350 protein-coding genes, 10 tRNA genes, 1 rRNA gene and 26 pseudogenes (2 of these 387 running past the window's edge) are annotated in these 461,373 nt (G+C 34.4%); 153 read left to right on the top strand and 234 right to left on the bottom strand.

Annotation, left to right across the window (positions count from 1 at the left end; translation table 11 throughout):
* From OPS21_RS02235 to secB, 4 genes are all read right to left on the bottom strand, one after another.
* Window positions 1-269: the 5' end (the start) of a protocatechuate 3,4-dioxygenase gene (locus tag OPS21_RS02235; RefSeq protein WP_064085711.1), read on the bottom strand. The gene continues 373 nt to the left of window position 1, outside the view; only the first 269 of its 642 coding nucleotides appear in the window; the start codon lies at window positions 267-269; the stop codon falls past the left edge of the window.
* A gap of 166 nt (window positions 270-435) precedes the next feature.
* Window positions 436-3,576 carry a bifunctional proline dehydrogenase/L-glutamate gamma-semialdehyde dehydrogenase PutA gene (putA, locus tag OPS21_RS02230; protein WP_264336832.1) on the bottom strand — a complete coding sequence of 1,047 codons (3,141 nt, stop codon included), beginning with the start codon at window positions 3,574-3,576 and terminating at the stop codon, window positions 436-438.
* Between the two features lie 121 nt (window positions 3,577-3,697).
* Entirely contained in the window at window positions 3,698-6,319 is a 2,622-nt protein-coding gene (gene acnA, locus OPS21_RS02225) for an aconitate hydratase AcnA (RefSeq protein WP_264336831.1), read from the bottom strand.
* Window positions 6,320-6,325: 6 nt separating this feature from the next.
* Complete coding sequence (gene secB, locus OPS21_RS02220) at window positions 6,326-6,829, bottom strand: protein-export chaperone SecB (RefSeq protein ID WP_265027693.1); 504 nt, start codon at window positions 6,827-6,829, stop codon at window positions 6,326-6,328.
* 164 nt (window positions 6,830-6,993) lie between these two features.
* On the opposite strand from secB, the gene OPS21_RS02215 reads away from it, so the two are divergent.
* Genes OPS21_RS02215 through OPS21_RS02205 form a run of 3 tightly spaced genes read left to right on the top strand, consistent with a single transcriptional unit; the run spans window position 6,994 to window position 9,007 of the window.
* Entirely contained in the window at window positions 6,994-7,653 is a 660-nt protein-coding gene (locus OPS21_RS02215) for a Tim44/TimA family putative adaptor protein (RefSeq protein ID WP_264336829.1), read from the top strand.
* A gap of 14 nt (window positions 7,654-7,667) precedes the next feature.
* On the top strand, window positions 7,668-8,372 hold the full coding sequence (gene dnaQ / locus OPS21_RS02210) for a DNA polymerase III subunit epsilon (protein ID WP_264336828.1): 705 nt from the start codon (window positions 7,668-7,670) through the stop codon (window positions 8,370-8,372).
* A 35-nt stretch (window positions 8,373-8,407) separates the two neighbouring features.
* Window positions 8,408-9,007: an SCO family protein gene (locus OPS21_RS02205; protein ID WP_264336827.1), complete on the top strand. Its 600-nt coding sequence runs from the start codon at window positions 8,408-8,410 to the stop codon at window positions 9,005-9,007.
* Between the two features lie 52 nt (window positions 9,008-9,059).
* Here OPS21_RS02205 and rnc read toward each other — a convergent pair whose 3' ends face one another.
* The 19 genes from rnc to OPS21_RS02110 all read right to left on the bottom strand — a co-directional run bounded on the left by rnc (window position 9,060) and on the right by OPS21_RS02110 (window position 28,926).
* Window positions 9,060-9,752 carry a ribonuclease III gene (rnc, locus tag OPS21_RS02200; RefSeq protein WP_026092689.1) on the bottom strand — a complete coding sequence of 231 codons (693 nt, stop codon included), beginning with the start codon at window positions 9,750-9,752 and terminating at the stop codon, window positions 9,060-9,062.
* 92 nt (window positions 9,753-9,844) lie between these two features.
* On the bottom strand, window positions 9,845-10,912 hold the full coding sequence (locus tag OPS21_RS02195) for a quinone-dependent dihydroorotate dehydrogenase (RefSeq protein WP_264336826.1): 1,068 nt from the start codon (window positions 10,910-10,912) through the stop codon (window positions 9,845-9,847).
* A gap of 72 nt (window positions 10,913-10,984) precedes the next feature.
* Complete coding sequence (locus tag OPS21_RS02190; RefSeq protein ID WP_006015735.1) at window positions 10,985-11,782, bottom strand: hypothetical protein; 798 nt, start codon at window positions 11,780-11,782, stop codon at window positions 10,985-10,987.
* Between the two features lie 107 nt (window positions 11,783-11,889).
* Window positions 11,890-11,961, bottom strand: a tRNA-Cys gene (locus OPS21_RS02185).
* Between the two features lie 5 nt (window positions 11,962-11,966).
* The gene (locus tag OPS21_RS02180; RefSeq protein WP_264336825.1) at window positions 11,967-12,857 is read right to left on the bottom strand and encodes a class I fructose-bisphosphate aldolase; all 891 of its coding nucleotides are present in this window, start codon (window positions 12,855-12,857) and stop codon (window positions 11,967-11,969) included.
* A 35-nt stretch (window positions 12,858-12,892) separates the two neighbouring features.
* A complete protein-coding gene (locus OPS21_RS02175) occupies window positions 12,893-13,852 on the bottom strand; it encodes a molecular chaperone DnaJ (RefSeq protein ID WP_264336824.1) in 960 nt (319 codons plus the stop codon).
* Between the two features lie 56 nt (window positions 13,853-13,908).
* Window positions 13,909-16,191 carry an AAA family ATPase gene (locus tag OPS21_RS02170; RefSeq protein ID WP_264336823.1) on the bottom strand — a complete coding sequence of 761 codons (2,283 nt, stop codon included), beginning with the start codon at window positions 16,189-16,191 and terminating at the stop codon, window positions 13,909-13,911.
* 297 nt (window positions 16,192-16,488) lie between these two features.
* Window positions 16,489-17,715 (bottom strand): DEAD/DEAH box helicase, encoded by a 1,227-nt coding sequence (locus OPS21_RS02165; RefSeq protein WP_010404320.1) that lies wholly within the window; start codon window positions 17,713-17,715, stop codon window positions 16,489-16,491.
* Between the two features lie 34 nt (window positions 17,716-17,749).
* Entirely contained in the window at window positions 17,750-18,001 is a 252-nt protein-coding gene (locus OPS21_RS02160; RefSeq protein WP_264336822.1) for a cold-shock protein, read from the bottom strand.
* A 174-nt stretch (window positions 18,002-18,175) separates the two neighbouring features.
* Window positions 18,176-19,510 (bottom strand): TldD/PmbA family protein, encoded by a 1,335-nt coding sequence (locus OPS21_RS02155; protein WP_264336821.1) that lies wholly within the window; start codon window positions 19,508-19,510, stop codon window positions 18,176-18,178.
* A gap of 18 nt (window positions 19,511-19,528) precedes the next feature.
* Complete coding sequence (atpG, locus tag OPS21_RS02150; RefSeq protein ID WP_264336820.1) at window positions 19,529-20,401, bottom strand: ATP synthase F1 subunit gamma; 873 nt, start codon at window positions 20,399-20,401, stop codon at window positions 19,529-19,531.
* Window positions 20,402-20,567: 166 nt separating this feature from the next.
* Window positions 20,568-21,788: a tetratricopeptide repeat protein gene (locus OPS21_RS02145; RefSeq protein ID WP_010404310.1), complete on the bottom strand. Its 1,221-nt coding sequence runs from the start codon at window positions 21,786-21,788 to the stop codon at window positions 20,568-20,570.
* Window positions 21,785-22,516: a hypothetical protein gene (locus OPS21_RS02140; protein ID WP_264336819.1), complete on the bottom strand. Its 732-nt coding sequence runs from the start codon at window positions 22,514-22,516 to the stop codon at window positions 21,785-21,787. The genes OPS21_RS02145 and OPS21_RS02140 overlap by 4 nt, the downstream gene beginning before the upstream one ends.
* Window positions 22,509-23,738 carry a lipoprotein-releasing ABC transporter permease subunit gene (locus tag OPS21_RS02135; protein ID WP_264336818.1) on the bottom strand — a complete coding sequence of 410 codons (1,230 nt, stop codon included), beginning with the start codon at window positions 23,736-23,738 and terminating at the stop codon, window positions 22,509-22,511. Before OPS21_RS02135 ends, OPS21_RS02140 begins: the two co-directional genes overlap by 8 nt.
* A gap of 116 nt (window positions 23,739-23,854) precedes the next feature.
* Window positions 23,855-25,156, bottom strand: coding sequence for a sugar phosphate nucleotidyltransferase (locus OPS21_RS02130; protein WP_265027692.1), 1,302 nt, complete (start codon window positions 25,154-25,156; stop codon window positions 23,855-23,857).
* 109 nt (window positions 25,157-25,265) lie between these two features.
* Complete coding sequence (locus tag OPS21_RS02125) at window positions 25,266-26,513, bottom strand: hypothetical protein (RefSeq protein WP_264336816.1); 1,248 nt, start codon at window positions 26,511-26,513, stop codon at window positions 25,266-25,268.
* 76 nt (window positions 26,514-26,589) lie between these two features.
* On the bottom strand, window positions 26,590-26,946 hold the full coding sequence (sdhD, locus tag OPS21_RS02120) for a succinate dehydrogenase, hydrophobic membrane anchor protein (RefSeq protein ID WP_264336815.1): 357 nt from the start codon (window positions 26,944-26,946) through the stop codon (window positions 26,590-26,592).
* The gene (gene sdhC / locus OPS21_RS02115) at window positions 26,943-27,320 is read right to left on the bottom strand and encodes a succinate dehydrogenase, cytochrome b556 subunit (protein WP_264336814.1); all 378 of its coding nucleotides are present in this window, start codon (window positions 27,318-27,320) and stop codon (window positions 26,943-26,945) included. The genes sdhD and sdhC overlap by 4 nt, the downstream gene beginning before the upstream one ends.
* Window positions 27,321-27,422: 102 nt before the next feature.
* Window positions 27,423-28,926 (bottom strand): 16S ribosomal RNA (locus OPS21_RS02110).
* Window positions 28,927-29,079: 153 nt separating this feature from the next.
* Here OPS21_RS02110 and OPS21_RS02105 point away from each other — a divergent pair.
* A complete protein-coding gene (locus OPS21_RS02105) occupies window positions 29,080-29,697 on the top strand; it encodes a hypothetical protein (protein WP_264336813.1) in 618 nt (205 codons plus the stop codon).
* Between the two features lie 662 nt (window positions 29,698-30,359).
* On the opposite strand, the pseudogene OPS21_RS02100 reads toward OPS21_RS02105, so the two are convergent.
* Both OPS21_RS02100 and OPS21_RS02095 read right to left on the bottom strand, forming a co-directional pair.
* Window positions 30,360-31,298 (bottom strand): annotated as a pseudogene (locus OPS21_RS02100) (IS4 family transposase); the annotation flags it as partial.
* 112 nt (window positions 31,299-31,410) lie between these two features.
* Window positions 31,411-32,510: pseudogene (locus tag OPS21_RS02095) on the bottom strand (IS3 family transposase).
* A 523-nt stretch (window positions 32,511-33,033) separates the two neighbouring features.
* On the opposite strand from OPS21_RS02095, the pseudogene OPS21_RS07970 reads away from it, so the two are divergent.
* From OPS21_RS07970 to OPS21_RS02080, 3 genes and pseudogenes are all read left to right on the top strand, one after another.
* Window positions 33,034-33,431: pseudogene (locus tag OPS21_RS07970) on the top strand (DUF3168 domain-containing protein).
* Window positions 33,406-33,795, top strand: a complete 390-nt coding sequence (locus OPS21_RS02085) for a phage tail tube protein (RefSeq protein ID WP_007302803.1) — start codon at window positions 33,406-33,408, stop codon at window positions 33,793-33,795. The pseudogene OPS21_RS07970 and the gene OPS21_RS02085 overlap by 26 nt, the downstream one beginning before the upstream one ends.
* 58 nt (window positions 33,796-33,853) lie before the next feature.
* Window positions 33,854-34,588 (top strand): hypothetical protein, encoded by a 735-nt coding sequence (locus OPS21_RS02080; RefSeq protein ID WP_006013937.1) that lies wholly within the window; start codon window positions 33,854-33,856, stop codon window positions 34,586-34,588.
* A gap of 52 nt (window positions 34,589-34,640) precedes the next feature.
* On the opposite strand, the gene OPS21_RS02075 is transcribed toward OPS21_RS02080, so the two are convergent.
* From OPS21_RS02075 to OPS21_RS02065, 3 genes and pseudogenes are all read right to left on the bottom strand, one after another.
* Window positions 34,641-35,015, bottom strand: coding sequence for a holo-[acyl-carrier-protein] synthase (locus tag OPS21_RS02075; RefSeq protein ID WP_007302804.1), 375 nt, complete (start codon window positions 35,013-35,015; stop codon window positions 34,641-34,643).
* Window positions 35,012-36,271, bottom strand: a complete 1,260-nt coding sequence (gene proS, locus OPS21_RS02070; RefSeq protein ID WP_264336811.1) for a proline--tRNA ligase — start codon at window positions 36,269-36,271, stop codon at window positions 35,012-35,014. The genes OPS21_RS02075 and proS overlap by 4 nt, the downstream gene beginning before the upstream one ends.
* Before the next feature lie 132 nt (window positions 36,272-36,403).
* A pseudogene (locus OPS21_RS02065) lies at window positions 36,404-37,503 on the bottom strand (IS3 family transposase).
* 79 nt (window positions 37,504-37,582) lie between these two features.
* Here OPS21_RS02065 and OPS21_RS02060 point away from each other — a divergent pair.
* From OPS21_RS02060 to OPS21_RS02035, 6 genes are all read left to right on the top strand, one after another.
* Window positions 37,583-38,071: a phage major tail tube protein gene (locus tag OPS21_RS02060; RefSeq protein ID WP_320110183.1), complete on the top strand. Its 489-nt coding sequence runs from the start codon at window positions 37,583-37,585 to the stop codon at window positions 38,069-38,071.
* 16 nt (window positions 38,072-38,087) lie between these two features.
* Window positions 38,088-38,339, top strand: coding sequence for a phage tail assembly protein (locus tag OPS21_RS02055; RefSeq protein ID WP_265027691.1), 252 nt, complete (start codon window positions 38,088-38,090; stop codon window positions 38,337-38,339).
* 112 nt (window positions 38,340-38,451) lie between these two features.
* Window positions 38,452-40,623, top strand: a complete 2,172-nt coding sequence (locus OPS21_RS02050) for a phage tail tape measure protein (RefSeq protein ID WP_265027690.1) — start codon at window positions 38,452-38,454, stop codon at window positions 40,621-40,623.
* A 3-nt stretch (window positions 40,624-40,626) separates the two neighbouring features.
* On the top strand, window positions 40,627-41,052 hold the full coding sequence (locus OPS21_RS02045; protein ID WP_264336809.1) for a phage tail protein: 426 nt from the start codon (window positions 40,627-40,629) through the stop codon (window positions 41,050-41,052).
* Window positions 41,033-41,236, top strand: coding sequence for a tail protein X (locus OPS21_RS02040; protein ID WP_264336808.1), 204 nt, complete (start codon window positions 41,033-41,035; stop codon window positions 41,234-41,236). The genes OPS21_RS02045 and OPS21_RS02040 overlap by 20 nt, the downstream gene beginning before the upstream one ends.
* A gap of 1 nt (window position 41,237) precedes the next feature.
* Window positions 41,238-42,227, top strand: coding sequence for a phage late control D family protein (locus OPS21_RS02035; RefSeq protein WP_264336807.1), 990 nt, complete (start codon window positions 41,238-41,240; stop codon window positions 42,225-42,227).
* Here the strand turns inward: OPS21_RS02035 and OPS21_RS02030 are convergent.
* Window positions 42,193-42,624 (bottom strand): ankyrin repeat domain-containing protein, encoded by a 432-nt coding sequence (locus OPS21_RS02030; protein ID WP_264336806.1) that lies wholly within the window; start codon window positions 42,622-42,624, stop codon window positions 42,193-42,195. The genes OPS21_RS02035 and OPS21_RS02030 overlap by 35 nt on opposite strands.
* Window positions 42,625-43,187: 563 nt before the next feature.
* Here OPS21_RS02030 and OPS21_RS02025 point away from each other — a divergent pair.
* Window positions 43,188-43,775 (top strand): reverse transcriptase N-terminal domain-containing protein, encoded by a 588-nt coding sequence (locus OPS21_RS02025; protein WP_265027689.1) that lies wholly within the window; start codon window positions 43,188-43,190, stop codon window positions 43,773-43,775.
* A gap of 5 nt (window positions 43,776-43,780) precedes the next feature.
* On the opposite strand, the gene OPS21_RS02020 is transcribed toward OPS21_RS02025, so the two are convergent.
* Window positions 43,781-45,835 carry a recombinase family protein gene (locus OPS21_RS02020; RefSeq protein WP_264336378.1) on the bottom strand — a complete coding sequence of 685 codons (2,055 nt, stop codon included), beginning with the start codon at window positions 45,833-45,835 and terminating at the stop codon, window positions 43,781-43,783.
* Between the two features lie 392 nt (window positions 45,836-46,227).
* On the opposite strand from OPS21_RS02020, the gene OPS21_RS02015 reads away from it, so the two are divergent.
* From OPS21_RS02015 to OPS21_RS01990, 6 genes are all read left to right on the top strand, one after another.
* Window positions 46,228-47,325 carry a group II intron maturase-specific domain-containing protein gene (locus OPS21_RS02015; RefSeq protein ID WP_265027688.1) on the top strand — a complete coding sequence of 366 codons (1,098 nt, stop codon included), beginning with the start codon at window positions 46,228-46,230 and terminating at the stop codon, window positions 47,323-47,325.
* A gap of 268 nt (window positions 47,326-47,593) precedes the next feature.
* The gene (locus OPS21_RS02010; protein WP_264336805.1) at window positions 47,594-47,812 is read left to right on the top strand and encodes a hypothetical protein; all 219 of its coding nucleotides are present in this window, start codon (window positions 47,594-47,596) and stop codon (window positions 47,810-47,812) included.
* Window positions 47,813-47,821: 9 nt separating this feature from the next.
* On the top strand, window positions 47,822-48,739 hold the full coding sequence (locus OPS21_RS02005) for a patatin-like phospholipase family protein (protein ID WP_264336804.1): 918 nt from the start codon (window positions 47,822-47,824) through the stop codon (window positions 48,737-48,739).
* A gap of 150 nt (window positions 48,740-48,889) precedes the next feature.
* On the top strand, window positions 48,890-56,233 hold the full coding sequence (locus OPS21_RS02000) for a SpvB/TcaC N-terminal domain-containing protein (protein ID WP_265027687.1): 7,344 nt from the start codon (window positions 48,890-48,892) through the stop codon (window positions 56,231-56,233).
* Between the two features lie 178 nt (window positions 56,234-56,411).
* Window positions 56,412-56,777 (top strand): hypothetical protein, encoded by a 366-nt coding sequence (locus OPS21_RS01995; protein WP_265027686.1) that lies wholly within the window; start codon window positions 56,412-56,414, stop codon window positions 56,775-56,777.
* 1 nt (window position 56,778) lies between these two features.
* On the top strand, window positions 56,779-62,691 hold the full coding sequence (locus OPS21_RS01990; protein ID WP_265027685.1) for a Kelch repeat-containing protein: 5,913 nt from the start codon (window positions 56,779-56,781) through the stop codon (window positions 62,689-62,691).
* A 10-nt stretch (window positions 62,692-62,701) separates the two neighbouring features.
* Here the strand turns inward: OPS21_RS01990 and OPS21_RS01985 are convergent, their stop codons facing one another.
* Window positions 62,702-63,790 carry an IS481 family transposase gene (locus tag OPS21_RS01985; RefSeq protein WP_265027684.1) on the bottom strand — a complete coding sequence of 363 codons (1,089 nt, stop codon included), beginning with the start codon at window positions 63,788-63,790 and terminating at the stop codon, window positions 62,702-62,704.
* Window positions 63,791-63,897: 107 nt separating this feature from the next.
* Between OPS21_RS01985 and OPS21_RS01980 the strand changes: the two genes are divergently transcribed.
* Window positions 63,898-66,579 (top strand): Tc toxin subunit A-related protein, encoded by a 2,682-nt coding sequence (locus tag OPS21_RS01980; protein ID WP_265027683.1) that lies wholly within the window; start codon window positions 63,898-63,900, stop codon window positions 66,577-66,579.
* A gap of 12 nt (window positions 66,580-66,591) precedes the next feature.
* Here the strand turns inward: OPS21_RS01980 and OPS21_RS01975 are convergent, their stop codons facing one another.
* The 4 genes from OPS21_RS01975 to OPS21_RS01960 all read right to left on the bottom strand — a co-directional run bounded on the left by OPS21_RS01975 (window position 66,592) and on the right by OPS21_RS01960 (window position 81,989).
* The gene (locus tag OPS21_RS01975; RefSeq protein ID WP_265027666.1) at window positions 66,592-80,100 is read right to left on the bottom strand and encodes an ankyrin repeat domain-containing protein; all 13,509 of its coding nucleotides are present in this window, start codon (window positions 80,098-80,100) and stop codon (window positions 66,592-66,594) included.
* Between the two features lie 154 nt (window positions 80,101-80,254).
* On the bottom strand, window positions 80,255-80,626 hold the full coding sequence (locus OPS21_RS01970) for a helix-turn-helix domain-containing protein (protein ID WP_264336193.1): 372 nt from the start codon (window positions 80,624-80,626) through the stop codon (window positions 80,255-80,257).
* Between the two features lie 34 nt (window positions 80,627-80,660).
* Entirely contained in the window at window positions 80,661-80,993 is a 333-nt protein-coding gene (locus tag OPS21_RS01965) for a helix-turn-helix domain-containing protein (protein ID WP_264336194.1), read from the bottom strand.
* Between the two features lie 51 nt (window positions 80,994-81,044).
* Window positions 81,045-81,989 carry a hypothetical protein gene (locus OPS21_RS01960; protein WP_264336195.1) on the bottom strand — a complete coding sequence of 315 codons (945 nt, stop codon included), beginning with the start codon at window positions 81,987-81,989 and terminating at the stop codon, window positions 81,045-81,047.
* Between the two features lie 177 nt (window positions 81,990-82,166).
* Here OPS21_RS01960 and OPS21_RS01955 point away from each other — a divergent pair, with 177 nt between their 5' ends.
* Window positions 82,167-83,240: a hypothetical protein gene (locus OPS21_RS01955; RefSeq protein ID WP_265027667.1), complete on the top strand. Its 1,074-nt coding sequence runs from the start codon at window positions 82,167-82,169 to the stop codon at window positions 83,238-83,240.
* Between the two features lie 135 nt (window positions 83,241-83,375).
* Here OPS21_RS01955 and OPS21_RS01950 read toward each other — a convergent pair whose 3' ends face one another.
* The 3 genes from OPS21_RS01950 to OPS21_RS01940 form a co-directional block, all read right to left on the bottom strand.
* Window positions 83,376-83,747: a helix-turn-helix domain-containing protein gene (locus OPS21_RS01950; RefSeq protein WP_041582616.1), complete on the bottom strand. Its 372-nt coding sequence runs from the start codon at window positions 83,745-83,747 to the stop codon at window positions 83,376-83,378.
* 34 nt (window positions 83,748-83,781) lie between these two features.
* A complete protein-coding gene (locus OPS21_RS01945; RefSeq protein ID WP_041582615.1) occupies window positions 83,782-84,114 on the bottom strand; it encodes a helix-turn-helix domain-containing protein in 333 nt (110 codons plus the stop codon).
* A 103-nt stretch (window positions 84,115-84,217) separates the two neighbouring features.
* Window positions 84,218-84,877 (bottom strand): JAB domain-containing protein, encoded by a 660-nt coding sequence (locus OPS21_RS01940; RefSeq protein WP_265027682.1) that lies wholly within the window; start codon window positions 84,875-84,877, stop codon window positions 84,218-84,220.
* A 326-nt stretch (window positions 84,878-85,203) separates the two neighbouring features.
* Here OPS21_RS01940 and OPS21_RS01935 point away from each other — a divergent pair, with 326 nt between their 5' ends.
* Both OPS21_RS01935 and OPS21_RS01930 read left to right on the top strand, forming a co-directional pair.
* Window positions 85,204-85,974: a polysaccharide deacetylase family protein gene (locus OPS21_RS01935; RefSeq protein WP_264336198.1), complete on the top strand. Its 771-nt coding sequence runs from the start codon at window positions 85,204-85,206 to the stop codon at window positions 85,972-85,974.
* A 20-nt stretch (window positions 85,975-85,994) separates the two neighbouring features.
* Window positions 85,995-87,551 (top strand): penicillin-binding transpeptidase domain-containing protein, encoded by a 1,557-nt coding sequence (locus OPS21_RS01930; RefSeq protein ID WP_264336199.1) that lies wholly within the window; start codon window positions 85,995-85,997, stop codon window positions 87,549-87,551.
* A 99-nt stretch (window positions 87,552-87,650) separates the two neighbouring features.
* Here OPS21_RS01930 and lon read toward each other — a convergent pair whose 3' ends face one another.
* From lon to OPS21_RS01905, 5 genes are all read right to left on the bottom strand, one after another.
* Window positions 87,651-90,065, bottom strand: a complete 2,415-nt coding sequence (gene lon / locus OPS21_RS01925; protein WP_264336200.1) for an endopeptidase La — start codon at window positions 90,063-90,065, stop codon at window positions 87,651-87,653.
* 15 nt (window positions 90,066-90,080) lie between these two features.
* Window positions 90,081-91,358 (bottom strand): ATP-dependent Clp protease ATP-binding subunit ClpX, encoded by a 1,278-nt coding sequence (gene clpX, locus OPS21_RS01920; protein ID WP_010406852.1) that lies wholly within the window; start codon window positions 91,356-91,358, stop codon window positions 90,081-90,083.
* Entirely contained in the window at window positions 91,358-91,984 is a 627-nt protein-coding gene (gene clpP, locus OPS21_RS01915; RefSeq protein WP_108784694.1) for an ATP-dependent Clp endopeptidase proteolytic subunit ClpP, read from the bottom strand. The genes clpX and clpP overlap by 1 nt, the downstream gene beginning before the upstream one ends.
* An 11-nt stretch (window positions 91,985-91,995) precedes the next feature.
* Window positions 91,996-93,339, bottom strand: coding sequence for a trigger factor (gene tig / locus OPS21_RS01910; protein ID WP_264336201.1), 1,344 nt, complete (start codon window positions 93,337-93,339; stop codon window positions 91,996-91,998).
* A gap of 155 nt (window positions 93,340-93,494) precedes the next feature.
* Window positions 93,495-93,576: transfer RNA gene (locus tag OPS21_RS01905), tRNA-Leu, on the bottom strand.
* Between the two features lie 256 nt (window positions 93,577-93,832).
* On the opposite strand from OPS21_RS01905, the gene OPS21_RS01900 reads away from it, so the two are divergent.
* Complete coding sequence (locus OPS21_RS01900; protein WP_108784706.1) at window positions 93,833-94,432, top strand: BON domain-containing protein; 600 nt, start codon at window positions 93,833-93,835, stop codon at window positions 94,430-94,432.
* Window positions 94,433-94,636: 204 nt separating this feature from the next.
* On the opposite strand, the pseudogene OPS21_RS01895 reads toward OPS21_RS01900, so the two are convergent.
* Window positions 94,637-95,055: pseudogene (locus OPS21_RS01895) on the bottom strand (transposase); the annotation flags it as partial.
* A 103-nt stretch (window positions 95,056-95,158) separates the two neighbouring features.
* Between OPS21_RS01895 and OPS21_RS01890 the strand changes: the two are divergent.
* Complete coding sequence (locus tag OPS21_RS01890) at window positions 95,159-96,478, top strand: IS4-like element ISWosp7 family transposase (protein ID WP_264336202.1); 1,320 nt, start codon at window positions 95,159-95,161, stop codon at window positions 96,476-96,478.
* Window positions 96,479-96,592: 114 nt separating this feature from the next.
* Here the strand turns inward: OPS21_RS01890 and prmC are convergent, their stop codons facing one another.
* Window positions 96,593-97,444: a peptide chain release factor N(5)-glutamine methyltransferase gene (gene prmC, locus OPS21_RS01885; protein WP_019236648.1), complete on the bottom strand. Its 852-nt coding sequence runs from the start codon at window positions 97,442-97,444 to the stop codon at window positions 96,593-96,595.
* A gap of 434 nt (window positions 97,445-97,878) precedes the next feature.
* Here prmC and rpsL point away from each other — a divergent pair, with 434 nt between their 5' ends.
* The 12 genes from rpsL (at window position 97,879) to OPS21_RS01825 (ending at window position 113,785) form a co-directional block, all read left to right on the top strand.
* Window positions 97,879-98,253 (top strand): 30S ribosomal protein S12, encoded by a 375-nt coding sequence (gene rpsL, locus OPS21_RS01880; RefSeq protein ID WP_264336203.1) that lies wholly within the window; start codon window positions 97,879-97,881, stop codon window positions 98,251-98,253.
* 5 nt (window positions 98,254-98,258) lie between these two features.
* Complete coding sequence (rpsG, locus tag OPS21_RS01875; protein ID WP_264336204.1) at window positions 98,259-98,735, top strand: 30S ribosomal protein S7; 477 nt, start codon at window positions 98,259-98,261, stop codon at window positions 98,733-98,735.
* 21 nt (window positions 98,736-98,756) lie between these two features.
* Entirely contained in the window at window positions 98,757-100,832 is a 2,076-nt protein-coding gene (gene fusA / locus OPS21_RS01870; protein ID WP_264336205.1) for an elongation factor G, read from the top strand.
* 12 nt (window positions 100,833-100,844) lie between these two features.
* Window positions 100,845-102,017 carry an elongation factor Tu gene (tuf, locus tag OPS21_RS01865; RefSeq protein ID WP_264336206.1) on the top strand — a complete coding sequence of 391 codons (1,173 nt, stop codon included), beginning with the start codon at window positions 100,845-100,847 and terminating at the stop codon, window positions 102,015-102,017.
* A gap of 11 nt (window positions 102,018-102,028) precedes the next feature.
* Window positions 102,029-102,101 (top strand) — tRNA-Trp (locus OPS21_RS01860).
* Between the two features lie 10 nt (window positions 102,102-102,111).
* On the top strand, window positions 102,112-102,321 hold the full coding sequence (secE, locus tag OPS21_RS01855; RefSeq protein ID WP_127463720.1) for a preprotein translocase subunit SecE: 210 nt from the start codon (window positions 102,112-102,114) through the stop codon (window positions 102,319-102,321).
* The gene (nusG, locus tag OPS21_RS01850) at window positions 102,311-103,147 is read left to right on the top strand and encodes a transcription termination/antitermination protein NusG (protein WP_264719580.1); all 837 of its coding nucleotides are present in this window, start codon (window positions 102,311-102,313) and stop codon (window positions 103,145-103,147) included. The genes secE and nusG overlap by 11 nt, the downstream gene beginning before the upstream one ends.
* A 2-nt stretch (window positions 103,148-103,149) precedes the next feature.
* On the top strand, window positions 103,150-103,590 hold the full coding sequence (locus OPS21_RS01845; RefSeq protein ID WP_143689749.1) for a 50S ribosomal protein L11: 441 nt from the start codon (window positions 103,150-103,152) through the stop codon (window positions 103,588-103,590).
* Between the two features lie 4 nt (window positions 103,591-103,594).
* A complete protein-coding gene (gene rplA, locus OPS21_RS01840; RefSeq protein ID WP_213864005.1) occupies window positions 103,595-104,248 on the top strand; it encodes a 50S ribosomal protein L1 in 654 nt (217 codons plus the stop codon).
* A gap of 12 nt (window positions 104,249-104,260) precedes the next feature.
* Window positions 104,261-104,779: a 50S ribosomal protein L10 gene (gene rplJ / locus OPS21_RS01835; RefSeq protein WP_006014692.1), complete on the top strand. Its 519-nt coding sequence runs from the start codon at window positions 104,261-104,263 to the stop codon at window positions 104,777-104,779.
* 26 nt (window positions 104,780-104,805) lie between these two features.
* Entirely contained in the window at window positions 104,806-105,207 is a 402-nt protein-coding gene (rplL, locus tag OPS21_RS01830; RefSeq protein ID WP_265027681.1) for a 50S ribosomal protein L7/L12, read from the top strand.
* Window positions 105,208-105,265: 58 nt separating this feature from the next.
* Window positions 105,266-113,785 carry a DNA-directed RNA polymerase subunit beta/beta' gene (locus OPS21_RS01825; RefSeq protein ID WP_265027680.1) on the top strand — a complete coding sequence of 2,840 codons (8,520 nt, stop codon included), beginning with the start codon at window positions 105,266-105,268 and terminating at the stop codon, window positions 113,783-113,785.
* 34 nt (window positions 113,786-113,819) lie between these two features.
* Here OPS21_RS01825 and dusB read toward each other — a convergent pair.
* Window positions 113,820-114,769: pseudogene (gene dusB / locus OPS21_RS01820) on the bottom strand (tRNA dihydrouridine synthase DusB).
* 7 nt (window positions 114,770-114,776) lie between these two features.
* A complete protein-coding gene (locus tag OPS21_RS01815; protein ID WP_405197034.1) occupies window positions 114,777-116,273 on the bottom strand; it encodes a hypothetical protein in 1,497 nt (498 codons plus the stop codon).
* Window positions 116,274-116,409: 136 nt separating this feature from the next.
* Here OPS21_RS01815 and serS point away from each other — a divergent pair, with 136 nt between their 5' ends.
* Together serS and purD are read left to right on the top strand one after the other, a co-directional pair.
* Window positions 116,410-117,690: a serine--tRNA ligase gene (gene serS / locus OPS21_RS01810; protein WP_264336778.1), complete on the top strand. Its 1,281-nt coding sequence runs from the start codon at window positions 116,410-116,412 to the stop codon at window positions 117,688-117,690.
* A gap of 33 nt (window positions 117,691-117,723) precedes the next feature.
* Entirely contained in the window at window positions 117,724-118,995 is a 1,272-nt protein-coding gene (purD, locus tag OPS21_RS01805; RefSeq protein WP_213864009.1) for a phosphoribosylamine--glycine ligase, read from the top strand.
* 58 nt (window positions 118,996-119,053) lie between these two features.
* Here the strand turns inward: purD and OPS21_RS01800 are convergent, their stop codons facing one another.
* Window positions 119,054-119,503: an RDD family protein gene (locus tag OPS21_RS01800; RefSeq protein ID WP_264336211.1), complete on the bottom strand. Its 450-nt coding sequence runs from the start codon at window positions 119,501-119,503 to the stop codon at window positions 119,054-119,056.
* A 672-nt stretch (window positions 119,504-120,175) separates the two neighbouring features.
* On the opposite strand from OPS21_RS01800, the gene icd reads away from it, so the two are divergent.
* From icd to OPS21_RS08135, 6 genes and pseudogenes are all read left to right on the top strand, one after another.
* Window positions 120,176-121,594, top strand: coding sequence for an isocitrate dehydrogenase (gene icd / locus OPS21_RS01795; RefSeq protein ID WP_264336212.1), 1,419 nt, complete (start codon window positions 120,176-120,178; stop codon window positions 121,592-121,594).
* A gap of 82 nt (window positions 121,595-121,676) precedes the next feature.
* Complete coding sequence (locus OPS21_RS01790; RefSeq protein WP_264336213.1) at window positions 121,677-122,852, top strand: molecular chaperone DnaJ; 1,176 nt, start codon at window positions 121,677-121,679, stop codon at window positions 122,850-122,852.
* A gap of 21 nt (window positions 122,853-122,873) precedes the next feature.
* Window positions 122,874-123,512: an endonuclease III gene (gene nth, locus OPS21_RS01785; RefSeq protein WP_264336214.1), complete on the top strand. Its 639-nt coding sequence runs from the start codon at window positions 122,874-122,876 to the stop codon at window positions 123,510-123,512.
* A 708-nt stretch (window positions 123,513-124,220) separates the two neighbouring features.
* Window positions 124,221-125,753 (top strand): UDP-N-acetylmuramoyl-L-alanine--D-glutamate ligase, encoded by a 1,533-nt coding sequence (murD, locus tag OPS21_RS01780; protein WP_265027679.1) that lies wholly within the window; start codon window positions 124,221-124,223, stop codon window positions 125,751-125,753.
* A gap of 18 nt (window positions 125,754-125,771) precedes the next feature.
* A complete protein-coding gene (locus OPS21_RS01775) occupies window positions 125,772-126,362 on the top strand; it encodes a COQ9 family protein (RefSeq protein ID WP_264336216.1) in 591 nt (196 codons plus the stop codon).
* Window positions 126,363-126,384: 22 nt separating this feature from the next.
* Window positions 126,385-126,660 (top strand): annotated as a pseudogene (locus OPS21_RS08135) (hypothetical protein); the annotation flags it as partial.
* On the opposite strand, the gene rsmD reads toward OPS21_RS08135, so the two are convergent.
* The 8 genes from rsmD to OPS21_RS01735 all read right to left on the bottom strand — a co-directional run bounded on the left by rsmD (window position 126,657) and on the right by OPS21_RS01735 (window position 141,862).
* A complete protein-coding gene (gene rsmD / locus OPS21_RS01770) occupies window positions 126,657-127,205 on the bottom strand; it encodes a 16S rRNA (guanine(966)-N(2))-methyltransferase RsmD (protein WP_264336217.1) in 549 nt (182 codons plus the stop codon). The pseudogene OPS21_RS08135 and the gene rsmD overlap by 4 nt on opposite strands.
* 104 nt (window positions 127,206-127,309) lie before the next feature.
* Window positions 127,310-127,939, bottom strand: a complete 630-nt coding sequence (locus OPS21_RS01765; RefSeq protein WP_264336218.1) for a WD_0853 family protein — start codon at window positions 127,937-127,939, stop codon at window positions 127,310-127,312.
* Window positions 127,923-131,168, bottom strand: coding sequence for a TrbL/VirB6 family protein (locus OPS21_RS01760; protein ID WP_264336219.1), 3,246 nt, complete (start codon window positions 131,166-131,168; stop codon window positions 127,923-127,925). The genes OPS21_RS01765 and OPS21_RS01760 overlap by 17 nt, the downstream gene beginning before the upstream one ends.
* A gap of 81 nt (window positions 131,169-131,249) precedes the next feature.
* Window positions 131,250-134,198, bottom strand: a complete 2,949-nt coding sequence (locus OPS21_RS01755) for a type IV secretion system protein (protein ID WP_264336220.1) — start codon at window positions 134,196-134,198, stop codon at window positions 131,250-131,252.
* Window positions 134,195-136,567 carry a TrbL/VirB6 family protein gene (locus OPS21_RS01750; RefSeq protein ID WP_264336221.1) on the bottom strand — a complete coding sequence of 791 codons (2,373 nt, stop codon included), beginning with the start codon at window positions 136,565-136,567 and terminating at the stop codon, window positions 134,195-134,197. Before OPS21_RS01750 ends, OPS21_RS01755 begins: the two co-directional genes overlap by 4 nt.
* A gap of 17 nt (window positions 136,568-136,584) precedes the next feature.
* A complete protein-coding gene (locus tag OPS21_RS01745; RefSeq protein ID WP_264336222.1) occupies window positions 136,585-139,158 on the bottom strand; it encodes a TrbL/VirB6 family protein in 2,574 nt (857 codons plus the stop codon).
* Complete coding sequence (locus tag OPS21_RS01740; protein WP_010402460.1) at window positions 139,151-141,556, bottom strand: VirB4 family type IV secretion/conjugal transfer ATPase; 2,406 nt, start codon at window positions 141,554-141,556, stop codon at window positions 139,151-139,153. Before OPS21_RS01740 ends, OPS21_RS01745 begins: the two co-directional genes overlap by 8 nt.
* A gap of 9 nt (window positions 141,557-141,565) precedes the next feature.
* Window positions 141,566-141,862 (bottom strand): type IV secretion system protein VirB3, encoded by a 297-nt coding sequence (locus OPS21_RS01735; protein ID WP_108784517.1) that lies wholly within the window; start codon window positions 141,860-141,862, stop codon window positions 141,566-141,568.
* Window positions 141,863-141,927: 65 nt separating this feature from the next.
* Here OPS21_RS01735 and OPS21_RS01730 point away from each other — a divergent pair, with 65 nt between their 5' ends.
* A complete protein-coding gene (locus OPS21_RS01730) occupies window positions 141,928-143,505 on the top strand; it encodes a lysine--tRNA ligase (RefSeq protein ID WP_264336223.1) in 1,578 nt (525 codons plus the stop codon).
* A 570-nt stretch (window positions 143,506-144,075) separates the two neighbouring features.
* Here OPS21_RS01730 and OPS21_RS01725 read toward each other — a convergent pair.
* The 5 genes from OPS21_RS01725 to OPS21_RS01705 all read right to left on the bottom strand — a co-directional run bounded on the left by OPS21_RS01725 (window position 144,076) and on the right by OPS21_RS01705 (window position 148,038).
* A complete protein-coding gene (locus tag OPS21_RS01725; RefSeq protein ID WP_264336224.1) occupies window positions 144,076-144,594 on the bottom strand; it encodes a magnesium transporter in 519 nt (172 codons plus the stop codon).
* A gap of 67 nt (window positions 144,595-144,661) precedes the next feature.
* Complete coding sequence (locus OPS21_RS01720) at window positions 144,662-145,450, bottom strand: hypothetical protein (RefSeq protein ID WP_264336225.1); 789 nt, start codon at window positions 145,448-145,450, stop codon at window positions 144,662-144,664.
* A gap of 169 nt (window positions 145,451-145,619) precedes the next feature.
* Complete coding sequence (locus tag OPS21_RS01715; protein WP_127463758.1) at window positions 145,620-146,198, bottom strand: RlmE family RNA methyltransferase; 579 nt, start codon at window positions 146,196-146,198, stop codon at window positions 145,620-145,622.
* 75 nt (window positions 146,199-146,273) lie between these two features.
* Window positions 146,274-146,804: a PopZ family protein gene (locus tag OPS21_RS01710; RefSeq protein WP_264336226.1), complete on the bottom strand. Its 531-nt coding sequence runs from the start codon at window positions 146,802-146,804 to the stop codon at window positions 146,274-146,276.
* Window positions 146,805-146,814: 10 nt separating this feature from the next.
* Window positions 146,815-148,038, bottom strand: a complete 1,224-nt coding sequence (locus tag OPS21_RS01705) for a TolC family protein (RefSeq protein ID WP_264336227.1) — start codon at window positions 148,036-148,038, stop codon at window positions 146,815-146,817.
* Between the two features lie 119 nt (window positions 148,039-148,157).
* Between OPS21_RS01705 and rplM the strand changes: the two genes are divergently transcribed.
* The 3 genes from rplM (at window position 148,158) to OPS21_RS01690 (ending at window position 149,522) form a co-directional block, all read left to right on the top strand.
* Entirely contained in the window at window positions 148,158-148,616 is a 459-nt protein-coding gene (rplM, locus tag OPS21_RS01700) for a 50S ribosomal protein L13 (protein WP_265027678.1), read from the top strand.
* Entirely contained in the window at window positions 148,616-149,065 is a 450-nt protein-coding gene (gene rpsI, locus OPS21_RS01695; RefSeq protein ID WP_010402504.1) for a 30S ribosomal protein S9, read from the top strand. The genes rplM and rpsI overlap by 1 nt, the downstream gene beginning before the upstream one ends.
* Window positions 149,066-149,210: 145 nt before the next feature.
* On the top strand, window positions 149,211-149,522 hold the full coding sequence (locus OPS21_RS01690; protein ID WP_264336228.1) for an HU family DNA-binding protein: 312 nt from the start codon (window positions 149,211-149,213) through the stop codon (window positions 149,520-149,522).
* Here OPS21_RS01690 and OPS21_RS01685 read toward each other — a convergent pair.
* Window positions 149,515-150,222 (bottom strand): pyridoxine 5'-phosphate synthase, encoded by a 708-nt coding sequence (locus tag OPS21_RS01685; protein ID WP_264336229.1) that lies wholly within the window; start codon window positions 150,220-150,222, stop codon window positions 149,515-149,517. The two genes, OPS21_RS01690 and OPS21_RS01685, sit on opposite strands and share 8 nt — an antisense overlap.
* 372 nt (window positions 150,223-150,594) lie before the next feature.
* Here OPS21_RS01685 and OPS21_RS01680 point away from each other — a divergent pair, with 372 nt between their 5' ends.
* Window positions 150,595-151,050 carry an Hsp20/alpha crystallin family protein gene (locus OPS21_RS01680; protein ID WP_264336230.1) on the top strand — a complete coding sequence of 152 codons (456 nt, stop codon included), beginning with the start codon at window positions 150,595-150,597 and terminating at the stop codon, window positions 151,048-151,050.
* Between the two features lie 706 nt (window positions 151,051-151,756).
* Here OPS21_RS01680 and gltX read toward each other — a convergent pair.
* Window positions 151,757-153,109: a glutamate--tRNA ligase gene (gene gltX / locus OPS21_RS01675; RefSeq protein ID WP_264336231.1), complete on the bottom strand. Its 1,353-nt coding sequence runs from the start codon at window positions 153,107-153,109 to the stop codon at window positions 151,757-151,759.
* 151 nt (window positions 153,110-153,260) lie between these two features.
* Here gltX and OPS21_RS01670 point away from each other — a divergent pair, with 151 nt between their 5' ends.
* Window positions 153,261-153,932, top strand: coding sequence for an ankyrin repeat domain-containing protein (locus tag OPS21_RS01670; protein ID WP_264336232.1), 672 nt, complete (start codon window positions 153,261-153,263; stop codon window positions 153,930-153,932).
* A gap of 61 nt (window positions 153,933-153,993) precedes the next feature.
* A complete protein-coding gene (locus OPS21_RS01665) occupies window positions 153,994-155,973 on the top strand; it encodes an ATP-binding protein (protein WP_264336233.1) in 1,980 nt (659 codons plus the stop codon).
* Here OPS21_RS01665 and OPS21_RS01660 read toward each other — a convergent pair.
* Genes OPS21_RS01660 through OPS21_RS01635 form a run of 6 tightly spaced genes read right to left on the bottom strand, consistent with a single transcriptional unit; the run spans window position 155,956 to window position 160,501 of the window.
* Window positions 155,956-156,945, bottom strand: a complete 990-nt coding sequence (locus OPS21_RS01660; RefSeq protein WP_264336234.1) for a COX15/CtaA family protein — start codon at window positions 156,943-156,945, stop codon at window positions 155,956-155,958. The two genes, OPS21_RS01665 and OPS21_RS01660, sit on opposite strands and share 18 nt — an antisense overlap.
* Complete coding sequence (locus OPS21_RS01655; RefSeq protein WP_264336235.1) at window positions 156,927-158,516, bottom strand: glycosyltransferase family 2 protein; 1,590 nt, start codon at window positions 158,514-158,516, stop codon at window positions 156,927-156,929. Before OPS21_RS01655 ends, OPS21_RS01660 begins: the two co-directional genes overlap by 19 nt.
* 5 nt (window positions 158,517-158,521) lie before the next feature.
* Window positions 158,522-158,998 carry a F0F1 ATP synthase subunit B family protein gene (locus OPS21_RS01650; RefSeq protein WP_010402542.1) on the bottom strand — a complete coding sequence of 159 codons (477 nt, stop codon included), beginning with the start codon at window positions 158,996-158,998 and terminating at the stop codon, window positions 158,522-158,524.
* Between the two features lie 7 nt (window positions 158,999-159,005).
* Window positions 159,006-159,485: a F0F1 ATP synthase subunit B family protein gene (locus tag OPS21_RS01645; RefSeq protein ID WP_010402544.1), complete on the bottom strand. Its 480-nt coding sequence runs from the start codon at window positions 159,483-159,485 to the stop codon at window positions 159,006-159,008.
* 3 nt (window positions 159,486-159,488) lie between these two features.
* Window positions 159,489-159,716 carry a F0F1 ATP synthase subunit C gene (locus tag OPS21_RS01640; protein WP_006014985.1) on the bottom strand — a complete coding sequence of 76 codons (228 nt, stop codon included), beginning with the start codon at window positions 159,714-159,716 and terminating at the stop codon, window positions 159,489-159,491.
* A 59-nt stretch (window positions 159,717-159,775) separates the two neighbouring features.
* A complete protein-coding gene (locus OPS21_RS01635) occupies window positions 159,776-160,501 on the bottom strand; it encodes a F0F1 ATP synthase subunit A (RefSeq protein WP_007302047.1) in 726 nt (241 codons plus the stop codon).
* A gap of 216 nt (window positions 160,502-160,717) precedes the next feature.
* Between OPS21_RS01635 and OPS21_RS01630 the strand changes: the two genes are divergently transcribed.
* Window positions 160,718-160,987: a hypothetical protein gene (locus tag OPS21_RS01630; protein WP_010402566.1), complete on the top strand. Its 270-nt coding sequence runs from the start codon at window positions 160,718-160,720 to the stop codon at window positions 160,985-160,987.
* A 110-nt stretch (window positions 160,988-161,097) separates the two neighbouring features.
* Window positions 161,098-163,437: a phenylalanine--tRNA ligase subunit beta gene (gene pheT, locus OPS21_RS01625; protein WP_264336236.1), complete on the top strand. Its 2,340-nt coding sequence runs from the start codon at window positions 161,098-161,100 to the stop codon at window positions 163,435-163,437.
* Here the strand turns inward: pheT and OPS21_RS01620 are convergent.
* Entirely contained in the window at window positions 163,434-166,532 is a 3,099-nt protein-coding gene (locus OPS21_RS01620; protein ID WP_264336237.1) for a hypothetical protein, read from the bottom strand. The genes pheT and OPS21_RS01620 overlap by 4 nt on opposite strands.
* A gap of 44 nt (window positions 166,533-166,576) precedes the next feature.
* Window positions 166,577-169,747, bottom strand: a complete 3,171-nt coding sequence (gene ileS, locus OPS21_RS01615; protein WP_264336238.1) for an isoleucine--tRNA ligase — start codon at window positions 169,745-169,747, stop codon at window positions 166,577-166,579.
* Between the two features lie 138 nt (window positions 169,748-169,885).
* On the opposite strand from ileS, the gene OPS21_RS01610 reads away from it, so the two are divergent.
* Window positions 169,886-170,119, top strand: a complete 234-nt coding sequence (locus tag OPS21_RS01610; RefSeq protein WP_010402600.1) for a hypothetical protein — start codon at window positions 169,886-169,888, stop codon at window positions 170,117-170,119.
* A 64-nt stretch (window positions 170,120-170,183) separates the two neighbouring features.
* Here the strand turns inward: OPS21_RS01610 and miaB are convergent, their stop codons facing one another.
* Entirely contained in the window at window positions 170,184-171,506 is a 1,323-nt protein-coding gene (gene miaB, locus OPS21_RS01605; RefSeq protein ID WP_264336779.1) for a tRNA (N6-isopentenyl adenosine(37)-C2)-methylthiotransferase MiaB, read from the bottom strand.
* A gap of 657 nt (window positions 171,507-172,163) precedes the next feature.
* Between miaB and recJ the strand changes: the two genes are divergently transcribed.
* Complete coding sequence (gene recJ / locus OPS21_RS01600; protein ID WP_264336239.1) at window positions 172,164-173,903, top strand: single-stranded-DNA-specific exonuclease RecJ; 1,740 nt, start codon at window positions 172,164-172,166, stop codon at window positions 173,901-173,903.
* Between the two features lie 18 nt (window positions 173,904-173,921).
* On the opposite strand, the gene OPS21_RS01595 is transcribed toward recJ, so the two are convergent.
* Window positions 173,922-175,094: an NADH-quinone oxidoreductase subunit D gene (locus tag OPS21_RS01595; protein WP_264336240.1), complete on the bottom strand. Its 1,173-nt coding sequence runs from the start codon at window positions 175,092-175,094 to the stop codon at window positions 173,922-173,924.
* Window positions 175,095-175,317: 223 nt separating this feature from the next.
* Here OPS21_RS01595 and OPS21_RS01590 point away from each other — a divergent pair, with 223 nt between their 5' ends.
* From OPS21_RS01590 to OPS21_RS01565, 6 genes are all read left to right on the top strand, one after another.
* Window positions 175,318-175,839: a cytochrome b gene (locus OPS21_RS01590; RefSeq protein ID WP_264336241.1), complete on the top strand. Its 522-nt coding sequence runs from the start codon at window positions 175,318-175,320 to the stop codon at window positions 175,837-175,839.
* 5 nt (window positions 175,840-175,844) lie between these two features.
* Window positions 175,845-176,840: an NAD(P)H-dependent flavin oxidoreductase gene (locus OPS21_RS01585; RefSeq protein ID WP_264336242.1), complete on the top strand. Its 996-nt coding sequence runs from the start codon at window positions 175,845-175,847 to the stop codon at window positions 176,838-176,840.
* A gap of 132 nt (window positions 176,841-176,972) precedes the next feature.
* Window positions 176,973-178,340, top strand: a complete 1,368-nt coding sequence (locus OPS21_RS01580; RefSeq protein ID WP_264336243.1) for a DUF350 domain-containing protein — start codon at window positions 176,973-176,975, stop codon at window positions 178,338-178,340.
* Window positions 178,341-178,444: 104 nt separating this feature from the next.
* Entirely contained in the window at window positions 178,445-178,810 is a 366-nt protein-coding gene (locus tag OPS21_RS01575) for a hypothetical protein (RefSeq protein WP_226079535.1), read from the top strand.
* Window positions 178,811-178,861: 51 nt separating this feature from the next.
* On the top strand, window positions 178,862-181,216 hold the full coding sequence (locus OPS21_RS01570) for a VirB4 family type IV secretion/conjugal transfer ATPase (RefSeq protein ID WP_265027676.1): 2,355 nt from the start codon (window positions 178,862-178,864) through the stop codon (window positions 181,214-181,216).
* On the top strand, window positions 181,197-184,055 hold the full coding sequence (locus OPS21_RS01565; protein ID WP_264336245.1) for a hypothetical protein: 2,859 nt from the start codon (window positions 181,197-181,199) through the stop codon (window positions 184,053-184,055). The genes OPS21_RS01570 and OPS21_RS01565 overlap by 20 nt, the downstream gene beginning before the upstream one ends.
* Before the next feature lie 245 nt (window positions 184,056-184,300).
* Here the strand turns inward: OPS21_RS01565 and OPS21_RS01560 are convergent, their stop codons facing one another.
* The 8 genes from OPS21_RS01560 to OPS21_RS01525 all read right to left on the bottom strand — a co-directional run bounded on the left by OPS21_RS01560 (window position 184,301) and on the right by OPS21_RS01525 (window position 192,203).
* A complete protein-coding gene (locus tag OPS21_RS01560) occupies window positions 184,301-185,374 on the bottom strand; it encodes an ankyrin repeat domain-containing protein (RefSeq protein WP_264336246.1) in 1,074 nt (357 codons plus the stop codon).
* Window positions 185,375-185,467: 93 nt separating this feature from the next.
* Window positions 185,468-186,247, bottom strand: coding sequence for an SDR family oxidoreductase (locus OPS21_RS01555; protein WP_007302062.1), 780 nt, complete (start codon window positions 186,245-186,247; stop codon window positions 185,468-185,470).
* 5 nt (window positions 186,248-186,252) lie between these two features.
* Entirely contained in the window at window positions 186,253-186,897 is a 645-nt protein-coding gene (locus OPS21_RS01550) for an alpha/beta hydrolase (RefSeq protein WP_017532167.1), read from the bottom strand.
* A gap of 97 nt (window positions 186,898-186,994) precedes the next feature.
* A complete protein-coding gene (locus tag OPS21_RS01545; protein WP_250120040.1) occupies window positions 186,995-187,360 on the bottom strand; it encodes an arsenical pump-driving ATPase GET3 in 366 nt (121 codons plus the stop codon).
* 94 nt (window positions 187,361-187,454) lie between these two features.
* Window positions 187,455-189,251 carry an aminopeptidase P family protein gene (locus OPS21_RS01540; protein WP_264336247.1) on the bottom strand — a complete coding sequence of 599 codons (1,797 nt, stop codon included), beginning with the start codon at window positions 189,249-189,251 and terminating at the stop codon, window positions 187,455-187,457.
* Between the two features lie 8 nt (window positions 189,252-189,259).
* Window positions 189,260-191,308, bottom strand: coding sequence for a tRNA uridine-5-carboxymethylaminomethyl(34) synthesis enzyme MnmG (gene mnmG, locus OPS21_RS01535; RefSeq protein WP_264336248.1), 2,049 nt, complete (start codon window positions 191,306-191,308; stop codon window positions 189,260-189,262).
* 89 nt (window positions 191,309-191,397) lie between these two features.
* Entirely contained in the window at window positions 191,398-191,958 is a 561-nt protein-coding gene (locus OPS21_RS01530) for a hypothetical protein (RefSeq protein WP_264336249.1), read from the bottom strand.
* A 169-nt stretch (window positions 191,959-192,127) separates the two neighbouring features.
* A tRNA-His gene (locus OPS21_RS01525) sits at window positions 192,128-192,203 on the bottom strand.
* Between the two features lie 144 nt (window positions 192,204-192,347).
* Here OPS21_RS01525 and murJ point away from each other — a divergent pair.
* Window positions 192,348-193,844 (top strand): murein biosynthesis integral membrane protein MurJ, encoded by a 1,497-nt coding sequence (gene murJ / locus OPS21_RS01520; RefSeq protein ID WP_264336250.1) that lies wholly within the window; start codon window positions 192,348-192,350, stop codon window positions 193,842-193,844.
* 396 nt (window positions 193,845-194,240) lie between these two features.
* Window positions 194,241-196,724 carry an AsmA-like C-terminal region-containing protein gene (locus OPS21_RS01515; RefSeq protein WP_264336251.1) on the top strand — a complete coding sequence of 828 codons (2,484 nt, stop codon included), beginning with the start codon at window positions 194,241-194,243 and terminating at the stop codon, window positions 196,722-196,724.
* Between the two features lie 69 nt (window positions 196,725-196,793).
* On the opposite strand, the gene OPS21_RS01510 is transcribed toward OPS21_RS01515, so the two are convergent.
* Both OPS21_RS01510 and OPS21_RS01505 read right to left on the bottom strand, forming a co-directional pair.
* Complete coding sequence (locus OPS21_RS01510; protein WP_264336252.1) at window positions 196,794-197,243, bottom strand: ankyrin repeat domain-containing protein; 450 nt, start codon at window positions 197,241-197,243, stop codon at window positions 196,794-196,796.
* Between the two features lie 53 nt (window positions 197,244-197,296).
* Window positions 197,297-197,965, bottom strand: a pseudogene (locus OPS21_RS01505) (phage portal protein); the annotation flags it as partial.
* Window positions 197,966-198,035: 70 nt separating this feature from the next.
* Between OPS21_RS01505 and OPS21_RS01500 the strand changes: the two are divergent.
* Window positions 198,036-199,135: pseudogene (locus tag OPS21_RS01500) on the top strand (IS3 family transposase).
* Window positions 199,136-199,242: 107 nt separating this feature from the next.
* Here OPS21_RS01500 and OPS21_RS01495 read toward each other — a convergent pair.
* Both OPS21_RS01495 and OPS21_RS01490 read right to left on the bottom strand, forming a co-directional pair.
* Window positions 199,243-199,581: pseudogene (locus OPS21_RS01495) on the bottom strand (phage portal protein); the annotation flags it as partial.
* 261 nt (window positions 199,582-199,842) lie between these two features.
* Entirely contained in the window at window positions 199,843-201,720 is a 1,878-nt protein-coding gene (locus tag OPS21_RS01490; RefSeq protein ID WP_264336253.1) for a hypothetical protein, read from the bottom strand.
* A 237-nt stretch (window positions 201,721-201,957) separates the two neighbouring features.
* Between OPS21_RS01490 and lipB the strand changes: the two genes are divergently transcribed.
* From lipB to OPS21_RS01450, 8 genes are all read left to right on the top strand, one after another.
* Complete coding sequence (lipB, locus tag OPS21_RS01485; RefSeq protein ID WP_264336254.1) at window positions 201,958-202,575, top strand: lipoyl(octanoyl) transferase LipB; 618 nt, start codon at window positions 201,958-201,960, stop codon at window positions 202,573-202,575.
* Window positions 202,576-202,877: 302 nt separating this feature from the next.
* Entirely contained in the window at window positions 202,878-203,789 is a 912-nt protein-coding gene (locus tag OPS21_RS01480) for an LD-carboxypeptidase (RefSeq protein WP_264336780.1), read from the top strand.
* A 724-nt stretch (window positions 203,790-204,513) separates the two neighbouring features.
* Window positions 204,514-207,834, top strand: a complete 3,321-nt coding sequence (gene dnaE / locus OPS21_RS01475) for a DNA polymerase III subunit alpha (protein WP_264336255.1) — start codon at window positions 204,514-204,516, stop codon at window positions 207,832-207,834.
* Window positions 207,835-207,882: 48 nt separating this feature from the next.
* Window positions 207,883-208,656, top strand: coding sequence for a 30S ribosomal protein S6 (gene rpsF, locus OPS21_RS01470; RefSeq protein WP_143689812.1), 774 nt, complete (start codon window positions 207,883-207,885; stop codon window positions 208,654-208,656).
* Window positions 208,656-208,934, top strand: a complete 279-nt coding sequence (rpsR, locus tag OPS21_RS01465; protein WP_063630712.1) for a 30S ribosomal protein S18 — start codon at window positions 208,656-208,658, stop codon at window positions 208,932-208,934. The genes rpsF and rpsR overlap by 1 nt, the downstream gene beginning before the upstream one ends.
* Before the next feature lie 3 nt (window positions 208,935-208,937).
* Complete coding sequence (rplI, locus tag OPS21_RS01460) at window positions 208,938-209,462, top strand: 50S ribosomal protein L9 (protein WP_063630713.1); 525 nt, start codon at window positions 208,938-208,940, stop codon at window positions 209,460-209,462.
* Between the two features lie 112 nt (window positions 209,463-209,574).
* Window positions 209,575-210,867 carry an adenylosuccinate lyase gene (gene purB / locus OPS21_RS01455; RefSeq protein ID WP_264336256.1) on the top strand — a complete coding sequence of 431 codons (1,293 nt, stop codon included), beginning with the start codon at window positions 209,575-209,577 and terminating at the stop codon, window positions 210,865-210,867.
* Window positions 210,867-210,938, top strand: a tRNA-Met gene (locus OPS21_RS01450). Before purB ends, OPS21_RS01450 begins: the two co-directional genes overlap by 1 nt.
* A gap of 221 nt (window positions 210,939-211,159) precedes the next feature.
* Here OPS21_RS01450 and OPS21_RS01445 read toward each other — a convergent pair.
* Together OPS21_RS01445 and OPS21_RS01440 are read right to left on the bottom strand one after the other, a co-directional pair.
* Window positions 211,160-212,259, bottom strand: a pseudogene (locus tag OPS21_RS01445) (IS3 family transposase).
* Between the two features lie 4 nt (window positions 212,260-212,263).
* Complete coding sequence (locus tag OPS21_RS01440) at window positions 212,264-213,577, bottom strand: iron-containing alcohol dehydrogenase (protein ID WP_265027675.1); 1,314 nt, start codon at window positions 213,575-213,577, stop codon at window positions 212,264-212,266.
* 42 nt (window positions 213,578-213,619) lie between these two features.
* Here OPS21_RS01440 and dapE point away from each other — a divergent pair, with 42 nt between their 5' ends.
* A complete protein-coding gene (dapE, locus tag OPS21_RS01435; protein ID WP_264719788.1) occupies window positions 213,620-214,816 on the top strand; it encodes a succinyl-diaminopimelate desuccinylase in 1,197 nt (398 codons plus the stop codon).
* 438 nt (window positions 214,817-215,254) lie between these two features.
* Window positions 215,255-215,545 (top strand): hypothetical protein, encoded by a 291-nt coding sequence (locus OPS21_RS01430; protein ID WP_007301973.1) that lies wholly within the window; start codon window positions 215,255-215,257, stop codon window positions 215,543-215,545.
* Here the strand turns inward: OPS21_RS01430 and OPS21_RS01425 are convergent.
* The 7 genes from OPS21_RS01425 to OPS21_RS01395 form a co-directional block, all read right to left on the bottom strand.
* The gene (locus OPS21_RS01425; RefSeq protein ID WP_015587954.1) at window positions 215,542-216,087 is read right to left on the bottom strand and encodes a hypothetical protein; all 546 of its coding nucleotides are present in this window, start codon (window positions 216,085-216,087) and stop codon (window positions 215,542-215,544) included. The two genes, OPS21_RS01430 and OPS21_RS01425, sit on opposite strands and share 4 nt — an antisense overlap.
* A gap of 21 nt (window positions 216,088-216,108) precedes the next feature.
* Window positions 216,109-216,180 (bottom strand) — tRNA-Gln (locus OPS21_RS01420).
* The gene (gene cutA, locus OPS21_RS01415; protein ID WP_006015205.1) at window positions 216,171-216,506 is read right to left on the bottom strand and encodes a divalent-cation tolerance protein CutA; all 336 of its coding nucleotides are present in this window, start codon (window positions 216,504-216,506) and stop codon (window positions 216,171-216,173) included. The genes OPS21_RS01420 and cutA overlap by 10 nt, the downstream gene beginning before the upstream one ends.
* Before the next feature lie 248 nt (window positions 216,507-216,754).
* Window positions 216,755-217,234 carry a dihydrofolate reductase gene (locus OPS21_RS01410; RefSeq protein ID WP_264336259.1) on the bottom strand — a complete coding sequence of 160 codons (480 nt, stop codon included), beginning with the start codon at window positions 217,232-217,234 and terminating at the stop codon, window positions 216,755-216,757.
* A complete protein-coding gene (folP, locus tag OPS21_RS01405) occupies window positions 217,231-218,484 on the bottom strand; it encodes a dihydropteroate synthase (protein WP_264336260.1) in 1,254 nt (417 codons plus the stop codon). The genes OPS21_RS01410 and folP overlap by 4 nt, the downstream gene beginning before the upstream one ends.
* A complete protein-coding gene (locus tag OPS21_RS01400) occupies window positions 218,481-218,867 on the bottom strand; it encodes a dihydroneopterin aldolase (RefSeq protein WP_264336261.1) in 387 nt (128 codons plus the stop codon). Before OPS21_RS01400 ends, folP begins: the two co-directional genes overlap by 4 nt.
* Before the next feature lie 22 nt (window positions 218,868-218,889).
* Window positions 218,890-219,549 carry a CADD family putative folate metabolism protein gene (locus OPS21_RS01395; RefSeq protein ID WP_264336262.1) on the bottom strand — a complete coding sequence of 220 codons (660 nt, stop codon included), beginning with the start codon at window positions 219,547-219,549 and terminating at the stop codon, window positions 218,890-218,892.
* Window positions 219,550-219,730: 181 nt separating this feature from the next.
* Here OPS21_RS01395 and OPS21_RS01390 point away from each other — a divergent pair, with 181 nt between their 5' ends.
* A complete protein-coding gene (locus tag OPS21_RS01390; protein WP_264336263.1) occupies window positions 219,731-220,852 on the top strand; it encodes an alpha/beta hydrolase family protein in 1,122 nt (373 codons plus the stop codon).
* A 15-nt stretch (window positions 220,853-220,867) separates the two neighbouring features.
* Here the strand turns inward: OPS21_RS01390 and OPS21_RS01385 are convergent, their stop codons facing one another.
* The 4 genes from OPS21_RS01385 to OPS21_RS01370 all read right to left on the bottom strand — a co-directional run bounded on the left by OPS21_RS01385 (window position 220,868) and on the right by OPS21_RS01370 (window position 222,858).
* Window positions 220,868-221,122 (bottom strand): hypothetical protein, encoded by a 255-nt coding sequence (locus OPS21_RS01385; RefSeq protein ID WP_264336264.1) that lies wholly within the window; start codon window positions 221,120-221,122, stop codon window positions 220,868-220,870.
* Window positions 221,123-221,712: 590 nt separating this feature from the next.
* A tRNA-Ile gene (locus OPS21_RS01380) sits at window positions 221,713-221,789 on the bottom strand.
* A gap of 39 nt (window positions 221,790-221,828) precedes the next feature.
* Complete coding sequence (gene trxA, locus OPS21_RS01375; RefSeq protein WP_264336265.1) at window positions 221,829-222,155, bottom strand: thioredoxin; 327 nt, start codon at window positions 222,153-222,155, stop codon at window positions 221,829-221,831.
* A gap of 67 nt (window positions 222,156-222,222) precedes the next feature.
* A complete protein-coding gene (locus OPS21_RS01370) occupies window positions 222,223-222,858 on the bottom strand; it encodes a ribonuclease D (protein ID WP_264336266.1) in 636 nt (211 codons plus the stop codon).
* 151 nt (window positions 222,859-223,009) lie between these two features.
* On the opposite strand from OPS21_RS01370, the gene OPS21_RS01365 reads away from it, so the two are divergent.
* The 4 genes from OPS21_RS01365 to OPS21_RS01350 all read left to right on the top strand — a co-directional run bounded on the left by OPS21_RS01365 (window position 223,010) and on the right by OPS21_RS01350 (window position 225,412).
* Window positions 223,010-223,082, top strand: a tRNA-Gly gene (locus tag OPS21_RS01365).
* A 101-nt stretch (window positions 223,083-223,183) separates the two neighbouring features.
* Window positions 223,184-223,675, top strand: coding sequence for a hypothetical protein (locus tag OPS21_RS01360; protein WP_264336267.1), 492 nt, complete (start codon window positions 223,184-223,186; stop codon window positions 223,673-223,675).
* 41 nt (window positions 223,676-223,716) lie between these two features.
* Window positions 223,717-224,601 carry a GTPase Era gene (era, locus tag OPS21_RS01355; RefSeq protein WP_265027674.1) on the top strand — a complete coding sequence of 295 codons (885 nt, stop codon included), beginning with the start codon at window positions 223,717-223,719 and terminating at the stop codon, window positions 224,599-224,601.
* A complete protein-coding gene (locus OPS21_RS01350) occupies window positions 224,594-225,412 on the top strand; it encodes a 3'-5' exonuclease (RefSeq protein ID WP_264336269.1) in 819 nt (272 codons plus the stop codon). The genes era and OPS21_RS01350 overlap by 8 nt, the downstream gene beginning before the upstream one ends.
* Before the next feature lie 52 nt (window positions 225,413-225,464).
* Here OPS21_RS01350 and OPS21_RS01345 read toward each other — a convergent pair whose 3' ends face one another.
* Window positions 225,465-226,757 (bottom strand): lipase family protein, encoded by a 1,293-nt coding sequence (locus tag OPS21_RS01345; RefSeq protein WP_264336270.1) that lies wholly within the window; start codon window positions 226,755-226,757, stop codon window positions 225,465-225,467.
* 331 nt (window positions 226,758-227,088) lie between these two features.
* Between OPS21_RS01345 and OPS21_RS01340 the strand changes: the two genes are divergently transcribed.
* The 5 genes from OPS21_RS01340 (at window position 227,089) to OPS21_RS01320 (ending at window position 230,694) form a co-directional block, all read left to right on the top strand.
* Window positions 227,089-229,131 (top strand): WD0745 family porin, encoded by a 2,043-nt coding sequence (locus tag OPS21_RS01340; protein ID WP_264336271.1) that lies wholly within the window; start codon window positions 227,089-227,091, stop codon window positions 229,129-229,131.
* A gap of 119 nt (window positions 229,132-229,250) precedes the next feature.
* Window positions 229,251-229,475, top strand: a complete 225-nt coding sequence (locus OPS21_RS01335; RefSeq protein ID WP_127463811.1) for a TA system antitoxin ParD family protein — start codon at window positions 229,251-229,253, stop codon at window positions 229,473-229,475.
* Between the two features lie 32 nt (window positions 229,476-229,507).
* Window positions 229,508-229,750, top strand: coding sequence for a type II toxin-antitoxin system RelE/ParE family toxin (locus OPS21_RS01330; protein ID WP_230608979.1), 243 nt, complete (start codon window positions 229,508-229,510; stop codon window positions 229,748-229,750).
* Window positions 229,751-229,787: 37 nt separating this feature from the next.
* Window positions 229,788-230,576 carry a DUF2163 domain-containing protein gene (locus OPS21_RS01325; RefSeq protein ID WP_264336273.1) on the top strand — a complete coding sequence of 263 codons (789 nt, stop codon included), beginning with the start codon at window positions 229,788-229,790 and terminating at the stop codon, window positions 230,574-230,576.
* 31 nt (window positions 230,577-230,607) lie between these two features.
* A tRNA-Ser gene (locus OPS21_RS01320) sits at window positions 230,608-230,694 on the top strand.
* A 333-nt stretch (window positions 230,695-231,027) separates the two neighbouring features.
* Here OPS21_RS01320 and OPS21_RS01315 read toward each other — a convergent pair.
* Complete coding sequence (locus OPS21_RS01315; protein ID WP_143689831.1) at window positions 231,028-231,312, bottom strand: hypothetical protein; 285 nt, start codon at window positions 231,310-231,312, stop codon at window positions 231,028-231,030.
* 155 nt (window positions 231,313-231,467) lie between these two features.
* Window positions 231,468-231,650: a hypothetical protein gene (locus OPS21_RS01310; RefSeq protein WP_264336274.1), complete on the bottom strand. Its 183-nt coding sequence runs from the start codon at window positions 231,648-231,650 to the stop codon at window positions 231,468-231,470.
* Between the two features lie 57 nt (window positions 231,651-231,707).
* On the opposite strand from OPS21_RS01310, the gene OPS21_RS01305 reads away from it, so the two are divergent.
* Window positions 231,708-232,073 carry a transposase gene (locus OPS21_RS01305; RefSeq protein ID WP_265027673.1) on the top strand — a complete coding sequence of 122 codons (366 nt, stop codon included), beginning with the start codon at window positions 231,708-231,710 and terminating at the stop codon, window positions 232,071-232,073.
* Between the two features lie 38 nt (window positions 232,074-232,111).
* Window positions 232,112-232,558 (top strand): transposase, encoded by a 447-nt coding sequence (locus OPS21_RS01300; protein WP_265027564.1) that lies wholly within the window; start codon window positions 232,112-232,114, stop codon window positions 232,556-232,558.
* 593 nt (window positions 232,559-233,151) lie between these two features.
* Here OPS21_RS01300 and secD read toward each other — a convergent pair.
* The gene (gene secD / locus OPS21_RS01295; RefSeq protein WP_265027672.1) at window positions 233,152-234,666 is read right to left on the bottom strand and encodes a protein translocase subunit SecD; all 1,515 of its coding nucleotides are present in this window, start codon (window positions 234,664-234,666) and stop codon (window positions 233,152-233,154) included.
* Between the two features lie 100 nt (window positions 234,667-234,766).
* On the bottom strand, window positions 234,767-235,132 hold the full coding sequence (locus tag OPS21_RS01290) for a hypothetical protein (protein ID WP_264336278.1): 366 nt from the start codon (window positions 235,130-235,132) through the stop codon (window positions 234,767-234,769).
* 118 nt (window positions 235,133-235,250) lie between these two features.
* On the opposite strand from OPS21_RS01290, the gene hemC reads away from it, so the two are divergent.
* Together hemC and murB are read left to right on the top strand one after the other, a co-directional pair.
* Window positions 235,251-236,129, top strand: coding sequence for a hydroxymethylbilane synthase (hemC, locus tag OPS21_RS01285; RefSeq protein WP_264336279.1), 879 nt, complete (start codon window positions 235,251-235,253; stop codon window positions 236,127-236,129).
* Window positions 236,120-237,004: a UDP-N-acetylmuramate dehydrogenase gene (murB, locus tag OPS21_RS01280; protein WP_264336280.1), complete on the top strand. Its 885-nt coding sequence runs from the start codon at window positions 236,120-236,122 to the stop codon at window positions 237,002-237,004. Before hemC ends, murB begins: the two co-directional genes overlap by 10 nt.
* Before the next feature lie 82 nt (window positions 237,005-237,086).
* Here murB and OPS21_RS01275 read toward each other — a convergent pair whose 3' ends face one another.
* Entirely contained in the window at window positions 237,087-237,557 is a 471-nt protein-coding gene (locus OPS21_RS01275) for a hypothetical protein (RefSeq protein WP_264336281.1), read from the bottom strand.
* A 121-nt stretch (window positions 237,558-237,678) separates the two neighbouring features.
* Here OPS21_RS01275 and OPS21_RS01270 point away from each other — a divergent pair, with 121 nt between their 5' ends.
* A complete protein-coding gene (locus OPS21_RS01270; RefSeq protein WP_006015333.1) occupies window positions 237,679-238,863 on the top strand; it encodes a dicarboxylate/amino acid:cation symporter in 1,185 nt (394 codons plus the stop codon).
* Complete coding sequence (gene pyrE / locus OPS21_RS01265; RefSeq protein WP_264336282.1) at window positions 238,860-239,450, top strand: orotate phosphoribosyltransferase; 591 nt, start codon at window positions 238,860-238,862, stop codon at window positions 239,448-239,450. Before OPS21_RS01270 ends, pyrE begins: the two co-directional genes overlap by 4 nt.
* A 369-nt stretch (window positions 239,451-239,819) precedes the next feature.
* On the opposite strand, the gene OPS21_RS01260 is transcribed toward pyrE, so the two are convergent.
* Together OPS21_RS01260 and OPS21_RS01255 are read right to left on the bottom strand one after the other, a co-directional pair.
* Entirely contained in the window at window positions 239,820-240,194 is a 375-nt protein-coding gene (locus OPS21_RS01260) for a hypothetical protein (RefSeq protein WP_264336283.1), read from the bottom strand.
* A gap of 53 nt (window positions 240,195-240,247) precedes the next feature.
* Complete coding sequence (locus tag OPS21_RS01255) at window positions 240,248-240,547, bottom strand: hypothetical protein (RefSeq protein WP_264336284.1); 300 nt, start codon at window positions 240,545-240,547, stop codon at window positions 240,248-240,250.
* 154 nt (window positions 240,548-240,701) lie between these two features.
* Here OPS21_RS01255 and ligA point away from each other — a divergent pair, with 154 nt between their 5' ends.
* Window positions 240,702-242,657, top strand: coding sequence for an NAD-dependent DNA ligase LigA (gene ligA / locus OPS21_RS01250; protein ID WP_265027671.1), 1,956 nt, complete (start codon window positions 240,702-240,704; stop codon window positions 242,655-242,657).
* Window positions 242,658-242,713: 56 nt separating this feature from the next.
* Here the strand turns inward: ligA and OPS21_RS01245 are convergent, their stop codons facing one another.
* Window positions 242,714-243,694: an IS481 family transposase gene (locus OPS21_RS01245; RefSeq protein WP_264336561.1), complete on the bottom strand. Its 981-nt coding sequence runs from the start codon at window positions 243,692-243,694 to the stop codon at window positions 242,714-242,716.
* 252 nt (window positions 243,695-243,946) lie between these two features.
* Window positions 243,947-244,948, bottom strand: a pseudogene (locus OPS21_RS08030) (hypothetical protein).
* A gap of 236 nt (window positions 244,949-245,184) precedes the next feature.
* Between OPS21_RS08030 and OPS21_RS01230 the strand changes: the two are divergent.
* From OPS21_RS01230 to OPS21_RS01220, 3 genes are all read left to right on the top strand, one after another.
* Window positions 245,185-245,679 carry a WBM0748 family T4SS-associated protein gene (locus tag OPS21_RS01230; RefSeq protein WP_264336288.1) on the top strand — a complete coding sequence of 165 codons (495 nt, stop codon included), beginning with the start codon at window positions 245,185-245,187 and terminating at the stop codon, window positions 245,677-245,679.
* 284 nt (window positions 245,680-245,963) lie between these two features.
* Entirely contained in the window at window positions 245,964-247,226 is a 1,263-nt protein-coding gene (locus OPS21_RS01225; protein ID WP_264336289.1) for a pyruvate dehydrogenase complex dihydrolipoamide acetyltransferase, read from the top strand.
* 57 nt (window positions 247,227-247,283) lie between these two features.
* Window positions 247,284-248,045, top strand: a complete 762-nt coding sequence (locus OPS21_RS01220; RefSeq protein ID WP_264336290.1) for a hypothetical protein — start codon at window positions 247,284-247,286, stop codon at window positions 248,043-248,045.
* A gap of 99 nt (window positions 248,046-248,144) precedes the next feature.
* On the opposite strand, the gene OPS21_RS01215 is transcribed toward OPS21_RS01220, so the two are convergent.
* From OPS21_RS01215 to OPS21_RS01185, 7 genes are all read right to left on the bottom strand, one after another.
* On the bottom strand, window positions 248,145-249,890 hold the full coding sequence (locus tag OPS21_RS01215; RefSeq protein WP_015588031.1) for a type I secretion system permease/ATPase: 1,746 nt from the start codon (window positions 249,888-249,890) through the stop codon (window positions 248,145-248,147).
* Between the two features lie 276 nt (window positions 249,891-250,166).
* Complete coding sequence (locus OPS21_RS01210; protein WP_264336291.1) at window positions 250,167-250,721, bottom strand: hypothetical protein; 555 nt, start codon at window positions 250,719-250,721, stop codon at window positions 250,167-250,169.
* A 47-nt stretch (window positions 250,722-250,768) separates the two neighbouring features.
* A complete protein-coding gene (locus OPS21_RS01205) occupies window positions 250,769-252,088 on the bottom strand; it encodes an IS4-like element ISWosp7 family transposase (protein ID WP_264336202.1) in 1,320 nt (439 codons plus the stop codon).
* A gap of 89 nt (window positions 252,089-252,177) precedes the next feature.
* The gene (locus OPS21_RS01200) at window positions 252,178-255,216 is read right to left on the bottom strand and encodes an ankyrin repeat domain-containing protein (RefSeq protein WP_264336292.1); all 3,039 of its coding nucleotides are present in this window, start codon (window positions 255,214-255,216) and stop codon (window positions 252,178-252,180) included.
* 69 nt (window positions 255,217-255,285) lie between these two features.
* Window positions 255,286-256,344 carry a tRNA (adenosine(37)-N6)-threonylcarbamoyltransferase complex transferase subunit TsaD gene (gene tsaD, locus OPS21_RS01195; protein ID WP_264336293.1) on the bottom strand — a complete coding sequence of 353 codons (1,059 nt, stop codon included), beginning with the start codon at window positions 256,342-256,344 and terminating at the stop codon, window positions 255,286-255,288.
* 71 nt (window positions 256,345-256,415) lie between these two features.
* Entirely contained in the window at window positions 256,416-257,153 is a 738-nt protein-coding gene (locus tag OPS21_RS01190) for a WD_0702 family putative metalloprotease (RefSeq protein WP_264336294.1), read from the bottom strand.
* 177 nt (window positions 257,154-257,330) lie between these two features.
* A complete protein-coding gene (locus OPS21_RS01185) occupies window positions 257,331-258,758 on the bottom strand; it encodes a sensor histidine kinase (RefSeq protein WP_264336295.1) in 1,428 nt (475 codons plus the stop codon).
* Window positions 258,759-258,822: 64 nt separating this feature from the next.
* On the opposite strand from OPS21_RS01185, the gene OPS21_RS01180 reads away from it, so the two are divergent.
* Window positions 258,823-259,992 (top strand): aspartate aminotransferase family protein, encoded by a 1,170-nt coding sequence (locus OPS21_RS01180; protein WP_264336296.1) that lies wholly within the window; start codon window positions 258,823-258,825, stop codon window positions 259,990-259,992.
* On the opposite strand, the gene OPS21_RS01175 is transcribed toward OPS21_RS01180, so the two are convergent.
* Window positions 259,989-263,639, bottom strand: coding sequence for a DEAD/DEAH box helicase (locus OPS21_RS01175; RefSeq protein WP_264336297.1), 3,651 nt, complete (start codon window positions 263,637-263,639; stop codon window positions 259,989-259,991). The genes OPS21_RS01180 and OPS21_RS01175 overlap by 4 nt on opposite strands.
* A 97-nt stretch (window positions 263,640-263,736) precedes the next feature.
* Here OPS21_RS01175 and rimM point away from each other — a divergent pair, with 97 nt between their 5' ends.
* From rimM to OPS21_RS01160, 3 genes are read left to right on the top strand one after another with little or no spacing between them, the layout of a single operon-like run.
* Entirely contained in the window at window positions 263,737-264,237 is a 501-nt protein-coding gene (gene rimM, locus OPS21_RS01170; protein ID WP_006014540.1) for a ribosome maturation factor RimM, read from the top strand.
* 59 nt (window positions 264,238-264,296) lie between these two features.
* Window positions 264,297-264,863, top strand: coding sequence for an elongation factor P (gene efp / locus OPS21_RS01165; RefSeq protein WP_264336298.1), 567 nt, complete (start codon window positions 264,297-264,299; stop codon window positions 264,861-264,863).
* On the top strand, window positions 264,864-265,556 hold the full coding sequence (locus OPS21_RS01160) for an inositol monophosphatase family protein (RefSeq protein WP_007302192.1): 693 nt from the start codon (window positions 264,864-264,866) through the stop codon (window positions 265,554-265,556).
* Window positions 265,557-265,836: 280 nt separating this feature from the next.
* Here OPS21_RS01160 and hemA read toward each other — a convergent pair whose 3' ends face one another.
* From hemA to priA, 8 genes are all read right to left on the bottom strand, one after another.
* The gene (gene hemA / locus OPS21_RS01155) at window positions 265,837-267,033 is read right to left on the bottom strand and encodes a 5-aminolevulinate synthase (RefSeq protein ID WP_211908736.1); all 1,197 of its coding nucleotides are present in this window, start codon (window positions 267,031-267,033) and stop codon (window positions 265,837-265,839) included.
* Between the two features lie 71 nt (window positions 267,034-267,104).
* Window positions 267,105-269,819 carry a TomO hydrophobic C-terminal domain-containing protein gene (locus tag OPS21_RS01150; RefSeq protein ID WP_264336299.1) on the bottom strand — a complete coding sequence of 905 codons (2,715 nt, stop codon included), beginning with the start codon at window positions 269,817-269,819 and terminating at the stop codon, window positions 267,105-267,107.
* Window positions 269,820-269,856: 37 nt separating this feature from the next.
* The gene (gene htpG / locus OPS21_RS01145; RefSeq protein ID WP_265027670.1) at window positions 269,857-271,761 is read right to left on the bottom strand and encodes a molecular chaperone HtpG; all 1,905 of its coding nucleotides are present in this window, start codon (window positions 271,759-271,761) and stop codon (window positions 269,857-269,859) included.
* A gap of 158 nt (window positions 271,762-271,919) precedes the next feature.
* Window positions 271,920-273,122 (bottom strand): KAP family P-loop NTPase fold protein, encoded by a 1,203-nt coding sequence (locus OPS21_RS01140; protein ID WP_264336301.1) that lies wholly within the window; start codon window positions 273,120-273,122, stop codon window positions 271,920-271,922.
* Between the two features lie 3 nt (window positions 273,123-273,125).
* Window positions 273,126-273,725, bottom strand: a complete 600-nt coding sequence (gene recR, locus OPS21_RS01135; RefSeq protein WP_405197035.1) for a recombination mediator RecR — start codon at window positions 273,723-273,725, stop codon at window positions 273,126-273,128.
* Window positions 273,726-273,864: 139 nt separating this feature from the next.
* Window positions 273,865-275,259 (bottom strand): ankyrin repeat domain-containing protein, encoded by a 1,395-nt coding sequence (locus tag OPS21_RS01130; RefSeq protein ID WP_264336303.1) that lies wholly within the window; start codon window positions 275,257-275,259, stop codon window positions 273,865-273,867.
* Window positions 275,260-275,818: 559 nt separating this feature from the next.
* Window positions 275,819-276,622: an ankyrin repeat domain-containing protein gene (locus tag OPS21_RS01125; protein ID WP_265027669.1), complete on the bottom strand. Its 804-nt coding sequence runs from the start codon at window positions 276,620-276,622 to the stop codon at window positions 275,819-275,821.
* A 120-nt stretch (window positions 276,623-276,742) separates the two neighbouring features.
* Window positions 276,743-278,707 (bottom strand): replication restart helicase PriA, encoded by a 1,965-nt coding sequence (gene priA / locus OPS21_RS01120; RefSeq protein ID WP_264336307.1) that lies wholly within the window; start codon window positions 278,705-278,707, stop codon window positions 276,743-276,745.
* Window positions 278,708-278,805: 98 nt separating this feature from the next.
* Between priA and OPS21_RS01115 the strand changes: the two genes are divergently transcribed.
* From OPS21_RS01115 to OPS21_RS01095, 5 genes are all read left to right on the top strand, one after another.
* Window positions 278,806-279,774 (top strand): hypothetical protein, encoded by a 969-nt coding sequence (locus OPS21_RS01115; RefSeq protein ID WP_264336308.1) that lies wholly within the window; start codon window positions 278,806-278,808, stop codon window positions 279,772-279,774.
* Between the two features lie 9 nt (window positions 279,775-279,783).
* Window positions 279,784-283,098 (top strand): ankyrin repeat domain-containing protein, encoded by a 3,315-nt coding sequence (locus tag OPS21_RS01110; RefSeq protein WP_264336309.1) that lies wholly within the window; start codon window positions 279,784-279,786, stop codon window positions 283,096-283,098.
* 226 nt (window positions 283,099-283,324) lie between these two features.
* Entirely contained in the window at window positions 283,325-283,984 is a 660-nt protein-coding gene (locus OPS21_RS01105; protein WP_265027668.1) for a JAB domain-containing protein, read from the top strand.
* Between the two features lie 103 nt (window positions 283,985-284,087).
* On the top strand, window positions 284,088-284,420 hold the full coding sequence (locus OPS21_RS01100; RefSeq protein ID WP_041582615.1) for a helix-turn-helix domain-containing protein: 333 nt from the start codon (window positions 284,088-284,090) through the stop codon (window positions 284,418-284,420).
* Window positions 284,421-284,454: 34 nt separating this feature from the next.
* Window positions 284,455-284,826 (top strand): helix-turn-helix domain-containing protein, encoded by a 372-nt coding sequence (locus OPS21_RS01095; protein WP_041582616.1) that lies wholly within the window; start codon window positions 284,455-284,457, stop codon window positions 284,824-284,826.
* A 135-nt stretch (window positions 284,827-284,961) separates the two neighbouring features.
* On the opposite strand, the gene OPS21_RS01090 is transcribed toward OPS21_RS01095, so the two are convergent.
* Entirely contained in the window at window positions 284,962-286,035 is a 1,074-nt protein-coding gene (locus OPS21_RS01090; RefSeq protein ID WP_265027667.1) for a hypothetical protein, read from the bottom strand.
* A 177-nt stretch (window positions 286,036-286,212) separates the two neighbouring features.
* Here OPS21_RS01090 and OPS21_RS01085 point away from each other — a divergent pair, with 177 nt between their 5' ends.
* The 4 genes from OPS21_RS01085 to OPS21_RS01070 all read left to right on the top strand — a co-directional run bounded on the left by OPS21_RS01085 (window position 286,213) and on the right by OPS21_RS01070 (window position 301,610).
* A complete protein-coding gene (locus OPS21_RS01085; protein ID WP_264336195.1) occupies window positions 286,213-287,157 on the top strand; it encodes a hypothetical protein in 945 nt (314 codons plus the stop codon).
* Between the two features lie 51 nt (window positions 287,158-287,208).
* Window positions 287,209-287,541, top strand: coding sequence for a helix-turn-helix domain-containing protein (locus OPS21_RS01080; RefSeq protein ID WP_264336194.1), 333 nt, complete (start codon window positions 287,209-287,211; stop codon window positions 287,539-287,541).
* Window positions 287,542-287,575: 34 nt separating this feature from the next.
* Window positions 287,576-287,947: a helix-turn-helix domain-containing protein gene (locus tag OPS21_RS01075; RefSeq protein WP_264336193.1), complete on the top strand. Its 372-nt coding sequence runs from the start codon at window positions 287,576-287,578 to the stop codon at window positions 287,945-287,947.
* Window positions 287,948-288,101: 154 nt separating this feature from the next.
* Entirely contained in the window at window positions 288,102-301,610 is a 13,509-nt protein-coding gene (locus tag OPS21_RS01070) for an ankyrin repeat domain-containing protein (RefSeq protein WP_265027666.1), read from the top strand.
* Window positions 301,611-301,622: 12 nt separating this feature from the next.
* Here OPS21_RS01070 and OPS21_RS01065 read toward each other — a convergent pair whose 3' ends face one another.
* The 6 genes and pseudogenes from OPS21_RS01065 to OPS21_RS01040 all read right to left on the bottom strand — a co-directional run.
* Entirely contained in the window at window positions 301,623-308,348 is a 6,726-nt protein-coding gene (locus tag OPS21_RS01065; protein ID WP_458694746.1) for a Tc toxin subunit A-related protein, read from the bottom strand.
* A gap of 282 nt (window positions 308,349-308,630) precedes the next feature.
* The gene (locus tag OPS21_RS01060; protein WP_264336576.1) at window positions 308,631-309,599 is read right to left on the bottom strand and encodes an IS110 family RNA-guided transposase; all 969 of its coding nucleotides are present in this window, start codon (window positions 309,597-309,599) and stop codon (window positions 308,631-308,633) included.
* 186 nt (window positions 309,600-309,785) lie between these two features.
* The gene (locus OPS21_RS01055) at window positions 309,786-311,600 is read right to left on the bottom strand and encodes a Tc toxin subunit A (RefSeq protein ID WP_265027664.1); all 1,815 of its coding nucleotides are present in this window, start codon (window positions 311,598-311,600) and stop codon (window positions 309,786-309,788) included.
* Between the two features lies 1 nt (window position 311,601).
* Window positions 311,602-311,961, bottom strand: a complete 360-nt coding sequence (locus OPS21_RS01050; RefSeq protein ID WP_265027663.1) for a hypothetical protein — start codon at window positions 311,959-311,961, stop codon at window positions 311,602-311,604.
* A 50-nt stretch (window positions 311,962-312,011) separates the two neighbouring features.
* Entirely contained in the window at window positions 312,012-319,310 is a 7,299-nt protein-coding gene (locus tag OPS21_RS01045; protein WP_265027662.1) for a SpvB/TcaC N-terminal domain-containing protein, read from the bottom strand.
* A 100-nt stretch (window positions 319,311-319,410) separates the two neighbouring features.
* Window positions 319,411-319,959 (bottom strand): annotated as a pseudogene (locus OPS21_RS01040) (patatin-like phospholipase family protein); the annotation flags it as partial.
* Window positions 319,960-320,287: 328 nt separating this feature from the next.
* Between OPS21_RS01040 and OPS21_RS01035 the strand changes: the two are divergent.
* Window positions 320,288-321,253: an IS110 family RNA-guided transposase gene (locus OPS21_RS01035; protein WP_264336314.1), complete on the top strand. Its 966-nt coding sequence runs from the start codon at window positions 320,288-320,290 to the stop codon at window positions 321,251-321,253.
* 202 nt (window positions 321,254-321,455) lie between these two features.
* A complete protein-coding gene (locus OPS21_RS01030) occupies window positions 321,456-322,469 on the top strand; it encodes an IS110 family RNA-guided transposase (protein ID WP_265027661.1) in 1,014 nt (337 codons plus the stop codon).
* Window positions 322,470-322,514: 45 nt separating this feature from the next.
* Here OPS21_RS01030 and OPS21_RS01025 read toward each other — a convergent pair whose 3' ends face one another.
* The 3 genes and pseudogenes from OPS21_RS01025 to OPS21_RS01015 form a co-directional block, all read right to left on the bottom strand.
* Window positions 322,515-323,444: a patatin-like phospholipase family protein gene (locus OPS21_RS01025; RefSeq protein ID WP_264336316.1), complete on the bottom strand. Its 930-nt coding sequence runs from the start codon at window positions 323,442-323,444 to the stop codon at window positions 322,515-322,517.
* A 322-nt stretch (window positions 323,445-323,766) separates the two neighbouring features.
* Window positions 323,767-324,153, bottom strand: a pseudogene (locus OPS21_RS01020) (patatin-like phospholipase family protein); the annotation flags it as partial.
* A gap of 4 nt (window positions 324,154-324,157) precedes the next feature.
* Window positions 324,158-324,382, bottom strand: coding sequence for a hypothetical protein (locus tag OPS21_RS01015; protein ID WP_264336781.1), 225 nt, complete (start codon window positions 324,380-324,382; stop codon window positions 324,158-324,160).
* Between the two features lie 196 nt (window positions 324,383-324,578).
* Between OPS21_RS01015 and OPS21_RS01010 the strand changes: the two genes are divergently transcribed.
* On the top strand, window positions 324,579-325,058 hold the full coding sequence (locus OPS21_RS01010) for an ankyrin repeat domain-containing protein (protein WP_265027660.1): 480 nt from the start codon (window positions 324,579-324,581) through the stop codon (window positions 325,056-325,058).
* On the opposite strand, the gene OPS21_RS01005 is transcribed toward OPS21_RS01010, so the two are convergent.
* From OPS21_RS01005 to OPS21_RS00940, 14 genes are all read right to left on the bottom strand, one after another.
* Window positions 324,995-325,990: a phage late control D family protein gene (locus OPS21_RS01005; protein WP_264336318.1), complete on the bottom strand. Its 996-nt coding sequence runs from the start codon at window positions 325,988-325,990 to the stop codon at window positions 324,995-324,997. The genes OPS21_RS01010 and OPS21_RS01005 overlap by 64 nt on opposite strands.
* A 1-nt stretch (window position 325,991) precedes the next feature.
* The gene (locus tag OPS21_RS01000; RefSeq protein WP_265027753.1) at window positions 325,992-326,198 is read right to left on the bottom strand and encodes a tail protein X; all 207 of its coding nucleotides are present in this window, start codon (window positions 326,196-326,198) and stop codon (window positions 325,992-325,994) included.
* Window positions 326,182-326,592: a phage tail protein gene (locus OPS21_RS00995; protein ID WP_264336320.1), complete on the bottom strand. Its 411-nt coding sequence runs from the start codon at window positions 326,590-326,592 to the stop codon at window positions 326,182-326,184. The genes OPS21_RS01000 and OPS21_RS00995 overlap by 17 nt, the downstream gene beginning before the upstream one ends.
* Before the next feature lie 3 nt (window positions 326,593-326,595).
* Window positions 326,596-328,776 (bottom strand): phage tail tape measure protein, encoded by a 2,181-nt coding sequence (locus OPS21_RS00990; protein ID WP_264336321.1) that lies wholly within the window; start codon window positions 328,774-328,776, stop codon window positions 326,596-326,598.
* A 112-nt stretch (window positions 328,777-328,888) separates the two neighbouring features.
* On the bottom strand, window positions 328,889-329,140 hold the full coding sequence (locus tag OPS21_RS00985) for a phage tail assembly protein (RefSeq protein ID WP_015588509.1): 252 nt from the start codon (window positions 329,138-329,140) through the stop codon (window positions 328,889-328,891).
* A gap of 16 nt (window positions 329,141-329,156) precedes the next feature.
* Window positions 329,157-329,657 carry a phage major tail tube protein gene (locus tag OPS21_RS00980; protein WP_065094343.1) on the bottom strand — a complete coding sequence of 167 codons (501 nt, stop codon included), beginning with the start codon at window positions 329,655-329,657 and terminating at the stop codon, window positions 329,157-329,159.
* A 14-nt stretch (window positions 329,658-329,671) separates the two neighbouring features.
* Complete coding sequence (locus tag OPS21_RS00975; protein WP_208571641.1) at window positions 329,672-330,829, bottom strand: phage tail sheath subtilisin-like domain-containing protein; 1,158 nt, start codon at window positions 330,827-330,829, stop codon at window positions 329,672-329,674.
* 15 nt (window positions 330,830-330,844) lie between these two features.
* Window positions 330,845-331,402, bottom strand: coding sequence for a hypothetical protein (locus OPS21_RS00970; RefSeq protein ID WP_208571640.1), 558 nt, complete (start codon window positions 331,400-331,402; stop codon window positions 330,845-330,847).
* A gap of 6 nt (window positions 331,403-331,408) precedes the next feature.
* Entirely contained in the window at window positions 331,409-332,884 is a 1,476-nt protein-coding gene (locus OPS21_RS00965) for a coiled-coil domain-containing protein (RefSeq protein WP_264336322.1), read from the bottom strand.
* The gene (locus tag OPS21_RS00960; RefSeq protein ID WP_174517025.1) at window positions 332,881-333,066 is read right to left on the bottom strand and encodes a hypothetical protein; all 186 of its coding nucleotides are present in this window, start codon (window positions 333,064-333,066) and stop codon (window positions 332,881-332,883) included. The genes OPS21_RS00965 and OPS21_RS00960 overlap by 4 nt, the downstream gene beginning before the upstream one ends.
* A 7-nt stretch (window positions 333,067-333,073) precedes the next feature.
* Complete coding sequence (locus tag OPS21_RS00955; protein WP_264336323.1) at window positions 333,074-334,270, bottom strand: hypothetical protein; 1,197 nt, start codon at window positions 334,268-334,270, stop codon at window positions 333,074-333,076.
* A 20-nt stretch (window positions 334,271-334,290) separates the two neighbouring features.
* The gene (locus OPS21_RS00950; protein WP_264336324.1) at window positions 334,291-336,216 is read right to left on the bottom strand and encodes a DUF4815 domain-containing protein; all 1,926 of its coding nucleotides are present in this window, start codon (window positions 336,214-336,216) and stop codon (window positions 334,291-334,293) included.
* 6 nt (window positions 336,217-336,222) lie between these two features.
* The gene (locus OPS21_RS00945) at window positions 336,223-336,909 is read right to left on the bottom strand and encodes a hypothetical protein (protein ID WP_208571636.1); all 687 of its coding nucleotides are present in this window, start codon (window positions 336,907-336,909) and stop codon (window positions 336,223-336,225) included.
* A 20-nt stretch (window positions 336,910-336,929) separates the two neighbouring features.
* Window positions 336,930-337,325: a hypothetical protein gene (locus tag OPS21_RS00940; protein ID WP_264336325.1), complete on the bottom strand. Its 396-nt coding sequence runs from the start codon at window positions 337,323-337,325 to the stop codon at window positions 336,930-336,932.
* A gap of 233 nt (window positions 337,326-337,558) precedes the next feature.
* On the opposite strand from OPS21_RS00940, the gene OPS21_RS00935 reads away from it, so the two are divergent.
* Window positions 337,559-338,503, top strand: a complete 945-nt coding sequence (locus OPS21_RS00935; protein ID WP_264336326.1) for an IS110 family RNA-guided transposase — start codon at window positions 337,559-337,561, stop codon at window positions 338,501-338,503.
* Between the two features lie 246 nt (window positions 338,504-338,749).
* Here OPS21_RS00935 and OPS21_RS00930 read toward each other — a convergent pair.
* The 20 genes and pseudogenes from OPS21_RS00930 to OPS21_RS00835 form a co-directional block, all read right to left on the bottom strand.
* Window positions 338,750-339,664: pseudogene (locus OPS21_RS00930) on the bottom strand (phage portal protein); the annotation flags it as partial.
* Window positions 339,664-340,695: a PDDEXK nuclease domain-containing protein gene (locus tag OPS21_RS00925; RefSeq protein WP_264336327.1), complete on the bottom strand. Its 1,032-nt coding sequence runs from the start codon at window positions 340,693-340,695 to the stop codon at window positions 339,664-339,666. The pseudogene OPS21_RS00930 and the gene OPS21_RS00925, both read right to left, overlap by 1 nt.
* 26 nt (window positions 340,696-340,721) lie before the next feature.
* Window positions 340,722-340,946, bottom strand: a complete 225-nt coding sequence (locus OPS21_RS00920) for a gpW family protein (protein ID WP_264336328.1) — start codon at window positions 340,944-340,946, stop codon at window positions 340,722-340,724.
* Between the two features lie 152 nt (window positions 340,947-341,098).
* A pseudogene (locus tag OPS21_RS00915) lies at window positions 341,099-341,911 on the bottom strand (phage tail protein); the annotation flags it as partial.
* A 6-nt stretch (window positions 341,912-341,917) separates the two neighbouring features.
* Window positions 341,918-342,715, bottom strand: a complete 798-nt coding sequence (locus OPS21_RS00910; RefSeq protein WP_015588499.1) for a baseplate assembly protein — start codon at window positions 342,713-342,715, stop codon at window positions 341,918-341,920.
* A 9-nt stretch (window positions 342,716-342,724) separates the two neighbouring features.
* Window positions 342,725-343,060: a GPW/gp25 family protein gene (locus OPS21_RS00905; RefSeq protein ID WP_015588498.1), complete on the bottom strand. Its 336-nt coding sequence runs from the start codon at window positions 343,058-343,060 to the stop codon at window positions 342,725-342,727.
* 5 nt (window positions 343,061-343,065) lie between these two features.
* Window positions 343,066-343,518, bottom strand: coding sequence for a PAAR domain-containing protein (locus OPS21_RS07965; RefSeq protein ID WP_318010167.1), 453 nt, complete (start codon window positions 343,516-343,518; stop codon window positions 343,066-343,068).
* Between the two features lie 39 nt (window positions 343,519-343,557).
* The gene (locus OPS21_RS00895; protein WP_205517798.1) at window positions 343,558-344,127 is read right to left on the bottom strand and encodes a phage baseplate assembly protein V; all 570 of its coding nucleotides are present in this window, start codon (window positions 344,125-344,127) and stop codon (window positions 343,558-343,560) included.
* Entirely contained in the window at window positions 344,117-344,644 is a 528-nt protein-coding gene (locus OPS21_RS00890; RefSeq protein WP_224721422.1) for a hypothetical protein, read from the bottom strand. Before OPS21_RS00890 ends, OPS21_RS00895 begins: the two co-directional genes overlap by 11 nt.
* A complete protein-coding gene (locus OPS21_RS00885; RefSeq protein WP_164224822.1) occupies window positions 344,625-345,113 on the bottom strand; it encodes a phage tail protein in 489 nt (162 codons plus the stop codon). The genes OPS21_RS00890 and OPS21_RS00885 overlap by 20 nt, the downstream gene beginning before the upstream one ends.
* On the bottom strand, window positions 345,106-345,426 hold the full coding sequence (locus OPS21_RS00880) for a head-tail joining protein (protein WP_265027659.1): 321 nt from the start codon (window positions 345,424-345,426) through the stop codon (window positions 345,106-345,108). Before OPS21_RS00880 ends, OPS21_RS00885 begins: the two co-directional genes overlap by 8 nt.
* A gap of 83 nt (window positions 345,427-345,509) precedes the next feature.
* Window positions 345,510-346,514, bottom strand: coding sequence for a major capsid protein (locus OPS21_RS00875; protein WP_264336783.1), 1,005 nt, complete (start codon window positions 346,512-346,514; stop codon window positions 345,510-345,512).
* 43 nt (window positions 346,515-346,557) lie between these two features.
* A complete protein-coding gene (locus OPS21_RS00870) occupies window positions 346,558-346,929 on the bottom strand; it encodes a head decoration protein (protein ID WP_164224825.1) in 372 nt (123 codons plus the stop codon).
* Window positions 346,922-348,010, bottom strand: a complete 1,089-nt coding sequence (locus OPS21_RS00865; protein ID WP_164224826.1) for a S49 family peptidase — start codon at window positions 348,008-348,010, stop codon at window positions 346,922-346,924. Before OPS21_RS00865 ends, OPS21_RS00870 begins: the two co-directional genes overlap by 8 nt.
* A complete protein-coding gene (locus OPS21_RS00860; protein WP_208571635.1) occupies window positions 348,007-349,434 on the bottom strand; it encodes a phage portal protein in 1,428 nt (475 codons plus the stop codon). Before OPS21_RS00860 ends, OPS21_RS00865 begins: the two co-directional genes overlap by 4 nt.
* Window positions 349,435-349,659: a gpW family protein gene (locus OPS21_RS00855; RefSeq protein ID WP_264336330.1), complete on the bottom strand. Its 225-nt coding sequence runs from the start codon at window positions 349,657-349,659 to the stop codon at window positions 349,435-349,437.
* Window positions 349,649-351,486: pseudogene (locus OPS21_RS00850) on the bottom strand (phage terminase large subunit family protein). The gene OPS21_RS00855 and the pseudogene OPS21_RS00850 overlap by 11 nt, the downstream one beginning before the upstream one ends.
* On the bottom strand, window positions 351,483-352,967 hold the full coding sequence (locus OPS21_RS00845; RefSeq protein ID WP_265027658.1) for an ankyrin repeat domain-containing protein: 1,485 nt from the start codon (window positions 352,965-352,967) through the stop codon (window positions 351,483-351,485). The pseudogene OPS21_RS00850 and the gene OPS21_RS00845 overlap by 4 nt, the downstream one beginning before the upstream one ends.
* Window positions 352,968-352,986: 19 nt before the next feature.
* The gene (locus OPS21_RS00840) at window positions 352,987-353,457 is read right to left on the bottom strand and encodes a hypothetical protein (protein WP_265027657.1); all 471 of its coding nucleotides are present in this window, start codon (window positions 353,455-353,457) and stop codon (window positions 352,987-352,989) included.
* Between the two features lie 135 nt (window positions 353,458-353,592).
* Complete coding sequence (locus OPS21_RS00835; RefSeq protein WP_015587746.1) at window positions 353,593-354,063, bottom strand: hypothetical protein; 471 nt, start codon at window positions 354,061-354,063, stop codon at window positions 353,593-353,595.
* Between the two features lie 877 nt (window positions 354,064-354,940).
* Here OPS21_RS00835 and OPS21_RS00830 point away from each other — a divergent pair.
* Genes OPS21_RS00830 through OPS21_RS00810 form a run of 5 tightly spaced genes read left to right on the top strand, consistent with a single transcriptional unit; the run spans window position 354,941 to window position 360,060 of the window.
* Complete coding sequence (locus OPS21_RS00830; RefSeq protein ID WP_264336334.1) at window positions 354,941-355,432, top strand: sigma-70 family RNA polymerase sigma factor; 492 nt, start codon at window positions 354,941-354,943, stop codon at window positions 355,430-355,432.
* Window positions 355,433-355,483: 51 nt separating this feature from the next.
* Window positions 355,484-356,281 carry an ATP-binding protein gene (locus OPS21_RS00825; protein ID WP_077188248.1) on the top strand — a complete coding sequence of 266 codons (798 nt, stop codon included), beginning with the start codon at window positions 355,484-355,486 and terminating at the stop codon, window positions 356,279-356,281.
* A gap of 23 nt (window positions 356,282-356,304) precedes the next feature.
* Entirely contained in the window at window positions 356,305-356,793 is a 489-nt protein-coding gene (locus OPS21_RS00820) for a hypothetical protein (protein ID WP_015587751.1), read from the top strand.
* Window positions 356,790-358,016, top strand: coding sequence for an AAA family ATPase (locus OPS21_RS00815; protein ID WP_265027656.1), 1,227 nt, complete (start codon window positions 356,790-356,792; stop codon window positions 358,014-358,016). The genes OPS21_RS00820 and OPS21_RS00815 overlap by 4 nt, the downstream gene beginning before the upstream one ends.
* 22 nt (window positions 358,017-358,038) lie before the next feature.
* Window positions 358,039-360,060 (top strand): AAA family ATPase, encoded by a 2,022-nt coding sequence (locus tag OPS21_RS00810; RefSeq protein ID WP_143689650.1) that lies wholly within the window; start codon window positions 358,039-358,041, stop codon window positions 360,058-360,060.
* A 12-nt stretch (window positions 360,061-360,072) separates the two neighbouring features.
* Here OPS21_RS00810 and OPS21_RS00805 read toward each other — a convergent pair whose 3' ends face one another.
* Complete coding sequence (locus OPS21_RS00805; RefSeq protein ID WP_265027655.1) at window positions 360,073-361,182, bottom strand: hypothetical protein; 1,110 nt, start codon at window positions 361,180-361,182, stop codon at window positions 360,073-360,075.
* Entirely contained in the window at window positions 361,148-362,344 is a 1,197-nt protein-coding gene (locus OPS21_RS00800; protein ID WP_265027654.1) for a hypothetical protein, read from the bottom strand. The genes OPS21_RS00805 and OPS21_RS00800 overlap by 35 nt, the downstream gene beginning before the upstream one ends.
* Before the next feature lie 312 nt (window positions 362,345-362,656).
* Here OPS21_RS00800 and OPS21_RS00795 point away from each other — a divergent pair, with 312 nt between their 5' ends.
* Both OPS21_RS00795 and OPS21_RS00790 read left to right on the top strand, forming a co-directional pair.
* A complete protein-coding gene (locus tag OPS21_RS00795) occupies window positions 362,657-364,279 on the top strand; it encodes a recombinase family protein (protein WP_264336340.1) in 1,623 nt (540 codons plus the stop codon).
* A 195-nt stretch (window positions 364,280-364,474) separates the two neighbouring features.
* A complete protein-coding gene (locus OPS21_RS00790; protein ID WP_264336341.1) occupies window positions 364,475-365,638 on the top strand; it encodes a hypothetical protein in 1,164 nt (387 codons plus the stop codon).
* A gap of 24 nt (window positions 365,639-365,662) precedes the next feature.
* Here the strand turns inward: OPS21_RS00790 and OPS21_RS00785 are convergent, their stop codons facing one another.
* The 5 genes from OPS21_RS00785 to acpP form a co-directional block, all read right to left on the bottom strand.
* Complete coding sequence (locus OPS21_RS00785; protein WP_264336342.1) at window positions 365,663-365,827, bottom strand: hypothetical protein; 165 nt, start codon at window positions 365,825-365,827, stop codon at window positions 365,663-365,665.
* 204 nt (window positions 365,828-366,031) lie between these two features.
* Window positions 366,032-366,874 carry an FAD-dependent thymidylate synthase gene (gene thyX / locus OPS21_RS00780; protein WP_264336343.1) on the bottom strand — a complete coding sequence of 281 codons (843 nt, stop codon included), beginning with the start codon at window positions 366,872-366,874 and terminating at the stop codon, window positions 366,032-366,034.
* 9 nt (window positions 366,875-366,883) lie between these two features.
* Entirely contained in the window at window positions 366,884-368,161 is a 1,278-nt protein-coding gene (gene murA, locus OPS21_RS00775) for a UDP-N-acetylglucosamine 1-carboxyvinyltransferase (protein WP_264336344.1), read from the bottom strand.
* A gap of 225 nt (window positions 368,162-368,386) precedes the next feature.
* The gene (gene fabF, locus OPS21_RS00770; protein WP_264336345.1) at window positions 368,387-369,649 is read right to left on the bottom strand and encodes a beta-ketoacyl-ACP synthase II; all 1,263 of its coding nucleotides are present in this window, start codon (window positions 369,647-369,649) and stop codon (window positions 368,387-368,389) included.
* A gap of 6 nt (window positions 369,650-369,655) precedes the next feature.
* A complete protein-coding gene (gene acpP / locus OPS21_RS00765) occupies window positions 369,656-369,916 on the bottom strand; it encodes an acyl carrier protein (protein WP_007302173.1) in 261 nt (86 codons plus the stop codon).
* 127 nt (window positions 369,917-370,043) lie between these two features.
* Here acpP and OPS21_RS00760 point away from each other — a divergent pair, with 127 nt between their 5' ends.
* The gene (locus OPS21_RS00760; protein ID WP_006014603.1) at window positions 370,044-370,826 is read left to right on the top strand and encodes a polyprenyl synthetase family protein; all 783 of its coding nucleotides are present in this window, start codon (window positions 370,044-370,046) and stop codon (window positions 370,824-370,826) included.
* A complete protein-coding gene (locus tag OPS21_RS00755; protein WP_007302172.1) occupies window positions 370,819-371,700 on the top strand; it encodes an FKBP-type peptidyl-prolyl cis-trans isomerase in 882 nt (293 codons plus the stop codon). The genes OPS21_RS00760 and OPS21_RS00755 overlap by 8 nt, the downstream gene beginning before the upstream one ends.
* A gap of 70 nt (window positions 371,701-371,770) precedes the next feature.
* Here the strand turns inward: OPS21_RS00755 and hslU are convergent, their stop codons facing one another.
* Window positions 371,771-373,222: an ATP-dependent protease ATPase subunit HslU gene (hslU, locus tag OPS21_RS00750; protein ID WP_264336347.1), complete on the bottom strand. Its 1,452-nt coding sequence runs from the start codon at window positions 373,220-373,222 to the stop codon at window positions 371,771-371,773.
* Between the two features lies 1 nt (window position 373,223).
* Complete coding sequence (hslV, locus tag OPS21_RS00745) at window positions 373,224-373,778, bottom strand: ATP-dependent protease subunit HslV (RefSeq protein ID WP_026092657.1); 555 nt, start codon at window positions 373,776-373,778, stop codon at window positions 373,224-373,226.
* Window positions 373,779-373,860: 82 nt separating this feature from the next.
* Between hslV and gshA the strand changes: the two genes are divergently transcribed.
* Entirely contained in the window at window positions 373,861-375,015 is a 1,155-nt protein-coding gene (gshA, locus tag OPS21_RS00740; RefSeq protein WP_264336348.1) for a glutamate--cysteine ligase, read from the top strand.
* Here the strand turns inward: gshA and OPS21_RS00735 are convergent.
* The 3 genes from OPS21_RS00735 to OPS21_RS00725 form a co-directional block, all read right to left on the bottom strand.
* The gene (locus OPS21_RS00735) at window positions 375,012-375,869 is read right to left on the bottom strand and encodes a hypothetical protein (RefSeq protein WP_264336349.1); all 858 of its coding nucleotides are present in this window, start codon (window positions 375,867-375,869) and stop codon (window positions 375,012-375,014) included. The genes gshA and OPS21_RS00735 overlap by 4 nt on opposite strands.
* 61 nt (window positions 375,870-375,930) lie before the next feature.
* Window positions 375,931-376,884, bottom strand: coding sequence for a ferrochelatase (gene hemH / locus OPS21_RS00730; RefSeq protein ID WP_264336350.1), 954 nt, complete (start codon window positions 376,882-376,884; stop codon window positions 375,931-375,933).
* Window positions 376,881-377,705 (bottom strand): hypothetical protein, encoded by an 825-nt coding sequence (locus OPS21_RS00725; protein ID WP_264336351.1) that lies wholly within the window; start codon window positions 377,703-377,705, stop codon window positions 376,881-376,883. Before OPS21_RS00725 ends, hemH begins: the two co-directional genes overlap by 4 nt.
* A 114-nt stretch (window positions 377,706-377,819) precedes the next feature.
* Between OPS21_RS00725 and ndk the strand changes: the two genes are divergently transcribed.
* The 6 genes from ndk (at window position 377,820) to folD (ending at window position 382,587) form a co-directional block, all read left to right on the top strand.
* Entirely contained in the window at window positions 377,820-378,239 is a 420-nt protein-coding gene (gene ndk / locus OPS21_RS00720; protein ID WP_264336352.1) for a nucleoside-diphosphate kinase, read from the top strand.
* 117 nt (window positions 378,240-378,356) lie between these two features.
* Entirely contained in the window at window positions 378,357-379,535 is a 1,179-nt protein-coding gene (locus OPS21_RS00715) for an aspartate aminotransferase family protein (protein WP_264336353.1), read from the top strand.
* 68 nt (window positions 379,536-379,603) lie between these two features.
* Window positions 379,604-380,881: an HlyC/CorC family transporter gene (locus OPS21_RS00710; RefSeq protein ID WP_026092656.1), complete on the top strand. Its 1,278-nt coding sequence runs from the start codon at window positions 379,604-379,606 to the stop codon at window positions 380,879-380,881.
* A 9-nt stretch (window positions 380,882-380,890) separates the two neighbouring features.
* Window positions 380,891-381,148 carry a DUF2312 domain-containing protein gene (locus OPS21_RS00705; RefSeq protein ID WP_006014634.1) on the top strand — a complete coding sequence of 86 codons (258 nt, stop codon included), beginning with the start codon at window positions 380,891-380,893 and terminating at the stop codon, window positions 381,146-381,148.
* Window positions 381,141-381,716, top strand: a complete 576-nt coding sequence (locus tag OPS21_RS00700; RefSeq protein WP_264336354.1) for a UbiX family flavin prenyltransferase — start codon at window positions 381,141-381,143, stop codon at window positions 381,714-381,716. The genes OPS21_RS00705 and OPS21_RS00700 overlap by 8 nt, the downstream gene beginning before the upstream one ends.
* Window positions 381,700-382,587: a bifunctional methylenetetrahydrofolate dehydrogenase/methenyltetrahydrofolate cyclohydrolase FolD gene (gene folD / locus OPS21_RS00695; protein ID WP_264336355.1), complete on the top strand. Its 888-nt coding sequence runs from the start codon at window positions 381,700-381,702 to the stop codon at window positions 382,585-382,587. The genes OPS21_RS00700 and folD overlap by 17 nt, the downstream gene beginning before the upstream one ends.
* A 99-nt stretch (window positions 382,588-382,686) precedes the next feature.
* Here folD and OPS21_RS07960 read toward each other — a convergent pair.
* The 11 genes and pseudogenes from OPS21_RS07960 to OPS21_RS00640 form a co-directional block, all read right to left on the bottom strand.
* Window positions 382,687-382,860, bottom strand: a pseudogene (locus OPS21_RS07960) (cell envelope biogenesis protein OmpA); the annotation flags it as partial.
* A 957-nt stretch (window positions 382,861-383,817) separates the two neighbouring features.
* Window positions 383,818-384,429 carry a hypothetical protein gene (locus tag OPS21_RS00685; protein WP_264336357.1) on the bottom strand — a complete coding sequence of 204 codons (612 nt, stop codon included), beginning with the start codon at window positions 384,427-384,429 and terminating at the stop codon, window positions 383,818-383,820.
* Window positions 384,430-384,549: 120 nt separating this feature from the next.
* Window positions 384,550-387,009 (bottom strand): leucine--tRNA ligase, encoded by a 2,460-nt coding sequence (gene leuS, locus OPS21_RS00680; RefSeq protein ID WP_265027653.1) that lies wholly within the window; start codon window positions 387,007-387,009, stop codon window positions 384,550-384,552.
* A gap of 4 nt (window positions 387,010-387,013) precedes the next feature.
* Window positions 387,014-387,604, bottom strand: coding sequence for a murein hydrolase activator EnvC family protein (locus tag OPS21_RS00675; protein ID WP_265027652.1), 591 nt, complete (start codon window positions 387,602-387,604; stop codon window positions 387,014-387,016).
* 52 nt (window positions 387,605-387,656) lie between these two features.
* Complete coding sequence (locus OPS21_RS00670) at window positions 387,657-387,983, bottom strand: MerR family transcriptional regulator (protein WP_010402982.1); 327 nt, start codon at window positions 387,981-387,983, stop codon at window positions 387,657-387,659.
* A complete protein-coding gene (locus OPS21_RS00665) occupies window positions 387,980-388,279 on the bottom strand; it encodes an integration host factor subunit alpha (RefSeq protein WP_063630779.1) in 300 nt (99 codons plus the stop codon). Before OPS21_RS00665 ends, OPS21_RS00670 begins: the two co-directional genes overlap by 4 nt.
* Window positions 388,280-388,317: 38 nt before the next feature.
* Window positions 388,318-389,514 (bottom strand): MFS transporter, encoded by a 1,197-nt coding sequence (locus OPS21_RS00660; protein WP_264336360.1) that lies wholly within the window; start codon window positions 389,512-389,514, stop codon window positions 388,318-388,320.
* A gap of 1,101 nt (window positions 389,515-390,615) precedes the next feature.
* A complete protein-coding gene (gene uvrB / locus OPS21_RS00655) occupies window positions 390,616-392,550 on the bottom strand; it encodes an excinuclease ABC subunit UvrB (RefSeq protein WP_264336361.1) in 1,935 nt (644 codons plus the stop codon).
* An 86-nt stretch (window positions 392,551-392,636) separates the two neighbouring features.
* Entirely contained in the window at window positions 392,637-393,398 is a 762-nt protein-coding gene (locus OPS21_RS00650; protein ID WP_264336362.1) for a cytochrome c1, read from the bottom strand.
* The gene (locus OPS21_RS00645; RefSeq protein WP_264336363.1) at window positions 393,398-394,624 is read right to left on the bottom strand and encodes a cytochrome b; all 1,227 of its coding nucleotides are present in this window, start codon (window positions 394,622-394,624) and stop codon (window positions 393,398-393,400) included. Before OPS21_RS00645 ends, OPS21_RS00650 begins: the two co-directional genes overlap by 1 nt.
* A gap of 130 nt (window positions 394,625-394,754) precedes the next feature.
* Window positions 394,755-395,168, bottom strand: a pseudogene (locus OPS21_RS00640) (ankyrin repeat domain-containing protein); the annotation flags it as partial.
* 193 nt (window positions 395,169-395,361) lie between these two features.
* On the opposite strand from OPS21_RS00640, the pseudogene OPS21_RS00635 reads away from it, so the two are divergent.
* Window positions 395,362-396,461 (top strand): annotated as a pseudogene (locus OPS21_RS00635) (IS3 family transposase).
* A 21-nt stretch (window positions 396,462-396,482) separates the two neighbouring features.
* On the opposite strand, the gene OPS21_RS00630 reads toward OPS21_RS00635, so the two are convergent.
* The 4 genes from OPS21_RS00630 to OPS21_RS00615 all read right to left on the bottom strand — a co-directional run bounded on the left by OPS21_RS00630 (window position 396,483) and on the right by OPS21_RS00615 (window position 400,019).
* Window positions 396,483-396,872: an ankyrin repeat domain-containing protein gene (locus OPS21_RS00630; protein ID WP_264336364.1), complete on the bottom strand. Its 390-nt coding sequence runs from the start codon at window positions 396,870-396,872 to the stop codon at window positions 396,483-396,485.
* 282 nt (window positions 396,873-397,154) lie between these two features.
* Window positions 397,155-398,246, bottom strand: coding sequence for an ankyrin repeat domain-containing protein (locus tag OPS21_RS00625; protein WP_264336365.1), 1,092 nt, complete (start codon window positions 398,244-398,246; stop codon window positions 397,155-397,157).
* 261 nt (window positions 398,247-398,507) lie between these two features.
* Window positions 398,508-399,677, bottom strand: coding sequence for an ankyrin repeat domain-containing protein (locus tag OPS21_RS00620; protein WP_264336366.1), 1,170 nt, complete (start codon window positions 399,675-399,677; stop codon window positions 398,508-398,510).
* 90 nt (window positions 399,678-399,767) lie between these two features.
* Window positions 399,768-400,019 carry a J domain-containing protein gene (locus OPS21_RS00615; RefSeq protein WP_245609393.1) on the bottom strand — a complete coding sequence of 84 codons (252 nt, stop codon included), beginning with the start codon at window positions 400,017-400,019 and terminating at the stop codon, window positions 399,768-399,770.
* A 169-nt stretch (window positions 400,020-400,188) separates the two neighbouring features.
* On the opposite strand from OPS21_RS00615, the gene OPS21_RS00610 reads away from it, so the two are divergent.
* Both OPS21_RS00610 and hisS read left to right on the top strand, forming a co-directional pair.
* On the top strand, window positions 400,189-400,761 hold the full coding sequence (locus OPS21_RS00610) for a NifU family protein (RefSeq protein WP_006015115.1): 573 nt from the start codon (window positions 400,189-400,191) through the stop codon (window positions 400,759-400,761).
* The gene (hisS, locus tag OPS21_RS00605; protein WP_264336367.1) at window positions 400,758-401,981 is read left to right on the top strand and encodes a histidine--tRNA ligase; all 1,224 of its coding nucleotides are present in this window, start codon (window positions 400,758-400,760) and stop codon (window positions 401,979-401,981) included. The genes OPS21_RS00610 and hisS overlap by 4 nt, the downstream gene beginning before the upstream one ends.
* On the opposite strand, the gene surE is transcribed toward hisS, so the two are convergent.
* Both surE and OPS21_RS00595 read right to left on the bottom strand, forming a co-directional pair.
* A complete protein-coding gene (gene surE / locus OPS21_RS00600; RefSeq protein WP_264336368.1) occupies window positions 401,978-402,748 on the bottom strand; it encodes a 5'/3'-nucleotidase SurE in 771 nt (256 codons plus the stop codon). The genes hisS and surE overlap by 4 nt on opposite strands.
* A 202-nt stretch (window positions 402,749-402,950) precedes the next feature.
* Entirely contained in the window at window positions 402,951-404,375 is a 1,425-nt protein-coding gene (locus OPS21_RS00595; RefSeq protein ID WP_264336369.1) for a hypothetical protein, read from the bottom strand.
* Between the two features lie 126 nt (window positions 404,376-404,501).
* Here OPS21_RS00595 and OPS21_RS00590 point away from each other — a divergent pair, with 126 nt between their 5' ends.
* Window positions 404,502-405,776, top strand: a complete 1,275-nt coding sequence (locus OPS21_RS00590) for an APC family permease (RefSeq protein WP_264336370.1) — start codon at window positions 404,502-404,504, stop codon at window positions 405,774-405,776.
* 61 nt (window positions 405,777-405,837) lie between these two features.
* On the top strand, window positions 405,838-407,124 hold the full coding sequence (locus tag OPS21_RS00585) for an APC family permease (protein ID WP_264336371.1): 1,287 nt from the start codon (window positions 405,838-405,840) through the stop codon (window positions 407,122-407,124).
* A 28-nt stretch (window positions 407,125-407,152) separates the two neighbouring features.
* On the opposite strand, the gene OPS21_RS00580 is transcribed toward OPS21_RS00585, so the two are convergent.
* A complete protein-coding gene (locus tag OPS21_RS00580; RefSeq protein ID WP_265027650.1) occupies window positions 407,153-407,578 on the bottom strand; it encodes a hypothetical protein in 426 nt (141 codons plus the stop codon).
* A gap of 138 nt (window positions 407,579-407,716) precedes the next feature.
* On the opposite strand from OPS21_RS00580, the gene OPS21_RS00575 reads away from it, so the two are divergent.
* A complete protein-coding gene (locus OPS21_RS00575) occupies window positions 407,717-408,739 on the top strand; it encodes an aspartate-semialdehyde dehydrogenase (protein WP_264336373.1) in 1,023 nt (340 codons plus the stop codon).
* 1 nt (window position 408,740) lies between these two features.
* Here OPS21_RS00575 and OPS21_RS00570 read toward each other — a convergent pair whose 3' ends face one another.
* Complete coding sequence (locus OPS21_RS00570) at window positions 408,741-409,817, bottom strand: 5-(carboxyamino)imidazole ribonucleotide synthase (protein ID WP_017532205.1); 1,077 nt, start codon at window positions 409,815-409,817, stop codon at window positions 408,741-408,743.
* 106 nt (window positions 409,818-409,923) lie between these two features.
* Between OPS21_RS00570 and apaG the strand changes: the two genes are divergently transcribed.
* Entirely contained in the window at window positions 409,924-410,328 is a 405-nt protein-coding gene (gene apaG, locus OPS21_RS00565; protein WP_012481895.1) for a Co2+/Mg2+ efflux protein ApaG, read from the top strand.
* A gap of 202 nt (window positions 410,329-410,530) precedes the next feature.
* On the opposite strand, the gene OPS21_RS00560 is transcribed toward apaG, so the two are convergent.
* Window positions 410,531-412,129: an ABC transporter permease gene (locus tag OPS21_RS00560; RefSeq protein WP_264336374.1), complete on the bottom strand. Its 1,599-nt coding sequence runs from the start codon at window positions 412,127-412,129 to the stop codon at window positions 410,531-410,533.
* Between the two features lie 130 nt (window positions 412,130-412,259).
* On the opposite strand from OPS21_RS00560, the gene trhO reads away from it, so the two are divergent.
* Complete coding sequence (gene trhO / locus OPS21_RS00555) at window positions 412,260-413,105, top strand: oxygen-dependent tRNA uridine(34) hydroxylase TrhO (RefSeq protein WP_264336375.1); 846 nt, start codon at window positions 412,260-412,262, stop codon at window positions 413,103-413,105.
* Here the strand turns inward: trhO and OPS21_RS00550 are convergent.
* From OPS21_RS00550 to OPS21_RS00520, 7 genes and pseudogenes are all read right to left on the bottom strand, one after another.
* Entirely contained in the window at window positions 413,102-413,515 is a 414-nt protein-coding gene (locus OPS21_RS00550) for a hypothetical protein (RefSeq protein WP_264336376.1), read from the bottom strand. The genes trhO and OPS21_RS00550 overlap by 4 nt on opposite strands.
* A gap of 114 nt (window positions 413,516-413,629) precedes the next feature.
* Window positions 413,630-414,378: pseudogene (locus OPS21_RS00545) on the bottom strand (IS5 family transposase).
* Between the two features lie 87 nt (window positions 414,379-414,465).
* Window positions 414,466-414,807: pseudogene (locus OPS21_RS00540) on the bottom strand (IS4 family transposase); the annotation flags it as partial.
* A gap of 120 nt (window positions 414,808-414,927) precedes the next feature.
* Window positions 414,928-415,455 (bottom strand): 5-formyltetrahydrofolate cyclo-ligase, encoded by a 528-nt coding sequence (locus tag OPS21_RS00535; protein ID WP_264336377.1) that lies wholly within the window; start codon window positions 415,453-415,455, stop codon window positions 414,928-414,930.
* Window positions 415,439-416,068 carry a ferredoxin reductase domain-containing protein gene (locus tag OPS21_RS00530; protein ID WP_017532354.1) on the bottom strand — a complete coding sequence of 210 codons (630 nt, stop codon included), beginning with the start codon at window positions 416,066-416,068 and terminating at the stop codon, window positions 415,439-415,441. Before OPS21_RS00530 ends, OPS21_RS00535 begins: the two co-directional genes overlap by 17 nt.
* A gap of 33 nt (window positions 416,069-416,101) precedes the next feature.
* Complete coding sequence (locus OPS21_RS00525; RefSeq protein ID WP_143689898.1) at window positions 416,102-417,229, bottom strand: SurA N-terminal domain-containing protein; 1,128 nt, start codon at window positions 417,227-417,229, stop codon at window positions 416,102-416,104.
* Window positions 417,230-417,347: 118 nt separating this feature from the next.
* Window positions 417,348-417,438 (bottom strand) — tRNA-Ser (locus OPS21_RS00520).
* 783 nt (window positions 417,439-418,221) lie between these two features.
* Between OPS21_RS00520 and OPS21_RS00515 the strand changes: the two genes are divergently transcribed.
* Window positions 418,222-420,276 carry a recombinase family protein gene (locus OPS21_RS00515; protein WP_264336378.1) on the top strand — a complete coding sequence of 685 codons (2,055 nt, stop codon included), beginning with the start codon at window positions 418,222-418,224 and terminating at the stop codon, window positions 420,274-420,276.
* Between the two features lie 216 nt (window positions 420,277-420,492).
* Here the strand turns inward: OPS21_RS00515 and ftsH are convergent, their stop codons facing one another.
* The 5 genes and pseudogenes from ftsH to OPS21_RS00495 form a co-directional block, all read right to left on the bottom strand.
* Window positions 420,493-422,322, bottom strand: a complete 1,830-nt coding sequence (ftsH, locus tag OPS21_RS00510) for an ATP-dependent zinc metalloprotease FtsH (RefSeq protein ID WP_264336384.1) — start codon at window positions 422,320-422,322, stop codon at window positions 420,493-420,495.
* 12 nt (window positions 422,323-422,334) lie between these two features.
* Window positions 422,335-422,498: pseudogene (locus OPS21_RS08025) on the bottom strand (tRNA lysidine(34) synthetase TilS); the annotation flags it as partial.
* Between the two features lie 263 nt (window positions 422,499-422,761).
* Window positions 422,762-423,328 (bottom strand): annotated as a pseudogene (locus OPS21_RS00505) (ATP-binding protein); the annotation flags it as partial.
* A 354-nt stretch (window positions 423,329-423,682) separates the two neighbouring features.
* Window positions 423,683-424,975, bottom strand: coding sequence for a tRNA lysidine(34) synthetase TilS (tilS, locus tag OPS21_RS00500; protein WP_264336383.1), 1,293 nt, complete (start codon window positions 424,973-424,975; stop codon window positions 423,683-423,685).
* A gap of 135 nt (window positions 424,976-425,110) precedes the next feature.
* Entirely contained in the window at window positions 425,111-425,590 is a 480-nt protein-coding gene (locus OPS21_RS00495) for an OmpA family protein (protein WP_264336382.1), read from the bottom strand.
* 271 nt (window positions 425,591-425,861) lie between these two features.
* Between OPS21_RS00495 and OPS21_RS00490 the strand changes: the two genes are divergently transcribed.
* The 5 genes from OPS21_RS00490 (at window position 425,862) to ppa (ending at window position 431,648) form a co-directional block, all read left to right on the top strand.
* Window positions 425,862-427,280, top strand: coding sequence for a gluzincin family metallopeptidase (locus tag OPS21_RS00490; RefSeq protein WP_264336785.1), 1,419 nt, complete (start codon window positions 425,862-425,864; stop codon window positions 427,278-427,280).
* 20 nt (window positions 427,281-427,300) lie between these two features.
* Window positions 427,301-428,368: a rod shape-determining protein gene (locus OPS21_RS00485; RefSeq protein ID WP_264336381.1), complete on the top strand. Its 1,068-nt coding sequence runs from the start codon at window positions 427,301-427,303 to the stop codon at window positions 428,366-428,368.
* A 219-nt stretch (window positions 428,369-428,587) separates the two neighbouring features.
* A complete protein-coding gene (gene mnmA, locus OPS21_RS00480; protein ID WP_264330630.1) occupies window positions 428,588-429,700 on the top strand; it encodes a tRNA 2-thiouridine(34) synthase MnmA in 1,113 nt (370 codons plus the stop codon).
* A gap of 107 nt (window positions 429,701-429,807) precedes the next feature.
* On the top strand, window positions 429,808-431,061 hold the full coding sequence (locus OPS21_RS00475; RefSeq protein WP_264336380.1) for a WD1261 family protein: 1,254 nt from the start codon (window positions 429,808-429,810) through the stop codon (window positions 431,059-431,061).
* An 80-nt stretch (window positions 431,062-431,141) separates the two neighbouring features.
* Window positions 431,142-431,648, top strand: coding sequence for an inorganic diphosphatase (gene ppa, locus OPS21_RS00470; RefSeq protein WP_264336379.1), 507 nt, complete (start codon window positions 431,142-431,144; stop codon window positions 431,646-431,648).
* A gap of 169 nt (window positions 431,649-431,817) precedes the next feature.
* On the opposite strand, the gene OPS21_RS00465 is transcribed toward ppa, so the two are convergent.
* The 3 genes from OPS21_RS00465 to OPS21_RS00455 all read right to left on the bottom strand — a co-directional run bounded on the left by OPS21_RS00465 (window position 431,818) and on the right by OPS21_RS00455 (window position 435,434).
* The gene (locus OPS21_RS00465) at window positions 431,818-432,708 is read right to left on the bottom strand and encodes an IS110 family RNA-guided transposase (RefSeq protein WP_458694745.1); all 891 of its coding nucleotides are present in this window, start codon (window positions 432,706-432,708) and stop codon (window positions 431,818-431,820) included.
* A gap of 36 nt (window positions 432,709-432,744) precedes the next feature.
* Window positions 432,745-434,799 (bottom strand): recombinase family protein, encoded by a 2,055-nt coding sequence (locus OPS21_RS00460; protein WP_264336378.1) that lies wholly within the window; start codon window positions 434,797-434,799, stop codon window positions 432,745-432,747.
* Window positions 434,800-435,185: 386 nt separating this feature from the next.
* The gene (locus OPS21_RS00455; protein WP_264336385.1) at window positions 435,186-435,434 is read right to left on the bottom strand and encodes a hypothetical protein; all 249 of its coding nucleotides are present in this window, start codon (window positions 435,432-435,434) and stop codon (window positions 435,186-435,188) included.
* 321 nt (window positions 435,435-435,755) lie between these two features.
* Here OPS21_RS00455 and OPS21_RS00450 point away from each other — a divergent pair.
* Both OPS21_RS00450 and OPS21_RS00445 read left to right on the top strand, forming a co-directional pair.
* A pseudogene (locus OPS21_RS00450) lies at window positions 435,756-436,520 on the top strand (transposase family protein); the annotation flags it as partial.
* A gap of 530 nt (window positions 436,521-437,050) precedes the next feature.
* Window positions 437,051-437,386: a transposase gene (locus OPS21_RS00445; RefSeq protein WP_264336386.1), complete on the top strand. Its 336-nt coding sequence runs from the start codon at window positions 437,051-437,053 to the stop codon at window positions 437,384-437,386.
* A gap of 32 nt (window positions 437,387-437,418) precedes the next feature.
* On the opposite strand, the gene pth is transcribed toward OPS21_RS00445, so the two are convergent.
* Together pth and OPS21_RS00435 are read right to left on the bottom strand one after the other, a co-directional pair.
* Window positions 437,419-437,973: an aminoacyl-tRNA hydrolase gene (gene pth / locus OPS21_RS00440; protein ID WP_264336387.1), complete on the bottom strand. Its 555-nt coding sequence runs from the start codon at window positions 437,971-437,973 to the stop codon at window positions 437,419-437,421.
* Window positions 437,973-438,584 (bottom strand): 50S ribosomal protein L25/general stress protein Ctc, encoded by a 612-nt coding sequence (locus tag OPS21_RS00435; protein ID WP_264336388.1) that lies wholly within the window; start codon window positions 438,582-438,584, stop codon window positions 437,973-437,975. The genes pth and OPS21_RS00435 overlap by 1 nt, the downstream gene beginning before the upstream one ends.
* A 142-nt stretch (window positions 438,585-438,726) precedes the next feature.
* Between OPS21_RS00435 and OPS21_RS00430 the strand changes: the two genes are divergently transcribed.
* The gene (locus tag OPS21_RS00430; protein WP_264336389.1) at window positions 438,727-439,026 is read left to right on the top strand and encodes an ETC complex I subunit; all 300 of its coding nucleotides are present in this window, start codon (window positions 438,727-438,729) and stop codon (window positions 439,024-439,026) included.
* A gap of 983 nt (window positions 439,027-440,009) precedes the next feature.
* Here the strand turns inward: OPS21_RS00430 and rsmH are convergent.
* The gene (gene rsmH / locus OPS21_RS00425) at window positions 440,010-440,894 is read right to left on the bottom strand and encodes a 16S rRNA (cytosine(1402)-N(4))-methyltransferase RsmH (RefSeq protein WP_007302319.1); all 885 of its coding nucleotides are present in this window, start codon (window positions 440,892-440,894) and stop codon (window positions 440,010-440,012) included.
* Window positions 440,895-441,099: 205 nt separating this feature from the next.
* On the opposite strand from rsmH, the gene OPS21_RS00420 reads away from it, so the two are divergent.
* Window positions 441,100-442,311, top strand: a complete 1,212-nt coding sequence (locus tag OPS21_RS00420) for an MFS transporter (protein WP_012481950.1) — start codon at window positions 441,100-441,102, stop codon at window positions 442,309-442,311.
* Between the two features lie 30 nt (window positions 442,312-442,341).
* Here OPS21_RS00420 and map read toward each other — a convergent pair whose 3' ends face one another.
* Window positions 442,342-443,124, bottom strand: coding sequence for a type I methionyl aminopeptidase (map, locus tag OPS21_RS00415; protein WP_213863864.1), 783 nt, complete (start codon window positions 443,122-443,124; stop codon window positions 442,342-442,344).
* A 117-nt stretch (window positions 443,125-443,241) separates the two neighbouring features.
* Window positions 443,242-444,480, bottom strand: coding sequence for a cell division protein FtsA (ftsA, locus tag OPS21_RS00410; RefSeq protein WP_264336390.1), 1,239 nt, complete (start codon window positions 444,478-444,480; stop codon window positions 443,242-443,244).
* Window positions 444,481-444,611: 131 nt separating this feature from the next.
* Here ftsA and def point away from each other — a divergent pair, with 131 nt between their 5' ends.
* The 3 genes from def to OPS21_RS00395 all read left to right on the top strand — a co-directional run bounded on the left by def (window position 444,612) and on the right by OPS21_RS00395 (window position 446,887).
* Window positions 444,612-445,151, top strand: coding sequence for a peptide deformylase (gene def, locus OPS21_RS00405; protein WP_264330897.1), 540 nt, complete (start codon window positions 444,612-444,614; stop codon window positions 445,149-445,151).
* Window positions 445,141-445,914, top strand: coding sequence for a uracil-DNA glycosylase (locus OPS21_RS00400; RefSeq protein WP_264330898.1), 774 nt, complete (start codon window positions 445,141-445,143; stop codon window positions 445,912-445,914). The genes def and OPS21_RS00400 overlap by 11 nt, the downstream gene beginning before the upstream one ends.
* 445 nt (window positions 445,915-446,359) lie before the next feature.
* Entirely contained in the window at window positions 446,360-446,887 is a 528-nt protein-coding gene (locus OPS21_RS00395) for a demethoxyubiquinone hydroxylase family protein (protein WP_264336391.1), read from the top strand.
* A gap of 127 nt (window positions 446,888-447,014) precedes the next feature.
* Here the strand turns inward: OPS21_RS00395 and OPS21_RS00390 are convergent, their stop codons facing one another.
* Window positions 447,015-447,572 (bottom strand): hypothetical protein, encoded by a 558-nt coding sequence (locus tag OPS21_RS00390; RefSeq protein WP_264336392.1) that lies wholly within the window; start codon window positions 447,570-447,572, stop codon window positions 447,015-447,017.
* 95 nt (window positions 447,573-447,667) lie between these two features.
* Window positions 447,668-448,246 carry a hypothetical protein gene (locus OPS21_RS00385; protein ID WP_264336393.1) on the bottom strand — a complete coding sequence of 193 codons (579 nt, stop codon included), beginning with the start codon at window positions 448,244-448,246 and terminating at the stop codon, window positions 447,668-447,670.
* A 249-nt stretch (window positions 448,247-448,495) separates the two neighbouring features.
* On the opposite strand from OPS21_RS00385, the gene purF reads away from it, so the two are divergent.
* Complete coding sequence (gene purF / locus OPS21_RS00380; protein ID WP_264336394.1) at window positions 448,496-449,881, top strand: amidophosphoribosyltransferase; 1,386 nt, start codon at window positions 448,496-448,498, stop codon at window positions 449,879-449,881.
* Between the two features lie 802 nt (window positions 449,882-450,683).
* Here the strand turns inward: purF and OPS21_RS08130 are convergent.
* Window positions 450,684-451,304: pseudogene (locus OPS21_RS08130) on the bottom strand (transposase); the annotation flags it as partial.
* Between OPS21_RS08130 and OPS21_RS00370 the strand changes: the two are divergent.
* Entirely contained in the window at window positions 451,255-451,716 is a 462-nt protein-coding gene (locus tag OPS21_RS00370; protein WP_264336396.1) for a hypothetical protein, read from the top strand. The pseudogene OPS21_RS08130 and the gene OPS21_RS00370 sit on opposite strands and share 50 nt — an antisense overlap.
* A 31-nt stretch (window positions 451,717-451,747) precedes the next feature.
* Window positions 451,748-452,576, top strand: a protein-coding gene (locus tag OPS21_RS00365) for an IS5 family transposase (protein WP_264336397.1) whose coding sequence is annotated in 2 segments (ribosomal slippage) — window positions 451,748-452,011 and window positions 452,013-452,576 — 828 coding nt in all. Because the reading frame shifts where the segments join, the coding sequence is not laid out codon by codon here.
* Here the strand turns inward: OPS21_RS00365 and OPS21_RS00360 are convergent.
* From OPS21_RS00360 to OPS21_RS00310, 11 genes are all read right to left on the bottom strand, one after another.
* Window positions 452,497-452,877, bottom strand: a complete 381-nt coding sequence (locus OPS21_RS00360) for a transposase (protein WP_264336398.1) — start codon at window positions 452,875-452,877, stop codon at window positions 452,497-452,499. The two genes, OPS21_RS00365 and OPS21_RS00360, sit on opposite strands and share 80 nt — an antisense overlap.
* A gap of 122 nt (window positions 452,878-452,999) precedes the next feature.
* Window positions 453,000-453,347, bottom strand: a complete 348-nt coding sequence (locus OPS21_RS00355) for a transposase (protein ID WP_264336399.1) — start codon at window positions 453,345-453,347, stop codon at window positions 453,000-453,002.
* Between the two features lie 366 nt (window positions 453,348-453,713).
* Window positions 453,714-454,658 (bottom strand): IS110 family RNA-guided transposase, encoded by a 945-nt coding sequence (locus OPS21_RS00350; protein WP_264336326.1) that lies wholly within the window; start codon window positions 454,656-454,658, stop codon window positions 453,714-453,716.
* A 280-nt stretch (window positions 454,659-454,938) separates the two neighbouring features.
* Window positions 454,939-455,115 (bottom strand): hypothetical protein, encoded by a 177-nt coding sequence (locus OPS21_RS00345; RefSeq protein ID WP_264336400.1) that lies wholly within the window; start codon window positions 455,113-455,115, stop codon window positions 454,939-454,941.
* A gap of 63 nt (window positions 455,116-455,178) precedes the next feature.
* Entirely contained in the window at window positions 455,179-456,420 is a 1,242-nt protein-coding gene (locus OPS21_RS00340) for a citrate synthase (RefSeq protein WP_264336401.1), read from the bottom strand.
* Window positions 456,421-456,500: 80 nt separating this feature from the next.
* The gene (gene rpsT, locus OPS21_RS00335; protein WP_108784107.1) at window positions 456,501-456,770 is read right to left on the bottom strand and encodes a 30S ribosomal protein S20; all 270 of its coding nucleotides are present in this window, start codon (window positions 456,768-456,770) and stop codon (window positions 456,501-456,503) included.
* Between the two features lie 43 nt (window positions 456,771-456,813).
* On the bottom strand, window positions 456,814-457,539 hold the full coding sequence (locus OPS21_RS00330) for a lysophospholipid acyltransferase family protein (protein ID WP_319606856.1): 726 nt from the start codon (window positions 457,537-457,539) through the stop codon (window positions 456,814-456,816).
* A gap of 56 nt (window positions 457,540-457,595) precedes the next feature.
* Window positions 457,596-458,582 carry a site-specific tyrosine recombinase gene (locus OPS21_RS00325; protein ID WP_264336403.1) on the bottom strand — a complete coding sequence of 329 codons (987 nt, stop codon included), beginning with the start codon at window positions 458,580-458,582 and terminating at the stop codon, window positions 457,596-457,598.
* A 370-nt stretch (window positions 458,583-458,952) separates the two neighbouring features.
* A complete protein-coding gene (locus OPS21_RS00320; protein WP_264336404.1) occupies window positions 458,953-459,588 on the bottom strand; it encodes a DnaA ATPase domain-containing protein in 636 nt (211 codons plus the stop codon).
* 105 nt (window positions 459,589-459,693) lie between these two features.
* Window positions 459,694-460,767 carry an AI-2E family transporter gene (locus tag OPS21_RS00315; RefSeq protein WP_143689365.1) on the bottom strand — a complete coding sequence of 358 codons (1,074 nt, stop codon included), beginning with the start codon at window positions 460,765-460,767 and terminating at the stop codon, window positions 459,694-459,696.
* Between the two features lie 49 nt (window positions 460,768-460,816).
* Window positions 460,817-461,373, bottom strand: the 3' portion of a protein-coding gene (locus OPS21_RS00310; protein WP_265027647.1) for an alpha/beta hydrolase family protein. 334 nt of this gene lie beyond the right edge of the window; 557 of the gene's 891 nt are visible here — the last part of the coding sequence; the start codon falls outside the window, past its right edge; its stop codon occupies window positions 460,817-460,819.

Genomic DNA, 461,373 nt, shown 5'->3' with positions numbered 1-461,373 from the left:
TGCCATATAGAAACCACAGCATTTTGTATCGGTAAGCAATTTACATCAGTAACTCTACCCACTACATTTATTAATTCTCCTGCTGCATTATTTGGAGAGCCAGGTTTTCTTCTTAAATTATTTGAAGAGTTAAAGCTTTTTGGCCTTGTTTCAAGATCATAAATCCCTGGAGTTTCAATACAATTAAGCAAAATAGGATCAGCCGCAAATAATGACAAATCGAATATAAATTGTACTAAAAACGCTAATAAGATATTTTTTACATTCATTTTGTTTATAGTGCTTTTATCAGAATTATAGCAACCTTTTTCTTTTATTAAAGACAAGACTTTCTTTGAATCCTCCTTAGAATCACAACTATCCTTTCAGTGTATGAGTTTTAGGTTTTAGTACTGCATACACAACTGCACGGACTTCCAATTTAGAAATTGCAAATCAATCCAAACACGCAAGTGTAATGTTACCGCCACATGCTGTAGTGTTGACACTTACAACCTTTTCTATAGAAAAACGTTGCAGATAATTAGGACCACCAGCTTTTGGTCCGGTACCTGACAGTCCTCTACCGCCAAATGGTTGCATTCCAACTGCTGCACCTATTTGATTGCGATTGATGTATACATTTCCAACTGATATTTTCTTGCTTATTAAATCGATCTTACTTTGTACACGGCTTTGCAAAGAAAACGTAAGTCCATATCCTGTATTGTTTATATCACTTATAACTTCATTTAACTGCAACTTATTAAAACGTATGATATGTAAAATAGGCCCAAACACTTCTTGCTTTAATTGCGAAATTTTTTGTATCTCATAAATGTACGGAGGAAAGAAATAACCATTATAAGAATTTGTATCCATGGGTACCTTGGACAAAAGGTTTGAATCTTCATCCCTTGATATTTTTTCCGTATGTTTAGTGAGCATATCAATAGATGCTTTGTCAATTATTGGACCAATATCTGTGCTCAGTTGTATTGGGTCACCTATCTTTAGTTCTTGAGCTGCATTGCATATCATTTTTATCTGTTTTTCTGCTATATCTTCTTGAATAAATAGCACTCTGAGAGCAGAACAACGTTGACCGCCACTGCGAAATGCAGAAATTAAAACATCCTTAGTTACCTGCTCTAAAAGAGCAGAACTATCAACAATCATAGCATTTAATCCACCAGTTTCAGCGATAAGTGGCACAATAGGACCATCTCTGCTGGCAAGCATTCTATTAATTATTTGAGCGGTCTGTGTTGAGCCGGTAAAAGCTACACCGGAAATTCTATTATCTGGCACTAATATTTTACCTAAATATCGACCATCTCCTGGAACAAGATGTAATACATTTTTTGGTATTCCAGCTTCGTGTAGTATCTTAACGGCTTCATAGGCAATAATCGGCGTTTGCTCTGCCGGTTTTGCCAGCACTGCATTACCTGCTACAAGTGCAGCTGAAACCTGCCCAATGAAGATAGCAAGTGGAAAATTCCACGGTGATATGCATAAGAAAACTCCTCTGCCCTCAAAAAAGATGAAGTTATCTTCACCTGTTGGACCTGGCAATTTTTTCCAGTCATTCAGTTCGTTTTTTGCTATCATTGCATAATAGCGCAAAAAGTCGATTGCCTCTCTTACTTCTGCTATTGCATCGGATAAAATTTTTCCTGCTTCCAAGATCAGAATGTAAACCAACTCTTTCATCCTTTCCTCAAGCAAATCTGCAGCTTTTTCAAGGCATTTAGCGCGCTCTTCTGCTGAAATATTCTGCCACTTAGTAAAAGCACTATGTGCTATTTCAAGAGCATTTAAAGCCTGAGCGCTTGTTGTACTTGACACTTCTCCAATTACATTTTCCAAATGTGCAGGATTCACTACTTCGATAAATTCAGCACTATCAAGTAGTGCCTTTCCATCAATTATTGGCCCAACTTGCCATTTCTTTTCACTAAATTTTTTTATATCATTTGCAAATTGCGAAACTGTAATTGAATCACTAATATCCATCCCCAAGGAGTTTTTTCTTTCCTCTCCAAAAATATCTTGTGGCAATGGAATGTTTTGATGAGGTTCATATTCTAAACTTTTAGCTTTTTCTAATGGATCCGAGACTAATTCTTCAATTTTAACGTTAGGATCATTTATTTGATTGACGAACGAACTATTAGCTCCATTTTCAAGAAGACGCTTAACAAGATATGTTAATAAATCACTACGTTTACCAACTGGTGCATATATACGACAGCTGATGCTTGTTGCAAGTTCTGACATTGCATAATCATATAAATCCTCACCCATTCCGTGTAAACGCTGAAACTCAAATCCAGGATGATCTTTGTCAGCAAGCTCTATTATAGTAGCAAAAGTATAGGCATTATGAGTTCCAAAGCATGGGTAAAAGTGATTTACTTTGCTTAAAAGCTTCTGTGCACACGCAAGGTAGCATACATCAGTATAGCTTTTTCTTGTAAATATTGAATAACCACTTAACCCTAGCTCTTGTGCACACTTGATTTCTGAGTCCCAATATGCACCTTTCACAAGCCTCACCATAATTTTATGCTTTGATCGGATAGCAACATCCTCAACAAAATCAAGCACAGATAAAGCACGTTTTTGATATGCTTGTACAGCCAAGCCAAGCCCTCCCCACTGAGAAAGTGACTCATCAAGACGCAGTTGCTCGAATAAAACTAATGACATCTCAAGTCTTTCTGATTCTTCTGCATCTATGCATAGTGAAATGTTGTATTTTTTTGCTTCACGACAGAGCTCTAAAACCCTAGTAAATATCTCACCAGCAATTCGGTCAAATTGACCAAATTCATAACGTGGGTGCAAAGCAGAAAGTTTTATTGAAATTCCATGGGATTTAAAACAATCATTCACTTCAGTAGTTGCACCTATAGCTTTTATTGAGTGCATGTATGAATCAAAACACTCTTCTGCATCTTCAGCTGTGTGAGCAGCTTCGCCAAGCATATCAAAAGAGTATAAAAACTTACTATTGTCATCTAGTTTTGCATATCTTAAAGCTTCTTCTATGGTTTCTCCAACAACAAAATGATTACCAAGCATAGACATTGCTTGTTTTACTGCTTTGCGAATGATCGGTTCTCCTAAATTCTTAAGTAACTTAGAAATTGCGTAATAGAACTTCGAATCGCCTTCATTATCTCTCAATATACTGCTACCTATCATCAAGCTCCATGTGGAAGCATTAACAAACAATGAAGAGGAACGCCCCAAGTGTTTATTCCATTCTTGGTTGGTAATTTTATCTTTGATCAATTCGTCTATTGTGTAATCATCTGGTATTCTAAGTAGCGATTCAGCAAGGCACATCAATGCTATTCCTTCATCATTGGAAAGCGAATATTGCTGCATAAAGGAATCTACAATACTTAATTTATTGTGTTTGATTTTTTCAATAACTTGTTTTGCAATATTGTAAATTCTGTTTTTCGAATCAACCGAAAGTTCTACTTTTTCTACAAGATAACGTACACAGCTTTTTTCATCAGTACGATAAAATCCTTGTAAACGTTTTCTGAGTTCATTAGGTTCTTGTATAGAGCTAATCATAATTATCTATAAAACACCTTTACTATATGTAAGGTAAAATTATATCATAACTTCGCATAGAACAAATCATTATTTAAAAGGACCAGGGCTGGAGCTAAAAGAAGTCTAGTACTTACTTTTACTAAGTCGAAAGAAGTATGTAGCTTAACACTCCACCACTCATTAAGTATTTAATCTCAGTTGCGGTTTGTACACAGCATTTGAGTTGTATTGATTGCTTTGAATTATCCTGTCTTTTAATGATACATTCTAGATTTCCATTTGATACTATTTCACCTTTTATGCTTATTATCTCACTACCATCAAATATCTTTCTGGTTATTCCATTTTGGAATATAAGTGGAAGAACACCCATGCCGACCAAGTTGGACCTATGTATGCGTTCAAAACTTTCTGCAATCACAGCTTTAATTCCCAGTAATGCAGTACCCTTTGCTGCCCAATCCCTACTTGAACCTGTACCATATTCTTTTCCTGCAATGACAACTAATGGAACAGCTTCTCTTTTATATTGCATTGCTGCATCAAAAATTGACATAGTTTCTTGAGAAGGAATATGTTTTGTATAGCCACCCTCAGCGCTCACCATTTTATTTCTTATTCTGATATTAGCAAAGGTTCCACGCATCATTACGTTGTGGTTACCGCGGCGAGATCCATATGAATTGAAATCTTGCGGTTCAACTCCAAGACCTTTTAAATATATGCCTGCAGGACTATTTGAGGCAATATTTCCAGCAGGGGAAATGTGGTCGGTAGTGACGCTATCGCCAAACATCGCTAGTATTTGCGCATTCTTTATATCAACTATGTTGCTTCCATTGTTCTTAGTCGATAAATTATCAAAATAGGGAGGGTTTTGTATATAAGTGCTTTTCGCGTCCCAATCATAGATTTCACCTTTCTCACACTTTATCTTTTGCCAATGCTCATCACCAGAAAAAACATCCTTATACTTTTGTATGAACATTTCACGCGTCACAACACTTTTAACACAGCTCTCAACTTCATTATTTGTTGGCCATATATCTTTGAGATAGACATCATTTCCATTCTTATCTTTGCATATTGAATCTTTTGTCAAATCAATTTGCACAGTGCCTGCAAGTGCATATGCAACAATAAGTGGCGGAGATGCCAAGTAATTAGCTTTGACTAACGGATGAATTCTTCCTTCAAAGTTACGATTGCCAGACAAAACTGCAGCAACAGTTAAGTTTTTGTTTTTTATATCATCCTCTATATCCTTATTAAGTGGACCAGAATTTCCAATGCAAGTTGTGCAGCCATATCCAACTAGATTAAAACCCAAAGCATTTAGATCTACCTGCAATCCAGACTTTTCTAAATATTCTGTCACAACTTGTGACCCTGGAGCAAGAGAAGTTTTAACCCAAGGCTTTGATTTTAATCCAAGTTTAATTGCATTACGAGCTACAAGACCTGCAGCAATCATCACACTTGGATTTGAGGTGTTAGTGCAGCTTGTTATTGCTGCAATCACTACGCTGCCACTCTGGAGCTGATCGCCATAGATAGGTTCCAACGGAAGTCTGTTTGTCTCATTAATAGGAAAAGATGTAGAAAAAGATTCCGCTACTTCTGAAAGGAAAATCTTATCCTGTGGTCTTTTAGGACCAGCCATCACTGGCTTTACGCTTGATAAATCAAGCTCTAGTGTGTCAAAAAATGCTAACTCATTACTGCTACGCCACAATCCCTGCTCTTTTGAATAGACTTCAACTAATTTGATCAGCTCTTCTGGTCGCCCTGTTAAATGTAAATAATCGAGTGTTTTCTGATCAATTGGAAAAAACCCACAAGTTGCACCATACTCTGGGGCCATGTTAGCTATAGTGGCCCTGTCTGCTAGAGATAAATAATCTAAACCATCACCATAAAATTCTACAAATTTACCAACAACACCTTTTGTTCTTAGGATACTGGTAACCGTCAGCACTAAATCAGTCGCAGTTACTCCTTCCGGTAGTCTGCCAATTAATTTAAATCCAACTACTTCTGGAATCACCATACTAATTGGTTGACCAAGCATCACAGACTCAGCTTCTATGCCTCCAACACCCCAACCAAGGACTGATAACCCGTTAATCATTGTAGTGTGACTGTCAGTACCAACTAAAGTGTCAGGATATATGACCCCATCATTATTACACACAACTTGCGCTAAATACTCAAGGTTTACTTGATGGCAAATTCCAGTACCTGGTGGTACTACTCTAAAATTTGTGAAGGACGACTCTCCCCACTTTAAAAATTGATATCTCTCCAAATTTCTTTTTACTTCTAGCTCAACATTTTTACTGAATGCGGAAGTGCTTCCATAACTATCTACTTGAACAGAGTGATCGATCACAAGATCAACAGTTACAGATGGATTTATTTTGCTTGGGTTACCTCTGTTTTTCTTCACATAATTACGCATTGAAGCTAAGTCAACGACAGCAGGAACTCCTGTGAAATCCTGCATCAAAACCCTTGCTGGCTTGTAGCTAATTTCGTGATTAATGTGTTTCTTGACGCAATTTGCTAATATCTTTATGTCATCTAATTTAACGCTTACTCCATCTTCGTTGCGCAATAAATTTTCAAGCAATACCTTGAGTGAACAAGGCAATTTGGTTAAATTTACTCCTAAGAATTTACCAGCGTTACTTAGGTTAAAGTAGTTATATAACCTTCCATCAATATTTAAAGTCGTCTTTGCATTTAAAGAATTGTTCATCCTGTATTAGTTAAAATTGGAATTACTAGCGCTACTTTTTTGTTGTTGACTTTGCTGCTGATACATAGTTTCAAAATCTATAGGATCTAGCATAAGTGGAGGAAACCCACCACTACTTGTTGTTCTTGCAATTACTTCTCTTGCAAAAGGAAAAAGAAAAGTAGGCCCGCCAATAAACAAAGCTTGTCTTACTTCCTCTTTACTCAACTCTTTCAAATTTTCTATTGAAAAAATACCACAATACTTTATCTCACAAATGAAAGCTATACCATTTTTTATATCTTCATCTTTTACCGTCGCTTTGACTTCTATATGCAAAGTAATTTCATGAAAAGGTTTTTCTTCATTTATTCCTTCTTTGCTTTCCGTTCCTTCTAATTTTGCTGAATTAATATTAACCGTTACATTAATATCGGGAGCTTTACTAGAAGAAAGGAATGGCGAATTTGGATTCTCAAACGAAAGATCTTTGACATACTGACCATGAATTTTCATTTTGTGTTGTAACATTTCTTACTTCTCCTTTAATTAAGTTGAGATATTTAATACTTTCTTATATAATATATTCATTTATAAACGAATAGCAAACCTAACTATAGGCTAATATGCAAAACATATTTTTATCAATAATTAATAATATTTAGATACTTTATATACCAAGGGGTTAAGTTACCATGATAGAGCTTGTAATATATGCTTTACTAGCGGCGTTTATTTTTTCACGCTTATACAATTCTTTAGGAAGATCAGCCAGTCTCAACCTAAAAAAGCTAACAGTTGTATTGGATGCAAGTCAAAGTAAAGAGGATGTGGTAGAAAATATCGAAGATTATATTTATAGCAACGACAAAAGTTCAATAGAAGCTACTTATAAACAAATATTACAAAAAAACAGAGAGTTCTCTATTTCCAATTTTATAGAAGGTTCAAGCATAGCTTTTGAATTAATAATTAAATATTTTAACCAAGGGAATTTACCTCAATTAAAATCCCTTCTGGACAAAGATTTGTATAACAGCTTTGTGGATAAGATTAAGCATCGTAAAGAGATACACGAGTCTATAATTGTTTCTATCGTTTTACAAAAGATCTTAGAAATAAAGCTAGTAAAAAACGTAATATTTATTGCAGTATATTTCCTTTCAGAGCAAATTAACTTCGTTAAGAATAATGAAGGAGATATCATATCAGGTAGTATGTCTACTATTAACAAAGTTGAGGATGTATGGCAATTCAAAAAAAATATTAATTCATCAGATCCAACCTGGTTGCTTGTTTCCATTAACTACAAGAAGGCAAGTACCGATAAAAATTTAACAGCAAATGACAAGTAAGATTAGTTACACCGATGGAAAGTAGGCTACGAGAAATAGTACTTGATACTGAAACTACAGGTCTTGACACTGAGTCTGGCCATCGAATTATCGAGATAGGATGTGTAGAACTAATTAATCGTGTTCCAACAGGTAAAACATTTCATCGATATCTTAATCCAGAAAGAGATGTACCTTACCACTCATTTAAGATTCATGGTATTAGTGAGGAGTTTTTAGAGGATAAACCACTATTTTCAGATGTTGCATTTGAATTTCTCAACTTCATATCTAATGACATTTTGGTGATTCATAATGCTGAATTCGATGTTAAGTTCCTTAATATGGAGTTAGGCAAGTTAAATGCTAGGTTAATTTCCTCAGATAGAGTGCTAGATACATTGCCGCTTGCAAGAAAAAAGTTTGTAGGATCACCTGCTTCTTTAAATGCATTATGTAAACGTTTTGACATATCGCTGGAAGGTAGAGAGTTGCACGGAGCATTAGTTGATGCTCAATTGCTTGCAAAGGTCTACGTTGAGCTTACAGGAGGATTGCAAACCTTTTTGTTTAATAGTAAATGTGATCAGGACAATAGCTCTACGTTTATTCAGCATAAAGTGCGAAATTTAGCTCGCAGAGAACATTCACCAAGCAGCGAAGAAATTGATGAGCATAAGAAATTGTTAGATAAAATTAACAATCCACTTTGGAAGGAATATGTTGAATCAATCAGCTAATCAAGATATGATTTAATTTTATTGGAAACGCTTTAATGGTAAAATTCATAAGGTTATTGTCTGGTTTATTAATAATAGTAGCAGCTGTCTTCTTAGGTTATTGTTATTTTACCAAGCAAGGCATATTTGTTTCACAAAATACAGAAATTAAAATAGGTGGGGATTTTTCTTTGATTAATCAAGACGGACAAACAGTACGCAGTAGTGATTTTAAAAATAAGTATATGATGATTTTTTTCGGATTTTCCTCATGCAAAAGAATTTGCCCTATGAACCTCGGAATAATTTCAGAAACACTTGCAAAGTTAGATAAGAAAACTGACAATAAGATACAAACATTTTTTATCACAGTTGATCCTGAGCGCGATAACATAGAAAGGCTTAAAGAATTTCAGCAGCAATTTGACCATAGAATACAAATGCTAACTGGTGAAAGACAAAAAATAGATGAAGTAGTTGCAAAGTATAAAGTATATGCAAACAAAGTAGGTGGAGAAGAGGAAATTAACCATTCTTCAATAATATACCTTATCGGCCCTGAAGGAAAATATGTCACACACTTTGTAGCTGATTTAAATTCAGATGAAAGTCAATCTGATAAGATTCTGGCTGAGATAAAAAAATATGTAAGCTGAACTAAAGAGCTTAGCTTACTTTAAATTTATGCTAACGGCTGTTTTGATTAAACTAAGTCGTTTTTTTAATTTTTTCTAGGATCAACTCAGCAGCTTTTTGTTCAGCAATTTTCTTACTAGGAGCGCATGCAGAAACTTTGTCATAACTCTCTATGCAAACTGATATAGTAAATTCAGGATTGTGTGCTGGTCCAGTTTGTTTTACAAGCTCATACTTTGGTAAAGGTAATTTATTTCTCTGAGTCCATTCTTGCAGTGAAGTTTTAGGATCTTGAGGAGGATCGAGGATGTCTTTAGCTAGCTTTTCCCAATGTTGGATAATAAATTTTTCAACACTCTCAAGTCCACCGTCAATATAAATTGCACCTATTAGTGCCTCAAGCGAATTTTCTAAATTTTTTAAGTTACATTTCCCTCCGTTGCAACGTTCACTATTATTCATTATGATAAAGTTACCTAACTCTATTTCTTTAGCAACATTAGCAATGGTACTGCCACAAACTAGATCCGTTTTTCTTTTTGCCAATGCTCCTTCTTTTTCTTCAGGAAACATTTTAAACAGCATAGCAGATACAACCATGTTCAAAATACTATCGCCCAAAAACTCTAGCCTTTCGTAGCTTACGATCTGGTCTTCGCTATTCCTTTTATTTACGCTTGGATGGGTTAATGCCTCTTCTAATATTGCATGATCTGTAAATTTATAATTAATAACTTTAGATATTATATCGTTCAAAACTTTCATGTTCATCATTCAAAAGAAAAGCACTCCCTATCATACCTTTACACTAAAAAGTTAGCTCTACTTTACTAAAACAATATCAATAACTTCCAAAATTAATGTATACAACCCACTGCTTCAGTAATGTTACTAAATCCATCTCTTTTTACCAATTCTGCAAGCTCCAGATTGATTTTGTTCACAACTTGATGCCCCTGATATACGAGAGCAGTGTACAGTTGTACTAAAGAGGCTCCTGCCTTTATTTTTTCATATGCGTCAATACCACTTGAAACTCCCCCACATCCTATCAATAGAATCCTGCTCTTAGTAAGCTTGTACATATCACTCAATAACTCGGTTGAAAGTTGAAACAATGGTCTGCCGCTCAACCCACCACTCTCATTATAGTAAGAATCTCGACTTATCGTAGTGTTGCTTACTATTAAGCCGTCAATTTTATATTCTAGTGTAAGCTCAGCGATATTTTCTTTTGTTTGCTGATCTATATCTGGAGAAATTTTTAATATTATCGGTATGGATTCAGAGCTATCGATTGATTTCCGGGTTAGAGTGATAGATTTCAACAATTTGGATAATTCTTGTTTATTGTGCAAATCGCGCAAGTTAGGTGTGTTTGGGGATGAGATGTTCAGTACTATATAATTGCTCTTTCCATATACTATCTTTATTAAGTCAACATAATCGCTGATTTGGTCCTTTGATGTACTGTTTCTTCCTATATTTATACCAAAAATACAATCACCAAGTTTAGTTTTACTTATCTGTTTAAGAAAATAGTCTACTCCTTTATTATTAAATCCCAATCTATTAATTATTCCTTCATCTTTAATTAATCGAAAAATTCTCGGTTTTTTGTTTCCATATTGGGGATGTTTAGTTACAGTACCAGCCTCAATAAATCCAAAACCAAATGAGAGTATCGGCTTTACAACTTCCGCATTTTTATCAAAACCTGCAGCAAGACCTACAGGACTCCTAATTTTATTACCAAAAAAGTTTACATTTAAAGACTTAGGTAGTTCTATAGGTTTCCTACAGGGCATCTTTTTTAACGCCGTTATTACCAAGGAGTGAGCGATTTCAGGCGGCAGTAAAAACAATAAATTACGTAATATCATTTTGTAAAACACTTTGCTTATTTTTAGTTTATTTTTTACCATGCAACAAGAATAACTTAGAAAGCTTGAGGTTTATCAAAATAGTAAGTATATAGTTTCTATGAGTAGTAAAAACTAATTTTTCTGAAGGGAAACCAGAACTTGATCAGTATTTTTATCTACTAATTCGAGGTAGCCAAATTTGTTAATTTGAGATTTTATTAGTATAGGAATCTTATTTCGATTTAAATAAAATCCCTGTTTTGATTGTTTATTAATCCGCAACCTTACATCCCCATTTTTCCAAGCAAGCATCTTATTTATTCCAGATTTTTCTTTACAATTATCTTCATTTACAAATCCTAAGTATTCATCTTCTGAAGAAGATATTGCAATCTTGCATATTCTATACCCTACCCAATTCCCTAGATATGGATCAGTATCGTCTTTTTCGTGAAGCTTGAACTCTCCTTTGACATATTCCCATGGAGCTTTTGCATCACCTACCTTTTTTAGAAAGAGTACGTCCTGATCAAAGTTTATAATGGTCCTTGTATGAAATGTTGTTAAGCTTGTGTCCCATAATAGTTTTTCTGTGATGCTAAAATGCTCTTTATCCTTTTGCATATTTTGAAATGATACGATTATCACATCTGCTCCAACTTCTCTTCCATAGTTAACATATTGACTAGCACGCCCATGTTTGGCTGTGAATGATGACTTACCTATTAACAGAAAGTCATTAAATAACGCATTATATATAGTCTGTGCACTGTAAGCTGTACCGACGTAAACCGGCTGTTTGTTGGATGAAGGGTACTTTTCTGGTGCAAGATGAGTATACGAGCTCTTTAATAAATAGTGAAAAGTGCAACTGGTAAGCAAGAAGGGCAAACCAATCAATAATAAAACTTCTGTTAATCTCTTTGGCATTTTACTGCTTATATTTTGAATATAGTATCTTATTTTTTTAAATATTTCATTAAAAGCCACACTTCTTGTTAAAATTTCAGAAGAAAAAACGATCTAATTGGAGTAAGAGGCCGGGACCGGAATTGAACCGGTATAAAAGGATTTGCAGTCCTCCGCATAAGCCATTCTGCCACCCAGCCGTTTTTTATGCATAGATATCCATTATATCTTTTAGCATAGATAAAGCATCCTCTTTTTTTCTTTGAAAAGTGTTACGCCCGATAATTGAACCATTACCACCGCCTTGCTTAATTTCTTTCGCTTCATTGCATATGTCATTCACTGATTTTGACTCGCCACCAGAAAAAACTACTATTCTTTTCCCTGCAAAACAAGATCTTTTAACATATTCAATTCTTTTAGATAATGATTCAATATTTTCTATTTTTTCTCTTTCCAGATGATTGGTTGGAAGTTTTACTTTTATTATGTTGGCACCGAGCAAAGCCGCTATATGCGCAGCATAGGCAATAACATCAACTGCTGTTTCACCTTCTTTGGAAATTCCTTCACCGCGTGGATAAGACCATAGCACTACGGCAAGGCCGCAAGACTTAGCCTCAGCTATAATTTCGCGAGCTTCTTCCATCATATCGAAGCACTTAGCAGAACCAGGATATATAGTAAACCCAACAGCTACGCAACCCAAACGCAGCGCATCTTTTACAGAAGCAGTTATTGCTTGATCAGAAGTTAAGTTTTTCGAGTGCAAGGAGTTAGCACTATTAAGCTTCAAAATAAGTGGTAGCATTCCAGCATAAGTTGAAGCACCAGCTTCGATCATACCAAGCGGAGCAGCGTACGCGCTTACTCCCGAATCAACTGCAAGCTGAAAATGATAATGCGGATCGTAAGCATCAGGATTAACTTCAAAACTTTTTATTGGCCCATGCTCAAATCCTTGATCTACAGGAAGAATTACTAACTTGCCAATTCCACTAAGTTTTCCATGCATAAGAATACGAGCAAGATTTGCTTTTACTCCAGGATTTTCACTTTCGTAATAACTTAGGATTTGTTTTACTTCTTCACTCATTAATATCTTCAAATTTACTTAAAGTGTAGCAAAAACTATAGTTGAAGCAAAGACCTTTGTGGTTTTTCTTGAATTAAATCTTCAAAATACATTTTAACAATAGGAAGAATGAGCGACATAAGCACTAATTTATAGTCATACCATGCAAACTTTTCCTTGTAGCTAAATTCTGCATCTTCTTCGTATAAACGCTGGATGCAGTGCTCACTATATAATTCAGAAGCTTTCGTAAAAGTTCTAAGTAAAGCAATCAATAATAAATCCAATGCCAAATTAACTATCAGCATTGTTCCATATTGAACAGGCCAGCCATTTTGTGCAATTTCCGATGCTAAACTGCACACAGCAAACGCTACTGCAATACATATCACATAATTATCAGCAGCAATAAGTAAATTAAACCTTCGGTTGAATCTATCCATATTTCCTTCTTGTGAGCCTCTTTGTTTACTTGCTGCATAGATAATACTACAAAAGGATATAATAAATAACCATGGCCAAACTCCGATGCTGAATGCATAAAATTTATAAGCAATATTTTGCACTTTGCCACTGTTAGCAAGTTGTGATAAGCAATATTTGACTTGAGGCGACGGACCAAGTACCACATTTGCTAATATAAAAAATAAACATGCTCTATTCACAGCTTTCTCTCTACGCAATAGAATCTCATTGATTCTCCTTTGTTTTTCCTGCACTTCTCGCTGTAATGTTATAGATATGCCAGCTGCTTTTAAGTCGTTAAGATATTTCTCTAGCTTATCTTTATCTGCACTAAGTTTTTTAAACTTTTCTTCAGCTATTTTTTTCTCTTTCTCTCCTACTACTTTATCAGGGTGACATTTTAATGAAGCTCTTCTAAAGTGCCGCTCAACTAACTTAAGTACATCATCAAACTCCTGGCTTATTACTTCTTCTGCTTTTATTCCCAGCCTTGAAAATAAGTTCTGTAAATCTTGATTACTGTAATATTGATTTCTGGTTAAACTTGCCACTATAGCCTCATTAAAAAATAGTGACTATACTACAAATTTAATACTCAAGTAAGAATTTAAACTATATCAAAAGCAATTTCTTGTTTATCCATATAAATCCTTAATTTCTTTCCTTTGATTAATTGACGATTCAGCATTTCTTCAGCCAAATGACTTTTTATCTCTTTTTCAATCAACCTCTCTATCGGACGTGCTCCCATTTCTTTGCTGTAGCCAGTTTGTGCAAGATAAAACTTTACTTCCTCTTCGACTGAGCAACTTATGCCCTTTTGCATAAGTTGCTTTTTCAATTCTTGAACAAATTTATCCACAATATACAAAATGACATCTAAATTGAGGTCAGAAAAAGAAATGACTGCATCCAAGCGATTACGAAATTCAGGGCTAAAAATCCGTTCTACTGCTTTTTCGCTATCACCAATATTAAAGTCCTTATACCCAAAGCCAATAGAACTTTTGCTACGCTCAAATGCACCTGCATTGGTTGTCATAATTAAAATTGTATTGGAAAAATTAACTTTACGCCCGTAAGTATCTGTAACATAACCATAATCCATGACTTGTAGTAATATATTGTAAATATCACTATGAGCTTTCTCAATTTCATCAAGAAGTACCACACTATATTGATTGTTAGATACAGATTCTGTAAGCAATCCACCTTGGTCGTAACCCACATATCCAGGAGGGGAACCAATCATTCTAGATATTGTGTGAGGTTCCATATACTCGGACATATCAAATCGTATAAGGTTCATACCCATATTCTGTGCTAATTTCTTTGCAAGCTCAGTCTTACCTACGCCAGTTGGTCCTGCAAAAAGATAATTTGCCAAGGGTTTACTGTAACTTCTCAGACCAGATTTAGCAATTTTAATAGAATTAACAAGAGACTCTATCGCTTGCTCTTGACCAAAAATGGCTTTCTTGAGATTTTCTTTCAAAGATTTTACTCTTTGCACATCATCAAGCTCGCAAGGTACGTTTGTAATCCTAGTGATAGTATTCTTAATATCTCTACTGTTTATAATTTTTCGCCTGTTTTTTTGTAACTTACAATACGCCCCTGCTTCATCTATAACATCAACTGCTTTATCAGGTAATATTCGCCCAGTAATATACTTGTGTGAAAGTTCAGCTGCAGATTTAATGGCATGTTTCGTGTAATATACTCCATGATACCTTTCATAGTAATGCTTTATACCATCTAGTATCTTTACTGTATCATTAATAGAAGACTCTTTTACATTAATTTTTTGAAACCTCCTTGCTAATGCTTTATCCTTTTCAAAGCTATTGCTATATTCTCTATATGTAGTTGCACCTATACAACGCAACGCACCTCTTGCAAGTGCAGGTTTAAGCAGATTGCCAGCATCAAGAAAGCTGCCACTTGTTGAACCTGCTCCAATAATAGTGTGTATTTCGTCAATAAAAAGAATAGCACCAGGTTTTGCCTCAATTACTTTTATTATAGATTTTATTCTCTCTTCAAAGTCACCTCTATAGCGTGTTCCTGCAAGAAGTGATCCTAAATCCAAAGCATAAATTGTGCTGGATCTCAGTGCACTCGGAACGCTGCCTTCAATAATTTTCAACACCAAACCTTCAACTATTGTTGTTTTACCAACACCTGGTTCTCCGACATATAAAGGGTTATTCTTTCTGCGTCTTAGTAAGATTTCTATAGTGCGATTTAATTCATAATCACGACCAATGATATAATCTATTTTTTTGCTTCTTGCATAATCATTTAAATTTCTACAATAATTTTGTAGAACTTCTTCATCTTTTAATAATTCACCTTTATTTGCTACAGTAGAGATATCGTTATTTTTATCAAGTTTTATCTTGCGATTAGCTATGTATTCTTCTACATCATCTGAATATCTTATATTAGATATATTATCAATCAAATTAGAATCCTTTGCATTTCGTTTGCGCAATAGATCTTCAACGTATGAACCTTGTTCAGAAGACAGAATCTCCAATAGAACACTTGCTCCATTTATTTCTTTTCTCCCTAAGCGATGAGCCCGTATCATGGCTTTATGTATTATGCATTGAAATAGCGAATCAGGCTCAATTTTATTGACAGTTAATTCGGAGTTGTCTTGCAAAAAACCTTTTATATTATTACCACGACCATTTCTTAATATAATATTATCTATATTTATGATTTCATCAGCTCTGATGTTACATCTTGATAAAACATAATTTACATCCAAATCTTTGGTTAATGCTAGCAACAAATGTTCCACTTTTGCATATTTAAGCTTACAATTAGAAGCAATCTGTAACGCTCTATTTAAACTTGCCTCTAAATTTTTAGAAATCATCTATTCTCTTTAAAAGTGTAAATCTATATATAATTAGTAGCACACAATTATTAAAAAAACTGAAATCTAGCAGCTCGTTGTAGCCAAATTGAATTAAGCTACAGATTATAGTCCACACAGCCTAACATTATACCGTTGTGATAATCTCAAAACGTTATAAGCAGCAGAATTAAGATTATCAAATTGTAGGTAAATCTAATTTGGGCTAGCTATATATTCTTTCTACCATCCTCCAATCACTTCACTTTGCAGCAAGTTTACTGGAGCTTTTAAAGAATAGAAGAATAGTTAAGTACATTAATACGCTTTTTCTAGTACTCTGCTTTTCTTCTTAAATACATTGATCTTTTTTCTACCGTATTTAGCCTTTAACGTACTTGGCCTTTTAAAGATCTTTTTGCTGTTACGTTTTTGAGATTGCATACTACAATCAAAATTTGGCTCTCCTTCTTTATCTGCTAGTGCAGGCAGTCTTCTCTTATCTTGAGGTGTAACAAAAGATAATGCAAATCCTTCAGCTCCCGCACGTGCAGTTCTACCTATACGATGAACATAATCAGCTTGCGATTGTGGTACATCATAATTGATAACATGTTGAATGTGCGGAATATCAAGGCCGCGAGAAGCAACATCTGTTGCAACCATGATTTGATTGCGGCCACGACGAAAAGAATCAATGACTCTTTCACGCTTGTGCTGCCTTAAATCACCATGAATTGCCAAAGCGCTATAGTCATCTTTGTGCAATTTGTCAGCTAGCTGATCCGCTCCTCGCTTTGTTTTAACAAAAATAATGATCGATCCTTTGCGCTGACATAATTGTGTAACAAGCTTGCCATATTTTTCTGATTCTGATGCATAAACAACTTCTTGTTTAATTTTTACAGAAGTTGTAGCCTGGCAATCAACAGAAACACGCTCTGGTTGATTAAGATATTTTTCAGTAAGTTTTACTATTTCTCCAGGAAGAGTTGCAGAAAACATAAGATTTTGCCTTATTTTAGGCAAATGCTTCATAATTTCTTCAATCTGAATTCCAAAGCCCATATCAAACATACGATCCGTCTCATCAAGCACAAGAATACCAACATTCCGAGTAACTAAAGTTTTACGCTCAATATGGTCTATAATACGACCAGGAGTACCTATTATAATTTGTGGTTTTTTCTGAAGCTGATTTAGCTGCCTAAAAATAGGCTCGCCTCCGATCAACAAAGCAACTCTTAGTAAAGAACTTTGAGATAAGAGTTTTCTTATCTCACTTGTTACCTGATGAGCAAGCTCTCTGGTTGGCACGATGACTAAAGCTGAACCAATGCTTGGCTCATTCATCAATTTAGCAACCAGTGGAATAGCAAACGCTAAGGTTTTTCCAGTTCCCGTTTGAGCAGACCCAAGAATATCTTTGCCCTGAAGAGCTAGAGGAATCGCTTGCACCTGAATCGGGGTTGGAACACAAAGATTATTTTTACTTAGAGCTTGCCTAAGCAAAGTTGGAAGCCCCATTTCATGAAAATTACTCACAATACATTACCCTATTAAAAAGCTTCACGATAGACTAATCTTCCAATCTTAAATTTATTGCAGACTTTTTATCTTCTCCATTCCTACCACGCTCTTCTTTAAGCTCATAACTTACTCTTTCCCCTTTCATTCCTCTCTTTTTATCCTCTCCTCGAAGTGCATCAGGTCTTATTCCTGAACGTTCTAATGTACTAACATGTAAAAAAACGTCCTCACCTTTACCTTCTGGCTTGATGAAACCATAGCCTTTTTCAACATTAAACCATTTTATATTACCAAATTCCATATGGATAACTCCTAAACTACTAACTAATATTATTAATGTGATGAAAAACTTTGAAATTACGATTTAGAATGCTTTAAGCTTAGTTACTGCAACTAAACTTCTATACTCCATAGTCTATTCTTAACATTACATAGTAATAGTACACAATTATTGTACTTAATGCAACTAAAATTTTTAATCACTAAGTGAACCTGCTACTGTCATTTCGCTAACTTTAATCGTTGGTGAATTAAACTGCCCACAGAAAGTTAGGTCATTTGCAACAACTAAATTGCTAAACATATTTTTCAAATTGTCGGCAACAGTAATCTCGTGTATTGGATACGTTATTTTACCATTTTCTATAAAAAATCCGCATGCACCTTGACTATAATCGCCATTGATTAAATTAACACCAAAACCAAATAAATCAGTTACATATATTCCTTCTTTTACTTCGTCAATTAATTCCTTAAACGATCTATTACCATTTTTGAAATAGAAATTACTAGCTGAAGGAATAATTGCAGCATTACTTGCACGAGTTGCATTTGCGGTCGTTTCCAAGTTTAATTTCCTAGCCGAATATAGATCTAAAATCCAGTTTTGCAGTACTCCATTTTTTACAAATTCATTTCTTCTGCTCATTATTCCTTCCCCGTCAAACGGTCTTGATGTTATACCCCTTGGTAACAATGGGTCATCAATAATGCTAATCTCAGTATTAAAAATTTGATTATTTAAACTATTTCTCAAAAAAGAGCTATTACTTACAATATTGCTACCATTTATGGCAGAAGCAAAGCTCTTTACTAGCTCTTTTGCTGCTCTTTTTTCAAAAACAACCGGAAATTTGCCTGTCCTGATTGTACATGAACCCAATTGATCTATTGCTCTTTTTGCTGCTTCTTTCCCTATTGACTCCGGTGTTTTTAAATCACTGAAGTTGCATGCTACATCGTAATCGTAGCCTATTTTCATTTCACTCTTTTCTCCAGCAACAACAGAAACCTGATTAACAAAAGTTGACTTACTAAATGAACCAACAAAACCAGAAACGGTTGATAATACTGTATTTACTGAAGTATGTGAAGATGAAGCTCCTTCGGAATTAATAATATTTTTATGTGCAAGAGCTGAATTTTCTGTAGCTTCAGTAATTTCTTTTAATTTATCAATTGTTACAACATTATTATCTGAGATATTTAAATCTGCAGAAGAGATATAATTACTGCCATCTACAGCAAAACTAATATAAGGATCTTCCTGGGCATTCTTTGCCATTTCCACCACTTGGCTCACTGCACTACTAAGATTATTCAAATCGTTTGTGGAAATATACGCAGCTTTGTTCTTACCTGCTATAGCTCTAATTCCGACAGTACAGTTTCTAGATTGTGATATTTGTTCAATTTTTGATAGACGCTGAGAAACCGAGGTCTTATTAGTTTCATATATTGTAACTTCTGCGTCTTGATTCTGCTTTTTTATTAGTTTAGTGATATCTGCTGCAATATTTAATATATTCATTTTTCATTCCTTGAGTTTCTATAAAGATTCTGCACCACCTATAACTTCAATCAAATCAGTTGTAATTGCTGCTTGACGAGAACGATTATAAAGTAATGCTAGTTTATTTAGCATTTCTTTTGTATTTCTGTTTGCTGATTCCATAGCAACCATCCTAGCACTATTTTCACTTGCTGCACTTTCAAGTAAAGCAGAATAAAGAGCAGCTGTAACATAATCTTGAGTCAAAGATTTTAAAATAAACTCAATATTTTGTGGTTCATACTCATAGCTGTAATCTGTTAGAGGACTAACTACAGAATTATCAATTAATAATGAGTCTTTACTCCATGGTTTTATTGTTTCTAATATTGGCTTTTGCATGAAGGTATTATAGAATTTACTGTAAAAAACCTTAACTTTATTGTATTTACTTAGATCTATATCACTAACCAAGGCTTCCACACGCTTTAGTGTGATTCCCTTACTATTTTCAACCTTCAAGATATTTTTAGAATTAAATCTATTTTTGCCTGTCTCAAAAGCTTTCTTACCAAAAAAAACAATGTCTACTTTCTTATCATTTGCAATTAATTTGTTTATATGCTCCTGACTGAATTTAACAACAGAGGAGTTAAAGCTGCCACATAAACCACGATCAGATGCAATAATAAATACTAGGAAAGAATCTTCATTATTGATATTTAGAATTCCTGCTAGTAACTCTTGATCCGCTGATAGCGCTAGTGAAGAAATAATGCTATGCAGCTTAGATATATGCAATTTTGAATTTGATAATTTCTTTTGGCTTTGTAATAATTTTGCTGCAGAAACCATTTGCATTATTTTCGTGGTTTTCTGCACAGACTTAATATTTTTAATTCTTAAGGATAATTCCTTTAAGCTCTTCATTTTGTATATAATTCTAATTTATTAAAATATATAACTGGTAATGTCTAAAAACAAGTTTTTTTGACATTGGAGTCAAACCTAACTAAGAAACTCACAGATTTACTGTTTTGAGATAAAGATTATATTAAAGCAATCTCGATGTAAAAGTATCACACCTTATGGAGTCTTATAATATAAGGTAAATACAATTAAGACTATTGCAACTTGAGCACTTATAATCCCATTGCTTTAGCTCTTTATTACAATCAGCACATTTCCAACCTGGATCAGGCACAGCTTCTGAGTCCATCCTGTTTAACCAATAAATTGCTTGATCATACTCTTGCAACATAATCTTGAGCTGTACCATAACAAGGTAGATTGATATGTAATTAGCTTTTTTCATAGCAATATCTAAATGCTGACTTGCAAGATCATATTTCCCTAAGCTAATTGAAGACAAAGCAAGCAAGCAATAACTAAAATAATAATCAGGGCGTAAGTTATATAGTCTTTCAGCGCCTTTATTATTTAACTTGATATACATTCTAGCTGATTGAGGAGTAGGATTTACTCTATACTCTTCCTCTAATACTGTGGAAGCTTTTCTGATTTTTTCAAGCTTGATATATAATTCTGCCTTTAAATAATTGATGGGCTGAAAAGTTGCATAATAACTTTGTGCTTTAGCTAAATAATCTATAGCTTTGTAAAAACTTCCTTTACTTTCGTATTGCTTTGCTAAAGCGCAATAAAAAACCGCTAACATCTTTTTACGATCAAAGGGAAGAAAAATATTGAATTTGATAGCTTCCTTTAACTTTGAAATTGCATTTATCCAATCTTCTTGCAATATACAATGCTCTATTTGAAAGGGAATAGACAAAATTTTATCATTAATTGAACTAGAGCAATATTCTATAAATTTTTGAAAGACTAACCTTTCTTGCTTTAGGTGAATAATCAGTTTATTGATCAGAAGTAGAGCTAAGTTGCGATTTTTACTTGCAATACTCGTTAAATTATGGCTGAAAAAGCTGTAATTTCCCGTTTTACCTGAATTAAAGAGCTTTACTAAAGATAATTTATCACTTTCTTCATTTAGATTTTTAATTAGCTTATTGGTGTTCTCTATATTACCTAAGTCTAAGCTAAAGAAAGCTTCAAAGAGAAGCAATTCTTCCCTACTTCTTCTTCTATTTTTTATGTTAGCAAATGTTGATGAAATAGAAGAACAAAAACGTGCAACTGCAATCAATAAAAATAATAAGACTACGCAAGCAAGAATAACGAAATATAGATCAATACTTATAGTGTAATTGCCTAATTCCAATTTTATTACTTCACCACTTACCTTGATCCATATGCCAAATAAAAACGAAAAAGCAAAAATTATAAAATAAATCATGAGATGTATTGTAATAAGTGACGATATATTATTGAAGTATTCTTGAAAGCTACAATAAAATCATTCAATTTATTAAGCCATGGTTTGAATTCTGGGTATGTTAAGTCACTTATTGCGGTGGCTATGCTTTGCCAATCATTATCGCTTATTGATTCTTCAATTTCTGCAAATTTTACCTTAAGTGGGTCATTTTGATTATCTATTTTTATCCAATTTGAAATGATTTTTTTTAACAATGTACTTTTATTGTAGTTAATAACAGTAATATTCTTCTCAAAAGATAATTTTAACTCGTGTAAAGTATCTACTTCTTTCAAATTTTCCAGTTCATTTACTGCATTTTCTATTTCTGGATCGTCAAGCTCTGATATCAAAGGCTTTATTGAATTTATATGATTATCAAACTTGGCTTCTCGCAATAACGAATTCTTCATCTTAATCACAAGTAGCAGCAACTTTGCGAGGTTCTTATGCCTTAAACTACCATCACCTTGCTCACATTGAGTGTGCAGATTTCTCTTTAAGTCAAATATCCTTTTCTCTACCCTAGATTGATTCACTTCAAGCAATACTCTAAGTTCATCCATCTTTTCCGTTAAACCATTTATACTATTTTCACTTTCTTGCTGATTTATTTTGAAAAATATTATGTTATTTATTGCAATATGGCTAACAAATAACAATATAATTAAGAACCAACCTATGCATTTTTTTCGAGTATCATTCATAACGTAATATCTCCGCTGGGTCTTGTGCAGCTGCCTGCAATGCAGGAGGAATTGTTGCTAAAAATGACAAGAACAATGCAAGTGCAGAAATGTTCACTACATCTTGAGAAACTAATATCACTGGCAAACTTGAAAAAAAGTATATCATAGGATCAAATAGCTTGATGTTGGTAATGTTTTCTAAAAACACTCTAATATTTTCAATATTGAGAGAAAAAACAACCCCTATAATAGAGCCAAGACAAGTTCCTGTAAAACCAATGAGCAATCCACAAGCACAAAATATGCGCATAATGCTTCCACTTGTTGCACCAAATGTACGCATAATTGCAATTGCAGATTTCTTTTCTTGCACTATCATCATCAAACTTGAAACAATATTGAATGCTGCTACAACTATAATTAAAGTAAGAATTAAAAACATCACATTTCTTTCAGTTTTTAAAGCATTAACATAATGACTTTGCTGAGATTGCCAACTCTCAGCTTTCATTCCTGTTTCTTTTGCTATAGCACTTGCTAGCTTATTAGCTGCAGCAATATCGTCTACGAATACTTCTATATTTCTTATACTATCTTTATAATTAAAAAAAGCCTGTGCTGATTTCATGGGCATGTACATCAAGGTATTATCATACTCAAACATACCCATATCAAATATTGCTACAACTTTATATTCTTTCATTTTTGGTATTTCACCAGACAGTGAGTCAAATCCTTCAGGTGATATAAGCATAATGTTATCACCATAATCAATATTCAAAGCTTCTGCTAATCTTGCCCCTATTATGATACCTTCATCGAATTTTTCCACGTTACCCATAATTACATTATTCTTAACGGTAGTATTATTAAGTAAGTCTTTAGTTGACACACCACGGACTACGCTACCCACAATTCCACCATTTGCTGCAACGATCACTTGATCATTGGTCATAGAAGTAGCTTTTAATACACCTGGGATTTTCTCAATAGATTTTAACACTGCGTGGTAATCTGAATTTATGCTTCTATCAAAGTAAACATTAATATGGCCATTAATGCCAAGTACAGAGTCGAGCAGCTTTGCTCTGAACCCATTCATTACAGACATTACTACTATTAGCGTTGCAACTCCAAGAGCAATACCAATAATAGAAAACAAGGCCATTATAGAGCAAAATCTAGAATTCTTTGCTCGCAAATAGCGAATAGCCATAGTAAATTCAAAGGCAATAGACATTATACTAAGATTTAAATATCATACTTTTTATGCTTCATATAACTGTAATTTTTCCTTTACCTCAAATTAGGTTGTCTAAATTTAGCAAGCTTATAGAATATATTCAATATTCTATATTAAGACCTTCCATATATATCGTCCAATCTTACTATATCATTATCAGATAAAAACTTTCCTACCTGAAACTCAACTATCTCAAGAGGAAATCTTGTACTTTTATTCTCAATTTTATGAAACACCTTCCTTGGAATCTCTACTACATGATTTTTTGTTATAGCATATGTTTTGTCATCTAAACTCACACATCCAACCCCTGATAGTATTATATGGTACTCATCTCTATAGTGGTGAAATTGCTTAGAAGTGCAGCTCAGTGGATTTATAAAAAGGTATTTTATAAGAAAATCCTTACCCATTAAAATCACACTATAAAATCCCCATGGCTTAATCTCTTTCCTTGTTGGCTTTGCTTCTTTAACTTTATTAATGAACAACATTAGGCTCTTATTTTGCCGTTTATAAACTCTACCTAATAAAATCTTTTCATCATTTTCTGTCATCAAAACTGGCTCTCTTCCTTTTGTTACATGCTGAAATGAAACTAAATTCTCACTAAATCTCTTACTCAGTTCTAAAACTGAACTCCAAGTACCAATATCCATCCAATCAAAATTAGCTTCTACCATTGCAATATTTTCTGCTTTTTCTATCACTAGGTGATCAATAGATGTATCACCCATTCCTGCACAATTTTGCTGTTCTAAATACAGAAATCTCTCTCGTGGTACAAAATGCTTCATACTTTCACAACATAAATTATAGAGAGTCGGAGCAATTTTTTTTATCTCATCTATATAGCGTTTTGCTCTAAACACAAATATTCCAGAGTTCCAATAATGATCGTTACTTACCTTACGCTCGGGTTTTTCTGTAAAATCTTTTACTATATGACATTTTTCTTTCTGACCATATACTGCATTTATATAGCCGTATTCCGAATTGAATTCATGAGGCTTTATCCCAAAAGTGACTATAGAGTCAGTTTCAGAGGCTAGCTTAGACGCTTTCTCAATAGAAACATAAAAACTATTCAAATCACCTATAAAATGGTCTGAAGGCAGAAATAAGATTGTCTCGTTCCTATCGCAGAGAAGCACAGCAATTAGTATTGCTGCCGCTGTCCCAATTTTAACTGGTTCAAAAACTACTTTACATTCCTGTAATGCATGTAATTCCTGCATCAATAATGACTCATATTGTATATTTGTGGTAATGATGGGTGGCATATAATCGCCTTTTAGCCTCAACAAAGTGTTGTGAAACATAGTATTCTGACTAAATATTTTCTGAAATTGCTTTGGCTTAGATAGAGGCCAAAGTCTGCTGCCACTACCACCACACAGTATTACAGGGCGCATTTAATTAAGATATTAATTATTTGATTAATATCTTATACTAACGGCAAAATGCATGCAAGTTTTTATTGTGAGATGATTAAAGTAAAAAGTAATTTAAAGTGATGGTTGACTACGAGCGTGATGGAGTCCCTACATTTCGTGATGAGTCTTGTCTTCTTTCTATCTCTCTATCAATATAAGGAGTGTTGCTTTTTTGATTAACGGCTGCAGTTACTTTTTCATCAGTTTTGTTTTGCAACTTTTCCTTTAAGCTTTCTCCAAAACCTAGTTCTCTAGATTTATCTATACTTTCACTATTTTTGCTCAACCCCTTCTCTAAGTTTTTTTCAATATCTGATTTTCTAGCGTTAAGCTCTTTCCATGTACCCGCTATGCTAAGTGGCTTATGATCCTTCTGCTTCGGCTTTGGCCTTTCCCCATTTGTAACAACATTAAAGTCGCTTTTTACTTCTTTCCAACATTCTTTCAATTGGTGTTTCCACATAGTAAGATAAGCATCACCATACTTTTTCTCATTTGCTACAAACAATAAAATTGGAGCCTTAAGTATGGTAGCTCCCATATTCACTAAATTTTTTACTGCCATTGCAGGGGTGAACAAAAGATAGCCAAAAGATTTTGCAACTCGATTTTTTCTAGCTATCAAATTCTCTCCTAATTTAATAGGAATAAAAGTCAGCATTCTAGCACAAATTTTAGCTAAACCCGCAGCAAAAACAATAGGAACAGATATAAGACTTTTATCTAGCTCTAGATTACCATCCTGATCTCTAATTTCTGAAAAATGGGTGCTTAGCTTCTTGTAATCACTAGCGTATAGTAATTTTCCATTTCTTCCTTTTTCATCTCTATCTTTCTCATCAACTTCTCCCGTGTCATCATTGATGAAGCAACCTTTTTTAGCAAGAAAAGAAGAATTAGTTAATCTAAGTAACTTAGTATCAACCTCAAAGACCGGCAAGTGTTTTTCAAGATCTATTTTTGAAAACTTAAATGGCTTATAAAATTTACTATAATCATTAACCTCACGCCTACCTTTACTAACTAAAAAGTCAATAGTAAAGTAAGATTTTTTATCAATTTCCTTAACCAAGGCTAGATCAAATTTGTATTCATTATATATAAGCTGGTACTCTGGATTTCCGTCTTTATCTTTTACAAGCTTGTCATTTTTTTTTACAACTCTCCCAGAATCTACAATCTGATCATAATTTTTTGGATATTGACACTTTCGTCCATCCTCATATATCATTACCTTTCTAAGGTCTTTGACATAAACTTGAGATTCAGATGAAGCAAATAAACCTTTTGCTTTAAGCGTAAAATCTGCTACTCCTTTTTTTAACACTCTGAACATGTTGTCAAACCAAAATTGCTATAGTTCAATAATAAAATTAGTAAACTAATAATATATTAACACAGAACTAACAATTTTACAAGAAAATATGCCTATAAAAGAAAAAAGTCGTAAAAGCAAGGACTATATAAGTAATGCTTGATAAGTATTTTATGCATGTAATTGTAAAAATTCTTAGAGGTACGCTGTCTATATAATCTTCACACACCACCTGCATTCCAAGAACTGCATGCCAAAAAATGCAAAACACCAGTATAACAAAAAACAAAAGCTCTAGTGGATAATTAATAAATTTCTCACTAAAAGACAAAGAACTATCAGTATAAAATGTGCAAGAAAACGAATAGATAAACCAAGGAAACAGGAACAGTAAAATTACCGCAGAAACACGCTGGATCCACCAATGATGTACTGAATTTACAGATTGACTCATATACACATAAATAAAAAAGCCATAGTAGAAAGAAATAGCATTATTGTTACTAACATAGCACTTTTTGAAACACTAGCAATTTCTAAATTAAGCCCAGCATCCCACAGTAAATGACGAATACCATTAAGAAAATGATACATAAAGCTTATAAAGCATAAGATATAAGCTAATTTAGCAAGGGGAGTGAACAATAATACATTTAAGCACCTTACTACAACTAACTTAGGGGAGTAAACATATAATATAAAGTACCAAGAAAGTATGATTAATAAAAGAAATAGCAAGATACCAGTCAATCTATGCATAATAGAAAAAAAACTAGTAACTTGTACTTTATATATTTGTAAATGTGGAGAAAGAGGCCTATTACTCATAAAGTTTCGTTATCGAGAAATTAAAAAATAAAGTAGAAGTAAAGACAGCAGTATAGTACATAATGACACTATTATTTGAAATGGTGAATTACGTACAAAGCCTAAGGAGGTAATCCAGCTGCAGATTCCCCTACTGCTACCTTGTTACGACTTCACCCCAGTCACTGATCCCACTTTAAATAACTCCTTCCTTGCGGTTAGGCCATTAGCTTCGAGTGAAACCAATTCCCATGGCGTGACGGGCAGTGTGTACAAGACCCGAGAACGTATTCACCGTGGCATGCTGATCCACGATTACTAGCGATTCCAACTTCATGCACTCGAGTTGCAGAGTACAATCCGAACTGAGATGTCTTTTAGGGATTAGCTTAGGCTTGCGCACCTTGCAGCCCATTGTAGACACCATTGTAGCACGTGTGTAGCCCACTTCATAAAGGCCATGATGACTTGACATCATCCCCATCTTCCTCCAGCTTATCACTGGGAGTTTCCTTAAAGTGCTCAGCATTACCTGATGGCAACTAAGGATGAGGGTTGCGCTCGTTGCGGGACTTAACCCAACATCTCACGACACGAGCTGACGACAGCCATGCAACACCTGTGTAAAATCCGGCCGAACCGACCCTATCCCTTCGAATAGGTATGATTTCCATGTCAAGAAGTGGTAAGGTTTTTCGCGTTGCATCGAATTAAACCACATGCTCCACCGCTTGTGCGGGTCCCCGTCAATTCCTTTGAGTTTTAATCTTGCGACCGTAGTCCCCAGGCGGAATGTTTAACGCGTTAGCTGTAATACAGAAAGTAAACTTCCCATATTTAACATTCATCGTTTACAGCGTGGACTACCAGGGTATCTAATCCTGTTTGCTCCCCACGCCTTCGCGCCTCAGCGTCAGATTTGAACCAGATAGACGCCTTCGCCACTGGTGTTCCTCCTAATATTTACGAATTTTACCTCTACATCAGGAATTCCTCTATCCTCTTTCAATCTCTAGATTAATAGTTTTAAAAGCAATTCCAAGGTTAAGCCTCGGGATTTCACTTTTAACTTATTAATCAGCCTACGCGCCCTTTACGCCCAATAATTCCGAATAACGCTAGCCCTCTCCGTATTACCGCGGCTGCTGGCACGGAGTTAGCCAGGACTTCTTCTGTGAGTACCGTCATTATCTTCCTCACTAAAAGAGCTTTACAACCCAAAGGCCTTCTTCACTCATGCGACATGGCTGGATCAGGCTTTCGCCCATTGTCCAATATTCCCCACTGCTGCCTCCCGTAGAAGTCTGGACCGTATCTCAGTTCCAGTGTGGCTGATCATCCTCTCAGATCAGCTATAGATCATTGCCTTGGTAGGCTATTACTCCACCAACTAGCTAATCTAATATAGGCTCATCTAATAGCAATAAATTTTTCCCCCGTAGGGCGTATACGGTATTAGTTGCCGTTTCCAACAATTATTCCGTACTACTAGGTAGATTCCTATACATTACTCACCCGTCTGCCACTAAGTTATACCATAGCAAGCTATAATATAACTCCGTTCGACTTGCATGTGTTAGGCCTGCCGCCAGCGTTCATTCTGAGCCAGGATCAAACTCTCAAATTTAGACTTCAACCTATAAAAGGTTGAGGGTACATCGGATAAATCCGACAAAAAATAATTTAGCTTAATACTGCTGTCTTTATTTCTACTTTAGAAATATTTTAATCTCCAACTATTCAAACAACTTTGAGAATATTATTATGTGATATAATCACTATGTCAATATGTTTTTGCAAATCAAAAGCATTAATGTATAAATATATAACTATTTGGAATATTACCATGAAAAAATACATCTTTCTGCTTGCACTCGCACCAATGTTAGTTGGCATCACATTATACTTATTGCGCAACATTGATAACAAAAAACAATCTATAACTGCAGGTGACAAATTTTACGAAGTATTATTCTTAAAAAAAGATAGTAAGCCGCTGCTAGAAGAAATAGATTCAAACTGGGGATATTTAGCAAATTTTGAACACGCATTCAATCATATCTCAGATTCAATGCCAACAGACATAGCATCTATTATTTATAATGATTTGGCAGATGATAAAGATGCTCCTAATGTTTTGCGTGAGTTAGCACAATACTTAGAGGTAATGAGCTTACTTCACTCCAACGATGAAAAAATAAATAAAGATAAAATTGATAATTTAGAATCAAGTGCAGTGTACCCTTATTCAAGCCAAGAAGCTATCGCTGTAGTAAAGATACATAATAACGACATTAAAGGTGCAATTGAAATATTGCATTCATTATTAAATGATAGAGAATGTCCTACTCTAATCAAGGCCAATGCACAAGAATTACTTCTAGTATACGAAAACTAAAAACTTGCTTGCATAACAATTTGGCAGCGCATCCGATGAAATAAAGAGCTTTACTTGACAAGCCTCTCTATTTTATTATAGCACTAAAAGTAGTTATGACTCAAAATTTGTTTTTGACCTGCAGAATCAATCACAAAATCCAGTAAAAACTTAGGTGTTTATTGGTAGATTACGTAAAATTATAGCGGTTTTTTTAAATTTTTTCTATACTCAGCCAAGTCACGCTTGTTAGAACATTATTACAGCACCACTTACAGTAATATAGAGTCAAAACTTTACTACTCAGAGGTTCTTTTACCTTTTTTATTTAATAAGACTTCTCTATATTTATAGTTAATATATCAAAGAATAAACTTCACTAGTAGAATATCATTCTAGTATTAGAATGACAAAAAGAGAATAAAATCGCAACAGCTACGTATCAAGCACCGTCGTATTTTCTCTATGTTTTAGATTACTTTGTTCCCACTGCCATTAAGTTAAGGGAAAGAGAAGTTAAGATTGGACAAAAAATTTGAAGTGATTGATAATTATGGTAAATACTAGGGTGAATTTTTAAGAAAAGGGAGTCTGAAAAGTGCAAGTTATTTAAAAAAGTAATAATTGCAGGTTATTTTGCAAAGAATGTACTAATGCAATGATACTGAAAAGATATCTTGAATTTAAAACACATGTTTTCTAGCTCTTTTCTGGTAGTTGAGTGAACGAATATCAGATATCTTATGACGATCAACTCTTCTCCCTTTTCTCACCACTAAAGTGTTCATCAAAAATAACTGTGATAGTCGATCCATAATGCAGTCTATGTCTGACTCTGTAGAAAAAATATCAAAGGCTAAGTTTTTAATCGCATTAAATGAGACAGATTTATTGATGCTTTTTTTTAGTTTACTATTCTGTGCGCTCAATGTCTCTTCATCATCTTCTATCATGATACTTTCTAGATTACTGATGAAGATAGTTGACCAAAAATCCTGCTTGATAGTTTCAATACTTTTTCCTGTGAAATTCTCTAAATTTAATCTTCCCTTCAGCCTAGAAAAAAATGTTTCTACTCCCCAGCGCAAGTAATATAATCTCTCAAACTCTTCAACTGTAAAACGTTTCTCATCTAACAGAGATGTTACTAACACTTCAACTTCGCCAGAAGAAAGTATTATTTTGACTAACCTGAATTTCATCTCATCAGGTAATCCTAGCTTTCGTAGCTGTCTTGCTACTTTAATAGGTGCGGTAGACACTACCACCGTACTAGATGGGCTTTCCGGCTTAAACATAGCGTTTATTTCATTGAAAGACGAACTTGAACAGCGAATTATATAATTGATTTTCCTTCCTGTAAGCTCAGCAAGAAATCGATAAGATACGTATCCTCTATCACAGATTAACAAATCGTCTGATTTTATGGATTCAAGCATACCGATTGCTAAATCAACCTCATAGCTGTCACCTCTACTTAGCACAGATTTTATTGCAATATTATTTAGCACATCGTAGCAAACTTCAAAGGTTGCACTTGTATAGTCTTCAAATCTCTGGATTCCATTCCATACTGCTCTTGAGCCAAACTCACCTATTATTTTGTCGCTCTTTGGCAGAATCTATAATGCACCCATTTGTCTAGACCATTTTTTTCAAAGTGATCCGATTTTTAAAATGAATATGTTGATAAATACGTCGACACACATTTAAAGTATTTATCAATATATTCATTTACTGTTTATGATAATAAAGATCAGCAGGAACTTTATAATGTAGAGTCTGATGTCGCCTTTTATAGTTATACCAACCAACAAAATCGTTTATTATAAGATTCAAATCTCTGATACTATTTGGTCTATAATAATATATAGCTTCTTGCTTTAAAGTTCTCCATAAACGCTCAACAAATATATTGTCGAAGCAACGTCCTTTATGATCCATACTAATTTTAATATTAGCACGCTCTAATTCCATAATAAAGTTGTAGCTAGTAAACTGCACTCCTTGATCACTATTAAAAATCTCAGGTTTACCTTGTTTTAGAGCTTCTTTGAGAGTATAAAGGCAAAATCCAGCATCGAGATATGGTGATAATGAATGAGCAATAATATAGCGACTATACAAGTCCATTATTGCCACAAAATAGACAAACTTACCTTCTACCATAATATATAGTAGCCCATACCTGATTAACTCTACAAATAATCAAATCTTTGAGTAAATAAGGATATATTTTATGCTTTTTTTCTTTAATACTTGTATTACATCTTTTTCTACAATACAGCCCACTAATCTTCATTTTTTTCATAATTCTTAAGATTTTTTTGTGATTGACTACTACTCCACTCGCTATGATTTCAGCAGTAATTTTACGATATCCATAACGGCAATCAGAAGCCAAATATACTTCTTGAATCAAATTTCACTTTCGTTATTAATTATATGCCTATAATATAGGCTAGATCTGCAAATCCCCAGTAAATCAGCCTGTTTCCTAATTGATAGATCAGAATCTTTTTCTATAAACCTTACTCTATCTTTTTTGCTTATTTCAGTAATTTTTTTTTCAAATAACTATTTTCCACTGTCAATTCTCCTATTACTTTATGTAAACTTTCTATTTCTTGCGCTAAGATTCTTTGTTTTCTCGCACTTTCACTTTCTTCAACAAATAGGTCTTTTAACCTTGCCAATACTCTATCACGCCAATCATATAGATTTGTTGATGGTATTTTATATTCACTACATATCTCAGATGTGCTTTTTTGATTTTTTATTGCTTCCAAAGCTATCTTTGCTTTTAACTCTGGTTCATATTTTTTTGTTGCCATACTTTTACCCCTTTACCTTCCTACTCGGATCAACCATTTTTTTTTGGTCTAGTTTATGGGGTGCATTATAGGTTTTGTGAGTATGGGTTTTGCATTATAGAATGAAGTGTTTTTGGTTAAGAAAACTGGATTCCAGTGCTTACTGTACAAAAATTGTAACTTAATTCCATAAGGGAAGGTGTCATTCCAGCGCTTACTGTAAAAACATTGTAACTTAATTCCATAAAGGAAGGTGTCATCCCAGTGCTTGACACTGGGATCCAGTTTTTTCAGGATCATCAAAACGTTGTATTTTAACATAAAACGGCTACTTTTATGCTTACCAACTTAATAAAATTCCTGGATCCCAGTGTCAAGCACTGGGATGACAAGAAAGAGCTACTGGAACGACATCATTATAAAGTGAACCAGTGTCTGGGGATGGGATGACATCTTCTTGACAGATAATGTTCGTACAGTAAGCACTAGGATGATACCATCTGTTGTACCTGCAAATTGCAATCTTCGTAACCGTATCTGTGAGATGGAAAAAATTCAAATTATAAATGAGTTGTATAATAGTATTTATGCAGCATTAAAAGCAAACTCTGATTTAAAGAAATATGTTACTAACATCTATGATTACCTGCCTAAGCAGGTTACTATTCCTTATCTGAGATTGCGCATAGTAAATTATGTTAACCTGCATATGCTATCTAACTTTGCTACAAAAGTAAGATTTTCATGTGACATATATACTATATAGGCAGTATGCTTGCCGCTATAAAGCACGTTAGCTTGGTGGTAAAGAGCATTAGTAGTGAGACCATTTTAGAAAGTAGTTGTGCTATGAATCAGCATGATGAAGTTTTACATTCAACAATTAATTTTGATATTTTAATACAAGGAGGTAGCGATGAGCAAATTACAGCTGAAAATTAAAGGTCATGACAATAATTTTGTTGTGCTGAATAATATACGAAACTTAAGGTTTACTTTGCGTAATAACAAAGAGGAGATGAAAGATATTTCCTCTTTTGGCTGGAGAAAAGTGCTTGATTGTGCTGGAAGTAGAAAGATTACAATAAAAATTAATGGCATTTTAAATTCAGTATTGGCTGATGAATTATTGCGTAATTCTGCAATGTTAAACTCTAATAATGATTATGAGATTAGTTTTAATGCTAAGGAGAAGATAAAACTCAGGTGTTCGGTTGAATTGTATGAGAGATATTATGATCCTGCCACTTTTGACAGCTTCACTGTAGTTTTAGCCAGTGCTGAAGTTGTGAACACTTTTCATTAGTGTTAATTTAATTTTTTCATATACAATAATAATAAGTAGGAATAAATTAAAAAAAATTATGAACGATGAGGATCTTTTCGAAGAAGGTGATGATAATGTTGAAGAGAATAGCGATGACAGAAGAGAAAGGAATTTGAAGAATGAAAATCAGCTCGAAGAGCAATTTAAAGAGTATTTAAAACCTTTCGAGGATATTTTAAGTCAAATTGATGAAGGAGTTGATAATTTAGATAGTTACGAAAGGACTATGCAAGTAAAGCGAAGTATAGATAGGCTCATAGAAACCTTATATAGCCAAGCAGCATCTGAGGATATTGATGTAGAACTTGAAACCACAAAACACACTCGCGATAAATCAGAGTCCAAGAAAAGAGTTCTGGAAAAGAGAAAGAAACAACTGATGGAAGAGATCTTAAGTTTTCAACAACAAAAGGAGCTAATGAATAGTAGGGAAAAACATGAAGTAGCAAGTGATGGGGATGTTCAGAAGGCAAAAGCACGAGTGAAGTCTTCAATTAGGGGGGTGTTGTTTTCAGTTATTGCTCATAGAATGGATCCACGAAGGAGGGCAGGGGAAACTGCTGATGACAATGAAAAGCAAGCTCGTATGTACGGTAGAGAAGCAGTTGGTGGAGTTTTAGGTGGATTGTTCAAGGCGTTTTTAACTGCAGTTGCTGCTGTTGTGCGCGAAATTGCTAAACCACTTCAACATATGAACACACAAGAGACGTCTTTTGCAAAACAAGTTGAAGAAAGCAGAAACCAGGATTCACAGAAAGGTCGATCTGTGTAGGTCAAAGTATAATTTCAAAAAAATTTTTGAAATCGTATGTACTAAACAATATCTACTCAACGCAAATTACAACAAACGCAGTAGCATAATCTTGATCATCACTTAGAGAAAGGTGTATCTTGTAGTCTTTCGAGATGAAATCCTTTGTGATAGCAAGATGTGGTTTTCCCCTGATATTACTGTATATTTCTATATCTTTCATTATAATTCCTTGGCTGAATCCAGTGCCTAGCGCTTTAACAAAAGCTTCCTTTGCAGCAAAGCGTTTAGCAAAATATTTTGCCCTTACTTCTTGGCTATTATATTTTTTGCTTATCTCTATCTCCTTCTTAGTATAGACTTTATTGAGAAATTTTTCCCCGTATTTTTGTGATATTCTCAATATTCTGGGTATATATACTATGTCAGTGCCAATACCGTATATCATTTTGTGCTAAAGCGATTTATTGCTTCTTCAACTTGTATTTCCTCTACCTTGCCAGTTGCTCTATTTTTTACTTCAACTATATTTTCACTTACTGCTTTCTTTCCAATAATTATTTGCCATGGCAAGCCTATCAGATCCATTCTGGCAAATTTCACTCCTACACTTTCGTCCGTATCATCATAAAGCACTTCATCGCTTTTCAAAGCTTTGTATATTTTATCTGCAGCCTCCGTTACTTTTGTTTGTAAATTGATCAAACCAACTTTAAAAGGAGCTACTGCCTCTGGCCAGATAATTCCTTTATCATCATGGAAAGCTTCTATTATTGCGCCAACAAGCCTTGAAACTCCAATACCATACGAACCCATATGCATGTTAACATTTTTTCCATCTTGAGAAGTAACACTTGCCTTCATAGGTTTCGAATATTTATCACCAAAATAAAAAATATGCCCTATTTCAATACCCTTGCTAACATTTAACTGTTCTTGCGGTATAGGACAACTTTCAGGATCATGCATATCGTCTGCAACTGCATATATGCTCTTCAGGCTTTCAATATCTTCGCTTTCTAGTAATTCAAAAAGTTTATTGTCATAATATAGAGTGCTCTCACCGGTGTTTGCCAATATATGAAATTCATGACTTAAATTTCCTCCAATTGGTCCTGTATCTGCCCTCACTCCAATTGGAGTAAGTCCCATGCGTTTGAAGATTTTTATGTAAGTTTTATACATCAAATTATATGAATTCAGTGCACCTTCGTAATCTACATCAAAACTGTATGCATCCTTCATCAGAAATTCCCTGCCTCTCATAACGCCATAACGAGGTCTTACTTCGTCACGAAACTTCCACTGAATTTGATATAAACAAAGTGGTAAATCTTTGTAACTTTTTACCGTATTTCTAATCAAATCAGTTACCACCTCCTCATGTGTTGGACCAAAAAGCATATCGCTTTCATGCCTATCTTTAATACGTAGCATTTCTTTGCCGTAATCATCGTAACGTCCTGACTCTCGCCAAAGACTTGCTGGCTGCACACAAGGCATTAACACTTCAATCGCACCAATTTCATCTCTGATAATATTTTCAATATTTTTAAGTACCAAAAGACCAAGCGGCAGCCAAGAATAAATTCCAGATGCTGTCTGCTTGATTAAGCCCGCACGTAACAAATATTGATGAGAAATAATTTCAGCACCAGCCGGGGTTTCTTTTAAAGTTGGCAGGTAATATTGAGATAAACGCATTTGATAAATCTGATTGTACTATATAATGCACCCATTTGTCTAGACCATTTTTTTCAAAGTGATCCGATTTTTAAAATGAATATGTTGATAAATACGTCGACACACATTTAAAGTATTTATCAATATATTCATTTACTGTTTATGATAATAAAGATCAGCAGGAACTTTATAATGTAGAGTCTGATGTCGCCTTTTATAGTTATACCAACCAACAAAATCGTTTATTATAAGATTCAAATCTCTGATACTATTTGGTCTATAATAATATATAGCTTCTTGCTTTAAAGTTCTCCATAAACGCTCAACAAATATATTGTCGAAGCAACGTCCTTTATGATCCATACTAATTTTAATATTAGCACGCTCTAATTCCATAATAAAGTTGTAGCTAGTAAACTGCACTCCTTGATCACTATTAAAAATCTCAGGTTTACCTTGTTTTAGAGCTTCTTTGAGAGTATAAAGGCAAAATCCAGCATCGAGATATGGTGATAATGAATGAGCAATAATATAGCGACTATACAAGTCCATTATTGCCACAAAATAGACAAACTTACCTTCTACCATAATATATAGTAGCCCATACCTGATTAACTCTACAAATAATCAAATCTTTGAGTAAATAAGGATATATTTTATGCTTTTTTTCTTTAATACTTGTATTACATCTTTTTCTACAATACAGCCCACTAATCTTCATTTTTTTCATAATTCTTAAGATTTTTTTGTGATTGACTACTACTCCACTCGCTATGATTTCAGCAGTAATTTTACGATATCCATAACGGCAATCAGAAGCCAAATATACTTCTTGAATCAAATTTCACTTTCGTTATTAATTATATGCCTATAATATAGGCTAGATCTGCAAATCCCCAGTAAATCAGCCTGTTTCCTAATTGATAGATCAGAATCTTTTTCTATAAACCTTACTCTATCTTTTTTGCTTATTTCAGTAATTTTTTTTTCAAATAACTATTTTCCACTGTCAATTCTCCTATTACTTTATGTAAACTTTCTATTTCTTGCGCTAAGATTCTTTGTTTTCTCGCACTTTCACTTTCTTCAACAAATAGGTCTTTTAACCTTGCCAATACTCTATCACGCCAATCATATAGATTTGTTGATGGTATTTTATATTCACTACATATCTCAGATGTGCTTTTTTGATTTTTTATTGCTTCCAAAGCTATCTTTGCTTTTAACTCTGGTTCATATTTTTTTGTTGCCATACTTTTACCCCTTTACCTTCCTACTCGGATCAACCATTTTTTTTGGTCTAGTTTATGGGGTGCATTATAGTTACCAAAGATTTTAAAGAATTTTAACGTATTTGTTGATGGTCGAGGTTATGCTGGTCGTATCGATGAAATTAGCCTACCAAAACTTGCGATAAAAACTGAAGAATATCGCGCAGGTGGAATGGATATACCAGTCAGCATTGATATTGGTATGGAAAAGCTCGAAGCAGATTTCACTTTTTCTGAATATGACTCTGAGCTCTTTAGACTTTTTGGATTGATAAATAATAATGCTGTCTCTCTTACTTTAAGAGGAGGTTTGCAGGGAAGTAGTGATGCCGAATCAGTAGTAATTAACTTAAGAGGGCTCTTTAAAGAACTTGATTTTGGTAGCTGGAAACCTGCTGAAAAAGCGACACTAAAATGTATAATTGCTGCCAACTATTATAAGCTTACTATTGATGGCAGAGAATTGATTGAAATTGATGCAGAAAACATGATTCGCAAAATCGATGGTGTTGATCAAATGACTTCTATGCGCATAGCTCTAGGAATTTAAATAAAGAGGTAAAATAATGCAAAAAATTAAATTAACTGAACCAATAAAAATCGATGGAACTTTAGTTTCAGAGCTAACTCTACGTCGCCCAAAAGTTCGAGACCGTTTAGCTGTTGAACGTATGGGTAATAGCGATGCAGAGAAAGAAGTAGCACTGATTGCAAATCTTGCAAGTATTTCAAGAGAAGCAGTAGAAGAACTTGATTTGGCAGACTACAGTAAGATTCAAGAAGTGTTACAAGGTTTTTTGTCTCAGCAGAAGAATTGAGGCTGAGCATATTATCACTTAGCTCAATGGTTGGTGGTGGAATCAATCAGTGGCTTGATATGGATATTGAAGAATTTATTACTTGGTTTGAAAGTAGCGGAAAATTATACAAATGAAGGCAATTTCTATAGTAATTGGAGCAACACTGCAAAGCAGTTTTAATAGTACGATAGCAGGTAGCACGAAGCAACTTTCTCGTATTGGTAGTACGATAAAACAACTTGAATCATCAAGTAAATCAGTATCCAAGTTTAAACAATTAAGCCACGATGCTCTGCTTGCTAGGCGTTCTTGGAATGAACTAGAAATAAAAACAAAATCTCTTGCCCAGCAGATAAAAAATACAGGAGCACCAAGTAAGAGCCTGCAAAACGAGTTTACAAGGTCTAAAACTGCAGCACTGAAAGCTAAAACAGCTTATTTACAAAAAAGAAGTGCTCTCCACCATTTACGCACGGAGTTCAGTAAAAGTGGTAGAGATATAAAATCTCTTATTGGAGACCAAGCTAAACTTGGCTCTTCTACTCAAAAGCTTAAAAATAACTATACAGCTTTAAATTCCGTAATGCAAAAACGTAAGGGAGTTTTAGCGCAAAGAGCAAATTTTAGAGCTCAAATCATGGATACCGTGGCACTTGGCCTCACCCTTGCAGCACCACTTAAGGCTGCAATTAGTTTTGAGAGTGCCATGGCTGATGTAAAGAAAGTTGTAAAGTTTGAAGATACAGATGTAAATGGTTTAACAAAGCTTGGTGAAACATTAAAGGAAATGTCACGGACAATTCCGCTATCTGCAGCAGAACTTGCACAAATTACTGCAAGTGGTGGTCAGCTTGGTATTGCAGCTAAAGATCTTACAATCTTTACAGACACTGTGGCCAAAATGGCAACTGCATTTGATATGTCAGCAGAAGAAGCAGGCGACGCTATTGCTAAACTTTCTAATATTTATCAAATTAAAATTGGTGAAATGAAAAGCGTTGGCGATGCGATAAACCATATCTCTGATAACACTGCGGCAAAGGTTCAGGACATTGTTCCAACGCTAAACAGGATTGGTGGTACAGCAAGGCAATTTGGCTTAACTGCAGTGGAAGCAGGAGCTTTAGCAAGTAGCTTCATTAGTCTTGGCAAAACTCCTGAAAAAGCAGGTACGGCGATTAATGCAATGCTCAGCAAGTTGCAAACAGCGAGTAAACAAGGTGGCAATTTTCAAAAAGCGTTTCAAGTGCTAAAAATAAATGCTCAGGAGTTTGAGAAAGCAATCGGTAAGAATGCACAAGGTACATTACTTAAGTTTTTAGAAACAGTTGCAAAATTAGATAAGCAAGAACGTTCTAGCGTTCTCTTTGACCTCTTTGGTCTTGAATATCAGGATGATATAGCGCTACTTACTGGTAGTCTAGATGAATATAGAAAATCTTTGCGATTAATAAACGAAGAATATCATGGCTCAATGCAAAGAGAGTTTGAAAATAGAGCAAATACTACAGCAAATAATCTTCAGTTACTTAAGAACTCAATAGCAGAATTGGGTATGAATCTTGGTACGGTATTATTACCACCTTTAAATTTTACTGTTAATCTTTTGAAGTCAGCAACTACAAAGGTAGCGCTGTTTGCTAAGGAGTATAGAGTGCTGACCACAGTAATCATGAGCACGATTACAGCGTTGATTAGCATTAAAATAGCAGCTATATCTCTTGGCTATGCTTGGACTTTTGTAAAAGGTTCCTTATTCGCTTTTTTGTCTACTTGGAGAATGTTTGGATCTGTTATTACTTTAGTAAAAATAGGTCTTTCTGCAGTTTTTCCAGCAATTATTGCTGGATTTAAAGCATTGACAATTGCTTTAATGAGTAATCCTATGGGACTCGTTATTGGCGGTCTTGCTGTTGCTGCAACTTTGATAATTACCAAATGGCAAGTGGTAAAGAACTTTTTTGTTACTATCTGGGAATCAGTGAAAATTGTATGGAAATCTTTTTCTGATTGGGTAGGAAAATTTTGGAATAATATTACTCAGCCCTTTAGAACAATCAGTAATCTGTGGAATAAAAGGAATGAGTCTAAACTAGAAGTTAAGTCTGTAAATAACGTTATAAGTGATTCTCTTAAGTACCCCATTGCGGCACACAGTAAAGCTATAGAGAATAAAACTCAAAATAATCACTTCAGTATTAATATTCATTCAACCCCTGGGCAAGATACACGTAGCATTGCTGATGAAGTAATGGAGCGAATTAGAGAGCAATTTAGTGGCGCACTTTACGATATAAATTAAATTATGTTATCTCTTGGTCCATATAGATTTTCATTAATTGAGCAAGGCTTTATACGCAGAAGTGAATATCGCTGGCCTGCACTTGAGCGTATTGGGGAAAAGCCATTGCTTCAAAGTATTGGTCCTGGAGAGGACATTGTTGAGCTTGCAGGAGTAATCTATTCAGGAGGGCTGAAGCAAATAAATAATATGCGAAATTCATCGAAACCTCTTTTACTTATTGATGGCCAAGGTAACATTTTAGGCCATTTTGTTATTGTGAAAATAGAAGAAACGCAGAAATATTTTTTTCCAAATGGTGAACCAAGAAAGATTGAGTTTCATTTAAGTTTAAAACGTTATGATAACGTATTACTAGATAGCAATTTATCATCACGAAATAGCACTACTGACTTTACTGTAACTGACAATGATGTACTACAAGACTAAAGAAAATGACATGTTGGATTTTATTTGTTGGAAACACTATGGATCTAGCTCTGGAGCAATTGAGGTTGTGTTAAAAGCTAACTCTGGGCTTGCAGAGTACGAGCTTCTTCCTGCAGGATTAATTATTAAACTTCCTGTTATTCAAAAAGAAACACAAAAGCAAGTAGTGAAACTATGGGATTGAAATGACACCAGATTTTAGCATTTCAGTAGAAGGGATTTTAATCACTGAACTAGTAAAGAGTCGGCTAATATCAATGCACATTACTGATGAAGCTGGAATAATAAGTGATACTGCTGTAATTCACCTTGACGACCGTGATTCATTATTTGAGATTCCTAGAACTGGGGCAAAGCTAAATATTTTACTCGGGTATAAGGAAACTGGCATTGTGCCAATGGGAGATTATATAGTAAATGAAATTACGCTACAAGGCCCGCCACAATCACTAAAGATTAAAAGTCATGCAGCGGATCTAAAAGAGTCATTAAAGGAACAAGTGTTTAATGAGTGGCATCAAATTACCTTAAATGATTTGGTAAAAAAGATTGCAGACAAACATGGCTATCAAGCTAAAGTTGCTGCAGAGTTTGTAAATATCATGATATCACATATTGATCAAACTGCAGAGAGCGATATGCATTTTTTAACCAGGCTTGCTCAAATTTATGGAGCAATAGCAAAACCTGCAGGAGGATATTTACTGTTTGTTTCAAAAGGAAAAGCAAAATCAGTTACCGGAAAAACTTTAAGCACTATTACTTTAACACCTAGAGATATTACAAATTGGAAAGTAAAATTTAATGAGCGTAATCAATATGGCTCGGTTATTGCTTACTGGTATGATTATGAAAAAGCAGAGACAATAACGGAAAAAGTAGGTGATCAAGAACCAAGCTATATTTTGCGAGATATTTATGCAAGTAGTGATTTGGCACAAAGTGCAGCATCTGCGAAGTTGAATCAGCTGATGAGTAATGCAGCAACACTCAATGTCACAATGCCAGGAAATCCTGAATTATTTGCTGAAGCAAAGATCAACCTTTCTGGGTTTCGCAAGGAAATTTATGGCGAGTGGATAATAAATAAGGCTGAGCATGTAGTTGATAATCTTGGCTATCGTACTATATTAACAGCAGTTATGGGAACAATTGATAGTGGGAAAGTAATTTGATAATTTCCTCATAAATATCTTCTTTATTATTGTTTAATTCCTCTACAGCAAGATCTAAAGGAGTTTTTTTATCTTTATTTTTAGCAAGAGGATGTGCTCCATTTTCCAGTAGAAATTTAGTAATTTCCAAACGTCCTTCCTGTGCAGCATAGTGCAAAGCTGTCCAGCCAAAAGCATCAGTAGTATTTATATCAATGCCCTCTTCAATTAGAAATTTTACGACTTCTAAACAGCCTCCGCTTGTAGCATAGTGTAATGATGTTGCACCAAAATGATGAGTAGCATTGATATCTACTACATTTTTTATTAAGGATCTTACAGTATCTAAATTACATTTTTCAGCTGCAGTAGATAATGTTTCCAGATCATTGCCACTTGCCTTACTTTTTATTGGCACATCTTTTGATAATTGGTCTGTACTAAAGTGCTGATACAGAACAATAACGCATATGTGCGACCCGAAGTTGCGATTTTGTGATGGTTAGATTCCATCTTCCCTAGACATCAGGGATAATGTATGTCTCACATTTTAAAGAATGGCAACCTTTAGGATGCAAGCATGAGATAAAAGCAGGTAATGCTAAACCTTATAGCAAACTCCTGCAAACAGAGTTAGATATGGTTACGAGAGAAACTTATGATTGAATTGTCGTTATATTGAATATGCGAAATTAAGGTTGTTTTACGCATAGACCAAAATGGTATGAAGCATACGAGGAATTAAAGTTAGATGTCTTTGATTATAGATGTTCTCAGCTTCCGGTAAAAAGTAAGAACCTAAGTCTAACACGAAACAAAATCGTGAAACGGGATAACCATATAGGTGCTCTTATATTCATTTGAATGTAAGTAGGTAGCCAGCCATAAGCACTTACATTGGAGGGATTGTCCAAGAAGCTAATGCCCAAAGTAATATTTGGGATATGCAGACGTGGACACTATAATTTGGAGGGTAAAGTTGTGAATAGTAGTAAATATGTTATAGACCAACAATTTGTTAGGTATGAATGGAATACAATTCCTTGGCGTAAAGTTGAGAAATTTGTATTTAAGCTACAAAAGCGAATTTACCAAGCTGCAATATGTAATGATAAGAAGAAGGTACATAAACTTCAAAGATTATTACTCAATTCAATAAGTGCAAAACTACTTGCTGTCAGAAAAGTAACTCAAGATAACAGAGGGAAGAAAACTGCAGGTATTGATGGAAAAGCAAATCTTAATCATAAAGAAAGATTGCAATTAGCATATTCTTTAAATGTTAGAGAAAAAGCGAAACCATCAAAACGTGTTTGGATTCCAAAACCTGGAAAACCAATAGAATATCGCCCTCTTGGTATACTTACTATCTCAGATAGGGCAAAAGAAACACTTATGAAAATGGCACTAGAGCCAGAGTGGGAGGTAGGATTTGAACCGAACATGTATGGTTTTAGACCTGGTAGGTCATGTCATGATGCTATTGAAGCCATATTTAATTCACTGAATTGGAAAACAGCGTACTGTTTAGATGCTGATATTTCTGGATGTTTTGATTATGCATATTGATACTCCTATAAAAAATTTGGATTGTTGAGTTTACCATGTTTAAAATCCATAAGGATTCTAACAGTCTCTGGCGTATTCTCAAATAAATATTTTCCTCTGGTTTTACTGTCATCTTTTCGTACTTTGATTTGACCATTATTAATTCTATCATAAATCCAATGTGTAGTAACATTGAGGATTTTTGCAATTTGTGGAACGGTAAGATATCCAGATACTTTAAGCGGATGTGACTGATTCCTTGCTCGCATAATGTTATTTTTTAACCGAATAGTTTTTACTGTATTTTCTAAAACGATGTTTTTTGTGGGGGAGCGATGTCCCTGTTTTTCTAAGTACTTAGCAATTTCTGCATCTGTTTTACCTTCTTTACTTAACTTTATTATAGACTGTTCCATTTCTTTTGCTTTAGTCAACTCGCGAAAAGAGTTTACTGGAATGGGAACATGAGAAGTAGTAGTTTCGCCACCATGCCATATAATGCGTACCTGAAGACAATCGCGTCTGATTCTGTGTGCTACCACTTTATCAATGAGACAACGAAGAAAGGACTTTTGTTGTTGACGTGATAGAATTGATTTATACCAAATTTCAGGTAATCTTTTGCCTACATCTAAAAATACTGTTTTCAGTTCTTCAGGTAATTGAGGTGTTGGATCACTTGGACGCTGACGTTCGAACATAATTTCTGCTTGTTGGAGTTCTTTCAATGCTTTCTCCCAGCGTCTTTCAAGTTCTGCAGCTACAAGACGATTGTCAGGGTCTACTTGATTAAATTGTCTTTCTGCCAATCTAACTTGGTACTTTAGGCGCTCTAATTGTTGTAAATGTGCTTTATTAATTGCTTGCTCAGATTGCAATTGTGAGTTAATCGCCTGAGTATAAGCATCAAGCTCAATTTGACCAAGTGCAGCAAAAAATTTGGGAACTACTTCATTATCAATAATATCAGCTGGTAAAAGCTGACATACAGGTACACGATACTGCTGACGTAGATAGTTGCATAAATAACGATTTCCTCCTTTATACTGTACCAACATTTTATGTCCACATTCTCCACAATAAATTATTCCATGTAATAATGCTGCACCTGGTCTTGCTATACCACGTGTTTTATTGCGATCGTATTCTGCATAATTATCTTTTAGCATCATCTCAATCTTTGTAAAAGTTTCCCAATCTATGTAAGCTGAGTATTTACCTTTGATCAGAACTTTCCATTCCTCCATTGGTAATTTTTTTGTTGTTTTGTCAGCAGAAGATGGCTTATGGTATGTAGTACGGGAACGCCCATAAACAAATGCTCCAGCATAGGCTGGGTTTTTTAGTATTGAGGTAATTGCTGCAACAGTTGGCTTTTTCCACTGTAGTTCTTTGAAATTATTATATCTAGGAAGAGTTAGTTGATGATCATTAAAATGTCTTAAAACCTTTGATGCTGTTCGTTTTTCTAGAAAAGTTTCAAAAATAAGATTGATACGAGACTGAACTTCAAGGTTAGGATCCTTGTTCACAGAACCATCAATGTTACGAACAAGACCAACTGGGAGAGATAAGGCTAAATCACCTCTGGTTGCTTTATTTAATAGTCCAGCATTTAGTCTAGCTCTTATAGTAGATAACTCCATTTCAGCAAGTTGCCCTTTCAGACCAAGTAACAGCCGACCATTAATAGTACCAGGATCATAAACACCATCCCGGTCAGCTATTAAACACTGTTTATAGCCACATATATCCAGTAAAGGATACCAGTCAGAACAATTACGTGATAAGCGAGTCACATCGTAGGAGAGAATAATTCCTACCTTTGATAAAGTGACTTTAGTGACAATCTCTTTAAACCCTTCACGCTTTTCAGCACTAGCACCAGTTAAACCAAGATCACTATCAATGATTACAACATTATCAGCTTTCCATCCAAGGTCAATTGCTCTTTGTTTTAGTGCATACTGTAACTCCAAACTTTCTTGGTTGCTCAATGCTTGATGAGGTGTTGATTGTCTGATATAAATTATTGCTTCGCGTGCTAAATGCTGTGCTGTAATTAGCTCTGATGTACTCATAGATAACCTCTTTGGACACTAATAATATATTTTCTAAAACTTCTGACTTGAAACGTTGCGACATTTTCTGCCACACTTGACATGGTTTACATGGCATAATTTATACTCCTTTGCTAGAGAAACAAATTCGTATAATGAAGACCACGTTAACTTGCTGGTGAGAAAGTTTTGCTTACTAGCTAAGTTGGTAGCAGAAAACGGAATACGTAGAATGATGTAATTGCGATAAGTAACAAATACATTGTGGACTTTTGAGCTGACAGAAGATATTGGAAATGTTCTGCCAAATAGTGGATGTGTTGAATCTGTAACTGTAATTTCCTTAGTTACTTGATTATTGAAGAGGGTATTAAGGTGATTGATCGTTTGATAATATTAATCAAAATGCTCTGTTGGAAAAACTTAACACTACACCAACCTTTAGAAGAATTATAAAAGGATGGTTAAGAGCTGGAGTAATGGAAAACAGAAAATTTGAATCCACAAAACGTGGTACAATTCAAGGAGGGACGATCTCACCGTTACTTGCTTGTGTTGCATTAAATGGATTAGAACAATATATCAAAGAAACGTTATGGAGTGAACTTCTTCAATATAGGAAGATGAAATGTGGTGTTGCAAGCAGTAGAGAAGCAAAAAGCTCATTAAGTGTAATTTTCTACGCAGATGACTTTATCATCATACATGAGAGTAAGGAAATCATTCTGAAGGCAAAAATGATAGTTGAAGAATGGCTCAAAACCATTGGACTAGAATTGAAACCTTCAAAAACAAAGATTTCTCATACTCAAAATGGAGAAAAGCCAGGATTTAATTTTCTTGGTTTCTCAATAAGGCATTACTCTACGAAAAATAATAAGAGGGGTTATAAATTATTAGTCAAACCAAGTCGTGAATCCAGAAAACAGCATACACTTACTATAAAACATAAGATTAGAGGATTAAGAGGATCAACACAAGAAACAGTAATAAGACAGCTTAACCCAATTACTAGAGGGTGGAGCAAATATTATTCTTCGGTTGTGTCAAACAAGACCTTTAGGTTTATTGACAGTGTAATGTTTAGAAACATCTGGAAGTGGGCAGTCTACAGGCACCCAAACAAAGGAAAATACTGGATTAAAAATAAATACTTTAAAAAGTATAAAAACGATAATTGGCGATTTATGACAAATAACAAAGTTCTTCTTATTAAGCACGGAGATCATGCTATTAAAAGGCATGTCAAAGTGAAAGGAACCAAGTCTCCATATGATGGCGATTGGGTTTATTGGGGTAATCGTTTAAGGAAGATACCAGATAAACTACCAAGAGTAATAAAATTGTTGAAGTTACAACAAGGTAAATGTGGTCATTGTCAACTTTGGTTTAAAAATGATGATATCTTAGAAACACATCATATTGACCGAAACAGACGTAATAATATGAAAAAGAATTTATCCTTGTTACATGGACATTGTCACGATGAATTACATAGAAAGTGTGCATGACAAGCACCAAATTATAGAGGAGCCGTATGAGGCGAAAGTCTCATGTACGGTTCTGAAGTCGAGTGGGGAGAGGCGACTTTTCCCACTTAGATAACTATTGGTATTATTGAACTTGTTACCAATTTCCAAAAAAGGCTAGATTTCATGTTGATTATATTATTTACATCGCTTGTTTAGTGCAACTAATTAACTTTATTTTAGAAAAGATTTTTTGGACGTATTTTTGATGAATCTTGTATATATCTATATACAGCTTTTCCTTAAAAAAATGACAAACACAGGAAAGATTCCTATAGCAGTAATTGCTACTATGGTAATACAAACAATAGCATTGATCTGGTGGCTGGCCAAACTCGACTTAAGAGTGCACATTCATGATAAATTTATAGAGCAAAATCAAAGAACTACAGAAATCATCTATCGCCTTGAAGAAAGGGTCAAAAACCTTGCTGAAGAAGTGAACGAGCTTGAGCAGAGACAAAAATAACTATAACAAATGACAAAGTACATTTTATCAGTTGATGGAGGAGGAATTAGAGGAATCATTCCTGCTATTATTCTAGCAGAGATTGAATCTAGAACACAAAAGCCAATCTCCCAGATTTTTGATTTAATGGCAGGAACCTCAACCGGTGGGATTATTGTTGCTGGACTTTGTAAAAGCAATAAACTTCAATACTCTGCCAATGATTTGGTTGAACTTTATCAAGAGTATGGGGCATATATCTTTCAATCATCATTTTGGAGAAAATCAATTGCTTCTTGGCTGAGTGGTTCTCAGTACTCGTATAGAAATATGGAATTTATTCTCAACAAATACTTTGGTGAAAGTATTATGGCTGATGTTGCAAGTAATCTACTACTCACCAGCTATGACATTCACAACAGTTGTGAATTTTTCTTCAAAAGCTGGAAAGAAGAAAACATTAAGTTGAAAGATGCACTCAGAGCGACAACAGCTGCTCCAACGTACTTTACACCAAAACGTCTGAAAATTAGTCAAACAGAGAGAGTGTTGATAGATGGCGGAGTATTTGCTAATAATCCTGCTGCTTGTGCATATGCAAGTGGTAAAAGGTTATTTCCAAATGATGAGATTATACTGGTATCAATAGGTACTGGCAGAACAGATAGGAGCATAGAGTATGCTAATTCAAGAAGATTTGGAAAAATAGGGTGGGTCAAGCCACTACTGAATGTGATGTTTGCCTCTGGACTAGATTGCGTTGATTATCAACTAGAGCAAGTAATGGGTGATAAATATATACGAATACAATCACAACTCAAAGTAGCATCATTTGAAATGGATAATATAACATTCAAAAATATTAAATGTTTGCAGCAAGAGGCAGAGGCAATGATAGAAAATAATCAAAGAGCAATTGACGGTTTTTGCGCTACCCAAATTATGTAAATTTATGAAAAAACTTTTTTGTGATGAGAGATTCACAAAATTCAAAGCTTTTTTTGATAAAAATAAAATTTTAAAAAATAATTTGGACGTTTTTTTTACCAATCTTGTATATATATAACATAAAAGCGCGTTTTCACGCAATCAAATCAAATGGAACCTAACAAAGATACTTCACAAAAGTCCACTATTGAAGCTAAAAAGCTTGAGCTACCAAAAGGTGGTGGAGCGATAAAAGGAATAAGCGAAACTTTTGAGGCTAATTCATTCACTGGTACTGGATCCTTTTCAGTACCAATTCCACTGCCAACGTGCCGTAATTTTTCGCCTTCTTTAAGTGTTGATCATAGCTCTGGTGGTGGCAATGGAGTATTTGGTATAGGGTTTAATGTTTCAATAGCAAGTATTATCAGAAAAACATCAAAAAAAATTCCAACTTATGATGATGAAGATATCTTTGTCCTCAGCGGAGCAGACGATTTGGTTGCAATTAATCAATCAAGCAACAGCGAATACGCCATTACTTATTATCAGCCACGTGTTGAAGGATTATTTGCCAAAATAGAGCGTTTAGTAAGCAAGAATGATAACACTATTCATTGGCAAGTTACTAGTAAAGATGGCAGTGTTTCCGTTTATGGTAAAAATAAACAAGCACAAATCTATGATCCAAAGAGTAATAGCCGCATAGCAGAGTGGTTACTGGAGGAATTAAGTGATGTATACGGAAATAAAATATTTTATTATTACCGCTCTAGTACAAAAGATACAAGTGTACAAGGTGATGGCAGAGTAATTGATCGCATTGCTTATGGACATAACCAAGAGCTAAATTGTAACCATTTTGAAGTTTTGTTTGATTACGGCGAAAATGATTTTGCGAGCCCAGTAGACAAAAGATATGGTGATGAAAGAGAAGCAATTCTACGCCAAGATTCGTTTACCTCACACACCACAGGATTTGCAATTAGAACTGAACTCTTATGCCGAGCGATAAGAATTTATCACCGTTTTGATGCAGAACCGATTCTAGTAAATGGCACATATTTTGATTACGATGAAAAACCAACAATTACCTACTTAAGAGCGGTAAAACAAGTTGGCTATTATGAGAGAGGAGAAAAAAGATTTACTAAGGCTACACCAACTTTAGTTTTTTCTCATACTAGCGATAATCCAACTTATATTTCGACAACTTCAGCAGTTGCAATAAAAGATGAAAATAAACCATCTAAACAGCTTTTACAGATTTTAAAAGAACAAGATTTTGTATTTTCAGAGCAGGATTCAGAAATTTCTGAAGAAAACTCAAATTGGAAAATTAAAGATAGTGAAAAAACTCTTGTCATAAAAGAAAAAGGAATTTTTTTAGATCTTCATAATTTAAATAATAAAAACTCTTTTAAATCGGTAAAAATAGAAGGAATAAACAAAAACTTTCCTGGGTACTTAAATGATCAAAGGTTTCAATCGGTTGATTTATATCAAGAAGGTATTGAAGGAATATTGTATAACGATGGCAATACAATCCTTTATTTTAGGCCAAATGGAAATGGAGAATTTTCTCAGGCAAAACTCCTAGAAAAATTTCCATCATTACTGCGAAAAACTACTTATTCACTGATGAGTATGGAAGGTAACGGTGAGTTACAACTTTACGTGAATGAGAGCGGCTTTCAGGGTTACCATGATTTTGATGGCAATAGTAAGTGGAGTGAATTTAAGCCTCTCGAATCGCAAGTAGTTAACTTAAGTAGTGAACTTAAGGAAATGATTGATGTTACTGGAGATGGAAGAACTGATATCGTAGTGTTTGAGGGAGAAAATGTCAGAGTATATCCATCTGCTGGTAAAAAAGGGTATAAAAAGGCTATTTACAGTAGAGCGCCAAAAGATTTGCCAAATCAACGTGCCAGTTCAGAGAGTACTTTAGTACGCTTTGCTGATATGTTTGGTGATGGTAAGAGCCACTTAGTAAAGATAGAAAATGGTAAAGTAGAGTGTTGGCCAAATCTTGGCTACGGTAAATTTGGTGAAAAAGTTGTATTTAAAAATGCTCCATACTTTAGGGATGGATTTAATGCAAAAAGACTTTACTTTGCTGATATTGACGGTTCTGGTACTACAGATCTAGTTTATGCTAACCATAATAGCTTAGATATCTACTATAACAATAGCGGCAACTCTTTCAGTAAACCAGTAACTTTGAAATTACCGGTGAATTACAATCAAATTGGTCGTATTGAGTTTGCTGACATTCTAGGAAATGGAACTAACTGTTTGCTTATTAGCTATCTGGATCAAAGTTTAAAGTTACAGCATTTATACTATGATTTTTACAATGGAGTAAAACCGCACTTACTGAAGCAAATAGATAATAACATGGGTAACATTACTCGTCTTCATTATGCAGCTTCTACTAAGTTTTACTTGGAGGATAGAAAAGAAAATCGTCCTTGGGTTACAAGTCTGCCATTTCCAGTACAAGTAGTTGAAAAGATAGAAACCATAGACAACATAGTAGGAAGTAAACTTACCAACAAATATAGCTATCATCATGGATTTTATGATTACACTGAAAAAGAATTTCGCGGATTTGGTTTTGTAGAAACTTGGGATACTGAAGATTTTGCTACAACTGATCAAAAAGAAGATTATGTTGCTCCTATTTATACCAAGACTTGGTATCACACTGGAGCTTATAAAAAGGCAGAAAATTTAGTTGAAAGTTATAGAAATGAATTTTACCAAGGAGATGGCAAAGCGTTAAAAATAACGCCACAAGTATTTGATGAAAGTATTATCTCAATAGAGGATGAAAGACAAGCATATCGCGCTATTCAAGGGCAAGTGCTAAGACAAGAAGTGTATGGTTTGGATAAGGATGAAAATCCTGGTCTTTACCAGCATCCATACTTAGTTACTGAATCCAGTGCTTGTGTAAAATTGCTTAGTACAAACAGCTCTTATAAAGACTTTAGATTTAGATATAGAACATTTTTTGTCAATTTACAGGAAACTATCAGTTACCACTATGAAAGAAATTGCTGTGATCCACGTATTGAGCATAATTTTGTTTTAGAGGTTGATGAGTATGGTAATGTTTTAAAGTCAGCAAGTATTACTTACCCACGTCGAAACCAGCCAAGTAATTATTTAGAACAGCAAAAACTACATGCTACTTTAGAATATAATTTTTACGTTAATAATACTAAAGAATTTTACTTGCTTGGAGCTCTTTATAAATCACAAGCTTTTGAAATTGGGGGCCTAGTTGATGGCTATACTAATATTAATGACTTAAGGACTCACATAGAGAGGTCTCTACAAAATACGATAAAATTTGAAGAAAACTTAAACTATACAAATCCGCAAGCAAGGCTCTTAGGTGAAAGTCACAATTATTTTTGGAATAAAGAACAAAATTCTACTTTACCACTTGGCTCTGTAACGCAGCAAGCACTACTTCACCACACCGAAGCTATGGCATTTTCTGATAGTCAAATCAAAGAAGTATTTTCAGGCAAAATAACCTCTGAGCAAATGCTCAAAGATCTTGGCTATAAAAAAACGTCAAATAACTTTTGGTGGGCACCAAGTCCAACACAGTATTATTATGGTAGTGATAAATACTATTTACCTGAAAAAGTAATTGATGTTTTTGGCGCTGAGACTGCAATTGTTTATGATCAGTATAATTTACTGCCAATAAAGACGATTATAAAAGCAACTGAAAGCTCAAGTTATGAAACGACAGCAGAATATGATTATCAGCGCTTAAGTCCAGTAAAACTCACTGATCATAACGGTAACATATCAGAAGTTATTTTAAATCCACTTGGAGTTGTAATTGCTACTTCTATTTATGGCAGCGAAAACGGAGAAGAAAAAGGTGATAAGCCACTACTCGAATATCAAGTAAGAAAAAATCCAAATTTTGAAGATGTTTTAGGCACAGTAGCAAGAGCAAATGGTCCTGAGTATTATCTCCAAAACGCTACCAGCTTCTTTTATTATGACTTAGATGCTTGGAGAAAAAATGGCCAACCTGTGCATGTGATTAATCTGCAGAGAGAAACTCATGTTTCAGAAGGAAGTTCCTCAAGAATCAGGAGAATTATAACTCACATTGATGGTTTTGGTAGAAACCTTGAGACTAGAATGCTCACTAATGCTGAAACCGGAGAGTGGATGGCATCAGGGAGAGTTGTTTATAACAATAAAGGCACGGAGGTGAAAAAGTATGAACCTTTTTATAGTAATTCACCTTTTTATGATCTCGAAGAGAGCATGCATAATCAGGGAGTATCTGACACTCTTTATTATGATCCTCTGCTAAGAAATATTCGCATCGACACAGCGAAAGGGTTTTTCAGCAAAGTAGAATTTGATTCGTGGACTATCAAGAATTTTGATCTTAATGATACGGTGAAAGATTCAACATATTACCAAGAATTTACTGAAAGGTGGAGCGGCGCAACTGAAGAAGAAAAAATAGCTTTAAAAGACGAAAAAGATGCACTCAGCAAAGCAGAAAAACACTATAATACACCAACAATAGAGCATTTGGATAGTTTAGGCAGAAAATTTTTACAGATAGAGATATTAAGCAAAGATGGACAAAGTACTGTAGAATTAAAATCCTACGTCAAACTTGATATTCAAGGAAATGAACTAGAAAGTGTTGATTCAAGGTTTTATGAGCAAAACCAAGGTAAGCAAGAAAGTGAAAAGGTAAAGAATTTTATCCATGTCTACTCTATGGCAGGGCTCTTAAAGAGCACAAGTGTTGATGCTGGAGAAACGTGGAATTTAGCAAATGTTGCTAGAAGCGCGGTGTACAATTGGGATGGCAAAGGGTCACTTACTTACACAGAATACGATAGACTACAACGACCAGTAAGAGTAAAAGTTACTGATGAGGATCTAAATTTAAATGGCAATGTTGTTGAAAGATTCTTTTACTCTGAGAATATTCAAGATAAGGTAACAAATCGTTATGGAACGCTTATTGCTCATTATGATCAAGCAGGATTGACTGAAGCCAAAGAAAATGATTTTAAAGGCCAAACGTTAAAAAGTAGTTTTCTTTTAAGAAAGAATTATAAGCAAGAAGCAAATTGGCAAAACATCGAAAATATTATCACAACTCATTTAGATCTTGAGCGGGAAATATTTAACTCAAGTATGAAGTATAATGCAATCGGCGAAATAATTGAAAAAGCAGATCCACAAAATAATGCTCATATTCCAGTTTACGATATAGCAGGCAGAGTAAAGCAAATTAAGCTCAAAAAACCAATGGAGGTAATAAAAACCTATGTTTCAGACATCAGCTATAATCCTAAAGGTCAACGTACATCGATCACTTATGGTAATGGTGTTGAAACCCGCTATAGCTATGATCCTAAAACATTTAGATTAACTAAACTGGAAAGTGGCAAAGGAGAAAAGAAATTACAAAGTATCAATTATACGTATGATCCTGTCGGTAACATTACCAGAATGAATGATGAGTCTTATAAGACTATTTTTCCAAATAACAAGAGTATAGATACTAAGTCAGATTATCATTATGATTCGCTTTATCGGCTCATTCAAGCAACTGGCAAAGAACATCCAGCTTTAAATGGCAAAGAAGATGTTATTACACCAATCCCTCATTTAAACAATCAAAATGCGATTAGTAATTATACTGAATATTATGAATTTGATTATGGAAGTAACATTACGCAAATTAGGCACACAGGGGTTCATAGCTCTACTAAAGAGTTTTATATATCAAGTAAATCCAATAGGAGTTTACCTATAATAGAGGACAAACCTGTAAATGAAAGTTATATAGATAAAAATTATGATGAAAGCGGTAATTTACTTAAGCTGAGTGGCTCGCAAGATCTGCATTGGAATTACCGCGATAACATAGCATACGTTAACATTATCACTCGCTCAAGTGGCAAAAATGATAGTGAATATTATGTTTATGATAGCAGTGGACAGCGTGTCCGAAAAGTTACTGAAACTTATCAGAATAATGAAACAAATTCCTCTCGAGTAGAAAAAATTTACTTTGGTGATATCGAGGTTACCAGAACCTATCAAGAGAGTAGTTTAAAAAAGGAGAAATATACTGTCCATGTGATGGATGATAAAAGTAGAGTAGCTATGCATCATTACTGGACTCGTGGAACACCTGATGAAACTAGAAATAGTCAAAGTCGTTATCAGCTCAGTAATCATTTAGATTCAGTAGCTTTGGAATTAAATGATAATGCTGAAATCATGAGTTATGAGGAATATTTGCCGTTTGGTGGTACAGCTCTGATTGCTGGCAAAACAGCACGTGAAGTAACAGAAAAAGAATATCGGTATTCAGGGAAAGAAAGAGATGAGAGCACAGGTCTGTATTACTATGGTATGCGTTACTACGCACCGTGGCTAGCAAGGTGGATTAATCCTGATCCTGCTGGAACTGTTGATGGACTTAATCTTTATCAGTTTGTTAGGGGAAATCCAATTAATAGTGTTGATGATGGGGGAATGTCATCGAAGAGGAAAAGAACAGAAGACGCAGGAAGTAATAAGAAAAGTTCGAGAAAGCGGAAACAAGCACCACTTTTACCAAGAACCCAGCAACCATTAACAGAATATTACCAGCGTCCTTCAAGTAGTTCTAACTCCTCTATGGTAATGAAGCACTATGGTAATAAAAAACCTGGTCCTAATCAAGAAATTATAATTAACAGTATACATGGTACCGAACGTTCTTTAGCTACTTTTGAAGTCTTAGGCTTTATTCATGGAGCTTATTATGCAATAGGTGAGTTGCCATCTGGGCCTATATTTCAAAATGCAGCTACTCATCAAGACTTTTTAGGTACAAAAAAGACTGCTGCAGCGCACACTTTTGGTATAGGTGTTGTGCAAAGTACAATAGGCTCTCTCAATGAGAAAACTCAAAATTACCTTTTTATGCTTGTTGGAAGAACCAATCCCACTGAGGGTGGATCTTCAATGAATAGTGGAATAGAGCAAAGTCTAGATAGAGGTCAATATTACACTGTTGATCGATATTCCTATTATCCAACAATGAGAGATACAGATTTTACAAAAATAATGAATTACCTTACAATTCCATTGGGAAAGCAAAGAGGAACTACTGCACATTTTTCCGGAGAATTAATAAGAGGTATTGAAAATTCACGATCAATAGTACGACAAGTATACGACAGTAACTTTAGGTTAGGCAGATTGTATAGCGCTCCTTTAAATTCTATAGACTATTATGCTAACTATAATTTAACTCAGTCGTATAATTTAGCTCAGTCGGAGGATATTACTACTCAACTAGCTCAGCCGAGCATAACAGCTAACAATGATAGTCCAGTTGATATGTTAAATCAACAGATGCAAATGCTCTCTATAAATGAGCCTGCTAACAATAATCACCGTCCCCGAGAAGAAGGATCTGATGATCGTAATAGAAGATATGGATGAGAATGTCTTTGTGAAAAGATGTAACCTCAAAATAACAAGCTAAAATTAGCAATAAGGAGACCCATGACCAATCAAGACATTTGTCAAAAGGCTAGCTAGAGGGGAATTCTCTTTAGTTAACCAATATAAAACAACAAGTTCTAATTTAAAAATTTAAACAACTATGGAGATGAAAAACATGACCAATGAAAGTACCGTTAATGAGTCTCAACTTCGTCTAGAGAAGATGGGAGTAGAACACGAAATGACTGAGAAATTACTCAGTTTTAAAAATGAAAATGATGAGTATTTATATGACTCAGCATTCAAAATAACAGATTTATGTGAGGATGTTTTTATCGAAAGAGTAAAAGACAAAATCACAGAGCAAGAAGCTAAAGATATTTACCGGAAAGCGCTAAATAGGAGAGAGTTCGTCTCTCGCTATATAGAAAACGCCAGAGAGATGACCGAACCACATTATCGAGCAATGCGTGTTTGTAATATCGATCACGATACTGCAGAGAAGTGTGACGCAATTATACACAGTTTACAAGGAGAATAATATGACAACAGATAGCAACGTAGTTGAAACTATATTTAAGACTAAAGAAGGTTACAATGAGTGTGACCACTGCCAGTCAGTTTTAAGCCCAGCGGCTTATTTTGTTAAGCTAGTTGAGACTATTGAAAAGTATATTCCAGAGCATAAGCTTAAAGAACGTCGTCCTGACTTATTTGAGCTTCCACTAGATTGTAACAGTACAAATAAGACAAAATTATACCTAGAGATTGCTAATGAAATAATGGAGAAGAATCTAGATAAGAAACTAGGTGGCAATGCTCTACAGAAGTTAGCAACAGCTAAATATCCATTTAATCTGCCTGCTAATTTTCCTTTGATTAGCATACGGGCTTACCTCGAAAAACAAGGCATTACTTTAGCTGACCTATATAAGGTGCTAAAACCAGAAGCTAATAACGTTGCAGAATCTTTAGGCCTTTCTCCAGAAGAATATGAGATTATTACTTCTACAAGTTCTAATTCAAGCGAAGTTTATGGTATAAGTAAAAGTGAGCTTAAAAACGTTGAGAAGTTCATTGCTCAAACTAATATAGACTCTGATAAATTAGAGCGGCTAATTGACTGCTATAACAGAATTTATCCTACCAATAAGCTAAGTATCAATTCTGGTACTATAGATAACATTGATCAGGCATTAGGCTTTCTACATCGCTTTATTCGCCTTGCAAACAAGCTTAATTGGTCGTTTAATGAACTGTGTAATGTATTGCTTGCGATTGATAAGAATGAAATTGACGCAGGTGCTCTTAACGAGATAAGCAGAATAAAAAGCTTAGAAGCAAGATTGAAAAAGCCTTTAAGTGAAGTGTGCAAGTTATATTCTAATGCTTCTATATCAATAGGGGGAAGTGAGAGTAAAGAAGATGCTAACAATGCAGCAGAGTCCCTATTCTTTTTACAAGGAGTAAAAGAATCAGACCTGAAGAAAATTTATGGTATGGAGGAACCTTCTGAACCATTTAAAGAAGAAATTTTTGATGAATTCATTGCAAGAACTGGAGCAAAACGTCAGGAAGTAGAATGGCTGCTCAGTCAATCTACTACTCACGTCAAAAAAGCTAAGAAGCAAGAAAAAATTAGTGTCAAAGAGCAAAAGTTTCTACACAACTTCTGTCAGTTAACTGAAAGGTTTACACTGTTGTTTGAAAAGTTAGGTAAATTGACTCAGGCTTCACCAAAGGAGCTTGTTACAAACGTAGATAACAGCACTATATTACAAAAGATTTGGAACATCAGTAAGGAAGAACTGACTTCTTTGATTAATTATAACGACAAAGTGTCAAGCAAAGCTGGAAAATCGCTTATTTTAGAAGTACACAAACAAATTCTGCTAGCAAGGTTGATGAATATTTCAATAGCTGAAGTTATACAGATTTTACTACAGTTAAACATTAGTGAGCTAACAATAAACAACGTAGAGCACGTTATTGAGTTAAGCGATTGGTTAAGCAACAATTCCATCACTATTGAGCAGTTAAGTACACTGGTAAATTCTTCTGCGCTTTCTCATAAGTATACAGAACAGATAAGCAAAATATGTGAAGAACTGGAAAGGGATCCGGAGCTAAAGCGTGATGAAAAAGCCTTTCATAACTTAGTACTGCAATATATAGGAGAACAGCTTAATGAAGAAGGACTAGCTGCAACACATGAGTTTACAAAAAAACAACCAACAAATTTACAACTGCTAAGGCTTGAATCATTAGATAAAAGTATCGTTCATGATGTAGGAATCATTGGTCAAAAGGCTGTTTTTCTTGGAGAAAGCAAAGTACTTAAAAAGGATCTTGTAGAGCATGCAATTAGTGAGCCAAGAGAGAATGTTGCAGTAGCAACGGTTGGTAAAAAGACTATTTTCTTTGGCGGTAAGAAGAGTACAAATGAGTATTCCAAAAAAATCGATATTTATGATGAAGGTACTGGAAGCTGGTCAACTGAAATAGCTAGTGAGGCACGTGATAGTGCAGCAGCGGCCGTTGTAGGAAGCAAAGCTATTTTCTTTGGCGGAAATAAAAGCAGCAGTGAATGCTCTGCAAAAATAGATATCTACAATGATAATGCTACTAATGAAAGTGAAAAATGGAAAGCAGATCAATACCAAACAAGTGAAGCACGTGCAAATGCGTCTGTTGCAGTAATTGGCGAAAAAGCTATTTTCTTTGGTGGTGAAGTAGGCCAAGGAAGGTCAGGTAAAATAGATATCTACGATAATAAAACTGGACAATGGAGATCATCAGATACAGCAAGTGAAGCACGCACGAATGCATCAGTAGCTGTAGTTGATACAAAAGTTATTTTCTTTGGTGGAAATAAAGGTGACCAATGTTCTTCAAAGGTTGATATCTATGACAGTAAAACTGAAAAATGGACAATGCATACAGCTAGCGAAGCCCGTGAAAATGCATCAGTAGCCATAGTGGATGGAAAGGCTATTTTCTTTGGTGGTAAAGCAGGAGAAACAAGATCCAATAAAATAGATATTTACGATGCTAAAACTGAAAAATGGCTAGAAGTTGAACATACTGCTGGTGAAGCACGTGACGCAGCATTGGTTACAGTTGTTGGTAAACAAGCCATTTTCTTTGGCGGATGTAAGGGTAATCAGCAACACTCTAAATATATAGATGTTTACGACAGCCCTACTAACAAATGGAAAAAAACAGATGAAATTAACGAAGCACATGAGAGTGTATCAGCAATCGTAATTGGCACAAAGGCTATATTCTTCACAGGAAAGAAAAGTAGTACTGTTACAGGCCAAGTGTATATTTATGATTCTACTAGTTATTCTAAAGATGAAGATATAGCTAAAAGCTGGATAAAGCGTACTGCAAAAGAAACTGAAATACGAGATGACTTGCTTGTAAATATTACAAACAGCACAAAATATTCTGGTAAAATAGATATCTATGATGATACAACCAAATCTTGGAAAGCCATCGATCTTTATAAACCTGATAAGTGCAAGTCAATAGGGATACATAATAATAGAGCAACTCTAACTTATCAAGACGGAGGAAGTAGTACATATAATCGTACATACACGATAGGCTTATCTATAACTTACGATGCAACAATAGAAGAGCTTTTAAACAATGCCACTGTGTTTACAACGCTTAAAATGGACGCAGAAGATATTACAAATCATGCGAACCTAAAAGCAACGTGGACAGAAGAACAGATAAAAACTCTTGCAAATTACAAAGCATTGCAAAGTGAATTTTCTGGTAATGAGCTTACTTTATCACAATATACGGAATGGTTACGTGATAGTGATGATGAAAGCAAAGTTACAGAAAAAATAGCACAGCTTACTCATTGGGATAAGAAAGTTCTGAATGAAATGAAGGAATTTGATGCATTTAAAAAGTATTTCAGTAAAGAACATAACCCTCTAGATTCTTTGCTAAAAATTAAGTCTTTTATGGATATGTCAGAGCGCTCTGCAATTGATGGCAAGACCCTGTTGGAACTGAGGAATCTGCATAATTTATCAGCATCTACTGAATGGGATAAGTACAATAACACTGCAAGAAAACTACAGGAATCGCTAAGCTATGTAGAAGGAGTAAAAGAGCAGCTAGAAGATCAAAAGCGCAATATCCTAGCGAACTACATGTTGCATACATATTCTGAAATCAAGAATAAGAATATGCGCAGCCTATATGCATTTCTATTAATCGATGTTGAAATGAGTGATTGCTCAAAAATCTCTCCTCTTAAAGCAGGGCTAAATAGTCTTCAGCTTTATATTCACTGCTGTATATTAGGCCTTGAAGAAGGAGTAACAGTTAATTCTGAATTAACCGAGGAAATGTGGGATTTATTGGATAACTATAGAGAATGGGAAGCAACTAAAAAGGTTGCACTATATCCTGAAAATTACCTAAATCCTACGCTACGTAAATCTGCAACTGCAGAATATAAAGCATTGCAGAATACTCTAATGCAAGGAAATCTTACTGATGATACTGTAACCGATGCATACATTAAGTATTTTGAGGATTTTGCACAGCTTGTGAATCTCAGAGTAGTTGATACTTATTTTACAGACAACAAGTTGTATATTTTAGGACGAACTCAAGCAGATCCTTATACTTACTATTACCGTATTGGCAATTTTGAAGGTGGTAAAACAGGAAGTACACAGACTTGGGAGCCTTGGCAAAAAATTGAAGTGCAAATACCAGTCAACATCGCAAGAATAGTCCATACATTTGGTAGAATATTTATTTTTTGGCTACACAAAACTGTAAAGGAAAAGCAAATAGAAGATGTATCAATTAATGATTCTACTCTAACTTTGTACTATGTATTTAAAAAGGTGGATGGTAGCTGGTCCGCTCAACAAAAGTTGCCACACGATGTTAAAATAGATGAGAAATTTGAGATTGAAGTAAGGAAATGTTTAGATGTTAGAAATTGGAATAAAAAAACACTGGAGGAGTATAAAGGTAAAAAAGATGAGAAAGTTGGATTCCTTAAACACAATGTATGGGTTGAAGATCGGGATATAGAGGAGGCTAGAAGTTATTTTGAAAACGAGATTAGGGATTGGGGTAGAAAACTAAAAGAGAAGGTTAAAGAATCAAAAGATATTAATGAAAAATTTGATGGCAAGCTGAAAGTAGCTACAAAGGATAGCGAAATATTGATTTTGTCTTGTGAAAACGGCTTTCATAATAGTAAGTTTATTCTGAAAGAGGACCTAACATCAGAAAGATCCTATACGCGTTACTTTAATAGTATGAACAGCATTGCAGAGGCAGAAAAAAGTATAAAAGAATTCTACGATAAGAAAAAGGAAGAGGAGAAGAAAGTTGTTACACGCCAGATAAATGAAATGCAGAAAAAAATAGATAAAAAGAAGGCAAGAGAGAATGATAAGCAAAGTGAGTTAATTAGTTTAGAAAACAAAAAAGATGGCGAGAAAAGGAGTAAAGATGCGTTACAAAGCAAGGTAAATTCTGTAGAACAAGATATAAAAGAAAAGAGAAGATTATGGCAGGATATAGAGAATTTAAAAGTAAAGTTGAATAATTTATTTCCGCATAGATCAAGTGATTCATATGAAAAAGCAGCAGAGAGAGGCAATTTACGAGCAGTAATAAATAATTTGAAACAAGAGCTAACACAGCACAAGCAAAATGTAGAGAGTACAAATGTAGAATTACAGCAAGAGTTAATAACACTAGAAACGGAAACGGCAACTTTGATCAATAACATAGCTAAGCTAGCAACAGAGGAAACTGTGGATGATAACTTACAGAGAAAAACAAAAGATATAATAAAACGGTTAAGTGATTTACAATTACAAGAAGCACAGCTAGATCCACTAGAGGAGTCAGGAGAAAAAGGGAAGCTTCGAGTAGCTGCAGATAATTTGAAACAAAAGTTAGCACTACTCAAGCAAAGTACAGAAAGCAAAAAAGTAGAATTGCTGGAGCAGCTAACAGAGTTAGAAACAAAAGTGACAAATTTGGAAAGTGAGATAAACAGATTGCAAGAGCCAGAAAAAACTATAGAGGTATTAAAAAAAGAGAAGGGTATATTAGAGGAAAGTATAAAACAGCATGAAAAAGAGATAAAGAAGTTAGATGATGAAATAAAAAAGTATGAAAAAGAGAAAGAGTATCTTAAGAATGTAATATCACAATTACAAAAAGACAAAAAAGAAATAGAAGACGGTAATAATAAAGTTGCTGAACAGGAAAGGCATAAGCAATTGGATGGAAAAAGAGATAAAGAGATAAAGTTAGTAAGAGAATTAATTATTCAAGAGAAAAACGATAACGTAGATCAAAGTAAATACAAAAGCATAGAAATTTTTAATTTAATCAATAAGTCATATAAAGAAGCTTACATTAAGTGTAAAAGACAAGACTTGACCTGACAGACAAGACTTAACTGACAGGATAATTGAGGTAGTTAAAACTAATATCAGTCTCTTGTTTAATGCTACTAATATTTTTCTGAAAAGCAATATGTTTGCTATCAAGAAAAGTTTGTACAGGTGTTTTACCATAGCAATATTTACCCGAGTGAGGTCTTGTTTCGTTGTAAGAACGCAACCAATAATCAACATCGATCTGTAGATCTTCTAAAGAACTGTAGATTCTCTTTCTAAAGATGATATTGTAACACTCATCTTGCATAGTTCTATGAAACCTTTCACATATGCCATTAGTCTGTGGAGAGTTGGCTTTAGTTCTAGAATGATCAATGTTTTCTATTCCCAAATAAAGCTGATAAGCGTGATTTTCGGGCTTGCCACAATACTCCGTACCCCTATCAGTTAAAATGCGTAATAATGGAATTTTCTGCTCATCAAAAAATGGAATGACTCTATCGTTGAGAAGATCTGCAGCTGTAATAGCTGTTCTGTCCGTGTAAAGTTTAACCATTGCAACTCTAGAATAAGTATCAACAAAAGTTTGCTGATAAATTCGCCCTATACCTTTGATATTACCCACATAATAGGTATCTTGAGAACCCAAATAACCTGGATGTTGCGTCTCAATTTCACCATGAGCTTCCCTTTGTTCTTTCACTTTTTCTAAAGCTGCAAGTTGTTCTTCAGTTAAAACAATTCCGTCTTGAGCTACTTTTGTCTCTAGTGCTTTAAGTCTCTTTTTGAGAGTTTCAAGGTCATTTCTGAGCCATACAGACCTTACTCCTCCCTGAGAAATTATTATACCTCTTTTTCTCAGTTCATTTGCAGCTCTTTCTTGTCCATATGCTGGAAATTCTGTTGCTATACTAATCACTGCTCTTTCTATATCGTCGGAAACTCTGTTCGCTAATAGCGATTTTTTCTTACTTATTTCATGTAATGCTTCCTCTCCTCCATTTTCATATAACTCCTTAAAGCGATAAAATGTATCTCTTGAGTATCCCATCACTTTGCATGCTTGAGATACATTTCCTAGTTGCTTTGCTAGTTCTAATAATCCTAGCTTTGGTTTTAATATTTTTGTCTGTACTGTACTCATTTCTAACACTCCTTATTTTCATTATTTTATAACTTACTTTTTTAAAGTGTCAGATCAAGTTCTATCTAATACACATTAAGGGATCAGAAGCAATCTTAGCACCAGAAGTGCAAAACCAAACGCTTGATTTTCAAGGGTTTTATGGGGTATATTTGTGGGAAATATTTTTCCATATTCCAACACTGGTTGCATATCTTTTCAACCAGGAGCAGAAGTTTGCTGAGGCACGCAGGTGGTATCAATACGTCTTCAATCCTACCAATAGGGGCTGCAATGCATGGCAATTTCTTCCCTTTAAAACTAAATGCGGAAATTCATATGGTAATGAGAAGTGTGATAGTGAAAAGTTAATAGATTTACTTGATCCGTACAAAGAGGCTGACAAGAAAAAGATCTCTTATGAGAAGTATGTAATAATGTCATACATAGATAATTTAGTCGATTGGGGGGATATGCTCTTTTCTCAAAATTCATGGGAAGGAATTAACCAAGCAACGATGCTTTATGTAAGAGCTTGGAACCTTCTTGGAGAAAAGCCCAAAAAGAAAGGAAAGTTCAAAGCTGAGCCTGAGAGTATATGTGAGTTGTCGAATAATAAATATGACATATGTAAAATAGAAGCAGAAGCTCCGAGAGATACTGTTCAAAATACACGCAATAGTTCTAGTGCTGCTGTAGTTGATCTTACTACATATTGCAGTTATTTCTGCACTCCAGAAAATAAAGATTTTATTGCCTTATGGGATAGGATTGAGGATCGTCTTTATAAAATAAGACATTGCTTGGATATCAAAGGTAAACGTTTAGAGCTTTCTCTATTCCAACCACCAATTGATCCAAGACAACTAATAAGTACTGCAGCTAGTGGAAGTATTATAAGGTTACCAAAAATAGCCCAAGTGCCTCATTACCGTTTTAAGTATATGATTACCTACGCTAAATCAATTGCTGATACTGTTACTCAAATTGGTTCAGAGCTACTAAGCGTTTTAGAGAAGAAGGATGCTGAAGCACTCACTTTGCTTTACAATAAGCAAGAAGGAATAATGGCTAACTTAATGACAACCATTAAGGAAAAAGCTATTGAAGCATTAAAAGAAGAAGCTAAGGCACTTGATGCAAGTTTGAGTAGCGCAAAAGACCGAAAATCTCATTATGAGAAATTAATTAATGATGGATTATCAGGCTCTGAAATTGCAGCAATAGCAACAGCTATTACTGCCACAGGTCTTTTAACGCTTTCAATTCCTCTTGAAATAGCTGCTGTAGCTGTGCATCTTGTGCCAAATATTTTTGGATTAGCATGTGGTGGCAGTGACTTTGGCAGGTCTGTGGAAGCTGGTGCTAAAGCTCTAGCAACAACAGCAAACACACTATCAAACATATCACAGAATATAAGTACATCAGCAAGTTATGAAAGAAGAGCTCAGGATTGGGATTTACAAAAAATTATGGCAACTTATGATACTGAGCAAATTAGCCATCAAATAGAAGCAAACAAGATAAATCAGGCAAATGCTGTACAAGACCTTACAGCTCATAAGAAATCAATAGAGCAGATTAAGGAAAAAGAGCAGTTTTTCAGAAGTAAATTTACTAACCAGGAACTATACAGCTGGATGAAAGGAGAACTTAAAAGTTTATATATTAGGGTTTATAGACTTGCTCTTGAAATTGCAAGACAAGCAGAGTATGCCTATCAGTATGAAGTTGATAGTAACAAGACTTTTATTCAGCCAGGACACTGGAATAGTTTAAAAGAAGGCTTACTTTCAGGACAAAAATTAAAGTTTGAACTTGAGCAACTTGATAAGGAATACCATGATACCAATGAAAGAAGACTGGAGATCACTAAAGTAATCTCACTTAAATCTCTTGATCCTATCGCACTTTATGAGCTTAAAACTAAAGGCAGTTGTAAATTCTCTTTCACGGAAAAATTATTTGACCTTGATTTCCCTGGTCACTATGCTCGTAAAATTAAAGATATCAAGATCACTATTCCAGCAGTGGTTGGTCCTTATGAAAATGTTCATGCAAGTTTGCAACAAACAAGTAGCCAAGTAATATTAAAAAGCGATAGTGCAATAAATGCAATTAAATACTTAGTAAACCCAAGTGAAGAAGAACAGCCTGAAACTGATCTGTTGAGAGTTAACTGGAAGCCAAATCAAGAAATTGCTATCTCAAAAGCTGATCAAGATAGTGGATTATTTGAACTTAGTTTTGGTGATGAACGTTACTTACCATTTGAGGGCACAGGTGCAGTTTCTACCTGGGAATTAAGCCTTCCTCAAGCAACTAATAGATTTGATATCGGTACTATTTCTGATGTTATCATTCATTTAGACTACACAGCGTTAAATGGTGGAGAAGCTTTAAGTAGCCAGGTAAAAAACCTTAACCAATTAAAGTATTACCTCGGTACATTAGTTATGAACCTAAGTTCGGTCTATCCAGAAGAGTGGGAAAAATTTAAACAACAAGCAAAAGGACGTTCTTCTGAGCTAAAATTCAAACTATCCTCTGAGATTTTTCCCGTTCATGTAAAAAATCCATCAGTTGATTTAAATAAAGAAAATAACATTTATGTTATACCTACTACGCCAGATATGAGTCGAATAACTATAAAGTTAAATAACTACAATTGGGAACGTAATTCTAAAAAGATTGTTAATCCTTCACTTACAATTGGTAGTGATTGGAGTATTAAAATCAACAATGCAGATATAAGCAAAATCGAAGAAATAATGATTATGGTCCCTTATAAAGCAACGATTAATTGGTAACTTCTATACCTGCTATTTTAATAACGAGTAGCAGGTCTCTTTGCTTTTTTCATTTGTAATACCTTTTTCTATAAGAACACTTTGTATAGAGGTAGGTACTTGGATGCTAGCTTGGATTTGCAGATCAGCACTATTTAATATTCGATCTTTCTTACCATTATAGGCTTTTTTAAATCCATCGATTTGCTTTTGACTTAAATTTTGTGAAAATGCCTTTTCTACATATGAGTCTAAAAGACTAGCAATTGTATCATAATTGCCACTTGTAATTTTTGCTGTGATAGTTTTTTGTACTTCTAAAAAATCAATTCTTACTGATTTCCATGCTATACCACTGCTACAAGCTGCTTGCTTCATTACTTGCTCTAGCTTTTCCACTATACGTAAAGTACAGCCTATTGTCTCCTCTTTTGATAAAGTACTGCTTTCATAAGCTCTACATTTCATGTTGCATTTATTTCCATTGAACCAGCTATATAATACATAATAAAGCATCATGTCTGCATTACTAATATTCCCAAGCCTTTCTTGAATAATAGGTGTAGATGATTTACAGCTGGCCACCTTACCTGGTAAAAATGGCTGTCCAGTATTAGGTATCCAACCTTTTATCCAAGAAACCCAGTTGCCTATCAGTGAAGAATGTCTACCTGCTCCACTACTTTGAAACTGACCTACAGTAGGCTGATCTACAAAAAGATGACTATGCCTGATATTAGCAACGTAATTGTGCTCTTTTTCTTCCAGAGCTTGCCTTAGGTATTCTACCACACTTACATGGTTTGCAGAAATAGCTAGATCAAGAGGTTTTTCATGATCAATACTGAGAAGATCAATATCTGCTCCTTTTTCCTCCACAAGAAATTTTACGGTTTCTAAATGACCATTACTAGCAGCGCAGTGGAGAGGCGTCCAATTATCTGCACTAACAGCGTTAACACTTATTCCTTTATCAAGGAAAAATTTTACAATATCTTTATGTCCATTCTCAGCAGCAATATGTAGAGGTATTTTACCACTCAGATCAACAGCATTAATATTTGCTCCTTTCTCTTCTACTAAAAATCTTACAGCTCCCAAATGACCATGCCTTGCAGCATAATGCAGCGGTGTCCAATTGTCCTGACCTAAATCATTAACATTCATTCCCTGGTTTATTAAAAGTTCTATAACTTTTTGATACCCACGTTCAGCAGCAATATGCAAAGGTTTTGCGTTATCAGCATCTACAGCATTAAAATTTGCTCCCTCAGCTAAAAGCGATTGGACAAAATCCAAATTACCAGAATGGGCAGCATAATGCAGTGGCGTCCACATTAAATTAGTATCTGGATCATTAATACTTAGCCCCTGCTGTACGAAAAACAGTACAATATTCTTATGTGCATTGCTAGCTGCAGAGTGTATAGGTTTTTTTCCATCGTTGCTTACAGCTCTAATATCTGCACCTTCTTCAACTAGAGATTTAGTAGCCCTCAAGCGACCATGAAGGGCAGCATAATGCAAAGGTGTTAATTGCTGATAATCAGCATCATTAACATTTAATTCTTTTTGTATAAAAAACTCCACAATATCTTTGTGTCCATGCTGGGCAGCAATATGTAAAGGCCCAGCACCGTAAACATCTTTATTTTTGATGATGTTTCTATCTTGACGAACGAGAAACCTAATAACCTCTAAAAGTTTATCATCAATGTGTTTATTATTCCTGCCTTTAGCAGCATAATATAAAGGTGTCCAATTGTCTTTGCCTTTGTCATCAACACTTAGCTGCTTTTGCACTACAAAAAATTCTACTATATCCTTATGACCATACTGAGCAGCATAATGCAAAGGTTTTGCATTACTAGAATCCTGAGCATTGACATTTGCTCCTCTACTTACAAGAAGTTTAACCACCTCTAAACTACCACCCTTGGCAGCATAATGTAGTGGTATTTGATTATTCTGATCTTGATAGTTAACATTCAATCCTCTACTAAGAAAAAACTCAATGGCGTTTTTATGTCCATGCTCAGCAGCAATATGTAAAGGACTCACACCGTTAATATCAAAAGCGATAATATTTGCTCCTCTACCAGCAAAAAATTCAATAACGTTTAAGTTGCCACTTTTAGCAGCATAGTGCATCAATGTTTTACTACTTTTATCTTGGTCACTAACACTTAATTGCTTTTCTACAGTAAAGAACTCTACAATACCTTTATGACCGTACTCAGCAGCAATATGCAAAGGTTTTAAATTATTAGAATCTTTGGCATTGATATCTGCTCCTCTACTGATGAGAAACTTTATAACTTCTAAGTTACCACTCTTGGCAGCATAGTGTAACGGCGTCCACTTATTCTTATCTAAATCATTGACACTTAATCTCCTATTGAGGAAAAACTCTACGATATCTTTATGTCCATACTCAGCAGCAATATGCAAAGGTTTTGCTCCGCTTATCGTTTGATCATGAATATTTGATCTAAAGTTAATAAGTAGTTTCACAACTTCTAAGTTACCACTCTTAGCAGCTTCATGGAGCGGAGTAAGGTAATCTTTATTATTTCTAGCATTAGTGTAAGCCTTTTTTCTAAGAAGAAACTTGACAATCTCTAAATCACCACATTGAGCAGCTTTGTGCAATGGTGTTAAGTCATTATCATCTCTAGAGTTAACATCTGCACCTATATTAAAATAATGTTCAACCTTTCTAAAATCTTTCTGACTTATCGCATCAAACAATCCTGCATTTGAAAGAGTTTTTACGACTTCTAGGTGGCGCTTTTCTGTAGCAAGTTGTAACGGTGTCTTGCCATGAAAATCTTGAACATTAATATCCGCCTCTCTTTCTATAAGCAACTTCACAACCTCTGAGTGACCAGAATCAGCAGCATAATGGAGTGGTGTCCAGCTATTCCAACCAGAAGCATTAATATTTGATCCGCTGTTAAGCAAAAATTCCACTACGCCTTTATGGCCATATTGAGCAGCAATATGTAAAGGTTTTATGTAATGAGACCCAGCATTAACATTTGCCCCTTCTTCTACTAAAAGTTTTATGAGTTTTATGTGGTTTCTATAAGCGGCATAATGCAGTGGTGTCCAGTTATTGTGACTAGAATAATTAACATCAGCTCCTTCTTTAAGATAATCTTTAACTCTTTGTATGTCATTCCTTCCTACAGAATGAAACATAGCCTCATTTAACAGCAATTCAGTAATTTCTCCATTCTCTTTTTCTTTAGCAAGTTGTAATGGTGTTTTACCGTTTGAATCCCTTGCGTTGGTGTCTGCTCTCTTTTCTATTAGTAACTTTACAAGCTCAAAATAACCTTCCTCTGCCGCATAATGTAATGGCGTTTTATTATTTTTGCCTGGTTCACTAGCACTTACTCCATGTTCAAGCAAGAACTCAGCAACATTTTTGTATCCATTTTTGGTAGCAACATGTAACGGGCTTTCACCACTAATGCTTTTCATGTTTAGGTTCGCTCCTTTACTTTGTAAAAACCTTATCATTGATAAGTCGCCATTTTCTGCTGCAATATGCAACATTCCCCATCCCCACCTGTTAGTCACATCAACATCAGCTCCACTAGTAAGATATTCACTAATTTTATCACGATCTCCCTGCTTAACGGCATTAAATAACACCTTATCTTGTAACAATTTAATAATCTCAGGGTCAGTTGCAAGTTGCAATGGCGTGTTTTCTTCAGAATCTTGAATATTGATATCTGCGCCTTTCTCTATCAAAAATTCTACAGATGCTGAATGGCTTTTCTCAGCTGCTTGATGTAAAGCTGTTTTTCCACTTATACCTTTGTCATCGATACTCAACCCTTCTCTGTTTTTCCTTAGGAAAAACTCCATCACATTTGTATGACCATATTGAGCAGCAACATGCAATGGCTTATTTCTGTTAGTATCCTTAAGGTTGATATCCGCGTCCTCTCCTATCAGAAATTCTACTACTGCCAAGCGTCCATGTCTAGCAGCATAATGTAATGGTGTCCAATTATTCCTACCACGACTGTCAACACCCTCACTTTTCTCTTTTCCTACTATCAAAAACGCTACTATGTCTTCGTATCCATTCCTAGCAGCATAATGCAAAGGCTTTGCATTATAAGACTTAGCATCAACATTTGCTCCTTGCGCCTTTAGAAGCCTAACGATTTCAATGTAACCTTTGCTAGCGGCATCATGCAGCAATGTCCAGTCATTTTCGTCTTTGTAGTTAGGGTCTGCTCCTTCAGCAAGATACTGTTCAACTTTACTTAACTCTCCTTGTTTCACAGCATTAAATAATGCTTTATTACGCAATAATCTTGCTGCTTCCTGATGGTTTTTACCGCTTGCTAGTTGCAAAGGTGTTTTGTTATCAGTACTTTTAGCATCAATATCTGCTCCTTTTTCTATTAAAAATTTTACAACTTCTGGATACCCTTTGTCAGCAGCGTAGTGTAGCATAGTCCAATCATTATTACCTTTATCGTTAATGCTTAGCTCATCCCCGTGCCACCTAAGGAAAAATTCTATAATACTTCTATGCCCGTTATCTGCAGCAATATGTAAAGGCTTATTTCCGTTAGAATCTTGAGCATTAATATTTGCCCTCTTTGTTATCAGAAGTTCTACAATTGCCAAACCACCTCTGCTTGCAGCATAGTGAAGCGGTGTCCATCCATTTCTATTTGCATCATTAACACTAAGGCCAGCTCTTTCCTCTTTCAGAAAGAATTCTACCACGTTTCTACGACCGTAATCAGCAGCAATATGCAAAGGCTTGTCGCCATTTTGATCTCTAGTATTAATGTTTGCCCCTCTTGATATTAGAGCCTGAGCAACTCTTAGATGTCCTCTACTTGCAGCTTCATGTAATACTGTCCATCCATTCTTATCTGAATAATTAACGTTAGCTCCATTATCAAGGTATCTTTCTACATCATTTAAATTTCCCTGCTTTACAGCATGTAATAATGTTTTATTTTGTAATAATCTTTTAATTGGCCCTTCATTAGCTAGTTGCAGAGGTGTTAGATTATCATAGTCAATTGCATTAATATCTGCACCATTCTCTATGAGAAACTCTGCAACTTCAGGGTGGTTGTACTTGGCAGCATAATGAAGCGGTGTCCAATTATTTTTGCCCCTATCATTAATGTTAGCATCTGCCTCATTCACACCATTTTTTCTACTGAGAAAATATCTTACAACATCTAAAGAGCCTTTCTCGGCAGCAATATGCAAAGGTTTATCTCCATCTCTACTTTTAGCATTAATATTCGCTCCCTTCTCTTCCACTAAAGACCTGATCAATGGCAAATTATTTCTCACAGAAGCAGCGTGTAAAAGCCCCCATCCCCATCTGTTAGTAGAGTTTACATTAGCTCCATCTCTGAAAGAGTCTTGTACTCTCACTAAATTTCCTTCTTTCACAGCATCAAAAAGTGCTTTATTTAACAATAACTCCTTGACTCTTTCATCCTGGGCAAGTTGTAGAGGTGTTTTGCCACCAGAGTTTTCTGCATTGATATTTGCACCTCTTGTTATCAAAAGCTCCACAACTTCCGACTTGCCCTGCTCAGCGGCATAATGGAGTGGTGTCCAGCTATCTTTACCTAAATCATTAACACTGAGCTTTTTATCAAGAAAAAACTTTACTATATCCGTATGTCCATTCTTTGCAGCAAGATGCATAGGTTTATCCCCATCAGCATCTTTAAGATTAATATCTGCACCTTTTTCTCCTACTAAATATCGCACAACTTCGAAGTGATTGCTCTCAGCAGCATAGTGTAGTGGTGTTTTATTATCTTTACCTTTATCATTAACTTTACCGTTGAGTAGAAGCTTCACAATGTTTATGTGGCCATATTGTGAAGCAATATGCAAAGATTTGTCCCCATCAGAATTTTCAGCATCAATGCTTGCCCCTCTTTCTACTAGAAGCGAAGCTATTAGCAAATGACCTTTTTCAGCTGCACGATGCAACAGCGTCCAATCATTACCGCTCAGAGAGTTAGGATCAGCTCCATTGTCAAGATATTTTTGAACTTGAGCATACTCTCCTTGTTCTACAGCATCAAATAATGCCTCATTTTGTAATGACCTGACAATTTCCTGATTACCAGTTATAAGCTCTAAAGGTGCTTTACCTTGGGCATTCTGGATAGTAATATCTGCACCTTCTTTGACAAGAAAATTTACAATTTGTGAATAGTTGTTTGCACTAGCATAGTGAAGTGGTGTCCAATTATCTCTACCTAAATCATTAATATCCATTCCCCGCTCATCAATAAAAAACCTTACTATTGGCTGATGCCCACTTTTGGCTGCAACGTGTAATGGTTTGTCCTCGTCAGAATTTCTAATGTTAATGTCTGCCCGCTCTCTCGTTAAAAGCTTTACGATTTTTAGATGCCCGCCTTCAGATGCATAATGCAGTGGAGTCCAATTGTTTAAATCAGTTGCATTAACAGCTGGCCAACTTTGCACTAAAAGCTCAACTACATCAGAGTAACCATGACGTGCAGCATGATGAAGGAAAATTCTGCCATTTTGATCACTATAGTCAATATTAACCCTTATTCCTTTAACTTCTTTGTTGAGATAATTTCTCACCTCCGACACTTTATTTTGTTTTACAGCACCAGACAACCCTTCATTCAGTAAGAATTGAATTACTTCAGGCTCGCTTGCCAGATCTACTGGTAATTTTCCTTGAGAATTATGAGCATTAATATTCGCTCCTTTCTTTATAAGAAACTTTACAATCTCAATATGGCCTTCTTTAGAAGCATGATGTAAAGCTGTCCAATTATTTCTATCTTTGCTATCAATAGTAGCTTCTTTTTCTTCAATCAAGTACTGTACAACATTAAGGCTATTGCTTGCAGCAGCATAATGCAGGGGCGTCCACTTATTTTCCCCTTGTTCATTAACGCTTAATTCTTGTTGATCGATAAAAAATTCTACAATATCTTTATGCCCATTTTTTGCAGCAATGTGCAAAGGTTTTTCTCTACTATCTGTTCTTGCGTTTATATTTGCTTTTTTTTCTACCAGAAATTCTGCTACTTTTGTATAACCGTTGCGAGCAGCATAATGAAGTGGTGTCCAGTTATTTAGATCTGAATAGTTAACATCAATCTCATTTACAAAAAGACCTTTAATCTTATTAATGTCATCACCCAAGTTATCTCCTCTTACAGCATTGAATAGCTCTCTACTCCGCAATAACTTTGCCACCTCCCTGTGACTATCTCCTTTTTCAACAGCAAGTTGCAACGGCGTTTCTCCACTTAAACCCGTAGCGCCAATATTTGCTCCTTTTTCTATAAGAAATTTTACTACCGGTAATCGATTTTCATAAACGGCATAGTGAAGCGGTGTCCAGTTATTTTTTCCTACTTCATCAATATTTGCTTGCTTACTCAGAAAAAGCTCTACCACGTCACCTTTGCCATAAGTAGCAGCAAGATGTAAAGGTGTATTTCCGTCAGAATCTTTAGCGTTAACAACATTTGGATCTTTATTGATAAGTTCTGTTGCTAGCGTTTTATACCCTAAGCTAGCAGCGTAATGTAACGGCTGCCATCCATTTTTCTCGTATGAATAATTAAGATTTTGAATATATTTTCTGACCTTTGATACATCATTTTTCCTTATAGCATCAATCAATGCCTTGCCCTGCAACATTGCTTTAACTTCTTGCCGATTACTTTCACCTTGGGAAAGCTGTTGAGCAAGGTCAAGTGGAGTTACACTATTAGAATTTTCAGCATAAATATCTGCTTCTTTTTTTATCAAAAACTTTACTAAATCGCTGCTACCTTTGTTAACAGCATGATGTAGCGGTGTCCAATTATCCTTACCACGATCATTAACGTTCATCCCTTTTTCATTAAGAAAAAACTCTACGATATCTTTATACGCCATACCAGAAGCAATATGTAAAGGCTTATCTCCACTATGGGCTTTAGCATTAACATTAGCCCCTTTTTCTTCTACCAAAAATCTAATAAACTCTAAATCATCCACTTCTCTATTGGCAGCATGGTGTAGTAAAGACCAACCATTCTGATCTGAGTGATTAATGCTGATTCCATTACTAAGATATTCTTCAACCTTATCATGATCACCTTCCTTTACTGCACCAATTACTTTTACTGCGTTAAATAGCCCTTTATTCAGTAACAACTGTGCAATGGACTGATGACCCTCATCTCTAGCAAGCTGTAATGGTGTTTTACCATCTGAGTTTTTAAGATTAGCATCTGCTTCTTTTTCTATGAGAAGTTGTACAACTGGCAAATGCCCACCTTTTGCAGCATAGTGTAGTGATGTCCAGTTGCTTTTACCTTTGTGATTAATACTTGCTTTCTCTTTTTCAAGAAGAAGTTCAACAACATCTTTGTGGCCATAAGCAGCAGCAAGGTGTATAGGTTCATCGCCATCTGAGTTTTTGGCATTAACATTAATTGAATTACTCTCTATTAGTTTTGTTGCTGATCCTTGATGGCCAAGTTTGGCAGCGTAGTGTAATGGAGTCCAGAGATTTTCTTCGTATGAATAATTAACATTAGCACCTTTATTAATATACTCACTAACTCTCGATACAATGTTCTGCTTTACAGCATCAACTAATGCTTTACCTAACAACACCTCCTTAACTTTAGTTTCTTCACTCTTAACGAGGTCTAAAGGGGTTGTACCATTAACGCTTCTAGCATCAATGTTTGCTCCTCTTTCTTTTACTAGATACTCAACAACATCAAAGTGATCGTCTAAAGTAGCATAATGGAGTGGTGTCCAATTTTCTTTTCCTAGCTCATCAACGCTTAACCCTTTCTCCTCAAGAAAGAATTTTACAACATTTTTGTGTCCATTCTTTGCAGAATAATGTAGCGGTTTATCTCTATCGTCAGTTCTGGCATCTACATTTGCCCCCTTTTCTATCAAAAATTTTACGATTTTTAAATATCCATTAAGAGCAGCATGATGAAGCGGTGTCCAATTACTTGAATTTGAATAATTAACATCAATTTCGTCAGTAAAAGAACCTTTAAGATCATCACCAAGATCTTCCTGTTTCACAGTGTTAAATAATGCTCTACTCCGCAACAATTTTGCCACTTCCCTATGACTATCTCCTTTCTCAACAGCAAGTTGCAATGGCGTTTCTTCGCTTAAACCAGTAGCATCGATATTTGCTCCTTTTTCTATAAGAAATTTTACTACTGGTAATTGGTTTTCGTAAGCAGCATAATGAAGCGGTGTCCAATCATCTTTTCCTTTACTTTCAATCAGCGTTTCTCTAGGTTCTTGAAGAAAAAATTCCACAATATTCTTGCGACCATGGGCAATAGCAATATGTAAAGGGTTACTATCATCAGCATCTTTAGCATCAGTAATATTAGCATTATTATTTATAAGTGTTTCTGCAGATCTTTGATAACCAAGACTAGCAGCGTAATGTAATGGAGTCCATTTATTATCCTCATATGAATAATCAACTTTAGCTCCTTCTTTAATGTAATCTCTGACCTTTCTTACATTATTCTGCCTGACAGCATCTATTAAAGCTTTGCCAAGTAGTTTAGGCTTAATCCCTTTGCCATCTGCGAGCTTCAATGGAGTTATATTATTATAATCTTCTGCATAAATATTGGCTCCTTTTTTTATCAAAAACTCCGCAAAGCTTTCACTGTCTTTATGAACAGCATGATGTAATGGTGTCCAATTATCCTTCCCTCGATCATTAATATCCAATTCCTTCTCGTCCACAAAGAACCTTACAATATTTATATGTGCGTGGCTGGAGGCAATATGTAGTGGTTTGTTACCATCGTTAGTTTTAGCATCAATATTTGCTCCTTTTTCTACCAAAAATCTGACAAATTCGTCATCATCTATGGTTCTATTAGCAGCATGATGTAGTGGAGTCCAGCCCTGAAGGTCTGAGTGATTAACGTTAGCACCAGCATCAAGATATCCTTTAACCTCATCAAGGTTTCCTTTTTTTACTGCTCCAAATACTTGTTCAAATAGAGCCTCATTCAATAATAGTGATACAATTTCTTGATGTTCTCTTTCTCTTGCCAATTCTAGCGGTGTTTTACCATCGGAATTTACAGCATTAATATCTGCTTTTTTTTCTATTAGAAATTTTACTATTGGCAAATGTCCACCTTCAGCAGCATAGTGAAGGGGTCTCCAATCACTTTTGCCCTTATTATTTACGCTTAATAACCCTTTTTCGTTTTTAAGAAGAAGCTTCACAATATTTTCATGCCCGCAAGCGGTTGCTATGTGTAAAGGCTCATTATTGTCAGAATCTTTAGTATCAATAACAGTGGAGTTGTTATTGATGAGTACTTCCGCAGAACTTTGATAACCTAAGTGAGCAGCATAATGTAGTGGTGTCCACTTTTTATCTTCATATGAATAATTAAGGTCAGCTCCAGAGGTAATGTAATCTCTAACTTTTTCTATATCATTTCTTTTAACAGCATCAATTAACTCCTTACCCAGCACTATCCTTTTAATTATTTCGTAACTTCCATTTTGAGCAAGTTGTAGTGGTGTCTTATTGCTAGAGTCAAGACTTTCAGCATTAATATTTGCACCTTTTTTTATTAAAAATTCTGTAAGCTCTAGCTTACCTCCAGAAACAGCATAGTGCAGTGGTGTCCACCTGTTTTTTCCTTCTTCATCAACACTTAATCCTTTTCTCTCTATAAAAAACTCCACAACTTCTGTGTGTCCATGCTTAGCAGCAACATGTATGGGCTTTTCCCTATCATTGGTTATAGTGTTTACATCTGCTCCTTTTTCGACTAAAAACTCCACAACTTTTAAATCACCATTGGAAGCAGCATAATGCAGTGGTGTCCAATTATCCAAACCCGAATAATTAACATCAATCTCACCTGTAAAAATAATCTTGATACTGTCAAGGTCATCATTAAGACTCTCTTGTTTTACAGCATTAAATAATGCTCTGCTTCGCAGTAATTTTGCAACTTCCTTATGGCTATTACCTTTTTCCTCAGCAATTTGTAAAGGCGTCTCATCGTTTAAGCCCTTGGTAGCAATGTTTGCCCCTGTTTCTATAAGAAACTTTACTACTGCAAGATGACCTTTATCAGTAGCATAGTGCAGAAGCGTCCAACCATTTTTTCCCTCGCTTTCAAGAAGCTTAGCCTTACTTTCACTTAGATGCTCTCTAGGATTCTTAAGAAAAAATTCCACAATATTCTTGTGACCATATTCAGCAGCAATATGCAAAGGGTTGCTATCTTCAGAATCTTTAGCATCAATAATAGTAGCATTGTTTCTTACAAGGACTTTTGCTGACCTCTGATAGCCCAAACTGCCAGTATAGTGTAATGATGTCCACTTCCTATCTTCATATGAATAGTCAACATTTGCCCCTTTCTTAATATGATCACTGACTTTTGTTATATCATTCCTCTTGACAGCATCGATTAACGCCTTGCCCAACAATATGCCTTTGATTACCTTACCTTCAGCGAGATCTAATGGTGTTTTGCTATTAGAGTTCTCAGCATAAATATCTGCTTCTTTTTTTATTAAAAACCTTACTAATTCCTCACTTTCCTTATTAACAGCATAGTGTAAAGGTGTAAAATTTTCCTCTCCTCGATCGTTAATGTCTAAACCCTTTTCGTTAATAAAAAATTTTACAGTATCTTTATATGCATTGCGAGAAGCAAGATGTAAGGGTTTATTACCATCATGGGTAGTAGCATTTACATTTGCCCCTTCTTTTACTAACAGTCTGATAAGCCCTAGAGCTTCTGATGTTCTATTAGTAGCATGGTGTAGTGGAGTCCAGCCGTTACGGTCTGAATGATTAATTTCAGCACCATTATCAAGATTCCCTTTGACCTCATTAATATTACCTTCTTGAACTGAGTTAATCAGTGCTTTGTTTAATAGCAATTTTACAATTGTCTGATGATTTTTGTCCTTGGCCAATTGTGATGGCGATTTCTGATTAGAGTTTTTTGTATCAATGTTTGCTCCCCTTTCAACTAATAGTTTTGCTACTCTAAAATTTCCTTTATCAGCAGCATAGTGAAGAGGAGTGGAAGCGTTCTTGCCTTCAATGTTAATATCTGCTCCTCTCTCTAGCAACAATTCTACAATATTTTCCTTGCCATAATCAGCAGCAATATGTAAAGGTGTGTTATTTTCAGAGTCTCTAGCACCTAAAGTGGAATTATTTACAAGCAATTCCGCTGATCTACGATAGCCTAGGCTAGCAGCATAGTGTAACGGTGTCCATTTATTCTCTTCACTTGAATAATCAACACTTGCATGGTCAATACCAATATATTCTCTAATTTTTTGGATATTATTTTGCTTTACAGCATCAATTAACATTTTACCTAGCAGAACCCTTTTAACATCTGAATCGCTGGTAAGTTGGAGTGGAGTTTCACTTTTAGCGTCTTCGGCATTAATATTTGCACCCTTCCCTACTAAGAACTTAACGAAATTTAAATAGCCTTTACTAGCCGCATGATGAAGTGGTGTTTTTCTACCCTTGTCTCTAGCATTTATATCAATACCTTCTTTCTCTACTAAAGCTTTTCCAAGTTCTAGATGAGTTTTATTAGCAGCATAGTGCAGCGGTGTCCAACTATCCTTACCTTGATCATTAACGCTTAACCCCTTTTCATCAAGAAAGAAATTTACGATATCTCTGTATCCATGATCAGATGCAATATGTAATGGTTTATTCCCATCAGAATCTTTAGCATTAATATCTGCTCCTTTTTCTGTTAAAAATTTGATAAAGTTGAGGTCCTCAGGACTATCATCAACAGCATAGTGCAGTGGCATCCAGCCATTGTTTTGACTTGCATAATTAATATTGGCACCGTTATCAAGCTGAGTTTCCACTCCGTTTCGTTCTCTTTTCTTTACAACAGCAAGCAGTAGTTCATTTCTTAGTAAGCTTGCAACTTCTTCATGTCCTCCATCATTTGCAAGTTTCAGTGGTGTTTCGTTATCAGAGTTTTTAACATTAATCTCTGCTCCTCTTGCTATGAGAAATTCCACAATTGATAAATGCCCTTTCTTTGCAGCATAGTGCAATGGAGTTGATTGATCCATGGTTTTAGAATTAATATGTTGTTGTTTTTCTATTAGAAGCTTTACAATCTCTAGGTACCCTTTATTAGTAGCATAATGTAAAGGTGTCCAATTATCCTTGCCTTTCTCGTCAACTTCTACTCCTTTATCAAGAAAAAACTTTACAATATTTTTATGTCCAAAATCAGCTGCAATGTGAATGGGCTTGTTTCCATCGTTAGTTTTAGTATTAAAACTTACGCCTTGATCATTTACTAAAAATTTTGCTACTTCTAAGCTGCCAAACTTAGCTGCATAGTGGAGTAAGCCCCAGCCATCTTGGCTAACAATAGTAAAGTTATTTCCTATCGCGTTCTTATCATTACGCTTTATACCCTCTATTATATCTCCAGATATGGTCATCTCTAGCCTCCAGAATCTCTATTAACAAATCCTCACTAAGACCGCTAAAAAACTTTATCAGTCAATATTCTAAGTATTGTATATATCCCAAATATTTTATGGCGTAAACCTTTATTTTAAAAAGATCATACTCTTTTATACTTGTAAGTTTGCATTATTTATTAGCAAGAGCCTTTATCACTAAATGAACAATATCACGTAAAGTTTCATCCTTAATTTTTCTATATTCTCTTACTAATCGTGATATTTCTTCGCTGCTCACATCACTATGGAAAGCCTTATCATGTAAATCCTCAGAGGTTTTTGTAAAAAAATATGACATATCAACTGACAAAGCTTCTGCCAATTTATACAACCTATCAACTATAAGCCTTACCTCCCCAGTTTCATATCCTTGTATATGCTGAAATGAAATTCCAAGCTTTTTTCCCAAGTCTCTTTGGCTGAGACCACACATTAACCTTCTTTTCCTTATTCTTTCCCCTATTTGTTTATCAATAGGATGTTGTTTAGCTTGTACAGTCATTTATTGACATCCTAATTCATATATTAAAGTAATACTAACTTTCGTTAGAACTTTGAGAAAAAGATTTTACCAATATATAAACTGCACTACGTAACCTTTTGCTCTTAATTTCGTTATATCCTTTGACTAACTTTAGTATTTCTTCATCATAAGCTTCATGTGAGTCAGTGTGCATATCAGTAAAAAAGTTAGCAACATCTATCGATAGTGCTTTTGCTAAATCATATAATCTACTGGCCAAAACACAATTTGAACCATTTTCGTACTTTTGTATCTGTCTATACGAAACACCTATTCTCTTTCCCAATTCGGTCTGTGTCAAAGCACGATCTAACCTAAGTTGTTTTATTTTTTTACCTAATTGCACTTTTCACCTCTTATTCAAATTTACAACAAATTTTATGAAGTGGAAAAAAAGCTAGCAAAGTAATTGCTTTAATAATTTCTGCCTCTCGCTAATTAAATCGTTTGGCCTTACGTATTTTTTCTCAATTTCCCTCATCTCTTTTTCTCGTTCTGCAATGCTATTTCGTATTACTTCAGCCGAGTATCTGCTTTTGCCACTTGCAAACTCTGATCTTAATCTTCTAACCTTGTATTCGAGCTCAGCAAATCTTTCGTGTTGCTCAAGAAGTTCTATCATATGACTAATTTCAGAGTTTAGCTTTTTTTCCTCAACATCTCTTACAATAAAAGAAAGTAGAAGCTTATCTATTTGGTAATCAATATTTGGTTGAGCAGCAAATAGATCAATTATGGCTTTTACGTCAGTAGGATTTGTAACTAGTAAGTTAAAATTACTACATAAAAAACTATAGAACTTTATCGTCTTCTCAAGATAATTTTTCATATCTTGTGATAATTGCAATTCTTTGTGAATTCCTGACAGCAATATTTTCAATTCTTCCAAGTATTTCGTGTCAAAATTACTTACTTCTGTAGGTGAAAGGATCATTAGCAGCTTTTTTACAAGCTCAACATCATTTAACTTTACTGCATTATAAAGAGCTTTTTCTTTATCTTCTTTTAAATCATAAAGCTCTGATGAGTTATCTATGCTGAATAGATATTCAGTATTTCCTTGAGGAGAGTAGATTAAAATGTCCACTTCTCTTAGCGGGTGATCATCATTAAACTTTTCTAGTAACTGCTTATCGGTAGTTTCCTCTATTGCTACAACTGCTTTGCTTACCTCTTTCAACTTTGCAATATCATCTCTTGAGTTTTCAAGTATATCTTTAGCCTTGTCTAGCAGCTGCTCATATAGAACTATTTTTTCTTCATCATCAAGTAGCTGACAATGCTTTTTCAGCTTTTCAGTAGAGTAAGACAGGAGGTCCATTTCTTTTAATTTTACAATCATAATACCCCATTTTTGTTGAAACTGAAATAATTTTTACGAGATATGTTTTTCTAGTGTAAATGCCCGTAAAATTTGTTACTATAATTTATAGTAAATCAATAAGTCGTATAGTGTTAACAATTAAATAACATTTATCACGTTATGATCGAATAATAATAAGATTAAGTGAGGGTTACAATGAAAAAAATAAAAAGTAAAAAATTGTCTAGTAAAATGTTAAAAGCGGTAGAGCGAATAGCAAAAGAAGGGTTGTTACCTAATTTTATAAAAGCTGCTCCAACAGCAAATAAAAAGATCAGTAAACTACCTGTCTTGTCATATCCTGAGGAGCTCAATCCATTTCGATCAGCTTTATCCAAGATAAGGCTAAGTGAATATGAAAATATGAAACTAAATGAATTCTTGGAAAAAGCTATTGCAGCTAAAAATATAAACGAGTTAAGTAAAGTTGTTGATGAAGCTTTGGATTTAGGAATAAGAATAAATGCTGCCAATAAAAATGGCTTTAGCTTCGCTAACGTTACAATGTTTAAGATGTATCGTGATGAATTCAAAGAAAATAAACAAGAAGATATAATCAGAAAGTTAGCCTTACATGGAGCAGATTTTAATGTACAAGTTGATAATAAAATAACTGAAAAAGTGCAAAAAGAAATTGAGCCACAAATGTATAGTCTACTCAAAAAGCTCAGGGAAGTTGGAGAGAACGCTACTATAGAAGGAACTGTTGAAGATGTAGAAATCGATAATAAAATCTTCTATATTGAATTTTCACATAGCTGCATAGTTGATGTCGCAAAAGTTGTAGAAGGTACAAAAAATTTGGGCTTAAGTAAAGGAGACTTAAACCTTGGTGGCAATATCCTAAAAATAGGTAATGGTGAAGTTGAAGTCAAAACTGGGAAAGACGGCAAAAGAAACTACGTGGATATATCAGATAGCAGTGCTTTTACAGTAACACTTTGCACTAGCCTAGGAGAGCTAAATTTAATGGTATATCATGACACAGAAGACTATCATCAAGTACAAGTTGAGGTAGAAGATGAAGAAATGTGGAATGAGTTGCAAAAAATAGGAGAAATCGTAGGACAAGGTTGTTTATTTGGTGGCATGTCTGTTAAAGAAGCAGTAGAAAAAGGCAGTTTTACTAGGTGTGGAAGATGGGGCGATCCAAATTCTAAGAGTAGTGAGACTTTTTCTTGGGTAGATAAATTAAAAAATGATAAAACGACATCTGTAGGACGTTTTTGATTGATGGCTATGTTTTACATAGCCATAATTATTGCAAAGTAAAGTAGTTCTTGGAATTTAATCAAGATTACCATAAAAAATTTACCTTAACTAGCATTGCTTGTAGAAGTGGATTGAAGATATATTCAGGCAATATTATTTATTGGCAAGCGCTTTTATCACTGAATGCACAATATCACGCAACGTTTCATCCTTAATTTTCCTGTATTCCCTCACTAGCCTTGATATTTCTTCACTACCCACATCGCTACAAAAGGCCTTATCGTGTAAGTCTTCAGAAGCTTTGGTAAAAAAATATGACATATCAACGGACAAAGCTTCTGCCAAATTATACAATCTATCAATTACAAGCCTTACCTCTCCAGTTTCATATCCTTGTATATGCTGAAATGAAATTCCGAGCTTTTTTCCTAAGTCTCTTTGGCTAAAACCGCATATTAACCTTCTCTTCCTTATTCTTTCACCTATTTGTTTATCAATAGGATGTTGTTCATCTTGTACAATCATTTATTAATATATTAACTGAGGTATTGAAGCAATACTAACTCTCATTGTAACTTTGAGAAAAAGATTTTACCAATATATAAACTACGCTACGTAACCTTTTGCTTTTAATTTCATTATATCCTTTGACTAATTTTAGTATTTCTTCATCATAAGTTTCATGTGAGTCGACATGCACATCAGTAAAAAAATCAGCCACATTAATCGATAGTGCTTTTGCTAAGTCGTATAGCCTACTGGCCAAAATTTGGTTTGAACTATTTTCGTACCTTTGTATTTGTCTATACGAAACGCCTATTTTCTTTCCCAACTCAGTTTGTGTTAAACCACAGTATAATCTAAGCTCTTTTATTTTTTTGCCTAATTCCACCTTTCATTACTAATTTTAGCTGCTCAAGCTTATATTGAATTTTTTAATTTATGAAGTAGAAAAAAAGAAGGAAAGTTGGAGAACTTTCCTTCCGGTCTACAGATTACAATAAACCACTATCATAAAAACTAAAGTGGCTCTTCTGTGTTACGATTATGTGATCTATTAATTTCATTCCTACATTTTCGCAGGTTGCAGCTAATGTAAGTGTGTTATCCTCATCCTCCTTTGATGGTTCTGTATCTCCACTTGGATGATTATGTGAAATTGCAATAGATGATGCATCGATCAGTAATCCCTGTTTGATTATTTCTCTCACATATAGAGGTACTCTGTCTATAGTTCCACAGTCTTGAATATACTCGTATATCAAATGACCACTTCGATCTAAGTATATTACTCGCAAGCTTTCCTTTCGTGACTGCCCTATTGCTGTTTTAAAGTATTTTAGTAGCTCTTCTCTGTTATCAAGAATCGACAGCTTTTTTAACTTACCTTTCAGTATCCTATCGAAAATCTCTTTCAGGCAAAAGATATTTGCTATTGCTCCATCGTTCATTCCTGTAACATTTTTTAGCTCGTGAAGATCAGCATTAATTACCCTTCCTAAACTACTAAAGAGCTCCATTAGCTTTTTGGCAACTTCTCTTCCTTCTGTGTATGCAGATAGATTACGTTCCAGTAGCTCATGGTCAAGCAAAGACCTACCTCTGCTTGATAGAATACGAATTTCTAATTTCTCTTTTCTCTCACTATTATTCATAAAAACCTCCAAGATCAACATTATATACAAATTCAACGCCAGCTTTCTGACGCAGTAGTTCTCGAGGAATAACCCTTTTGAACTCTAAGTTTGCAATGTTGTCCTTGTTGCTTTAAAAGCTGGAATACCATTTGCCATGTGAATTTGTGCATTAATATTTACTGTGCTGGTCCCTGAAGAGCAACGGTATTTATATTTGCAATCATACTATATTATATAAAGTTATTAATATAATATATTGACAAAGTAACGAAGTAAACAGTAGCTGCTAAAAGTGGTTTAATTTAGCAAAAAAGTGTAGTACTCTATCACTTTGCTGATTATATATGTTTATAAGAATAATCGCTTTTCTTTTGCTATATTCAAGCACAGTTTTCTGTAGTGATTGTAACTTTAACTTACCATATCGTGGGCTCAGTTGTGATTTGGATCTCTCATATAGAAATTTAAGTAATATAAAGAAATTATTGAATAACAAAGATAAGTTCGTTGCACTTACGTTTGATGATGGACCGTCTTATAATAGAGCAGGAGATATTATTAATATTCTGGAGAGCAATGAAACAAAAGCGACATTTTTTGTGCTTGGTGAGCGTATAAATAAAAAAACATCTGAAATAGTAAACAAAATCCATAAAGCAGGTCATGAATTAGGTAATCATTCTTGGTCGCATAGGAAGTTGACATCACTTTCAAGTGAGGAGCAATTGCAAGAACTGGAAAAGACAAATGTGGCAATTAAAAATGCAACAGAACAGAATGTAAAATGGTTTCGTCCACCATATGGATGTCATAACGATAATTTGATCAAAAATACTAATCGATTAAATATGTATTCCATATTATGGACAGTTGATTCTCTGGACTGGCAAGGCGATAAATCAGAAATTCTGGTTGAAAGAGTTTTAAGCAATGTACACAATGGAGCGATTATATTGTTCCATGATCACGATAACAAATCAAATACAGTTGAAGCTTTATCTCAGATTATTGAAATACTAAAAAAATCGGGTTACAAACTTGTTACCTTAAGTGAGTGGGAAGAAAGGGTTTGTGATGTAGTGAAAGCTAGAAATGTGTCAATAAAAGGAGAATGAGTGCGTTCTAAAGGAATTCTATGTGGACAAAAAACAAGGTCTTCAACCGCAGGGCATTCATATTAGGTGGTATTCAGCTTACTATTTCTGCTATTTTTAGTTGTAGGTTGTATACTTTACAAGTACGAGATAGACAAAAATATGAAGTGCTATCCAATAATAATAGGATAAAAGTTGTTACTATTGTGCCTAAACGAGGCAGGATTTTGGATAGGAATAGCGTTGAACTCGCAGTAAACAAAATTTCGTATATTGTTTTATTTGATGGGCAGAAAACCTTTACTAGGGAAGTTGACTTGCAGATGTTATCAGAAATTAAACCTGATGCGATAAAATCATCAGAAAGAAGAATAACTGCTCTTTATAAACGTTACTACCCATTTGGTTCGATATGTTCTCATATAATCGGATACACGAAAAGACAGCAAGGCATAAACGAAGCAGGGGTTAGTGGCATTGAATATACATATGATGATATATTAAAAGGCAGGACAGGCAAGTCTGAGCAGGAAATAAATTCTAAGAAGCGTATCATGAGAGAGTTGTCTAGCATACCTCAACAAGACGGACAAGATGTACAGCTGACAATTGATGTTGATTTACAGAAAAAAATCGCAGAGATATTTAAAGACCACCAAGGTTCCACAGTGGTAATTGATGTAAATAACGGAGAAATTTTAGCATTGTATAACTCACCTTCTTACGATAATAATCTTTTCACTAGCAGATTATCAAATGAAACTTGGGAAAGTTTAAATATTCCTTCGTTACCGCTTGTAAACCGTGCATTATCATATCAAATTCCACCTGGTTCAATATTTAAAATAATAGATGCGCTTGCGGGTTTAAAAGATGGAATAATAACACCAGAAGAAAAGTTCTCGTGTAGGGGCTATATGAAAATAGGTGAACGAAAATTTCGTTGCCTAAAAAGCAAAGTCCATGGATATGTATCTTTAAACGAGGCAATGGCCTTCTCATGCAACACTTACTTTTATAATATAGGAAAAAAAATAAATGTAGATTCTCTACTAGAAATGGCTAGCAAATTTGGTATAGGAAGTGGACCATTAATTGGAATGTTTAAGGAAGAAGCTCCGGGATTGTTGCCTGACATGAATTGGCGTGCACGCAAGCTATATTCAGAGTGGTATTTAGGTGATACCATTAACTTAGTTATAGGACAAGGGTATTTACTTACAACGCCATTACAGCTTGCGGTTCTTGCAGCGAGGGTTGCAACAGGAAAGGAGGTAATTCCCCACATTGAGATGAGTAAATCAGGGCAAGACTTTCTTGATATTGATGTGAATCATGAGCATCTTAGTGTGGTTCGAAAAGCTATGTTTGACGTGGTGAATTCTAACTATAGAAAAGGACTAGGCAGTATACAAATTGCTGGCAAAACCGGTACACCAGAGATAAACTCTAAAGGTGAAAGTCATAAATTGTTTATCGCTTATGGCCCCTACCATGATCCGCGCTATGCAATCTCAGTGTTTATAGAACATGGTAAAACTCCACGCCAAGATGTTGCAATTGCTAGTGAGATATTGCAATATATGCTTGAAAAATGAACTTATGAAATTGCCATATATGTTACTTGTAATTTATATATTCAAATCAGAGCTTTGAGGTTAAAAAAAAGAAACGAAAATTGCATAAACCTTTTCAATTTAGTGCTTTAATGTTTCTGATGAAGGGAAGGTATTATCCTTAATTGAAGTAATAGGGTGCATCAAAGCAACTTTTATAACTTCATCAATATTCTCAGCAAAAATTACATTGATTTCTTCTTTTATATTTGCAGGAATCTCTTGCATATCTTTCTCATTTTCACTTGGTATAATCACAGTTTTGATTGATCCTCTTAGCGCAGCAAGCAATTTTTCTCTCAAACCCCCAATAGCCAACACTCTACCACGCAATGTTACTTCACCTGTCATAGCAACACTTTTGTTAACTGGTATATTTGTCATAAGAGAAACAATAGATGTACATACTGCACTGCCAGCAGAGGGACCATCTTTTGGCACAGCACCCTCAGGTACATGCAAATGTATATCATTATTTTGAAATTTTTCGGGTTTTATACCGAAAAATAAACAATTTGATCGCACATAACTATACGCAGCTTTTATAGACTCTTGCATAACCTCTCCAAGCTTTCCTGTGTATTTTATTTCCCCCTTGCCCGGAATTAGGGCTGACTCTATCATTAAAATATCACCACCTGTTTCAGTATAGGCGAGACCAGTTACTACCCCTACCAAACTCTCATTTTCTGCAATGCCAAAGGTATACTTACGTACCCCTAGGTAATCTTGTAAATTACCAACCTCTACGGATATTTTCTTATTTTTATCAGTTAATATTGCTTTAACTGCTTTTCTCATGAGCTTTGCAAGTTCCCTTTCCATGCTTCGCACGCCGCTCTCACGTGTATATAAACGTATCAACTCGTATAATGCTTCATTAGTTATTTTCCACTCCTTCTGATGCAAACCATGCTCTTTTTTTAATTTTGGAATAAGGTGATGCGTAGCAATACTGATCTTCTCATCTTCGCTATATCCAGATAATTGTATAATTTCCATCCTATCACGCAAAGGATGTGGCAAATTTAAGCTGTTTGCCGTAGCTACAAACATTACACTTGAAAGATCAAATTCAACTTCCAAGTAATGATCCGTAAAGTGTTTATTGTGCTCAGTATCCAAAACCTCAAGTAATGCAGATGCAGGATCACCACGCGAATCAGAACCCATCTTATCTATTTCATCAAGCAGAAAAAGCGGGTTGCATGAATTAGCTTTTTTCATGTGTTGAATGATTTTACCAGGCATTGAGCCAATATAAGTTTTTCTGTGTCCTCGTATTTCAGACTCATCACGTATACCACCAAGAGATATGCGAACAAAATCTCTTCCTACTGCTTTTGCCATAGACTTAGCTAAAGAAGTTTTACCAACACCAGGTGGTCCAACTAAGCAAAGTATAGGACCCTTTATCTCTTTTACTCTCTTTAATACTGCTAAAAATTCTATTATTCTATCTTTTACTTTCTCTATGCCATAATGATTTTCATCTAAGATTTTTTCAGCCGCATTTAAGTTAATTTTTGCATCTTTGTACTTTCTCCATGGCAAATCAAGCAACCAATGCAAGTAACTAGATATAACTGTTGCTTCAGGAGAAATGGGATTCATTTTCTTATATCTCTTTAAGTCAGTTATGGCTTTCTTTTTTGCTTCCTCAGAAAGCTTTGTTTCATTTATCTTTTTTTCAAATTCATTGAGTATATTCCCTTCATCTCCATTTTCAAACTCACCTAATTCTTTCTGTATAGCTTTTAATTGCTCATTAAGGTAGTAAACTTTTTGAGTACTTTCAACCTGTGATTTAATTGTCTTATACAAGCGGTTTTGTGCACTCAAAATACTTATTTCTCTCTCAATAAGAGCAAAAACTTTTTTTAAACGCTCTTTTGGGTTATAAACTTCAAGTATGTTTTGCTTATCTGATACCTTTATATTTAAGTGCGAAGCTATCATATCTACAATTTGATTAACCTCTTTAACTTGATCAATGGGGTCAATAATAATCTCGGGTCGACTTTTCTTGCTTAGTTTACACCAATTGTCGAATGCATCTATAACAGAACGCCTTAAAGCTTCTAAATCAATATTATCTTCATTTTCTCCATACTCATAATGACCATCTAACGCTACTCTGGCCTGTAACAAAGTGTGAGAGCTAATATATTCTATAACTCTTCCCCTTCTTACCCCATGAATCATGACTTTTACTGCATTGTCAGGCAGTTTTATTAATGGTTGTATAATGTTTGCTAACACGCCTACTTCATAAAGATTCTCTGGCTCTGGATTATCAATAGAACCATCTTTTTGTGCTATGAGAAAAATCTCGTTTTGGTGACTACTGCTACTTATTGCATACTCTAGTGCATGAACAGATTTTTCTCTACCTACGAATAAAGGCAACATTATATTTGGAAAAATTACTACATCTCTTAGAGGTAATACTGGTAATACAGTAGAATTAAAGTTTACAGCACGTCCAATACTCATAATATATGCCTCAAATTAATCATTAACCGTTATAACACTACCCTTATTATTATGATTAATCGTCGCTTTGCCTAATTCTACCATTTTCTTAGTAACCGTTATAGTGCTACCTTCAAAACCTCCGTTGCCGGATATATACATAACATCAAGTAAAAGTGACTCTAAGATAGCACGTAACATCCTTGCACCTGTTTTATAGCTTATAGCTTTTTTAGCAATAGCTGATATTGCTTCATCTGAAAACTCAAGGTTTACTTTACTAAATGCAAGCAATGCTTTATATTGTTTTACTAGCGCATTTCTTGGCTCTGTCAACACATGTATTAAATCCTCGTGATCCAGCTCATCTAGAACAGCAGTTATTGGAACCCGTCCTACAAATTCGGGTATCAAACCGAATTTGATTAAGTCCTCAGGTTGAGCATCGCGTAAAGCATTTTTTTTCTTTTGTGCTTTAGACTGACTTATATCTGCTCCAAAGCCAACTGATGTTCCCTTTTTTCTTGCCTCAATAATTTTATTTAGGCCTTCAAAAGCTCCTCCACAAATAAATAGTATGTTACTAGTGTCTACTTGTATAAACTCTTGTTGCGGGTGTTTTCGCCCTCCTTGTGGAGGAACATAAGCAACCGTACCTTCCATGATTTTTAGTAGAGCTTGTTGGACCCCTTCACCTGAAACATCACGGGTTATTGAAGCGCTTTCAGACTTTCTTGTGATCTTGTCTATTTCATCGATAAACACTATACCATGCTGTGCCTTTGCAACATCATAATTTGCAGCTTGTAATAGACGTGACAACACGCTTTCTACATCATCACCTACATAACCTGCCTCAGTCAAAGTTGTCGCATCGGCCATAGCAAATGGCACATCTGAAACTTTAGCAAGTGTTTTTGCTAGCAAAGTCTTACCAGAACCAGTAGGGCCAATAAGCATTATATTTGACTTCTCAATTTCAATATCACTTATAGAATGAAGTTGCACCATGGATTGACAATGGTTATACATAGCCACAGATAAAACGTGTTGCGCATGTTCCTGACCTACAACATGCTTACTAAGAAAATTTTTTATATCTTCAGGTTTCTTTAGTAATAGCTTCATATCAGATATATGATCTGAATTAAAAGCTCTCTCTTTCTTTTGACTTATTGCTTTATGGGATAACTCTATGCATTCATTACAAATGAACACCTTTAAACCATCTGAAGAGTTAGTAATCAATTTATCTACTTCGTTTTGTGCCTTGTTACAAAAAGAACAGTAGTGTAAATCATTATTGTTATCCATTAAACTACCTTTTGTTTAACTTTAATATTTTCAATCTTCATATCTTTACGCTCAGCTATTACTCTGTCAATTAAGCCAATTTTCATTGCTTCTTCAGGATCCATGAATTTATCTCTTTCCATCATTCCTTCAATTTTCTTTAGTGAATTTCCAGTATGTTTTTCATAAATTTGATTTAGTTTTTTCTTAACTCGCAAAATTTCATTAGCATGTATCTCTATGTCAGTTGCTTGACCTTGATAACCACCAGATGGCTGATGTATCATAATTCTTGAATGAGGTAGCGAGTAACGTTTACCCTCCGCACCAGCTGTAAGCAACAAAGAACCCATAGATGCAGCTTGACCTATACACAAAGTTGAAACGTCTGGATTTATATACTGCATTGTATCGTAGATCGACAAACCAGCAGTTACAACACCACCTGGTGAGTTAATATACATACAAATGTCTTTATCGGGATTTTCCGATTCTAAAAATAAAAGCTGTGCTACTATTACGCTGGCCATGTTGTCTTCAATAGGGCCAGTTACGAAAATTATTCTTTCTTTTACTAGCCTTGAATATATGTCATAAGCCCGCTCACCGCGACTAGTTTGTTCAACTACAATTGGTATAAGAGTCATACCTTTTCCTATCAAATATTATCAAATAATTCCTTTAATTCTTTCACAGAAACAATCTGTTCTTCTTTACTAACTTTTTCTATCATATAATCTGTCACTTTATACTCAAGCGCTTGCCCTCTAACTAATTCCTGAAATTGTCCATCTGATTTAAAATGTTTAAATACTCTGTCAAATGATACATCTTTACTGACATATTGATTTACAATAACGTTCATAATATCATTTTGAGTTAATGATATTTCATATTCTTTACTGAACTCCATAAATAGCATTGCAAGCTTTACACGTCTTTCAGCTTCTTTACAAGAATCACCTTTAGCATTCAACTCTCTTTCCACTCTCTGCTGTTCCTGTTTTACTACTTCTATAGGCAAATCAAAACTATAACTAGCATCCAAACAATCAAATAGCTCTTTCTTAATTAAGAGATCTTCCATTTTTTTACACTGATTATCAATTACTTCTTTTACATGATTTATTAGCGAAGAATGATCTTCAAAACCAATTCCCCTAGCTATTTCATTATCACTTTGCAAATCTTTGGCAATCTGAATATCATTGACTCGAACAGAAAAAGCAGCCTCCTGCCCCGCAAGGGAAATTACCTGGTAATCTTCAGGAAATCTCAACTTAAAGCTTTTTGTTTCCCCTTTTTTCATGCCAATTAATTGATCTTCAAAACCATTTATAAATGTTCCAGATCCTAAATTAACAGTAAAGTTTTTGCCACTTCCACCTTGAAAGAGCTTATTTCTAATTCGCCCTTCAAAGTCAATTATCAGTTTATCCTCGTTTTTTGCTTGATAAGAAACATCATCAACAGAGACAAAGTTAGGAAATTTTGTTTTTATAGAATCAATAAATTCTTTTATGTCTCCCTCTTTGATTTTTGCCTTAACTTTCTTCAAATTTATTTTATCAAGATCTATCACTGGCACTTTTGGCATCGATTCAAAAGATAATTTGTACAGAAAGTCGCCTTTTTCATCCTTTTTATCCAGGTTTGGTAATGACATAATATCAACCTTAGGATGGATGTGAGACTTAACTTCGATTTTTTTCATTAAATCACTTGAGCAATAGTCAATCGTATCGTTTATCACATATTCCAAAGCTTCGTTTTTATAATTTGTAACAACAAGATCGTAAGGCATCTTTCCTGATCTAAATCCAGGCAATTTTGCATTCTTCGCTATTTCTTGTAATCTAGAGTTTATCTTTTGTTCTATATAATCACTACTAACTGTGATTTCATACTCATACTTTAGTTTATCTACACTAAGTTCCTTATAGGTATATATATTACTTAATGTATCTGCTTCGACTGCATTTTGAGGTATATTACTAGACATTACAACCTGTTATCAATATTTTATTTATGTTTTAATAAAGCCACTTTACCAGAATTTAAGTTAAATACAATCCTTAAGAACAGGTTCTTATACAAACAAAAGTGTACTTAGTGATTATAAATTTTCTCTTAAAACCTGAGTTACATGACTTTAAGTGCGGATAGAGGGACTTGAACCCCCACGAGCAAGCTCACCAGGACCTAAACCTGGCACGTCTACCAATTTCGCCATATCCGCAAGAGCCCTTCATTAACTTATAGATAACCACTTCTGTCATCTTATACAATTTAAAGATTAGATCTTAGTACCACAGGCTGAACTTATAATACTGGTTAACTCCACTATGAATCTAAGCCTGAATTACTTTAACTAACACTATTAAGATAAGTACTGTCTTAGAAATATTCAAGGCTTATTCAATTTATAGTATTTACACAATAAAAAAAGCTTATTAATATTCTTTAATTAAGGCTCTAAACTCTGGAAATTAATAATGAGATTAATAGCAAGCTTCTTACTCGCAATTTTTCTGATTACACAGAGTGGCTGTACGGCTCTTGTAAGTGGTATAGTGGTAACAGCAACTGCAGCGGCTACATCAATAACAATGCAAGATAAATCCTTGGGAAACATTATTGATGATACAACTATAGTAATAAGAATCAATAAGGGACTCTTAAAACACGGACTGTTCTCATCTATAAAAGTTAAAGTGAGTGAAGGAAGAGTATTACTCATTGGAAATGTTGATAATCATGAAAAGCAACTCACAGCAGAGAAAATAGCTTGGCAGCAAAAAGAGATTAAAGAAGTGATAAATGAAATAAGAGTCACACCAATTAAAATGGCTTCTATGCTAGATGTTACTGTAGATGGTATGATAACAGCAGAGATAAGCACAAGGCTTTTGGGAAAAAGAAATATTAAATCAATTAATTATAGTGTTAATACAGTTGATAGAGTCGTTTATTTGATGGGCATAGCTCAAAATAAGGCAGAATTAAAAGCTGTAATAGCAATTGCAAGAAAAGTAAAAGGAGTAAAGCAAGTTGTAAGTTATGTGAGATATAGACATAGCAAATTGCGCCATTGATGAAAATTTACTTGAGTGTTAGTATCATGTAGCTAAGCCATAAAGCTACTTTACAAATTTCGTCAGTTCACTCTTATGGTATGTATAACAATGCTACAAAAAATAATATCATAGAATTCAATAGAATAATTTCTAGAAAATCTCTACATACTAAAAAAGTAAAATGCTATTTAATAAGCTTAAGAATAAATAGCAAACATCTATATCTTGTGCGATATGGCGTTTTATTCCTGAGATTTTTTTACCAGCGTCATAGCCTTTTTCTTCATCAGTGTCTGCGTTCTTTACACTCTGAGCGTCAATTATGCAAAAGCTGGTTTTTTCTTTCCAAACATTGTTTTGTCGGACCACACTAACTATTTTTTTTAACATGCACTCCAAAATACTTTTTTTTATTTCCTTTTACTTTTTCACTCCATTTTTGAAATAATCATAACAATTGCGCCGTTTTGGGAAACTCTTTTGGTAGCATCCTCCACTGATAAACACTTTTTAGGGCGTACAACACTCCGCAAAATATATCATACAAATCAAGTTTTTTTGGTTTTGTTTTTTCCACAAGACTCCAGATCTGGTGAAATAATCTCAAACTTCTCTCGACTTATGTCACTTGGGTATACCATACGCGTCAAGTTAAGGAACTGTGGTAATAAACTTAGTGTAAGGAAGAGAAAAAGAAGATATAAGTTCTCTTAAATTTAACAAAGAAAACGGAGAACTTATACAATGAAAAGAATAGTTTGCATCTCAAAAAAGCTCAAAGAATTTTTTAATGAAAAAGCAGATAAAATCTCAGCTACAACAGGGTTCATAAAAAGAAAGAGGAAGCTAAAAGGCTCGTCGTTCATAAAAGCCATCGTTTTGGGTAATATAGGGGTTGATAATTGTAGTATAGAGACAGTGTGTCAATTATTGAATGAAGACTCGATAAATATAACAAAACAAGGTCTGGACTTTAGATTTACCAAGGAAGCAGTGGAATTCATGAAAAGAATGTATAATGAATCTTTAACGTTACTTAAAAATACCTTACAAGTTGATTGCAGAATCTTGAAGCACTTTGGAGGTGTTAAATTATTAGACAGCAGCTATATTAGCTTACCTAACAGTATGGAAGACATGTATAAAGGTTATGGTACCAGCTACAGTGGTTATGAAAGCAATACTAAGTCTGGAATAAAGTTACAATTAGTTTTTGACTACCTAAATCAGACATTAGACCAGCTTAATATAACTGAAGGAATAAGGTCAGATCAGGGTTATAGAAGCCATTTAAGCAATATATCGAACAACGATTTACTAATATCTGATTTGGGTTATTTTGTGCCAAGTTCTTTTAAACAAATCAATGAAATAGGAGCTTATTTCATAAGTCGTTATAAATCCGATACTAACATATATGATATAGAGACAGGTCAAAAAATAGATTTACTAGAACATTTGGGAGATCGATCTTTTCTAGAACAGGAGGTATTGTTAGGAAAAGAGACAAGGGTTAAAGTAAGAATTATATTTAAAAAACTAACTGAAGAACAAGCTATGGCTAGAAGAAGAAAGGCTAATAGGTTAGCAAGATCACATGGATACACATCTTCTCAAAGGAACCAAAAGTTACTAAATTGGTCGATATTTATAACTAATGTTCCAAAAAGTAAGATTAATGCTGAGCAAATACTAGTAGTTTACCGAATAAGATGGCAAATTGAATTATTGTTCAAATTATATAAGAGTAATATAAGGCTTGATAAGCTGAGAGGAAAGCCATACAGAGTATTATGTGAGCTATATGCCAAATTGTGTGCAATTCTTATATTTCATGGAATAGTGGGTTGCACAGAACTGAAAAAAAATACGGAGCTTAGCTTAACAAAGGCATTTATTGAGCTAAAAAGACGGGTTAGAGAGTTATTTTTAGCACTAAATAATAAAATTAAAGGCTTAAATATTTTTCTCAAAAAGCTTACCATAACTTGGTCGCAATTTTCATTAAAAGACAAGTACAGAAAAACTAGGGTATCCACCTTAACTTCTCTAAATTTGCTTTAACTTGACGCGTATGCTTGGGTATACACTCCTCATATATCCTAATTTATACACTCTATTTCTTACTTTATGCCTTTCTTGAGATTATGAACAGGTTCTTAGAAAGCTAGCGTTCTACTAGTCATGTTCTTTATCTTGCTTTACAACAATGCATCTTTTCATTCCAGCCAAGTCGTATACGTATTCCTGAAAAGCCAGTCCATATAAGGGTATTATTTTGTCAATATTGCTTTGATCTTCGCCTATTTCCAGTATCGCAAACCCATCTTTTTTAAGGCACTTTTTCAATATTGGAAAAATACTCAGGTAACAGCTCAATCCATCGATACCACCATCAAGAGCAATTCTTGGCTCTTTTTGCACTTCAGCTTGCAGATTTTTTAACTTACTTCTTTTAATATATGGAGGATTGCTTATTATGAGATCAAATAAATCTCTACATTCTGTCCACGAATTTGGAAATATTTTAGCTCTGTTGAGAAGATTATGTTTCTTTGTGTTCTGGCAGGTAATTTTGTATGCTTCCAGACTTTTTTCAAAACCAACTCCAATAGCATATTCATACTCACTAAGTATGGAGATCAACAAACAGCCTGTGCCTGTGCCAAAATCTGCAATTTTTATTTTTTGCTTCTTATTTTGGTAATATTTTAACACTGTTGAAATTACTGTCTCACTATCTGGTCTTGGATCTAGAACATGTTGGTTAACTATAAAATTTTTACTCCAGAATTCACGATTACCTATTATTTGCGATATTGGATATCTTTCTGCTCTTTTTTTTGTTAATTTCCAGAATAGAAGCTCTTTGTTTCTTGGTACCTGATTGGTGTGATTCATGATTGTGAATGATCTTTCTACTCCAAGTACGTATTGCATGATGATTTCACAATCCAAATGTGGTGATTCAATTCTATGTGATGATAGTAGCTTTGACCCTTCTTTAATTAAAGCGCTGATTGTTTTCATTATTCTAAAAACGTGTTCCTTGTATGCAAGAACAGCAAAATTGAGTATAGAATTTTGAACTTAGGGTAGCTGCATTAAATCTAAGTGTCAAGAGTAGGATTGTAAAAATCATATGGCTTTACTGGTAATTCGGTTAGTATTTTTGCATTAATGTTAGAAACTCTTGGCTCTATTATAAGGATTATTTTCTGCATATTCTTTGATAGCCATCACAGTATATTACTTGTTCCATATCTATATTAATTCGACTACAGCAAGTGATAATTTCTTAATATTAAAACCAATATGCGCTTTAGCATATAATTATCAGTAGCTTTCAAAGCAATTAGGCTGAGATTATTTAGAGTAGTAATGTTTATTTTTATATTGACTATTGAGGTTTATTATTTTATAATTAAGACTTAGTTATTTTCAGAGTTTTAAATTTACAGTATATGCCTACGATAAGTCAATTAATATGTAAGGGTAGATCAGGGTTAACTCGCAAGAAGAAGGTGCCAGCTTTGGGAAAATGCAATCCTCAAAGAAGGGGTGTTTGCACTAAGGTATATACTACAACTCCTAGAAAGCCTAATTCAGCACTACGTAAGGTAGCTAGAGTAAAGATTAGTGGATACGGTGAAGTGACGGCTTATATACCTGGCGAAGGTCATAATTTACAAGAGCATTCCGTTGTTTTAATACGTGGCGGGCGAGTTAAGGATTTGCCGGGTGTACGTTATCACATAATAAGAGGTGCTCTTGATCTACGTGGTGTGCAAAATCGAAAGAAAGCTCGTTCAAAATATGGTGTAAAGAAATCTGGTTAAAATTTATGGCACGTCGTAATAAAGCAAAAAAAAGAACAAGCCCTGACTCTCGTTATGGTAGTGTCTTGGTTATGCGTTTTATTAATATAATTATGAAATGTGGTAAAAAATCTATTGCAGAAAAGATTGCTTATAGTGCTTTGTCCTTAGCTGAAAAGAAAATAGGCAAAGATGCCTTATCAATTTTTGAAACAGCAGTAGAAAATGTTACTCCTTCTATAGAAGTGCGTTCTCGACGTATTGGTGGTACAACTTATCAAGTACCTGTTGAAATTCGTCAAGATAGAGCAATTTCTTTGGCATTAAGGTGGATTGCTAGAGCAACTTCTGCTGCTCGAAAAAAGAGTGGTAGAACTACTGTTTATTGTTTGCAGTCTGAAATATTAGATGCTTATAATAAATGTGGTGGTGCATTTAAGATGTGTGAAGAAAAGTATAAAATGGCTGAAGCTAATAAGGCATTTTCTCATCTTCGTTTTTAATATTAGCTGATTGATTGTGGTATGGAAGTTTTAATATCTAGGTATAGAAATATAGGAATAATGGCTCATATAGATGCTGGCAAGACCACCACAACAGAGCGTATTTTATTTTATACTGGTAAACAAAATAGGATTGGTGAAGTGCACGATGGTGCGGCTTCTATGGATTGGATGGAGCAAGAGAAGGAGCGTGGCATTACAATTACCTCTGCTGCAACAACATGTTTTTGGAATGATCATAGGATTAATATAATAGATACTCCTGGTCATGTTGATTTCACTATTGAGGTTGAGAGATCTTTGAGGGTTTTGGATGGTGCAGTTGCTGTATTTGATGGAGTTGCTGGAGTTGAGCCTCAGTCTGAGACGGTTTGGCGTCAAGCTGATAAATATACCGTTCCTCGTATCTGCTTTGTTAATAAAATGGATAGAATAGGGGCAAATTTTTATCGATGTGTCGATATGATAAAAACGAAGCTTGGCGCATCACCTTTAGTTATTCAGTTGCCAATAGGAAGTGAGAAAGATTTTAAAGGCATAATCGATCTTATTTCTATGAAAGCTATTATATGGCAAGAAGAAACATTAGGCGCTAAATTTTCTTATGAAGATATTCCTTCTGATTTGCTTGATAAGGCTCAAGAGTATCGAAATCTTTTATTAGATGCTGCAGCTGAAATGGATGATGAGGCGATAAATATTTACTTTGAATCTAACGATCTGCCAACTGATTTATTGAAAAAGTGTGTGAGAAGAGGGACCATTAAAGGAAAATTTGTCCCTGTATTATGTGGGTCAGCTTTTAAAAACAAAGGCGTGCAATCACTTTTAGATGGTGTGGTTGATTTTTTACCCTCTCCTATTGATGTTGATGTAATTATTGGAACTGATCCTAAAGATTCAGAAAAGAAAATTGAGATCAAACCTTCAGAAAAAGAGAAATTCGTTGCTCTTGCGTTTAAAGTGATGACGGATAAATTTGTAGGTAGCTTGACGTTTATTCGTATTTATTCCGGTAAGTTAAAATCTAAATCTGCTGTGTTAAATGCTGGAAAGAATGAGACTGAAGGAATTGGTAGAATGTTACTTATGCATGCAAATAACAGAGAAGATATAAACGAAGCTAAAGTTGGTGATATAGTTGCCTTAGTTGGATTAAAGAAAACAATTACTGGTGATACTTTATGTTCATCTGATTTTCCTATACTATTAGAGCGTATGGAATTTCCTGATCCTGTTATTGAAACTGCTATAGAACCGAAAACTACCTCGGATCAGGAAAAATTAGGTGTTGCTTTGAATAGATTAGTTGCAGAAGATCCTTCTTTGAGGATGTCAGTAAATGCGGAGAGTGGGCAGACTATATTGAAAGGTATGGGTGAGCTGCATCTTGAGATTATTATTGATAGAATGAAGCGCGAGTTTAATGTTGAAGCTAACGTTGGTGCGCCTCAAGTTGCATATCGTGAAACTATCACTAAATCTGTTGAAATTGATTACACTCATAAAAAACAATCAGGTGGTGCTGGTCAGTTTGCTAAAGTTAAAATAAAATTCGAACCTCTTGAGCCTGGTTCTGGCTTTCAGTTTGAAAGTAAAATTGTAGGCGGTGCTATTCCAAAAGAGTATATACCTGGAGTGCAAAATGGCTTAGAGTTGATAAAAGAAGGTGGTATAATTTCTGGCTTTCCATTGATTGATTTTAAGGCTACTCTTCTTGATGGTGCTTTTCATGATGTTGATTCTAGTCCTTTGGCTTTTGAACTTGCTGCCAAAGGTGCTTTTAAGGAAATGGCAAATAAAGCTGGTCCAAAAATGCTAGAACCTATAATGAAAGTGGAAATCATTACTCCTGAAGAATATATGGGTGATGTTATGGGTGATATAAATAGTAGAAGAGGCAGTGTTGTTGATATGCTGGATTTAGGTAATAATAGCAAAATAATTACTGCTTCGGTTCCTCTTGCAAATATGTTTGGTTATATAAATGTTTTGCGTTCTATATCTCAGGGAAGAGCTCAGTATAGTATGCATTTTTCTTGTTATGAACAAGTGCCACAATATGTGGTTGATGAGTTAAAGTTAAAGTATAATTAAAGGTTAGTAATTATGACAGCGATAGTAGAAGCATTTGGAAAGCCGCATGTAAACGTGGGAACGATAGGACATGTGGATCATGGGAAGACAACGTTAACAGCGGCAATAACAAAGCATTATGGTAATTTTGTAGCATATGATCAAATAGATAAAGCGCCAGAAGAAAGAAAGAGAGGTATAACAATAGCAACAGCGCATGTTGAATATCAAACAGAAAAGAGACACTATGCACACGTTGATTGCCCTGGACATGCTGATTATGTAAAGAATATGATAGTAGGTGCAGCACAGATGGATGCAGCGATATTGGTAGTGTCAGGGGTTGATGGGCCGATGCCACAAACGAGAGAGCATATATTGCTGGCAAAACAGGTGGGTGTTGGATATATCGTGGTATATATAAATAAAGCTGATGTTGCTGATGCTGATATGATAGGTTTGGTAGAAATAGAAGTGAGAGAGTTGCTGAGTAAGTATGGATTTCCAGGTGATAAAGTGCCTGTGATAGTTGGGTCTGCGTTAAAAGCATTAGAGGATGATAGTAGTGAGTATGGAAAGAAATCAATAGATAAATTGATGGAGAAGTTAGATAAGTATGTGGCAGTACCTCCAAGGCCTGTAGATTTGCCGTTTTTGTTGCCAATAGAAGATGTATTTTCAATATCGGGCCGAGGGACGGTAGTAACAGGAAAAATAGAGAAGGGGGAGATAAAGGCAGGGGATGAGATAGAGATAATAGGTCTGAAAGCGACGCAAAAGACGATATGTACTGGTGTTGAGATGTTTAAGAAGTTGCTAGATAAGGGAAGTGCAGGACTCAATGTAGGAATACTACTAAGAGGAACAAAGAGAGAAGAAGTGGTGAGAGGGCAAGTATTGGCAAAACCAGGGACAATAACCCCGCATAAGAAATTTAATGCGGAGGTGTATATATTGAAGAAAGAAGAAGGAGGAAGGCATACACCATTTTTTGGAAATTATCAGCCACAGTTTTATTTAAGGACAACGGATGTAACTGGGAGCATAAAATTGCTAGATGGAAAGGAGATGGTAATGCCAGGGGATAATGTAAGTATAGAAGTGGAATTGCAAGTACCAATAGCAATGGATAAAGGATTGCGTTTTGCGATAAGAGAAGGTGGTAGAACTGTTGGTTCTGGTGTTGTTTCGGAGATTTTAGAGTAAATTTGAATTATAGGAGTGTAGCTCAATTGGTAGAGCGCTGGTCTCCAAAACCAGAGGTTGTAGGTTCAATTCCTATCGCTCCTGCATTAATGTTATGGTAGAAATGTTAAAAAACCTGTATGTTTTTTTTTGCGATATAAAGCAAGAAATAAGGAGAATTGCTTGGATAAAGAAACAGCAGGTATTGTCATCTTTGTTTACTGTAATAATTGTTATATTATGCTTTTCGATTTTCTTTTGCTTCGTAGATTTTATGTCTCTTTACGTAATTAAGACTTTATTTGGAATTATTTATGGAATATAAGTATAAATGGTATATCATTAAAGTCGATTACGGGTATGAGAAGGATATATGCGAGTTGGCAACCAATACTGTTTACTTTAAGGAGGTGTTTGTTCCTTATCAGACAGTATGTGATGTAAAATCTGATATAAAAGAGTTATGTGAAGTATATATATGTATGCATCTGTGTGATGAAAGCAAAAATATTTTGAATCAAATGACTGGGTTTTGTGGTGATGAGTCTGGTAATTTTGAGATGATTTCAGATGATGAGGTAATTTTAAAACGTAAGGAATTTAATAGATATAAGTGGTACATTTTAAGAGTTGCCTCTAATTATGAAGAGAAAGTGCGCCAATATATATTAGAAAATTCTATGAGATTGAATATTAATAATTATTTTAATAGGGTTTTTATTCCTTGTGAAGAATTAAGTGAGATGGACTTAAAATCTAAAAAAAATGCTAAACGAAGGAAGTCCTTTCCTGGTTATGTCTTTTTATACATGAATTTATGCGATGAGGTATTAAATTTTATTAATAATATACCAAAATCTCTTAAGGTTTATGGATTTTTGAAAAATGGTAATGTTCCAAAGGTGATTGAGGATAATGAGATTCGCTCAATGTGTAGTGCGCTTTACAATGCTCAAGAAACGAAAAAGTTGAGTTATGGTTATGAGAAAGGTGAAAAAGTAAAAATTAATGATGGTCTTTTTCAAAATTTTACTGGTAAGGTAGATATGGTAAATGACGAGAAAAAAATTATTAATGTTGAAGTATCAATCTTAGGTAAGCCAACAATAATAGAGCTTGATTTGGCTCAAGTAGAGAAAATAGAGGATTAATTATGAGTAATATAGTTGCTAAGATTAACTTACTTATGGAAGCTGGGAAAGCAGTTCCAGGACCGAAAATTGCTTCAGTACTTGGCCCGCGTGGTATACCTGTTCCTAAATTTTGTGAAGCTTTTAATAAAGCTACTAGCGCTGCTAACGCTAGTTATAAAGTAGGTGATTTAGTAACAGTGAGAATTTCCATAAAGGATGATCGCTCTCATGATTTTACTGTCAGCGGTCCGCCTGTGGCTTATTTGCTTAAGCAGGAAGCTAAATTAAGTAAAGGTTCTGGTAATTCTGGTAAAGAATTAGTGGCTAAATTATCTATGTCTGCTATCATTAAAGTGGCAAAGTGTAAGATGGTTGATATGAAAGTGGATAATGAAGATTCAGCAGTGAAGATGGTTATAGGCACTGCAAAATCTATGGGTATAGAAGTTGTGGAAGGTTAGGTAAATGAGTACATATAATGATAATTCTAAGCAGTGTTTGGAGAAGATTGTTGAGTCTGCTTCAGCAAAATTTAATGAATCAGTTGATATCGCAGTCAATTTAGGTGTAGATTCACGTAAATCTGAAGAGCAGGTGCGTGGTACAGTAGTTTTGCCTAAAGGTATCGGGAAGAATATTAAAGTAGCTGTTTTTGCTCAAGATAAACATTTATTAGAAGCTGAAAAAGCTGGTGCTGATATTACAGGAGGAGAAGATTTAGTTGAAGAGATAAAAAAAGGTAGAAAGTTGAATGTTGATTGGTGCATCACTACTCCTGATTTCATGGCAAAAATCACTCCTATTGCAAAAGTATTGGGTGCTAAAGGGCTGATGCCTAACCCTAAATTTGGTACTGTGACTTCTAACATTGCGGAAGCTACTAAAACCATTAAGTCTGGTCAAATAAAATTCAGGACGGATAAAAATGGGGTTATTCATGGTAAATTAGGAAGTATTAAATTTGATATTGATGATTTGCTGGAAAATTTAAAAGCCTTTCTTAAAGTAATTAGAGACAATAAACCTGCTTCTGTGAAAGGAGTTTACTTTAAAAGCGTTTTTTTAAATTCAACTATGGGTAAAGCTCATAAAATAAACAAAGTAGAAGATATAATTTAAGGGAGCGAAGTTGTGAAGCGTAAAGATAAGGATGAATTTATACAAAACATAATGAATGTGTTTGTAAATAATGATTTCTTAATATTGGTAAATTTCAAGTCTATGAATGTTAGCAATTCATTAATTCTTAGGAATAGTCTAAAATCTGTAATGGGTGGGATGTTAGTAGTTAAAAATACTCTAGCTTGCTTGGCTTTGGAAAGGACTGGTAAATTTTCTTATTTATCAGATAAATTTTCTGGTTCTGTTGCTATTATATACTCTAGCGCTATAGTAGAAGCTGCAAAGTTAATAGTTGATTTTATTAATGCTAACAAAGAAAAAATGTCTGTGATTTGTGCGGCTCATATAAATGAATTGTTAACAGTGGAAGATGTTAACAAATTGGCTAAGCTTCCCTCTTTGGATGAATTGCGTGTTAAAATTATGCGTTTAATATCTTATGATATTCCTGCTAGGTTAGCATTGTCTATTAATTCATCTTCTATGAGGCTTATGAGAGTTTTGGATTACTGTAGTTCTAAAAAATAAATTTGTTGTTAAATAAGGTGGTAAGTATGAATAATGTAACAAGTGATTTGGTTGATAAAATATTATCTTTAAATCTATTAGAGGCTTCTGAACTTGTAAAGGTTCTAGAAGAAAAAATAGGGTTGCCTAGTGGTTCTTTTCTTGGTGGAGCTGTTGGTGCTGGGGTGCCTATTAGTGATAATGCTACTGCTCCTGTTGCTCAAGAAAAAGCTGAATATAAAGTTGTAATCAAAGAGATTGATGCAAGCAAAAAAATAGGAGTGATTAAAGCTATTAGAGAAGTTAATTCTACATTGAATTTAAAAGTAGCGAAAGAATTAGTTGAGTCTTTACCCAAAGATTTGACTGCTAATGTTTCTAAAGACGAAGCAGAAAAAATAAAGCAAAAACTTATTGAAGCAGGAGCAACTAAAGTTGAGCTTGAATAAAATGTTAGTATATTAATTTTATGTTGATATAGCTCTTTTAATTAGTGAAGGTATTTTAATGGTTGATTCTTCTTATATGTGTGCTTCTAGTCCTTTTGTTCCTAGAGTTTCTTATTCCAGGTCGATTGATTTAAAAGATTCTTTGTTGGATTTGGTTAAAGTCCAAAAGGGGTCATATAATTCCTTTACTCCTAATAATGAGAGTAATGAAAGACTTGAAGCTATCTTTCATACAATTTTTCCAATATCTGATCCTTTGCATAGGGCTACTATCGAATTTTTGAATTGTAGGGTAGATGATCTTAAGTATAGTGAGTCTGAATGTATAAAACGTGGTATAACTTTTTCTGCTCAGGTTATTGCTTCTATACGTCTTGTTATTATGCAGGATGGTGTTTCTCTTGAAAAATATCAAGAGATTAAAGAAGATGATGATCATTCTAAGCTTGCAACTGTTATAAAATCTGCTGAAGAGCAGGAGGTTCGCTTTTGTGAACTGCCTATGATGACTGATAAAGGTACTTTCATCATCAATGGCGTAGAGAAAGTTATCGTTTCACAAATGCATAGATCTCCTGGAGTGTTTTTTGATAGTGATAAGGGAAAAACTTACAATTCTGGCAAATTGATCTATTCTGCTAGAGTTATTCCTTATAGAGGTTCTTGGCTTGATATTGAGTTTGATGTTAAAGATCATTTGTATTTTCGTATTGATAGAAAGAGAAAGTTGCCAATATCAGTTTTATTAAAGGCTTTAGGCTTATCAAATAATGACATACTTAATAAATTTTATGAAAAAATAGAGTATATAAAACATAAAAGTGGCTGGAAAGTACCTTTTTTCCCTGATAAATTCAAGGGAGTGAGGCTTCCTTTTGATTTAAAGAATGTTGAAGGTAATGTGTTACTTAAAGCTAATGTTCGTATTACTTCAAAATTAGCTAAAAATCTATATGATAACGGGTTGAAAGAGTATCTAATTCCTTATGATTCTATATGTGGTTTATTTCTTGCAGAAGATTTAATAGATAGTGCTAGTTCTACAAAAATCTTATCTGCTGGTGAATCTATAAAATTAGAGGATATAAAAAAGCTTGAATTATTATCTATAGATAAAATATCAGTGTTGAACATAGATAATGTTTCTGTTGGACCTTACATATTAAACACACTTTTCTTAGATGAAAACATGTCTTATGAGAACGCTCTATATGAAATATATAAGGTTTTGCGTCCAGGTGAAGTTCCTGTTTTAAAGATAGTAGAGGAGTTTTTTCGTAATCTTTTCTTCAGTCCGGAATATTATGATTTGTCTAACATTGGTAGATTGAAACTTAACTCTTGCCTTGGGTTAAATTATGAGGAAAATTTAACTACTTTAACACATGAAGACATTATTGAAATTATAAGAAAAATAGTATTGTTACGTGATGGTCAAGGATCTGTAGATGATATTGATCATTTAGCAAATAGAAGAGTCCGTTCAGTTGGAGAGTTTATAGAAAATCAATTTAGAACTGGATTATTAAAATTGGGACGGGCAGTAGTTGATTCTATGTCTACTTCTAGTTTAGATAAAGTCTCTCCATCTGATTTTATAAATCCAAAAGTGTTAACCAATGTCTTAAGAGATTTTTTCAACTCTTCCCAATTATCTCAATTTATGGATCAGACTAATCCATTATCTGAAATAACACATAAAAGAAGGTTGTCAGCGTTAGGTCCTGGTGGTTTAACAAGAGAGAGGGCGGGATTTGAAGTGCGTGATGTTCATCCAACTCATTACGGAAGAATTTGCCCTATTGAAACTCCTGAGGGGCAGAATATAGGCTTAATTAACAGCTTAGCTATATACGCTCGTATTAATAAATATGGGTTCATTGAAAGTCCTTATAGGAAAGTAGTTAATAAGGTTGTTACTGATCAAATTGAGTATCTGTCTGCTATAGATGAAGGTTTATATTATATAGCCGATACCAGCGCAAAGCTTGATGAAAACAACTGCTTTGTTGATGATATGTTATACTGTAGGTATGCTGGTACCTTTGTAATGGTAAATAGTAATCAAGTAAGTTACATTGATTTATCTCCTAAGCAGGTAATATCGGTTGCTGCTTCTTTAATTCCATTTTTAGAAAATGATGATGCTAATAGAGCGTTAATGGGTTCAAATATGCAGCGTCAAGCTGTACCTTTATTGAAGCCTACTGCTCCTTTGGTTGCTACTGGCATGGAGTCTTTCGTAGCTTCTGGCTCTGGTGCTGTAGTTTTAGCAAAACGTGGTGGCATAGTTGACAGCTCAGATAGTAACTCTATAGTTATACGTGCTTTTGACAAAGGAGGAATTAACTACTTGGATGTAGATATTTATCATCTAAGAAAATTTCAGCGTTCTAACCATAATACTTGTATTAACCAGAAACCACTGGTGCATGTAGGTGATTGTGTTAAGGAAGGTGATGTGATAGCCGATGGTCCTGCTATTAATAACGGTGAATTGGCACTTGGCCAAAACTTGCTAGTCGCTTTTATGTCTTGGCAAGGTTATAATTTTGAAGACTCAATCATTATTTCTAGTGAAGTTGTTAAAAAAGATCTATTTACTTCTATTCATATAGAAGAATTTGAATGTGTTGTACATGACACTCCTTTAGGGTCGGAAAAAATAACTCGTGCCATACCCGGTGTTAATGAAGAAAATCTTTATCACTTGGATGATAGTGGTATAGTAAAGGTTGGTACAAGAGTTGGTCCAGGTTATATTTTGGTGGGGAAAGTTACACCTAAGCATTCTCTTTCATTGCCTCCTGAGACAAAATTGTTAATGACAATTTTTGGTGAAAAGTCATTTGATTGTGTGGATTCCTCTTTATATACATCTCCAGATATTGAAGGGATAGTGATTGATGTGCAGGTCTTTACACGCAGAGGGGAAGAAGAAAACGAAAGGGCGTTTCTTATTAAGCAAAAAGAGGTAAATGATTTTGAGAAAGAGCGGGACCATATAATCAATGTTATTAATCAATATTTCTATGATGAATTAAGAAAAATTCTTATTAATTCTGGCTCGCAAGATCGAGAAAGTATTAATTTTATTGAACGTGAGGGATGGTGGGATATAGGATTGAAAAACCAATCTATTTCTAAGCAAGTTGAGAGCTTAAAAAAAGATTTTGATGAAAAAGTATCACATGCAATAACAAACTTTAAGCGAAAAGTAGAAAAATTGCATGAAGGTTATGATCTGCCTCAAGGTGTGTCGATGTCAGTAAAAGTTTTTATTGCTGTAAAACATAGTTTGCAGCCAGGGGATAAAATGGCTGGTAGACATGGAAATAAAGGTGTGATTTCTCGAGTTGTTCCAGTAGAAGATATGCCTTATTTAGAAGATGGTACTCCTATTGATATTATTCTTAACCCTCTTGGCGTTCCTTCGCGAATGAATGTAGGTCAAATATTGGAAACGCATGTAGGTTGGGCTTGTAAAAAATTAGGAGAAAAAGTAGGCAATATTCTTGATGAGATCAATAAAATCAAACGTGCTTTTTGTGAGGCAATTAGATCTCTCAGTGATGATGATTTTGAAAAATTTGCAGCATTATATCTTGATAATAAAAAATTTGAGGATATTAATGATGATGAAATAACGGCTTCTATTTTAGATACGCCTAATAAGGATGAATTAAATAATGAATTGACTACATTAGTAGAGAATTATTTCAACTCTTGTAAAGATGCACACAGTAGTTTACGTCACTTCCTGATTGAGGTTTATAGTTGTGGCAGTAATTTATCTATTTGTAATAACATTCGCGATATTAATGATAATCACCTCATTGAATTTGCGTATAAGTTGCGTGATGGCATTCCTGTTACTGCACCTGTATTTGAAGGTCCAAAAGATGAACAAATAGTAAAGCTATTTGAACTTGCTGGATTGGATAACTCTGGGCAAGTTGTATTATATGATGGTTGTTCGGGTGAGAAGTTTGATCGCAAAGTTACAGTTGGTTACATGTACATGCTTAAGTTGCATCACTTAGTAGATGGTAAAATTCATGCGCGTTCAGTAGGACCTTATAGTTTGGTTACTCAACAACCTCTTGGAGGAAAGTCTCATTTTGGTGGTCAGCGTTTTGGTGAAATGGAATGTTGGGCATTGCAAGCCTACGGTGCTGCTTACACTTTGCAGGAAATGTTAACTGTGAAGTCTGATGACATTAATGGCAGGGTTAAGATTTATGAATCGGTAATAAAAGGTGACAGTAACTTTGAATGTGGAATTCCTGAATCCTTTAATGTCATGATAAAAGAGTTGCGTTCCTTGTGTTTTAATGTGGATTTGAAGCAAAATGACATAGTAATTGAAGATATATCTCACACTAATATCGCACAATCTTTTAATGAGGTTAGCATTTCCATTGCTAGCCCTGAAAGTATTAAACGTATGTCTTATGGAGAGATAACAGATGTTTCAACTGCAAACTACCGTACATTCAAAGTTGAGAAAGGTGGATTATTTTGTCCTAAAATTTTTGGTCCTGTCAATGATGATGAATGTTTATGTGGAAAGTACAAAAAAAGAAGACATAGGGGCCGTATATGCGAAAAATGTGGAGTAGAAGTTACATCTTCTAAAGTAAGAAGAGAAAGAATGGGTCATATAGAGCTTGCATCTCCTGTTGCTCATATATGGTTTTTGAAGTCACTTCCTTCAAGAATTGGAACATTATTAGATATGTCTCTTAGAGATATCGAAAGTATTTTATATAGTGATAATTATGTTGTAATAGATCCCCTTGTTTCCTCTTTTGAAAAAGGTGAAATTATTAGTGAGAAAGCTTATAATGAAGCTAAAGATAGCTATGGGGTCGATAGCTTTATAGCTATGCAAGGTGTTGAAGCTATAAGAGAATTGCTAACACGCCTTGATTTACATGAAATTAGGAAGAATTTAAGACAGGAGTTAGAATCTGTTGCTTCTGAAATAAGAAGAAAGAAAATTATAAAGAGATTACGTATTGTTGAAAATTTTATCAAGTCTGGAAACAGACCTGAGTGGATGATACTTACAGCTATACCTATTTTACCACCTGATTTGCGTCCCTTGGTATCGCTTGAAAGTGGTCGACCTGCAGTTTCTGATTTAAATCATCATTATAGAACTATTATTAATAGGAATAATAGATTGAGAAAATTATTAAGTTTAAATCCTCCTGAGATTATGATTCGTAATGAGAAAAGAATGTTACAAGAGGCAGTTGATTCTCTTTTTGATAATAGTCGTCGTAATGCTCTGGTAAATAAAGCTGGCGCTACTGGATATAAAAAATCTATTAGCGATATGCTGAAAGGAAAGCAAGGTCGTTTCCGTCAGAATCTTTTAGGAAAAAGGGTAGACTACTCTGGACGTTCTGTAATAGTTGTTGGTCCAACTTTGAAACTAAATCAGTGTGGATTACCGAAAAGAATGGCTCTTGAGTTATTCAAGCCTTTTGTTTACTCAAGGCTTAAAATATATGGAATGGCTCCAACTATTAAATTTGCTAGTAAGTTAATAAGAGCAGAAAAGCCAGAAGTCTGGGATATGCTTGAAGAAGTAATAAAAGAGCATCCTGTTTTGCTAAATAGAGCGCCTACGCTACATAGGCTTGGTATTCAGGCTTTTGAGCCAGTCCTTATTGAAGGTAAAGCAATACAGCTTCATCCACTTGTTTGTACAGCATTTAACGCTGACTTTGATGGTGATCAAATGGCGGTACATGTGCCAATTTCATTGGAAGCTCAACTTGAAGCTAGAGTGTTGATGATGTCAATTAATAACGTTTTAAGTCCTTCTAATGGAAGACCGATTATAGTTCCTAGTAAAGATATAGTGCTTGGTATATACTACCTAACTTTACAGCAACTTAAGGAGGATGATTTACCACTTTTCTGTTCTTTTTGTGAAGTTGAGCATTCCTTAAACAACGGTACTCTACATATTCATTCTCATATAAAGTACAAAATGGAATACATCAATAGCGATGGAAACATTCAGTATAAAACTATTTGTACAACTCCTGGACGTTTAATATTATGGCAGATTTTTCCTAAACATGAGAATCTAAGCTTCGATTTAATAAATCAGGTATTAACAGTTAAGGAAATAACTAGTATTGTTGATTTAGTATATCGTAGCTGCGGTCAAAGTGCTACAGTGGTATTTTCTGATAAATTGATGACACTTGGCTTTGAGTATGCTACATTTTCTGGTACTTCTTTTAGTCGTTGCGATATGGTCATACCTGAAACTAAAGCTACACACGTTGATTATACAAGGGGTGAAATTAAGAAATTTTCTGCACAGTATCAAGACGGACTAATCACTAAAAGTGAGAGGTATAATAAAGTTATAGATGAGTGGTCTAAGTGCACAGATATAATAGCGAATGATATGTTAAAAGCGATATCTGTGTATGATGAAAATAGTAAGTACAATTCAATATATATGATGGTTAGCTCAGGTGCAAGAGGTTCTACTTCCCAGATGAAGCAGTTAGCAGGAATGCGAGGGTTAATGACCAAACCTTCTGGTGAAATTATAGAAACACCTATAATTTCTAATTTTCGCGAAGGATTAAATGTATTTGAATACTTTAATTCTACTCACGGTGCGCGTAAAGGTTTAGCTGATACTGCACTTAAAACTGCAAACTCTGGATACTTAACTCGTCGCTTGGTTGATGTATCTCAAAATTGCATAGTTACAAAACATGACTGTAAAACGAAAAATGGCCTTATTGTAAGAGCTATAGTTGAAGGTAGTACTATAGTTGCATCTCTAGAGAGTGTTGTACTGGGTAGAACAGCTGCAAATGATATATATAACCCAGTAACCAAAGAGTTATTATTAAAAGCAGGGGAATTAATTGATGAAGGTAAAGTAAAGCAAATCAACATTGCAGGTCTTGATGCTATAAAAATTAGATCGCCTTTAACTTGTGAAATAAGTCCTGGTGTGTGTTCTTTGTGTTATGGAAGAGACCTTGCAACTGGTAAAATTGTTTCAATAGGTGAAGCAGTTGGTGTTATCGCTGCTCAATCTGTTGGAGAGCCAGGTACTCAGTTAACGATGCGTACTTTCCATATAGGTGGGGTAATGACTAGAGGTATTGAATCCTCAAATATTATAGCTTCTATTAATGCTAGAATAAAACTAAACAATAGTAATATAATTATAGATAAAAACGGAAATAAAATTGTGATAAGCCGTTCCTGTGAAGTCGTTTTAATTGATAGCCTTGGTAGTGAAAAATTGAAGCACAGTGTGCCTTATGGTGCTAAACTTTATGTAAATGAGGGTGAGTTAGTAAAAATTGGTGATAAAGTTGCGGAATGGGATCCGTATACACTACCTATTATTACGGAAAAGAGTGGTACAATATCTTACCAGGATTTAAAAGATGGAATTTCAATCACTGAAGTGATGGATGAATCTACAGGAATATCAAATAGAGTAGTAAAAGATTGGAAATTGCACTCTGGTGTAGCTAATTTACGTCCTCGTATTGCACTGCTTGATGATAATGAAAAAGTAATAACACTTTCAAGTGGTGTGGAAGCATGTTACTTTATACCAGTTGGTGCAGTGCTTAATGTACAGGATGGCCAAAAGGTTCATGCAGGTGATGTTATCACAAGAACGCCGAGAGAGTCAGTTAGAACTCGTGATATTACTGGTGGCTTGCCTAAGGTTATAGAATTATTTGAAGCACGTCGTCCTAAAGAGCATGCTATCGTTAGTGAAATAGATGGCTATGTAACGCTCTCTGAAAAAGACCGTAGAGGAAAACGCAGTGTAGTAATTAAACCTGTAGATGAGCAAGCTTCTCAAGTTGAGTATTTAGTATCAAGAAGTAAGCATGTAATAGTCAATGAAGGTGATTTTGTGCGTAAAGGTGATTTATTGATGGATGGCGATCCTGATCTTCATGATATTCTACGTGTGCTTGGGTTAGAAGCGTTAGCACACTATATGATTTCTGAAATACAGCAAGTTTATAGATTGCAAGGTGTGCGCATAGATAATAAGCATTTAGAAGTGATCTTAAAGCAAATGCTACAAAAAGTAGAAATTACCGATCCTGGTGATACTATGTACTTAATTGGAGAAAATATCGACAGGCTGGAAATTGATAGAGAAAATGATGCTATGAATAACTCTGGAAAACGACCTGCTCATTATCTTCCTATTCTGCAGGGAATTACTAGAGCAAGCCTTGAAACTAATTCCTTTATTTCTGCTGCCTCTTTCCAAGAAACAACAAAAGTACTTACGGAAGCAGCATTTTGCGGAAAGAGTGATCCTTTGAGTGGGTTAAAAGAAAATGTTATAGTAGGAAGGTTAATTCCTGCTGGTACGGGTCTGATTATGAATAAGGTGAAAGCACTTTCGCTTTGTGAAAATATAGATAAATATGAAAAATATTTTGATATTGAGACTTATGACGAAAAATTGCTGAGTGATAATAGTTATCAATTACATTCTGATGAAGAAGAGAGTGTGGTGGCATCGCACTATGATCAGTCAAATTGAATATATCTAATGAGGTAGTATGTTTAATCTGTTTTTAACTAAAAAAATCAACTATATTTTCTTTCACCTCTGTGCTGTCTATTATGTTATTTACTCTTACACGAAATTCAGATGAGTTTTGAAGCCCCCTACTGTACCAACCTATGTGTTTGCGGGCCATCTTTATTCCTATGTCGCTTCCATAGTACTCAAGAATACTGTCATAATGCTTGAGTATTATGCTTAATCTCTCTGAGGCTGTTGGCTCAGAAACTTTATTTCCACTCAAAAAGTTTATTGCTTGATTAATCAGCCAAGGTTTGCCGTAAGCACCACGACCTATCATTACTCCATCTGCCCCAGATTCTTTAAGTGCACTTTGAACATCATTCAAACTCTTAATATCTCCATTTACTATAACTGGAATTTTTACCTGCTCTTTAACATTTCTAACGAATTTCCAATCTGCTTGACCATTATAAAGCTGTGCCCTTGTCCTTCCATGTACAGTAATCATCTTTGCTCCCAAATCTTCTGCAATTTTTGCCAAGCGCGGAGCATTACGATTTTCGTCATTCCATCCAGTACGCATTTTTACTGTAACTGGCACACTCACTGCCTTGACTACAGCTTCTATTATCTCAGCAGCCTTTTTTTCATCACGCATAAGTGCTGACCCTGCGTAACCGTTTACAACTTTTTTAACTGGACAACCAAAATTTATATCTATGATTTTTGCACCATGCCCTCATTTAACTTTGCAGCTTCCGCCATAACATCAGGCTCACAACCAGCAAGTTGTACAGCGGTTAGTTCATCGACTTTTGCTTTTTGCATGCTCTGGCGAGTTTGCATTATCATAGCTCTGCTTGCAATCATTTCTGAGACTAGCAAACTTGCACCAAGTTTCTTTACAATACTCCTAAATGGATAGTCAGTCACTCCAGACATTGGCGCTAAAATAACTGGAGAATCAATAGTTAGATTTCCTACTTGGAGAGACACAGGCTTTCTAGTTGCTAAAAAATGTATTTTTGACACTGTTATAAGCCATTATTATAGCATCTTGCAGAGATGAACTTGTGGCAGGTTGTGTTTCCTCTTTCTTACTATCTTCAAGACTAAGCTGCTGTAGAGCATCATGTAAAATTCCACCTTCAGCAATGGATTCTTTCCACTCTTCATCCTCCATAAGTGCTTTTGCGAACTCTCTTCTTTTTTCTTGCAATTCTTCTGGCTTAGGCTTGTACTTTGATAACTCTCTGTCAATTTCATCAAATGATTTATCCTCGTTGAGCATTTCCGTAATCCTATGAGCATTTTCTAAAGCAAATACTCCACAATTACAGCCATCTTTTTGCTGATCAACCGCAGAACTCTTTATGCTATCATTTCCTATCTCTAAGGTTTCCTGCAATATGCCCACTATATAACTAGTATCAATTGGCTTACTAACTAACTTATTTCTATCTTCTCTTGCATGACCTAATGTTTTTTCAACATCATCTTTTTTCTCTTTAAGGCTAGCATTATCTGGATTATTTTCTCTTTCCCGTATTAAACTTCCCACCTCATTACTTAAGGGTACTAGACACTTCTCAGCAATCTCATTAGCAAGACTTATATCGTCTTTTACCTTTCCTTCAACCTCATTTGGTAATTTATTACCAAATGAGTCACAATAATAAGCTCTAAATTGTCTGTTACCATTACATGTGACTATCAGTGTTACCCAATGATTTCCTCCTAAATTAATAATCGAGGCAAAGATTTTTTTTGTGTTCCCTTGTTCTATTTTATACTCTTTCAGTTTTGAGTTTAAAGTACTCACATCACCAGGAATACAAAAAAGTACATTGCCACTTGAATTTTCTGAATAGTTATATACAGCTCTTGCAATATGAGAAATATCATGTTCTTGTAGCAAGTAATAGTAATTTTCTCTATTTGTCTGATGCATAAGAGTTTGTAAATCTTCATGAAACTCCTTGCCACCCAAACCACTATCTCCTGAAGCATTAGAATTTCTACGACTATTTTTACTTGAGGCAGGTTCACTTCCTGGTACAATACCACTATCTGTAGATGGAGAATAGGAATTTCTACGTACCCTCTTATCCGAATCATTTGTTTGTCTTGATATAGTATCTAGTCCACTATCCAGTGATTTACTTCTTGTGAATTTTTGCTCTTTTGGACTCTTTTCTTCCTTTACAGTTCCTTTTTCATCAACATAATCTTTTACCAAGTAAAATAAAGGTTCAATAACCATCTTGTATGTTGCTGTAAGCACTATTCCCATTAAAATCCAAACTATAGGGTTGGAGATGAGCATAGCAAGTGGTAAGGTTAAGAGGAAAGATCCCATTATCAATCCCAAACAGCCAATGATAAATGTAGTCGCCAAATATATACAAAAAGCGTAGACAGCAAATCTTCCACTAGCCTTAAGTTTAGTGAAGTGAGTACTCTCTTTAAATGTATTGTACTTTTCTCGGATGCCCAACATGTTATATTTTATGAATACTACGTTAACTAATTCTAGCAAATTATGAAGGTAAAATCAATATTAGCATTTATATGTAAAAATATTGAGCATTAAAAGCTTTTGAAGTACAGTAATGATGTTAGTAATAGCACAACATATGCATGATATAGAACATATACGCAAAAACCCTGAAGGATTTGAAAAAGCAATAAAAAGCAGAGGGGTGAAAGAATTTACTACAGAAGAAATATTAGAGATTGACCATAAAAAAAGATCACTGACTACTAAATTGCAAGCTTTAAATAAGCAACGCAATGAGATCACGGAAGAAATAAAGAGGCTTAAAATGAACAAAAGCTCCTGTGAAAATGAGGTAGAAGTGTCAAGAAACATAACAAATGAGATAGAAGCAATCAGCTTAAAAGAGCAAACGGAGAAAGATAACTTAATGAATATCTTATCTAACTTACCAAATATCTCTGCACAAAACGTGCCAATAGGTGAAGATGAGAGCTCTAACGTAGAAATCAGAAAATATGGAGAGAGAAGAAAATTTGATTTTACACCAAAATTTCATTATGAACTCGGAGAAAGGTTAGGCTTGATGGATTTTGAACAAGCAGCAAAAATTTCTGGATCAAGGTTTACAATATTAAAAGGACAGTTAGCTAAGCTTGGACGAGCATTAATAAATTTTATGCTGGAAACACATGTTAATGAATTTGCCTATACTGAGGTGTATCACCCAGCCCTGGTGAAAAATGAGGCGATGTATAACGTTGGTCAGCTACCAAAATTTTCTGATGACTCATATTTAACTACTGATAAATTAAGATTAATTCCCACAAGTGAAGTAGTTTTAACAAATTTAGTTGCTGACAAAATAATAGAAGAAAAAGAACTGCCTATTCGTTTTACTGCATATTCAGAATGTTTTCGTAAAGAAGCTGGCAGTGCAGGACGAGATACAAGAGGTATGATAAGGCAACACCAATTTGGTAAAGTGGAGTTGGTAAGCATCACAACTGAAGACCAGTCAAAAGACGAGCTTGAACGTATGACTAGTGTTGCCGAAGAGATATTAAAAAAACTAGAATTACCGTACAGAGTAATGCTACTTTGCAGTGGTGATATGGGTTTTGCTGCACAAAAGACTTATGACATAGAGGTATGGTTACCTGAGCAAAATAAATATAGAGAAATATCAAGCTGCTCAAATTGCGGTACGTTCCAGGCAAGAAGAATGAACACTAAATACTTCTTAGAAAATGACAGAAAAACAAAAAAATACGTTCACACTTTAAATGGCTCAGCTTTAGCCATAGGAAGAACAATTGTTGCCATAATGGAGAATTATCAAAATTCCGATGGGTCAGTTACAATACCAAACGTGTTGCAAAGATACATGAGTAATGATACTGTTATAAGCAAACAATAATTTTGACATATATAGAAAAGCGAGGAAATAAAGATGAAGGTTTTGGTTATAGGTTCTGGTGGGCGTGAGCATGCTTTACTTTGGGCTCTAAAGAAGTCTCCTATCTTGACTAAGTTATATGTTACTCCTGGTCGCCCGGCCATGGAGAATTTTGGAGTTCTTGTGAATATAAATATTCAAGATTCAGTGGATGTTACACAATTTTGCAAGAAAGAAAATATAGAGCTAGTAATTATTGGTCCAGAGCAACCGATAATTAATGGACTTGCTGATGATTTAACTGCGGAGGGGATAAACGTTTTTGCTCCAAGTCAAGCAGCTGCAAAACTTGAGGCATCAAAGTCTTTTACGAAGGAACTATGTAAACAATATGGTATACCGACCGCCAAGTATGAACGTTTTATTGATGAAAGGTTAGCTAAAAATTTTGTCCGTAGTAATAAAATAAAATTGCCGCTTGTAATTAAAGCAAATGGAATTGCAGCAGGGAAAGGTGTCATAATATGCCACACAGAAAATGAGGCTTTTTCAGCAATAGATTCAATGCTAGTGGAGAAAAATCTTGGTGAGTCAGGTGAAGAAATAATCATAGAAGAGTTTTTAATTGGAGAGGAAGTAAGTTTTTTTGCTCTTATTGATGGGTTGAAGGTAGTAACCCTTGGGTGTGCAAAAGATTACAAGAGAGTTGGTGAAAATAATGAGGGACAAAATACTGGAGGCATGGGGTCATACTCATCACCTTCGATTATAAGTAAGGAGATGGAGCAAAAAATTATCCAAAAAATAATATATCCTACAATTCAAGCACTGACTAACATGGGAACATCCTATAAAGGAGTACTCTTTGCTGGTTTAATGATTTGCAAAGATAGTCCAAAGCTTCTTGAGTATAATGTTAGGTTTGGGGATCCGGAAATACAATCTATGTTACCTAGACTTGATCCAAATTGTGATTTGCTAAAGTTGATGTTGTCAGTTGCAGAAGGCAAGTTAAATACAAAAATGGTGGAGTTTAATCACAAAACTACAGTTTGTGTAGTCGTTGCAAGTAAAGGCTATCCTGGTGATTATCAAAAAGGAGAGGTAATTAAAGGATTGGATAAAATTGAAAACATTCCTGGAGTGCTAGTATTTCATGCTGGTACTAAGCTAGATGAAAATGGTAATTGGATTTCCGATGGCGGAAGGGTACTAAATATAGTAGGAGAAGGAAACACTGTGGAAGAAGCTAAAAGTAAAGTGTACTCAGCATTAAATTTTCTAGAATGGTCAGGTGGGTTCTTCAGGTATGATATTGGTAGTTAATTTAGCTCATGCAGAAACGAAAAAAGTCACTTTGCAAGCAGTAAACTAAAGAAAAACATCAACTAGGTTTATAATCTATCACTACCGTGTTTGCAATTTTGTCGTGAAAAGCTTGTTTATGTTCATCACCTACTACACATACTAAAACTAAGATTAGTATAGCTAAGAATAAAATGGGATTACAAAGTGATATGCAATAAATTATAAAAAGAGCTATAGTCTTTTTCATTGCTTGCATTGTAGTGATTGACTCAAATGTATCTTTGTCTTTTACACGCATGCTAAATAACAAGTGTCTTGGAGTGCCGCCAAATTTTACTAGCATGAATATATGAAATATACATGGTATCATTAAAAATAAAGAAAATACAATCGTGGTGATTACAATTATTGCACCCATGATCCCTTGTATTGCGTGTGTAAGTGAGAAACCCACCGCCATTAAACCAAATGGTATTGCGATAAATAAAATACAATCAACTATAAATGCTAGAGTACGTCTTGTCATCGTTGAGTAGTTTACTTTTTTATCTATGTACTACCTATAAAGAAAAACATCAACTAGGTTTATATTCTATTACTACTGTTTTTGCAATCTTATCATAAAACGTTTGTTTGCGTTTATCAAATATTGCTAATACAAAAAGTAAAATTAATATTACAACAGGACACAAGAGACAACATAAGGCAATATAGTCAAATTGAGAATGTTCAAGGTAATAATAAGACAGCAGCCAAAATGGAAGAAAAATAATCCAAGAATAGTTTCTAAAAAAGCCTCTTATTATTACCTGTTTTAGAGTAACATTTGTAAATGTATTTGCACCTTTTATATATATATTTTTAGCAATAATTTTCCTGGAGTACCACCAAATCTTGTTATCATTAGTATTTCTACTACTATATATAGTATAAGTATAAAGATCTCATATATTGATTCTTTAAATAAAAAAGAAGCGAGTGAATATATGACCGCATCAAGGACGGATGCTACAGTACGCTTCATGAAGCCCACATGATTTATTTCAATATTCATAGCCTAATTTATATTTCTAGTATCACTATCTAATATAAAGATGCGTTATTAAATAACCGTAACTATACTAATTTGGGTAATATTAGCTACTTGTGTCACTCTATCATTTGAATTAACATTAAGTCATGTGTAATTAGGAAAGTTATGTCAACACCAATCACAGTTGCGTATGGTGACGGTATCGGACCAGAAATTATGGAAGCGGTGCTGTCGATATTGCGTGAAGCGAAAGCAGAGATCTCAATAGATATTATTGAAATAGGAGAGCGTGTTTATAGTAAGGAATGGTCTCATGGAATTTCTCCGAGTGGTTGGGAATCTATCGAAAGGACAAAGATATTACTCAAATCTCCAACAACAACCCCTCAAGGTAAAGGGCACAAAAGCTTAAACGTTGCGCTCAGAAAGAACTTAGGGCTGTATGCAAATATTAGACCATGCATTTCGTATCACCCTGTTATAGAAAATAAATTCGATAAATTTGATGTTGTTGTAATACGTGAAAATGAAGAAGACGTTTATACGGGAATAGAGCATAGGCTCACTGGTGATTCTTACCAATGCACTAAAATTATTACTAGATCTGGCTCAGAGAAGATATGCAGGTATGCTTTTGAATACGCGAAAAAACACAACAGAAAAAAAGTAACTTGCCTGACTAAAGACAACATAATGAAAATGACTGACGGCGCTTTTCATGCAGCGTTTGATCGTATTGCAAAAGAATACCCAAATATAAAGATAGAACATTATATAGTTGATATTGGAATGGCAAAAGTTGCTACAGAGCCCGAGAATTTCGATGTTATAGTAACTGAAAATCTATATGGCGACATATTATCAGATATAGTGGCACAAACCTCAGGTTCTGTAGGGCTTGCAGGAAGTAGCAATATAGGTAATGAATATGCAATGTTTGAAGCAGTGCACGGTTCTGCTCCTGATATTGCAGGAAAAAACATGGCTAATCCTTCTGGTCTTTTAAATGCCGCAGTACATATGTTGGTCTATATTGGTCAAGTGAGTACTGCAAAACTAATCTATGATGCATGGCTGAAGACTTTGGAGGATGGAATACACACTGCCGATTTATATAAGAAGAAAAGGAGTAAGCAGAAAGTTGGTACCAAAGAATTTGCAAAAGCTGTTATAGATAATCTAGGGAAAAAACCCACAACGTTATCTGAGCTTATAATTAGCAGTGATTCGGATAGTAAAATAAATAAAGTACAAGACAATTACGAACAAGATTACAAAGTTAAAAAGCTAGTGGGTAGTGATATAACGCTTGCTTGGGACAAATCCAACAATTTTGATCAAATAGTTAGGTTATTTGAATCGAGTAATCTGAAAATGATAGCAATATACTCAAAAGGACTTGCAATTTGGCCAGGAGGCTCAAAGTCTTCAAGTGACCAAATAACCTGCAGGTTCATTGCAAATAATGAAATTACAAATAGTGATGTGAATAACTTGCTAATCAAATTTGAGGAACATAATTTTGATGTGGTGAGAATGGATAAGTTGTATTTGTATGATGGGAAAGAGGGTTTCTTCTCTTAGTGGTTGCTTGATATTTTTATGCTTGTGTGAAACATTAAATATATTATACTAATAGTATCGTGTATTTATGTGAGGCGTAGTAATGAATCAACATTTTAAGTTAACTAGTCAGGAGTTTTATGATAACGCTGACCTGTTTAAAGTATTAGAAATAAAAGCTGAGCAAGTTGTAGACAAGAATTATGAAGAGCTTAGCGCAACTTTGAAGAAGCAGCATAAGAAGTTAATTCTTGTAAATCATCCTGACAAAGGTGGAGACAAAGATAGATTTGATCGAATTTATAAAGCTTATCAAGAGCTAAAAAAATATATTGAGCCTTTAGAATTAGGAAATCCTTGTGTTAAAGTCAGTATTGGCGCTGAAAGTGATGGACGTTTAACGGCAAGAGAGTTTCACTATAGGAAAAAGCTGTTCGATACACTAGGGATTGGTGAAGAAGCTATAGGTGGGGATTACGAAAAATTGAATTCTATAATTAGAAAAAAGCTTTATGGGGGTTGTGCTAGAGATGATGTTGAGCAATTACGCTCTTATATTTCTCCTCTACAGAACAAAAAGGATCTAGTAGATGAGGATAAAAAACAATTAGCATTGAAATTTATAGAGTATAAAAATTTTCTACTGCTTGTTCCAAAAATAAGTTTTCTGCCTTTAAGTCTATTAACCACAGTTACTATAGGTTGCTATTTTTCATGGTGGATCATAGCATTTAATATCATTATCAGTAAGCTCTCTAATTCATTAGTAAATTATTATATGGAGAAGTATAAAAACTCAGAAATTTCTACTGATGAATTCATAAGTAAAATGAACTATATCGCGCTAGGCAGTAAGCTTCTTATCAACTATCCTTTAGCTGCTTTTTCTGTTTATTTAGTTACAATAAATTTCATTGCTAATGGATTAACTGTTGGTGGAGCTGTACTTGGTCCACTATTGTTATTGGCAGTATTAATTGAAATGTTAGCTCCTGTTTTCTCAAAAGGCTGTGAAATATATGCTGACAAGCACACAAAAGATTTACTAGAAGAGGATCCAAGAGATAGAGTACAAAAGGAAACCGACCTGTTAGGATGGTATGATCCACGAAGGCTATTAATGCCGATAATTATGCCTCTTGTTAGAAAGTGTTTTGCAGAAGTGGCAAGCGAATTTGCTGAAAGGAATTTTGATGAGGTAAAAACTGATATGTCTGATGTTAATACTGAAGGACTATCTAATCCTCAAGCAATTGAATTTACACAGCAAACAGTGTAGTATAAGCTTTTAGCTCTATGCATGGACTCAAAAAAAGTAGAATTGATATTTGAAAAGTTTCAACAATCAAATCTTGCACCAAAAATAGAGCTAAATTATACCAATCATTTTACGTTATTAGTTGCAATAGTTCTGTCAGCGCGGACGACCGATATAAGTGTTAATAAAATTACAAAGGAGCTATTTAGTATCGCTGATACGCCAGAAAAGATGTTGAATCTTGGGCAAAGTGAGCTGAGAAAATGCATAAGCAGTATTGGTTTATATAATTCCAAAGCAAAAAATATAATCGGGCTCAGTAAAATATTGATTGAGCGGTACAATAGCAAAGTGCCTACTAATTTCGATGATTTGGTATCTTTACCAGGGGTTGGGAGAAAGAGCGCTAATGTGTTCTTAAATTCAGGGCTTGGTATTCCAACATTGGCAATTGATACTCATGTTTTTAGAGTAAGCAATAGAGTTGGGCTTGTGAAAGAAAAAGATATATTTAAAACAGAGCAATCTCTTTTAAATGTGGTTCCAAAAAAATACCTGCTTTATGCTCATCATTGGCTAGTTTTACACGGTAGATACATTTGCAAGGCACAAAAACCTTTGTGTGAAGCGTGCACAATTCATGATTTATGTGAGTTTGAATGCAAGAGGTATAAAGTCTAGCACACTACTCCGATATTCCTTCCTTTTATCATTCAAGTTGGTTCCTTTATGATGACAGTTCCCAGATATTGGTTCTTTTTTTTCTAGATTCCAGTGTCAGCTACTTGAGTGACATGATGGAATATCATCAGGGTACTCTCCTTCTTGTCATCCCAGTGCTTGACACTGGGATCCAGCCTTTCTTACCAACAAAAACTTACCATAAGATGGCCTCTTTTGTGCTCAAAAATTTCTGAATTCCAGTGTCACGCATTGGGATGACGCCTAAGGGGCTACTCGCATGACACCCTCTTTTTAGCCCAAATCACAATGTTCGTACAGCTGTGAGCCACGCGCTGCTCTTTTAGTTACAAATATTAAGACATTAACTAATTTAAAAAAGACAAAAGAATCCCCGTATAGCGAGTTTTAATAATGTAAATTGATAATGTGCTAACAAGCGCGATTTGGCTGAATGTAGAAAAAATAAAAAGACATGCAGCCGCTATAATTTTATGTAATTTGCCAATAAATATCTGAGTTTTTTACTGAATTTTGTCATTGAATCTGCGCAGATCAAAAACAAGAATAAATACTCTTATTGTAAGAGTAAGGGAGTTGGCAAAATCTGTCAAGGAATTTTCTGTTGGCTAAGGTTGTGACAATAAAGTTAAGCGCTGCCAAAAACTATGGAAGAAGTCATTATAATTTGTATTATATCTTTATAAAATGGTTCGCATAAGTTATCTAGAAGTGCAACTAAACAAATACAAAAATCAAAGTGTTGCGGTTTTCGGCCTTGGTAAAACTGGTTTGTCCGTCATTAATGCCCTAACAAAAAGCAGTGCAAAAATATATGCATGGGATGATAATAAAGAGCAAATAGCAAATGCAAAAAAGATATATAAAGAGTGTAACTTTACTCATCCCAATGAGTATAATTGGCATGAGATAAGCACACTAATTTTGAGCCCTGGAGTGCCAACAGAGCCACATTGGATAGTAAAACTTGCAAGAAACTTTAACTGCAAAATAAAATCAGACATTGAGCTATTTCTTGAAACTAAAACTACAAGCCAGAAGGTTGTAGGCATCACTGGAACAAATGGCAAATCAACCACCACGTCATTAATAGGGCACATATTAAAATCCACAGGCAAAAAAGTAGCTATTGGCGGGAATTTAGGTGTGCCTATTTTGGATCTAGAAAGAGACGCAGAAATTTATGTAATTGAATTCTCCTCTTTTCAATTGGAGCTAATAAATAAAATTAATGTAGACATTTCTGTATTGCTCAACATCACACCAGACCACATAGATAGACATAGAAGTATGAATAACTACATAGCAACTAAATTAAAATTGATAAATGGTAGCAAGATTGCCGTGATAGGATGTGATAGCAAAATTACCGCTGATGTATTCAATAAATTCACTGGGAACAAAATTCCAATTTCAGTAACATATTCCCTGGTGTCATTCCAGCACATGACCAGAAAAGAAAAACCATTGCCAACTACTCAGATGATAGAGGGTAGTGCAAGAGATCTAATATCATTGGCAGATAACAATTTGCTTGATTATAGTGAACAGATTACTGGTATAGATCGAAATTATCTGGATCCCAGTGTCAGCTACTTGGATGACAAAAGGAGTGCTGAGATTCAGGAGATCTCGCTAAAACTAGAGAATCACAACTTATCAATGAGTGATATGAAAGTAAACCTAGTATCCAATGTAGAAAATATAGTAGCTGCGCACACCGTGTGTAAGTTACTTGGAGTAGATAGCAACACTATTGTCAATGAAATCAAATCCTTTCCAGGACTAAGGCACAGAAATGAATTCCTTGGCAAAATACATAATGTACTTTTTATCAACGATAGCAAAGCAACCAATGCAGAATCGACCGAAAAGGCAATTTTATCTTATAAAAACATATATTGGATTGTTGGCGGAAAAAGCAAAAAAGGCGGAATAGAATCATTAAGCAAGCATTTCACCAAGATTAGAAAAGCTTTTCTTATTGGAGAATCAACTGAAGTTTTTGCAAACATTATGGAGAACAAAATAGATTATATGAAGTGCTATAATCTAGAAAACGCATTTAAACTGGCTTTTGAAGAGGCCATAAATAACAAAGAAGAAGTAGCGATATTACTTTCTCCTGCATGTTCTTCTTTTGATCAGTGGAAAAATTTTGAAGAACGCGGTGAAGCATTTTGCAGAATGTTTGAAAATCTCAGGTACAATTACATGTAGTGTTTAGTATAATGTTGTATGGAGCAAAAGTTAATAGTAGATGAACTGATTAAGGTTATCCCATTTGAAGGAATAAGTGATGCAACCTTATTAAAAGTATGCACGAACCTTAACTTAGCCAATAGTTTTTGTAAATTTCAAAATGGAATATATAGTGCTTTGGAGTACATAGCAGAAAACTTAAATAGCTCAATGGAAGCTGAACTAAGAAATTCCAATTTAGAAGATATGAAAGTGCGAGAGCGGGTAAAGTTAGCTATTCAAATACGCCTTTCAAACTACGCTAAGTTACCAAATTACAGAGAGTGTTTAAAAAATGTTTTATCATTCTCCATATTACCCCAAAATACATACTTTTCTAGTAAACTCTTGTACAAAACTGTGAGCACAATTTGGTACGGTATTTACGATCAATCAACAGATTTTAATTATTATACAAAAAGGGCAATATTAGCTGGAGTGTACTTAAGTACGATACTTTTTTTTATCAATGATTACTCAGAAGATTTTGTGGATACTCTCTCATTTCTTGACAGGCGTATCAACAATGTCATGACGTTTCAAAAATTCAAAACTCGCTTAAAAGGAATCATAGGAAATTTCTTATAAGCTACTGATTGTTGGTAGAAAAGTACTTGAGCACAATCCTGAAAAGGTTTGTGAAAATAAAAATGTTCATGCTGATCATAAAGAACATTTAGTTTATCGTGAGGATAATAATGGTATAACAAAATACACCAGTTACGAAGAAAAAGAAAATAAATTTATTGAAGAAGCGCATGAATATTTAATAGACTCTGAATTTAATAAAAATTTTGATCTAGGGCACTACAGAATAAGTAATTTCTCCGGAAACTTGACGAAAATAGAACTGAAACTCGTCAATGAAAAGCCTATACAAGTTTAAGTTGATAGAGAAAGAAAAATTATTTTTGCAATACCGTAGGTACGCTCCACAATTATATTGAAGTTTTTATTGCACTCAAAACCTTCATTTTTCCTCATTTCTAGAATTATTAACGCATTATCATTTAACCAGCCTGAGTGAGCTAACTCGTCTAAAGTTGAGTTAAACAGATTGATATTATAAGGTGGATCCATAAAAACTATATCGCACTTTGAAATAGGTCTTGGTAATCCGTTAGCATTGCAACAAATTAACGTGATATCGTTCGTAATTCCAAAATCTTCTGCTGTTTTTTTAGGCAGTTGCAAATTGTAATAATCTGAATCTACCATGAATGCATGTTTAGCACCTCGAGAAAGTGCTTCAAATGAAAAAGAGCCACTTCCGCAGAATAAATCAAGTACATTTAGGTTATAAATAGGTTTTCTTGAAGAAAGTATACTAAATATTGCTTCTCGGACACTACTCATAGTGGGCCGTGCAGCTAAATTCTTGCCTGTAGTTATTTTTCTTCCACGATATTTACCCGCAATAACACGTAACATATAAAACAAGTTCGAAGTTAACTAATTATTTATAATACACATTTAATGTCAACATAGCTTCAGCAGTCTAATAGAAAGAAGGTTGCTTGTGGAGGAACGCAAGATCAATCGCTTTTCTTTGATTTATTTTCTATACTGATTGCACGACCAATCTCGTCTTGTAAATCATCATGGTTGTTTTTTTCATCATGACCCATCCCTTCAATTCTACTTTCTAACTCTAACTTAATTAAAGTATTGATTTTCTCTATACTATCGAGGAAATTGTGACACTCTTCATCACTATATTCCTCACCAGATGCTTTTTTTTCTATAAATAGACTTTTGAAACCTATTAGATCAGAACTCTGATCGGCATTCAACACAATATTTCTCTCTATAAAACTAAGATCTGATAGTAACAAACTAACCTCTAATAGATCTTCACTTTCAATGTTTGCAAGATTATCAAGATCGTCTAAAATAGAGAACATCTTAAGCTCCTTCTGTGCAATTTCTTTGTCTTCTTTGTCAAATTCTGACGATAGCCCTTTATCATCTATAAGTCTCTCATTCAGAGCTTTATTTAGCTTTGAAAGACTAACATCACCTTGCTTAGTGCTATCTAGTAACAAATCTACCCTCGCTCTGCGCGCATTTAAAACATCATTGTAATCGTTTAACTTGATATTACCATCTTCGTCTTGCTGAAAACCATAATAACTTAGCCCTTTGAAATTACGATTCTTCATCATTCTCTATGTTCTCATTCCTTTCATTATCTTGACGCTCTCTATCTTCTCCGGCACGTATAGCTTCTGTAGTGTTTTTTAGGGTTTCTGGTTCCGTACCTAATTTTCGATTTGATTGATTAGGCTTATTTTCTTTTGATGATTCATCTTCTTCTGGTTCTCTCTTGCGGCCAATAGTGTAGTCATGAAGCTTCTCAAGAAATTCCCGTCTATATGTTTTTGCTCTATAGAGTAGATTATGCTGGTAACCATCCTTTTCTCCTGTAGCAGGGTTAATTCCTATAGAGTCGAGACCATGTTCCCAAGTAAACTTCATAGCATCTTCTATTGTATAGCCCAAATGTGATCCTACATATCCTTTATAATATTCTAAATATTTATCAATTCTTCTATGTGCAATATCTTCTTTATCAATTCCAAACGCCCTGTAGATTTTTTCCTCAAGCTTATCAACATCATTTTTAGGTGATGTTGCAAATTTTGTTGCTTCAATAGTAGCACCTACAAGCTTACGTGGCACATTAATAGCATATTTCAGCACACCCCCAACTCCTGGTATTCTACCTAGCAAATTAGCTGTACCTCCAGCTAATCTGTCCGGTACATGAGTAGCCCAATTACCTAAAGACTCTAGCCCTCCACCAATTTTATCTTGCATCTGTTGTTTTAATCCCTGCATTAAACCAGTCACAGGTGATGCTTGATACATACTAGATATATTGTAAACACCAAACCCACCACCGGCAATGCTTGAGCCCATCTGTTGTACAAACTCCTTCAAAGAAAACATCAAAAACGAAAGCAAGAACAATACAAAGATCTCTCCTGCGTTGATTAAATAACCTCTCTGTATGTCTTGCACCCTTTGGTAATCACTATTTTCTTTATAATTTTTGCAATCCTCACAATCTTTACATTTCTGACAGTATTCACTGTTGGGATCCTTATATAAATCATGAAGTTTCAGTATTCTACAACCTTGTTTTTTTATCGCACTCCGCACTAAAGATCTTATTTCATTAATTATTTCCCTATAACTATTGCATTTATTTATATCTTGACAGTAGCGTTTTATTATTTCACTAACATCACCTATCCTTTTCTCTATATTGTTGATCAGTAATATAATGTCAGCCCTCTCTGATGCATGAGATAAACTATTTGTTAAGCGTACTAGATCTTTTGCACTACAGCCATTACTAACTATCATATCACTTTCCGCAATATAGTGGTCTGCTGGATTATCTTTAGTTCCAGGAATTGGATTAAAGAAAGGATAATCTATATAACGAAAACCTTTATTAATGTAATCTGGTGGAAGAGGGATATATCCAGCGCCACCAGTAAACTTTACTGTACCACCTATTCTGCTTAGTTTTTCTATACCTTCTATATTCTTATCTACGTTCAATGGAGAAGCCTCTCCAATAGCATAAGGTACAAAAATTTGCCCTGGAGTCCAGCTAAAGTATTCTTTATCAATTATACAAAAACCACCAAATACCCATTTTGGAGCACATAACTTTATTTCAAGCCATTTATTATAGCACACAGTAAAGCCTAACTGTTTATAAAAGGTATTCATTATCATCGCAGCAAGTAATGACAGCAGGGTAAATATCATAATTGATTGCAAACAGAAACTAATACAGAATTTTATCCAACCCTCAAATAGACTTTTCAGTGGTGAAAATAAAATAGAGATTAGGAATAGCGGCATTATAGCTACAAGAAAAGCTATACCCATAAAACCAGAAAGGAATATTATGTAAGCATACATACACAGCAGGAAATATAAGACAATCCCTATAAAAATTGCCGGTATCATAAGGAGACTTGCCCACATTTGATAATGTAAAAATGCTGCAAACTTTTTCCAAACAGAGTAAGCAAAAAACTTATTAAACATATCCTCCATGAAGCTAAACAATTTAGCTTCATTTCCTTGAGCAACGTTTGAATTACCTCCGGTGTTCATGTTGGGAGCAAAATTAGTAATTATGCTTATCAATTGTTCAAGACCTTTAACAAATAAAACAAGAAAATGATCATAGAAAAATCTAAAACTTCCAGGAGATATAAGCACTATTACTAGAGTGATTTTCATCATTCTGATGAGCATATCATGCTTAGTTTCTCTTATCATTCCAAAAAGATAAAGAAGCGATGAAATCACTATAAATAGAACAAGCAAGGAAAGAACAAAATTGTGAAAGCTCGTACTTTTTTCAGCTATATTTTGAAATATCGCTTGTGCAGCTGCAGGATCATTGCTATCAAAATGCTTTTTACAATTTTCGTTAATCAATAATACACATTTTAGATAGTTATAAACGTAATCAAAAAATCCAAAGTTACTTGGTTTCTGCACTCCGCTCAAAAATTCAAAAGAGTAGCCACCTGCATTATCTAGATAATATCTATCTAATATCTTTACATATATTTTCCATCCTTTTTCTAACCTCACCGTATTACAATTCCTGTCCTGTAATATGGTGTTATCTCTGTCTAAAGTAAAAAGACCGCTCCCATTTTCTGCCATGGAGTTGTAACCTAGATGTACAGTAGGATATTGAGGATCGCGCATTAACTTTAGATTTTCGTTAGGATCACCTTTCCCCGTTTTAAACAAAAGATAAGCACCATGACCGTTGGTAAACCAACATGGAGCACCACGTGATACTGTATTTGCGCTATCATCTTCATTAATGCACTTGCACTTTACAGTGCAACTTGCTTTAGGCTTACTTGAAAATTTTTGTATGCTAGGTTTATAATCATTACAAACTAAGTGAAAGTCAGGCAGACTGTTGTCACCTTCCCCTCTTTCAAATTTGGTTGCATATTTTAACTGCTCCAAACTTTCCAAACTATAACTACTTTGAGATTTCTTCTTATTACTATTGCTCCAAGATGTCCATGCACCATTTACTCGTACTACTAAACTATCTCCATTGGTTTCAAATCCAGTATCTTTCCACTTCACCACTTGATTAGAGTGAAAACCATAATTAATTTCTCCAGTATTAGGATCAATAATTTCTCTATCTTCTGGAACAAAAGCATCATGATCTCTTGAAAAATGAGCACCAATTGCAATGGGTTCAGGACCAAAATAATCAGCAGATATACATCTTGGAAAAGGCATATCATTCTTACTACAACCTGTAACCAGAACACAGATTACCAAAATTAATAACCTAAACCAACATTTGCCTAAGCGTGATTGCATACCTAAACTTTTTCCAATACAGAATAAATTTCTAAAACCTTACTTCAAATATCTTTTTAATTAGTTACTCCATATATCTCATCAATCTTCCTTGACTTGTCCTTTTGTTTTATCAGAATCCTTTTGCTTATCTGGCTGGCTTAGTGTTTCAGATTTGCTCATTTCTCTGCCAGTACTCGCTTTCCCATCTGCTTGCTTTGGTGTATCAGGCAATTTAGCTTCAATTTTGCTACGATCTTTACTCATTCCCTGCTTGATGTTATGTATCACATTTTGGGTTCTATCATCAAGGCCAACAGTTGACAGCATAGCTTGTGATGCGCTCCTAGAAATATGACTAACACTTTGAGCAACTCCATAACCAGAGCTGAACAACGCCTGCGCCATAGTTTCTGATATAGAAACAAAAGCTTCCATTGCACTAGCAATGATGAGATATATAAATGCCTGGATTAGATCTATAGGTAATGCTGCAAAGTGCCCACCAGCCCTTTCTCCAGTACTGAGCGCAACATCAACACTAGTACCAGGACTATACCCAAGAGGTAATATTGATTTCATAAGACACAGATCATACGATAAAAAATTTACACTAATTAAGCATTGATAGCATGCAGAAAAATTTGTGAGGTTGTATAGAACTGAATACATTAACTGGTTTAAAAGAGACAAGGATGAAAATAAAATGACTGGTTGCAATGAAACATGAGCCAGCGTTTTTATCCAATTATCAAATAATGTTTTAGTTTGTTGAAATAGAATAAATACGATAAATAAAGGTGCCAACGACAATAAAAATGCTACTAAAACAGTAGATATTACATACTTAAACGTAGCACTAATAATGCATCTTAAAAACACAAAAGTGGCATAAAGTATTGCCAAAAATGCAATAAAGCCAAAAGGTCCTGATAGCATTAAAGACAAAAATTTCAGCCATGTTTCTCCTGTAAATAATACTCCCGCTGTTAAATCTAAGAATGCAAATTTTTTACCTCCTTCTCCTATATAGCCAGAAAAACTATCAACTAAATAAATGCTACCATCAACAAAAAGCCCAGACAAAGTTGTACCAAAGAATTCCCAACTTCTATCACTAAAAGCAAAAGCTATAAATGCTATTTTGAACATTCTTATAATAAAATCGAATTTACTTAGCTGTATTGTTCCAAGCATATAGCCAACAACAGTAAATATAACGTATAGAATAAGTAAAGCTCTTACTCCTTGTAGAAGCCCTTTTCTATATCCTTCATATGGAATTTTAATTCCGTTTTCACTCCCGTCTGTTATGAAATCAAAAATCTTGTTTACAGTTGATGAAATAAAATCGTTTATTTTTCTTTTTAAAAATAAATTTACTGTGTATTTGTTATCTTCATAATATTTGCCTTCTTTGTCCGTAATATCATCTTTCTTTACGTTTTCTACATTAATACCAAAGTATATCTTTTTAGACTCTTTATCCTTTAAATGACTTCCATCTATTATGTAATAGTCTACATTATCCTCTGTTATTTTATCTAATTTCTTTACTTTTTTGAAATTATTAGTCTTTCGAGCAGATGGATCTTCTGGCGGGTTATCACCCAAATACACATACAGTTTTTCGCCATTAATATATTCACATGATCTAGTCACTTTAACATGGTACCCACCCCTATTAGCTTTATAGTGACCATAATCTGCAATAGCGAGCATCACACTACTACCAGATGTTACATTTTTTACTGTATAGTCACTATTTAATTTCAGAGAAAAATCCTTAAAATTATCACTAATTTGCGAACACACATTATCCTTTCTTGCACCTACTTCATTATCTGGAAGACATTGCATACCTTTAGCAGTACCTTGATTATCAAGATCACCAATTTTTGCAACAAGAGCCTCAGCCCAAGATTTATCATCTTCAGTAAAACTACCTGCTTTAACATTCCCTTCCATTTTTTCTAGATAAGAATACATATCACATTTATTTCCCTTATCGTACTTCTTATACCTTATAGAGGAGACACAGTTCCGTTCTCCTGCTTGACCTAAACCATAATTCCATATACCCTTTTCGGTATAGCACACATTCTGATAGTAACAGTTAAGCTCATAAGAGCTGTATTTTTTTATCTCGTTAGGATCGCATTTTTTTTCTTTGCATAGTTGATCTAACCCTATTTTAGTAGAGCTGTACTTTTTCACCTCGTTAAAATCGCAGCTTTTTCCATCACATAATTCATTCAATCCTATTTTAGCGCGGCGTAAATCTAATAACGCACCATTCATCCATGGTTCGTCTTTAATATAACCTTTATTAAAATGCACCTTATTATCATATGGAGTGTACCCATTGCCAACTAGAACCTTATACTCTTGGTCACGTCCCCCCCTTTTATCTAGTGGCTTAAGCTCAATTTCATGTTGACCACCTTGAGCATCTCTATAAGAAAATTTACCCCCTTTACATATCTCTTTTGCAGTAGCTTTACTGCCATCACTGTCGTAATAATTGCTATCAAAAATAACTTCTCCTTTAAGAAGGTCTAATTTATCACAATCGATTGTTACCTTTCTGGGAACTAAGCTGAAGCTTAACTTATCACCAGGATTTACTTTAATTCCAGTATCCACATAACGTCTATTGCTGCCAAATCCTTTACCACCGCACAATTCGTTTTCATTTACGCCTTTTTCCTCAACGCCATAATTATTAGGCACATCGTTAATATTTGCAGCTTTACTATAATTTGGTTCTGAGCCATCAGTACAAAATACAGCAGGCACAAGTACTTCCCTTGGATTTTTGTCTTCTTTAAGAGGGCAAAAATTTACTGATCCATCGAGGGTGAATTTGATTTTCTCACCCTGACTAATTACCTGACCAGAATCAACCCAATGAATTTTATCGGCTTTATGAACTGGAACATCCACATTAACGCTGGTGTTTCTGCTCTGCAACCCAGGTTCAACACAATCCATTGTGCAGCCAGTAATTACAAGACATAGTATCAATAATAATGATTTTCTGCTCATCATTGATTTCCTGTGTTTGTCGGTATTTTAGGTGCTGATCTTTGAGCTGATTGTGGTATTTGAGGTCTTCGACTTGGTGTACCAGATTGCTGACCTGCTCTTTTTTGGATACTTTGTTCATCTAAACCTACTGTTCCCATTAAGCTTTGCTGATATTGCCTTCCTGGTTCGCTTGCTACATAAACACCAAACAACGAATCAGATATTGTTGAAGATGCCTCAACTAAAGCTTTCATAGCATGTCCCAAAATCACAAAAGCCATCATAGCTGTGATGTTAGGTGCATGTTTGGAAGCATAACCATAAATAATACAAGGATTAAAAATCTTTAAGTTAAGATTAAGTATACATGTAGGACAGACCTCAAAATTAAAGACCGAATACACAATATAATCCATAACCTGGCTTATTAATGATATAAAAATTAAAAGCACTACCGGATGAATTGCAAATCTTGCTAAATTTTTGACCCAATTGTGAAACATCTGTCTAGTATATCCAAATAGAAGGCAAATAATAAAAAGAGGCGCCAAGGAAAGCAATAATGCAACTATTGCTATAGATGTGATAAAAGAAAATAAGGCGTTAAACATCGATAAGCTCACTGTTATCAAACCCCAAATCACCAAGCAAAACGATACAATACCCAAAGGACCGGAGAATATAAGAGATACTATTAGTAACACTGAGTGTGCTGATAAAAACCTATTGAGCGGTAAATCAAGAAATTCAAAAACATTTGATGTTGTACCTCTGAAATTTGCTATTTCTATTAACTGTTTTGGAGCATTAACAAAAATAGAAAATGCATTGTTATAAAAAAAACTCCAACTGTTATCGTTCAGCAATTGGGTAATAACTCCTATCTTTACACATATAATTAAAAATTCATATATAGAAGCATGAGATAATCCAAAAAAGTAATAAAGGGTGTATAAAACTATATATAATACTAATAACGACACTATTGTAGATCTGATGGTATTTGTTCTATTTGATGCTACAAAACTTTGATAAAGAGACTTCACAGGGCTAGTATCAGAGTGAATCGCGTTAGTGTCTTTGTAGCTAGAACCGAAAAATGCAGTTTTTACTTTTTCATCAAAAAAATTATATATCGCACTAAAAGTTCTTACAGGTGGCTCTTTAGTTGTAAGGTTAATGCTAAACTGACCCTCATTTTTCTTATAATCACAGCCATGATCTCTTATTCCGTAATATATAGTGCCACTCTTGTCCTTTAGCTTTTCTTTTAAGCCTTCCATATATTGAGTATTATAAACTTTGCTAATGTCTACAGGTATATCTCCCTGAGTTTCATCGGGCTCACGCTCAGGAAATTTGTCAGAAACGCTTATATATAAGCTTTTTTCTAAATTAGGGATTCTTGTTACTCTTATGTTGAAACCACCCTTGCCCTTACCATCACCTAAACTAAAAGTTAACTCTGGTTTTGGATGGTTACGATCTATCTTATGATCACAGTTAATACATATACCGCCTCCTGGAATGTGTTCAAATTCCTCATTATCCATGTGAACACGTAATAGTGTAATGTCAGTTTTTACCCGTTTTTCCTTTAATACGTTATCAATAATTTCAGCAATAACAGATTCACCTCTAGAATTTAAAGTATTGAATATCTCACCTTCTATACTATTGTATTCAATATATACGCAACCTTTTTCTCCGCTGCCGAAAGAAAATTTACATATACGTCCACAGAGTAAATTTAAAATGCGCGTATCTATCTTACTTGCACTGCTCTCTGAAAGCTTGCTACAGTCTACATTTTCCCCTTGCTGTTTTATAGAGTCGATGACATTTCTAATTTCCTCTCTTTCACTTTGATCTAATTCTGAAGACCAGTACTCTTTTCCATTTAACCATTGTGCATTGCCTATTTCATATTTATTAGGACATATTTCACCTTGACACTTCTCTTGATTTAAAACATGTGAAAAATACTCCTTTTCCCCTTCACCGCAATTTTCGTCAATTTTTTTGCAGGTGACCATGCCATTATTGTTTTTACACATTTTACTTCCAACAACACTAAAGCTTATCGCATCGCCAGCTTTAAGCGCAAACGGTAATGTAACGTTTCTTACTCCAGGTTCAATTGCAAAATCTTTATATTGCGAACAAAAATTAACCTTATTAGGTACTATATTAATCTCTGTTACTTTTATTTTATCCGAAATATAGACTCCAGAATCAACCCATTTCTGCTCTGTTGACACTATATCCAATTTCTCACGCAAGCCTGATGAATCTTCTGGCTTAATACACCCGCACCCAGATAATAAAAAGAGTATCACAAAACTTATGCATAGCTTAACCAAATTTTGGTTGCTCAAATGTTCAAACATCTGTTACTCACCTGCGCTCACTCTCCACCTGATTTTATAGATTCACTAGAGGAAGATCCCGATCCCTTATTATCATCTCCACCTCCTCCAATAGCCCCTCTTGCCTTATTTACAGCCGCAGCAGCAACTTGACCAGCACCTCCAGCAGCAGCTTTGGCAGCAGATAAAGCTTTATTCACCATTTGTGCAGGAGTGCTACCTGAACCAAGTGCTGCTCTGTGATTACCAGCAAGCTCAGCAGCCATGCCGGGAAGAACGTTTAAAAAGTGGTAAAAGAGGAATAATACTAAACACAATTTTAATAATTCTCCGATTAGAGAGCTGCCAAACTCCATGTATGTAAAGTCGAATAGACCAAGTATGCTGCTCTTTTTAAAGCTATAATTTTGCATCATACATGCGAGAGTAGTTTCATTTTTATCACATTCCCCATCTTTCAATTTAAACCACTGTTTTTTCTTACTATATGAGATTTCTGCTTGTTTCTTTTCATATGACTTGTCTGGTTGTTCATTTTTATATGACTCGTCCAGTTTAAAATTTAAATTTTTAAAATAGATTTTATCACATGCTATGAACATAAAGGATAAAAACGCAAAAAGGATAACCGGGTATAAGCTATAGGTAATCAACTCTTTCACCCAGCCGTCAAAATATCCTTTGGTGTGTTGGAATAAAACCATAGGAATAAACAAAGGTGATAGAATAACAATTACACTTAAAGCAACTAGAGATAAAATAAATACATAGCACATCCACAAAATAACCATCATCAGCAAAATGGCCATAAATATACAGACAAGAGCTACTAAAATTTGTCCACCAGCGAAAATAATACCAATCACCGAACCTGCAACTAACAAGACAGGAGCAGCGCCAAGCAAAACCGCTAACGTTGCAACACCTCCAGTACCAATTTTGCCACCAATTCCATCTAAAGGGGCACCTAAATAAAATAAAATTCTGCAATCAAGCCTATCCCAAGGTGCAAGATAACTGTAGGATACCTTCTGCCCTGCACGATCGTATTCATAATCTTTACCTGCCTCATAATTACATATATTTTTACTCTCAGATGAAGCTTTAAGCACTATTTCTGATAAGCCGTTCGAAAGTTTTGTTAATTCCCCGTAATAATGAGACATGGTACTACCTGTTGTGAAGTAAATCACCAAAGCAAACTTAATGATCAATATATACATTTCTTGTGGACTACGCATTCCACCAGACATGGCTTTTATAGAGAACAATATCAAAGCTAAAATTAAGATAGCAGTAACAGTGTTCTTCAGTCTTTTTTGTGCTACAGACAAAAAACTACCCTTAGCATGTTCATTTTTGTCTGTAAGTAAGTTACCACTTGAATCAATACCTGCCACTAAATTATCTAACGACTCCTTAATACATTGCACTATCATAGAAGTTATTGGAATAGGAGATAATGACTTACTTCCCGCTTGATTGTAGCAAGCTTCAGAGACATACGAGCTAAAACAGCTTTTATTGTCATAACCTACAAAAATTTTTCCTTCTTTTTCTTTTTTCCTGATAAGAGTTTTATAATCGTCATCCCTGTTGATAAAACTCCTTTCTTCACCACCTGTACCATTTTTATTTTTGAATAATATCACAGATTGTTCACACATAGGAGCAATCGGATCAGGTGGTAATTCCGTGCATCCTATATCAATTCCTTGCGGCCAAGCAGTTCCAGCTGCCCTAACTTCAGCCAATTCCACACATAACCTACCCATTTTTCTCACTGCCCTGAACGTTGATCCATATATGTCTTCGCTCTGTCCTGCTTTGAGAACTTTACATTTCAGCTCACCATCGACCGTCGGGGACCATGACCCATCTACATATCCAGTATCTTTTTCCCTTACATCAAAGTCTATGTATCCAGGTTTTTCTCTGGAATCAAAGTCTTTCTTGTTAAAAAGATTACCAAAAGTTAAAGGATTTCGATGACATATTTCTATATATTCACTGTATTGCACACCGTTTTTTGGCCAGTAGTAGTGTTCCCTATCAACATTCACAACATCCCAATCAGTAAAGTTTAAAATATCTTTCTCTGTTTGTTTTCCATCTTTTCCTGATCTTTTCTGTAATGCAGAAAAATATTCATCTTCTGTTCGATAATTTTTATCTGTATCACCACTATAACCTGTATCTTTTAGTTTAAAATTTTTATATCTCCCATCATTATCGTATGCAACTGGATGCCTAACAAAACTATGCTGACAAACAATAAGTCCCCCAACTGCCTTCCAGACTCCAACAATTGCAGCTATCATTCCAACGATAACAAGAGCAGTAAATAAACCAGCAGAAGAGACAATCAAAACAATACCAGTAAATATTGCACCAATAGCAATTGCTATCCCAGCAACTGCTGCAGATGTTTCAAACGCCTTACAGTCAGGATTAGAGGCACGGCTAAAGCTACCAGTAGAATTAAATCTGCTAACAAATTCCGTTTTGTCAGTACCACTTACTGTATCTGCAAACACTGGATACGAGAGCAAAAAATCTATATTTAACAAAAATATCGCAACTAACAGTAATGACAGTTTAGTTTTAAACATTTTTCACCTTTTGATAAAACACAGGCAACCACATCTTTGGATCATCTCCGACTTCTTTCAGTATATCATATAACAATAGAACACTTTCCGCACGTCCAGATAACACGTTGACCACATCATCCAAATCTTTCAGATCTATTCTAGCTACTACAGCATTAACTCCCTGCTTTACTAAAAAGAATCTAGTACTTGGATCTGTGTGTTTGATCAGTATGTACTCACGTTCAGTTAACATAAAAACATCTCGATAGACACTAGTAGCTTTCAGATTTGGCAAAAAAATTTGTGTTGCTGTCTGCTGTACAAGCGTATCACTAATAGCACTTTTACTTGCATCTTCAACACTCTGAGTAGCAAAAACTACAAAAGCATTTAACTTTCTCAGCACTTTCAACCAGTCTTTTATCTTAGGTGCAAAAACTGGATTATCTATTAACGCCCATGCTTCATCAAGAACAATAATAGATGGAGTGCCATCAAGCGATATACTAATCCTATGAAACAAATAAATCAAGACCGGCCCAAGAGCAACAGGATCTTTTAGCAAGCTAGCCATTTCAAAGCCAAACACTCTTGCTTTTGAAAAATCTAGCAAATCTTCTTTATTGTCAAATATTGCAGCATGAGAGCCATCATCATGCCACATAGATATTGCTCCAGCTAGAGTATCAGGGCCCGCAAGTCCTAAAAATGGTACAAGATTTCTCAAAAATCTGTCTTCTTTTTTTAATTTAAAATTTCCCTCAATTGCATCATTAATTCTAGCAATATCTTCTGAAGTGAATTTATCGTTGTACACTAAAATTAAAGATTTTATCCATTCCATCAAAAATGTTTTATTATCAGGAGTATCGTCAAGTTGCAGAGGATTAAAATTTGTCTTAGTTCTTGGTTCTATTATAGTATAGATACCACCAAGTGCTCTTAAAAAAATTTCTGCACCGCGATCTTTATCAAAAAAGAATATTCTTGGAGAAAATTTCATTGCTTGAGCACATAAAAAATTCATTAAAACAGTTTTGCCAGCACCTGTTGGCCCAATTATCATAGTATGTCCAACATCCCTTATATGAAAGTTGAAGAAAAATGGAGTGCCAGATGTTGTATCAAAAACTGTAACAGCATCTCCCCAGTGGTTATTGAATTTTTTACCAGTAGGATAATTATGTTGAGATGCAAAACCGGCCAAATTAAGACTACTTATTGTACCTTTTCTTACTATATAATCAAAATTACCAGGAATTTGCGCCCAAAATGCTGGTTCTAGATTAACCCTCTCACGAACAGGATAAACACCACAATTAGAAAGCTCCGATTCAACCAATGATAAAGCATTGTCCAATGATTTAGGGCTTTTTTCTATACATAAGATAGTTAAATGGTGTTCACCAAACGCAATTTTACCACTCATTGCATCATCAAGCGCATGAGAAATTTCTGCTATTTGAGAAATAGCTTTATCTGCAGATTGTATCATACGATTTTGCTGTATCTGCATTTTCGCAATTGCCATTTGCCTATTTGTAAATTGAAAAGACTGCGTGATAATAAATTCATAAGGAAGTTGTAAAAAAGAATCAAGCATTCCTGCGGAAGTATTATTTCCATATTCTTTGATACTAACTATTCCAGCATATTTACTTTCATTATGAGTCACAACCTGTATCATCTTATGGCCAAAAAATAACCTATGAACTGGTAAGTATCTTGATATTTCAGTTTTTAGTGGAAAAAGCGTATTTGTAACAAAGCCACAATTTACAATTCTAGACAGAAACTCCATTATTTCACAAAACAGCCCGTTTGGAGTTTCTTTTACTCCAAGGACTTTAGGCGAATAATTCCTAAGGCTTGTTACTATACGATTTGTCGTTTCCTCTAAATCTTCATAGGTATCACGCATATCACTTTCCCAAGCATGTTTTGAAGTTACATGCCCAAATTTTTTCAGTAGATGTGATAAAAATTCTACTCCCTTTGTATCTGCCCTACGAATAATCGTAATGTATAAATCATTAATAAAAGATTGCCTAGTTGCGTGTTTTTCTCTCCATTTTAGATTTACATGGTTAGCAAAAAAATTTGGTAAACTCTGGTTTGCAAATTCATCAGAAAAGATATTCTTCTTACGCCTGATGGTATGAAAGTACAAACTAAATGCTGGAGATGAAATGCTTCTTAGCATCTGATTTCTGATATTATTTTGTATCACCAAGTCTTCATCATCGGCCGTTTCAAACGCAAAGCCATTTAATTTTATAAATTTAACTAACCAATTCTGCTTTGTTATCAAGGTTGTACTATTCCAATAGCAAGAATAAGGTATAAATTCGGCAGCGTGAACCTCTCTACTTAGAATAGATTTATTCTTTGATTGAATAGCTCTAAATCTCAACATTGCATAACATCAAGTAATGTCATAAGAATTGGCTCCATGATAAAACCGATTTAAACATTTGGAACATTTTCCCAACTTTACCATAAATAACTCAATAAACAACGGTTCCTTTGCAGAAGCTATATAGCCAAGTCCATGTATACCTGGTAACATCAGGAGAATTACTCTAAGATCATTTGTGTTAATGAAAATTAGCATGCAAATTAAAACGTTTAATATTGCAAACATATAACTCACACCAAAAAGCATCGCAGGTCTTGTAAGACCTTTAAATAATTGATCCGTTTGTATATTACCTGTGGACATACCCTTGATCTTCTAATTAATAGCTCTAACACTAATACTACATCATTAATTAAAAATCTATTGAAATGAATAGCACTTTAGGTAAGATAACCAATTTAACTCTAACGATGACAAACTGGCCATTTCAAGAAGCAGAAAAAATACTACAAGAATTCCCTAATAAAAAAGAGATAACATTTGAGACTGGATATGGGCCATCAGGTTTGCCACATATTGGTACTTTTGGGGAAGTTTTTCGTACCACAGTTATTGCAAACGCTCTAAAAAAAATAGCTCCTAGTATAAAAACCAAAATCATTGCAGTTTCCGACGATATGGATGGTTTACGAAAAATACCAGATAATGTACCAAATCAGGAAATGCTAAGAGAGAATCTGAACAAGCCATTAACCATGATACCTGACCCATTTGGCACTCATGAGAGTTATGGCCATCATATGAATTCATTGCTGTGCAAATTCCTTGATTTATTTGAGTTTGAATACGAATTTAGAAGCGCTACAGAGTGTTATAGATCTGGTGTTTACGATGAAAAGCTCTTACTCTTGCTGAAAAATTACGACAGAGTAATGGAGGTAATGCTTCCATCATTCCGAGAAGAAAGACAGCAAACCTACAGTCCATTCTTACCGTTATGCCCAAAAACTTCTCAAGTTCTACAAGTTCCAGTAATTGAAAGAAATACAGATAAAGGAACAATCAAATATAAAGAAGCAAATGGAGAAGAAATAGAAGTTCCAGTAACAAAAGGCAGATGCAAATTGCAATGGAAACCTGATTGGGGAATGAGATGGGCTGCATTCGGAGTTAATTACGAAGCTCATGGAAAGGATTTGACTCCATCTGCTGTGCTTTCAAGTCAAATATGTAAAATACTTGGAGAAAAGCCACCGCTTTTGTTTTGCTATGAGTTATTTCTTGATAAAGAAGGAAAGAAGATATCAAAATCAAAAGGAAATGGTATTTCAATTGAGGAGTGGCTAACTTACGCACCCACAGAGAGTTTAGCGTTATACATCTTTCAGAGCCCTAGAAAAGCTAAACGTTTATATTTTGATGTGATACCAAAATCAACTGATGAATATTTGGAGTTTGTTAAGCGTTATAATGAAAGTAAAGAAAAGGATGTAAACAGTCCTGTATGGCACATCCATCAAGGTAAAGTTCCAAACGTAGAAACTTCAGGCATAAATTTTTCGTTACTTTTAAACCTGGCAGCAGCTTGTAATGCTGAAAATAAAGAGATTCTTTGGGGTTTTATATCAACTTATGCACCAAACGTTACACCAGAAAGCAACAAAATGCTAGATAGGCTTTCGGATTTTGCAGTTAGGTATTATCACGACTTTATCAAGCCAACAAAAGCGTATAAAGCTTCAAACGAAAAAGAGAAAGAAGCGTTACTAGATTTAAAGAGCAACCTACATTCCCTGCCTATTACAGCCACTGCTGAAGAGATTCAATCTCAGGTTTTCTCCATCGGAAAAAAACATAATTACAATAACTTACGCGATTGGTTTCAGTTTTTGTATGAAACATTACTTGGACAAAAAACCGGTCCTAGAATGGGATCTTTTATCAAGCTTTATGGGATAGATAATACAATCTCTCTTATAGAAAGTGCTACTGAACGTACACTTTAGAGTTTACCTTCTTCCATTTGAGCTCTCTAGTTTTATTACTTGACAAACCTTCCCACTTTCCTTATTATATCAATAAGACTATTTATCCTTGTTTTTGATCCGCGCAGACTCAACGACAAAATTCAGTAAAAAACTCAGATATTTATTGGCAAATTACATAAAATTATAGTGGCTTTTTTTATTTTTTCTACATTCAGCCAAATCGCGCTTGTTAGCACATTATCAATTTAAATTATTAAAACTCGTTATACGGGGGTTCTTTTGTCTTTTTTTTATTTAGTAAATTTCTTAATATTTATAGCTAAAGTAATTTTAGAGAGCCAGCGCGTGACCAACCTGGTCAGTTTTCTGAATCCCAGTACTGGAATGACAAGAAGAGAGCTGACTTGAATGACACCAAATGGACACTGGGACAGAGGCTACTTGAATAATATTTCACCATGTCATTCCAGCACTTGATGCTGGAATCCAGAAGTTTTTTTGAGCACAAAAGTTATGCTAAGTTTTTCTTGGTAAGAAACCAGTGTCAGCTACTTGAAAAGTAAGAAGAGACTTCTTCCTTCTACTTAACTACACTGTTGCGCCTAACTTTGAAGAAACTTCTAGTTGTGAATCAACTTCATTTAGCTCATTACAAGGCTTACACACTTCATACGTAATACCACCAGTAACAAGTCCTGTAAGTACGAAAGCAGCAACAGCTATACCAATTAAAGCCAATATTGGTAATGCAACACCAGCAGCAAAACATCCACCACCAACTGCTAATGCAGCTACAACACCACAAACACTACCAATCATTATTGATTTATTAGTAGTTTTTACTATATTTTCTTCAGTTCTAGGCACACTACTTTCAGGCACTAAAGGCTTTTCATTACTTTTACAAGTAGTTTTTACTATATTTTCTTCAGTTCTAGGCACGCTACTTTCAGGCACTAAAGGCTTTTCATTACTTTCACAACTAGATATGCTATCTGCAAGTATTGCTAGCCAATTATCAATTTTAGTTTCTTGCCCTTCATCTTGCTCTTTACTTTTTAATGATTCTAAAATCTTCTTGAGATTTGCACGATCACTTTCCTGCATGCTATTAAGCAGTTCTTCTAATACACTATTTTTTTGAGCTACATCTAAAATAACTTTGATTGTTTCCTCAAAAATTATTGAAATTCATAGCATAGGCAAGCGGTGTTAGATTATACTCTCTACCATCTTTTAACTTTTTAGTTATATTTGCAGTAGTAAGAACTTCTTTTTTATCTTCACTTGCTTCTACAATAACTTTGATTTTTTCCTTAAAATTATTGAAATTCATAGCATAGGCAAGCGGTGTTAGATTATACTCTCTACCATCTTTTAACTTTTTAGTTATATTTGCAGTAGTAAGAACTTCTTTTTTATCTTCACTTGCTTCTACAATAACTTTGATTATTTCCTTAAAATCATTGAAATTCATAGCATAGGCAAGCGGTGTTAGATTATACTCTCTACCATCTTTTAACTTTTCAGTTATATTTGCAGTAGTAAGAACTTCTTTTTTATCTTCACTTGCTTCTACAATAACTTTGATTTTTTCCTTAAAATTATTGAAATTCATAGCATAGGCAAGCGGTGTTAGATTATACTCTCTACCATCTTTTAACTTTTCAGTTATATTTGCAGTAGTAAGAACTTCTTTTTTATCTTCACTTGCTTCTACAATAACTTTGATTATTTCCTTAAAATCATTGAAATTCATAGCATAGGCAAGCGGTGTTAGATTATACTCCGTACCACCTTCTAACTTTTCAGTTATATTTGCAGTAGTAAGAACTTCTTTTAATACGCCTTCTTTTTTAATTTCTTCAAGAATAGGAGTAATATTCTTTTTATTTTCTATCGCATCCTTTAACTTATTATATAATTCCTTTTGCTTCTCTGTTAAATCTTCGTACCTTGACATATTAACTTCTCCTATATAATATACTTTAATTATTATCTATCTAAGTAATAAAGTCAAGAATTTAATTAATTGTCATAAATATTTAAACAAGAAAAAGGGGCTTTTGTGCAAGCGTTATTAATCTTCAGTTTAATAGGATAAGATTCGTCAACGTTTCTGTAAGTATCTTCTATATAGAAGAGTTGCTACCAATAAAGCCTAAGCTGACCAAATACATTTCTGTAGATTCAGATCTACTTGATTTTGGTTTGAAGTATCTTACTGTTTTGAACATTTTTTTTAGCTCATTGCAGAAATCTTTATCAGACTCTCCTTGAAAAATTTTTACTACAAATTTGCCATCATGATTCAAAAAATGCTTTGCAAAATTGAGCGCTGCTTCGCATAAAAGCATAATTCTGATATGATCTAACGATTTTAAACCGCAAGATTCGGGTGCCATATCAGATAAAATTACATCAAATTTGTGATCCTTGAATTTTTCTCTTAAAATTTCAAGTTCGCTGATAATATCACACTGTATACACTCTACTCCACTAATTGCATTTATTGGTTTTATGTCAACAGCAATCACATTCGCTCCTTTCTTAGATGCAACTTGTGACCATCCACCAGGAAAAGCGCCAAGATCAATAATTTTTTGCCCTTGTTGGAGTAGTTTAAATTTATCGTCTATTTCTATTAACTTATATGCCGAGCGCGATCTATAACCGTCCTTATTGGTTTTTTGCACATACTGATCATTCAAATGGCGATGTAGCCATCTTGTTGAAGATAACTTTCTACCTCTAGCTGTTTTTACTCTGGTCTTTATACTAATAACCTACTTATTATTGATTATATCTTTGAGCTCTTTTTCAACTACTTCTTTTACCAATGCATGTAGATACTTATTCAGCCACTCTGAAAGCTGAGGTTTTAAAAGAGATACAACTAATTCTTCAACAGTAAGATCCGCTCTTTTTTGTTGTTTATGCCGTAGTTCGCTTTGCATCTTTTCAAGCAATGTTTTAATTTCCTCCATATTTTCTTTTAAAACTAAATGCTCGTTACTTTGTTCTTGATAGCTCACTTTGTTATTACTCATTTGGATATTATCATACAAATTTTTCTCTTCTGAGTTGTAACTATTAAATTGGTTATTCATTTTCTCACTTTGACAATCATTCTCTTCTTCACTATTTTCCTTTTTATCATCAACATCTTTTTCAATTTCTTCTAGGTATTCCTCTTCAAGGCATAATACTTCATCATCTTCATCCATTACTTCTGCTTTATCGCCACTTGGATTTTTACCCGATATAGCTTTTTTTATATCTTCTAGTATATCTTTTACAGATTGATTATCGCTCATACCATTAAATTTAAAGGTTTATACTATTTATCATAAAAAGCAAGTTGTAAACACTAATTACATAATTGCTTTTTGCTCCAACCAGATCGGAGCGTGCTTTAAATAATGCATCTTCAGTGTCCAAAAGGTCAGATGTACTCTTTAAACTTAAGTTTACCTCTTGCTTAACTCCTTCCAATGCTAAAGCTGCTGCTTTTTCCGCTTCTTGACTTGCTTTAATAATAGCTTTTGCTGTCAGCACGTTATTCCAAGCATTTACAACTGCTTCTTCTATATTTTTTACCGTTTCATAATAATCGTAGGTAGATTTTTTTGCATCCATTTTAGCTTTACTGACACCAAAAGCATTCGCTCCTTTTTTAAAGATTGGAACATCAAGAGTAAAAACTATATGAACATTTTCTAATAGCTTGTCTAATTTTACACCATCTTTCCCAAAATTTTTGTTTGCTCTTAGATTTAAAGAAGGAAGCCACTTGGAGCTTTCAGCGATCACTTCCATTCCAGCAGCTCTTTTTTGATAAACTGCTGCTTTTAGAGATAAATTATTGGTTTTTGCTAATTGTAAACATTCATTTAGCTCTGGAACAGAAGGTAATTTATCATTAGCTTCAGAAAGTTCATCAGCATCTTCGCCAATCAAATGATAATAAGCAATATTTGCCAATTTTAATTTACCTTCAGCATCAACTCTTTCGGATATAGAAGACGAAAATTTTGCTTTTGCTAGCAAAACTTCAGCATTAGTAACTTCTCCAAGGGAAAAGCGTTTTTTCATAGCTGACAAATGTTCCAAAGAAACGCGTTCTCTATGTTCTCTGAGCTTTAATATTTCTGTCTTTTGTAAAACACTAACATATGCTTTCACAGCATTAAGTGCAAGCTCTTGTTTTGACTGCTGAAATTGCATTTTTGCTGCTTTGAGAAGATTACTTGATCGGCTGAATGTAGCAAAGGTGCCACCACCATCTATTATTCTTTGACTTAATATTAGATGCTTTCCAGAGTTTTCCAGGCTAAAACTACTATCGAAATTATATTGTAAATTAATGTCAGGTAAAAATCCAGCTAACCCAGAAGATTTATAATATTTTTCTGCGCTTTTATATTGGTAAAATTGAGACTTTATTTTTGAGCTATTTTTGATAGCTTTGCTTATAGCCTCTTCCAAATCGATTGCATAGCAATCTATAGCACTAAAAGCGATTACAAATATAATAATCAATCGAAACATTTTGCTTTCTAGCATATTATTAAAGTTATTAGCATAAATTACTTTAATAATCAATAACTAATGTTGTTGACACTATCAAGCAACTTAGTATATCATAATCTACTGTTATGTATTGATATATGAAAACTTTTTTCTTAAAAGAGAAACAAGTCGATAAAAAATGGCTTGTTATAGATGCAGAAGGATTAGTAGTAGGAAGGCTTGCAGCGTTTGTAGCAGCGCTATTGCGTGGAAAGCATAAGCCTGAATACACACCTCATATGGATTGTGGAGATAATGTAATTATTGTTAATGCAGAAAAGATACATTTTACCGGAAAGAAACTTAAAGATAAAATCTACTATAGGCATACAGGTTATTCTGGTGGTTTAAAGAAAACTACTCCAGATAATATTTTAAATGGCAAATTCCCTGAGCGTGTGATAAAAATGGCAGTAAAAAGAATGCTTGATGATGGTCCTATGGCACGTAGACGGTTTGAAAATTTGTATGTTTATTCTGGTTCAGAACATAAGCATCAAGGACAGCAACCTGAAAAAATAGATTTTGCCTCTTTAAATCGTAAAAATAAGAAATAATGGAGCAAAAAGTGAAAATAAATAATAATGATCAGCCAAAAAAGGCAATGATTGACTCACTTGGTCGTTCATATGCCACAGGTCGAAGGAAAGAATCTGTAGCAAGAGTATGGATAAAGCCAGGAAGTGGAAAATTTAGTGTTAATAAAAAAGATGATTTAATTTCTTATTTTAAAAGAGAATCAGTGTGTCAAATGATTAAAGCGCCATTCATAGTAACTTCTATGTTAGATAGGTATGATGTGTTTGCAACTGTAAAAGGTGGAGGACTATCTGGCCAAGCAGGTGCCTTAGCTCATGGAATAAGCAGAGCTTTAAGTAGTATAAGTCAAGATCTACACTCTATATTACGTAAAGGTGGATTCCTAACTAGAGATTCACGTGTTGTTGAGCGTAAGAAATATGGTCAACATAAAGCTCGAAAAAAATGTCAGTTTTCTAAGAGATAATTGTTTTATAATGGTATTTTTTTGTAAATGTTATACAAGTTCTTACAAGGGTTTATGACATTTTCTCTTTTTATGACGAATTTAGTTGACTATTAGCATTAGCATAATATGCTGTTTATGTAATTTTTCAATATTAAGGTAATTTATGAGTAAAGAAGATATAGTAAACCAACTGAGTAAAGAGTGCTCTAGTCAAGGTATAGATATAACAAAAGCTAGTTTAGGTAAGATTCATGATATTTTTATGGAAACAATCAAGAACGATCTAATTTGTCAGGGTGAAATACGTTTGCATGGAATAGGGACATTCTCTACTGCTATAAGTAAGGAAAGACAATGCCGCAATCCTCAAAATGGTGAGATTATGACTGTTCCTGAAAAGAAAAAGGTAAAGTTTAAAGCAAGTCAAACTCTTTTAAGTACTTTAAATGACAAAGAGAAAGTATCAGCTATTTAGATATAGTCATTTTCATCTTTTTAGTTACACTGTGTAAACCATGAAATATAGCCTCACTGATTAAAGAATGGCCTATATTAAGAGCTGAGATGTGAGGTATCTCTTTTATTCTTTTAGCATGTTTATAATTTATGCCATGCCCTGCGTGGCACTCTATTCCTAGCTTATTAATGTATTCTGCAGAGTTAGTAATAAGTTTTAATTTTTCTTCTGATGGATTATCACAGTAATTCCCCGTGTGAATTTCTATTATGTCAGGCTTTCTTTCTAGCTTCTCAAGATATTTTAGTTGATTAATATTTGGATCGATAAACAGTGAGACTTTTATGTCAAAGCTGTGCATTTCCTCTATTATACCAGAAAGTTTACTGTGCATATTCACGATATCCAAGCCACCTTCGGTTGTTAATTCTTCTCTTTTTTCTGGTACTATACAAATCGAGTAGGGTTTTACTTCTTTTGCTATTTTGAGCATTTCTTCCGTAGCTGCAATTTCAAGGTTCAACTCAGTGCTAATGTTTTGTTTTAGATTGAATACATCCTCATCTCTGATATGCCTTCTGTCTTCTCGTAAGTGTACAGTGATAAAATCTGCTCCAGCATCAATAGCTATTCTTGCTGCTTTTAATGGATCTGGATAAGAAGCTCCACGTGCGTTGCGAAGGGTTGCAACGTGATCAATATTAACGCCCAATTTCACAATTTACCTCAAAAATTATTTATAAATTATACATATTATTAGATCTTATGCATGTCATTGTTTAATGCCATAGCTGAAAGACGGAGCTAGCAGTTATACCAATTCTCATTGTTGGCAAGTCAAATAAGAAACATTCAAAATTGTTTGATTGTGGAAGTGGAAAGAGAAGTAATAAATTTGCGTACACTTGCCCTTTTTTACAGTTAATCTAGTTTATAGAACTACTCGTGGTAATCCAAACAAGATTTTTTCTCATAATCAGGTTATAGTAAACGGGGAAAATTTTTCGCATCTAAAAAATTTTAGATTTAGGATTGAAATTAATAAGTGGAGTGATTATGTAGTTCATGTATTAGTAAAAGGAGGTACAACATGAGTAATATAGTTCATTTAAATAAAAACAATAACCGTGATAATTTTAGTGTAAGAGGGTTACAAAGAGCCGTTGATGACATATTTGATAGCTTCTTTACAGGATGGAACCCAGAGCTTTCTAGAAGAGGCAGTAGCCTACTACCAGTTTGTGACCTTTATGAAACAAAGGAAAGCTATTGCCTATCATTAGAGTTACCAGGTATTCCTAAAGAAAGCATAGACATTAGTATATCTGGCGATAACTTAATAGTGAAGGGTGAAAAAACATGTGATAATGAATCAAAAGATAAGCAGTTTTACCACAAAGAAAGGTACTATGGTTCTTTCTATAGATCTATTCAACTTCCAACAAATGTAGAGCAAGATAAGGTATCTGCCAACTTTTTAGATGGGGTATTGCATGTAACCATACCTAAATCAGAGAAACACATCAAGAAAATTGATGTAAAGTAACCAGTAAGTAATAGCAGGCTTCTGACCTTGAGGCTTGCTATTTTAATATCTGTTCAGCAAAGTGGCAAAATAAGATAGACAGATAAGACAATCATAAAAATAAATGTTGTCATTCCAGCACTTGATGCTGGAATCTAGTAAAAAAAGAATGGATCCCAGTGTCTGGGCACTGGGATGACACTCATTTAGTTGTCTTTTCTCGTCTACCTTATTTTACCACTTTGCTGAACAGATATATAAAATATTAACTTAGCAATACAAAAAATTATCTATAGATTAGACACACCATTAGATCTTATGCATAGTCATTTTTTAATTCCATAGCTGAGACGGAGCCTGCTCCCCTTATCATGAAACTGAAGTCTATATGGTACCACAGTATAATGATATAATAAAATATGAAAAAAATACCAATAAAAAAAGGCAAAAAAAGGCCGTATTAACTTTAACAATTTAAAATGATTTAATGTGAAAACCATAGGCGCCAATTGTTTTTTTAACTTAAAAATAAAAGTCAAGTATCAGGAATTCTAGACATAAACCCTCCTATATGAATAAAGAGCTAGCAAAAATAAACTTATATATTTTTTGCTGAAATTTGATTATTTGGTGAAAAAACCTGCAGGTGAAGATAGATTTTGGATCCTAAAAGACCTTCATTTTCCACTATAATGAAGCCACCAGAGTCTGTCAAGTAATTTTTTATTTAAATTTGTTGCAATCTTTTTATACATTCATCTTTCCCAAGAATTACCATGATATCGATGATTCCAGGCGCATCCATTACTCCTGTTATAGGGGCGCGTAATGAGTGGTATACATCGCTCATTTTCATATTATATAACTTCGAAAATTCCTTGATTTTAGCAGATAAAAAATTCTTATTCCAATCTTCACTACCTACACTCGAAAGAAATGATACAAGTAACTTAATTATATCGAGGTTAGATTTGATAATTTGTTGAGCTTCTTCACTAAAATCAACTTGAATATAAAATTTTGCTAAATCCAATAATTCGGTCAGATAGTTTGCTCTTTTTTTCAGCTCTGTCAGTCCCTGCAGTAAATAGCCCTTTTTTTTGTCAGTTAGAGTATTTTCTCTAAGCATTAGAGTCAGAATATCTTCATTGCTCATATTACTAATATAGTGGTTATTCAAATGCTCCAGTTTTTTGAAATCGAGCCGTGCAGGTGAACGACCGATATTTTCCAAATTAAACCACCCTATTGCTTGCTCATCGCTAATAATCTCATCGTTGCCATGACTCCAGCCAAGTCTTAGCAAGTAATTACGCATTGCCTGTGGCAATATTCCCATCTTTTCATAATCGCAAACACTTGTAGCACCATGTCTTTTAGATAACTTATTCCCGTCTTCTCCATGAATTAGCGGTACATGTGCAAAGCGTGGGACATCAAAATCAAGAGCCTGATATATTAGTAATTGTTTGAAGGTATTAGTGAGATGATCAGAGCCACGTATAATATCGGTTATTCCGGCATCATGGTCATCAACCACTACAGCAAAAATATATGTTGGAGTATTGTCAGAGCGCAAGATTATTATGTCATCAAGCTGATCGCTACTTATTGTAACTTGGCCGTATATTTTATCGTCAACAACAATATCTTCTGAGTCTGGCACTTTGAAACGGACAACAGGGTTTGCGCTTGATGTCGAATGAGTACACTTATGCTTATATATTTTTCCTTCTTCTCTTGCTCTTGCCTTCTTTTCTGCAACTTCATCTTCAGGGCAGTAACAGTGATACGCCCTACCCTTTTCAACTAAAAGATTTGCAACTTCAATATGTCTAGCTATTCTTCTCGATTGGTATATTATTTCTCCATCATAGTTTATTCCAAGCCATTTTAGCCCATCCATTATTGCATCAATTGCTTCTTGTGTTGAACGTTTTCTGTCAGTGTCTTCAATCCTTAGCAAAAACTCCCCACCATGACGCTGCGCATAGAGCCAATTAAATAACGCAGTACGAGCTCCTCCAATATGTAAAAATCCTGTTGGTGATGGAGCGAATCTAGTGACTATACCTGGCATATTTGTCTATTGTGATAACGTAACCGATGATAACTAAAATTTGTACTTGCAACAACGTGGAACTATAGTAAATTTGAAAGATCAATTTACATTTATTTTTAACAAACTGCATTGTATAATTTAATATTAGTGAATGCAGTGAGGTGTATATATGGATAATTTATTTGAAATTGCAAGAGGAGTTGTAACAAAAGAGGATGAAAATAAATTTATTGAAGCTTGCAAGAAAAGAGTTGCTTGTGTAGCTAAGCATAGAATTGATGAAAATGGAAACCCATTTCATATAGCAGCAAGTAAAGGGTTTCTATTATCTGCGTTACAGGGGATCATAAAGTATTTAGAAAAAGATACTGAGAGCAAAGTCAAGAAAGCAAAAGAAGCTAAAGATTGGGAAAAAGTAAAAAGATTAGAAAAGGAATTTAAGAATAACAAGAAATATATTAAGGAAGCACTCCTCGATAAAAGCTATATTAAGGATAATAAGGCAGTATCACCTCTTTACTTCTTGGATCCTTCAGAGCAGAAGGAAGTTAAGCAAATTGCAGATATAAAATGTGGCTTTATATGTAATAAGAAGTTTCATATATGCTTATATATAGTAGGAGCTATAGTGTGTGCTACCGCTATGTGTGTATCTTTGTATCTTCTATTTTCGGCTTCTCAATCTCTTGCATTGGCTTCAATAGCAACAATAGCTTCTGGAGGATCTTCATATCTGTTATTTAAGGCATGTAATGAAGTATATGGCCTCTATAACGAAAGTACTATAGTGACAGATCCTGATGTTATGCAACTTTTAGATAGTGGTTTAGCCCCAGTGTGAAGTATTTGCAGGTAGTAATATAGAAATTTACTTTCTTAACTTAAGAAAGTATACTGATAAGATGATAAGAAAGAAGTATAGTAAGATTTTAGTAGCGAACAGAGGGGAGATTACCTGCAGGATAATCAAAACTGCGCACAAGATGGGCATATCTTGTGTGTCTGTGTACTCAGATGCAGATGCAAATTCTGTGCATGTAAAGCAAGCAGATGAGTCAAGGCACATTGGCCCTTCGCCTGCTTATCTTAGTTACTTAAATATCGAAAAAATATGCGAAGTAGCAGTTGAAACAGGTGCCGAGGCGGTTCATCCTGGCTATGGGTTTTTAGCAGAAAATCCAGATTTTCCCCGTGCTCTGGAAAAACATAACATAGATTTCATTGGTCCAAGTGCAGAAACAATAGAAGTTACAGCCAATAAAATAACAGCAAAAGAAGAGGCAAGAAAAGCTGGAGTAAATGTAGTGCCAGGATATATGGGTAAGATCGAAGATGCTGCCCACGCAGCCATCGTTGCTGAAGAGATTGGTTTTCCCGTTATGCTCAAAGCTGCATCAGGTGGTGGTGGCAAAGGAATGCGAATTGTATATTCCAAAAAAGAAATTGAACTAGCATTTACATCAGCAACAAATGAAGCAGAGAAAAGTTTTAAAGATGGTAGTATTTTCATAGAAAAATATATAGAGCTGCCAAGACACATTGAAATACAAATCATAGCAGATAAATATGGCAATATAGTGTGTCTTGGAGAGAGGGAATGCTCGATACAAAGGAATAACCAGAAAATAATGGAAGAAACTCCAAGTCCATTTATTAGTGAAGAAGTAAGACAAAAAATGTATGCCCAATGTGTTTCTCTGGCAAAGCAAGTTGGTTATTTTTCAGCAGGTACTGTCGAGTTTGTTGTAGATAAAGACCAAAACTTCTATTTTCTTGAGGTAAATACGAGATTACAAGTTGAGCATCCAGTAACAGAATTTATAACTGGAATAGACATAGTAGAAGAAATGATTAGAACTTCCTGTGGAGAAAAATTGAGATTCAATCAGGATGATATTAAACTTACTGGTTCTGCAATAGAAAGCAGAATTTGCGCTGAAGATCCATCAAAGAAATTTTTCCCTTCCAGCGGAAGAATAAAATATTACGATAAACCGGATGAAAATAATTATGTAAGAATAGATGATGGAGTAGCTAGCGGTTCAGAAATCAGCATGTTCTACGACTCAATGATTGCAAAAATTATAACCTATGGAAAAGATAGAATAGAGGCGATCAGCAGAATGCAAAAAGCTTTGTCTGAGTGCTATATAGGGGAAGTAATAAACAACATAGAATTTCTAGAATCCATCTTCCATCATCCAAACTTTATTGCAGCAAAACTCCACACAAGATTCATTCCAGACCATTATCCCAGTGGGTTTCAAGGCGATTTTATCACAGAGGAATATATTAAAATATTTATCTTTACTGCACTGTATATTCACTTAGAAAATGAGGGAAAGTATTACAGTAAGTCAATAGATGAAGCATTCATAGTGAAAATAGACGATAATGAGTACTCCGTAAATGCAAAATATCAAGATAACACATTAACAACAGTATATAACCACAATAAATACTCCGTGGTAGGTAAGTGGAAACCAAGTTACAGGTTGTTATATATAACAATTAATGATGATACCAATATAGCACTTAAAATAGAAAGGCAAGGCAGCAAATACTTTATAAGACACGCAGGTATGAAAGCTAAATGTTGTGTATTGAAACCTCATGTAGCTAAACTAAGCAAATTAATGCTAAACAACAAAACAGAAGGGATTTCAGTAGACACTGTGAAATCTCCAATATCTGGTTTATTGGTTAAATTACATGTAAATGCTGGAGATCATGTAGAAATAGGACAACCCCTGTTTGTTATAGAGGCAATGAAAATGGAAAACATTATATGTGCCGAATCAGAAATGGTGATAAAAAATATCCCTGTTAAAGAGGGGAAAAATGTACAGGCTGGTGATTTGGTATTAGATCTGGCTTCTTAAATAACATAAGCAGTATAAACTTGACCCAAATAAGATAAATGAAAACATTTGATGAGCTATAGCAATGGCCATTGGTATATGCAGCAACAAAGTTACTACTCCTAAAACTATCTGAATGATGACGGAAAGTAGCATAATATATGCTGGTTTTACACTAGCATTTTTTATTGTGAGTATTGCTGTCAGAACTAATATCAGCAATGCCAATGCCCGGTGTATGAATTGCACTGTTACTCTATTTTCAAAGATATTTAGCCAAGCAGGCTGTAAGTAAAATAAATCTTCCGGAACAATTTGTCCATCCATTAGTGGAAAGGTATTGTAAATTAAACCAGCATTTAGCCCTGCAACAAATGCACCGAAGATTATTTGTACTGTCACTAGGATTAAAATTATCCATATGTAACATGTACTAACCTTAAGTTTAGTTTGCCTTGGTTTGATTTGGTAATCAAAAAATTGATACGACAATAATGCAAAGATAACCAACGCAAGCAGTAAGTGAAGTGCAAGCTTATAGTGACTAACATGAGGATTAGATACCAAACCGCTTTTTACCATATACCAACCAGCAAAAGCTTGTAAAATTCCAAATAATAGTGCTGTAGATAACCTTATTACTGCATTTTTAGGTATTCTTTTTTTTAGTGTAAAGTATATAAATGGTAAGATAAAAACTAAACCTGTCAGCCTTGCAATTAGTCTATGCACGTATTCTATTAAGTATATGGTGCGGAATTCTTCCATACTCATACCATAGTTAAATGCTTTATATTCAGGTGTAGCTTCATATTTTACTTTTTCTTTAATCCAGTCTTGTTCACTAAGCGGTGGCAATGTTCCGGTAATTGGTTTCCATTCCGTGATTGACAATCCTGCTTTTGAAAGTCTGGTAAATCCACCAATCCCCACCATGCAAATCACCATGAAAGAGCAGAGAAAAAGCCAAATAGCTACAGGTTTTGCTTCCATAAGCCATGCTGAGTTTTGTTCCATTGCTGAGGATGAATAACAAATTCCCACAAAGCGAGAAAAGCTGCAACGCTATGTAGTAGACTATAAACGGGAAAAAATATTGATATTATATAAAAATAAAAAGGCATTTTTTGCTGTTTGATAGCTATTATCAAAAAAATCAAGTTAATAACGTATACTACTATAAAATAATATAAAAATAATCCACTTAAAACTTGAGTTAGTATCAATGAAAGCAACAAAAAAGGAGTCATAAAAAACATCAAAGCTGAGGAACCAACAAAAAGGTTTAATAGCAAAATTCCTTTGAGTCCAGTGTGCTTAAAAAGTAATTTTATATTTTTTAAGTGAACAATGTAAGTTTGCATATAACCTTTAATCCAGCGTGCTCTTTGTTTGATCCAAGCAAACACAGTAGTTGGTGATTCTTCCAATGTTTCTGAATCAATAATCCTGGTTTTATATCCCATTTGCGCAAGTCTCAAACCAAGGTCAGCGTCTTCAGTGACATTGTAAGCATCCCAAAAAAGCACTTTCTTTAAAATTTCCACTGAAAAATGGTTACTGCTACCACCCAAAGGTATTGGCATGTTCATTTTTTGAAATCCAGGCAAAAAATATTGAAACCAGTTCATATACTCGAGAGAAAAGAATTTTGTAAGAAAATTGCAACCAAAGTTATAGTAATTTAATTTCGCCTGTACACAAGCCAACTTTTCGTCGCCCTTATTAAATTCAATTAGTGCTTTTTTTAACTGCAACGGATCTGGCTTGTCATCTGCATCATATATTACCACATACTTTCCTCTAGCAAAGCTCATAGCATAATTGCATGACTTAGCTTTTGTTCTAGGCAGAGAATGAGGCACTTTTATTACTTCAAAATACTGTGGTAAAGTGCATTTTTCTATAGCTGCCAACATTTCTTGATCATCGCTCTCTATCACAAGCTTTACATCTAATTTTGATTTTGGATAATCCAAACTTTCAATGCTCTTAATCAATTGCTTTATAACCGCATTCTCTTTAAAAGCAGGCAATAAAATAGTATATATAGGTTCATTCATCTTATCATAATCTGCTTTTTGGTTAGAAATTTTACGCAAGCCAAAAATTTTAGTTACAAATTTGAATAAAGAACTAGAACATCCGATTATAAATATCAACACCAAAGCAAAATATGCATATTTTTTTGTCAGTGTTAAAGTCGAAATCATAACAAAGAAAGAGGAAAAAAAGATTGAACTGAGCCTAATGCTTTTAGCTGAAAAATTAGGATTCTTATAATATAAGTAGTTACTTGCGAATTCTGAAATACCAAAGTGTGAGTTAAGAAGATTTAAAATCTGTTTGCTATCTACTTTTATCAATACATATTCAATACCGTAATGAGATTCGACCCAAAGGTTGATATCTTGGCTTATGTCTTCAACCATAAAAAAAGTAGTATCATTTAATTTTTGCCAAGGAATTATATTAAACCTATAGTAGAAAAGTTTCTCTTGTTCTTTGCATAAACTAGAATCAAATTTAATTTTTTCTACATTATCAGTTTGAAGTACAGGCATTAAACTTAATGCAACTTTTTGCTCAAGTCACGTGAAAACGAAGATATAACCTCACTACTACGCTTATCATCTTTACGTTCATGCATTATTTTTTTTACAGCATCAGCAGCTATACTCGCTGTGTTAGCTTGTAAATCCCCAAGAGCTTTTTCAACTTGGTCAGTAACTTTCTTCAAATTAGAATGGGAATTTTCATCTAACGTTTGATCGAGTTGCTGTCTATTATGCTTAATAATACTATTAGCCTTATCAAGTGCTTCATTCATCATTTTGTTAACTTCTGCATCTAATTTTTTGTATTTTTCAGAAGATTTTTTGTAATACTCCAACATATCTTTTCTGAATTTTTCAGTTTCTTCACTTGAAAACTTGCTTTTGTTACGTTTATTGTTAAGCGCGTTTTTTATTACCTTCCTTAGCAATTTATATGAGAGGATAAAACCTACTAAAAAAGCAAGGCTTATAACTAGTAATGTAGACATAAAAACCCTAAAATTCTTTGGATACCAAATCAGCAACAAATTCCTCTTCAATCTCAGAATTAGTTAACTTAGTATAGTAAATCAAAGCAATACTAGTAGCCATTTGTTTTAATTCACTAATATACTTAGATTTAAATTGTACTACCTTTTCTTCAACAAGTTTAATCATCTTCTTGTCTTCCTCTTCCAATATATCCTTAACATTCGCTCTCATTTCTTCTACTTGAGCAAATGCATCATCTATGATTTTTTTTGCCCGTACTCTAGCTTGATTTAAAGCTGCATTATACTTGGCAATTTGCTCTTCTGTAAGTCTTAAAAGGTGAATAGAACTATTAAATGAATCTAACACTTCTTTACTTCTAGTGCTTATTATTTCATCTAACTTCGGTAAAAACAAACAACTCACTACAAAAAAAAGTGAAGAGAAAAAAATTAAAAACCAAAAAATTTGAGAAGAGAAAGTTGAAATATCAAGCTGTGGCATCTGTTAAGCAGCAAATATTAATAACATTGCAAGTACAAACGCAAGCAACCCCATGATTTCAACCATGGCAGCACCAATATAAACGTAACTTTTCATTTTACCTTCTGACTCAGGATTTCTCGCAATCCCATTTAACATAGCAGAGAAGATATTAGCTATACCTAAACCAGCACCGAGCATTCCAAATACAGCCAAACCAATTGCTATAAATTTTAAAGCCACTAAATCCATATATTACCTTTAACTATTTCTTTATAATATAATTGTAAAATATTCTGCAAGGAAGTCAATTACTTTACTGCATCTGACAAATATACACATGTTAATATAGTAAATATATAAGCTTGCAAAACTGCAACAAATACTTCAAATCCTATTAGTGCAATTATAAACAAAAAAGGTGCAGGTGTAAAAAATATGTTCATATTTATGACGAATCCTGCTATCACTTTGATGATTGTATGACCCGCAATCATATTTGCTGCAAGCCTTATTGATAAACTAATCGGTCTTACTAAATAAGCAAATAATTTAATAATGATGATTATAGGTGCAAGCCACGAAGGAGTTCCTTTTGGTAGCAATATGCGTAAAAATTCTACTCCTCTTTCTTTAAACCCAACAATCGTTATATAAGTAAAAACCACCATTGATAAAGCGAAGGTAACTATCACATGACTTGTAACTGTGAAACTATAAGGAAGAACACCAACTAAATTACACGATAAAATGAAAATAAATACTGTAAATATCAAAGGAATGTGCTCCAAACCTTTGCTTCCAGTGTTACTTTCTATTATTGAAACAACAAAATCATATACATATTCAACTGCAGCTTGCAAATATCCTGGTATTACTGCACCTTTTCTTATTCCAAGGAGCAAAAACAGTACCATTAATATCACCGAGATCATCATAAAAAGAGATGAGTTGGTAAAGTTTATGTCATACCCAAATAATTTTGGTAGTTCTATTATTGTATATACTTTAAATTGTTCTAGCGGATTTAACGCCATTTTGACCCTGTATACTTAAACTGCAGCAGTAAATAAAGTATAAATTTTATAGAATAAAGTCAAGAATTAATATAAGGAGCTCTGTATTATTATAGCATTAACATATTAACAAAATATACAATTAAAATGCAAATTATAGTCAGCTACCAATCTTATTCTAAATTCTTGACTTAACATCTTATTTTAACTATAATTTAATTTTAATATGAGGCAATTATGAACGAAATAGATTTTACTAATCCACCTTTAAATTTAGAACAGGAATGTGGTAACGGGTACATCAAGTTTACAGATTATTCTTCTAACTCAGACACTGGTCTTTTCCACATGGCAGGTGAAATGCTAAATGAAAGCCATGATGTTATAGGAAATTTCACTGGTGATGCTTACATTTATAATTTCCATATAGATGATCACAATATGAACATTCAACTCTGCATGGAAATGGACTGCAAAGGTGATATAAAGAAAATTCTTTCTTTGTAGAAAGAGTAGGCTTCTCTGTTGTTTCTTGCAATATAGAAGCCACTTATTACAACAAACTTTAAAAACATCACATTTTACATTACAATGAATTTTTGTTTCTTGTTAGATAGATGAAACTCACATTATCTTGGTTATTAGAGTACTTAGAAACCAATGCTAGTTTAGAGGAAATTACTGATAAATTAACTCACATAGGGTTGGAAGTAGAGAATGTGATCGACAATTCCAGATTGGCCGGGTTTGTTGTTGCAGAAGTATTAGAAGTCGCACCTCATCCAAATGCTGATAAATTAAAATTATGTAAAGTAAATGATGGAAGTAAAGTTCTGCAGATAGTCTGCGGAGCAAAAAATGTTAAAGAAGGCATGAAGACTGTACTTGCATCTCTTGGTAGCACATTGCCAGAAAGTGATTTCACTATTAAGTCTATGAAAATACGAGGAGTGCTAAGTGAAGGGATGCTCTGCTCTGCTCTCGAACTTGCGATAACTCAAGAGGAAAGTGAAGGAATAATTGAGCTTTCTGCCGATTATAAAATAGGGGACAAATTTTTCAATTGTGATTCTGTGATTGATATAAATGTTACTCCAAACCGTGGGGATTGCTTAGGCGTCTACGGAATAGCACGTGATCTAGCAGCAACTGGAATTGGGATACTCAAGACTTTAAGCGTTCCACAACTTGCCTGCTCTATAAATTCACCAGTAAACGTCAAAGTTACTGACGGGGAGAGCTTTATTAGTGGAATATACATTGCCAATGTAAAAAATAAAGAAAGCCCAAAGTGGCTAAAAGATAAATTGCAATCGATAGGAATGCGCTCCATTTCTGCAATAGTTGATATTACTAATTACATTATGATATCTTTCGGGCGCCCGATGCACGCGTATGATGCAAAAAAAATAGAAGGAGAGCTCATAGTACGCAAAGCAAATGACGAAGAAAAATTTATTGGTTTAAATGATAAAGAGTACTTATTAAACAAAGACATAAGCGTTATTTCTGATAATAAAAATGTTCATGCAATTGCTGGAATTATGGGCAGTAAGTACAGTGAATGCTCTCTTGAGACTACTGATATCTTTTTAGAGTCTGCTTGGTTTGACCCCATCTCTATCACTAAATCTTCAAGGCAGCTCAGCATCTCCACAGACTCAAGTTACAGGTTTGCACGCTCAGTTGATCATGGATTCATTCTTGATGGGCTGAATCTTGTAGCCCAGGTGATTTTGGAGTTATGTGGTGGAGAAATCTCAAGCGTAGTGTCTGCTGGCAATCTGAATAAGGCTGATACCAAGATAAATTTTGATTATCAGAATGCAAACAAACTTGGAAGTGTATCTGCATCACCTAATGAGCTATTCGATATTTTAACAAAGCTAGGGTTTAGTATCGATAAAAAAACCGAAGGTAATTGGAATATACAAGTACCAAGCTGGAGACCGGACGTAACCATACCTGCTGACTTAGTTGAAGAGGCAGTAAGAATATACGGCTATGATAAAATAAAGGAAGAGCAACTAGCAGAAGACGTTACAGTAGAAGAAGAGACACAAGATGATTTGCGCATTTTAATGACAAGCAGAGGGTTTCATGAAGTGATAACTTGGTCTTTTATGAGTGAATCAATAGCTGAAAAGTTTGGTTACTTGAATAAGTTATTCATTATCGATAATCCATTTAATAATAACTTCAATATAATGAGGCCAAGTGTCATACCAAATTTGTTGCAAGTCACTGTAGATAATATTGCTCACGGGATATCTGATCTCGCAATTTTTGAAATTGGACCAATTTATAATGGTGAGGCTCAGTCTAAGTACGTTTTAAGTGGAATTAGATCAGGAAATAATTCGCCGAAAAACCACTATAACACTGATAGAAAAATAGATATTTTTGACGCAAAGGCTGACCTCATAACAGCTTTGGAACTTTTTAATGTCAATTGTGATAATTTAGCAATAGAAAGAGCAGAAAAAGAATATTATCACCCAGGAAAATCAGGCTCCTTATCTTTTAGAAGTAAAATAGTTGGTTATTTTGGAGAATTGCATCCGAGTATATTGGATTTTTTTAACATCAAACAAAAAATTGTAGGCTTTGAGTTGATATTAGAAAATATCGAAAATTTACCTATAAGTAGAAAAAAATTTATCGATTATAAATATCAAAGTGTAAAACGCGACTTTGCATTTATTGTAAATAAAGATGTAGCAGCAGGCAGTATAATCAATATGGTGAAAAAAAGCTCAGAGCTCATCACAGAAGTTTTGATATTCGATGTATACCATGGAAATAACATAGAGCCGAATAAGATGTCTATAGCATTGTCAGTTACTTTCTGCTCTCCAACTCACACTTTAACTGAAGAGGAAATCCAAAAAGAATCAAATATGATAGTCAACTTAGTGTGTGAAAATACTGAAGGAACTTTGAGAGCTCATCATTAAGCCGTAATCGCCGTTTCCTGATTTTGCTGTGTCACGTTTACTTTATCCAATTTATTCCCTATCTTGAATTCAATATCCTTGAAAAACCTATCCCACATTCCATGCAAATGCTCTTCTCCTTTAGGCCAGACATCATTTTTAAATGTCGTTCCATCATCAGAAAATAAATTGCCTAAAAAGCCTCCAACTCCTTCATAACTTGATTGAAAATGTTGAAGAAATGTTTCTACTTCCTTATGAGTATCATGCGCCACACTCAACGCTTTTCCCTCTGCGCTCTTATCCCCATGCATTGCAACAGCAAAACCTGTTTTAATATATCCCAAACCTGTCTTAACAGCTTTCATAGGCTGGAGCCATGAACTCTTATCGCTTTTTGGTACATTATTTACTATATTTTCCACCAATCTGTTTATTAAAGGAGACAGTAAATCTTGACAAAAGTGTTTGATACTATTTTTTATTTTAATAATAGGAGTTTTTATGCACTTTTCTGCCAAGTAGTACTCAAGTTCCGTTTTCTCTAATAACTTCTTAATTGCTTCTTCGTCAAAAGTTTCATGCTCTAACGCTTTCAGTAAATCATCTTCTATTATTGCAAATTTTATTTTTTCACGAGATTCTAGTTCTTCTCTATAATCATTTTTTGTTTTTTCATTTATCAATAATCCTTCTTTTTCTAATTCTAATTGTTTTAGTACTTTTAGAATTTCTTGGTTATTTTTAAAGTGCTTCTCTATTAATTTTGTATTTGGATGCTCTTCTTTTTCCTTTCGCTCACCTTCTAAATCTTTGTTTAAATTCTCATTTTCTTCTATTTCTTCCTTTAACGATATACGTTGCTCTAAGCATTTTGCAATTTTCACTCGGTACGCATTAATCCTCTGTACTAAATCCGGCTCCTCTTCCTCTATTCGCTCACCTTCTAAATCTTTGTTTAAATTCTCATTTTCTTCTATTTCTTCCTTTAACGATATACGTTGCTCTAAGCATTTTGCAATTTCTGTTCGATGTGTATTAATACTTTCTATTAGCTCCAGCTCATCTTCTTTTAATAGGTCACATAATCCTTTCATAGACTTTGCTTGACCTCTAAATAAATTTAGCATTTTACATTTCGTTATTTCTAAATACACCTTTTCTACAAAATCATTCACTTCATCTAAAGCTTCTTCACTTAAAGAAGCTTTTATCTTCTTTTCTAAATTTACAAACTGCTCCTCTATCAGGCTTAATATACCTAATCGGCTTAACTTATCTTTGGCTTTTCTCATTACTGATTTTACTAGCCTTTGCTTAACCTCTTGATTATCATACTCGAACTTAAAAAGACCTTCTAATCTCCTTCTTAAATTATCCTCCGCTAAGCTATTCTTTTTTATAATCTCGTATATTTCTTTCAATTTTTCATGTCTCTCACCTTCTCCTACTTCTTTTAAAAGATCTCCTGATTTCCTTTCTAAAACACCATATGTTGAACCATTCCCTTTTATATTCTCATATATTTCTTTCAATTTTTCGTATATCCCATTTGGTTCCTCCTCTTCTAAAAAATCTTCTAATTTCTTTTCTAAATCATCGTTTATGAAGTTATTTTTTTCTTCATCATATACTTCTTTCAATTTTTCGCGTACTCTAATATATCTTTTTTGTCCTTCTTTTTCTAAACACTCAATCTCTATTTTAGCATTATCTAGAGCTTTCTTTGTTTCTTGAGGGTACATATCTTCATAAGTATTAATTATTGTCCTTTCAGCTATTTTCCCTTCTTTTATAAGCTGTTTCCATTTTGCTTTAAATACAGGAAATTCACTATCTTCTAAGATATCTGGTACTTTTGCTCCTGCTTCTCTCAGATCTTTTATTATCATCTCTTTCTCATTTGGTAATTCCTTACCTTGACTCTCCAACTCTTGTTTCACTAACATATCTCTTAGCGCATCTTCTAATGAAAAATCTTTTTTTCTTTTTTGTGCAAATTTAATTGCTTGTATAAAAGCAACTTGATAAGCATTTTCTATTAAGTGAGTTGTCAATTGATGGCCTATACTATCTACAACTTTCAGCCTGAATTCTTTCAACAATTCCTTCAGTTTATCATATGTAATCTCTTTCTTTTCTAGCTTCATCAGCTCTTCCATAGTTCTTGCGCATTCTTGAATCGAAGTTGCAAGCACATTCTTGATTTCACTATGTAAGGGCTTAAGACCATTTTTTAAATTGATGTTAGTTGACAATTTTAGTATGGTATTATCCTCTGAATCTCGTGTCACATTAAACCACTTATTATCTTCATTCTCGCATAAATCTTTAAGTAATTGTTTAAATTGTGGTGGAAATTTTACTTTCATATCCCATGCAATATTTGGCTCAGAAACTTCCTTTTCACAAAAAGACACCTCAATATTTTGATGCTTATTAGAATACTGCCCCATACTTATTTTAAGAGCAGCAACTAAAGAGTGAGATAAATCTCTATTTAAAAGATAAAAAGTAGCCAAAGCAACTGTTGCAGGAACGATTAAGGCTACAAGTACAGTTACATTAACAAAAATTGCTATTGCAGCAAGAGCTCCGTATGCCAATCTTTTTGGTACACCGGTTTCACTCTTTTTTGTCTTATCTTCCCCTACACCTTCTTGTGTCTTGCTATTTGCTTTAAATCTACTGTATATAACTAACCCCAGTGCAGTAAAAGCAATATAAGGGAGCATTAAAACTGACAGAGCTAAATTTAATACTTTCTTCTCTGGGCAAGCTCTGTTTATCTCTTTCAATATTTCGCTTGACATATTATACCAGGAGGTAAAAAAGTCAGAATTATAACCTTTATAATGAAATATACTGAGTGGGATATTAAAATCAGTTAACCAATCCTGCTTACTTACAGCATCAAAAAACTCTTCTTCCTCTTCTGAATTAGCAAGACCTAAATCATTCCCTTCTTCTACATTAGAAACATCTTCCATAGCATCAAAAAACTCTTCTTCCTCTTCCAAAGCAACATTGGAAATAGATTCTACTTTACCTAAACCATCACTATTGTTATTTAAATCAATAACTTCTCTATGACCATCTGCAACAACTTGATTCATATCACCACCCTACTTAAAGTAATTTAAGTATAGCATAAACATTACTAACTTTGCAACTTTATTAACTTAATACCAACTGTCAAACCTTGGTATTCCTTAAAATAGAAATCGGCCTCGATCTCTTTATTAGTGTCCAAAGATAAGGCAAGGGTCTGCTCTTTTATATATTTATTCCATGCAGTTATTGCTTCCTTAATTTTTTCATCTTCTGTTTTTATTGTTACTCTAATTCTATCTGATATATCGAAATCAGCTTGTTTTCTAGTTTCTTGAATAAGCCTCACAACATCTCTTGCGAGTCCTTCTAGAATTAGTTCGTCATTGAGCTCAGTAGTCAGAACAACAATCCCTTTATTGTTATCAAATACAGAAGAATATTCACTGTTTGCTTTTAACAATAGTTCATATTCACCTGTTTCTATAGTATAGTTCTCTGTTTCATCCCCCAGAAATATTTGCTCATTCTCAACTTGCTTCCACTTTCCTTCCTTAACGTATTGAACTAGTTTCTTGATTTTGTCTGGAACTTTTCTTCCAAGCACAGGAAAATTTAATTTTAACTCTAGTGATGCAACCTCTTTCAATTCACTTACTATTTCTAGTTCTTTTACATTCACCTCATCTCTTACCATCTCTTGATATTCATCTTCAAGAAAATTGCAGGAAGACTTATGATAAATAGTCATGCTACCAAGTGGCTGCCTTATACGTATGTTAAACATGTTTCTAATAGAGAGTGCAGCATTACATATTTCCCTTACCAAATCCATCTTGGCAATGAGTTCACTATTATATCTATCTAATTGTGGAAAATCAGCCAAATGAACAGATGTTTCTTTATACTTCAGCCCCTGCCATATAGTCTCTGTTATAAGTGGCAACAAAGGAGCTGCAGCCCGTAGTATGTAATAAAAAACTGTGTACAGAACATTATAAGCGTCGGTTTTATCTTGATCTAAGTCACTTTTCCAAAAACGCTCGCGACTGCGACGAATATACCAATTATTTAGCACTTCAAAAAAATCTGTCAAGATTTTGCAAGCTTCCTGAGAGTTATAGTTGTTCATAGAAGCTCGCATACCTTCCACAGCTTCAAAACATTTTGAAATCATGTAGCGATCAATAGTACTTTGATAATCTTGACAAATCTCAGCTTTAATTCCATCTGCATTTGCATACATAGTAAAAAAGTGATAACTGTTCCAAATAGGTTTTATTACGTTTTTTAGAACATCACGCACTAAATTTCCTTCTTTGTCGAGTAGTAAATTACCACCGCAGACAATGGAACCAGACAGCATAAGAAAACGCAGCGCATCAGAACCATATTTGTCAAACACTTCCATTGGGTCCGCATAATTATTCAGACGTTTGGATAATTTCTGCCCTTTTACATCCAAAACAACGCCGTGGCATATGCAGTTCTTAAATGGCTCACTATCAAATAAAGCAGTGGAAAGTACAAAAAGCGTATAGAACCATCCTCTTGTTTGTGCTATATACTCGGTGATAAAATCTGCAGGAAAATTACTCTCAAACCACTCCTTATTTTCAAACGGATAGTGAACTTGCGCAAATGGCATTGAGCCAGATTCAAACCAACAGTCAAATACATCAGGTACACGACGCATAACTGATTTTCCTGTTGGATCATCAGGATTTGGTCTCGTCAAAGTATCGATAAACGGTCTGTGCAAGTCATCTATCTTAACATTAAAGTCTCGCTCTAGTTCTGCTATTGAGCCATACACATCCACTCTTGGATATTTTGCATCGTCTGATTTCCACACAGGAATTGGAGTACCCCAGAATCGATTGCGTGAAATAGACCAGTCGTGCGCTCCTTCAAGCCATTTTCCAAATTGACCATCTCTTATATGATTTGGCATCCAATTAACTCTCTTATTTAGCTCTGTCATTCTTCCCTTAAACTTTGTCACAGCAACATACCAAGAAGGCATAGTGCGGTAGATTAAAGGAGTGTCAGTTCTCCAGCAGTGTGGATAATTGTGAATATATTGCTCAGTTTTCAACCAGCTCCCCTGCCTTTTTAATTTCTTGATTACTGTATCATTGGCATCAAAAACATGAACTCCTGCCAAATCTGAAACTTCAGCAGTAAACTTTCCAGCGTTATCAATTGGACAAACAGCCCGAATATCATGGCTTTGGCAAAGGTAAAAATCTTCTTCACCAAATCCAGGAGCAGTGTGCACAACACCAGTACCATCTTCTCCTGTAACATAATCAGCAATGAAAACACGGAACGCATTCTTTGTATCTTTAAAGTAATCAAACAGTGGTTTATAGGAAAGACCTGCAAGATCACTCGCTTTAAGTTTTGTATTACAGTTTTCATATTGAATATTGCTTTGTTCACAGTGGCTGACAAATTTCTCTAAATAACTTTCAGCAAAGATGCAGACTTCACCATTTACTAACACCATACAATACTCAATACCCTCCCCTACTGCCAGTGCGAGGTTGCTTGGCAACGTCCAAGGGGTTGTAGTCCAAGCAAGCAACTTACATTTTTGTTTAAATTGCTTTGGGTTTTCTAAAAGTTCAAAAGCAACAGTTACAGCTTTGCTAATTTTTTCTCTATATGCATTATCAAGCCTTGTTTCAAAATTAGAGAGTGGAGTTTCGCACGCCCAGCTATAGGGAACAACGCGTATTGATTCATACACCAGACCTTTATCATAAAGCTGCTTAAATGCCCACATGACCGATTCCATGAATGACTTATCCATAGTCTTATAGTCATTGTGAAAATCTACCCATCTTGCTTGTCTATTTACATACTTCTCCCATTCTGATGAAAATTTCATCACAGAAGTACGGCAATGATTATTGAATTTTTCAATGCCAAATTTCTCTATCTCAGTTCTACCAGATATTCTAAGTTCCTTTTCCGCGCCCATCTCAGCCGGTAGCCCATGGCAATCCCAACCAAATCTGCGTTCAACCCTTTTTTGCAGCATAGTTTGATATCTTGCAAATGCATCTTTTATAAAACCAGTAAGCAAGTGTCCGTAATGCGGAAGTCCATTTGCAAACGGAGGCCCATCATAAAATACAAAACAATGATCCTTGGAACGTTTCTCGACTGACTGCTCAAAAATTTTATTTTCCTGCCAAAATTTTATGATTTCCTTTTCTAGCAATGAAAAATCAGGACTGCTGCTTGTATCAGGATAATACTTCATATTCATTTTAACTGGATAAAATCAAAGAATATAGAGCTTTCTGGAAAATTACAAATTCAAAAACTCTGTTTCTATAAACATTGATAGGTGTTGACATTATTATACAGCATATTAATAAATCAGACTTATTTACTTAAGTTAAAGATGAATAAAGACAATAACAGTTGGCCTTATCAGAAATTTCACGATGCTAACAAAAATAATAGTAAAAGCAGCGTTATTTGGAGATCGCTTTCTTATGAATATAATAATTCTGGAAAGGTTGAAAAAGTACACTATCAGTGGGAAAAGAAAAAAAATCCCGCAAATCTATTATATCAAGTCTCATATGATTGCGTAACAGAGAGTTGTAGTCCTTTAAGGATTAAATCTAGATAGCTTATAAACTTATAAAAACACACAAAGTGCTTCTACATGAGACCATGGGAGCACTTTTCTCTAATTAGGCAGCGCATCCCAACAAACTATTTTGCCGAGCTTCCAATATCCTTACATTTACTATTTTATCTTTGTATTTATCGTCAGGATCATCAACGCATACTGATTGCATGTATGGGCTTTTACCAATAATTTGATTTTGGTGTTTACCTTTTTTATCACTGAATAGAACAGGAATAGTTTTTCCTATCATACTCTGATTAAATTCAAGTTGTTGCTTGCTAATTAATTCCTGTAAACGAAGAAGACGCTCTGTTTTAACCTCTTCTGGTACTTGATCTTTTCTTTCCGCCCCTGGCGTTCCTGGCCTTGGGCTATATTTAAAACTATAAGCCTGAGCGTACTTTACTTTTTCTACTAACTTCATAGTTTCCTCAAAATCTTTTTCAGTTTCTCCAGGAAAACCAACAATAAAATCAGAAGAAAATTCGATTTCAGGTTTCAATTTGCGCAATCTGTCTATTATTCCCAAATATTCCTCTGCCGTGTGTTTTCTATTCATTGCATGCAATATTTTATTCGAACCTGACTGCACAGGTAGGTGAACAAACGGCATGAGTTTTGGCTCTTCCGCATGCACCAAGTAGAGAGATTCGTGCATATCTCTTGGATGAGAAGTTGTGTAGCGGATTCTTTCTAGCTTTTCAATTTTAGCAATGTGACTAATTAATTTTCCTAAATCCCACACCTCTCCTTCGCACTCTCCATGATAAGCATTGACGTTCTGACCAAGTAAAGTAATTTCCTTTGCTCCGTTTTTAACCAAATTCAATGCTTCACGAAATATTTCATTTACTGGTCGTGAGTACTCAGCCCCGCGAGTGTAAGGCACCACACAAAACGTACAAAATTTATCACAACCTTCTTGTATAGCAAGAAACGCAGAAGACCCTTGATTATTGCCATAACATTCATCCGGCAATTTATCAAACTTTGCAACTTCTGGAAAATCAGTATTTATTATATGACCTTTACTTCTACTTGCTTTGACTATCAACTCCGGTAAAGCAGGAATACTCTGCGGACCAACAACAATATCAACAAAAGGAGCCCTTCTGAACACTTCTTCTCCCTCTGCTTGCGCTACACATCCAGCCACCACTATAGTAATTTCCTTATTTTTTTGTGATGAATGAATCCTTCCAAGCTCTGAATAAAGTTTTTCTGCTGCCTTCTCTCTAATATGACAAGTATTTAATATCACCAAATCAGCTTGTTCTGCATTACTCACAACACTGAACCCTAGAGGCTTAACTATATTCTCCATTAAAACAGAGTCATAAACGTTCATCTGACAGCCGTAAGTTTTAATGTATAGGCCTTTCATATTAAAATTCTTCATATAAATCCTAGCAAATTATATGAAAAACTGGATTCCAGTACAACAGCCAATAAAGATTGCTTGACAAACCTTCTCGCTTTCCTTACTCTAACAGTAGGGGTATTTTAAGAGCTCAAAAATCTATCTCAGTCTGCAGACTTTCCAGTCAATTTCTCAATAAAAAGTGTAGCGTATCTTCTTCGGTTTATACTGTAGTATGTGCGCTGCATTTTCTTTCTAATCTTTCAGGAGGATTTTATGTCCAGAATTCCAGATACTTAACCTTTATTCTTAAGCTAAAAACCGATTGGTACCTATGGTTTTTATAAAGAAAGTGCAAAAAATACTTTAAAGAATATGAAATAAAGGTAGAAAAGGCTTAAGTAGCCAAAAACTGTTTCCAGGCATAAATTTGTCATGTATACCAAAAAGTAATTACACTAATATAATATTCACACTTATATACTAATATAGATATAATACTAATTAAAGAGCATGTTATGCAAGAAGAAGTATCAGATTCTGCAGATGCTCTTTATCAAAATAAATGTGATTCCTTTCGAGTGACACTCTCCTATATCTTTCTTTAGGTTATACAGAAGTCTAACACAATTATAGAACAAGCTTAAAAGTTCTGGTAAAGTAGTTTTATTTATAAAGAGCATGCTACTTGATATTGAAAAACGCAGCATAACAAATGCACTTTGGAAGTTACAAGAAGCAGATCAAAGGGAGATTTTAACTCTTATACAGAGATTTGAGTTGCCAGAAATATTAGCAAGAATATTAGTTGCTCGTGGTGTTAACATAGAAAATGCACATGACTTCTTACATCCACTAATCAGATCGCTATTACCAGATCCCTTTCACCTCCTTGATATGGATAAAGCTGTTTCTCGCATAATAAAAGCAATAAACAATAATGAGAATATTGCAATATTTGGTGATTACGATGTTGATGGTGCAACGTCATCAGCATTGATTAATAGGTACCTAAGAGCGATTGGGACACACTCTATAATTTACATTCCAGATCGTGTTGATGAGGGCTATGGATTAAACGTAGATGCTTTATTACAACTTAAAAAGAACGGAATTGATTTATGTATTTCTGTTGATTGCGGTACGCTTGCATATCAACCGATAGAAGAGGCAAAGGTCTTTGGACTTGATATTATAGTTGTCGATCATCACCTTGGTACAGAAAAATTACCAAGTGCTGTAGCAGTTGTTAATCCCAACCGCCTTGATGAGAGCTCTCCTTATAATAACTTAGCAGCAGTTGGAGTATCATTTCTGCTAATTGTTGCCCTTAACAGAAGCCTACGTGAGCAAGGATTTTTTACCCACAAAAAAGAACCAGATTTATTTGATCTACTGGATTTGGTTGCTCTTGGAACTGTTTGCGATGTTATGCAGATTATAGGCCTAAATAGAGCATTTGTTTTGCAAGGATTAAAAGTTATGTCAGCAAGGAAAAACGTTGGCTTGCGTGTTTTGTTTGATGCTTTGGGAATCCTTGAAAAACCAAGTGTTTCACGGTTAGGGTTTAACATTGGGCCATGTATAAATGCTGGAGGAAGAATTGGAGAAGCATCACTCGGTGCAAGGTTGCTTTCCACTGATAATGAAGAAGAGGCGCATTCAATCGCGCTAAAATTAATAGATTTAAATAATGCAAGGAAAGTGTTAGAAAATGAGGCTATTTTGGAAGCTACAACACAGGCAGAAAAATTTACCTTATTGGGTGTAAATTTTATAATGGTAAGTGGCAATTGGCATCAAGGAATAATTGGTATCATTGCATCAAGACTAAAGGAGCAGTTTCACCTACCAACGATAGTGATATCTTTAAACAACGGAATAGGAAAAGCAAGTTGTAGGTCAATTTCTGGAGTAGATATTGGTGCTGCGGTTCTTTCTGCAAAATTTACCAACCTAATCATTGAAGGTGGTGGTCACAGTATGGCAGCAGGATTTTCGATTGAAGAAGATAAAATAAGTGATCTACATGATTTTTTTACTGAAAGATTTGCAAACTCCACAAACGATAAAACTATAAAAGCTGATGGTATAGTAACAGCTAAAGCAATAAACTTATCCCTTTGGAATCAACTGCAGCGCTTAGAGCCATTTGGAGCTGGCAATCCTGAACCAAGATTCATCATTCAAGGGGCAAAGATAAGAAAGCCGGAAGTTATAGGAGTTGACCATATAAAATGTTTTATTGCTGACGATAATGTTATGGTCAAAGCTATTGCGTTTCGCTGTGCAAATACTGAGCTCGGCTCTGCTATTATGCAGGGTAATGTTAAAGCCATTTTGGGTAAAATCTCTATGAATTACTGGAATGGCAATGAATTTATACAATTTATGATAGAAGATGTCTTAACCATTAGTTAAGTTACTATTTTAAAATAATTACCTATCAATCTCACCAAAGACTATGTCGAGTGAACCGATAATTGCTGCAATGTCAGCAAGCATGTGTCCTTTTGCCATGAAATCTAAGGCCTGTAAATGCGCAAAGCCAGGTGCTCTTATTCGACATCTATAAGGTCTATTGGTACCATCTGAAACTATATATACTCCAAACTCACCTTTTGGCGCTTCAACAGCCACATATGCCTCACCTTCTGGCACATGATATCCTTCTGAATAAAGCTTAAAATGATGAATCATAGCCTCCATAGATTCTTTCATTTCTGCTCTTGGCGGTGGAGAAATTTTTCTATCTTCAGTTTTTATTGACCCTTCAGGCATCTTCTCTATGCATTGCTTCACCAAGCTGATAGATTGTCTGATCTCCGCCATTCTTACTAAATAACGGTCATAACAGTCACCATTTTGGCCAATTGGTATATCGAAATCTAATTGGTCATATATCTCATATGGCTGGCTTTTTCGCAGATCCCAAGCAAGCCCAGCAGCACGGAGCATTGGTCCACTAAAGCCCCAATCAAGCGCCTGTTTTATTGATATTTCACTAATTCCTACAGTGCGTTGCTTCCATATCCTATTTTCCGTTAAAAGTTCATCAACATCATCTATATACTTTGGAAATTGCTCTATAAATTTTGCAATATCTTCAATCAAACCTTCTGGGATATCTGCTGCAAGTCCACCTGGCCTTATATAAGCTGCGTGAAATCTTGCACCTGAGGCCCTTTCATAGAACTCGAGTATTTTTTCTCTCTCTTCAAAGAGCCATAAAAGAGGAGTCATCGCCCCAACATCAAGTGCTTGGGAAGAGATATTTAGTAAATGATTTAGTATTCTTGTCAGCTCACAAAATAGAACACGCAAATATTTTGCCCTAATCGGAACTTCGCACTGCAATAATTTCTCTACACATAACGAATATGCATGCTCTTGTGACATTGGTGACACATAATCAAGGCGGTCAAAGTAAGGCAGAGCTTGAAGATATGTTTTATGTTCTATTAACTTCTCAGTGCCACGGTGCAAAAGCCCAATATGAGGGTCTGCCCTCTCAATCACTTCACCATCCATTTCTAAAACAAGACGTAACACCCCGTGTGCAGCTGGATGCTGCGGTCCAAAGTTTAACATCATTGTCTTTAGATCAGGCATATTTGGCAGTTTAAGGTATTAAAGTTGTATAGGATAAAATGTGTTTAAAGTCAATACAATAGAAAAACTCCTTAAAAGTTCACCATCTCCTCATGATCTGATAGACAATATTTATTTGAACTACAATTATTATACTTGTGTTGATTAAGGTAGCAAAATTATGTATAGATAATTTTGACTAAAAAATAGTTTTTCAAGTCCTATTTTGGAGTAATCAAAATTAATGAAAGACAATAAATATAACTTAGGTTTAAGAATCATTCATTGGTTAATGTCTGCTCTTATTATTGGAATGCTTTGTTCTGGACTATACATGAAAAGTTTGCCGATTAGCAACGAAATTAAATTCAGCATATACGCTATTCATAAGGCTTGCGGTATCACCGTTCTTGGATTAATTATAGTACGCATATTTTTTTGCGTCTTTACTTATGTTCCACCACTTCCAGCCAATTTTTCTCGATTCGTAATTAATGCGAGCAAAACGATACACTTTGGTTTGTATGCTTTGATGATGCTAATGCCACTATCTGGTTATGTCATGTCTTCTGCTTCTAGTAAAGAGATCAAATATTTTGTTCATATCCCTTTGTTAATCAATGAAAACAAAGAGCTAGCTAGTGCAGCTAATCAGCTACATTCGATACTTGCGTATTTTATGGTACTCTTTATAGTCTTACATATACTTGGCGCTTTGAAACATACATTCATAGATAAACAAAACATTTTTAAACGTATGATATAGGCTATATGTTGAGCAGGCTTTGGAAGAAAGGAACGAATTTTCTCGGTAGTGAATTTTCAATAATGGGTGGTGCTATGAGCTGGGTTTCAGAGAGAAATTTAGTTTCGGCAATTTCAAATGCCGGTGGTTTTGGTGTAATTGCATGTGGTGCGATGTTCCCAGACTTACTGAAAAAAGAAATCATAGAAACACAGAAATTAACTAACAAGCCATTTGGTATAAACCTAATTACTATGCACCCAAAGTTGAGTGAGTTGATAGATGTGTGTATTGAAACGAAAGTAAGCCATATAGTGCTTGCTGGCGGATTACCAACAAAGCCTAATATAGAAAAAATCAAGAGTGCAGGCATTAAAGTTATGTGCTTTGCACCAGCATTAAGCCTTGCGAAAAGGTTAGTAAAAATGGGAGTAGATGCGTTAATAATAGAAGGTATGGAAGCAGGAGGACATATCGGTCCTGTTAGCACTTCTGTTCTCGCACAAGAGATATTACCTCATTTTAAAAATGAGAAAACACCGGTGTTTGTTGCAGGTGGAATAGGAAGAGGCGAAATGATAGTGAACTACCTAGAAATGGGAGCAAGTGGCTGTCAAATAGGTACATTATTTGTCTGCACGAATGAGTCAATCGCTCACAAAAATTTTAAAGAAGTATTCATCAAATCAGCTGCGCGTAATGCTGTATCTTCTGTGCAGATTAGTGCTGATTTCCCTGTAATTCCAGTAAGAGCTATAGCCAACAAAGCAAGTGATGATTTTATGAAGCATCAAAGAGACATTATCGATAAATATCAAAATGGAGAAATCTCAAAAGAAGAGGGGCAACTTGAAATAGAAAAGTTCTGGGCTGGAGCTTTAAGAAGAGCAGTAATTGATGGAGATGTTGAAACAGGATCTTTAATGGCCGGTCAAAGTGTTGGCATGGTTGATAGAGAAAAGCCTGTAAAAGAAGTGATAGATATGCTAGTTCAACAGGCAAGCAATTATGTTGAAATGTAAAACCAGTAATCAGCAAAGCAAATAGTTAGCAAATTGCTATAATTATCCGTAATAAGGCATAACCGCTTAGTTTTAATGTAAAATTAACGCTAAAGAGGTATCTATACATTTTGTTATGTATGGAGAGATGTTATGCTAAGTACTTCAAAAAAAACTCAGAGTAATGAAGTAGATATTAACCAAAAATTGTACGACACTATATACAAGAAGGTAACAAAAAAAACACATAGCAATCAAAGTCCAAAAAAAGATGGAGATGGAACTATCAAAAAATGCATAGAGTTGTTCAACAATGGAGCTGATCCCAATGTATTAATTCAATTAGAAAAATTACTGAGAGAGCAAGAAGAATATCAAAAATATTATAATTATTACACTGAGAAATTTCTTCCAGCATTGAAAAAAAAAGTGATAGAGTCAGGGGAATTAATGAAACCTTCAGTACTTAACAATGAAGAAAAATCATCACAAAGATCACCAACAATAAAAGGGAAAACATTAAAAATAATTTCAGAGATTACTAAAAAGAGCAACAATAAAGATCATTCTAGTAGCACTATTCAAAATCAGAAAAGTCTTAGAAGTAATCAAGCAAATAGACAAAATAATACTATGGAACTATTTAACAAACAAAGTCTTTCTGGTGAAGTTGAAATTCCCAAAAATTCAGGTATTAATCCTCTGGAAAAGGATTCTTTAGCTAAGGGTGTAAGTGGAAAAGGAACCCCTGGAAAATACAATACCTTGAGAAATTCAGGTTATTATGGTGCTTCAGCACATCCTACATCAAAACAATCGCAAGCAAGAAAGGAGATCGCACAATCACAATTGAATAGTCAATCTGATCTTTCGATTGATAGTAAAGATTTAAAAAATGAAAAGCCTAATATAACTGTGAATGCTGTAGAAGTGCCAAGCGGTGCAAATACTTCTAAACTCAGTAGTAGTAGTGATTTAGATAGTGGAATAAATTCATCTAGCTTGGCATCAAGTAGCAGAAGGAGCAGCTTAACTTCAGTAACAAGCATTTCATCTGAGGAAAGTGTACACTTAAAATTAAACCCTGCTGAGGAAGATAATAGTTTGCAACTAGAAGATGAAGGAAAAACAAAATTAGCACATCCGAACAAAACAAGGCCCAAAGGCCCAAGCGGAAGAATATCCCCTTCTAAACATTATAAGAAGACTGAAGAAGGGCCTCATTGTGTGATCTCAGTGACAGGCAGTAAGGTAAAAGATACAATGCAATCCAATAATTATGAAAATAATAGTAAAAACAAAAATCTTCACGTCGCACTTGTAACAAGTTCTGCTCTCTTAGCAATAGGGTGCATTGTTGCAGGAGCAATGACATCAGGATTAGTAGGAGCAGGACTGTTTGTGGTGGCTGCGGTGTTTGCTACAGCAGCTGCTGCTGAATTGTGTTCAAACTTTCTGTCAAGTAAATTGACATCCATTAGTGTGAGTCCTCTTGTTGATAATAAAGAGCTAACACGGTGATAAAAGTTAAATATGAGTTACTTATGGTGAGCAAGTGAATTCGGTTCTTGCCTATTGATGTAAAAATTGTTACATTTGAGGAGTATCTTAAAGGTATTTAGCTGATGCATATTCAATTGGGTAGAGTTTTTGCTATTGTAGCCCTGTTAAGTTTTATCTTCATGTCATGTTCTAGCAAAGCAAGTGATGAATTGAAAAATATACCAGGAACGTTGAAAGAACTTATTTCTTCATTTTCAGTTAAAGATACTGTAGAAAATATGAGTCCCTCAACAATTATAGGTTTATGTATAGCTACAGTGATACTTGCAGTAGTGTTCAGAGGCCTAATTTTTTTCATGATAATATTTGGCGTACTGATCATGATGTTTGGAAGCACAGAAAAGGCAACAGATTACCTGAAAGAAAAATTCAACTTTGCAAAGGACATACAGTTACAATCCAATAACAAAAAAGAAGATAAGGATTAAGTAAGATAGATGATTCTTTATTATCTTTTTATTGAATACGCATGATATTGTATGCAACCAAAAGTACCAGCCACTAGATCTAATTCTGAAAAAAAGAACAATTTAGCGTTACTAGAAAGTATTAATTTAGATTTTATCCCTTATGCTTGCCACTACGATGAAGAAACTATACTAACAAAACAGGGGGAATTATTAAAAATAATCAAATTAGAAGACTATTCTTCAGTTGATAACTATGGTGATCTTAGAACTGAAATTAGAAAAAGTATATCAAAAAATATCAAGAGTTTATATTTTACCGTTTGGATTCACACTGTCCGTAAGCGCAATAAACTGAGCTTACAGTGGAATAAAACTTTAGACTTTTCCGATCAGCTACACTCAACGTGGTTTAATAAACTAGTTGATAGTAAACTACAGTATATAAATGAGCTATACATTGTGGTGTTACTTAGTGATTTTGGCAAACATATTAATAATGCATTTTTTTTTGGCGGGATAAAGAATAGGCACAAGTTATTTTTACAAAAAAATCATCAAGAATTACAAAAAATAACTGACCTGATTCAAAAAGATTTAGAACCTTTTGGAGCTAAAAAACTGGGCCTTAGATCTAGTGAAGGCAAAATATATTCTCAAATGATGGAATTTCTCCATTACATTATTACATTAACGCACAAAGATTATCCAATATGTGAAAGGGATCTATCGCAGCATGTTAAAAATTTAAAAGTAGCTTTTGGTTTCAATAAATTTCAAACATCGTTTGAAGGTCAACAGAAGTTTGGTTCTATTTTTTGCATAAAGGAATATCGAGAAATCCCCTTAGAAAATATAGATAGGTGTTTGCAACTTGACTCTGAGCTTACCATCACAGAAATAATAATATTTACTAGTAATAATAAAGCAGTAAAAGAATTCAAAAAACAAATTAATATACTGCAAATCAGTGAGGACAATACCTTACTTCAAAACTCAGGAATAAATGAAATAATAGAGCTTGAAAAAATTTCTGCTATGGATTTTTGTCAACAGAAAATTATTGTTACAATCTTTGCAGATGATAAGAATAGGTTAGCTAAAAATATCAGCGATTTATCCTCTGTAATGTCGTTAATCGGGTTGATGATGTTTAGAACTGATCTGCACATGGAAAATCATTTTTGGGCACAGCTTCCTGGAAACTTTGCTTTTGTTACACAACCAAAAAATATATTAGAAAAATATGCTTGCAGCTTTGCTATGTTGCATGATTTTACATCAGGTACGTTAAAAGGAGGAAGATGGAAAGAAGCAGTAACAGTTTTTTTTTCAAAAAAAGGCAGTCCTTACTTTTTTAACTTTCATGGAAAGAAAAATAATGGTCATACCACAATACTTGGAGCTCCAAATTCAGGTAGAACCTCACTGATCAATTTCTTACTTTCGGAATCAAGAAAATTTAACCCTAGGATTGTTATATTGGATAATACTGGAAAATCAATAATATTTACTAAAGCAGTAAGCGGCCAATATTACATAATTGATCCAAAATATAAAGATAAAAGTCTAAAATTTAACCCACTGAACATTGAAGATAGTGCTTCTAATCGCAATATGCTTGTTGAATTGATCAAAAGGATGGTTGCAGATGCAAGTTTGGTAGACGTAGAAGAAAAGACAAAAAAAATTGTAGATTCTATATTTGCTATACCAAGAGAATCGCGCTCTATTTCTCAAATTTCTGAAGTGCTTTTACTTCTTGGGGGTAAAATAAGTAAATGGTGTGGTGATGGTGAATTTGCTTACTTATTCCAAGATGGTGATGAGTCAGACATTGACTGGGAAACAAAAACTATATCCCTCAATACTGCGAATCTCACTAAGCAAAAAGAATGTATGTCCGTGATACTTTACTATTTCTTATACTCTTTCGAAGCAAAATGTGATGGCTCACCTGCAATACTTGTTTTGGATGAAGCATGGGAGGTAAGTAATATTTTTCCTACAGAGGGAGAGTTTGACAACTGGATGCAAAGAATGACAAAGTTAAATGTTGTAGTAATTCTAAGTACTGAAAACTTAAACCTAGCATTTGCTAGCAAGTTTACTCAATATTTAGATAAGCATGTCGATACAAGGATCCTGATGCCGAACATAAATGCAAACAGGTTATACATGAAAGCATTTTCTCTGTCGAAAGAGGAACTGAATGTCATTTTGCAAACACCAACACAGGAAGGTTTATTTTTGATAAAGCAATACAAAGGTTTAGTAACTTTAAATCTAGATTTGAAGAATATGAAAGAAATACATGTACTTTCAGCTAATAAAGAGACTATAAAGTATATGTATGAGGCGATGAAGGAAAAAGGCGAAAAAGTGAGTAAGTGGTTACCGGCGTTCTATGAAAAATGTAAAGCTTAATTTTTTATTGATATTCTCCTTGATATTTTGTCTTTCTTATCAAGGATATGCTGATTGTCCAACATTTGTAAAAAGTAATACTGAAATTGAAGCTACAGGAAGTAAAGCAGGAAAAGGTATTGCGAATTTTTTTAAAGGCAAGTGGAGCGATTTAGATTTTGACGAAAAATTATTGCAATTTATTAAAGTTACAGCAGTAAATAATCAGGGACCAGAAGGTTACTTCGATCCAAAGATTAAGGTCTGCGATTACGAAGGGAACGACAACTGTTATATATTATCCAGTGGAACATTCTGCCGCCAGATATATGGAACGCAGAGTACAGGAGCTGGAGTTTCTGCAGCAGCTTTTATAGATTGGGAAGGAGATAAAACAAAAGCTGGAGGAGAAATTGCCCAAGGTCTTGGATGGGAATGGGCAGATGGTGTTACTGATGAAGAAAAAGTAAAATTTGCTAATTCTCCTAAGATATGTGCTTGTAGTCAAAAAGGGGCTTGTATGTCAGGAATTTCTTCATGGGGCTCTAGAGTATTTTCAGGGGAAAATATTTTCCGTCCAGGGAATATGAAAAATGTTTGCGATACCTGCTATCAAACCAAAGTACAATGTGTGCCTGTACCACTTGCACCTGGCCCACCTCCATTTTGTGAACAACTTGCGATGTCACCACCACAAGTTAGAATTGTTCCTATAACAAATGAAGAAAATGATTATTTCCATCCAAGAGTTGGAGTCATTATTGGTGAGCTGAAAGAAAGAAGGGAGCTACCTTTTCCGCGCGGTTTTTCAAATAGTGAGAATACTCCAATTGATCCATTTACTATTAAAGATACTATCCATTATCTCAAAACCTATAGAAAAAAAGGTCAGCTCTGCGCTGAATACTATGGTACTGAGGAAGAAGAGTCCGAAAGAAAATTACAATTTCCTGCTCGCTGCTTCCCAGCGCCACCTGCTCCAAAGATTGAAGAAGTGAGCATACCAAAGCCTAATGAGGGTAAAGGCGAAAATACGCTAAAAGTAAAAATGAAGATGAGTGAGAACGTTTGTACTTATGACGCACGTGGAACTCACAGTAATGGCATCTGTACTTTTTATGTTAATAAAAATTCTCCTACATATGTTGGCCATCTACCTTTAAAAGTAGTAAAGCCAGCAATAGTGGCAAAAACAACTGATAGCAGTAACAGTAAAAGCGACATCGATAGCGTAATAGAAGGTATATTAAAAAATAATTCGCAATTTGAAGTTCTAGAAAAATATGGGTATGTTCCCGATATCGAAGCAGAATGTAAAGAGCTTCAGAATGGTAAGTGCAAACTAGATGGCTCAGGATATCCAAAAGTAGAAATAAAATATAAAGAAAATCCTAAAAGTAAAATGCTATGCCTTTCTGGGTGGCAACCAGAACCAGAGGAGTTTGTTCTTAAAAAAGAAAGTAAGCTAATATCGCTAAAATCAATGGGGGCAAGATACAATAAATACAATACTGTTTATTCAAAGGAGTCTGATCAGCTTTATTATTTTCCCTGTAACGAAACAATTGAGGTTTTAGCAAAGCCACAAGATGCACTGAATGAAATAATATTTAATAAAAAAGGATATATTTCCATTCCTGCTGAAAATAAGTCTAGAGATAACTGCATGGCAAAAGAGGATAAAGAGGTAGATACAAAACAAAATTGTGACAAATGCAAAATAGTATATGAGTTAACAGATGGAAAGTATGAAGAAAAAAACTGTAATCACGGTGATGATGGTTGCCTCTGCTTTGATGGAGTATGTAGTCGCTCAACACAGTATGTAGATAAGAATGATAAACTATTTTACTTAAGATATGAGGAAGTGGATTGCAAGGATAAGGATGGTAAAACAGTAAAAAACGAGAAAGGTGAAATACAAAAGTGCACACAATTAAAAAATCAACCGATTAAAGCAAATAGAACAGAAGTCTTTTATGCTGATACATTGTGTAGGTTCGATTTAGAGGGTTTAAAAAAGAGATTACGTGAAATAATAATAGCACAATTGAAACATAAGAAGCAGATTATTGAAAACAGGGATCAAAAACTTTATGAGCTTGGAGATGGCTATACAGATGATCTGTCAATGTATGATTACGTTGAAATAGAAGCATGGGGAGGTGGTGAAGCTGGTCATATAGCTGATAAAGCTCAGTCTACTGTAAGTAGACTAGGAATGCCAGGTGATTACATTAAAGCTAAACTGAGAGTCAACCCTAGTTATCCCTATATTAAAGTAAAAGTGACAGAAGGAGGTGGTGGACAAGAAGATGATGAATCTAACAAGGATGGGGGACCAACTTTAATAAAAATGTGCAGAGACTCTTCAGAAACAATTTGTAAAGATTTAATTACTGTTGCAGGCGGAGGTACATACAGAACCTATGGGGGAAAGAATTACAAAGATACAATAATTCATGAACAAAGTTTAAAATTAAAAGAAGAAATTAAGAAAGGGGACAAGCTAAACTCTAGTAAAGATAATAAAATAGCATATATAGAAAATGGTGAGATTGGGTATAAAGATGTAACAAAATGTAGTAAAAACTACGTGAATAAAACATATGGTGCTGGTGGTTGTATCAACGAAAGCAGCAAAAGTTATAGCAAGGGCGCTCCTGGTTATGTGAAAATTAAACCTATATTTGATGAAATTAATAAAGAAAGAGTAAAAAAAATAGATGATGCTATTGAAAAAATGATACAAAATCCAGATGACATCACAGGTATTGATGATTCCTTAATAAATAAACTTGATAAAAAGATTATTGATACAATTAAAGAAGAAATTAGAAAAGAATTGTTAGGTCTATAGTCAAAGAACCCTGATGGTTGCAAATGGGGTAAAGTTGAATTTACATCACTGAGACAGATGCATGTCAAACCAGTGTTTCTTTTCTTGTATCTCAGTTCCCATAATGTCATCCCAGTGCGTGACACCCACTTCTTTCTAGTGCTTCCTTCCTTGTCATCACAGCTTCCATAATGTCATTCGAGTAGCTGACACTGGAATCCATGTAAATTTAACTGGACGCCAATGTCACAAACTAGTTTTCTCATCTATCTTATTTTGCTACTCTGCTGAACAGATACGTCAATTTCATCTACTGATGAGCTAGGTCTGCTGTCCTTTATATGTTGTACCAAAAGCTCCATAATTTTTTTTTGCTCATAAAATTGCTGAAATGAATATATTCCATTCGAGCCAACTAACACGAAGAATCCTCCTTGTACATTTGGAGGATTATCATGCCAGCTAATTTTTCTTATGTATTCAGCAGCTTGTAAGGAAGTATCTCCTGAAAGGTTTTTAATATTAGGATCAGCACCTTTTTCTAGCAGTAATCTTGCCATTTTTTCATTACCTTTCATAGCTGCTATATGTAGAGGTGTATTGCCAAGCTGATTGCCAATATTGACATCCACCCCTTCTACACTAAGTAATAATTGAGCTACCTCGTCATGGCCATTATCAATAGCTACACACAAAGGATTCATACTGGTATCACAGCCATTGACTTTAGCACCATTATCAAGAAGCAACTTAACTACTGCTGCATGCCCATTCTGAGCAGCTAGATACAAGGGTGTGACATTATTTTTTTTATCTACTATGTTAACATCAGCATTTTTTGTGCTAATTAATAGTTCAACTATTTCAGTATGTCCGTTCTGAGAGGCTAAGTACAGAGCTGTTATACCAAATTCATTGTCTTTAGCATCAATCTCAATTTCTTGAGTATTAAGTAACACCTTTACAACTTCTACAAGTCCATTTTGAGCAGCAATATGTAAAGGTGTCTTACCATGAGCATAGTCTTTTATATTGGGATCAGCTCCCGCTTTAATTAACTCCTCTACTATAGCTTTGCTTTTAGCTGCAACAGCAAAGTGTAAAACTGTACTGCCTTTAATAGTTCTTGCATGAACATTAGCTTCTTTACTGATTAGTAACTTTACTACGTCTAAATGTCCTGAATAAACAGCAAAATGCAAGGCTGTAAATCCTTTTTTGTCCTTGATATTGATATCAGTTTTTACATTAAGTAATAACCTAACTTCATTTATGTTACCACTATAAGCGGCTTGATGTAATAGAATATTTTCAACCGGGAGCGATTGAGTGCTGAACATATTTACCTCTATATAATAGTATGCCTAGTGCTATTACATCAAAACAAGGAACATTCAAGAAAATTTTTTGCATCTCTGGCAATCTAATTTTCTCTATTCTAATATATACAAACTCTTTAAACCCACCTTGTAATCAGGATAAACTAGAGAGACACCGAGATCTTTTTTAATTTTAGTATTGCTTACTTTTTTTGATCCTAAATAAAAACCCCGTGCGTAATTCGGTACGGAAGAAATCTCAACTGGCTCTGGAGGGCTAATATTGAGAAGCTCGGCTGCATACGTGACCACTTCAGATTGCGTAGCAGGTAAATCATCTGCACAATTGTATATCTCATAAGGCTTTATATTTTGCATGGAAGAAAATAAAATATTCGATATATCTTCAACATGAACACGAGAAAAAATTTTTTTCACATTTCTTGCTTTGCCAAGCTGCAGGTCAATTAGCGCATTTCTACCAGGACCATATATCCCAGCCAAACGAAAAATATGTACAGGCAATTTGCTACTTAGCCACTTCTTTTCAGACTCAAGGCGCTTTTCTCCTCTAATTTCTATAGGCTTTGTTTCAGATTCCTCATTCACCCAATTACCACAGTGGTCACCATAAACATTAGTTGCAGACAGATAACCAAGCCATTTAATATTCTCCAGACAATGACCGTATCTCTCCATAACATCATCGCCGTCTGGAGGAATAGAAACTAAAACATGTGTTACGCTTTTAAGCAGATCTTGATCAACCTTTTCATAATCAAAAAGTTGTATATCTTTATTTCTTGATGTACCGTTAACTTTCCAGCCTAAATTTAGCAATTTTTTCGATAGAAATTTAGCTACATATCCGTAACCAAAGCAAAACAAGTGCATGGAAATTAATTTCCAAAATTCTTCTTGATAAACTCAACCCCTAACCTTATTCCTTCTTCATTAATAATATGGCCTAATCCATGAATTGGGTATCCTTGAGCGTTTACTCCATTTTCTTTCAGAGCTTTAACCGCTAAATCAAGGGAAGAAAAAGGTACCACATCATCAGCGTCACCATGAATAACACATATGCTGGGTTTTGATTTGATCTCCGGTGCAATTTTTGAAGGTGAAAGAAACCTACCAGAATATGCAACAACCGATGCACAAGACTGAAGCCGGGTAAGAGCCACATGTATTGCAAGCATTGCCCCTTGAGAAAATCCAACTAAAGAAAGCTGAGTATCTTTTAAATTAAGCTCCTTTAATTTTGTATCAATAAAATGATTTACAATTGATGCAGCATTTTTCACCCCATTATATAGTGCTTCTTCACTACGATCCTCTAAACTAAACCACTGATAACCATCACCTATTTCCCTCTCAAACGGAGCATTCGGTACCACAAAACATGAATCGGGTAAAAATTTGCTCATAACTTTAGCAAGGTGAGCGAAATTATCGCCACTTGAACCCCAACCATGAAAAAAAATAATCAAATTTTTCTTATTTCCATTTGGACAAATTTCTTGGCTTTTAAGTTCAATCATCTCTTCATCCCTTTATGTTTATATTTAACTCTATGGTAATACTAAATTTGAGGAACAAGACCTCACTACTGCTATAGCTCTTTGATATGAATAAATACTACTTAGCTTCAACTTTCTCTATCAATTTCTTGACCAAGCCTCTCAATCTTCTGCTGGAATCATCAAGCTCTTGAATTTGTGAAGGATCTTTTCCCATGAGCTCTTTGTGATTACTCTTTATGTAATCATACATTTCCTTCATCTGAGCAATCATCTTGTTGATATCCATACCACCCATATCAGGTATCATGCTAGGCATATTTCCTTCTAGCATACCGCCAGCCATAAGTTGCTGAGACATTTGCATGAATGGCTTTAAGGTCTGTTGAAGCAAATTAGGGTCGCTTGCCAATTTTTCTATTTGCTCTTTGCAAGTATCCATGTACTGCTTCATAAATTCATCATCTTGCACTTTATCTGTCATAATTACACCTATTTGAAACTAATATTATATATTGTTTTTAATTAAAAACAATACAAGAACAACTATATTAATACTTTATTAAATGACAAATTAACTATTTTAAAGGTTCACATACTCTCTTTAACCATTCCTTATCTTTTATGCCATTTTCTATATTTTTATAAACAAATTGGTGATAGCTATTTATCCATTTAACTTCATCTTCAGTAAGCATTTGTATATCTATTAGCTTTTTATCATAAGGAACAGAGGTCAATTGTTTAAAGCTTAAAAAGACGTTTTCTCGCCTTTCAATATACATCAGATTCTCAATTCTTATTCCATACTTTCCTGGAATATAATAACCAGGCTCGTTAGAAAGTATCATGCCTGGAATGAGTTCCACTTTATTTCCTCTTGATATTGCTTGCGGTCCTTCATGTACCGAAAGGTAACTTCCTACTCCATGTCCTGTACCGTGCATGTAATCCATTCCAAATTTCCATAAATGTATACGCGCTAATATGTCCAATTCCCCACCAGTGGTGCCAGGGAGAAAGACTGCACTTGCTATCGAAATGTGAGCTTTTAGTACTATTGTGTAGTGAGCTCGTTGCTCATTGGTTGGACTACCAACTGCTATAGTTCTTGTAATATCGGTTGTACCATCAAGGTACTGACCACCAGAATCGATCAAATATAGTCCATCTTTTTTAATAGCTTTATTTGTCTTATTGCTTGCACGATAATGAATGATTGCTCCATTCTCGTTGAATGCTGAAATTGTTGGAAAACTCGATTGCTTAAACAAATTCTGCTCTTTTCTGTATTCTAAAACTTTTTCTTCAGCTTCAAGCTCAGTAATTTCACTGTCAATATTGTTTTCAAGCCAATATAGAAAATTTGTAACTGCTACTCCATCTTTGATGTGCGCACTTATAGCTCCAGTTATTTCAGTTTGATTTTTTACCGCTTTGTGAATCAAACAAGGATCCTCCTTCTCAATTATCTGCTTATTTTCTATTAGACCTCTTTCATTACTTATTGTCATCCCAGTGCTTGACACTGGGATCCATGCTTTTTTATTTCTGGTCAAGCACTGGAATGACACCGAAGCTGATTTTTCATTTAAATAATGGTTATACAAGGAATCTATTGCATTCATAATGCTCATTGGAGTCGTGCTTGGATCTATCACCACCAAATTTAACTTATGTAGTGAATTTTCTAGCTCACTAATATCAAAAACATTTATATGGTTATCAAAATTTGCTTTTATAGTTGAATGTTCTTTATCTTGAATAAATAAATCAACATTGGCATTTTTATACAATATAGCACGACCCAATATACAAGGAGTATATTCAGCACTTTCATTTCTTAAATTTAATAACCACGAAATTGAATTTGGATCAGTCAGAAGCACTGCTTCAGCCTCTATGTTTTTAGCTACTCTTTCACATTTATCCTTACTACTCTCACCAGATACATGTGAGACTATTGTTTGTGCTTTATGACTACTATCTTTTTTAATTAAGTATGGTACTAGTTTACAAATGCCTTCATATTTTCTTATGTCCTTCATAGTAAAATATTGCGGATAGTAACCCAGTGAGGTAGTCAATGTTAAGTTTGCTTTTACCCATTTGTGTGGATCCTCTTCTTGTATATTATATACTCGAAAACTGCCCTGATCGAGCTGACTGCGAGCTTGTGTGATATAGCGTCCATCTGTAAAAAATGGGCACTTATTACTCTTTGTAACGATAAGTAGCCCATTTGTTCCCGTGAAGCCACATAACTCTGCTAACTCTTTTGAATATTCATTTAAATACTCGTCTTTAGTATGCAACATAAATGCATCAACATTTATTTCGTGCATAAAAGAGCGAAATTCTTCGATTTTTGACATGGAATACCTTACGCAGAATTAGCAGCTATTTTCGTTTTCTTATTCCTAAGGTACACTAATATGCTAACTATTGCTGCTGGAGTGATGCCCTGTATTTGCTTTGCAATGCCAATTGTTGCCGGTTTTATTGATTGCAACTTCTCTATCACTTCAGTTGACAAGCCTTTAATCTGTGAGTAGTTGAAATTAGTTGGAATTTGAGTATTAACTTCCTCTTGTAGAAACTTCATATCTGCTTCTTGTCTTACTAAATAAGGCTTGTATTTTGCTTCAATTGCAACTGCTTCATATATTTCATTCTTGGCTATGCTATCAGTTATAGTGTTATTCCAGCACATGACGCTGGAATCTACATTTTTTTCAGTGTCAACTGCATCCATTCCATCATCATTCAAGTACTGGATCCCAGTGTCAGCTACTTGGATGACAGGAAGAGGTGCTTTGGCGTTATGCAAGTAACTGACACTGGAACCCATGTTTAACTCTGGCCATATTTCTCGTAATTTATTCCAGTCAATATTTGGATAACCGAGCAAATCTAATGCTGTTTTTCTTATTCCATCATAAGATATTTTAATGCCATAGGACCTGAGCTGCTCAGGAGTAATTGTTAGGCTCTCTAATTTCTCCTCAAGTTGCTTAATGGATTTAAGTTTACCCTGCAAAACAGAGTATCTCTCATGCGATACAAGGGAAATGTCATAACCTTTTTGTGTCAACCTTCTATCTGCATTATCTGACCTAATCGCCAGCCTGTACTCTGCGCGTGAGGTGAATAATCTGTAAGGCTCAGCAACTCCCTTAGTGACCAAGTCGTCTATCATTACACCGATATATGAGTCTGTACGATGAAGAACAAAACTTTTTTGAGATAAAGAGAGTGCTGCATTGATTCCGGCAATAATTCCCTGCCCGGCTGCTTCTTCATATCCAGTGGTACCATTAATTTGACCAGCAAAATATAGTCCTTTAATTTTCTTAGTTTCGAGAGTATGAAATAGCTCTCGTGGATCGATATAATCGTATTCAACTGCATATCCAGGTCTTAATATTTCTGCATTTTCAAGCCCTTTTATACTCTTTATCATTTCATACTGCACTTCGATGGGCAATGAATTTGAAATTCCATTTGGATATATAGTGTTATCATCAATCCCTTCTGGTTCTAGAAATATTTGGTGATTATTTTTTTCTGCAAATTTTTTAACTTTAGTTTCAATTGATGGGCAGTATCTTGGTGCAATAACGTTATCTAAATATGAAGAAGCTGATCTGTGAAGATTCTCTCGAATTACTTTGTGTGTATGTTCATTAGTATGAGTAATAAAACATGAAACCTGAGGCTGGTTAATTTTCTCTGTAAGATAAGAAAATGGTGTAGGTGGATTGTCACCCACTTGTTCTTGTAATACCGACCAGTTTATAGTGCCACGATCAAGCCTCGGTGGAGTTCCGGTACGTAATCTGCCCAGTTTAAAATCATACTTCTTTAGCGTGTTTGCAAGCTCTATTGCAGGTTTATCTCCCATTCTTCCAGAAGGAGTTGTTTGCTCTCCTATATGAATCACACCACGTAAAAAAGTCCCTGTAGTCAAAACAACTCTGCTTGTCAGTATACGTTCACCTGAGTCTGTTATTACAGCTTTTATATAAGATTCTCCATTGCTATCACTTTCGATAAGAAAATCGTCAACTGACTCTTCTTTTACTGTCAAGTTGTTATAATTTAGAATAATTTCCTGTATTGCTTTTTTGTATAATTTTCGGTCTGCCTGTGCACGTGGGCCCCATACCGCTGCGCCTCTGCTGCCATTTAAAACGACCGAGTGTATGCTTGCTCGGTCGATAGCTCTCCCCATTATTCCATCAAGGGCGTCTACTTCTCTAACTACAACACCCTTTGCAACTCCTCCAATTGCTGGATTACAAGACATCTCTCCTATAGTTGAAATTTTGTGAGTTATAAGTAGTGTGTTTGCACCAAGGCGAGCTGCAGCTGTAGCTGCTTCACACCCGGCATGACCGCCACCTACTACCACTACATCGTACTTATGCATCTTCTTGAGTAATTCCTACTCTATAATATTCCAACTATCAGTGATTGATGTCAAATTTTACAGATTACAACATTGCACACTAACTTAGCTCAAACTGCCGTCTCTCTCGCAGAAAAAACTTTTTCAACTTTGGGAAAGATGATACTTTTATTAACTTCTTCTTCCGGAAAGGTAATACATTCATCTACTTCTTCTTCCTGAGATATTTTGACATATGTAGAATCTGTAATAGAAATTGCACTTACTGCAGATGTAATTGCTGTTTTATCTGCACAATGCATTATAGCTACAGTTGCAAAAAGCCCTAAAATCGGTGCTATTAGACCTATTATTGTACCTATAAATGTAAATCCTATTATTGGATTAGGAAAAATAGAAGCTGCACCTGCAGTAAGTGTAATTCCAATTATAGCACTTGCAGATATAGTAATACTCAAAAGAATTGCTGCTTTTTCATGCTTTTCCCCAACAGGATCTCTTTTGCAAAACTTATATAGCAAACATGCTACGTGAAAAACCGCAATCAATGCTGGAGCTATACAACCAGCAATTCCACCTATGGCTAAAGGTGATGAAGTGTCAAAACTTAACCACCAAGCTAATACTCCTAGTGCTGACACTATACTATAAGTTAACAAACAAATATACATACAATCCCCTCGCTAATTAAGAAAATGCCATTTTACTCTGAATCATAAACTACTCTCTTCACTCTCAGCCATCTAAGCAGCACATTGGAGTGACAAAAAATGCTACCGGCAAATAATGGCTTTGCAAAAATAGAGAATGTTTATATTTATGTAAAGTGGAAATTTTTAGTGGGGCGAGCGACCAGGATTGAACTGGCGACATTCAGTACCACAAACTGACGCTCTACCAACTGAGCTACGCCCGCCAAGGTATAAAATTTCTAACACACAAGCATAAATAGTCAATTAATTATTTATGCTACCTACTTTTGCATAGAGTTTTAAGTTTAGCGAATAAACATTTTCATTTATGCTTTTAGCATTATAGTTAATCGTATTGAAATCGTGATATGTTTAAAAGTATTTTCACATTTAGTTTTTTTACAGCTATTTCAAGAATTTTAGGGCTAATAAGAGATGTATTGATTGCTACGGTTATTGGTGCAACCTCTCTTGCAGATATATTCTTTTCCTCGTTTCGCTTTGCTAATTTATTTCGATCGTTTTTTGCAGAGGGAGCATTTACTACCTCATTCATACCATTATACTCTGCAGAGTCATATGATAATAAAAAGGCATTTAATTTCGCAAGTAGTGTAATATCCATTACGTTTATTATTCTAGTAATTTTTTGCCTTATCACACAAACCTTCTTCCCTTACATGATCAAAACCTTCACTCCTGGATTTGACCAAAATAAATTTACCTTTACTGTAACTTTGTCGAAAATTATGATGCCCTACATAATCTTCGTGTCAATCGCATCACTTATTGGTGGAATGTTGCAAGTAAAACAGCATTTTGCTTCAACAGCTATTTCACCAATCATTTTGAACCTCTGTTTAATCATCAGTTTGTTTTTACCTTACATTGAAACACCGGCTCATAACCTTTCTATAGCTGTCCTGATTGGAGGGATTTTGCAGCTACTTTTAATAATATTTAGTGCATACAAATTAAAGGCTTTCTTTTCTTTTAGTTTAGAATTAAGTAACGAAGTGAAGTTGTTTTTCAAGCGTGTGATACCTGCAATTATCAACAATTGTGTAATACAAATAAGTGTATGGATTGACACAATCATGGCGAGTTTTATACCAAATGCAGTTTCTTATATATATTATGCCGATAGACTAAATCAACTACCGCAAGGAGTAATTGGCACTGCAATTGGTACAGTACTTCTTCCTCTGATTTCAAAACGAATAAATGATACTGAGAATATAGTCAAAATACAGAACAAGGCCCTTAATATAGGGTTAATATTAATTATGCCAATAACTGCTGCTTTTATCATTATTCCTGACATAATTTTACTTACGCTTTTTTCTTACGGCCGATTTGATTATTATGCAGTGCAGCAAACTGTTCCTACATTAGTAGCATTTTCTCTTTCTTTACCCGCATCTATTATAAATAAAGTATTGCTACCCACATTTTTTGCTAGGGGAAAGCTAAAAATACCAACTATGTTCTCATTAACGTGCCTTGGAATTAATGTAATACTAAATCTCATATTAATGAACAAATACCAACATATAGGAATTGCTATTGCTACTTCCATTTCCACTTGGATAAATTCTATTTTATTGATTAATTATTTAACAATAAATAAGATGTATAAGCTTAGCCAAGCATTATTAATAAATATTGTAAAAATTCTCACTGCAACATTGGTTATGTCAATAGTTCTTTATCTCTCTAATTACTTATCAGCAGGGTTGTTTTTCGATAGAGGGCTAGCTCGTATTGTTTATTTAGTAACTTTAATAGCTTTGAGTGTTATTATTTATTCTATCACTCTTTACCTAATTTTTAGAGGAAATTTGAATAATTTGAAATATGTATAAATTACACCCTTTGTATTGCTATATGTCATTTCAGCTACTATTCCAATATCCACTCCTTTCATCCCATAACCTATTCCTGTCATTCCAGCACCTATTCCTGTCATCCCAGTGCTTGACACTGGGATCCAGAAATTTTGTTGATTATATAATCTGGAAAACCTTATTTAAGTCACACTGGATCACAGTGTCACACACACAACTGTATAAGTGTTGTGGTTTGAGAGCAATTTCCACTGGGAACCCAGTGCTCATCAGACCAGCTTCTCATGTAAAAATGCTGTGTTTTAACATAAGAATAGCTACTTTTTTGCTAATTAACTTAATGTCTAATCAAATTTCCTGGATCCCAGACTGGGATGACAAGAAGAGAAGGGATGCTGGAATGAGAGGTCTATTATGAAACTTTCTTTATACGCCATATTATCAATCTCGTTGCTATTAATTCTCATGCACGTTGCTGCAACTTTTAAGGATTGGAGTGGCTACAGAGAATATATCGTAAAAGAGTTAGAGAAGACGTATGATGCTAAAGTACATGTTGGAGGAAAAATTGAAGTTTCGCTCATTACTCCAAAACTTACTATTCACAATGTATATGTACAATACAACAAAAACAAGGAGCAAAAATTATCAGATTTAATTAGTGCAAAAAAAATTGAAATAAGGCCATCGTTGTTTTCATTTTCATTGCAACCAAAGTCAATCTCATTTTTGGGCATGAAAAGCAACAAAGAAAATTTACTTAATATTATAAATACGAAAGCCAATGATAATATAGTTGATATATTAATAAAGGACAGCCAAATAAGTTTTAACGCCGATACTATTAACATCAAGGAAGTTGCTATAAAAAAAAATAAGCAGTTTTTTGGTGAAGTACAGATTGGTGACAACAATTACGATTTTTCTGGAAAGGTTAATGTCACAAAAAATAATGTACACATTAGTGTTGATTCAAATTTTGCAAATTTGCTATTTAAAGGTAATAGAAATCAACAGGGTAATTTAATACTGACAATCAATAACAGTTCCGGTTCTGTGAGCAATTTAGCAAAAATCATTAATCTTAGCTTCCTTTCTTATGTGATTCCCAGCGAAAATATTGAGATATCATCCAATATCAATCTCAATGAAAGCGAGTTTACGGCAACTGATTTAAAAATTGAGTCCAAAAGCATTCAAGGCACTGGTATAATACAAAATGATAGAAAAAGTGATCATACTAATATCAATATTAGTTTTAGTAAAGTCGACCTAAAAAACGGCTCACACAAAACAACAGATATGAAGGGTCTTTTAGAATCTTTTAGAGAGGTTGTGCCAAAGAACCTGAGCTTGGATTTTAATATGGAAGCTTCAAATATTCAATATCAAAACAGGATATTGGACAAATTTCATGCTACGCTAAAATTTGCTAATGGCGAAATAAACGTTGATACTCTTCTTCAGTTTCCTGGAACCAATAATATATCTCGCTTATCAGGAAAAGTTTCAAACAATGGCAACTTGTCTGAATTTAATGGTGATATATTGATAAAGGGTGAGTCGTTCATTTCACATATTTTACCTTCTATCAAGATGCAAGAAAGAGAGAAAAGTCAATTTACAGCAAGTTCTAAACTATATTTAGCACCTAGAATATTATCTCTTTCAGATATCAGATTGCTAAATAACAAAGAATCTTGGCAAGGATCAATTAAGGTAAATCACACAAAAAAACACAATATGATCGATAGTAAATTTAGCATGCATAACATTAATATAGATAAATATGATTATTCATTATTCAGCAAAGTGCAATGGCTGAAAAATCTTAAATATGATGTAAATATAAGAACTAGTGTTAAAGATTCTATATTCAATGGTACAAAAATTGAAGATTTGGATTTTTCATTAAAAATACAAGAGAACAAGCTAGTTGCAGATAAAATAAAGTTATTCGGAGAAGATTTCGACATTACCGGTAGTGTAAAAATATTAGTGGATCAAAAATACACTAAGCCTTTATTAGACGTAAACCTTACAGGTAATAAATTTAATGGAAATATCTTTAAATTACCAAAACTATTAGAGGTAAAAAGAAACTCAAGAAATGAAATAAATCAAATTCAATGGTCAACAAAGCAGCTTAATTTTTTAGATGAGAAAGGAGATTTTGATGCAAACGTGCAAATCAAAACTACAGAATTTAAAATTGGGCAAAACGTCTTAAAAGATTTTAACTTGGATACAGTGATAAGAAACAACACTATCACTATCAAACAGATAAGTTACATACTAGAACATGGACAAATGTTTTTTCAGGGTTATCTAAAAGCAGGCTCAATTCACACAAAATTTTCTATTGCAAATTTGGACACCAAGGAAGTTATAGGAGTTAATAACATAAATGGCAAGATAAGCTTAAGTGGTGAAATCAAAACTCAAGGAACAAGCTTTGATGATTGGGCTAGTAACTTATCAGGAAATGTAAACTTTCAAGCACAGAAAATAGAATTTACTAATGTGGATTTTAATTCATTCATCACTAAGTTGTTAAGCAGTAAGAATAAACCTGAAATTTCCAAGCTTGCTTATGTTGATATATACAATGGCAGTACGCTTTTTGAAAATATTAGTGGAAAAGTAAGTATTAACAGTGGTGTATGTTCAACTAGTTCACAGTTTAGTATCGATCAAGCATCAGGTTCTATCTCTTCTAATTTAATCTTATCTAATTTCTCCTTAACTTCTATATTCAGACTCTTTTTCATACTACCAAATCATAATAGTCCTCTTTATATCGAGGCACACTTAGATGGCCCTATTTGGCACCCTAAGATGAGTTTTGATGTAGATCAAATCTTTACCACTTTATTAGTTAGCAAGAAAAATAGTTAACTCATTTAGATATAGGATTTAAGGGACCATCTATCTTTAAGTTAGACCTTAGTAAAAGATGTTCTACTCTCACCAATGATAAGACTGATTGATTGTTTGTACATTCTCAATGCTTGCGTCGCTGCAGCTTGTGCTTGGACTCTCTGTCTCTCCAAGCAATAAACGTGTTATCTCCCTATAGTCTTCGCGAACAGATAAATGTAAAACAGTAACACAAGAATTACTTGATGTATTAATATCTGCTCCTTTTTCAAGCAATAATTTTACCATACTTGTGTGGCCTGAACGAACAGCATAGTATAAAGGAGTATAACCGAAACGATTTTTTATATCAATAACTGCTCCTTTTTCAAGCAATAATTTCACTTGCTCTAAGCGATTTCTTTTAGCAGCGTAATGTAAAGGAGTTTCACCATTACGATCTGCTGCATTAATATTTGCTTTGCGTCTCGATGACAATTCTATATGAGGAAGAGTAAATCGAGAATTACTTACTGAATTTCCTTGTTCTTGATACATAAAATACCCCCAGTTTATTACAGCTTAGTATAAATATCTACACTATATAAATATCAATTCAACTTATCACCACCCGGTAATGGTTGCAAGCCAAATGCTTCCCTTTTTTCATTGAGTGTCATGAAGCTTGCGTTTTCTACGTATTTCCACATCTTTTGTCTCTTTTCCATGAGAATTTCTATCGCGTCCTTATCATACGACAAACATAAATCTTTGCCAAACTTGGGCACTAGCCAAGAATTCAGGTGACAAATAATATTTTCTAGCGTTGGTAAGACTGTCTGTTCCCAAAGGGAAAGGCGTGCTTCAACTAAATTACTGTAAGTGTTATCACCTGGTATGCCAAGCAACTGCGGCGGAACGCCAAAAGCTAGCGCAATATCACGAGCTGAGCTATGCTTGGATTCAATAAAATCCATATCCCTCGGTGATAAGCTCATTTCCTTCCACTCTAGTCCCCCTTCAAGTAATATAGGTCTTCCAGCGTTGACAGGACCTGAATAATGATCATTTATCTGTCCTTTTAAGCGTTGGTACTGCTCTTGACTTAAGTTTCCACCACTTCCATCCTTTTCTGATTTTACAACTATTGCACCACTTGGTCTTGCTCCATTTTGCAGCATTGCCTGATTCCAAGCACCAGCCTGATTATGCTGATCTATACTATATGCAGCTGCCTCAATTGGTGAAAGTCCATACCAATCATTCAAAGGGTTAAAGGTTATAATGCACCCCATAAACTAGACCAAAAAAAAATGGTTGATCCGAGTAGGAAGGTAAAGGGGTAAAAGTATGGCAACAAAAAAATATGAACCAGAGTTAAAAGCAAAGATAGCTTTGGAAGCAATAAAAAATCAAAAAAGCACATCTGAGATATGTAGTGAATATAAAATACCATCAACAAATCTATATGATTGGCGTGATAGAGTATTGGCAAGGTTAAAAGACCTATTTGTTGAAGAAAGTGAAAGTGCGAGAAAACAAAGAATCTTAGCGCAAGAAATAGAAAGTTTACATAAAGTAATAGGAGAATTGACAGTGGAAAATAGTTATTTGAAAAAAAAATTACTGAAATAAGCAAAAAAGATAGAGTAAGGTTTATAGAAAAAGATTCTGATCTATCAATTAGGAAACAGGCTGATTTACTGGGGATTTGCAGATCTAGCCTATATTATAGGCATATAATTAATAACGAAAGTGAAATTTGATTCAAGAAGTATATTTGGCTTCTGATTGCCGTTATGGATATCGTAAAATTACTGCTGAAATCATAGCGAGTGGAGTAGTAGTCAATCACAAAAAAATCTTAAGAATTATGAAAAAAATGAAGATTAGTGGGCTGTATTGTAGAAAAAGATGTAATACAAGTATTAAAGAAAAAAAGCATAAAATATATCCTTATTTACTCAAAGATTTGATTATTTGTAGAGTTAATCAGGTATGGGCTACTATATATTATGGTAGAAGGTAAGTTTGTCTATTTTGTGGCAATAATGGACTTGTATAGTCGCTATATTATTGCTCATTCATTATCACCATATCTCGATGCTGGATTTTGCCTTTATACTCTCAAAGAAGCTCTAAAACAAGGTAAACCTGAGATTTTTAATAGTGATCAAGGAGTGCAGTTTACTAGCTACAACTTTATTATGGAATTAGAGCGTGCTAATATTAAAATTAGTATGGATCATAAAGGACGTTGCTTCGACAATATATTTGTTGAGCGTTTATGGAGAACTTTAAAGCAAGAAGCTATATATTATTATAGACCAAATAGTATCAGAGATTTGAATCTTATAATAAACGATTTTGTTGGTTGGTATAACTATAAAAGGCGACATCAGACTCTACATTATAAAGTTCCTGCTGATCTTTATTATCATAAACAGTAAATGAATATATTGATAAATACTTTAAATGTGTGTCGACGTATTTATCAACATATTCATTTTAAAAATCGGATCACTTTGAAAAAAATGGTCTAGACAAATTGGTGCATTATAATCAATATATAAGAATTGCCGTTAACTAACCGATAAGTTACAATCCCCTCAATAAATTCTGATTTTGATGTCATTGGATTAGGAGAATAAAGTAACTTCAGTAACGGATGTGCTTTTAGTTGTGATTTTCCCTGGTCAGTAAGCTGGCAGAGAATAAAAGGTACCGAAGATGCAGCACTTGCGATCATATTAATTGCTCGAAAGGCAATGACATTTTTTATGTAGCCTTCCTCAGCAAAACTTGCATAATCGCGCCTACTCCAACTTGGTTCCATCATTAGTTGCAAAGCAGAGTATTCACTGCTTTTCTTTCTTTGAAAAATGTTAAAATTCATATGTGCCTCCTGAAAATTTTGTTAAAAATTTGAAATTGTAGTTGAATTATATCAATTAGTGTTACAAGAATGATGTCATCCCAGTTCTTGACACTGGGATCCAGTTAAATTTGTGAGTATAAAAGTAATCAACATTTTGATGATTATGAAAAAGCTGGATCCCAGTGTCAAGCACTGGAATAGTACCACAAGAGAAAAGAAATTGAGTATCACAATTAAAGAATACTTATACCTCCTCTGAAGGCATAAGTATCACTTCTACTAAGCAAGCTGAGGCTCTCTTTGAAATTCCTCAACTTTTGGGTTGTTAAGACTTCTACTTACAATACTATTTTGTAACAAGTCTCTTTGTACATATGAAGCAATGGGCTTAACAATAAGTGCAGCAACTACCGCAACCACAGCTGCAGAAATAATCAACGCCATACTTAGATTTGCAATAATAAAACCAGTACAAGCAACAATCGCCAGCCCAGCAATTGGCAGTGAAGCTTTATTTACAAATTTCGCTAACTGCACCTTATTTGCGAAAGTTTCAGGATTTTTCCCATTAATTAATAGATTATGTTCTGCTGCACATTTCCCTGGTTTCTTTCCTTCAATATTTTTACCATTATCTATTGCCCAGATTATAGGGTCTTTACCATCAAGTTTTTTACCTGTTTCTACTGCCCAGATCAATGGATCTTTAATTTGAGAATTGAAAAATGCTGGTAAATTAACAGTAAGGCTCTGAAAATTATTCTCAATCGCTGATGTAACATGTAGTACTTCTGAATATTCTCTCATAGTCTGAATTTGACTCTTTAACCTCTGCTTAAAGTAACTACCTAAACTATTACCCTTATCAGATACAAACCCCTTAGACTCAGCTGAGTAACTAAACACTTCTTTACAAAAAACAGCCGGCATGTTACGAGAAACATATCTAAGAGTAAATTTCATTTCAGGATTTAGAAGTTGATTTAAACTACTAACTTTTTTATCTATTAACCCTTCAATCAGTTGTTCATTTTCAGATATAGTCCTAACATATGCGCTTAACTCAAGTGCTAACCTTTCATAATCCACTTCAATTCCATACAAGGTTTTAAAGTCATACAAGAAGATTTGACTCCAATTGTTAACACAAGAGTAAAGTGACCTACCATGATCAATTTTTGCCCAGAGTTTTTCTTTTACTTTTTCACCGTTTGCATTTTCATATTCCTTCTCTATTACACCAAAATTTTCTGGGGTCACAATATCAGCCTCTCCAAGTAATATTTGAGCAGCCAGTATTTTCTCAAAACCTTCTGCATCTTGGTAATTTTTTCTTTTTTCCTGAAGATCCATTAATGTTGTAAATTTGTCCAAAAACTTTGATCTCAGATGAAGCTTATCCTGATTTTTCTCTTGCTCAATGCGCTCTTTAAATTGATCTTTGAAAATGTGTTTTCCTTTCACATATCCTTCACGTTCCTTTCCATCTCGTTCTAAGTCGTATTTCCCTGGCTTATAGCCTTTTCCTTTTTGTGTGTCGGACTTTATAAATCTTTCTCTTGGCAAATCGTTATTTGTTACCAATTCAACAATTGGAGCTCTGTCATATAAAAACAGCTTATATAAATCACCAGCAACATATTCCCTGATAAAATCAGCAATATTAAGGTCATCATAACATATATCGCTTTCTACTTGCTGCCATAATAAATCAAGATTATTATTTATCACAAAATTTGGCAAATAAGGATTTTGCAATTTTGTAGCTTTTCTTGATCCTTTGTAAAAAGATTCTTTGAATTGTGCTAACTTAGACTGTTTTTCCTCTTTTGTCAGAGTATGGTTTAGAACAGACTTAACCATGAAAGCTGCCTTGTCACCTTCATTGTCGCTATACTCGTGCTCTGCTTGAAACCCTGAGCTGCAGCCCGCTTCTTTCTCTCCTACTTTCTTGAACTCGCTTATAGGCTGCAGTGTTCTATCATGAAAATGTTTTTCCAGGACTTCTGCATTCTCCTCTTTATTTTTCTTAGATTGTTCTTTTACTGCTTCTAAATCTTCGTTTTTTTTTTCAATTGAGTCTTTTACAAATTTATCCCATTGTTCTGAATTAAATTTACCTAATTCATTTTGAGTTTCTTGTGTTGTACCTAGCATAAAATTCTCCTATAAAATTAACTAAAATATTTTAATTTAACATGAATGTTAAGTATTTATTAATAATATTAGTATATCTAGCAACATATGTCAAATTCTTTATCATCAGGCAATGGCTCCTCTTTTTTCGTTACAAAGCCTTATATGAAAAGCTTTAAAAGCTCACTAACAACCTAAACTTGCTTGAAAATCAGGTTACTTATTGAGTAGTATGAAGCTTAATGAAAGAAATTGAACATGACGGAATGGCTAATATCTAACCAACTTGTTGATTATAACCATGCTATAAAATTAATGGAAGCAAAAATTCAACAAATTTACAATAATTTATCTGATGAGCTAGTATGGCTGCTCCAGCACCCTCCACTTTATACTGCAGGAATCGGTGCAACAGATGATGACATTATTGAAAAATTATTTCCTATATATAAAACAGGTAGGGGTGGTAAATATACATATCACGGACCAGGGCAGCGCATTATATATTTAATGCTAAATCTTAAAAAAAGAAACAAATGTGACATAAAACTATATATCAGAGACCTAAGTAATTGGATCATAAATGTCTTAAAGCACTTTAATATATTCGGAGAATTCAAAGAAGATAGAATAGGCATTTGGGTGAACAACAACGGAGTAGAAGAAAAAATAGCAGCTTTTGGCATTCGCTTGAGAAAATGGGTAACTTATCATGGCATAGCACTTAATGTCTCTCCAAACCTTTCCCACTATAAGGGTATTATTCCTTGTGGACTAAAAGATTACGGCGTTACATCAATGGAAAAACTAGGAGTAAAAGTTTCTCTTTGCGAATTAGATGATATATTAAAGCAAGAGTTTCATAAGATATTTTAATGATCATTTACCTTTTATATTTTATTTTCACTTTATGTGCTAACACACAACTGTACGAACGTTGTAGTTTGGGAGCAATTCCCACCAGTGGGGTGTCATCCCAGTGCCCAGACACTGGGATCCAGCTTCTATGCAACTTAATTAAAAACGTTTGTTTTAGCGTAAGACAACTACCTTTAGCTCATCAGCTCAGTTATAAGCAAAATTTCTGGATTCCAGTGTCAAGCACTGGAATGACACCATTTGCTGTCTTCAAAAATGAATGTTCGTACAGCTATGGTGCTAACACAGATATTCATGCAATGGACCAAGTTGATATTATCGCTCCTTCTTCGAAGGGAAAAGAATCGGATCTGCCCACTATAAAAGAATCCGTAAAAACTTTAGGTTTTAGTCCTCATATTTCGGAGAAAATATACAGTAATGACAATCCATTTTATTCCAACTCTGATGAGTTTAGAGCGAATGATTTGGTTAATGCTCTCACTGATGATAGCAAAATAATTTGGTGTATCAGAGGAGGAGAAGGGGCTTCTCGGCTAATTCCTTACCTAGAAAAGCTGCCCAATGATAAAAAAGAAAGAATTGCTCAAAACAAAAAAATTCTTATAGGCTATAGTGATATCACTGCTTTACATATTTATCTGCAAGTTAAATATGACTGGCAAACTCTTCACGGTACCATGTTGGAAATGATAGTAAATAACTCTGTTGCTGAAAGCTCTGTTGAAAAATTAAAAGAATTAATTCTTAACCAACGCAACTCTATCAGATTTGACAACTTAAAGATGATAAATAATGGAGTTAGACTAAAAAATGGCAGATTAGAGTCTAAAATCATCGGTGGTAATATGACTTTGGTTGAAAATAGCATAGGAACTGCTTGGCAAATAAACGCAAAAAACAAAATTCTATTTTTAGAAGACATAAGAGTTTATCCATATTCAATTGAGCGCAGTCTAGATCACCTAAAACAAGCTCATATTTTTGATGGAGTAGATGCAGTAATATTCGGTGACTTTGTTAACTGTTATAATGATAATCTTGTCGAAATTGTAAAAGAAAGGTTTGCAAAAAGTGTCAACTTTCCAGTATTTACAATGAAAGGAGTAGGCCATGGACATATAAATGACCCTTTACCCTTCAACACTCACGCTACCATTAGCGTTCAAAACGAGAAGGAGTTTATGGATGTGCAACAGTTATACAAGTAGCTTTATCTAACACTCCTTTCATTCCAGCACCTTCGTTGTCATCCTAGTAGCCCTCTTTCTTGTCATTCGAGTAGCCTCTTTGGTGTCATCCGAGTAGCTTGACACTGGAATCCAACTAAGTTGGTAAACACGAAAGCGCTTTTTTTTGACGGAATTGCACAAAAAAAACTGGATGCCAGTGTCAGCTACTTGCATGACATCATCTTTTTTATCAGATGCATATGAAACCAGTGCTTTCTTGTCATCCCAGTACTCCTTATTCTTGTCATTCGAGTAACCCCTTCAGTGTCATCCAAGTAGCTGACACTGGGATCCAGAACAGGTAATAAGAAGCACTGAAATGACATCTCTATAGGACTCCTAACTAATCCAGAATATTAAAAAATTCACCAAGCGAAAAAAAGGCAAAAGAATCCCCCAGTAGTGAGTTTTATAATGTAAATCGGCATTGTAATAATGTGCTAACGCTTATTTAAAGCGCGTTTTGGCTGAATGTAGAAAAAATAAAAAAGACATGCAGCCGCTATAATTTTATGTAATCTGCCAATATATACCTGAGTTTTTTACTGAATTTTTGTTGTTAAATCTGCAGAGATTAAAAACAAGGATAAATACTCTTATTGTCATGATAAGAAGACTGATGAGGTTTGTCAAGTTGACTCTATTGCATATCCTTATAAGTAAATTAATGTTATCCTTAACTATTGCTAATCTAAAATTTTTTATGTTCATACACTTACGTGTTCATAGCGTTTATTCTCTGCTTGAGAGTTCGGTTAAAATTGAGGAGCTGATTGGTCTTTGTTTGCAGAACAAAATGCCGGCAGTTGCAGTTACTGATTCAGGCAACTTATTTGGCTCACTTGAATTTGCAGAATATGCAGCTAATAGGGGAATACAGCTAATAATAGGATGCAATATTATCGTTCGACACTTAGAACAAAATTTATCAATACTGCTACTTGCAAAAAATGAACAAGGGTACACTAATTTAGTCACCTTGGTGAGTGAGTCTTTTAAAAAGCGCAAAAATAGCAGCGATATTCCCTACGTTGATTTTGATGAGCTATTAAGTTTTAATACAGGTCTAATCGCCTTAACTGGTGGATGTTTGGCTCAACTGTTATTGGAGCAAGACAAAGAAACGGTTGAAAAACTGCTTTCAGCATTCGATGGTCATTTATATGTTGAATTGCAGCGTCATGGGCTGAATAAAGAGCTAGAGCTTGAAGAAGCTTTAATAGATTTTGCTTATCAGCGCAATATACCACTAGTGGCAACGAATGATGTGTTTTTTTCAAATAGATCTGATTATGAAGCTTATGATATATTAACGTGCATATCGGAGGGCAGTTATGCCCTGGAGAATAACAGAAAGAAGTTAACTACCGAGCATTACTTCAAATCTGTGGAAGAAATGGAGGAACTGTTCAGCGACATTCCCGAAGCAATTTATAACACTTTAGTGATAGCTAAGCGGTGCTCTTACATGCCAAGAAGCAGGCAGCCTATCTTGCCTAAATTTCCTTGTCGAGAAAATAAAACTGAGAATGAAGAACTGAGGGAGCAGGCAGTTGCAGGATTAGAATTCCGCATTGCAAATGAAACAGACATAAACCTTAAACAATACTACGATCGGCTGAATTACGAACTAAGCGTAATAACTTCGATGAACTACGCTGGCTACTTTTTGATAGTTTCTGATTTTATTCGTTGGAGCAAAGCAAATAGCATTCCAGTTGGACCAGGAAGAGGTTCTGGTGCTGGATCAATTGTTGCTTGGAGCTTGCAGATTACAGATCTTGATCCAATAAAATTTGGTCTGATCTTTGAAAGATTTTTAAACCCTGATCGTATATCAATGCCTGACTTTGATATCGATTTCTGCCAAGAGAAAAGGGACCTGGTTATTGATTATGTTCAGAAAAAGTACGGTTATGTTGCTCAAATAATCACTTTTGGAAAATTGCAAGCAAGGGCAGTATTGCGTGATGTTGGTAGAGTATTGCAAATGCCTTACTCTCAAGTGGATAAAATATCTAAAATGGTTCCATTTAATCCAGTAAATCCTGTAACTTTATCGCAAGCGATAGAGCTTGATCAAAACCTGCAGAAAGAACGAGATAGTGATGAGGTAATTGCAAAGCTTCTTGATATATCACTAAAGCTCGAAGGAATATATCGTCACGTTTCAACTCATGCTGCTGGAATTGTAATATGCGATCAAAAATTAGAAAATTTTGTTCCCGTCTATTATGATCCAAATTCGGCTCTGCCAATCACTCAATACAGCATGAAATATGTAGAGAAAGCTGGGTTAATAAAATTTGATTTTCTTGGACTTGGTACGCTAACACTAATAGATCATGTATGTCGTTTAATTAATCGTGATGAAAAAAAATTTGATATTTCCTCGGTTTCTTTGATTGATCAAAGAACCTATGAAATGCTCTCAAGAGGTGATTCAATCGGAGTGTTTCAGCTTGAAAGTTCGGGAATGAGAGAAGCTTTAATCAAACTAAAGCCAGACTGCATTGAAGATATCATCGCTTTAATTTCTCTTTATCGCCCAGGGCCTATGGATAACATTCCAACTTATGTTGCAAGAAAGCATGGACTTGAAAAGCCAGATTACATTCATCCATTGCTTGAGAAGGTGTTAAAAGAAACATTCGGAGTAATAATCTACCAAGAACAGGTAATGGAAATAGCGCGTATTCTCTCTGGATATAGCTTAGCAGAGGCGGATTTACTCAGACGTGCCATGGGTAAGAAAATTAAGGAAGAGATGGATAAACAACGTGAACTTTTCGTTCAAGGAGCAACAAAAAACGGTGTTGATTACGACAGGGCAAGTTATATTTTTGATCTTGTTGCAAAATTTGCTGGTTATGGATTTAATAAATCCCACGCTGCAGCATATGCGATTATATCTTACCAAACAGCTTACCTTAAGGCTAACTACCCGCTAGAATTTTTTACGGCCTTGATGAATCTCAATATTGATGATAGAGACAAACTGAATTTGTTTTATCATGCTGCAAAATTCAGTGGAGTTGCTGTTCTTTCGCCTGATATCAGCAAATCTAAGGCTGAATTTTCAATAGAGGGTGAGCACATACGCTACGGAATTGCTGCTTTGCGTAATGTTGGTTTTGCTATAGCAGAAGGAATAGTAAATGCACGCTCAAGTTCTTATAAGGACATATGGGAATTCATTCAAAATTTGGGGCATATAATAAATAAAAGGGCATTAGAAAGTTTAATTAAATCTGGAACATTCGATAGTGTGCACCAAAATAGAAAGCAGTTATACGAGTCAATAGACACATTGATTTACTTTGCAAATAAAAATAGGCAGTCAAATCAAGCTGTTTTATTTGGCAATCTTGATGTCCTCAAGCCAAAACTCGAGGATGTGGAAGATTTTAATGAAGAGGAAAAATTAGAGCATGAGTTGTTTTCACTAGGGTTTTATTTAACTAATCACCCGCTTAAAAAATTTAAAACTCTTTTGAAAAAATTAAATATTGGGTTTATCGGAGAGAGTAAGACGATAAAAACTGCTGGTGTAATATTAAATGTGCGTATGAGAACCTCAGAACGTGGAAGATTTGTTATCCTAACACTTTCTGATCCCCACAATGTTTCTGAAATAGCATTCTACAATAATGAAATAATAGAAGAAAAAAGGAATCTATTTTCACCTGGAGCATTTGTGATAATTGATCTTGAAATTTCAGAAAACACAACGAGACTATCAGGAAAGGACATATCTGAATTTACAGAAAAGGTTACTTCTCTAATGAAAGGATTAGTTTTAACTGCTGTATGTGCAGACTCGCAAAAAGTTGCTGAGGAGTTGAATTCAGTGTTGAAAAATGGAGGCAAAACCAAAATAATGCTAAAGTTTCTTCTCGAAAAACATAAAGTCAGCATCTTGTTGCCAGGTGCATATTCAATCACCCCCCAAGCTATTTATGAAATATCTCACTTAAGTTGGATTGAAGGCGTAGAAATTAATACAAATAACTTGCTTATATAAAAAAGTTTTATATAATAAAGTGTTTAATTGATATTAAAGGAAGATATAGTGAATCTCTATGAATTTACTTTTATAGCACAACCGAACTTATTGCAGCAAGAAGTAGAAGAAATGGTCCAAGAATTGGCTATTTTGTTGAAAAATATTAAAGCAGATGTTATTTCTCAGGAGGTTAAAGGTCTCATAGAAAGAGAACATAGCACAGTTACAAAACAAGAGCTAGAGGCAAGTACTGAAAGCATTAAAAAAAGTCTGATTGTTTACTCTGATTTTTTGGAAACTCTGACAAAAATTTTATGGGTTGAATTGGAAGAAGATTTTTCAAATTTAAAAGAAATAAAGTCAAGAATCGATAAAGAATTGAAAAATGAACTAAGTGATACGGGAATAAAACAAAATTTTATGGACCTTCCAGGAGCTAACACTAAAAGTGCATTTATCTATAATGTAGTAAATGCTTTTAAGGAAAATATTTCACAACATCTAATAAAATCCCTTCAAGAGGTTTTAAAAAGTTTTAAAATAGTAGACTCAAATCAATTGAGTAAAACGCTGGAAGTGCTTTTGAAAAATATTGAAGCTTCAGGATTGATAAAATATGAATATTGGGGTCTATTGGATTTTGCATACCCAATAAATAAGATGAAAAGTGGTCATTACTGTATGATGTGTATAAGTTTTACTTCAAGCATTATGGATGAATTTGAGCGTAGAGTAAAACTGAATGAGAATATTATTCGCCACTTGTCTGTACGGGTTAATGAGTTTTTTAAAGGTAAATCTTACATGATGGATAAACAAATTGAGGAGAAAAGTGCATAATGATGAAAAGACGAAATAGTTTTAATAATTCTTACGTGTCTGTAAATAACAGAACTGGCTTTAGGCGTCCTAAGGTCTGTCCTCTTGCTGCATCTAAAGATGAGGACATAGACTATAAGAATATAGATTTATTGTCCAAATTCACCTCTGACTATGGTAGAATATTACCTAGAAGGTTAACAGGTGTGTGCGCAAGAAAACAAAGAAAGTTGCGCTTAGCAATTATAAGAGCACGCTTTTTAGCTCTTGCTCCTTACTGTACTAAAAAAATTAGGTAATTTATGTTAATAATCTTAAAGGAAAATATAACAACTTTAGGTAAGATTGGTGAAGTTGTCAAAGTTAAACCAGGTTATGCACGTAATTTTCTTTTTCCACAAAAAAAGGCGATGAAAGCTACTAAGGAAAATTTAATAAAGCTAGAGGAACAGCGTTTGTTATTGGAAGAAGAAAATATCAAGAAATTAAATTCAGCAAAAGTGCTTGCATCATCATTGCATGATAAGTTTGTTATATTAATAAAGCAGGCTTCAGAGGATGGAAAGATTTTTGGTTCTGTAACAATACGTGAAGTTGCAAAAACTTTATTACAAGAAGGATATGAGATAAGTCATCATAGTTTATCTTTTGGTGGAATAAGTATCAAAAATTTGGGCGAGTATCAAGTGAATATAGAATTACATAGTAAAGTGATAGTGCCAATTACTATATACGTTGTCAGATCTGAGAAAGATGCACATGAATTGAGGCAAGTAAAGTTGCAAAATCAGAAATCTGAGCAACAAGAAGATACAAATAACGAATAGCAGTGAATAAAATATTTCAACTACTCCTGTCATTCCAGTGCACTTTTTTTCTGTTGTCCCAGTGTTACACACTGGGATCTAGCATGTTCAAAGATAAGACAGGGATCATCTAATGATCCCACGCTATAGCCGCAAAGAAATCTCTTCCATTTGGGAAGAAAAAAATAAGTTCAACATATGGCTCAAAATAGAAAAATTAGCATGTGAAGCTCAAGCAAAATTAAAAGTTATTCCAAATGATGTTGCTGAAAAGCTCTCTGGTGCTATTGAATTTGATATTGAGCGTATTAACGAAATTGAATCCATTGTAAAACATGATGTTATAGCTTTTTTGACATATATTGCTGAAAAAGCGGGAGTTGATGTTCGTTATCTCCATTACGGAATGACAAGTTCTGATGTTTTAGATACATGCCTTGCAGTGCAGTTGAAAGAGTCATGTGATATTTTACTCAAGAATCTAAAAAATTTACTTATAGTATTGAAAAAAAAAGCTGAGGACTATAAAGATATTGTTTGTGTTGGGCGCAGTCATGGAATGCATGCAGAACCAATAACTCTTGGGTTAAAATTTGCTAGATTTTATGCTGAATTTAAACGCAATTATCAGAGATTAATTAGCGCGCAAAAAGAGATCTCAATTTGTAAAATATCAGGTGCAGTAGGTAATTTTGCAAATATTAATCCATTTGTTGAAGAGTATGTAGCGAAAGAAATGGGACTCATACCTGAAACCATATCGTCTCAAGTCATCCCTCGTGATAGACATGCCATGTTCTTTTCAATTTTGGGAGTAATTGCAAGCTCAATAGAAAATATTGCAATTGAGATTCGTCATTTGCAAAGAACTGAAGTCGGCGAAATCTCTGAATATTTTTCCACTGGGCAGAAGGGAAGTTCTGCTATGCCGCATAAGTGTAATCCTATTTTAAGTGAGAATTTGACTGGGCTCTCACGCTTAATACGCAGCTATGTTTTTCCTGCATTAGAAAATGTTGCACTATGGCACGAACGAGATATATCGCACTCGTCTGTGGAAAGGTGCATTGCTCCTGATGCTTGTATAGCAATGGATTTTGCTTTAGTACGATTAACAGATTTGATAGATAAATTGGTGATCAATAAGGAAAATATTGAAAAGAACTTACATTCTTCAAAAGGCTTGGTTTTTTCACAACGTGTATTGCTTGAGTTGGTAAGTAGTGGTTTAACTAGGGAAGAGGCATATAAAATTGTTCAGAATAATGCAATGAAAGTAAAGCAAGATAACAGTGATTTTCTGTTCGAATTGAAACAAGATAAATCCTTGCATGGAATTATTGACTCTGAAAAACTTGAGTCTTTGTTTGATTTGAAGTATTATATGAAACATATAGATTACATATATAGCAAGGTTTTTAATTAGGCTGAGTAGCTCAGTGGTAGAGCAGGAGGATCATAATCTCTTGGTCGGGGGTTCAAATCCCTCCTCAGCCACTCAAGCTAAACTATGGTTTGGCAAGAGCAGCGCATTTGACAAAATAACGTGATTCATTGTCCAATTAACTGAAGTTTTTTTTCAGTTGTTCATATAGTATATGGAATAATATAATGCACCCATTTGTCTAGACCATTTTTTTCAAAGTGATCCGATTTTTAAAATGAATATGTTGATAAATACGTCGACACACATTTAAAGTATTTATCAATATATTCATTTACTGTTTATGATAATAAAGATCAGCAGGAACTTTATAATGTAGAGTCTGATGTCGCCTTTTATAGTTATACCAACCAACAAAATCGTTTATTATAAGATTCAAATCTCTGATACTATTTGGTCTATAATAATATATAGCTTCTTGCTTTAAAGTTCTCCATAAACGCTCAACAAATATATTGTCGAAGCAACGTCCTTTATGATCCATACTAATTTTAATATTAGCACGCTCTAATTCCATAATAAAGTTGTAGCTAGTAAACTGCACTCCTTGATCACTATTAAAAATCTCAGGTTTACCTTGTTTTAGAGCTTCTTTGAGAGTATAAAGGCAAAATCCAGCATCGAGATATGGTGATAATGAATGAGCAATAATATAGCGACTATACAAGTCCATTATTGCCACAAAATAGACAAACTTACCTTCTACCATAATATATAGTAGCCCATACCTGATTAACTCTACAAATAATCAAATCTTTGAGTAAATAAGGATATATTTTATGCTTTTTTTCTTTAATACTTGTATTACATCTTTTTCTACAATACAGCCCACTAATCTTCATTTTTTTCATAATTCTTAAGATTTTTTTGTGATTGACTACTACTCCACTCGCTATGATTTCAGCAGTAATTTTACGATATCCATAACGGCAATCAGAAGCCAAATATACTTCTTGAATCAAATTTCACTTTCGTTATTAATTATATGCCTATAATATAGGCTAGATCTGCAAATCCCCAGTAAATCAGCCTGTTTCCTAATTGATAGATCAGAATCTTTTTCTATAAACCTTACTCTATCTTTTTTGCTTATTTCAGTAATTTTTTTTTCAAATAACTATTTTCCACTGTCAATTCTCCTATTACTTTATGTAAACTTTCTATTTCTTGCGCTAAGATTCTTTGTTTTCTCGCACTTTCACTTTCTTCAACAAATAGGTCTTTTAACCTTGCCAATACTCTATCACGCCAATCATATAGATTTGTTGATGGTATTTTATATTCACTACATATCTCAGATGTGCTTTTTTGATTTTTTATTGCTTCCAAAGCTATCTTTGCTTTTAACTCTGGTTCATATTTTTTTGTTGCCATACTTTTACCCCTTTACCTTCCTACTCGGATCAACCATTTTTTTTTGGTCTAGTTTATGGGGTGCATTATAACCAGCTAGGTCAAGAAAGGTGAATCTATCTCTTGTTGCAAATGTAAGATTGACTACCTTGCAATATTGCTCTTTGTTCCAATTAAGATGCTCCGGTAAGTACGGAATTGATAGATCTTCAAATACTTTCTGCAGGTGTTTTGCAGATAGTAAATTTTGCTTAATTAAACTAGAAATATTACTCCATTCTTTGCAAATAATCTCTTGAATTTTTTGCTGCATAATTTGCTTCTGCTTTAGAATTTTTATAAATTCGGTATTACCAAAGCACTGAGTTATATGTTTTACATCTAAAGTGATCGGTTTGGTAATCGGGTTTTGTATTGACAATATCTCCTCTTGCAAGTTAGCCATAGTAATCGTTGTCACAGCAATTTTTTCCCCATGTAACGAGGAGGAATAATCCTGTGTTACCATCTCCATTGCATGAGCTATCATATGTTCTCCTTGGCTTGCAGAGTAGCTGCCTTTTGACATCACCATTCCAAGTCCTGAAATCAATAAGGCTTCCATAAGTAATAAAACTACTCTTTTATCTTTTTTAGCAAGTGCCAAGTGTTCTCTGAGCAAAATTTTCTCCAGATTGCGAACAAGTTTAAAGGGGAGTTCATTATATTCTGTGCCAAGTAATAGATTAGATAATAGCCAATCGGCTTGTACTGTTGAACGGCAGATGAAATCTGCAAATCCACTTAATGTGAGGCGTAGTGGTGCGTTGGCAATTATATCGGTATCAATGTATATTGCCTTTGGAAGATGTGCTCCGAACGATTTTTTATATCCATCAACTAATATTGAAGCGTTTGCAGAGCTATATCCATTCATGGAAGCAGCTGTTGGAAAGGATATGTAGTCTTTGCCTTCTAAATAGCTTGCGTACTTACAGATATCATTAACAGTGCCACTGCCAAATGCAACCATTAAGTCACTATCTTTTGCTTTATTTCTAACTAGGTTTACAGCTTGGAGAGAAGCAGCTCTGTTCAGTCTATTTGGTGTCATCCAAGTAGCGTGACACTGCGATCCATCATAGTTACGCACTGGAATGACAGGTGTGGCTGGAATAATTAAATGAGAAACTTTATTAAGTATGTTTTTGTTTAAAAGTTTTGCTGTATTTTCATCTGCAATCAGAAAAATGTCATTTCCGTATTGTCTACATATTTCATAGATATTATCAGCAAGTACTGTTACTTCCCTTATAAGAACTTGTTCTGTGTGCTGTAATATTTGTTTTAAATATCGCATAGAATGTTTACAATACGGTAATGTTAGTATTTCAAGATTGATATGAAGATTGACCCTGTAGAACTAACTAAGAAATTAATTTCTTTTAAAAGTATAACACCAAAAGACGATGGGGCAATAGAGCATATAGCAGCCATTCTCAAGAAAAGTGGTTTTGAATGTGAGATTTTAGAGTTTGGTGATAAAGTTAAAAATCTTTATGCGAAATATATAAATGGAGTACCAAACTTGTGTTTTGCTGGACATGTTGATGTTGTACCACCAGGTGAGTTAAAAGATTGGATATCTGATCCATTTAAGCCAGAAGTTAGAGATGGAATGCTATACGGAAGAGGAGCAGCTGATATGAAAGGCGGAGTAGCTGCATTTATTGCTGCTATCGTAGATTCAGTTGCAGGTAAGTTTCGATTCAGCGGTTCAATCAGTGCATTGATTACCAGCGCTGAAGAAAGCACGGAAGAACATGGAACAAAGGCCATTTTGGAATGGATGAAAAGCAAGCAAAAAAAGATAGATTTTTGTATAGTTGGAGAACCAACGAGTAGTGAGAAATTAGGTGATACCATAAAAATAGGTAGAAGAGGTTCTGCAACATTTAAATTGATTTGCCATGGTAAACAAGGGCACGTTGCCTACCCAGATCTAGCAGATAATCCAATATATAAAATGGTATCGATACTAAGTAAGATAAAAGATACCACTTTTGATACTGGTAATAAATACTTTCAGCCTTCACATTGCGAAATTACTACTATCGACGTTGGAAATAATACTAATAATCTAATACCTAGTTCAATAGCAGCAGGTTTTAATGTTCGATATAACAATACACAAACACCAGACGTTTTATATAAGATGATTGATGCAATATGCACCAATGTGACTAACGATTATAAACTGTCTATGCAGAGCAGCAGGGACGTTTTTCTCTCTATTCCTGATAGAAATACTGATATTATGCTTGATGCGATAAATAAAATTACCGGTATTGATGCTGTGCTGAGTACAAATGGTGGCACATCTGATGCTGCGTTTATTAAGGATATTTGTCCAGTAATTGAATTTGGTATGATCAACAAAACCGCACATCAGGTAAATGAATGCGTATCAATAGACGATATACATAAATTAACAGCTATATATAAGGAGTTTATAAAAAATTATTTTTACCCCACTAATAAAATATTAAACCAAATCAATGTAATTGGTAATACGCCTGATGGTCCATTATTAGCTTGAGGTGCAGTTGCATAGAGAAGAAACTTACTAGACACATTTTACCAACCCCTTATTATAATATTAAGGGTATTTTTGACTCAAAACTTGTCTTTGATCTGTGCGAGCTTAATAACAAAAATTCAGTAGAAAGCTTATTGGCGAAAATTATCTGTTCAGCAGAGTGACAAAATAAGATAGACAAAAAGGGTGTAAGAACAAATAGTGTCATGCAACACTGGCTTTTGTACACAAAACGTTGTAAAGCGCTTTTGTCAACCTGGATCCCAGCTCGGATAACAAGAAAAGAAGCACTGGTTTCACATAGATCTGAACAGATATAATTTCTTAAACATTTATAGCTCACATAAAACCCGGTCTGACTGTCATAAAGGCTACTCATTGCAGCAGACAACTTTCGCACTACTTCAAATTCTAATTTTCAACTTAAAGAGGTACGTAATGTCAAATAACTTCAATTTCAAAGAATTTTTTCACCATCACGAAGCAAATAGCACTTTAGATGATATACAAAGGTACTGCATACTGTGGCAATCAGTGATATCACAGGCAATGATTGATGCAGCAAGTAACTGTAAAAAAACAGAAAGCTTGGTAGAGAAACGTAAAGCAATTTCCTGGCTATCAGACTTCAGTCAAGATTTTGTTGAAACATGTATACTGGCTGATTGCGATCCGTTATACGTAAAAAACAAAATACAGCCAATTCTAAAAAAGATAAAGCCCTTTTAATGAGGTTTACCCCTCTCACCAAGAAAAATATCATTTAATCTTTTTTCTATAGCTTCATCTATATCTTGGATTAATAGCTGCTTTATCATATTCACTTTCCGTTCTGCCTCTTGAAGATTATTGTTACCGTAACTGTTCTTATTACTATAACCATAACTACTGCCATTTGGTTTATTACTCATTTTTCTTCTTGTGCTGAGTATCTGAACTATCTTCTCCTTGAAAAAAGACTTCCAGCCTGTGCCAGAAAATAATTTGTAGAGAAAATGCGGAGTAAGAAACGCTACTAATATTCTAATAGAAACTCCATAACCCAAATCATCTCTATTTTCATAATACCATTTTAAATATTGATACAAATGGTAAAATGCATTTTTGAAAGAGCTAAACTCTACAGCATACCAAAAGCCACTGGTGAGAAACATGAGCATAATGCTCGATGTATAAAGATACAAAGTGAAAAGAAATAGCTTGACAACTATATCTTTCAAACTGCCCAGTATGTAATTAAATAACCTTAATTTATAAAAAAGTGATATCATTTCACGCACACTTCAATAAAGCTGGGGTGGAAGGATTCGAACCTTCGCGTGGCGGTATCAAAAACCGCTGCCTTACCACTTGGCTACACCCCAATATTGTTTATATCAATAACATTATTAACCCAATTAGTAAAAGATTTATTCGCTTTTCCTATGGGTATTATCACAACGGCTGGTTGATCATAAGAATGCATTGACTCGATTTTTTCTACAATCTTATCAGCCTGATCATTCCTACTTTTCATAATTGCCACTACTTCACAATTACTATTAGTTTTACCTTCCCATAAATACAGAGAGTTTACTTCAGGAAATATATTTACACACACAATTAACTTCTCGTTTAACAATTCTTCAGAAATAGCCTGAGCCTCTTTCAAGTTTGAAAAAGTTATATAGACTAAAACTAAATTGCTCATTAATCGCTACATAAATGCATTTTTACTATACTCTACTTAGATTTATTCATCAAGAGAAAATAGGAGAGACCTCTTCAGTGCTTGACACACAGAAATTGAAGATGTCATTTAGTAGCTCTCCCCTGTTATTTAAGTAGCTAACACTGAGATCCATAAATTTAACTGGATGCCAGTTTCTGGGCACTGACCATCATAAAGGAGCCAGTGTCATGCACTGATAGTTGTCTTTTCTCGCCTACCTTATTTTACTACTCTGCTGAACGGACACAATTGCATATAGTATAGTCTTTAGTTTTAGTGAGAATAGTTTTATTCCACTGATCAAGGAGTGCTAAATTGAAATACGTATCACCTTTATAAGTTTTATGCATTTCAGTCATAATAAATTCTGAGATTAGGTTATGCTCTAAAAAAAGGTGTACTATTTGTGCCCCACCAATCACAAAGACTTGAGAACTACTTTGAATTGACAGAAATTCTTGCATGGAAGAGACAACAGTACATTTTGGGCCTCTATTAAAACACTTGTTACGGGAGAAAACAATAGTTGTACGATTCTTTAGTATGCTTTGAGGCACAGTTTCAAATGTCTTTCTTCCCATCACAATAACTTGCTTGTCGGTTACTTGACAAAAATGTTTAAACTCACTTGGATAACGCCAGGGCAAATCATTATTTATTCCAATTACCCCATTAGGGTCAACAGCCATAATTCCAATAATCTTCATCCCTTTAAGACAGCTTGGGCTACAAAAAATCTCATGTGGTCACGTACATTATGTACTCTAAGGAAATCAACCTTATTTTGCAGTATAGCAGATGTAGCAATTGTTTCTAAATCTCTATTAGAGGGAGATTCTATGGAAAAAGAGGAAATAAATGACTTTCTGGAATGACCAACTAAAACCTTGCAGCCAAAATTTTGTAAAGTTTCTATACTGCGTAAAATCTGAATATTCTGATACATAGATTTGCCAAAACCAATACCAGGATCAATAATTATTGAATTTTCATCAAAACCAAGGTCAAGTAACCTATTAATGCTCTCCTCTGCCCAATTATTTATGATATCAATTGGGTCAATATCATGTGGAATAATATTGTCCTTATGTGGTGGTATCGAAAGTGAATGCATAATAACGACATTACACCCACTACTAGCAACTTCTTTTAAGGTATTACTACTCAGATCTCCCTTCTGATCATTTACCCAGGCAATATTGTAGTGCTTCAAAACGTTTAAAATAACGTCTGGCCAAAAACTATCAATGCTGACTTCAATATCACCATTTTTCATATAGTCGCTAAGATTATCAAGTACTGGTTTTAGACGTTCATACTCTTCCTCTGGCGTCTTTATTGAAGCTCCAGGCCTTGTTGATTGAGCTCCAAGATCAACTATGCTTGCACCATCTGATACCAGCTGCAATGCCTGCTTGGTTGCTCGATTCGCATCATAATAAAGACCACCATCTGAAAATGAATCAGGGGTAATGTTGACGATACCCATAAGCTTTGGTGAAAGCGTAAAACTCTTTGAAAAACAGTCTTGAACATTGAAAGCAAAGGTTTTGTTAACCATTGCCATCAAGTGGAGCAAAAATGGTCTATTTACTAATTCTGGGTGAGGAATTTTAAGGTCAGGTATATCAAGCGTTAGATCATCCCATAACAAAACATCTAAATCAATAACACGAGGTGCCCATTTTTCGTAGACTTGTAGACGACCAATATCACATTCGATTTGTTTTAAGCCTTTTAGTAGCTCCTCAGGAGAAGAAGAACAACTTCCATAGACAATCATGTTGAGAAATGGCTTGTTCCAATCAGGTGGAGCACCATTTGGTAAAATAGCCTTAGTTTCTAGAATGATTGAAGACTTTAAGTCTTTTAAATAGCGCTTCTTTAGTAACTCAGTAGCCTTTTGTAAATGGGAAAGGCGATTCCCTATATTTGAACCAATAGAAATATAGATCATTCTTGCAATTCATTACAGTAAGTAAAAAAAACGCCCCCATGCACACCAGGAACTGGTGGTGTAGTTTTATGAGTAGTCACCTTGACAGAAGAAATAATATGCTTCTTTCGCAGCAAAAGGTTATTAATGGCTCTGTATATCTCATGAGTTAAATGTTCGATTAAATTAAATTGCTTGCCCTGAACAAGAGATTGAATATTCTGCACTACCTCCAAATAGCAGATAGTATCTTTAAGTTGATCAGTTGTAAGTCCTAAAGGAGGAGATTTAAAAGTGACATCAACGTCAATACTCACCAATTGGGGAGAAAACTTCTCTTCTGCACTACATCCTAAATGAACCCAAAGCCGCAGATCAGATATAAGAAGATTACATGCTACCACTGAATTTAGTATCTACTTATAATTAATGGCAAACGTTAACATTCAGCATGCCGTCAAGAAAACCCCATAAGAGTTTTGCTCCTTTTTTAGCGCCTTGTATGACTTTCTCTTGCTCTTCTTCGCTTAAATCTGCAATAAGGTTTGCACATTCCTCAGAATGCCACTCATCAGCTTCCATATGAACGGTAAAAAATTTGAGAGAACGCTCATCATTTATTGAATAGTGTTTTTTCAGACCTTCAATTTTAGACTTAGAAACCTCTGGAGTTTGACGTTCATAAGCGTACAGAGCTCCAAGACCTGCTGCAAAATCTGATTTTACAATGTCAAAATAACCATCAACTAATTCTCGTGTCTCCTTAATTTGTGCATTTTCACAAAGTTCTGAACGTGCTACTCCCAGTCCTTCAGCAAAACGCTGCCATAATTCTGGGTGATTCTCATCACCTTGTTCTTCCTCTATTAAATTACCAAGTAAAACTTGCCGCATTTTCAAATTCGGACACAAGGAATGTATACCGCTGATATAACGAGGAAAAGCAGCAACATGGTGATAATATTCCTTAGCATAGGTTTGAAGAGCCTTCAGGCTTAAGCTACCTTCATTCCATGACTCGTAAAATGGGTGTTTTAATAAGTGTAAACTATCTAATTGATTATTAAGTGATTGAACAAATGTCATAAATAAACACTAAATTATTTTAGGCTACGTTTAGGTTTATCAAATGTCAAGAGACATTTCTCATTACTACCTTAATTCCAATAAATACAAAGATAGATGCGTTATTGGTTAATTTTTTAGTAAAAATTGATTTTTTCTAAAATTTCATGTATTATTAAATCAATATAGTGAAAAACGCAAAATGAAAGTAACAGAAGAAAATACAATAAAAATTAGGGAAGAGTTCGTAGAAGTTCAAAATGGAATGCGAATTCAAAAGATAGTGATGTCAAACTCGAAGAGCAGTGCAGATAGCAGAAAGAAAAAGCATATAGTTTACTTTCCAGGACTTACATATACTTTTGAAAAAGAGCCAGATGAAGACAAAAGTGAATGGAATTGGGCAGCTGAAGCAGGTATGGATGTTCACCTTATTAATTTTCCTGGTTCTGGAAAAAGCAAAGGTCATTCTTTAAACGGTCAAAATCGAGTAAATGCAGGAATTGCAGTCATTTCAGATCTTCTAAAGCAAGGCATTTACCCAGATAATATAGTATTATATGGAAGCTGCGCTGGAGGACCAATAGCTGCAGAGGTTTATAAAAAGTTTAAAAAAGATGACAATGTTCATTTAAGATGCATTATCAATAAATCCTTTAGCTCATTCAAAAAACTTGTAGTGAAATTACTACACATATCAAAACCTAAATGGCTATTTCCTCCTATAATAAAATTCATACTCAAATGCTTTGGTTGGCACTTTAAGCCACATACAATAGTAAACGATATTACTCCATACACAATTTGTTTTAATCTAGAGAACGATGGCTTTATTAGTAAGCAGGCAAATATAGGTACTAAAATTTCTGATATAGAAAAAAGTCATAGGAAAAAAAACTATCAAAAAAAAGAAACTTTTGAAGGTTTTGAGCAATACAAAGAGTTTTTCATGGAGCATACCGATTTAGCTAAAATAAAAAACCTTGAATCTGAAGTTGGAATAATGAGAAAATGCTGGAATAAGTTTCTATCGTTACTACCTATTAAGGCAGATGATATTCACTTTTCTCCGATTACAGAATTGTGCTCATCAAGTGAACACAAATACACTCTTCCTGAGCTAATTTCACTCTTTTTAGAATTCACAGATGATTATTTCAAAAAGAAGGGCTCGCTCAATCAAGAGATAAAAACAAAAGTGATATGTGAAAAGAATAGTGAAAAAGAAATAGAGGAAAAGAAACAGTATTTTACCAATTTAAAGAATTATTCAATAAGTCAGAGTATATCTAAAAAGCTAACATCTCTTCAAATATTGAAATAAGTGTTTCTTTTGTGATTAAAAAAACATTGCATCTTGATTGTGTATTTCATTTGCTATAAGCAATAATTTTTCGCTTTCATCATAGAGATTGTTTTCACTAGCTAATAATTTCTCACTAATTTGTGGATAAAGTTTAGAAACGTACTTCTCATAGCATTTATCTAGGCATTCTTGGTCTGTACGTTTTGTTTTGTAGGAATGGCATTTCTCCTTACATTGATTATATCTAAATTCAATCCCTTTCTCTTTGTTTGATGCTTGTTGTTCCATAATATTCTTCAATTTAAATAATGTTAATATTAGCATACAAATATGAACATTATGCTAATATCATTACTTTTTAGGTATGCATAGCAAATTTATGCCTGGAAATAGTTTTTGGTTATTTCCTACACTTTCTTTATAAAAACCATAGGCACCCATTGATTTTTATTAGCTAAAGTAAAGGTCAAGTATCTGGAATTCTGGACATAAAATCCTCCTGTATAAAAAGATTTGGTAGCGCACATACGACAGAAATTAAGTATGTGTGTGCACCTACATACACTGAAAAAGATACGCTACGTTTTTTATTGAAAAGTTAATTGAAAGTCTGCAGACAAATTTGAGCTCTTAAAATATCTTTAATCGCAATTATAATTAGATTCAAAATACGCGGAAGTAATTTTTTTTGACAATAGATTTCTTTCATAACCAGGCGTCATCCCAGCTGAGATCCAATAAGAAAACCGCGCTGGAATTTTTGAATTCCAGTTATGCAAGGAATCTAATATCATGGATTTTTCAAACACTAACAACCAAGTACTTTAATAAGGCAAAAAGCTTATCCAAGAAAGTAGACCTTGCAATTGTATCGATAGTGGTGGGATTGGTAGGACTCGAACCTACGACCAATTCGTTATGAGCGAACTGCTCTAACCGACTGAGCTACAATCCCTTTTATTAACACTTATAATACACGCAAAAGGAAATTTGTCTACTCGCTTATTTCACTATCAACCCAACTGTGTAAATCATTTATTGCGCCAATTTTGCGTGCAATTTCCTTACCATCTTGAAATATGATTAAAGTAGGTATAGATTGAACTCCATACTTACTTGGCACCTCAGTTTCTCCATCTATGTCGAACTTGCAGATCTTGATCTTGTCTTTTCTATCCTTGGCTAACTGCTCGATACGTGGCATCAGAGTTTTGCATGGCCCGCACCATTCTGCCCAAAAATCTACCAGCACAAATCCTTTGTGGTTAGCAACTTCAGATTCGAAATTTTGATCATTTACCGCTTTAATATCATCACTCATAAAATACCTAAATTTTTATAAAATATAGCGTACCAATTAGTAGCTAATCAACTAAATTCTTGCAAACTCAAGGTGTTTTGCATAAAACCTGATGGTTAAAAATATCTACATTTCCCCAACCCATTGAATCTAGCTCAATACGAGTAGGAAGAAATTCAAAGCACTTTTCGGCTAATTCTTTTCTATTTTCACGTTCCAGCATTAAATCTAGCTTTTCCTTTATTCTATGGAGATATAAAACATCAGATGCAGCATAACTTTTTTGCTTGTCTGTTAAATTTTCATTTCCCCAATCAGAAGATTGTTGTTGCTTATTTAATTTTATATCAAGTAGTTCTAAGCACAACTCTTTTAAGCTATGACTATCTGTATAAGTGCGAACTAAACGTGAGGCTATTTTCGTGCAATAGCAAGGCAGTGCCCAGGTTTTTAAATAATAATGTATTATACTTACATCAAACCGCGCAAAGTGAAATATTTTGGTTATATTTTTATCCTCTAATATTTTTCTCAAATTTGGAGCTGTATAATCGTTTTTAAATTGAATCAAATGAGCGTTGCCATCATCAAAAGAGAGCTGCACAAGGCATAATCTGTCTCTACCATGAAGTAGCCCCATTGCCTCTGTATCAACAGCTATAGATTTTATATCATTCGGTATTGCACTGGCTGGCAGGTCGTCTTTATATATAAATATTCTCATAAATTTAATATGTTTTATGACACATACAATAATCAAAAATGAGTTTTAAGTATACGAAAAGATCATAGAAAATTGGCTCTCATGATTTTCATGTATGTAGGGTTTACAAATTATGATATGCATCTATAATAAGAATAAGTAAATTTTCATTGCGGGAGTGGCTCAGTTGGTAGAGCGCAACCTTGCCAAGGTTGAGGTCGAGGGTTCGAACCCCTTCTCCCGCTCTTCTTTTAACATAAAAAAAATTGCTTCACTTATTCAACTAGTTCAGCTATGCTTAAAGTAGCTAAAAGCTTTTTAGAAAATTATTATTTAGGAGGGTTATATGGACGACGATACTAAAACAATGTTATTTCTCTCAGGTATAGCTACAACAATAGGAGCACTTACAGGCTTAGGGCTCAGTTTTACAACTCTATCACCTTTGGTAATGGGTGGAATTATTAGTTCTATCACTCCAGCATTGCTTACAGCTCTGTTTGCGGGGGTACTACTATACAAATTTTGCAAAAAAGATCATATTCAAAAGGATGAAAAATATGAGCCTATCTATTCTGGTATTTTCGCACTTGCAAGTGCTGCAATTGGAGTTGGTCTTGCTGCAGCTGCAACTGCTGTTTTCCCTGGTGCAATGCTTGGAATGGGATCGGCAGCTTTAGCAGGTGCGGTGATAGCACCCATAGCAGTAATCGCAGGGTTATTTGTAACAGTTTGTGTTATTGAACCAATAGCTGAAAAAGTGAATGATTATATTATATCACCTATAGTTGAGCGTTTTTCTTCAAAAGAGGAAGAGTACAATCTACCTGCAAAATAATCAATTGACGTTAGCATTTAGTTTTCTTTATAATTTCCTTTGTGAAAGAAGAAAAATGCTTATTTGTAACGATAGCTGGTTTGCCAAATGCTGGAAAGTCAACGCTAATTAACAGCATCGTAGGCAAGAAAATTGCAATTGTCACCCCTAAAGTGCAGACAACAAGGACGCAGGTAAGGGGTGTTGCTATATGCAACAATGCGCAAATTGTTTTTACTGACTCTCCGGGAGTGTTTTCAGCAGAAACAAATCTTGAAAAAGCTTTAGTCAAATCTGCATGGGGAGCAGTTAAGGATAGTGACATTACTTTATTGCTTGTTGATGTAAACAATTACCTAAAAAATATAGAAAGAATAAAAACGATATTTGCACGACTGGAGCGCACAAAAGGCAGATGCATTTTGGTTATCAATAAAACTGATTTAGTAAAGAAATCAGGGCTCAAGATGGCACATGAGCACCTAAATTTGCTTTATAAGTTTGAAAAAATTTTTACGATCTCGGCACTGAAGAATGATGGACTTTCTGATCTAACTAGTTACTTGTCTGAAATTGCACCGATAGGCCCTTGGTTTTATGAAAAAGATCAAATAACTGATTCCTCAGCTGATTTTTTATCAGCGGAAATTACGAGAGAAAAGTTATTCTTGAACCTACGTGAAGAATTGCCATACTCTACAGCTGTTATAACTGAACAATTTGAGGAAAAAAAAGATAAGAGTTTAGTCATAAAACAGATCATATTTGTATTGAAAGATAATCATAAGAAAATAGTGCTAGGAAAAGACGGCAGTAGCATAAAAAAAATTAATATCGAGGCGCGTACAGAATTGGAAAAGTTATTTGAGTGTAAAGTTCATCTCTTTTTGTTCGTAAAAGTGCGACCTTGGACTGATCGCCCTGAGGAATATATAAGTAATGCTTAATTCTTTGTTAGTATTTGATATTGAAACTATACCAGATGTAAATTCCTGCAAGAATTTACTAAATATTAGTGATGATAGCAGTGTAGAAGAAAAGAGGAACGCATTAACAAAATATCATCTTGAAATAACAAACGGGCAAAACTCTTTTCTGCGTCAGCCCTTCCACCTTGTTGTAGTCATTAGTTTTTTACTTTGTAATATAACACGCCAGAGCGGTTATGAAATGTTCACACTACAAGAAATAAGATCTGGAGGCACAGTAAACTCCAATGAAAAAGAGCTAGTAAAGGGATTTTTTAACTACATATCAGAGAAAAAGCCAAGACTAGTTTCGTTCAATGGACGCACTTTTGATATACCGGTACTGAAGTACCGTTCTATGGTTCATGGCATTCAAGCAGAATATTTTCACAAAGCTGGCGATAAGTGGAATAGTTACAATCAGAGGTACAGTAGTGATTGGCATTGTGATTTGCTTGAATCTCTCTCTGATTTTGGAGCTTCTGCAAGAATGAAGATGAACGAAGTTTGCGCAGCATTTAATCTTCCCGGTAAGATTGGAGTTGATGGTTCACAAGTTATGGACTTATATGATAGTGGCAAAATACAAGAGATTCGCGATTATTGTGAAACAGATGTGATTAACACTTATTTGATTTATTTGAGGTTTATGCATCATCAAGGAAGAATTACTACAGAAAGCTATAATAAGAGCATAGAAGAACTGCTTTTAGAATGCGAAAAAAAAGAACACCTAAAGAAATTTAAAGAAGAATGGAAAATAACTAGTGGTGAAAACTTTTATATTTGAATTTAAATGAATAGATATTATGGAGCAGTTATTAACTGCTCCATAATAATAGTTATAAACTCCTTGCAGTAGACAAGGAATCCTCATATCCTATCTGCTTAACTTCTGCTTGTTCAAGCTGAGAAAAATTTTTATTTTTTACTTCTTCGAAAAAGTTTTGTCCACCAAGGATATAATTACCTAAATTAGCAGCATAATATTGAACGTTACCTAAAACTGCACAGTTAATTCGGCTTAATATTCTCGAAGGGTAGTAAAAGAGAGAAACGTTATTGTTTGATCGGAAGTCATTTTCATCCATTATTTTAATGGCTTCATGATAACCATCCATTTGATGAACAAAATATCCTTCAGGTACTGATATTCTCAATTGTGCACCTACATGAGCATAACCACAAATACCAGGTGATACCGCTGGTACTGGGTCTTGTCTATGTTGAGTTACTCTAATGGTTTTTTCTTGAAGAACATCATTATAAAATTCACTAGCAGTAAGATCAAAAACTCGTGGATCACCAAAAGTTGCAACATGGACATCTTCAGCTCCTTCTGTTTTGTTTAGGCATAAAGCAGCTATCTTGGCAATAGCTCCTCCCATACTGTGACCTGTGAGATTAATTTTAAAATCTTTGATTTTTGATCCTTGTTTTTCAGCATGAGATTTCAAAATGCCATAAAGATTAGGCCATGAATCCGTAAATGAATTATAAAATCCTCTATGCATTCTTCCACCTTCAGGTAAAAATTCTGAAGTAGTAAAAAGTACATTTATATCAGTAAGTCCATCATTTGCACCATGGCTCAGACGAGTACCGTGGTAAGCTATTGTTATTTCTTTACCTTTTATAAAAACGTGACCAGCATCTTTTTCAAAGCTATTACCAAATGGAATAATTTCATAACCTTCGCTGATGAGTTCAGCTCTAGTTTTATACATTTTTTCAGTAGATGGAACAATTTCAAAATCTTCTACAATTTCAAATTCAGTTTTGTATACTCTTTGAGCTAGGTTGTTACATCTTTTTTTACTTAATTTACCATCATCATCGCCATAGCTTATCTTGCAGAAATTACCCATTTCTAATAATTTCTCTCGATCAAATCCTGCAATTTTTACAATACTTTCATCTATTTTATAGTCAGAAGGTAAAGAACATGGCTCATTTGGATCAGCACGATTTATAAATTCATAATCTTCAATAATCTCAAATTCATCGTCATATTCTTTCATTTCGTATTTGCCATCATCTACTGAAATAGAATATGGCTGTTCAGTATTACCTGGCTCTGAGCCTGTAGCAGCACCTGTAGTGCTAAACCAATTGCGTACAAAACTAAAATCCATAAGTACCCCAATCTGTCAAAAATAAAACAATAATCTACCAACTATAATACAAATTAATATTATTGTCAACAATTTATATTAATAATTTAATCTTTTTATGCTTTTACTTTGAGTAAATTTTACTTCCATAGAATAAGTATAGAGTTATAATACACTAACAAGCAAACCTCTGTACTAAATTTTGGTTAATATACACGTTGAGCGTATTAAGAAAGTTGCTTTTAAAGTATTGCATTTTACTTTTATTTTCGCTATAAGGTTGCTTTAAGTTGGATTTTCAACACCTTTATACTATTTATGTTATGATTTTAAAATTTTTTGGGGGCACTTCATGAAAAAATCTATTTATACTAGAACTGCTCTAGCTTCTCTATTGACTTTATGTTCTTTCAGTGGCTTTGCTGCTGACTTTTCTGACGAGAGTATGAAGGAAGTAAAAAAGCAAGAGAGTAACGAGTCAATCAAAACTTCTGGAAAGATGGAAGTGATGAAGACGTCAAATAAGAAACTAAAAGAAAAAATGGACAGGATATGTAATGCTGATCCAAGAAAAAAAGCTGAGGAGCTTAAGAAAAAAGAAGAACTAAGATTAGCAGCTGAGCAGAAGAAAAAAGAGGAGTTAAAATTAGCAGCTGAACAAAAGAAGAAAAAAGAAGAGTTAAAATTAGTAGCAAAACAAAAGAAAAAAGATGAAATTAGGCTAGCAAAAGAGAAAAAAGCAAAGCTTATAGAGGATTCAAAGGCGAAAGCTCTAAGCACTAAAAATTCTAATGTAGAAAAGTCAAAAATTAAGGGTTCTAAAACTAAGAATGCTAAAATTGAAGCTAAAGATATAAAAAAGGATGTAAAAGTTGTTAACAGCAATACAGAGGAAAAAGGTAAGGCAAGTCCTGTTGTTTCAGTTGGTGGTATTGATATTATCAATACCAATCAAGGGGATGGTTTAAGAATAACTTTCGGTGGCGTTGTTGATTCTCAAGGTTATGGTAACCATGGGCTAAGTGGCTATAACCATTATAATGTTATGCCAGGTAAATCTACAGATTATTTTAACAATACTCCAGATAGTATAAAAGGAGCAAATCCAATATTTCCTAAAGGGATAGGGAATATTGGTGATTACAGTGAAAACATGGGCATGATTTCAGATGCAATATTGCACTTAAGAGCTGAAAATAAAAATGAGGATATTGGTCTTCGTTATGGTGCCGATGTACAATTCCATGTTCCAGTTACTGAAGGTAAAGGAGCTTCACAAGGCGTGAATGCTGCAAGAGGTAGAAGTGCACATGTGTTTTTGAATTCAAAATATGGTGATCTGAAACTTGGCTATCAGTTTGGTCCTGAGTCTCTGATGAGACTTGATGCAACAAGAATTGCAACTGTTGATGGAGCTGCAGATAGTGACTGGTTCAGAAAAGTAAACTTAGAAGGAAGTGCTGCAAACTTCCCATTTTACGTAACACCACGTCTTTACACTGAAAGCTTCTCGAGCGAGAGCGAAAAACTCTCCTTCCGTATGGCAGGAAAATACAACAAAGAGGTTATGACCACATTGCCATTTAGAGCTGCTTACTACTCACCAAATTATATGGGTGCAAGATTTGGTATTAGCTACTCACCTCGCTACGATAGTGGTTTATCCGTTGTAAAAGAAATAGTTCCAGATTTACTCAAAGATTCAAGTAATAAGGTAACAGAGGTAAAGAATGAGGAAATGTTAAGACATGTTGGGCCAGATTACCAGCATATAGTAAGCGCTGGTGCATCATATGAATATGACTTTAGTAAACATAATGTAAAAGTTAAAACTTCCGTAGTTGGTGAATATGGGTTTTCAAAGCAACCGAGTAAAGATAAGCACCTTTATAATGAGTTCATAGAATACAATAATCTGGCAGGCATTAATTTGGGTGCAAGCGCTGATTATAAGATTGATGAAGATCAAAGTGTAAAATTCGCTGCTTCTTTTGCATATTTAGGCAAATCTGGTCAACCTAAGAGTATCAAGGAACTCGACCTTGCTTCAAAAGAATATAAAGAGACTACTGATATTGCTAGAAAAAATGGCTTAAAGCAATTTAATGATAACAATACCATGTATTGGACTGCAGGTGCTGGTTATCAATATGATAATATCTATACAAGCTTGACATACTTTGGCAGTACAATGAATGATAAAGATATGCTTCATGATATTGCACTTGGTGTTCAGTATGATCTATCTTCTTGCAATAAGAGCAAATTTGTTCCTTATGCAGCCTTACATTATTTTATGACTGATGAAAAAAGTGCGCTGAAAGATCAAAAAAATGCTGAGGTACCTTCTAATACAGGAATTCTTCTACTCACTGGTGTGAAGTTTTCTTTCTAGTTATTTAACAATACACACCACAGCTTGAATGTGGTGTGTGTTTTCACTATGCACTTTCAAAATGTTGAAAAAATTTCCAATATATGATATAATAGCTAAAACTAGGAAGTAATAATCTAATGAGTATAACAGTAAATCTTGATGGGGAATTTGAGAAGATAGTGCAGTCTCATTCCGTATTGCAAAATCGTTCTGTACCGCAACAAATCGAGCATTGGGCTAAGATTGGTCAGATTGTTGAAGATAACCCTGAGCTAAGCTATAATATTATCAAAGAAATCCTTTCAGGCATTGAGGATATCAAGTCAGGTAATGTTGAGGAGTATAAGTCCACAAAATTTTGAAGATTCTTCTCACCAACACTTTTAAGCGGTCAATGAAGAAGCTGCACAATAATCAACTACCCAAACTTGAAGAAGCCATCAAACAAATTCAAGGTAACCCATATATTGGAGAGCTAAAGTCAGGCGATCTTGCAGGTGTTCGCGTGTATAAATTCTCTATTTTTAATCAACTGACATTATTAGCCTATATTCACAACGAACAAAATAACATATTAACACTTCTTGCATTTGCTCCACACGAAAATTTTTATAGAGATTTGAAAAAACAAGTGTAGCTAAATGCAGGTATGCCATTATTTATAAGAGGCAACTATGCAAACCAAATTAAAAAACCATTTAGCTGGAGAATTACTTACCATCGCTACTTGCTGGAAATTAACACTTGTAGGTGGGAAAGTAATGGGATTTACCGACTATGACGAAGATTTAAATGTCAATAATATACTCTATAAATCTTCAAGTGGGTTTACAGCTAGTAGCATAATATTAAATAGCGATTTGAGAACTGATAATCTAGAAATTGAAGGAATATTAAATAGTGCCGATATTAAAGAAAAAGATGTTTTATCAGGAAGGTATGACTTTGCAAATATTGAAATATTTCTTGTGAATTATAAAGATTTGAGTCAGGGAATTATGAATTTGCATGCAGGAACTTTTGGTAAAGTAACATTAAATAGTGGGAGGTTTATCGCTGAAATTAGAGGTATTACGACAAAGCTTGAGAGAAGCATAACAGAGCTATATTCTCCTGTATGCAGGGCACAATTTTGCGATGATAGATGTAAAGCTGATGCTAAAAAGTTTAGTAGAATGAGCACAATTACTAAAGTGATAGATGAAAGAAGATTTGAAGACACTAATTTAATCGAAAGCGATGGATATTATAAGCACGGAGTGTTTAGTTCAGCAACATTTGAAGTTGTAGTTAAAGAATACAAAAATAAAGTAGTTACATTATTTGCTTCTCCTCCATATCAAATTTCTACCGGAGATAAATATTCGATACTTGCAGGTTGTGATAAAGCGTTTTTAACGTGCAAAAACAAGTTTAACAATACTGTGAATTTCCATGGCGAACCATATATACCAGTTGTTTAGCAGCATAATTTTTAATATTATGAATAAGTATGGAAAGGTGGCTGAGCGGTCTAAAGCACACGCTTGGAAAGCGTGCACATATGAAAATATGTCGGGGGTTCGAATCCCCCCTTTTCCGCACATTATTTCTAGTATAACATAGGTTTTGTTCTTTAAGGGATATAGCATTAGCACTTCAGCTTCGCAATTTTTCAGAGTCATCTACGTCAATAAAAGAATAGAGTTATCAAGTTGCAGAGCCTTCTTGATTTTTGATGACGAAGAGTAATAGAAATACAATCCAGTAGCCAGCTGCTGATCCCTATTACTAATAATGTCTTGCAATACTATACTTAGTCTGTGTCATTTCTTCCGAGCATCAGCAAACTCGTATATACTCAACCTACCATAATCTGTCGATATAATTCTTTATTGAAAATTTCGGAAGACAAAAAAGCCTCACACTTTTTTATTAAATAGACATGTAATCGTATTCATCCAAAGATGATTCCATTATTGTCTTTTGTGGATCAAATGGTTCAGAACTTAGATCATATATATTATTACATCTTGCCTTGCATATAGATCGCCCGGCAGGATTATACCAATCATGTATCTCTTTACATTTTCTGTGGCAAAGATTATGGTCACGTGCTTTTTGCTCGTCTATCCAAGAAAATAATTTTTGTGTAGATTCTTGCACCTTACTTTTACTCGTAAAAGGATAAGTATGGTAGTTTTGTGTATTTTTTGACATAATATTCTCCCTAATTAAAAAACTAACATAATATTAAAACATTAATATTAATGTTAATAATAGTATAACTACTTTTTAATACAGTTTTTACGAAAGTTAAAACAAATTATACAGCCCTCCTTCCTCTCCACCTACAGAAACACTAAATATATTTTTTAAACACCTGTTTTGCTCTTGCCTCTAATCACTATTCCATTACTCACACTTGTTACCTCTATATCAGACGATTTTACATTATTCCTAATCAGATGATTTACCACTACTCTACACTTATATTTATCTATTTCTTGATCAGAGGTTTTTTTATAAAATTTCCTGTAATTTACCTCTCTCTTCATCAACTATAGTATTTCCTAAAGTAAATGATAAAGATATAATAAGGTATTTAAGTTATAATGGCATATAGTGTGGATTTAAGGGAAAAGGCAGTATTGATGATAGAAAAAGGGAAGACGAAGATTGAGGTAGCAGAGCTTATGGAGATAGGAATAGCAACTCTGTACCGCTGGTTAAAAAAGAAAGCTGCTGGTGAAAGCCTAAAGCCATCTAAAAACGGCAGCTTTATTCGAAAAATAGACCCAAAAATACTCAAAGAATATGTTACAAAGAATCCAGATCATACTCTGGCAGAGATGAAACGAAATCTTGGATTTGGAATACATTCAATTTGGTATAGACTAAAACAGCTAAGAATTACTTTAAAAAAAAGTCACACTATATCAAGAGCGCAATCAAGAAGATTGACAGCAATTTACCGATAAAATCTCAAAAATAGACCATTCTAGCACCTTATATATAGATGAAGCAGGAGTTGACAATAGATTATACCGAGAGTATGGGCGCGCTCCAAGAGGAAAGAAAATTTATGAAGATATTCCAGCGAGAGAGAATCAGTATAGTAGCCGGGTGGATTGGAAAGAGATTTATTGCACCAATAACTTTTACTGGAGGGTGTAACAAAGAAGTATTTAATGCATGGTTAGAGCAGATATTACTTCCACAGTTACAACCTGGTACAACCATAGTTATGGATAATGCTACATTTCATAAGACTCCTACAACAAGGTCATTAATAGAATCTTTTGGCTGTCATTTGCTCTATCTTCCAACATATTCACCAGATTTGAATCCCATAGAACACTGTTGGCATAACATCAAAAGCCGTCTCAGACCTCTAATGTATAAATATACAGACTTACAACTTTTGGTTGGTAATGCCATAATGGAACTTTATCATCCATTTTAGAAAATACTATACTATTGGAAAATGCCCATCGTCTTGACATTTTTCTTAAATCGTGGCAGTCTTAACGTTCATTTCAAAATTTTCTCTGTCCTTTTTTGACTCCCTTTAAGAACTCAAAAGTTTGTTCCCATTTTCTTTTTTCTATGTAATATTCCATTGGTAGTTTCTCTATATTATTCACGGTCTCTTTTTCCTTATTTCTCCTACTTTTTCTTTACTTTATTTTCTCACAGCATATTTTGTTCACAGAACCCAGATAAAATTCACGAATTTCAATGCTTTAGCTATTTTAAGTAGAATTAAATTTACTAATACAAACAATAAATTACTATTCTTAAATTTGATCAGATTGATTGCAAAAAATAAGATTTTCAATACGTTGCTTGTATAGTTGGCCTTTCATAGTTAGTGATGCAACAAAGCCATTTCAGTGTTTGGGCGCTGGGGTGACACACTGGAATCCAGATTAAACACTAAGTTGGTAAGCATGTTACAACGTTTTTGACGACGAAAAGACTAGATAGCTACTTTCATGACAACCATTTAGTTGTCTTTTCTCGTCTATCTTATTTTGTCACTCTGCTGAACAGATACTAAAGTACTAGCTTTTGTGGGTTGATGCACAATTCTATCAGAAGTTTTGTGACTATAATTGCAGAAAACATCGAGCACAGGATTCCTATCGATAAAGTGACAGAAAACCCTCTAATTGCTCCGCTACCAATAATGAACATTATTCCTGCAGCAATCAGTGTAGTGAGGTTTGAGTCAAGAATTGTTTTTATTGCGTTTTTAAATCCTTCTTCAATGGCACGAGCTGTTCTTTTTCCTGCTCTTATTTCTTCGCGGATGCGTTCAAATATTAAAACATTTGCATCCACTGACATGCCAACAGTTAGCGCAATTCCAGCAATTCCAGGGAGAGTAAGAGTTGCTTCAAGTAAGGTAAGAATGAGTAGTATAGAGATTACATTAAAAACGAGTGCAACAGACGCTAATAAGCCTAATTTGCCGTAAGTAATGATTATAGATAAACCAACGGCTATGATAGAGATTATTGCTGCAATTTCTCCTGCTTTTATTGACTCTTCTCCAAGGCTTGGACCAATGTTTTTTTCTTCAATTATTTTAAGTGGTGCAGGTAGTGCACCTGATTTTAAAAGTATTGCAAGTTCACTCGCTTGTTTTTCAGTGAAATTACCGCTAATTTCTCCCTCTCCATTTAGAATAGGTTCACGTATTGTTGGTACAGTTAAGACTGTGTTATCTAAAACAATTGCAAAAGGCTTTCCTACATTTTCTTTAGTAATTTTTGCAAATTTTTTACTTGCTATGCTGTCGAATTTGAAATGTACTGTTGGTTTACCTAAATTGCCAAATCTAACTGATGCGTTAACTAATGAATCACCGCCTATTTCAGTTTTGCGGAATATCGGGTAGGAATTACCCAAAGAATCCTTGAGCATAATCGTAGTGTCATGATCGATATCTTGCATTTTAGCTACATTGGTGTTTGCCAAATGGAAGGCCAGCTTGGCTGTTTTGCCAAGCAGAGATTTTATCTGCTGAGTGTCTTCTACTCCAGGAACTTGGACTAATATCTTATTTTGTCCTTGTTTTTGCACACTTACTTCCTTAGTACCAAGCTTATCTAAGCGTCTTTGAACATTAACTATTGACTCTGAAACTACTTCATTGATTAATGAATTCTTATAATGCGGTTTATATGAAATGAAAATTGCAGTATTTTTTCTACTCAATTCTAAATTTGGGTTTATTTTATGTATTAACGTTGAAACTTTTTTGTAATCATCAATATTATTTAAAGTTACAACCACTTGTTTATCGTTTTTTGCGCTAAATTCAATCTTTTGTGTTAACAGACCTTCTTTTATTTCATCGGTTAGCATGCTTAGTTTCTCTTTGAAGTAAAAATCTAAGTCTACATTTAGAAGCAGAGATGATCCACCTTTCAGGTCGAGCCCTAGATTTATCCTCTTTTTTGAGGTGAGAAACTTATTATCAAAGAAGTTTGGCAGTATTATATATAAAGATAGCAAAAAAATTAGCAATACTGAAAGAGATTTAATTATGAGCTTGTTTGGCATAAATTTAAACTATATTAGGTGCATTGTAAACTGAATAGTTGCTAATCACAAGCACCTGAATGAAAAGATTCTAAAGCCTTAATCTATAATTGATTGTACTTTATACTATACTTTGCTCTTCTGAAACATCATTTACTAAAGTGTTATAAATGTATGAATTAGGTTGAGAATTAGCTTTAAGATTCTCTATTTGTTTGTTTTTTCTAATGCTATCAATCGGAAGGTAAATGCATAAACCAAGTATTGAGAAAGTAACTATGGTAGCTGGTATGTGAGTAGCAAGAAATTCACTATAACTTGGATCTTTCCAACCGAGAGGACTAGATAGAGAAGGATGAGAGAAAAACTTTGGAATTACTACTGTTGCACTTAATAATATTATAATACTAGTTACAGTGGCACTGAAAAGGGGTAAAACATTTTTTTTATTAAATTTGCCATTAGAGTCTTTTAAAATATCAAACATACATACTCCTCAATTACTAACGTGCATGATACTAGGAGCTAATTATAAAATGTTCAATAACTAAATTGGAGATAATAAAAAATGGACATAGAATATAGATGTACAATATGAAGAATGTATGATAGTTAAAATAGGTACGAGGGGAAGCAATCTTGCGGTTGCTCAAGCTTTGGAAGCAAAACAAAGATTATTAGAGTTTTTTCCTAACCTATCTATTGAGATCATTAAAATCAAAACTTCTGGTGATAAGTATGTTAATGTAAATCTTGCTGAAATAGGAGGTAAAGGACTGTTCCTCAGGGAGATTGAGGCTGAATTACTCAAAAATAATATAGATATGGCGGTTCATTCGCTAAAAGATGTACCTGCGTTTTTCTCGAAGGACTTAACAATTCCTTGTGTTTTAGAGAGGCTAAGTCCATGTGATGTATTTATTTCTCATAAATATAAGAGCCTAAAAACTTTGCCACAGCAGGCTACAATTGCAACTTCTTCAATAAGAAGAAAAGTTCAGCTACTAAATCTCAGGCCAGACTTAAATGTAGTGCCACTGCGTGGAAATGTGACAACTAGACTGCAAAATCAGAATTTTGATGGAATGATTTTAGCCGAAGCAGGACTGATAAGATTAAAAAAACACCATTTAATTACAGAAGTATTATCACCAAAAGTCATGTTAAACGCAGTAGGGCAGGGGGCAATTTGCATTCAATGCCGAAAGAATGATATAAAAGTTATCGATCTTTTAGAGAAAATTAATAATAATATGTCTTTTATAAGGGCAAAATCAGAGCGCAGTTTCATGAAGACAATAAATGGTTCATGCTTTACGCCGCTTGCAGCTTTAGCAGAATATGTGAGTGAAAACATGCTGAATCTTTGTTGTATGTTAGCAGATGAGAAAGGTATATATTTCACTGAGCGTACTTCGTTTGTAGAAGATGCCGAAAAAATGGGTATGGATGCAGGATTAGAGTTAAAATCAAAATGCTTATAAGCTTACCTAAAGTATGTGGAATCTACCGTTATAATGTTTCAATGTCTAAAATGACTTGGTTAAATGTTGGTGGCCAAGCTGATGTACTATTTAAGCCACGTGACGTTGAAGATCTAATGTGCTTGATAAAAGATACTGAGTTACCAATTAGCATTATCGGTGCAACATCTAACATAATAGTGCAAGATAGTGGCATTCGAGGAATAACGGTGAAATTAGGTAAGGAATTTGCATATATTAAATGTAAAGATAATAGCTCCATCGTTGCAGGTGGTGCTGCACTGCTTAGTAACCTTGCCTACTTTGCCGGGGAACAGCAAATTAGTGGGCTTGAGTTTCTTGCCGGAATTCCAGGAACAGTTGGCGGTGGAATAGAAATGAATGCAGGTGCATATGGTAGTGATATTGCGAGTGTTGTAAAATTTATAAGGGCAGTGAATCTAGAAGATGGAAATTTATATGAATTTTCCAGTGAAGAAATGGGATATTTTTATCGTGGACATAGTCTAAAAGGCAGGTGGATTTTTATTGAAGCTGAATTTAAAGGAGTAAGTTCAGAGTATGAGCTTATATTGCAAAGATTGAAAGAAGTTATTGATAAAAAAAATAAAAGCCAACCAGTAAGAGGAAAAACTGCTGGCTGTATATTCAAAAATCCAATAGGCTGCAAGGCATGGAAACTGATTGATGAATCTGGCTGCCGAGGATTAGATAATGGTGTAGCTAAAATTTCTAAGAAACATTGTAATTTTCTGCTCAATTACAATAATGCAACTGCACTTGACTTAGAAAACCTTGGCAACAGAGTACAAAATGCAGTAAAAGATAAATTTAACATTGAACTTGAGTGGGAGATAAGGGTTTTGGGTAGGTAACTTCTAACCTTCTCTAATATGACCTATTTCAATTGAGTACACTTCAATTTAAGCCCTAGGTACACTATTTTGCGAGGATAATTTATGCTTCCTTTAAAGAAAAGCATTCTTTTACTTTTTCGACTGTAGGTTCTATAATACATTCATTTATTTTTTCAGCCGTCAATGCTAATAAACCTAATGCAAAAAGACTTACAAATGGTGCAATAACTCCTATTGTTGCACTCATCAAAGCTGCTGATTCTATATTTAACATTACAGTAGGAAAAATAGTACCTATAGCTGCACCAAGACCAATCCCTACTACGGCAGTGGTAGCTAAGGTACATAAAAAATAAGCTATTAGCTTTGTTTGGCTTGTTTTTTCATAATGCTTAAGACTATCTTCTCTGGAAGTAATTAAAATGAGAAATGAGTATGTAGAAACCAAAGAAATAATTCCGCCTATGATTAAAGGTGATAAAGCTGCAAAGTTTAAACTAAAGCCTATAAGTGTTCCTATTATAGCTGCTATCCCATAAGACTTTAAACGCTTTTTAATTTCTGGACCCATACCTCCTTCTATGTATATTTAATTAATAATGAAATGTTACTCATTCTTCCTTCATCTGTAAAGTTATATTAACCTAATTCCAAAAATTGTTGTATAATATCAATTTGAGGTTTTATTTCCAGTGCATAAGTTTGCAGTGTTCTTTTCTATATTGTTTGCAATAGTTGCTTACTATTTAAACAATGAAGTGATATTTGAAGTAGCAAGGCTACTTAGTGATATATTCATCAGTTTATTGAAATTGATTAGCTTACCTTTAGTTTTTCTATCTATCGTGTCCACAATTTCGGGACTTAAAGACTCAATTGAAATTAAAGTATTACTTAAGAAGACACTGTTTTATACGCTGCTTACAACCATTATAGCTGCATTTGTTGCGCTATCTTTCTATTTATTCATAGATCCAGTAAGAAAAAATTTCATAAGTAACACAATAGAAAGTGTGAGTGACAGCAACCACAATTACTTTTCATACTTAAAATCACTCATTCCTTCGAATTTTGTGCAAGTTTTTCTTGAAAATAATGTTATTGGCAGCATATTGATTGCTTTTTTGATGGGTGGAGCTATTATTTCGCTCTCAAAAGAAAAACAAGATATATTACACCAAATATTTTCTGCACTATTTGATACACTTCTTAGAATTGCTCAAGGGTTATTAAAGTTTATTCCTCTTGCTGTATGGTCTTTTATCACATGTTTTTTATACGAGTTAAAAGGTGGCAGCGAATTCCATAGTCTTTTTTGGTATTTTGCTTGCATAATGTCTGCAAATTTCGTGCAAGCATTTGTGATTTTGCCACTACTCATGTGGCATAAAGGTATATCACCAATTCAAACGATGAAAGGTGTTATGCCAGCACTTACACTTGCATTTTTTTCTAAATCATCTAGTGCAACGCTGCCTACAACTATAGAATGTGTGCAAAATCAGCTAAAGGTACCAAAGAAATTGTCATCTTTTATTCTACCAATATGCACAACAGTTAATATGAATGCGTGTGCTGCATTTATTTTAATCACAGTGATGTTTGTTGCAGAGATGAATGGGCACACATTTTCCTTAAGTGAGATGTTCATATGGATTTTTTTAGCTACAGGAGCTGCAATTGGTAACGCTGGAGTGCCGATGGGGTGCTATTTTATGGCAACTAGTTATTTGGTATCAATGAATGTTCCTTTGTACATTATGGGATTGATTTTGCCTATTTATACAATCATTGATATGTTTGAAACTGCAATAAATGTGTGGTCTGATATCTGTATAACACAGATAATTAATAAAGAATTTAAAACTCAAGAATGATATTAGATAATACAATAATAAAAGAATTTGAAGAGGCTGGTGCGATTTTGCACGGACATTTTGTACTCTCGTCAGGGCTGCACAGCAACACTTACATACAATGCGCTAAAATTTTTGAAAATCCAAGCAGAGCAATGAACGTTTGTGAGCTATTGGCGAATAAAATAAGAAAAGAGCTTATTGAACCCATAGATTTAATACTATCTCCTGCAATTGGTGGAATAATCGTGGGTTATGAGATTGGTAGACAGCTTGGAATCCGAACAATATTTTGCGAACGTGTTAATGGTAAATTTGAATTACGCCGTGGATTTAAGATTAAACAAGGTGAGAAGATATTACTAATTGAAGATGTGATTACCACAGGTAAATCTTCACTTGAAGCAGTAAAATGTGCAGAAGAGAAGGGAGGTAAAGTTGTTGCTGGAGCTTCTTTGATCAAGAGAAATAGTGAAACAAAACTACCTTTTCCTATCATATCTTTGATTGAACTAAATATCAAAAACTATAGCGAGGAAGAACTGCCAAGTGAATTAAAACAATTACCCATAATGAAACCTGGGAGTAGAGAATATTTAACAAAATAATTCTATATATGGCTAAAGTGATTCAGTAACTTTTACGTGTTATATTTTTTGCATCAAAGTTAGATATTACAGTTTATTTTCCTGTATTCGTTCAACAGAATGGCAAAATAAGATAGACAAATAAAGATATAAAGTAAAAACAATAATAGGTGTCATTCCAGCGCGTGACGCTGTAATCCAGAAAGGAACAATGGATCCCAGTGTCTGAGCACTGGGATGACAAGGTAGGAAGTACTGGGATGAAACCTTTTTGCTTCAATATTTTGCACAGTAGCCATGCAACTTAACAGATACTTTTCTCTTCATTTATCCTAAGGTTTTTATGGGTTTTTTAACCCATAAAAACCTTATATAAAACCCCTGTTGTGATTAAAAATACACTAAATCTTGGTTTTCACATGTTTCATTTTCTGCCATAAGCGACAATAATTTTGTGCTCTCAAGGAAACTGTTTGCACTAGCTTCTAAGAGATCAGATTTTACTTTTGTAAGTTCACATTTAATCTGATCTATTTTCCCATTCAAATTTTTATGTGCATCTTCGACTAATTTATTCATTTCATCTTCTAAAAGTGTACTTACTTCTTTACTTTGTGTAGTGACAAGATCATTTATTTTGCTTGTAATTTCAGGTTTTATAAGGCTTTCAATTTTTTCTTCAGTATATTTTTTTACTTCTTCTTCTACCTGAGTTTTTATTTCTGGCTTTAGCAAATCTGCAACTTCTGGTCCTACTTTTTTCACTGCTTTTTCAGCTGCATTTTTTGCTGCTTTTTCAGAATTTGCTTCTACTGACTTTACTGTCTTATCAATTGAAGTCGATATTTTTTTTCTATTTGATTAGCTTTTTCGGTAGCTATTTTGTTAGCTTTCTCTTCAGCTAAAGTTAGCATTTTTCCTTCTATTTTTTTTACTTCATCTTGAGCTGCTTTTCTAGCTTCTAGTTTTAAATCGTTACCCATTTGAGATATTACTTGATTCGCAGCTTCTTTTGCTGTTTTGCTTATACCAAGAATTTTATCAAACATTCCTGCACGATACACTTGAGAGCCGAAGTTTGATTCGTCAGCCAAATTTTTGTAATTGTATTCTTTCATAATGTACTCCTTAATTTAAAAACTATACTAACATTAATATACAAGTACAAAAATTATATTAATATTAGTATTGCTTTTCAGGGCAGTAGTATAAATTTATAGTACCTTTTGAAAAAATTCATGACTTGACGGCAAAGAGCATTATATTGGTATCATGACTGACTTGGAAAAGATGAGAGAAAAACTGCAAAATCAAATTAATTATCATAATATCTTATATTATCAAAAAAGTAAGCCAGAGATAAGTGATGCTGAATATGATGAACTGAAAAAAAAGTTAGCTGCGATAGAGCCAGAAGCTTATGCAACACAAGATAGTGTTGGTGCTCCGCCTGATGAGAGATTTTCTAAGGTGGAACATCAAGAACCTATGCTTTCTCTTGAGAATGCTTATGATGAACAAGGTGTAGAAAAATTTTTGTCTAAGATAAAGAGATTTTTAATTGCAGATGAAATAGAGATATTATGTGAGCCAAAAATTGATGGATTGTCATTTTCTGCAATTTATGAAGATGGGAAATTTGTTAAAGCTGCAACTCGAGGTGACGGTTTTGTAGGAGAGGATGTAACTCACAATGTTGCAACAATAAAAGGCTTTCCTAAGTTTTTACAAGATGTGCAAGGAAGACTAGAAGTAAGGGGTGAAATATATATCAGTAACAGCGACTTTTTAAAGTTAAATGAAAATAATGAATTCGCTAATCCTCGAAATGCAGCTGCTGGTTCTTTAAAGCAATTGAATGCGAACATTACAGCAAAAAGGCCTCTTAGATATTTTGCTTATTCTTTAATTGGTGGAATAGAGAAAAGTCAAAGTGAGGTACTAGATAGACTTGAGGAACTTGGCTTTTGTGTAAATGAGCATCGCTTCTTAACAAGTAGTTTGAATGGAATGCTAAAGTTCTATAACGAGATCTATGATTATCGTTATAACTTGGGTTATGATATCGATGGGATAGTCTATAAAGTGAATGATTTGGTGCTACAAAGTCGTCTGGGAAGTACACACAAAGCGCCACGCTCAGCGCTTGCATATAAATTTTCTGCGGTTTATGCAAAGACAAAGTTAAATAAAATATTTATACAGGTGGGTAGAACGGGGCTTTTAACTCCAGTTGCAGATTTGGTACCAGTCAATATTGGCGGAGTGCTAGTTAGCAGAGCAAGTCTACATAACCAAGATGAGATAAAACGTAAAGACATAAGAGAAGGAGATGTTGTAACAATTAAAAGAGCTGGAGATGTAATTCCTCAAATTGTCAAAGTAGATGAAGGTTCTCGTCATGCAAATATGCCTGAATTTGTGTTTCCTGACATATGTCCTGAATGTGGTAGTAAAGTGCAGATTGAAGGAGTTGCAGTAAGATGTCCTAAAGAATTTAATTGCAAGGCTCAAATAGTAGAAAAACTAAAACATTTTGTGTCAAAAGATGCATTTGACATTGTTGGCCTTGGTGAAAAACAAATAAAGTTTTTTTATGACCTGGAACTAATAAGACAAATTCCAGACATTTTTATTTTAGAGGAAAGATTAAAAGAGTTTTCCTTAAAAGAGCATCATGGTTGGGGCGAGAAGTCAATAGCTAATCTATTAAGTGCTATACAAAGCAGAAGAGTAATCTCTCTAGATAGGTTCATATTTTCTTTGGGTATCAGATTTATCGGCCAAGTTGCAGCAGAATTGCTCGCAAATTATTATGTATCTTATAATAACTGGTATAATTCGATGTCATCAAATGATGTTGAGTTGGTAGGTATAGATGGTATAGGAGAAAAAGTAGCTGAATCTTTAAAATCGTTTTTTTCTCAGGAACGTAACATTAAAATGTTAAATGATCTTACTGCATATCTGCAAATTCTTCCCGTGAGCTCCAACTCTAGCGATTCTTTTTTGAATAACAAAATTATAGTGTTTACTGGTAAGCTACGTGCTATGAGTAGAGGAGAGGCAAAAGTAAGAGCTAAAGCTCTAGGGGCAAAGATCAGTTCAAGTCTTTCTGCTAAAACTGACTATCTAATTGCAGGAGAAGATCCAGGGTCAAAATATAAAAAAGCAATTGAGTTAGGTGTGGAAATTTTAAACGAAGATCAGTGGAATAAAATTGTGTGATTCATAGAGGTTATTGCAACTAATTTGTCAGATCAAGTCTGAACTTGAAATACCTGTTAAGAGGTTTTATATTTTTGAAGTGACTTTAACTCTTGGTTATGTTTGTAATTTTGCATGACAAATGTTTCTTTTGATGAGATATAATTTTTTTGTATTTCACTTAGACAAGGAATTGTTTTTTCCAGTTCTTTATATTTTTCCCAAGGAGTCTTTCCCTGAAGAGAGCTATGAGGACGTTGTTTATTATAATATTCTTCCCAATCCCTAAGCTTGACTTGCAATTCATAATCCTTAATGTTAACGCTACTATAAAATTCATCTAAATCTGTACGCTGCGCTCTTTCTACTTTACCATTTAAATGTGGGGAAAACGGCTTAATTGGACGGAATTTTATTTTCCATTCTTTTAGACACTCTTGCACTTCGTAAGCAAAAAATTCTTGTCCTCTATCGGTCTGAATCCTTTGACAATGAAATGGAGCCCTTTCCCTTAATTGTTTTAGGAAATCCAGAGTATTTTTTGAAGTACGCCTTGAGTATAATGCGATAACTTTATAACGCGTACAATCATCTATAGCAGTATATTGATAAAGCCCCGAAGATATTTTGCAAACATCCATTTGTACACGCTCTCCTGGCACTTTGCAGTTATAACGCTTAATCTGCTTGCGATAGTGGCGCTTAATACGTAAAAGACTTACATCGTGTTTCTTCAAAACTTTGTGTATAGTAGCCAATGCAAAAGAGATATCATGTAAACGCTTTAATTCAGCTTGAATACGTCTTGCTCCTAATTTTCTAGCTTTTCTCAGATGAAGAATGAGCTGTTCATTTGACTTGTTGATTTTTTGTAAGGGTAAAGTTTTAGGCCTGCTACTAAGGTTTGACAATCCCTGTTCACCTAGCTTTTCATAACGTTTGTACCATTTTCGTAAGGTAAAGCGTGAAATGTTATAGTGTTGACATACTTTGCCTGCATGACCTAATTTTTTGTATAATTCTATCCAATTCAGACGCAACTTAACTTTGGTATCCATTTACTGATTGCCTCTTGTTGATGAATTTATTCATATTATTGTAATAAGGTATTTAAACTATCACAAGTCAAAGTTTTTATTTTATCTTACATTTTTGCTGTAATAACCTCTATGAATCACACACTCTAATTAGATCTGACTTTGATTTAACTGCTAAAATAAAAATCTTTAACCAGAACCTAAACTACAAAGCTATAATTAAACCTCTGTATTTTACCAATGAACTTCCTTGAACATTTCTCCAATTTTTTTCTAAATAACTCTTTGCCTATTTAAATAAGTATGTTCAGTATTAGAGCTTTCCAGACCGCTATTAGGAGAAAGATTAGGTTCTTGACCTTTAAACATCTCTATTAGCTTTAATACAGGAGCAGTTCCTGCTACAATAGCTCCTATAACAGCAGTAGCACCCATGATGAGAAGAATCGGTTCTGCAGTGGTGATTACACAAAGCTCAATACATAAACCAGCAATGACCATACCAACCATTGTACCAATGAAAGCACCTACAATTATGGACGAAACTACAACAATTAATTGTCCTATTTTTGAACTAAGTGGTACTTCTCTTTCACGTCTAACAAAATTTGGCCGCATTCGCCTTCCCGCTCTTCTTCTTTCTCTCATTATTGTATATTCATCCCTATTTTCGGAGAGATTTAGTGATACTTCACTTGGCTACATTTGTTCTCCTGGTCTTCTTATACTTTCACTCCTGTTTCCAGAGAATAGTTCTCTGTCAGCTGCTCTATCAAGATCTCTGATGTTATTTAGTATCTCTTGCGTTCTTTGCCTTACTATATTTTCATCCCTGTTGCTAAGGAGAACTCTCCGAGGTTGATTTAGAATATGATCTAATCTCTCATAGTTCCTTGCCCTTCTTTCATTCACGTTTTCAAAGAAGTGGAAATTCAGAAATGTTTCTCTTTCACCTCCAACATAACCTCTTGAATTTCGCTTTGATCTTCCTCCAACATCCTTAATTGTCTTTTCAAATTTTAATAGCGACTTGTTGTTTAGTCTAACATGATTCTGAGAATCACAAGCAACGATCCAGTCTAAAATTGGCATTTTTTGACTATCAAATCCTGTACCATGTTCTATATCATCATTAATGTGTTCTTTTAGTTTTTTAATTATCTCTACTGCTCTTAGCTCCATAGTTTCTATGGTACTATCTTCACTTTCTACCAGTATATTGAAAACAATTCCTAATAACTCCTGTTGTAAATCCTTTCGTTCTTTAATATTCATAATTAGCCTCAACTTTTATATGCTATTTTGCCAAAATAATTTTACCAAATAAGTAATATATATACAATAATTCTCGTTTAAAAATTTTTTTACATTGGCCTATCTAAGTTATGTTTTAGGATATAAAAGCTTCTTACTTTAATAATTTATTAAAGTAAACCATATATGGATTGCTATTTAGGAGCAGCTGTTGTACTTTAATCAGAAGGTACAGTAATGTAAGAAGGAGGTACTTTATGTCTTTAAAAAAGAAAATTTCTGAGTTTATAGAGGAACAGCTTGATATAAAATACCATGACAATTACTTGGCTTACACTATACACAATTGGGCTGCAAGTGAAATATCTAGATCTGTCGCTCTGTGTATAATTGGTTGTGGCGATTGTGAGATTAAGTATCAAGGTATTGCTAATTCATTTAACATAACGAAAGAAGAAATTAACCAAAGTAATATAGAAAGCATAAAAAATAAGATAGAAAGTGAAGCTAGAAAAGAAGGTAGTGAATTTTCCGAGTTGATTTCTAGAATGGATCAATCGATGAAAGAACAAAGTGAAAAGTCTATTATACAGATTTTAAATTCATCTGCTGAAGAGATGTTAAGGAGTTTTTATGGTAGTTCTATACAGAGGACAGAGGATAAAGAAGTTAGTGTATCCTCTGCTTCACATGAAGAGCCTGCTACAGAAGATTCGGAAACTACTGTTAATTCTGATCTTTTATCAATTTAACCAGCTCCCTCATATAAATTTTTCTGTACCCAAGCTATATGTTTGTGAGAGGATAGTAAGCACTACATTTTTCTATTTCCATTATAATAGGTTCGTCTATTTTCATGATGATCTTACTATTTGTACTTTGTCTAGGACTAAGCAATAGAAATAGTAGGATAACAGTAGTCAACCAAGATTCCAGCATCACGTACTAGGATGATATAAGTATCATAATTTACGATTAGATTGACATAGGGTAAAGAGTAAATTAAAAATTAAATAGATCTTTTAATGCAGAATAAATGCCTATAGAAATATTGATGCCTGCTCTTTCCCCAACAATGAGTAAAACTGGAGGAAAAATTGTAAAGTGGTGTAAAAAAGAACAAGATAAAGTTGAAATAGGTGATGTAATCGCTGAAATTGAGACTGATAAAGCCATAATGGAGTTTGAATCTGTCGATGAAGGAGTTTTAGCAAAAATTTTAGTGTCGGAAGGAACAAGTGGCGTACCTGTAAATCAACTGATAGCTCTAATGTTAGAGGAAGGGGAAGATAAAAGCGCACTTGATTTAGCTTCTGCCGTCAATACCAAGGTTGAGAAGGAGGTTGAAGCCGATTTTTCAGTATCATCCAACCCTTCGATTTCATCTAGCTCTTCAATGTCATCCCAGTGTGTGACACTGGGATCTAAAAAAGAGGATAGAGCAATAGAAAATAGAATAAAAGTAAGCCCCTTAGCTAAAAAAATAGCTCAAAATGAAGGTGTTGATATAAAGCGATTAAAAGGTACAGGTCCATATGGTCGTGTCATCAAAGCTGATGTATTAGAATTTTTAGATCAAACTAAAAGCTATGAGAGATTTGAGGAAAATACAACAGTTGAAGTAAGCAATATGCGCCAAGTGATAGCGCAGCGCCTAGTTGAATCTAAGCAAAATATTCCACACTTTTATTTAACTGTAGACTGCCACGTTGATAAGCTAATATCGCTCAAAAATGAGGTTAATTCAGCAAATGAAAACAATAAAGTAACAATTAATGACTTAATTATAAAAGCTGTGGCTTTCAGCATGAAAAAATTTCCTGATATAAACTCATCGTGGATAGATACTAAAATAGTAAGATACTCAAATATAGATATCTCAATTGCTGTAGCGCTTGAGGATGGACTGATTACTCCTATAGTAAAAAATGCTGATGAAAAAAGTGTTTTATCTATATCAAAAGAAGTGAAAGATTTAGTAAGTAGGGCAAGATCTGGAAAACTAAAGCCTGAAGAATTTCAAGGAGGAGGATTTACTATCTCCAACTTAGGCATGTTTGGTATAAAAACTTTCAGCGCTATAATCAATCCACCGCAATCTTGCATTATGGCTGTTGGTGAATCTAAAAAACAGCCGGTTGTCATAGGTGAAAAAATAGAGATAGCAGAGATAATGACAGTTACTCTCTCTGTTGACCACAGAGCAGTTGATGGAGCACTCGGAGCAAAATTTTTAAATGCCTTTAAGTACTATATAGAAAACCCTACGGTGATGCTTCTTGAGCCTTTATTATTATAATAAAATTAATACCTCTTAATTTATACTTTTATTAATTGATAGGTTTAGAGGTAAAATATGACTGATAAAAAGATAGAAAAACGTAGTATATTTTTTGATGCTGCAAAATCAAAATTTTCAAACGATAGGTTTCAAATAGATTCCTCGTCTAATGAGTCAATGGATACCATTGATAAAAAATTTAAGTATGAAGTGAAACTTCCAGGTGTTATTCACACTACAACAAGAAAAAATAATGTTGGAAGCGGATTAAATGAGTTAGATCTAAAAAAGAAAAACGAAAACTCTTTCAAGACATCAATAAAGAATATTGAAGAATCAGATAGTAAGAGAAACCAAAGTCATTTGCTGTCTCAGGAAGACTCATTTCCAGAACTACCAGCATGTGCATATAAGCCAGCACTGCTGCCAAAACCATCAAAAGAAAAAATAAAGGAAGCTGTAGATAAAATGCGCAATAATAGAAAAGCTCATAATTCTGCAAGTGTTGAAAATGGTGTTAGTTCAGACAGGTTCAAAGTGCGCCCGTTCTTATGTAATGATATAGATGGATATGTAGCTCCTGACAAACGTGACCGTAATCTAGAAAGGTGTAGGGTTACACATGATAGCAGTAAGCTTGAAGCACAAATGGAAAGAAAGCATGGGTTTCAATCAGATCCAAGTGTTAAGCATGTAAAGGCTGATACTGTAGTATGTTCTATTACTAAAGGTCATGACAAAAAAGGCGTTAAATCTGATGTCTCATATACACAAGAGCCTACATCAGAAATGTCTAAGGTTAATGTGAGAGAATTAGCAAATAGGTTCCGTGGCTAATCATTATTGGATTTTTCGAATAACAATTGCTTAAGATTTTATAAACTGTGCATATAGTACTCTATAAGAGAAAGAGAAGTGTGACAACTTCTCTCTTTCTTAACCACTTGCTGAAGAACGTTTATCTTCTGTGGCATCTGGTGATGGAGCAACTAATCTACTCAAAATCTCATCTTTTGGTCCCATAGCATAAATAACCCCATCTGACATGACGATCACTGTATTGACTACAGATAGTAGCTGTAGCTTATGAGTGATGATAACAGTGGTAGTATTTTGCTCTCTTGCAACATTGATTGCATTAATCAAGCGCGCCTCTCCATTACTGTCTAAGTTAGCATTCGGTTCATCAAGCACTAAAAGCTTAGTATTACCATAGAAAGCCCTTGCAAGTCCAAGAAGCTGTTTTTGGCCACCAGAGAGTATTACTCCTCCAGGTCCTCCTATTGTTGTATCATACCCATTTGGTAAGCTCAGTATTAATTCATGTATTCCTGCAATTTTTGCTGCTTTGATTATTTCTTCAGGATTTGGATCTGGTCTCATGCGGGCAATATTAGCTTTAACGCTCGTGTTAAATAACTCAATATCTTGAGGTAAGTAACCAACATAATTACCAAAGTTCTCTCGATTCCAAGTATATACATCAGCGCCATCTAGTCTGACTACACCTGATATGGGTTTCCAAACACCAACGGTTAGTTTTGCAATGGTCGACTTACCAGAAGCACTTGCACCAATAACACCAACAACATCCCCTGGTTCTATTACAAATGAGATTCCTTTTACTGTTGGCTTATTGCTCCCATAAGGAGTAAAAAATACCCTATCAAATTCCAACTTCCCTTCAGGCTCTGGTAGAGCCATAGTTTGCTCTCTTTTTGGGGATGTTAGTATAAGTCTTTGTAGCCTCTCATATGACATTCTGGCTTGATTTAAAAATTTCCAAGTATGAACTGCTGCATCAAATGGAGCCAATACTCTACCCATCAAAATCGAGGCAGCAATGATACTACCGGCAGTTTTGTGAGCTGTAATTGCAAGTAATGCGCCTGTTCCAATTACTGATATTTGCAGAGTTGAGCGTAGAAACTTAGTAATTCCAGTAATCACATTAGAACGATTCTGCGCTGTAACTTGCATTGCACGATTTTGATCATTCCGTTTACACCAATCAGAAACTATAAATTCTGACATGCCCATAGCTTCAACCACCTCTGCGTTTCTTGTTGCAACATCTATAGCATTAATATTGCGTATAGTTTCTTCATTGGTTTCTCGCAATATACGCTTAGTGGCAAGTTCATTCCATACTGCCATTGAAACTAATATAATGATCCCGGCAATAGCTATAAACCCTGTAGAGGTATGTATCATAAAGATCACAACAAGGTAAATTAGCGACCATGGAGTATCGAACAGTGAAAATATACCATTTCCTGTAATGAAATTTTTTATTACTCCAAGATCTCGTATTGCTTCACCACTTGAAGTTGAGCTTTGTACTGATGTTAACCTGATTGACCTTACTATTAGATCTGGTGTTGCAGTTTTATCAATCCAATCACCTATTTTTGCCATAGCTAAATATCGACAAGTTTCAAGCATTGCAGAACATGCAAACGCAGATAAAGTAATAATCGTCAGCATAACTAGTGTTGACACACTCTCGCTCGATATCACTCGATCAAGTACCTGAGAGGTATAAAGTGGCAAAAATAACATTAACGCATTAATCCCTGAGCTAAACCAGAAAATGAACCAAAACGCACTCTTGCACTTCTCTAGACAAGTATATAGTATACTTTGCTTTAATTCCTTTTTTATTGACGGAGTGATTTCCACAATCTTCCTTTTATTTAATTATATGTACCATATATAGTTTTTATTTCAAAAGTATTAACAGTTATTGCCTTACCATATCATTAATGTAATAAAATATTAATGATATGCGAATATAAACTTTTTCATAGCAAGGCTATCTAATTTCTTCTCTACTATAACCTTATACGATAGCCTTGCCAATTGTTCTACGTTTTTCTTATCTACTACTCAATGACAGTTCTTACTATCACTCCTCTGAAAGTTGATGCTATCAGAGTCAGTGACTACAATCTGCATCTATTTTCCTCTTTCTATATGATCAGGAAGTATTACATATTCCAATGATCTAGCTGTAATTGCTCTTTTTCTTATACAAGATGGACTTGAATATACCCTTGGTCTATATCTTTCGAATTCAAAACAGTCAACAGTAATCCCCTCCTCAAGGTTAGAAAGTATTAGAGATGGAGATTTACTAACTTCCTTATCACTCACAGGATTATTTGCACTACCATAACTCACATGACGCGCTGCACTATGATTGTTACCACACTCTTCTCTTGAGGTTGAACCGCTTGGATTAAAAGGAGTCGAAAATATTAAATACTCATTGGTATCACCAAATCGTTTTATCAACCCACAGTTTTCTTCATTCATTCTTGTAATATTCTCTTGATTAGCACCTTCTGATAGGCTTGATGAAGCAATAAGATCTTCTTTTTTCTTACTAAAGATACTGACTCTTTTTAGCTTGGTTGCAACATTCTTGAATTTGTTTTTCGGAGTTTTTGGTTTACTTTCTGAATGCTCATTTATAGTTATAAAACATGATTCATTATCTAACTTGTCCATTGTATCTTGTACTCTACTGGTGCGTCTTACATACCATACGCGTCAAGTTAAAGCAAATTTAGAGAAGTTAAGGTGGATACCCTAGTTTTTCTGTACTTGTCTTTTAATGAAAATTGCGACCAAGTTATGGTAAGCTTTTTGAGAAAAATATTTAAGCCTTTAATTTTATTATTTAGTGCTAAAAATAACTCTCTAACCCGTCTTTTTAGCTCAATAAATGCCTTTGTTAAGCTAAGCTCCGTATTTTTTTTCAGTTCTGTGCAACCCACTATTCCATGAAATATAAGAATTGCACACAATTTGGCATATAGCTCACATAATACTCTGTATGGCTTTCCTCTCAGCTTATCAAGCCTTATATTACTCTTATATAATTTGAACAATAATTCAATTTGCCATCTTATTCGGTAAACTACTAGTATTTGCTCAGCATTAATCTTACTTTTTGGAACATTAGTTATAAATATCGACCAATTTAGTAACTTTTGGTTCCTTTGAGAAGATGTGTATCCATGTGATCTTGCTAACCTATTAGCCTTTCTTCTTCTAGCCATAGCTTGTTCTTCAGTTAGTTTTTTAAATATAATTCTTACTTTAACCCTTGTCTCTTTTCCTAACAATACCTCCTGTTCTAGAAAAGATCGATCTCCCAAATGTTCTAGTAAATCTATTTTTTGACCTGTCTCTATATCATATATGTTAGTATCGGATTTATAACGACTTATGAAATAAGCTCCTATTTCATTGATTTGTTTAAAAGAACTTGGCACAAAATAACCCAAATCAGATATTAGTAAATCGTTGTTCGATATATTGCTTAAATGGCTTCTATAACCCTGATCTGACCTTATTCCTTCAGTTATATTAAGCTGGTCTAATGTCTGATTTAGGTAGTCAAAAACTAATTGTAACTTTATTCCAGACTTAGTATTGCTTTCATAACCACTGTAGCTGGTACCATAACCTTTATACATGTCTTCCATACTGTTAGGTAAGCTAATATAGCTGCTGTCTAATAATTTAACACCTCCAAAGTGCTTCAAGATTCTGCAATCAACTTGTAAGGTATTTTTAAGTAACGTTAAAGATTCATTATACATTCTTTTCATGAATTCCACTGCTTCCTTGGTAAATCTAAAGTCCAGACCTTGTTTTGTTATATTTATCGAGTCTTCATTCAATAATTGACACACTGTCTCTATACTACAATTATCAACCCCTATATTACCCAAAACGATGGCTTTTATGAACGACGAGCCTTTTAGCTTCCTCTTTCTTTTTATGAACCCTGTTGTAGCTGAGATTTTATCTGCTTTTTCATTAAAAAATTCTTTGAGCTTTTTTGAGATGCAAACTATTCTTTTCATTGTATAAGTTCTCCGTTTTCTTTGTTAAATTTAAGAGAACTTATATCTTCTTTTTCTCTTCCTTACACTAAGTTTATTACCACAGTTCCTTAACTTGACGCGTATGGTCTTACATACTGACCAAGCTTTTCTCCTAAATTGCCCAGAAAAGATGAACTTCTTCTTTCTGCTAACGTTGTACTACCACGCCTACTCATTTTCTGAGGAGAAATATTGAGTTTATCTCTACTCTCTAAGCTAATTGCATGCGTAAGCTTGTTAAATCTATTTTTCAATTGTGAAATATCTCCAGCATGTTGCGCTAATTGTTCCGATATTATTCTGTCTCTTTCTGAATCATAGATTTCTACTTCTGTCTTAGCTAACTTTCCTGTGACCTCTTCAATGCTGTTTATTTTTTCAGTATAGCTTTCTATCTTACGTTTAATAGGTTCTTTTTTATTGCCAATCATGAGGTTGGATAACATAAATGTAAGTGATAGGATAGAATAGAACATGACAATATAGTCAAAAGTTTTTTTTATTGCAGATTCTGACTGCTGATTATTGGGAATGCAAAAATAACTAATAAAATTTGATGCTAACATGACCATGGTAATGAATTCTAAAATCTTTCGGCTTTTTTCTTGATATTCTAGCTCAAGTTTATCATATTCCCTTTTGAGGTTTTCCCGTATTTCATAAAAAGGATCTAAAAATAACTTCAAGATACTTATATTTTTATATTCAAGAGCATATTTTAAAAATGTTTTTCCTTTATTATCTTTTATGTCAAAATTTATTTTCTTATTTATAATTTGCCCTCTGTTGATGGTTGTTAGGTATAATAAGGCTTTAATAGCTTTTTCCCTTAAGTGCTCATTTTGTTTACGCTTTTCTAAAACCAACTTTTTCAAAAATTGACCTTGCTTAAAATCCTCATCTAAGATTCTTTCAAAATCATTATCATGCATTACAAGATAGTGTAATGGTGTTCTGTCAGATTTAGATACAACATTTAACATTTTCTCAGTATAGTGATAATTATCTGTTATAAAATATTCTATTACTTCAGCATTAAGGGTCATGGCAGCTAAGTGTAAAGGTGTAAGTTTATGATTGTTTCTGTTAAAGAGTTTTCTAATAGTTGATTTAGAAACGCTTTCAATAATATACTGAGAAGATACTACGCCATCGGCAAGAGCAGCCATGTGTAACAATGTATTGTTGTTTTCATCACATAACACTTTGATGCTAGCAGCCACCTTTTTATCTACAAGTTCTTTTGCTACAAATTCAAGACATTCCTTATTGCTGCTCAAAACAGCTAAAAATAAGAACTTTTTTTGTGTATTTTGTTCTGGAAAAATACCAATTGGGCTTTTTTCTACCAAATACTTAATGCATTCTACTCTTCCACTGAGGATAGATAAGTGTAGTAAAGTTTGTTCATCCTTATTTTTCTTACTTAATATTTCTTCCACTCTCTCTTTTGTAAAAAGGTACTCAAGGCATGATTTATTACCAACACGTGCTGCCATATAAAAGACGGTGTCACCGTTGCTATTCTCACGCAAAACCTCTTGGTAAACGTCAAATTTCTTCTCTTCCAACTTTTTTTCTATCATGCTTAAAAACGATAAATCAAGTTGGGCAGCAAAATGTAAAGGGGTGTTTCCTTCATTATTACTCTTATTTACTTGCATGCTTCTGTCTATTAATAGACTCACACATTTTTTTCTTAGTTCTGTTTCTGTATTACTCGATAGAGCTAAGTGTAGGGCCATATTTCCTTTGCGTGTTTCTGTGCTTAAATCGTAATCAGGAAATTTATTGAGTAAAAATGTTAGACAATCATACTTCCCGTACATTGCAGCTAAATGTACAAGATCTCTTCCATACTCACCTTTGGATTGAAGTATGCTATTTCCTATATTTTCATAAAATAGCTCTATACAATATGTATTACCATGTATAATAGCAATATGTAAGGGGGTGTTACCTTGTTTATTCTGAACAATTTTTGCACCTGATTTAATAAACAATCCTATTAGCTGTTTATTTCCATGTTTTGCAGCTATATGCAATGGGGTGTTACCATCTACATTTTCTTGATTAATTTCACTTTTTAGTCTACCTAAAAATTTTAGATGCTCTATAAGAAAATTTATGGCATTTTCTTGAGTTTCTGAGTTACCTGCAATCTTATGAAAAGGATTCTCATTATATTTATTTTTTAAAAATTGTACTTGATTATAAATGAAGAATTTTATGCACTCAGCATTTCCAGATTGCACAGCATAGTGTAATGCGTTATTTCCATATTTATCTGTTTTAATTTTCTCCCTATCAAAAATTCCTTTTGCTGTCAATATTTCTTTTAAATATTCTAGGAGGTTAGGACTTCCGCTTCTGGCAGCATAGTGTAACTCAGTTTTATTATTGGTAGTGCAACTAAAATCTGCTTCATTTTCTATGAGAATTTTCAAGCATTCTTTATTGCCAGATTTAGCCGCATAGTGTAGTGGTGTTTTGCCATCTCTATCTTTATTCCTTAATGCTTCTTCAATGTCAAAATTAGAATTTTCTATCACAAAACGTAAAATATCTTCTTTACCCAACTCAGCTAAATAATGTAGAAGTGTTTTATCATTACTATCTGCAAAATTCTCCAATTTTATAATCAATTCTCTGTCCATACCAAGGATTAGAGATACAGCTATTTTAACATGAATATCATAATTCCTATTTTTCTTTTGTTCTTTCCCGATTCTTTCAATAGCCACTGTTAATAGCGAAGAACCATCATCACTTGTTATATTCCATCCATCTTGACGAAATTTTTCAGCTAATGAATCACTTATATTTTCTGCTAAAATCCTGCTTTTTATACAATCAAGATTATTAGTACATATATTATAGTTTTCTTCTTGAGTTACTTTATTAATATAATCATATATGATTATTAGGTCTTGCTTATTGACTTTATCTTCTGAATTGCCTTGTAATGAAGAGAGGTCAATCTTACTAATTGCTCTGGCCATACCAATGGTTCCCGCAACAAATAAACCCGACCTGAGTGTCTTTGCGCTTGTACTAGATTTAGCTTTGAAAGCATTAGTAACTGTGTCAAATTTATTTTTGAACATACTGTACCTCATAAATAATAATGCCGGTAGTGAATAAGGCTTTAGTAGATACCACTGTAATTTTTAAGCCTACAAAAATTCACCAGCGGCCGCATTATATAGTAGATAATTTTTTGTGCCAGTAATATTTTCTAATTCCCACTTTGGCCTTGGTGCAAAGTCAAGAGAGTCTACATAGTTTCTCTGTAACCTTTCAATTCCTGTCCATCCAACCATCACTGCATTGTCTGTACATAAATTGCTTGGAGGAGAAAGCACGTTCAAGTCTATGTGCTTTTTTAATCTCTCTTTCAGGAAATTATTTGCTGCAACTCCACCAGTAATTACAAAATCATTAATTTTAATATTTAAGGATGAAGCAATAGTAATTGCATTTTTGACTCTATCAAGTAGTATGTCGCTGACACACTCTTGAAATGAGGCACACATATCACATACATCCTGTTCATTCATTACAAGTTCTCGTATTAAGTTTTTTACTGCTGTTTTAATTCCAGAAAACGAAAAGTCACATCCGGAGCGTTTTGTCATCGCCCTTGGCAGTTTAAATCTCATACCATCACCTTTTTTAGCTAATTTTTCAATCAATGGACCTCCTGGATAGCTTAGACCCAGCATCTTAGCGACTTTGTCAAATGCTTCTCCTAATGAGTCATCAAGCGTTTCTCCAAGTTTGATGTATTTACCTACATCCTGTGCAATTAAAAATTGACAATGGCCACCTGATATCAGTAGGACTAAAAACGGAAATTTAACTTCATATAGTAGCCTAACAACTAACGCATGTGCTTCTAAGTGATTGACTGCAATAAACGGTTTTTGTGCTACATGCGCAATTGCTTTAGCCATCATTGTACCAACTATTAGTCCACCTATGAGTCCTGGTCCTGATGTTGCTGCAATTGCATCTAGATCACAAAAGTTAAGGTTAGATTTTTCTATAGCGCTTTTTACTAGACCACTTAAATGCTTCATATGAGCACGTGACGCTATTTCAGGTATTACCCCACCGCGTTTTTTGTGCTCTTCCTGAGAAAGAATTTCGTGAGCAAGGACTTGCTTATTACTATTTACAATTGCTGCTGCAGTTTCATCACAGCTTGTTTCAACAGCTAATATAGTTTTCATATATATTTGAACTCTTTAATTGTGAGAACTATAACTTGAAATGTTGAAGAAGTGAACTTTGTTCTGTTAAGCTAATTATCATCTCCAAATATAGAACCAATTCTTTTGCTCCCAGGAGAAAATTTATTAGTCCAGCTGCTTTGTACTTTGTTTATATCTTTAAAGGCCGTTTTGTTGCTATACTCCTTTACTTCTTTATCTATTCTCTCCATTATTTGTGGATCTAGATAGCTCTTTCTCCATTGATTAGTAGCAAGAAATACTTTGTTTAAATCTTGAGTGCGAATTAGATATTCCTTGTCTTTAGGATAAACCTCCTGAGCCCAAGCAAATAGCTCAAAATAGCGTGCAAATAATTCGGATGCGCGTGATTTTGCAGTTCGATAAGCTTGTATCTCTTCAAATATAATTTGACCAATAATTTTTTGTACCAGAATATTTGACTGCTTCAAGTTCTGCTCAATATCCTGATAAACTTTATAGAGAAATTCTTGCTCTAAGCTTAAGTTCAGTTCATTTTCAACCATATGTGAAAGTTCATGTACTATGATGTAAGGATTTGACCTTCTTAGCACAATAACATACTTATTTAAACCAGAAGATCGAATTGTCTTACACACTCCCTCTTCCATATCCATTAATCCTTCTTGATATATTTCAAATGAGAGTCTATTTTGCTTTATTAGTGACAAAGTGAGGTTCAATGTATTTCTAAATTTCTCAAATTGATAGAGATATTCGACATATTGTATTACGTTTTCACCACTTCCTACTTGAGTTGCTTGTTTTATTAAGTTCCTGGTTAGCATGCTCCATTATTAAAGGAATTTTCTTTATACTCAAGAGTTATAAAGTATTTTTAGGAAGTATAGCTAAAGTAGTTTAAGTTCACTGACATCCCGCTACTTGTTAGCAGTCAAGAGGTATCATGTCAGTATGAATTAGGAATGTACTAGATATAAAAGTGCAATATCAAATATATTCTACTAAAAATCAATCAGATCTTCACATGTTTGTTCTTCATAAAAGAAGTTCAATGTTATCGTAGTACCAAGCTTTGCTTCACTTTTAATGCTGAAAGTCCCACCCATTAACTCTACTAATTTCTTGCTTAGCGGTAATCCGATACCTGTACCTTCATTTCTATATCCTGAATCTGCTTGACCAAAAACGGACATAACTTTATATATGTCCTGCTGCATTATCCCTATTCCATTATCATGAAACTCAATAGTTAATAAATTTTTTTCTATATTCTCTTTAATAATCATTCTTATTAAACCACCTTGAGGAGTGAACTTGATTGCATTTGATAACAAATTTATTATAACTTGCTTCATTCTTTTGGGATCGGCGATAACTAATAATTGTTTATCAGATATCTCTTTCTTTAAACTAATCCCTGTTTCTTTTAGTTTAGGTGATAACATTTTTAAGCACGAATCTATTATCTTATTCAGATTAAACTTCACTTTCTCTACTGTTAAACTACTTGATTCAGCTTTAGAAAAATCGAGCACATCATTAATCAAAGCAAGTAAATGTGTACCAGCATTATATATATCGTCTACGTATTCCTTGTATTTAGAGTGATCTACCGAACCTAAAGTTTCATTTTTGATCAACTTTGCAAATCCAATAATAGCATTAAGAGGTGTACGCAACTCATGTGTAACACTTGCAAAAAATTTTATCTTATTTGCATTTTCTTGCTCTAATGCCTCTTTAACCCTTTGTAATTCAATATTAGTTTTATGCTGCTTGGCTAGCATTTGGGTATTGGAAAAGTGCAAATAAAGCATTATTAGTATTAAGATAACCAGTAATAAGCCCATTAATATTGAAAATAGACTATATACCATAATATAAGAGTCATTATAGCTTTGAATGATCTTCAAAAAAAATGAAGGCTTAATGTCATCTTCATGAAATATAGGGAAAGTAGAAGTTAATGTATTTCCTGTAGCGTAAAATATTTCTTGATTGCTTAGCAATTTATCAATTTCATCATTTGTAAGCAACTGCTCATAGTCATGACCTTGAGTATTAAAATTACTGAAAATTACTCTGGCATTTTGATCATACAGTATTAAGCTAAAATTTCTTACTTTGCTTACTGATTGTAACAATTCAGCACGCAATTTTACCAACTGGTTTATGTAATCAAAACTGTTATATTTAATATGATGTTTTTCTATTAGTAAATAATGATATTTTTTTATTATACTATTTTCCAATAGATCTTTTAAGTTTGCATTTGAATTACGGTAAAAAGAAAGAAAATTATTCTTTAATGAATAACTGCGGTATATTGTGCCCAATAAAACCACAAAAATTAATAAGAATAGCGAGATAATTTTTGTATATCTATTTGTTTTTAGTGTAGTAAAAATTAATTTACTTAATTTATACATATTCTTCTCATTGTGAAATAACGTCTTTTATGGTATTAATAAAAAATTAGCATATCATACTTTTATGACAATTTCTCCTATCTTGCCAGTTTATTCTCCTATTAACGTAAATTTTTCTTATGGCAAAGGTATTTACTTGTATGATATCGATAATAAGCGCTATATAGATTTTCACTCTGGAATAGCTGTTAGCAGTTTAGGTCATGCCAACCCACGATTAACTGATGTCCTAAAATTACAAGGAGAAAAACTATGGCATATATCAAATACCTATAATATATCTACTGCCAACAAATTTGCAGAAAATTTAATAAACAACAGCTTTGCTAATACTGTATTTTTTGCAAATTCTGGATCAGAAGCAGTGGAATGTGGACTTAAAATCGCTAGGGCCTATCAAAATGGAAAAGGTAATAAAAATCGCTATAGAATTCTAACATTTCATGGTGCATTTCATGGAAGGACATTTTTAACTTGTGCAACAAACGATAGACAGAAATTTTCTGAATTACTGAATCCTTATATTGACTGGTGTGATAACATAGAGCCCAATATTGAGAGTGTAAAGAAAGCAATTTCTAATGGCATAGGTGTTATATTAATAGAACCAATACAGGGACAAGGTGGTATTAAAGTAATGAGTGAAGTCTTCATGAAAGAGCTAAGAGAACTATGTAACGAAAACGACATACTGCTATTTTTTGATTGCGTTCAGTGCGGTGCTGGCAGGACAGGAAAGTTATTTGCATATGAACACATAGGAATTAAGCCTGACATATGTGCTCTTGCAAAAGGAATAGGAGGAGGTTTCCCTCTGGGGGCTTGTCTTGCAACTGAAAAGGTTGCTAAGTACATGGCGGTCGGTATGCATGGTTCTACTTTTGGTGGTAATCCACTTGCAACTTCAGTAGGTAATGCTGTATTGGATGAATTGCTCAGCCCTGGCTTCTTAGAAAATGTTGAAGTTAGAGGTAAGTACTTAAAAAACAAACTAGAAAATTTAGCAAGCAAGTTTCCAATGATAGAAGAAGTGAGAGGAAAAGGGTTGATGCTAGGAATAAAAGTAAAAATGAATAACCAAAAATTTGCAGAAGAGCTAAGTCACCGTGGTTTACTTACTGTTGGAGTAACATCAGATAATGTTCTAAGAATCTTGCCTCCACTCATTATCACTGAAAAAGAGATTGATGAAGGCATTGAAATCCTCACTCAGTATTTATCTGAAAAGTTCTAGTTAAAAACTAAACCTTCCTGCTCACTAGTTGTTGGCTGTATCAAAATTGCAGATAAAGCAGTAGCTACAACTTTATCAGCTACTTCATTTGTACACTTTGCCTTTTCCTGTTCTCTTATCAGTGTAAGCTCATTTATATCACTTAGTGAGTCAAATTTTGTTGCATCTTCAAATATAAAAGATTGCACGGCACTCTTCTCAACACCTAAGAAAGCACCATTACCAAACGATAATGCCACATCTAATAACTTCTGCATTAAACTGTTTTTAACAATGAATTTAAATAGCTCCTCTAACACAACTGGCACTCCAAAAGTAAAAAATGCTCCTCTCACTAAATAGGTTGTTATTTCATATAACAATGCACCACACAAGAGTGCCAATGGTCCAAATACTATAAAACCGCAAAGTAAAGGCAATGGCATGGTCTGAACTGATGATATTCTACCTATAAGCTCCATTGAAATTATAAACCCAATAAGTAACATAGCTCTACCTAGATATGTCCTTTCTTTAGAGCGTTTGTTAAAGTTTTTCTCACGTAACTTAGAAAAATCATTGTTAACTCTGACTTCAAAAATATTATGGTTGATTTTTAATTTTAGCTCTAAGTCCTCTATTCCATGATGCCACTTATGACACCTTACAATTTCATCAATTATCGTACTAACTTGATTATTGATTTTGTATAATTTGCTTTCTTGATATAAGTTGCCTTGATAATATTTTTCTCTCAAGTCTACACAATTTAAATTCTTTAAATCACATAAAAAATCTTTGATTTCTTGTGCCATTTTATTAGCATCATCTTCGTAGCCTACAGCTTTCAAAATTGTTACCAAGTGTTTATTTTCAATTTGAGCAATTGTTCTATCTAATGCACGTATATATTGCTTGGATTGAAAATATGAGATGATTTTTTCTTTACATCTATCCTCATTGCCTTCGTACAAACTATTTCTTTTGAAACTGCTGTCATGTTCTTTGGCAATTTCTAATGCATGAACCAATACATTTTGCGCCTTCACACTACTTTCACAGTGACAGTTTCTGATTATGTGTACATACGCTCTTGCACTGGTATCTCCAGATTTATCTATATTGTACGCTTTAGCCAAAAAGACTAAATAGTCAAACCCTGCCCAAAGATAATACATTACCTTTGTTATAGCACTCCCCACAGAAAATAAAGCTGAGCGTGTGCAAGATAATTTACCGTTGTTTTTAATTCTGTTCTCATATGAACGAAGGTATGCCTCTGTACTTTTTAAAATCCTATGTAAATCTTGTTCTGTCTTTTTGACATCAAAATCATTTATATCATGAACTTTTTCATACGTTTCTTTTATCAAATCACTAGAAAACTTCTTCAGAGCTGAATCATCAATATTTCCTAATGCATCAATATTTTTACTAATATAGATTTCTATTTTTCTTCCAAGTTCTTCTCCCATTCTATTTTTTAGCAACTTATTGTATTTATTAGTAGCTGGAAACAAAACTTTCTGACAAAATTTCTGTGGTTCGTTTTTAAAATTTGCTAAGATCTTATTCACAAATAGCTCAACTTCTTCACCTGCAGCAGCGAAAAACCATGATTGTCTGCTCTCATTACGCTCTCTATTTCTTCCAAGATTCTGTAGGGCTTCAGATGGATTATTGAACTGACTAACCGAATCTGCAAATATTGATGCAACATGATTATATTCACTATCAAATCCACGACCTTTCGATCCATCTATAACCGTTGTTAACGCATATTTAGCTAATGCATCAAAATCTCTTTTTTCATAATCACAATAAATAGTTCGATATTTACCTATTTGATTACTTATTATCGCTGAAAAGGGTCTATTTTCTCCAATACCAAGATCATTTTTCCCAATTCCTGCAAAGATACATTTATTTTGTTTGCAGAAATCAATGAGACTATGTAGTATACCTTCCTCTCTTTCCATGAGGTCATGGAGCTCTTTGCTTAAGCGCCAATTATCAACTATTAACCTGCATTGCTCATTATCACCTCGACGCAATGCTTTAATTACTAACTTGATTTGCGGTAAGAGCTTGTTTCTAGCAAATTGCTCACTAAAGCCTTTTCTCTCTAGGTAGCTTATAATATTGTTATCATTAGTGGTGCTAACATTCTTTTTAACATCTTCTATCAATCCACTCAAACCTTCTCTTCTTTTTTTATCTAAAGTAATATTATCACACTTCATTAAATATGAGAGAGTAAGATCGATCATTGAATGCATTACTCTATATTTTAGATATTCAGCAGTACTACTGAAATCCACCTTTTCTTTTAATTCAGATATCTGCTCTTCTGTCAGACTAGGATGTTGCTTTTTAACGCAGCTTATAAAGTTCGCTTCGCGTAACTTGAGCCTATAGTCTTGATAAGATATCCCTTCAGGCTGAAATTTATTATACACTTCATAACGTGTACTACCTTCATATACTAAATTATCTCTACCCTGCAACGCAAAGTTAAGATTAACTATACTATTTACATCATCAGCTAAAAGCAGAGCACTTTCTCCAATTGGGCTTTGCACATTCCATCTTATAGAAGTTAATAAATCATCGGTATCAACAAGCTTATTGTAATTAAAAACTTCTTCGCTCTCTTCAACATATTCATGAGCTGGGCTCGATTTTTCTCTAGTAAATAAGCTACGCACGTTAGCAAGAAATCTAGAAAGCAGTTCTTTTGACTCTACACCAGTTGCTTTAGTTAGTACCCACCAAATTGGCAACATTACTATACCAAATATAAACATAGAAATTGTATAATATAAGTTTCCAATCAAAGCAGAATACAGCCAATAATCTGAAGTTAGACCAATTACAGCAGCAACATTACTATTTATAACAGGAAATAATGTAATCATAGGTATTATAGTAACAGCAATATTCACTACAAATGCTAGAGTGAAATTTGTTCTCCTATTGGTTTTTGCAATAACACTTGCTGTTTCGATGGCGTTTGCAATACAACGTCTACTCAATCTTGTCGGGCTGATAACTTTTCCGCATCTATTTAAAATCCTTCTCTTTGGTGTTGCAGTGAGGTAAGTCGTAGGATATTTCTCATCAAGCTTGCACATGTTCTCAAAATCCTGCTGCTTGTTAATACTGTCTGCTTCATCAACACTAATCCACAACTTGGTATTTTGGTCTTTAAATTTACGATCATTTTCTTGCTGTAATAACAGGTCATGTGTCACTATAATTGTTGTAGGTTTAGTTGCCTTCAGTGCATTTTTAATTTCCTCAGCAGTTTTAGGTGTCCTAATGTTTACAGTAAATGCACTACTCATCATTTTTTTAGCTTGGTTTACTAGATCACTGCTTGGTACTGCAACAAGATGATGAAATCCTGCTTGGGCTAGTACATGACTCAGTATTCCAATGTCGTAAGTCTTACCAAATCCAGTTTCTGCATCGATCATAACATTACAGTTAGCAATGGAAGGGTTTTTGAGATGTTCCAATATCCCTTTAACAACAGATTTACGACGTGCTACTATTATAGATTCCTTTGTATCATCAAGTTTTATAGATTCACCTTTTAGCTTGCAGTTGATTTTTTCTAAGCTACTTATAATACTTTGCTTTTCTTGATTACTGATAGAACTCACACATTACCCGCTATAATTATTACAATATTAATTGTATGTTAATTCAGTAAATTGTCAATTCTATGGACAAAAAGCTGATTTCAACTATCATATTAATATGAATATATGCCTCGGAATAATTACTTCTCCTCATGGAATCAAAGGAGCTGTCAAAATAAAAACCTTTACTGAAAAGCCCGAAAATATTTTCCTATATGGTGAACTAATAATCGGAAGTGAAAATTATAAAATAAGCTTGGTGTCTGTTGTCAGTAATAATTTAGTAATAGCAACAATTAGCGGTGTGAATTCCCGTAATGAAGCAGAGCTTTTAAGAAATAAAAAGTTATATATAGAAAGAGATAAGCTACCACAGTTAAATGATGAGGATGAATTTTACCAAGATGATCTTGTGAATATGGAAGTAAGACTAGAGAGTAATGAATTATATGGCTATGTGAAGTCTGTGAATAATTTCGGCTCAGGGGATATATTAGAAATTTTGGTTATCAGCACAAAAAAAAACATTATGTTATCTTTTACTAAAGAAGTATTTCCATACATCAACATGAAGGAAAGATATATAGTAATCAACATGCCAGAATTCATTGGCCAATAAAAATTTTGATATTTGTATAAAGTTATTTATAATCATCAGACTAAATTAAAAGTGTAATTATGGCAGAAAGGGCTAATGATATCAGGCCAGGTCAGGTACTAGAACATAACGGTGGTTTATTTTCGGTTATAAGTATTATGCATACTCAACCTGGTAAGGGTGGTGCTTACATACAAGCTGAAATGAAAAATATCAAAACTGGAGCAAAGCACTATGAAAGATTCCGCTCTGATGCAACAATCAGAAGGGCAATTTTAGATGAAGAGGAATATGTTTATCTCTTTACTGAAGGGAATATCGTAAATCTTATGCATCCAAGTAATTACGAGCAGATTGTTATAAATTTAGACTTATTAGGAGAAAAGAAGTCTTATTTGCAAGATAATATGAAAATTAAAGTAGTAACTTATCAAGATAAAATAATTTCTGCACATGTGCCTGATCACGTTACACTAACTGTAAAAGAAACAGAGTCTGTTATCAAAGGGCAGACTGTTACTGCTTCTTATAAGCCTGCAATTTTGGAAAACGGAATACGCGTTAACGTGCCTCAATTTATAAAAGAAGGTGATAAAATTGTAGTACATACTCCTGATAACAGCTATTACGAAAGAGTGAAAGAGTAAATGGCAATTTCATCACCACGAATCAATGTGATGCTTGATTCTGTACGCAGTGCCTCCAAGCAGCTTATACGTGATTTTAATGAATTGCAAATTTCAAGCGTTAAGTCAGCAGACTTTATCAATAAAACTTATTCAAAATCCAAGCAACTTATATACGATTGCTTGAAAAACTACAACCAGAACTATGACTTTATTTTTGAAGACGATGTGGGCCAAGATCTAAAAGACGGCGGTTATACTTGGTTTATTATGCCTATAGAAGGCAAGGAAAACCTTTTTAGTTGTATGGTTTATTTTGCAGTATCAGTTTGTCTCATTCATAAAAACAGAGTTGTAGCAGCTGTGATTGATGCTCCAGCCCTTAGAGAAACTTTCTGGGCAGAGGAAAAGAAAGGAGCTTTTCTTGAAGATTTCAAATCTCGCCATGTAAAAATGCGGATGAAAGCTCGTGAAGGGGGAATAATAGACATAAGTGGTAATTTGTTAAATAAATTACCACTTGACAATAATAATCTACGCTCCCTTGGCTCAACGGTACTAGGTTTTGCATATCTTGCTGCCGGAAGATACAATGGAATAATTTACTCTGGAATTAATAAATATAAAACTTCACTCGGTAGGCTTTTTCTGCAAGAAAGCGGTGGGAGATTAAGGGAAGATAACGCGCTTGTCATTGCTGGAGATATAAACTAAAGTTCATTCAAAAGAGCAAAAGTCACGTAGTGAAAATAATAAATGGTCTTACCTACCCCTCATTGCAGCAGGGTGGCAAAATAAGATAGACGAGAAAAGACAACTATAGGAACAAATAGTCAGTGTGTGACAATGGCATCTAGTCCTTTTGCACAAAAAACGTTGTAAAGTAACTTAGTTGGATCCCAGTGTTAGCTACTTTCATGACAAGAAATAAAGCACTGATTTTGTACATTAACCATGCTTTTAAATAGATACCTTATTCTTGGCAACTTTAAACTCAACAACAGACACAAACAGACAATTTCTCAAAAACTTTTACAAGAGATTTTGTTAAATGCTCTATCATTTCATTTGTATGGTAAGGCGTAGGAGTAATACGGAAGCGCTCAGTCCCCTTTGAAACTGTTGGGTAATTTATATGTTGTACATATATTCCATACTCATCAAATAACAATTTTGATGCTTTTTTGGACAACTCAGGATCGCCAATTATGATTGGAATTATATGAGTTTCTGTTTGCATAAAATTCACTCCTGCGTTTCTCAGTGAGTCTTTTACCTTTTCAACAGACTGCTTTTGCTTCTCTCTTTCAACATTGCTCGATTTTAAATGCTCAACGCTTGCCTTTGCTGCTGCTGCTAAAACGGGTGACATAGCAGTAGTAAAAATAAATCCTGGGGCTGAACTTCTTATTACATCCACCAAGCTCTTTGAAGACGCTATATATCCACCCATCACTCCAAAAGCCTTTGATAATGTACCCTGAATAACAGTTATTCTATCCATCAAACCTTCTCTTTCTGCAATTCCGCCACCGCGCGGTCCATACATGCCAACTGCGTGTACCTCATCCAAATAGGTAATTGCATTATACTGATCTGCTAGATCACATATCGCTTCAAGCGGTGCTACATCACCATCCATTGAGTATACAGATTCAAGTGCTATTATTTTCGGCGTTTTTATATCTATAGACTTTAGCAACTGCTCTAAGTGATCAACATCATTATGCCTAAATATGTGCTTCGGTCTTTTTCCTGATTTTATACCTTCTATCATTGAAGAGTGATTTTTCTCATCTGAAAAAATTACCACGCCCGGAATAACAGACGATAAAGTACTAAGTGTAGTTTGGTTGGCAAGATAGCCACAAGCAAAAGTTAAAGCAGCTTCTTTTTGATGCAAGTCAGCCAAAGACTTCTCGAGCTCAACAACTTCTTTTGTTGTACCTGATATATTTCTTGTTCCTCCAGCACCAACAGATGAATTTTGAATAGCAGCAATGACACTATCATTTTGTGACATTCCCAGATAATTATTACTGCACCAGACAATAACCTCTCTATTTCTTTCATAATCCATAATATAGGGAAGTTTGCCAGGTAATGACGCAAAATGCGTAAATTCACGATAGCGCCCTTCTTCTTTTATATCTTTGATTTTATTTAAGAATATTTCTTCGTAGTCTACCAAGTTTTTATCTATTAACAATCAATATAATTATAATAAATTATTAAATGATAGACTACTATATTTATTCATTATCAGCCACAACAAGGTGTACTTTTTTGTGTATCATCAACCTTTTTAACCTCATTATCCTCAACTAAGCTTTTAGGCCTATAGCAGTACGTAATTGTAGCTGCAATAAGACAACAAGCTGCAACTGCTACTCCTATTGCTAACATCTCTAAGTAAACTGCAACAGCTGCTCCTAAGGCAATACCAGTTATTGCAAGCGCAGAAGCAGCTACAACATACTTTTTTGTATTTTGCGGAACAGTTGTTTTTTGATTACTTTTGCTGCTTTGCTCATTAATTCTTGGCAATTCTGTTTTTGGCTGTCCATTTCCGTTAGCAACTTGTTCTACATGCCCAGTAGGTTGATTAACGTTAATATCATTATTAACATCTTCAATTTCAATCGAAAGAAATTCATCTTCATCATCACTTGTTAATTCTACTCTTGAAGTACAAGGAACAGAATTACTAGAAGCATTACCAGTAGCTGTTGCTTCAGGAAGTGCAGAAGTAGCTAAAATCTCTGGTTCTGGCAGTGTATCTTCTGATTGTATATCTTGTTCTTGGTCATTATCCGCGTCAGAATTATTATCATAATAATAACTAAAATCACCTGATGATTCCTCTTCTGAAGCAGAGTTACTACCAGTATTCTCATTTACAGAACTTGATACTGTGGTTGCTGTTAAATTTTGCTGATCATCTTTTTTGTCATTTAGATCATCAGACTTTTCCTCAGTGGCCATTAAAGGCATTGCTGCTGTAGCTTCAAGTTCTGCAGTTTTAGGTGCTTCTGTTTCATCAATCACTTCAAACGAAGTAGAGCTTGAAGAAGTTTCAGCAGAATTATCACCTTCAAGTTTAGAAAAATCATCCCCCTCAGAACTCAGTGATAGTGAATCTGATTCACTTCCTTCAGACTCTACCAAAGGAACTTCTTGGCTACTTGCAGCAGCTTCTACATTGTTGTCTACTGGTAATGTAGCAGCAGTGTGCTTGAGCTTATCTTCAAGAAATGTTATAATTTTTGTGAGATTACTTTTCTGTTTATTTTTCTTCCCTTTGCTTTCTTGCAATCTTTTCATTTTGTCATTTGCTTGATCCAAGAGCTTCTGTAAAATAGATTTATCTACTTTAGTGTCTGACGGCGCTAGTAAATTTTCCACACAACGAAAATCAATACTATTGATAGCATTAGACAATTTTTCCTCTATAGTTTTTATACTTTTAGGCACTTTACCCCTCCTATGATTGTTACCTGCAGATTCTTCTATTGAAGCCTCTTCATTATCCATAATATTTTCTCCTTTATCAACAACATTTCTTTGCAGCTGTTGATTTTTGGATTCTTTAGTATTTAATTGTTCTCCATTCACTGTTTGGCTTGAGGTTGGAGCCTCATTTAGTATAGCCGAAGTGTCTTGAGCATTTTTAACAGGAGATTCTTGATTATAATCATTGGTACTTATTTTTATCAGATCAGACTTGATCTTGCACAAAGTCTCCTCCATCTTTTTAAGCTTTTCATAACCTTCTTGAGAAATGTAACCATCACAATACTGCTGCTTGACAGAATATATATGACTTGCAATAGGTACAGTAGGATAACATCTCCATGGCTTGCTTTGCTCCTTGGTAAAACCACTTACTATTTCTAATGTTTTCTCTACTACTGGCAAACCTTCCTTAGATGATACATGAGTAACATGATCTTGAAAAAAGCCTATGTGATTAGCCAAGGCATTAACATCCTTATCATCCACTGCTTTTTTTACTAATTCTGGAATATGGCCCAGATCAAAAACTGTATCCTCAGGAATAATATCAAATGAATCTGAATTCACCTCTGTTGGCAAATCTACAACAAATGAATTCTGACCTTCATCAATATTTTCAAGAAGAGACTCAATAATTGCGTTATCAACATCTTCAAAATGCATCTTTATATCATCTAACAAACTTTTGCCATCAACTTTGTAATTCTTTAATTGCTCAGGAATGGTAAGCGTTACCTTGCCGTCTTCATACTCTACTTTACCATCTTGAGATTTAAGCGTGAACTCTAAAATAGCATCAACCCTGCATATTTCTTTACCCAGTTGCTTAACAGGCATATTTGGACAATATTTAATATTTAAAGAATCCTGATCACTACAGACAATCTCTATATGTCTATCATTAGCATCAGGCAATTGCAAATCGTGTCCCAAAAATATAGGAGAGAGCTGCATTAACAAAGAGCCATCATAACCAGCCTGATTGCAACTATTAATTAATTCTTCTAATAGATTATCATTTGGAATTTCTGCTTTAGCATGTTCAAACATTTTTGTAAAAACATGTTTTGCGATTTGGCGTTGGTCATTTTGATTACATTTATCACGAAGCTGGCTAACGAAATTCTTGTCTATAACTTGACCATTAATTACAAAATCCATCCTGGGTAGGTCTTTGTAAGCTTGCTTGCCAGAATTTGCATTCCTATTATTCTCATCTGCTTTTACTTGACTTAGTAAAAATTGTGTTAGCTGAAATTCTAATTCAATTGCTCTGTTAGTTTCCTCAGCCTCTGAACAATTACCTGAATCTTCAGAATGACGACGCTCTTTAATTTCTTCTTGCCCTAAAATCTCAAACTCTTCTTCAGTACCTGAATCTCTAGAATTTGATTTTTTTAAAACTTTATTTGACTGATCCTGCTCCTGTGATACAAAGTCTCTAAAATGAGAACCAAACATATTTCCCCCCTAATTATTAGCTAATTTAAGTATAGCATTAAATAGAAATCTGGCCAAGCAAGTTATTAAGCCTCTTAGCAAACAAACTTACATCTTCCATCTCTTCACCTTCCACTATACAAGCTTGATAGAACAATAAATGAATCATGTCTCCAAGTGTTGGATTTTCACCATTTTTAGCGTGAGACTCCATTATGTTTCTTATCACAGGATGTTTAGTGTTGATTTCTAGCACTTTTGGTGTGCGGTAATTCAGCTGCTTTTGTTCGCGCAAAAAACGCTCCATGCGAAGATCCATAGCCCCTTCATCAACTGCTAGACACACAGGACTATCGGTTAATTTCTTAGAGATCTTTACACTTTTTACTAAGCTTCCAAGAACCTTGGTGAAGTATTCGAGTATAGAATCCGCGTTTTCTTCGCTTTTGTTTTCATCTGATTTATTTTCTTCATCTTTCTTGCCTTCTTCTGAAGAAAATTTTTCTAAATCAACATCAGCGCGGGTCACAGACTTAAATTTTTGATCTTTATATTCATGAATCACGCTAGTCCAGAAATCATCAACTGGATCAACAAATAGAAGCACTTCCAATCCTTTGCTGACGAATCCTTCAAGTTGTGGACTGTTTTTTACTGAATCGAGACTATTTCCTGTGAGATAGTAGATATGTTCCTGTTCAGGCTTCATTCTGCTTATGTAATCATCAATGCTGACCAACTTCTCATCACCTGTACTGTGAAATCTGCAAATGGAAAGCAACGCTTCTCTTTCATCAGTTGGCATAGCTTCGCAAAGACCTTCTTTTAACACCGCACCAAAATTGCCCCAGAATTTTGTATATTCCTCTAAATTCTCTTTTGCTTTTTTGCCGAGCTCTGATATTATGCGCTTAGTTAAAGATTTCCTAATCTGCTCAACTACACGATTATTTTGCAGTGTTTCTCTGCTGATATTGAGAGGCAAATCCGGTGAATCAACCACACCTTTCAAAAAACGCAAGTACTGCGGTATAATCTGCACATTATCTTCAGTGATAAACACTTTATTTACATACAATTTTACAGAGCAGCGTCTATCTGGATGAAATAAATCAAAAGGCTTGATAGAAGGAACATAAAGCAAGTTCGTATACTCTATTGCACCTTCATTTTTATTATGAAATATCATCCAAGGCTCACCGCCCACATGTGCAACACCACGGAAGAAGTCGTTGTGCTCTTCTGGAGTAACGTCATTTTTTGGCTTAGTCCAAATTGCAGCTTTGCTATTTAATTTTTCACTTTTTCCTTCTTCATTTACAAACTCAACGGGAAAATTTATGTGGTCAGAGTAAGTAGTAACGATGTTTTCAATACGGAATTTGTCTAAAAATTCGCTTTCTTCAGGACGCATGATGAGCGTAATTTTTGTGCCACGAGAGATTTGACCATCTAATTTGCTGATTGAATACTCTCCATCTCCTTTAGATTTCCACACCCAAGACTCTTCTTCTCCGGCTTTCCTTGATTCTACTATAACTTCTGAAGCAACCATGAAGCTTGAATAAAAACCAACACCAAACTTTCCAATCAGCTCTACAGCTTGGTTTGAATCTTTATTATTCTTAATTGCATCCAAGAATTTTTGCGTACCAGAACTTGCAATCGTACCAAGATTATCTATTAAATCCTGTCTGTTCATTCCAATTCCATTATCGGTTATATACAGCTCATTCTTATCTTTATTGGAGCTAATAGTAATCTTTAATTCATCACTTGAATCTAATAAATTAGGATTTAATTGTGATTCATAGCGCAATTTATCACATGCATCTGATGCGTTTGATATTAACTCACGCAAGAAAATATCCTTATTAGTATAGAGTGAGTGGATTACTATATTCAGTACTTTCCCTACTTCAGCATCAAATTTTAAATTTTCAGTTTCTTGTACATTGTGCATTTTGAGCTCCATTATTAGCCTACTATTCTAATAATTTAAGTATTGCACCGCGATCTTTCAAGGTCATGTATGCTAAAATTTATGTGAGCCAGCTTATGGTTCCAATGCTAAACTGGAATAAGTACAATCATTGTGTCATGCAAATTAAAAAGAAAGTGCTAGAATATAATATCTCTTATTTGCTTCAAAGATTTATGATTCTTTGATTCTTTTTCTTTAAAAGTAGTTTCAAGAGAAGTTTTAAGCTTTTCCCATTCTTTCGAACTGTTTAGAATCAAAGCGCTCTTAATCTTCTCCAGTGCTTTCTGAGGTGATGAATATAATTCCTCATACAAATCAGTGTTTACTGACTGTAGTATTACTAAAAATGTAAATAAATTTGGATCAACTTTCACATAACATAGCTTTATTTTCTTTACGCAGTACTGTATTGCTTTTAATGATAATGAGAAGCTTTCTGCGTAAAATATAAAGCTATCTATTATTAAACTCTTTGATTTTTTCGGTAATTCAACACTTTCAAATAGCTTTCTTATAAACCTCTCTGTTGGCTCTTTTGGTAAATGCAAAGAGAGATCAGTAAAAGATTTTAGGCTGAAATTTGGTCCAAGTATTGTGCTGATTGCTCTTTGCACGTTACTTTTATCTTGACTAACAGAGATAATGAAAACCAGTCCTTCCACATCGAGCATATACTTTATGGATTCTAAAAAATCAACAATGAATTTAGGGCGACATATATCAAGATCATCGACCATTATATAAATGTTTTTGTCTTTCCTGATTTTATTAACCACATCTGCTAGTTGTATCTTAAAGTCTCTAATGTTCTCTTTTCTCCTTTGGAGAAGATTTAATTCACCCAAGACAAAACCAATGTCTTTCTTATCAGCCTCTTTTGCAGCATCGAGAAATACTGAAAGCATAGCAAGTGGAGATTTACTGATCAGCTTTCCTAATGTATTGAGAGAAAATAGTTCTTGGTTTATGTTTTTGAACTGCTGTATAACACTCCTTTTTACTTTGTATGATGCGAATAGATCCTCAAACAAGAAATGCAAAAAAGAAGGCAATGGTTGATCTAGCGCACTAATATCCCATGCGCTGTAATAAGCTGCAATTTCATTTTGCTGCTCTAGATCCTTTACCCATTCTTTCAAAAAAAATGTCTTACCCCACTTATCATATCCTTCTAAGGATACGATTGAAAAAGACTTATCGATTGTCTTGATTATAGAACTAAATTTACTTGCAATTTGCTTATAACCCAAGCAATCACCTTCCCAATTTATTACCTTAGGCAATTGTTTCTCTTCTTTTTTTCTGAAGGTTATTAGCGATGTAAGTTTTTTTAAGCACATACCTTACTTTATATTTAACTCATACTCTTGTCTTGACGTAAGCGCTATCTTCAGAGTCCCTTCATCTAGGTAGTCAATTTCTCCACCTATCGGTATACCACAAGCAAGGCGCGATATTTTTACATTCGAATTCTTTAGCAATTCAATTATATATTGCGCAGTAACTTGGCCTTCTAATGTCGGATTGATTGCAATAATGACCTCTTCAATTTTAAATTCTGTAACTTTTTTGGGAATGTTATCAAGATTCAGTTCTTTTGGACCGATGCCATTTATTGCTGATAATCTGCCACCTAAAACATGATACATACCTGAATATATATTTCCTTTTTCAAATGCCCATAGATCACCCAATTCTTCTACTACACACATTAACTTGGTGTCACGCTTTGGGTTAATACAAATGGAACATGGCGATTTAGTATCTAGGTTTCCACAAATCTTACACTCTATTATAAGATCCGCTAATTCTCTAATCAAAGATGCAAGTGGTAGCATGACCCTCTCTTTGTTCTGGAGCAAATGTATAACTAGCCTTCTTGATGATGATGGACCTAAACTTGGCAATTTAGAAAAAGCATGAACTAAACTCTTTATATTAATGTTCATTCAGTAAATTCAAGATAGTTCAAAAATGATAACATCAAACCTTTCGTAAAGAAAGTAGTAAGTCTTTATATTGATTAGCTATAGAAAAATTTTTCCACTTTTCTCAGAAATTGTCTTGAAAAAAGTAATGTAATCACAATCTACTGTAACTTAAGTCTGACTCAGGTGTAACTGAATTTGTCTCGGACATTCGCGTAGGTACTCTGATATCTCTTTTTTGAAAATGACGCAATTTATTTTTCAACATATTTCTTTCTTCTACATAACTGTCCGATTCTTTATTCAAACTAGAATTTTTTTCTTCATACTTGGAAAGTATTGTATCGATCAAATAATTAAAAAATAATATTAGACCTGTAGTGTTGGAGAGCAATTCAAGAGAATAATATAACATATCTTCACTCACTTCTTCATTTATTATGTCATGAGAATTTTTATACATTCTAAAACAAGAGCCGAAGGCTGCTAAGCATACGCAAGTAAGTTTTGTTTTGTTTAGGACGCACTTAATTCGCGCTAGTTTTTTATTATTATCTTCTAATTTTATACGCAACTCACTAATTTTACTACTATAGTGCTTAATAAACAATTCTATTGCCTCTTTGTTATTAGCATAATTATATGCTTTGTAAGATTCCTTATCTATGAGTTCAGTATCTATATCTCTTGATTTCAGAAGCTCTTTGATTACTTCATTCTTGCCAAGAAGCACAGCTTCGTGTAGAGGTGTGTACTCACTTTCAACATCTTTCCTTCTGTTAATATGTTCACGAGTTAAGTAGTCGAAAAGAACTGAAACGCATTTTGAATTATTACCTTCAATAGCCAGAGTAATTACATCTTTTTCGTCTTTGTTCTTAGTATTAATAACTTTAGAAAGCGGCTTTTCATTCTCTTGCTTACGTTCAAAATATTTGTGCTTGTAAAACTCATTCGCACGGTATGGCTCCTTAAGGATAGACAAAAGCTTTTTTACAAAATCAGCACGATTTTTTTTTATGGCCAAATGTAAAGGTGTGTCCTGATTTTTCTCATCTTGCAACAATAAGGCATCATACAAACAACCATCTTTATATAGGGAGTTAATCTCTTGATCAAAAGAGATATCTTCTTCTCCTTTACAGATATTTAGTAGCCGTGACCCTATACTTTCTGTAGTACTATAATCAATTGCAGAGCTACGTTGCACTTTAGATTGATAAAGGATTACGTTCATACTATTCCTACCTTTAAACAACCCAGTTATACCTCTAAATATTCCAGCTATACCTGATTCACTCCGAGCAGCACAAGGCGTTTTATCTTGAATGTGAATCTCAACATTTTCATTAGAAAAAAGTTCTAAAACATGCGAGCTGCCTCTTCTACTGGAAAAAGGCGCCTCATTCTTTTTATCTTTAGCTTTAACACTATTCTCTAGCTTTTCATTCGAAGCACTTATAGGGTTAGCTAAACAATCAAAATCCTTATTTTTAGATACAAAGTCTTCTGATTGAAAATTTGCTGCAGCGTTTATTTCACCTTTCATATTTCTTTTTTTATAGAAGTTGCATTTCAGGTAGGGTATCTCATCTTTAAAATTTTTCAACTCTATTTAAATTTTTTTAAAATAGTTTTTGATAAAAATACTTATGAAACTAACTTCTGTGTTAATTTTTTAGAAGATTTTATAGCTAAAAAATTACTTCCGCATATTTTAAATCTGATTACAATTACAGTTAGAGATATTTATTGAGCTCAAAAATCTATCTCCGTCTGCAGACTTTTTTATTAAACTCATTAAAAAATGTAGCGTATCCTCTTCAGAGCATATCTGTCGTATGTTCACTGCATTTTTTCTAATCTTTTTTATATAGGGGGATCTTATGTTCAGAATTCCAGATACTTGACCTTTAATTTAGCTAATAAAAACCAACTGGTACCTGCGGTTTTTATTAGCTACGTTTTCTCAAATAAGTTTTAAATGAATAGATTTCTTGCATAATAAGATGTCATCCCAGTGCTTGACACTGGGATCCAATAAGAAAAATGCGCTGGAACTTTCGAATTCCAGTTATGCAAGAAATCTAATGTTAAAAAACTCACAGTTATCGTAGTACTGCTTTATTATCTGCAGTCTTTTCATGCTCGACAGAAGAGAGTTGAGGATTAACAGCTTCTTCTATTGATTTAGCCTGTTTATAGTCTTGACTTAGGAAATATATAGCCACTCCAACTGCTATTCCAGCAACAAGAGCAGATACTGCGAGTGCGCATAATATAATAGTCATTGAAGGTACTAAAGCACTACCAACACCAAGTCCAACACCCAGAAAAACGCCAGGTATAATGCCAATCAAACTATTACATCTAGCACTTTCTTTTTTCGATTGAGCTTGGTCTTTCATACATTCGATGAGTACTTTTTTTGTATCTCCATGAGCTAAATCTAATGGAATTTTGTCTTCTTCATTCTTTATCAAAGGATTTGCACCATATTTTAAAAGGGCTTCTATTGCCTCAGTGTTATTACTTATAACAGCTTGGTGTAATAATGTATTTTTACTACTTTGATCTTGAAAATTTATCAATTTGTAGAAATACTGAGGAGTAATAAACCTATTCACAGTTTCATCTAAAATCTTCATCACGTCTTGAAATGATAATTTCTCTTTTTTCTCAGATATTGCACTATCGTGTTCAATACAGTGGTGCAAGATAGGGTATACTATCTTTCCTCCTTCCTTATTGATAAGATCTCCATTTACAGGGATTTTATTTGAAATAGCCAGTGCGAATAACTGCTTGTTAATCACAATTTCGCTATTATCCTTAAGATAGTTTTGCAATTCTATAACTTTTTTATCATAATCCTTGTCTGGATTATTAATGATTTGAAGTAAAGCAGTCATATTATCTACCTATTATTATACTAATAATATAATAAATTCTAATAAAAGTCAAATTTTTAATTAAAAAATTAATACAACTTATTAGCAATTCCTACAAATGTCAAATAAATTCAAATAACATCAAAAAAAACTCACAGGGTCAACATCTATTGTTACTTCAATATTTGAACTCAAGTTACAGCAATGTTTCAGCTTTTTCTTTATGAATAGACTATGGTTATTGTATATTTTTAGTAACACTCTATAACGATATTTATTGTTTAAAAAATTTATTGCTGCTGGTGATGGGCCAAAAATTTCAAATTCTTTCAGTGTCAAGTGCTGAGAGGTAGTTGAAAATTGATTATGCAAAAAGTTTGTTATCTCATTTGCTGCTTTTTGTGTTGCAAATTGATCCTTACCGCAAACTATAAGCGCTATTAATCTACTAAATGGTGGCATTTTAGCTTTGCGTCTTGACTCAAGTTCAGTTTCATAAAATAAATCCCTTTTTTGCTGCTGCAATGCTTTTATTATCAAACTTTCAGGATTATTAGTTTGCACTATTACCGTTCCTTTTTCGTTGAATCTTCCCGATCTTCCTGCAACTTGATGCAATAATTGATACGTCTTTTCTGCTGCCCTGAGGTCAGAGTTTTCAAGGCCTAAATCTGCATTTATCACTCCAACTAAAGTTAATTTAGGGAAATTATGCCCTTTAGCAATCACTTGCGTACCGATTATAATATTCACTTCTTCTTTGAGCACTGAGTCAATTACGTTACCAAGCGACTTCTGATCGCTGCTGATAATTGCAGTTTTTGCATTTGGTATTAATTTCACTATTTCTTCAACTAACCTTTCAATTCCCACACCATAAAGGAGCAATGACTGCTCACTTTGACAATTGGAGCATTTTTCTGGAAGTTTTAATTGATAAGAACAGTGATGGCATAAAAGGACATTCTTTTTCTTGTGGTACGTAAGCCATACAGTGCAATTTGAGCAGGAAATTTTATATCCACATTTTTTACAAACTGCAAGTTGCGCATACCCCCTGCGGTTTAGAAAGAGCATAACTTGCTGTTTTTTCTCTATGGTTTGTTTTATCCCTTCGAAAAGCTCATTTGAAATCCATTGTTTATTATTCACTACTTTTATGTGCGGCAACTCTGCACCACCGAATCGTTCGGTTAGCTTTACATGGTTGTAATTCCTTTTTTTAACATGATAAATTGTTTCAAGCAGCGGAGTAGCGGATGATAAAATAATCGGAATATTTTCGAGCTTGGCTAAGATAATGGCCATATCTCGAGCATTATATATAATTCCTTGTTCCTGTTTAAAGGATGAGTCATGCTCTTCATCGACGATGATTAATTTTAGGTTTTTATAAGGTAAAAAAAGTGCTGACCTTGCCCCAATAATTATCTGCGCACTTCCATTTGCTATATTAAGCCAATTATTTCGGCGAGCTTTGGGAGTAAGTCCTGAATGCCACTCAGCTATATTTCCAGATATCTGACTGTGAACACGATTTACTAATTGTGAAGTTAGGACAATTTCTGGCAGAAGGATCAGGACTTGTGCATCGTTTACGATTTCAATTAACCTTGCAATCACAGAGAGATAAACTTCCGTTTTTCCAGACCCGGTTTCACCGTCAAGCAAAGTCACTGAATACTCATTCAAATTACTTATTATCTTATCGCGAGCTGCTTTCTGCTCAGGGCTTAATTGGCAATCTATTTCACTTATTTCCTGCTTTTGCTTAGTGAAAACTAACTTATCTATCTGATTTACCTTTAATACTCCTCCCATTATTACTTTGGCAAGCATACCGATAGGTATTACATTATACTGCGCAACCCACTCTGCAAATTCGATCAGTTTTGGTCTGATACTCGGTAACTCGATCTTTTGTTCAATGCATTTTAATTCTCGATCACTCTTGCCGCTATATTTCCAAACTATTCCAATCAAACGCTTTCTGCCAAATGGTACCACTACGTAATCTCCAATTGAAGTTTCAGTATCTTTCTCAATTGCATATGAAAATAGCTGATCAATTGGAAGTGGTAGTAATACGTCAACTATTCTTGTCATAAGTTAGCGCTGTTTTTAGATACATAAAGAAGCCTTAATGCTTTTTTCATAGTACACAATTTATAATCATAAATATTGGAAATGTGAGGAAATTCTGTATGTTTAGCGATAAAATAGTCCTAGACTTTGAAATAGAAAAAGGTGACCGAATAGATCGGTGTTACTTCTCTACACGCATCAAACTTACAGATAAGAGCAAGAGTTTTCTATGTGAAAAGCTCGGTAAACCTAACAATTTAGATGATTACTTTAATCTTAATCCTGAGAATTTTTATATTTATTACAACAAATATAGTGGGCACTATGGTATAAATGAGCTGTATGTCAGAGATAATAATGGTAGATATTTAGCTACTAAACTTCCACTTGATCAGAGCGGATTTTCGATAGAGTTATCATTCGACGAGGTGAATTATGGCTTTTATCCTATGTATGCAATCTATAACCCCACTCAATATGACAAAAAGCAGGAAAAGAGCTTTGAAGATAATGGTGAATTGCAGCCGTTTGTGTCAATTGTATTGGATTACTTTCTAAATGGCTTAACCATTCAAGATATGTTTTTGCAAATACAAAATGAGCTTGTTGAAAAAGAAATAAAATTAGAAGAAGACAGAAGAAAAGCAGAGAAAGAATTAAATCAAAAGAATGAAAAGTTAAGAGAACTCATAGAAAATGATGAGATTAAAGTACTTAAAGTAATAAAAGGCCATAGTATTGGGAATGGACGTTCAGCGGCAATTTTGCAGCTTGATGGTGATCTTGATGCAAGTAAGTACTACATAGCAGAGTATGAAGGCAATGAATACTTACATTGCACGAGCTCTGGTTATGACATACTGCTTGACCAGAGCGATTTATTTTTTGTTCTCAATAGCAGCTCTTATCTTGAACTTGAAAGCGGTTTCTACTCAATACTTGCTGGCAACTATGCTAAATATCTCGATACTAAGAATCTGCTTTTTAGCGATGATCAACTATCTAAGCAGTTATGCAAAAACAAGGTAAAGGCTGAATCTACAGTTAACGCATTTTTCTCAAGACTTATTTATAGTGAAAATTTTTAAGAGGTGAGTATGAAATTTAAAACAAATTCTGAATATGATAAATCAAAAAATTTAGACTTAGATGCTAAAGACTCTACAGGCTATACTGCTCTACATAAAGCTGTTTTTAGTGGGCGTTTCGATGAGGTCAAACTGTTAATAGATAAAGGCGTTAGAGTGGACGTGCAAGATAAACATGAGCTCACTCCACTTTTTTATGCTGTTATCAACAATGATGAGAAAATGATAAAATTTCTAGTCGAAATAGGTAATGCCGATGTTAACCTGGGTAAATATAATAATCCTCTTGGCATGGCTATTTCACGTGGACGTATGGAATTAGCAGAATATTTGATAGACAAAGGTGCAGATATAAACCGACAAGACAATATCGGCAGAACCTTTCTGCATAAAGCTGCTGAAGGTGGAAATTTAGCTGCAGTGAAATTTTTAGTAGAAAAAGGTGCTAGGCTTGATGTTTTAGATGAATGGAATGATACTCCTCTTCATCTTGCTGCAAATGTAGAAGTCAATAAAGGTCATACAGAAGTAGTAGATTATTTAATAAAAAACGGTGCAGATATAAATCTTACTCATAACTACACTCCGATACACCTAGCTATTACACGTGGAAATTTAGATATGGTGAAATGTCTGATAGATAATGGTGCTGATCTTTATATTAAAAGAGCATGCGATGGTACACCTCTTACTTATGCTAAACAGCAAGGGCAAGTGGAAATAGTAAATTACATGGATAGTGTAATGTCAAACCTTTCACTTAGCAAAACTGTGTCCCTTGATAACACTAATATAAATATCAAGTATGACTTAGCTGCCAATAAGCTAGATACAATAGAAAAAAGCATTAAAGATGCTGTACGAGACTTTAAGGGTGCTTTTAATACCTCTGACCATGATATAAGGATCAATGCTTATGTATTCAACACTCAAAATGAGTTTAAAGAGTACTTGAAAAAAGTTGGATTCGATGCTGGCGACGGTGTTAATGGCTACACAAGAATGATCGATCTAAATAAGGGAAATGCTGCTGACGTTTATGTCTACCTAGATAGTAAAGGGAATTTAAATCAACATACGTTAAAGCACGAGATAGGGCATGCAATGCACTTTGCAAATCTTGGTCTAAGCTATATCTTGCCAAAAGCAATGCACGAAGCTATTGCTAACTATGTTGCTGGTTTAGAAAATGGCAAGCACATTAATGATCACGGAGATAAAGAAGCTTTAATTGCAATAAAAAATAAGAATCTTAAACTAGATGAGATATTACGTAATGATTATCAAGGAAATCACTACTATTCAGAAGCAGAGCAAGTAGTAAAGTTTCTTGAACATAAACACCCGGACTTAATTGATAATTTACTAAAGAGCCTCTCTACTTATAAGAGATATCATGATAGGGATGAAGGTAAGAAATTAGTTGAGGATTTTTTGACTGAGCTAAAAGGTTATACTCAGGAATTTAAACAGTGGGTCAAAGCTGAGCTGAGTGGTGAACAACATATGGAATATAATGTTGTTGAATCTAACAGTGTTGAAAGTTCAACAAGCCAACAAAGTGCAGGCAAGGGTCTATATGGTTATAGCCCAGTACATAATGTAAGTGGTGATAAAACCAAGATAGAAAGTGTCAGTAGAGAAGATTCTATGCAACCTGCTAAAAAAGCGAGTGAAGACGAACAAGGAAAAGCTGTTACAACAAAAGTTATGAAGTATAATAAACAGCCTTTCTTAAAGGTGAATATTGATGACAATAATGTAGAAAACGCAAACGAGATAAATAAGGTAACAGGTGCGACGAGTTTACATTCTGCTGCTTCATTGGGAGATTTAAGCAAAGTAGCAACGCTTCTAAAACACAATTCATATACTGATACAAGAGACCATAATGGACAAACGCCACTACATTATGCCATTCAGTCAGGAAATACGGAAGTAGCAAAATATCTTATTGATCATGGAGCAAATCTTAATGTTCATGACAATTATTATCAGAAAACTAATACTAAATATGTGTATTATAAGACACCTTTACACTATGCTATTGAGTCTGGAAATATAGAGATAGCTAAATACTTAATAGATCGTGGTGCAAATCCTAATATTCAAGATGCTTATTCCAAAACGCCATTATACAGTGCTATTTATTCAGGTAATACAGAAATAGTGAACTATCTATTAGATCATAACGCAGATCCTAATAGTAAAAGTTATTATACTTTTCCGTTACTTGCTGCTATTAAGCTAGGGCATGCGGAAATAGTTAAGAGTTTAGTTGAGCATGGCGCAGATCTTGGTATCAAAAACACGTCAGCTCAAACACTGCTGCACTATGCAATTGAGCTAAAACATACGGAAATTGCTAAATACTTAATAGATCGTGGTATAGATGTTGATACCCGTGATATTAGCTCTGGTAAATCTCCACTGCATTTTGCCATGCACATGAAAAATATGGAAGTAGTTAAATATCTCATAGAGCACAATGCGGATATTGATATTCAGGATAGCTACGGCTTAACACCTTTGCACCTTGCTGTTGATCTTGGAAATAAGGAAATAATAGAACATTTAGTTGAAAAAGGTGCGAATGTTAATGTGCAGGATAATGATGGCTGGACACCTTTAGTTCATGCAGTGAGGCATGGAAAGTTAGATACAATAGAATATCTAATAAAAAACAAAGCTGACGTTGATGTTGTGGGCAAAGATGGCAGGACACTTATTGAACATGCTGAGTTATGGGCAGAAGGGAAAGGTATAGAAAGAGATGTAATAGATAGCAAAGGCGGTAATGATTCTTATTATCGCGAGCTTTCAAAAGAGGCTGCAACTTGGGAAAAAGCTGGAAAGGATATGCTTAGCTATCTCAAAAAAATTACTATGCAAGAGAACGATATAGACCAAATGCCAGCAGATCAACCTGCAAGTGAAGAAAGGAATAAAAGGTCGCTAGTAGAAGATGAAGAGAAGCAAGAGGAAATAACTGTTATAGATAATGTGAAACAACATCCTTTAAAAATCAAAGTAGGTGAAGCTATTGGAGATGGTAAATATAAGGCGGTGCTGCAAGCTCAAAATCAAGACATAGATAATTTTTATCAGAACTTAAGCAGTCAGTATACTGCTGGGAAATACAATTATAATCAAATGATAGCTCTGTATAATAAAGTTTATGTGCAAGATTCCAATCTTGATGGAAAGCCGATCACTCTTTCTGAAGCTTATGTTACAAATGATCATCTATTTATTAAAAATCAAGATTTTGGAATTTTGAATGATTTTAATGAGATGTTCTATAAAAGTGATGAGTTTATGTAATATAAAAGGTGGATGAGAATTAATTGATATAAGGAATTAGATCTTCCACTGTCATCCCAGTGTTTCTTTCTCCTGCCATTCCGGCATTTCCTTCTCCTGTCATCCCAGTGCCCCAGCAACAAGGACAACATTGCAAATTTAGAGTTCAAAAGGGTTATTCCTCGAGAACTACTGCGTCAGAAAGCTGGCGTTGAATTTGTATATAATGTTGACCTTGGAGGTTTTTATGAATAATAGTGAGAGAAAAGAAAAATTGGAAACTCGCATTTTATCAAGTAGAGGCAGGTCTTTACTTGACCATGAGCTACTGGAACGTAATCTATCTGCATACACAGAAGGAAGAGAAGTTGCCAAAAAGCTAATGGAGCTCTTTAGTAGTTTAGGAAGGGTAATTAATGCTGATCTTCACGAGCTAAAAAATGTTACAGGAATGAACGATGGAGCAATAGCAAATATCTTTTGCCTGAAAGAGATTTTCGATAGGATACTGAAAGGTAAGTTAAAAAAGCTGTCGATTCTTGATAACAGAGAAGAGCTACTAAAATACTTTAAAACAGCAATAGGGCAGTCACGAAAGGAAAGCTTGCGAGTAATATACTTAGATCGAAGTGGTCATTTGATATACGAGTATATTCAAGACTGTGGAACTATAGACAGAGTACCTCTATATGTGAGAGAAATAATCAAACAGGGATTACTGATCGATGCATCATCTATTGCAATTTCACATAATCATCCAAGTGGAGATACAGAACCATCAAAGGAGGATGAGGATAACACACTTACATTAGCTGCAACCTGCGAAAATGTAGGAATGAAATTAATAGATCACATAATCGTAACACAGAAGAGCCACTTTAGTTTTTATGATAGTGGTTTATTGTAATCTGTAGACCGGAAGGAAAGTTCTCCAACTTTCCTTCTTTTTTTCTACTTCATAAATTAAAAAATTCAATATAAGCTTGAGCAGCTAAAATTAGTAATGAAAGGTGGAATTAGGCAAAAAAATAAAAGAGCTTAGATTATACTGTGGTTTAACACAAACTGAGTTGGGAAAGAAAATAGGCGTTTCGTATAGACAAATACAAAGGTACGAAAATAGTTCAAACCAAATTTTGGCCAGTAGGCTATACGACTTAGCAAAAGCACTATCGATTAATGTGGCTGATTTTTTTACTGATGTGCATGTCGACTCACATGAAACTTATGATGAAGAAATACTAAAATTAGTCAAAGGATATAATGAAATTAAAAGCAAAAGGTTACGTAGCGTAGTTTATATATTGGTAAAATCTTTTTCTCAAAGTTACAATGAGAGTTAGTATTGCTTCAATACCTCAGTTAATATATTAATAAATGATTGTACAAGATGAACAACATCCTATTGATAAACAAATAGGTGAAAGAATAAGGAAGAGAAGGTTAATATGCGGTTTTAGCCAAAGAGACTTAGGAAAAAAGCTCGGAATTTCATTTCAGCATATACAAGGATATGAAACTGGAGAGGTAAGGCTTGTAATTGATAGATTGTATAATTTGGCAGAAGCTTTGTCCGTTGATATGTCATATTTTTTTACCAAAGCTTCTGAAGACTTACACGATAAGGCCTTTTGTAGCGATGTGGGTAGTGAAGAAATATCAAGGCTAGTGAGGGAATACAGGAAAATTAAGGATGAAACGTTGCGTGATATTGTGCATTCAGTGATAAAAGCGCTTGCCAATAAATAATATTGCCTGAATATATCTTCAATCCACTTCTACAAGCAATGCTAGTTAAGGTAAATTTTTTATGGTAATCTTGATTAAATTCCAAGAACTACTTTACTTTGCAATAATTATGGCTATGTAAAACATAGCCATCAATCAAAAACGTCCTACAGATGTCGTTTTATCATTTTTTAATTTATCTACCCAAGAAAAAGTCTCACTACTCTTAGAATTTGGATCGCCCCATCTTCCACACCTAGTAAAACTGCCTTTTTCTACTGCTTCTTTAACAGACATGCCACCAAATAAACAACCTTGTCCTACGATTTCTCCTATTTTTTGCAACTCATTCCACATTTCTTCATCTTCTACCTCAACTTGTACTTGATGATAGTCTTCTGTGTCATGATATACCATTAAATTTAGCTCTCCTAGGCTAGTGCAAAGTGTTACTGTAAAAGCACTGCTATCTGATATATCCACGTAGTTTCTTTTGCCGTCTTTCCCAGTTTTGACTTCAACTTCACCATTACCTATTTTTAGGATATTGCCACCAAGGTTTAAGTCTCCTTTACTTAAGCCCAAATTTTTTGTACCTTCTACAACTTTTGCGACATCAACTATGCAGCTATGTGAAAATTCAATATAGAAGATTTTATTATCGATTTCTACATCTTCAACAGTTCCTTCTATAGTAGCGTTCTCTCCAACTTCCCTGAGCTTTTTGAGTAGACTATACATTTGTGGCTCAATTTCTTTTTGCACTTTTTCAGTTATTTTATTATCAACTTGTACATTAAAATCTGCTCCATGTAAGGCTAACTTTCTGATTATATCTTCTTGTTTATTTTCTTTGAATTCATCACGATACATCTTAAACATTGTAACGTTAGCGAAGCTAAAGCCATTTTTATTGGCAGCATTTATTCTTATTCCTAAATCCAAAGCTTCATCAACAACTTTACTTAACTCGTTTATATTTTTAGCTGCAATAGCTTTTTCCAAGAATTCATTTAGTTTCATATTTTCATATTCACTTAGCCTTATCTTGGATAAAGCTGATCGAAATGGATTGAGCTCCTCAGGATATGACAAGACAGGTAGTTTACTGATCTTTTTATTTGCTGTTGGAGCAGCTTTTATAAAATTAGGTAACAACCCTTCTTTTGCTATTCGCTCTACCGCTTTTAACATTTTACTAGACAATTTTTTACTTTTTATTTTTTTCATTGTAACCCTCACTTAATCTTATTATTATTCGATCATAACGTGATAAATGTTATTTAATTGTTAACACTATACGACTTATTGATTTACTATAAATTATAGTAACAAATTTTACGGGCATTTACACTAGAAAAACATATCTCGTAAAAATTATTTCAGTTTCAACAAAAATGGGGTATTATGATTGTAAAATTAAAAGAAATGGACCTCCTGTCTTACTCTACTGAAAAGCTGAAAAAGCATTGTCAGCTACTTGATGATGAAGAAAAAATAGTTCTATATGAGCAGCTGCTAGACAAGGCTAAAGATATACTTGAAAACTCAAGAGATGATATTGCAAAGTTGAAAGAGGTAAGCAAAGCAGTTGTAGCAATAGAGGAAACTACCGATAAGCAGTTACTAGAAAAGTTTAATGATGATCACCCGCTAAGAGAAGTGGACATTTTAATCTACTCTCCTCAAGGAAATACTGAATATCTATTCAGCATAGATAACTCATCAGAGCTTTATGATTTAAAAGAAGATAAAGAAAAAGCTCTTTATAATGCAGTAAAGTTAAATGATGTTGAGCTTGTAAAAAAGCTGCTAATGATCCTTTCACCTACAGAAGTAAGTAATTTTGACACGAAATACTTGGAAGAATTGAAAATATTGCTGTCAGGAATTCACAAAGAATTGCAATTATCACAAGATATGAAAAATTATCTTGAGAAGACGATAAAGTTCTATAGTTTTTTATGTAGTAATTTTAACTTACTAGTTACAAATCCTACTGACGTAAAAGCCATAATTGATCTATTTGCTGCTCAACCAAATATTGATTACCAAATAGATAAGCTTCTACTTTCTTTTATTGTAAGAGATGTTGAGGAAAAAAAGCTAAACTCTGAAATTAGTCATATGATAGAACTTCTTGAGCAACACGAAAGATTTGCTGAGCTCGAATACAAGGTTAGAAGATTAAGATCAGAGTTTGCAAGTGGCAAAAGCAGATACTCGGCTGAAGTAATACGAAATAGCATTGCAGAACGAGAAAAAGAGATGAGGGAAATTGAGAAAAAATACGTAAGGCCAAACGATTTAATTAGCGAGAGGCAGAAATTATTAAAGCAATTACTTTGCTAGCTTTTTTTCCACTTCATAAAATTTGTTGTAAATTTGAATAAGAGGTGAAAAGTGCAATTAGGTAAAAAAATAAAACAACTTAGGTTAGATCGTGCTTTGACACAGACCGAATTGGGAAAGAGAATAGGTGTTTCGTATAGACAGATACAAAAGTACGAAAATGGTTCAAATTGTGTTTTGGCCAGTAGATTATATGATTTAGCAAAAGCACTATCGATAGATGTTGCTAACTTTTTTACTGATATGCACACTGACTCACATGAAGCTTATGATGAAGAAATACTAAAGTTAGTCAAAGGATATAACGAAATTAAGAGCAAAAGGTTACGTAGTGCAGTTTATATATTGGTAAAATCTTTTTCTCAAAGTTCTAACGAAAGTTAGTATTACTTTAATATATGAATTAGGATGTCAATAAATGACTGTACAAGCTAAACAACATCCTATTGATAAACAAATAGGGGAAAGAATAAGGAAAAGAAGGTTAATGTGTGGTCTCAGCCAAAGAGACTTGGGAAAAAAGCTTGGAATTTCATTTCAGCATATACAAGGATATGAAACTGGGGAGGTAAGGCTTATAGTTGATAGGTTGTATAAATTGGCAGAAGCTTTGTCAGTTGATATGTCATATTTTTTTACAAAAACCTCTGAGGATTTACATGATAAGGCTTTCCATAGTGATGTGAGCAGCGAAGAAATATCACGATTAGTAAGAGAATATAGAAAAATTAAGGATGAAACTTTACGTGATATTGTTCATTTAGTGATAAAGGCTCTTGCTAATAAATAATGCAAACTTACAAGTATAAAAGAGTATGATCTTTTTAAAATAAAGGTTTACGCCATAAAATATTTGGGATATATACAATACTTAGAATATTGACTGATAAAGTTTTTTAGCGGTCTTAGTGAGGATTTGTTAATAGAGATTCTGGAGGCTAGAGATGACCATATCTGGAGATATAATAGAGGGTATAAAGCGTAATGATAAGAACGCGATAGGAAATAACTTTACTATTGTTAGCCAAGATGGCTGGGGCTTACTCCACTATGCAGCTAAGTTTGGCAGCTTAGAAGTAGCAAAATTTTTAGTAAATGATCAAGGCGTAAGTTTTAATACTAAAACTAACGATGGAAACAAGCCCATTCACATTGCAGCTGATTTTGGACATAAAAATATTGTAAAGTTTTTTCTTGATAAAGGAGTAGAAGTTGACGAGAAAGGCAAGGATAATTGGACACCTTTACATTATGCTACTAATAAAGGGTACCTAGAGATTGTAAAGCTTCTAATAGAAAAACAACAACATATTAATTCTAAAACCATGGATCAATCAACTCCATTGCACTATGCTGCAAAGAAAGGGCATTTATCAATTGTGGAATTTCTCATAGCAAGAGGAGCAGAGATTAATGTTAAAAACTCTGATAACGAAACACCACTGAAACTTGCAAATGATGGAGGACATGAAGAAGTTGCAAGCTTACTAAGAAATGAACTACTGCTTGCTGTTGTAAAGAAAAGAGAACGAAACGGAGTGGAAACTCAGCTTGATAACGGTGCCAATATTAATTATGCAAGTCAAAACAATGGCTGGATGCCACTGCACTATGCTGTTGATGATAGTCCTGAGGACCTCAACTTTATCAAATTTTTAACAGAAAAAGGAGCAGATATTAATGCTAAAGATTCTGATGGGAATAAACCATTACATATTGCATCTGATCATGGATACAGAGATATCGTAAATTTCTTTCTTGATGAAAAGGGGTTAAGCGTTAATGATCAAGGTAAGGATAGTTGGACACCGCTGCACTATGCTGCTAATAAAACTCATCTAGAACTTGGAAAAGCTTTAGTAGAGAAAGAAGGTATTGATATAAATGCTAGAGACAAGGGTAGAAAAACACCACTTCATCATGCGGCTAGTAAAGGCTATTTAAATTTCGTTAAGTTCTTAGTAGGGAAGGGTGCAAATATTAATGCCGAAGACGCTAAAAGTGAAACTCCACTCCAACTTACCAGCGATTCAGATGTTAAAAGGGTTCTGCTAGGTAAAATGTTAATTGATGCTGTAAAGCAAAATAATATCCAAAAAATTAGAGAATATATTGGTATTGACCATGCAAGTGTTGATTATTCAAGTGAAGAGAATAAATGGACACCGTTACACTATGCTGCTAGCCTAGGCTATCGTAGATCAGCGGAATTGCTTGTAAATAATTCCACTTTAGGTGCTAGAGACTCTGAAAATAACACACCTTTACATATTGCTGCTGATTATGGCAAGGAAAATATTGTAGAATTGTTGCTAGAGAGAGGAGCAGATATTAACATTGAAGGCAAGAACGCTTCCACTCCTCTTCACTATGCTGCTGATAAAGGAAATTTTAGAGTAGCAAAACTATTAGTTGAAAGGGGAGCAAACATTGATACAAAAAACTCTAATCAGAAATCGCCATCACAATTGGCCAAGGACAAAAATCATCAGACAATTGTAAAATTGCTATTAAACAAAGCACTGATTAACTCAGTTCAAGAAGGTAATATTAATGAGGTCAAAGGGAATCTTGATAATGGTGCTGAAATTAATCATTCAGACCGTAACGGCTGGACTCCACTACACCATGCTACTAATAGAACATCAGAAGCTCTAGGGCTTATCAGACTGTTAGTAAAAGAAGGGGCAAATGTAAATGCTACTACCCATGATGGTAATAAACCCTTACATCTTGCTTCTCGCAATGCATATAAAGATACTGTAAAATTTTTTATTAACGAAAAGGGTTTAGACATTAACGATCGAGGAGAGGAAAATTTTACACCTTTACACTATGCTGTTAATAAGGAAAGTGAGGAATTAGTAAGGTTTTTAATAAAAAAAGAAGCAGATATTTATGCTGAGAACTCTAATAGCAAAACACCATTAGATCTCGCTGAAGGTAAGGTAATCAAAGGCATATTGTTGGGCAAGGCGTTAATCGATGCTGTCAAGAGGAATGATATAACAAAAGTCAGTGATCATATTAAGAAAGGGGCAAATGTTGACTATTCATATGAAGATAGGAAGTGGACATCATTACACTATACTGGCAGTTTGGGCTATCAGAGGTCAGCAAAAGTCCTTGTAAGAAACAATGCTACTATTATTGATGCTAAAGATTCTGAAGATAGCAACCCTTTGCATATTGCTGCTGAATATGGTCACAAGAATATTGTGGAATTTTTTCTTAAGAATCCTAGAGAGCATCTAAGTGAAAGTAAGGCTAAGCTTCTTGAAAGCGAGGGAAAAAATGGTTGGACGCTTCTGCACTATGCTACTGATAAAGGTCATCTTGCAGTAGTAAAGTTTCTTATAGAAACAGGGGCAAACATTGCTACCAAGGGCTTAAACGATGAGACGCCTTTACAAATTGCTGAGGAAAAAGGTAATAGCCATAAGGAAGTTGCAAAATTACTGCGAAGCAGAGCATTATTTAATGCTGTAAAACAAGAGAGTCTTAATGATGACCTTGACAGTATCAAGATTATTTTTACAGGTGAGATTGATGTTAATTATTCGGGTTTGGATAATTGGACACCACTGCATTATGCTGCTTCCAATGGTGATTTAAAAGTTGTGGAGTTTTTAGTCGAAAAAGGAGCAGATGTAAACACTATAACCAATGATAGGGAAAAGCCCATACATGTTGCTGCTAAGCATGGACACACAGAAGTTGTGGAGTTTTTTATAGAGAGAAAAGGATTAAGTGTTGATGAAGAAGGAAAAAACAGGTGGACACCACTGCACTATGCTGTTTCTGGAGGTAAGCTAGAGCTTACAGAATTTTTAATAAAAAAAGGTGCAAATATTAATGCTGAAAGTCTTGACTCTAGCAATAAGACACCACTACAACTTGCTCAAAATGGAAGTTACGAAATAATTAAAAGGATAGTGCTGGGTAAGGAGTTAATTGATGCTGTTAAAAGAAATGATATAGAAAAAGTTAGAGATTACATTACCTCTGGAGCTGACCTTAATTATTCATATGAAGATAAAAAGTGGACACCACTACATTATGCTGCTCACTTAGGTTATCAAAGTTCTGCGGAAGTACTCATCAATAACAACTCCACTGTTATTGATACTAAAGATTCTGACAATAATGAGCCTTTACACATAGCAACCGCTTGCGGGCATGAAAATATTGTGAAGCTTCTTCTTAAAAACGAAAAAGGGTTATTAAGCGTAAATAATAAGGGCAAAAGTGATTGGAGACCCCTTCACTATGCTGCTGAAGGTGGACATTTGCCAATAGTAAAATTTCTAATAGAAAAAAAAGCAGATATTAATGCTGTAAATTCCGATGGTAAAACACCGCTAGAATTGGCAAGAGAAAGAGAACATCAAGAAATTGTATCACTATTATTGAATGAGGCTCTATTTGAACAAGTATTTGGAGCAGTAAAAAAAGGAAACCTTGATGAGGTTAAAGGATATCTTGATGCTGGTGCTAACGTTAATCACTCAGACCTTCAGGGCTGGACTCCACTACATCATGCTGCTAATAGAACCATAGATGATGACGAATTTGTCAGATTTTTGGTAGAAAAAGGAGCAAATATTGATGCTAAAACTAACGATGGTAACAAACCACTACATATTGCCTCCAGCCACGCACATATAAATATTGTAAGGTTCTTTGTGGACGAGAAGGAATTGGATATTAATGATCGAGGGAAGGATAATTGGACACCATTACATCATGCTGTTCATAAAGACAGTGAAAGCTTTGCGGAGTTTTTGATAAAAAAAGGAGCCAATATTTATGCAGAAGATTATAATAATATAACTCCATTGAAGCTCGCAGATGGCAAAGGGATTAAGCCTAAACTACTTGGCAAAGCTTTAATAGATGCTGTCAGGCAGAATAATGTAAGAAAGGTCAGAGATTACATTAAAGAAGGAGCTAAAGTTGATTATTCATATGAGGATAATAAATGGACTCCATTACATTACGCTGCTAGTCTTGGTTATCAAAGATCTGCAGAAACACTTATAAATAATAATGCTAATATTACTGATGCTAAAGATGCTGATGATAGTAACCCTTTACATATTGCTATTGCCCATGGTCGCAAGAATATTGTGGAATTTTTTCTTCAAGAACCTAGAGAAACGCTGATTGAAAGTAAAGGAAAAGATGATTGGACACCGCTTCATTATGCTGCTTACGAAAACCAATTACCAGTAGTAAAATTTCTTATAGAAAAAGGAGCAAATATCGATGCTACTGGTTTAAGCGAAGAAACGCCATTGCAACTTGCTGTTGAGAAAGGAGATAGTCATAGGGAAGTGGCAAAATTGTTGCGGAGTAGAGCATTATTTAACACTGTGAAACAGGAAGATCTTGGTGATGATCTTAAAGGTTCTTTTACTGACGAAATTGATGTTAATTATTCAAATTCAAGTAATTGGACACCGCTTCATCATGCTGCTCTTAATGGATATTTAAAAATCGTAAAATTTTTGATAGAAAAGGGGGCAAATGTAGATGCCAGAACTGACGATAGAGATAAACCGCTACATTATTCTGCAAAGAATGGACACAAAAATGTTGTAAAATTCTTTCTTGAGGAGAAAGGGTTAAGCGTTGATGAGCTAGGAAAAGAAAATTGGACACCACTCCATTATGCTACTTTAGACGATCACTTTGATGTTGTTGAGTATCTAGTAAAAGAAAGAGGAGCAAACATTGATGCTAGAAGCGTTAATGGTACAACCCCTTTAGACCTCGTTAAGAGTGAAGAAACTAAAGTTAAGGAGGTGTTGTTAGGTAAAGCATTAGTTGATGCTGTAAAGCAGAACATTGTATCGAGAGTTAGTGAGTATATTAATAAAGGTGCTAATGTTAATTATTCATACGAAGAAAATCTCTGGACTCCATTACACTACGCTGCCAAACTTGGCCATCAAGGATCAGCAACAAAACTAATAGAGAGTAATTCAATTAATGTTAATGCCAAAAACTCAGATGGCGATGAACCTATACACCTTGCTGCTGCTTATGGCCACAAAGATGTTGTTGAACTTCTTCTTGAAAAAGAGAAAGCAAGTATTAATCACAAAGGTAAAAGCAACTGGACATCACTACACTATGCTGCAAAAGGTGGGCATTTGCCAGTTGTACAACTTCTCATAGAAAAAGAAGCAGATGCTAATCTTAAAAACTCAGATGGTAAAACACCATTACAGCTTGCTAGAGATGAGGGTCATCAGTCCATTGCACAGTTGTTACTGAATAAAGGGCTATTTAACGCAGTAAAAGTAATTGGTGCAGTAAAGGAAGGTGATCATGATAAGGTTGAAGAATATCTTAGTAATGGAATCAGCATTAATCACTCAGATCAGAATGGTTGGTCTTTACTACACCATGCTGCCAATAGAGAAGTGGATGATTTAGAGTTTATTAGATTTTTGGTAGAAGAAAAAGGGGCTAATGTTAATGCTAAAGCCCATAGTGGAGATAAGCCTTTACATATTGCTTCTGGTATGGCGTATAAAGATATCGTAGAGTTTTTTCTTAATGAAAAAGGGATGAACGTTAATGATCGTGGTAAGGATAATTGGACACCGCTACATCATGCTGTTAACAAAGGTAGCAGCGATTTAGTAAAGTTTTTGATAAAAAAAGAAGCAGATATTTATGCTGAAAATTCTAATAGTGTAACTCCACTTGACCTTGCTCAACAGCTTTCCCAAGGTGAAAGTAATCGGCAAGAAGTTAAAGCAATGTTGCAGGGCAAGGCATTGATTGATGCTATAAGGAAAAATGATGTATCAAAGGTCAGAAAATATATTCAAAATCTTAATTATTCATACGAGAAAAATGGATGGCAGCCGTTACATTACGCTGCTAGCTTAGGGTATAAAACGCTAGCAACAGAACTTATCAATAAAGATCCAAATGTTGTTAACGCTAAAGATTCTGACGGAAATACACCTTTACATCTTGCTGCTACTTATGGCAAAGGTGACGTGGTAGAGCTTTTTCTGAGTAAGCAAGCAAATATTGATGAAGTAGGAAAAAATAACTGGACACCGCTTCACTATGCCGTTTATGAAAATCGATTACCGGTAGTAAAATTTCTTATAGAAAAAGGAGCAAATATTGGCGCTACGGGTTTAAGTGGAGAAACGCCGTTGCAACTTGCTGTTGAAAAAGGAGATAGTCACAGGGAGGTGGCAAAGTTATTGCGGAGTAGAGAGCTATTCAATGCTGTAAGAGGAGATAACTTGGGTGATGACATTAATAAGATTAAAGGTCTTTTTGTAAATGAGATTGATGTTAACTATTCAGATCTAAATAACTGGACACCACTTCATTATGCTGCTCGCAACGGTTATACAAAAGTAGCAGAATTTCTGGTAGAAAAAAAAGCAAATATAAACGCAAGAACAGATAGTAGAGAAAAACCTTTGCACATTGCTGCAAAAAATGGGCATAAAGATATTGTAGAATTTTTTATCGATCAACAAGAATTAAGCGTTAATGAACAAGGGGAAAATAAGTGGACGCCCCTGCATTATGCTGCTGCAAGCAATAGCCTTAATGTTGTACAGTACTTGATTGAAGAAAAAGAAGCTACTATTGATAGCAAAGATAGAAATAATTGGACAGCTTTACATCATGCTTCTAAAGAAGGCCATATTGAGATTGTAAAGTTTCTTATAAAGAAAGGAGCGAATATTAATGCTCATAATTCTCAAGGAAAATTACCAGTAGATCTGGCAAGCGAGCCTGAAGTAATTCAATTCTTACTGAATGAAGGGTTGTCTGGTGCTGTAAAACAAAATAAAGTGTCGGAGGTGAGAAATTATCTCAACAAAGAAGTTAAAGGAATAAGGGTTAATATTGACTATAGTGATCAAAATGGCAGAATTTTCCTTCATCATGCTGCACGTCATGGTTACTCTGATGTAGTTGAGCTTTTAGTGCAAAGTTGGCCAGCTGTTAATGCAACTGATTTAAACAATTGGACTCCACTGCATTATGCATCTGAAGGCGGGCATCTAAAAATCGTAAAGCTTTTAACGAGAGAGCGGGCAGACATTAACATTAGAAATTCTGACGAGGACAAACCATTACACGTTGCAGCCAAAAGTGGGCATCAGCCAATAGTAAGGTTTTTTATTGATGAGCGGGGAATGGATATTAATGATTTAGGTAGAGATAATTGGACACCACTTCACTATGCTAGTGCAAACAACTATTCACAAATTGTAAATTTTCTTGTCAAAGAAGGTGCAGATATTACTATCCAGAATGCCCAAGGTAAAGCACCTTTAGAGCTTATAACTGGTAATCAGGAAATTGTCAGGTCATTACAAAATGAGGCATTATTTGATGCTGTAGAACAAGGAGAGTATGCTCAAGTTCAAAAATATCTTGACAATGGAGCTGATCCTAACTCTCTGAGCGGTAATGATTGGACGCTGTTGCATCGTGCAGCTGAAAAAGGTCATTTGCTAATAGCTTCGCTTCTAGTAGAAAGAGGGGCAAGCATTGATGCTGAAAATTCTGATGGGGACAAATCTTTGCATATTGCTTCACAATATGGCCACATAAACATTGTGAAGCTTCTACTCAACGGTAAAGTTAATGATAAAGGTAAAGATAATAAAACACCACTACACTATGCTGCTGAGAGCAATCACTTCGAAGTTGTGCGATATTTAGTAGGAGAAAAAGGTGCAGATATTAATCTTAAAGATGCTGATGGGGATAAACCTATGCATCTTGCTGCAAAGAATGGACATACGGATATAGTAAAGTTTTTTCTTGATAAAAAGCTCAGTGTTAATGATTTAGGTAAAGATAGCTGGACACCACTCCATTATGCCGCTGAGCAGGGCAAGTCGGAAGTTGTGGAGCTTTTGATAACAAGAGGTGCAAATATCAATGCAGAAAACTCTGGTGGCAAAACACCTCTACAACTTGCCCAGGATGAAAGAGTCAAGGAGTTATTGTTAAATAAAGCACTTTTTGATGCTGTGAAAGAAGGAAATTTAGTGAGAGTACAAGACTCTTTCAGAGATGGAGCTAATGTAAACTCTACTAACAGATGGGGATGGGGGCTTTTACACGCTGCTTCTGTGAGAAATAATTTGCCATTGATCAGGTCTTTAGTGGAAGAGAAGGGAGCGAATATTAATGCTAAAAGTAGAGATGGAGATAAACCTTTGCATATTGCTGCCGAGAAAGGCTCTTTAGATGTTGTAAGATATTTTCTCAGTAGAAAAAATGGTGTGAATGAGGCAGATGCTAACATTAATGATAGGGGCAAAAATAATTGGACACCGCTTCATTATGCTGCCAAGTACAACCACCCTGAAGTTGCAGAGTTTCTCATAGAGAATGGTGCAGATATTAATGCAATTGACTATGATAATCTAACACCTCTGCAACTAGCTAATGAAGGGCCAATTAAAAGATTATTACAAAATAAAACATTATTACATGCTGTAAAGCAGGGAAATTTAAATGATGTAGAAAGATACCTTGATAATGGAGCTAACGTTAATTATTCAGATAAGAATGGATGGACAGTATTACATGAAGCTGCAAGTAGAGGACATCTAAGAGTTGCTCAGGCTCTAATATCAAGAGGGGCAAACATTAATACTAGAGATCAAAATGGCGACAAGCCTTTGCATATTGCTGCTGATTACGGTCGTAGAAACGTGGTAGAATTCTTTCTGAAAGAGGAAAGAGCTGGCCTTAGTGTTAATGATGCAAATAGAAATGGATGGACACCGCTTCACTATGCTGCAAGCAGAGGTGGTTTGGCAATTGTAGAACTTCTGATAACAAAGAGGGCAAATATTAATGCTCAAGATTCTAACGGAAATAAGCCTTTACATATTGCTGCAGATAACGGGCATAGAAGTATTATAGAATTTTTCCTTAGGTGGCACGGGGATGAGCTAAGCATTAACGATAAAGGTAATAATGATTGGACTATGCTACACTACGCTGCTGACAAAGGGTATCCAGAAGTTGTAAAATTTTTAATAGAAAAAGGAGCAGATATTGATGCTAAAAGTACTGATAACAAAACACCTTTGCAACTAGCAAGCGGTAAAAACCATCAGGAAGCAGCAAGATTATTGCGTAATAAAGCATTATTTAATGCTGTGAAACAAGGAGAGTTAAGTAAAGTTGAACAGTATCTTGCTGAAGGAGCAGACCCTAACTACAAAGACGAAAATGACTGGACATTGCTGCATGATGCCGCTAGCAAAGGTTACATTGAAATCGTTAGGCTTCTAAAGGCGCAAGGAGCAAATGTTGATGCTAAGTCTTATAATGCAAAGCCTTTGCATTATGCTGCTAGGAATGGATACGAAGACATAGTAGCGTTTTTGATAGTAGGAAAAGAGAAAAGTGAGGGTGTTGACAGTCGTGGTAGGAATAATTGGACACCATTACATTATGCTGCTAGACATGGACGCTTGGCAGTAGTAGAATTTCTGATAGGAGAGGACGCGGATATCAACCTTAAGGATACTAACAGAAATAAGCCATTGCATGTTGCTGCTCAATATGGTCATACAAATGTGATGGAGTTTTTCCTAAGGAAAAACAGAGAAGGGTTGAGTATCGATGACAAAGGTATAAGTGGAAAAACAGCTTTACATCAAGCAGCTGAGAAAAGCCATTCAGCATCTGTAGAATTTTTGATAGAGAAAGGCGCAGATATCAATATTCAAGATTCTGAAGAAAACACGCCATTGCAACTTGCAACTGACCCTGAGATTATTAAATTGTTACAAGATAAGGTGTTATTTAATGCCGTTAAGCAGGGAGATCGTGATAAAATTAGTGAATATCTTACTAGTGGAGCTGATGTTGATGTGACTAACAGGTGGGGATGGGGAATGTTGCATATTGCAGCAGAAAATGGCGACTTATCAATGATAAGGTTTTTACAAAGTAAAGGAGCGAACCTAAACATGAAAAGCATTAGTGGTGAAAGCCCGTTACATGTTGCTACCAAAAATGGATACAAAAATGTTGCTGAGTTCTTGCTTGAACATGGAGTAAGTGCTAGTGAACCAGGCAAAAATAATAAAACGCCATTACATTATGCGGCAGAGGAAGGTTATTTTGAGCTTGTAAAGTTACTAATAGAAAAGAGAGCAGACACCAACGCAAGGGATTCAAACGGTAAAACACCATTACAACTTGCTAAAGAAAAAGAGAATGGAGAAATTACTGAATTGCTGTTAAATGAGGCTATGTTTCATTCTGTAGGAAGGAATGACATACAAAGAGTTAAAGATTATCTTAAAGAAGGAGCTGATGTTAATTATTCTAGTCACAATAACTGGACACCACTGCATTATGCCGCTTATAGAAACCACATAAAACTCATAAAACTTTTAGTAGAAGAAGGGGCAAATGTTAATGCTGGGTCTCATTACATAAAACCTTTACATATTGCTGCTCAATATGGCCATAAAGGCGTAGTGGAATTTTTGCTTAACAGCGGATCAAATATTAATGCTTCTGGTTGGAATAGCTGGACACCACTCCATTATGCTGCTGATTCTGGTCACTCAGAGGTTGTGAAGTTGCTTATAGAAAGAGAGGCGGATATTAATGTTCAAGATTTTCATGGCAAGACACCGTTACAACTTGCTACAGAAAAGCGCCACCTAGAAGTCGTAAAAACTCTTTCAAATGCAGGATTGTTTGATGCGATAAGTCAGAAAGATTTTAGAAAGGTTGAACATTATTTTAATATAGGTGCAGATGTTAACTCTAGAGATGATAATGACTTAACACCATTGCACAAAGCTGCTCAATGTGGTGATTTAGAGATTGTCAAGTTTCTTCTTAGAAAAAAGGCTTACACTAATGCTAGAAATAATAAAGATTACCTTACTCCGCTCCATGAAGCTGCTAAGAGTGGTAACTTAGAAGTTGTGAAACTACTTATTAACTTTAGATCAAATATTCATGATCAAACGATAAGCGGAGCAAAACCTTTGCATATTGCTGCTGAGTATGGACATAAAGATATCGTAGAGTTTTTCCTCAATAGGAGATTAAGTGTCAATGATTTAGATAAGAATAAGTGGACGCCGTTACACTATGCTGCCAAGAGTGGTAACTTAGAAGTTATAAAGTTTCTCATCAGTAGAGGAGCAGATATCAATGCCAAAGATTCTAATAATTTAAAACCTTTGCATATTGCTGCTGAGTACGGTCATAAAGGTATTGTAGAGTTCTTTACTGTAGAAAAGCAATTAAGTGTTAGTGACCAAGATAAAAGTAGTAAAACATTGATGCACTATGCTGCTAAAAGTGGCAACTTAAACGTTATTGAATTTTTTGCTGGTAGAGGAGCAAATATTATCGCTTTTGATATTAACGGTGTGAGTCCTTTACATATTGCTGCTGAGCATGGACATAAAAACGCCATTGAGTTTTTTCTTAGTAGAGGATTGAATGTTAACTATCAAGATCAGAATAATCAAATACCACTACATTATGCTGCCAAGGGTGGTAGTTTAGAGGTGGTTAAACTTCTTGTAAGTAGAGGAGCAAATGTCAATGCTCAGGATTCTAGTAATGCAAAACCTTTGCATTATGCTGCTCAGTATGGTCATAAGGATATAGTAGAATTTTTTGTAGTGCAAAAGCAGCTAAGTGTTGATGACAAAGGCAAAGACAATTGGACACCTTTATATTATGCTGCTAAAGGCAGGAATAATAAACACATTGATGATAAACTTTTAGAGGTTATTAGGTTTCTCGTTCGTCAAGATAGAAACATCATCAAAAATAAAGATGTTTACGGTGCTGGGCCTTTACATATTGCTGCCCAGCATGGACACAAAGATATTGTGGAGTTTTTTATACAAAAAGAATTAAATGTTAATGATGCTGATTATCAGCAATTAACACCTTTGCATTATGCTGCCCTTCATGGTCGCTTGAGGGCTACTAAATCTCTAGTTGAAGAAGGTGCAGATATTAGAGCTGTAAGCAACGATGGAAAAAAACCTATACACTCTGCAGCTAGCAATGCACATAAGAATATTGTACTGTTTTTCGTACAGCAGGGGCTAAGTATTAATGATCCAGATACTAATTTAATGTGGACGCCACTGCATTATGCTGCCCATTCTGGTAATTTGGATTTTGTCCAATCGCTTTTAGCTGAGGGAGCAAATTTTAATGCTGTAGATGCTGATAACGCAAAACCTTTGCATATTGCTGCTGAACGTGGGTATCAAAAAGTTATAGAACTTTTAATAAACCAGGGAATGAATGTTAATGATTTAGGTCAGGACAATTGGACACCGCTGCATTATGCTGCAAGGCATGGTCATTTGGGAGCTGTAAGATTTTTAGTAGAAGAGAAAGGAGCAAATATTAATGCTGTTGATCTGAGTGGTAAAATACCTCTACATATTGCTGCTGAGAATGGACATAAAGATATTGTAAAATTTTTCCTTGATAAAGGAATAAGTGTTAACGCTGTTAGTGCAGATAATTGGACGCCTCTCCACTGCGCTGCTAGTAATGGTCATTTAGAAACCGTAAAATTTCTTGTGGAGGAAAAAGGAGCAGATATTGATCTTCTCAGTATTGATCATGAAAAACCTCTTGATCTAGCTATTTCTGCAAACCATGTAAGTGTGGTAGAATACCTAAGGCAAGCTCTGGAAGAAAAAGAGCACAATTACGTTGCTAATATCAGGCATAGTCATCTTTTTGTAGATCAGCCTACTGTAGGTCAGTTTCAAAGTAGTGGAGCAGGTAGACATTCTTCACTGATAGGCAACTGGGTTTCTTGGATAAAAGGTTGGATACCTAATACTGGACAGCCATTTTTACCAGGTAAGGTGGCCAGCTGTAAATCATCTACACCTATTATTCAAGAAAGGCTTGGGAATATTAGTAATGCAGACATGATGCTTTATTATGTATTATATAGCTGGTTCAATGGAAATAAATGCAACATGAAATGTAGAGCTTATGAAAGCAGTACTTTATCAAAAGAGGAGACAATAGGCTGTACTTTACGTATAGTGGAAAAGCTAGAGCAAGTAATGAAGCAAGCAGCTTGTAGCAGTGGTATAGCATGGAAATCAGTAAGAATTGATTTTTTAGAAGTACAAAAAACTATCACAGCAAAAATTACAAGTGGCAATTATGATACAATTGCTAGTCTTTTAGACTCATATGTAGAAAAGGCATTTTCACAAAATTTAAGTCAAAAGCAAATCGATGGATTTAAAAAAGCCTATAATGGTAAGAAAGATCGAATATTAAATAGTGCTGATCTGCAAATCCAAGCTAGCATCCAAGTACCTACCTCTATACAAAGTGTTCTTATAGAAAAAGGTATTACAAATGAAAAAAGCAAAGAGACCTGCTACTCGTTATTAAAATAGCAGGTATAGAAGTTACCAATTAATCGTTGCTTTATAAGGGACCATAATCATTATTTCTTCGATTTTGCTTATATCTGCATTGTTGATTTTAATACTCCAATCACTACCAATTGTAAGTGAAGGATTAACAATCTTTTTAGAATTACGTTCCCAATTGTAGTTATTTAACTTTATAGTTATTCGACTCATATCTGGCGTAGTAGGTATAACATAAATGTTATTTTCTTTATTTAAATCAACTGATGGATTTTTTACATGAACGGGAAAAATCTCAGAGGATAGTTTGAATTTTAGCTCAGAAGAACGTCCTTTTGCTTGTTGTTTAAATTTTTCCCACTCTTCTGGATAGACCGAACTTAGGTTCATAACTAATGTACCGAGGTAATACTTTAATTGGTTAAGGTTTTTTACCTGGCTACTTAAAGCTTCTCCACCATTTAACGCTGTGTAGTCTAAATGAATGATAACATCAGAAATAGTACCGATATCAAATCTATTAGTTGCTTGAGGAAGGCTTAATTCCCAGGTAGAAACTGCACCTGTGCCCTCAAATGGTAAGTAACGTTCATCACCAAAACTAAGTTCAAATAATCCACTATCTTGATCAGCTTTTGAGATAGCAATTTCTTGATTTGGCTTCCAGTTAACTCTCAACAGATCAGTTTCAGGCTGTTCTTCTTCACTTGGGTTTACTAAGTATTTAATTGCATTTATTGCACTATCGCTTTTTAATATTACTTGGCTACTTGTTTGTTGCAAACTTGCATGAACATTTTCATAAGGACCAACCACTGCTGGAATAGTGATCTTGATATCTTTAATTTTACGAGCATAGTGACCAGGGAAATCAAGGTCAAATAATTTTTCCGTGAAAGAGAATTTACAACTGCCTTTAGTTTTAAGCTCATAAAGTGCGATAGGATCAAGAGATTTAAGTGAGATTACTTTAGTGATCTCCAGTCTTCTTTCATTGGTATCATGGTATTCCTTATCAAGTTGCTCAAGTTCAAACTTTAATTTTTGTCCTGAAAGTAAGCCTTCTTTTAAACTATTCCAGTGTCCTGGCTGAATAAAAGTCTTGTTACTATCAACTTCATACTGATAGGCATACTCTGCTTGTCTTGCAATTTCAAGAGCAAGTCTATAAACCCTAATATATAAACTTTTAAGTTCTCCTTTCATCCAGCTGTATAGTTCCTGGTTAGTAAATTTACTTCTGAAAAACTGCTCTTTTTCCTTAATCTGCTCTATTGATTTCTTATGAGCTGTAAGGTCTTGTACAGCATTTGCCTGATTTATCTTGTTTGCTTCTATTTGATGGCTAATTTGCTCAGTATCATAAGTTGCCATAATTTTTTGTAAATCCCAATCCTGAGCTCTTCTTTCATAACTTGCTGATGTACTTATATTCTGTGATATGTTTGATAGTGTGTTTGCTGTTGTTGCTAGAGCTTTAGCACCAGCTTCCACAGACCTGCCAAAGTCACTGCCACCACATGCTAATCCAAAAATATTTGGCACAAGATGCACAGCTACAGCAGCTATTTCAAGAGGAATTGAAAGCGTTAAAAGACCTGTGGCAGTAATAGCTGTTGCTATTGCTGCAATTTCAGAGCCTGATAATCCATCATTAATTAATTTCTCATAATGAGATTTTCGGTCTTTTGCGCTACTCAAACTTGCATCAAGTGCCTTAGCTTCTTCTTTTAATGCTTCAATAGCTTTTTCCTTAATGGTTGTCATTAAGTTAGCCATTATTCCTTCTTGCTTATTGTAAAGCAAAGTGAGTGCTTCAGCATCCTTCTTCTCTAAAACGCTTAGTAGCTCTGAACCAATTTGAGTAACAGTATCAGCAATTGATTTAGCGTAGGTAATCATATACTTAAAACGGTAATGAGGCACTTGGGCTATTTTTGGTAACCTTATAATACTTCCACTAGCTGCAGTACTTATTAGTTGTCTTGGATCAATTGGTGGTTGGAATAGAGAAAGCTCTAAACGTTTACCTTTGATATCCAAGCAATGTCTTATTTTATAAAGACGATCCTCAATCCTATCCCATAAGGCAATAAAATCTTTATTTTCTGGAGTGCAGAAATAACTGCAATATGTAGTAAGATCAACTACAGCAGCACTAGAACTATTGCGTGTATTTTGAACAGTATCTCTCGGAGCTTCTGCTTCTATTTTACATATGTCATATTTATTATTCGACAACTCACATATACTCTCAGGCTCAGCTTTGAACTTTCCTTTCTTTTTGGGCTTTTCTCCAAGAAGGTTCCAAGCTCTTACATAAAGCATCGTTGCTTGGTTAATTCCTTCCCATGAATTTTGAGAAAAGAGCATATCCCCCCAATCGACTAAATTATCTATGTATGACATTATTACATACTTCTCATAAGAGATCTTTTTCTTGTCAGCCTCTTTGTACGGATCAAGTAAATCTATTAACTTTTCACTATCACACTTCTCATTACCATATGAATTTCCGCATTTAGTTTTAAAGGGAAGAAATTGCCATGCATTGCAGCCCCTATTGGTAGGATTGAAGACGTATTGATACCACCTGCGTGCCTCAGCAAACTTCTGCTCCTGGTTGAAAAGATATGCAACCAGTGTTGGAATATGGAAAAATATTTCCCACAAATATACCCCATAAAACCCTTGAAAATCAAGCGTTTGGTTTTGCACTTCTGGTGCTAAGATTGCTTCTGATCCCTTAATGTAAGCTTCTTTATATGACTTATTGATTAAATTAAAAATTTCTATGCTTTTGTATTTACTTTGATCTACGTTATCGTTTTTCTCTTGAATAATTAATTCTCTTACTAACTTTATCTCTTTATCTCTTTTTCCATCCAATTGCTTATGCCTTTCCTGTTCAGCAACTTTATTATTACCGTCTTCTATTTCTTTTTTGTTTTTTTGTAATTGTGATATTACATTCTTAAGATACTCTTTCTCTTTTTCATACTTTTTTATTTCATCATCTAACTTCTTTATCTCTTTTTCATGCTGTTTTATACTTTCCTCTAATATACCCTTCTCTTTTTTTAATACCTCTATAGTTTTTTCTGGCTCTTGCAATCTGTTTATCTCACTTTCCAAATTTGTCACTTTTGTTTCTAACTCTGTTAGCTGCTCCAGCAATTCTACTTTTTTGCTTTCTGTACTTTGCTTGAGTAGTGCTAACTTTTGTTTCAAATTATCTGCAGCTACTCGAAGCTTCCCTTTTTCTCCTGACTCCTCTAGTGGATCTAGCTGTGCTTCTTGTAATTGTAAATCACTTAACCGTTTTATTATATCTTTTGTTTTTCTCTGTAAGTTATCATCCACAGTTTCCTCTGTTGCTAGCTTAGCTATGTTATTGATCAAAGTTGCCGTTTCCGTTTCTAGTGTTATTAACTCTTGCTGTAATTCTACATTTGTACTCTCTACATTTTGCTTGTGCTGTGTTAGCTCTTGTTTCAAATTATTTATTACTGCTCGTAAATTGCCTCTCTCTGCTGCTTTTTCATATGAATCACTTGATCTATGCGGAAATAAATTATTCAACTTTACTTTTAAATTCTCTATATCCTGCCATAATCTTCTCTTTTCTTTTATATCTTGTTCTACAGAATTTACCTTGCTTTGTAACGCATCTTTACTCCTTTTCTCGCCATCTTTTTTGTTTTCTAAACTAATTAACTCACTTTGCTTATCATTCTCTCTTGCCTTCTTTTTATCTATTTTTTTCTGCATTTCATTTATCTGGCGTGTAACAACTTTCTTCTCCTCTTCCTTTTTCTTATCGTAGAATTCTTTTATACTTTTTTCTGCCTCTGCAATGCTGTTCATACTATTAAAGTAACGCGTATAGGATCTTTCTGATGTTAGGTCCTCTTTCAGAATAAACTTACTATTATGAAAGCCGTTTTCACAAGACAAAATCAATATTTCGCTATCCTTTGTAGCTACTTTCAGCTTGCCATCAAATTTTTCATTAATATCTTTTGATTCTTTAACCTTCTCTTTTAGTTTTCTACCCCAATCCCTAATCTCGTTTTCAAAATAACTTCTAGCCTCCTCTATATCCCGATCTTCAACCCATACATTGTGTTTAAGGAATCCAACTTTCTCATCTTTTTTACCTTTATACTCCTCCAGTGTTTTTTTATTCCAATTTCTAACATCTAAACATTTCCTTACTTCAATCTCAAATTTCTCATCTATTTTAACATCGTGTGGCAACTTTTGTTGAGCGGACCAGCTACCATCCACCTTTTTAAATACATAGTACAAAGTTAGAGTAGAATCATTAATTGATACATCTTCTATTTGCTTTTCCTTTACAGTTTTGTGTAGCCAAAAAATAAATATTCTACCAAATGTATGGACTATTCTTGCGATGTTGACTGGTATTTGCACTTCAATTTTTTGCCAAGGCTCCCAAGTCTGTGTACTTCCTGTTTTACCACCTTCAAAATTGCCAATACGGTAATAGTAAGTATAAGGATCTGCTTGAGTTCGTCCTAAAATATACAACTTGTTGTCTGTAAAATAAGTATCAACTACTCTGAGATTCACAAGCTGTGCAAAATCCTCAAAATACTTAATGTATGCATCGGTTACAGTATCATCAGTAAGATTTCCTTGCATTAGAGTATTCTGCAATGCTTTATATTCTGCAGTTGCAGATTTACGTAGCGTAGGATTTAGGTAATTTTCAGGATATAGTGCAACCTTTTTAGTTGCTTCCCATTCTCTATAGTTATCCAATAAATCCCACATTTCCTCGGTTAATTCAGAATTAACTGTTACTCCTTCTTCAAGGCCTAATATACAGCAGTGAATATAAAGCTGAAGACTATTTAGCCCTGCTTTAAGAGGAGAGATTTTTGAGCAATCACTCATTTCAACATCGATTAATAGAAATGCATATAGGCTGCGCATATTCTTATTCTTGATTTCAGAATATGTATGCAACATGTAGTTCGCTAGGATATTGCGCTTTTGATCTTCTAGCTGCTCTTTTACTCCTTCTACATAGCTTAGCGATTCCTGTAGTTTTCTTGCAGTGTTATTGTACTTATCCCATTCAGTAGATGCTGATAAATTATGCAGATTCCTCAGTTCCAACAGGGTCTTGCCATCAATTGCAGAGCGCTCTGACATATCCATAAAAGACTTAATTTTTAGCAAAGAATCTAGAGGGTTATGTTCTTTACTGAAATACTTTTTAAATGCATCAAATTCCTTCATTTCATTCAGAACTTTCTTATCCCAATGAGTAAGCTGTGCTATTTTTTCTGTAACTTTGCTTTCATCATCACTATCACGTAACCATTCCGTATATTGTGATAAAGTAAGCTCATTACCAGAAAATTCACTTTGCAATGCTTTGTAATTTGCAAGAGTTTTTATCTGTTCTTCTGTCCACGTTGCTTTTAGGTTCGCATGATTTGTAATATCTTCTGCGTCCATTTTAAGCGTTGTAAACACAGTGGCATTGTTTAAAAGCTCTTCTATTGTTGCATCGTAAGTTATAGATAAGCCTATCGTGTATGTACGATTATATGTACTACTTCCTCCGTCTTGATAAGTTAGAGTTGCTCTATTATTATGTATCCCTATTGACTTGCACTTATCAGGTTTATAAAGATCGATGGCTTTCCAAGATTTGGTTGTATCATCATAGATATCTATTTTACCAGAATATTTTGTGCTGTTTGTAATATTTACAAGCAAGTCATCTCGTATTTCAGTTTCTTTTGCAGTACGCTTTATCCAGCTTTTAGCTATATCTTCATCTTTAGAATAACTAGTAGAATCATAAATATACACTTGGCCTGTAACAGTACTACTTTTCTTTCCTGTGAAGAATATAGCCTTTGTGCCAATTACGATTGCTGATACACTCTCATGTGCTTCGTTAATTTCATCTGTTTTTTTCCATTTGTTAGTAGGGCTGTCGTAAACATCTATATATTTAGAGTGTTGCTGATTACCCTTACATCCGCCAAAGAAAATGGCTTGTTTACCAACAACTGTAACCAATGCTGCGTCACGTGCTTCACCAGCAGTATGTTCAACTTCTAGCCATTTTTCAGTTTTAGCATCGTAAATATCTATTTTATTGGATCTTGTTTCTCCTGCTTTACCACCAAAGAAAATAGCCTTTCCATCCACTATGGCTACTGATGCATTTTCACGGGCTTCGCTAGCTGTATGCATTGTCCATTTTTCAGTTTTACTGTCATAGATATCAACCTTTGAAGAACATTGGTCACCTTTATTTCCACCAAAGAAAATAACTTTTGTATCAACTACAGCTACTGATGCATTCGTGCGTGCTTCACTTGCTGTATCTGATGATCTCCATTGTCCAGTTTTATTATCGTAGATATCTATTTTACCTGACCTTCCTTGGCCTACTTCACCACCAAAGAAAATAGCTTTTTCGCCAATTACTGCAACAGACGCATTTGCACGTGCTTCACTTGTTTGGTATTGATCTGCTTTCCATTTTTCACTTTCATTAGTAGCATTATCATTGTAGATATCTATTTTTGCAGAGCATTCACTGCTGCTTTTATTTCCGCCAAAGAAAATAGCTTTGCTTCCTACAACGGCCGCTGCTGCACTATCACGTGCCTCACTAGCTATTTCAGTTGACCAGCTTCCAGTACCTTCATCATAAATATCGATTTTTTTGGAATACTCATTTGTACTCTTCTTACCGCCAAAGAAAATAGTCTTTTTACCAACCGTTGCTACTGCAACATTCTCTCTTGGCTCACTAATTGCATGCTCTACAAGATCCTTTTTAAGATACTGTCTTTATTGTCAACAAATTATTTAGCTAAAAAATAACAAAAATTTATCTACATTTTTCATGAATTAGTGTAACCGTGGATAAATACTTTAAATATGTGTGGACATATTTATCCACAGTTACACTATCACATCTTCTTAAATCAAAGTACATGCTGAATTATACCCTGAGAGTAAATTGCATTGCTTTTTCTATTAAAATTATTTCACTAAATCACCATTAAATGGTTGATTCTTTTTAAGAATACCAAAAAATATATGCATTAGTTTTCTCATCAGCGCAACAATTATAACCATTGGGCATTTTCCTTTACTGGCTAAACGCTGGCAAAACTTCTGAAAGTAAGAATTACGATTCTTGACTACTATAGCTGGAAAATAAAGAGCTTTGCGGATACGTTCAGATCCTATCTTACATATTCGACTCTTTTTGCTTACTGATGACCCTGATTGGTAATGTTCAGGATTTAGACCAGCAAAAGCTGTGAATTGTCTAGCATTATCAAAATTATCAGCTGATGGCATCTCTGTAACAACAGCAACGGCGGTAAGATGTCCTACACCTTTTACAGTCTTGATGTTTTCTATCATACTTTTCAGGTGTGAATGGTTATTGACATGCCCATCAATTTCTTTTTCTAGAGCAGCAATTTGTGTTTCTATTGTAGCAATTATCTCAAGTATGGCTTGTTTACAACGGGAATCCATATTTTTATTTTCTAAACGATTCATCTGTTGCAATTTATCATCTTTAAGTGCTTGCAAACAACGATAAAGATCTCTTAAACTTCTAACTTCAAGAGGCGCAGGTTTCCAAAGGTTAGGTTTATTAGCAATACAAAACCTAGCGATCATAGCAGCATCTGATTTATCTGTTTTATTTCTAAGCAGCTCACTCTTGCTAAAAGCTTTGATTTGGGCTGGGTTTACCACACTTACATTATGTTCCATGTCATACATAAAATTAACTAAATCTTCACTATAACAACCGGTTGCTTCGAGACACAGATGAATAAGGTCTGCTCCATGATGATTGCACCAAGCCATAAGCTTTTCAAAACCATCATGATTATTTTGAAAGACTTTATGTCGTTCTTTGTTGCCCACCAGTAAACAAACATCAAATTTCTTTTTAGAAATGTCCACACCTAAAACAGCATTTGCTTGCATAAAATTGCCTCCAAGACTATAACAAACTAAGAGTTAGACTAACCTTGCATACGGGATATAATTCCAAAGATACTGTTCAGTCTTTATAACTCTAATTGGAAGGGGAGCAAATCTTAAAATCAGCCTTGTTGGCATAAGTATTTTGTCGGCTTCACCCTTCCTGTAAAATATTTTAGCTCTAATATCTTACGTAGTGAAAGATACAAGTACTTTGCTTTCTCCAAGAAAAACAGCCTTTTGACCAATGATTCCTACATCATGAACGATACTTTTATCTAATGATTCAAGCCTTAGCAGTTGTAAATTTGTTGGTTGTTTTTTTGTAAACTCATGTGTTGCAGCTAGTCCTTCTTCATTAAGCTGTTCTCCTATATATTGCAGTACTAAGTTATGAAAGGCTTTTTCATCACGCTTTAGCTCCGGATCCCTTTCCAGTTCTTCACATATTTTGCTTATCTGTTCTGTATACTTATGAGAAAGCGCAGAAGAATTTACCAGTGTACTTAACTGCTCAATAGTGATGGAATTGTTGCTTAACCAATCGCTTAACTCAATAACGTGCTCTACGTTGTTTATTGTTAGCTCACTAATGTTTAACTGTAGTAAAATCTGTATAACTTCAGCTATTGAAATATTCATCAACCTTGCTAGCAGAATTTGTTTGTGTACTTCTAAAATAAGCGATTTTCCAGCTTTGCTTGACACTTTGTCGTTATAATTAATCAAAGAAGTCAGTTCTTCCTTACTGATGTTCCAAATCTTTTGTAATATAGTGCTGTTATCTACGTTTGTAACAAGCTCCTTTGGTGAAGCCTGAGTCAATTTACCTAACTTTTCAAACAACAGTGTAAACCTTTCAGTTAACTGACAGAAGTTGTGTAGAAACTTTTGCTCTTTGACACTAATTTTTTCTTGCTTCTTAGCTTTTTTGACGTGAGTAGTAGATTGACTGAGCAGCCATTCTACTTCCTGACGTTTTGCTCCAGTTCTTGCAATGAATTCATCAAAAATTTCTTCTTTAAATGGTTCAGAAGGTTCCTCCATACCATAAATTTTCTTCAGGTCTGATTCTTTTACTCCTTGTAAAAAGAATAGGGACTCTGCTGCATTGTTAGCATCTTCTTTACTCTCACTTCCCCCTATTGATATAGAAGCATTAGAATATAACTTGCACACTTCACTTAAAGGCTTTTTCAATCTTGCTTCTAAGCTTTTTATTCTGCTTATCTCGTTAAGAGCACCTGCGTCAATTTCATTCTTATCAATCGCAAGCAATACATTACACAGTTCATTAAACGACCAATTAAGCTTGTTTGCAAGGCGAATAAAGCGATGTAGAAAGCCTAATGCCTGATCAATGTTATCTATAGTACCAGAATTGATACTTAGCTTATTGGTAGGATAAATTCTGTTATAGCAGTCAATTAGCCGCTCTAATTTATCAGAGTCTATATTAGTTTGAGCAATGAACTTCTCAACGTTTTTAAGCTCACTTTTACTTATACCATAAACTTCGCTTGAATTAGAACTTGTAGAAGTAATAATCTCATATTCTTCTGGAGAAAGGCCTAAAGATTCTGCAACGTTATTAGCTTCTGGTTTTAGCACCTTATATAGGTCAGCTAAAGTAATGCCTTGTTTTTCGAGGTAAGCCCGTATGCTAATCAAAGGAAAATTAGCAGGCAGATTAAATGGATATTTAGCTGTTGCTAACTTCTGTAGAGCATTGCCACCTAGTTTCTTATCTAGATTCTTCTCCATTATTTCATTAGCAATCTCTAGGTATAATTTTGTCTTATTTGTACTGTTACAATCTAGTGGAAGCTCAAATAAGTCAGGACGACGTTCTTTAAGCTTATGCTCTGGAATATACTTTTCAATAGTCTCAACTAGCTTAACAAAATAAGCCGCTGGGCTTAAAACTGACTGGCAGTGGTCACACTCATTGTAACCTTCTTTAGTCTTAAATATAGTTTCAACTACGTTGCTATCTGTTGTCATATTATTCTCCTTGTAAACTGTGTATAATTGCGTCACACTTCTCTGCAGTATCGTGATCGATATTACAAACACGCATTGCTCGATAATGTGGTTCGGTCATCTCTCTGGCGTTTTCTATATAGCGAGAGACGAACTCTCTCCTATTTAGCGCTTTCCGGTAAATATCTTTAGCTTCTTGCTCTGTGATTTTGTCTTTTACTCTTTCGATAAAAACATCCTCACATAAATCTGTTATTTTGAATGCTGAGTCATATAAATACTCATCATTTTCATTTTTAAAACTGAGTAATTTCTCAGTCATTTCGTGTTCTACTCCCATCTTCTCTAGACGAAGCTGGGAGCCATTAATTGTATTAGTCATAATTTTCTCCTTGCATTTGTAAGATTTTAAAAACTTAGCTTCTCAATCTGTTATCCGAATATTCTCACCTTTTCCGAGTAAGATGGATGATATCCTTGTTCCTTTATTCGTGCTATTAATTCTCGTTTTCTTTCCCGATATGTAAAGGCTGATCGATATGGATGATATCCCTGTTCCTTTATTCGCGCTATTAATTTTTGTTTTCTTTGTCGATATGTATAAGACATTATATTTGGTAGACTCATTGGTATTCCCTCTGGTACTGAAATATGAGTTATTTCTTTCCTATTTTCTGTCACCAATGGACTGTAAAAATCTTCCACTCCTCTTCGCAGTGCTCGTAATATTGTACTTTCTTCATCTAAGTAATCCGCAAAAATCTCTAAAGAATTAGATTGTAATGCTTCGTGGTTTAATTCTGCCTCTTCTAGGTTTTTTACATCATAACGATTGAATTGATTTTGCAAATGTGTAACAAATACATTTCGTATTTCTCGAACGGCATGGAGATTACCTAGAGTTACACCTTGATCGAAATTTATATTTGCAAGAAGGCCTTGACCTAGCACATCTGATTGAGCATGATCAGTAATTCTTCCTATATACCAATTCACATCTTTGGGCTGTATTTCAGTATGTCCTAACCTGCCGCTTAACTCAGTATGTTCATTGGCATCTAAGTTTGCATATGGATTAATCCTTCCTGGAGTTAAATGAGCCGCATGGTGTTCATCAATTTTTTTTGCCATGCGATCTTGGAACTCAGCACCTCCGCCTCCTCTTTCATTTATTCTGTCTGCCCCAACAACTAAGTTGTTCCTAAAATCCCCACCATTACGTCCCTGAATATTTTGTGCAATTCTTTGTATAGTTCCACCAAGACCAATGAAGCTTACAAAGCGAGCGTTTAAATGTTGTATTGGGTCATTATCTTCAGGAAAGTCCCTATCAATGTAAACTATAGATGGGGTACGGGAGAAACCAACTATATCAATACTATTAATAGGATTCCCCCTAACAATTTGATAAAGATTCAACCCATCCACAGTCCCAGCAGGATCGGAACTTATCCACCTTAGGAGCCATGGAGCATAGTAACGTGCACCGTAGTAATATAGACCTGTGCTCTCATCTCTTTCTTTTCCTGAATATCTATATTCTTTCTCTGTTACTTCACGAGCTGTTTTACCAGCAATCAGCGCTGTACCACCAAACGGCAAATATTCCTCATATGTAATGATTTCAGCACCATCATTTAATTCTAAGGCTACTGAATCCAAATGATTACTCAGTTGATAACGACTTTGACTATTTCTAGTTTCATCAGGTGTTCCTTTTGTCCAATAATGGTGCATAGCTACTCTACTTTTGTCATCCATTACATGAACTGTATATTTCTCTTTTTTTAAACCGCTCTCTTGATATGCTCTGGTAACTTCAATATCACCAAAGTAAATTTTTTCTACTCGAGTAGAATTTGTTTCATTATTCTGATAAGTTTCAGTAACTTTTCGGACACGCTGTCCACTGCTATCATAAACATAATATTCACTATCATTTTTGCCACTTGAGCGAGTGATAATGTTAACGTATGCTATGTTATCGCGGTAATTCCAATGCAGATCTTGCGAGCCACTCAGCTTAAGTAAATTACCGCTTTCATCATAATTTTTATCTATATAACTTTCATTTACAGGTTTGTCCTCTATTATAGGTAAACTCCTATTGGATTTACTTGATATATAAAACTCTTTAGTAGAGCTATGAACCCCTGTGTGCCTAATTTGCGTAATGTTACTTCCATAATCAAATTCATAATATTCAGTATAATTACTAATCGCATTTTGATTGTTTAAATGAGGGATTGGTGTAATAACATCTTCTTTGCCATTTAAAGCTGGATGTTCTTTGCCAGTTGCTTGAATGAGCCGATAAAGCGAATCATAATGATAATCTGACTTAGTATCTATACTCTTGTTATTTGGAAAAATAGTCTTATAAGACTCATCATTCATTCTGGTAATGTTACCGACAGGATCATACGTATAATTGATACTTTGTAATTTCTTTTCTCCTTTGCCACTTTCCAGTTTAGTTAATCTAAATGTTTTAGGATCATAGCTATAGCGGGTTTCAACACCATTACCATAAGTGATCGATGTACGTTGACCTTTAGGATTATAGCTGATGTCTGAAACATAGGTTTTTATTACCTCCATTGGTTTTTTGAGCTTAATTTGCTTTACTCTGCCTGCTATATCGTAAACTGGAATATGAGCATTATTTTGTGGATCTGCTTTTTCAATTATTTCGCCGATTGCATTATACTTCATACTTGAGTTAAATATTTCCCGCTCAAGATCTAAATGAGTTGTGATAATATTTTCGATGTTTTGCCAATTTGCTTCTTGCTTATAATTCTTTCTTAAAAGAAAACTACTTTTTAACGTTTGGCCTTTAAAATCATTTTCTTTGGCTTCAGTCAATCCTGCTTGATCATAATGAGCAATAAGCGTTCCATAACGATTTGTTACCTTATCTTGAATATTCTCAGAGTAAAAGAATCTTTCAACAACATTGCCATTTAAATTTAGATCCTCATCAGTAACTTTTACTCTTACTGGTCGTTGTAGTCTATCGTATTCTGTGTAAGTAAGTGACCCTTTGCCATCCCAATTGTATACGCTATTCCCTGCAACATTTGCTAAATTCCAGGTTTCTCCAGCATCAATACTGCTACTCTTTAAAAGCCCAGACATCGAATAAACGTGGCGAAAATTTTTTATCTTTTCTTCCTTACCCTGATTTTGCTCATAAAACCTTGGATCAACACTTTCTAGCTCATTTCCTTGAATATCAAGTTTGACGTAGGATTTTAATTCTACATTGCTTTGTTCGTTGTTGCTTAAAATCTCTATCTGCAAAAACTTTCTTCCTAAACTATCCAAATGCTCTATGGTTGGCGTATTATAATGCTTTTCTGCTTTGCTGAGTGCATCTTTTTCGTCTTTTAAAGCTGTTTTTCCTCCTGCACTTGCTTTATTCCATTTCTCGGTAAATTCTTTGTAGTATGTCGAATCTTTCACTGTATCATTAAGATCAAAATTCTTGATAGTCCACGAATCAAATTCTACTTTGCTGAAAAAACCTTTTGCCGTATCAATACGAATATTCCTCAGCAGAGGATCATAATAAAGAGTGTCAGATACTCCTTGATTACGCACACTCTCTTCGAGGTCATAAAAAGGTGAATTACTATAAAAAGGTTCATACTTTTTCACCTCCGTGCCTTTATTGTTATATACAACTCTCCCTGATGCTAGCCACTTTTCACTCTCAGAATCAGTGAGCATTTTAGTCTCAAGGTTTCTACCAAACCCATCAATGTGAGTTACAATTTGCCTTATTCTTGTAAAACTTCCTTCTGAAACATGAGTTTCTCTCTGCAGATTAATCACATGCACAGGTTGGCCATTTTTTCTCCAAGCATCTAAGTCATAATAAAAGAAGCTGGTTGCATTCTGTAAATAGTGCTCTGGGCCATTTGCTCCTGCTGCTGTGCCTAAAACATCTTCAAAATTTGGATTTTTTCTGACTTGATATTCGAGTAGTGGTTTATCACCTTTCTTTTCCCCTTTTTCACTGCCATAAAGAGATGTGGCAACTACCACCCCAAGTGGATTTAATATAACTTCTGAAACATTATCATTGTAATCAGTGAGTTTTACTGGACTTAAGCGCTGATAATCATATTCTGCTGTCGTTTCATAACTTGAGCTTTCAGTTGCTTTTATAATCGTCTTTATTGGCAGTAAATTATACTGATCATAAACAATTGCAGTCTCAGCGCCAAAAACATCAATTACTTTTTCAGGTAAATAGTATTTATCACTACCATAATAATACTGTGTTGGACTTGGTGCCCACCAAAAGTTATTTGACGTTTTTTTATAGCCAAGATCTTTGAGCATTTGCTCAGAGGTTATTTTGCCTGAAAATACTTCTTTGATTTGACTATCAGAAAATGCCATAGCTTCGGTGTGGTGAAGTAGTGCTTGCTGCGTTACAGAGCCAAGTGGTAAAGTAGAATTTTGTTCTTTATTCCAAAAATAATTGTGACTTTCACCTAAGAGCCTTGCTTGCGGATTTGTATAGTTTAAGTTTTCTTCAAATTTTATCGTATTTTGTAGAGACCTCTCTATGTGAGTCCTTAAGTCATTAATATTAGTATAGCCATCAACTAGGCCCCCAATTTCAAAAGCTTGTGATTTATAAAGAGCTCCAAGCAAGTAAAATTCTTTAGTATTATTAACGTAAAAATTATATTCTAAAGTAGCATGTAGTTTTTGCTGTTCTAAATAATTACTTGGCTGGTTTCGACGTGGGTAAGTAATACTTGCTGACTTTAAAACATTACCATACTCATCAACCTCTAAAACAAAATTATGCTCAATACGTGGATCACAGCAATTTCTTTCATAGTGGTAACTGATAGTTTCCTGTAAATTGACAAAAAATGTTCTATATCTAAATCTAAAGTCTTTATAAGAGCTGTTTGTACTAAGCAATTTTACACAAGCACTGGATTCAGTAACTAAGTATGGATGCTGGTAAAGACCAGGATTTTCATCCAAACCATACACTTCTTGTCTTAGCACTTGCCCTTGAATAGCGCGATATGCTTGTCTTTCATCCTCTATTGAGATAATACTTTCATCAAATACTTGTGGCGTTATTTTTAACGCTTTGCCATCTCCTTGGTAAAATTCATTTCTATAACTTTCAACTAAATTTTCTGCCTTTTTATAAGCTCCAGTGTGATACCAAGTCTTGGTATAAATAGGAGCAACATAATCTTCTTTTTGATCAGTTGTAGCAAAATCTTCAGTATCCCAAGTTTCTACAAAACCAAATCCGCGAAATTCTTTTTCAGTGTAATCATAAAATCCATGATGATAGCTATATTTGTTGGTAAGTTTACTTCCTACTATGTTGTCTATGGTTTCTATCTTTTCAACTACTTGTACTGGAAATGGCAGACTTGTAACCCAAGGACGATTTTCTTTTCTATCCTCCAAGTAAAACTTAGTAGAAGCTGCATAATGAAGACGAGTAATGTTACCCATGTTATTATCTATTTGCTTCAGTAAGTGCGGTTTTACTCCATTGTAAAAATCATAGTATAAATGCTGTAACTTTAAACTTTGATCCAGATAGCTAATAAGCAAACAGTTAGTTCCATTTCCTAGAATGTCAGCAAACTCAATACGACCAATTTGATTGTAATTCACCGGTAATTTCAAAGTTACTGATTTACTGAAAGAATTACCGCTGTTGTTATAGTAGATATCTAAGCTATTGTGATTTGCATAAACTAAATCTGTAGTACCAGAACCATCAATGTCTGCAAAATAAAGTCTTTTCGCATTAAATCCATCCCTAAAATATGGAGCATTTTTAAATACAACTTTTTCACCAAAATTACCATAGCCAAGATTTGGCCAACATTCTACTTTGCCATTTTCTATCTTGACTAAATGGCTTTTACCATCACCAAACATATCAACAAAGCGCACTAAAGTACTCTCTGAATTAAAACGCTGATTTGGCAGATCTTTTGGCGCTTTACTGTAAATAGCTTTTTTGTAACCTTTTTTTCCCTTTGATGGATATACTCTGACGCTTTCTCCTTCAAATACTACGATATCAGTTCTTCCATCTCCTGTGACATCTATCATCTCTTGAATTTCGCTGCTCAAGTTGATTACTTGCGATTCAAGAGGCTTAAATTCACTCCATTTACTATTACCATCAAAATCATGGTAACCCTGAAAACCACTTTCATTCACATAAAGCTGTAACTCACCGTTACCTTCTAAGCTCGTCAGTGAATAAGTAGTTTTACGAAGCAGCGATGGAAAACGCTCCAGTAGTTTAGCTTGAGCAAACTCTCCATCACCATTTGGCCTAAAATAAAGGATTGTATTGCCATCGTTATACAATATTCCTTCAATACCTTCTTGATATAAATCAACCGATTGAAACCTTTGATCATTTAAGTACCCAGGAAAGTTTTTGTTTATTCCTTCTATTTTTACCGATTTAAAAGAGTTTTTATTATTTAAATTATGAAGATCTAAAAAAATTCCTTTTTCTTTTATGACAAGAGTTTTTTCACTATCTTTAATTTTCCAATTTGAGTTTTCTTCAGAAATTTCTGAATCCTGCTCTGAAAATACAAAATCTTGTTCTTTTAAAATCTGTAAAAGCTGTTTAGATGGTTTATTTTCATCTTTTATTGCAACTGCTGAAGTTGTCGAAATATAAGTTGGATTATCGCTAGTATGAGAAAAAACTAAAGTTGGTGTAGCCTTAGTAAATCTTTTTTCTCCTCTCTCATAATAGCCAACTTGTTTTACCGCTCTTAAGTAGGTAATTGTTGGTTTTTCATCGTAATCAAAATATGTGCCATTTACTAGCTTTGGCTCTTTACCAAGCTTGTCAAAACGGTGATAAATTCTTATAGCTCGACATAATAGCTCAGTCCTTACTGCAAATCCTGTAGTGTGCAAGGTAAACGAATCTTGACGGAGAATTGCTTTTCTCTCTTCGTTGTACTTTTTATCTATCGGGCTGGTAAAATCGTTTTTACCATAATCAAACAGAACTTCAAAATGGTTGTACTTTAATTCTTTATTATGTCCATAAGTAATGCGATCAATTACTCTGCCATCACCTTGTTCTACTTTGCTAGAGCGGTAATAGTAGGATATTTTATTTCCATATACATCACTTAATTCCTCAAGTAACCATTCTGCTATGCGTCTATTACTCTTTGGATCATAAATTTGTGCTTGTTCATTCTTACCATAAATGGCAACACTGCCATCTTTACTAGTAACTTGCCAATAAACTCTATTATCATTTTTACTTATCAAACGCTCTATTTTGGCAAATAATCCTTCAATACGTGGCTCATAGTAAGTAATATCATATTCACTATTACTCGACTCATTAACGAGTACTAAATCATCTGTAAGTACGAAAATATCTTCATCATCATAAGTTGGAATTTTTTTTGATGTTTTTCTGATAATACTTGCTATTGAAACATTAAACCCTATACCAAATACTCCATTGCCACCACCAGAGCTATAATCAACACTTAAAGAAGGCGAAAAATTACGGCACGTTGGAAGTGGAATTGGTATTGAGAAGGACCCAGTACCAGTGAACGAATTAGCTTCAAAAGCTTCGCTTATTCCTTTTATCGCTCCACCACCTTTTGGTAGTTCAAGCTTTTTGGCCTCAATAGTAGACTTTTGTGAAGTATCTTTGTTATGTTCCATTTGATTTGATTGCGTGAAAACGCGCTTTTATGTTATATATATACAAGATTGGTAAAAAAAACGTCCAAATTATTTTTATCAAAAAAGTCTTGCCTTAAACTTATATTATTTTGATAGCACAAAAATCATCAATTACTCTTTGATGACTTTCTATTATTGCCTTTGCTTCTTGCTGCAAACATTTAATATTTTTAGATGTTATATCATCCATCTCAGCTGATGCTACTTGCAATTGTGATTGTATTCGTATATATCTACTACCTATTACTTGCTCTAGTTGATAATCAACGCAATCCAATCCAGAGGCAAACATCACATTCAGTAGTGGCTTGACCCACCCTATTTTTCCAAATCTCCTTGAGTTAGCATACTTTATACTTCTATCTGTTCCACCAGTGCCTATTGATAGCAGTATAATCTCATCATTTCGAAATAACCTCTTAGCACTTGCATATGCACAAGCCGCTGGATTATTGGCAAACACTCCGCCATCTATCAATACTCTCTCTGTTTGGCTAATTTTCAGACGTTTTGGTGTGAAGTACGTTGGAGCAGCTGTTGTAGCTCTGAGTGCATCTTTCAACTTAATGTTTTTTTCTTTCCAACTTTTGAAGAAAAATTCACAACTATTGTGAATGTCATAACTTGTATCTTGTAAAAAGCATCTAGTGTTTTAAGCTTAAGCATTAGGTGGAGAAGGGAAGAACTCTGAGTCATAACTTAGATATAAAATCTGTTGACCAGATAAGAGTCCCCTTCTTATATGTTAAAAACAAGTCTTTATAAATGTTATAGAATGGCAATATAAGGACATATGGAGAAGAGGAACCGTTTCCCTTCTTGGTTATAAGAACCGTTTTTGAGCAAGGTTCTCTTCTCTGTTTTATATACTGAAAGTTCCGAACAACTGATTGAGCTTTTAGGCTCGTATATAAGGGTGGAAAATGCAGTATTCAATATTATTTTATGGAGGAATTATGAATTCACCAAATACTATTGCTGGCATTGATGTTAGCAAAACTAAACTAGACATCCACATTCATCCACTTGGTTATTATAAAACGTTTGAAAATAACGTACAAGCTATTGATCAAGTGCTCGACTTTCTACACTTGCATAATGTAACAAAAGTTGGATTAGAAGCTACTGGTGGATACGAAAAACTATGCGCTTACACTTTACTAAGCAATGGTTTTGAAGTATATGTCATTCAACCTAGATGGGTTAGAGATTACGCAAAAAGCCTTGGTATTAGTACTAAAACTGATAAAATAGACTGTAGTATCATCTCACGTTATATTAATAATACAGACATGCGTGTTACTCCTTTAAATGTTAATAATACTGATTGTTTGAAGCAAAAACTATCTCGCAGAAATCAACTAGTGGAAATGGCAAAGATACAGAAAACCCAAGCTCACCAGATAACCGATGTATCCATAATCAAACAAATAGAAGAATTGCTTGTAATTTTGCAAAATCAAATTCAAATCTTGGAAGATGAAATGATGGTATTAATTGATCAAAGTCAAGAGCTTAAAAAAAAATACATGTCAATAACTAGTATACCAGGTGCCGGTAAAACCTTGGCTATTACTATGATCTGTTACATGCCAGAACTAGGAATTCTTAAACATAAAGAAATATCTAGCCTTTCTGGAATTGCGCCATTTAATCGAGACAGCGGTTTTAGTAAAGGAAAAAGGTGTATTCAAGGCGGTAGATCACAAATTAGAACAGTTTTGTATATGTGTATCCTTAGTGCACAAAGGTACAATTCTTATATAAAAATCTTCTTTGATAGACTATATGATCAATACAAAAAACCATATAAAGTTGCTTCTACTGCTGCCATGAGAAAATTACTTATTCTTGCTAACTCTTTAGTAAGAGATGGTAGAGTGTTCACTAAGGAATATAGTCCTAATTCTGCTTTTATCTAGTACTAGCGTAGCTGTGAATAAATACGTCCACACAACTTTAAGTATTTATTCACAGCTACATCAATTTTTCTATTGACTTTTAACACAACTGCTCAAAAGTATAGGCTGGACGGTATCGTAGAAAAACCTCAATGGTTCTAATTCTGTATTCACAAGGTAAGCCTTACTTTTCATTTTAAAATAGTAACGTATGGAGTTATATATGATCAACAACTTTCTTGGTATAGATGTTTCAAAAGAACGCTTTGACGTTTTTCTTTCGTTTATAAGTAAAAAAGGAAAACGTGAAACTAGAAAAAGGAAATTTAAAAACGATGATTCTGGATTTCAAGGTCTGGCAAACTTTCTACAAAAACATAACATAGAAGAGATAAAAGCCTGTATGGAAGCTACTGGTTGCTATAGTGAAGCTTTGGCTGAATTTCTCCACAATGCCGGATATTTCGTTAGTGTTGTAAATCCTTATTGCATAAAATCTTATGCAAGGAGTAAGCTGAAACGACAAAAGAATGACCAGTCTGATGCAGAGATTATTGCAGATTATTGTCAAAGACAGGAACCTTCTCGTTGGACACCACCTTCTCCTGAAAAGAAAAAATTAAAACATCTTTATCGTTGCTCAGATGCATTAAAAGATGAGTTAACACTAGCAAATAATCATTTAGAAAAAAAAGAGAGACTTCCTGAAGAAGTTGTAAATGCTTGGGAAAGCCTTGCAATGAACATAGAACAATCAACAGAAACAATAAAAAACTCCGTACGTGAACTATTAAATCAACACAAAGAATTGTTGGAAAATTTTCAACTTCTATTGACTATTCCAGGCATAGGAGAAGAATCAGCAATAGCTATTTTAGCTGAAATTCCTGATATAAAAACTTTTATAAATGCCAGGCAATTGGCAGCATATGCTGGAACTATACCACAAAATATAACATCAGGCTCATCTGTATATGCCAAGCCCAGATTAAGTAAAACCGGTTCACGCATATTACGTAAGGCAACGTACTTTCCTGCTATAGTAGCTAAAAATCACAATCCTATCATTATGACTTTTTGTGAGAAGTTAAAAGAGAAAGGCAAGCATAATATGGCCATTGTGGGAGCTGCAATGCGTAAATTACTCCATATAGTTTTTGGTGTTTTAAGTTCAAGGAAGGCTTTTAATCCAGATCATATCAAGAACTATAGAGTTAGGAGGTTTACTGAAGCTTAAAAGGAAACGTCCAAAAATGCGAGTTCTAGATTAAAAGGTTAAAGTTTATGATACTACTGTACAGAATTTATCTATTGCTTTTTGATTACATTCAATCATCATTTGTGCTTCTTTTTTTAAACACTTGATATTTTCGTATGTTGTATTGTCCATCTCCGTTGATGCTACTTTTAGCTGCGATTGAATTCTGATATAGCTATTGTTAATAATCTGGTCTAGCTGATAATTTACACAATCTAGTCCAGAGGCAAACATTACGTTTATCAATGGCCTAATCCAGGATATTTTGCCAAGTCTTTTCGATCTGAGGTATTTAATGGAATGAGACGATCTGCCAGTGCCGATGGACAGAAGTACTACATCATCGTTAGGAAATAGCTTTCTGCTGCTTGCATAGCTACATGCTGCTGGATTATTGGCAAAAACTCCTCCATCTATTAATACCATTTCCTTTTGGTTGATTTTTAAATATTTAGGTGCAAAGTAAGTAGGTGCTGCAGTTGCTGCTCTTAATACATCCCTTAATTTAATAAAATTTCTATCCTCTTTCCAGCTTTTGAAGAAAAATGGGCAATTATTGTGAATATCGTAACTCGTAATCAACACATTACTTAAAGTGTTTTTAAGGATATCATCGCCAAAATATTTATGAAGTACATGTTCAATATTTTTACTGGGGTATTGTGCACCGTTAATCCAAGAAAATATTGATCTTCTTAGAAATGAAGACTTAAAAATATAAGGTCCGTACTCCTGATAAAGATTAACCAAGTCATCAGCTGAATATTGTAGCTTTCCTTTGCTATCTTTTTTACATAATCCTGCTACAATAGTACCACCAGTTGAAGTACCCACCAATAAATCAAAAATTTGAGAAATAGGTTTACCCGTTTTTTGCTCTATTTCGGATAATATCATTGCTGGAATAATTCCTCTTATTCCACCACCATCAATTGAGAGAATATATTTTGTCATTTGTACTAAACTTTAGATGTTCTTGAGTATCTTTATTACCTGGTTACTCAAAATTGCTGCTTGTTTTATAAGAGACAGATTCGCTGAACGTATAACTGATGCACTGCCTCTCACATTGACTTTAACAGAGTTGCTTAGTAACTTTGTAAAACAATTCTCATAAAACTAAGAAGGCACAGTAAAAAATTAGTGTAACTGTTTATAAGTACGCCACACAAACTGAAAGTACTTATAAATAGTTACACTAGTTTATAGAAGGTATCAGCCTAAATTAAAACTTTTTGTTATTTTTTATTCTTTTTAGCTAAATAATTTGTTGACAATAAAGACGGTATCTGGTGAGCAGTAGATTACTCGCAACATCGGCCATAGTACTTTCACCAAAGTATTTGTTGAGAATAAATTCCATATTTCTATACGAGTACTGAGAACCACTCAGCCAAGAAGCAATTGATTTTCTCCAAAATGATGATTGAAAGATATATGCTCCATACTCTTGGTAAAGTTCAACCAAATCATTGGCAGAGTATTGAAGTTTATTGCTTTTACAAAGTCCAGCAACAATAATCCCACCGGTTGAGGTGCCTGCCATTAAATCAAAAATCTGGGAAATTGGCTTTTTTGTCCTAGATTCAATTTCTGCTAGAATAATGGCAGGAATTATTCCTCTGATTCCACCTCCATCAACAGATAAAATATACTTTGCCACTTTTTTATTTTTGTCTCTGCTCAAGTTCATTAACTTCCTCAGCAAGGTTTTTGACCCTTTCTTCAAGGCGATAGATGATTTCTGTAGTCCTTTGATTTTGTTCTATAAACCTGTCATGCATGTGCACTCTTAAGTCGAGCTTGGCCAGCCACCAGATCAATCCTATTGTTTGTATCACCATAGTAGCAATTACTGCTACAGGGATCTTTCCTGTACTTTGGTTTTTCATCTTAAAGTTTCCTTGCATAAAGAGCTGCGTATTGATATATACAAGATTCATCAAAATTACGTCCAAAAAATTTTTTCTAAATAAAGTTAATTGGTTGCACTAAACAAGCGATGCAAATAATATAAGAGACATGAAATCTAGCCTTTTTCAAAAGTTATTAATAAATTCGATAATACCAATAATATGTGCTATCTTTTTGTTTCAGCACTTTAAACCTTCAAAAAACATACCAATAAAAAATAAGGCAAATGGCAATGATCTGGAAACATTGTCTACTGCAGCTGAAAAATGTAACTTAGATACTGTAAAATCCTTAATAAAAGTGGTAGATATCAATGCTACTCATCATTTTGGCGCAACATCATTACACTATGCTACAAGCGGAGGTTGCTTAGAAGTTGTAAAATTCCTAATTGAAGAAGGCATTGATATAAACACTACAGATGCTTTTAGCTGGACATCTCTGCACTATGCTGCACGAAAAGGACATCTAGAAATTACTAAATTTCTACTGAAAAATGGAGCAAATCCTCTCGCTAAAAACAAAGATAAAAAAATTCCTTTAGATCTTGCTGTAGAGGAATTAAACAATAATAAAGAAAAAAAAGAGATCTATGAGGAAATTATCAATTTACTTTCTCGTGCCTCCATAACTGCTGTTAATGTAGTACGATAACCCAGGTTATCAATTACATGCTCAGCCTTATTTATTATCCATTTGCCATAAACTCCTTTGCGAAATCCAGAAAGATTGATCTTGGCTTCAGCAAATAACTCAGGTTTGCCTGGCATTGTGATATTTAGTGTTGCTGCACTACTCATCAGCTGATTTAACTTCGCAGAGGCTGCACTACGGGCCAAATCACTACTTGCATAAATATCTCGTAGAATATAGCTTGGCTCCTGATCACCTATTTTCTCTGTTATAGTTTCTGCTTTCTCATAATCATACCAGTAAGCAATAACAGAGCCATATTGATTACGCTCATTAAATCTTACTTTCCAACTTGTAATATCTGCAGGTGTTAAAGTAGTGGTGCTTAAAGTTTTTCCTGTAACTGATTTTGCTTTTCCTTTTGGAACAAAAAGTAAATACCCTCCTGCAGGTTTTGCTATTGCCCCATAAATTTGAGCAAGCCTGGTTAAAAAATGCATATCGCTTTCTGCAGTCTGATCAATATGTGATATAATAATGTTTGCAAACTCTGCAGCAACTTTAGCTTGATAGCCATGTTTACTCGCAATTTGCTCTACCAAGTCATTTAAAGTAATTTGATGCCACTCATTAAACACTTGTTCCTTTAAGGACTGTTTCAGATCTGCTGCATGACTTTTAATCTTTAGCGCCTGTGGTGAACCTTGTACCGTAATTTCATTTACTATGTAATCTCCCATTGGCATAATACCAATCTCTTTATACCCAAGTAAAATATTCAGCTTTGCTCCCGTTGTAGGAATCTCAAATAATGAATCTCGATCATCAAGATTAATTACAGCAGTATCACTTATTACTCCAGCTTCATCAGTAATATGCATTGATACCAAACGACTTTTTACCAATTCAGTGATGGAAATTCCTTCTACTGAAATACTAAATTCTGGTGTCATTTTAATCCCATAGTTTTACTACTTGCTTTTGTATTGCTTTTTGAATAACAGGAAGTTTAATGGTTAAGCCTGCAGGAAGAAGTTCATACTCTGCAAGTCCAGGATTAGCTCTTAACACAACCTCAACTGCCTCAGAGCTGAATCCATAGTGCTTCCAGCAGATTAAATCCAACATATCGTTTTCCTTAGTCTTATAATACATCATTATCAAGTTGTATATCGTCAATGGGATTATTTAGTGATCCGTCTGACAGCACGTTATCGTAGTGTTTCAAGCTTAAATGAAACTCAATCTTTCTTGGTTCACCGTTTGGAAAAAAATATTTCTGTGTTTCTTCTATTTTCACGATAACAAAATGGCCTAAAACGTTACCTTGGCCATCGATAAGTAAAAAAGGTTTTGAAGAATTTCTCATATTATTTATTTGCTTCAGCCCGCCTGCATAGACCACTCCAGCAAGTTCAATAATATCTTCTCCAGGGCCAATGCTTTGAAGTAATGGCTTTTCCCCGATACGGTCAAGTGCAGGCCAGCGATATTCATTTCTGCGTGTAAACCCTCGCTCAGTTAATGAAAATCTATATGGACCAAGAGATAGCATAATTCAATTTGTATCGTAAAGTGCTCCGCTAAATTGTTCTCTAATTCGCTCCATTACTTCGTCAGTAATACTACGTGCATCTTGTCCAGGGCTTGGATGAATATTGATACTGAAATGATTATTTTGCGTTTTATTCTCTAAAGTCTTACTGTGTGCTGCAATTGGATGTTTAAGAGAATTGCTTATAACATTATTTACAGACCTAACTTCTAGTTTAGCCTCATTTCTTTTATTCCACAGATTACTGATTGTTCTAAAAGGTTGAGTAATATTATTCCAAAATTTTCCTACCCAATCAGAAAAAGATTTCCATACAATTTTTACCGATTCCCAGATAGTAACAAAAAAGTTCTTTACCACTTGCCATTTGGTAATGATCAGAGTTGCAGCAATAGCAAGACCGCCAATAAAGAGTCCAATAGGATTACTCATTACAGCAATTGTCAACGCTTTAAATCCAGCAATTACCGCTGGAAAAACTGCAGAAGTAGAATAAAGACCTATTTTTACTAAAGTAATGACAGATGCAAACATTCTCCAAGTAGACAAAAGAGCAAAAGTAGTACCTTTTACAAAAGTCCAGGCGTACCCAAGAGATATGGCTGCTATTTTAATGCTAATCAACGCTGTAGTAGTACTCATGATTACTGTAGTCAATACTGGATATTCCTTGGCATAAAGTGCTACTTGTGTAGTTGCTGACCTCAGAAGATTAACAGTAAAATTTAAAGGTGGTAATAATACAGAACCAAGATTCATTCCTACTTCTGCTATTGAATTCTTAAGTAGCTGAAGATTATTTGCTGTAGTATTTGCTCTATTTTCAAACTCTCTTTGCATTGAGCCCTTATATTCCCCGTTTATTAATCGTAAAGATTTTTTGTACTCGTCAAGACTACCAATGAGTAGTGCTATATCGTCTTGATATTCAAGACCAAAGAGATCAAAAAGAACGCTAGAACGTTCTTGCTTACCTAGTTTTGCAATTGTTTCTAAAAACTTAACTAATGTGCCTTGTGCATTCTTGCCAATTGCTTTTTCAAATTCCTTAGCATTTATTTTTAGCTGCTGAAAAGCTTTTTGAAAATTGCCACCTTGCTTACTTGCTGTTTGCAACTTACTGAGCATCGCATTAATTGCTGTACCTGCTTTTTCGGGGGTCTTACCAAGACTAATGAAGCTACTTGCTAAAGCTCCCGCTTCTACTGCAGTTAAGCCAAATTGCCTTGCTGTACCACCGATTCTGTTTAATGCAGGAACAATGTCTTTAGCTTTTGCTGCAGTGTTATCAGAGATATGGTTTATTGCATCACCAATGCCTTTCATTTCACCAATTTCAATTTGATAAATATTAGAAAGTTTAGCAATAGCGTCTCCTGCTTCTTCTGCTGACATATCAAATGCAGTTGCCATTTTGGCCACAGTGTCTGTAAAAGTCGTAAGATCTTTAGCTTTAATACCAAGTTGACCACCACTTGCAGTAATTTGCGCAAGTTCTGCCGCAGATAGCGGAATTGTACGCGACATTTCCTTTAATGTTTCCCCAAGTTTTGTTAAGCCATTTACATCTGTATCTTCAAACTTTACAACTTTCTTTACATCAGCCATGGCACTCTCAAAACTAATTGCAGCCTTAAGTGGTGCTGCAAGGGTGAGGCCAAGTGCCACAGCATCCATCATTTGAGCTTTGAAATTTGCTCTTTGTGCTAAAACTCCTTTACGTTTTTGCATTACGGAATTTAAAGCTGTATAGTTATTTTTAAGCTTTTCAATAGAAGAGCCAAGTTTAACTTGATCTCCAATAAGAGATTTTATATCTCTACCACTTTTACTGAACTCCGTGCGTAAATGGTGGAGAGCACTTCTTTTTTGTAAATAAGCTGTTTTAGCTTTCAGTGCTGCAGTTTTAGACCTTGTAAACTCGTTTTGCAGGCTCTTACTTGGTGCTCCTGTATTTTTTATCTGCTGAGCAAGAGATTTTGTTTTTATTTCTAGTTCATTCCAAGAACGCCTAGCAAGCAGAGCATCGTGGCTTAATTGTTTAAACTTGAATACTGATTTACTTGATGATTCAAGTTGTTTTATCGTACTACCAATACGAGAAAGTTGCTTCGTGCTACCTGCTATCGTACTATTAAAACTGCTTTGCAGTGTTGCTCCAATTACTATAGAAATTGCCTTCATTTGTATAATTTTCCGCTACTTTCAAACCAAGTAATAAATTCTTCAATATCCATATCAAGCCACTGATTGATTCCACCACCAACCATTGAGCTAAGTGATAATATGCTCAACCTCAATTCTTCTGCTGAGACAAAAAACCTTGTAACGTTTCTTGAATCTTATTGTAGTCTGCTAAATCAAATTCTTCTACTGCTTCTCTTGAAATACTTGCAAGATTTGCAATCAGTGCTACTTCTTTCTCTGCATCGCTATTACCCATACGTTCAACAGCTAAACGATCTCGAACTTTTGGACGGCGTAGAGTTAGCTCTGAAACTAAAATTCCATCGATTTTTATTGGTTCAGTTAATTTAATTTTTTGCATTGTTTTACCCTTTTAGTTAAATTCCTAAAGCTGTGCGCATAGAAGTCATTTGATCAACACCATCGATCTTGCGAATCATATTCTCAGCGTCAATTTCAATCAATTCTCTGCCATCAATGGTAAGCTTATAATAGTTGGCAGCAATTATACATTTTAGTGTTGCTTTTTCAGCAGCCTTCCAGTTACCAAAATCAAGTTCCTTAAAGAGCCCTCTTAAGTTAATTACTACTGATTCGGCATCACTACTTCCCTGCAAACCTCCTCTTAAAGTAAGAGAAACAGCATTATTGTTTATCAATCCGAAAAGTCTAAAGAGCTCAGAGTCATATTCAGAAAAAGTGAAATCTGCTTCAAGCTTTTCCATGCCCATATCAATATTTATTGGAATATCCATACCACCAGCTCTGTATTCTTCTGTTTTTATGGTAAGTTTTGGCAAGGTTACTTCATCTATTTTTCCTGCATAGCCACGACCATCAACAAATACGTTAAAATTCTTTAGGATCTTTGGTAACATCTCTCTTTCTCCTTTTACAATATTGCGCCACTCACAAGGTGTGACCTGAAAGTAATCTGTTCAGCTGGATATGGTGGCGTGAACTCAAAATCAAAAGACACTTTTCCGCTTGCAATATTTGTTGGTGTATTGAGCTCTGGAGTTGCATAACATTTTCCGCTAATAATCGCCCCTTGCGCTTTTAAATTTGCAAGATAAGAATTTACCCCCTCAATCACATCATCTATATAAGTTTTGGTAATATTGCGATCAACTGCCCATAAATGAGCTCGAAGTAGACTATCGTTGATTAAATCTGCAGTCCTTCTCACTGACAAAAAAGCCCATTTTGAGTCATTTGAACATGTTCTATTTCCCCAAAGCCTATAGCCATTTTGATGAATTATCGTTGTTACTTCATTTTCATTCAAGTGGTTTGCTCTACAATTTATATTACCGAGCGTAAAATCAATAGGCCTGCTTGTTCCAACAATACCATTTATCTCTTTATTTGAAGGTGAGTGCCAGAAGCCTTGCTCGCTATCTATCTTAGCTATTAAACCAGCTACAAATGAACTTGGAGGGAGAATTTCTTCTTTTCCTTCAATAAAAACCTTAACCCACGGATCAACAACATAAACTCTTGAGCTGCCTACACTTTTTCTCCATTTTATTGCTTCTTCATCATTGGTATTTGGTCCATCTGCTACTATTATTGCTCTTAGCTTTTCTGCTATAGGAATTAAAGCGCTAACCACTGGATTTCCAGCATCTCCAGATAATTGATGAGTAAACTGAGGTGCAATTAGTATTCTTGGCGCAACATGAACTATGCTTTCACTGCTTAAGAACGCTTGAATTCCCTGATATTCTCCAGTTTCTTCGTTAACTCCACCAATGACATTGCTGAGCGTCTCTTCTACTTTCTCCTCAACTCGAATAACTACTACTGTTGCACCAATTTGGGAAAAAATTGCATTAATAGCTGAAGGCAAAGTCCCAGATTGACCAAGTTTTGCTGCTTCTTTTAAGCTTCCTGCTATTAATATTGGTTTATTTAGTGGAAACTTTTGCCCGTCAGCATCAGGTGCAGTACCAATTACTCCAATTACCGATGATTTAGCTGTTCGTACTGTCCTCGCTCCTGAGGTAACCTCGATAACATTTACTCCATGTAGAAACTGTTCTGTCATTTCTTTTTCCCCTTTTCAACTTTCTTGCATTTTTTGTTTACAATTATCTAGCAAAGTTTGCAGCTCTTCCTTACTTTTAGCTTCACCGATTTCCCTTTCAGCTATATCCACCAATTCTTCGCACTTGATTATTGCTTTTTTCGCTCTTTTTGCTTTTTCCTGAATTATTCTTGCCATTTCTACTACTGAAATTCCTCGGACTTTTGCTAATGGCTCTATAATTTCTGCATCTTTTTTGTCTATAGATTCTGGTGCTGCTAAAATGTTCTCTGCGGCTTTTGCTTGTATTTCGTACGACTTAGACTTCTGATGAGAATATCCTGCGTATTGGTGAGTATAGTTATCATAATAAGCATGAAGATTAGAAAGTGCAGAAAACTTCGCATTTTGTAGTAACTCCAATTCAATATCTTCTTGATTCCGCTGAGCAATTTTGCCTCCTTCTGTTAAACAATAGCTTTTTTGCCAATCAAAATCTTCTGGTGCTTCATACCAATCATTTTCAGTTGGCTTGCTTTCAAGTGTTGTTGTTTCTACTTGTTTATCATTTTCAAATCTAATGTAGATAGACATTGTTTGTTACCTCCAAATCTCATACGTGTTAGATAATCCTGGACATTGCCAAGCTTTTAGCGTTCTCTCCACATCTACTTCAAGTCCTGTAGTTAGAACATTGCTACGTATGTTATAAATCCCCCACTGAATAAATTGACCATAGTTGTGTACATAATTTGATGCAAGCATACCTTGACTAACTTGTGTTCTGGAATACAGGTAAGATGATGTGTAAAGTAATATTGCAACTGTTTTTCCTGCTGGAATCTCCACATTACCAGATCCAGCTAATTTGCTATCAGAACTCGTGTATTGGTAAACATTTTTCCATATTATTCTTGAAATTCTTGATTTATTAGAATTGGTATTATCTGGTGTTCCCACAAATAATCCTGCTCCCCCATACTCCGTACTCGAATACGATGATCCAACAAATTCCATTGTCTTATTTATGTTCACATTGGTTGTATTTTTTACAAATACTACTCCAAGTGCAGCATACGGGTAATAGTATATCTCATCATAACTACCCGAAAAACTTTTTGTGCATAACTCTCCGTAAATAAATGTTCCTTTACTTCCCTCTATAAAACTTAGTTGTCTTGGCCGATAAAAACTAACGTAATCTGTATTGTACGTATGGCTACCTGCTAGTAGTTGTAACATATAGTCAGTTTTTGTTATATCACTACTCCACTTTCCAAGCTCTGTCGTAAAAGTTCCGTGGCCAAAATAATTATTTTTTCTGCCAAGTACACCAAATAAGAAAGGTAATGACCCTGGTTCAACCATGTTGCGCTTTCTTATTTCATTTATAAGAGACACTTTTAACTGTTCATCCCGAGTTTTTACCTCATTTATCAGGGATGTTTTTAATTGGTTATCACGAGTTTCTATTTCCCCAATAATTGATGAGCCAGGTGGTACATTATTAACAGCACGAAAATCTTCTACTAAACCTTTAAGACCATCTTTATGACTGTTACTAATGCTATTTATTGCTGCAATATTGGCATTCTTTCTCGTATCAAGTAGCGATATATGTGAATCTGATGATGCTTTTAAAGTGTTTAAGGAATTATCCCTAAGCTTGTTAATTTCATTGACAGAATCTGTTTTCGCTTCAGTTATTGCAGATATTGAATTTTCCTTATTGCTATTTATGTCACTTAAGTGCGTCCTTGCAGCGCTCAAGAGTTCTTTTAACTTACCATCTGTCATCTGTACAATTTCAGAAACCGCACTTTTGTCGATTATTGATTCCAGTGCTTTAGCAAGATATGCTAGTTGATCTGGTGTACTACTTCCTGCTAAATCTTTAAGCCTTCTCTGTAGTGCATCAATTATCTCTTTTACTTCAGTTATTTGTACAATGTCAGCAATAGCTTTTTTATCTGCTATCAATTCCAGCGATTTTGCAAGATATGCCAGTTGATCAGCCGTGCTATTTGCTGCTAAATCCTTTATCCTTTGCTGTAATGCTTCTATTGCTTCTTTCATTCCCAAAAATTCAAAAAAGTTTCAAATCTAAATCGTTCAAAATTATTTTTAAGTTCATCTTCTCTTTCACTCATATCTTCATCTATCTTTTCTATGGCTCTGCGAATACGTACTACATCTTCTACAGCTATGTTCTCTGGATGCGGCAAAGGATATCCTCGTTTGGTTTGATCAAAAGTCATTTAAATTTTATGTTACTATTACTCTGAGATTTTTGACTTTAGGACGATAAATAACCGTTCCACTTAAAACTAATTTTATCCTTGTCTCATTAGCATTAAAATTTGTCAGCACATGAGTTCTCTCTACCCAATTTTCTCCAATTGGTTTTCCTGATGTTAAATTTACTAATTGCCAATCACTGTTGCTTTTTTGTACATAAGCTTTAACATCTGCAGTGCCAGGTATCAGCGCATCGTACGTTATGGTGATTTTAGTATTAGCTCCTGCTGTAATACTTCTTGTAACATAATCTCCTTTTTCCCCTATATTACCCATAACTAGCTGTAACCCAGGATATAGCACTGGACTTTTTTCTCGCCCTCCTTTTAGGCTTGCCTTTACTGTTAGCTCTCCAGATAGTCTTTCACGCAGTGCAAGTGGCAAATTATCAGACAAAAAGTTCTCTTTTCCCTCTTCATCTGTTAAGATAAATTCCACATTGGTATCAAATGCTACTTTTTCGACGTTCGTCAAAACAATTAAATCTGAAGTATTGGTTGCTGTAACTTTTCCCAGATCAATAACGTGAGAATTTTCGCTAAATTTTGCAGCCAAAAGCCGAAACGTTAAATCTAAATTTTGATGTGGAGTCCAGGTGCTTGCATTGCTTGATGAAAGTAATACTCCTACTTGATATGGCTGGCTTGTTACCCAACGGCTATTTACTGCATCATATTTGCCAAGTTCTGCTATTTTTACTGCAGTATCTGCATCATCAGTAAGTAGTACTATTGCATACTCCTCTCCTGCATGGCAAAACACTGGTGACCACTCTATACGTGTTGCTGTGCCATCTATCTTTATATCTTTTGGCTCAATATAGCTTTCAGCAATGACAGTTTGCGAGGGCACTCCCACTGCTGTTTCTCTAATCTGCACAACAACACGTTTTTTGCCTTTATTTACAAACCATAGTTCCACGCCTCCTATGTGCCTACTTTCATTTAGAGTAAATGTTTGCGCTAAAGGATCAACTCTTCTTGCTGCGATAACTCTTCTTCTTTCCTCTATGGTAATTGTTTTTTTACCAGTATAAGTTGCTTCTCCATAACTGCCTTTATCACCGAAGAACTGCACTAACTTAGTCCCAGCAGGAATGTTTCTTGGTACAGTAAATCTTCCTTTTATTTTTCCTCTGTTATCAGCAATAAATGTTGCGATCATGTTTTTCTTTCAAATATTTTCTATGCTTTAGGTTGAATAAAAATTCCATCAAACTTTAATTCCTTAAGCTTTTCACCAGTTGCAAAACCTTCAATCTCAAAATTTTGAGTTGCTTCTCGCATAAATTCAGTTTCGTATGAGGTGCTTGACAGCAGCTCTGTTGTTTCTTTAACATTAAATACTCTAGTTACTGGACTTTTCCAATTCGTGGTAACCTCCGTCCAGTGGTCAATGTTTTTATTTAGAGTAATTTGTGCCGGGACTGGATCAAAAGCTTGATATGGATTAATCTTTTCTCCTTTAGTCTGTAAAAGCTGCTCCAGTACCGGTTCAAGTTCATACGGCAACAAATAAGTTTTTTCTTCCCCATCAATATCAGCAATAGTTACATCTATTGGTAAAATTAGTTCCTTATTTACTATTGCTGCAGACTGTGAAACTCCTTGATCACGCATATCATCGTCAAAAAACGAATCAACAAATACTCCTTTTTTCGTGGTTGGCTCTCTTGAATTTGCATCACTACGTAGACGTTCCTGTGCAACAAGAGCATAAAGATCATTTATTCCTTTTTTCATTGCTTCAAGCTCATTCATCGGTACAGCATGAACAGCATTATTCACTATTTTTACCCCTTCGCCTTTTTTCCACGTCTGATGAATGTAGCAGAGCAAAAGTTGTCCACTAGGCGCTCTAGGCATTGATGGTCGCCAAGGGTGAGAAATTCCTTTTATTCTTCTTACCACTCCTTTGCTATCGATAGTAATTAAATCATAGCGGGGCATTTTCCAGGTGTAATCAATCAGAACCAAGCTGTTATCAACTGCTCCTTTTACTTTGCATCCCTGTTCACTTATATCTTCAGGACTTACATGAGTACGACAGCGGTAAGTTATTTGATAACTACTTCCAGGAGCTGGTTCTTTACCTGGTAATGACCAATCAACGTTTCCTGCGTTTAATTTGTAATCTATACTATTTTCATAAATAACATTGCCTTGTTTAACTTGAATAATCTCAAGTACTGCAGAGTCAGGTATTGGATCAACAGCTCCTGAGTATGAACCATGAGTAACGGTAATGGTTTTTTGAACAGTTATATCTACTTTTTTAATTTCACTTATTGGAAAATCATTAACTTTAAGTTCCATTACTCTTTGGCTATTTGGCTGAAAAGTATGTGGTTCTGATTCAACTGCTTTTATATCTGGATCTTCATCAAAAGAAACACGAATACTGTGAGGTAGCTCAATCTCATAGCCATCAACATGAGCTTTGCCCTCATTAATCACAAATATTTTTTTTCCTCCTTCTCCCTCTTCCTTTTGCAGGAACATTACTTCAAGACCATTTACGACATAGGAACCATTTGCTTCTTTGTCATAACGAGCAAGAGCAGTAGTTACTATATTTGCTTGTGGTGGCGGTGAATGTTCTATCAATACTCCATTTTCAATGTTATAAATTGGATAAAATTCTCCTGAAGCATTAGTAGTCACACCCTCAGCTTGATAACTCCAAGTGGTGGAAACTTTAAGCCTTGCAGCCCCTACTTCTTGATAGTTACGTGTACCAACAGCAGGATCACGAAGGTTTTCATCCTCAAGTTCTGTAATGGTAGATTCTACGTAATAAACACCTATACGCACTGTGGTACTCAGTGGAATAACAAACTCTTCTTTTTCAACTTTTCTAACCGCTCCACGAAGATAGATTTTTCCTGATTCAAGCGTAACTTTACCAGTTTCTCTATCTATAATACAATTGCTTCCTATTATAACATCACCATCACGAAATATTGCATCGCCTATGCCTTTAAGCTTAGAGAGAGCATACTCCTGAGTCTCGTTTAATTCTGCAGATTGCAAACCTCTTCCAGCAAGAAATAAGCTTTTTTCGTATTCTTTGTCAGGATTAAAGCGGTTATAATAGGTGTTTAAAGTCATTTTATTCTAAAAGGTTACAACAAATGAAAAAGTCTCTCTTGTGGCAGCAGTTCTGATAAGTGGTACAGTGTGTTCTAAAATCAGCAAGATTCCATGGTCTTCTATATCTTTTGGTTCAAAATATCTCTGTCCAGGAGGCAATTTTTCTACCACCTTTGTACCAACCATAACTCCAAGCTCTCTTATTACTTGATTTGCTGCGTCCGTGAAATCGAAAGTAAATTTAAGATACAGATTATTGATTGGTACATTCGATGGTTTAAACCTTCCAGATGGAGTCACAAGTTCTCCATTCTCATCACCACTGCAAAAGAGCACCTCATCAACAACACGACGTCCAACTTCCTTAATTAATGTTGCAGAAGTAATTAGTTCCGGTGGTGTGTCTTGAGTATACTCTATAGTGATTACGCTATCTGCTATAATTGCACCATTTTCTACACGCTCAATAGCGCCTGAGCTACCATCAACTATATAATCTATGCTTGACTGATAAATTGTTTGCCCTGTATAAACTTTTACATCTTTAATAGTGTGGTGATCTAAACTTATCTTGCCGCCTGCTGTAAAAGTTTTTTCAACTTTGTAGCTGCTTTCCCAGGTAGAATCTCCAGATCCCCAAGCAAGATGTATTGGTTGCTCTTTTATGCTCGCAGCAATAGCTGCTCTGCCTGATTGTGTCAGTATTGACATGTCTGATTGCGTGATTGATATTATATATATACAAGATTCGTAGAAAAAACGTCCAATTTTTTTGTAATAATGGGCTCAAAATTTTTCCAAGGGCGATTTAAGTGGCGATGTTCATGCCAAGTGACCATACCTGGGTAAAATACTGCTACGTAATTTTCTAGCTCATGAATAGGATCTTTCTGTTTTAAATCTGAGTCATTTTGACAATCAATATGATATTCCCTTAAATTAGACTCTATTATTCTTTGATCAGTAAAACTCTTTGCTTCGTAGTAATAAGTTATACTAAACCGCTCTAAAATTGGTGTACGTCGAAAATTCCAAATCTGCTCAGAGAGTTTATCTTCACTTAAGTAAAATGTATGCTCTATTTCTTTATAAGCAGTTGGTGCAAAACAAGCATTGATATCTCCCAAATTCCAACTATTGTAAGTTAAAAATATGATATAAAGGAGATAAGAGGGAAGATAACCCTACTCACTATAGGAATAGAGTTATCACGGGCGTGTGCGACCGACCAACTGTTGGTATTATAACCGTTCGGATCAAGGTACACTAGCCCATCTCTCGATACGTTTGAATAGTTGCATGGGACATATGTATGCACCCGTTTACAATCTTAAATTAATTAAAACTAATCGAGGTTATTATGATTACATCTTATCAAAATTTTATTGGCATTGATATCGGAAAATTTAAAAATGTTGTTGCAGTTCACAAACAGAAGAACGCTGTCGAATTCGACAATGATACTGCTGGCTGGCAACAATTGTTTCAAGATTTTTCAAATATCTTACCTAATTCTTTAGTAACTCTGGAAAACACTGGAAAATATGAGCTTGGCTTAGCACATTTTCTTGTTGATAAAGATATTGCTGTACATCGAGCTAATACTCGCAAAGTAAAAAGCTTTGTTCTATCTCATGGAACTTTAGCAAAGTCTGATCAATCAGATGCAAGAGCCCTTGCTCAGTATGGGTTTGAACGCTATAGTACTCTATCTCTATTTGCACCTATGTCAAAAGAACAAACAACCTTAGTTGCACTTTGTCAACGTCGTGATGACATTACAAAAATGAGAGCTCAAGAGAAATCTAGGCTTGCAGCACCTGAAAACGACCATATAAAAGAAAGCTGTCAGAAAACTATTGAATTCTTTAATAGCCAGATAGATGAGCTCAACAATACCATACAAAAAATTATTGATGAGAATCCAGAGTTACAAAAGCGCCAAAAAATCCTTAAAACAGTTCCAGGAATAGGTGCAAAATTATCTCAAGATTTTCTGTGTCTAATGCCAGAACTTGGTTATGTAAGTAGGGGAGAAATTGCAAGTCTTGCTGGAGTTGCACCTCATCCGAAAGAAAGTGGTAAAACTATTGGTTATCGCAGAATAAGTGGTGGCAGAAGCAACGTTCGTGAAAAGCTTTTTACAGCTGCGATGTCTGCTTCAAGGTCTAAGTCTGCGCTTGGTGCCTTCTATTCAAGGCTTGTTGGTAAAGGTAAAAAGAAGATGGTGGCTATGACAGCTCTAATGCGTAAAATCATAGTAATTGCCAATGCGAGGCTTAAAGAAGCAGTCAATGTGAATTAAAAAAATCTGCATAGAAAATAGGTTAACGAATATGTGGATAAATACGTCTACACACATTTAAAGTATTTATACACATATTCGTTAACCATAAGATCTAAGCAGTAACTGTTGTTTGATACAAAATTTTTCTATGATTAAGTTAGGGTTTTTATTGTCAAAAATGCACTTTTTACTCGAATAAAAAACAAAATTACAAACAAAAGTTGTAATGAAACTAAATTCAAAAAATTTTAAAAAACATAGTTGATCTGACGGTTCTGAAAATTTTATATCCTCTCCTGGGTCTAAAAGCTGCATTGTTCCTGGCTCTAAACCTGATAGTGCTACTCCTTGCTCATTACTTTCACCTTCTCCCATGATATTTGCTTCTGGATCGAGTCTCGTAATAAATCCAGCAAACATTGCTGCAGTTTTCTTTCTCACCAGCTCTGCATCATCATATTGATCAAGCTCATAAAGTTTCAGAAGTATACTCGAAAGCCATGGCTCTCCTCGAATCTGACCAGGTCTTAGTGGTCTATAAATATGTAAAACATCATTTGCTGGCACTCTCACTGATTCACCAAACGAACCTTCACCAGGGTGTTCTCTAAATAAGTAATATGCCTCTCTTTGTCCAAGCCTGTTAAACTCAATGCCGTTTCTTATTACATTACCATTTCCTAAAGTTTGATTTGTTTTATTATCTAAATGTTCAGACTCAAGTACTTGCAGTTGTAATGGTACAGAAAATCCATCCTCTAGCTTTCTTGTTCGGAGTCGTACAAAACATTCTCCTCCCTCTATCATACTTCTGCATACTAGAGCTTGTAATCCATAAAAATCACTTACTCCGTTACTATCTGCTTCATCTGTCCATCTTAGCCATAATTCTTGCACTTTCTTTCTAAATTCTGCATTCTTTGCTTTTGATTGCGGTTTTATTCCTGTTCCAATAGAGTTACTTACTATTGTATCAATGATATTTGCTGCATATGGATTTTTTCTCACCATATCACGTGATCGACTACGTAAGTGCTCAAGGCTTTGAGACAGCAAATTGTTTATGCTTCCTGTTTCTCCTTGCCAATACATTATCCTTCTTCCTGATCCTGCAGCGTCCCATGCAGAACTTTTTGGTTTTGGTTTATTGAATAGTTGCTTGAATGATTTGAGTAGCATTACTTTTCTTTATCTGAAACTTTGGATAACTCAGCCTCTAGCTCTTCTACTGTTGGTAAAGCTGCCTTTATATTCTTTGGTAGATTTTCAGTAATTTTATATTCTGCCAACCCTATCGGTTTATTTATGTCTTTCAGTGTATACTTAGCTAGTACGTTATCCTTTGACTTGCATAAAATTAATCCTATAGATGGTTGATCTGTTTCGTGCTTTAGTAAATCATCAACGGCTGAAAGATAAAAATTCATTTTACCTGCATACTCTGGCTTGAAATCTTTGTCTTTTAGCTCGATTACTACAAAGCAACGTAACTTTAAATGGTAAAACAATAAATCAATATAAAAGTCTTTATTTCCAACATCTAAGTGAAATTGCCTACCAACAAATGCAAACCCTTCACCAAGTTCTAGCAAAAACTTCTCCATATGGCCTACAAGACCTTTTTCTACTTCTCTTTCGTGAGCATCGTCTCCTATACTCAAAAAATCAAAAATATATGGATCTTTTAATGTATAATGTGCTAAATCTGACTGCGGAGAAGGTAATTTATCTTTGAAGTTAGTAACAGCTTTTCCTTGACGTTTGTGCAATTCACGTTCGATTTGCATCACCATTATACTACGTGACCAGCCGTGCTCTATAGCTTTTTGAAAATAAAATAGTCTTTCTTTTGGATCTTTTACTTTATCTAAAATAACTACAATATGAAACCAAGGCAATTGTGCAGCAACCTGCTGCGTAAATTCAGTATCTTGATATTCTGCAGCAAATTGACGCATATAAGTAAGATTCCTAGCACTAAATCCCTTCATTTCTGGAAATGCGCTTCTCAAATCCTTACTTAGCTGATCTATGATTTTAGCACCCCAGCCATGCTCTTTTTGGCGTTTTAAGATCTCTGTACCAATATGGTGGTAAAGCACAATAAGCTTGCTATTTACTGCTAGTGCTGCTTTATAACGACTAGTAGCAATCTGTTCTTTGAGCTGCTCTAAAAATTCTGTATATTCTTTTGCTATAACTTTTGTCATAAAGTTCCTTTCAACAACTTTTATTATTATATGATCCCCTTACTCGTTGAAAAAACAATTTTCCTCTTTGGCTTCATACCTGCAATTTTCAATTCAGCCTTAATTCGTTGTCTTAAGCTTAGTAAATCATCTATATCTACTTCAGCATATCTCACAACATGGTCACCATATGCAATTGATACCACTCTTTCGCCACTCTGAAGCTTCTTTATTGCTTGTTCAATTTGAGACAAATACTCTTCGTTATACATTTTTCAACCACTTACTCTGTCTTACTTTTTTGGGCTTTTTGCTTTCCATTTTTCCACTCAAACTATTCCATTTACTCTCTGGCCATCTGTCTATTCCCAGTGCTATTGATGCTATAATGCACCCCATAAACTAGACCAAAAAAAAATGGTTGATCTGATAATACTATCAACGCTTTAGCAAACTTAATTTCTGGCAATAAACCCTGTGGTAGAGGATATAGTGCTTTTAAGTTATACCACTCGTGACTTCTTTCATATATACCGTTGTAATTCTTGGTGTGAGGCTCTGTCTCTCCTAATACTGCAACATCCAACCTATATAAATCATTACTGTAACTTCTATCATAATGTGATCTAAAAGTGCTAAATTTAAATCTTGGATTTCCTATTTTTAGCTCAAATGAGTTTTTTCTTCCAAACGATAATACTGGCCCTTCTTTTGCTATTCTTACACCCGAGTAGTCTGAAAGAAGATCTCCAAAAATACTTTCATCTAACATAAACCGCTGAGCATTGTAATAATCATTGAATATTCGCATTAATCGAGATCTTGCCGGTGCAGAAAGTTTTGCCAGAGCAATTACACTATCGACAAAAAAGTCATTAGGAACATCAGAGATGCCAATTTGAAATTCAGCAAAATGCTCTCCTGGTGGTTCTTCTTGAATGGTAATATTATCAATGTTTGCCCATTTCAGCGCCATCTTCAGTGACTGTGGTGTACCGCGCAAACGTTGAAATCTTATTCCGTTTTGCTTAGCTAAGACCCATTCTTTTAATGCACTCTTAGTAGCTTTCTTACCCCAGGATAAAATTTCTCCCAAGCCGTATTCCGCTACTAGCCACGGCAACATTTCAGTCTGTGGGTTAAATTTAAATCCCCGTAGAGAATTTGCATCAAGAGAATAATTAATTATGTCTGTAAGTATTTGCTCTTGCTTTGAAGCATTTGGAGGAAGTATCACCAATTTTTACCTAACACTTAAATCACTTAAAGCAACGCATTCATTATTTTGTACAATTATGTCTTCTATTGGCTCTGTAAGCTCTATATTTTGTATACCTTCTGTAAAAAGATGAGCAATAATCCAGGACCTGGTTACATTCCACCCTAAACCTTTAGTAGACTCAAGACCTTTGATAAATTGTTCCTTTGCAGCTTCGATAACATCTTTTGATGCAGTAGGGTAAATATGCACTTTAGCATGAATAGTAATGGGAATAATACCACAGCCAATAACTGTAAGCGTATCTGTTAATACACGAATATCATCGCGAATAACGTGATTTCTGACGATCTCTAGCAATTCTTCTGAAGGTACTCCACCATTTTCTGTGGAAAGTATTGAAATCTGTACACTTCCTGGTATAGGTGATACCACTTGCGCATCTTTTACTCTCGTGTCAGCAGATAATGCATGATAGCGATAATGCTCTTTACTCCCTGCTGTTGACCAACCAACAATTTTGGCTTTTACCCGCTTCCTTAAGGATTCATCATTCTCTGACTCCTTTCTCAGCACACCATAAAATTCAGCCAAGTGATCAAGGTCATTACCTCTTGCAAAAGCAAGTAAATTTGCCTGTGCTGCATCATTAATCCTTTGCCTAAGCAAAAGTTCACGCCAGGCTGCTACTTCCAGTATCTTTATTGCTGGATCACTCTCAGTTAGTGCAGAAAAACTTGCATTCCGACGCACTAACTCTTCTTTCATTCGCGAAAAGATTTCCTCAAATTTTAATGTTTCGACAATATTTGGTGTTTTCATCCTACTACCTTATACTATAATACCATCAAGGCGGATCGGCTTTCCATTTGGCAGATAGATTCCTTCTAAAATGAGAGTTACTTTACCTTCTTTTATTTCTGTTATTTGTACACGTTTAAGCTTAAATCGACGCTCCCACTTTTCTAATGCTTCTGCAACTGCTGCATAAAGCTCTTGTGCAAAACCAGGTACAATTGGATGATCAATCAGCTCAAATAACCTTGATCCATAATCTCGGCGCATAACACGAGCACCAATTGGTGTAGTTAAAATATCAACTATTGATTGTTTTAAATGCTCTATACCACTTATTGTTTTACCAGTTTCAGAATTCATACCACGCATATCACTTACCCTGCAAAGACATCATTGCTTCCTTGTTCTGCCACTGCTCCACAGGAAATTAGGTCACCAGTACGAGCAATGGCTTTGCCATTTACAAACACTGAATCTGACCCCTCAAGAAGGGATTGACTAGTATGTGGTGGTTTATAAGGGTCTGTTGATGCATGTTGTGACCATTCATCTCCTTGACGATGCACAGGCCTACCATTTACAAACACATTACTGCTTCCTCCTATGCCAGGGCTTTGTAAATAATCTCCATGTTGGTTACACATATCACCAAAACGAACAACTTTTCCCTGTTTTGCCAAACTTAAATCTTTGTCTGATTCTGAAAGTCGTTTTTGCCCTAACAATGAACCTCTTGTTTCCTCCTCTCTTCTTGACTCATCTTCACATCCTGATTCATATCCACTTAATTCTGATGTTTGAGAGGTATACTCAATATCACCAATCATAATACCCTTATCATTATTAGCTCTAACATTTTTCTCCGGCTAGTTTAAATCTATTTTTTTCGCATTTAACTTAATGCCACTCTCAGTAATCTCTAGACTTGAGTTCCCAACCTGTAAGACAATCTTTTCATCAGTTATATTTGAACTTGATTTTCCCGTTTTTAAAATAACTTCCTTACTAGTTACTTCCATTTGCGTTTCTTTCACTGCAAAAACAAGAGCTCCTTCTTCTTTGACAGAAATTGTAAACTTATGACCATTTCGGTCATAGTAAATAACTGTTCCATCTTTAAAAACAAAACCGCTTACTTCTTCCTTACTTCCTTCTGGAATAGGATATTTTTTATAATAAATTGCAGGTAAGACAATCCCTTTGGCAATTTCACCAGATGGCGAAAGTACTATCACCTGTTCTCCAATACTTGGTGCAGACCAACTTCTGTCTTCTCCAGCTCTTGCTGTTACCCATGGCAACCAGTCTGTTAATATATTACCTATCATTTTTACACGTACCTTAGCCGTTCCACAGCCTACTTCTTCGACTGTGCCAACTCTAATCAAGTTATTAAGTTTTATTAGTAAGTTCGCATCTTCAAAACTATTCATCATTTTTGCCAACCTTTACATATTTATGCTTATTAGCAACTCCAATATCAGGCGTAAACCCAATGTAAACAGTACTCGGCGGAATACTACTCTCTGCCCATACTGAATCACCAAGATGTACTTCATGCACCCACTCTACCATCCACACTAAATATGCATCGAGCTCTGGCCTAAAATCATCTCCTCCTCCTGAGATAAATTCTCCTGGTGAAATTTTCTCCACTTTCCAAGTGTTTTTATTTACCACTCTTGCTACTTCTGCCGCCAATGCTCTGACAATAATAGGTGCATTTTCTATTGTGCTATCAATCACAATTCGTGCTTCAAATTTTGCTCTCAGCGCTAATTCTTCTGTTCCTGGATCATGTCCTTTTTCAAAGCCACTAAGTTCTATAAATACTGCTGGTGCTATCAATTCTTTCCTGATTGCTGGATAAACCTCACAAGTTTGAATTGCTGGTATCTCTGCCTTTAGCGTATTACAAATTGCCTCATGTAAATTAGTCCAAAATGCCGTCATAAAATAACTCATGTGTAAAATATTTTTCAAATATCCTTTCAACTTCATAATTAACAAGATTTTCTATTATCCTTGAAGCCTCAGGTTCAAGTGGTAGTTTAACCTCCTGTATCGGTAGTGCTGTTCTTCCTACACGTTTAAAAATACCACGATAGCCTCTTGGCATTGTTGCCATAAATTCATCATTAAATGCTGTTCTTATTTTTGCTTGTTTTATATTTATATCATACAGATATGCTCTAATTAAAACTTTCAAAGTGCTTTTTCTTGACTTGATGATTCTTAGTCTTTTTCTAATTACTTTCAGCCTAATTTGCTTTTCTTCACTGATTTCTCGGACAGCCTGAGATTTTAACCATAGTGCCGTTTTGTTTAGCGCTCTTACCGCTGCCAACTCTACTTTAGCTTTGTTAGCATCAATGTCGTGAGTAATTCTCTCAATGTTTTCATTAACTTCAATTTTAAACATCTTTCTCTTCAAGTACTGTACAGTTTATATTCCAAACTATTCCTGAATTATCTCGCAGTGGTGGAGAATATACTTTATATTTACGACCATCAATAACAAAAATATCTCCCACCATTGGCCTCAGTACATCAAAAACATTTACCTCAAGAAAAAGCATCTCTCCCACAAATTGTCCTTCACCAATCTCGTATAATTTATCTGGCTGTTGCTTTAGTACTTGTACCATATATGACTTATCCTTTGATTCATACAAAGCTACTTTTCCTAAATGAGCAAAACAATCTTTAAATAATCTCTTAATATTCTCTTGCACATTTCTCCGCTATATACTAACATTTATATGCTAAGAAGAGGTAAAGCATTCTTCTGCCTCACACCGCTTTATATTTGCTCTACCTATGTTGCAACGATCTTGACTAGTATTGCTGGACGGTGGCACATTGGCAGAGGGTTTGACTGCGTATGCAAATCAGTCCCTCTATCAAATCTTCTTGGCTCTTGTTTTGCATAGAGTGGCTGTCCAAGAGTATTCACTGTTTCATTAAAATCTGCTGGTGCAAAATATGTTGTAAATGTGCTTGCTGTTCCTACTGGAAAACAGTGCCCCGTATCCCTTTCTATAAATCTTCTCACGGTTCCTTCAGGATCAGTTGCTTGTCCTCTATATTCCTCAAACGTTATTCCACAGAACGTAAATCCTGACCTCATATCATTTCTTAGCGCTGCTCCTTCTTGCCATCTCTCATATGCTTCTTTCACTTTAGCATGAGAAGTAAGTGCATCAAAAAACTCAGGGCTTACTAAAGCATGAATTCCTGTCATATATTCACCACTTAGATTATCTTCTATGTGCCTCAATACTTCCAGACACTTACGTTTTACATCAGTTATCGCTGCTCCCAGTGCAAAATTTACTACTTTTGGTGTTATTTCAAATTCGTTGTACAGATTTAACAATTCACTGCCATCTGCGTCCAGAATTATTCCTTTCAGCGCTCCCATACGCAAATGCTCCAACGTTATTGCATGTTTATTTCTCATTAGCTGCAAATGGTCAGTTATTACATCTGCCAGCGCTTTAAGTTCACTTTCTGATCCAAATGCTCTTATTCCCTGTACTTCTTCTGGTAACACTACATCATCATGCGGAATATGTGGAATCGTAAATGTTCTTACCTTTCTTTTTCCTCTTTTTCCTACTGTTGCTGGTGCTCCGGGTACTTGCGTTGGTAGTAAACTTAATACTCCATTTTGCTCTTCTATGGTAATATGTCTAAATCTTACTGACCTACTTGGAAATAAATTTAAATTTTCAACCCGTCCATAATTTATCGGCAATATATTTATCGCATTAGTTAGTGCCGTCATACTAAATGCTGTATTTGTAAATGGATTTTGCATTTTTTCTTTTCCCCCTTTGTGTTTTTTATTGTTTAATATAGCTTTAGACTGCTTTACGGATAATGATCCCTCGTGTTTCAAGTTGCTTTATTGCTGCATTTTTCTGCTCTTCAGTGATATTTGCTGGCCATACAACTGCATGATCTGCTAGCATTGCACCGCGAGCAATAATTACTCCTTTAGCATTTTCCTTTGCGTTTACATCACTTGAAATTACTCCTATTGCCGTTTGTGTGCCATCGGTTGCTGTTAGATTTAAGACCCTAATAAAACCATCTTCAGTCTTTTTAGCAACTACTGCACCAAGCTTGAGATTCTGTCCTTTGGCAACAGTTATTTGATCTCGTGAATATAAATTTGATGCTTCATATTTTAGAAGATCACCAAGGTTATTTTGTTCTGTTATACTACTCATTTTGCTTTTCTCCTTTTGTTATATATTTTAAATGCCTACGACTTTTCGCTACCTGCATCATCAACTCTTCTCCTGAATTCTGTGGTATTGTACTTATTATCTCTGTCTTCTTTGTTCTTTCTGCAAGTAATTCCATTAAAACTTCCCTTGCTTGCTCAACACTTACACTCTGCTCAATAAATTCTCCTATTTTCTCTGGCATCTTTGATATATTACATAAACGTATTAATTCAAGAACTTCAGTACGATACTTAGTTAAATTATTAGTTTCTTCTTTTAGGTCAGTTATAGTTTGTTCGTTCATAGTAATACTCCTGTTTTTATTAATATATTTAAACTCTGAAAGAATTGTAATTCCGTCTGCAAGACCTATCTCTACTGCATTTTCACCAAAATAAAGCCCTGCTTCAGTATTTTTTATTGCCTCTACAGAGAGGTTTCTATTCCGTGCTATTAGCTCAACCAGCATTTCATATAAACGATTCACTTCGCTTTTTAGATTTTCTAAACTCTCAGAAGTTATTGGCTCATGTGGATTTAAATCATTTTTTCTACTTCCTGCAAACACTGTGGTATATTTTATTCCACATTTTTCATCAAATCCACTTTGATCTATATGACTTGCTATTACTCCTATACTCCCAACTCCTGAAGTGCGGGTGAGAAAAATCTTTTCAGCGCTAGAAGCTATAGCGTACGCAGCAGAATATGCATCATCATTTGCTATCGCTATTATCCTCTTTTTTCCTCTTGATTCATAAATAAAGTCAGCTAGGTCAAATATACCGTTTACCTCTCCTCCGGGGCTATCTATTTCCAGTATAATTGTCTCTATGCTACTATCTGCTAATGCTTGTGTAATTTGTTCTTCTATTTGCTCATATGATGTCATTCCGAGCATTTCATCAAATGCACCAGGTTTTTTAGTTAAAATGCCATGTATCGGTATTATTCCTCTTTCACTATTTCTTACTGCATGTTTTATATTTTTAAAGATAGGCTGCTTTCCTGTTTGTAGTGACAGTAACTCAAAACTCCTTGGTTCTACCATTACACATCTGTTTAGCCATTGTTGTTTCATATCACCTCTTGATTGGCCGTAACGTCAGAATCAAAACTTAAGCCCAGTTCACTTGCACGTCTTTGATCTTCTGCTATTTCTTGGTCAATTTCTTCTACATCATAACCCATTTCTGATACTACTTCCGCTCGACTCTTGAATCCATTTCTTACTGCCATTTGCTGTGCTTGCTGATCTTTTAGCGGATCGACCCAATCAAATCCCTGTGGTATCCATTTTACTTCTTTTTTTGCTCCTTCTTTTCCCTTTGTCCATTCTTCACCTATGTCTAGCTCTCCAGAAAGTAGTGCTAACTCTAACCACCTATCCCATACAGGACGGCAAAACTGAAATACCATTATGTTATGCTGTAACATTGTACATCTCCTACGAAACTCTATTAATCCTGCTCTAATTGATGAATAATTAACACCGGTTAAATCTCCTGTTAGTTGCTCATATGTTATCCCTGTACCAATCGCTATTGCCCTGAGTTGCTGTTTCATAAACGCTTCATAACTTCCTCCTACATCTGACGGCTCTGAAAATTTTATGTCTTCTCCTGGGTCTAAAAGCTGCATTGTTCCTGGCTCTAAACCAGATAGTGCTACTCCTTGCTCATTACTTTCACTTTCTCCTAAAATATTTGCTTCAGGATCAAGTCTCGTAATAAACCCTGCAAACATTGCTGCAGTTTTCTTTCTCACCAGCTCTGCATCATCATATTGATCAAGCTCATAAAGCTTCAGCAGTATATTAGAAAGCCAAGGCTCCCCTCTGATTTGCCCAGGTCTTAATGGTCTATAAATATGTAAAACATCATTTGCTGGCACTCTCACTGATTCTCCAAACATACTTTCACCAGGGTGTTCTTTAAATAGGTAGTATGCTTCTCTTTGCCCAAGCCTGTTAAACTCAATCCCGTTTCTTATTACATTACCATTTCCTAAAGTTTGATTTGTTTTATTATCTAAATGTTCAGACTCAAGTACTTGCAGTTGTAATGGTACAGAAAATCCATCTTCGAGTTTACGATTTCGGAGGCGTACAAAACATTCTCCTCCCTCTATCATACTTCTGCATACTAGAGCTTGTAATCCATAAAAATCACTTACTCCGTTACTATCTGCTTCATCTGTCCATCTTAGCCATAATTCTTGTACTTTCTTTCGAAATTCTCCATCTCTTGCTTTTGATTGCGGTTTTATTCCTGTTCCAATAGAGTTACTTACTATTGTATCAATGATATTTGCTGCATATGGATTTTTTCTCACCATATCACGTGATCGACTACGTAAAGTTTCAAGGTTTTGAGACAGCAAATTGTTTATACTTCCTAACTCTGGTTGAAAGTGAAAAAATCTTCTTCCTGAGCCTGCTGCATCCCATGCTGAGCTTTTTATCTTTGGTTTGTTAAATAATTGCTTGAAGGTTTTTAGCAGCATTTATAAAATTCCTTTACTCGTTGAAAAAACAATTTTCCTCTTTGGCTTCATGCCTGCAACTTTTAACTCTGCTTTAATTCTTTGTCTTAAGCTTAGTAAATCATTTATATCTACTTCTGCATATCTCACCACATGGTCACCATATGCAATTGAGACAACTCTTTCTCCGCTTTGCAGTTTTTGAATTGCTTTCTCAACTTGAGTTAAATATTCTTCACTGTACATTTTGATTACCAAGCCACTTACTCTGTCTTACTTTTTTAGGCTTTTTGCTTTCCATTTTTCCACTCAAACTATTCCATTTACTCTCTGGCCATCTATCTATTCCCAGTGCTATCGATGCTGCTCTTGCATAAATTCGGCAATCTAGTACTTCATTTCTCTCTCTTACCTTTCGCCACTCTTGTTTGGTATATCCTTTCACTACTTTACTGACTAATTGCTCTGCCGTTAGCTGCTTAAAATATTCAGGTGCATACTCCGGAAAATGACAATACCCTGCTGGCACTTTCTCTTCTTCTTTTAAAACATTAAGTAATTGAAAAAGTTCTGACTTTAATATTGATACTCCTACTGGCCAGAGCTTTATTCCTCTTTTCAGCTTTTGCCCACCAACTGTTATATCTACTCTGCTTGGACTGCTAAGTGGTACTAGAGCTTTATTTACACCTTTGACTGCCATTACTCTTCCACAGCCTTGATGACCTCTTATCCAATTGTATACTTCTTGTGTCGCATATCCTGCATCTACTGCCATCATGCTTATCATGTATTCAAGACCATTTTCACCGATAAAATGATGATTTAACAGCTCTGAAAGCTTTTTCCATACTTCTCCACTTCCTGTATCTCCTTCAAATACTCGGTAGTCTATTGACCAATTTTCTCTGCCTTTTCCCCAGGCTACAACTTCTACTTCCAAGCGATCTTTTTGAACATCTACTCCTGCTGTGAGAACTACTTCGCCTTTTGGTACTGTGCCAATCTGAAAAAATTCTCTCCTGTTAAATAATTGCTTCCAGTCCGGTACTTCTCCTTTATCTACCCAGGTTTCTCCAAGCGTGGTATTTATCCAAACTTTCAGTAATTGTTCACTTTCCTTTGCATGGAGAAAGTCCTCTACTGCTTGTTGCCAACTATACCAGCCAACTGGACTATAAAGACTTGAAAGATGAAATCCTTTTTTCTCCCCTTCTTTTGCCTCTGTAGCTCTCCATTCTCCACGTTCTAGCATCTCTGTCTTTTGATGATTTTCTATTTTGCCGCTACATTCAGTGCAGACATAATGTGCTGTTCTTGAGTCGTTATTTTCCCATTTTATTTGTGACCATTTTAGAACTTGATAGTAATTACAATGCGGACATGGTACAAAAAAATATCTCTCTTATCTGTTGCTTCAAACTCCTTCTCAATTCTGCTTATTCCATGAATCGTTGGTGTTGATACTAAAAAAATCTTTCGCCGTGCAAATGTATTAGTTCGAGCAATACTGAGCAGTACTGGATCTCCTTCTCCTCCTGAATCTCCTGGATACGCATCTATCTCATCCAGAAAGAGATATTTTACTGGCATAGATCGGAGGCCTACACTGCTATTTGCTCCAGTTATTACTACTATTCCCCCAGGAAACTCTTTACTTTGCACAGTATTGCCTGAATCTCTTGATCTTGGATCTTTTACTTTATTTTTTAAACATGGTGTACTTTCAATCAGTGGCGCAAATCTTCCTTTTGACCAACGCTTTCCCATTTCAACTGTTGGCTGTACTACCAGCATTGGACCTGGTGTTTGATCGATAATATAGCCTATCCAATTGTTACCAGCTTCTGTTCCCCCAATCTGCGCTCCTTTCATGAATACTACTTTTTCTGCAGGTGAAGATGGTGATAGTGAATCCATGATTTCTTTTAAATAAGGAGTTCTTTCCGTTCTCCACTTTCCTGGCTCTGATGCTGCAGTTGGCGCTAAAACTCGATACTCATTCGCCCACTCTGATACTTTAAGCTCTGGATCTGGTCTTAAACCTTCAGAAAAAGATGTTGCGTATATCATTGCCTGCATCTACTCATAACTGGTTCTATCTCAACATCATTAACAGTAGAACTACACTCTTCCAATTCCATAAACATCTTTTTCTGAAATTCGTTTTCTATATATCTTTTGTTCATCTCACTTATCATTATTGCTATAACAAGCGCAAATACCCCTGTTATTGTTGCAAAAATGATTGCACTGCTTATTGCTGTTACCGTTAAACCTATATATGCTGCCATTGCTACTGCGCTAACTGTAATACAGATACAGATAATATTATTATGTTTTTTCGTCCTTTTATCTGCTATTTCTCTCTGTGCTGTATATTTATTATGAAGGGTTGGAAAATTAACAACGGTATCTTTGCAGAGCAATGACCCATTTTTTTCAGTAAACAAAACTTTAAATAACTCTAAATTGTTTGATTTGATTGCTAAATGTAAAACAGGTGTATAATTTGCTCCTTTTTTCAGCAATAACTTTACTACATGTAAATGCCCTTTTTCTGCAGCAAGGTAAATCGGTGATAGACCCTTATTATTTGAAATATCAATATCAATTTCTTCTTTTAAGATAGACTCTACAATCTCAATTTCTCCTCTTTGTGCAGCTAAATGGAGTAGACTATTCTTTTCAGAACCGTATTTATTACTCATCAAAGCCTTCTTTATCTCAGGTTTAGCGTAATCAAATGGTGTCTTGCCGCTATCGTCTTTTACCAGAGGGTCTATATCTTCTCGTGTTAGTAAAACCTCTATTGTTTTAAGTCTTTCAGCGTAATGTAGTGGCGTTTTATTTTCGTAATCTTGTAAATTGACTTGAGCATTAGGCTCCCTTATTAAGCATTTGAGAATATCAAGACATAAGTCTCTTTCATCGTAATTAGTATTACTTACAGCTATATGAACAGGCGACAATTTCATTGAGTTTTGTCCCATACGTGCACTATTTACATCTGCTCCAAGTTTCAGCAGTAACTTTACTATCTCTAACTTTTTATTATTAACTGCATAGTGCATTGGTGTCTGATTTCGCGCATCAAAGACATCTATTTCAGCTTTTCCTTCTCTTATCAAAATCTTTACAACTTCTGCATGTCCTATTCCTGCTGCTAGATGTAATGGAGTATGATGCAGAGCATTTCGTACATTAACGTCAACACCTTTTCTTATCAAATATCTAACTGCATTAACTTCACCTATCATTGCAGCTAAATGAAGTAAGTTATCTTGTTCTGATCCGTATTTGTTATTAATTAGCGCTTGTAATATTTCTGCTTTTTTCCCTTCTTTGGCGTAATCAAGAGATGTTTTACCTTCATTATCTTCCACAAAAGGATTAATATTCTTCTTCGTGAGTAACAAATCCACCATGCTTAATTCATCAAACTCTATAGCGCAATGTAGTGGAGTTTTTCCATTTAATCCTCTAACATTTACATCCACTTCTGGCTGATTAATGAGACACTTTATTAACTCTAAACTTAAGTTATCAGTCATTTTATATTCAAAATCTTTTTTATATTTGAAATTTAGTATTAGATAATTCTTGTAATGAGTTTGTAATCTCCTCAGTTAGCGCCATATGGATCTTTTCAGTGTCACTTAGTGATCCAAACAGCGCTGAAACTCTATCTGGAATATTGAGCAAATTATTACGGACAACTCTTGCTACGTTAAATGCTTCAGTTTTTACCTCTTCGATTGATACAAACTTGCCAACTTCAGCCTTCACTTTAGCTTCCAAAAGTTTACCCCGCTCCATTTCATTTTTTATTCGCGTTTTTAGCAATATCGTTGAAAGTGTTTCTCCGCGCTCTTTTCTCCTCAGTGGTTGACTTGGATCTCTTATTGCTGCTACCGCTTCATTTGCTTGTTCTCGGTCAATAAGTCCATCTTCCAGCTCAACTATTCCTTTTTTTACTAAAGAACAGACATATTGCCTCGAAAACCCTTTTTCCCTTGCCCATTCTGCTTGCGTAATTCTCACCTTTTTTTTCTCCTTATTTTAGCACTGCTCAGCTATAATTTCGTAAGTAGTTAACATTTGAAATATGTCTAACGCTAAAGAAGGCCCGAGGTCAGGACCACCAAATCCGCCAGCATGGCCGGAAGGACCCACTTTTTATGATATTTCCAACGTATTAAAATCTTTACTAAAATTCATAACATAGAACATTAATGCTAAAGAATCTGCTTCATTATCATCTGTTGGACAAAAACCCTTTTCCTGCACTGCTTCAATTACATCAGCTTTACTTGCATTGCCCTTGCCAGTTATAAAACGTTTAATAGTCTTAACCGAAACACCTTGATAGGGAATATTACTTTCTTCACACCAAGCAGAAAGGTGTGCTAAAAACCCTCCATAGATATGTGCAGCATCAGTTCCCAAGTGTCTTCTCACTTCTTCAAAGTATACAACTTCAATGCCTGGAAATTTATACTTAAGTGAATTAAGCCAATTACGAAAATTTAAAAACTGCATTCCACCACCACTAAACCTGCTAACATGAAAACTCTTACTTCCACTTTGCACTATTCCATCATTTAAAATAGTCCAGCCGGTTTGTTTGCCAAGATCTAGGGTGAGCATTTCCTTTCAATTGCCGAGTACATATATATACAAGATTTGAAAAAATTACGTCCAAAAAATCTTTAATTTTCGAAATTTAACAACTAACATAAAAACTCTTTTACAGCCAGTTTGTTTACCAAGCCTTTCAATTGTTGTGTACATATATATACAAGATTTGAAAAATTTTCGTCCAAAAAATCTTCAAATTTTTAGGAATTTTTTTTTATAATTCTCGAATTTGAAAACCTTCTAAACATGATTTTTCTACTTTTAGAGGTTTTTTTATTATTCTACTTTTATATTTTATATGTTTTTATATATGTGTATATTTTTATATATGTATTATATATATATATTATATATAAGGGTTTCAGGAAGCTAGAATCCTCCATATTGGCGGACTTCAGATATGCCGTTCCTAGGAACGGTTTTAGGAACGCATGGTGAAAACCAGCCATACAGGCTAATTCTAGATTCCTGCTTCCTAATTCCTGATTTAGGAAGCCAGTAATTAGGAACGGAACTTAAGGTTATAGAGAGCATACTTTTCAACTATTTTCCTCTTAAAAATTTAAGCTATTCTTTTAATAGCAAAATCCACATTTTTAGCTCTTTAGGTGATATTGAATTTCAAAATATGAAATTCTTATATGTTTTTAATATAACTTTAGGAAGCCTGAGCTACCCATTCTTAAAAATATTGAAATCCATTCAAAATAGGTTCCAAAAACCTGAACTGTATTATTTTAAATTGCATCAGTATTATTCTCAAAAAAAAACAATAGAATATCAATAGATTAAAAATTGCATCAGTATTATTTATTTTTGCTCCTGTCCTACATAAGGGCATTAATAACTTCCATCCTTAAAGCATTAATTTGTTTTAGGGAAAACCATGAAGTTAAAAAATATAGCTATAATTGTTAAAAACGTAAAATACCAAGCTTATAGACTGAAACTTGCTAAGTGCTTTATTGATGAGAATCATGAAGACCTTGAACAAGAACTCTTCTGTGAAATTTGGCCATGTCTTGATCAGTATGATGAAGACAAAAGTAGCTTTAACACCTTTGTAGCAAGATTAACTGAAAATAAAGCTATTAACTTGCTAAAGAAACAGCGATGTGCAAAACGTGATATCAACAATTACATTAGTATTGATGTAACAGAGCTATTTGAGGGTGAAATAACAAAACGCATTGATGTAGACTATATGATCTCGGTTTTACCAAAGGAATGGCAAAATATATGTGAGCAACTTAAATTTTTTAACTTACATGAAGTTGCCAAAATGAACAACGTTTCAAGAACCACTTTAAACAATATTATCAAGAAGATACGTGCCAAACTTTCTCCTATTTACTACGAAGGCAAAAAGAAAAATTGAACAAAATTTTTGCCTTTCTTGTATATATATACATCGTAGCATGGATAAATAATGGTTCTTAAAATTTTGAATAATAATGAAAGATTGCAAACAATATCAACTGTAAAAATGGTCATCTTTGGTCCTTATGGTATTGGTAAAACAAGTCTCCTAAAGACCGTAGATGAACCAACACTTTGCCTTGATTTTGAAGCAGGGCTTCTTGCTGTTCAAGATTGGCAAGGAGATTCAATTAGTCTTCGCACTTGGAATGAAGCTAGAGATATTGCTTGTCTTATAGGGGGGCCTAATCCTGCGCTGAAGTATGATCAAGCATATAGCCAAAGACACCATGAACATGTATCTGGTAAGTACAAAGATCTTTTCCCTGAGTTTTCTAAATACCGATGCATCTTTGTAGATAGTATAACCGTTGCTTCACGTTTATGTCTATTATGGGCAAAAATGCAACCTGAAGCTTTTTCTGAGAGATCGGGAAAACAGGACATGAGAGCTGCATATGGATTACTTGCTCAGGAAATGATGGCTTGGCTCAATCAATTTCAACACATCAGAGACAAAGACATCATCATAGTTGGCACTTTAGGTCAATATCTCGATGATTTCAATCGTCCAATTTGGCTACCTCAATGCGAAGGGACTAAAACTGCTAGTGAGATTCCTGGAATAGTTGATGAAGTAATCAGTATGGTTGGAATCAAGAGAGATGATGGAACGGAGAAACGCTCTTTTGTTTGCCACACTTTAAACCCTTGGGGATACCCAGCTAAAGACCGCAGTGGACGCCTGAGTATGGTTGAAGAACCGCATTTAGGCAAGCTGCTTACAAAGATTAAAAGCAAGTTTTAAAATTTAAACATGGAGAGTGATATATGTTACAAAACCTATTAACTGATTTTAACACTGTAAAACCGCAAAGTAGATTGATACCAAAAGGTACAATAGTAAAGGTAAAAATGACAATCAAGCCTGGAGGTTATGAGCATTGGTTTACTAAAAGCCCCACTACCGGTAGCATTTATTTAAATACAGAATTTACCGTTATTGAAGGCCCATACGCAAAGCACAAAATTTATCAAATAATTGGTATTAAAAGTAGTAAAGCAGAAGATACTTGGGGAGAAATGGGTCGTTCTATGCTTCGCAGTATCTTGGAATCGGCACGTGACATTCATCCACATGATAACTCAGAAAATGCAATCCTTGCTCGTAAGTTAAATTCAGTTGCAGAATTAAATGGCTTAGAGTTTACAGTAAAGGTAGGTGTTATAACTGATGAATATGGAGAGAAGAACAAAATTGCCTCGGTAGTTACTCCAGAATACCGCAAAAATTATGAAATTGACAGAGTACCATTTTGAAGTACGACGAGGAAAAGCTTTGGTCTGCTGTCGTTACTAGAGGTATTCAGGACGCAGTAGGAAAAAACCCAAAGCTAAGAGAAGAAGCAATTAATTGGCTGAATTCAAAATCTTTTGAAACTGTTTGTGAGCTAGCTAATCTCAACTTTACACGTATGAAAAATATGTATGGGAATTTTATGTCTAAAAAGCAAAAAGAGTTAAAGATGTTATTGATTGATAATATCAAGGAGTGTGTTTCTTACCTACTTCCAAATGGTGAGTTTTACCGAGAAAAAACTTATATTGGAGACTTAAATGGAAATACAATTACAGTTAAAATAGTAGGTAAGGAAGCTGGTGATTGGCGTAATTTTACTGAAGGAACTGGTGGTGATATTATTGATCTTTGGATTTTAATTAAGGGTGATATATATTCTGCTAGAAAGTGGCTCAATAAAAAATCAAAGAGTGGAGAAAAAAAAGGGGGGAAAAGAGAAGAAAAAATATTTTCTGTAAAGCAGTACTTAAGTGATCAATCACCAATACCAGAAGATATAATAGCTCCACGAATTCTCACTCCAGGTGGTCTTTTAGTCATTGGTGGTACGCCAAAGGTTGGCAAAAGTTATTTTCTTCTCTCTTTGCTTGCACATCTTGCAGCAGGAGTGTCGTTTCTTAAGATGAAGTCAGCAAGACCGCTAAAAATAGTCTATCTGCAAAATGAGATGGAGTACAATTACATCAGAGAACGTATACAACAAATCATAACTAATCAAAGGCTGCCAAATCTAGCAGAGGAAAACTTGATTGTTACTACAAAGATGAGATTAACTTTAAATGATGAAGGTATAGAGAGAATAAAAGATATAATAGGAGAAAAATTTAAAACGATAGATCTTATCGTTTTGGATTCTCTTGACTATGAAAATATGTTTTCTGGCCTGCAAAGCAGAATAGAAAAATTACGTTCTATAATTAATCCTATGGCTGGAATCATTATTACACGTCATACCAGAAAAGTATCCACAGCTACACTCGCAAAAAGTCCTTTTCAAGCTTTAATTGGTGCTAATGCTTTAAGAAGTTTTTATACATCTGGTATGGTAATGTTTCAACCAAATAAACGTGCAAATATCTTGCAAGTAGTATATGAGCTAAGAAACGGTAAATCAATACCAGCAAAATTCATTAGCAGAGTAAATGGGCGTTGGCAGAACTCTAAAATTATAGCTACGGCTTAATTTATCCACAAAAACCGACACTATGCTAGAGCTAAAAACTCAGCTTTTGCAAAACATCAGATCTTGTCTTTTTCATCTTTTACCAAGAGGGACATTTCGTGGTGATAAGTTTTATGTAGGTGATGTACAGGGTAACAAGGGCAAAAGTACTGTAATAGAGTTAACAGGCGAAAGAGCCGGATTATGGAAAGATTTTGCAACTGGAGAAGGTGGTGACATTATTGATCTTTGGGCAACGGTACACGGGAAGAATGCGAGAATAGAGTTTCCTGAAGTAATGCTCTCAATAAGTGAATGGCTTGGAAAAACCAACTTCAAAGAACAGAGAAATTTAGAACAATACTTAACTTGTAGTTGGAACTACTACGATGAAAATAACCAATTGATTGTAATAGTCTACCGTTATGATCCTCCTTTAGAGAAAAAACAGTTTAAACCATTTGATGTTAAAAAACAAAGATTCAAAGAGCCAGAAATAAGGCCACTCTACAACATTCCAGGTATTTTAAAATCTGATAAGGTTGTTCTGGTTGAAGGAGAAAAATGCGCAGAAGCACTTATAGAGAAAGGAATAACTGCAACAACAGCAATGTTTGGAGCAAATGCGCCTATTGATAAAACGGATTGGACTCCGCTTAAGGGCAAGCATATTATTATTTGGCCAGACAACGATGAAGCAGGTAATAAATATACCAAAAACGCTGAAAAGAGACTTTTAGAACTTGGTGTTGCATCACTTGCTACGCTTAAGATTCCACCGAATAAACCAAAGAGTTGGGATGCTGCTGATTGTGTGTTAGAGGGAATAAATATTGAAGAATTTATCGAAAAAAACTCAAGAAAAATAATTATTAAACCACCACTTGATATTTTTAGCTGGAGCGTAGAGCGTTTTGTAGGCCCAGTACCAAAGCAAAGATTCTTGGTTGAAGGATTATTTCCTTTGGGTGTAACCTCCATTTTGGCTGCAATGGGAGATACAGGCAAAGGTATGCTACTTCTTGACCTAGCCCTCAAGGTTGCAGGTAGCATAGATCAGGTATGCGGATTTGGTCCACTTGTTACTGAACATGGATCTGTGGTGGTATTTTCTGCGGAGGATGATACAAATGAAATACATCGTCGCTTAGAACGACTTGATCCAAAATGCGAGAGATTGAAATATAAAGGTAGGCTATTTATTGTACCATTACCAAACATCGGAGGATCTCTTACCATACTTAAGAACGTTCGCGGTAAAGTTGTAGAAATCTCTCCAGAATTTGAGTCGGTAATGAAGCAGCTGAGCAGGATAAAGGATTTAAAGCTCATTATATTTGATCCCCTTGCTTCTTTCATTCATGCAGATTTAAATGCTGATCCAGCAGTAGGGGATTATCTCATGTGTTTATTATCTGATTTAGCATGTAGCACTGGAGCTTCAATAATTACTGCACATCATATGAGAAAGCTGAAGGGAGAAAAGCCTATATCAACAGTAGAGCAAGCACGAGATGCTATTCGAGGCACTTCTGCTCTCGTAAATGGAGTCAGGTGTTCTTTTGCTTTTTGGCCTGTTGAAGATATGACTAAACCAATGATTTTTAGGTCAATTGGAAAAATCCCAAGACAAAATGCACTATTTTATGGAGCTGTTGTTAAAGCAAATGGCCTGGCTGATCGTACCATACGCACTTACCTAAGAAATGAAGAAACAGGGCTATTGGAAGACATCACTGAACAATTAAAAGCTCAAAATATTAGCGATAAAGATCTTAAAATATATCTTATTGATTCAATTGCGCGAGCTGCTATTTCAGGACATCCATTTACTCACACAGGAAGTGCAGGAATACATAAACAACGACATAGACTGCCTGAAGTTTTTCATAGTATGGGAAGAGATAGATTAGAGCGTATAGTGCAAGAGCTTTTACAGGCAAAGCAAATAGTTAAAGGAATGGCTAATGGTTCAAAAGAGGATAAATGGCTCGATATTAAAACAGGACCATTTGCACGTGGAGTGGGAAAATTTATTCATGGAGCTGAAAAAAACTATTTTTGATAACAAAAAACTCTATTTTTTTATAGTCAAAGTAAAAGGGTTAATACGATAACCATGTGATGATCTTTGCCAACCAAGGGTTTGTATTACATCATCACGTTCAATACTTAATCCTAATCTCTCAGCAAGTGTAGTTTTGATTGTTCTTTGCATTTTATTTAATGGTTTTCTGATTTGATGTTCTAAATCTGCTTCTAAACTAAGTCCCAAGAGTTTTTCTAACTGATTAATATTGAGAAGTGTATGTTTTTCAGGTGGTAATTCTTTTTCACAGTCATGTAAAAATTGCTTGAACAATATTCGAAAAATATTAAGACATGACACAGCTTTTTTATTTATAACTTCAACGCTATTAACATATACCATACCTTTAACTACCTGTAACTCCAAAAGCTTTGTTGGTATAATTGGTTCAACACGTTTAAGCGAAATATATGAAGCTGGTAAAACTTGCAAAGAAGTATTTTCTACTACCTCTGGTACTCCTCTTTTAGCTGCTTCTTGAAATATCTCAGTTAAAGTCTTAAGCTGACAAAACAGTTCTACCATTCGCACTACATATAGGCTCAATAATAGATTCGGTATATCTTTTTTTAGAGTAATGAGAACTGTTGGATGGACTCTAAGTTTATCTATAGTTAGAAATATTGCATCAGTACAAAAATCAAGGATTATTAGATTTACAGTACGACCTTGATTACAAACATAATAAACTCCTTTTTCCACTTTTTCCCACATAAGTCTTGAATCATTCAACTTTGTTTCAAACCAGTCTATGATTTTCTCTATATTTAAGTATATGGATAAGAGATGAAATCTCTGTTTTTTATAAGTATTAGGCAAAATATGACGAGAACAGTTTTCACAAATAGCGTCATCACATGCTTCATCAAAGTCTGAATCGATAAAAATCTCATTGCTACAACTTGGATCAACCACATTTGGCCAATCAAGATAATCCTCTTCACAAGAGCAAACAATATAATACCTTTCTTGCATTTTTATCAATCCAAGATCGAATAAGTATCTTGCTGCTTTAATGTGATTTTGACTTGGATTAACCCAAGAACTATTTGAACTTAAAAGATCAGCAATTTGCTCGTGAAAGGATTTTAAGACCATAAGATTGTTCCATATGTTTCTTCAGGTCCTCTCTTTCTTTTTTATTGAGCGGATGCTCTGAATAATAAATTTCCCCACTTGATTTGAAAGAAAATGTTACCTTTTTGTTTTGGAACATTACTTTAGCTGATTGAATAGATTGTAGTATGTTGCCAATAGCTGGCTTTAAAATATGTAACTCTGGTGCAATAGGATCATACGGCTTTACACTTAAAGTAAGATATGTATTACTATTTTTAAAATAATCTGACTTAAAATTTAACTCAAATATACAAATATTAGGATCAGAACCCTCTATACATGCTTGAAGGAATTTATGCACTTGTAGTAGAAAGTTCTTATCCTGTATATTTACAAAAGTACATTCGCAGTTAAAATAACCACTTACAATACTATTTGCTATTTCCACAGCTTTATTGGTATTTTTAGCACAGAGATTAACCTTTGTACCATCAATCGAAAAATCTAAAATCATCCACTCAGGTTTATGACCATGAACAACTTTGTTTGAATTAAGCAGTAAATCCATGTCACTTCCTCGACGTACAAACATATATATCCGATCTTGATGATGGAAAAAACCCTGCAATTGGTTTTCAAACTTCAGTATCTGCTCTACAGCTTCTTGTGACATAAACTCTTTAAATGAAGTATTTATTTGTCTTGGTGATTTCTGTAGAGCAAATGATACGAAACCTTTCTTTTGTACTTTATCAAAGTGATAGACAGATTTTAGAAGTTCACAATTTATGTGAAACAGTAAAAATAACAAGGATCTTTTGTCATACTTAGTATTATTTTTTATCAGGTACGATCTCATTAACTCTTGAGTGAGGGCAAATCTTGCTACTTCACTAACTGTAGCTTCAAGTTTTGTACGATCAAAGTGGCTAATGAGATAATAGTTAAAAAGAGAGTCAGAGTAATTAGCAAGTATCTTACGTTTTTGTTGAGTGGATCTATCATCATAACCTCCATCTTGAAAAAGCTGTCCATTTAAATGATTTTTAAAGCAATGCTGAAAAATGATGCTCAGTTGCTTACCAGAAAGGGAGTCAAGCCAGGATTGGCGTATCTTTGAATCTTGAAAGCGATCTAGTAAAAGATTAACGGGAACTTCTAAATCACTCTCCCAGAATTCGTAACTTGGATGAACATTCATAACACACTAAATAAGCTATATTATACATAATATGACAATTCGAGCAAAGATTTTTTGGACATAATTTCTTCAAATCTTGTATATTTAATTAAGGAGAATTTGTGTGAACTAGATAGCTTTCTTAAATAAGGTGTGCATTGATTTAGTTTAATAGAAGTCTCCTAACCTATAAAAAAATTCACAGGAAGAAAAACATGCAAAAAGGAGAGTTGGCTATTTATTGGGGTTATAAGCCTAATCGATTGGCAGATACATATCTAGCAGATGCTTATGAACAATTATTGAAATGTAAAACAAAGGAGGTAGAAGAAAATGACAACCGTAAGCTTGTATGCAAGAGTTTCATCAAGACAACAGGCACAGGAGAATACGATAGAGAGTCAGATTGTAGAATTGGAGCGTCGCATTGGTAGTGATGGACATGAGTTATTAGATGAGCATAAGTTTGTCGATAATGGTTATAGTGGATCAAATTTAGAACGTCCTGGCTTAGAAAATTTACGTGATAGAGTAGCAGAAGGTAAGATTGATAAGATATACATTCATTCACCTGATCGGCTATCACGGAAATCTGCATACCAAGCGCTCTTACTCGAAGAATTTAGAAAAGCAGGATCAGAGGTTATTTTTCTAAACCACAAATTTGAGGATAACCCAGAATCTAATATGTTTTTAGGAATTCAAGGATTAGTAGCAGAGTATGAGCGTGCAAAAATTATGGAACGTAATCGCAGGGGAAAACTTCATGCAGCTAAAACTGGTCGCATAAGCGTAATGAGTAATGCACCTTATGGTTATCGCTACATAGCAAAACATGTAGGTGAAGGAAGTGCTCAGTTTGAAATTAATCAAGAAGAAGCAGATGTAGTGTGCAAAATATTTAATTGGATTGGCCAAGAAAGAGTAAGCATCAATGAAGTTATACGTAGACTTAGCGAGATACCAGTAATAACACAAACAGGAAAAGAACATTGGAAAAGAAGTACTATCTGGAAAATGTTAAGAAATCCTGCTTATATAGGACGAGCAGCTTATGGTAAAACTAAGGCATGCTCGAAACCACAAGTAAGGAAATCAAAAAAAGGAACTTGTGGTAGACTCAAAAATGGTCATTTTAGTAATGATAAAGAGAACTGGATTTATGTTTCAGTGCCAAAAATAATCAGTGATAATTTATTTGATTCAGTGCAAGTACAGCTAACTGAAAATAGACAAAGAGCAAGAGTACGGGAAAGAAAAGAAACGTTTTTGTTGCGGAGTTTAACAGTATGTCAGCGCTGCCAATATACTTATTGTGGTGCATATAGTAGAAATAAGCGGTATTCTTACTACCGTTGCTCTGGCTGCAGGTTTAATGGTAACAGAGTATGTGACAATAAAGCAATACGTACTGATGTACTTGATACAGTTATATGGGAAGAAGTTAAGAGTATATTAAAAGAGCCAGATAGGATTGCAAATGAATATCAACGTAGATTGTCAGAGAACAAAAAACCTTTGCATAATCAAACACGTGAAAAGCAAGAAAGTAAGCTAAGATTAAGTATCAAAAAATTTATTGATAGCTATTCTAAAGGGTTTATAAGCCAAGAAGAATTTGAACCAAGAATTACAACAATGAAACAGCATTTGAAAGAAATTGAGGAGGAAAAAGAAAAAGTACTTGATCAAAAGAAATTACAACAAGAATTGAGCCTTGTTACAGATAGCTTGAAAAACTTTTCCTCAAGTGTTGAATCAAAACTTGATCTGGTAGATTGGCAGACTAAACAAAATATTATTAGAATGTTAATTCATCAAATTGAAATCAATCACAATCACTTGTATATAGTATTTCGCATAAAAAGTCTTGCAAATTTTGATCAAAATAGCCATAATAAAATTATGCAATGTTGTACTAGGAGTTCCGACACTGGGATCCAGTTTTTCATATAATCTCATCACAAACGTTTTAAGACCAATACCCAATTTAGAATCAAAATTCCTGGATTCCAGTGTTAAGCACTGACCATCCACTATGTAATTTACTTTTTTATATAATAAATAGTACTAATTTACTAATATATTAATTGACAAGTGGTGTAGGTTATACTATTATTAAGATATATAGTTAATATCTTAATAATCAATATGCCAAAATATGTTAATCGCATTGCTCAATCTATTGTATTAAAAGTCTATACTGATAAAAAACATCCTAGAATTAGATTGTTTTTTAAAACTAAGAATGGAAAAATTGAACAAGCATTTTCAAAGGAAGAAATTGCGGATTTTTTAAATAAATTTGACACCATAAGGAAGCACAAAATGGCTATCAGCAAAAACATAGAACGTGGTATCATTAAAAACATAAAAAGTATACGTAAAGAAAATGGTAGATATGTGTATAAAGCACCAAGTTTATCAGCTGAAAGACAATATAATAAATTATTTGAAAGTGAGCAAGCCATTCAATTTGATTTGAATAATTGCATGTCAGATAGTATATCTAAAATTGTACAATTAAAAGATAGATTTGAAGAAGTTTTAAGTTTTGATCCCAAAGAAGGGTTATGTCACTCATTAAATTACCTTATTACTTTTATGAAATTAGAGAATAGGCAAGATTTTGTTGGATTTTGCAAGTCTGGTAATATTATATCTGAACAAGATTTTATGAATTATATTAATGGAAAAAAAGAACAAACGATTAAGTTATTAATGATGCAGTTTTTATCGCAATTCTTACCTATTATTGATGTTCAGGGCATTAAAAGGCGAGAAGGAGATCCATTTTATTATGATGAGATAATATATAAGCAATTATGTAACGATCTATCTTCAACAAAAGTATGGGTCTATACTAACCAAGAACAAATCAAACGTTTCTTAAATGATGTGAAGATAGGATGCTACTTAGAATTTAGTTATTTTTGCTATGCTTGTAATGAAGAAGATGTCATTAAGGATGAGGGGCATTCTATGTTGGTGTATAAAGCAGAGAATGATAAATACATATTTTTTGACCCTAATAAAGGAGCGGTTGGCTTTTGTCCTGATACAGGAGCTGCTAATTTTACATTAGAGGAAGTTTGTAGGGTAATGGAACTTGCTGTAAACCATTATTCATATGATATGTATGTTGAAAATTTTGCAGATTATTGCGAAGTTCATATTGGACTTAGAAATGCAACACTGATTTCAAAGAAAGCTGAAAAACTTTATGAAACAACAGAAAGAACAAATTCAAAAATAATTGATATATCAGTTGATAAAGGAATTAATAAATTGTTGCTCACACCTGCAAGTCTGTAAGTGGACATAACTTGATCTTAAGGACTAGATTCCAGTATCAAGTACTGACCATCTACTATGTAATTTACTTTCAAAAATAAATGTTCCAGTGGTTTCATCTGCTGTCATGCCAGTGTTTCCTTCTCCTGTCATGCCAGCGTTTTCCTCTCCTGTCATCCCAGTGCCCTGACACTGGGATCCAGTGTTCATATAATCTCATCAAAAACGTGTATTTTAATTTAAGACCAATACCCAATTTAGAATCAAAATTCCTGGATTCCAGTGTCAAGCACTGGAATGACATCGTTTACTATGCAAATTGCCACAATGTTCGTACAGCTATGACTGGTTTGGGTTTTGTACAGCTATCCTGCAAACGCTATGTAAATAACAACTATACATTTATCTTCAAGATTATTTACCAAGTATAGACATCAACTCATCCCATTCTCTTTTACCAATGCCACTTTCTTCTCTCGTAACATTTTCTCCTTTTATTAATCTGCGAATTATCTCAAGACCAGTTTTTGAAATGCAGGCTGATTTTAAGGAGTATTCAATGAAAGCATTATAGGCCAGCGGAACCCATTTCTTTACTATGTCCAGCATAACTTCTGCATAGACTCTAATTTCATATTGGGCGTGCTTATCAGCTCTAAGCCTTAAAAAGTGAAGAAGGTTGTGTAAATCTATTTTCCAATAAAACTGAGTATAGTAATTAAGTGTTAGATTAGTTCGGGCAATTTCTCTTGCAAGGCCCTGTTCAATAAATTTCTCATAATGAGAATATACTAAATTAGAATCATTTATTAGAGAATCTATTATTTCTTTTGAAGTACTTGAGTCAAAAGCTTCACCGCTGCCTTGTTTATTATTATCAGATTGTTTTGCAACCTGTTCTGGTATATAAAATTCATTATCAAGTATCGAATACCTTCCGGAATATTCATTCACATTTGCAGTTCTGTGTCTTATCCACTGTCTTGCAATAAAAATTGGAAGTTTCACGTGAAACTTAATTTCACACATTTCAAATGGAGTTGTATGATGATGTCTCATCAAATATTTTATAAGCGCTTCATCTTGATTTATCTGTTTTGTTCCTTTTCCATAAGAAACACGAGCAGCTTGAACTATGGCGCTATCAGAGCCCATATAATCAATTACTCGAACAAATCCATGATCTAACACCTTATGTTCTTCGTATAGAATGTCATCTATTTCTTTTACTGTAGCTCGCTTAGTTGTCTCATTCATAATATATCCTCAAGATGAAACGAAAATATCAGCCCCGCATGAATTGAGTTTTTCGTGCATTGCTTCATAGCCTCTCCATAAATGATGTGAGTTATTTATTGTAGTTTCTCCTTTAGCTACCAAAGAAGCGAGAATTAAAGCTGCTGTTGACCTTAAGTCATTAGCATGCAGATTAGCTCCAGATAAGCTCTTTATTCCACTTATAGTAGCTTTATTTTTTTCGATGCTGATATTAGCACCTAATTTTCTTAGCTCATTTGCATGTGCAAATCTACTTTCAAAAACGTTCTCTTCAATGATTGATATTCCACCTGCAATTGACATAGCAGACATTAGTTGTGGTTGCATATCACTGGGAAAGTTGGGATATGGATTTGTTGCAACGTGAGCAGATTTAATAGAGCCATTTTTTCTAGAAATAATAATACCATCATCATGTAACTCAACTCTGGCTCCTATAGTCTTCAATTCATTTGCAATACATTCTATATCAGACAAACTTACTCCTTCTAACTTTAGCTCGCCGTCGGTAATGACAGCAGCCAAAGCATAAGTACCGGCCTCTATCCGATCTGGTATGATTGTGTGGACACATCCGTTTAATTCATCAACGCCTTCTATTGTGATTTTTGTGTTGTTAACTTCAATATTGGCACCCATTTTTTTTAGAAACTCTATTAAATCAAGAACTTCCGGCTCCGTTGCGGCATTGTTTATTGTTGTTACTCCTTCTGCAAGTGTTGCTGCCATGATTATGTTTTCTGTTGCGCCAACACTTACTTTTTCAAATGTTATTTCTTTGCCTTGCAATTTTCCCTTTGTTGTTGCAGTTATATTACAGCTATCAATTTCAATTTTAGCTCCCATTGCTTCAAGTGCCTTGATATGAATGTCAACAGGACGTTTTCCAATATTACATCCACCAGGAAATACTGTTGAAACTCTACCAAATCTGCTGAGCATTGGACCTAGCATTAAAAAAGATGCTCGCAGTCTGCTTGCAATTTCATGTGATATTAAATGGTTATTGATATTGCTACAGTCAATTTCCAAAGTATGATTTGCTTTATAGTCTTTATTGCATATAAAATTTACTTCTGCACCAAGACTCTTAAGCAGCTCAGACATCAAATGCACGTCAATTAAATCAGGTACGTTATGCAAAGTTATTGAAGAATTACTAAACAAGCTTGCCGCCATTATTGGCAAGACGGCATTCTTTGAACCATTAATCTTGATTTTTCCAATCAAGGGCTTATGGTTACTTCTTACTAATATTTTATGCATTTAATCAAGCGATAGAACTTATCAAGTAAGTATAATAGGTTAGCGGTAAAAGGCAAAATTTTGCTTTTTCTTCTTCTGTCATTCAAGTAGCTGACACTGGGATCCATTTCTTCATCATCAAAATGTTATATTTCAACATTACTTTTATGCTGACCAATTTAACTGGATTCCAGTTTCAGCTACTCGAATAACATTTTCGTAGTCGATTCAAAATAGCATAATTAACTACACCTTTCCAAAGATGAGAGACGCGTTGGTACCACCAAAACCAAATGAATTAGAAAGCGCATATTGAATTTTATGCTCTTGAGCTTTAAGTGGTACAAAATTTAAATCACACCCTTCTGAAGGTTTGTGTAGGTTTAAAGTTGGTGGAACAATTCCATTGTTTAATGCAAGGATACTAAATATTGCTTCAACACTTCCTGCGGCACCAAGTAAATGTCCTATAGAAGATTTAGTCGAGGAAACAGGTATTTTATAGGCATAGTCACCGAATAACTGCTTCATTGCTATTACTTCAACTTTATCCCCAAGTGTTGTTGAAGTCCCATGTGCATTGATATACCCAATTTGACTTGGGCTTACTTGTGCACTCCTTAAAGCAAGTTCCATTGCCTTCAGTGCGCCTCTTCCTTCTGGATGTGGTGCTGTGATGTGGTGCGCATCTCCTGTGAGTCCATATCCAGTGAGTTCTGCATATATTTTTGCTTCCCTTTTTTTTGCATGTTCATATTCTTCCAGAACTAATATACCTGCCCCTTCGCCCATGACAAATCCATCGCGTTCTTCGTCCCATGGCCTTGAGGCCTCTTCAGGCTTATCATTGAATTTAGTTGATAGCGCCTTCATCGATGCAAAACCTGCAATTCCAACTCTGCATAACGCACTTTCTGCTCCGCCTGCAATCATAATGTCAGCTTCACCGAGTTTTATAGCTCTTGCTGAGTTTATAATCGCATGCGCACCTGTTGCACATGCAGTAACCGCTGAGTCATTTGGACCTATAAATTCGTATTTAATAGAAATATGACCAGATATCAAATTTATTAGACTTGCAGGAACAAAAAATGGGCTAACACGTCTAGGCCCCTTCTCCTGCATGGTAATTACATTTTCCTGAATTGATGGAAGACCACCTATACCAGAACCAATAGCTACACCTATTCGCTCTTTATTAATATTTTTATTTTCCAAAATTAGTGAATCTTCTACTGCCTGAACAGCTGCTGCAATTCCGTAGTGAATAAAACGATCTGTTCTTTTTAGGTCTTTTTCAGAAATATAATCTAGCGGATTAAAACAGCTTTCAGCGTTGTAGGATACCTGTCCTGCAACCCTGCAAGCAAGATCAGAAGAGTTGAACCTATCTGTACTGATTGCTTTTATGCCAGATTTACCTTCTTTCAGCTTTAACCAGGTGTTATTAACATCTGCTGCTAGTGGAGTAATTAAGCCAACACCGGTAACTACTACTCTTTTGCTCATTCAACATCAATTGTTTGCTTTGTTTACTACATATTCAACTATCTGTTCCATAGTTTCCATTTTTTGCGCATCTTCATCAGGAATCTCTATACCAAATTCTTCTTCAGCTGCCATGATTATTTCAACTGCATCTAAACTATCTGTGCCATGGTCTGAAAGCTTTGAAGAACTACTAAATCCCTCTACATCCTTACTGATGTGCTCTAGTATAATCTTCTTTACTTTTTCTTCTATATCTTCTCTAGTGCTTTTTGCCAATTCGTTCATTTCTTACTAAAAAATAACCTATTCTCTGATGTTATAAGAAATTTTGATGTTTGCAATAGCTTTTATGATTATATAAACTATTAAAAACTTCCTATCTCTTAGCACTCGATAGTTAATAAATTTAAAAATGCTAGACGAAACAACAAAAAATTTGCTTGTTGTAGAAGTGAATAAGCTCTTACCTGAAAATAGCGAGAATAAACTTATATCAGCTATGCGTTATGTGCTTCTTGCTCCTGCAAAACATATACGTTCTTTTTTAGTTATAGCATCTTCGTCGATATTCAACATAAAGGTTGAAAAAGCAATAACAGCAGCAGCAGCAATTGAATTTATTCATGCTTACTCCCTCATTCACGATGATCTGCCATGTATGGATAACAGTGACACCCGCAGAGGCCAGCCAAGCTGCCACAAAAAATTTGGTGAAGCAACAGCAGTACTGGCCGGAGATGCATTACTTACCCTGGCTTTTGAGGTATTATCTTTGTTAAATTGTGAGATCATAAAAGTGCTCTCTCAAGCAATAGGAATGAAGGGAATGGTGGGAGGGCAGATTTTAGATATAGGTGCAGATTTTGACAAAATAAAAGAAATTCATTTGATGAAAACTGCAAAACTATTTGCAGCTTCATGTGAAATAGGGGCTATAATAGGAGGCGCTACAGACAAGGAGCGGGAAGCATTATATAACTATGGAATAAATCTAGGGCTTATTTTTCAAGCCAAGGATGATATCGAAGATTATGAGCAAGATAAAACAAACAATTTAATGTCCGTGCTTGGAAAAAATGAAATGGAAAACTATATAGATAGTCTCTTTAAACAGGCCTCAGATAATTTAAGTACGCTTTCAGGGAATACTAGTGACTTATATGATTTATTGAATCAAGTAAAAAAAGATGGTTAGAAAAATTATATTACAAATGTTTATCTCTGTAGTAATGATTCTCACTTTAGCTTCTGCTTTTATAATTACGATTGTTTATATAAACAAAGATAAACCAGAGAAAAGGGAAAAGCTTTACGAAATAAATGCTACACATGGTGGTTTGACACAGATGATAGCAAGTTATTTGGTCAGGCCGATACTTGAATCAGCTCTTGATCGTTATATTGAAAAGCATGGGTTAGCAGAATATTTAGAAGAAATAACACAGCAAAAAGAAGAAGAGATGATAAACTTTTATGAAATTACTGAAGGTAGTGGCAGTAAAGTTTTCTGTGGCCAAGAAGTTCTGCTACAAATGTACAAAGTCTCCAACAACCTAGCAACGCTACTTCCGACTGATGTCAATTTGAAAATAGGTCAGGATTACTTAAAAGAAGTGAGTTTAGGGGTAATAGGTATGAAAGAAGGCGGAGAGCGTGTAGTTACTATTGCTGCTGATGACAACAAAATGAGTTTTAACTCTTATTACATCAAACTGATTGAAGTAAAAGATAAATATCCCGATTCAGTAAATAACCTGATGATTTTTAATGACTTAATTAACAAAACTGGAAAGCGAGTAAAATGTGGCGATGAGATATCAGTTCAATATAGCATAAAGAGACATAATGGTGAGTATATAATCAAAGATCAAATAGTGCAGTTTAAGGTTGGTGACAAAAAAATACCACTTGCTATAGAACTTGGAGTTGTGGGAATGAGAGCTGGTAATAAAAGAACAGTTCTTTCTCCACCTGATCTTTTAACTGGTATATTAATAAAAGAAATAGATTTTGATGAAGAAAATATCTCAATAATTGATTTAAGCTTGAATTCTACTATTGAAAAATAGCTTAAAGAATTACGAAGTAAGAAAAAATAAAACCTCTTGAATGCTCTATATTACTTAAAGTAGGCTTCCTCTAAAGTATAAATTTAGATAAATCAAGCTGCTTTGAAATTGACTCTAGTTTATCTCTTACATATTTGCTATCTATAACAAATTTTTCACTATTTTTTTCAGAAGCGATAAAACTTATTTCATCCAAAAGCTTCTCCATGACAGTATGAAGTCTTCTTGCACCTATATTTTCCACTTCTCTATTAACTGTAAATGCTATTTCAGCTATAGTCTCTATACCATCATCAGTAAACTCAAGTGTTACATTTTCCGTTTTCATTAACGCTATATACTGTTTTAACAAACTAGATTCTGGTTCCTTTAATATTTTTATTAGATCCTCTTGAGTAAGCGCCTTAAGTTCCACTCTAATTGGCAATCTACCCTGTAATTCTGGTAAAAGATCAGATGGCTTAGATAAATGAAAGGCACCAGATGCAATAAATAATATATAGTCTGTTTTTACGGGGCCATACTTAGTTGAAACAGTTGTTCCCTCAAGTAATGGTAACAGATCGCGCTGCACTCCTTCTCTGTTGACTTCACCTTTTATTTCTGTACGTGCTGCAATTTTATCTATTTCATCTAAAAATACTATGCCTTCATTGCTAACAAGATCAATCGCTTCTTTGATTATCTTGTCTTCATCCATTAACCTTTCGCTTTCTTCATTAATCAATATTTCACGTGCTTCTTTCACTTTAACTGTAATAGTTTTTGTTTTTTTGCTCCCATTAAACATCTTGCCCACGATTTCTGTTACGTTCATCACACCAATTTGCCCACCTGGCATACCAGGTATATCAAAAGTGGGTAACATACCCTTGCTCTCCCTGACGTTAATAGAAACTTCTCCATCTTCAAATTCCTTATTTCTCAGTCTTTCTCTGAAAACTTTTTTGCTTTCCTCGGTTGCATCTTCACCAACCATGGAGTTGACTATTATCTTTTCAGCCAAACCTAAAGCTTTTTTAGTTAAGGCTTTACGTGCTTTTTCCTTAACTAAAACTATTGCTGCATCAACTAAATCACGTATTATCGAGTCAACATCACGTCCAACATATCCTATTTCAGTAAATTTCGTTGCTTCAACTTTTATAAAAGGTGCACCAGCAAGCTTTGCTAAACGGCGAGCTATTTCAGTTTTACCAACTCCCGTATGGCCTATCATGAGTATATTCTTAGGTATAATCTCTTCACGTAGTGGAAGTGGGACTTTATTTCGACGCCAACGATTTCTGAGTGCAATAGCAACAGCGCGCTTTGCGTCATTCTGCCCGATTATAAATCTATCCAACTCTTTAACTATCTTCTGTGGTGGTAGATCATCTAATAAAGCTTGTGAGCTTTGGATGCTGCTACTTTCTATACCTTCATTTTCATAGAGGCCGTTTTTTTTATTGCAGTCATCATTATTATCAGATTGACCTACTACAGGTTGACCAGAAGAATTGGTACACAAAGTTCTTGACATATTACTCCTTTATTTTTTCAATAATTAGATTATGGTTTGTATAAACACATATATCGGCAGCTATCTTCATAGCCTTTTTTGCAATCTCCTCTATTGATATTCCTTCAACGTCAATCAAAGCTTTTGCTGCAGATAAAGCAAAATTTCCTCCAGAGCCAATGGCTGCAATGCCATCTTCAGGTTCAAGAACATCACCCGTTCCTGTAATGACCAATGAAATGGACTTGTCTGCCACGATCATCATAGCTTCTAATTTTCTTAGATATTTATCCATTCTCCAGTCTTTTGCAAGTTCAACACATGCCCTCATTAACTGTCCTGGGTGCTTATCAAGTTTAGATTCTAGCCTTTCGAAGAGAGTAAATGCATCAGCTGTTGCTCCAGCAAAACCGGCAATTACGGAATCACCAGAAAGACGCCTAACTTTTTTTGCTCCAGATTTTATAACGGTATGGCCTAGCGAGACTTGCCCATCACCTATTACTACTACATTTTTGTCTCTTCTAATTGATAGTATAGTAGTACCATACATTTTACTGCTGTCATGATGAATCATTTTTTTGTTATTTTAATTCGTTATATTATATTAAGATTATAACTTATAATATAGTACTTTTCTTATAACATTTAAAGTGTAGATGCAAAACATAATTCGCCCAGATTTGGAAAAAAGTATAAATAATTGGTTTGAGGCAAAATTTAACGGCCTTACATTGCCATTTTATAGCTCTATAGATCTTAGAAACTCCAGCTACAAAATTGCCCCAGTGGACGCTAATTTATTTCCTGCAGGGTTCAACAATCTAAGTGAGACATCAAGAGCAACAGCAGCAAAACTAATAAAAAGTTATTTTGAAACAAAACAATATAAAAAGACTCTTATAATACCGGAGAATTACACACGAAATAAAATGTATATAGAAAACGTATTTGTTATAGAGAAAGTACTGCAACTCGCAGGTTTTGAAACTAGAATTGGCCTCTTTCATAATGAAACGTACAATTTAATAGAACAGTATGAAACTGTTGTGAAAGAAAACTCTTTGCTGAAGACAACTTCAGGATTTGTGCCTGATGTTATTATACTGAACCGTGATATGACTAGCCACATTCCAGACACACTAGAAAACGTAAAACAAGAGATAGTGCCAAGTCCATTATATGGCTGGCACAGTAGGCAGAAATTTCAATATTTTGAAATCTATCAAAAATTAGTGTCCGAATTTTGTGGCGAATTTAAAATGGATCCATGGCTTATTTCTGTGCTTACAGAAAGCTGTAATGGAGTTGACTTTAATGATGATTCATCACTAGGAGCAGTAGCGACTAAAGTTGACCAAATATTATCTCTAGTGCAAAAAAAATATGAGGAATATGAAATAAAAACACAACCTTACGTTTTTATCAAAGCAAGCAATGGCACATATGGAATGGGCATTATAACAGCAACAAGTGGAAAGGAAATATTAAATCTCAATAAAAAAAAGCGTCATAAAATGAAAAAGATAAAAGAAGGAATAGCAATCAATAGTGTTATTATACAAGAAGGTGTACCAACTATTGACATATTTAAAAGTAGTTCTGCAGAACCGCTAATATACTATATAGGAGATACTCCAACATGTTACTTATACCGATGTAATAGCAGGAAAGATGTATATTCTAGCTTGAATTCCACTGACTGTGAATTTTATGACATCAGCCAAGAAAATAAAACTTTGCCACTTTGGAATATTGTTAGCAAATTAGCAGTGCTAGCATTGGCAGTAGAAATTAAGTCTTTTCATCTCTAATAATTAATTTCTACAATGCTGCCATTATGCTGAATATGGTGAGCGTCATCAAGTCCAGTAGAAGGATCAGTACCATTATTAGGTTGATTGACAAACTTATCGATGTTTGATACTAGATATGCTATGCTTAGTATCAAACTGACCGTAACAGTTAAGTTGAAATTATAGATTATGCCACCACCCAAGTCTATTGGTATGGTTGGAAGTTCCATTCTTTTTAATATGAAGCTTAACAAGCCCAATGACAAAGTGAATGTGCTAAACATAACATTCTTCTTGCATTTAGCAAGCTCAGCTTCACATTTCGTAAGTTCGTCATCACCCTTTTTGTATTTTTTACATGCTTCTTGATATTTTTTATGCACTTCCTTATATTCTTCGCACTTATAATAACAGCTTACGAATTCTGAAAATAGAAATAGAACTGCTGATGTTAAGCTAATATAACTTATTACATCCTTGTTGTTTCTAGCTAAGAAATGAATGATTTTTGCCTGCATCAATATTCCTATGATACAGCTTGCCAAGTACGCTGAGTTACCTACAACCTGTATTGGTTTTTCAGGTTTATTTTCCTCTTCACCATTCGCAGGTTTCTTAGATTTATATCCAGCTAAATTGAGACCAAAATGAAGAGCAAATATTATTGATGTTGGTAGTTTTATGAACTTAGAAATATCTAATATAGTACAAATATTGGATCTGTTGTTATCAATAAACTCGCAACAGAATTGCAATGAAATTTTACACAATATGCCTGTTAAACCTACTGCAATACAATACATCTTTCTAATATCATGATTGTGAACATCATGTATACTTTCTATAAATGTATTTGGCTTACCTTTTGGCATAAGTAGATAATAAAATAATAACTTTTTAATATTATACTATAAAAATCTAAAAAGAAAAGTGCTATAAATCAGTACTTTGAGAGTGATCTAAACATAAATCGGCCAAGCACTTGATAAATAAGAGATCAGTACTGAGAGTTGGTACGCGAAAGTAATATCCGTCTTTGATAATTGCTTTATACTCTATATCAAGTTCAACCAGTGTTTCAGAATGCTCAGAAACAAAAGATATAGGTGATAAAACTACAGGTATATTATCGTCTTTCGCGCGTGATAGCTCACTTTCAGTGCTAGGCTCCAACCATTTTACAGGGCCAACCTTACTCTGATAACATATTCCCCAATCAAGATCTTCAATATTCAATTTTTTTACTATTAATTTTACTGTTTTTTCTATCTGTGAAGCGTAAGGGTCGCCTTTTTTAATGATACTAAGAGGTAAGCTATGAGCCGAGAATAGGACTCTTGGCTTACCGATTTTGCTAGCTAATTTATAATATTTAGACGTCAGATTAACATGAGCTTCAATAAAGTCTTCATTGTCATAATAATGGTGAATTGTTTTTGTGTTACATTCCAGTTTGGCATTTTTTTGCCAATTCTCTATGGATGATAGAGTTGTGGTGGTTGAATATTGCGGATATAGTGGTAACAGAATGATTTCGTCAGGGTTGAATTGCTTTACGCTTTTAACAACTTCATCAGCAAATGGATGCCAATAACGCATGCAGATGAATATCTTATACACATGGTTTCCATCTTCATTTAATTTTAGTTCTAAAGCATCAGCTTGTGCTTTTGTATTCTCCAAGATTGGCGATTTACCTCCAATGTGCTCGTATATTTCTTGTGCAGTACTTTCTCGCCTTTTGGAGATAAACTTTGCTAAAAGGAAGCGAAAAGGATTTGGTAGATTTATTATTCTTTTATCGTAAAAAAGATTAAATAAGAAAGGACGGACCGCACTTAGTGAATCAGGTCCGCCTAGGTTAAATAAGATTACTGCCTTCTTCACTGACAGCACCTTTCTTCAGGTTTGCCTATAAAATCAGCTACACACTCATCAAGTTTAGTTACAGGCACTAAATTTCTTACACTGGCATACAATAGATGAGCAGATCTCTTCATGTTACTCTGTGTAGATGCAAAGCCTCTATCGAAAACCACATCAACACAAAAACTTGGCACTGCTTCAAGAAGTTCAACAGCAGCCAAAGATATCATTATGCAGCTTTGTAGAGCCTTCAGAAAAATCGTAAGGGGGAAAAGTAAAACCTTAACAAAAAGAGAGGGAGGACTTTCATTCATTAGTTGTCCTGGATTAGGAGAATTATATTCAATATGCTGTCTGTTTTTATCAAAGATAGGAAATTTTATAGTGTCTTTCTTAAATTCCTGCTCTATTTGTTCCTCGGTATAATTTTCATTATTAGTCATTTTTTTCAATAACTTTTCACGCAAGTAAAAGGTTCTCACAACAAAACATGTTGCAACCATCAGTGCAGCACATATAAGCGCACAATGCATGAGGTTCATCCCACCTATCATAGATGGTAATGCAAGACAAACAAATGGCACTATGATAGCCATTTCGAAAAATGGAATAGTATTCCTTTTTATTGCAAAAACAGCGCCTTCTTTTAATTTTGTATTATTGTGTAAGCTATACTCTAAATAACTCAAAAATGCCAAATTAAAAGTTAAAAATCCTTTTGTCCCACAAAAAATTGATGACTTGAATTGATTAACCCATTCTTTAGCAGTAAGTGTAGTTTCAATTGATTGTTTAACATTAGGATCGACTGGTTTGTTGTTTTTTTTATTACAACACCCCATAAAACACCTCCTTGATGGTTTATTCTTAACTATAAGTGAAAAATTGCTTTTATCAAATCAAAGTTTATAATAAAATAAATCTATAAATATACGATCTTAATATAAGGGAATGATATGGCAATTGAGAGAACACTTTCGATATTAAAACCTGATGCAGTAAAAAATAATATTACAGGCAGTATAAATTCTTACATTGAAAAATCTGGACTAAAAATTATAGCACAAAGAATGATGCTGCTGACAAAAAAACAAGCAGAGCTGTTTTATGAAATTCATAAGGATAGGCCTTTTTTTGAAGAGTTGGTGGAATTTATGACTTCTGGGTCTGTGATAGTTCAAGTTTTAATTGGTGAAAATGCAGTCAGTAAATACAGACAAATCATGGGTGCTACAGATCCAAAACAGGCAGATAAAGGTACAATTAGGGGTGATTTTGCTAATGATATTAGTGAAAATAGAGTGCATGGTTCTGATAGTCTAGAGAATGCTCGTAGGGAAATAGCTTTCTTTTTTGCTGAGTGTGAATTGGTGTAGTTTTACTTTTCTATACATAATTAAACTTTCTGAATTTTATGTTGAGCTGTGAAATATTAGCTCGATTTTTAGTTATGAAGGAAAAGCTTTCTAATACATAGTATAGATAATATTTAAATGGGTCATGTTGTTAATGCTTATAATAGATCTGAAGCTTCTATAGTTAGAGGAGAAGGAGTATATCTCTTCGATAAGGATGGTAAAAAATATTTAGATTTTGCTGCAGGAATTTCTACAACCTCTCTAGGGCATTGTCATCCATACATTACAGATAAACTGAAGGAACAACTGGATTCATTGTGGCACTGCTCTAATATTTTTACTATTCCCCAGCAGGAAAGGCTTGCTCAGCGTTTAACAGAACTTACCTTTGCCGATAAAGTTTTTTTCTGCTCAAGTGGACTTGAAGCAACAGAAGCTGCAATTAAATTTATTCGCCGTTATTTTTACTTAAATGGACAAGAAAAGCGCAATCGAATTATTACAATTGAAGGAGGTTTTCATGGCCGCAGTATTGCTGCAATTTCTGCTGGAGGAAATGAAAAATCACGCGAAGGCTTTGCTCCGCTCCTTTCTGGTTTTGATAAAGTTCCAAGAAATAACATTGAAGCATTAGAAAAGAAAATCAATAGCGAAACAGCTGCCATATTTTTAGAGCCCATACAAAGTGAAGGCGGAGTACATCCACTGGACGTAGAGTATCTTCAAAAAGTAAGAGAGATAACAAAAGCTCAAGGAATAATTTTATGCTTTGATGAAGTGCAATGCGGATATGGACGGATTGGCTCCCTATTTTACTATCAAAATATAGGAGTTGAACCTGATATGCTCACTTGTGCGAAGGCTATGGGTAATGGATTTCCTCTGGCTGCATGTTTAGTAAAAGATTATATAGCAGAAGCAATCACTCCAGGAACTCATGGGTCAACTTATGGAGGTAATCCACTTGCTATGACTGTTGGTAATGCAGTACTCGATGTAATGCTAAAGGAAGGCTTTTTTGACCATGTTAAGAAGGTCAGTAAATATCTAAAAGAAAAGTTGTTGCCTTTGACTGAAGAATTTCCGAAGATCGTTTCAGAAGTTCGTGGGGAGGGTTTATTGATAGGGATAGAGCTTAGAGTACCTTTGGCTGATAAAATTGTTAAACAATCTCTTGACAAAGGCTTAATAATGACTAAAATTTTAAATAATAGGGTAATAAGAATAACTCCTCCACTTGTTGTTGAGAATATGCATGTGAATGCAGTGTGTGATATATTTCATGATTTATTTTTTTATATTAAAGATATATAGACTTGCAAATGCTTCTTACAACATATAAAATCAACTCTGTTTCTATATCGCAATAACATCATACTTTAATGGATTGGTTATTGATTTCAGTATTGTCAGCAATTTTCTTCTTGTTGATTTTATCGTTTTTGTTTTCAGGAGCAGAAATAGGGTTAACTTCAATTAGCCGCTCCCGAGTTAATAAACTAAAGCTAGATGGAAATAAAAGAGCTAAGATAATAGACCGCTTATTGAATACAAAAGAATTAACAATAGGAACAATACTACTGTGCAATACAATTATTAACATTACTTGTTCCGCTTTATTTACAGCAATATTTATAAATTTCTTTGAAAGTGAGGGCATCTTTTTCTCAACAGCTATGATGACGTTTTGTATTTTGCTGTTTTGCGAGGTGTTACCAAAAACTTACGCCATGCAAAATCCTGAAAAATTTACATTACTTTCTACTTATTTTATGCTGTTTTTTGTCAAGATTCTTTCTCCATTGACATTAGGCATTCAGTTTATTGTCAATCTCATTCTGAAGTTATGTGGGCTTCATAAGAATAGGGAGGTAATATCTGCAGCAGATGCAATGCGTAATATGATTACTCTTCATCGCAGTGAAGGAACTATGTTACAACAGGATTTAGATATGCTAAGTAGTATACTTGATTTGGCTGAGACGGAGATATCGCAAATTATTACCCACAGGAGAAACTTATTTTCTCTTGATATAGATCGAAACAAAGAAGAGTTAATAAAAGAGATTTTGACTAGTAGTCATAGTAGGGTACCTTTATGGCAAAAAGAACCAGATAACGTTGTCGGAGTGGTTCACGTAAAAAATCTAATAAATGCCTTACGTGAAAAGGGTGATAAAATAGATATTACCCAAGTTATGTCAAAGCCTTGGTTTATACCAGAAAGTACACCGCTTAGTGTGCAACTTCACAACTTTCGTAAAAATAGGAAACACCTTGCATTTGTTATTGATGAGTACGGAGCCCTTCAGGGAATTGTTACTCTTGAGGACATACTGGAAGAAATAGTTGGAGAAATTTCAGATGAACATGATTTGATCACAGAGAATTTTATAAAAAAGATATCCGATAATATGTATCACATAGAAGGAAAATCTACTATTAGGGATATTAATAGACAGTTACATTGGGATCTTCCTGATGAAGAAGCTACAACTCTAGCAGGTATGATTGTAAACGAGATAGAGCGCATTCCTGAAGAAAATGAAGAGTTTTCCATGTACGGTTTTTACTTTAAGATTTTAAAAAAAGATAAAAATATTATTACTATGATTGAAGTACAAGTAAAAACTGATAATACTGTAGTAGCAATTAATTAGTTGGGTTCTATGGAAGATACAGTAAAAATAACGGCTGAAGATTTGAAGAGCTATATAGAGAGAATCGAAAAACTTGAACAAGAAAAGAGGGATGTGCAAGATCACATTCGTGATGTATATGCAAAAGCTGCAGATGAAGGTTGGGATATAAAAGTGATGAAACAGATTATTAGGCTAAGAAAGATGGATGATGATGACAGGGAGGAACAGGAAATATTACTTGATACCTACAAACGTGCATTGGGAATGAATTACGAAGGTGAATAGTAGGATTGTAATTGGAATAAGTGGAGCATCTGGTTCTATTTACGGTGTACGGATTCTAGAGGCACTAAAAAATACCAATCATGAAACTCATTTAGTGATCAGCAGTGCTGGAAAAATAACTATAGCTCATGAGATTAAAGAAAAACTTGAAGATATTATATCGCTTGCAGATTTTTACTATTCTGAAGAAAAAATAGGAGAAAAAATAGCAAGCGGCTCATTTAAAACCTCAGGTATGGTTATTGCTCCATGTTCTATGAAAACAATGTCTGAAATAGCATCGGGGGTGACTTCCAATCTATTAACAAGGGCTGCAGATGTAACTCTAAAAGAAAGAAGAAAATTAGTTCTTATGGTGCGAGAATCTCCACTACATCTTGGACATCTCCGAAATATGTTAAAACTAACGGAGATGGGAGCAATTGTTGCTCCGCCGATGCCTGCTTTTTATATTAAACCAAAATCTTTGGATGATATTGTAAATCATGCTGTTGGTAAAGTATTGAATTTATTTGATATTGCATTACCTGACTTCAAGGAGTGGCAAGGAAATGTCAATTATTATTAACGGTAAAAAAATAGCAAATGATCTCTGTGAGGAGCTATCAAAAAAAATTGATATTTTAAAGAAAGAGTATAATGTTTTTCCTTGTCTTAAAGTAATTCTTGTGGGTAGCAATCCAGCAAGTCAGGTCTACGTTCGTAATAAACAAAGAAAAGCAGAATTAATAGGCATAAGTTCTGAAACTATTGTTTTGCCTGATAGTATCTCAGAAGACGAATTGATTGAAAAAGTTAATACATTAAATGAAGATTCATCTGTGCATGGAATTTTAGTGCAGTTACCTTTACCAAAGCACATCAGTGCAAGCAGAATAATTAATACAGTAAGTGTTGAAAAAGATGTAGATGGCTTTCATGATGAAAATGTTGGCAGGTTAGTTAAAGGTGAAAAAAATTGTCTGATACCTTGTACTCCCAAAGGTTCTTTGCATTTAATTAAGTCAGTTGAAAATAATCTGTCCGGTAAAAATGCGGTAATCATTGGCAGATCAAATATTGTGGGTAAGCCAATGTTTCACCTATTGTTGCAAGAAAATTGCACTGTTACCATCTTGCATTCACAAAGTAGGGATTTAGCTGATTATTGCTCTAAGGCGGATATAGTAGTTGCAGCAGTTGGAAAGCCAAATTTTGTTCAATCAGATTGGATAAAAAAAGGTGCAATAGTGATTGATGTTGGCATAAATAGCATTAACATAGGAAGTCAAAGTAAGCTTGTGGGTGATGTTGACTTTGAGGGAGTAAAAGAAAAAGTCAAAGCTATTACTCCAGTGCCTGGTGGAGTTGGCCCGATGACAATAGCATTTCTTATGATAAACACTGTAGTTGCTGCTTGCTTACAGCGGGAAGTTGATCCTTCTAATTTTATTGCTTAAGGTTTAGCTTAATGTTAGCATAAACAGAATACCTTTGCAAATAGCACATATATAGCATCGAGCATACAACTATATATAAGGATTCAAAGTGTTCATAGCTTAAAAATTATAACGTATACCTACTTCTATGATTGCATCTGGTTTTTTCATCGGTGGTTTAAAGCCACTTAATTGACCTCTTGCAGCAATAGCAACTGTGCCAACTATCTGCGGAATAATTTCACAATCAACACCTAACTTTACTTTATAGGAAATAGCACCCAGTATTTTATCTGCTAGAGTTAACATTTCTTTTTCTGCTACTATTGGTAGTTTTGTTTCTCTTTTCATTGGAGGTATTGCTTCTTTTACTGTAGGTTTTGTTTCATCTTTCACCGGTGGTTTCGGTTCTTCTTCAGTTATAGGTTTTACTTTGTCCTCCACTGGTGGTTTCAGTTCATCTTTTGCTGTAGGAGTTGGTTTGTCTTTCATTGGCGGTTTTGTTTTGTCTTTTGTTGTAGGTTTTGGTTTTTCTTTCACTGGTGGTTTTTTTGTATCCTTTTTCTCCTTTGTTTTTGGTCCTACAACGAAATCTCCAACAACATCAAACATATTACCGAGAATACTTCTCATTTTTCGTGGTTCTCCCATTGCCAAATCTTTAGGACCTTTACTGCTACCAAAAGGTACGATTTGAAGATATCCTCCTAAGCCTACATCAACATAAAGTTTCACTGGATTAGTAACAGGATTAGGATAATAACGGTAATTTGCTAGTAGACTAGCTCCTACTTTCCTTTTTGCTTTATCAGTTATATCACTCATGTCAGCAAGAACCTCAAGTTCAAACTTAGAACTTTTGTTATGATGATAACCAAAAACAACGCTGGGTTTTGATTGAAAGCTTTTACCCCATCGAGTTCCAAAGTGTAAACCTACATAGTACTGATCTTCGTACTGGTCTTCATATCGATCTTCGTATTGATCTTCACAATGATCTTTGTGTTGATCTTCATACTGATCTTTGTACTGGTCTTCATACCGATCTTTGTACTGATCTTCTAACTCACTTGTACAATTACTAGCTGTACTTGCTAAAGCAACCAACACGGCGAACACTTTCATTGTTCTCATATGATTCAACATATTACTTCCTTAAAACAGCTATAATAAGTGTTCAAATCATGCTAGCAGCAAGTTTTGAGCATTGCTTATGGTTACACCTAACCATGTACACAATGCCATCCAGCATTAAAAACTATAACGTACTCCTACTTCCAGCATAATATCCGGTACTGTCATTGCTTTTAAACCACTCAGTTGCCCGCCTACGGTTAAAGCAGCTGTACCAACTATCTGTGGAGCAACTTCATAATCAACACCAACCTTCAGTTTGTAGGAAATAGCACCAAGTATTTTATCTAGTGTTTCACTTTTAGTTTCAGCTGAACCTGTCCCTTCATTTGTAGATTTAGCTGTACCAGAGCCAAAAGGTATTACTTGGAGATATCCACCTAAACCTCCACTGACATATAGTTTCACAGGATCAATGTCAACGTCAGGATAATAACGGTAATTTGCTAATAAACTAGCTCCCATTTTCTTGTCTTTGTCCTTTCCTTCTGCATCCTTACCTCCAAACATATCACTTACGTCAGTGAGAACCTCAAGTTCAAATTCAGAGTTTTCGTCATGATGGTAACCAAGAACAACGCCAGGTTTCATTTTAAAGCCACCACCCCAACCAGCACCAAAGTTTAAACCTGCATAATATTTATCTTTCAACTCACCTATAGGATCTCCTGCACCTGCTAGAGAGGAAGTGAGCAAAACAGCTAAAACACACAATCCTTTTATTTTCATATAACTACCCATACAAAAAAATATATAATGCACAAGTATATATCCTTTATATTAAAAAAGATATAATCTCATATCAAAAAAAGTATACCTACGAAATTAGCGACATGCTACTCAAAATTTTTATATAACTATGTTTACTATCTTATTTGGTACAGCATATATAGTGCGAATTTTGCTTTGATCGATTTTGTTAGATACAGAATCTGTTGCTATTTTCTTCAATTTTTCTTGAGGTAAATCAGTTGCCACTTCAATGGTCGCACGTAACTTTCCATTGATCTGCACTGCTACAGTCACCATATTATCAATTAGTAGTGATTCATCAGCTTTTGGCCAAGGCTTTAGATATAGCATACCTTCGCCTCCTATTTCTTGCCATAAATTTTCAGCCAGGTGTGGCATGAATGGCTCAATTACTCTGATTAGTATGCATATACCTTCATCAATAAGAGATTTTCCAGTTTTTACGTCTATTTCAGCTATTAAATTTGTCATTTCACGAAACTTTGCTACCACACAGTTTAATCTGCAGTTTTCCAAGTCATCTGTAAGCCCTTGCAATAGTTTATGGATTTTTTTTCTGTACTCTAGGAGTTTACCTACAATGTTTTCATTGTCATAGTGTATGTTTACGGGCCTAAGTTGCACTACCATACGCCACAATTTATTTATGTAGCGAAAACAACCTTCCACGCCATCATCAGACCATTCCATATCTTTTTCCGGAGGAGTGTCAGATAATACAAACAAACGAGCAGTATCAGCACCGTATTTTTCTATGATAAAGTTTGGGTCAACTGTGTTCTTTTTCGACTTGCTCATCTTTTCGACTTTTCCAACTTGGATCTTAGTATCCTTCGCAATCAACTCTTTTGCTTCTTCGGGAAAGAGCCATTTGCCATTCTCATCTTTATAAGTTACATGACAGACCATTCCTTGAGTGATTAAAGTAGAGAAAGGCTCTTTAATTTCAAAATAGCCACATTTAGTTAAAGCACGGCAGAAAAACCTTGAGTAAAGCAAATGTAGAATTGCATGTTCTATTCCACCTATGTAATAATCAACAGGCATAAAACGATTACAAGTATCTTTATTAATCGATTTATTTTCACTGCAAAATGCAGCAAAATACCAAGAAGATTCAAAAAAAGTGTCAAATGTATCAGTTTCACGTTCTGCTTGCTTTCCGCACTTTGGACAATCAACAAATTTCCAGGTTGGGTGCTTGTCCAGGGGATTACCACCACTTGTAAATTCTACATCCGTTGGTAGAACAACAGGGAGGTCTTTTTCTGGAACTGGAACAATTCCACAATCTTTACAATATATAACAGGTATAGGACATCCCCAATAACGTTGCCTTGAAATTCCCCAATCATGCAAACGGTAGTTTACTGTTTTTTTGCTTATTCCTTTTTCTTCAAGCTTTTTAATGATTACTTCCTTTGCCTCATTAATCATTAGTCCGTTTAAGAATTCAGAATTGAACATCACTCCATCACCGAAGTACGGTTCTTTTAAGATCTCTTTGGTCTCTTCACAAACTACAGGAATAATCGGTAAACCATACTTCTGTGCAAATTCAAAATCACGCTGATCATGTGCAGGGCAACCAAAAATCGCACCTTCTCCATACTCCATCAACACAAAATTCGCTATATAAATTGGTAATTCCTTGTCGAGAAATGGGTGCCTGACGTTCAGTCCAGTGTAAATTCCAATTTTTTCATCATTCTCCCCCTTTGCCTTCATATTACCAATAAAGTCTCTTATTTCTTCGTCCTTAAGGTCTTGTACAATAGGGTGCTCTGCTGCTACTGCAAGAAAAGAAGCTCCAAATAAAGTATGAGGAGAAGTTGTAAAAATCTTTAATTTCTTATTCAGGCCAACTATTTCAAAATCTATAGTTGCTCCTTCAGATTTTCCTATCCAGCGCTCTTGCATAGTTTTGACTTTTTCTGGCCAATTTTTTAAACTTTGCAAACAATGAAGCAAATCTTCAGCAAAATCAGTAATCTTTAAAAACCACTGAGATAACTTACGTTTTTCAACAACTGCACCTGATCGCCATCCTTTTCCATCAACCACTTGCTCATTTGCAAGCACTGTTTGGTCCACTGGATCCCAATTAACCCACGACTCTTTTCGATAGGTAAGACCATGCTTTAAAAAATCCAGAAAAAATTTCTGTTCGTGTTTGTAATAATCAGGCTCACATGTGGAGAGCTCACGATCCCAATTGTATGAAAGACCTATAGATTTTAGCTGCGCACGCATATTATCTATATTATCTTGTGTCCATGCTGCAGGGTTAATGTTATTGTCCCTTGCTGCATTTTCAGCTGGTAATCCAAACGCATCCCAGCCAATTGGGTGCAAAACCTCAAATCCACGAGCTCTCTTGTAACGTGCTATAACATCTCCTATTGCATAGTTACGCAGGTGCCCCATATGAATCTTACCAGATGGATATGGAAACATTTCCAACACGTAACATTTCTTCTTTTTACTATCTTTGCTTACAGAAAAATCCCACTTATTTTGGTAGAATTTTTCAACGTTTTTAAAATCATATTTCATAAATTCAATCACAGTTTATATGTACTAAAGGATCGACTGCTTGACCATTATGCCTTATTGTGAAACACATCTGCGGATCTTTATCTTGTGTGCTTGATTTACCTGCAGATCCAATTACTTGACCTTGTTTTACTTTATCACCAATTTCAACTTGTATGTTTTTTAAGTAGGAGTACATAGTCATGTAATTATCTTTATGTTCCACTATAATTAAATTTCCGTACCACCTCAGGCCTTTGCCTACGTATATTACTTTGCCAGGTGCAGAAGCAATAACCTTTGTTCCACTTTGAGCAGTAATTTTTATGCCATCTTGACATATTTTATCAGAAGAGATAACTGCACCTTTAACCGGTATTACAAATTTACACATGCTTTGTGCATTATTGTTATATACCTTATCTACGAAGGCTTTTCTACTTTCTTTTTGCAGCGAAGAATCAACATTTTCTTTAATCAAATAATACTCCCTTGTGTACTCTAGGTCTCTTTTTCCATAAAATTCTTCGCCTTTAAGTAGTACAGGTGCAGGTTTTTGCAGGCCACAGCTTATCAGTATTGCTGATAATATAAAGAACAAGGCTATACGACACATAAACTTATCTCTAGATAGATCAACTTTCACAAAACTTTATAGTATTTTTCGTCTATTTATTACTTTCTTCATTTATTTTATCAGTCAAATAGTCTCTTAAATCGGTAAGTTCTTGCAACAAATTTCTTGAATAATGATCAATTCTTACATCGTTACCAAATTCCTTTTGTACTCCTTTTATTGTATATCCTTTGTCATATAGCATATATTTTATTTTCTTTATTGCCTCTATACACTTATGATCATATAGTCTTCTTCCCTTCCGTTTTATGGGTTTAATTTGATGGAATTGACTTTCCCAGAATCTTAAAACATGCTGCTCCAAATGTAGTTCTTCAGCTACTTCTCCAATTGTGTAAAATAATTTTTCCTTATTCATCGGTTATTTATTAATTTCTTCATCATTTTTGAAGGTCTAAAAGAAATTGATTTTCTCGCTTGAATTACTACCCTTTCCAATGTCTTTGGTATATTTCCTGGTCTTTCTTTCTTGTTTTTAACCAAAAATGTTCCAAATGAAGATATTTTTACTATCCCATCCTTTGCTAAGCTCGTTTTTATCTCATCCAATATATCATCTATTATTGCAATAGAGTCTTCTTTCGATAATCCAATTTTCTGGTTTATACATTCAGCTATTGTTGCCTTAGTTACTGTTGTGTCTTTTGTTGTCATAATTTATTATAGTATGTTAATATAATATAACAGTCGACTCAAGATTCAGCTACTTTATTTTTATAGTATGTTTCTTTTGTAGCATAATTAAAAATACTAGCAAATGTTAACATTGCAAATATTGTGAAAAGCGCCATTTGATGATCTGAAAAAAGTGCTAAAATTGACACTAAAATTCCACTCATAACAAACATAAATCCATTGATAATGGATGATGATGTGCTAATATACTTCTGCTCAACAATCTCACTGCCAACAGTAAAATTAAGCATATGTCCGCCTGCAAAAAAACCAAACATTAACATACAAAAGTATATAATATGAACTGTTAAATTGCCGTATAGTAAAATAATAACTGAAATACCTTGCAATATGGCAAAAGCAGAGATTACGTGCCTTCTATTTTTAAATAGATTTGAGATTAAATCTGCAATTGGAGCACCAACTGCAAGACCAAGCCACAATATTGCAGTTGCCACACCTAACTCCATTGTATTTAGTTCTAAGTTGCTTAGTAACCTTGGTGCCCACAGCATATTAAGCGCTAAAAATGTTCCAAAAGTAATAGCACCTACTACTGAAGTTATCCAGATATCTCTTAATTTTAGCACCGTTAGTATAGAACATATTACTGTTTTTATAGAGCTTTTTATTGTGCATTTTTCCAAACTTTTTTTTGAAAGTCCTTTCGGATAAAAAAACATAAGTACAAATATCGATACGCCAAATAATATTACGTATACAATCAAATTCTTCCAATCCATACCTTCAGCAAGGAAGCTAGAGAACAACATTTGAATCATCAAAGCGGAAAGACTTGAAATTGTCTGCACTAGTGAGAACATCAGTCCAAATTGGGTAATGGGAAAATATGTGCTACTTATATGAGCAGCTCCAACAAAACCAAATGATGCTCCAATTGCAATCAAGAATTGAGATAAAATTAGATGGACAAAACTGTCACTACTAATAAGGATAAAAAACCCAAAGATCATAATCGATAATGAGAGAAAATAAATTTTTTTGCTGGAAAAAACATTAAACATTGCCCCACTAAAAAATTGTGAGATAGCAAAAGTCCAAGTATATGCTGAATTAGCCAGTGCAACTTGCGCAATCGTGATCCCAAGTTCTTTTTCAAGATCCACACTTATAAAGGTGTAGATTATTTGCATATTGCTGAATATAACAATTAAGTTGCTGATCAGCCAAATGAACCAAGCTCTACTTTCCATAAGATTTTATAAGTAATCCATTAATAACAAGCCTCTTTTAGGTTCTGATTAATGTTAAAACAGTTGCAATTATAGATTATATAAAAGCTATGAAACAACAAATTTGTTGTGAGATTTTAATTGTTAGAATCTGTATATGATCTCAAAAAAAGAATAGATTTTTGCTTTTTATCCCCTGTTATAAAGGAGTATACAGCGTACGGTGAAAGGCCTGGGTAAAGATGATATAATTCCAACAAGAGAGATACCCTTCAGATCATCTTCCATTGAATGTAATGGTTGATGTCACAGTTGAACAGCACAAGCAAAGACAATTAGAGTTATAAAATCTTGTTTAATACACATTAAAGTGGACCTATGTTTTGCCACTCAGAACCTGTCTTGAAAGGGAAAAAAAAGAATAAAGCAAGAAATAGGAGGGTAACAAGTGATATAAGTGACAAGGCCAAATGTTGCACAAGGAGCAATAGAATAGGGAGAGCAAAAACATAACAATTATTAATGCGATAAAATATGTAATGAGGAGTAGTTGCTGGTGCTAACCTTTAATATAGTTATGCAAGAGGCCTAATTTAAAATATTAAATAGCTAACGTAAAAAATTGCTTCCATATATTTTAAATCTGATTATAATCACAGTTAGAGATATTTTAAGAGCTCAAATTTGTCTGCAGACTGTTCAGTCAAATTTTTAATCAAAAAGCGTAGCGTATCTTCTTTAGTGCGTATCTGTTGTATGTGCGCTGCACTTTTTTCTAATCTTTTTTACACAGGGGGATTTTATGTCCAGAATTCCAGATACTTGATCTTTACTTTAGCTAAAAAACAATAGGCGCCTATGGCTAATTAAAATAAAAATTTTTCTAATATATAGAAGAATTACAAAATCACTGTTTACTGAAAACGGGCCAAGAAAGCTGCTAATGTCACAGAATTTTAGGTAAACGTTGTTTGCTTGACGTATAGTGTGCTCTCCTTACTTCAAGAACTCTTTAATATTTAACCACTTAAGTCCTTTCAAGATATGTTCTTAGATAATAGTTTTTCAAATCTTTGGTAAATCAAAGTCAGCTTAACTATTAATTATTTATCTTTTTTCTAGTTATGTAACGGGTCTGTTATTAAATTTTTCAATAATACCTTTTATTTTTGCCGCCTCTTCAAACTCTAAATTTTCAGCATGCTTCAACATTTGCTTTTTCAAACTATTTAGATCATTCTTACTAAAATTCTCAATCACCACTTTTTCCTGTAAAGTATTTGATATAGGCTTTATTATAGTTTTTGGTACAATATTATTCAGTGTATTATGCTCTGTCTGTTTCTTTCTTCTCCTTTCAGTTTCTTTCAGTGCACGATCCATAGAATTAGTAATTTTGTCTGCATATAAAATTACTCTGCCTTCAACATTGCGTGCAGCACGACCTATCGTTTGAATGAGCGAAGTCTCTGATCGTAAAAACCCTTCTTTGTCAGCATCTAAAATTGCAACCAGCCCACACTCGGGAATATCAAGACCTTCCCGCAACAAGTTAACGCCAACAAGAACATCTATTTCTTTAGATCTTAATTTGCATATAATTTCAATTCTTTCCAGTGCACCAATATCTGAATGTAGGTAAGTTACTTTCATACTGAGCTCACTCATATGCTCAGCTAGCTTTTCAGCCATTTTTTTTGTCAATGTGGTAATTAGAATACAAAATCCTTTTTTTATTGTTACTTGCGCCTCGTGAATCACATCATCAACCTGACTCTCTGTTGGTTTTATGGTACAGATGGGATCTGTCAGTCCTGTTGGGCGGATAACTTGCTCTATGAATGCGTGGTTAGTCTTTTCTAACTCATATTTTCCTGGAGTAGCCGAAACGTAAATAGTCTGGGGCCGTATTGCCTCCCACTCTTCCAATTTTAATGGACGGTTATCAAAAGCAGAAGGTAGCCTAAAACCATAATCTATCAATTTCTTTTTACGTGCTTCATTACCGCTATACATTGCACCTATCTGGGGAACGGTTACATGGCTTTCATCAACAAATAAAATTACATCTTTAGGTAAATACTCAAACAATGTAGGCGGTGGATCTCCGGCTTTCATTCCATAAAGATAACGCGAATAATTTTCAATACCTTTACACACTCCCGTTGCCATCATCATTTCAATATCAAAATTAGTACGCTGCTCAAGGCGTTTTGCTTCAACAATTTTGTTCTGTGAATAGTAATAATCCAGGCGTTCATGTAGTTCTTTTTTAATCAGTTGAACTGCTTGCAAAAGAGTCTCACGTGATGTAGTGTAATAGCTATTTGGAAAAATGGTGACTTTATCTATGCGTCTGATAATATTGCCGTTCATGGCATCAATCTCAGAAATTTCTTCTATTTCATCACCAAACAATGATAAACGCCAAGCTTTATTTTCATAATAAGCAGGAAATATATCAATAATATCGCCGCGCACTCTGAAATATCCTCGCTCAAATCTGACATCAGAACGTTTATATTGGAGATTAGCTAAATTATTCAGAAAGTCATTAACATGAATCTTATCTCCAGCACTTAAAGTCAAGGTCATGCTGAGATAGCTCTCAGGCGAACCAAGACCATATATACAAGAAACACTCGCAACTACAATCGTGTCCCTACGCTCCAAAAGAGAGCATATAGTAGAATAGCGTAGCATATCAATTCTTTCATTTATTAAAGAGTCTTTTTCAATATAAGTGTCTGTTTGTGGCGAATAAGCCTCAGGCTGATAATAATCATAATAAGAAATGAAGTATCCAACAGCATTGTGGGGGAAAAATCCTCTCATCTCCTCGTAAAGCTGTGCCGCTAAAGTTTTATTATGCGCCATAATTAACGCAGGCCTGTTTGTTCTTGCAATAACATTTGCCATAGTAAAAGTTTTTCCAGAGCCAGTTACTCCAAGTAAAACCTGATCTCTTTTTTTGTTATTTAGTCCTTCAACTAAACTATCTATTGCTTGTGGTTGATCCCCAGCTGGCTGAAAATTTGTAACTATTTGAAATGCCATAATCCCTATACTTTCATAATATATTTATCATTACATAATACACATGATATTATGAGTAAGGTATAAAAACGAGCGTAAATGAAGTTCTATTTTCCTTTTTTATAGAGTTGGCTCCAAACTCTATTGTTAGTAAGAACAAAAAACACCGTCAAAATTATAAAATATGTCACTATTTTTAGCCCAAGTTTATGTCGGCGCTCCAGTTCTGGCTCTGCTGCCCATTGTAAGAAATTTACCACATCATATGCCATATTTTCAACTGTGGCTTGCCTTGTACCATCATATTCTACCATTCCTTCAGAGAGTGGTGGTGCCATAGCTAACCTGCCTGTTGAAAAATATGGATTAAAATATAAACCGTTCTCATCATGTTCACCGTTTTGATAACCAATTAGTAGTGAATAGATATAATTTGCACCATCATGTCTTGCTTTGACAATTAATGATAAGTCCGGTGGAATTGCTCCATTGTTGCTTGCTGCAGCTGCTTCTTTTGTATCAAAAGGTGCAATAAAATAATCCGAAGACACTCCCGGCCTATCAAACATTTCACCCAAATCATTCGGACCATCTTTAACTTGGTAAGAGGCTGCAATTTGTTTTACATCCTCTTCAGAAAAACCAACATCTTGCAAATTACGAAACGCTATTCTATTCATTGAATGGCAAGCAGCACAGACTTCCTTGTATACTTTATAGCCACGCTGAATTGACTCTCTATCGAAAGATCCAGTAATTCCATCAAAACTCCAGTCGATTTTCTTATTTGGTAAAGGTTTAAACTCCTCTGCAGAAAGAGAATTAGTGAGAAATAATACACAAAACAGAGCAACTTTAACCAACAGCATCACTTCATCTCCGGAACGGAATCGCTTATTGTTTTTGGTAATTTTTTTGGTTTCTCATACTTACTAAGTAAAGGTAAAACTATCACAAAATATGAAAAATAATAAAGAGTTGAGAGTCTACTTAAAGTAATGTAAGGCTCTTTAACTTCCTGCCCCCCAAGCCAAGCAAGAAATGCAAAATTTATTGCAAAAACCCAAAAAAATTTCTTAAATAATGGGCGATAAGCACCACTTTTAACTTTTGATTTATCAAGCCAAGGCAAAAGAAACCAAACTAAAATAGATCCAAACATGGTAAGTACACCAATAAGCTTATTTGGAATTGAGCGCAACATCGCATAAAAAGGTAGGAAATACCACTCTGGTACTATGTGTACTGGAGTTACCATAGGATCAGCTTCTATATAATTATCAGGATGCCCAAGATAATTAGGGGCATAAAAAACAAATCCAAACAAAATTATAAAAAATAAACCAAAAGTTATGCAGTCCTTTGCTATATAATAAGGATAAAAAGGAATAGTGTCCTTACCTGACCTTACTTCTATTCCACTTGGGTTATTAGAGCCAAATCTATGCAGAGCAACAACATGCAACATAGCTAAAGCAATAATAATGAAAGGAAGAAGATAATGAAGTGCAAAAAAACGATTGAGCGTTGGGTTATCAACGGAAAAACCACCCCACAACCATATAACTATTTTATTGCCAATTAAAGGTATGGCTGAAAATAAGTTAGTTATAACTGTTGCACCCCAAAAGCTCATTTGTCCCCATGGAAGAACATATCCCATAAAGGCAGTTGCCATCATTGCAAAAAATATAAATATGCCAATAAACCACACCATTTCTCGCGGTCTCTTATAAGATCCGTAATATAATCCACGCATGATATGAACATAGACCACCATAAAGAAGAGTGACGCCCCAACAGCATGAGTATAACGTATCAGCCATCCATAACTTACGTCACGCATTATACGCTCCACACTATTAAATGCATGATCAACATGCGGAGTGTAGTGCATGGCAAGAAATATACCTGTTATTATCTGCAAAATTAGTGCTATACCAGCCAAAGAACCAAAATTCCAAGCATAATTTAAATTTTTTGGTACTTGATAAGAAGCAGTATGTTTTAGAAAAGAAAATATAGGCAGTCTATACTCTATCCAACCTAATATACCTTTTTCTTCTTTTATTTCTTTCTTGCTATCATCTTCCATAACTTAAAGTTTTTTCATCTTAACTCATCTTATTGTAACAACTTACCTACAACGCACAATAAAAAGTTTAATTTAAATAATAGATTTCACGAAAACAAGCACTCAGACTTGAGTGCTTGTTTTAACTGATTTAGAGGGATTTTTGATGACATACACCTTTAGATATTGTTGAATTGCTTAATAAACTTCGAGGACATTGATCAAGTTTTTCAAACTCACTAATTACCATCTTGATATCCCTTTCTATAGCACTAACCTTTCTTTCTCTAATTTGCTCCAATGTCAAAAGTGAATCATCCAATGGTCTTGAATATTTTCTCCCGATAAACTTTCTGATTACCACATCAGCTAGCAGAGCTGTTCCATTAAAATCAACTTGCGAAAAATCAATTGGGCTTCCAGTCAAATGTGCAACAGATTGCTGTGCAGGAGGTAAAGCAGGGGCACTCTGAAATAGGCTACTGAGTGCAGCAGTTGTTGAAGTTCCCATCCAACTAAATACACTATTAATAAAAGAAGAAGGTTTTACTGCGCTGCTTAACACACTTGTACTATTATGATAGCTAAAGTTATTGCTAGCTTCTATTACCTTAAGATTTGTCCTAGAAGCTAATGTCTGACAATTAACTTTATCAGCACATTTTAATATAGATATTATTTTTTGCCTTATAATGCACCCCATAAACTAGACCAAAAAAAAATGGTTGATCCGAGTAGGAAGGTAAAGGGGTAAAAGTATGGCAACAAAAAAATATGAACCAGAGTTAAAAGCAAAGATAGCTTTGGAAGCAATAAAAAATCAAAAAAGCACATCTGAGATATGTAGTGAATATAAAATACCATCAACAAATCTATATGATTGGCGTGATAGAGTATTGGCAAGGTTAAAAGACCTATTTGTTGAAGAAAGTGAAAGTGCGAGAAAACAAAGAATCTTAGCGCAAGAAATAGAAAGTTTACATAAAGTAATAGGAGAATTGACAGTGGAAAATAGTTATTTGAAAAAAAAATTACTGAAATAAGCAAAAAAGATAGAGTAAGGTTTATAGAAAAAGATTCTGATCTATCAATTAGGAAACAGGCTGATTTACTGGGGATTTGCAGATCTAGCCTATATTATAGGCATATAATTAATAACGAAAGTGAAATTTGATTCAAGAAGTATATTTGGCTTCTGATTGCCGTTATGGATATCGTAAAATTACTGCTGAAATCATAGCGAGTGGAGTAGTAGTCAATCACAAAAAAATCTTAAGAATTATGAAAAAAATGAAGATTAGTGGGCTGTATTGTAGAAAAAGATGTAATACAAGTATTAAAGAAAAAAAGCATAAAATATATCCTTATTTACTCAAAGATTTGATTATTTGTAGAGTTAATCAGGTATGGGCTACTATATATTATGGTAGAAGGTAAGTTTGTCTATTTTGTGGCAATAATGGACTTGTATAGTCGCTATATTATTGCTCATTCATTATCACCATATCTCGATGCTGGATTTTGCCTTTATACTCTCAAAGAAGCTCTAAAACAAGGTAAACCTGAGATTTTTAATAGTGATCAAGGAGTGCAGTTTACTAGCTACAACTTTATTATGGAATTAGAGCGTGCTAATATTAAAATTAGTATGGATCATAAAGGACGTTGCTTCGACAATATATTTGTTGAGCGTTTATGGAGAACTTTAAAGCAAGAAGCTATATATTATTATAGACCAAATAGTATCAGAGATTTGAATCTTATAATAAACGATTTTGTTGGTTGGTATAACTATAAAAGGCGACATCAGACTCTACATTATAAAGTTCCTGCTGATCTTTATTATCATAAACAGTAAATGAATATATTGATAAATACTTTAAATGTGTGTCGACGTATTTATCAACATATTCATTTTAAAAATCGGATCACTTTGAAAAAAATGGTCTAGACAAATGGGTGCATTATACTGTCCTGCGTCTTCTCTACCATATTCAGCAGCAACGTGCAAGGCAACTCTCAAACTTTCACTACTAGCAGCATTAACATTGGCACCGTTATTAACCAAAAACTTCAATGTCTTGAAGCTATTTTCTTTAACAGCAAAACTTATAGGTTTCATACCGTATCTTTCACCAATAAAAACCTGATTTTTTAGTTTCATCATCACTGCAGTTTTGATACATATGTTAGCTTTTAGAAGACTATGCTCTTCTATAGCAACAAATAACTCATCTATAAAGTTCTCAATCCTTATCCGTTTTTGCATATATTGCATTAAATACTCCCCAAATTACACCGTTCCTGGCTTTATATCACACAAGTTAGTATGCGCAAGCAAAATTTACAGAGAAAAAATTTCAATGGTTAAAAATGAGGTCTTCAGCAACTTATCACGTAACTTTTGTGCAAGATATTCGAAGCCCCTCATTTAAATTTTCAGTACTTGATAAGAAGCAGTATGCTGAAGAAGGAGGAAAATAAGCACTCAAACTCGAGTGCTTATTTTAAAGGGACTTTTGATGCATGCCTTTAGATATTGTTGAATTGCTTAATGAATTCGAGGACATTGATAACGTTTTTCACAATTACTAATTGCCGTCTCGACTTTTTTGTCTATAATATCAATTCTTGTCAGAGGTGGATTGTCCAGTGGCCTTAAATATTGTTTTCCTTTAATATAACTTACTGCCATAGCAATTAGCGTAGCTATTCCATTACAGTCAATTTGTGAAGAACCAATAGGGCTAACAGCCAAGTGATCAACAGATTGTTGTGCAGGAGGTAAGGCAGGAGCACTGCTGAACAAGCTATTGATGGTAGTAGTTATCCCACTAAATATACTATTAATAAAAGAGGAAGGTTTTACAGCATTGCTTGCAGTGCTGCTAACTTCTTCAAAATTTTCTCTGATAAGAGTGGAGGAAGAGTTCACTGTGCTACTTGCCAAGTTTTTGGTATTACTAACTTCCAATTCTATCTTAATTGCTTTGGTAGGGGATAATTGAAGACTCGCTGCACTACTTACCGAATCTGTGCTGTCGTTAGCGTCTTTAATACCTGCTTTTATAGGAGTTAATTTTGCTTCACAGTCAGCTTCAGTAGCACTGCTCAATATAGATTCTATTTTTTGAATTTCACTACTACTACATTCATCTTTTCTAGCATTTCCAACAACATCTAATGCTGTTTTGCCGTAACGACTTTGAATACTAGCATCAGCACCTCTACAGAGTAGGAGTTTTACCATATCTAAATGACAATCGTCAGATGCTAAGTACAAAGGTGTAAAGCCTTTATAATTTGTAGCATTGACGTTAGCACCACGATCAAGTAAAAACTTTGCTATTTCTAGTTTGTCATGTCTAGCAGCAATGTGCAAGGGAGTACTCAAATATCGATTACTAATACTAGTATTAACATCAGCACCTCTGTTACATAAAAACTCTAATATCTTTAAATTACCAAAGAGAGTGGCATGATGTATAGGTTTCATATAGTATTTTTCATAATTCAAAACCTCATTTTTTATTTGTTTATACTCTATCTCTTCAATACATTCTTTAACTTTCTGAAAATTACCTTTGCCTATAGCAGAAAATAATTTTTTCCTCAAGCTCTCGATTATTTTTTGTCTTTCCATCAAATACCTCCTAAAAGAAAATGCTCCCGGCTTTATATCATGCAACTTAATATGTGCAAGCAAAATTTACAGAGAAAAAATTTCAATAGTGAAGAATTAGGTCTTCCAACAACCTATCACTTTAACTTTCGTACAAGACATGCTGAGCTTCCTTATTCAAATTTTTTTGCTCTTAATAAGAAGCAATCTGCTTTAGAAGAGGAAATAAGGGATAAGTTTTGTAAATAAAGCACTCAAATTAGAGTGCTTATTTTAACTGATTTAAAGGGACTTTTGATGCATAACTTTAGATATCGTTAAATTGCTTAATGAACTTTCAGGACATTGATAAAGTTTTTCACACTTACTAAGTGCTGTCTCGAAGTTTTTTTCTATAGTGTTAAGCTTTCTTTCTCTAATTTCTTGTATTGTGAGAAGTGAATCTTCTAGTGGCCTTGAGTATTTTTTCTCTGTGAACTTTCTGATCATTACATCAGTTAGTAGAATTGTTCCATTACAATCAACTTGTGAAGAACCAATAGGGCTACCATCTAAGTGGTCAACAGATTGCTGTGCAGAAGGTAAAGCAGGGGCACTCTGAAATAAGCTACTGAGTGCAGCAGTTGTTGAAGTTCCCATCCAACTAAATATACTATTAATAAAAGAAGAAGGTTTTACTGCATTGCTTGCAGTGCTGCTAACTTCTTCAAAATTTTCTCTGATAAGAGTGAAGGAAGAATTCACTGTTCTACTTGCCAAGTCTGTGGTGTTACTAACTTCCAATTCCATCTTAATTGCTTTGGTAGGGGATAATGAAAGACTCGCTGTGCTACTTGCTGCATCTGTGGTATCACCAGCTTCTAATTCTAACTTAGTATTTATTCTAGCAGAAAGTAATAGTTCTGTACAATTATTTTTATGAAATCTTAATACAGCTAAGAATATTTTTTTTATGTCACAGCCATCACTGCAAAGACTTTCATAACCTGGGATAACCTCAAATGCTATTTTGCCATTTGCATTTCTAATATTAACATTAATAATGTTATTATCGAGCAGAAGATTCGCGATATCTAATCGACAATAAAAAAAGGCTAAGTGTAAAGCTGTAAAACCTTGCATTACTTGGGAAGTGGTGCTACTAGTACAATGATATATCATTTCTTTTATTTCTGTTTTGCTACTCATGTTAGTAACGTACGAGTAAGGAACAAGACATCCATCACTAACAGCATTAATATTAGCATTATTTTTAAGCAAAAACCGCACTATCTCTAAGCTACCTTTATAAACAGCAAGATGTATAGGTGCCATACCATCTTTTTTACCATTAATAATCTCTTTTTCTTTATTTATATATCTTGCCTTTTTAACATATCTTTTAACTTTCTTAATATTAAGCTCATCTATAGCCGCAAATAAATTCTTTCTCAATCTCTCAAGTTTTTTCATCAAATACCTCCTAAAGAATAATGTTTCCGGCTTTATATCATGCAACTTAATATGTACAAGCAAAATTTACAGAGAAAACAATGGTTAAAATTAGGTCTTCATCAACCTATCACGTGCTGCGTTTAACTTTTGTGCAAAATATTCCGATCCTCCCTTGTCTGGATGGACCAGTTTCATTAAATTTTGGTATGCCTTATTGATTTCATTTTGGCTTGCCTCGGAATTCAGCCCCAGTATTTTTAATGCTTCATCTTTGGACATATTATCACCAGTGTAATTTTTGGTGTAACTTTTACTACTGTTAAATTCGTTCAAAAACTTACTTAATATAGAGTTCATCATAAAACTTATGTTATTTCTCTTTGCCAAAAAGAGAAAAAATACAACAACGCTAGGTAAAACAAACGTGATTATTGTGAATATCAAAAAAAGGAAGAAGATGAATGACATGTATATTTTTTTATCATTTTATGATTAAATAGTAACAATTATAATTGTCATGGTAAATAACATGTTTATCCAGATTGAAGAAACACCAAACCCAAACACGCTGAAATTTCTTCCTGGTTTTGAAATTCTGAGCGAAGGAGAAACAGCTGATTTTTCAAATGCAGATGAAATAAAGAACTCTAAACTAGCAGTAAATCTTTTTCAAATAGAACATGTTGTAAGAGTATTTTTTGGTCATGATTTTATTTCAGTAACAAAATCAGATAGAATGAATTGGGATATAGTAAAGGTGGAAATTTTAACTACAATTATGGATCACTTTACTTCTGGTGGAAAAGCATTTGATAAAGAAGGAGTAAGTGATAATAAAATGCTAGAGGAAGAATTCTTTAATGAAAATGATATAGAAATTGTAAATAGAATAAAAGAATTGATGGAAAGTTATATTAAACCTGCAGTTGCTCAAGATGGTGGTGATATCAAGTTCCGTGGCTATAAAGACGGAATAGTTTACGTTGAACTGCAAGGAGCTTGCTCTGGGTGCCCAAGTGCTGCAATTACCTTAAAACAAGGAGTGCAGAATATGCTAAGCTATCACATACCAGAAGTTTCAGGTATAGAGACTATGCTATGACTAATCAAACAGTTAAAGGAACGAAAGATCTTCTGTTTGATGAATGGTATAAATTTAAATACATAGAGCAAACAGCAAATAGAATCTCAAGTTTATACGGCTTTTTACCTGTTCAAACTCCGATATTTGAATACACAGAAGTCTTTACAAAGACTTTAGGTGATAGTTCAGATATCATAAATAAAGAGATGTATACTTTTATTGATAAAGGAGGAAAGAGCATAACTCTGCGTCCTGAATTCACTGCAGCTATTGTTAGGTTACTCATTGAAAAAAAACTGCAAACACCGATAAAATTATTCTCAACAGGACCTGCATTCCGCTATGAAAGACCACAAAAGGGACGACAAAGGCAATTTCATCAGATAAATTTTGAGATTTTTGGCATAGAAGATCCGAAAGCTGATATTGAATTGATATCACTTGCTCAGCATTTACTCACTGAATTTGGCATCAATGAGAATGTAAGACTGGAAATCAACTCTTTGGGTGAGAGTGAAACAACAAGTAAGTATAGAGAGGCTTTGATATCGTATTTAAAAAAGTTTCAAAATGACCTATCAGAAGATAGTCAAAATAGATTGATTAAAAACCCACTCAGAATATTAGACTCTAAGGATAAGATAGATAAAGAAATAATCTCTGACGCACCAAAAATCAGTGATTATTATACAAAAGAATCTTCATATTTCTTTGACCAGGTGTTAAATGGACTGCAAGCTCTTGGCATACCTTACACTGTAAATAGCAAATTAGTTCGAGGTCTAGACTATTATTGTCACACAGTATTTGAATTTGTCACAGAAGATTTAGGTGCACAAGGAGCAGTTTTTGCCGGTGGAAGATACGATAATCTAGTATCTTCAGTAGGTGGAAAACACACTCCAGCAATAGGATTTGCAGGGGGGATTGAGCGTATAATGGAATTAATCAACTATGCTGAAAAAAAAGAGAGGCCTATTTATATAATTCCAATCGGTGGAGAAGCTGAAGAACATGCTCTAACACTTGCAAGTGAATTACGCAGAAATGGTTTATATGTGATTTACGAATATAGTGGAACTCTAAAAACCCGAATGAAAAAAGCAAATCAAGCAAATGCAAAAGTTGTATTAATCTTTGGTGATGAAGAGCTAAGCAGTAAAACTTTAAAAATTAAAAACATGGACACGGGTGAAGAAAAAATGATTACTCGCGATAAAATCGTAGAAAATATCTAATCAGAAGCAATAGGAGTGTTAGCTATAGAAGAAAATTCCTCTGCACAAGAATTTTTCATAGCATTTAATATATCATAATCTGTAAAATCTAATTTTATCGGTGTAATAGTAATAAAACCTCCTTTTATTTTATTTATACTACCACTGCCTGAGTGTTCTCGAGACCAATTTAAGCTCAAAGAACCATTTAAGTTTTCAGTAAAAGTTAAATCACCATCAATGTTATATTCACCTTGTTCAGCAAATTCGACCCCTTTCACTTTTTCTGTAGCAGGAAAATTTACACTCATCACTACATTTTTAGGCCAACCAACTTTAACCAGTTTGGCAATAACCTTTGGTGCAAAAATCTTTGTATTGTGCCAGTTTATTTCATTGCGATAAACTTGGCTTAGCGCGATAGAAGGTATAAACCTTGCAGCACCTTCCATTGCAGCACCAATTGTTCCTGAATAACAAATATCATCTCCGACATTTGATCCAATATTTACTCCAGATAATATTAAGTCTGGTTTTTTATTCATAATCTTATTTAGTGCAATAATGACACAATCTGCGGGAGTACCAGACACACTAAACTCCCTTTCACTATGTTGACTTATTTTAATAAATTGCTTTACTGGATAGTCAAGAGACCTTGCAGCTCCACTCCTATCAGTATCTGGTGCCACTATCCATACTTCCGATGCAAAATTGTGTGCAATTTCTTTAAGTAGTCTTATTCCTTCACTTTCAAAACCATCATCATTTGTTATCAATATTATCATATGTAATACTCACCTATCAAAGTATACTAATGAGGTTTGAAGTTTCTTTTCATAACCATAACAAAGAACCTGCTATAAATCAATAAGGAAAAATTAGAAGACGGCCAGATTGCCATCGTTTAGTTTGCTGTGAGTTAACTGTAAATACCAATTTTAGCTTCACGCCTAACTCACAATCAAAGCTTAGGCAAGTCTCAGAGCTCTAAGCAGCAGAGAATCTTGTATGCCCTGCAAAAAATGCTTTCATCTTTTCAAGATAAGTAGATGGTTTTTCAGGGATTTCTATGTTATCTATTACAGCACTTACTGCTTCCTTGATATCCTCATCTGTAATTAGTTCTTTCAATTTCTGCTTTATAGGGCCCCTTCCAACTTCTTGACCATATCTATTATAATAATCAATATACAATTTATTAAAGACAAATTGCTTTGCCTCTTCCATCAACTTACCCATACTATCTTTTACTTCAAGATCCATATCATTCTCAGAGTAGAAATTGTCAAAATTATCCTTTAAAATCTTCATCTTTTTACTTTTACAATGCTTAAGAAACTCTTCCGTAATGCTCGGCATTCTTTCGTATACTTGAGCATTTACCTCGACTGTAAAGTTGTTTTTTGCTTCAAGACAACTAAGTGAATAAATAATACGATTAAACATTCCAAGATGACATGCACCACTTCCTTCTTGTAAACGCATGAGTAACATGCATTTTAGTAAGTCTACATCTAACTTCTGATTCTTAGCTGCAGCTAAAACTAAGTTTGCAGCTTGTGTTAGCGTTAATCCAGTTCTTGATTCTCTATAAGTTGCTCTATTGGAGCCATTAAAGTTAAGATAAAGGTTTAATTGCTCTTTTTGTGGAGGTGTAAGCTCATCTGAATTATTTATGTAGTCTGCAAACTCTTTATTGAGCATATTTGGTTGATTTCCGAATTTCTGCTTTAAGTCTTGAGCGCATTGGAGAATGCTGTATTCAAAACTACTCGTATGAACACTCTGACTGCCGGTGCCTACATCACTTACATTAAACAAAAAGCTCATTTGCTTTACACTTAAACCCAGAGGCGAGAAGAGCTTTATCAATGGATACTTTATTAACTCAAGAAGTGCCACTGGAGCTAGCAATACATAATTTAACAATAATAAACCAAAATTGAATATAAGAAACCCACGTAGAGCTGATACCTTTGATGCAACGTACAAAAATGGAAGCTGTAGGTAATATATTAAGTGTATATTGAAGAATAGGATTTTGTCCTTTAATTTTATTGTTGGATCTTTATAAATCTCAAATAACATGCTATTACTATCAATGTTGTCGTTTTTAAATGAGTTATAGTTGTTTATGACTTTGTCTTGTAAAGGAAGAAGCATTTTATTCAGACAAATAAATGCAGCGATAACAATAAAACCTGTAGCAAAAAACGCTAGTACAGGGCTAGAGGTACTTGTAGATAAGTAGGTATAAAGATTACTAATTAAATCAGTACAAGGGCGAACTAGAATTGGATCAAGGATATAGTTAACAAGAAGACTTAAATAATGATAAATATAATAATAAATGGCAAGTGATAATAAAATAAAAGCATAAGTAATCAGGAGTTTTTTTAATCTCGGATTCATAAACCATCTCTTAATATACTTCTCATTATATGCTTAAATTAAAAAAATGCAAATTAAAAAGATCAATTGAAATTTTCGAGCTTCAGCTATATTGTTAATATATTCAGATAAAAATTAAACATTGTCGTGTCAAATAAAATAGGCTTTTTGGCTATTTTCGCCTTGGTGATCAGTAGCCAAATCGGCTCTGGAATTTTTATGCTCCCAATTAGCCTTGCACCATACGGCGCTTATAGCCTCATAAGCTGGGTTATATCAGGATTTGGTGCTATATCTCTTGCTTTAGTTTTTGCTTCACTCTGCGCAAAATTTCCAGAAACGGGTGGTCCTCATATTTATGTGAAACATGCCTTTGGCTCTACAGCAGCTTTTTTTGTTGGCTGGACATATTGGGTAAGCTCGTGGGTAAGCTCAACAGCTGTGACAATTGCAAGTATCGGTTATTTAGCCCCGCTTTTTCATAATGATATACAAGATATACGTTTGCTTTTAGAAATAACATTAATTTTAGCTATCATGCTAATAAACTTAAGAGGGGTAACTACTGCTGGGCATGTTGAGCTTCTTCTGACCATTGTTAAAATTATCGCACTTCTTGCAATACCCATAGCAGGATTATTTTTCTTTGATAGAAATAATTTTGTTGTAAGTGAGGAAGTATCAAACTTTACGATGTCTCAAGTCCTTGCGCGCTCTACACTCCTTACTCTATGGTGTTTTATTGGACTTGAATCAGCAACGGCACCTGCAGGATCTGTCAATAATCCCTCTAAAACAATACCAAGGGCTATAGTGCTTGGAACAGTCTGTGTTGCTGTGATATATTTCATCAATAGTCTTTCAATTATGGGATTGATAAGTGGTAATGAACTAGCTAGTTCAAAAGCACCATATGTTGATGCGATAAAAATTATGCTTCCAGGTAATTGGCATTTAATTGTTTCTGTTGTTGCCTTTATCGTTTCTGTAAGTAATTTAAATGCTTGGTTTTTAGCTGATGGACAGGTCACCTTAGGCCTTGCAGAAGATAAGTTAATGCCGCAATTTTTTGCCAAAAAAAATAAGCACGATGCTCCTTTTTGGGGAATAATACTCAGTACTTTGGGGGTGCTAGTTTTACTTATTCTAACATCAAACAAAAGTTTTGCTGAGCAAGTGACTTCAATAATTGATATCTCTGTAGTGTCATTTTTATTTATCTACTTAGCATGTAGTCTTGCTTTTCTCAAAGTTAATATAGAAGAGAAAAGCTACTGCAAATTTTTAATTGGAGGTTTGGCTATATCTTTTTGCTGTTGGATAATATACGAGACTTCTATAAAAACATTGTTAATATCAAGTCTATTCCCTTTGAGCGGAACACTTATTTATCTACTTTGGTATCATAAACTAAAAACTTAACTTAAATTTTTTATTTGCTAAAATTCTTAGCTGGCTTACATTAATAGAATTAAGAGGTATTGTGTCAAATAAAATAGGTTTTTTGGCTGTTTTTGCTTTAGTCATTAGTAGCCAAATCGGCTCTGGGGTTTTTATGCTTCCAATTAGCCTTGCGCCATATGGCGCTTATAGCCTTATAAGCTGGATGATATCAGGAGCTGGTGCTGTGTCTCTTGCGCTAGTTTTTGCTACACTATGTGCAAAATTTCCAGAAACAGGAGGTCCTCACGTTTATGTAAAACATGCTTTTGGTTCTACAGCAGCTTTCTTTGTTGGTTGGACATATTGGGTAATCTCATGGGTTAGTACAACAGCTTTAATAGTTGTGGGTGTTGGCTATCTTACACCATTTTTCCATGAAGATATCAAAAGTATGCGTTTATTTTTAGAGCTGTTGTTATTTACAATCATTACATTAATAAATTTAAGGGGAATAGCTACTGCAGGGCGCGTTGAGTTTCTGCTCACGATTGTGAAGGTTGCTGTATTGCTTGCAATACCTGTAGCAGCACTGTTTTTTTTCGATAGAAACAACTTTATTATAAGTGAAGAAATACTAAGTCTTACAAAATCGCAAATTCTTGCCCGCTCTACACTCCTTACTTTATGGTGTTTTATTGGACTTGAATTGGCAACAGCACCTGCAGGTTCAGTTGATAATCCAGCTAAAACTATACCAAAAGCTGTGGTGCTTGGCACAGTTTGTGTTGCTGTTATATATTTTATCAACAATTTTGCAATTATGGGATTGATCAATGGCAACAATTTAGCAAGTTCAAGAGCACCATATGTTGATGCGATAAAAATTATGTTTTCTGGTAATTGGCATTTAATTGTTTCTATAGTTGCATTCATTTTTTGTGTTGGCAGTCTAAACGCTTGGGTTTTATCTAGTGGACAAGTTGCTTTTGGTCTTGCAGAAGATAGACTAATGCCAAAATTCTTTGCTAAAAGGAACAAGCATGGCTCTCCTTTTTGGGGAATAACAGTTAGTTCAATTGGAACTGCAGTTTTACTAATTCTCACTTCAAACAACAATTTTGCCCAGCAGATTACGTCGATTATTGACTTTTCTGTAATTTCATTTTTGTTCGTTTATCTTACATGCTGTTTTGCCTTTCTAAAGGTTATTATAAAGGAGAGGAGTTGTTATAAGTTTTTAATTGGTAGCATAGCAACAACCTTTTGTTGTTGGGTGATATTAGAAACCCCTGTAAGTACTCTGCTGATTTCGAGCCTGTTTACTGCAAGTGGCATACCCATTTATTTATTGTGGTACTGCAAGACTTCTGTGCAACAAATTCAGTAGTGAGAGATGCACTTTAAATGGTTAATATTTATGGGCCAAGGTTTTTTTTCTCTTTATCTACTTGTTCAATATTACCATTCTCAAGTTTGCTACCTACTTCTTCTGTTCGTTTATTATCTATGTAGATCTCATTTTTTGCTTTATTAGAAAGACCTATTTGCAATTGAAGTTTTTTATACTCTTCTTTTTCAGGCGTGAAAATTTTCACTAAAAATCTTCCTATTATTGGTATTGAACTTAAAAAATCCTTTAGTCTGAAAGGTTCTTGCTTTTTATTTGATAGATACTGATCTGTCTTAGGAATTTTTACACCATACTTTTTATCATCAAAATTTATCGCTGGCTTGCTTTTTTTCGAAAGAACATCTTGAATCTCTAATCTATTGACTTTTTCAGGCTTTTGAAATGCAGATACTGCAGATTTGACCTTAGTGTCATCATGTTTTTTACTCATTTCATTCTACCATGCAATATTACTAGTATCTTATAATTATAACTAAATTATGGTTAATTGCAAGGTAAAAATATTAAAGTAATTGTAAATTTTATCAGTAAAAATATAATATAGCTTTAAAATCAAAGGTTTATTTATATGGGATGTAAGATTGCAGTTATTGGAGCAACAGGAAGAGTAGGGCGTGAGGTATTAAGCGCGCTTGCCGAGTTTCAAGACGAAGGAAAAATTTCAATAGATTCTGTTGTTGCTTTTGCATCAAAAAAATCAGAGGGAAAAAAGGTAAGTTTCGGCGATGAAGAATTAACTGTCTTAGACCTTGAGAACTACGATTTTGTTGGAATTAATATAGCAATTTTCTGTGCTGGGTCTCATGTTTCCGAGAGATACGTACCGATTGCAACTGAAGCTGGATGTATTGTCGTAGATAATACCTCTCGTTTTAGGATGAAAGAAGGCGTGCCACTAGTTATTCCAGAGATCAACAAAGATAAAATTACGGAGTATAAAAACCATAACATAATATCTAATCCAAACTGTACTACAATACAAATGTTGCTGGCATTACATTTATTACACCAAAAAGCAAAAATAAAGAGAATCGTTGCTTCAACTTATCAATCAACTTCTGGTGTAGGTAAAGCAGCAATGGATGAGCTTTACAATCAGACAAAAAAAATCTTTATGAATGAAGCTAAAAAACCTGAAATATTTCCTAAGCAAATAGCATTTAATTGCATTCCTCATATAGGAGAGTTCATGGAAGATGGTTCTACAAAAGAGGAGTGGAAAATGCAAGAGGAGGCAAAAAAAATTTTAGAAGAGGATATAAAAGTAACTGCAACTTGTGTCCGAGTACCTGTTCTTGTTGGTCATGCTATAGCAGTAAATGTAGAATTTGATCAGCATATAACTGAAGAAGAAGCTCGTGAAATGCTCAGTGAAGACGATGGAGTTTTAGTGCAAGATAAGCGCGAAGATGGTGGATATATGACTCAGATTGATGTTGTGCAAGAGAATGCCGTATACATATCGCGTATTAGACAAGACGATACCGTTAAACACGGATTAAATATGTGGATAGTAGCTGATAATCTACGCAAAGGTGCAGCACTAAATATAGTGCAGATCTTGGAGATCTTGATCAAAGAGCATTTATAGCTCAATAGCTTAAATCTATATTGACATGTCCCATTTTACGCTTGTCCCTAACCTCTTTTTTCCCATATATGGTTAAACTAGCTTTTTCGTTGCTCAAATATTTGTGAGAATTATATATATCATTACCTATTATATTTTTTGTCATGCAAGGAAAGCGTAATACTACTTCCTGCATAGATAGCCCGCATATTATCCTAACTAGCTGCTCGAATTGACTAACGTTGCATGCATCCAAGCTCCAGTGGCAAGAATTGTGGGGTCTTGGGGCCAGTTCATTAACTAGTAATTCATGATTTTGAGTGATGAAAAATTCAATAGCTAGAATTCCTACTACATCAAGTGCAGTTGCTATTTTCTCTGCAGTTTTTTGTACCTCTTGGGCTAATTTATTATCTATTTTAGCTGGTGCTATTGAAGTATTAAGTATTCCGTCAACGTGGTGATTCTCTGCTATAGGAAAAAAAGCTACTTTACCGTTTTTATCTCTTGCAACGACTATTGAAACCTCTTTCAGTAAATCAACACTTGCTTCAAGAATGTACTCTTTATTCCAATCGAAGGAAGCAAATTGCTTCAGTTCAGAATCATTTTCAATCACATATTGTCCTTTTCCATCATAACCCATTTCTGTTGTTTTTAGCCTCACTGGATAGCTAAAAGTTTCACTACTTTCTAGTAGCTGATTATAATTTTGTATACTTTTGTAATCAGCAGTTTTTATGCTTAAATCTCTAATAAAATCTTTCTCTCTCAGCCTATTTTGCGAAATGTGTAACGCCTTTTTACCTGGATAAAAATCTGTATGCTGCGACACAATATCAATTGCACTACATGGAATATTTTCAGACTCAATAGTGACTAAATCCACACTCTGTGCAAAAGATTCAAGTGCCCTCTTATCACAGAAGTCTGCTATTGTTAAATCATCAGCAACAGAACAAGCTGGATCGTTTTTAGTACTGGCAAAAATATGCGTTTTGTGCCCAAGTTTTATTGCAGCGATAGCAGTCATTTTACCTAATTGCCCACTTCCTATTATTCCTATCACTTTTTTATCCAGTGGATCTGTTTTGTTCATCATGTAGATTAATATTTCCTAGTTAGAGTACGATAATATGCTTGGAAAATCTATGAAAAAAGTGTATAATTGAAGTGTGTTAAACTTTTATCATGAACACTTTACGATGACCATGAAATACACACTTATTACTAATTCTGTTGAAGTTACAGTTTTGCCAATTTACATTGAAGAGCAATCCATTCCTTATGAAAATTGTTACGTATGGATGTATAATGTTAAGATAAAAAACAAAAGCTCATCAACCATTCAATTATTAAGTCGCTATTGGCAAATAATAGATCATAAGGGGAAAATAAATGAAATTGCCGGAGTTGGTGTTATTGGAGAACAACCTGTAATAAAATCTGGAGAGGTATTCAAATATACAAGTGGAACATACTTAAATACACCATCAGGAATAATGCAGGGTAAATATGAATTTCTGAACGAAGAGAGCATAAAAACCTTTGATGTTATGGTACCACCCTTTTCCTTAGATAGTCCATACGTTAACACTAGACCTCATTGATCATCAAGATAGTGTATTTGTTTAAGTGCATCTGAAACCAGTGCTTCTTGTTTTGTCATTTGAGCTTCCATAATGTCATCCGAGTAGCTGATACTGAGATCCAACTAAGTTGATAAACACGAAAGCACCGACCATTTGCTTCTATAGTTGTCTTTTTTCATCTATCTTATTTTGTTACTCTGCTGAACAGATGCAAAATAGTTTATTTTTGATTCTTATCATCAAGTGTGAATAAGATTATTGTAGAGGTTAAACCTATAATAACTATCATTAACGAAAATGGGGCAGCTTCTCTGTAACGCTCATCGCTGACAAGTTCATATACTCTAGTTGATATAGTTTCAAAATTAAATGGTCTGATAATTAGTGTTGCCGTGAGTTCTTTTACCGTATCCATAAACACGAGCAGAAATCCCGATAGTATGCTTTTCTTGATAAGGGGAATATGAATATTCAGGCACGTGGAAATAGGCCCATGACCCATAGTATATGCAGTCCATTCAATTTCATTTGGTGTTTTTTTGAGTCCCGACTCTATTGCTTTGAAAGATATAGCAAAAAAACGAAATAAATATGAGTAAACTAATGCACCAATAGTTCCTACCAAGCTAATTTCGACAATATATTGAGTAATGAAAGAGGATATTCTGCTTAAAAACATTATTATGCTAATTGCAATAATTGCGTTTGGAATTGCATATCCGAGAGAAATGAGACGTGCTATATTGCTTATTACCTTATTTTTACGTGCTGTATATCCAATAATTATCGCAATGCTAATTGAGATTAATGCGGTAATAAATGATAAACCAACACTATTTGCTATTATATTATAGAATCTTGCTTCATATATGAAAAACCCCTTTTCTATGCTCCAATATATAAGTGGAATCATTGGTAAAATAAAGCCTATTAATATCGGCAATAAACACATAAGATAAGAAAAGATCAATGATATAGAACCGTTTATACTACGTTTATTGTGATAATCTGCATTAGTATTGATTGAAGAGTAAGATATTTCTCTTTTTTGTAGTTTTTTCTCGATAACTATTAGTGTTGCAACGAAAATCAGTTCTGCAACTGCCAAAACAGTAGTTGAATATTTGTCATGCAATAAAAACCAAGTACGGTATATTCCTGTCGTGAAAGTATCGATAGCAAGAAACTGTGGTGTGCCGAAATCTGTAATTACTTCCATTAGTACCAAGGATAACCCAGCTATAATTGATGGACGTATGGAGGGTATGATGACAGAAAACAGACTCTGTAATGAGGAGAACCCAAGTGTTGATGCAATAGTGACTGAGTTACTAACGCTCTTTAGACTTGAGCGGACCAACATATAAACGTATGGATATAGACTAAATCCCATTACTAATATTCCACCACCTAGGGATTTGATCTCGGGAAACCAATAGTCACCTTTGCCCAATTGAAAAGTATCTCTTAACAAGCTCTGAATCGGACCTGAAAACTCTAGCGTATTTACATAAACAAACGATACTATATATCCAGGAATTGATATCGGAAAGAATAAGGCAATCTCAAAAATTCTACTTCCGGGAAACGAAAAAAATGTAGTAAGCCAAGCTGGAATTACTCCAAATATAAAGGATATTAACCCTACTCCTACCATCAAAATCAACGTATTGAGTATATATTCAGGAAAAAGTCTACTAATTACCCATCCAGAGTTTGCTGATTCTGTAAATAGAATCGATATTAACGATAGTATAGGGCAGACAAATAATACACTTACTAAAAACAAGAATATATTTTTAAATACTCTCAGAAACATTAACTTGAATCTATATTTGATATTAAAATGTTATATGCAAAAACTAAAGATATCCAGTAATTAACAGCCGTCCTATTGAATATCTTCATAATTTTATATATTATGTTTTAAATCGATAAACTAATTAATTATGAGTTTTGTCATTGCAACTTTCTATCATTTTGTAAAACTCTCTAATTATTATGACATGAAAGATGAAATAAAAGTTGCATGCGACAATGTCGAATTAAAGGGTACTATACTCCTTGCAGAAGAGGGTATTAATGCAACCGTATCTGGTGAAAGAAACGCAATTGATAAAATACTTGATTTTCTACGTTCTGATTATAGACTAAGGGACCTTACATGGAAAGAGAGTGCAGCAGAATATCAACCATTTAGTAAGATGAAAGTGAGATTAAAAAGAGAAATTGTGAATCTTGGTGTAAGTAATCTCGATACTTCCGTTAGAGGCCAGTACGTTGATCCAGAACATTGGGATGATTTTATCTCTCAACCTGATGTTTTAGTGATAGACACACGAAATGAATACGAAGTAAAACTAGGCAAGTTTAAAAATGCAATCAATCCACACACTCAACGTTTTCGCGATTTTCCTCAGTGGGCAGAGTCTTTCTCTGAGAGTAAAGATCTGAAAGTGGCTATGTACTGCACTGGTGGAATCAGATGCGAGAAATCTACAGCATATATGAAAAGCCTTGGATTTAACGATGTTTATCACCTTAAAGGCGGTATTCTTTCCTACCTTGAAAAAACTGGTAATAAAAGTGGTAGTTGGGAGGGCGAGTGTTTTGTTTTTGATGATAGAATTGCTGTTGATCATTCACTCGCCCCAAGTGATAAAATAAAATGCATATTCTGCGCAAGTAAAGTTTCAACTGATGAGCTGAAATCAGTTCCACGTGGCCAGGTGGTTTGCTCTGATTGTAAATCTTTAAGTATTGAAAGAAAGCTAGAATTCAATACGAACCTCTAACAACATCTGCTTATTGCACACTTACTAACCTCAATTTTATCAAGACATTTACCTACGACATAGCCCGCTCCAGCTCCAAGTAACGCACCAACTATAGCAAATGCAATCAACACTACACCAGAACCGCCAATAAGAGCTAAAGTTTCTTGCCATAAACAACATGCTGCAACTAGACCAGCAACTAAACCAATTCCTGCACCTCTGCACCTAAGTTTCATATTATTACTAATATTGTAACCTCTTCTAGATTTTATGTTATGACTAGTATCATGATCTCCAAAACCAAATTCTTTTATATCTGTTCTTTCTTCTATAAATTTGATAAGCTTACGTATTTCTTTGTTACTTGTGTCGTTATGCAAATCATATAAATTTATAACGCCATCCTTTACATATTTTTCAAAATTCATTTTATTTTTCCATACTATTAGAATATATTTTATTACACTTAATGTCTTAATAGTTGGTAAATTCCCATATAAGAATAAGTAGATAATCTTACCACTATAGGTGGGACTAAAGCGCTATAAGAACCTGTTTAAAATCTTCGTAATTAGGAGAGAAACGAAGGAGAGAACAATCATCTGTAGGCTAGTATTAAGTTTACGCTCACAATTTTTCCACAATCGTCTACATTTTTCTAACCAAGCGAAAGAGCGTTCGACAACCCATCTCTTTGGAAGCACAACAAAAGAATATAACTCACTGCGCTTTATAACCTCAACAGTTGCACCGATAATATCTTTTATTTGAGTTGCAAATTTTTCTCCGGTGTAACCTGCATCAACAAGTACATTTTTGACCTCAGAGAGATTTTCTTGCGCACTTTCAACCATTTTCATAGCACTGCTGCGATCAGTTGTGTCTGCTGTTGTTACATAAATTGCATGTGGTAAACCCTGCGTATCAACTGCAATATGGCGTTTTATGCCTGAAATCTTTTTACCAGCATCATAGCCTTTACTTTCAGCGGTATCTGTATTTTTAACACTTTGGGCATCAATTATACAGAAACTGGTTTTCTCTTTTCGACCATTGTTGCTCTCCAACTAATTTTTTTTAACTAGTAAACTTGATTCCTCTCCATTCTTTTTATTCCAAGCTTGAAAATAGTAATATATACCTTGGAAAGTTCTTTGGTCTACTGGCAGCCACTTTTTAGGACGTATAGCACTCCATAAAACACATGATATAAGTCAAGTTTTCTTGGTTTTGTTCTTTTTCTACTATTTTCTAAAATTGCTCTGATTTTTTCAAATTGCTTTCGACTTATATCACTTGTTTTGCATAGATATACCTCTTTCTTAAATCTATGCCTATTTTACCTCATCTCTCCAAGATTCTTAACAGGTTCTTAGGCAAAGCTACTATCCAATAACTTGACGCTTTTAAATTGCTGCAAGATTCTACAATCAATTTGCAGGGTATTTTAAAATAAAGCCATTGTACATTCTTTTCATAAATTCTACTGCTTCTTTAGTAAACCTGAAATCTAAACCCTGTTTCGTTATTATCACAGATTCTTCATTTAATAATCGACACATTGTATCTATGCTGCAGTTTGTAACCCCTATATTACCCAAAATTATAGCTTTTATGAATCATCAATTACTCAATTTTCTCTTCCTTTTCTGTTTCAATTATTTGCCATTTCATTAAAAAATTTGTTGAGGTAATTTGATAAGCAAGTTATTTTATTCATCATTAGTTCTCTCACTAAAATATATCCGAGAGAATTTTATATCTTCTTATCCTATCTTCTTCATACCTTTATTTCCTTAACTTGATGCCTATCCTTTTTTAAACGTTCCCGAATAGATCCCTACTTTTCCATTTTCAATCTAACACACATCTCAGTAATTATAATATCCAATTTTTGATCGTGTTTTTCCACAGGTAAATTTTTACAATATTGCTTCTCATAGGCTACACCTATAAATATTTTTCCAAGTGGCCGTAATTTTTTTATCATTTCATCATACCAACCACCGCCAAAACCTAACCTATTAAAATGATCATCAAAAGCAATAACAGGAGTAATGATTGTATCGGGTATTATATCTTCATCTGCTTTATTCCATTCCTCAAATTTTAATAACTTATTTTTATTAGGAATTGCTATTTTATAATCTAAATCAAGCAAACGATGCATCAAAGGCACAACATTAATTTCTCCGTCTGTTGGAATGTACGCTGCTATTGTTTTACCTTTAACGCAACTTAAGTTTTGACTAAAAAGATTAATAAGAGAATTTGCTGCATAATTAGAATAACTTTCATCAATATCTTTTCTTATGGTTCTATATTGCTTCCTTAGTTCCTCTTTGTGCTGTTTAGTGTCTTTGAACATGTTCTATCCATTTTGCAGTGAGCTTTTCTTGTAAACTATTTTGCTTCAAGCGCTCACTTAAAAAATCAAAGTCAACAAGCTCCATATCCTGGTCTTGATTACTGCAACTATAAACAAAACTTATTTCTCCTGTTTCCTTATTTATGTGTTGCTGAATACATTGAGCGCAGATTTCTTTCATCATGCACTGCATAGGAGAGTTAACAGATGATATTGCTACGTGATTTGGTTTTAGGTATGGTTTTAAAATTGTTTTTCTAGCTTCATTTATAGCTTTCATCATTTTATCAGAACCAATAGTGATGATTTTATCTATAGTGTTTAAACTAATAGTAATTTTACCTAACTTTCCTTGCTGATATGAGATTATTGCATCAACTATATTACCATGAAAGGATTTATCCTGTTCTCTGCTTGTTTCTATCAATCTTTCTTCACATGCCCAAACTGTCACGTTTGATGCACGTTCTATCAGTGCTCGTTTAAATACATCACTTAATTTCTTATAGCCAGCGAAATATAAAACCTTATGATTGTTTTCAAGACAAGCTTTGCCTATCGAAAATAACACTGCATTTCCAACTCCACCGCCAATGAGCATTATATTCTTCATAAACTTTTTATGGAGTAGAAAACCTCTCTAACTTCAATTAAACTGATAACTAACAGCTGCATTTTTACGCATATTATCCAATAACAGGTTGCTTTGTATCATAATCTTTTGTTGATACATTTCCTGTTTGATTGCTTCTATATCCATTGCATTATTTTTGATATCACATAACATCATCAACTTTGCAGTGCTATTTTCTCTTAATTCTACTATTTCATTCATATTTGTTTTACTAAATAAAATCTGTAAATCAGGATTTAAATTTCGCATTTTTATTTCAAACTCTTTTACGCTTGGCAACTTGAAATCATCTGCTAACTTTTCAAAATTTAAACAACTGACCTTTTGCTCCTTAAAATTAGAGAGTAAACTTTCTGAACCTTCAACTACAACCTGTTTCAGTTTTAAAGTACTTTTCAGCAGTGTATGATCGAGCTGTACCTTATCTATGACTTTTATAACAGAGTAACCTTCGCTTAAACTAACCGGACCTGCTACATCACTGATTTCTAATCTTTCCAAAACGTCCTTGAGAGTACCTTTTAGCTGACTTAAATTAACTGTTGCTTTGCGCATCTTTATTGAAGATTCTGGATTATTACTGGTACGTAATTTTTTTACTAAGTCTTCAGCTATCTTCTGATCGGGAATTATGAACTCCTGAAACGTAATAAGGTAATCAGACTTCTCTTTTTGCTTTCTTGCATCATCCACTTCTTGATCGCTGATATTAATAAGCGGTACAACTCCTACTTCAATAATCTTGTTCCACAGTAGCTGACACTTTACTTGTTTTTTTAGGGTATTGAGATCTATATTATGCTTTTTTACGTATTGATCAACTTCATCAGCCTTAAGTTTTAAACTTTGAGTTAAGAATAACGTGACAGCATTATTTAACTCCTCGTTACTCAATTCTATATTCATCTTCTGTGCTTCGCTGACAATGATAATTTCGTCTATTAACTGTCTTAGAATTTGAGATTTTACCTCTTTTTGATTAATCTTCTGAGTGCCAAGCAATGAATTTATGAAGTTTATACGTCTTTCGATATCTAAATTTGAAATTGGCTCACCATTTACATCTGCAACAATTTCAATCTCAGTTGCAAGTAACCTAAGCGGCAGCATTATTAATATCAAAATTAGTATTTTATGCATATAAAATTATTTAGCTAATAACTAATTCTATAATAAATACTGAATAAACGCTAGCTAACTTTTTAATAATTTAAAAAGAGGGTAAAATTACTGTAATGAATACCTAAACAATAATATACGGAAGGAGAGGGATTCGAACCCTCGATACGACTTTTCAATCGTATAACGGTTTAGCAAACCGCCGCCTTCAGCCGCTCGGCCACCCTTCCAAATTATTACTATAATATCAAGACCTTTACTGCCTGTCTAATGCTTTTAATTGCAATATTTGTATCTGTTCAGATGCATGCAAATATTGAAACCTGTACTCCCTTTCTTGTCATCAGAGTAGCTGACACTGGGATCCAACTAAGTTACTTTACAACGTTTTTTGTGCGAAAGGACTGGATTGTATATTAAATCAAAGTCGCAAGACTATGACAAGCAAGGAGTGATACTGTCAACTGGGTTGATTGGTAAAAATCGTAGGGACCTTAGTACACTCCTAGCTTAAAATAATGTAGTACGAACGGTAGAAGGATCTAAAAGATCGAATTACAACCCTGTATAGCATTTACGTTATTATTTGATTATATTTATAGGTATAAAAATGGCTAGAATAGTTTTTATGGGTATTGATGTTTCAAACGATCAATCACCTTAATACCCTCTTCAATAATCAAGTAACTAAGGAAATTACAGTTACAGATTCAACACATCCACTATTTGGCAGAACATTTCCAATATCTTCTGTCAGCTCAAAAGTCCACAATGTATTTGTTACTTATCGCAATTACATCATTCTACGTATTCCGTTTTCTGCTACCAACTTAGCTAGTAAGCAAAACTTTCTCACCAGCAAGTTAACGTGGTCTTCATTATACGAATTTGTTTCTCTAGCAAAGGAGTATAAATTATGCCATGTAAACCATGTCAAGTGTGGCAGAAAATGTCGCAACGTTTCAAGTCAGAAGTTTTAGAAAATATATTATTAGTGTCCAAAGAGGTTATCTATGAGTACATCAGAGCTAATTACAGCACAGCATTTAGCACGCGAAGCAATAATTTATATCAGACAATCAACACCTCATCAAGCATTGAGCAACCAAGAAAGTTTGGAGTTACAGTATGCACTAAAACAAAGAGCAATTGACCTTGGATGGAAAGCTGATAATGTTGTAATCATTGATAGTGATCTTGGTTTAACTGGTGCTAGTGCTGAAAAGCGTGAAGGGTTTAAAGAGATTGTCACTAAAGTCACTTTATCAAAGGTAGGAATTATTCTCTCCTACGATGTGACTCGCTTATCACGTAATTGTTCTGACTGGTATCCTTTACTGGATATATGTGGCTATAAACAGTGTTTAATAGCTGACCGGGATGGTGTTTATGATCCTGGTACTATTAATGGTCGGCTGTTACTTGGTCTGAAAGGGCAACTTGCTGAAATGGAGTTATCTACTATAAGAGCTAGACTAAATGCTGGACTATTAAATAAAGCAACCAGAGGTGATTTAGCCTTATCTCTCCCAGTTGGTCTTGTTCGTAACATTGATGGTTCTGTGAACAAGGATCCTAACCTTGAAGTTCAGTCTCGTATCAATCTTATTTTTGAAACTTTTCTAGAAAAACGAACAGCATCAAAGGTTTTAAGACATTTTAATGATCATCAACTAACTCTTCCTAGATATAATAATTTCAAAGAACTACAGTGGAAAAAGCCAACTGTTGCAGCAATTACCTCAATACTAAAAAACCCAGCCTATGCTGGAGCATTTGTTTATGGGCGTTCCCGTACTACATACCATAAGCCATCTTCTGCTGACAAAACAACAAAAAAATTACCAATGGAGGAATGGAAAGTTCTGATCAAAGGTAAATACTCAGCTTACATAGATTGGGAAACTTTTACAAAGATTGAGATGATGCTAAAAGATAATTATGCAGAATACGATCGCAATAAAACACGTGGTATAGCAAGACCAGGTGCAGCATTATTACATGGAATAATTTATTGTGGAGAATGTGGACATAAAATGTTGGTACAGTATAAAGGAGGAAATCGTTATTTATGCAACTATCTACGTCAGCAGTATCGTGTACCTGTATGTCAGCTTTTACCAGCTGATATTATTGATAATGAAGTAGTTCCCAAATTTTTTGCTGCACTTGGTCAAATTGAGCTTGATGCTTATACTCAGGCGATTAACTCACAATTGCAATCTGAGCAAGCAATTAATAAAGCACATTTACAACAATTAGAGCGCCTAAAGTACCAAGTTAGATTGGCAGAAAGACAATTTAATCAAGTAGACCCTGACAATCGTCTTGTAGCTGCAGAACTTGAAAGACGCTGGGAGAAAGCATTGAAAGAACTCCAACAAGCAGAAATTATGTTCGAACGTCAGCGTCCAAGTGATCCAACACCTCAATTACCTGAAGAACTGAAAACAGTATTTTTAGATGTAGGCAAAAGATTACCTGAAATTTGGTATAAATCAATTCTATCACGTCAACAACAAAAGTCCTTTCTTCGTTGTCTCATTGATAAAGTGGTAGCACACAGAATCAGACGCGATTGTCTTCAGGTACGCATTATATGGCATGGTGGCGAAACTACTACTTCTCATGTTCCCATTCCAGTAAACTCTTTTCGCGAGTTGACTAAAGCAAAAGAAATGGAACAGTCTATAATAAAGTTAAGTAAAGAAGGTAAAACAGATGCAGAAATTGCTAAGTACTTAGAAAAACAGGGACATCGCTCCCCCACAAAAAACATCGTTTTAGAAAATACAGTAAAAACTATTCGGTTAAAAAATAACATTATGCGAGCAAGGAATCAGTCACATCCGCTTAAAGTATCTGGATATCTTACCGTTCCACAAATTGCAAAAATCCTCAATGTTACTACACATTGGATTTATGATAGAATTAATAATGGTCAAATCAAAGTACGAAAAGATGACAGTAAAACCAGAGGAAAATATTTATTTGAGAATACGCCAGAGACTGTTAGAATCCTTATGGATTTTAAACATGGTAAACTCAACAATCCAAATTTTTTATAGGAGTATCAATATGCATAATCAAAAGGTAAAATCATATACTGAATCTCTCTGAAAACAGGAGTGAAAATATAAGAAGGCCAAGAGTTATTTAGAAAAAAATTGGAGGAATGTTCAAAAAAGTCCATTTATAAAATACATCGGCTTAACTATGATCTTATAACTTAAGCTAATTAATTAAAAATTTTTGTTTTAGCGGTTAAATAAAGCCAGATCTTATTAGAGAGAGGATCTTCTTATCTCTTCTTTACCTTCATTTTCATTTCTAACAATTTTTTTTCCACTTAATATGTCTTTTATTTCATCTCCTGTTAAAGTTTCAAACTCCAGTAGATTTTCAGCAATGAGCTCCAAGTCTTTCCTACGCTTGGTTAAAATGTCTTTTGCTTTTTCATAGCAAGAAAATACAACTTTCTTTATTTCCTCATCTATAAGTCTTAACGTATCTTCAGAAATCGTCTCAGAATCATGTGTGATTTGTTCACGATTGTGATATATTGGCCCTATTTTGTCACTCATTCCCCATTTTGTCACCATAGCACGTGATAAATCTGATGCTAGTTTTATATCTGAGGATGCGCCGCTTGTGACTTTATCATAGCCAAAAATTAGCTCTTCTGCCACACGTCCACCCATTGCAACAGTTATATCTGCTAGCATCTTTTCTCTTGTGAGGGACACTCTATCTGTTTCTGGTAGTCTCATAACTAAACCGAGTGCTCTACCACGTGGAATAATTGTTGCTTTGTGTATAGGATCAGAAGGAGGCATATTAACTGCAACTACTGCATGACCAGCTTCATGGTAAGCAGTAAGCTTTTTTTCTTCTTCTGTAATGACTAAGGACCTTCTTTCCATACCCATCATCACTTTATCACGTGCATACTCAAAATCATCCATGGTAACAATTTTCTTATTTCTTTTTGCAGCAATAAGCGCAGACTCATTCACTAAATTTGCTAGATCAGCCCCTGAAAAACCTGGCGTTCCCCTCGCAACTGTTTTTACGTTTACATCTGGTGCTATCGATATTTTCTTTATATGCGTATTTAATATTCTCTCACGCCCATTTATATCAGGTAAAGAAATAGTAATCTGTCGGTCAAAACGACCAGGTCTAAGTAGTGCTGGATCTAGGACGTCTGGACGGTTAGTTGCAGCAACTATTATCACACCTTCATTAGACTCGAAACCATCCATCTCAACCAGTAACTGGTTTAATGTTTGTTCCCTTTCGTCGTTACCGCCACCAAGACCGATGCCGCGATGCCTACCCACCGCATCTATTTCGTCTATGAAAATTATACAAGGAGCATTTTTCTTGCCTTGATCAAACATATCCCGGACACGGCTTGCACCAACACCGACAAACATTTCAACGAAATCAGATCCAGAAATACTAAAAAACGGTACATTAGCTTCACCTGCAATTGCACGAGCAAGTAGAGTTTTACCAGTTCCAGGGGAACCAATTAAAAGACATCCTTTTGGTATCTTCCCACCTAACACTTGAAATTTTTGCCTTTGTTTAAGAAAATCAACAATTTCAACCAACTCTTCTTTTGCTTCATCAATCCCAGCAACATCATCAAATGTCACTTTTTTTCCAGTAGTCATAAGCCTAGCTTTTGATTTGCCAAAGCTTATAGTTCTATTACCTCCTGCTTGCGTTTGTTTAAAAAGGAAAAGCAATAAACCGATAAAGATAAGCGTCGGAACCCATTGAATAAGTAATCCACCAATTATACCTATTGCAGAGTCTCCAATTGAAAAGGAGAACTTCACTTTCCTATCATGCAAACTTTTTATTAAGTCACTATATATAACACCACTTGAGTTAAAGGCTGACCCATCCCTAAACTTTCCTTCGATGCTTTGGTTTCTTATTGTAACATTTTCTATATCATTATCTTCTAGTCTAGTTAAAAATTCTGAAAAAGGTATGGTTGTTTTACTCTTACCTATACTTCCGCTAAATTGAATATAAGCAACTGAAATAAGAACAATAATCACTAACCAGATCAATAAGCCTTCTAAAAATTTTTTCATTTACATTTCTAACTAAACACTAATCAAGCTTACCAAATTTTGTTTTATCGTGCTATTAATAATCATCGAACCTTATCATCACAGTATTTTTCCGTTATAATTTACATCAGGATAAGCAATCACCTTTCCATTTTTTTCACTGTTGGCAAAGAGTAGTAAACTTTAGAGAAATAATTACAAATTTAAAAAATTGTTTTTCACTACAATAACTATCTGTGTTATGTACTGGTAAAAACTGCTGCATATAATTTTCTACAACAGGTTGTAGTAATGCATTTATTACATTATTACCTGTATTGCTTGCTTTTTCATTCTTGAATTTTTTATGTGTACTATTAAACTCTTCAAGTGCTTTTGTAAAATCACCCATGCTAACAACAGGTTCTTCTATTTTTTGCTCTTGAGTACGCCTTACGGCATTATGCTTGGCCTCATTTACTAAATTAGATAACTCAGCGCCTGAATAGCCTTCAGTTTTTTCTGCAATTTCTTTAAGGTTTAGATCTGATCCAACTTGCACATTCTTCATATAAAGATCTAATATCTTTTCTCGTGAGCCCAATTCTGGTAGGGAAATATAGATATGCTTAGAAAAACGGCCAGGCCTAAGAAGCGCTTCATCTAAAACTTCACGACGATTAGTTGCAGCAATTACTATTACACCTTTGTTAAAATTAAAACCATCCATTTCGGTCAATAGTTGGTTTAAAGTTTTAGCGCAATTTTCACTTACGTGATGACCAATAGAATTGCGCTTTGCACCTATGGAATCTATTTCATCTATAAAAATTATACAAGGAGCATTCTTTTTTGCTCTTTTAAAAAAGTTGCGTACATGATATACACCTTGACCAACATACTCTCCAACAAGCTCAGAGGCCGAAATACTTTCAAATGAGATATTAGCTTCACCTGCAACAGCGCGAGCAAGAAGTGTTTTACCATTTCCTGGTGGACCATATAAAAGGTAACCCTGTGGTGGTTTAAAACCAACTTTTTCAAACATTACCTTCTTCTCTTGTGATATATCATTACAAATCATACGTAGCTCTTCTTTTATTTCATCTGATAAGATGACATTATTAAGTGTTACTTTTTGCTCACCTTGCTCACCTTCTATTACTTTAGATGGTTTCATTAAATAAATAGCAAAACAAATAGCAAGACCTAATACAACCGCAGTGCATATTACTGAACATGTCACTACAGCAGATGTTATAATAATAGGCATGAAGGATATAGTGGCCGCAGCAGCTTTAATTTTTAAAAAAAGAACATACATAAGATAAATAAAAGCAGCGATTGTTAGACATAATAAAACAAATTTAAAAAATCTTGTCCCACTCATTCTAACCCTTAATTAAATATTAGTTAACTTTAGCAAATTTTCCTTTATTATACTAGCGATAAAATATTTAATCTCGCCATCACTAGTGCTCTTACTATTATGTTTCATACATGGATAAGCAAACATCTTTCCATCTTTTAGGACTACAGGTAAAGAGTAAAAAACTTCAGGGCAGCAGTTGTAATCTTTTAGAAATTCAGGAATTTTTTGTGTTTTCTTTAGCGGAGCAATAGTTACTGAACACTTCTGATTGCTAAGTATTGTACAGCCAAATCTATTGTCCCATGTAATGGGTTCGCACATAGGCAAATTTACAGTAATTTCTTGTATCTTTGACGATTCTCTAATTATTAAGATATTTTCTCCATATTTTCTTATTTTGCACCCAGAAAGTGTACAGTTAACATTACTACCCTTTTGCAATATTTTATTAAATATTACGATAAGGCTGTTGTACCTTGGTTTATAATGTTTGCTGGCAATTGCCATTATAGAGTAAAGAAGAAGCCTCAAGGCTATTTCCTCTGGCAATTGATAAAATTCACTTAGTTTAATTTCAATATAACCAAAATCATGAACATTAACACAATCATCAAATGCAAGGCGTGTGTAATGCATAAACGCTTTTGCGGCTCTTTTCATATGAAGTGCTGTAAGGCATATTCGCTCTGTTAGAACATCTTGATTATCACTTGCTTTAAGCAAGTTACGGTATAGAGTTCGCCTGTATTTTAAGTCATAATTGCTTCTATCTTCGATCCATCTTAACTGATGAAGCTTAGCATACCTTTCTATTTCACTACGACTAAAATTTAACAACGGCCTAAATATATAAACACCATTTAAGAAAGATTTGTAATCCATTGATGATAATCCATCTACTCCACTACCCCGCTCTAATCTCAACAAGAACGTTTCTGCTTGATCATTTTTGTGGTGAGCAACAAATAAATATTTAACATTATTATTTTTACACCATTTTGTTAATAAGTTATACCGTGCTTTTCGTGCCTGCAACTGAATATTGCCTTTAATATTTTTCTTCTCCCAATTTAACATGAACGATTCCTTTGCCCCAAGTTCTTTTGCATAGCTTACAGCAAAATCAGCTTCTTTTTGAGACTCTGAACGTAACCCATGATTTACTGTTAATGCTATAGGAAGTGAAAGCTTGTTTTTTTTTGCCCAGTTAGTCATTAAGTGCAGTAAGACTATACTATCTACACCACCTGATACTGCAACTGCGATTTGATTATGGAAAGCAAAGCTATTAGCTATATTTTGAAATAATAACTCTAATTTCATTATGTTTCTTGATCGCCAGATAGTCTCTACGTCATACAGCGACTTATTTGTGGTATATCGCCGCTAACAAGCCAGAATTGCTCTCTTTTGTCATCCCAGTGCTTGACACTGGGACCCAGGTTTTAATGCAAGAAACTACTTCTTTATCCCAAAAAATGAAAATTCCACTCTACGATTTTTAGCATGCTCTTTTTCATATTTAGAATTTCTAGAATCATCTTTTACATTAACCAAAGGCTCAGTTTCACCTTTAGAAGCAGTTTTTATTCTATTTTCTAGATAAGGTGTACAGCTGACCATAAATTTTTTAGCTGCATCTGCTCTTCTAGCTCCTAGTGCAAGATTATACTCGTGAGAACCACGATTGTCAGTATGACCAGTTAAAGTGACCTTTGCGTCAGGATTATTTTGTAACACTTCCATCACGTCAAGTAATACATCTGCACTCACTTCACTGATACTAGATTCATCATAACCAAAGAAAACTCTTTTATCACCTATCTGCTTAACAACAGCATTCATTTTATTTGTCGTATTTACTCCTTTTTTAGGGCAAGAACTTACACCAGTAAGAAGCAAACAAAAACAACACATTATAATCAGTCTACTCCACATTACTAAACCTCCATAAATTTAAAATACAGTGTGTAATTTTAATTCTAGTACTAATAATTCCTCTATACTAGAATAGAGTCAAGGAAAATAAAATACTAAATGTTTTTTTACAATCTTACAATTAACTTTCTGATAAGATGCTCAGTTCTTAGCAATGAGGTACAATAAAAGAATAAAATACAATTTTTTATTGTACTTTAAGCAAATATACTTTTAACTTTATTATTAATCTATTACGATATTAAGCAGATGTTTCAAAGCAATGATAAAAATAGAATCTTATAAGTTTTTAGAGGAAGTATTAGATAAGGTAAGGAATATCGAAAACATACTAGAACTAGTAAGTAAAAGCCAATTGAATGTAGAGGACAAAGTTGAACAAATGTGTCTTCTAGGGGAAATCAAACATGAAATTATCTCTCATAATGCAATAAAAGAATCATTAGCAAATGCTCTTAGCAACAAGAAGAGTGCGAACACTCAGCAGCTAAAGTTAATAGAGAAAATACATAAAAGCAATAGTGCTATTCCTGTTGATTTAGTAAAATCTTTGCTCAAAGCTAAGATTGAATGCCAAAACTTACGGAAGCTAGCTAATTCTGAAATCAGTAATTTAGAAAAGCTGAAAGAACGCTTTGCTGATCTAATCAAACTCGCTCGTGAAGTAGCTTCTATAAAATCACAGCAATTAAAGTGCTCAAAATATGACTCACTGCTTGCTGATTATGACTCTAACATCACAGAAAAGAATATAAAGGAAATATTTCCTAAATTAGGCAAATTTTTTAGTGAAAATGTAGAGAAAGTAATTCAAAAGCAGAAGAAGGATAAGGTTACTAATATACAAAAAGTTACGGTTCAGAGACAGATTGAACTTAGTTCCTTATTCTTACAGCAAATGAGTGTTACACCAAATGAGATTTCCATTTCTTATTACGATCCTATCGATTATGATGAATCTGACCTTTGTTATGGTTTATTTTTACTTTTACGGCATACTGGTCATGCAATTCATCAAAAATGTTTAGCGCAAAATTCTATAAAGAGCTCAATTACTAAACATATTATGTATGAAACTCAAGGATTATTCATGGAAAGGATCATTGGAACATCCAGAGAATTTATTGAGTTCATTCAACCACACATAAAGGAGAAACTTTCTACAAAAGGCAAAATTAATAGTAGCGTTGAAAATTTGTATTTGATTTTCAATAAAGTAAATCTTTCATCTTTTTTGAAGAATGCGGATGAATTTAGTTTATTGGCTCACATTATGCTAAGAACTAAATTAGAACAAGATCTAATAAATGGTACGTTAGAAGTTAAAGATCTACACGATAAATGGTTGGAAGGTATGAAGCATTACAAGATTTCAGTAAAAGCTAAAAATGAGCTAGACACTTATTTTCAAGATGAGTATTGGATAAGTGGTGTTATAGGCTACTTTCCTATTAAAGTCATAGCGTTAATCGCTGCTGTGCAGTTTTTTTCTTTCATTAAGAAAAATCATTACGAATTTTTAGATTCTATAGTAAAAGGAGATTTCAGTTTACTTATCGATTGGTTCTCTAAAAATGTATATAGTGCAAATTATGGCTTTTTGGAACAGCTAAAAAAGGTAACAGGTAGGGATTTAGATATTGAGTGCTACACTAGTTACTTATCTGAAAAGTATAATTTGTCTCAATAAATGGTTTTCTTGAGTTGTGTATGAGTTTTGTTCAGAATTTAATCAGAAATTTTTTTACTTTCAAAGGTTTATTTGCTAGCGATATTGCTATAGATCTTGGTACTGCAAATACTTTAGTTTATCAGAAAAGTCAGGGGATAGTGCTTGATGAACCCTCAGTTGTAGCAAGAGTAAAAGAAAAAGGAAGTTACGTTCCTTATGCTTTTGGCAAAAAAGCTAAGATGATGCTCGGAAAAACACCTGGAGAAATAGAAGCGATAAGGCCCTTGAAAGACGGAGTTATTGCTGATTTTAAAAGCGCGGAAGAAATGTTAAAATATTTCATACGCAGCGCAAACACAAGATTCACTGTTAATAAGCCTAATATTATCATATGTGTTCCATCTGGATCTACCCCAGTTGAAAGGCGTGCTATACAAGATGCAGCAGAAAGTGCTGGTGCAAATGAAGTATTCTTAATTGAAGAACCAATGGCTGCAGCAATTGGGGCTGGACTTCCAGTTACCGAACCTGAAGGTTCTATGATTGTTGACATAGGAGGTGGTACAACTGAAGTTGCAATTATTTCTTTAGGTGGAATTGTTTATTCACGTTCTGCCAGAGTAGGTGGTGATATTATGGATGAGGCAATAAAGTCATACATTCGTGAAAATCATAAGTTATTGATTGGCGAAACAACTGCTGAAAAAATTAAGAAAAACGTCGGTTCAGCCAGTCTGCCAGTTGAAAACAACAAAGAGGGAATGATAATTAAAGGCAGGGATTTAGTGAGTGGTATGCCAAAAGAAATGCTCTTATCAGAATACCAAGTTGCAGAGAGTTTAATAGAGCCTGTACATCAGATAATTTCTGCTATTAGAACCGCACTAGAGAGCACTCCACCTGAACTTTCTTCTGATATAGTAGATAGAGGAATAATTTTATCCGGTGGTGGTGGATTATTGCGTAACTTGGGCAAAGTTATTAGTGAAACAACAAAACTACCAGTTCGTGTTGCAGATGATCCACTTTGTTGTGTTGCCTTGGGTAGTGGAAAAGTGCTTGAAAATATGGATCATTTTGGCCATGTTTTATTCAAGCAAGATTAAATTGTTTTTGAAGATAGAATTGTTTTGATGGAATTATGTAATATAAATGAGATCTCAGTGTCACGAACCAAGTAATTTAAAGGCAACTTCCAGCAGGAAGGGGTGTCATCCCAGCGCTTGACACTGGAACTTGACTACAAATAAGTATGCTGTTTCGATGAAATTGTGTAATAGAAACTGGATTCCAGTGCTTGACACAGGTTTGTGTTTATAAATTATATGCTAAAAGAATTTGAAATTGAACCTTTATTAAAAGATAAAGCTCCGCATCAAACTAAGGCTATTGTTGCAATGTCCGGGGGAGTTGATAGCTCCGTTGCTGCAGCACTGCTGTATAACCTTGGGTACGAAGTGATAGGTGTGACTCTTCAGCTCTATGGCAGTGATGGTAATGCTAATGCGAGAAAGGGTGCATGCTGCGCTGGACAGGATATTTATGATGCCAAATACGTGGCTGAAAGTGTTGGCTTTCCCCACTATATTTTAAACTACGAGGAAATATTCAAAAAGGAAGTAATAGAGGATTTTGCAAATACCTATATGCGTGGAGAAACTCCCATACCGTGCGTAAGGTGTAACCAAACAGTAAAATTTCGCGATCTATTGCAAGTTACAAAAAATCTTGGTGCGGATGTGCTCGTAACAGGACATTACGTAAGAAGATTAGAAGAAAATGGTGAGGTAAAATTGTGTAGAAGCATCGATAAAAGTAAAGATCAAAGTTATTTTTTGTTTGCAACTACTGAGGAGCAGTTAAAGCTTTTGCGATTTCCATTAGGTGGATTCTATAAAAGTGATATAAGAAAATTAGCAAAGTATTTTGGCTTACAAATTTCTGAAAAGCCGGATAGTCAAGATATATGCTTTGTTTCCGAAAGCTATAGTAAAACAATAGCTAAATTAGCTCCACAATCTGTACAGAAAGGTAAAATAGTAGATATTCATGGAAAAGTGCTAGGTGAGCACAGCGGCATAGTAAATTTTACAGTGGGACAGAGAAGAGGCCTCTGCATCGCACACAATGAGCCTCTTTACGTGATAAAAATTAATACAGAAAATAATGAAGTTGTAGTAGGCCCGATCAATGCTCTAATGCAAAAAAAGATATTGGTCAAAGAGTTAAATTGGTTAGAACAACCAAAAGAAGGCATGGAAGTAACTGTGAAGCTTAGGTCATCACATGCAGGAAGCTTAGCGACAATATATTCAACTGACGAAAAGAACAAAGCCTGTGTAATTTTAAACGACGATTACTTTGGCATCAGTCCAGGTCAAGCCTGTGTAGCATATAAGGGCGAACAAGTTATAGGTGGAGGTTGGATATGCTCCTAACTAAAGGGCTTAATTCTTTGATACAGAGTATAAACGTACAATAATATTTATTGCTATTTTGCCATGTATCCCTTATACTATAAAGTAGAACATTATAGGTTTTAGCAATGGTTAAGGAAGTTGAAGAACTAATAAAAATTGTTGGTAAGGGTAATTTATTAGAGGCCTTGTTTATTTTTTTAGGCGGTTTTCAACATGCTAACTTAACTGGTAAAATAGACCATAGAAACCATATTGGTTTGTCTTCATTCGTTAGAAAAAAAGAGGAATCATTAGATAAATATTTTAACTTACAATTTAGTCTACAAGGGTTGTTCTTAATTTATACTCAAGCTTATAAAATTTTAAGCGGAAGTAATAATCTGAGCACTCAAGATATCATAGATGAAATATATAAAGTTATTAAGGAGTCTGAGTTAGGTAAAGACATACACGAAGTAGTAGATGGAAGAAAATTAGATTTACTTAACGTTTTGGCAAATCCAAAAAGAGAATCAATATTTAAAGCAGTAGAAGATTTTGAAAATAAGGTGCTTATTGATGTTAGAAAGTTACTAAGTGAAGAAAATGCATTAAACGAATATGACAGAGAATTTACCTTAAGTAAATGCATTATTGATTTCTATTATTCTATTCATCAAGACATAAAAGTAGAAAGGGATGTAGTAGTATTATTTTCTATATTTGGCCACTATCATAAACTTTCTGAACATCACAAAGAGTCTATAAAAAAGGAAAGTTTATCAATAATAGATAACGTGGTCGTTTCCAGATATATAATGGCTTTAATTGGATTACTGCAAAGTATTAATTTGAAAGATCAAAATAGAGCCACTAAATATACGCTGGATTGTGAGAAGATAGGTAGTCTAAACAGAACATTCAATATATTGTCATCTGCAGGTTATAATAATCAAGGTTTTTTATGCCTGAAAAGAGCTGGACCAACTTTGAAACAGCTGTTAAAAGAGCAAAATAGCAATAAGTTTGAAGAGAGGATAATAAACAACACACATTATTCAGCACCGCAAGAAGAGAATAAATGTAGGCCAAATTTCATACTCAGCAAGAAAAATCATAAAAACACAGTCTGTAAACTTATTTTAGGTATGTTTGTATTGTCTGTTGGGTTATATGTTGCTGATTATTTCCTTATGGAGCAAAAATTATTTAATCCAATAAAAGGTGTCCTACCACAGGATAATTTTGCTAATCTAGTAATTGCTGCAGTGCTTACTATCGTAATAGTATATGTTTTATTTCAACTACTAAAATCACCTCAAGAACCGCCACATTCAGCAGTCAATGGTGCAATTATTAATGATCTTACAAATGGTCCTATACAGTCCAGGCGTTCATGAATCTCTACTTATAAATGATAAATGTAGCACTTTTAAAGTGTATGCTATATAATATCTTCTCTTGAATAATGAGGTAATCCATGGATTTAAGCAAAATAACAACAAAACCAGATGCAATAAGTGTAGTAATTGAAATAAGTGCAAATGCTGAGCCTGTAAAGTATGAATTTAATAAAGAGCTTGGGTTGTTACAAGTTGACAGATTTTTGTCTACCTCAATGACTTATCCTTGCAATTATGGGTTTATACCAAATACCTGCGCAGGTGATGGTGACCCTGCGGATGTTTTGGTGCTAACTCAATTTCCTTTAGCGCCTGGAGTTTTGATATCGGTGCGTCCAGTAGGTGCATTACTTACCAAAGACGAGAAAGGAGAGGATGAAAAAATATTAGCTGTACCTATCTCCAGTGTTGACAGCTATTATGAGAATATAAAAAACTATTCTGATTTATCTAAAAACTTACTAGATAAAATAGCTCATTTCTTTTCTCATTATAAAGATTTAGAAAAGGGAAAAACGGTGACAGTTGGAGAATGGGCTAATGTGGAAAAAGCAAAAGAAATCATTGAAAAAAGTAGAAATTAGTTTGCGTTGATTTAGCCTTAAATTACAGTTATTCGGAAAAATGTTGTTGTTTTTAATGGGTAAATATTGGTATCCGTTCAGGATAGCGGTAAGGTAGTATAACCATAGAGTAAAAGTGAGTTTACAACAAATGGTGTCATCCCAGTGCTTGACACTGGGACCTACCGTCTTAAGCATCAAGATAAAAATTGTTGTTTTTTATCATGGCATTTAAACAAACGACGATTTTTCTCATCACAGCAACTAATGCAACCTTAGTGGCTTTACCAGAGTCAACCAAACGCTGGTAAAGTGCTTTCATTTTCCTATTATGACGAATAGCAACCACGGCAGACATGTATAATGCTTTTCGAGCATAAAATCTGCCACCTATGATTTGAGCTTTACTCACTTTCCTTCCGCTTTCATTGGTTTTTGGTGCAACTCCAATTAGACAAGCTATTTCCTTATTATCTAGCCTGCCAAGCTCAGGTACCTCTATGAGTAGGATACTTGCTATTTTTCGTCCAACACCTTTATAGCTAGTTAGCAGTTTGCTTTTTTCCTTCAAATCAGGGTCAGAGTTTATTATACCTTCTATATCCTGTCTAATTTGCTCTAATTGTTTTTTGGCAAATTCTACCTGTTTTTCTATATATTCCCTAGCTTTCCCTGTAACCTTATGTAAACGACACATATTTGCGTGAACATCGTCGTTTAGGTTGCGCTCAACTGCCCTTAATTCTTTTAGTTCTTCTTGCTTTTGTGAAACTATGCATTCTACTACCTCATCATTTTTCGTGATAAATTCGGCATACTTTTCTAGCAATTTTGCATCTGATTTGTCTGTTTTTGCAAAGTGGTTGCAGGCTTTTGCGAACGCATATACCCGGTTTGGGTGAGCTCTATGAACAGCTATGTTATGTTCTCGCAACAATTTTATGACAAGTTTTTCGTAACCGCCTGTTGATTCTACTGCACATAACTTAACAAATATATTGTTAGTCATTCTTGATCTTATAAACTCAGATATAGCCCTTTCTTCATTCTCTATACGCTGATGTTTATTGTCGATTGAGATATCAAGTGTTTTTTTTGATTATGCATATTGATACTCCTATAAAAAATTTGGATTGTTGAGTTTACCATGTTTAAAATCCATAAGGATTCTAACAGTCTCTGGCGTATTCTCAAATAAATATTTTCCTCTGGTTTTACTGTCATCTTTTCGTACTTTGATTTGACCATTATTAATTCTATCATAAATCCAATGTGTAGTAACATTGAGGATTTTTGCAATTTGTGGAACGGTAAGATATCCAGATACTTTAAGCGGATGTGACTGATTCCTTGCTCGCATAATGTTATTTTTTAACCGAATAGTTTTTACTGTATTTTCTAAAACGATGTTTTTTGTGGGGGAGCGATGTCCCTGTTTTTCTAAGTACTTAGCAATTTCTGCATCTGTTTTACCTTCTTTACTTAACTTTATTATAGACTGTTCCATTTCTTTTGCTTTAGTCAACTCGCGAAAAGAGTTTACTGGAATGGGAACATGAGAAGTAGTAGTTTCGCCACCATGCCATATAATGCGTACCTGAAGACAATCGCGTCTGATTCTGTGTGCTACCACTTTATCAATGAGACAACGAAGAAAGGACTTTTGTTGTTGACGTGATAGAATTGATTTATACCAAATTTCAGGTAATCTTTTGCCTACATCTAAAAATACTGTTTTCAGTTCTTCAGGTAATTGAGGTGTTGGATCACTTGGACGCTGACGTTCGAACATAATTTCTGCTTGTTGGAGTTCTTTCAATGCTTTCTCCCAGCGTCTTTCAAGTTCTGCAGCTACAAGACGATTGTCAGGGTCTACTTGATTAAATTGTCTTTCTGCCAATCTAACTTGGTACTTTAGGCGCTCTAATTGTTGTAAATGTGCTTTATTAATTGCTTGCTCAGATTGCAATTGTGAGTTAATCGCCTGAGTATAAGCATCAAGCTCAATTTGACCAAGTGCAGCAAAAAATTTGGGAACTACTTCATTATCAATAATATCAGCTGGTAAAAGCTGACATACAGGTACACGATACTGCTGACGTAGATAGTTGCATAAATAACGATTTCCTCCTTTATACTGTACCAACATTTTATGTCCACATTCTCCACAATAAATTATTCCATGTAATAATGCTGCACCTGGTCTTGCTATACCACGTGTTTTATTGCGATCGTATTCTGCATAATTATCTTTTAGCATCATCTCAATCTTTGTAAAAGTTTCCCAATCTATGTAAGCTGAGTATTTACCTTTGATCAGAACTTTCCATTCCTCCATTGGTAATTTTTTTGTTGTTTTGTCAGCAGAAGATGGCTTATGGTATGTAGTACGGGAACGCCCATAAACAAATGCTCCAGCATAGGCTGGGTTTTTTAGTATTGAGGTAATTGCTGCAACAGTTGGCTTTTTCCACTGTAGTTCTTTGAAATTATTATATCTAGGAAGAGTTAGTTGATGATCATTAAAATGTCTTAAAACCTTTGATGCTGTTCGTTTTTCTAGAAAAGTTTCAAAAATAAGATTGATACGAGACTGAACTTCAAGGTTAGGATCCTTGTTCACAGAACCATCAATGTTACGAACAAGACCAACTGGGAGAGATAAGGCTAAATCACCTCTGGTTGCTTTATTTAATAGTCCAGCATTTAGTCTAGCTCTTATAGTAGATAACTCCATTTCAGCAAGTTGCCCTTTCAGACCAAGTAACAGCCGACCATTAATAGTACCAGGATCATAAACACCATCCCGGTCAGCTATTAAACACTGTTTATAGCCACATATATCCAGTAAAGGATACCAGTCAGAACAATTACGTGATAAGCGAGTCACATCGTAGGAGAGAATAATTCCTACCTTTGATAAAGTGACTTTAGTGACAATCTCTTTAAACCCTTCACGCTTTTCAGCACTAGCACCAGTTAAACCAAGATCACTATCAATGATTACAACATTATCAGCTTTCCATCCAAGGTCAATTGCTCTTTGTTTTAGTGCATACTGTAACTCCAAACTTTCTTGGTTGCTCAATGCTTGATGAGGTGTTGATTGTCTGATATAAATTATTGCTTCGCGTGCTAAATGCTGTGCTGTAATTAGCTCTGATGTACTCATAGATAACCTCTTTGGACACTAATAATATATTTTCTAAAACTTCTGACTTGAAACGTTGCGACATTTTCTGCCACACTTGACATGGTTTACATGGCATAATTTATACTCCTTTGCTAGAGAAACAAATTCGTATAATGAAGACCACGTTAACTTGCTGGTGAGAAAGTTTTGCTTACTAGCTAAGTTGGTAGCAGAAAACGGAATACGTAGAATGATGTAATTGCGATAAGTAACAAATACATTGTGGACTTTTGAGCTGACAGAAGATATTGGAAATGTTCTGCCAAATAGTGGATGTGTTGAATCTGTAACTGTAATTTCCTTAGTTACTTGATTATTGAAGAGGGTATTAAGGTGATTGATCGTTCATCTATAGTACCGCTCTGTCAAGATCTGATGGTCTCTGATGATCTACTTAGAAAGGCATGTTCAGTGTTGGAATTTTCCAAATCGCCATTAGGAGGAAGATTTGACCCTTCTTGACCTTTAAACATCTTTATTAGCTCTAACATAGGAGCAGTTCCTGCTACAATAGCTCCTATAACAGCAGTAGCACCCATGATAAGAAGAAGCGGTTCTGCAGTGGTGATTACGCAAAGCTCAATACATAAATCAGCAATGACCATACCAACCATTGTACCAATGAAAGCACCTACAATTATGGACGAAACTACAACAATTAATTGTCCTATTTTTGAACTAAGTGGTACTTCTCTTTTACCTCCAACACAACCTTTGAATTTCGCTTTGATCTTCCTCCAACATCCTTAATTGTCTTTTCAAATTTTAATAGCGACTTGTTGTTTAGTCTATAGCTAACCGAAGTAAGATTTTCTCAAAGGGTGGGGTAAAAAGGTATAATACTGCTTTAATGAAGGTAGAATGATGCCAAAGCCATATAGTGAGGACCTGAGGGAACGAGTTTTAAAAGTGGTAGACGAGAAAAAATGACAATAGAAGAATTCGAAAAGGTTGTAGAAAAAATGCGCCCAGAGTGGGAAAAAGTTCAAGAACAGAAGAAATGCCATGGAAGAACGTCAAGACTGCCTGTATTGGAAGACAAAATACTCTGTATAATTCTATATTATCGAACTTACATAACGCACCGATTCTTGAGCTAACTATTCAACTTTCATAACTCAAGCATCTACCGATTACTCAAGAAAATGGAACCACTTTTGGCTAAGAAAGTCTCAATAAAAAAGGATAGAACTATGACGCTAGAAAGAATTTTGAAAATATTAGCAGATGTTACAGAACAACCAATACAACGATCAAAAGATAGGAAGAAAAGAAAATTGTCTTATTCCGGAAAGAAAAGAGTAAATACAATAAAAACAGAAATTGTTATAAAAGAAGATGGGCAAATTCTATCAGTGTCAAAGTCACACAGAGGTCGAATTCATGATTTTAAGATACGAAAACAGGAAAAAATGTTGTCAAAAGAGAATATCAAGTATGTTGATTCTGGGTATCAGGGGTGGCAAAAATTGCAGAGTAACGTTGTAATTCCATATAAAAGGTATCGAAAAAAATCGCTGACCGATGATCAAAAAGAGCACAATCGAAAGCTGACATCATTTAGAATGAGAGTGGAGCATAAAATTCATGAAATTAAGGTTTTTAAAATCATGTCACATACCTATCGCAATTTTCAGAAGAAATACAACATGAGATTTAACATAATTGCTGATCTGGTAAATCTCAAACACAAGTTTTAATTGATCCTGCTATTGACCTAACTCACGCTGAATTTAGTTCCATACTGTTTCCCAGTAGGTCTTGTGGAAGAAGTAAGCAAGATGTTAAAAATTGATAGAAAACTATATACTAGTGGAGGAAAAGAAGAGAAGAAAGAGGAAGTATAAAACCGTCTTCAGACTATCAAAAGGGACATAGTCATAAAATTAAAGACTTAGATAGCTTTGTCAAATTTCTGAATGAAAACCGAGATATTACGGTTGAAAAAATAATTGAAAAATTTGGCAACATGTGCAAAGATACAGTCTACAATTATCTTAAAAAAGTAAGCTATACATATAAAAAAAACTTTTCTTTATCAGGAAAGGAATGAAGAGAAACCCAAGGAGTTCATAAAAAAATAGAAGGAATAGAAAAAGAAAACTTGATATTCATAGATGAGTCTGGAGTAGAAGATAACAGATTTTATGAATATGGGTGGTCTCAAAAAGGTAAGAGGTTATTTGTCCAGGGTTTAAAAGAAAGAGGGTAAGAATAATTGGAGCACTAAATGAAGGAAAAGTTAAAGCTTCCTGAAGGCTACTGCAACAGCGAGATTTTTGATGCTTATGTAGAAAATATACTTGTTCCTATATTAAAACCTGAACAGACTATTGTTCTCGATAAAGCAAGCTTTCATAAATCTGCAAGGACGAAAAATTTGATAGCAAATATTGGGTGTAAAATTTTGTTCTTGCCTCCATACTCGCCAGATTTAAATCCGATTGAGAAGTTCTGGTTTGCCATTAAGCATGTCATAAGAAAAGTACTGCCAAGCTTTTTGCCCAATATTAATTCGGCTATTGATTTTGTCTTTCAGTGTTTGGGCAAATCTTACTTCGGTTAGCTATAGATGCTTGTATTGGGCAGTATTCCTTACTATACACTTCCAACTGAGCTTATAAAAGCTGTGTTATCTCCTTGTAGCATCAGGTGTATATTTTTTGCTATTTTTTCCACTAAGAGGATAACATTATCAAAATTTTCAAATTTTGATAATACATAATCTGCTAAGCTTTTCTGACCTTCGGGCCTGCCTACTCCAAATCTTAAACGCCAATAATCGTTACCAATAAAGCTATCTATAGACTTCAGTCCATTATTTCCAGCAGAGCTACCACCTTTTTTTACTTTTATTCTTCCAAATTTTAAGTCAGCATCATCATGTATAACAAAAATGTTATCTAACGATAATTTGTAAAAATTTTTTATTTTTGCAACAGGAATGCCTGAATTATTCATAAACGAATAAGGCTTTATCAGTATGGTTTTATTATTATTAATTATGCCTGAGGTTATCAAGTAATCAGCTTTCTTAGAAAATGACTGAAAATTCCAATACTTGCAAATTGCATCAATAACTATGAAGCCAATATTATGATGAGTTAATTCATATTTACTACCAGGATTACCAAGCCCAGCTATTAAATGCACTACTCCTCTGTTTTTGTTTGAGACTCTTCAACATCACTATCAGCAGCAGAAATTGTCACAATGGTGAAATTTTCTTCCTCATGAGCTACAAACTTAACACCTTCTGGTAATTTTATATCATTGATATGTATAGACTGACCGATCATTTTGCCAGATAAATCAATTTCTATGACTTGAGGTATTTTCTCAGGAGAGCATTTGACAGTAATAGAACGACACAAAACATTAAGCACTCCACCTAATTTGATTCCTGGTGATTTACTTTCATTGATGAATGATAAAGGTATATCTATTTTAATTTCACTACCTTTATCAACAAACTGAAAATCAACATGTTGCACAGTATCCTTTACTACATGCCATTGAATATCACGAACAAGAGCATATTCTTTTTTCCCTGAAATATCTAGTTCTATTAAATGTGCAGAAAGAGCACCTGATTTATATTGTTTAGTAAATTCCTTTGCAGACAATGTCAAATTTACGTTATCATGCCCTTTACCATATATAACTGCAGGTATACTTCCCTTCTCCCTCAGAGCCTGCATCGCTTTCTTTTTTTTTACATCACGTAACTCTGCATTAATTGTTACCATTTCTTGCTGTGCCATCGATTACTCCTATTCAGCTAATCCTTTTTATATAATTTAATAATATAACATAAAAATATTTATTTCAAACTTCATTCTTTCACACTAATTCTTTGTGGAAAAATTTATTTAGATATATACTTAAGATTACGTAGTAAGAACTATGAGTATTGACGATCAAGTAGTTTTTAAGATTTATAAGCCAACAAAAACTGCAACACAATCTGGCTTAGGTAATACAAAATTCTGGTACCTAAAAATTGAGCCTTGTTCTTACTATATTGAACCTTTGATGGGATGGGTTGGCTCAAAAGATCCCCAAAAACAGATTGTATTAAAGTTTGATTCTCTTGAAAAAGCAATATCTTACGCAAAGAAACACAACACAAAATACACAATTGAAATGCCAAAAGATGTTAAAAGACTGCCAAAATCTTATGCAAATAATTTTATACTAAAGTAAATTTTATTGTAGTATGTTTACCTAAAAGCTTAAATCTAAGAACATATCTTGAAAGGACTTAAGTGGTTAAGCATATATTAAAGAGTTCTTGCAGTAAGGAGAGCACGCTCATACGTCAAGCAAATAATGTTTACCTAAAATTCTTTGACATTCGCAGCTTTCTTGGCAATCATATCCCATTTTCAGTAAACAGTGATTCTTCTATATATTAGAAAAATTTTTATTTTAATTAGCGTTAAACAATAGGCGCCTATTGGTTTTTAGCTAAAGTAAAAGTCAAATATCTGGAATTCTGGACATAAAATCCTCCTGTGTAAAAAAGATTAGAAAAAAATGCAGTGCACATACGACAGAGATTAAGTATACGTGTATACACTGAAGAAGACACACTACATTTAATGAGTTTGATTGTTTAATAGAAAAAGTCTGCAGACAAAGATAGATTTTGAGCTCTTAAAATATCTCTAATTGTAATTATAATTAGATTTGAAATATGCGCAAGCAATTTTTCATGTTAATATTTCAAATTAGGCCTCTTGCATAACTATATTAAACTCCCTCATTATATATTTTATTGCATTAATAATTGTTATCGCCCCTTGTGCAACATTTGGCCTTGTCACTTATATCACTTAGATACAACTCACCTTCCTATTTTTTGCATCTTATTCTTTTCTTTTTTCCCTTTCAAGATAGGTTCTAATTGTTATTCTGGGTTTTAAGTTGTGCTAACACACTACAGAGAGTCGAATCTGGCTAGCTAGTATCAAAGGGTTATTTTTTAGGTATTTCTCCGTAAGACTGCAAGTTTTTTTAGATTACTCAAATAACTCCATTCTGCTTGCAGGACTTTTATGTCGCTTTGCACTAAATTAATTTTATGCTTTATTTATGCTAGTTCTCTATTTAGTGATTGAACGTGTAATTTTACCTTAAATAACCCTACAATAAAAATATAATTATTGAAATGGCATGAAAGGTCCTCATGATAACCTTTGTATAGCTCTCAGTTTTGCTGAACGCGCGCGTGGATTTACATTTATTTCTTCTGAACTTGCTTTGATCACTTTTTTATTTAAAAGGGAGAATGTTTTAGTAGATCCTGGTTCACATAAATCTTTAAAAACAGTTTTGACTATACGATCTTCTAAAGAATGAAAAGTAACTACAATTAATTTGCCGTTCTCACTTAAAATCTCAGATGCAGCTTTAATACCCTTTTCAAGCTCTCCTAGCTCATCATTTACCCATATTCTGATTGCCTGAAATGTCCTAGTTGCAGGGTCAATCTTGCTTTTTCCACGAAACACTACAGAACGTACAATATCCGCAAGTTCAAATGTAGTTTTGATAATTTTCTTCTTCCGCGCATTTACTATCGCTCTTGCGATTCTGCGGGAATGACGCTCACCCCCATAATTATATATAGTGTTCGCAATCTCTTCTTCACGTAAAGCGTTAACAAACGTCGAAGCATTCATATGAGAATAGTTATCCATGCTCATGTTAAGTGGGCCATCACGTAGAAATGAGAATCCTCTATCTCCATTATCAAGCTGCATAGATGAAACTCCAACGTCGAAAACTATTCCATTGATACCTTTAATATTATTACTATCTAATAAATTTTTGATATTACTAAACTTTTCAATAAATAACTTTATTCTATTAGGGTATTTAACATTTAGATCATCATAAAATTTAGTAACTGTTTCATCTCTATCAACTGCATACACTTTGCAATCAGCGGATTCCAATATTGCTTTGCTATATCCTCCAGCTCCAAACGTGGCATCCACATATATACCACCACTGTGTGGTGACAATTGCAGTAGCATCTCTTTCAACAAAACTGGAATATGTGTCATATCAAGAGACTTTGTGCACTTAAATTAAAATAACTTTCTCGCCAAAAAATATATGGAAATATATAGGTATAGTATAAGAATATTTAAATATAATCAACGATATAAAAATTTAATAAGATAATATTATTAATATAACATTTACATAATTCACGTTTGAAAAAGTAAGTAATATTACTATAATATCAAACAAATTACGGAAGATTTCGTGCAACAAATAACAAAAGTAATACTATCAAGTTTAATTTGTAACACTTTGTTGTGGTATGATCACATGCTTTTCAGCCATCTAATAAGCATAATCGGAGATGTGTTTTTTCCATCAGACGACAAATTAGTCAGCATACTTAAAGCTTTTGGAGTGTTTGCAGTGGGTTTCTTAATAAGACCAATTGGTGCTGCTATATTTGGCCACATTGGCGATAAATATGGAAGAAGGATTGCTCTATTTCTCTCTATCATATTGATGACTCTATCAACCGTACTTATTGCATTTGTTCCAGGCTATCAGAACATTGGGGTACTCGCATCAGTACTGGTGGTATGTTTAAGATTATTGCAGGGTATATCTCTTGGAGGAGAGGCAGGAAATGCCCCATTTTTAATAGAGCATGCTCCTAAAAATAAAAGAGGATTCTTTGGCAGTATTGAAGTATTGAGCGCAATTCTTGGCTCAATATTAAGTCTTATAGTGGTGCTTATATGCAAAAAAGTATCCGATTTTGAATCTTGGGGATGGAGATTGCCTTTTATTTTCAGTTTTGTAATAGGATTAATCAGTATATATATGAGATATATACTCGATGAAAGCCCAGAATATAAAAAGCAGGAAAAGCCACATGAATTACCGTTAAAAGAACTGTTAAATGGCTATAAAAAACCTTTTCTAATATCAATTGGAGTTGACATAGTTGAGAATGCATCTCTTTACATATATTTAGTGTTTTTTAATCTACTTGCATCAACAATAAACACTCACTTTAATCACGCAGTAGAAATATTGAATCAGGTTGCACTTGGAGGATTGACTATACTATTTGCAATACTTTCTGATAAGGTAGGGAGAGAAAGAGTCATGAAATTTGCATTTGTGACTTTTATAGTAGTAAGTTATCCAGTTTTTTCAATGATACTAAGTGGTAATAATTTGCTCACCATAATGGCGCACGTTCTTTTTATAATCCCAATAGCTGCTTCTCTTGGTCCTGTTAGCGCGTTTATGTGCGAATTATTCCCAATAAAGGTACGATACAGTGGATTTGGTTTATCAAGAAATATAGCTTCGGGATTTTTTGGTGGTCTTGCACCATTTATATGCACAACTATTATCAAAGTTACAGGACAAGGAACTTTAGCAAGTTTTTACATGATTTTCTGTGCACTAATTGGGTTAGTTGCTATATCACAAGTTAAGAGTTAGATTTTTTCAAAAACCAAGTGTTTAAAAAATCTAATCATAAGGTGGAAAATGCCAATTTTTAGGTGATAGTGTAAATATTTCAACTCCATCTTTTGTGACTCCAAGCGTATGCTCAAACTGTGCAGAAAGTGAAAGATCACGTGTTGTCACTGTCCAGCCATCTAGCTTGCTGAGCAGAGTTTCATGTTTTCCAGCATTGATCATTGGTTCTACCGTAAAAAACATGCCTTCTTTTAAGATAAGATCCTCACCTTCATCATAAAAATGTACAACATTTGGTGGAGCATGAAAAACCTTTCCTATGCCATGTCCACAATAATTGCGTACGATAGAATATCCAAAATCTTCAATATATTTTTCTATAGCAAATCCTATTTCATTTAACTTATTGCCGGGCTTAACTTGTTTTATCGCTTCCATTAGCGCATTGTAGGCAGCATTACACAAACGCTTTGCTTTTATTGAGGGTTTACCGGTCCAAAACATGCGACTTGTATCACCATACCAGCCATTTAAAATCACTGTAACGTCAATATTTAAAATATCTCCATCTTTAAGAGGTTTATCATCAGGAATACCATGACATACAACAGCATTTTTCGAAGTACAAATTGATTTCGGATATCCCTTATAATTCAGTGGTGCTGGAATTGCACCTGCATTGATTATAAAATCATGACATAGATCATTTAATTCATTAGTTGTTACGCCTACTTTGACGTGTGGTGCAATAAAATCAAGGGTTTCAGCTGCAAGCCTGCCAGCTTTACGCATAAAGTCAAAATCTTCTTGTGAATGTATAGTTATGTTCATGTTTCTTACGTTTTATTGTAATTTTCTGCTTCTCTTACGGATACATAAGTGTAATAATACTATAAAAATAAGCTCCTAGATCAAGCCATTTGTATATTAAGAGATAAAGACAAAAATCTAGACTGTGACTTTTGATTTAACCCAATGGTATAACTTACTTATTTTGCCATCGTGACCAAGCATTCCAGAATTATTTCTATAAAAGGTGTCAACTATTAGCTTTATAGAGCCTAAAGCAGCAGAAAATACAGGATTTTTGTCGTATTCGCCATCAAGACCGCTACAAGATTCAGGGCATCCGATACGGACTTGTTTATTGAATATATAGCTTGCAATTTCTTTCATGCTTGTGAGTTGACTGGTTCCACCTGTGATCACTACTTTATTAATTGGATCTTTCTGTTCTTGAAATTGTTCTCTTATCAGCTCAAGTATTTCCTCAACCCTTGGTCTTATGATGTTAACAAGTTCAGACTTAAACACTTGAGTTGGTTCATCGCTTTCATTACTTTGCACTGCAATACATTCATTCTCATCTATTGAAGTTACAATAGTGCTACCGTATAGTATTTTTATGCGTTCAGCATGCTCTATACTTGTGCATAGTCCATAAGCTATATCTCGGGTAATGTGAATGCCACCAATTGGAATGCTGCTTGTGTACACAAGTTTTCCTCTCTTAAAAATTCCAATTGCAGTGCATCCACCTCCTATGTCAACAACGGCAGTTCCTAGCTCTTTTTCATCTTCACTTAGACAAGCAAGACCTGCAGAATATGCAGAAGCAACACAACCAGCCATACTTATCCCACTATTATTAGTTATGCAATTTTCAATGTTGGTAAGAGCTGGACGCGAAGCAGTGACAACATTAACATCAGCAGACAATCTTTTTCCATATAATCCACTGACCTCCTTTATGTCAGTCATATCATCTAAGTGATATTTAAGTGGTATATTGTGAATTATAACATTTTCTTCGATATATTTCTCAAATGTCTGAAAGACTACACGTTTTATATCTCGGTCTAAAATTTCGTGATTAGCTGCAATTATTTCGTTATGTACGTTAAAAGACGAAATCCCACATCCAGCCACATTCACATATATCTGGTCTATAGTCTCTTCTGATACTTGTTCAGCTAAACCTACAGTTGATGAAATAGAGTAACTTGCATGCTTTGCGTCAGTTATTGATCCACCATTTATACCTTCTGCACTTTTATAACCCACTCCTATTATTTTATAGCTAAAATTGCTATTGATTTTAACAATGAGACAGATAATTTTTGTTGTACCCACGTCTAAAACAGCAAAAACATTCTGCTTTGGTTTTGTTATTACTGCAGAGTACATTGGTTGACCTTATGATGCGATTCCATTTAAATTGTAGCTTCCCTGAATGAATTTATATTTCTATCATAAATGTAGCAACATTTTAATATACCTAGACAAAAAGAAAAATAAAACACAGAATTACAATTTTTATGTCTAAGTTACCAATTGTAATTGCCCCTGACGAAAGATTAACTACACGCGCCAGTGAAGTAACAGATATAACCGATAAAATTAAAGAATTAGTAAACGACATGTTCGAAACTATGTACGATGCAGAAGGTCTTGGTCTTGCTGCAGTACAAGTTGGAGTGCTGAAGAGAATTTTTGTCATGGACGTTCAGACAGAAAAGGCTGGAGATGAGTTAGTAGGATATGATTCAGTTGGTAAGTTTTGCATGATTAATCCTGAAGTTAAGGAATTATCCGATGAACAAGTGATTATGAGCGAAGGATGTCTTTCAATTCCGGAGCAAAGCCATGAAATCAAGCGTCCAAAATATTTAACTGTAAAATATAAAAACTTAAATAACGAAGAACAGACGCTAAAAGCTAGTGGTTGGCTTGCAAGGTGTATTCAGCATGAATTGGATCACTTAAATGGTATATTATACATTAGACATTTATCTAAGTTGAAGTATGATTTGGCTATGAAAAAAGCACAAAAGGTTAAGAGACACTATGAGCAATGAAGATCTAGAATTGTTGAAGTTCTATCATGAAGTGGGAGTTGATTGCACACTAACTGAAAGTGAAGAGGAAAAAAAAATGGAAAATGAGAGAGCTGTACAGTCTTCTGTCATCGAGCAGAAAAAAGCCATGTTCCCAAGTGACTGGATCATTGAAGCAAGGAAACTTGCAAGTGAATGTGGTAGTGTAGATGAACTAAGAAGTGCAGTTAAGTCATTTGAGGGTTGTGAAATAAAAAAAACTGCAACTAATACTGTTTTTTCCGATGGTAATCCAAATGCAAAAATCATGCTTGTTGGTGAAGCACCAGGAGCAAATGAAGACCTTAAAGGCATACCATTTTGTGGTGCAAGCGGAATGCTGCTTGATAAGATGCTCAGTGCAATTAGTTTGGACCGCACTAAGGTGTACATAAGCAACGCGGTGTTTTGGCGTCCACCAGGTAATAGAAAACCAACTGACCTAGAGCTTGATATGTGCAGACCATTTGTTGAGAAGCACATTGCTCTTATTTTACCGCAAATTCTGATTTTTGTCGGAGGAATTGCATGTTATAGCCTTCTTGATAACACAAAGACTATATCGAACTTGCGTGGCAGATTTCATACTTATACTAACCAATATTTATCTCATTCAATTACTACAGCCGCTATATTTCATCCAGCCTATCTACTTCGTCAACCAGCACAAAAACGCTTAGCTTGGGAAGATTTGAAGAAGATTAGGGAATATCTTGATAATACCAATAACTACACGGATGTTTAGCTTACTACTCGTTATCATCTTAGTACCGGCTAATTGAATTAAATATTAAAAAATCTACTAAACAGAGAAAAAGGCAAAAGAAAATCTATCAGCTACTACCTATTTTTTTAATTGGCGTTTTTCATTGTGTTAAATCCTTTGATAAGCGCATTTTAGCTTATGTGGGTAAAAGTTTTATAAAGACATAGAGTGCACATAGTGCAAAAAATTAAACATCAAGTATATTGAGCTTTTTGTCGCTTTATCTGCACAGACTGAAGATAAATAATATATCTTCACCCTTATTTTAAGGAGAATGGAGGAGTCCGTCAAGTAACTCTTGCCGTTGCTATAGCTGCTTGAGTTCTGTAATCACAATGTTTGTGCAATGTACGCATGGAATTTTATTTACTCTATAATATGTTGGTTTATAGTAGTACTAATGCAGAAATAAAGGGAGGAGACATTGGAAAGCAATATAAAAAAATTGAAAGGAAATTTTTTAGAACGAGCAATTAGAGTAAATCATGCTGGCGAATATGGAGCCATTTGCATTTATTCCGGTCAAAAATTTATTCTTAAAAAATCTTCCATAATTGACAAAATAATTGAAATGGAGGAGCAGGAAAAAAAACATTTCCACTATTTTAATGAGAAAATCAAGGAGCAAAGAGTTCGTCCTACTGTTTTGTTGCCAGTTTGGAATGTTTTAGGGGTGTCACTTGGTGTTGTAACTGCTATGATGGGTAAAAAAGCTGCTATGGCTTGCACTGCTGCAGTTGAAGAGGTGATCGGAGAGCATTACAAGAAGCAGGTCTTACATTTAGAAGATGGGGAATTAAGAGAAACTATAAGTAAGTTTCGTGATGAGGAGTTAGAACACAGAGATATTGCAATTCAGCACAATGCTGAAAGCGCACTTGGCTACAACGTTTTATCTTTGTTCATAAAAACAAGCTGCAAAGCTGCTATTTACTTCTCTAAATTGATTTAATCAATCACTATTTGACAACCATATTTGCCTTTAGTCCTTGTGCTAATTGCTGCCCCATATCCTCTACTCCAATCGAATGCGTATGAATGTTTATAATTAACTTCTTAATTCTTATCCTAAAAATACATTAATTTAATTCCCTACTAGAGTTTTCTTGTTGTTGTAAACATGTTTGCATAAGACTAGTAGATGGAACGTTTTTAATAGTCTGAGTTAACTCCTCAGGAATATTTTCAAAACTCTTGCCCATAACTTCTAAAACACTTTTCCCCTGTATAAGACAATTCCCTCCAAAGCTTGATTTGTTTTCTAACTTGCTAAACCTTATTTTGCTTTTCTCATCAATTTCTACTACCATTTTGTTACCATCTTTCCGTAGATAAATACTAATCTCTCCTATTTTAGTAGTAAAAAATATTTCAATACCACCTTTTAAGATATCTGTGTAATTTCTTTTTCCATCTTCTGTAATTTCAACTTTTACTATACTTTCCTCAATCTGAAATATGCCAACTTCTAAATCCTTAGCTTTTTCATTATTTAAAGTTCTTGCAGTTTCAACAATACTACCTTGTGGATACTTAATATAAAAATATTTATTATCTACTTCTACTTCAAGATCATATTTATCAATTTGCTTGTTATTTTCTTTCACAATACCTTCATATGCTAGACCCTCTAGCATTTTTTTCTTACTCTTACATTGTTCGTTAAGATCGTTTAAATAATTAGAGCCGTAATATCCGCCTTCAATATCGCTGTAAAAAGATAATCCTTTTTCTACCCCACTTTTAACACTAAATTACGAGTGATCTTTTGTATGATATTTTTTGTAGTTGAATTGTGTGGATTTGCATGAAAGCGATTAATTAATTCTTCCATTTTTTCAAATATAAAATTTGTTACAGTCTTATTATCCTTACCGTAATATGAGTTTAATCTTATTCCTTGATTTAAATAATCCTCTATTATGCATTCCATGTACTTTAAAACGCTTTCTTGCTCATCGTGTTCTGTTATACCTTTTATCATCTCATCACAAAATTTTTTAACTAGAATTTGTTCATCTGTAGTCAATGGTATTTGCAATTTCGTAGAAGATGGGTCTCGCTCAAAAAGATAAATTATTGACAATTCCTCTGCTCTTTTAACAAAGTCATAACTCCTTAGATATTCTGCAACATCTTTGTTTTTTGCGTACCTTTTCTTGGTTAAATCCATATGCCTATCTTTACGACTTATAGTCGGTAATTTTGGATTTGATGAACTACTCTGTTGACTATTGAAGAAGCTGTTAGAGAACTGTTCAGGCTCTAAAATAAGATTACTTTCACCTTGTTTACCTACTTGCTTAGACATATTATATACCATAACCACTAAAACTTTTTAGTGATTACTTTAATACATAGATAAGTCAATAAAAATATCTTTTTCTCTTCAGTACTAAAAAATTGTCAAAAATCTCAAAATTGGTTAATTGCACATAACCTACTTTCTGGTATACATCAAAACTACCGTAGAAAGCTTCAACTTTGAAAGGGATTAACAAATAAAATTCTTGTACTTTGCCTCTACTAAAGTACAATCAGGCTTTATTTAATATTTTTCATGCTTGATGAAGTACATGAGGAGTGTGGGGTATTTGGTATAAGTTACAACCAAAGTGCTGCTTTTAACTCTATACTTGCTCTCCACGCTTTGCAGCATAGAGGTCAAGAGTCTTTTGGCGTAGTAACCAGTAACAACGATAAGCTGCACTCTTATCACTTTCAAGGTCAAGTGAGCAGTGTATTTGATGATATAGATGAAATAAAGAAATCCTTACCTGGAGATTGTGCAATAGGTCATGTTCGATACTCAACAAGTGGTAGTAAATTTGGAGTGCAGCCCATGTTTGGCAAAAGTGGCAAATTTGGGGATTTTGCCATAGCACATAATGGTAATTTAATTAATATTTCTCCGATACGCGAACAATTAATCAAACAAGAGTGCGTTTTTCAGTCAGATATTGATACAGAAGTAGTAGTGCATCTGACAGCAAGCGGTGAAAAAGATAGCTTTTTAGAGAGTTTTATATATGCATTAAAGCAAATACAAGGTGCTTATTCTTTTGTGGCAATCAATCAAGAAGTAGTTATTGGAGTACGTGATCCATCTGGAATCAGGCCTCTTGTTTTAGGAAAGTTAAACGGTTCTTACGTTCTTACATCTGAAACTTGTGCTCTTGATATAATAAATGCAGAGTTTGTTAGAGAAATAGAACCAGGCGAATTAGTTACCATCAGTTCGGATAGTAAGCTAGCCTCAATGTTTCCTTTCCCACAGCAAAAATCAAGTTTTTGTATTTTTGAATACGTTTACTTTTCGAGACCAGACAGCATAATGGAGAATAGGTCCATATATGATATAAGAAAAGAAATAGGAAGAATACTTGCAGAAGAGAGCCCACCAAAAAACAATGTAGATATGGTTGTACCAATACCTGATTCTGGAATACCTGCAGCTATTGGATATGCAAAGCATTCAGGATTACCTATGGAACTGGGGATAATTCGTAATCATTACATAGGAAGAACTTTTATACAACCCACCGCTGAAGTACGTAAAGTTAGAATAAAATTAAAATTCAATGCTAATAAGCACACTTTGAAAGGCAAAAACATAATTTTAATAGATGATAGTATAGTGCGTGGTAGTACGTTAACAAACATAATAGTTATGCTAAAGGATGCAGGAGTAAAAGAGATTCACCTCAAAATTTCAAGCCCACCAATTAAGCATTCTTGTTTTTATGGAATAGATACGCCAGAGTGCAAAGATTTAATTGCTGCAAATAAATCTGTAGAGGAAATTAAGGAAGTTATAGGAATAGATAGCCTAGCCTTCTTGAGTATTAATGGACTATACAGGGCTGTTAAAGAAGAAAAACGTAACAACGCTACACCGCAATATTGCGATGCTTGTTTCACTGGTGATTATCCGATTGGTAAGTAATCTATTATTAATGAAGGTGAGGTTTTTTCTATATTACATTAACAGTTTTAAAAATAGGTTTTTGCATAACCATATAGTTTTTGCCTGGGCGTCATTTGAGTAAAAACTACTTTACAAATTTCGTCATTCCCTTTACTATGATACTAAGAGTATTTATCCTTGTTTTTGACCTGCAGGCTCAATGACAAAATTCAGATATTTATTGGCAAATTACACAAAAATTATAGCGGCTGTATGTCTTTTTTATTTTTTCTACATTCAGCCAAATCGCGCTTGTTAGTACATTATCAATTTAAATTATTAAAACTCGTCACACGGGGATTCTTTTGCCTTTTTTCTTCGTTTAGTAAATTTCTTAATATTTGTAACTAAAGTAATTTTAGAGAGGCGTTATGTAAGTAGCTGACACACAGCTGTACGAGCATTCATTTTTGAAGATAGCAAAGGTGCCATTCAAGTAGCTGACACTGGGATCCATCTCTTAATACAGCCTCATCAAAAATGTTGTGTTTTAACATAAAATTAGCTGCTTCTATGCTCATAAACTTAATATCCAATCAAATTTCCTGGATCCCAGTGTCAGCTACTTGAATGAAAAATAAAGATACTGGGATGACAGGAGTGTGAGGTAAGGCTACATCCATATTCCAACAGGTATGACGGTATCATTCCAGCACTTGATGTTGGAATTCAGGAATTTTTTGAGCATGAAAGTTATGCTAAGTTTTTGTTGGTAAGTAAAGGCTGGATCCCAGTGGGCTTTGTTGCATAGCACCTTAAGCAGTGATGGTTTACGACAAATTTATGTAATGATTTCAAATTTAGCCATACCAATATCAGTGAATTTGTTAAGCAAATAGCACTTAATTAGTAATTCTTTTTCACAATTTACTTCAGATTTATTCCTAAACAAATACTTGCTTCAACCTTGAGAAAAATCCTTCTATGTAAGATCTTTTTCCATAAATTGCTTCCTTTTTCCACTCTTTTACACCATCTTGTCCATATAATTTTATTAACCTAATAGCAGCATTTCTGTCAGACAATAATCTATTTTTGAATGTTCTGCTGCGTCCTTTTTTGGTAGAACTTTTGTCTTTATATCGTATTTCTTACACAATTTATAAAGTTTGTGCCTATCGTATGCCCTATCTGCATATAATGCTTTTATTTTGTGCTGAAAATTAACTTCTTCAAGCAAGCTCCATAGTGGTCAGAGTAGACGCCATTACTGTATCTTGCAGCTATAGCTTTTTTACTATTCATACTTAACATAACATGTAACTTTCTTACTTGCTCGTAGCTTCGGTACTTTCTATCTGTACTGTTTTCCTTACTGTGGCCAGGAGTGTTACTGTAAATTTGTGCTATCTATGATAATTTCAATATTTTCCATGTTGCTTTTATCAATCCTGCAATCATTTTTAGCTCCTGTTATTGATTGTGGTAGTTACATAGAGTTTTTAAATGAAAAAGAAGTTGATCATATTAATAATAAGATGTTTGGTGGTACAAAAGTATTTCGTGATGTAAAAAATGATATTGCAGAAAGAGATCTGCCACCATATGGTGCCAAACAAATATATGCAATAGACTTTTTTTATCCAGACATTGCTTATTGCGTTATGAATAAAGTAATGGAGAGCTCTTTAATCAGCGAATATAAAGATGAAGATACAGGTAAAGTTAAATATAAGCTATCCATTGATCCTGCGCGTGTGCCAGCTATGAAACCACAAACTCTTGAAGAAAAAGTAGGGACGGGTGGACCAAGTGTAGATAGTGATTTTGGTAGTTCACCTAAGAACCTGTACATGATCTCAAGAAAGGAATAAAGTAGGAGATGATGTATATGGACAAAGATATATGAGAAATTTATACCCAAGTGACATAAGTCGAGAACAATTTGAAAAAATCAGACCAATTCTGGAGAGTAGCAGGAAGAAAACAAAACCAAGAAAACTTGACTTATATGATGTATTTTGTGGAGTACTATACATCCTAAAAAGCGCCTGCCAGTGGAGAATGCTGCCAAAAGATTTTCCAAAATGGCGAAGTTGTTATGATTATTTAAAAAAATGGAGTGAAAAATCAAGCGAAGGTACAGAAAGTATTTTGGAACGTGTATTAAAAAAAATTAGTTGGAGAGGTCCGTATTGGCAATGGGAGGAAAGAGAAAACCAGCTTTTGTATAATTGATGCTCAGAGCGTAAAAAACGCAGATACCGCTGAGAATAAGGGCTACAATGCTGGTAAAAAAATTTCAGGAATAAAGCGCCATATTGCAGTAGATACTCAAGGGTTACCACACGCAATTTATGTAACAACTGCAGAAATAACTGACCGCAGCAGTGCTGTGAAAATGGTCGGAAATGCTAAAGAAACCCTCTCTGAAGTTAAAAATATATTGGTTGATGCTGGCTACAATGGAGAAAATTTTGCAACACAAATAAAGGCAACTATTGGTGCCAATGTTGAAGTAATAAAGCGAAGCGAATTACACACTTTTGCTGTATTGCCGAAAAGATGGGTTGTCGAGCGCTCTTTTGCTTGGCTGGAAAAATGCAGGCGTTTGTGGAAAAATTGCGAGCGAAAACTCAACACTATAGTATTTTCTAAAATGGATGATAAAGTTCCATTATGGCATTACCAACCAAAAGTTGTAAGTCTGTATATTTATACATTAGAGGTCTGAGGCGGCTTTTGATGTTATGCCAACAGTGTTCTATGGGATTCAAATCTGGTGAATATGTTGGAAGATAGAGCAAATGACAGCCAAAAGATTCTATTAATGACCTTGTTGTAGGAGTCTTATGAAATGTAGCATTATCCATAACTATGGTTGTGCCAAGTGGCAATTGAGGTAATAACATCTTCTCCAGCCATATATTGAATACCTCTTTGTCACACCCACCTTTGAAAGTCATTGGTGCAATAAATCTCTTTCCAATCCACCCGGCTACTATACTGATTCTCTCTCGCTGGAATATCTTCATAAATTTTCTTTCCTCTTGGAGCACGTCCATATTCTCGGTATAACTTATTATCAACTCCTGCTTTATCTATATATAAGATGCTGGAATGTTCTATTTTTGAGATTTTATCAATAAATTGCTGCCTATCTTCTTGATTGCGCTCTTGATATAGTGTGACTTTTTTTTAAAGTAATTTTTAGCTGTTTTAGTCTATACCAAATTGAATTTATTCCAAATCCAAGATTTTGTTTCATCTCTGCCAGAGTATGATCTGGATTCTTTGTAACATATTCTTCGAGTATTTTTGGGTCTATTTTTCGAATAAAGCTACCGTTTTTAGATGGCTTTAGGCTTTCACCAGCAGCTTTCTTTTTTAACCAGCGGTACAGAGTTGCTATTCCTATCTCCATGAGCTCTGCTATCTCAACCTTTGTCTTCCCTTTTTCTATCATCAATACTGCCTTTTCCCTTAAATCCACACTATATGCCATTATAACTTAAATACCTTATTATATCTTTATCATTTACTTTAGGAAATACTATAGCTTACAAATGATCGTTCTTGCTTTCTCTGCTTTACTCCTCAAAAGATTATGAACAGGTTCTTAGATCAACTATGTTTTTTAAAATTTTTTGAATTTAGTTTCATTACAACTTTTGTTTGTAATTTTGTTTTTTATTCGAGTAAAAAGTGCATTTTTGACAATAAAAACCCTAACTTAATCATAGAAAAATTTTGTATCAAACAACAGTTACTGCTTAGATCTTATGGTTAACGAATATGTGTATAAATACTTTAAATGTGTGTAGACGTATTTATCCACATATTCGTTAACCTATTTTCTATGCAGATTTTTTTAATTCACATTGACTGCTTCTTTAAGCCTCGCATTGGCAATTACTATGATTTTACGCATTAGAGCTGTCATAGCCACCATCTTCTTTTTACCTTTACCAACAAGCCTTGAATAGAAGGCACCAAGCGCAGACTTAGACCTTGAAGCAGACATCGCAGCTGTAAAAAGCTTTTCACGAACGTTGCTTCTGCCACCACTTATTCTGCGATAACCAATAGTTTTACCACTTTCTTTCGGATGAGGTGCAACTCCAGCAAGACTTGCAATTTCTCCCCTACTTACATAACCAAGTTCTGGCATTAGACACAGAAAATCTTGAGATAATTTTGCACCTATTCCTGGAACTGTTTTAAGGATTTTTTGGCGCTTTTGTAACTCTGGATTCTCATCAATAATTTTTTGTATGGTATTGTTGAGCTCATCTATCTGGCTATTAAAGAATTCAATAGTTTTCTGACAGCTTTCTTTTATATGGTCGTTTTCAGGTGCTGCAAGCCTAGATTTCTCTTGAGCTCTCATTTTTGTAATGTCATCACGACGTTGACAAAGTGCAACTAAGGTTGTTTGTTCTTTTGACATAGGTGCAAATAGAGATAGAGTACTATAGCGTTCAAACCCATACTGAGCAAGGGCTCTTGCATCTGATTGATCAGACTTTGCTAAAGTTCCATGAGATAGAACAAAGCTTTTTACTTTGCGAGTATTAGCTCGATGTACAGCAATATCTTTATCAACAAGAAAATGTGCTAAGCCAAGCTCATATTTTCCAGTGTTTTCCAGAGTTACTAAAGAATTAGGTAAGATATTTGAAAAATCTTGAAACAATTGTTGCCAGCCAGCAGTATCATTGTCGAATTCGACAGCGTTCTTCTGTTTGTGAACTGCAACAACATTTTTAAATTTTCCGATATCAATGCCAATAAAATTTTGATAAGATGTAATCATAATAACCTCGATTAGTTTTAATTAATTTAAGATTGTAAACGGGTGCATACATATGTCCCATGCAACTATTCAAACGTATCGAGAGATGGGCTAGTGTACCTTGATCCGAACGGTTATAATACCAACAGTTGGTCGGTCGCACACGCCCGTGATAACTCTATTCCTATAGTGAGTAGGGTTATCTTCCCTCTTATCTCCTTTATATCATATTTTTAACTTACAATTCAACTATAGGTAAATCACGTGCTGGACACTCAAGAAAATTACTTGACCCCAATTACTATGATGAAGATGCACAAAGAATTAAAGATGATAATTCGGCTAAAGATAGTGGCCTTGGCACTTCTTCAGCACGATCTTCTTTTAATGATAAGCCCAAACCAATACTTGACCAACCGTCTGTATTACAATCTGAACAGTGTTCTACAAAAAAGCATACATCAGTTGGTAAAAACATAAGTTGCTGTATTTTATAGCTAAAGAAAATTAGACTATTTGAGGACAAATTGTGAATGAAAGTTTATTTGCCAAGGTATAGCTGCCTTGGCCTACAAATCTTGGTTTCTTTATCGGTTACCATTTCATACCACTGGGCAACCCAACCAGTGGTTCTTGCAAGTGCAAAAATGGGTGTAAACATACTTGAAGGGATACCGATAGCATTTATTATTATACCTGAGTAAAAATCAACATTTGGATATAATTTACGCGTGATGAAATATTCATCCTTTAAAGCTACTTCTTCAAGTTTTTTTGCAATTTCAAGTAATTCATTGTTTTGCTCTAGTTTGCTTAAAATCTCATGACAAGCATCCTTTAATATAAGCGCGCGCGGATCATAGTTTTTATAAACACGATGTCCAAACCCCATTAGCTTAAATGGATCTTTATCATCTTTAGCTTTCTCAATGAATCTATCTACATCTCCACTTTGCTCTATCTCTTTTAGCATATTTATAACTGCCTCATTAGCTCCACCGTGTGCTGGACCCCAAAGTGTAGCAACTCCTGCAGACAGGCTTGCAAATAGATTAGAACCAGCTGACCCTACCAATCTGACAGCTGCCGTAGAAGCATTCTGTTCATGATCAGCATGGAGAGTAAATATTTTATCCAGAGCTTTTGCAAAAAGGGCATTATCAACAGCATCGCCAAATATCATCTTTAAGAAATTTTCACTGTAACTTAATTCATTGTTAGCATTTATGAATTCCTGATTGTTGATATGCCTATAAGTCATTGCAACAATTGCAGGAACTTGTGCTATTGCAGAAATTCCAAAATCTAAATCCTCACCATTGACATTGTTGCTATGCATTTCATGGTAAGACGCTGACAAATTTGCAAAACATGCAATCAAAATCGACATAGGGTGAGCAGTTTTTGGAAATGCTTTGATTACATTTGTAACTTGCTCTGATACTTTGGACAATTCTTGTATTTTGAAAAGAAATTTTTTGTGTTGCTCTGAACTTGGTAGTTCACCATAGAGTAATAAATAAATCACAGCAGTAAAACTATTATTTTCTGCCAAATCAGCTATATCATGTCCCCTATATTTAAGAACTCCTTCATCTCCATCAATGAATGTAATTGCAGAAGAACATGAAGCTGTAGAAACAAATCCTGGATCGTAAGTAAATAATCCAGTTACTTTATATAAATCCTTGATATTTAACACGTCAGGACCTATTGTTCCACTTAATATGGGTAGCTCAATTTTTGACCCATCACTTAGTTCCAACAATGCTTTTTTATCCATCACTTGAGCTACTTAAATTTTATACAAGGTATACAAATTGAAGAGTATACATTAATCCGGTTAACCTTACATTAACCATATTATGCTGTCATCAATGCTTTTACTTTTGCATTTAAACGACTTATTTTACGCGCAGCAGTATTCCTATGAATAACACCTTTATTTACACATCTATGTAAATTGGATTCAGCATTCCGAAATGCCAAGACAACATTCTCTTTATCACCAGACTTGATTATATCAACTAATCTTCTAATAGCAGTACGAGTTTTGCTTTTTCGCATCTTATTCACTAAAGTACGCTTTGCTATTACCTTTATCATTTTTTTAGCACTCTTATGATTTGCCATATATTAATACCTGTACTTTTCTTTTAATTATAAAGTCTTTTTGTTAATTTGCAATATCAGTTTTTTCTGGAATTAATCTACTACTTCTCTCTTCAATGATTTTTTCTAAACTTTGCAAGAATTCATTTTTGTTTAACCCGGGATATATGGGAGGTAATATTTCTATTACCGCCTTTCCGGGATTCTTTCTCAGAGAAAGTATGCTTTTTGGCCAAAACAAACCAGTGTTTAAAGCAATCGGTAATACAGGAACAGATAATACGCTATATAAAGCAGCGATACCTGGTTGATATTTTATATTTTGGTTTATAGTCGTTCTTGTGCCTTCAGGAAATATTATTATGCCTCTATTTTCTTTTATACGCATTTTTGCTAATTTCATGATATGACGCACAGAACTAATACCATCTGAGCGGTTAATAAAAATCATTTTTAATGCCATAAGATGCAAACCAATGAATGGAATCCATTTCAATTCACGTTTTAAAATAAAAACTGCTTTTCTAAATAGTAGTATAAAAATAAATGTTTCAAATGGAGATTGGTGTTTAGATGCAATTATAAAAGGTTGCTCAGGAATGTTTTCCATTCCCCTCACTTCATATTTAATGCCACATAATAAACGTAACATGAATAATACAACTCTCACCGAGCAAACGAGGAAAATGGTTATTACACACTCAGGAAAGAAAATTACAGGAAGAGTAATAAAAGTGTAGAATACTTCCCATAATATAAGGAGTAAATTAAACAATAAACTTGCAATCACAAACATACGTAAACTTATTTGAATTTAACTTTACTACAAAATTAAAAGCAATAAGTTTAATTATTGATCATCTGAGTAATAGGATGAGAATCAGCTAATTTGTCCTTTAACTTTTCGTTAGCAATATGAGTATATATTTGCGTTGTAGAAAGATTAGTATGGCCAAGAATTTTTTGTATCAGCACAATATTCGCTCCGCTATTCAGTAGATGGGTAGCAAGAGAATGCCTAATCACATGTGGGGAGATTTTATTTTCATCAATATCGCACTTTCTTGCTAATTCCTTTATTAATTGACCAACTCTTTGCCTTGTAATTGGTTTATTAGGTTTATCACCTGGGAATAGCCAATCAGATTTTTTGTTGTTAGGGAGCAGGTTGTCACGAACTGATAAATAATCTTTAAGGCTTTGCAATGCTTGCTCATTAAAAAAGATTTGCCTTTCTCTGCCACTTTTTCCCTTTATTATTATATAGCCTTCTTTACCATTACTGTTTACTAAATGTGATACTTCACATAACTTCATATTAATTAATTCAGAAACACGCATCCCGGAAGAGTAAAGGATATCTAAAATTGCACATAGCCTTTTACTGCTTATCTCTTTATTCGATCCGCTTGCTGATTTTTTTACTGTTTCCATGAGCAAAAATATTTCTTGAACACTTAAATACTTAGGCAAAGGACGGGAAACTTTTGGATTTCTTAATTCATTATCATTAGCCGGTGCTGGATTAAAGTCTATTATTCCATCATTAAATAGGCACTTATAGAAATTTTTGATAGCAGATATTTTTCTTGATATAGAGCTAGTTTTATATTTCTTTTGTGTACGTAAAAAGCTTACATAATCTTTAATATTAGCTTTACTTGCACCAACTAAGGTAGTGCCTCCTTCTAATAAAAATTCTTCAAGTTGGTGTAAATCTGAACGATAACTTTCCAAAGTATTTTGTGTAGAGGATTTTTCGGAAACCAAAGTATCTATGTAATACGTTATGTAAAGATTCTCTTTTTTATTTTGTAGTTGTTTATTTTTCATTATCAGCTCCTATATTTATTTCTTTGACTATAATTTGATTGAAAGTATTTTTTGTGTTTTTTATAAGAAAATATGAGATAAACAAAGTATTTATCAATAAAGTAAGTACTACAAACCTTTGTTTTAACCTTTTTTTTAAATTTGATCTTATTTTTACCATATTTTAATTATAACATCAAATCTATAAAAAACATCCTGTAAAGTAAGTTTTACTATCGTAAAAATATCCCTTAGATATGTCTGTTTATTCTTATTACATCATAGTATTTATTATAATTTTAACATAAAGAAATAGTGATTTCAACTTCATTATTGTATGGGTATTAATAAATCTTTAATATATATAACAAATGTCTTGCAGCAGAAGGAATCACTTGGGACTTTTTTTTAATAAAGTGTTAATAAAAGGAATGGTTACATTTGATCCTATGGATTCACTATCTATTTTTTCTATAATTTTATTAATGCTGTGGAAAGAACGTTCTATTCTTGCTAGAATATAATTAATTACCTTTAGATCAATTTTTAATTGTTTATCTGAAAATTGTTTTATTAGCATAATTCTTAATAACTCCTCGCTTGCAGGTAAAATTTTTACGCTGATAGTTGACAATATTCGAGAGCTCAAATCTTTGAGCTTGAAGTTAAGCTTTTTTGGTGAAATTGAAGAAGTGATCAGCAATCTCTTATCATTTTCCTTCATATAATTATAACAATGTAACAACATTTCCTCATCTTTAATGTTTTGTACATCCTCTAAAATAAACGCATTGCTATACCTAATCTCGCTTACAAAATTATTCACGTTGATAAAAATTGCATTGTTTATTGATTGCCAAATATGAGCAAGGTGAGTTTTTCCAGAGCTGTTAGGTCCAAAAAGAATCAGGCATTTCCAAGATAAATCGTTAGCTATTGAGTTATATACGTGCTTGTTTTCGTCTAAGATAATATAATTTTGCCAACAATAATCAACTTGATTATTGTTAAATAAATTTAATTGCACGTAAAGCCTCTTAAATTGCTACTTTTTGATAATAATTTTTGCATAAAAATTTACTTGCATTTCTCAAATGTATCAGAGGTCCTTTTTCTTTTTATCGTGAACTAATTAGCCATTTTTATAAAGCTCACTTTCAAAATATTTATTGACTGCATATTCTACTAATACACTGAACATTGCTATTATTGGAATAAAAAATAATATACCTATAAACCCAAAATATGAGGTACATATGACAACTCCCAAAATAATGATAGTTGGATGTATATGAACTTTTTTTCCTATTAATAAAGGCACTAATATGCTTGAGTCTATTAATTGACCAACACTAAATAATAGCAAGACAGCAGCACTTTCAAACCATCCACTAAATTGAGTAATGGCGCTCAAAAATCCGATAATAGTGTATAATAATGGCCCTATATAGGGTATAAATGTTAATGTTCCTGATAAAATTCCAATAGCTACAGAATGCTTCAGCCCAATTATGCTAAGGCCCACGGAGTAAAAGATCATCATGACTATACATACGTTTAACTGTCCCTTTAGGTAATTAGATATAATGAAATCTACTTTGAAAAAATAACCTGCAGCTTTTTCTCTGTAAAGAATGGGAATTAGTTTATTAGCCTTTTCTACAATTGAAGGCCAATCACGTAATACATAAAAAAACACCACAAGCGTAATAGCTATTAATGATACCATGTAAATCAAACTAAAGCTTGAATTTAGCACTTGAATTATAAGATTACTGCCCATGCTAAGAGCATTTATAAAATAAGATATATAATCACTGTAATTTTCTACTAGATTTTTAGACAAGTGATCAAATAAATTATCTTCAGTTTTTATATTAAGAAATTCTAGCACAGAAGGAATCACTTTAAGCTTTAATGAAGGTATCTTATTCACTAAGAAATTTAATATTAAAGTAATTTGAAAATATATAATAGGTAAAACAAATGTAATAACTAATATAAAAGCTATCAATAAGGCAAGTGTTATAAAAACTACAGAACATGAACGCGGTATTCTGTATTTTTCAAACTTGGTTACTAGAGGGTTAAACAAATGTGCAACAAAAAGGGATATTAGACACGGGACAATCATAGGACGCATCAAAAACAACACTCCTATTATGAAAAGCAGTACGCAACAAATAGTTATATGACGTTTTTGCATGTGTTTAGAATAGTCAATTTATCAAAAAATACACAGTTTTTTGTAAATACTATCTATTTATTGTTTTATTAGGTATGAGATCAAGCAAATTTTTATTCAATTCGCAACTAAATAAAACTCCGTTGTGCGGATCATATTCAAAGCTTTTCAAATTAACGATTTTGGTCAAATTTCTATTTAACGATTGATTATCTTCTAGTCCTTTTGCTAATTGTGCAGGATATGGTATTAAGTTGTCTCTTTCATGATTAATGATCACTATTGGTATATTCTCATTTTGTAATCCTCGTATATTGTTTGCTATATCGAAATCTAAATTTAGGACCTTGAGCATTTTTTTCAATAAGCATGAGGGCAGTACACTTAAAATCTTTGCTTGAGGAATTGGAAAATGCTTTATTGCGTTATGAAAAGAGCTAAAAGTGCTAGTAAAAATAATACCTCCAAGTTTAATGTTTTTGTCTGCAAAATATTTCAGCACTTCTGATGCAACTGCTCCTCCAAAAGAATGGCCGAAAAGTATAATGTTTTCAGGCTTCACACCATTGTCAATTAATTTACTAATTTCTTTTATTGAAGGCTGAGACAAGCTTTGATTCTTATTTA

The organism is Wolbachia endosymbiont (group B) of Chorthippus parallelus (assembly GCF_947251815.1).
In the GTDB taxonomy this organism is placed as follows: domain Bacteria; phylum Pseudomonadota; class Alphaproteobacteria; order Rickettsiales; family Anaplasmataceae; genus Wolbachia.
This window is presented reverse-complemented; position numbering and strand designations above follow the sequence as displayed.

Bases quoted from the DNA above. Each gene is read 5' to 3' on its own strand.
- putA (WP_264336832.1), bottom strand. From the start codon at position 3,576: ATGATTAGCTCTATACAAGAACCTAATGAACTCAGAAAACGTTTACAA.
- acnA (WP_264336831.1), bottom strand. From the start codon at position 6,319: ATGAACAATTCTTTAAATGCAAAGACGACTTTAAATATTGATGGAAGG.
- secB (WP_265027693.1), bottom strand. From the start codon at position 6,829: ATGTTACAACACAAAATGAAAATTCATGGTCAGTATGTCAAAGATCTT.
- OPS21_RS02215 (WP_264336829.1), top strand. From the start codon at position 6,994: ATGATAGAGCTTGTAATATATGCTTTACTAGCGGCGTTTATTTTTTCA.
- dnaQ (WP_264336828.1), top strand. From the start codon at position 7,668: ATGGAAAGTAGGCTACGAGAAATAGTACTTGATACTGAAACTACAGGT.
- OPS21_RS02205 (WP_264336827.1), top strand. From the start codon at position 8,408: ATGGTAAAATTCATAAGGTTATTGTCTGGTTTATTAATAATAGTAGCA.
- rnc (WP_026092689.1), bottom strand. From the start codon at position 9,752: ATGAAAGTTTTGAACGATATAATATCTAAAGTTATTAATTATAAATTT.
- OPS21_RS02195 (WP_264336826.1), bottom strand. From the start codon at position 10,912: ATGGTAAAAAATAAACTAAAAATAAGCAAAGTGTTTTACAAAATGATA.
- OPS21_RS02190 (WP_006015735.1), bottom strand. From the start codon at position 11,782: ATGCCAAAGAGATTAACAGAAGTTTTATTATTGATTGGTTTGCCCTTC.
- OPS21_RS02180 (WP_264336825.1), bottom strand. From the start codon at position 12,857: ATGAGTGAAGAAGTAAAACAAATCCTAAGTTATTACGAAAGTGAAAAT.
- OPS21_RS02170 (WP_264336823.1), bottom strand. From the start codon at position 16,191: ATGATTTCTAAAAATTTAGAGGCAAGTTTAAATAGAGCGTTACAGATT.
- OPS21_RS02160 (WP_264336822.1), bottom strand. From the start codon at position 18,001: ATGGAATTTGGTAATATAAAATGGTTTAATGTTGAAAAAGGCTATGGT.
- OPS21_RS02155 (WP_264336821.1), bottom strand. From the start codon at position 19,510: ATGAATATATTAAATATTGCAGCAGATATCACTAAACTAATAAAAAAG.
- atpG (WP_264336820.1), bottom strand. From the start codon at position 20,401: ATGAAGAGCTTAAAGGAATTATCCTTAAGAATTAAAAATATTAAGTCT.
- OPS21_RS02145 (WP_010404310.1), bottom strand. From the start codon at position 21,788: ATGATTTATTTTATAATTTTTGCTTTTTCGTTTTTATTTGGCATATGG.
- OPS21_RS02140 (WP_264336819.1), bottom strand. From the start codon at position 22,516: ATGAATGATACTCGAAAAAAATGCATAGGTTGGTTCTTAATTATATTG.
- OPS21_RS02135 (WP_264336818.1), bottom strand. From the start codon at position 23,738: ATGTCTATTGCCTTTGAATTTACTATGGCTATTCGCTATTTGCGAGCA.
- OPS21_RS02130 (WP_265027692.1), bottom strand. From the start codon at position 25,156: ATGCGCCCTGTAATACTGTGTGGTGGTAGTGGCAGCAGACTTTGGCCT.
- OPS21_RS02125 (WP_264336816.1), bottom strand. From the start codon at position 26,513: ATGTTCAGAGTGTTAAAAAAAGGAGTAGCAGATTTTACGCTTAAAGCA.
- sdhD (WP_264336815.1), bottom strand. From the start codon at position 26,946: ATGAGTCAATCTGTAAATTCAGTACATCATTGGTGGATCCAGCGTGTT.
- sdhC (WP_264336814.1), bottom strand. From the start codon at position 27,320: ATGAGTAATAGGCCTCTTTCTCCACATTTACAAATATATAAAGTACAA.
- OPS21_RS02105 (WP_264336813.1), top strand. From the start codon at position 29,080: ATGTCAATATGTTTTTGCAAATCAAAAGCATTAATGTATAAATATATA.
- OPS21_RS02085 (WP_007302803.1), top strand. From the start codon at position 33,406: ATGAGCAAATTACAGCTGAAAATTAAAGGTCATGACAATAATTTTGTT.
- OPS21_RS02080 (WP_006013937.1), top strand. From the start codon at position 33,854: ATGAACGATGAGGATCTTTTCGAAGAAGGTGATGATAATGTTGAAGAG.
- OPS21_RS02075 (WP_007302804.1), bottom strand. From the start codon at position 35,015: ATGATATACGGTATTGGCACTGACATAGTATATATACCCAGAATATTG.
- proS (WP_264336811.1), bottom strand. From the start codon at position 36,271: ATGCGTTTATCTCAATATTACCTGCCAACTTTAAAAGAAACCCCGGCT.
- OPS21_RS02055 (WP_265027691.1), top strand. From the start codon at position 38,088: ATGCAAAAAATTAAATTAACTGAACCAATAAAAATCGATGGAACTTTA.
- OPS21_RS02050 (WP_265027690.1), top strand. From the start codon at position 38,452: ATGAAGGCAATTTCTATAGTAATTGGAGCAACACTGCAAAGCAGTTTT.
- OPS21_RS02045 (WP_264336809.1), top strand. From the start codon at position 40,627: ATGTTATCTCTTGGTCCATATAGATTTTCATTAATTGAGCAAGGCTTT.
- OPS21_RS02040 (WP_264336808.1), top strand. From the start codon at position 41,033: ATGATGTACTACAAGACTAAAGAAAATGACATGTTGGATTTTATTTGT.
- OPS21_RS02035 (WP_264336807.1), top strand. From the start codon at position 41,238: ATGACACCAGATTTTAGCATTTCAGTAGAAGGGATTTTAATCACTGAA.
- OPS21_RS02020 (WP_264336378.1), bottom strand. From the start codon at position 45,835: ATGAGTACATCAGAGCTAATTACAGCACAGCATTTAGCACGCGAAGCA.
- OPS21_RS02010 (WP_264336805.1), top strand. From the start codon at position 47,594: ATGACAAACACAGGAAAGATTCCTATAGCAGTAATTGCTACTATGGTA.
- OPS21_RS02005 (WP_264336804.1), top strand. From the start codon at position 47,822: ATGACAAAGTACATTTTATCAGTTGATGGAGGAGGAATTAGAGGAATC.
- OPS21_RS02000 (WP_265027687.1), top strand. From the start codon at position 48,890: ATGGAACCTAACAAAGATACTTCACAAAAGTCCACTATTGAAGCTAAA.
- OPS21_RS01995 (WP_265027686.1), top strand. From the start codon at position 56,412: ATGACCAATGAAAGTACCGTTAATGAGTCTCAACTTCGTCTAGAGAAG.
- OPS21_RS01990 (WP_265027685.1), top strand. From the start codon at position 56,779: ATGACAACAGATAGCAACGTAGTTGAAACTATATTTAAGACTAAAGAA.
- OPS21_RS01985 (WP_265027684.1), bottom strand. From the start codon at position 63,790: ATGAGTACAGTACAGACAAAAATATTAAAACCAAAGCTAGGATTATTA.
- OPS21_RS01975 (WP_265027666.1), bottom strand. From the start codon at position 80,100: ATGACCATATCTGGAGATATAATAGAGGGTATAAAGCGTAATGATAAG.
- OPS21_RS01970 (WP_264336193.1), bottom strand. From the start codon at position 80,626: ATGACTGTACAAGCTAAACAACATCCTATTGATAAACAAATAGGGGAA.
- OPS21_RS01960 (WP_264336195.1), bottom strand. From the start codon at position 81,989: ATGATTGTAAAATTAAAAGAAATGGACCTCCTGTCTTACTCTACTGAA.
- OPS21_RS01955 (WP_265027667.1), top strand. From the start codon at position 82,167: ATGAAAAAAATAAAAAGTAAAAAATTGTCTAGTAAAATGTTAAAAGCG.
- OPS21_RS01950 (WP_041582616.1), bottom strand. From the start codon at position 83,747: ATGATTGTACAAGATGAACAACATCCTATTGATAAACAAATAGGTGAA.
- OPS21_RS01940 (WP_265027682.1), bottom strand. From the start codon at position 84,877: ATGAATAATAGTGAGAGAAAAGAGAAATTAGAAATTCGTATTCTATCA.
- OPS21_RS01935 (WP_264336198.1), top strand. From the start codon at position 85,204: ATGTTTATAAGAATAATCGCTTTTCTTTTGCTATATTCAAGCACAGTT.
- OPS21_RS01930 (WP_264336199.1), top strand. From the start codon at position 85,995: ATGTGGACAAAAAACAAGGTCTTCAACCGCAGGGCATTCATATTAGGT.
- lon (WP_264336200.1), bottom strand. From the start codon at position 90,065: ATGAGTATTGGACGTGCTGTAAACTTTAATTCTACTGTATTACCAGTA.
- clpX (WP_010406852.1), bottom strand. From the start codon at position 91,358: ATGGATAACAATAATGATTTACACTACTGTTCTTTTTGTAACAAGGCA.
- clpP (WP_108784694.1), bottom strand. From the start codon at position 91,984: ATGACTCTTATACCAATTGTAGTTGAACAAACTAGTCGCGGTGAGCGG.
- tig (WP_264336201.1), bottom strand. From the start codon at position 93,339: ATGTCTAGTAATATACCTCAAAATGCAGTCGAAGCAGATACATTAAGT.
- OPS21_RS01900 (WP_108784706.1), top strand. From the start codon at position 93,833: ATGAGATTAATAGCAAGCTTCTTACTCGCAATTTTTCTGATTACACAG.
- OPS21_RS01890 (WP_264336202.1), top strand. From the start codon at position 95,159: ATGAAAAGAATAGTTTGCATCTCAAAAAAGCTCAAAGAATTTTTTAAT.
- prmC (WP_019236648.1), bottom strand. From the start codon at position 97,444: ATGAAAACAATCAGCGCTTTAATTAAAGAAGGGTCAAAGCTACTATCA.
- rpsL (WP_264336203.1), top strand. From the start codon at position 97,879: ATGCCTACGATAAGTCAATTAATATGTAAGGGTAGATCAGGGTTAACT.
- rpsG (WP_264336204.1), top strand. From the start codon at position 98,259: ATGGCACGTCGTAATAAAGCAAAAAAAAGAACAAGCCCTGACTCTCGT.
- fusA (WP_264336205.1), top strand. From the start codon at position 98,757: ATGGAAGTTTTAATATCTAGGTATAGAAATATAGGAATAATGGCTCAT.
- tuf (WP_264336206.1), top strand. From the start codon at position 100,845: ATGACAGCGATAGTAGAAGCATTTGGAAAGCCGCATGTAAACGTGGGA.
- secE (WP_127463720.1), top strand. From the start codon at position 102,112: ATGGTAGAAATGTTAAAAAACCTGTATGTTTTTTTTTGCGATATAAAG.
- nusG (WP_264719580.1), top strand. From the start codon at position 102,311: ATGGAATATAAGTATAAATGGTATATCATTAAAGTCGATTACGGGTAT.
- OPS21_RS01845 (WP_143689749.1), top strand. From the start codon at position 103,150: ATGAGTAATATAGTTGCTAAGATTAACTTACTTATGGAAGCTGGGAAA.
- rplA (WP_213864005.1), top strand. From the start codon at position 103,595: ATGAGTACATATAATGATAATTCTAAGCAGTGTTTGGAGAAGATTGTT.
- rplL (WP_265027681.1), top strand. From the start codon at position 104,806: ATGAATAATGTAACAAGTGATTTGGTTGATAAAATATTATCTTTAAAT.
- OPS21_RS01825 (WP_265027680.1), top strand. From the start codon at position 105,266: ATGGTTGATTCTTCTTATATGTGTGCTTCTAGTCCTTTTGTTCCTAGA.
- OPS21_RS01815 (WP_405197034.1), bottom strand. From the start codon at position 116,273: ATGTTGGGCATCCGAGAAAAGTACAATACATTTAAAGAGAGTACTCAC.
- serS (WP_264336778.1), top strand. From the start codon at position 116,410: ATGCATGATATAGAACATATACGCAAAAACCCTGAAGGATTTGAAAAA.
- purD (WP_213864009.1), top strand. From the start codon at position 117,724: ATGAAGGTTTTGGTTATAGGTTCTGGTGGGCGTGAGCATGCTTTACTT.
- OPS21_RS01800 (WP_264336211.1), bottom strand. From the start codon at position 119,503: ATGACAAGACGTACTCTAGCATTTATAGTTGATTGTATTTTATTTATC.
- icd (WP_264336212.1), top strand. From the start codon at position 120,176: ATGTCAACACCAATCACAGTTGCGTATGGTGACGGTATCGGACCAGAA.
- OPS21_RS01790 (WP_264336213.1), top strand. From the start codon at position 121,677: ATGAATCAACATTTTAAGTTAACTAGTCAGGAGTTTTATGATAACGCT.
- nth (WP_264336214.1), top strand. From the start codon at position 122,874: ATGGACTCAAAAAAAGTAGAATTGATATTTGAAAAGTTTCAACAATCA.
- murD (WP_265027679.1), top strand. From the start codon at position 124,221: ATGGTTCGCATAAGTTATCTAGAAGTGCAACTAAACAAATACAAAAAT.
- OPS21_RS01775 (WP_264336216.1), top strand. From the start codon at position 125,772: ATGGAGCAAAAGTTAATAGTAGATGAACTGATTAAGGTTATCCCATTT.
- rsmD (WP_264336217.1), bottom strand. From the start codon at position 127,205: ATGTTACGTGTTATTGCGGGTAAATATCGTGGAAGAAAAATAACTACA.
- OPS21_RS01765 (WP_264336218.1), bottom strand. From the start codon at position 127,939: ATGATGAAGAATCGTAATTTCAAAGGGCTAAGTTATTATGGTTTTCAG.
- OPS21_RS01760 (WP_264336219.1), bottom strand. From the start codon at position 131,168: ATGCAATCACGCTTAGGCAAATGTTGGTTTAGGTTATTAATTTTGGTA.
- OPS21_RS01755 (WP_264336220.1), bottom strand. From the start codon at position 134,198: ATGATGAGCAGAAAATCATTATTATTGATACTATGTCTTGTAATTACT.
- OPS21_RS01750 (WP_264336221.1), bottom strand. From the start codon at position 136,567: ATGTTTGAACATTTGAGCAACCAAAATTTGGTTAAGCTATGCATAAGT.
- OPS21_RS01745 (WP_264336222.1), bottom strand. From the start codon at position 139,158: ATGTTTAAAACTAAACTGTCATTACTGTTAGTTGCGATATTTTTGTTA.
- OPS21_RS01740 (WP_010402460.1), bottom strand. From the start codon at position 141,556: ATGTTGAGATTTAGAGCTATTCAATCAAAGAATAAATCTATTCTAAGT.
- OPS21_RS01735 (WP_108784517.1), bottom strand. From the start codon at position 141,862: ATGTCCACAGGTAATATACAAACGGATCAATTATTTAAAGGTCTTACA.
- OPS21_RS01730 (WP_264336223.1), top strand. From the start codon at position 141,928: ATGAATAGCACTTTAGGTAAGATAACCAATTTAACTCTAACGATGACA.
- OPS21_RS01725 (WP_264336224.1), bottom strand. From the start codon at position 144,594: ATGCAGGAAAGTGATCGTGCAAATCTCAAGAAGATTTTAGAATCATTA.
- OPS21_RS01720 (WP_264336225.1), bottom strand. From the start codon at position 145,450: ATGTCAAGGTACGAAGATTTAACAGAGAAGCAAAAGGAATTATATAAT.
- OPS21_RS01710 (WP_264336226.1), bottom strand. From the start codon at position 146,804: ATGAGCGATAATCAATCTGTAAAAGATATACTAGAAGATATAAAAAAA.
- OPS21_RS01705 (WP_264336227.1), bottom strand. From the start codon at position 148,038: ATGTTTCGATTGATTATTATATTTGTAATCGCTTTTAGTGCTATAGAT.
- rplM (WP_265027678.1), top strand. From the start codon at position 148,158: ATGAAAACTTTTTTCTTAAAAGAGAAACAAGTCGATAAAAAATGGCTT.
- rpsI (WP_010402504.1), top strand. From the start codon at position 148,616: ATGGAGCAAAAAGTGAAAATAAATAATAATGATCAGCCAAAAAAGGCA.
- OPS21_RS01690 (WP_264336228.1), top strand. From the start codon at position 149,211: ATGAGTAAAGAAGATATAGTAAACCAACTGAGTAAAGAGTGCTCTAGT.
- OPS21_RS01680 (WP_264336230.1), top strand. From the start codon at position 150,595: ATGAGTAATATAGTTCATTTAAATAAAAACAATAACCGTGATAATTTT.
- gltX (WP_264336231.1), bottom strand. From the start codon at position 153,109: ATGCCAGGTATAGTCACTAGATTCGCTCCATCACCAACAGGATTTTTA.
- OPS21_RS01670 (WP_264336232.1), top strand. From the start codon at position 153,261: ATGGATAATTTATTTGAAATTGCAAGAGGAGTTGTAACAAAAGAGGAT.
- OPS21_RS01665 (WP_264336233.1), top strand. From the start codon at position 153,994: ATGATAAGAAAGAAGTATAGTAAGATTTTAGTAGCGAACAGAGGGGAG.
- OPS21_RS01660 (WP_264336234.1), bottom strand. From the start codon at position 156,945: ATGGAAGCAAAACCTGTAGCTATTTGGCTTTTTCTCTGCTCTTTCATG.
- OPS21_RS01655 (WP_264336235.1), bottom strand. From the start codon at position 158,516: ATGCCTGTACTTCAAACTGATAATGTAGAAAAAATTAAATTTGATTCT.
- OPS21_RS01650 (WP_010402542.1), bottom strand. From the start codon at position 158,998: ATGTCTACATTACTAGTTATAAGCCTTGCTTTTTTAGTAGGTTTTATC.
- OPS21_RS01645 (WP_010402544.1), bottom strand. From the start codon at position 159,485: ATGCCACAGCTTGATATTTCAACTTTCTCTTCTCAAATTTTTTGGTTT.
- OPS21_RS01640 (WP_006014985.1), bottom strand. From the start codon at position 159,716: ATGGATTTAGTGGCTTTAAAATTTATAGCAATTGGTTTGGCTGTATTT.
- OPS21_RS01635 (WP_007302047.1), bottom strand. From the start codon at position 160,501: ATGGCGTTAAATCCGCTAGAACAATTTAAAGTATATACAATAATAGAA.
- OPS21_RS01630 (WP_010402566.1), top strand. From the start codon at position 160,718: ATGAACGAAATAGATTTTACTAATCCACCTTTAAATTTAGAACAGGAA.
- pheT (WP_264336236.1), top strand. From the start codon at position 161,098: ATGAAACTCACATTATCTTGGTTATTAGAGTACTTAGAAACCAATGCT.
- OPS21_RS01620 (WP_264336237.1), bottom strand. From the start codon at position 166,532: ATGAATCAAGTTGTTGCAGATGGTCATAGAGAAGTTATTGATTTAAAT.
- ileS (WP_264336238.1), bottom strand. From the start codon at position 169,747: ATGAATATGAAGTATTATCCTGATACAAGCAGCAGTCCTGATTTTTCA.
- OPS21_RS01610 (WP_010402600.1), top strand. From the start codon at position 169,886: ATGAATAAAGACAATAACAGTTGGCCTTATCAGAAATTTCACGATGCT.
- miaB (WP_264336779.1), bottom strand. From the start codon at position 171,506: ATGAAAGGCCTATACATTAAAACTTACGGCTGTCAGATGAACGTTTAT.
- recJ (WP_264336239.1), top strand. From the start codon at position 172,164: ATGCTACTTGATATTGAAAAACGCAGCATAACAAATGCACTTTGGAAG.
- OPS21_RS01595 (WP_264336240.1), bottom strand. From the start codon at position 175,094: ATGCCTGATCTAAAGACAATGATGTTAAACTTTGGACCGCAGCATCCA.
- OPS21_RS01590 (WP_264336241.1), top strand. From the start codon at position 175,318: ATGAAAGACAATAAATATAACTTAGGTTTAAGAATCATTCATTGGTTA.
- OPS21_RS01585 (WP_264336242.1), top strand. From the start codon at position 175,845: ATGTTGAGCAGGCTTTGGAAGAAAGGAACGAATTTTCTCGGTAGTGAA.
- OPS21_RS01580 (WP_264336243.1), top strand. From the start codon at position 176,973: ATGCTAAGTACTTCAAAAAAAACTCAGAGTAATGAAGTAGATATTAAC.
- OPS21_RS01575 (WP_226079535.1), top strand. From the start codon at position 178,445: ATGCATATTCAATTGGGTAGAGTTTTTGCTATTGTAGCCCTGTTAAGT.
- OPS21_RS01570 (WP_265027676.1), top strand. From the start codon at position 178,862: ATGCAACCAAAAGTACCAGCCACTAGATCTAATTCTGAAAAAAAGAAC.
- OPS21_RS01565 (WP_264336245.1), top strand. From the start codon at position 181,197: ATGAAAAATGTAAAGCTTAATTTTTTATTGATATTCTCCTTGATATTT.
- OPS21_RS01560 (WP_264336246.1), bottom strand. From the start codon at position 185,374: ATGTTCAGCACTCAATCGCTCCCGGTTGAAAATATTCTATTACATCAA.
- OPS21_RS01555 (WP_007302062.1), bottom strand. From the start codon at position 186,247: ATGCACTTGTTTTGCTTTGGTTACGGATATGTAGCTAAATTTCTATCG.
- OPS21_RS01550 (WP_017532167.1), bottom strand. From the start codon at position 186,897: ATGATTGAACTTAAAAGCCAAGAAATTTGTCCAAATGGAAATAAGAAA.
- OPS21_RS01545 (WP_250120040.1), bottom strand. From the start codon at position 187,360: ATGACAGATAAAGTGCAAGATGATGAATTTATGAAGCAGTACATGGAT.
- OPS21_RS01540 (WP_264336247.1), bottom strand. From the start codon at position 189,251: ATGTCAAAAATCGAAGAATTTCGCTCTTTTATGCACGAAATAAATGTT.
- mnmG (WP_264336248.1), bottom strand. From the start codon at position 191,308: ATGCATAAGTACGATGTAGTGGTAGTAGGTGGCGGTCATGCCGGGTGT.
- OPS21_RS01530 (WP_264336249.1), bottom strand. From the start codon at position 191,958: ATGTATATTTGTTTGTTAACTTATAGTATAGTGTCAGCACTAGGAGTA.
- murJ (WP_264336250.1), top strand. From the start codon at position 192,348: ATGTTTAAAAGTATTTTCACATTTAGTTTTTTTACAGCTATTTCAAGA.
- OPS21_RS01515 (WP_264336251.1), top strand. From the start codon at position 194,241: ATGAAACTTTCTTTATACGCCATATTATCAATCTCGTTGCTATTAATT.
- OPS21_RS01510 (WP_264336252.1), bottom strand. From the start codon at position 197,243: ATGTATCAAGAACAAGGAAATTCAGTAAGTAATTCTCGATTTACTCTT.
- OPS21_RS01490 (WP_264336253.1), bottom strand. From the start codon at position 201,720: ATGCTAGGTACAACACAAGAAACTCAAAATGAATTAGGTAAATTTAAT.
- lipB (WP_264336254.1), top strand. From the start codon at position 201,958: ATGACGGAATGGCTAATATCTAACCAACTTGTTGATTATAACCATGCT.
- OPS21_RS01480 (WP_264336780.1), top strand. From the start codon at position 202,878: ATGGACCAAGTTGATATTATCGCTCCTTCTTCGAAGGGAAAAGAATCG.
- dnaE (WP_264336255.1), top strand. From the start codon at position 204,514: ATGTTCATACACTTACGTGTTCATAGCGTTTATTCTCTGCTTGAGAGT.
- rpsR (WP_063630712.1), top strand. From the start codon at position 208,656: ATGATGAAAAGACGAAATAGTTTTAATAATTCTTACGTGTCTGTAAAT.
- rplI (WP_063630713.1), top strand. From the start codon at position 208,938: ATGTTAATAATCTTAAAGGAAAATATAACAACTTTAGGTAAGATTGGT.
- purB (WP_264336256.1), top strand. From the start codon at position 209,575: ATGATCCCACGCTATAGCCGCAAAGAAATCTCTTCCATTTGGGAAGAA.
- OPS21_RS01440 (WP_265027675.1), bottom strand. From the start codon at position 213,577: ATGCGATATTTAAAACAAATATTACAGCACACAGAACAAGTTCTTATA.
- dapE (WP_264719788.1), top strand. From the start codon at position 213,620: ATGAAGATTGACCCTGTAGAACTAACTAAGAAATTAATTTCTTTTAAA.
- OPS21_RS01430 (WP_007301973.1), top strand. From the start codon at position 215,255: ATGTCAAATAACTTCAATTTCAAAGAATTTTTTCACCATCACGAAGCA.
- OPS21_RS01425 (WP_015587954.1), bottom strand. From the start codon at position 216,087: ATGATATCACTTTTTTATAAATTAAGGTTATTTAATTACATACTGGGC.
- cutA (WP_006015205.1), bottom strand. From the start codon at position 216,506: ATGAGCAATTTAGTTTTAGTCTATATAACTTTTTCAAACTTGAAAGAG.
- OPS21_RS01410 (WP_264336259.1), bottom strand. From the start codon at position 217,234: ATGAAGATTATTGGAATTATGGCTGTTGACCCTAATGGGGTAATTGGA.
- folP (WP_264336260.1), bottom strand. From the start codon at position 218,484: ATGATCTATATTTCTATTGGTTCAAATATAGGGAATCGCCTTTCCCAT.
- OPS21_RS01395 (WP_264336262.1), bottom strand. From the start codon at position 219,549: ATGACATTTGTTCAATCACTTAATAATCAATTAGATAGTTTACACTTA.
- OPS21_RS01390 (WP_264336263.1), top strand. From the start codon at position 219,731: ATGAAAGTAACAGAAGAAAATACAATAAAAATTAGGGAAGAGTTCGTA.
- OPS21_RS01385 (WP_264336264.1), bottom strand. From the start codon at position 221,122: ATGGAACAACAAGCATCAAACAAAGAGAAAGGGATTGAATTTAGATAT.
- trxA (WP_264336265.1), bottom strand. From the start codon at position 222,155: ATGAGTGATGATATTAAAGCGGTAAATGATCAAAATTTCGAATCTGAA.
- OPS21_RS01370 (WP_264336266.1), bottom strand. From the start codon at position 222,858: ATGAGAATATTTATATATAAAGACGACCTGCCAGCCAGTGCAATACCG.
- OPS21_RS01360 (WP_264336267.1), top strand. From the start codon at position 223,184: ATGGACGACGATACTAAAACAATGTTATTTCTCTCAGGTATAGCTACA.
- OPS21_RS01350 (WP_264336269.1), top strand. From the start codon at position 224,594: ATGCTTAATTCTTTGTTAGTATTTGATATTGAAACTATACCAGATGTA.
- OPS21_RS01345 (WP_264336270.1), bottom strand. From the start codon at position 226,757: ATGGATTTTAGTTTTGTACGCAATTGGTTTAGCACTACAGGTGCTGCT.
- OPS21_RS01340 (WP_264336271.1), top strand. From the start codon at position 227,089: ATGAAAAAATCTATTTATACTAGAACTGCTCTAGCTTCTCTATTGACT.
- OPS21_RS01335 (WP_127463811.1), top strand. From the start codon at position 229,251: ATGAGTATAACAGTAAATCTTGATGGGGAATTTGAGAAGATAGTGCAG.
- OPS21_RS01330 (WP_230608979.1), top strand. From the start codon at position 229,508: ATGAAGAAGCTGCACAATAATCAACTACCCAAACTTGAAGAAGCCATC.
- OPS21_RS01325 (WP_264336273.1), top strand. From the start codon at position 229,788: ATGCAAACCAAATTAAAAAACCATTTAGCTGGAGAATTACTTACCATC.
- OPS21_RS01315 (WP_143689831.1), bottom strand. From the start codon at position 231,312: ATGTCAAAAAATACACAAAACTACCATACTTATCCTTTTACGAGTAAA.
- OPS21_RS01310 (WP_264336274.1), bottom strand. From the start codon at position 231,650: ATGAAGAGAGAGGTAAATTACAGGAAATTTTATAAAAAAACCTCTGAT.
- OPS21_RS01305 (WP_265027673.1), top strand. From the start codon at position 231,708: ATGGCATATAGTGTGGATTTAAGGGAAAAGGCAGTATTGATGATAGAA.
- OPS21_RS01300 (WP_265027564.1), top strand. From the start codon at position 232,112: ATGAAGCAGGAGTTGACAATAGATTATACCGAGAGTATGGGCGCGCTC.
- secD (WP_265027672.1), bottom strand. From the start codon at position 234,666: ATGCCAAACAAGCTCATAATTAAATCTCTTTCAGTATTGCTAATTTTT.
- OPS21_RS01290 (WP_264336278.1), bottom strand. From the start codon at position 235,132: ATGTTTGATATTTTAAAAGACTCTAATGGCAAATTTAATAAAAAAAAT.
- hemC (WP_264336279.1), top strand. From the start codon at position 235,251: ATGATAGTTAAAATAGGTACGAGGGGAAGCAATCTTGCGGTTGCTCAA.
- murB (WP_264336280.1), top strand. From the start codon at position 236,120: ATGCTTATAAGCTTACCTAAAGTATGTGGAATCTACCGTTATAATGTT.
- OPS21_RS01275 (WP_264336281.1), bottom strand. From the start codon at position 237,557: ATGGGTCCAGAAATTAAAAAGCGTTTAAAGTCTTATGGGATAGCAGCT.
- pyrE (WP_264336282.1), top strand. From the start codon at position 238,860: ATGATATTAGATAATACAATAATAAAAGAATTTGAAGAGGCTGGTGCG.
- OPS21_RS01255 (WP_264336284.1), bottom strand. From the start codon at position 240,547: ATGAAAGAATACAATTACAAAAATTTGGCTGACGAATCAAACTTCGGC.
- ligA (WP_265027671.1), top strand. From the start codon at position 240,702: ATGACTGACTTGGAAAAGATGAGAGAAAAACTGCAAAATCAAATTAAT.
- OPS21_RS01245 (WP_264336561.1), bottom strand. From the start codon at position 243,694: ATGGATACCAAAGTTAAGTTGCGTCTGAATTGGATAGAATTATACAAA.
- OPS21_RS01230 (WP_264336288.1), top strand. From the start codon at position 245,185: ATGTCTTTAAAAAAGAAAATTTCTGAGTTTATAGAGGAACAGCTTGAT.
- OPS21_RS01225 (WP_264336289.1), top strand. From the start codon at position 245,964: ATGCCTATAGAAATATTGATGCCTGCTCTTTCCCCAACAATGAGTAAA.
- OPS21_RS01220 (WP_264336290.1), top strand. From the start codon at position 247,284: ATGACTGATAAAAAGATAGAAAAACGTAGTATATTTTTTGATGCTGCA.
- OPS21_RS01210 (WP_264336291.1), bottom strand. From the start codon at position 250,721: ATGGACAAGTTAGATAATGAATCATGTTTTATAACTATAAATGAGCAT.
- OPS21_RS01205 (WP_264336202.1), bottom strand. From the start codon at position 252,088: ATGAAAAGAATAGTTTGCATCTCAAAAAAGCTCAAAGAATTTTTTAAT.
- OPS21_RS01200 (WP_264336292.1), bottom strand. From the start codon at position 255,216: ATGTTCAAAAATAAATTTGACACAGTTACTAATGCTTTCAAAGCTAAA.
- tsaD (WP_264336293.1), bottom strand. From the start codon at position 256,344: ATGAAAACTATATTAGCTGTTGAAACAAGCTGTGATGAAACTGCAGCA.
- OPS21_RS01190 (WP_264336294.1), bottom strand. From the start codon at position 257,153: ATGCTAACCAGGAACTTAATAAAACAAGCAACTCAAGTAGGAAGTGGT.
- OPS21_RS01185 (WP_264336295.1), bottom strand. From the start codon at position 258,758: ATGTATAAATTAAGTAAATTAATTTTTACTACACTAAAAACAAATAGA.
- OPS21_RS01180 (WP_264336296.1), top strand. From the start codon at position 258,823: ATGACAATTTCTCCTATCTTGCCAGTTTATTCTCCTATTAACGTAAAT.
- rimM (WP_006014540.1), top strand. From the start codon at position 263,737: ATGAATATATGCCTCGGAATAATTACTTCTCCTCATGGAATCAAAGGA.
- efp (WP_264336298.1), top strand. From the start codon at position 264,297: ATGGCAGAAAGGGCTAATGATATCAGGCCAGGTCAGGTACTAGAACAT.
- OPS21_RS01160 (WP_007302192.1), top strand. From the start codon at position 264,864: ATGGCAATTTCATCACCACGAATCAATGTGATGCTTGATTCTGTACGC.
- OPS21_RS01150 (WP_264336299.1), bottom strand. From the start codon at position 269,819: ATGTTTGGTTCTCATTTTAGAGACTTTGTATCACAGGAGCAGGATCAG.
- htpG (WP_265027670.1), bottom strand. From the start codon at position 271,761: ATGCACAATGTACAAGAAACTGAAAATTTAAAATTTGATGCTGAAGTA.
- OPS21_RS01140 (WP_264336301.1), bottom strand. From the start codon at position 273,122: ATGTGCTTAAAAAAACTTACATCGCTAATAACCTTCAGAAAAAAAGAA.
- OPS21_RS01130 (WP_264336303.1), bottom strand. From the start codon at position 275,259: ATGAAAGGTGAAATAAACGCTGCAGCAAATTTTCAATCAGAAGACTTT.
- OPS21_RS01125 (WP_265027669.1), bottom strand. From the start codon at position 276,622: ATGACTGCTTTACTTCAAATCATTAATAATCCAGACAAGGATTATGAT.
- priA (WP_264336307.1), bottom strand. From the start codon at position 278,707: ATGACAAGAATAGTTGACGTATTACTACCACTTCCAATTGATCAGCTA.
- OPS21_RS01115 (WP_264336308.1), top strand. From the start codon at position 278,806: ATGTTTAGCGATAAAATAGTCCTAGACTTTGAAATAGAAAAAGGTGAC.
- OPS21_RS01110 (WP_264336309.1), top strand. From the start codon at position 279,784: ATGAAATTTAAAACAAATTCTGAATATGATAAATCAAAAAATTTAGAC.
- OPS21_RS01105 (WP_265027668.1), top strand. From the start codon at position 283,325: ATGAATAATAGTGAGAGAAAAGAAAAATTGGAAACTCGCATTTTATCA.
- OPS21_RS01095 (WP_041582616.1), top strand. From the start codon at position 284,455: ATGATTGTACAAGATGAACAACATCCTATTGATAAACAAATAGGTGAA.
- OPS21_RS01090 (WP_265027667.1), bottom strand. From the start codon at position 286,035: ATGAAAAAAATAAAAAGTAAAAAATTGTCTAGTAAAATGTTAAAAGCG.
- OPS21_RS01085 (WP_264336195.1), top strand. From the start codon at position 286,213: ATGATTGTAAAATTAAAAGAAATGGACCTCCTGTCTTACTCTACTGAA.
- OPS21_RS01075 (WP_264336193.1), top strand. From the start codon at position 287,576: ATGACTGTACAAGCTAAACAACATCCTATTGATAAACAAATAGGGGAA.
- OPS21_RS01070 (WP_265027666.1), top strand. From the start codon at position 288,102: ATGACCATATCTGGAGATATAATAGAGGGTATAAAGCGTAATGATAAG.
- OPS21_RS01060 (WP_264336576.1), bottom strand. From the start codon at position 309,599: ATGCAAGCAAATGCTGTTTTAGGTGTGGACATTTCTAAAAAGAAATTT.
- OPS21_RS01055 (WP_265027664.1), bottom strand. From the start codon at position 311,600: ATGACAACAGATAGCAACGTAGTTGAAACTATATTTAAGACTAAAGAA.
- OPS21_RS01050 (WP_265027663.1), bottom strand. From the start codon at position 311,961: ATGACTAATACAATTAATGGCTCCCAGCTTCGTCTAGAGAAGATGGGA.
- OPS21_RS01045 (WP_265027662.1), bottom strand. From the start codon at position 319,310: ATGGAACATAACAAAGATACTTCACAAAAGTCTACTATTGAGGCCAAA.
- OPS21_RS01035 (WP_264336314.1), top strand. From the start codon at position 320,288: ATGAATTCACCAAATACTATTGCTGGCATTGATGTTAGCAAAACTAAA.
- OPS21_RS01030 (WP_265027661.1), top strand. From the start codon at position 321,456: ATGATCAACAACTTTCTTGGTATAGATGTTTCAAAAGAACGCTTTGAC.
- OPS21_RS01025 (WP_264336316.1), bottom strand. From the start codon at position 323,444: ATGACAAAATATATTCTCTCAATTGATGGTGGTGGAATAAGAGGAATT.
- OPS21_RS01015 (WP_264336781.1), bottom strand. From the start codon at position 324,382: ATGAAAAACCAAAGTACAGGAAAGATCCCTGTAGCAGTAATTGCTACT.
- OPS21_RS01005 (WP_264336318.1), bottom strand. From the start codon at position 325,990: ATGACACCAGAATTTAGTATTTCAGTAGAAGGAATTTCCATCACTGAA.
- OPS21_RS00995 (WP_264336320.1), bottom strand. From the start codon at position 326,592: ATGCTATCTCTTGGTCCATATAGATTTTCATTAACTGAGCGAGGGTTT.
- OPS21_RS00990 (WP_264336321.1), bottom strand. From the start codon at position 328,776: ATGAAGGCAATTTCTATAGTAATTGGAGCAACACTGCAAAGCAGTTTT.
- OPS21_RS00985 (WP_015588509.1), bottom strand. From the start codon at position 329,140: ATGCAAAAAATTAAATTAACTGAACCAATAAAAATCGATGGAATTTTA.
- OPS21_RS00980 (WP_065094343.1), bottom strand. From the start codon at position 329,657: ATGTTACCAAAGATCCTAAAGAATTTTAACGTATTTGTTGATGGTCGT.
- OPS21_RS00975 (WP_208571641.1), bottom strand. From the start codon at position 330,829: ATGACAGAACAGTTTCTACATGGAGTAAATGTTATCGAGGTTACCTCA.
- OPS21_RS00970 (WP_208571640.1), bottom strand. From the start codon at position 331,402: ATGTCTATCTACATTAGATTTGAAAATGATAAACAAGTAGAAACAACA.
- OPS21_RS00965 (WP_264336322.1), bottom strand. From the start codon at position 332,884: ATGAAAGAAGCAATAGAAGCATTACAGCAAAGGATAAAGGATTTAGCA.
- OPS21_RS00960 (WP_174517025.1), bottom strand. From the start codon at position 333,066: ATGACTTTTGATCAAACCAAACGAGGATATCCTTTGCCGCATCCAGAG.
- OPS21_RS00955 (WP_264336323.1), bottom strand. From the start codon at position 334,270: ATGATCGCAACATTTATTGCTGATAACAGAGGAAAAATAAAAGGAAGA.
- OPS21_RS00950 (WP_264336324.1), bottom strand. From the start codon at position 336,216: ATGACTTTAAACACCTATTATAACCGCTTTAATCCTGACAAAGAATAC.
- OPS21_RS00945 (WP_208571636.1), bottom strand. From the start codon at position 336,909: ATGTCAATACTGACACAATCAGGCAGAGCAGCTATTGCTGCGAGCATA.
- OPS21_RS00935 (WP_264336326.1), top strand. From the start codon at position 337,559: ATGATTACATCTTATCAAAATTTTATTGGCATTGATATCGGAAAATTT.
- OPS21_RS00925 (WP_264336327.1), bottom strand. From the start codon at position 340,695: ATGACAAAAGTTATAGCAAAAGAATATACAGAATTTTTAGAGCAGCTC.
- OPS21_RS00920 (WP_264336328.1), bottom strand. From the start codon at position 340,946: ATGTATAACGAAGAGTATTTGTCTCAAATTGAACAAGCAATAAAGAAG.
- OPS21_RS00910 (WP_015588499.1), bottom strand. From the start codon at position 342,715: ATGAAAACACCAAATATTGTCGAAACATTAAAATTTGAGGAAATCTTT.
- OPS21_RS00905 (WP_015588498.1), bottom strand. From the start codon at position 343,060: ATGCGTGGTATGAATTCTGAAACTGGTAAAACAATAAGTGGTATAGAG.
- OPS21_RS07965 (WP_318010167.1), bottom strand. From the start codon at position 343,518: ATGATTGGTGATATTGAGTATACCTCTCAAACATCAGAATTAAGTGGA.
- OPS21_RS00895 (WP_205517798.1), bottom strand. From the start codon at position 344,127: ATGATGAATAGTTTTGAAGATGCGAACTTACTAATAAAACTTAATAAC.
- OPS21_RS00890 (WP_224721422.1), bottom strand. From the start codon at position 344,644: ATGACGGCATTTTGGACTAATTTACATGAGGCAATTTGTAATACGCTA.
- OPS21_RS00885 (WP_164224822.1), bottom strand. From the start codon at position 345,113: ATGTTTAAAATTGAAGTTAATGAAAACATTGAGAGAATTACTCACGAC.
- OPS21_RS00875 (WP_264336783.1), bottom strand. From the start codon at position 346,514: ATGCAAAATCCATTTACAAATACAGCATTTAGTATGACGGCACTAACT.
- OPS21_RS00870 (WP_164224825.1), bottom strand. From the start codon at position 346,929: ATGAGTAGTATAACAGAACAAAATAACCTTGGTGATCTTCTAAAATAT.
- OPS21_RS00865 (WP_164224826.1), bottom strand. From the start codon at position 348,010: ATGAAACAACAATGGCTAAACAGATGTGTAATGGTAGAACCAAGGAGT.
- OPS21_RS00860 (WP_208571635.1), bottom strand. From the start codon at position 349,434: ATGCTGCTAAAAACCTTCAAGCAATTATTTAACAAACCAAAGATAAAA.
- OPS21_RS00855 (WP_264336330.1), bottom strand. From the start codon at position 349,659: ATGTACAGTGAAGAATATTTAACTCAAGTTGAGAAAGCAATTCAAAAA.
- OPS21_RS00845 (WP_265027658.1), bottom strand. From the start codon at position 352,967: ATGACTGATAACTTAAGTTTAGAGTTAATAAAGTGTCTCATTAATCAG.
- OPS21_RS00835 (WP_015587746.1), bottom strand. From the start codon at position 354,063: ATGCTCACCCTAGATCTTGGCAAACAAACCGGCTGGACTATTTTAAAT.
- OPS21_RS00830 (WP_264336334.1), top strand. From the start codon at position 354,941: ATGAAGTTAAAAAATATAGCTATAATTGTTAAAAACGTAAAATACCAA.
- OPS21_RS00825 (WP_077188248.1), top strand. From the start codon at position 355,484: ATGGTTCTTAAAATTTTGAATAATAATGAAAGATTGCAAACAATATCA.
- OPS21_RS00820 (WP_015587751.1), top strand. From the start codon at position 356,305: ATGTTACAAAACCTATTAACTGATTTTAACACTGTAAAACCGCAAAGT.
- OPS21_RS00810 (WP_143689650.1), top strand. From the start codon at position 358,039: ATGCTAGAGCTAAAAACTCAGCTTTTGCAAAACATCAGATCTTGTCTT.
- OPS21_RS00805 (WP_265027655.1), bottom strand. From the start codon at position 361,182: ATGGTCTTAAAATCCTTTCACGAGCAAATTGCTGATCTTTTAAGTTCA.
- OPS21_RS00800 (WP_265027654.1), bottom strand. From the start codon at position 362,344: ATGAATGTTCATCCAAGTTACGAATTCTGGGAGAGTGATTTAGAAGTT.
- OPS21_RS00795 (WP_264336340.1), top strand. From the start codon at position 362,657: ATGACAACCGTAAGCTTGTATGCAAGAGTTTCATCAAGACAACAGGCA.
- OPS21_RS00790 (WP_264336341.1), top strand. From the start codon at position 364,475: ATGCCAAAATATGTTAATCGCATTGCTCAATCTATTGTATTAAAAGTC.
- OPS21_RS00785 (WP_264336342.1), bottom strand. From the start codon at position 365,827: ATGAACACTGGATCCCAGTGTCAGGGCACTGGGATGACAGGAGAGGAA.
- thyX (WP_264336343.1), bottom strand. From the start codon at position 366,874: ATGAATGAGACAACTAAGCGAGCTACAGTAAAAGAAATAGATGACATT.
- murA (WP_264336344.1), bottom strand. From the start codon at position 368,161: ATGCATAAAATATTAGTAAGAAGTAACCATAAGCCCTTGATTGGAAAA.
- fabF (WP_264336345.1), bottom strand. From the start codon at position 369,649: ATGAGCAAAAGAGTAGTAGTTACCGGTGTTGGCTTAATTACTCCACTA.
- acpP (WP_007302173.1), bottom strand. From the start codon at position 369,916: ATGAACGAATTGGCAAAAAGCACTAGAGAAGATATAGAAGAAAAAGTA.
- OPS21_RS00760 (WP_006014603.1), top strand. From the start codon at position 370,044: ATGCTAGACGAAACAACAAAAAATTTGCTTGTTGTAGAAGTGAATAAG.
- OPS21_RS00755 (WP_007302172.1), top strand. From the start codon at position 370,819: ATGGTTAGAAAAATTATATTACAAATGTTTATCTCTGTAGTAATGATT.
- hslU (WP_264336347.1), bottom strand. From the start codon at position 373,222: ATGTCAAGAACTTTGTGTACCAATTCTTCTGGTCAACCTGTAGTAGGT.
- hslV (WP_026092657.1), bottom strand. From the start codon at position 373,778: ATGATTCATCATGACAGCAGTAAAATGTATGGTACTACTATACTATCA.
- gshA (WP_264336348.1), top strand. From the start codon at position 373,861: ATGCAAAACATAATTCGCCCAGATTTGGAAAAAAGTATAAATAATTGG.
- OPS21_RS00735 (WP_264336349.1), bottom strand. From the start codon at position 375,869: ATGCCAAAAGGTAAGCCAAATACATTTATAGAAAGTATACATGATGTT.
- OPS21_RS00725 (WP_264336351.1), bottom strand. From the start codon at position 377,705: ATGGGGTGTTGTAATAAAAAAAACAACAAACCAGTCGATCCTAATGTT.
- ndk (WP_264336352.1), top strand. From the start codon at position 377,820: ATGGCAATTGAGAGAACACTTTCGATATTAAAACCTGATGCAGTAAAA.
- OPS21_RS00715 (WP_264336353.1), top strand. From the start codon at position 378,357: ATGGGTCATGTTGTTAATGCTTATAATAGATCTGAAGCTTCTATAGTT.
- OPS21_RS00710 (WP_026092656.1), top strand. From the start codon at position 379,604: ATGGATTGGTTATTGATTTCAGTATTGTCAGCAATTTTCTTCTTGTTG.
- OPS21_RS00705 (WP_006014634.1), top strand. From the start codon at position 380,891: ATGGAAGATACAGTAAAAATAACGGCTGAAGATTTGAAGAGCTATATA.
- folD (WP_264336355.1), top strand. From the start codon at position 381,700: ATGTCAATTATTATTAACGGTAAAAAAATAGCAAATGATCTCTGTGAG.
- OPS21_RS00685 (WP_264336357.1), bottom strand. From the start codon at position 384,429: ATGAAAATAAAAGGATTGTGTGTTTTAGCTGTTTTGCTCACTTCCTCT.
- leuS (WP_265027653.1), bottom strand. From the start codon at position 387,009: ATGAAATATGATTTTAAAAACGTTGAAAAATTCTACCAAAATAAGTGG.
- OPS21_RS00675 (WP_265027652.1), bottom strand. From the start codon at position 387,604: ATGTGTCGTATAGCCTTGTTCTTTATATTATCAGCAATACTGATAAGC.
- OPS21_RS00670 (WP_010402982.1), bottom strand. From the start codon at position 387,983: ATGAATAAGGAAAAATTATTTTACACAATTGGAGAAGTAGCTGAAGAA.
- OPS21_RS00665 (WP_063630779.1), bottom strand. From the start codon at position 388,279: ATGACAACAAAAGACACAACAGTAACTAAGGCAACAATAGCTGAATGT.
- OPS21_RS00660 (WP_264336360.1), bottom strand. From the start codon at position 389,514: ATGGAAAGTAGAGCTTGGTTCATTTGGCTGATCAGCAACTTAATTGTT.
- uvrB (WP_264336361.1), bottom strand. From the start codon at position 392,550: ATGGCATTTCAAATAGTTACAAATTTTCAGCCAGCTGGGGATCAACCA.
- OPS21_RS00650 (WP_264336362.1), bottom strand. From the start codon at position 393,398: ATGCTGTTGGTTAAAGTTGCTCTGTTTTGTGTATTATTTCTCACTAAT.
- OPS21_RS00645 (WP_264336363.1), bottom strand. From the start codon at position 394,624: ATGGAAGATGATAGCAAGAAAGAAATAAAAGAAGAAAAAGGTATATTA.
- OPS21_RS00630 (WP_264336364.1), bottom strand. From the start codon at position 396,872: ATGCAAAAACGGATAAGGATTGAGAACTTTATAGATGAGTTATTTGTT.
- OPS21_RS00625 (WP_264336365.1), bottom strand. From the start codon at position 398,246: ATGGAAAGACAAAAAATAATCGAGAGCTTGAGGAAAAAATTATTTTCT.
- OPS21_RS00620 (WP_264336366.1), bottom strand. From the start codon at position 399,677: ATGAAAAAACTTGAGAGATTGAGAAAGAATTTATTTGCGGCTATAGAT.
- OPS21_RS00615 (WP_245609393.1), bottom strand. From the start codon at position 400,019: ATGATGAACTCTATATTAAGTAAGTTTTTGAACGAATTTAACAGTAGT.
- OPS21_RS00610 (WP_006015115.1), top strand. From the start codon at position 400,189: ATGTTTATCCAGATTGAAGAAACACCAAACCCAAACACGCTGAAATTT.
- hisS (WP_264336367.1), top strand. From the start codon at position 400,758: ATGACTAATCAAACAGTTAAAGGAACGAAAGATCTTCTGTTTGATGAA.
- surE (WP_264336368.1), bottom strand. From the start codon at position 402,748: ATGATAATATTGATAACAAATGATGATGGTTTTGAAAGTGAAGGAATA.
- OPS21_RS00595 (WP_264336369.1), bottom strand. From the start codon at position 404,375: ATGAATCCGAGATTAAAAAAACTCCTGATTACTTATGCTTTTATTTTA.
- OPS21_RS00580 (WP_265027650.1), bottom strand. From the start codon at position 407,578: ATGAGTAAAAAACATGATGACACTAAGGTCAAATCTGCAGTATCTGCA.
- OPS21_RS00575 (WP_264336373.1), top strand. From the start codon at position 407,717: ATGGGATGTAAGATTGCAGTTATTGGAGCAACAGGAAGAGTAGGGCGT.
- OPS21_RS00570 (WP_017532205.1), bottom strand. From the start codon at position 409,817: ATGAACAAAACAGATCCACTGGATAAAAAAGTGATAGGAATAATAGGA.
- apaG (WP_012481895.1), top strand. From the start codon at position 409,924: ATGACCATGAAATACACACTTATTACTAATTCTGTTGAAGTTACAGTT.
- OPS21_RS00560 (WP_264336374.1), bottom strand. From the start codon at position 412,129: ATGTTTCTGAGAGTATTTAAAAATATATTCTTGTTTTTAGTAAGTGTA.
- trhO (WP_264336375.1), top strand. From the start codon at position 412,260: ATGAGTTTTGTCATTGCAACTTTCTATCATTTTGTAAAACTCTCTAAT.
- OPS21_RS00550 (WP_264336376.1), bottom strand. From the start codon at position 413,515: ATGAATTTTGAAAAATATGTAAAGGATGGCGTTATAAATTTATATGAT.
- OPS21_RS00535 (WP_264336377.1), bottom strand. From the start codon at position 415,455: ATGTTCAAAGACACTAAACAGCACAAAGAGGAACTAAGGAAGCAATAT.
- OPS21_RS00530 (WP_017532354.1), bottom strand. From the start codon at position 416,068: ATGAAGAATATAATGCTCATTGGCGGTGGAGTTGGAAATGCAGTGTTA.
- OPS21_RS00525 (WP_143689898.1), bottom strand. From the start codon at position 417,229: ATGCATAAAATACTAATTTTGATATTAATAATGCTGCCGCTTAGGTTA.
- OPS21_RS00515 (WP_264336378.1), top strand. From the start codon at position 418,222: ATGAGTACATCAGAGCTAATTACAGCACAGCATTTAGCACGCGAAGCA.
- ftsH (WP_264336384.1), bottom strand. From the start codon at position 422,322: ATGAAAAAATTTTTAGAAGGCTTATTGATCTGGTTAGTGATTATTGTT.
- tilS (WP_264336383.1), bottom strand. From the start codon at position 424,975: ATGAAATTAGAGTTATTATTTCAAAATATAGCTAATAGCTTTGCTTTC.
- OPS21_RS00495 (WP_264336382.1), bottom strand. From the start codon at position 425,590: ATGTGGAGTAGACTGATTATAATGTGTTGTTTTTGTTTGCTTCTTACT.
- OPS21_RS00485 (WP_264336381.1), top strand. From the start codon at position 427,301: ATGAGTTTTGTTCAGAATTTAATCAGAAATTTTTTTACTTTCAAAGGT.
- mnmA (WP_264330630.1), top strand. From the start codon at position 428,588: ATGCTAAAAGAATTTGAAATTGAACCTTTATTAAAAGATAAAGCTCCG.
- OPS21_RS00475 (WP_264336380.1), top strand. From the start codon at position 429,808: ATGGTTAAGGAAGTTGAAGAACTAATAAAAATTGTTGGTAAGGGTAAT.
- ppa (WP_264336379.1), top strand. From the start codon at position 431,142: ATGGATTTAAGCAAAATAACAACAAAACCAGATGCAATAAGTGTAGTA.
- OPS21_RS00460 (WP_264336378.1), bottom strand. From the start codon at position 434,799: ATGAGTACATCAGAGCTAATTACAGCACAGCATTTAGCACGCGAAGCA.
- OPS21_RS00455 (WP_264336385.1), bottom strand. From the start codon at position 435,434: ATGGTTGGTATGGTCATTGCTGATTTATGTATTGAGCTTTGCGTAATC.
- OPS21_RS00445 (WP_264336386.1), top strand. From the start codon at position 437,051: ATGAAGGAAAAGTTAAAGCTTCCTGAAGGCTACTGCAACAGCGAGATT.
- OPS21_RS00435 (WP_264336388.1), bottom strand. From the start codon at position 438,584: ATGGCACAGCAAGAAATGGTAACAATTAATGCAGAGTTACGTGATGTA.
- OPS21_RS00430 (WP_264336389.1), top strand. From the start codon at position 438,727: ATGAGTATTGACGATCAAGTAGTTTTTAAGATTTATAAGCCAACAAAA.
- rsmH (WP_007302319.1), bottom strand. From the start codon at position 440,894: ATGACACATATTCCAGTTTTGTTGAAAGAGATGCTACTGCAATTGTCA.
- map (WP_213863864.1), bottom strand. From the start codon at position 443,124: ATGAACATAACTATACATTCACAAGAAGATTTTGACTTTATGCGTAAA.
- ftsA (WP_264336390.1), bottom strand. From the start codon at position 444,480: ATGTACTCTGCAGTAATAACAAAACCAAAGCAGAATGTTTTTGCTGTT.
- def (WP_264330897.1), top strand. From the start codon at position 444,612: ATGTCTAAGTTACCAATTGTAATTGCCCCTGACGAAAGATTAACTACA.
- OPS21_RS00400 (WP_264330898.1), top strand. From the start codon at position 445,141: ATGAGCAATGAAGATCTAGAATTGTTGAAGTTCTATCATGAAGTGGGA.
- OPS21_RS00390 (WP_264336392.1), bottom strand. From the start codon at position 447,572: ATGCTAGAGGGTCTAGCATATGAAGGTATTGTGAAAGAAAATAACAAG.
- OPS21_RS00385 (WP_264336393.1), bottom strand. From the start codon at position 448,246: ATGTCTAAGCAAGTAGGTAAACAAGGTGAAAGTAATCTTATTTTAGAG.
- purF (WP_264336394.1), top strand. From the start codon at position 448,496: ATGCTTGATGAAGTACATGAGGAGTGTGGGGTATTTGGTATAAGTTAC.
- OPS21_RS00370 (WP_264336396.1), top strand. From the start codon at position 451,255: ATGATAATTTCAATATTTTCCATGTTGCTTTTATCAATCCTGCAATCA.
- OPS21_RS00360 (WP_264336398.1), bottom strand. From the start codon at position 452,877: ATGAAGATATTCCAGCGAGAGAGAATCAGTATAGTAGCCGGGTGGATT.
- OPS21_RS00355 (WP_264336399.1), bottom strand. From the start codon at position 453,347: ATGGCATATAGTGTGGATTTAAGGGAAAAGGCAGTATTGATGATAGAA.
- OPS21_RS00350 (WP_264336326.1), bottom strand. From the start codon at position 454,658: ATGATTACATCTTATCAAAATTTTATTGGCATTGATATCGGAAAATTT.
- OPS21_RS00345 (WP_264336400.1), bottom strand. From the start codon at position 455,115: ATGTTTTTACCAACTGATGTATGCTTTTTTGTAGAACACTGTTCAGAT.
- OPS21_RS00340 (WP_264336401.1), bottom strand. From the start codon at position 456,420: ATGGATAAAAAAGCATTGTTGGAACTAAGTGATGGGTCAAAAATTGAG.
- rpsT (WP_108784107.1), bottom strand. From the start codon at position 456,770: ATGGCAAATCATAAGAGTGCTAAAAAAATGATAAAGGTAATAGCAAAG.
- OPS21_RS00325 (WP_264336403.1), bottom strand. From the start codon at position 458,582: ATGAAAAATAAACAACTACAAAATAAAAAAGAGAATCTTTACATAACG.
- OPS21_RS00315 (WP_143689365.1), bottom strand. From the start codon at position 460,767: ATGCAAAAACGTCATATAACTATTTGTTGCGTACTGCTTTTCATAATA.